The 448,705-nt window shown below is 73.7% G+C and carries 419 protein-coding genes and 4 pseudogenes (2 of these 423 cut by a window edge); 196 read left to right on the forward strand and 227 right to left on the reverse strand.

Annotation, left to right across the window (positions count from 1 at the left end; all coding sequences use genetic code 11):
• Positions 1–55: the end of a VOC family protein gene (locus tag BFV98_RS04365; RefSeq protein WP_013286327.1), read on the forward strand. It extends 317 nt beyond the left edge of the window; the window shows 55 of its 372 coding nt (coding positions 318–372); its start codon lies beyond the left edge, outside the window; it ends in the stop codon at positions 53–55.
• Between the two features lie 55 nt (positions 56–110).
• Here BFV98_RS04365 and BFV98_RS04370 read toward each other — a convergent pair whose 3' ends face one another.
• From BFV98_RS04370 to BFV98_RS04395, 6 genes are all read right to left on the reverse strand, one after another.
• Entirely contained in the window at positions 111–1,100 is a 990-nt protein-coding gene (locus tag BFV98_RS04370; RefSeq protein ID WP_013286326.1) for a tyrosine-type recombinase/integrase, read from the reverse strand.
• 112 nt (positions 1,101–1,212) lie between these two features.
• Entirely contained in the window at positions 1,213–1,647 is a 435-nt protein-coding gene (locus BFV98_RS04375) for an Hsp20/alpha crystallin family protein (protein WP_013286325.1), read from the reverse strand.
• A 74-nt stretch (positions 1,648–1,721) separates the two neighbouring features.
• On the reverse strand, positions 1,722–2,231 hold the full coding sequence (locus BFV98_RS04380) for a GNAT family N-acetyltransferase (RefSeq protein ID WP_255367997.1): 510 nt from the start codon (positions 2,229–2,231) through the stop codon (positions 1,722–1,724).
• The gene (locus BFV98_RS04385; protein ID WP_013286323.1) at positions 2,228–2,755 is read right to left on the reverse strand and encodes a DUF2087 domain-containing protein; all 528 of its coding nucleotides are present in this window, start codon (positions 2,753–2,755) and stop codon (positions 2,228–2,230) included. Before BFV98_RS04385 ends, BFV98_RS04380 begins: the two co-directional genes overlap by 4 nt.
• 132 nt (positions 2,756–2,887) lie before the next feature.
• Positions 2,888–3,442: an isochorismatase family protein gene (locus BFV98_RS04390; protein ID WP_013286322.1), complete on the reverse strand. Its 555-nt coding sequence runs from the start codon at positions 3,440–3,442 to the stop codon at positions 2,888–2,890.
• 67 nt (positions 3,443–3,509) lie between these two features.
• Complete coding sequence (locus tag BFV98_RS04395) at positions 3,510–3,998, reverse strand: GNAT family N-acetyltransferase (protein ID WP_071095016.1); 489 nt, start codon at positions 3,996–3,998, stop codon at positions 3,510–3,512.
• Positions 3,999–4,106: 108 nt separating this feature from the next.
• On the opposite strand from BFV98_RS04395, the gene BFV98_RS04400 reads away from it, so the two are divergent.
• The 3 genes from BFV98_RS04400 (at position 4,107) to BFV98_RS04410 (ending at position 6,932) form a co-directional block, all read left to right on the forward strand.
• Positions 4,107–5,648 (forward strand): glycosyltransferase family 39 protein, encoded by a 1,542-nt coding sequence (locus tag BFV98_RS04400; protein WP_071095018.1) that lies wholly within the window; start codon positions 4,107–4,109, stop codon positions 5,646–5,648.
• A gap of 13 nt (positions 5,649–5,661) precedes the next feature.
• On the forward strand, positions 5,662–6,480 hold the full coding sequence (locus tag BFV98_RS04405; protein WP_071095020.1) for a TIGR04222 domain-containing membrane protein: 819 nt from the start codon (positions 5,662–5,664) through the stop codon (positions 6,478–6,480).
• A gap of 143 nt (positions 6,481–6,623) precedes the next feature.
• The gene (locus BFV98_RS04410; protein ID WP_013286318.1) at positions 6,624–6,932 is read left to right on the forward strand and encodes a hypothetical protein; all 309 of its coding nucleotides are present in this window, start codon (positions 6,624–6,626) and stop codon (positions 6,930–6,932) included.
• A gap of 67 nt (positions 6,933–6,999) precedes the next feature.
• Here the strand turns inward: BFV98_RS04410 and BFV98_RS04415 are convergent, their stop codons facing one another.
• Positions 7,000–8,571 (reverse strand): MDR family MFS transporter, encoded by a 1,572-nt coding sequence (locus BFV98_RS04415; protein WP_047894033.1) that lies wholly within the window; start codon positions 8,569–8,571, stop codon positions 7,000–7,002.
• A 63-nt stretch (positions 8,572–8,634) separates the two neighbouring features.
• Positions 8,635–9,252, reverse strand: a complete 618-nt coding sequence (locus BFV98_RS04420) for a TetR family transcriptional regulator (protein ID WP_071095022.1) — start codon at positions 9,250–9,252, stop codon at positions 8,635–8,637.
• Positions 9,253–9,585: 333 nt separating this feature from the next.
• Here BFV98_RS04420 and BFV98_RS04425 point away from each other — a divergent pair, with 333 nt between their 5' ends.
• Positions 9,586–10,122 carry a DUF1062 domain-containing protein gene (locus BFV98_RS04425; protein ID WP_244879607.1) on the forward strand — a complete coding sequence of 179 codons (537 nt, stop codon included), beginning with the start codon at positions 9,586–9,588 and terminating at the stop codon, positions 10,120–10,122.
• A gap of 43 nt (positions 10,123–10,165) precedes the next feature.
• Here BFV98_RS04425 and BFV98_RS04430 read toward each other — a convergent pair whose 3' ends face one another.
• The gene (locus BFV98_RS04430; protein WP_071098746.1) at positions 10,166–11,338 is read right to left on the reverse strand and encodes a macrolide family glycosyltransferase; all 1,173 of its coding nucleotides are present in this window, start codon (positions 11,336–11,338) and stop codon (positions 10,166–10,168) included.
• Between the two features lie 128 nt (positions 11,339–11,466).
• Here BFV98_RS04430 and BFV98_RS04435 point away from each other — a divergent pair, with 128 nt between their 5' ends.
• The gene (locus BFV98_RS04435; RefSeq protein ID WP_071095024.1) at positions 11,467–12,060 is read left to right on the forward strand and encodes a TetR/AcrR family transcriptional regulator; all 594 of its coding nucleotides are present in this window, start codon (positions 11,467–11,469) and stop codon (positions 12,058–12,060) included.
• Here the strand turns inward: BFV98_RS04435 and BFV98_RS04440 are convergent.
• Positions 12,040–12,786: an SDR family oxidoreductase gene (locus tag BFV98_RS04440; protein WP_071098748.1), complete on the reverse strand. Its 747-nt coding sequence runs from the start codon at positions 12,784–12,786 to the stop codon at positions 12,040–12,042. The genes BFV98_RS04435 and BFV98_RS04440 overlap by 21 nt on opposite strands.
• Before the next feature lie 231 nt (positions 12,787–13,017).
• On the opposite strand from BFV98_RS04440, the gene BFV98_RS04445 reads away from it, so the two are divergent.
• Positions 13,018–13,740, forward strand: coding sequence for a hypothetical protein (locus BFV98_RS04445; protein WP_255367999.1), 723 nt, complete (start codon positions 13,018–13,020; stop codon positions 13,738–13,740).
• 32 nt (positions 13,741–13,772) lie between these two features.
• Here the strand turns inward: BFV98_RS04445 and BFV98_RS04450 are convergent, their stop codons facing one another.
• Positions 13,773–14,630, reverse strand: coding sequence for an MBL fold metallo-hydrolase (locus BFV98_RS04450; RefSeq protein ID WP_013286310.1), 858 nt, complete (start codon positions 14,628–14,630; stop codon positions 13,773–13,775).
• Positions 14,631–14,685: 55 nt separating this feature from the next.
• Positions 14,686–15,645, reverse strand: a complete 960-nt coding sequence (locus BFV98_RS04455; RefSeq protein WP_030272281.1) for a TerC family protein — start codon at positions 15,643–15,645, stop codon at positions 14,686–14,688.
• Between the two features lie 234 nt (positions 15,646–15,879).
• Here BFV98_RS04455 and BFV98_RS04460 point away from each other — a divergent pair, with 234 nt between their 5' ends.
• A complete protein-coding gene (locus BFV98_RS04460) occupies positions 15,880–16,656 on the forward strand; it encodes a class I SAM-dependent methyltransferase (RefSeq protein ID WP_071095028.1) in 777 nt (258 codons plus the stop codon).
• Positions 16,653–17,219 carry a maleylpyruvate isomerase N-terminal domain-containing protein gene (locus BFV98_RS04465; protein WP_071095030.1) on the forward strand — a complete coding sequence of 189 codons (567 nt, stop codon included), beginning with the start codon at positions 16,653–16,655 and terminating at the stop codon, positions 17,217–17,219. The genes BFV98_RS04460 and BFV98_RS04465 overlap by 4 nt, the downstream gene beginning before the upstream one ends.
• A gap of 6 nt (positions 17,220–17,225) precedes the next feature.
• Here the strand turns inward: BFV98_RS04465 and BFV98_RS04470 are convergent, their stop codons facing one another.
• Positions 17,226–17,696 (reverse strand): DUF1992 domain-containing protein, encoded by a 471-nt coding sequence (locus BFV98_RS04470; protein ID WP_013286306.1) that lies wholly within the window; start codon positions 17,694–17,696, stop codon positions 17,226–17,228.
• A 129-nt stretch (positions 17,697–17,825) separates the two neighbouring features.
• Here BFV98_RS04470 and BFV98_RS04475 point away from each other — a divergent pair, with 129 nt between their 5' ends.
• Positions 17,826–18,212, forward strand: coding sequence for a YkvA family protein (locus BFV98_RS04475; RefSeq protein WP_013286305.1), 387 nt, complete (start codon positions 17,826–17,828; stop codon positions 18,210–18,212).
• Positions 18,213–18,231: 19 nt separating this feature from the next.
• Here the strand turns inward: BFV98_RS04475 and BFV98_RS04480 are convergent, their stop codons facing one another.
• Positions 18,232–18,768 (reverse strand): GNAT family N-acetyltransferase, encoded by a 537-nt coding sequence (locus BFV98_RS04480; protein WP_013286304.1) that lies wholly within the window; start codon positions 18,766–18,768, stop codon positions 18,232–18,234.
• Positions 18,769–18,896: 128 nt separating this feature from the next.
• On the opposite strand from BFV98_RS04480, the gene BFV98_RS04485 reads away from it, so the two are divergent.
• Entirely contained in the window at positions 18,897–19,547 is a 651-nt protein-coding gene (locus BFV98_RS04485; RefSeq protein ID WP_071095032.1) for a LysE family translocator, read from the forward strand.
• A 50-nt stretch (positions 19,548–19,597) separates the two neighbouring features.
• On the opposite strand, the gene BFV98_RS04490 is transcribed toward BFV98_RS04485, so the two are convergent.
• Positions 19,598–21,598, reverse strand: coding sequence for a beta-galactosidase (locus BFV98_RS04490; RefSeq protein ID WP_071095033.1), 2,001 nt, complete (start codon positions 21,596–21,598; stop codon positions 19,598–19,600).
• 115 nt (positions 21,599–21,713) lie between these two features.
• Here BFV98_RS04490 and BFV98_RS04495 point away from each other — a divergent pair, with 115 nt between their 5' ends.
• The 5 genes from BFV98_RS04495 to BFV98_RS04515 all read left to right on the forward strand — a co-directional run bounded on the left by BFV98_RS04495 (position 21,714) and on the right by BFV98_RS04515 (position 31,157).
• Positions 21,714–24,077, forward strand: a complete 2,364-nt coding sequence (locus BFV98_RS04495; RefSeq protein WP_071095034.1) for a TIM-barrel domain-containing protein — start codon at positions 21,714–21,716, stop codon at positions 24,075–24,077.
• Between the two features lie 47 nt (positions 24,078–24,124).
• On the forward strand, positions 24,125–25,321 hold the full coding sequence (locus tag BFV98_RS04500) for an ROK family transcriptional regulator (RefSeq protein WP_071095036.1): 1,197 nt from the start codon (positions 24,125–24,127) through the stop codon (positions 25,319–25,321).
• Positions 25,322–25,561: 240 nt separating this feature from the next.
• Positions 25,562–27,967, forward strand: coding sequence for a beta-glucosidase (locus BFV98_RS04505; protein WP_071095038.1), 2,406 nt, complete (start codon positions 25,562–25,564; stop codon positions 27,965–27,967).
• Positions 27,964–28,983 carry a LacI family DNA-binding transcriptional regulator gene (locus BFV98_RS04510; protein WP_013286298.1) on the forward strand — a complete coding sequence of 340 codons (1,020 nt, stop codon included), beginning with the start codon at positions 27,964–27,966 and terminating at the stop codon, positions 28,981–28,983. Before BFV98_RS04505 ends, BFV98_RS04510 begins: the two co-directional genes overlap by 4 nt.
• Positions 28,980–31,157, forward strand: a complete 2,178-nt coding sequence (locus BFV98_RS04515; protein WP_071095040.1) for a glycoside hydrolase N-terminal domain-containing protein — start codon at positions 28,980–28,982, stop codon at positions 31,155–31,157. Before BFV98_RS04510 ends, BFV98_RS04515 begins: the two co-directional genes overlap by 4 nt.
• On the opposite strand, the gene BFV98_RS04520 is transcribed toward BFV98_RS04515, so the two are convergent.
• The 4 genes from BFV98_RS04520 to BFV98_RS04535 are packed head-to-tail and all read right to left on the reverse strand — an operon-like array spanning position 31,154 to position 34,567.
• Positions 31,154–31,663 carry an NUDIX domain-containing protein gene (locus BFV98_RS04520; protein WP_030272300.1) on the reverse strand — a complete coding sequence of 170 codons (510 nt, stop codon included), beginning with the start codon at positions 31,661–31,663 and terminating at the stop codon, positions 31,154–31,156. The genes BFV98_RS04515 and BFV98_RS04520 overlap by 4 nt on opposite strands.
• Positions 31,664–31,673: 10 nt before the next feature.
• Positions 31,674–32,546 (reverse strand): SDR family oxidoreductase, encoded by an 873-nt coding sequence (locus BFV98_RS04525; RefSeq protein WP_013286295.1) that lies wholly within the window; start codon positions 32,544–32,546, stop codon positions 31,674–31,676.
• On the reverse strand, positions 32,543–33,850 hold the full coding sequence (locus tag BFV98_RS04530; protein ID WP_071095042.1) for an NAD(P)/FAD-dependent oxidoreductase: 1,308 nt from the start codon (positions 33,848–33,850) through the stop codon (positions 32,543–32,545). The genes BFV98_RS04525 and BFV98_RS04530 overlap by 4 nt, the downstream gene beginning before the upstream one ends.
• 54 nt (positions 33,851–33,904) lie before the next feature.
• Positions 33,905–34,567 (reverse strand): TetR/AcrR family transcriptional regulator, encoded by a 663-nt coding sequence (locus BFV98_RS04535; RefSeq protein ID WP_236619294.1) that lies wholly within the window; start codon positions 34,565–34,567, stop codon positions 33,905–33,907.
• A 73-nt stretch (positions 34,568–34,640) separates the two neighbouring features.
• Between BFV98_RS04535 and BFV98_RS04540 the strand changes: the two genes are divergently transcribed.
• Genes BFV98_RS04540 through BFV98_RS04550 form a run of 3 tightly spaced genes read left to right on the forward strand, consistent with a single transcriptional unit; the run spans position 34,641 to position 37,883 of the window.
• Positions 34,641–35,993 carry an MFS transporter gene (locus BFV98_RS04540; RefSeq protein WP_071095043.1) on the forward strand — a complete coding sequence of 451 codons (1,353 nt, stop codon included), beginning with the start codon at positions 34,641–34,643 and terminating at the stop codon, positions 35,991–35,993.
• A gap of 12 nt (positions 35,994–36,005) precedes the next feature.
• Positions 36,006–37,232: a hypothetical protein gene (locus tag BFV98_RS04545; RefSeq protein ID WP_071095045.1), complete on the forward strand. Its 1,227-nt coding sequence runs from the start codon at positions 36,006–36,008 to the stop codon at positions 37,230–37,232.
• Between the two features lie 60 nt (positions 37,233–37,292).
• Entirely contained in the window at positions 37,293–37,883 is a 591-nt protein-coding gene (locus BFV98_RS04550; RefSeq protein WP_013476826.1) for a pyridoxamine 5'-phosphate oxidase family protein, read from the forward strand.
• A 6-nt stretch (positions 37,884–37,889) separates the two neighbouring features.
• Here the strand turns inward: BFV98_RS04550 and BFV98_RS04555 are convergent, their stop codons facing one another.
• Complete coding sequence (locus BFV98_RS04555; RefSeq protein WP_013286289.1) at positions 37,890–39,371, reverse strand: peptide MFS transporter; 1,482 nt, start codon at positions 39,369–39,371, stop codon at positions 37,890–37,892.
• A 225-nt stretch (positions 39,372–39,596) separates the two neighbouring features.
• Here BFV98_RS04555 and BFV98_RS04560 point away from each other — a divergent pair, with 225 nt between their 5' ends.
• Positions 39,597–39,938, forward strand: coding sequence for an RNA polymerase-binding protein RbpA (locus BFV98_RS04560; protein WP_007070998.1), 342 nt, complete (start codon positions 39,597–39,599; stop codon positions 39,936–39,938).
• Positions 39,939–40,251: 313 nt separating this feature from the next.
• Here the strand turns inward: BFV98_RS04560 and BFV98_RS04565 are convergent, their stop codons facing one another.
• Genes BFV98_RS04565 through lnt form a run of 3 tightly spaced genes read right to left on the reverse strand, consistent with a single transcriptional unit; the run spans position 40,252 to position 43,254 of the window.
• On the reverse strand, positions 40,252–40,791 hold the full coding sequence (locus BFV98_RS04565) for an FxsA family protein (protein WP_013286288.1): 540 nt from the start codon (positions 40,789–40,791) through the stop codon (positions 40,252–40,254).
• A gap of 53 nt (positions 40,792–40,844) precedes the next feature.
• A complete protein-coding gene (locus tag BFV98_RS04570) occupies positions 40,845–41,636 on the reverse strand; it encodes a polyprenol monophosphomannose synthase (protein ID WP_013476828.1) in 792 nt (263 codons plus the stop codon).
• A 22-nt stretch (positions 41,637–41,658) separates the two neighbouring features.
• The gene (gene lnt, locus BFV98_RS04575; protein WP_369830072.1) at positions 41,659–43,254 is read right to left on the reverse strand and encodes an apolipoprotein N-acyltransferase; all 1,596 of its coding nucleotides are present in this window, start codon (positions 43,252–43,254) and stop codon (positions 41,659–41,661) included.
• A 133-nt stretch (positions 43,255–43,387) separates the two neighbouring features.
• On the opposite strand from lnt, the gene BFV98_RS04580 reads away from it, so the two are divergent.
• The 4 genes from BFV98_RS04580 (at position 43,388) to BFV98_RS04595 (ending at position 49,676) form a co-directional block, all read left to right on the forward strand.
• On the forward strand, positions 43,388–44,692 hold the full coding sequence (locus BFV98_RS04580; protein WP_255368001.1) for a low temperature requirement protein A: 1,305 nt from the start codon (positions 43,388–43,390) through the stop codon (positions 44,690–44,692).
• Positions 44,693–44,743: 51 nt separating this feature from the next.
• Positions 44,744–47,854 carry a BTAD domain-containing putative transcriptional regulator gene (locus tag BFV98_RS04585; RefSeq protein ID WP_071095051.1) on the forward strand — a complete coding sequence of 1,037 codons (3,111 nt, stop codon included), beginning with the start codon at positions 44,744–44,746 and terminating at the stop codon, positions 47,852–47,854.
• Positions 47,855–47,922: 68 nt separating this feature from the next.
• Entirely contained in the window at positions 47,923–48,897 is a 975-nt protein-coding gene (locus tag BFV98_RS04590; protein WP_071095053.1) for an ATP-binding cassette domain-containing protein, read from the forward strand.
• Complete coding sequence (locus BFV98_RS04595; protein WP_013286282.1) at positions 48,894–49,676, forward strand: ABC transporter permease; 783 nt, start codon at positions 48,894–48,896, stop codon at positions 49,674–49,676. The genes BFV98_RS04590 and BFV98_RS04595 overlap by 4 nt, the downstream gene beginning before the upstream one ends.
• Positions 49,677–50,123: 447 nt before the next feature.
• Here BFV98_RS04595 and BFV98_RS04600 read toward each other — a convergent pair whose 3' ends face one another.
• Genes BFV98_RS04600 through BFV98_RS04625 form a run of 6 tightly spaced genes read right to left on the reverse strand, consistent with a single transcriptional unit; the run spans position 50,124 to position 56,860 of the window.
• Complete coding sequence (locus tag BFV98_RS04600; protein ID WP_071095055.1) at positions 50,124–51,467, reverse strand: glutamate mutase L; 1,344 nt, start codon at positions 51,465–51,467, stop codon at positions 50,124–50,126.
• 58 nt (positions 51,468–51,525) lie between these two features.
• The gene (locus BFV98_RS04605) at positions 51,526–51,918 is read right to left on the reverse strand and encodes a hotdog domain-containing protein (protein ID WP_013286280.1); all 393 of its coding nucleotides are present in this window, start codon (positions 51,916–51,918) and stop codon (positions 51,526–51,528) included.
• Positions 51,918–52,670: an OAM dimerization domain-containing protein gene (locus tag BFV98_RS04610; RefSeq protein ID WP_013286279.1), complete on the reverse strand. Its 753-nt coding sequence runs from the start codon at positions 52,668–52,670 to the stop codon at positions 51,918–51,920. Before BFV98_RS04610 ends, BFV98_RS04605 begins: the two co-directional genes overlap by 1 nt.
• Entirely contained in the window at positions 52,667–54,226 is a 1,560-nt protein-coding gene (locus BFV98_RS04615) for a lysine 5,6-aminomutase subunit alpha (RefSeq protein WP_013286278.1), read from the reverse strand. The genes BFV98_RS04610 and BFV98_RS04615 overlap by 4 nt, the downstream gene beginning before the upstream one ends.
• On the reverse strand, positions 54,223–55,794 hold the full coding sequence (locus BFV98_RS04620) for an amidohydrolase (RefSeq protein WP_071095057.1): 1,572 nt from the start codon (positions 55,792–55,794) through the stop codon (positions 54,223–54,225). The genes BFV98_RS04615 and BFV98_RS04620 overlap by 4 nt, the downstream gene beginning before the upstream one ends.
• 4 nt (positions 55,795–55,798) lie before the next feature.
• Positions 55,799–56,860 carry a hypothetical protein gene (locus BFV98_RS04625; RefSeq protein WP_013286276.1) on the reverse strand — a complete coding sequence of 354 codons (1,062 nt, stop codon included), beginning with the start codon at positions 56,858–56,860 and terminating at the stop codon, positions 55,799–55,801.
• 143 nt (positions 56,861–57,003) lie between these two features.
• Here BFV98_RS04625 and BFV98_RS04630 point away from each other — a divergent pair, with 143 nt between their 5' ends.
• The gene (locus BFV98_RS04630) at positions 57,004–58,410 is read left to right on the forward strand and encodes a KamA family radical SAM protein (RefSeq protein ID WP_013286275.1); all 1,407 of its coding nucleotides are present in this window, start codon (positions 57,004–57,006) and stop codon (positions 58,408–58,410) included.
• A gap of 66 nt (positions 58,411–58,476) precedes the next feature.
• Here BFV98_RS04630 and BFV98_RS04635 read toward each other — a convergent pair whose 3' ends face one another.
• Together BFV98_RS04635 and BFV98_RS04640 are read right to left on the reverse strand one after the other, a co-directional pair.
• Positions 58,477–58,671, reverse strand: coding sequence for a CsbD family protein (locus tag BFV98_RS04635; protein WP_013286274.1), 195 nt, complete (start codon positions 58,669–58,671; stop codon positions 58,477–58,479).
• Positions 58,672–58,794: 123 nt separating this feature from the next.
• A complete protein-coding gene (locus BFV98_RS04640; protein WP_013286273.1) occupies positions 58,795–59,712 on the reverse strand; it encodes a LysR substrate-binding domain-containing protein in 918 nt (305 codons plus the stop codon).
• A gap of 73 nt (positions 59,713–59,785) precedes the next feature.
• On the opposite strand from BFV98_RS04640, the gene BFV98_RS04645 reads away from it, so the two are divergent.
• Both BFV98_RS04645 and BFV98_RS04650 read left to right on the forward strand, forming a co-directional pair.
• Positions 59,786–60,754, forward strand: coding sequence for a DMT family transporter (locus BFV98_RS04645; protein WP_083395231.1), 969 nt, complete (start codon positions 59,786–59,788; stop codon positions 60,752–60,754).
• Between the two features lie 55 nt (positions 60,755–60,809).
• Positions 60,810–61,421, forward strand: coding sequence for a histidine phosphatase family protein (locus BFV98_RS04650; RefSeq protein ID WP_013286271.1), 612 nt, complete (start codon positions 60,810–60,812; stop codon positions 61,419–61,421).
• Here the strand turns inward: BFV98_RS04650 and BFV98_RS04655 are convergent.
• From BFV98_RS04655 to BFV98_RS04675, 5 genes are read right to left on the reverse strand one after another with little or no spacing between them, the layout of a single operon-like run.
• Entirely contained in the window at positions 61,354–61,857 is a 504-nt protein-coding gene (locus tag BFV98_RS04655) for an Lrp/AsnC family transcriptional regulator (protein WP_013286270.1), read from the reverse strand. The two genes, BFV98_RS04650 and BFV98_RS04655, sit on opposite strands and share 68 nt — an antisense overlap.
• 59 nt (positions 61,858–61,916) lie before the next feature.
• Entirely contained in the window at positions 61,917–62,132 is a 216-nt protein-coding gene (locus tag BFV98_RS04660; RefSeq protein ID WP_013286269.1) for a DUF433 domain-containing protein, read from the reverse strand.
• A gap of 9 nt (positions 62,133–62,141) precedes the next feature.
• On the reverse strand, positions 62,142–63,284 hold the full coding sequence (locus tag BFV98_RS04665) for an acyl-CoA dehydrogenase family protein (RefSeq protein ID WP_013286268.1): 1,143 nt from the start codon (positions 63,282–63,284) through the stop codon (positions 62,142–62,144).
• Positions 63,281–64,390: a Xaa-Pro peptidase family protein gene (locus BFV98_RS04670; RefSeq protein WP_013286267.1), complete on the reverse strand. Its 1,110-nt coding sequence runs from the start codon at positions 64,388–64,390 to the stop codon at positions 63,281–63,283. Before BFV98_RS04670 ends, BFV98_RS04665 begins: the two co-directional genes overlap by 4 nt.
• Before the next feature lie 9 nt (positions 64,391–64,399).
• A complete protein-coding gene (locus BFV98_RS04675; protein WP_236619295.1) occupies positions 64,400–65,518 on the reverse strand; it encodes an aromatic acid exporter family protein in 1,119 nt (372 codons plus the stop codon).
• 267 nt (positions 65,519–65,785) lie between these two features.
• Between BFV98_RS04675 and BFV98_RS04680 the strand changes: the two genes are divergently transcribed.
• From BFV98_RS04680 to BFV98_RS04745, 14 genes are all read left to right on the forward strand, one after another.
• Positions 65,786–66,256: a hypothetical protein gene (locus BFV98_RS04680; protein WP_218128571.1), complete on the forward strand. Its 471-nt coding sequence runs from the start codon at positions 65,786–65,788 to the stop codon at positions 66,254–66,256.
• Positions 66,256–67,653 carry a hypothetical protein gene (locus BFV98_RS04685; protein ID WP_071095062.1) on the forward strand — a complete coding sequence of 466 codons (1,398 nt, stop codon included), beginning with the start codon at positions 66,256–66,258 and terminating at the stop codon, positions 67,651–67,653. The genes BFV98_RS04680 and BFV98_RS04685 overlap by 1 nt, the downstream gene beginning before the upstream one ends.
• On the forward strand, positions 67,650–68,975 hold the full coding sequence (locus BFV98_RS04690) for a VWA domain-containing protein (RefSeq protein WP_071095064.1): 1,326 nt from the start codon (positions 67,650–67,652) through the stop codon (positions 68,973–68,975). The genes BFV98_RS04685 and BFV98_RS04690 overlap by 4 nt, the downstream gene beginning before the upstream one ends.
• A 13-nt stretch (positions 68,976–68,988) precedes the next feature.
• On the forward strand, positions 68,989–70,101 hold the full coding sequence (locus BFV98_RS04695; RefSeq protein WP_071095066.1) for an AAA family ATPase: 1,113 nt from the start codon (positions 68,989–68,991) through the stop codon (positions 70,099–70,101).
• Positions 70,098–72,905 (forward strand): DUF5682 family protein, encoded by a 2,808-nt coding sequence (locus BFV98_RS04700; RefSeq protein ID WP_071095068.1) that lies wholly within the window; start codon positions 70,098–70,100, stop codon positions 72,903–72,905. The genes BFV98_RS04695 and BFV98_RS04700 overlap by 4 nt, the downstream gene beginning before the upstream one ends.
• Positions 72,906–72,946: 41 nt before the next feature.
• Positions 72,947–73,327: a YccF domain-containing protein gene (locus tag BFV98_RS04705; RefSeq protein WP_030272340.1), complete on the forward strand. Its 381-nt coding sequence runs from the start codon at positions 72,947–72,949 to the stop codon at positions 73,325–73,327.
• A 539-nt stretch (positions 73,328–73,866) separates the two neighbouring features.
• The gene (locus BFV98_RS04710; RefSeq protein ID WP_071098750.1) at positions 73,867–74,589 is read left to right on the forward strand and encodes an FkbM family methyltransferase; all 723 of its coding nucleotides are present in this window, start codon (positions 73,867–73,869) and stop codon (positions 74,587–74,589) included.
• Positions 74,590–74,817: 228 nt separating this feature from the next.
• Positions 74,818–75,876 (forward strand): LacI family DNA-binding transcriptional regulator, encoded by a 1,059-nt coding sequence (locus BFV98_RS04715; protein ID WP_013286258.1) that lies wholly within the window; start codon positions 74,818–74,820, stop codon positions 75,874–75,876.
• A gap of 115 nt (positions 75,877–75,991) precedes the next feature.
• The gene (locus BFV98_RS04720) at positions 75,992–77,668 is read left to right on the forward strand and encodes an ABC transporter substrate-binding protein (protein ID WP_071095070.1); all 1,677 of its coding nucleotides are present in this window, start codon (positions 75,992–75,994) and stop codon (positions 77,666–77,668) included.
• Between the two features lie 87 nt (positions 77,669–77,755).
• Positions 77,756–78,880 (forward strand): ABC transporter ATP-binding protein, encoded by a 1,125-nt coding sequence (locus BFV98_RS04725; RefSeq protein ID WP_071095071.1) that lies wholly within the window; start codon positions 77,756–77,758, stop codon positions 78,878–78,880.
• Complete coding sequence (locus BFV98_RS04730; RefSeq protein ID WP_013286255.1) at positions 78,877–79,854, forward strand: ABC transporter permease; 978 nt, start codon at positions 78,877–78,879, stop codon at positions 79,852–79,854. Before BFV98_RS04725 ends, BFV98_RS04730 begins: the two co-directional genes overlap by 4 nt.
• A 3-nt stretch (positions 79,855–79,857) precedes the next feature.
• On the forward strand, positions 79,858–80,940 hold the full coding sequence (locus BFV98_RS04735) for an ABC transporter permease (protein ID WP_013286254.1): 1,083 nt from the start codon (positions 79,858–79,860) through the stop codon (positions 80,938–80,940).
• Entirely contained in the window at positions 80,937–81,944 is a 1,008-nt protein-coding gene (locus BFV98_RS04740) for an ABC transporter ATP-binding protein (protein WP_047894460.1), read from the forward strand. Before BFV98_RS04735 ends, BFV98_RS04740 begins: the two co-directional genes overlap by 4 nt.
• A 36-nt stretch (positions 81,945–81,980) precedes the next feature.
• Positions 81,981–83,393, forward strand: a complete 1,413-nt coding sequence (locus BFV98_RS04745) for a GH1 family beta-glucosidase (RefSeq protein WP_071095073.1) — start codon at positions 81,981–81,983, stop codon at positions 83,391–83,393.
• A gap of 24 nt (positions 83,394–83,417) precedes the next feature.
• Here BFV98_RS04745 and BFV98_RS04750 read toward each other — a convergent pair whose 3' ends face one another.
• On the reverse strand, positions 83,418–84,662 hold the full coding sequence (locus BFV98_RS04750; protein ID WP_013476852.1) for an ROK family transcriptional regulator: 1,245 nt from the start codon (positions 84,660–84,662) through the stop codon (positions 83,418–83,420).
• Between the two features lie 141 nt (positions 84,663–84,803).
• On the opposite strand from BFV98_RS04750, the gene BFV98_RS04755 reads away from it, so the two are divergent.
• The gene (locus BFV98_RS04755; protein WP_013476853.1) at positions 84,804–86,183 is read left to right on the forward strand and encodes a glycosyl hydrolase family 18 protein; all 1,380 of its coding nucleotides are present in this window, start codon (positions 84,804–84,806) and stop codon (positions 86,181–86,183) included.
• Positions 86,184–86,227: 44 nt separating this feature from the next.
• Here BFV98_RS04755 and BFV98_RS04760 read toward each other — a convergent pair whose 3' ends face one another.
• Positions 86,228–87,706, reverse strand: a complete 1,479-nt coding sequence (locus tag BFV98_RS04760; RefSeq protein WP_071095075.1) for a M1 family metallopeptidase — start codon at positions 87,704–87,706, stop codon at positions 86,228–86,230.
• 82 nt (positions 87,707–87,788) lie between these two features.
• Here BFV98_RS04760 and sthA point away from each other — a divergent pair, with 82 nt between their 5' ends.
• Positions 87,789–89,192 carry a Si-specific NAD(P)(+) transhydrogenase gene (sthA, locus tag BFV98_RS04765; protein WP_071095077.1) on the forward strand — a complete coding sequence of 468 codons (1,404 nt, stop codon included), beginning with the start codon at positions 87,789–87,791 and terminating at the stop codon, positions 89,190–89,192.
• Between the two features lie 46 nt (positions 89,193–89,238).
• Here sthA and BFV98_RS04770 read toward each other — a convergent pair whose 3' ends face one another.
• From BFV98_RS04770 to BFV98_RS04800, 7 genes are read right to left on the reverse strand one after another with little or no spacing between them, the layout of a single operon-like run.
• A complete protein-coding gene (locus BFV98_RS04770; protein ID WP_013286247.1) occupies positions 89,239–89,835 on the reverse strand; it encodes a DUF6368 family protein in 597 nt (198 codons plus the stop codon).
• A gap of 48 nt (positions 89,836–89,883) precedes the next feature.
• Entirely contained in the window at positions 89,884–91,671 is a 1,788-nt protein-coding gene (locus tag BFV98_RS04775; protein WP_071095079.1) for a gamma-glutamyltransferase family protein, read from the reverse strand.
• A gap of 10 nt (positions 91,672–91,681) precedes the next feature.
• Entirely contained in the window at positions 91,682–92,716 is a 1,035-nt protein-coding gene (locus BFV98_RS04780) for an ABC transporter ATP-binding protein (protein ID WP_013286245.1), read from the reverse strand.
• On the reverse strand, positions 92,713–93,735 hold the full coding sequence (locus BFV98_RS04785) for an ABC transporter ATP-binding protein (protein WP_071095081.1): 1,023 nt from the start codon (positions 93,733–93,735) through the stop codon (positions 92,713–92,715). Before BFV98_RS04785 ends, BFV98_RS04780 begins: the two co-directional genes overlap by 4 nt.
• Positions 93,732–94,613 (reverse strand): ABC transporter permease, encoded by an 882-nt coding sequence (locus tag BFV98_RS04790; protein ID WP_071095082.1) that lies wholly within the window; start codon positions 94,611–94,613, stop codon positions 93,732–93,734. Before BFV98_RS04790 ends, BFV98_RS04785 begins: the two co-directional genes overlap by 4 nt.
• Complete coding sequence (locus BFV98_RS04795; RefSeq protein WP_013476859.1) at positions 94,610–95,554, reverse strand: ABC transporter permease; 945 nt, start codon at positions 95,552–95,554, stop codon at positions 94,610–94,612. The genes BFV98_RS04790 and BFV98_RS04795 overlap by 4 nt, the downstream gene beginning before the upstream one ends.
• Positions 95,554–97,092, reverse strand: coding sequence for an ABC transporter substrate-binding protein (locus BFV98_RS04800; protein WP_071095084.1), 1,539 nt, complete (start codon positions 97,090–97,092; stop codon positions 95,554–95,556). Before BFV98_RS04800 ends, BFV98_RS04795 begins: the two co-directional genes overlap by 1 nt.
• 178 nt (positions 97,093–97,270) lie before the next feature.
• Here BFV98_RS04800 and BFV98_RS04805 point away from each other — a divergent pair, with 178 nt between their 5' ends.
• Together BFV98_RS04805 and BFV98_RS04810 are read left to right on the forward strand one after the other, a co-directional pair.
• Complete coding sequence (locus BFV98_RS04805; protein ID WP_071095086.1) at positions 97,271–98,899, forward strand: acyl-CoA dehydrogenase family protein; 1,629 nt, start codon at positions 97,271–97,273, stop codon at positions 98,897–98,899.
• Positions 98,900–98,909: 10 nt separating this feature from the next.
• A complete protein-coding gene (locus BFV98_RS04810) occupies positions 98,910–99,731 on the forward strand; it encodes an MOSC domain-containing protein (RefSeq protein WP_071098752.1) in 822 nt (273 codons plus the stop codon).
• 53 nt (positions 99,732–99,784) lie between these two features.
• Here the strand turns inward: BFV98_RS04810 and BFV98_RS04815 are convergent, their stop codons facing one another.
• Positions 99,785–100,354, reverse strand: coding sequence for a GNAT family N-acetyltransferase (locus BFV98_RS04815; RefSeq protein ID WP_071095088.1), 570 nt, complete (start codon positions 100,352–100,354; stop codon positions 99,785–99,787).
• Between the two features lie 34 nt (positions 100,355–100,388).
• Between BFV98_RS04815 and BFV98_RS04820 the strand changes: the two genes are divergently transcribed.
• Entirely contained in the window at positions 100,389–101,597 is a 1,209-nt protein-coding gene (locus BFV98_RS04820) for a MalY/PatB family protein (RefSeq protein ID WP_071095090.1), read from the forward strand.
• 36 nt (positions 101,598–101,633) lie between these two features.
• On the opposite strand, the gene BFV98_RS04825 is transcribed toward BFV98_RS04820, so the two are convergent.
• Together BFV98_RS04825 and BFV98_RS04830 are read right to left on the reverse strand one after the other, a co-directional pair.
• Positions 101,634–102,725, reverse strand: coding sequence for a winged helix DNA-binding domain-containing protein (locus BFV98_RS04825; RefSeq protein ID WP_071095092.1), 1,092 nt, complete (start codon positions 102,723–102,725; stop codon positions 101,634–101,636).
• 20 nt (positions 102,726–102,745) lie between these two features.
• Positions 102,746–103,324, reverse strand: coding sequence for a DinB family protein (locus BFV98_RS04830; protein WP_036311075.1), 579 nt, complete (start codon positions 103,322–103,324; stop codon positions 102,746–102,748).
• Between the two features lie 85 nt (positions 103,325–103,409).
• Here BFV98_RS04830 and BFV98_RS04835 point away from each other — a divergent pair, with 85 nt between their 5' ends.
• Positions 103,410–104,414 carry a YafY family protein gene (locus BFV98_RS04835; protein WP_071095094.1) on the forward strand — a complete coding sequence of 335 codons (1,005 nt, stop codon included), beginning with the start codon at positions 103,410–103,412 and terminating at the stop codon, positions 104,412–104,414.
• Positions 104,415–104,431: 17 nt separating this feature from the next.
• Here BFV98_RS04835 and BFV98_RS04840 read toward each other — a convergent pair whose 3' ends face one another.
• The 3 genes from BFV98_RS04840 to BFV98_RS04850 form a co-directional block, all read right to left on the reverse strand.
• Positions 104,432–104,605: an NIPSNAP family protein gene (locus BFV98_RS04840; protein ID WP_218917884.1), complete on the reverse strand. Its 174-nt coding sequence runs from the start codon at positions 104,603–104,605 to the stop codon at positions 104,432–104,434.
• Positions 104,606–104,628: 23 nt separating this feature from the next.
• A complete protein-coding gene (locus tag BFV98_RS04845) occupies positions 104,629–105,162 on the reverse strand; it encodes a flavin reductase family protein (protein ID WP_013286233.1) in 534 nt (177 codons plus the stop codon).
• Between the two features lie 69 nt (positions 105,163–105,231).
• Complete coding sequence (locus BFV98_RS04850; protein ID WP_071095096.1) at positions 105,232–106,023, reverse strand: TetR/AcrR family transcriptional regulator; 792 nt, start codon at positions 106,021–106,023, stop codon at positions 105,232–105,234.
• Between the two features lie 224 nt (positions 106,024–106,247).
• Here BFV98_RS04850 and helR point away from each other — a divergent pair, with 224 nt between their 5' ends.
• Positions 106,248–108,419, forward strand: a complete 2,172-nt coding sequence (gene helR / locus BFV98_RS04855) for an RNA polymerase recycling motor ATPase HelR (protein WP_083395232.1) — start codon at positions 106,248–106,250, stop codon at positions 108,417–108,419.
• 41 nt (positions 108,420–108,460) lie between these two features.
• On the opposite strand, the gene BFV98_RS04860 is transcribed toward helR, so the two are convergent.
• The 4 genes from BFV98_RS04860 to BFV98_RS04875 all read right to left on the reverse strand — a co-directional run bounded on the left by BFV98_RS04860 (position 108,461) and on the right by BFV98_RS04875 (position 112,076).
• On the reverse strand, positions 108,461–109,270 hold the full coding sequence (locus BFV98_RS04860) for an ABC transporter permease (RefSeq protein WP_071095098.1): 810 nt from the start codon (positions 109,268–109,270) through the stop codon (positions 108,461–108,463).
• Complete coding sequence (locus BFV98_RS04865) at positions 109,267–110,235, reverse strand: ATP-binding cassette domain-containing protein (RefSeq protein WP_071095100.1); 969 nt, start codon at positions 110,233–110,235, stop codon at positions 109,267–109,269. The genes BFV98_RS04860 and BFV98_RS04865 overlap by 4 nt, the downstream gene beginning before the upstream one ends.
• A 66-nt stretch (positions 110,236–110,301) precedes the next feature.
• The gene (locus BFV98_RS04870) at positions 110,302–110,949 is read right to left on the reverse strand and encodes a response regulator transcription factor (protein ID WP_013286228.1); all 648 of its coding nucleotides are present in this window, start codon (positions 110,947–110,949) and stop codon (positions 110,302–110,304) included.
• Entirely contained in the window at positions 110,949–112,076 is a 1,128-nt protein-coding gene (locus BFV98_RS04875) for a sensor histidine kinase (protein WP_071098755.1), read from the reverse strand. The genes BFV98_RS04870 and BFV98_RS04875 overlap by 1 nt, the downstream gene beginning before the upstream one ends.
• A 118-nt stretch (positions 112,077–112,194) precedes the next feature.
• Here BFV98_RS04875 and BFV98_RS04880 point away from each other — a divergent pair, with 118 nt between their 5' ends.
• Complete coding sequence (locus BFV98_RS04880; RefSeq protein WP_071095102.1) at positions 112,195–113,028, forward strand: ABC transporter ATP-binding protein; 834 nt, start codon at positions 112,195–112,197, stop codon at positions 113,026–113,028.
• On the forward strand, positions 113,025–113,996 hold the full coding sequence (locus BFV98_RS04885) for an ABC transporter permease subunit (RefSeq protein WP_013286225.1): 972 nt from the start codon (positions 113,025–113,027) through the stop codon (positions 113,994–113,996). Before BFV98_RS04880 ends, BFV98_RS04885 begins: the two co-directional genes overlap by 4 nt.
• Positions 113,997–114,046: 50 nt before the next feature.
• On the opposite strand, the gene BFV98_RS04890 is transcribed toward BFV98_RS04885, so the two are convergent.
• Positions 114,047–114,925 carry an alpha/beta fold hydrolase gene (locus BFV98_RS04890; RefSeq protein WP_013286224.1) on the reverse strand — a complete coding sequence of 293 codons (879 nt, stop codon included), beginning with the start codon at positions 114,923–114,925 and terminating at the stop codon, positions 114,047–114,049.
• Positions 114,926–115,023: 98 nt separating this feature from the next.
• Between BFV98_RS04890 and BFV98_RS04895 the strand changes: the two genes are divergently transcribed.
• From BFV98_RS04895 to BFV98_RS04925, 7 genes are all read left to right on the forward strand, one after another.
• Positions 115,024–116,991, forward strand: coding sequence for a BTAD domain-containing putative transcriptional regulator (locus BFV98_RS04895; RefSeq protein ID WP_071098757.1), 1,968 nt, complete (start codon positions 115,024–115,026; stop codon positions 116,989–116,991).
• Positions 116,992–117,032: 41 nt separating this feature from the next.
• Positions 117,033–118,424 carry a pyridoxal-dependent decarboxylase gene (locus tag BFV98_RS04900; RefSeq protein WP_071095103.1) on the forward strand — a complete coding sequence of 464 codons (1,392 nt, stop codon included), beginning with the start codon at positions 117,033–117,035 and terminating at the stop codon, positions 118,422–118,424.
• A gap of 5 nt (positions 118,425–118,429) precedes the next feature.
• Positions 118,430–119,065 carry a hypothetical protein gene (locus BFV98_RS04905; protein WP_255368003.1) on the forward strand — a complete coding sequence of 212 codons (636 nt, stop codon included), beginning with the start codon at positions 118,430–118,432 and terminating at the stop codon, positions 119,063–119,065.
• A gap of 68 nt (positions 119,066–119,133) precedes the next feature.
• Positions 119,134–119,535 carry a YbaB/EbfC family nucleoid-associated protein gene (locus BFV98_RS04910; protein ID WP_030272397.1) on the forward strand — a complete coding sequence of 134 codons (402 nt, stop codon included), beginning with the start codon at positions 119,134–119,136 and terminating at the stop codon, positions 119,533–119,535.
• Positions 119,522–119,842 carry a type VII secretion target gene (locus BFV98_RS04915; protein WP_030272399.1) on the forward strand — a complete coding sequence of 107 codons (321 nt, stop codon included), beginning with the start codon at positions 119,522–119,524 and terminating at the stop codon, positions 119,840–119,842. Before BFV98_RS04910 ends, BFV98_RS04915 begins: the two co-directional genes overlap by 14 nt.
• Positions 119,839–121,113, forward strand: a complete 1,275-nt coding sequence (locus BFV98_RS04920) for a WXG100 family type VII secretion target (protein ID WP_071095107.1) — start codon at positions 119,839–119,841, stop codon at positions 121,111–121,113. The genes BFV98_RS04915 and BFV98_RS04920 overlap by 4 nt, the downstream gene beginning before the upstream one ends.
• Positions 121,110–121,349, forward strand: a complete 240-nt coding sequence (locus BFV98_RS04925; protein ID WP_071095109.1) for a hypothetical protein — start codon at positions 121,110–121,112, stop codon at positions 121,347–121,349. The genes BFV98_RS04920 and BFV98_RS04925 overlap by 4 nt, the downstream gene beginning before the upstream one ends.
• Positions 121,350–121,355: 6 nt before the next feature.
• Here the strand turns inward: BFV98_RS04925 and BFV98_RS04930 are convergent, their stop codons facing one another.
• Complete coding sequence (locus BFV98_RS04930) at positions 121,356–122,144, reverse strand: class I SAM-dependent methyltransferase (protein ID WP_071095111.1); 789 nt, start codon at positions 122,142–122,144, stop codon at positions 121,356–121,358.
• Positions 122,145–122,333: 189 nt separating this feature from the next.
• Here BFV98_RS04930 and BFV98_RS04935 point away from each other — a divergent pair, with 189 nt between their 5' ends.
• The 3 genes from BFV98_RS04935 to BFV98_RS04945 are packed head-to-tail and all read left to right on the forward strand — an operon-like array spanning position 122,334 to position 124,980.
• Positions 122,334–123,170 carry a CPBP family intramembrane glutamic endopeptidase gene (locus BFV98_RS04935; protein ID WP_071095113.1) on the forward strand — a complete coding sequence of 279 codons (837 nt, stop codon included), beginning with the start codon at positions 122,334–122,336 and terminating at the stop codon, positions 123,168–123,170.
• Positions 123,170–124,324: a sensor histidine kinase gene (locus tag BFV98_RS04940; RefSeq protein ID WP_071095114.1), complete on the forward strand. Its 1,155-nt coding sequence runs from the start codon at positions 123,170–123,172 to the stop codon at positions 124,322–124,324. Before BFV98_RS04935 ends, BFV98_RS04940 begins: the two co-directional genes overlap by 1 nt.
• Positions 124,321–124,980 (forward strand): response regulator transcription factor, encoded by a 660-nt coding sequence (locus BFV98_RS04945; protein ID WP_071095116.1) that lies wholly within the window; start codon positions 124,321–124,323, stop codon positions 124,978–124,980. Before BFV98_RS04940 ends, BFV98_RS04945 begins: the two co-directional genes overlap by 4 nt.
• Before the next feature lie 69 nt (positions 124,981–125,049).
• On the opposite strand, the gene BFV98_RS04950 is transcribed toward BFV98_RS04945, so the two are convergent.
• The 4 genes from BFV98_RS04950 to BFV98_RS04965 form a co-directional block, all read right to left on the reverse strand.
• Entirely contained in the window at positions 125,050–125,298 is a 249-nt protein-coding gene (locus tag BFV98_RS04950; RefSeq protein WP_013286211.1) for a hypothetical protein, read from the reverse strand.
• Positions 125,299–126,047: 749 nt separating this feature from the next.
• The gene (locus tag BFV98_RS04955) at positions 126,048–126,314 is read right to left on the reverse strand and encodes a hypothetical protein (RefSeq protein WP_013286210.1); all 267 of its coding nucleotides are present in this window, start codon (positions 126,312–126,314) and stop codon (positions 126,048–126,050) included.
• Position 126,315: 1 nt separating this feature from the next.
• Positions 126,316–127,005, reverse strand: a complete 690-nt coding sequence (locus BFV98_RS04960) for a DUF6308 family protein (RefSeq protein WP_071095118.1) — start codon at positions 127,003–127,005, stop codon at positions 126,316–126,318.
• A 29-nt stretch (positions 127,006–127,034) separates the two neighbouring features.
• On the reverse strand, positions 127,035–129,572 hold the full coding sequence (locus tag BFV98_RS04965; protein ID WP_030272415.1) for a DUF262 domain-containing protein: 2,538 nt from the start codon (positions 129,570–129,572) through the stop codon (positions 127,035–127,037).
• Positions 129,573–130,090: 518 nt separating this feature from the next.
• On the opposite strand from BFV98_RS04965, the gene BFV98_RS04970 reads away from it, so the two are divergent.
• Both BFV98_RS04970 and BFV98_RS04975 read left to right on the forward strand, forming a co-directional pair.
• On the forward strand, positions 130,091–130,426 hold the full coding sequence (locus BFV98_RS04970) for a nucleotide pyrophosphohydrolase (protein ID WP_013286207.1): 336 nt from the start codon (positions 130,091–130,093) through the stop codon (positions 130,424–130,426).
• A gap of 128 nt (positions 130,427–130,554) precedes the next feature.
• Complete coding sequence (locus BFV98_RS04975; protein WP_071095119.1) at positions 130,555–132,453, forward strand: DUF2075 domain-containing protein; 1,899 nt, start codon at positions 130,555–130,557, stop codon at positions 132,451–132,453.
• 35 nt (positions 132,454–132,488) lie between these two features.
• On the opposite strand, the gene BFV98_RS04980 is transcribed toward BFV98_RS04975, so the two are convergent.
• Positions 132,489–132,956 carry a hypothetical protein gene (locus tag BFV98_RS04980; RefSeq protein WP_071095121.1) on the reverse strand — a complete coding sequence of 156 codons (468 nt, stop codon included), beginning with the start codon at positions 132,954–132,956 and terminating at the stop codon, positions 132,489–132,491.
• 80 nt (positions 132,957–133,036) lie between these two features.
• Here BFV98_RS04980 and BFV98_RS04985 point away from each other — a divergent pair, with 80 nt between their 5' ends.
• Both BFV98_RS04985 and BFV98_RS04990 read left to right on the forward strand, forming a co-directional pair.
• The gene (locus tag BFV98_RS04985; protein ID WP_071095126.1) at positions 133,037–133,768 is read left to right on the forward strand and encodes a class I SAM-dependent methyltransferase; all 732 of its coding nucleotides are present in this window, start codon (positions 133,037–133,039) and stop codon (positions 133,766–133,768) included.
• A gap of 37 nt (positions 133,769–133,805) precedes the next feature.
• Complete coding sequence (locus BFV98_RS04990; protein ID WP_071095128.1) at positions 133,806–134,696, forward strand: arginase family protein; 891 nt, start codon at positions 133,806–133,808, stop codon at positions 134,694–134,696.
• Here the strand turns inward: BFV98_RS04990 and BFV98_RS04995 are convergent.
• Positions 134,693–135,106 carry an NUDIX domain-containing protein gene (locus BFV98_RS04995; RefSeq protein ID WP_071095130.1) on the reverse strand — a complete coding sequence of 138 codons (414 nt, stop codon included), beginning with the start codon at positions 135,104–135,106 and terminating at the stop codon, positions 134,693–134,695. The two genes, BFV98_RS04990 and BFV98_RS04995, sit on opposite strands and share 4 nt — an antisense overlap.
• Positions 135,107–135,253: 147 nt before the next feature.
• Between BFV98_RS04995 and BFV98_RS05000 the strand changes: the two genes are divergently transcribed.
• Positions 135,254–136,195, forward strand: a complete 942-nt coding sequence (locus BFV98_RS05000) for a sugar phosphate isomerase/epimerase (protein ID WP_071095132.1) — start codon at positions 135,254–135,256, stop codon at positions 136,193–136,195.
• A 74-nt stretch (positions 136,196–136,269) separates the two neighbouring features.
• Positions 136,270–136,890 carry a bifunctional 2-polyprenyl-6-hydroxyphenol methylase/3-demethylubiquinol 3-O-methyltransferase UbiG gene (locus tag BFV98_RS05005; protein ID WP_071095134.1) on the forward strand — a complete coding sequence of 207 codons (621 nt, stop codon included), beginning with the start codon at positions 136,270–136,272 and terminating at the stop codon, positions 136,888–136,890.
• A 40-nt stretch (positions 136,891–136,930) separates the two neighbouring features.
• On the opposite strand, the gene BFV98_RS05010 is transcribed toward BFV98_RS05005, so the two are convergent.
• Together BFV98_RS05010 and BFV98_RS05015 are read right to left on the reverse strand one after the other, a co-directional pair.
• The gene (locus tag BFV98_RS05010; RefSeq protein ID WP_013476891.1) at positions 136,931–137,440 is read right to left on the reverse strand and encodes a pyridoxamine 5'-phosphate oxidase family protein; all 510 of its coding nucleotides are present in this window, start codon (positions 137,438–137,440) and stop codon (positions 136,931–136,933) included.
• 39 nt (positions 137,441–137,479) lie between these two features.
• Entirely contained in the window at positions 137,480–138,499 is a 1,020-nt protein-coding gene (locus BFV98_RS05015; RefSeq protein ID WP_071095136.1) for a LacI family DNA-binding transcriptional regulator, read from the reverse strand.
• 102 nt (positions 138,500–138,601) lie between these two features.
• On the opposite strand from BFV98_RS05015, the gene BFV98_RS05020 reads away from it, so the two are divergent.
• The 9 genes from BFV98_RS05020 to BFV98_RS05060 all read left to right on the forward strand — a co-directional run bounded on the left by BFV98_RS05020 (position 138,602) and on the right by BFV98_RS05060 (position 147,282).
• Positions 138,602–139,753, forward strand: coding sequence for a Gfo/Idh/MocA family protein (locus BFV98_RS05020; protein ID WP_013286197.1), 1,152 nt, complete (start codon positions 138,602–138,604; stop codon positions 139,751–139,753).
• The gene (locus BFV98_RS05025) at positions 139,750–140,913 is read left to right on the forward strand and encodes a dihydrodipicolinate synthase family protein (RefSeq protein WP_071095138.1); all 1,164 of its coding nucleotides are present in this window, start codon (positions 139,750–139,752) and stop codon (positions 140,911–140,913) included. The genes BFV98_RS05020 and BFV98_RS05025 overlap by 4 nt, the downstream gene beginning before the upstream one ends.
• Positions 140,910–141,749 (forward strand): sugar phosphate isomerase/epimerase, encoded by an 840-nt coding sequence (locus BFV98_RS05030; protein ID WP_071095140.1) that lies wholly within the window; start codon positions 140,910–140,912, stop codon positions 141,747–141,749. Before BFV98_RS05025 ends, BFV98_RS05030 begins: the two co-directional genes overlap by 4 nt.
• A gap of 74 nt (positions 141,750–141,823) precedes the next feature.
• The gene (locus BFV98_RS05035; protein ID WP_071095141.1) at positions 141,824–142,990 is read left to right on the forward strand and encodes an SGNH/GDSL hydrolase family protein; all 1,167 of its coding nucleotides are present in this window, start codon (positions 141,824–141,826) and stop codon (positions 142,988–142,990) included.
• Between the two features lie 64 nt (positions 142,991–143,054).
• A complete protein-coding gene (locus BFV98_RS05040) occupies positions 143,055–143,639 on the forward strand; it encodes an RNA polymerase sigma factor (RefSeq protein ID WP_143025312.1) in 585 nt (194 codons plus the stop codon).
• Positions 143,636–144,454 carry a hypothetical protein gene (locus BFV98_RS05045; protein WP_047891917.1) on the forward strand — a complete coding sequence of 273 codons (819 nt, stop codon included), beginning with the start codon at positions 143,636–143,638 and terminating at the stop codon, positions 144,452–144,454. Before BFV98_RS05040 ends, BFV98_RS05045 begins: the two co-directional genes overlap by 4 nt.
• A gap of 73 nt (positions 144,455–144,527) precedes the next feature.
• Positions 144,528–145,322: an ATP-binding cassette domain-containing protein gene (locus tag BFV98_RS05050; RefSeq protein WP_071095143.1), complete on the forward strand. Its 795-nt coding sequence runs from the start codon at positions 144,528–144,530 to the stop codon at positions 145,320–145,322.
• The gene (locus tag BFV98_RS05055; protein WP_071095145.1) at positions 145,322–146,671 is read left to right on the forward strand and encodes a hypothetical protein; all 1,350 of its coding nucleotides are present in this window, start codon (positions 145,322–145,324) and stop codon (positions 146,669–146,671) included. Before BFV98_RS05050 ends, BFV98_RS05055 begins: the two co-directional genes overlap by 1 nt.
• Entirely contained in the window at positions 146,668–147,282 is a 615-nt protein-coding gene (locus tag BFV98_RS05060) for a hypothetical protein (protein WP_071095147.1), read from the forward strand. The genes BFV98_RS05055 and BFV98_RS05060 overlap by 4 nt, the downstream gene beginning before the upstream one ends.
• 45 nt (positions 147,283–147,327) lie before the next feature.
• On the opposite strand, the gene BFV98_RS05065 is transcribed toward BFV98_RS05060, so the two are convergent.
• From BFV98_RS05065 to BFV98_RS05080, 4 genes are all read right to left on the reverse strand, one after another.
• Positions 147,328–147,753: an integrase gene (locus BFV98_RS05065; protein WP_071095148.1), complete on the reverse strand. Its 426-nt coding sequence runs from the start codon at positions 147,751–147,753 to the stop codon at positions 147,328–147,330.
• Between the two features lie 106 nt (positions 147,754–147,859).
• Positions 147,860–149,773 carry a beta-propeller domain-containing protein gene (locus BFV98_RS05070; protein WP_071095150.1) on the reverse strand — a complete coding sequence of 638 codons (1,914 nt, stop codon included), beginning with the start codon at positions 149,771–149,773 and terminating at the stop codon, positions 147,860–147,862.
• 102 nt (positions 149,774–149,875) lie between these two features.
• Complete coding sequence (locus BFV98_RS05075; RefSeq protein WP_013286186.1) at positions 149,876–150,172, reverse strand: MoaD/ThiS family protein; 297 nt, start codon at positions 150,170–150,172, stop codon at positions 149,876–149,878.
• On the reverse strand, positions 150,169–151,284 hold the full coding sequence (locus tag BFV98_RS05080) for a sialidase family protein (protein WP_071095151.1): 1,116 nt from the start codon (positions 151,282–151,284) through the stop codon (positions 150,169–150,171). Before BFV98_RS05080 ends, BFV98_RS05075 begins: the two co-directional genes overlap by 4 nt.
• 166 nt (positions 151,285–151,450) lie before the next feature.
• Between BFV98_RS05080 and BFV98_RS05085 the strand changes: the two genes are divergently transcribed.
• Positions 151,451–151,861 (forward strand): MmcQ/YjbR family DNA-binding protein, encoded by a 411-nt coding sequence (locus BFV98_RS05085; protein ID WP_030272444.1) that lies wholly within the window; start codon positions 151,451–151,453, stop codon positions 151,859–151,861.
• A gap of 1 nt (position 151,862) precedes the next feature.
• Here BFV98_RS05085 and BFV98_RS05090 read toward each other — a convergent pair whose 3' ends face one another.
• A complete protein-coding gene (locus BFV98_RS05090) occupies positions 151,863–152,399 on the reverse strand; it encodes a GNAT family N-acetyltransferase (protein WP_013286183.1) in 537 nt (178 codons plus the stop codon).
• A 108-nt stretch (positions 152,400–152,507) separates the two neighbouring features.
• Between BFV98_RS05090 and BFV98_RS05095 the strand changes: the two genes are divergently transcribed.
• Positions 152,508–153,386, forward strand: a complete 879-nt coding sequence (locus BFV98_RS05095) for a S9 family peptidase (protein WP_071095153.1) — start codon at positions 152,508–152,510, stop codon at positions 153,384–153,386.
• A gap of 8 nt (positions 153,387–153,394) precedes the next feature.
• Here BFV98_RS05095 and BFV98_RS05100 read toward each other — a convergent pair whose 3' ends face one another.
• The gene (locus tag BFV98_RS05100) at positions 153,395–153,970 is read right to left on the reverse strand and encodes a TetR/AcrR family transcriptional regulator (RefSeq protein ID WP_071095155.1); all 576 of its coding nucleotides are present in this window, start codon (positions 153,968–153,970) and stop codon (positions 153,395–153,397) included.
• 149 nt (positions 153,971–154,119) lie between these two features.
• Here BFV98_RS05100 and BFV98_RS05105 point away from each other — a divergent pair, with 149 nt between their 5' ends.
• Both BFV98_RS05105 and BFV98_RS05110 read left to right on the forward strand, forming a co-directional pair.
• Complete coding sequence (locus BFV98_RS05105) at positions 154,120–155,139, forward strand: aldo/keto reductase (protein ID WP_013476905.1); 1,020 nt, start codon at positions 154,120–154,122, stop codon at positions 155,137–155,139.
• 17 nt (positions 155,140–155,156) lie between these two features.
• On the forward strand, positions 155,157–155,573 hold the full coding sequence (locus tag BFV98_RS05110) for an ASCH domain-containing protein (protein WP_013476906.1): 417 nt from the start codon (positions 155,157–155,159) through the stop codon (positions 155,571–155,573).
• A 15-nt stretch (positions 155,574–155,588) separates the two neighbouring features.
• Here BFV98_RS05110 and BFV98_RS05115 read toward each other — a convergent pair whose 3' ends face one another.
• On the reverse strand, positions 155,589–156,716 hold the full coding sequence (locus BFV98_RS05115; RefSeq protein WP_071095157.1) for a CaiB/BaiF CoA-transferase family protein: 1,128 nt from the start codon (positions 156,714–156,716) through the stop codon (positions 155,589–155,591).
• Between the two features lie 52 nt (positions 156,717–156,768).
• Between BFV98_RS05115 and BFV98_RS31815 the strand changes: the two are divergent.
• Positions 156,769–157,023 (forward strand): annotated as a pseudogene (locus BFV98_RS31815) (acyl-CoA synthetase); the annotation flags it as partial.
• A gap of 9 nt (positions 157,024–157,032) precedes the next feature.
• Here the strand turns inward: BFV98_RS31815 and BFV98_RS05125 are convergent.
• The 3 genes from BFV98_RS05125 to BFV98_RS05135 are packed head-to-tail and all read right to left on the reverse strand — an operon-like array spanning position 157,033 to position 159,743.
• The gene (locus BFV98_RS05125; protein WP_255368005.1) at positions 157,033–158,112 is read right to left on the reverse strand and encodes an aromatic acid exporter family protein; all 1,080 of its coding nucleotides are present in this window, start codon (positions 158,110–158,112) and stop codon (positions 157,033–157,035) included.
• A 54-nt stretch (positions 158,113–158,166) separates the two neighbouring features.
• Complete coding sequence (locus BFV98_RS05130; RefSeq protein WP_013286176.1) at positions 158,167–158,544, reverse strand: sensory rhodopsin transducer; 378 nt, start codon at positions 158,542–158,544, stop codon at positions 158,167–158,169.
• Entirely contained in the window at positions 158,541–159,743 is a 1,203-nt protein-coding gene (locus BFV98_RS05135; RefSeq protein WP_071095162.1) for a D-arabinono-1,4-lactone oxidase, read from the reverse strand. The genes BFV98_RS05130 and BFV98_RS05135 overlap by 4 nt, the downstream gene beginning before the upstream one ends.
• 137 nt (positions 159,744–159,880) lie before the next feature.
• Between BFV98_RS05135 and BFV98_RS05140 the strand changes: the two genes are divergently transcribed.
• The gene (locus BFV98_RS05140; RefSeq protein ID WP_013286174.1) at positions 159,881–160,615 is read left to right on the forward strand and encodes a zf-HC2 domain-containing protein; all 735 of its coding nucleotides are present in this window, start codon (positions 159,881–159,883) and stop codon (positions 160,613–160,615) included.
• A gap of 118 nt (positions 160,616–160,733) precedes the next feature.
• Here the strand turns inward: BFV98_RS05140 and BFV98_RS05145 are convergent, their stop codons facing one another.
• Entirely contained in the window at positions 160,734–161,297 is a 564-nt protein-coding gene (locus BFV98_RS05145) for a sigma-70 family RNA polymerase sigma factor (protein WP_071095164.1), read from the reverse strand.
• A gap of 148 nt (positions 161,298–161,445) precedes the next feature.
• Positions 161,446–161,919: a molybdenum cofactor biosysynthesis protein gene (locus tag BFV98_RS05150; RefSeq protein WP_071095166.1), complete on the reverse strand. Its 474-nt coding sequence runs from the start codon at positions 161,917–161,919 to the stop codon at positions 161,446–161,448.
• Positions 161,920–162,009: 90 nt separating this feature from the next.
• On the opposite strand from BFV98_RS05150, the gene BFV98_RS05155 reads away from it, so the two are divergent.
• A complete protein-coding gene (locus BFV98_RS05155; protein ID WP_255368006.1) occupies positions 162,010–163,266 on the forward strand; it encodes a hypothetical protein in 1,257 nt (418 codons plus the stop codon).
• Between the two features lie 528 nt (positions 163,267–163,794).
• Here BFV98_RS05155 and BFV98_RS05160 read toward each other — a convergent pair.
• The 5 genes from BFV98_RS05160 to BFV98_RS05180 all read right to left on the reverse strand — a co-directional run bounded on the left by BFV98_RS05160 (position 163,795) and on the right by BFV98_RS05180 (position 168,538).
• Entirely contained in the window at positions 163,795–164,865 is a 1,071-nt protein-coding gene (locus tag BFV98_RS05160) for a PIN domain-containing protein (protein WP_071095168.1), read from the reverse strand.
• A 35-nt stretch (positions 164,866–164,900) separates the two neighbouring features.
• Positions 164,901–165,125 carry a hypothetical protein gene (locus BFV98_RS05165; protein WP_013286169.1) on the reverse strand — a complete coding sequence of 75 codons (225 nt, stop codon included), beginning with the start codon at positions 165,123–165,125 and terminating at the stop codon, positions 164,901–164,903.
• A gap of 128 nt (positions 165,126–165,253) precedes the next feature.
• Positions 165,254–166,843 carry a DHA2 family efflux MFS transporter permease subunit gene (locus tag BFV98_RS05170; protein ID WP_071095170.1) on the reverse strand — a complete coding sequence of 530 codons (1,590 nt, stop codon included), beginning with the start codon at positions 166,841–166,843 and terminating at the stop codon, positions 165,254–165,256.
• A 328-nt stretch (positions 166,844–167,171) separates the two neighbouring features.
• Positions 167,172–167,804, reverse strand: a complete 633-nt coding sequence (locus BFV98_RS05175) for a DUF305 domain-containing protein (protein ID WP_030272465.1) — start codon at positions 167,802–167,804, stop codon at positions 167,172–167,174.
• Entirely contained in the window at positions 167,789–168,538 is a 750-nt protein-coding gene (locus tag BFV98_RS05180; RefSeq protein WP_013286166.1) for a lytic polysaccharide monooxygenase, read from the reverse strand. The genes BFV98_RS05175 and BFV98_RS05180 overlap by 16 nt, the downstream gene beginning before the upstream one ends.
• A 241-nt stretch (positions 168,539–168,779) precedes the next feature.
• Between BFV98_RS05180 and BFV98_RS05185 the strand changes: the two genes are divergently transcribed.
• Positions 168,780–170,837, forward strand: coding sequence for a cellulose binding domain-containing protein (locus tag BFV98_RS05185; RefSeq protein WP_071095172.1), 2,058 nt, complete (start codon positions 168,780–168,782; stop codon positions 170,835–170,837).
• Positions 170,838–170,844: 7 nt separating this feature from the next.
• Here the strand turns inward: BFV98_RS05185 and BFV98_RS05190 are convergent, their stop codons facing one another.
• Both BFV98_RS05190 and BFV98_RS05195 read right to left on the reverse strand, forming a co-directional pair.
• Positions 170,845–171,687, reverse strand: coding sequence for a phosphatase PAP2 family protein (locus BFV98_RS05190; RefSeq protein ID WP_071095174.1), 843 nt, complete (start codon positions 171,685–171,687; stop codon positions 170,845–170,847).
• A gap of 74 nt (positions 171,688–171,761) precedes the next feature.
• The gene (locus BFV98_RS05195) at positions 171,762–173,402 is read right to left on the reverse strand and encodes an MDR family MFS transporter (RefSeq protein WP_013286163.1); all 1,641 of its coding nucleotides are present in this window, start codon (positions 173,400–173,402) and stop codon (positions 171,762–171,764) included.
• 121 nt (positions 173,403–173,523) lie between these two features.
• On the opposite strand from BFV98_RS05195, the gene BFV98_RS05200 reads away from it, so the two are divergent.
• The 5 genes from BFV98_RS05200 (at position 173,524) to BFV98_RS05220 (ending at position 180,079) form a co-directional block, all read left to right on the forward strand.
• A complete protein-coding gene (locus BFV98_RS05200; RefSeq protein ID WP_013286162.1) occupies positions 173,524–174,114 on the forward strand; it encodes a TetR/AcrR family transcriptional regulator in 591 nt (196 codons plus the stop codon).
• 80 nt (positions 174,115–174,194) lie between these two features.
• A complete protein-coding gene (locus tag BFV98_RS05205) occupies positions 174,195–175,526 on the forward strand; it encodes a low temperature requirement protein A (protein WP_047894286.1) in 1,332 nt (443 codons plus the stop codon).
• A 21-nt stretch (positions 175,527–175,547) separates the two neighbouring features.
• Positions 175,548–176,612, forward strand: a complete 1,065-nt coding sequence (locus tag BFV98_RS05210) for an SRPBCC domain-containing protein (protein WP_013476919.1) — start codon at positions 175,548–175,550, stop codon at positions 176,610–176,612.
• A 289-nt stretch (positions 176,613–176,901) separates the two neighbouring features.
• On the forward strand, positions 176,902–178,326 hold the full coding sequence (locus tag BFV98_RS05215) for a non-reducing end alpha-L-arabinofuranosidase family hydrolase (RefSeq protein WP_071095176.1): 1,425 nt from the start codon (positions 176,902–176,904) through the stop codon (positions 178,324–178,326).
• Positions 178,327–178,354: 28 nt separating this feature from the next.
• Entirely contained in the window at positions 178,355–180,079 is a 1,725-nt protein-coding gene (locus BFV98_RS05220; RefSeq protein ID WP_071095178.1) for a cellulose binding domain-containing protein, read from the forward strand.
• 59 nt (positions 180,080–180,138) lie between these two features.
• Here BFV98_RS05220 and BFV98_RS05225 read toward each other — a convergent pair whose 3' ends face one another.
• A complete protein-coding gene (locus BFV98_RS05225; protein WP_013286157.1) occupies positions 180,139–181,704 on the reverse strand; it encodes a polysaccharide lyase family 1 protein in 1,566 nt (521 codons plus the stop codon).
• A 333-nt stretch (positions 181,705–182,037) separates the two neighbouring features.
• Here BFV98_RS05225 and BFV98_RS05230 point away from each other — a divergent pair, with 333 nt between their 5' ends.
• Positions 182,038–183,249, forward strand: coding sequence for a hypothetical protein (locus BFV98_RS05230; RefSeq protein WP_013286156.1), 1,212 nt, complete (start codon positions 182,038–182,040; stop codon positions 183,247–183,249).
• Here BFV98_RS05230 and BFV98_RS05235 read toward each other — a convergent pair.
• The gene (locus BFV98_RS05235) at positions 183,187–184,182 is read right to left on the reverse strand and encodes a DMT family transporter (protein WP_013286155.1); all 996 of its coding nucleotides are present in this window, start codon (positions 184,180–184,182) and stop codon (positions 183,187–183,189) included. The genes BFV98_RS05230 and BFV98_RS05235 overlap by 63 nt on opposite strands.
• Before the next feature lie 40 nt (positions 184,183–184,222).
• Between BFV98_RS05235 and BFV98_RS05240 the strand changes: the two genes are divergently transcribed.
• Complete coding sequence (locus BFV98_RS05240) at positions 184,223–185,614, forward strand: PLP-dependent aminotransferase family protein (RefSeq protein WP_013286154.1); 1,392 nt, start codon at positions 184,223–184,225, stop codon at positions 185,612–185,614.
• Between the two features lie 175 nt (positions 185,615–185,789).
• Here the strand turns inward: BFV98_RS05240 and BFV98_RS05245 are convergent, their stop codons facing one another.
• The 7 genes from BFV98_RS05245 to BFV98_RS05275 form a co-directional block, all read right to left on the reverse strand.
• Positions 185,790–190,076, reverse strand: coding sequence for a discoidin domain-containing protein (locus BFV98_RS05245; protein ID WP_071095180.1), 4,287 nt, complete (start codon positions 190,074–190,076; stop codon positions 185,790–185,792).
• A gap of 98 nt (positions 190,077–190,174) precedes the next feature.
• Entirely contained in the window at positions 190,175–193,045 is a 2,871-nt protein-coding gene (locus BFV98_RS05250) for a discoidin domain-containing protein (RefSeq protein WP_071095182.1), read from the reverse strand.
• Positions 193,046–193,196: 151 nt separating this feature from the next.
• On the reverse strand, positions 193,197–194,822 hold the full coding sequence (locus BFV98_RS05255) for a glycoside hydrolase family 13 protein (RefSeq protein WP_071095183.1): 1,626 nt from the start codon (positions 194,820–194,822) through the stop codon (positions 193,197–193,199).
• Positions 194,823–194,899: 77 nt separating this feature from the next.
• Positions 194,900–195,787, reverse strand: coding sequence for a carbohydrate ABC transporter permease (locus BFV98_RS05260; protein WP_071095185.1), 888 nt, complete (start codon positions 195,785–195,787; stop codon positions 194,900–194,902).
• Positions 195,788–195,790: 3 nt separating this feature from the next.
• On the reverse strand, positions 195,791–196,750 hold the full coding sequence (locus BFV98_RS05265) for a carbohydrate ABC transporter permease (RefSeq protein WP_013286149.1): 960 nt from the start codon (positions 196,748–196,750) through the stop codon (positions 195,791–195,793).
• Positions 196,751–196,810: 60 nt separating this feature from the next.
• Positions 196,811–198,187, reverse strand: a complete 1,377-nt coding sequence (locus tag BFV98_RS05270; protein ID WP_013286148.1) for an ABC transporter substrate-binding protein — start codon at positions 198,185–198,187, stop codon at positions 196,811–196,813.
• A 353-nt stretch (positions 198,188–198,540) separates the two neighbouring features.
• Positions 198,541–199,542 carry a LacI family DNA-binding transcriptional regulator gene (locus BFV98_RS05275; protein ID WP_071095187.1) on the reverse strand — a complete coding sequence of 334 codons (1,002 nt, stop codon included), beginning with the start codon at positions 199,540–199,542 and terminating at the stop codon, positions 198,541–198,543.
• 200 nt (positions 199,543–199,742) lie between these two features.
• On the opposite strand from BFV98_RS05275, the gene BFV98_RS05280 reads away from it, so the two are divergent.
• Entirely contained in the window at positions 199,743–201,743 is a 2,001-nt protein-coding gene (locus BFV98_RS05280; protein ID WP_143025313.1) for a glycosyl hydrolase family 28-related protein, read from the forward strand.
• Positions 201,744–201,794: 51 nt separating this feature from the next.
• Here BFV98_RS05280 and BFV98_RS05285 read toward each other — a convergent pair whose 3' ends face one another.
• The 4 genes from BFV98_RS05285 to BFV98_RS05300 all read right to left on the reverse strand — a co-directional run bounded on the left by BFV98_RS05285 (position 201,795) and on the right by BFV98_RS05300 (position 205,326).
• Positions 201,795–202,604 (reverse strand): SigB/SigF/SigG family RNA polymerase sigma factor, encoded by an 810-nt coding sequence (locus BFV98_RS05285; protein ID WP_013286145.1) that lies wholly within the window; start codon positions 202,602–202,604, stop codon positions 201,795–201,797.
• Between the two features lie 141 nt (positions 202,605–202,745).
• Positions 202,746–203,309: a GerMN domain-containing protein gene (locus BFV98_RS05290; protein ID WP_013286144.1), complete on the reverse strand. Its 564-nt coding sequence runs from the start codon at positions 203,307–203,309 to the stop codon at positions 202,746–202,748.
• Positions 203,306–204,655: a cell wall metabolism sensor histidine kinase WalK gene (locus BFV98_RS05295; protein WP_030273968.1), complete on the reverse strand. Its 1,350-nt coding sequence runs from the start codon at positions 204,653–204,655 to the stop codon at positions 203,306–203,308. Before BFV98_RS05295 ends, BFV98_RS05290 begins: the two co-directional genes overlap by 4 nt.
• The gene (locus tag BFV98_RS05300) at positions 204,652–205,326 is read right to left on the reverse strand and encodes a response regulator transcription factor (protein WP_013286142.1); all 675 of its coding nucleotides are present in this window, start codon (positions 205,324–205,326) and stop codon (positions 204,652–204,654) included. Before BFV98_RS05300 ends, BFV98_RS05295 begins: the two co-directional genes overlap by 4 nt.
• 149 nt (positions 205,327–205,475) lie before the next feature.
• Between BFV98_RS05300 and BFV98_RS05305 the strand changes: the two genes are divergently transcribed.
• The 5 genes from BFV98_RS05305 (at position 205,476) to BFV98_RS05325 (ending at position 208,618) form a co-directional block, all read left to right on the forward strand.
• The gene (locus BFV98_RS05305) at positions 205,476–205,841 is read left to right on the forward strand and encodes an STAS domain-containing protein (protein ID WP_013476930.1); all 366 of its coding nucleotides are present in this window, start codon (positions 205,476–205,478) and stop codon (positions 205,839–205,841) included.
• A 9-nt stretch (positions 205,842–205,850) separates the two neighbouring features.
• Complete coding sequence (locus BFV98_RS05310) at positions 205,851–206,165, forward strand: GlsB/YeaQ/YmgE family stress response membrane protein (RefSeq protein WP_013286140.1); 315 nt, start codon at positions 205,851–205,853, stop codon at positions 206,163–206,165.
• Positions 206,162–206,728, forward strand: coding sequence for an STAS domain-containing protein (locus BFV98_RS05315; RefSeq protein ID WP_071095191.1), 567 nt, complete (start codon positions 206,162–206,164; stop codon positions 206,726–206,728). The genes BFV98_RS05310 and BFV98_RS05315 overlap by 4 nt, the downstream gene beginning before the upstream one ends.
• Positions 206,722–207,012 (forward strand): BON domain-containing protein, encoded by a 291-nt coding sequence (locus BFV98_RS05320; protein ID WP_013476931.1) that lies wholly within the window; start codon positions 206,722–206,724, stop codon positions 207,010–207,012. The genes BFV98_RS05315 and BFV98_RS05320 overlap by 7 nt, the downstream gene beginning before the upstream one ends.
• 139 nt (positions 207,013–207,151) lie before the next feature.
• Positions 207,152–208,618, forward strand: coding sequence for a cellulase family glycosylhydrolase (locus tag BFV98_RS05325; RefSeq protein WP_143025387.1), 1,467 nt, complete (start codon positions 207,152–207,154; stop codon positions 208,616–208,618).
• Between the two features lie 44 nt (positions 208,619–208,662).
• On the opposite strand, the gene BFV98_RS05330 is transcribed toward BFV98_RS05325, so the two are convergent.
• Entirely contained in the window at positions 208,663–209,553 is an 891-nt protein-coding gene (locus BFV98_RS05330; protein ID WP_013286136.1) for a diiron oxygenase, read from the reverse strand.
• A 48-nt stretch (positions 209,554–209,601) separates the two neighbouring features.
• Here BFV98_RS05330 and BFV98_RS05335 point away from each other — a divergent pair, with 48 nt between their 5' ends.
• From BFV98_RS05335 to BFV98_RS05350, 4 genes are all read left to right on the forward strand, one after another.
• Positions 209,602–210,318, forward strand: coding sequence for a TetR family transcriptional regulator (locus BFV98_RS05335; RefSeq protein WP_013286135.1), 717 nt, complete (start codon positions 209,602–209,604; stop codon positions 210,316–210,318).
• Complete coding sequence (locus tag BFV98_RS05340; protein ID WP_013286134.1) at positions 210,315–210,584, forward strand: DUF4873 domain-containing protein; 270 nt, start codon at positions 210,315–210,317, stop codon at positions 210,582–210,584. The genes BFV98_RS05335 and BFV98_RS05340 overlap by 4 nt, the downstream gene beginning before the upstream one ends.
• Before the next feature lie 21 nt (positions 210,585–210,605).
• Positions 210,606–211,244, forward strand: a complete 639-nt coding sequence (locus tag BFV98_RS05345) for a YdcF family protein (RefSeq protein WP_013286133.1) — start codon at positions 210,606–210,608, stop codon at positions 211,242–211,244.
• 77 nt (positions 211,245–211,321) lie between these two features.
• On the forward strand, positions 211,322–212,083 hold the full coding sequence (locus BFV98_RS05350) for a glycosyltransferase family 2 protein (RefSeq protein ID WP_071095194.1): 762 nt from the start codon (positions 211,322–211,324) through the stop codon (positions 212,081–212,083).
• Between the two features lie 24 nt (positions 212,084–212,107).
• On the opposite strand, the gene BFV98_RS05355 is transcribed toward BFV98_RS05350, so the two are convergent.
• The 3 genes from BFV98_RS05355 to BFV98_RS05365 all read right to left on the reverse strand — a co-directional run bounded on the left by BFV98_RS05355 (position 212,108) and on the right by BFV98_RS05365 (position 214,940).
• Positions 212,108–212,230: a 50S ribosomal protein L36 gene (locus tag BFV98_RS05355; RefSeq protein WP_013286131.1), complete on the reverse strand. Its 123-nt coding sequence runs from the start codon at positions 212,228–212,230 to the stop codon at positions 212,108–212,110.
• 128 nt (positions 212,231–212,358) lie between these two features.
• Positions 212,359–213,726 carry a PHB depolymerase family esterase gene (locus tag BFV98_RS05360; RefSeq protein ID WP_071095196.1) on the reverse strand — a complete coding sequence of 456 codons (1,368 nt, stop codon included), beginning with the start codon at positions 213,724–213,726 and terminating at the stop codon, positions 212,359–212,361.
• A gap of 128 nt (positions 213,727–213,854) precedes the next feature.
• The gene (locus tag BFV98_RS05365) at positions 213,855–214,940 is read right to left on the reverse strand and encodes a DUF4037 domain-containing protein (RefSeq protein WP_071095198.1); all 1,086 of its coding nucleotides are present in this window, start codon (positions 214,938–214,940) and stop codon (positions 213,855–213,857) included.
• A 99-nt stretch (positions 214,941–215,039) separates the two neighbouring features.
• Here BFV98_RS05365 and BFV98_RS05370 point away from each other — a divergent pair, with 99 nt between their 5' ends.
• Positions 215,040–215,963 (forward strand): 5'-3' exonuclease, encoded by a 924-nt coding sequence (locus tag BFV98_RS05370; RefSeq protein WP_013286128.1) that lies wholly within the window; start codon positions 215,040–215,042, stop codon positions 215,961–215,963.
• Between the two features lie 8 nt (positions 215,964–215,971).
• Here the strand turns inward: BFV98_RS05370 and BFV98_RS05375 are convergent, their stop codons facing one another.
• The gene (locus tag BFV98_RS05375; RefSeq protein WP_013476939.1) at positions 215,972–216,862 is read right to left on the reverse strand and encodes an MHYT domain-containing protein; all 891 of its coding nucleotides are present in this window, start codon (positions 216,860–216,862) and stop codon (positions 215,972–215,974) included.
• A 166-nt stretch (positions 216,863–217,028) separates the two neighbouring features.
• The gene (locus BFV98_RS05380) at positions 217,029–219,809 is read right to left on the reverse strand and encodes an RNA helicase (protein WP_013286126.1); all 2,781 of its coding nucleotides are present in this window, start codon (positions 219,807–219,809) and stop codon (positions 217,029–217,031) included.
• Positions 219,810–219,894: 85 nt separating this feature from the next.
• Between BFV98_RS05380 and BFV98_RS05385 the strand changes: the two genes are divergently transcribed.
• Positions 219,895–220,659 carry an HAD family hydrolase gene (locus BFV98_RS05385; RefSeq protein ID WP_071098764.1) on the forward strand — a complete coding sequence of 255 codons (765 nt, stop codon included), beginning with the start codon at positions 219,895–219,897 and terminating at the stop codon, positions 220,657–220,659.
• A gap of 57 nt (positions 220,660–220,716) precedes the next feature.
• Positions 220,717–221,679, forward strand: a complete 963-nt coding sequence (locus tag BFV98_RS05390; RefSeq protein ID WP_013286124.1) for a DMT family transporter — start codon at positions 220,717–220,719, stop codon at positions 221,677–221,679.
• Here BFV98_RS05390 and BFV98_RS05395 read toward each other — a convergent pair.
• From BFV98_RS05395 to BFV98_RS05405, 3 genes are all read right to left on the reverse strand, one after another.
• Positions 221,642–222,559: a diacylglycerol kinase family protein gene (locus BFV98_RS05395; protein ID WP_369830061.1), complete on the reverse strand. Its 918-nt coding sequence runs from the start codon at positions 222,557–222,559 to the stop codon at positions 221,642–221,644. The two genes, BFV98_RS05390 and BFV98_RS05395, sit on opposite strands and share 38 nt — an antisense overlap.
• 116 nt (positions 222,560–222,675) lie before the next feature.
• The gene (locus BFV98_RS05400) at positions 222,676–223,326 is read right to left on the reverse strand and encodes a fasciclin domain-containing protein (RefSeq protein WP_255368008.1); all 651 of its coding nucleotides are present in this window, start codon (positions 223,324–223,326) and stop codon (positions 222,676–222,678) included.
• 119 nt (positions 223,327–223,445) lie between these two features.
• Positions 223,446–224,144: a hypothetical protein gene (locus BFV98_RS05405; RefSeq protein ID WP_013286121.1), complete on the reverse strand. Its 699-nt coding sequence runs from the start codon at positions 224,142–224,144 to the stop codon at positions 223,446–223,448.
• Between the two features lie 187 nt (positions 224,145–224,331).
• Here BFV98_RS05405 and BFV98_RS05410 point away from each other — a divergent pair, with 187 nt between their 5' ends.
• Positions 224,332–225,216, forward strand: coding sequence for an ABC transporter substrate-binding protein (locus BFV98_RS05410; protein WP_071095203.1), 885 nt, complete (start codon positions 224,332–224,334; stop codon positions 225,214–225,216).
• A 200-nt stretch (positions 225,217–225,416) separates the two neighbouring features.
• Here BFV98_RS05410 and tatC read toward each other — a convergent pair whose 3' ends face one another.
• From tatC to BFV98_RS05435, 5 genes are all read right to left on the reverse strand, one after another.
• Positions 225,417–226,370: a twin-arginine translocase subunit TatC gene (gene tatC, locus BFV98_RS05415; protein WP_013286119.1), complete on the reverse strand. Its 954-nt coding sequence runs from the start codon at positions 226,368–226,370 to the stop codon at positions 225,417–225,419.
• 21 nt (positions 226,371–226,391) lie between these two features.
• The gene (gene tatA / locus BFV98_RS05420; protein ID WP_013286118.1) at positions 226,392–226,730 is read right to left on the reverse strand and encodes a Sec-independent protein translocase subunit TatA; all 339 of its coding nucleotides are present in this window, start codon (positions 226,728–226,730) and stop codon (positions 226,392–226,394) included.
• Positions 226,731–226,946: 216 nt separating this feature from the next.
• On the reverse strand, positions 226,947–227,195 hold the full coding sequence (locus BFV98_RS05425) for a hypothetical protein (protein WP_013286117.1): 249 nt from the start codon (positions 227,193–227,195) through the stop codon (positions 226,947–226,949).
• Positions 227,196–227,205: 10 nt separating this feature from the next.
• Positions 227,206–228,213, reverse strand: coding sequence for a YafY family protein (locus BFV98_RS05430; RefSeq protein WP_013286116.1), 1,008 nt, complete (start codon positions 228,211–228,213; stop codon positions 227,206–227,208).
• Entirely contained in the window at positions 228,210–229,208 is a 999-nt protein-coding gene (locus tag BFV98_RS05435; protein ID WP_013286115.1) for a YafY family protein, read from the reverse strand. The genes BFV98_RS05430 and BFV98_RS05435 overlap by 4 nt, the downstream gene beginning before the upstream one ends.
• 105 nt (positions 229,209–229,313) lie before the next feature.
• On the opposite strand from BFV98_RS05435, the gene BFV98_RS05440 reads away from it, so the two are divergent.
• Positions 229,314–230,306 (forward strand): cation diffusion facilitator family transporter, encoded by a 993-nt coding sequence (locus BFV98_RS05440; RefSeq protein WP_013286114.1) that lies wholly within the window; start codon positions 229,314–229,316, stop codon positions 230,304–230,306.
• 44 nt (positions 230,307–230,350) lie between these two features.
• Positions 230,351–231,436: a DUF3866 family protein gene (locus tag BFV98_RS05445; RefSeq protein ID WP_013286113.1), complete on the forward strand. Its 1,086-nt coding sequence runs from the start codon at positions 230,351–230,353 to the stop codon at positions 231,434–231,436.
• A 12-nt stretch (positions 231,437–231,448) separates the two neighbouring features.
• Here the strand turns inward: BFV98_RS05445 and BFV98_RS05450 are convergent, their stop codons facing one another.
• A complete protein-coding gene (locus tag BFV98_RS05450; RefSeq protein WP_013286112.1) occupies positions 231,449–231,997 on the reverse strand; it encodes a carboxymuconolactone decarboxylase family protein in 549 nt (182 codons plus the stop codon).
• A 235-nt stretch (positions 231,998–232,232) separates the two neighbouring features.
• On the opposite strand from BFV98_RS05450, the gene BFV98_RS05455 reads away from it, so the two are divergent.
• Positions 232,233–233,177 carry a hypothetical protein gene (locus BFV98_RS05455; protein ID WP_071095205.1) on the forward strand — a complete coding sequence of 315 codons (945 nt, stop codon included), beginning with the start codon at positions 232,233–232,235 and terminating at the stop codon, positions 233,175–233,177.
• Positions 233,178–233,189: 12 nt separating this feature from the next.
• Here BFV98_RS05455 and BFV98_RS05460 read toward each other — a convergent pair whose 3' ends face one another.
• The 8 genes from BFV98_RS05460 to arc all read right to left on the reverse strand — a co-directional run bounded on the left by BFV98_RS05460 (position 233,190) and on the right by arc (position 240,658).
• Positions 233,190–233,408, reverse strand: a complete 219-nt coding sequence (locus tag BFV98_RS05460; RefSeq protein ID WP_013286110.1) for a hypothetical protein — start codon at positions 233,406–233,408, stop codon at positions 233,190–233,192.
• A gap of 59 nt (positions 233,409–233,467) precedes the next feature.
• Positions 233,468–234,826, reverse strand: coding sequence for a Pup--protein ligase (pafA, locus tag BFV98_RS05465; RefSeq protein ID WP_013286109.1), 1,359 nt, complete (start codon positions 234,824–234,826; stop codon positions 233,468–233,470).
• 146 nt (positions 234,827–234,972) lie between these two features.
• Positions 234,973–235,806 carry a proteasome subunit alpha gene (gene prcA, locus BFV98_RS05470; RefSeq protein WP_013286108.1) on the reverse strand — a complete coding sequence of 278 codons (834 nt, stop codon included), beginning with the start codon at positions 235,804–235,806 and terminating at the stop codon, positions 234,973–234,975.
• 54 nt (positions 235,807–235,860) lie between these two features.
• A complete protein-coding gene (gene prcB, locus BFV98_RS05475) occupies positions 235,861–236,700 on the reverse strand; it encodes a proteasome subunit beta (RefSeq protein ID WP_176921676.1) in 840 nt (279 codons plus the stop codon).
• Complete coding sequence (locus tag BFV98_RS31355) at positions 236,619–236,900, reverse strand: endonuclease domain-containing protein (protein ID WP_176921677.1); 282 nt, start codon at positions 236,898–236,900, stop codon at positions 236,619–236,621. The genes prcB and BFV98_RS31355 overlap by 82 nt, the downstream gene beginning before the upstream one ends.
• On the reverse strand, positions 236,878–237,084 hold the full coding sequence (locus tag BFV98_RS05480; RefSeq protein WP_013286106.1) for a ubiquitin-like protein Pup: 207 nt from the start codon (positions 237,082–237,084) through the stop codon (positions 236,878–236,880). The genes BFV98_RS31355 and BFV98_RS05480 overlap by 23 nt, the downstream gene beginning before the upstream one ends.
• Before the next feature lie 107 nt (positions 237,085–237,191).
• Entirely contained in the window at positions 237,192–238,709 is a 1,518-nt protein-coding gene (dop, locus tag BFV98_RS05485; RefSeq protein ID WP_071095207.1) for a depupylase/deamidase Dop, read from the reverse strand.
• Positions 238,710–238,876: 167 nt separating this feature from the next.
• Positions 238,877–240,658, reverse strand: a complete 1,782-nt coding sequence (gene arc, locus BFV98_RS05490) for a proteasome ATPase (protein ID WP_013286104.1) — start codon at positions 240,656–240,658, stop codon at positions 238,877–238,879.
• A 177-nt stretch (positions 240,659–240,835) separates the two neighbouring features.
• Between arc and BFV98_RS05495 the strand changes: the two genes are divergently transcribed.
• The gene (locus BFV98_RS05495) at positions 240,836–241,129 is read left to right on the forward strand and encodes a ferredoxin (RefSeq protein ID WP_013286103.1); all 294 of its coding nucleotides are present in this window, start codon (positions 240,836–240,838) and stop codon (positions 241,127–241,129) included.
• Positions 241,130–241,188: 59 nt separating this feature from the next.
• On the opposite strand, the gene BFV98_RS05500 is transcribed toward BFV98_RS05495, so the two are convergent.
• The 3 genes from BFV98_RS05500 to BFV98_RS05510 form a co-directional block, all read right to left on the reverse strand.
• Entirely contained in the window at positions 241,189–241,761 is a 573-nt protein-coding gene (locus tag BFV98_RS05500) for a hypothetical protein (RefSeq protein WP_013476950.1), read from the reverse strand.
• Between the two features lie 175 nt (positions 241,762–241,936).
• Positions 241,937–242,881, reverse strand: a complete 945-nt coding sequence (locus tag BFV98_RS05505) for a tRNA (adenine-N1)-methyltransferase (protein WP_013476951.1) — start codon at positions 242,879–242,881, stop codon at positions 241,937–241,939.
• The gene (locus BFV98_RS05510) at positions 242,878–243,936 is read right to left on the reverse strand and encodes a M50 family metallopeptidase (RefSeq protein WP_151014987.1); all 1,059 of its coding nucleotides are present in this window, start codon (positions 243,934–243,936) and stop codon (positions 242,878–242,880) included. The genes BFV98_RS05505 and BFV98_RS05510 overlap by 4 nt, the downstream gene beginning before the upstream one ends.
• Positions 243,937–244,150: 214 nt before the next feature.
• Between BFV98_RS05510 and BFV98_RS05515 the strand changes: the two genes are divergently transcribed.
• From BFV98_RS05515 to BFV98_RS05535, 5 genes and pseudogenes are all read left to right on the forward strand, one after another.
• Positions 244,151–245,068: a PD-(D/E)XK nuclease family protein gene (locus BFV98_RS05515; protein ID WP_041799026.1), complete on the forward strand. Its 918-nt coding sequence runs from the start codon at positions 244,151–244,153 to the stop codon at positions 245,066–245,068.
• A 153-nt stretch (positions 245,069–245,221) separates the two neighbouring features.
• Positions 245,222–245,696 (forward strand): annotated as a pseudogene (locus BFV98_RS31360) (ADP-ribosylglycohydrolase family protein).
• 849 nt (positions 245,697–246,545) lie between these two features.
• Positions 246,546–247,230: pseudogene (locus BFV98_RS05525) on the forward strand (response regulator).
• A 260-nt stretch (positions 247,231–247,490) separates the two neighbouring features.
• A complete protein-coding gene (locus BFV98_RS05530; RefSeq protein WP_013476954.1) occupies positions 247,491–248,255 on the forward strand; it encodes an ABC transporter ATP-binding protein in 765 nt (254 codons plus the stop codon).
• Complete coding sequence (locus BFV98_RS05535; RefSeq protein ID WP_071095209.1) at positions 248,255–250,804, forward strand: ABC transporter permease; 2,550 nt, start codon at positions 248,255–248,257, stop codon at positions 250,802–250,804. The genes BFV98_RS05530 and BFV98_RS05535 overlap by 1 nt, the downstream gene beginning before the upstream one ends.
• Before the next feature lie 52 nt (positions 250,805–250,856).
• Here the strand turns inward: BFV98_RS05535 and BFV98_RS05540 are convergent, their stop codons facing one another.
• A complete protein-coding gene (locus BFV98_RS05540; protein WP_071095211.1) occupies positions 250,857–251,495 on the reverse strand; it encodes an HAD family phosphatase in 639 nt (212 codons plus the stop codon).
• Between the two features lie 115 nt (positions 251,496–251,610).
• Positions 251,611–252,351 carry a neutral zinc metallopeptidase gene (locus BFV98_RS05545; protein ID WP_030274016.1) on the reverse strand — a complete coding sequence of 247 codons (741 nt, stop codon included), beginning with the start codon at positions 252,349–252,351 and terminating at the stop codon, positions 251,611–251,613.
• Positions 252,352–252,455: 104 nt separating this feature from the next.
• Here BFV98_RS05545 and BFV98_RS05550 point away from each other — a divergent pair, with 104 nt between their 5' ends.
• A complete protein-coding gene (locus BFV98_RS05550) occupies positions 252,456–252,842 on the forward strand; it encodes a hypothetical protein (protein WP_052166216.1) in 387 nt (128 codons plus the stop codon).
• Between the two features lie 9 nt (positions 252,843–252,851).
• On the opposite strand, the gene BFV98_RS05555 is transcribed toward BFV98_RS05550, so the two are convergent.
• The 3 genes from BFV98_RS05555 to BFV98_RS05565 all read right to left on the reverse strand — a co-directional run bounded on the left by BFV98_RS05555 (position 252,852) and on the right by BFV98_RS05565 (position 254,205).
• Complete coding sequence (locus tag BFV98_RS05555) at positions 252,852–253,034, reverse strand: hypothetical protein (RefSeq protein ID WP_013286093.1); 183 nt, start codon at positions 253,032–253,034, stop codon at positions 252,852–252,854.
• Between the two features lie 179 nt (positions 253,035–253,213).
• Positions 253,214–253,879, reverse strand: coding sequence for a cation transporter (locus BFV98_RS05560; RefSeq protein WP_030274019.1), 666 nt, complete (start codon positions 253,877–253,879; stop codon positions 253,214–253,216).
• Positions 253,879–254,205, reverse strand: a complete 327-nt coding sequence (locus BFV98_RS05565) for a helix-turn-helix transcriptional regulator (RefSeq protein ID WP_030274021.1) — start codon at positions 254,203–254,205, stop codon at positions 253,879–253,881. Before BFV98_RS05565 ends, BFV98_RS05560 begins: the two co-directional genes overlap by 1 nt.
• A gap of 87 nt (positions 254,206–254,292) precedes the next feature.
• Here BFV98_RS05565 and BFV98_RS05570 point away from each other — a divergent pair, with 87 nt between their 5' ends.
• The 5 genes from BFV98_RS05570 (at position 254,293) to BFV98_RS05590 (ending at position 257,187) form a co-directional block, all read left to right on the forward strand.
• Entirely contained in the window at positions 254,293–254,622 is a 330-nt protein-coding gene (locus tag BFV98_RS05570) for a hypothetical protein (protein ID WP_030274023.1), read from the forward strand.
• Positions 254,622–255,092, forward strand: a complete 471-nt coding sequence (locus tag BFV98_RS05575; protein ID WP_071095213.1) for a MerR family transcriptional regulator — start codon at positions 254,622–254,624, stop codon at positions 255,090–255,092. Before BFV98_RS05570 ends, BFV98_RS05575 begins: the two co-directional genes overlap by 1 nt.
• Complete coding sequence (locus tag BFV98_RS05580) at positions 255,089–255,424, forward strand: YnfA family protein (protein WP_071095215.1); 336 nt, start codon at positions 255,089–255,091, stop codon at positions 255,422–255,424. The genes BFV98_RS05575 and BFV98_RS05580 overlap by 4 nt, the downstream gene beginning before the upstream one ends.
• Before the next feature lie 75 nt (positions 255,425–255,499).
• The gene (locus BFV98_RS05585; RefSeq protein WP_071095217.1) at positions 255,500–256,498 is read left to right on the forward strand and encodes an RNA polymerase subunit sigma-70; all 999 of its coding nucleotides are present in this window, start codon (positions 255,500–255,502) and stop codon (positions 256,496–256,498) included.
• Positions 256,498–257,187, forward strand: coding sequence for a DUF6069 family protein (locus BFV98_RS05590; protein ID WP_071095219.1), 690 nt, complete (start codon positions 256,498–256,500; stop codon positions 257,185–257,187). The genes BFV98_RS05585 and BFV98_RS05590 overlap by 1 nt, the downstream gene beginning before the upstream one ends.
• A 293-nt stretch (positions 257,188–257,480) precedes the next feature.
• Here BFV98_RS05590 and BFV98_RS05595 read toward each other — a convergent pair whose 3' ends face one another.
• Positions 257,481–257,885 (reverse strand): hypothetical protein, encoded by a 405-nt coding sequence (locus BFV98_RS05595; protein ID WP_071095220.1) that lies wholly within the window; start codon positions 257,883–257,885, stop codon positions 257,481–257,483.
• Between the two features lie 216 nt (positions 257,886–258,101).
• On the opposite strand from BFV98_RS05595, the gene BFV98_RS05600 reads away from it, so the two are divergent.
• Positions 258,102–258,503: a hypothetical protein gene (locus BFV98_RS05600; RefSeq protein WP_013286084.1), complete on the forward strand. Its 402-nt coding sequence runs from the start codon at positions 258,102–258,104 to the stop codon at positions 258,501–258,503.
• A gap of 109 nt (positions 258,504–258,612) precedes the next feature.
• Here the strand turns inward: BFV98_RS05600 and BFV98_RS05605 are convergent, their stop codons facing one another.
• Positions 258,613–258,909 (reverse strand): hypothetical protein, encoded by a 297-nt coding sequence (locus BFV98_RS05605; RefSeq protein WP_071095222.1) that lies wholly within the window; start codon positions 258,907–258,909, stop codon positions 258,613–258,615.
• 170 nt (positions 258,910–259,079) lie between these two features.
• A complete protein-coding gene (locus BFV98_RS05610; RefSeq protein WP_071095225.1) occupies positions 259,080–259,301 on the reverse strand; it encodes a hypothetical protein in 222 nt (73 codons plus the stop codon).
• A gap of 20 nt (positions 259,302–259,321) precedes the next feature.
• Between BFV98_RS05610 and BFV98_RS05615 the strand changes: the two genes are divergently transcribed.
• Positions 259,322–259,582: a hypothetical protein gene (locus BFV98_RS05615; protein ID WP_071095227.1), complete on the forward strand. Its 261-nt coding sequence runs from the start codon at positions 259,322–259,324 to the stop codon at positions 259,580–259,582.
• A gap of 407 nt (positions 259,583–259,989) precedes the next feature.
• On the opposite strand, the gene BFV98_RS31820 is transcribed toward BFV98_RS05615, so the two are convergent.
• Positions 259,990–260,442, reverse strand: coding sequence for a hypothetical protein (locus tag BFV98_RS31820; RefSeq protein ID WP_143025314.1), 453 nt, complete (start codon positions 260,440–260,442; stop codon positions 259,990–259,992).
• 919 nt (positions 260,443–261,361) lie between these two features.
• Here BFV98_RS31820 and BFV98_RS05620 point away from each other — a divergent pair.
• Entirely contained in the window at positions 261,362–261,559 is a 198-nt protein-coding gene (locus BFV98_RS05620) for a hypothetical protein (protein ID WP_071095229.1), read from the forward strand.
• Positions 261,560–261,606: 47 nt separating this feature from the next.
• On the opposite strand, the gene metH is transcribed toward BFV98_RS05620, so the two are convergent.
• Positions 261,607–265,122 carry a methionine synthase gene (gene metH / locus BFV98_RS05625; protein WP_176921678.1) on the reverse strand — a complete coding sequence of 1,172 codons (3,516 nt, stop codon included), beginning with the start codon at positions 265,120–265,122 and terminating at the stop codon, positions 261,607–261,609.
• A 241-nt stretch (positions 265,123–265,363) separates the two neighbouring features.
• On the opposite strand from metH, the gene BFV98_RS05630 reads away from it, so the two are divergent.
• Both BFV98_RS05630 and BFV98_RS05635 read left to right on the forward strand, forming a co-directional pair.
• Complete coding sequence (locus tag BFV98_RS05630; RefSeq protein ID WP_013286081.1) at positions 265,364–266,233, forward strand: PAC2 family protein; 870 nt, start codon at positions 265,364–265,366, stop codon at positions 266,231–266,233.
• Positions 266,234–266,348: 115 nt separating this feature from the next.
• Positions 266,349–267,140, forward strand: a complete 792-nt coding sequence (locus BFV98_RS05635) for a GntR family transcriptional regulator (protein ID WP_013286080.1) — start codon at positions 266,349–266,351, stop codon at positions 267,138–267,140.
• A 402-nt stretch (positions 267,141–267,542) separates the two neighbouring features.
• Here BFV98_RS05635 and mshC read toward each other — a convergent pair whose 3' ends face one another.
• The 4 genes from mshC to BFV98_RS05655 form a co-directional block, all read right to left on the reverse strand.
• Positions 267,543–268,781: a cysteine--1-D-myo-inosityl 2-amino-2-deoxy-alpha-D-glucopyranoside ligase gene (gene mshC, locus BFV98_RS05640; RefSeq protein ID WP_071095233.1), complete on the reverse strand. Its 1,239-nt coding sequence runs from the start codon at positions 268,779–268,781 to the stop codon at positions 267,543–267,545.
• A 67-nt stretch (positions 268,782–268,848) separates the two neighbouring features.
• Positions 268,849–269,667 (reverse strand): SCO1664 family protein, encoded by an 819-nt coding sequence (locus tag BFV98_RS05645; RefSeq protein WP_013286078.1) that lies wholly within the window; start codon positions 269,665–269,667, stop codon positions 268,849–268,851.
• Positions 269,664–270,245, reverse strand: a complete 582-nt coding sequence (locus BFV98_RS05650) for a DUF3090 domain-containing protein (RefSeq protein WP_013286077.1) — start codon at positions 270,243–270,245, stop codon at positions 269,664–269,666. Before BFV98_RS05650 ends, BFV98_RS05645 begins: the two co-directional genes overlap by 4 nt.
• An 87-nt stretch (positions 270,246–270,332) precedes the next feature.
• On the reverse strand, positions 270,333–271,046 hold the full coding sequence (locus BFV98_RS05655) for a histidine phosphatase family protein (RefSeq protein WP_071095235.1): 714 nt from the start codon (positions 271,044–271,046) through the stop codon (positions 270,333–270,335).
• A gap of 897 nt (positions 271,047–271,943) precedes the next feature.
• On the opposite strand from BFV98_RS05655, the gene BFV98_RS05660 reads away from it, so the two are divergent.
• Positions 271,944–272,534, forward strand: a complete 591-nt coding sequence (locus BFV98_RS05660) for a hypothetical protein (protein ID WP_071095237.1) — start codon at positions 271,944–271,946, stop codon at positions 272,532–272,534.
• A gap of 71 nt (positions 272,535–272,605) precedes the next feature.
• On the opposite strand, the gene BFV98_RS05665 is transcribed toward BFV98_RS05660, so the two are convergent.
• Both BFV98_RS05665 and BFV98_RS05670 read right to left on the reverse strand, forming a co-directional pair.
• Positions 272,606–273,442: an undecaprenyl-diphosphate phosphatase gene (locus tag BFV98_RS05665; protein ID WP_013286073.1), complete on the reverse strand. Its 837-nt coding sequence runs from the start codon at positions 273,440–273,442 to the stop codon at positions 272,606–272,608.
• Entirely contained in the window at positions 273,439–274,491 is a 1,053-nt protein-coding gene (locus tag BFV98_RS05670) for an LLM class F420-dependent oxidoreductase (protein ID WP_013286072.1), read from the reverse strand. The genes BFV98_RS05665 and BFV98_RS05670 overlap by 4 nt, the downstream gene beginning before the upstream one ends.
• 164 nt (positions 274,492–274,655) lie before the next feature.
• On the opposite strand from BFV98_RS05670, the gene BFV98_RS05675 reads away from it, so the two are divergent.
• Entirely contained in the window at positions 274,656–275,624 is a 969-nt protein-coding gene (locus tag BFV98_RS05675; RefSeq protein WP_013286071.1) for an aldo/keto reductase, read from the forward strand.
• A 70-nt stretch (positions 275,625–275,694) separates the two neighbouring features.
• The gene (locus BFV98_RS05680) at positions 275,695–275,886 is read left to right on the forward strand and encodes a DUF5703 family protein (protein WP_030274256.1); all 192 of its coding nucleotides are present in this window, start codon (positions 275,695–275,697) and stop codon (positions 275,884–275,886) included.
• A gap of 57 nt (positions 275,887–275,943) precedes the next feature.
• Here BFV98_RS05680 and BFV98_RS05685 read toward each other — a convergent pair whose 3' ends face one another.
• Positions 275,944–276,597, reverse strand: a complete 654-nt coding sequence (locus BFV98_RS05685; protein ID WP_013286069.1) for a hypothetical protein — start codon at positions 276,595–276,597, stop codon at positions 275,944–275,946.
• Between the two features lie 61 nt (positions 276,598–276,658).
• Positions 276,659–277,987, reverse strand: a complete 1,329-nt coding sequence (locus BFV98_RS05690; protein WP_013286068.1) for a M20/M25/M40 family metallo-hydrolase — start codon at positions 277,985–277,987, stop codon at positions 276,659–276,661.
• Between the two features lie 127 nt (positions 277,988–278,114).
• On the opposite strand from BFV98_RS05690, the gene BFV98_RS05695 reads away from it, so the two are divergent.
• From BFV98_RS05695 to BFV98_RS05705, 3 genes are read left to right on the forward strand one after another with little or no spacing between them, the layout of a single operon-like run.
• Positions 278,115–278,732 carry a hemerythrin domain-containing protein gene (locus tag BFV98_RS05695; protein ID WP_013286067.1) on the forward strand — a complete coding sequence of 206 codons (618 nt, stop codon included), beginning with the start codon at positions 278,115–278,117 and terminating at the stop codon, positions 278,730–278,732.
• A gap of 47 nt (positions 278,733–278,779) precedes the next feature.
• Positions 278,780–279,766 carry a LysR family transcriptional regulator gene (locus tag BFV98_RS05700; protein ID WP_013286066.1) on the forward strand — a complete coding sequence of 329 codons (987 nt, stop codon included), beginning with the start codon at positions 278,780–278,782 and terminating at the stop codon, positions 279,764–279,766.
• Between the two features lie 20 nt (positions 279,767–279,786).
• Entirely contained in the window at positions 279,787–280,023 is a 237-nt protein-coding gene (locus BFV98_RS05705) for a hypothetical protein (RefSeq protein ID WP_013476980.1), read from the forward strand.
• Positions 280,024–280,070: 47 nt separating this feature from the next.
• Here BFV98_RS05705 and BFV98_RS05710 read toward each other — a convergent pair whose 3' ends face one another.
• The 3 genes from BFV98_RS05710 to BFV98_RS05715 all read right to left on the reverse strand — a co-directional run bounded on the left by BFV98_RS05710 (position 280,071) and on the right by BFV98_RS05715 (position 283,203).
• On the reverse strand, positions 280,071–280,421 hold the full coding sequence (locus BFV98_RS05710) for a DUF3140 domain-containing protein (protein ID WP_013286064.1): 351 nt from the start codon (positions 280,419–280,421) through the stop codon (positions 280,071–280,073).
• Entirely contained in the window at positions 280,421–280,591 is a 171-nt protein-coding gene (locus tag BFV98_RS32190) for a hypothetical protein (protein WP_176921679.1), read from the reverse strand. The genes BFV98_RS05710 and BFV98_RS32190 overlap by 1 nt, the downstream gene beginning before the upstream one ends.
• 62 nt (positions 280,592–280,653) lie before the next feature.
• Positions 280,654–283,203, reverse strand: coding sequence for an ATP-dependent Clp protease ATP-binding subunit (locus BFV98_RS05715; protein WP_013286062.1), 2,550 nt, complete (start codon positions 283,201–283,203; stop codon positions 280,654–280,656).
• Between the two features lie 112 nt (positions 283,204–283,315).
• Between BFV98_RS05715 and BFV98_RS05720 the strand changes: the two genes are divergently transcribed.
• The 5 genes from BFV98_RS05720 to BFV98_RS05740 all read left to right on the forward strand — a co-directional run bounded on the left by BFV98_RS05720 (position 283,316) and on the right by BFV98_RS05740 (position 288,350).
• Entirely contained in the window at positions 283,316–283,693 is a 378-nt protein-coding gene (locus tag BFV98_RS05720; protein WP_013286061.1) for a hypothetical protein, read from the forward strand.
• 176 nt (positions 283,694–283,869) lie between these two features.
• Positions 283,870–284,130: a hypothetical protein gene (locus BFV98_RS05725; RefSeq protein ID WP_013286060.1), complete on the forward strand. Its 261-nt coding sequence runs from the start codon at positions 283,870–283,872 to the stop codon at positions 284,128–284,130.
• Positions 284,131–284,138: 8 nt separating this feature from the next.
• Positions 284,139–285,017 carry a hypothetical protein gene (locus BFV98_RS05730; RefSeq protein WP_071095239.1) on the forward strand — a complete coding sequence of 293 codons (879 nt, stop codon included), beginning with the start codon at positions 284,139–284,141 and terminating at the stop codon, positions 285,015–285,017.
• Entirely contained in the window at positions 285,010–287,682 is a 2,673-nt protein-coding gene (locus BFV98_RS05735) for an FtsK/SpoIIIE domain-containing protein (protein ID WP_071095241.1), read from the forward strand. Before BFV98_RS05730 ends, BFV98_RS05735 begins: the two co-directional genes overlap by 8 nt.
• On the forward strand, positions 287,679–288,350 hold the full coding sequence (locus BFV98_RS05740) for a hypothetical protein (protein WP_071095243.1): 672 nt from the start codon (positions 287,679–287,681) through the stop codon (positions 288,348–288,350). The genes BFV98_RS05735 and BFV98_RS05740 overlap by 4 nt, the downstream gene beginning before the upstream one ends.
• A gap of 69 nt (positions 288,351–288,419) precedes the next feature.
• Here the strand turns inward: BFV98_RS05740 and BFV98_RS05745 are convergent, their stop codons facing one another.
• The gene (locus tag BFV98_RS05745) at positions 288,420–289,697 is read right to left on the reverse strand and encodes a cupin domain-containing protein (RefSeq protein ID WP_030274262.1); all 1,278 of its coding nucleotides are present in this window, start codon (positions 289,695–289,697) and stop codon (positions 288,420–288,422) included.
• Between the two features lie 3 nt (positions 289,698–289,700).
• Positions 289,701–290,003 (reverse strand): hypothetical protein, encoded by a 303-nt coding sequence (locus BFV98_RS05750; protein WP_013476987.1) that lies wholly within the window; start codon positions 290,001–290,003, stop codon positions 289,701–289,703.
• A gap of 185 nt (positions 290,004–290,188) precedes the next feature.
• On the opposite strand from BFV98_RS05750, the gene BFV98_RS05755 reads away from it, so the two are divergent.
• Entirely contained in the window at positions 290,189–290,932 is a 744-nt protein-coding gene (locus BFV98_RS05755) for a PIG-L deacetylase family protein (protein WP_013286054.1), read from the forward strand.
• A 15-nt stretch (positions 290,933–290,947) separates the two neighbouring features.
• The gene (locus BFV98_RS33035; protein ID WP_369830073.1) at positions 290,948–291,136 is read left to right on the forward strand and encodes a DUF72 domain-containing protein; all 189 of its coding nucleotides are present in this window, start codon (positions 290,948–290,950) and stop codon (positions 291,134–291,136) included.
• Here the strand turns inward: BFV98_RS33035 and BFV98_RS05760 are convergent.
• From BFV98_RS05760 to BFV98_RS05805, 10 genes are all read right to left on the reverse strand, one after another.
• A complete protein-coding gene (locus tag BFV98_RS05760) occupies positions 291,121–291,549 on the reverse strand; it encodes a DUF2267 domain-containing protein (RefSeq protein WP_013286052.1) in 429 nt (142 codons plus the stop codon). The two genes, BFV98_RS33035 and BFV98_RS05760, sit on opposite strands and share 16 nt — an antisense overlap.
• A 5-nt stretch (positions 291,550–291,554) precedes the next feature.
• Positions 291,555–291,737, reverse strand: coding sequence for a hypothetical protein (locus BFV98_RS05765; RefSeq protein ID WP_013476990.1), 183 nt, complete (start codon positions 291,735–291,737; stop codon positions 291,555–291,557).
• Between the two features lie 95 nt (positions 291,738–291,832).
• A complete protein-coding gene (locus BFV98_RS05770) occupies positions 291,833–292,702 on the reverse strand; it encodes a DUF72 domain-containing protein (protein WP_071095245.1) in 870 nt (289 codons plus the stop codon).
• A 48-nt stretch (positions 292,703–292,750) separates the two neighbouring features.
• Entirely contained in the window at positions 292,751–293,149 is a 399-nt protein-coding gene (locus BFV98_RS05775; RefSeq protein ID WP_013286049.1) for a TraR/DksA C4-type zinc finger protein, read from the reverse strand.
• Positions 293,150–293,331: 182 nt separating this feature from the next.
• Positions 293,332–293,961 carry a uridine kinase gene (locus BFV98_RS05780; protein ID WP_013476993.1) on the reverse strand — a complete coding sequence of 210 codons (630 nt, stop codon included), beginning with the start codon at positions 293,959–293,961 and terminating at the stop codon, positions 293,332–293,334.
• 99 nt (positions 293,962–294,060) lie between these two features.
• The gene (locus tag BFV98_RS05785) at positions 294,061–294,672 is read right to left on the reverse strand and encodes a winged helix-turn-helix domain-containing protein (protein ID WP_013286047.1); all 612 of its coding nucleotides are present in this window, start codon (positions 294,670–294,672) and stop codon (positions 294,061–294,063) included.
• A gap of 291 nt (positions 294,673–294,963) precedes the next feature.
• Positions 294,964–295,557 (reverse strand): winged helix-turn-helix domain-containing protein, encoded by a 594-nt coding sequence (locus tag BFV98_RS05790; protein WP_013286046.1) that lies wholly within the window; start codon positions 295,555–295,557, stop codon positions 294,964–294,966.
• Between the two features lie 52 nt (positions 295,558–295,609).
• Positions 295,610–296,101 (reverse strand): rhodanese-like domain-containing protein, encoded by a 492-nt coding sequence (locus BFV98_RS05795; protein ID WP_013476995.1) that lies wholly within the window; start codon positions 296,099–296,101, stop codon positions 295,610–295,612.
• A 38-nt stretch (positions 296,102–296,139) separates the two neighbouring features.
• Positions 296,140–296,592: a cysteine dioxygenase family protein gene (locus BFV98_RS05800; RefSeq protein ID WP_071095247.1), complete on the reverse strand. Its 453-nt coding sequence runs from the start codon at positions 296,590–296,592 to the stop codon at positions 296,140–296,142.
• Between the two features lie 105 nt (positions 296,593–296,697).
• Positions 296,698–297,075, reverse strand: a complete 378-nt coding sequence (locus BFV98_RS05805; RefSeq protein ID WP_071095249.1) for a signal peptidase I — start codon at positions 297,073–297,075, stop codon at positions 296,698–296,700.
• A 70-nt stretch (positions 297,076–297,145) separates the two neighbouring features.
• Here BFV98_RS05805 and BFV98_RS05810 point away from each other — a divergent pair, with 70 nt between their 5' ends.
• Positions 297,146–297,538, forward strand: coding sequence for an ankyrin repeat domain-containing protein (locus BFV98_RS05810; RefSeq protein ID WP_013476997.1), 393 nt, complete (start codon positions 297,146–297,148; stop codon positions 297,536–297,538).
• Between the two features lie 23 nt (positions 297,539–297,561).
• Positions 297,562–298,542 carry a DUF3500 domain-containing protein gene (locus tag BFV98_RS05815; protein ID WP_049800121.1) on the forward strand — a complete coding sequence of 327 codons (981 nt, stop codon included), beginning with the start codon at positions 297,562–297,564 and terminating at the stop codon, positions 298,540–298,542.
• Here BFV98_RS05815 and BFV98_RS05820 read toward each other — a convergent pair.
• From BFV98_RS05820 to BFV98_RS05845, 6 genes are all read right to left on the reverse strand, one after another.
• Positions 298,520–299,272, reverse strand: a complete 753-nt coding sequence (locus BFV98_RS05820) for a class I SAM-dependent methyltransferase (protein ID WP_071095251.1) — start codon at positions 299,270–299,272, stop codon at positions 298,520–298,522. The genes BFV98_RS05815 and BFV98_RS05820 overlap by 23 nt on opposite strands.
• 51 nt (positions 299,273–299,323) lie before the next feature.
• A complete protein-coding gene (locus BFV98_RS05825) occupies positions 299,324–299,827 on the reverse strand; it encodes a DUF2231 domain-containing protein (RefSeq protein WP_013286039.1) in 504 nt (167 codons plus the stop codon).
• A 76-nt stretch (positions 299,828–299,903) separates the two neighbouring features.
• Positions 299,904–300,620 (reverse strand): GAF and ANTAR domain-containing protein, encoded by a 717-nt coding sequence (locus BFV98_RS05830; protein WP_221488905.1) that lies wholly within the window; start codon positions 300,618–300,620, stop codon positions 299,904–299,906.
• A 203-nt stretch (positions 300,621–300,823) separates the two neighbouring features.
• Positions 300,824–303,118 (reverse strand): accessory Sec system translocase SecA2, encoded by a 2,295-nt coding sequence (secA2, locus tag BFV98_RS05835; RefSeq protein ID WP_013286037.1) that lies wholly within the window; start codon positions 303,116–303,118, stop codon positions 300,824–300,826.
• Between the two features lie 180 nt (positions 303,119–303,298).
• The gene (locus BFV98_RS05840; protein WP_071095252.1) at positions 303,299–304,387 is read right to left on the reverse strand and encodes a zinc-binding alcohol dehydrogenase; all 1,089 of its coding nucleotides are present in this window, start codon (positions 304,385–304,387) and stop codon (positions 303,299–303,301) included.
• Complete coding sequence (locus BFV98_RS05845; protein WP_071095254.1) at positions 304,380–305,402, reverse strand: Gfo/Idh/MocA family protein; 1,023 nt, start codon at positions 305,400–305,402, stop codon at positions 304,380–304,382. The genes BFV98_RS05840 and BFV98_RS05845 overlap by 8 nt, the downstream gene beginning before the upstream one ends.
• Before the next feature lie 248 nt (positions 305,403–305,650).
• Between BFV98_RS05845 and BFV98_RS05850 the strand changes: the two genes are divergently transcribed.
• The 5 genes from BFV98_RS05850 (at position 305,651) to ctaD (ending at position 311,333) form a co-directional block, all read left to right on the forward strand.
• Positions 305,651–306,634 carry a glucosyl-3-phosphoglycerate synthase gene (locus tag BFV98_RS05850; RefSeq protein ID WP_255368330.1) on the forward strand — a complete coding sequence of 328 codons (984 nt, stop codon included), beginning with the start codon at positions 305,651–305,653 and terminating at the stop codon, positions 306,632–306,634.
• A gap of 28 nt (positions 306,635–306,662) precedes the next feature.
• The gene (locus BFV98_RS05855) at positions 306,663–307,817 is read left to right on the forward strand and encodes a glycosyltransferase (protein WP_071095258.1); all 1,155 of its coding nucleotides are present in this window, start codon (positions 306,663–306,665) and stop codon (positions 307,815–307,817) included.
• Positions 307,818–307,924: 107 nt separating this feature from the next.
• On the forward strand, positions 307,925–308,377 hold the full coding sequence (locus tag BFV98_RS05860) for a DUF4383 domain-containing protein (protein WP_030274282.1): 453 nt from the start codon (positions 307,925–307,927) through the stop codon (positions 308,375–308,377).
• Between the two features lie 133 nt (positions 308,378–308,510).
• Positions 308,511–309,242 (forward strand): ATP-binding protein, encoded by a 732-nt coding sequence (locus BFV98_RS05865; RefSeq protein WP_013286031.1) that lies wholly within the window; start codon positions 308,511–308,513, stop codon positions 309,240–309,242.
• Between the two features lie 87 nt (positions 309,243–309,329).
• Positions 309,330–311,333: a cytochrome c oxidase subunit I gene (gene ctaD, locus BFV98_RS05870; protein ID WP_013286030.1), complete on the forward strand. Its 2,004-nt coding sequence runs from the start codon at positions 309,330–309,332 to the stop codon at positions 311,331–311,333.
• A gap of 100 nt (positions 311,334–311,433) precedes the next feature.
• Here the strand turns inward: ctaD and BFV98_RS05875 are convergent, their stop codons facing one another.
• Positions 311,434–312,567: a SigB/SigF/SigG family RNA polymerase sigma factor gene (locus tag BFV98_RS05875; protein WP_013286029.1), complete on the reverse strand. Its 1,134-nt coding sequence runs from the start codon at positions 312,565–312,567 to the stop codon at positions 311,434–311,436.
• Positions 312,568–312,811: 244 nt separating this feature from the next.
• Complete coding sequence (locus tag BFV98_RS05880; protein WP_071095262.1) at positions 312,812–314,227, reverse strand: hypothetical protein; 1,416 nt, start codon at positions 314,225–314,227, stop codon at positions 312,812–312,814.
• A 188-nt stretch (positions 314,228–314,415) separates the two neighbouring features.
• Here BFV98_RS05880 and BFV98_RS05885 point away from each other — a divergent pair, with 188 nt between their 5' ends.
• Positions 314,416–314,640, forward strand: coding sequence for a CDGSH iron-sulfur domain-containing protein (locus BFV98_RS05885; protein WP_071095264.1), 225 nt, complete (start codon positions 314,416–314,418; stop codon positions 314,638–314,640).
• Positions 314,641–314,737: 97 nt separating this feature from the next.
• On the opposite strand, the gene BFV98_RS05890 is transcribed toward BFV98_RS05885, so the two are convergent.
• From BFV98_RS05890 to BFV98_RS05900, 3 genes are read right to left on the reverse strand one after another with little or no spacing between them, the layout of a single operon-like run.
• Positions 314,738–315,784, reverse strand: a complete 1,047-nt coding sequence (locus BFV98_RS05890) for an iron-containing redox enzyme family protein (protein ID WP_071095267.1) — start codon at positions 315,782–315,784, stop codon at positions 314,738–314,740.
• Positions 315,785–315,835: 51 nt separating this feature from the next.
• On the reverse strand, positions 315,836–317,584 hold the full coding sequence (locus BFV98_RS05895) for a thiamine pyrophosphate-binding protein (RefSeq protein WP_047892241.1): 1,749 nt from the start codon (positions 317,582–317,584) through the stop codon (positions 315,836–315,838).
• Positions 317,577–318,701 (reverse strand): Vms1/Ankzf1 family peptidyl-tRNA hydrolase, encoded by a 1,125-nt coding sequence (locus tag BFV98_RS05900; protein ID WP_013286024.1) that lies wholly within the window; start codon positions 318,699–318,701, stop codon positions 317,577–317,579. The genes BFV98_RS05895 and BFV98_RS05900 overlap by 8 nt, the downstream gene beginning before the upstream one ends.
• Before the next feature lie 151 nt (positions 318,702–318,852).
• On the opposite strand from BFV98_RS05900, the gene BFV98_RS05905 reads away from it, so the two are divergent.
• Complete coding sequence (locus BFV98_RS05905) at positions 318,853–319,392, forward strand: hypothetical protein (protein WP_071098766.1); 540 nt, start codon at positions 318,853–318,855, stop codon at positions 319,390–319,392.
• Positions 319,393–319,428: 36 nt separating this feature from the next.
• Positions 319,429–320,319, forward strand: coding sequence for an alpha/beta fold hydrolase (locus tag BFV98_RS05910; RefSeq protein WP_013286022.1), 891 nt, complete (start codon positions 319,429–319,431; stop codon positions 320,317–320,319).
• On the opposite strand, the gene BFV98_RS05915 is transcribed toward BFV98_RS05910, so the two are convergent.
• Complete coding sequence (locus BFV98_RS05915; RefSeq protein ID WP_030274298.1) at positions 320,300–320,641, reverse strand: DUF3817 domain-containing protein; 342 nt, start codon at positions 320,639–320,641, stop codon at positions 320,300–320,302. The genes BFV98_RS05910 and BFV98_RS05915 overlap by 20 nt on opposite strands.
• A gap of 187 nt (positions 320,642–320,828) precedes the next feature.
• Between BFV98_RS05915 and BFV98_RS05920 the strand changes: the two genes are divergently transcribed.
• Positions 320,829–322,307 carry a glutamate--cysteine ligase gene (locus BFV98_RS05920; RefSeq protein ID WP_013477011.1) on the forward strand — a complete coding sequence of 493 codons (1,479 nt, stop codon included), beginning with the start codon at positions 320,829–320,831 and terminating at the stop codon, positions 322,305–322,307.
• A gap of 24 nt (positions 322,308–322,331) precedes the next feature.
• On the opposite strand, the gene bla is transcribed toward BFV98_RS05920, so the two are convergent.
• From bla to BFV98_RS05935, 3 genes are all read right to left on the reverse strand, one after another.
• Complete coding sequence (gene bla / locus BFV98_RS05925) at positions 322,332–323,270, reverse strand: class A beta-lactamase (protein ID WP_071095270.1); 939 nt, start codon at positions 323,268–323,270, stop codon at positions 322,332–322,334.
• Between the two features lie 152 nt (positions 323,271–323,422).
• Complete coding sequence (locus BFV98_RS05930; RefSeq protein ID WP_244879762.1) at positions 323,423–324,028, reverse strand: DUF6518 family protein; 606 nt, start codon at positions 324,026–324,028, stop codon at positions 323,423–323,425.
• Between the two features lie 45 nt (positions 324,029–324,073).
• Positions 324,074–324,364: a helix-turn-helix domain-containing protein gene (locus BFV98_RS05935; protein ID WP_013286017.1), complete on the reverse strand. Its 291-nt coding sequence runs from the start codon at positions 324,362–324,364 to the stop codon at positions 324,074–324,076.
• 66 nt (positions 324,365–324,430) lie between these two features.
• On the opposite strand from BFV98_RS05935, the gene map reads away from it, so the two are divergent.
• Positions 324,431–325,204 carry a type I methionyl aminopeptidase gene (gene map, locus BFV98_RS05940; protein ID WP_071095274.1) on the forward strand — a complete coding sequence of 258 codons (774 nt, stop codon included), beginning with the start codon at positions 324,431–324,433 and terminating at the stop codon, positions 325,202–325,204.
• A 53-nt stretch (positions 325,205–325,257) separates the two neighbouring features.
• Here the strand turns inward: map and BFV98_RS05945 are convergent, their stop codons facing one another.
• Complete coding sequence (locus BFV98_RS05945; protein WP_030274305.1) at positions 325,258–325,905, reverse strand: maleylpyruvate isomerase family mycothiol-dependent enzyme; 648 nt, start codon at positions 325,903–325,905, stop codon at positions 325,258–325,260.
• Positions 325,906–326,140: 235 nt separating this feature from the next.
• Here BFV98_RS05945 and BFV98_RS05950 point away from each other — a divergent pair, with 235 nt between their 5' ends.
• Positions 326,141–326,755, forward strand: coding sequence for a calcium-binding protein (locus BFV98_RS05950; RefSeq protein ID WP_013477017.1), 615 nt, complete (start codon positions 326,141–326,143; stop codon positions 326,753–326,755).
• Positions 326,756–326,876: 121 nt separating this feature from the next.
• Entirely contained in the window at positions 326,877–329,693 is a 2,817-nt protein-coding gene (locus tag BFV98_RS05955; protein ID WP_030274307.1) for a BTAD domain-containing putative transcriptional regulator, read from the forward strand.
• Between the two features lie 4 nt (positions 329,694–329,697).
• Here the strand turns inward: BFV98_RS05955 and treZ are convergent, their stop codons facing one another.
• Genes treZ through glgX form a run of 3 tightly spaced genes read right to left on the reverse strand, consistent with a single transcriptional unit; the run spans position 329,698 to position 335,852 of the window.
• Entirely contained in the window at positions 329,698–331,431 is a 1,734-nt protein-coding gene (treZ, locus tag BFV98_RS05960; RefSeq protein ID WP_013477019.1) for a malto-oligosyltrehalose trehalohydrolase, read from the reverse strand.
• Positions 331,428–333,728, reverse strand: a complete 2,301-nt coding sequence (gene treY, locus BFV98_RS05965) for a malto-oligosyltrehalose synthase (protein WP_030274309.1) — start codon at positions 333,726–333,728, stop codon at positions 331,428–331,430. Before treY ends, treZ begins: the two co-directional genes overlap by 4 nt.
• 3 nt (positions 333,729–333,731) lie before the next feature.
• The gene (gene glgX / locus BFV98_RS05970) at positions 333,732–335,852 is read right to left on the reverse strand and encodes a glycogen debranching protein GlgX (protein ID WP_030274311.1); all 2,121 of its coding nucleotides are present in this window, start codon (positions 335,850–335,852) and stop codon (positions 333,732–333,734) included.
• 317 nt (positions 335,853–336,169) lie between these two features.
• Here glgX and BFV98_RS05975 point away from each other — a divergent pair, with 317 nt between their 5' ends.
• A complete protein-coding gene (locus BFV98_RS05975; RefSeq protein WP_071095276.1) occupies positions 336,170–337,567 on the forward strand; it encodes a glycosyltransferase family 4 protein in 1,398 nt (465 codons plus the stop codon).
• Positions 337,568–337,746: 179 nt separating this feature from the next.
• Here the strand turns inward: BFV98_RS05975 and BFV98_RS05980 are convergent, their stop codons facing one another.
• The 4 genes from BFV98_RS05980 to BFV98_RS32195 all read right to left on the reverse strand — a co-directional run bounded on the left by BFV98_RS05980 (position 337,747) and on the right by BFV98_RS32195 (position 342,814).
• Positions 337,747–339,030 (reverse strand): citrate synthase, encoded by a 1,284-nt coding sequence (locus BFV98_RS05980; RefSeq protein WP_013286008.1) that lies wholly within the window; start codon positions 339,028–339,030, stop codon positions 337,747–337,749.
• 175 nt (positions 339,031–339,205) lie between these two features.
• Positions 339,206–341,251, reverse strand: a complete 2,046-nt coding sequence (locus tag BFV98_RS05985; RefSeq protein ID WP_071095277.1) for a sulfatase-like hydrolase/transferase — start codon at positions 341,249–341,251, stop codon at positions 339,206–339,208.
• Positions 341,244–342,659, reverse strand: a complete 1,416-nt coding sequence (locus BFV98_RS05990) for a methyltransferase domain-containing protein (protein ID WP_071095279.1) — start codon at positions 342,657–342,659, stop codon at positions 341,244–341,246. Before BFV98_RS05990 ends, BFV98_RS05985 begins: the two co-directional genes overlap by 8 nt.
• A complete protein-coding gene (locus tag BFV98_RS32195) occupies positions 342,656–342,814 on the reverse strand; it encodes a hypothetical protein (RefSeq protein ID WP_013286005.1) in 159 nt (52 codons plus the stop codon). Before BFV98_RS32195 ends, BFV98_RS05990 begins: the two co-directional genes overlap by 4 nt.
• A gap of 182 nt (positions 342,815–342,996) precedes the next feature.
• Between BFV98_RS32195 and BFV98_RS05995 the strand changes: the two genes are divergently transcribed.
• Entirely contained in the window at positions 342,997–343,398 is a 402-nt protein-coding gene (locus tag BFV98_RS05995; RefSeq protein ID WP_013286004.1) for a VOC family protein, read from the forward strand.
• A 34-nt stretch (positions 343,399–343,432) separates the two neighbouring features.
• On the opposite strand, the gene BFV98_RS06000 is transcribed toward BFV98_RS05995, so the two are convergent.
• The 5 genes from BFV98_RS06000 to BFV98_RS06020 form a co-directional block, all read right to left on the reverse strand.
• Positions 343,433–344,158, reverse strand: a complete 726-nt coding sequence (locus BFV98_RS06000; protein ID WP_013286003.1) for a helix-turn-helix transcriptional regulator — start codon at positions 344,156–344,158, stop codon at positions 343,433–343,435.
• Between the two features lie 142 nt (positions 344,159–344,300).
• Positions 344,301–345,524 carry a dolichyl-phosphate beta-glucosyltransferase gene (locus tag BFV98_RS06005; RefSeq protein WP_071095280.1) on the reverse strand — a complete coding sequence of 408 codons (1,224 nt, stop codon included), beginning with the start codon at positions 345,522–345,524 and terminating at the stop codon, positions 344,301–344,303.
• A 3-nt stretch (positions 345,525–345,527) separates the two neighbouring features.
• Positions 345,528–347,969, reverse strand: coding sequence for a glycosyltransferase family 39 protein (locus BFV98_RS06010; RefSeq protein WP_071095282.1), 2,442 nt, complete (start codon positions 347,967–347,969; stop codon positions 345,528–345,530).
• Positions 347,970–348,014: 45 nt separating this feature from the next.
• Positions 348,015–349,547, reverse strand: coding sequence for a cell wall metabolism sensor histidine kinase WalK (locus BFV98_RS06015; RefSeq protein WP_071095283.1), 1,533 nt, complete (start codon positions 349,545–349,547; stop codon positions 348,015–348,017).
• Positions 349,525–350,271, reverse strand: coding sequence for a response regulator transcription factor (locus BFV98_RS06020; protein WP_030269147.1), 747 nt, complete (start codon positions 350,269–350,271; stop codon positions 349,525–349,527). The genes BFV98_RS06015 and BFV98_RS06020 overlap by 23 nt, the downstream gene beginning before the upstream one ends.
• A gap of 135 nt (positions 350,272–350,406) precedes the next feature.
• On the opposite strand from BFV98_RS06020, the gene BFV98_RS06025 reads away from it, so the two are divergent.
• Both BFV98_RS06025 and BFV98_RS06030 read left to right on the forward strand, forming a co-directional pair.
• The gene (locus tag BFV98_RS06025; protein ID WP_013477029.1) at positions 350,407–351,300 is read left to right on the forward strand and encodes an SDR family oxidoreductase; all 894 of its coding nucleotides are present in this window, start codon (positions 350,407–350,409) and stop codon (positions 351,298–351,300) included.
• Positions 351,297–352,094, forward strand: coding sequence for an alpha/beta fold hydrolase (locus BFV98_RS06030; protein ID WP_071095285.1), 798 nt, complete (start codon positions 351,297–351,299; stop codon positions 352,092–352,094). Before BFV98_RS06025 ends, BFV98_RS06030 begins: the two co-directional genes overlap by 4 nt.
• Positions 352,095–352,124: 30 nt before the next feature.
• On the opposite strand, the gene BFV98_RS06035 is transcribed toward BFV98_RS06030, so the two are convergent.
• The gene (locus BFV98_RS06035; RefSeq protein WP_013285996.1) at positions 352,125–352,349 is read right to left on the reverse strand and encodes a hypothetical protein; all 225 of its coding nucleotides are present in this window, start codon (positions 352,347–352,349) and stop codon (positions 352,125–352,127) included.
• 128 nt (positions 352,350–352,477) lie between these two features.
• On the opposite strand from BFV98_RS06035, the gene BFV98_RS06040 reads away from it, so the two are divergent.
• Both BFV98_RS06040 and BFV98_RS06045 read left to right on the forward strand, forming a co-directional pair.
• Entirely contained in the window at positions 352,478–353,425 is a 948-nt protein-coding gene (locus tag BFV98_RS06040; protein WP_071095287.1) for a serine/threonine-protein kinase, read from the forward strand.
• Positions 353,426–353,505: 80 nt separating this feature from the next.
• Entirely contained in the window at positions 353,506–353,934 is a 429-nt protein-coding gene (locus BFV98_RS06045) for an OsmC family protein (protein WP_013285994.1), read from the forward strand.
• A gap of 4 nt (positions 353,935–353,938) precedes the next feature.
• On the opposite strand, the gene BFV98_RS06050 is transcribed toward BFV98_RS06045, so the two are convergent.
• The gene (locus tag BFV98_RS06050; RefSeq protein ID WP_244879761.1) at positions 353,939–354,877 is read right to left on the reverse strand and encodes an endonuclease/exonuclease/phosphatase family protein; all 939 of its coding nucleotides are present in this window, start codon (positions 354,875–354,877) and stop codon (positions 353,939–353,941) included.
• A 364-nt stretch (positions 354,878–355,241) separates the two neighbouring features.
• Between BFV98_RS06050 and BFV98_RS06055 the strand changes: the two genes are divergently transcribed.
• Entirely contained in the window at positions 355,242–356,072 is an 831-nt protein-coding gene (locus tag BFV98_RS06055; RefSeq protein ID WP_369830062.1) for a hypothetical protein, read from the forward strand.
• Positions 356,073–356,083: 11 nt separating this feature from the next.
• On the opposite strand, the gene BFV98_RS06060 is transcribed toward BFV98_RS06055, so the two are convergent.
• From BFV98_RS06060 to BFV98_RS06080, 5 genes are all read right to left on the reverse strand, one after another.
• Positions 356,084–356,569: a H+transporting two-sector ATPase B/B' subunit gene (locus BFV98_RS06060; protein WP_013285991.1), complete on the reverse strand. Its 486-nt coding sequence runs from the start codon at positions 356,567–356,569 to the stop codon at positions 356,084–356,086.
• Positions 356,570–356,687: 118 nt separating this feature from the next.
• On the reverse strand, positions 356,688–357,134 hold the full coding sequence (locus BFV98_RS06065) for a response regulator (RefSeq protein WP_013285990.1): 447 nt from the start codon (positions 357,132–357,134) through the stop codon (positions 356,688–356,690).
• Between the two features lie 71 nt (positions 357,135–357,205).
• Positions 357,206–357,553: an STAS domain-containing protein gene (locus tag BFV98_RS06070; protein ID WP_013285989.1), complete on the reverse strand. Its 348-nt coding sequence runs from the start codon at positions 357,551–357,553 to the stop codon at positions 357,206–357,208.
• Between the two features lie 76 nt (positions 357,554–357,629).
• Positions 357,630–358,676: a B12-binding domain-containing protein gene (locus tag BFV98_RS06075; protein WP_071095290.1), complete on the reverse strand. Its 1,047-nt coding sequence runs from the start codon at positions 358,674–358,676 to the stop codon at positions 357,630–357,632.
• Positions 358,673–360,433, reverse strand: a complete 1,761-nt coding sequence (locus tag BFV98_RS06080) for a PP2C family protein-serine/threonine phosphatase (RefSeq protein ID WP_053065524.1) — start codon at positions 360,431–360,433, stop codon at positions 358,673–358,675. The genes BFV98_RS06075 and BFV98_RS06080 overlap by 4 nt, the downstream gene beginning before the upstream one ends.
• Positions 360,434–360,686: 253 nt before the next feature.
• On the opposite strand from BFV98_RS06080, the gene BFV98_RS06085 reads away from it, so the two are divergent.
• On the forward strand, positions 360,687–361,031 hold the full coding sequence (locus BFV98_RS06085; protein ID WP_083395235.1) for an STAS domain-containing protein: 345 nt from the start codon (positions 360,687–360,689) through the stop codon (positions 361,029–361,031).
• A 43-nt stretch (positions 361,032–361,074) separates the two neighbouring features.
• The gene (locus tag BFV98_RS06090; protein WP_232236616.1) at positions 361,075–361,422 is read left to right on the forward strand and encodes an STAS domain-containing protein; all 348 of its coding nucleotides are present in this window, start codon (positions 361,075–361,077) and stop codon (positions 361,420–361,422) included.
• Between the two features lie 93 nt (positions 361,423–361,515).
• Here the strand turns inward: BFV98_RS06090 and BFV98_RS06095 are convergent, their stop codons facing one another.
• Entirely contained in the window at positions 361,516–361,830 is a 315-nt protein-coding gene (locus BFV98_RS06095) for a hypothetical protein (RefSeq protein ID WP_013285984.1), read from the reverse strand.
• Between the two features lie 183 nt (positions 361,831–362,013).
• Here BFV98_RS06095 and BFV98_RS06100 point away from each other — a divergent pair, with 183 nt between their 5' ends.
• From BFV98_RS06100 to BFV98_RS06110, 3 genes are read left to right on the forward strand one after another with little or no spacing between them, the layout of a single operon-like run.
• Positions 362,014–362,985, forward strand: coding sequence for a DUF2267 domain-containing protein (locus BFV98_RS06100; protein ID WP_013477038.1), 972 nt, complete (start codon positions 362,014–362,016; stop codon positions 362,983–362,985).
• Between the two features lie 26 nt (positions 362,986–363,011).
• Entirely contained in the window at positions 363,012–363,845 is an 834-nt protein-coding gene (locus BFV98_RS06105; RefSeq protein ID WP_071095294.1) for a spermidine synthase, read from the forward strand.
• A gap of 39 nt (positions 363,846–363,884) precedes the next feature.
• Positions 363,885–364,997, forward strand: coding sequence for an AI-2E family transporter (locus BFV98_RS06110; RefSeq protein ID WP_071095296.1), 1,113 nt, complete (start codon positions 363,885–363,887; stop codon positions 364,995–364,997).
• A 27-nt stretch (positions 364,998–365,024) separates the two neighbouring features.
• Here BFV98_RS06110 and BFV98_RS06115 read toward each other — a convergent pair whose 3' ends face one another.
• Positions 365,025–366,323, reverse strand: coding sequence for an NAD(P)/FAD-dependent oxidoreductase (locus BFV98_RS06115; RefSeq protein WP_013477041.1), 1,299 nt, complete (start codon positions 366,321–366,323; stop codon positions 365,025–365,027).
• A gap of 100 nt (positions 366,324–366,423) precedes the next feature.
• Between BFV98_RS06115 and BFV98_RS06120 the strand changes: the two genes are divergently transcribed.
• Entirely contained in the window at positions 366,424–367,869 is a 1,446-nt protein-coding gene (locus BFV98_RS06120; RefSeq protein WP_071095298.1) for a M20/M25/M40 family metallo-hydrolase, read from the forward strand.
• Between the two features lie 32 nt (positions 367,870–367,901).
• Here the strand turns inward: BFV98_RS06120 and BFV98_RS06125 are convergent, their stop codons facing one another.
• The gene (locus BFV98_RS06125) at positions 367,902–368,429 is read right to left on the reverse strand and encodes a GNAT family N-acetyltransferase (protein WP_255368021.1); all 528 of its coding nucleotides are present in this window, start codon (positions 368,427–368,429) and stop codon (positions 367,902–367,904) included.
• Positions 368,430–369,608: 1,179 nt separating this feature from the next.
• On the opposite strand from BFV98_RS06125, the gene BFV98_RS06130 reads away from it, so the two are divergent.
• Both BFV98_RS06130 and BFV98_RS06135 read left to right on the forward strand, forming a co-directional pair.
• Entirely contained in the window at positions 369,609–370,262 is a 654-nt protein-coding gene (locus BFV98_RS06130; RefSeq protein ID WP_013285977.1) for a C39 family peptidase, read from the forward strand.
• A 172-nt stretch (positions 370,263–370,434) separates the two neighbouring features.
• Positions 370,435–372,207 (forward strand): glycosyltransferase family 2 protein, encoded by a 1,773-nt coding sequence (locus BFV98_RS06135; protein WP_071095300.1) that lies wholly within the window; start codon positions 370,435–370,437, stop codon positions 372,205–372,207.
• On the opposite strand, the pseudogene BFV98_RS32555 reads toward BFV98_RS06135, so the two are convergent.
• The 4 genes and pseudogenes from BFV98_RS32555 to BFV98_RS06150 all read right to left on the reverse strand — a co-directional run.
• Positions 372,133–372,333: pseudogene (locus BFV98_RS32555) on the reverse strand (DUF6510 family protein); the annotation flags it as partial. The gene BFV98_RS06135 and the pseudogene BFV98_RS32555 sit on opposite strands and share 75 nt — an antisense overlap.
• Positions 372,334–372,349: 16 nt before the next feature.
• Positions 372,350–373,069, reverse strand: a complete 720-nt coding sequence (locus BFV98_RS06140; RefSeq protein ID WP_176921748.1) for a ferredoxin reductase — start codon at positions 373,067–373,069, stop codon at positions 372,350–372,352.
• Between the two features lie 40 nt (positions 373,070–373,109).
• Positions 373,110–373,709 carry a sulfite oxidase-like oxidoreductase gene (locus BFV98_RS06145; protein ID WP_071095303.1) on the reverse strand — a complete coding sequence of 200 codons (600 nt, stop codon included), beginning with the start codon at positions 373,707–373,709 and terminating at the stop codon, positions 373,110–373,112.
• A 50-nt stretch (positions 373,710–373,759) separates the two neighbouring features.
• Entirely contained in the window at positions 373,760–374,794 is a 1,035-nt protein-coding gene (locus BFV98_RS06150; protein WP_013285973.1) for a TerC/Alx family metal homeostasis membrane protein, read from the reverse strand.
• A 242-nt stretch (positions 374,795–375,036) separates the two neighbouring features.
• Here BFV98_RS06150 and BFV98_RS06155 point away from each other — a divergent pair, with 242 nt between their 5' ends.
• Positions 375,037–376,233 carry a CaiB/BaiF CoA-transferase family protein gene (locus BFV98_RS06155; protein WP_071095305.1) on the forward strand — a complete coding sequence of 399 codons (1,197 nt, stop codon included), beginning with the start codon at positions 375,037–375,039 and terminating at the stop codon, positions 376,231–376,233.
• Positions 376,234–376,245: 12 nt separating this feature from the next.
• Here BFV98_RS06155 and BFV98_RS06160 read toward each other — a convergent pair whose 3' ends face one another.
• Positions 376,246–376,650, reverse strand: a complete 405-nt coding sequence (locus tag BFV98_RS06160; RefSeq protein WP_013285971.1) for a DUF2267 domain-containing protein — start codon at positions 376,648–376,650, stop codon at positions 376,246–376,248.
• Between the two features lie 177 nt (positions 376,651–376,827).
• Here BFV98_RS06160 and BFV98_RS06165 point away from each other — a divergent pair, with 177 nt between their 5' ends.
• Positions 376,828–377,097, forward strand: coding sequence for a DUF2795 domain-containing protein (locus tag BFV98_RS06165; protein ID WP_013285970.1), 270 nt, complete (start codon positions 376,828–376,830; stop codon positions 377,095–377,097).
• A gap of 321 nt (positions 377,098–377,418) precedes the next feature.
• On the opposite strand, the gene BFV98_RS06170 is transcribed toward BFV98_RS06165, so the two are convergent.
• From BFV98_RS06170 to BFV98_RS06185, 4 genes are read right to left on the reverse strand one after another with little or no spacing between them, the layout of a single operon-like run.
• A complete protein-coding gene (locus tag BFV98_RS06170) occupies positions 377,419–378,087 on the reverse strand; it encodes a hypothetical protein (RefSeq protein WP_071095307.1) in 669 nt (222 codons plus the stop codon).
• A 45-nt stretch (positions 378,088–378,132) separates the two neighbouring features.
• Positions 378,133–379,104, reverse strand: coding sequence for a pirin family protein (locus tag BFV98_RS06175; RefSeq protein ID WP_071095312.1), 972 nt, complete (start codon positions 379,102–379,104; stop codon positions 378,133–378,135).
• Between the two features lie 15 nt (positions 379,105–379,119).
• The gene (locus BFV98_RS06180) at positions 379,120–379,953 is read right to left on the reverse strand and encodes a hypothetical protein (protein ID WP_071095314.1); all 834 of its coding nucleotides are present in this window, start codon (positions 379,951–379,953) and stop codon (positions 379,120–379,122) included.
• A gap of 30 nt (positions 379,954–379,983) precedes the next feature.
• The gene (locus BFV98_RS06185) at positions 379,984–380,325 is read right to left on the reverse strand and encodes a MazG-like family protein (RefSeq protein WP_013285966.1); all 342 of its coding nucleotides are present in this window, start codon (positions 380,323–380,325) and stop codon (positions 379,984–379,986) included.
• 92 nt (positions 380,326–380,417) lie between these two features.
• Here BFV98_RS06185 and gdhA point away from each other — a divergent pair, with 92 nt between their 5' ends.
• Together gdhA and BFV98_RS06195 are read left to right on the forward strand one after the other, a co-directional pair.
• Positions 380,418–381,749 carry an NADP-specific glutamate dehydrogenase gene (gene gdhA, locus BFV98_RS06190; protein ID WP_013477050.1) on the forward strand — a complete coding sequence of 444 codons (1,332 nt, stop codon included), beginning with the start codon at positions 380,418–380,420 and terminating at the stop codon, positions 381,747–381,749.
• A gap of 152 nt (positions 381,750–381,901) precedes the next feature.
• A complete protein-coding gene (locus BFV98_RS06195) occupies positions 381,902–383,260 on the forward strand; it encodes a S9 family peptidase (protein ID WP_071095316.1) in 1,359 nt (452 codons plus the stop codon).
• A gap of 7 nt (positions 383,261–383,267) precedes the next feature.
• On the opposite strand, the gene BFV98_RS06200 is transcribed toward BFV98_RS06195, so the two are convergent.
• Positions 383,268–384,041: a DedA family protein gene (locus BFV98_RS06200; protein ID WP_013285963.1), complete on the reverse strand. Its 774-nt coding sequence runs from the start codon at positions 384,039–384,041 to the stop codon at positions 383,268–383,270.
• A gap of 66 nt (positions 384,042–384,107) precedes the next feature.
• On the opposite strand from BFV98_RS06200, the gene BFV98_RS06205 reads away from it, so the two are divergent.
• Positions 384,108–384,800 (forward strand): carbon-nitrogen hydrolase family protein, encoded by a 693-nt coding sequence (locus BFV98_RS06205; protein WP_071098771.1) that lies wholly within the window; start codon positions 384,108–384,110, stop codon positions 384,798–384,800.
• Between the two features lie 3 nt (positions 384,801–384,803).
• Here the strand turns inward: BFV98_RS06205 and BFV98_RS06210 are convergent, their stop codons facing one another.
• The 4 genes from BFV98_RS06210 to BFV98_RS06225 all read right to left on the reverse strand — a co-directional run bounded on the left by BFV98_RS06210 (position 384,804) and on the right by BFV98_RS06225 (position 388,471).
• A complete protein-coding gene (locus BFV98_RS06210; protein WP_071095318.1) occupies positions 384,804–386,246 on the reverse strand; it encodes a serine/threonine-protein kinase in 1,443 nt (480 codons plus the stop codon).
• A 62-nt stretch (positions 386,247–386,308) separates the two neighbouring features.
• Positions 386,309–387,145, reverse strand: a complete 837-nt coding sequence (locus tag BFV98_RS06215; RefSeq protein ID WP_013285960.1) for an SAM-dependent methyltransferase — start codon at positions 387,143–387,145, stop codon at positions 386,309–386,311.
• A gap of 75 nt (positions 387,146–387,220) precedes the next feature.
• Positions 387,221–388,108, reverse strand: coding sequence for a helix-turn-helix transcriptional regulator (locus BFV98_RS06220; protein ID WP_013285959.1), 888 nt, complete (start codon positions 388,106–388,108; stop codon positions 387,221–387,223).
• 105 nt (positions 388,109–388,213) lie between these two features.
• Positions 388,214–388,471 (reverse strand): DUF397 domain-containing protein, encoded by a 258-nt coding sequence (locus BFV98_RS06225; RefSeq protein WP_013285958.1) that lies wholly within the window; start codon positions 388,469–388,471, stop codon positions 388,214–388,216.
• 223 nt (positions 388,472–388,694) lie between these two features.
• On the opposite strand from BFV98_RS06225, the gene BFV98_RS06230 reads away from it, so the two are divergent.
• Entirely contained in the window at positions 388,695–389,330 is a 636-nt protein-coding gene (locus BFV98_RS06230) for a GGDEF domain-containing protein (protein ID WP_030269102.1), read from the forward strand.
• A 99-nt stretch (positions 389,331–389,429) separates the two neighbouring features.
• Here BFV98_RS06230 and BFV98_RS06235 read toward each other — a convergent pair whose 3' ends face one another.
• A complete protein-coding gene (locus tag BFV98_RS06235; protein ID WP_013477056.1) occupies positions 389,430–389,924 on the reverse strand; it encodes a type II toxin-antitoxin system PemK/MazF family toxin in 495 nt (164 codons plus the stop codon).
• A 219-nt stretch (positions 389,925–390,143) separates the two neighbouring features.
• On the opposite strand from BFV98_RS06235, the gene BFV98_RS06240 reads away from it, so the two are divergent.
• Positions 390,144–390,656 carry an NUDIX hydrolase gene (locus BFV98_RS06240; RefSeq protein WP_071095319.1) on the forward strand — a complete coding sequence of 171 codons (513 nt, stop codon included), beginning with the start codon at positions 390,144–390,146 and terminating at the stop codon, positions 390,654–390,656.
• Positions 390,657–390,698: 42 nt separating this feature from the next.
• Positions 390,699–391,913, forward strand: coding sequence for a hypothetical protein (locus BFV98_RS06245; RefSeq protein ID WP_071095321.1), 1,215 nt, complete (start codon positions 390,699–390,701; stop codon positions 391,911–391,913).
• Here the strand turns inward: BFV98_RS06245 and BFV98_RS06250 are convergent.
• From BFV98_RS06250 to BFV98_RS06300, 11 genes are all read right to left on the reverse strand, one after another.
• On the reverse strand, positions 391,910–393,508 hold the full coding sequence (locus BFV98_RS06250; RefSeq protein ID WP_071095322.1) for a DUF885 domain-containing protein: 1,599 nt from the start codon (positions 393,506–393,508) through the stop codon (positions 391,910–391,912). The two genes, BFV98_RS06245 and BFV98_RS06250, sit on opposite strands and share 4 nt — an antisense overlap.
• Positions 393,509–393,602: 94 nt before the next feature.
• Positions 393,603–399,089 (reverse strand): non-ribosomal peptide synthetase/MFS transporter, encoded by a 5,487-nt coding sequence (locus BFV98_RS06255; protein ID WP_071095324.1) that lies wholly within the window; start codon positions 399,087–399,089, stop codon positions 393,603–393,605.
• Positions 399,089–402,208 carry a non-ribosomal peptide synthetase gene (locus BFV98_RS06260; protein WP_071095325.1) on the reverse strand — a complete coding sequence of 1,040 codons (3,120 nt, stop codon included), beginning with the start codon at positions 402,206–402,208 and terminating at the stop codon, positions 399,089–399,091. The genes BFV98_RS06255 and BFV98_RS06260 overlap by 1 nt, the downstream gene beginning before the upstream one ends.
• Positions 402,205–402,393 (reverse strand): MbtH family NRPS accessory protein, encoded by a 189-nt coding sequence (locus BFV98_RS06265; RefSeq protein ID WP_013285950.1) that lies wholly within the window; start codon positions 402,391–402,393, stop codon positions 402,205–402,207. Before BFV98_RS06265 ends, BFV98_RS06260 begins: the two co-directional genes overlap by 4 nt.
• A gap of 1 nt (position 402,394) precedes the next feature.
• Positions 402,395–403,348, reverse strand: a complete 954-nt coding sequence (locus tag BFV98_RS06270; RefSeq protein ID WP_013285949.1) for a TauD/TfdA family dioxygenase — start codon at positions 403,346–403,348, stop codon at positions 402,395–402,397.
• Between the two features lie 32 nt (positions 403,349–403,380).
• Positions 403,381–408,831, reverse strand: a complete 5,451-nt coding sequence (locus tag BFV98_RS06275; protein WP_071095326.1) for a type I polyketide synthase — start codon at positions 408,829–408,831, stop codon at positions 403,381–403,383.
• Between the two features lie 29 nt (positions 408,832–408,860).
• On the reverse strand, positions 408,861–412,364 hold the full coding sequence (locus BFV98_RS06280) for a non-ribosomal peptide synthetase (protein WP_071095327.1): 3,504 nt from the start codon (positions 412,362–412,364) through the stop codon (positions 408,861–408,863).
• Positions 412,361–414,664 (reverse strand): lantibiotic dehydratase, encoded by a 2,304-nt coding sequence (locus BFV98_RS06285; protein ID WP_071095328.1) that lies wholly within the window; start codon positions 414,662–414,664, stop codon positions 412,361–412,363. Before BFV98_RS06285 ends, BFV98_RS06280 begins: the two co-directional genes overlap by 4 nt.
• A complete protein-coding gene (locus BFV98_RS06290; protein ID WP_071095330.1) occupies positions 414,661–417,771 on the reverse strand; it encodes a thioesterase domain-containing protein in 3,111 nt (1,036 codons plus the stop codon). The genes BFV98_RS06285 and BFV98_RS06290 overlap by 4 nt, the downstream gene beginning before the upstream one ends.
• The gene (locus BFV98_RS06295; RefSeq protein ID WP_071095332.1) at positions 417,768–421,229 is read right to left on the reverse strand and encodes an AMP-binding protein; all 3,462 of its coding nucleotides are present in this window, start codon (positions 421,227–421,229) and stop codon (positions 417,768–417,770) included. The genes BFV98_RS06290 and BFV98_RS06295 overlap by 4 nt, the downstream gene beginning before the upstream one ends.
• Positions 421,230–421,558: 329 nt before the next feature.
• The gene (locus BFV98_RS06300) at positions 421,559–421,951 is read right to left on the reverse strand and encodes a DUF2267 domain-containing protein (RefSeq protein WP_013477067.1); all 393 of its coding nucleotides are present in this window, start codon (positions 421,949–421,951) and stop codon (positions 421,559–421,561) included.
• Between the two features lie 148 nt (positions 421,952–422,099).
• Between BFV98_RS06300 and BFV98_RS06305 the strand changes: the two genes are divergently transcribed.
• On the forward strand, positions 422,100–424,214 hold the full coding sequence (locus BFV98_RS06305) for a molybdopterin-dependent oxidoreductase (RefSeq protein ID WP_071095334.1): 2,115 nt from the start codon (positions 422,100–422,102) through the stop codon (positions 424,212–424,214).
• 94 nt (positions 424,215–424,308) lie between these two features.
• Entirely contained in the window at positions 424,309–425,013 is a 705-nt protein-coding gene (locus tag BFV98_RS06310) for a CBS domain-containing protein (RefSeq protein WP_013477069.1), read from the forward strand.
• 47 nt (positions 425,014–425,060) lie between these two features.
• On the opposite strand, the gene BFV98_RS06315 is transcribed toward BFV98_RS06310, so the two are convergent.
• Genes BFV98_RS06315 through BFV98_RS06325 form a run of 3 tightly spaced genes read right to left on the reverse strand, consistent with a single transcriptional unit; the run spans position 425,061 to position 428,250 of the window.
• On the reverse strand, positions 425,061–426,398 hold the full coding sequence (locus BFV98_RS06315; protein WP_071095336.1) for a hypothetical protein: 1,338 nt from the start codon (positions 426,396–426,398) through the stop codon (positions 425,061–425,063).
• Positions 426,395–427,213 carry a sugar phosphate isomerase/epimerase family protein gene (locus BFV98_RS06320; protein ID WP_071095338.1) on the reverse strand — a complete coding sequence of 273 codons (819 nt, stop codon included), beginning with the start codon at positions 427,211–427,213 and terminating at the stop codon, positions 426,395–426,397. The genes BFV98_RS06315 and BFV98_RS06320 overlap by 4 nt, the downstream gene beginning before the upstream one ends.
• Complete coding sequence (locus BFV98_RS06325) at positions 427,213–428,250, reverse strand: zinc-binding dehydrogenase (RefSeq protein WP_071095340.1); 1,038 nt, start codon at positions 428,248–428,250, stop codon at positions 427,213–427,215. The genes BFV98_RS06320 and BFV98_RS06325 overlap by 1 nt, the downstream gene beginning before the upstream one ends.
• Positions 428,251–428,371: 121 nt before the next feature.
• On the opposite strand from BFV98_RS06325, the gene BFV98_RS06330 reads away from it, so the two are divergent.
• Genes BFV98_RS06330 through BFV98_RS06350 form a run of 5 tightly spaced genes read left to right on the forward strand, consistent with a single transcriptional unit; the run spans position 428,372 to position 432,848 of the window.
• Positions 428,372–429,763, forward strand: a complete 1,392-nt coding sequence (locus BFV98_RS06330; protein WP_071095343.1) for an ABC transporter substrate-binding protein — start codon at positions 428,372–428,374, stop codon at positions 429,761–429,763.
• A complete protein-coding gene (locus BFV98_RS06335) occupies positions 429,760–430,719 on the forward strand; it encodes a carbohydrate ABC transporter permease (protein ID WP_071095345.1) in 960 nt (319 codons plus the stop codon). The genes BFV98_RS06330 and BFV98_RS06335 overlap by 4 nt, the downstream gene beginning before the upstream one ends.
• A complete protein-coding gene (locus BFV98_RS06340) occupies positions 430,719–431,585 on the forward strand; it encodes a carbohydrate ABC transporter permease (protein ID WP_013285935.1) in 867 nt (288 codons plus the stop codon). The genes BFV98_RS06335 and BFV98_RS06340 overlap by 1 nt, the downstream gene beginning before the upstream one ends.
• Positions 431,586–431,607: 22 nt before the next feature.
• Complete coding sequence (locus tag BFV98_RS06345; RefSeq protein WP_013285934.1) at positions 431,608–432,210, forward strand: phosphatase PAP2 family protein; 603 nt, start codon at positions 431,608–431,610, stop codon at positions 432,208–432,210.
• 32 nt (positions 432,211–432,242) lie between these two features.
• Positions 432,243–432,848 (forward strand): bifunctional 2-polyprenyl-6-hydroxyphenol methylase/3-demethylubiquinol 3-O-methyltransferase UbiG, encoded by a 606-nt coding sequence (locus BFV98_RS06350; protein ID WP_013285933.1) that lies wholly within the window; start codon positions 432,243–432,245, stop codon positions 432,846–432,848.
• 39 nt (positions 432,849–432,887) lie between these two features.
• On the opposite strand, the gene eccB is transcribed toward BFV98_RS06350, so the two are convergent.
• Positions 432,888–434,297 (reverse strand): type VII secretion protein EccB, encoded by a 1,410-nt coding sequence (gene eccB / locus BFV98_RS06355; RefSeq protein ID WP_071095346.1) that lies wholly within the window; start codon positions 434,295–434,297, stop codon positions 432,888–432,890.
• Between the two features lie 396 nt (positions 434,298–434,693).
• Between eccB and trxA the strand changes: the two genes are divergently transcribed.
• From trxA to BFV98_RS06420, 13 genes are all read left to right on the forward strand, one after another.
• The gene (gene trxA, locus BFV98_RS06360; RefSeq protein ID WP_013285931.1) at positions 434,694–435,044 is read left to right on the forward strand and encodes a thioredoxin; all 351 of its coding nucleotides are present in this window, start codon (positions 434,694–434,696) and stop codon (positions 435,042–435,044) included.
• A gap of 53 nt (positions 435,045–435,097) precedes the next feature.
• Positions 435,098–435,367 carry a metal-sensitive transcriptional regulator gene (locus BFV98_RS06365; RefSeq protein ID WP_013285930.1) on the forward strand — a complete coding sequence of 90 codons (270 nt, stop codon included), beginning with the start codon at positions 435,098–435,100 and terminating at the stop codon, positions 435,365–435,367.
• Positions 435,368–435,505: 138 nt separating this feature from the next.
• On the forward strand, positions 435,506–436,906 hold the full coding sequence (locus BFV98_RS06370; RefSeq protein WP_071095348.1) for an MBL fold metallo-hydrolase: 1,401 nt from the start codon (positions 435,506–435,508) through the stop codon (positions 436,904–436,906).
• A gap of 85 nt (positions 436,907–436,991) precedes the next feature.
• The gene (locus BFV98_RS06375; protein WP_013285928.1) at positions 436,992–437,576 is read left to right on the forward strand and encodes a rhodanese-like domain-containing protein; all 585 of its coding nucleotides are present in this window, start codon (positions 436,992–436,994) and stop codon (positions 437,574–437,576) included.
• Positions 437,573–438,469, forward strand: a complete 897-nt coding sequence (locus tag BFV98_RS06380; protein ID WP_071095350.1) for a sulfite exporter TauE/SafE family protein — start codon at positions 437,573–437,575, stop codon at positions 438,467–438,469. Before BFV98_RS06375 ends, BFV98_RS06380 begins: the two co-directional genes overlap by 4 nt.
• Entirely contained in the window at positions 438,408–439,016 is a 609-nt protein-coding gene (locus tag BFV98_RS06385; RefSeq protein ID WP_071095352.1) for a bifunctional 2-polyprenyl-6-hydroxyphenol methylase/3-demethylubiquinol 3-O-methyltransferase UbiG, read from the forward strand. The genes BFV98_RS06380 and BFV98_RS06385 overlap by 62 nt, the downstream gene beginning before the upstream one ends.
• Before the next feature lie 82 nt (positions 439,017–439,098).
• Complete coding sequence (locus BFV98_RS06390) at positions 439,099–439,809, forward strand: hypothetical protein (protein ID WP_013285925.1); 711 nt, start codon at positions 439,099–439,101, stop codon at positions 439,807–439,809.
• Between the two features lie 72 nt (positions 439,810–439,881).
• A complete protein-coding gene (locus BFV98_RS06395; protein WP_013285924.1) occupies positions 439,882–440,061 on the forward strand; it encodes a hypothetical protein in 180 nt (59 codons plus the stop codon).
• A 101-nt stretch (positions 440,062–440,162) separates the two neighbouring features.
• Complete coding sequence (locus BFV98_RS06400; protein ID WP_071095354.1) at positions 440,163–441,842, forward strand: long-chain-fatty-acid--CoA ligase; 1,680 nt, start codon at positions 440,163–440,165, stop codon at positions 441,840–441,842.
• Positions 441,843–441,996: 154 nt separating this feature from the next.
• The gene (locus BFV98_RS06405; protein ID WP_071098772.1) at positions 441,997–443,088 is read left to right on the forward strand and encodes a winged helix DNA-binding domain-containing protein; all 1,092 of its coding nucleotides are present in this window, start codon (positions 441,997–441,999) and stop codon (positions 443,086–443,088) included.
• A 34-nt stretch (positions 443,089–443,122) separates the two neighbouring features.
• The gene (locus BFV98_RS06410) at positions 443,123–443,278 is read left to right on the forward strand and encodes a hypothetical protein (RefSeq protein ID WP_255368024.1); all 156 of its coding nucleotides are present in this window, start codon (positions 443,123–443,125) and stop codon (positions 443,276–443,278) included.
• A complete protein-coding gene (locus BFV98_RS06415; RefSeq protein WP_071095358.1) occupies positions 443,275–444,045 on the forward strand; it encodes a maleylpyruvate isomerase N-terminal domain-containing protein in 771 nt (256 codons plus the stop codon). Before BFV98_RS06410 ends, BFV98_RS06415 begins: the two co-directional genes overlap by 4 nt.
• A gap of 32 nt (positions 444,046–444,077) precedes the next feature.
• A complete protein-coding gene (locus BFV98_RS06420; RefSeq protein ID WP_071095360.1) occupies positions 444,078–444,845 on the forward strand; it encodes a trans-aconitate 2-methyltransferase in 768 nt (255 codons plus the stop codon).
• On the opposite strand, the gene BFV98_RS06425 is transcribed toward BFV98_RS06420, so the two are convergent.
• A complete protein-coding gene (locus BFV98_RS06425) occupies positions 444,846–445,772 on the reverse strand; it encodes a LysR family transcriptional regulator (RefSeq protein WP_176921681.1) in 927 nt (308 codons plus the stop codon).
• Between the two features lie 112 nt (positions 445,773–445,884).
• On the opposite strand from BFV98_RS06425, the gene BFV98_RS06430 reads away from it, so the two are divergent.
• Entirely contained in the window at positions 445,885–447,123 is a 1,239-nt protein-coding gene (locus BFV98_RS06430; RefSeq protein WP_071095362.1) for an MFS transporter, read from the forward strand.
• 17 nt (positions 447,124–447,140) lie between these two features.
• Here BFV98_RS06430 and BFV98_RS06435 read toward each other — a convergent pair whose 3' ends face one another.
• Both BFV98_RS06435 and BFV98_RS06440 read right to left on the reverse strand, forming a co-directional pair.
• Positions 447,141–447,785 (reverse strand): alpha/beta fold hydrolase, encoded by a 645-nt coding sequence (locus BFV98_RS06435; protein WP_071095364.1) that lies wholly within the window; start codon positions 447,783–447,785, stop codon positions 447,141–447,143.
• Positions 447,786–448,018: 233 nt separating this feature from the next.
• Positions 448,019–448,600: a carboxymuconolactone decarboxylase family protein gene (locus tag BFV98_RS06440; RefSeq protein ID WP_255368025.1), complete on the reverse strand. Its 582-nt coding sequence runs from the start codon at positions 448,598–448,600 to the stop codon at positions 448,019–448,021.
• Positions 448,601–448,662: 62 nt separating this feature from the next.
• Between BFV98_RS06440 and BFV98_RS06445 the strand changes: the two genes are divergently transcribed.
• Positions 448,663–448,705: the beginning of an HAD family hydrolase gene (locus BFV98_RS06445; RefSeq protein ID WP_030269046.1), read on the forward strand. The gene runs 614 nt beyond the window's last position; only the first 43 of its 657 coding nucleotides appear in the window; it begins with the start codon at positions 448,663–448,665; its stop codon lies beyond the right edge, outside the window.

Below are 448,705 nucleotides of genomic sequence, written 5' to 3' on the forward strand. Positions count from 1 at the left end.
GCTGCTCGACCCGATCGGGCAGCCGTTCTGCCTCTGCCCCCGCCCCCAGGGCTGACCGGTCGGCGCAGCGGGCCGCAGTGCTCCGCGGCCCGCTGCGCGGCTGGTGGCGATCAGCCGCGGCGGCGGGCCCGCGCCGCCCAGATCGCGTACGCCGGATCTCGGTCCAGGTTGTGCCGGTCCCGGTCGTAGCGGCGGGTGGTACGCGGATCGGCGTGCCCCATCGCGTCCTGCACGTCCTCCAGCGGCACCCCCTCGGAGCGGGCCGTGGTGGCGAACGCGTGACGCAGCGAGTGCGGCGACAACTTCGCCCACGCGGCGATCCCGGCCCGCTGCGCGAGGCGGCGCACCAGCCGGAACACGGCGTGCCGGTCCAACCGGCCGCCGGTGGCGGTGACCAGCAGCGGACCGGTCAGCTCCGGCACCGTGACACCCTGCGCGGCGGCCCGTACGGCCAGGTAGGCGTCGACCGCGTACGCGGTGCCCGGGGTGAGCGCGCGCCGGCGTACCTTGCCGCCCTTGCCGACGAAGCGGATGCTGCGGTGACCGCGTTCCGTGCCCAGGTCGGACACGTCCAGCGCGACCAGTTCCCCCACCCGCAGCCCCAGGTCGGCAAGCAGCGCGACGGCGGCCCGGTTGCGGGCGGCGGCCGGGCCGGTGTCGGCCTCGGCGGCGGCGATCAGCGCGTCGACCTCGTCGGGGGTCAGGCCGACGGTGGCGGAGTGGTCCCGGTCGACGCGCGGCCGGTCCGCCGCCGACACCGGGTTGGCGGGCACCGCGCCCAGCTTGACCAGGAAGTCGTACCAGCTCGACAGCGCGGACAGCCGCCGCGCGACGGTGGCCGGGGTGAGCGGACGGCCGGCGCGGCCGCGGGGTGTGGACTCCAGTTCCCGGCCGTAGGTGTTGACGTCGAGGAAGGTGGCCCGCAGCGGGTCGACTGCCTGCTCGGCGCACCAGGTCAGCCAGCCGGTGACGTCGCGGCGGTACGCGTCGCGGGTGTGCTCGGACAGCCGCCGGTTGCGCAGCCACGCCTCGGTGACGTCGGCCGGGCCGGCGGGCAGGGCGGCGGGGCGGGCGCGGGGCAGCACCTCGGGGCGAAGCATGTGAGAAAGGTTCTCAGCCGGCGGGGTGTTTGGCGACGAGGCGCGCTGACCGCCGGTACGCCGAAGGGGGTCGGCCGGCGCTCCGGCCTCCCCCGCTTCGGGCGTGACGTGCTCAGGCGGTGGTGAGCTGACGGTGGCCGTTGCTCTCGGCGGGCGTGCTCACAGTGATCCGGCGCGGCTTGGCGCGCTCGGCGATCGGGATGCGCAGCGTCAGCACGCCGTTGTCGTAGCCGGCCTCCAGCCGGTCGGTGTCGAGCGTGTCGCCCAGGAACAGCTGCCGGGTGAACGTGCCCATCGGACGCTCGGCGGCGACCAGCTCCACGTTCTCGCCGGTGGGACGGCGCCGCTCGGCGCGGACGGTCAGCACGTTGCGCTCGACGGTGCAGTCGATGCTGTCCGGGTCCACGCCGGGCAGGTCGAACGCCGCGTAGAAGTGGTCACCGTCGCGGTACGCGTCGAGGTGCATCACGGCGGGCCGGGCGGTGGTGCCGAAGAACTGCTCGGCGATCCGGTCGATCTCGCGGAACGGGTCGGTACGCATCAACATGACTCTTGCCTCCTCGGTTCTCCTGACCCAAGGTCTCAAGTTGAGTCCGGGTGACTCAAGTTCCTGGTTCTGTTTTAGCGCGCCTGCGCCGCGTCGTCAACTCGTCCCGCGAGCGCCTTCTCGAACCAGTGCTGGGCGTACGGGCCGCTGGTGAACGCGGGGATCTCCCGGTAGCCGTGCCGGGCGTACAGGGCCCGTGCCTCGACCAGGTCCGAGCGGGTGTCCAGCCGGATCCGCGTCGCCCCGCCCCCGGTCGCGTACACCTCGATCGCGGCGATCAGCGCCGCCCCGCCCCCGGCGCCCCGGTGCTCCGGGCGCACGTACACCCGGGTCAGCTCGGCCCATCCCGGCTGCCACCTCAGCCCGGCGCACCCGGCGAGCCGGCCGTCGTGGCGGGCGAGCACCAGCAGCCCGGTGGGAGGGGCCAGGTCGTCGCTCGGGTCCTCGGCCAGCGCGGCGTCCACCTCGCCGGGCCGCTCCGGACGGCCGTACCAGCGGCGCACCATCTCCGCCATGTACTCGCGCAGCATCAGCGCCGCGTCCGGCCCGTCCGGGCGCACGACCTGCGTGCTCCAGCCCGTCACGGGCCGGTCCGCCAGTAGACGCCCTGCTCGCGGGTGAGCAGCATGTCGTCGATCAGGTAGCGGCGCAGCGTCACGTGGTCGGCGTCGCCGCCCTCGCACCAGCGGCGCAGCGCGTCGTCCACCTCCCGTTCCGGGTAGCGCCGCCCGGGTTCGAAGGTGCGTTCGGTGATGTGCTCCAGCAGCACGCGGCGGCGCCCCCGCTGCGCGGGCAGCCGGGTCAGCGCGCCGTCGCGCAGGAACGTGCGCAGGATCGTCTCGCGCGGGTTCGCGGCCGGCGCCGCCGGGGATGCCGCACCGGCCCGCGCGAACTCGCGCAGCCGCCCGGCGTCGACCCGCAGCCCGTCCCCGTCGTCGGTGAGCACCCCGGCGTCGGTGAGACGGCGGACGGCCACTGCGGCGTCGCGGGCGGGCAGGCCGGTACGGGCCACCACGGCCGGCACGTCCCGGGCGCCGAGCACGATCGCGGCGAACACGGTCCGGCGGCGCTCGTCGGCGAGCGCCCCGGCGAGGGCTTGAGCGGTCATGGCGGGCAGCCTGTCAGCAACCCGCCGGATCCGGCGAGGCGTTTTCCGGCCGCCGCTCCCCGGGTCGCCACGGCGGACGGCGGCCCGGCCGGTCCCCGACACCGACCGGCGCGACCGGTGCGTCCCGGCAGGTCAGGCCGCGAAGTCCACCTCGGCGGCCTCGACGGTGCCGGCGGTGCGCCCCGGAGCGGTCTGAAAACTCCAGTAGAGGTTGGTGTGGGCGATCACCTGCGCGGGCGGCGGCGCGCCGTAGGCGGACAGGTCCTCGGTGGTGTGCGCGTCGGCGACGAGCGTGGCGTCGTAGCCGCGGGTGAACGCCCCGTGCAGCGTCGACCTGATGCACGCGTCGGTCTGCGCGCCGGTCACGACCAGCCGGCCCACCCCGGCGGCGGCGAGCACCGGCTCCAGGTCGGTGTCCTCGAAGGAGTCGCCGTACGCCTTGTGCACGAGCGGCTCGTCGTCGCGGCGCGACAGCTCCGGCACGATCCGCCACTGCTCACTGTCGGGCGGCAGGTCGTCGCTGCGGTGCTGCACCCACACCACCGGGACGGCGGCGTCGCGGGCACGGTCGACCAGACCGGCGATGGTGGCGACCACGCGGTCACGGTCGTGGGCGCCGCCCACCACACCGTTCTGCACGTCGACGACGAGCAACGCGGTGTGCGGACGGCCGGTGAGCGTGGTCATGGCGACTCCTCGGGTGGTGACGGTCCCGGTCAACCTAGCCCCGGCCCCCGACACTCCCGGGCCGCGCTCACAGCCGCCGGTGCATCACGTGCAGCCCGACCCGTCCCCGCTCCGGGTGCGCGAACGCCTCCGGCACGGTGCCGATCACCGTGAAGCCGAGCTGACGGTACAGCTCCACCGCCGCCGTGTTGGTCTCCACCACGGCGTTGAACTGCATCGCGGCGAAACCCTGCCGCCGGGCCCAGTCCAGCGCCTCCTCGCACAGCGCCCGGCCCACACCCCGGCCCCGGGCGTCCGCCGCGACCATGAAGCTCGCCGTCGCCACGTGCGACCCCGGCCCGGGCCGGTTCGGGCCCATCTTCGCGGTGCCGCGCACCGCGCCGTCGCGGTCCACCGCGACCGAGTTACGCCCCGGCGGGCGCTCCACCCACACCTCGCGCACTGTCTCCGGCGGCCACCGCGGGTCGTACGGGAACGTGTCGGCGGCGGTGATGACCTCGGCGAGGATCGGCCGGACCTGGGCCCAGTCGGCGTCGGTGTAGTCACGAATCAGCATCGGCGCGCACGCTAGCCGCCGCCCCGGCCGTCCGGCCACCGGTTTCCGTCCACCCGGCCGAGGGCGGCGGGGCATCGGCGGACCACCCGCCGGGGCCATCATGGACGGGTGGCCGAATCAGTCGCCGACATCGATCGGAGCGAGGCCGCCGCATCCGGTGGCCCGCCGCCCGCCGGTCCGCGTACCGCCGCGCCACTGGTGGTGGGCACGGTCCTCACCGTCGTGCTGCTGTCGCTGGCCGGCCGCTACGGCTACCACCGCGACGAGCTGTACTTCCTGCTGTGCGGCCGGCAGCTCGACTGGGGCTACGTCGACCAGGGGCCTCTCGTGCCGGCCCTGGCGCGGCTGGCCGACACGATCGCGCCGGGCAACCTGGTGGTGCTGCGTACCCCGTCGGCGTTCCTCGGCGGCGCGGCGGTGGTCCTGGTCGCCGCGATCGCCCGGCAGTTCGGCGCCGGCCGCGTCGCCCAGACGGCCGCGGCGGTGCTCGCCGCCGCCTCGGGCATCGTGCTGGCCGGCGGTCACCTGCTCAGCACCACGAGCGTCGACCTGCTGGTGTGGCTGGCCGCCGCGCTGTGCGTGGTGCGGATGCTGCGCACCGGCGACACCCGGTGGGCGCTCGGCGCCGGGCTCGCGCTCGGCGTCGGCCTGCTCAACAAGCCGCTGCCCGCGCTGCTCGGCGTGGGCCTGGTCGCGGGTCTGCTGATCGCCGGGCCGCGCCGGCTGCTGCGGGACCGGTGGGTGCTCGCCGGTGCGGGAATCGCCGCGCTGCTCGCCGTGCCGTACGCGGTGTGGCAGGCCGCGCACGGCTTCCCGCAGCTCGACGTCGCCGCGTCGATCGCCGAGGGCGACAGCTCCTACAGCGGCCGGATCGACGCGGTGGTGCTCCAGTTCCTGATCATCAGCCCGTTCGCGGTCCCGGTGTGGGTAGCCGGGCTGGTGGCGCTGCTGCGCCGGCCGTCCTGGGCGGCGTACCGGTCGCTGGCCTGGGCGTGGCTGGTGGTGGTCGCGATCGTGGTGGTGGCCGGTGGCAAGGGCTACTACGACGCGCCGCTGCTGCTGGTGCTCACCGCCGCCGGGGTGGTGCCGGTCGTCGCGTGGGCGCGGCGGGGCGCGGCCCGGGGCCGGCAGGCGCTGCTGGTCACAGCCGCCGTGCTGATGGCGGCGAGCAGCGCGGTGCTGCTGCTGCCCACGCTGCCGGCCGACCGGCTGCCCGGGTTCGTGGTCGCTGTCAACTACGACGCGGGCGAGACCATCGGCTGGCCCGAGTTCGCCGACTCGGTGGCCGCCGTGCACCGCGCGCTGCCGCCGGCCGAGCGCGACCGGGCCGTGGTGCTGACCGGTAACTACGGCGAGGCCGGGGCGCTGGCCCGCTACGGTCCGGCCCGGGGCCTGCCCCGCGCGTACTCCGGGCACAACAGCATGGCCACGTTCGGCCGGCCGCCCGACGACGCCGACGTGGTGATCGTCGTCGGCTGGTCCCGGCCGGAGCCGCTGCGTGCCTGGTTCACCGAGGTCACCGAGGTGGGCCGGGTCGACCAGCGGGCCGACGTCGACAACGACGAGAACGGCGAGCCGATCTTCCTCGCCCGGGGCCTGCGGCGTCCGTGGTCACAGATCTGGGACACCGAGGTACGCCACGGCTCCTGAGATACTTGCCGCCATGCTCTGGGGAGTCAGCGGGCCGATCTTCCTCCTCGACTACCTCGGCGCGGTCGCCGTGGCAGTCGTGATCGCCGTGGCGGTACGCGAACTGACCGGCCGCCGTACCCGCGGTGCGACACCCGACCGGGTCGAGATGGCGTACCTGACCGACCGGGCGCTGCTGGCCTGCCAGGTCGGGGTGGCCGCGCTGCGCCGCGCGGGCGGGGTCGACGTCGGCGAACTCGCCACCCTGCACGCGCAGGGGCCGCCCCCGGCCGGTTCGCCCGCGCTGGTGCGCGCCCTGCACACCGCGCTGCGCCGCCCGCAGACCTGGGCGGCGGTGCTCGCCGATCCCGCAGTGGGCCGGGCGCTGCGCCGTACGGTCGGGCGGCTGGTCCGCGACGGTTGGCTGCTCACCCCCGGGCAGCGGCGGCGGATCGCGCTGGGCACGGTGCCGCTGTTCGCGGTCGCCGCGGTCGGACTGACCCGGCTGGTGGACAGCGCGGTCGAGGGGCGCTCGGCGGGCGGTCCGGCCTCGGTCGCCGGGCTGCTGCTGTGCTGTCTGGCCACCGCGCTGGGTGGCTGGTGGCTGACCGAGGTGCCGGAGACCGGCGCCGCCGCCCGCCGGTTGCTGCGGCGGCTGCGCCGCGAGCACGCCGACCTGGACCCGGAGCGCCGCCCGGTCTGGCAGGGCCGGGACACCGACACGCTGCTGACCGGGATGGCCCTGTTCGGCCCCCGGCCGCTGCTCGCCGTGGACCCGGCGTTCGCCGTGCAGGTGGGCGTCGACCCGGAACGGGACCGCCCGCGCCCCGACCGCAAACCCGCCCGCCGCTGACCAGACCTCTCATTTCGGGTCGATCATGAGGTTGACGGCGTTCCGTGTCCGGTTTGCCCGGCACAACGTCATGATCGACGGAGGGCAGGCAGGCCGGGGCGCAGGCCGGGTTTCCTTGTCTTGAGCGCCGGGAAGGCTCGGGCATGGCCGAGACATTCGTGAGCGAAGACCTGAAGACACTGCAGGCGATTGCGCGCGGGGCCGGGATACAGGAGGTCGACCGCCTGTCGCCGGACCAACTGGTCGAGGCGCTGCGCCGCGCCGGGGTGACCGACGGTACGCAGGACCAGTGGCCGCCCCAGCCGATCGAGGACCCGGCCCACCTCGCGGGGCTGCCCCGCAGCTCGCTGAAGCAGGGCGACGAGAGCACCGGCGGCCGGGCCGCCGAGGAGTCGATCGGCGCCATGCCCGGCGAGTCCGGCACGGAGATCAACGACCGCACCGAACGCTGACCGTACGCGAGGAAAGGGCCGCCCCCGGTGTTCCCGGGGGCGGTCCTCCACGCTCGACCGGACGCGGTCAGTGCATGCCGGCGGCGGCAGCCGCCTCCTCGCGGGCCCGGCGCTCGTCGCCGCTGAGCGTGTTCAGCGGCTTCTCCTTGATGAACAGCACGACGATCAGGGCGAGCAGCGCGAACGGCGCGCCGATGAGGAACATCTCCGACGTGGCGATGCCGTAGACGTCCTGCACGATCCGCAGCACCGGCTCCGGCAGGGCGGACAGGTCCGGCACCTCGGCCGAACCGCCGCCGGCCGCGATCGGCCCCAGCCGCTCCACGGTCAGCGAGGTCACCCGGTTCGCCAGGACCGCGCCGAGCGCGCTCACGCCGACCGCGCCGCCCATGCTGCGGAAGAACGTCAGCACCGAGGTGGCCGCGCCGAGTTCGGCGGCCGGCACGTCGTTCTGCGCGGCCAGCACCAGGTTCTGCAGGAGCATGCCCACGCCGACACCCAGCACCGCCATGTACACCGACAGCACCGGCACGCTCGTCTTCGCGTCGATGGTGCTCAGCAGCAGCATGCCGACCGTCATCACCGCGGCGCCGGCGACCAGGAACATCTTCCAGCGGCCGTACTTGGTGATCAGCTGACCCGCCACCGTCGAGGAGACCAGCAGGCCGAGGACCATCGGCAGGCTCATCAGGCCGGCCGCGGTCGGCGACTTGCCCAGCGAGGTCTGGAAGTACTGCGACAGGAACACGGTGCCGCCGAACATCGCCACGCCCACGAGGATGCTCGCGATCGTGGTGAGACTGACGGTGCGGTTACGGAAGATGCCGAGCGGGATGATCGGCTCCTCGGTGCGGGACTCGACGAACACGGCGAGCGCGAGCAGCGCCAGCCCGCCGCCGACCAGCAGCGCGGTCCAGCCGGACGCCCAGTCGAACTTGTTGCCCGCCAGCGACGACCAGATCAGCAGCGTGGACACGCCCGAGGTGATCAGGAGGGCGCCGAGCCAGTCGATGCGGACCTTGCGGCGCACCACCGGCAGGTGCAGCGTCTTCTGCAGCAGGGCGATGGACAGCAGGCTGAACGGCACACCGATCAGGAAGCACCAGCGCCAGCCGAGCCAGGACGTGTCGACCAGGACGCCGCCGATCAGCGGGCCGGCGATGGTGCCGACACCGAACACGGCGCCGAAGATGCCGGCGTACCGGCCCAGCTCACGCGGCGGGATCATGGCCGCCATGACGATCGTGGCGAGCGCTGTCATGCCGCCCGCGCCGATGCCCTGGATGACCCGGCTGAGCAGCAGCACCTCGACGTTCGGGGTGAACCCGGCGACGAGCGAACCGGCCACGAACAGGCCGAGGGACAGCTGGATGAGCAGCTTCTTGCTGTAGAGGTCGGCCATCTTGCCCCACAGCGGCACCGTCGCGGTCATCGCGAGAAGCTCGCTGGTGACGATCCAGGTGTAGACGGTCTGGCTGCCGTCGAGGTCGGCGATGATCCGGGGCAGCGCGTTCGCCACCACCGTCGAGGCGAGGATCGCCACGAACATGCCGACCATCAGGCCGGACAACGCCTGGAGGACCTCCCGGCGTGACATCCGCGTACCCGTCTCGGCGGGCGGAACAGTGGCGGTGGTCATCGAACTCCTTGTCGTGTGCACGGGCGAGCGGCCGCGCGGACGGCGGCGGCCGGTAGGAACGGCTCAGGCCGAGGCGTACGGATCGGGCAGGCCGGCGGCGACGGCGGCGAACGCCTCGGCGGTCAGTTCGCGCAGCGTCGTCGTGTCGGGTCGCTCAACCCACTGCATGAGGGCCGTGCGGAAGACCGCGCCGGCGACAGTGGTGACGAGCGTCGGGTGCCCGTGGCACGGGTCGACGCCCAGCCGGGCGGCCACCGCCGCGACGATCACCTGCTCGGTCTCGGCGTTGCCGCTGATCAAACGCGGAAGAAGCGACGGGTTCGCCGCGATCACCCGCAGCCGCAGCAGCCACACCTCGCGGTCGGCCTCGACGGCCTCGACCACGTCGTCGAAGGCCAGCCGCAGCGCGTCGAACGCGGACAGCTCCGGCGGGGCGGCGACGATGCGCGCGGCAAGCACCTCGCGGTCGGTCGGCTGGTCGCCGAGCAGCGCCTCGTCCTTGCTGGGGAAGTAGTTGAAGAAGGTGCGGGCCGACACCTCGGCGGCCTCGCTGATCTCCTCCACCGTCACCTGGTCCAGGCCGCGTTCGGCGACCAGGCGCAGCGCGGCGGCGCTGAGGGCGGCGCGGGTCTGGCGCTTCTTGCGGTCACGCAGGCCGGGGCGGCTCTGATCCGGGGTCACGCGACGACACTACGAGCGATCTTGCAGACAGTGCAAACTTTTAGTGAGTGAAGTGACGGGCGCCGCACCGCACCGGCGCCGGAAAACGGGTTGAGAGCGGTTCCGGACGTCCCGTACGTTTCCCGCACTCCTGTCGCAGCGAAGAAGGACGACTCCGCGTGACCCCTCCTGCTCTCTAGAACCTGACACGTTCCCCACGCCTGTAGCCGGCCGTTGCGCGCCGGCTCCCCGGGCTGCCCTCGCGCGCCCGGCCACAGCGTCCGAGGCCGCGCGTGATCGGCCTCGCGTCAGGTCTTCAGAGATCAGGTCTCCATGTCATCCCAACCGCATATCGTGCTGCCCTGGGTCGTACGCCGGACCCGCCTTCCGCTGCTGTCGCTGCGCTGCGCCGTCTGCCGGGCGGAGTCGGCCACCGCCGCCAAGGGCCGGTTCCGCGTCAACGCCAACGGCAAGCTGCTGGACGTGTGGCTGCTCGTCCGGTGCGTGTCCTGCGACCGCACCGTCAAGCTCACCGTCCGCGAGCGGGCGACCGTCAGCTCGTTCGATCCCGCCGAGCTGCACGGCCACCACGTCAACGATCCCGCCCTGGTGGCGGCCACACTGCTGGATCCGGCGTTCGCCCGGCGCTGCCGCTTCACCCTGGACTGGACGGACGCGTGGACGCTGGACGCGCCCACGGTGCCGCTGGACCGGTGGCCGGTCCAGGTGGACGTCACCTTCGATGATCCGGTGCCGGTACGCCCGGACCGGCTCATCGCTCGCCGGTTCGGCCTCACCCGGTCCGAGGTGCTGCGCCGGGTCAAGTGCGACATCCCGCTGAAGCGTCCGACGAGCACCGCCTTCACCTTCACCGTGCTGGCGGAGGACTGACCGGGGCGTGGTCGCGGCGGCACCCGGCCGCCGCGACCACGCATCACCCGCCGCTCGCCGTGGCGAGCTCGGCCTCGATCAGATCGGCGGCCCGGTCGGCGCCGCCGGCGGCGCGGGCCTGCCGCTTCAGCTCGGCACTACGCGCCACCACGGCGGGGTCCGCGGTGAGGGCGAGCAGCGTCTCGCGCAGCTCCGCGGCGGTGACGGTGGCCGAGTCGACGACCCGGGCGACGCCGAGGGATGCCAGCTGCTCGGCGTTCGCGAACTGGTCGGCCGCCTGCGGTACGGCGATCATCGGCGTCCCGCAGTAGAGACCTTCGCTGCTGCCGCCCATGCCGGCATGGGTGACGAAGGCGTCCGCCTGATCCAGTACGGCCAGCTGCGGCACCCACCGGTGCACCTCGACGCTGTCCGGAACGGGGCCGAGCTCGGCGGGATCGACGTGCTTGCCGATCTGGAGAACCGTGTGCCAGCCGGGCAGGTCACCGAACGCGGCGATGCAACGGCGGTAGAACTCGGGCTGCCGGGTGAAGGCGGAGCCGAGCGAGACGAGCAGCACCTTGTCTGCGCGCTCCGGTCGTACCCAGGAGCCCTGGTCGGAGCGGTCGCCCAGGACCGGGCCGACGAAGCTGTAGACCGACCGGTCCACGCGGTCGGCGTTCGGCTGGAGCGCCTCCGGCGGCAGGACGAGGCTGCGCACCGGCCGCCCCTGGAACGCCATGCTGTCGGTGACCGACGAACCCTCAGCGGTCAGCCACGCCGTGAACCGCTGGTAGTAGTCGGCGCCGCGCGGATCTGCCCGCATCGCCTCCACGGCGGGTGCCATCTCCTGCTCGTAGCCGTCCCAGGCGACGAACGTCGAGGACAGCTGGACGGCCGGAATCCCCCACTGCTCGCCGAGCAGCCGCGCCGGCGCGCCGGCGATGTCGTAGAGGAACAGGTCCGGCCGGTCGTCGGCGTAGGCGGTCCGTAGCTGCGGCAGCATGGCGACGGCGTCGTCGAGGAAGAGCGTGAGCTGCGCGATCGGGTCGTCGATGCCGGCGCCGCCGTCGGCGGGCAGCGTCGAGGCGTACGGCTTCAGCTCCGCGCCGGTGGCCCGGACGACCTCGGCGAAGGCGGGATCGTTGGCGTAGGTGACCCGGTGGCCGCGCCGCACGAGGGTACTGATGATCTCCAGGCTCGGGTTGACGTGGCCGTGGAACGGAATGCTGACCATGGCGATGTGCGGCAAGTGATCTCCTGATCTCCACTGAGACGAGACGTCCCGTCTCGTGTGCCAAAGAAAAGCACGAGGCGACCGCACCCGTCAAGACGGTACGTCTCGTCTCGCTGTAGGCTGTCGCTGTGACTCCGCAGCCCACCCGCCGCAACGAGCAGTCCCGCCGCGCGATCCTCGCCGCCGCGCTGGAGCTGCTGGCCGAGACCGGCTATCCGGCCCTGACCGTCGAGGCGATCGCCGCCCGCGCCGGAGTCGGCAAGCAGACCATCTACCGCTGGTGGCGCGGCAAGGGCGCGGTCATCCTGGACGCGCTCGCCGACGACATGCCGGAGGTCATCGCCCTGCCCGACACCGGTGACCTGCGGACCGATCTCCGTGAGGTGCTCCGGGCCACTGTCGCCGAGTTCGCCGATCCGCGGCTGTCCGCGACCACCCGTGCCGTCACCATCGAGACTCTCGCCGACGAGGAGCTGGCCGACCAGGCGCGCGACCGGCTGCTCCGCCCCCAGCTGAACGCCGTCCGCGTACGCCTGGAGGCCGCCCGCGAGGCCGGCCAGGTACGCCCCGACGCTCCCCTGGACCAGGTGGTGGAGTTGCTGTTCGGTCCGCTCTACCACCGCTGGCTGCTGCGCAACGGCCCGCTGACCGACGACTACGCCGACGGCATCGTCGACCTGGTCGTCGCCGCCGTCACCCCGTCAACGAGCGCCCGCGGCTAGCCAGTCGTCGAAGCTGGTCGGCGCGATGCGTGCGCCGTCGCCCGGCAGCAGCACGTTGCCGGACATCGAGGTGCCGAACACGCCCGACCACGTCGGAACAAGCCGGATCCGGCGGCCCCGCGCCTCGTGGGTGCGCCGGGCCATGTCGACGAGATCCTCCGTCGCGGGTCCGGCGATGTCGGCGTGGTGTCCCTGCGGTTCGCCGACGGCGACCTCGGCGAGGATGTCGGCGACGTCCCGGGGTGCGATCGGCTGCACCAGCAGCGGTGCGACGGTGGCGACGCCGTCGCGTTCGGTCCAGCCGGTGACCATGGCGGCGAAGTCGTGGAACTGGGTGGCCGGGACGATCGTCCACGGCACCGGCCCGCCTTCGACCAGTCGCTCCTGTTCCCGCTTGCCCGCGTAGTGGGCGTTGTCGTCGACCCGGTGGATGCCGACGATCGACAGCAGCACGTGGTGCCGTACGCCGGCGCGTCGCTCGGCCGCCAGCAGGTTGCGCGTGAGGCCGCCGAGGTACGCCACCGTCTCGGAACGATCGCCTGCCGCCACGTTCGTCGTGTCGACGACCGCCTCCACGCCGGCGAGCGCCTCGTCCAGCCCGGTGCCCGTCGTCAGATCCACGCCCACCGAGCGGCTGATGCGCACGACGTCGTGGCCCTGCCGCTCCAACACGGCGACGGTCAGTGCCCCGATCCGGCCCGTCGCTCCCGCAACCGCGATCCGCATCGCCATCGGCCTCCTCTCGGATGCGTCCGCCTCACCGTAGTCGGCGAAACGGGCCGAGGCGCTCCCGCATCGCGTGCGCGCACATAACTGTCATTATGGTGCACCACCTATTTGACCCATTTGACCGTTCGTATTAGGCAATTGATGTTACCGGTAATCCGGTAATTAGCGTCGGCGAAGTCCTCGGCGAGCCGGACGGTGGCAGCTCCCGCACTGCTCGACAATCCACGTGTGACGAAGACTTTCCTCGCGCGACAGATGGCCGGCTTGCCTCCCGCGCTGCACTACTACGTGGTGTACGACGGTGTCGGCGCGCCGGAAGGGCTGTTGGTCGAGGAGTTCCTGCTCGCGGCGGACCACTCCTCCGCCGGGCTGGTGAGCGGTGGCTGGACTCGTCCCGAGGGCCGCTGGCACGAGGCGTCGGCCACCAGCCGGTGCCTACGCGTGGACGCCGCGTTGCGCAAGCGGGTGACGCCCGTCGGCCGGTCCGCGGCGGCGGCGCTCTATCGGGACCTCTGCGGTGAGGATCTGCCGGACGAAGGCGCGCTGCGGGAGTGCTTCGGCACCCCTCCGGCTCCGCCGCCGTCCCCCTTGCGGTTGAACGACTCCGGGCCCCGGCCAGGGTTCCGCGAGACGCGCGTCTACCGGATCCTGTTCGCCGGCGAGTTGAGCCCGGACGGTCTCGCGGCACTCAGCGAGGCCTGGCAGATGCCGATCACCGGCGACCCGGCGGATCCCGAGACGCGCATCCTGGGCGCGGTACGCCGTCAGGTCTCCGGCGACGCCTTCCGCTGGGATCTGCGCCGGGTCGCCGCAGGTGCCGCCTGGGCACTGGACGTGACCTGCGACCTTCTCGGGGAACGCGACGAAGCGGCCGGTGTGCTGCTGCACGGTCTGACGACGCAGGTGCGCCGGCAGGGGATGGTTCCCGTCACGGTCGACCGGTTCCGCTGACGCCCCGCCGGTGAGCACAACGGCCGCGCGCCCTACCTCGCGAACGGCCTGATCACCTCGAAGGGCTCGGGGAACCGCACGGGGATCCGGGTCTCCTCACTCTTACGGTCGAGGAACGCCTTCGTCACGGCGAACCTGTCGAAGATTGCCGGCAGCGGGCGCAGCCTGCGGTCCAGCGACACGAAGAAGTTGTCCCAGTGGATCGGCACGATGAGGCCGGGCCGCGTCGCTTCCACCACGTGCCGCCAGTAGTCGCTCTGGAACCGCTGCGGCTGAACCCCCAGGGCGCCGATCGCGAGGTAGAGGACGTCGACGTCGAGTCCGTCGAACTTGCCCGGCACGAAGTTGGCACTCGGATGGATCAGCAGTGAGCCGCCGGGGTGGGTGATGAGGAAGGACAAGCACCCGCCGTCGCGGTAACTGCTCGCCCGTACCGGCGGGACCAGCGGCTCCTCGATCGTGCCCGGAAACCTGTTGTCCGGGCTGTGGACGCCGGCGAGCACGCGCACGGTGAACGCGCCGATCCTGTGCTCGTCGCCGTCCGCGATGCACGTCATCGACTCCTCGGCGAGACCCGCGCCGCGTCCCATGTTGAGAGTCGACGCGGAGCCGAACAGCCGTCCCCCGAGATGCTTGACGACCTCGGGGGCATCCATGGCGTGGTCGTAGTGGGAGTGGGAGACGAAGAGGGCGTCGAGAAGGGTGACGCCGGCTCGGGAGAGAGCGCGGGTGATCCGCCCGAGGTCGGGGGCGACGCGGCCCAGTGCGACGCGGAGCAGTGAGGGCCTGCTCAGGAAGCCGTCGATCAGGATGCCGGACGTCCCGTCGGACAGGTAGACGGTCGTGGTGCCGAAGAAGACGGCTTCGACAGACGCCCCGCTGGAGCCCATGCGCAGATGGTAGTGCGCCCATGGGCTCCAGCGGCGGTACCGCGGAGGCGGAGGATCAGCGCGCCGAACTCGCCGGGGAGTCGGCGCCGTCGAGCGCCCCGGCGCCCCGGGTGCTGCGCAGGCTCCACCCGATCGACACCGCGATCGTCACCACGATCACGCCGAGGGTGACCGGGATGGGCAGCTTGCCGACCGGCGTCTCCGAGAGGATCAACTTGACGCCCGCGAAGGCGAGCAGGACGGCCAGGCCGTAGTGCAGGTGCACGAAGCGGCGCAGCAGCCCCGCGAGGCAGAAGTAGAGGCTGCGCAGGCCGAGGATGGCGAAGGCGTTGGCGGTCCAGACGATGAACGTGCTGGTGGTGATGGCCAGGATCGCGGCGACACTGTCGACGGCGAAGATCAGATCGGTGGCCTCGACCGCGATCAGGACCACGAACAGCAGAGTCGCCACCCGCTTGCCGTCGACCCGGGTGAAGAACCTGTCGCCGTGATAGGCCGGGTCGGTCGGCATGACCTTGCGGACCAGCCGGACGACGGGGTTGCGGTCCGGCGGGGTCTGCTCGTCGTGGCGGAACGCCATCTTGTATCCGGTGTAGACGAGGAACGCGCCGAACACGTACGCGGTCCAGAAGAACGTCTCGAGCAGCTCGGCGCCGACGAAGATGAAGACCAGCCGGAAGACCAGGGCGCCGATGACACCCCAGAACAGCACCTTGTGCTGGAACGCGGCCGGCACGGCGAAGTAGGTGAAGATCAGCGCGAAGACGAAGACGTTGTCGATCGACAGCGCCTTCTCGATCAGGTAGCCGGCGTAGTAGGTGCCGGCCACGTCACCGCCCTGCCAGGCCCAGAGGACGACACCGAAGAGCAGGCCGGCGGCGATCCAGATGCCGGACCAGACCGCTGCCTCACGGAAGCCGATGACGTGGTTGTCGCGGTGCAGGAACAGATCGACGGCGAGCATCGCCGCGATCGCCAGCATCAGTACGGCCCAGATCCACCAGGACACGGACATGACGAAGGGGACCTTTCGCCCGGGGCCGGCACACCCGAGGTGTTCCGGCGCTGCTGGACGAAGGTCTCCCCGGGCCACCCGTAGCGGTGGCTGCACCGCCGGGATCCGGATGGGCCGGGCCCGTACTGACGGCGGTGCGTGGATCGTCGGGTACTCCCCCTCGAACTACGATTGATTATTCACGAAGCACAGTTCGTGCGTCAAGGGGGAGCCGGCCGTCGATAGGGTGACCGGATGGACGAAGACGTACGACGCCGGCACTCGTCGTCGTTCGGCGCGGCGGCCACCGCGTACGCCGAACACCGCCCGGACTATGCGCACGCCGCCCTGCGATGGGCCCTCGAACCCGCGCCCGGCGTGCGGGTGCTCGACCTCGGCGCGGGCACCGGCAAGCTCACCGCCACCCTGGCCGAGGTGAGCGACGACGTCACGGCCGTGGAGCCGGACCCGGCGATGCTCGCCGAACTCCGCCGCACACTGCCGGACGTACGTGCGCTCGCGGGCAGCGCCGAGGCGATCCCCCTGCCGGACTCCTCCGTCGACGCCGTCGTTGCCGGCAATGCCATGCACTGGTTCGACATGGCCGTGGCCGGGCCGGAGATCGCCCGGGTCCTCGCGCCCGGCGGAGTCCTGGCCGGACTGTGGAACGTCGTGGACGACCGGGTCGACTGGGTCGCGGGGCTCGCGGCGGTCAGCGGAAGCGCCGCCATCGGCCCCCGGGACACGCCCGCGAGCTGGCGCGCCGCGACGGCGACCATGCACCTGCCGAAGACGGGCGAGGCCCGGTTCGGCTCGCCCGAGCAGGCGGAGTTCCCGCACGGGCAGCGCCGTACCGCCGACTCGCTCGTGGCGACGCTCGCCACCCGGGCCGGGATGCTGGTCATGCCGGAACGGGAACGCACGGAGGCACTCGACCGCATCCGCGCCTACCTGGCGAGCCGGCCGGAGACGGCCGACGGGGAGTTCACGCTCCCGATGCTCACCTGCGTACTGCGGGTGCGGCGCAGGTGAACGGCGCGGATGTCCGGTCCGCCGCCGCCGCGATGACCGCCGTGCTGCGGCCCGCCGCCGGCCGCGACTGGACGGTACGCGCGGGCGACCTGGACTGGTCCTGCTGGACCACCGCGGCGCACGTCGCGCACGACCTGGTCGCGTACGCCGGTCAGGTGTCCGGCCGGCCCGACGGTGGCTACCTCCCGTTCGACCTGCGGGTACGCGCCGACGCCGCGCCCGCCGAGGTGCTCACTGTCGCGGCGGCCGCGGCCGGGATGCTCGCCGCCACCATCGACGCGGCGAGCCCGGGCGACCGGGCGTGGCACTTCGGCCCCTGCGATCCGGGCGGGTTCGCCGCGATGGGCGTGGCCGAGATCCTGCTGCACACGCACGACCTGACCCGAGGGCTCGGCCTGGACTGGTCGCCACCCGCCGAGTCGTGTGCCCGGGTGGTGCGCCGGTTGTTCCCCGACGCGCCGGGCGGCGACCCGGTGCCGGTGCTGCTGTGGCTGACCGGCCGCGCGCCGCTCGGCGACCGGCCGCGGCGTACCGCGTGGACCTGGCAGGCGGCGCTTCCCTGAGCGCTCTCAGCGACGCCACCAGCGCCAGCGACGGCGCGGGCGGGCCGAGGCGGCACGCTGCGGCTCCGGTGCCGTGACGCCCGGCGCGGCGCGTTCCCGATCGGCGCGCCAGCGGCGCACCGCCTCGTCGACGTTCACCGGGCGGACCACCACGCGTGGCCCGGTCGGGGTACGCAGCCAGGCCACCACCTCGGTGTTGAGCGCCGCCACGTACGACCGGACGGCCTCCTCGGTGGGCAGGTCGCGCAGCTCGGCCGGGAGCTGTTCGATGCGGCGGCGCAACTGGAGCGGGGTGGGCAGCAGCAGGTCGGACGGGATCTGCTCGCGCTCCATGAAGCTGCGGATCCACCAGCCCTCGTCGTAGGGCATGTCACGCCCCGGGATGGGCTTGCCGGCGCCCGGCAGGTTGTCGAACTCGCCGCGCTCCTGGGCCGAGCGGATCTGCGCCTCGACCGCGGCCTCCCAGTCTGTCGTCACCGCCGTCACCTCCCGTACCCACGGTATCCGCCGCCGTCCGACAAGGGTCAGCGTCGCGCGGGGCCGGGCTGTTCCCGGGCGCCGGGCAGGACTGCGGCGTAGCGTGCCCCCGGGGAAAGGGGTGGCGGCGTGCGCGACTGGCTCATCGGACTCGCGGTGGCGGCGGCCTGCCTGATTGTGAGCTGGGCGGTCCTGGTACTGCTGGCCCGGCGCCTGCCGCCGGGGATCCTGCGCGATCTGGCCGCGTTCGTGCCCGACTGCGTGACAGCGGTACGACGGCTTCGCCGCGATCCGCGGGTGCCCCGCCGTGCCCGCGTCGCGATCGTGGTCGCCGGAATCTGGGTGGCCAGCCCGATCGACCTGATCCCGGAGTTCCTGCCGGTGATCGGCCCGCTGGACGACATCGTGGTGGTGGCGCTCGCGTTGCGCTACGCCGCCCGGCAGGTGCCCCGGCAGGTGCTGCTCGACGCGTGGCCGGGCGAGCCGCGGCTGCTGCTGCGCCTGCTCGGCCCGTGAGAGCAGCGGCGGGCCGGTGTCAGGGCAGGTGGCGGACGTGCCGGTGGCCGTCCCGGGGGAACGGCGGGCGGGCCGGCAGCACCTCGGCGAAGACGTACCCGCTCTTCTCCGCCACCCGGCAGGAGGCCGGGTTGTCGACCTGGTGCAGCAGCTCCAGGCGGGTCAGGCCGGTGGCGGCGAACCGGGCGAACGCCCACGCGGTGACCGCCTCCACCGCCCGTGGCGCGACGCCCCGCCCGCGTGCCGGCGCCGCCGTCCAGTAGCCGATCTCGGCGGACGGGCGTCCCGGGCGGACATCCTTGAGCACCACGCAGGCCGCCACCCGGTCCTCCTCCAGCACCGCGAACATGAACCGGTGCCCTGCGGCCCAGCCCTGGTGGCTGCGACGCAGGAACACCTGCGCCTGCGCCGGACCGGTCACCGGATGCCTGGTCCAGGCGCGCAGCACCGGATCCCGGTACGCCTCGATCAGCGCGCCGGCGTCGCCGTCGCGCCACGGGCGCAGCAGCAGGGCGGGTGCGGTCGGGGTGGCCGGCGCGGACAGCACGATCGACATGCGGCAAGTATCACCGCCCTCGACCCGATCACGTGACCCGCGCAACACCCCACCAGCGCCCCACGGGCACCCGCGGACGGCGGCAACCGGCGTAGGGTCCGGTTCACGGTCGGCAACGGGGAGGCGACGTGGTCACTGTCGGCGCGGTCCTGGGAATCGCCCTTGTGGCGCTCGGTCTGGTGCTCACGCCCGGGCCGAACATGGTCTACCTGGTGTCCCGGTCGGTGACGCAGGGGCGGCGGGCCGGGCTGGTGTCGCTGCTCGGCGTGGCCGTCGGCTTCCTGGTCTACCTGGCCGCCGCGGTGGCCGGTATCGCCACCGTGTTCGTGCTGGTCCCGCCGCTGTACACGGCGGTGAAGCTGGCCGGCGCGGCGTACCTGCTGTGGCTGGCCTGGCGGACGCTGCGCCCCGGTGGCACGTCGGCGTTCACCCCGGCGCCGCTGCCGCCGGACCGGCCCCGGCGCCTGTTCACCATGGGCCTGGTCACCAACCTGCTCAACCCGAAGATCGCCATCCTGTACGTGTCGCTGCTGCCGCAGTTCGTCGACCCGGCGCGCGGGCACGTGGCGGTGCAGAGTCTGCTGCTCGGCCTGACCCAGATCGTCGTGGCGCTGACCGTGAACGCGCTCATCGTGCTGAGCGCCGGTTCGGTGTCGGCGTTCCTCACTCGCAGGCCGGGCTGGGCGCGCGTGCAGCGGTGGGTGATGGGCACGGTGCTGGCGGCGCTCGCGGTGCGGATCGCCGCCGACCGCTCCCGCGCCGCCGTCGCCACCCCCTGACCCGGGGTACGCGCCTCAGCGCCCGCCGCCGTCCCACCACCAGAGCCGCGTCACGGGGTCTCCTCGCGTACCACCGCCACGCCGCCCGGTGCCACCGTCAACTCGCCGTCGACAGCCGCGCCGGTGAGCAGTTCGAACCCGGCAGCCGGCACCCGCTGCGGCCGGTCGGTGTGGTTGAGCAGGTAGAGCAGGCCGTCGTGGCGGCGTACCGCCTCCACACCCTCGGGCGCGCCGGGGCAGGCCGGGGCCACACCGGCGAGCCGGGCCGCCTCGGTGAGCAGACCGCGGTACGTGTCGTCGTCGGGGCGGGTGGAGACGTACCAGGCGTACGCGTCGCCGACCCGGTTCCGGGTGATCGCGGGACGGCCCGCCGGCACTCCCCCGGCGTACGCGCTGACCGTTTCCGCGCCGGCCGGGTGCACCGTCTCGGACCAGATCCGGCCGGTCCCGCCGGCGGTCAGCGGCACGTGTTCGTCGTCGGCGAGGGGGTGGAACTCCTCCACCCGCACGCCGAGCAGGTCCCGGTACGCGCCCGGGTAGCCGCCGAGGCGCACCCGGGCGTGCTCGTCTGCGACGCCGCTGAGCCAGGTCACCAGCAGATGCCCGCCGCCGTGGACGTGCCGGCGTACCCAGTCGACTGTGGCGTCGGAGGCGAGGTAGAGGGCGGGGAGCACGAGCAGCCGGCAATCGTCGAGCGGGGCGCCGGGCGGCACCACGTCGGCGGTGACGCCCGCGTGCCACAGGGCCCGGTGCACGGCGGCCGCCTCGCCGGGGTGGTCGAGTCCGTCGCGGGGCATTCCCGGGTGCCGCAGCGCCCAGCCGCTCGCCGCGTCGTACGCGATGGCCACCGCCGCCTGGACGCGGCCCGGCGCGGTCCCGGCGAGCCGGCCCAGCGCGGCGCCCAGGTCGGCGGCCTCGCGGAACACGCGGGTGTCCGGCCCGGCGTGCGAGACGACTGCGGAGTGGAAGCGTTCCGCGCCGCCGGCCGGTGCGCGCCACTGGAAGAACATCACCCCGGCGGAGCCGCGCGCGACGTGGGCGAGGCTGTGCCGGATCATCCGGCCGGGTTCCTTGGTGTGCATGCGCCCGGCGGTGTGGATCTGGTTGGGCGCGCTCTCCATGAGCAGCCACGGCACCGGCCGTCCGGCGCCGTGGCGGGCCCAGCCGCGGGCCAGGTCGGCGGCGAACGCGGTCTGCTCCTCCGCGCCCAGGTCGGTGGCGGACGGGTAGTGGTCGATCGCGACCAGGTCGACCTCGCGCGCCCAGCGGGCGTGGTCGACCGGCACCCAGTCGCCGAGCACGTAGTTGGTGGTGACAGGCACCGCCGGGTTCGCCGCGCGCAGCAGGTCCCGTTGCTCGGTGTACGCGGACAGCAACGTGTCGGACCAGAAGCGGCGGAAGTCGAGCAGCTGGCCGGGGTTGGCGAGGTACTGGGTGGCGCGGGGGGTGCCGACCTGCGCCCAGTCGGAGTAGTGCTGGCTCCAGAAGCTGGTGACCCAGGCGTCGTTCAGCGCGTCGAGGTCGCCGTACCGGGTGGTGAGCCAGTGGCGGAACGCCGTCTCGGCGTGCGGGCAGTGGCAGGTGGTGCCGTACTCGTTGTGCACGTGCCACAGCGCGAGCGCCGGGTGGTGTGCGTAGCGGGCGGCGAGCACCTCGGCGATGCCGCGGGCGGCGTCCCGGTACGCGGGCGCGGCGGCGCAGTAGGTGTCCCGGCTGCCGTGGTGCAGGCGTACGCCGTCGGCGGTGAGCGGCAGGGCGTCCGGGTGGCGCAGCGAGAACCAGGGTGGTGGCGACGCGGTGGGGGTGGCCAGGGCGGCCCGGATGCCGGCCGAGTGCAGCAGGTCCAGCACGTCGTCGAGCCAGTCGAGCGTGTAGCGGCCGGGTTCGGGTTCCAGCCGGGACCAGGCGAACACGCCGACGGTGACGAGGTTGACCCCGGCGGCGCGCATCAGGGCGACGTCCTCGCGCCACACGTCGGGCGGCCACTGCTCCGGGTTCCAGTCGCCGCCGTAGCAGAGCCGGCCGTCGTCCCACAGCGCTTTAGTTGGCATCCCGGCCAAAATAGGAACAGGTGAGACGGAAAGTCAATGCCGTCGATCATTGACAGTTAGTTGGGCTTCCAAAGAAACTGGCGGGACCGCCCGTGGACGCCGCGAGGAGACGCCCATGCCGTACCGCCCGCCGCTGGTCCCGTACGAGACGTTCGTGGCCGACCCGCCCGACCTGCCGGTCCGCGCCCCCGGCGAGGAGGGCGCCGACGACGTGCTGCGGGCCGAGGTCGCCGCGATCGACGCGCACGGGGTCACGCTCACCGCGACCTGCGCGTCCGGCCGCACGCTCGCCGCGCGCGTCGAGGCCGCCGGGGACGGGATCATCCGGGTACGCCTCGCCGACGACCTCTCGGTCCGCAGCCGGTCCGCACGGGCACTGACGCTGGTCCACCCGCAGCCGCACCCGGCCACGGTGACCGTCACCGACGGGCGCGTCCGGGTGGGTGCCGGTGGCGTGGTCGCCGAGGTGCGCCTGGACCCGTGGGGGTTGCGCTTCCTCACCCCCGACGGTCGGCTGCTGCTGGCCGCCGACGGCGGCACCCGGGACATCAGCGGTCGCCGCCGCACGCTGCCGCTCGGCCGCTCCACAGTCGACGGCGAGCCGGTGGCCTGGCACGAGAGCTTCGTCGCACCAGGCGACGAACGGTTCGTCGGCTTCGGCGAGAAGTTCACGCCGCTGGACAAGCGCGGCCAGCGACCGCTGATGTGGAACTTCGACGCGTTCGGCGGCGAGTCCGACCGCTCGCACAAGAACGTGCCGTTCTACCTGTCCGACCGCGGCTACGGCGTCCTCGTCGACAGCGGACTGCCGGTGCAGTTCGACGTGTGCGCGAGCACCCACAGCAGCGTGCAGATCCTCGTCCCGGACGACCTGCTCGACTACTACGTGCTGGCCGGGCCCACCCCGGAGCGGGTGCTCGACCGGCTCGACGCGCTGACCGGGCGGCCGTACCTGCCGCCGAGATGGGCGTTCGGCGCCTGGATCTCGTCGGGCTTCTTCCCGGACAGCCAGCAGCGCGTGCTGGAACGGGCCCGGCGCATCCGCGAGCGGGACATCCCCTGCGACGTGCTGCACCTCGACTGCTACTGGCAGGTCGCCGGGCACTGGTCGGACCTGCGCTGGGACGCCGACGCCTTCCCCGACCCGGACGGCATGCTCAAGGACCTCACCGAGCAGGGCTTCCGGGTGTGCCTGTGGATGAACCCGTACCTGATGACCGGCAGCCCGCTCTACGCCGAGGCCGAGGCCGCCGGGTACTTCCTGCGCCGCCCCGACGGCGGCACGTACGTCGCCGACACCTGGCACGGCAGCTACCCGGAGTGCGCCATCGTGGACCTCACGAACCCCGCGGCGGTGCGCTGGTTCCAGGGCCTGCTGCGGCCGCTGCTGGCGCAGGGCGTCGCGGCGTTCAAGACCGACTTCGCCGAGGGCGTGCCTGCGGACGCGGTCGCGCACAACGGCATGACCGGCGTGGAACTGCACAACGTGTACGCGCTGCTGTTCAACGACGCGGTCGCCGACGTCACCGAGGAGGTCGCAGGGCACCGCACGGTGTGGGCGCGCTCGTCGTACCTGGGCGGGCAGCGGCACAGCGCCCAGTGGAGCGGCGACGTCAACGCCACCTGGCCCGGCATGGCCAGCACGCTGCGCGGCGGCCTGTCCCACGGGCTGTCCGGGGTGCCGTTCTGGAGCCACGACACCGGCGGTTTCCACGGCACTCCCGAGCCGGACCTGTACGTGCGCTGGACCCAGTTCGGCGCGCTCTCCCCGCTGGTACGGCTGCACGGCACCACCAGCCGCCTGCCGTGGGAGTTCCCGCCCGAGGCGGAACGGCACGCGGTGGACGCGCTGCGGCTGCGCTACCGGCTGCTGCCGTACCTCTGGTCGGCGGCGGTGGCGAGCGCCCGCACCGGCGGCCCGATGCTGCGGGCGCTGCTCGTCGACACCCCGGACGACCCGGCGGCCTGGACCGCCGACCTCCAGTACCGCCTCGGCCCCGACCTGCTGGTGGCGCCGGTGCTCGACCCGTCCGGCGAGCGTGCCGTCTACCTGCCGGCGGGCGACGACTGGCTCGACGCGTACACGGGGCAGCGGCACCCCGGCGGCCGGCACCTGCGGGTGAGCGTGCCGCTCGATCGGCTGCCGCTGTACGTGCGGCACGGCGCGCTGATCCCCACGGTGGCGCCCGCGGCGACGGTCGGGACCGGCGCGTTCCGGGACGTCGCGCTGGTGGCCTGGGGCGGCGTGGACGGCGTGAGCGTGGTGCACGACCCCGACGGCGACACCACGATCACCGCCGTGCGCGACGGGGACACGCTGCGTGTACGCGTGGACGGGCCGCTGGACGTGCGGCGGGTCAGCGTGGTCGGGGAGGATCCGCCGCGCCGGGTGGTGCTCGACGGCGAGGCGGTCCCGGTGACGCCGTTCGCGCCGTGGTTCGGCGGCGGAGACCGGCCGGCCGGAATCTCGCCCCTTTAGTTTAAGCTGTAGCCGAACTCGGGCCGGGCGCAGGAGGCGGGCAGTACGTGATCAGCATCGACCGGCCGACGGCCGACCTCGGCGACGTGCGGGTGACCAACCGGGCCGCCGTGCTCCGGCACGTCCGCCGGCATGCCCCCTGCTCCCGGGCCGACGTGGCCGCGCACACCGGGCTGAACAAGGCCACCGTCTCCAGCCTGGTCGCCGAGCTGATCGAGCACGGCCTGCTGCGGGAGACCGGGCTGACCGAGAACCGGGTGGGCCGCCCGGCCACCATGCTCGTGCTCGACGGCTCCCGCTACGTCGGGCTCGGCCTGCGCATCGGCGCGGACGAGCTGGTGGCGGTCGCCGCCGGACCGGGCGGTGACCCGGTGCTCACCTGGCGACGGGCGTTCCCCGCCGCCACCGCCGGTCCCGAGGAGACGGTGAAGGCGCTCGCCACGCTGGTACGGCGCGCCGTCACCCGGATCGGCGCCGACCGCACCGTGCTCGGCCTGACCGTTGCCGTACCAGGGCTGGTGGATCCCGACGGCGACGTGCCGGCCGCCCCGGCGCTGGGCTGGCGCGGCGTGCCGCTTGCGGCGTCGGTGCGCCGCGCGCTGCGCGACCCGGGTTTCCCCGTCGCCGTCGACACCGAGGCCAACCTCGCCGTGCTGGCCGAGCGGCGGCACGGCCCGTACGCCGCCACCACCGATCTGGTGCACCTCACCGGCGGCCCGGCGATCGGCGCGGGCCTGATCAGCGGCGGCCGGCTGCTGCGCGGCGGCCGGGGCTTCGCCGGGGACGTCGGACACCTGCCGCTGGCCGCTGACGGCCCGGCCTGCGACTGCGGGCGGCGCGGCTGCCTCACCGCGCTGCTCGGCGTGGACGCGGTGATCCGCCGGCTGCTACCAGACGCCGGGCCGGTCACCGACCACCTGCCGGAGATCGAACGGATCCAGGCCCTGGCCCGCGCCGGGGACGAGCCGGTACGGACCGGGCTCACCGAGATGGGCCGGCTGCTCGGGCAGGCCGTGTCGGTGCTGTCCGGGCTGCTCGACCCGGAGGTGGTGGTGGTCGGCGGTCACCTGGCGGCGCTCGCGCCGTGGCTGCTGCCGGCCGCCCACGCCGAACTCGCCGCCCGCACACCGGTCCCACCCGGCGTGCGGCTGGAGGCCAGCACGCTCGGGTCCGCGGCCGGCGCGCTGGGCGGGGCCACCGCCGCAATGGCCACAGTGGAGGCGGGACGCCTGCCCGCCGGATGACCCCTTGACCGCACCCGCCGGAAGGTGTCAACCTCGGTAGCGCCGCGTTCCGGGACCGGGCAACCTGCGAAGCGGCGTGTTTTTCGGCGGTTGTCGAAGCGCTTCACCACCGCTCCGGGCCGACACCGCCGACCCCCACCACCACCCCTTTTCGCGTACGCGCCGCCGCATCACCGGCTCGTTAGTCGAAGCGCTTCGACGAACGAGCGGCAGCACGTACGCCGACCGGAGGCGCCCACCATGACCGACCCCGTCCCCCACCGTCTCGACGACCTGCTGGCCCGGCTCACGCTGCCGGAGAAGCTCGGCCTGCTGCACCAGTGGCAGGCGCCGGTGCCCCGGCTCGGCCTGCGCGCGTTCCGCACCGGCACCGAGGCGCTGCACGGCGTCGCGTGGCTCGGCACCGCCACCGTCTTCCCGCAGGCGATCGGCCTGGCCGCGAGCTGGAACCCGGACCTGATCCGGGCGGTCGGGGCCGCCGTCGGCGACGAGGTGCGGGTCAAGCACCGGGCCGACCCGGACCGCGTCGGTCTCAACGTGTGGGCGCCGGTGGTCAACCCGCTGCGCGACCCCCGGTGGGGGCGCAACGAGGAGGGCTGGTCCGAGGACCCGTGGCTGACCGGCCGGCTCGCCACCGCGTACGCGCTGGGGCTGCGCGGCGACCACCCGATCCGGCTGCGGACCGCGCCGACGCTCAAGCACTTCCTCGGCTACAACAACGAGACCGACCGGGCCACCACCTCCAGCGACCTGCCGCCCCGGGTGCTGCACGAGTACGAGCTGCCCGCCTTCCGCGCTCCCCTGGCGGCGGGCGCGGCGGTGGCGGTGATGGCGTCGTACAACCTGGTCGACGGCGTGCCGGCGCACCTGAGCCCGCTCATCGAGGGTGAGCTGCGCGGCTACGCCGACGACGAGATCATGGTGGTCGGTGACGCCGGTGCGGTCGGCAACATCGCCGGCGTGCAGGAGTACCTGCCCGACCACGTGGCAGGCTTCGCCGCCGCGCTGCGTGCCGGCATCGACAGCTTCACCGAGGACGACGAGGACACCGCCCCCACTGCGGAACGTCTCACCGAGGCGCTGGCGCGCGGGCTGATCGAGCCCTCCCACGTGGACCGGGCGGTACGGCGGATCCTGTCCGTGCGGTCGCGGCTGGGCGACCTGGCCCCGGACCCCCACGACGACGTGCCGCCGGACACGCTCGACAGCCTCGCCCACCGGGAACTCGCCCGCGAGGCCGCCCGCCAGTCGGTGGTGCTGCTGCGCAACGACGGCCTGCTGCCGCTGCGCCCCGGCACCCGGGTCGCGGTGCTCGGCCCGCTCGCCGACACCGTGCTCACCGACTGGTACAGCGGCACCCCGCCGTACACCATCAGCCCGTACGCCGGGCTGCTCGGACGGCTGCCCGAGGTGACCACCCACCCCGGCACCGACCGGATCACCCTGCACGTCGGTGACCGGGCGGTACGCCACGGCGACGGCCCGCTGGCGCTCGGCGACACAGCGGCCGAGTTCGACGTGGTCGACTGGGGGCAGGACGTGGTGGCGCTGCGCGCCGTGGACACCGGCCGGTACGTCGGCGCCGACGACACCGGCGCCCTCGTCGCCGACCGCGACGGACCGGGCGGCTGGGTGGTACGCGAGACGTTCCGCCTGCACCACCGGCCCGACGGCACCGCGCTGCTGCACCACCTGGCCACCGGGCGGCACGTCGGCGTGGCACCGGACGGACGGCTGAGCGTCGCCACCGGCGACCCGGCCGTGTTCACCGTGACGCTGCTCGTCGACGGGGCCGCCGCTGCCGCCGCGCTCGCCGCCGAAGCCGACGTGGCGGTGGTGGTGCTCGGCAACCACCCGATGGTCAACGGCCGGGAGACCGAGGACCGGGCCGACCTGGCGCTGCCCACCGGCCAGGCCGAGTTGCTGCGGGCCGTGCACGCCGCGAACCCGCGTACCGTGCTGGCGCTGACGAGCAGCTACCCGTACGCGGTGGGCTGGGCGCAGGAGCACGTGCCGGCGGTGCTGTGGAGCGCCCACGGTGGACAGGAGCACGGCAACGGGCTGGCCGATGTGCTGCTCGGCGCCGCCGACCCGGGCGGGCGGCTCACCCAGACCTGGTACGCCGACGCCGCCGAACTGCCCGACCTGCTCGACTACGACGTCATCGGCGCCGACGCCACGTACCTGTACCACCGGGGTGAGCCGCTGTACCCGTTCGGGCACGGGCTCAGCTACGCCACGTTCGACTACGCTGACCTCCGGTTGAGCACCGCCACGGCGCGCGCCGGCGAGGAGGTGGAGGTGAGCGTCGAGGTCACCAACACGGGCCGCCGCCCGGGCACCGAGGTCGTGCAGCTCTACACCCGGCAGCGGCGCTCCCGGGTCAAGCAGCCGCTGCGGCAGTTGCGCGACTTCGCCCGCGTCACGCTCGACCCGGGCTGCGCCGCCCGGGTGACGCTGCGGCTGCGTACCGCCGACCTGGCCTGGTGGGACGAGACCCGCGCCGCGATGGTGGTGGAGGACGCCGTCCACTCCGTGCTGGTCGGCCGGTCCGCGCGGGACATCCGGCTCGCCGGCGCGCTGACAGTGACCGGCGGCGACGCCACCGCCGAGCCGGCGGGCTCCCGCATCGGGGCGGCCCGGTGAGCGGCCGGACCCCGGGTGAGCAGGTCACCATCGCCGACGTGGCCCGGCACGCCGGAGTGGCCGCCAGCACCGTGTCGTACGTGCTCAGCGGCAAGCGCACCATCTCGGCCACCACCCGGGGACGGGTGCTCGCCAGCGTCCGCGCGCTCGGCTACCACCCGCACGCCGGGGCCCGCGCGCTGGCCAGCCGCAAGGCCAACGTGATCGCGCTGGTGCTGCCGCTGCGTACCGGCATGCAGGTGCCAGTGGTGATGCGGTTCGCCACCGCCGTGGTCACCACCGCCCGGCGCTACGACCACGACGTGCTGCTGGTCACCGCCGACGAGGGACCGGCCGGGCTGCACCGCATCGCCGGCAGCGCGCTCGTCGACGGCGTGCTGCTGATGGACGTGGAGCTGGAGGACTCCCGGGTGCCGCTGCTGCGCGAGCTGGCGCTACCCGGCGTCCTGATCGGGCACCCTGCCGACAGCACCGGGCTGGCCTGCGTGGACCTCGACTTCCGGCGCGCCGGTGAGCTGTGCGTGGAACACCTGGCCGCCGCCGGGCACCGGCGGATCGCGCTGCTCGGCGCCCCCGCCGCGGTCTACGACCGGGGCACCGGGTTCGCCCACCGCACCCGCGCCGGGGTACGCGCCGCGGCCGAGCGGCTCGGCGTCGACGCGGTGACCCGGCCCTGCGAGGAGGGACCGGCCGCGGTACGCCGGGACCTGGAGGCGCTGCTCGCCGACCACCCGGACGTCACCGGGCTGGTCGTGCAGAACGAGTCGGCGGTCGGGCCGGTGCTCGCCACGCTGCCGCTGCTGGGCCGCCGGGTGCCCCGCGACGTGTCGGTGGTCGCGATCTGCCCGGACGAGCTGGCCGAGCAGTCGGGGCTCACCTGCGTACCGGTGCCCGCCGAGGAGGTCGGACGGCAGGCGGTGGCGTTGCTGATGCGGCGCCTGAACGGCGAGCCGGTGCCGGAGGTGACGCTGCTGGAACCGCACCTCACCGTGCGGGACACCAGCGCCGGCCGGTGACGGTCCACCGCATCCACGACACCGTACCGGCCGACGACTGGACGGACGCGTTCCTCACCGGCAACGGCGAGCTGGGACTCATGGTCCACGGGCGGCCACACGCGGAACGGATCGTGGTGAACCACCACCGGCTCGTCCTGCCGAACGGCACCCGGGACGCCCGCGCGCCCGAGCTGGCCGGCCGGATGCCGCACATCCGCGCGCTGGTGCTCGCCGGACGCCGGGCCGAGGCCGCCCGGCTGCTCACCGGCGGCCGGGAACTGGAGTGGACCCAGTCGTTCCACCCCGGGTACGCGCTCACAGTCGACGCCGCGCCCGGACCGGTACGCGACTACCGGCGCGGCACCGACTTCACCACCGGGGAGGTGACTGTCGAGTGGTCGGGCGGGCGGCGGCGCTGCTTCGCCTCCCGCGCCGACGGTGTCGCGGTGCTGCACCTCGACCAGGGCGACTGCGTGGTCGGGGCGACGGGTGAGCTGCCCGGCAAGCCGGCCGACGTGGTCTACGAGCACGCCGCGTACCGCCGCGACGGGCTGGTGTTCCTGCGGGTCCGCGCCCGCTATCCGGACGCCGGCGGCGCGTACGGGTTCGAAGGGCTGACGTTGCTGCGCGGCGACGTGACCGTCGACGGCGACCGGGTGCGGGTACGCGGACCGGCGCTGCTCACCACGCTCGTGGACCGGCCCGGCGCGCCGCCGTGGCGTACCCGGGCCTCGGAGGGGCGGCTCGCCGCGCTGACCGGGGACTACGACACGCTGCTGGCGCGGCACGTGCCGCGCCATCGCGGCCCGTACACCCGGGTCGGCCTGGACCTCGGCGTGCCCGCCGCCGACCGGGCGCTACCAGTCGGTGAGCTGCTGGCCCGGCAGGCCGCCGCACCGGACCGGCTGGACCCGGCGCTGCTGGAACGGCTGTTCCACGCCGGCCGGTACCTGCTGTTCAGCGCCAGCGGGGTGCTGCCGCCCCGGCTGACCGGGCTGTGGCTGGGCTCCTGGGACGCCGCGTGGGCCGGTGACTTCACCACCGACGCGAACCTGAACCTGCAACTGGCGGGCGCGAACGTGGGCGCGCTGCCGGAGGTGACAGCCGCGCACGCCCGGCTGGTCGCCGCGCAGGTGGACCACTGGCGCGCCAACGCCCACGCGGTGTACGGGGCGCGCGGGCTGCTGGCACCCAGCCGCACCGACGGCGAGCACGGGCACCTTTTCCACGTCCACCCCGACTGGCCGTTCACCGCGTGGCTGGCCGGCGCGGACTGGCTGCTGCACCCGCTGCACGAACACCACCTGGTCACCGGTGAGCCGCTGGGCGAGGTGGCCGGCTGGCTGGGCGAGGTGGCGGACTTCTTCGCCGACGTGCTGACCGTCGTGGACGGGCGGCCGGCGCTGGTGCCGTCGTACTCGCCGGAGACCGGCCCGTACGACGACACCGGCCGGACCGCGCCGGTCGCGGTCAACGCCACGATGGACGTCGCCGCCGCCCGGCACGCGTTGCGGCTGGCCGCCGAGGTGACCGGCACGGACCGGTGGGCCGGGGTGCGGCCGCCCGGCTACCTGGTGGACGGGCGCGGCGCGCTGGCCGAGTGGGCGTGGCCGGGCAGCACCGGCGACGAGGACCACAGGCACGTCAGCCACCTGTATCCGGTGTGGCCGCTGCACGAGATCGACCCGGACGACACCCCGGAGCTGGCCGCCGCCGCGCACCGGGCGCTGACGCTGCGCGGCGACGAGAACCGGTCCGCGCACGGCAGCCTGCACCGGGCGCTGGCGGCGGCCCGGCTGCGCGACGGCGAACTGGTCGCGGCGAACCTGCGCAAGATCCTCGGCGCGGACATGTTCTTCCGGTCGCTGATGAGCGCGCACAACCCGGGCCGGACCACGTACAACGCCGACGCCGCGCACGCGCTCCCGGCGGTGCTGATCGAGTCGCTGGTGCAGTCGCGCCCGGGAACGCTGCGGCTACTGCCCGCGCCGCTACCGGGCCTGCGCTCGGGCACGCTGCGCGGCATCACCTGCCGGGGCCGGGTCGTCGTCGAGGAGCTGACCTGGGCACCGGGCCGGGTCCGGGCGCGGCTGGTGTCGCCGGTGGCGCAGCGCGTCGTCGTGCACGCGCCCGGCGGCCACCGTGCGGTGACGCTGGCCCCGGACCGGCCGTACGAGGTGGCGTTCGGCTAGAGATTGTCGGGCTGGTGCAGCGCCGGGTGACTCTCGCCCGGCGCGGCGTACCAGGGCGGGGCGTCGTCGGTGAGCGCGGTGCCGATCCGCAGCCGCGCCCAGTCGTCCAGGTCGGGCAGCGCGTCCGGCGCGAACCAGGCCACCGCCAGCGACTCGTCGCCGTCGGCCGCCGGCGCCCCGCCGACCGCCCGGCAGCGGAACCAGATGTTCAGGTATTCGCAGGCGTCGCCGTTGGGGTAGACCACCGGGTGGGTGGCGACACCGGCGAGCCGGTCGATCGCCACCTTCACGCCCGTCTCCTCGTGGACCTCCCGCACCAGCGCGTCGGCGGGCTGCTCGCCCGGGTCGACGGTGCCCGCCGGGACCGACCAGCGGCCGTTGTCGCCCCGGCGGGCCAGCAGCACCCGTCCTGCGTCGTCGGTGACCACGCCGCTGACGCCGTACAGCATGAGCAGGTCGTGGCCGACGTGGCGGCGCAGCCGGGCGATGTAGGGCGAGACGGCCATGGCGAGCAGGCTACCGGCGGTCCTGCCGGTGCCGCCGGACCATGCCCTCGGCCAGCGCCGCGCCGTCCAGGTCACCGGCGGCCAGCCTTGTGGCGACGGTACGGCGCACCATCCGGTCGGCCAGCGCCGGAGCGTGCCGGGCCAGCGCCAGTTCGATCCGGCCGCGCCGGGTGGTGGCGACGTCCCGTGGCGCGCGCCGGGCGGTCGCGGCGCGCAGGATCGCGGCCACCACCCCCTCGACCGGCTCCGGGCGGGACACCCCGCTCAGCGACAGCCCGGCCGCCACGGTGCTGTCGTGGATCGGGGAGGCGACCATGCTCGGGTAGACGACGCTGACGCCCACGTGGGTGCCGACTTCGTGGCGCAGCGCGTCGGCGTACGCGACGAGCGCCCGCTTGCTGACCCCGTACGCGGCGGCCAGCGGCAGCGGCAGCACCGCCATCCGGCTGGCCACGAAGATCACCCGGCCGCGGGCCGCCTCCAGGGCCGGCATCGCGGCGGCTGTGGTGCGCCAGGCGGCGAGCAGGTTCACCTCGATCTGGCGGCGTACCACCTCGTCGGGCGGCAGCTCGGCGGGCGCGGGTCCGCCGACACCGGCGTTGTTGACGAGCAGGTCCAGCCCGCCGAGCCGGTCGACGGCCGCGGCCACCGCCGGTGGCGTCGCGGCCGGGTCGGTCAGGTCGACGCCGAGCACCGGCGGTGTGACGTCGGGGTCGGCGTGCAGGTCCAGCCCGACCACGTGAGCGCCGGCGGCGGTGAGCGCCGCGCCCAGGTGCTGCCCGAACGTGCCCCGAGCGCCGGTGACGAGCACCCGCCGTCCGGCCAGCCCGCTGCCACGGCCCGGCGCGTTCACTCCGGTCCGCTCACGGCCTGCCGCGCTCATCGGGCCGCTCCGGCGCGGCGCCGGCCGGCGGCCAGTTCGCGGCCCAGTTCGGCCAGGTAGACGTCGAAGTCGACGCGCATGTGCGGGCGGCGCTGCCCCCACCGGGCGGTGGCGGCGCGCAACTCGTCGCGGCAGGCGGCGGCCTGCCGGGCCGGATCCGGTGGCGTCCAGGTGCCGGCCAGGCGCGCGGCCACCAGCCGGGCCTGCGCCTCGACCAGGGGGAACGCCGCGCCGGTGGACTGCATGAGCCCGACGAACGCCAGCCCGGGGGCGTCCAGGTGGAACACGTGCCGGTACAGCGGCAGCCGGTCGGCGCCGTCGCCGAGCAGCGCCGGGTCGAGGAACGGCACCTCCACCCGGTAGCCGGTGCACCAGACGATCAGGTCGATCTCGTCGTGGCGGCCGTCGGTGAACTCGACCCGGTCGCCGTCGAAGCGGGCGATGCCGGGCCGGGCCTGGATGTCGCCGTGGGTGAGCCGGGACAGCAGCGCGTCGGACAGCGTCGGGTGGTCCTGGAGGAAGCCGTGCGCCGGTGCGGGCAGCCCGTACCGGGTGGGCGGGCCGACCGCAGTGGTGATCATGGTCTGGCTGATCCGCTGCCGCAGCCGCCACGGCAGCCGGCGGGCCAGCGCGCCGTTGAGCGTGTCCGACGGGCGGCCGAGCAGGTACTTGGGTACCACCCACACGCCGCGGCGCAGCGACAGCAGCGTGCGTTCGGCGGCGTACGAGGCGTCGACGGCGATGTCCATGGCCGAGTTGCCGCCGCCGACGACGAGGACCCGTCGCCCGGCGAGCTGTTCCGGGCCGCGGTAGTCGTGGCTGTGCATCTGCTCGGCGGTGCACTCGCCCGGGTACGGCTCGGGTCGCTTCGGCACCCGGTTGTGCCCGTTGGCGACCACCACCGCCTCGACGTCGACCTCGACCGGGCCGTCCGGGCCGGTGGCCCGCACCCGCCAGCCGTCGCCGGTGCGGGTGACCTGATCGACGGTGTGCCGCAGCCGCACCGCCTCGCGCAGCCCGAACCGGTCGGCGTAGTCGCCGAGGTAGCCGGCGACGCGGGTGTGGTCGGGGTAGTCCGGCCAGTCGGCGGGCATCGGATGGTCGGCGAACTCGGTGCGCCCCTTGCTGGTGTTCAGGTGCAGCGTCCGGTACGCGGGCGAGCCGGGGGCGCCGTACACCCAGAGGCCGCCGAGCGTGTCCGCCGCCTCGAACGCCACCGCCGGGACACCGGCGTCGGCGAGCGCCTTGAGCGTGGCCAGCCCGGCGGCTCCGGCGCCGACGACAGCGACCCTGGGTGTGGCCATACCCGCCTCCTTAATCCAACGACTGATGGATAATCCCCGGAGCGCGGGCCGGCGTCAAGGGCGGGTGTCTCCCGGGCCGCCGGCGTACAGGGCGTCGAGGAACCGGTGCACGAACGCCCGGAACTCCCGGCGCTCCCGCGCCCCCGAGCCGGTCCCGGCGGCGAGCGCCACCACGTGCCCGTGCACCGCCCAGACCAGGGAACGCACCGTCACGTGCGGGGTCGGCTCGGTCAGCGCGCCGGCCCCGGACGCCGCCACCAGCAGCTCCTCGACCAGCCCGTACAGCGGGGCGGCGTAGCGGCGGTCCAGTTCGCCGTGCCGCTGCGGCTCCAGCCAGCGGCGCAGCCACAGCGCGGTCGTCTCCGGCCGGTCCTCCAGGAAGTCGACGAACACGTCCACCAGGTCGTGCAGCGCCCGCAGCGCGTCCTGCGGGCCCGCTGCCAGGGCTGCCCGGGCGCGTTCCCCTGCTGCCTCGATGACCTCCCGCTCGGCACTGAACACCCGGGCGAAGCAGGCCTCGTAGAGCTGCGCCTTGGTGCCGGTGTGGTGCACGACGGTGGCCGCGTCCACCCCCGCCGCGGCGGCGACGTCGCGGACGCTCACCGCGTCGAAGCCCCGCTCGGCGAACAAGGCGGTGGCGGCGGCGAGCACCAGGTCACGGGTCGGCCGCTGGTCGTCGCGGCGGGGCCGGCCCGGGCGGCGGCGAGGCATGGTCATCCGGCCATTGTTACCCCTACAATCCAGCAACCGTTGGATTGGGGGCGGCGCGCCCCGAGGACAGGAGACCGCCATGACCGGGCTGGATCAGCGCTCCGACGCGGTCACCCTGCCGCGCGGCCCGCTCGTCGGGTTCGCCACCGGCTCACTCGGCATGGGCGTCTGGGTCACCGTGCCCGGGCTGCTGCTTCTCTACTTTTTGACCGACGTGCTGGCGGTCGCGCCGTGGCTCGCCGGGCTCACGCTGCTGCTGCCGAAGATCGCCGACGTGCTGCTGCACCCGTGGATCGGGCACCGCTGCGACGTGGAGCAGGCCCGCCGGGGCCATCGCCGCCGGTTGCTGCTGGCCGGATGCGCGCTGCCGCTGGCGTTCGCCGCCCTGTTCGCGGTGCCCGGCGGCCTCACCGGCGCCGCCGCGGCCGGCTGGGTGGCGGTCTTCTTCGTCGCCGGCAACCTGCTGTTCGCCGCGTACCAGGTGCCCTACCTGGCGACCCCGGCGGACCTGCGGATCGGCTACCACGAGCGGACCCGGCTGATGGCGTTCCGGATGGTGGTGCTGACGCTCGGCATCCTGGTCTCCGGACTGCTCGCGCCGCTGCTGGCCGGCGGCGACGACGCCACACGCGACGGTTACCTGCGGATGGGCGTGGTGCTGGCGGCCGGGATGCTCGCCGCGATGCTGGTCGGCGTCGCCGGGATCGGCCGGCTGCGCCGCACCGCCGCCGACACGGCCCCGCCGCACGGCCCGGGCGGGTGGCGGGCGCTGGCGGCGAGCCTGCGGGACCGGCAGTTCCGCTGGCTGGTCGGCGCGTACCTGGCCATGTCCACCACCACCCACCTGGTGCTCGCCGGGGTGCCCTACTACGCCGAGTACGAACTGGGCCGACCCGGCCTCACCACAGTGCTGGTGGCCGCGTTCGTCGCACCCGCGCTGCTGGTCACCCCGGGCTGGCTGGCGGTGGCGCGGCGGATCGGCAAGCAACGTGCCCTGCTCGCCGGGCAGGCCGCGTTCGCCGCCGGGTCGCTGCTGCTGGCGATCGGCCGCCCCGCCGGACTGCCGGTCCTGGTGGCCGCCGTGGCGGTGCTCGGGGTGGCGTTCGCCGGCATGCAACTGCTGCCGTTCTCGATGCTGCCCGACGTGATCCGCGCGGCAGGCGGCACCGAGCGGGCCGGCACGTACACCGGAGTGTGGACCGCGACCGAGGCCACCGGCGCCGCGCTCGGCCCCTACGCGTACGCGCTGTGCCTGGCCGCCGGCGGGTTCGTGGCCTCGACCGCCGGGCAGACCGTGACCCAGTCCCCGGCCGCGCTGGACGCGCTGCGCTACGGCTTCGGGCTGCTGCCCGCCGCCGTGATGGTGGTCGCCGTGCTGCTGCAACGCCGCTACACCCTCGACGGCGCGGCCCGCGCGGACGCAGCCCACTAGACTTCGCCCCCGATGGACGCCGAGCCCGCCACCGATACCCGACCCTGCGCCCACTGCGGACGCGACGTGCCGCAGCGCGTCGGCGCGGGCCGCCCGTTCCGCTACTGCCGGGACAACGACGGCGCCTGCCAGCGGGCCGCCCGCAACTCGCGGATGCGTCACCGCAACTCCCCCGGCCTGCCCGGGCAGGTGGCGCGCACCTGGGAGGCGGTGGACCGGCTCGACCAGATCGTGGAGACGCTCACCGAGGCGCTGCACGCCGAACTGTCACCGGCCGGTGTGGAGCGGCAGCTCGCCGAGCTGCGCGCGGAGACGTCGGCGCAGGTCGCGGCGGCGCACGCCGAGCGCGACGAGGCCCGCCGTGAGGCCGAGGACGCGACCGCCGCGGCGGCCCGCGACCGGCAGCAGGCCCGCGCCGCGTACGCCGACCGCGACACCGCCGCCGACCGCGCCGAACGGGCGGAGGCCACCGCGTCCGCCGCCGCCGAGCGGGCCGCCGCGGCCGAGGACGCCCGCGACGCCGCGCGTGGCGAGGCGGGTGCCGCGCAGGCGCTGCGGGTGCAGGCCGAACGCGACCGCGACGCGGCCCGGCACGAACTGCGCACGGTACGCACCGAACGTGACGCCGAACGCCACCGCGCGGCCGAGTTGACCGCCGAGCGGGACGCCGCCCGGGCCGACGCCGAGCGGGCCACCCGCTCTGCCACCGAGGCCCTGGACCGGGCCGAACAGTCCCGCGCCGAGGCCGACCGGGCGCGCGCCGACGCGCAGGCCGCCCAGGCCCGGGCCACCGAGGCGGACCGCACGGCCCGGACCGCGGCCGAACGTGCCGACGCCGAGGCCGCCGCCGCGCGGCAGGCCCTCGCCGAGCGGGACCGCGCCGACGCGGCACGCGCCGACGCGGAGGCGGCGCTGGAACGAGCCCGCGCCGAGGCGAGCGCGGCGATCGAGGCCGTCCGTGCCGAGGCTGCCGCTTCCGTCGAGCGCGCCCGTGCCGACATGGCCGCCGCGGTGGAGCAGGCTACGGCCCGTACCGCCGAGCGGGACGCGGCCGCCGCGGAGCTGGCCGACGCGCGGCGGGCCGCGAGCGCCGCCGAGGCCCGGGCGGCCGACCTGGCCGCGCGGACGGCGGTGATCGAGGCCGACCGGGACGCCGCGCAGCGCCGGGCCGGGCAGCTCGCCGACCAGGTGAGCGATCTGGCGACGGCGCTGGCGCGGCTCGGCACGCGTACCGGCTGAGGCGGCCACGGGCTGGGAACGGGGCAGCGCCGCACCCGGTCGGGCGGCGAGGATCGGGGCATGGGAAAGACGTACGAGCGCATCGACGGGCGGCTGCGGGACTTCATCGAGGCGCAGCCGATGTTCTTCGTGGCCACCGCCCCGCTGTCCGGTGACGGCACCGTCAACCTGTCCCCGAAAGGGCTGCGCGGCTGCTTCGCGGTGCTCGACGAGCACACCGTGGCGTACCTGGACTTCGCCGGCAGCAACGCCGAGACCATCGCCCACCTGCGGGAGAACGGCCGGATCACGCTGATGTGGTGCGCGTTCGCCGGCCCGCCGAACATCGTGCGGGTGCACGGCCACGGTGAGCCGGTGTTCCGCGACGACCCGCGCTGGCCCGGCCTGCTGGCCCACTTCCCGGACATCGACCCGGGTCCGCACGGGCTGCGGGCGATCATCGTGGTGCGCGCCGAGCTGGTCCGGGACACCTGCGGCTACGCGGTGCCGTTCATGACCTACGACGCCGACCGTGACCTGCACGAACGGCGGTTCGCCCGGGAGGATGACGCGTCGCTGAGCGCGTACTTCGCCGGCAAGGACCACGTCGCCACCAGCATCGACGGTCTGCCCGGCCTGCCGTTGCCGCTGCCGCCGACCCCGGCGGGGTGAGCGCTGTCAGTGGATGCCGGCCATCAGGTGCCGGATCTGGCGGGTGAACATCACCGCGGCCAGGCCCAGCACCACCGAGGCCAGCCCGAAGGTCAGGAAGTAGACCGGCTGGGACCAGGTGCCGGCCAGCCGGGCCACCTGACCGCCGATGGCGTCGCCGACGGCGGTGGCGAGGAACCACAGGCCCAGCATCTGGCTCGCGTACTTGACCGGGGCGAGTTTCGTGGTGGCGGACAGGCCGACCGGGCTCAGGGACAGCTCACCGGCGACCTGGATCGCGTACACCGCGACGAGCCACAGCGGTGAGACCAGGTCGCCGCCGACGGCGGCCTGCGCGGCGGCGGCCATCAGCACGAACGACAGGCCGTTGAGCACCAGGCCGACGGCGAACTTCGTGGGCGTGGACACCCGGTGGCCGAGTTTGAGCCACAGCGCGGCGGCCAGCGGCGCGCCGATGATGATGAGGATCGGGTTCACCGACTGCAACCAGGACGCCGGGAACGTGAACCCGCCCACCGACCGGTCGGTCTGGTCGGCGGCGAAGATGTTCAGCACCGACCCGGCCTGGTCGTAGATGAGCCAGAACGAGGCGGCGAACAGGAACAGCCACACGTACGCCTTCATCCGGCTGCGTTCGGTGCCGCTGATCTCCCGGTCGGTGAGGATCCGCGCGAAGTAGCCGACTGTCACCAGCACCGTCACCACTGTGAGCAGGTTGACCACCGTGTCGACGGTGAACCAGCCGGCCACCAGCAGCACCAGCAGGACGGCGAGCACCACGACGCTCGCCACGCCGACGCGGGTCAGCGCGCGCCGCCGGTCGGCGCCGAGCAGCGGGTCCGCCGGGCGGGCACCGGCTTCGCCGAGGTTGCGGCGGCCCAGCACGTACTGGAGCACGCCGAAGGTCATGCCGACCGCGGCGGCGCCGAACCCCAGATGCCAGTTGATCTTCTCGCCGAGGAAGCCGGTGATCAGCGGCGCGATGAACGCGCCCAGGTTGATGCCCATGTAGAAGATGGAGAACCCGGCGTCGCGGCGCGGCGAGTCCCGCTCGTACAGGTCACCGACCATGGTGGAGATGTTCGGTTTGAGCAGGCCGGTGCCGAGCACGATCAGCGCCATGCCGGCGAACACGCTCCACCCGGTGGGGATCGCCATCACGTAGTGACCGGCGGCGATCACCACGCCGCCCCACAGCACGCTGCGCCGCGCGCCGATCAGCCGGTCGGCGACCCAGCCGCCGGGCAGCGCCATCAGGTAGACCATGGCGTTGTAGGTGCCGTACACGGCGTTGGCGCTGGACTCGCCGAGGTTCAGTCCGCCGTCGGCGACCGCGGCGGTCAGGTACAGCACGAGGATCGCCCGCATGCCGTAGAAGCTGAACCGCTCCCACATCTCGGTGAGGAAGAGCGTGGACAGCGCGCGGGGGTGACCGAAGAAGGTCTTCCCGGCTGGTGGTCGGGCCCCGACCGGCGCGTCACTGCTCATCGTCACCTCCGGCACGCAAACAGGTGGGTAACATCCCCGTTGACAGGCGAAACACTCCACCGATTCGGCCCGGCCGGGGACGACCCCGCCGGGCAGCTGTCATGGCCGGTTACCCTTGACACTCCCGACCCGCGTACGGCCCTGCCGCCGCGGGCCGGGGAATGGGCGAGCGGTGACCGGTCGTTACACCTGAAGACCAGCACCACGAACGAGGGGAAGTCGATCATGGGCGAGCGCATGCTGCGCGGTAGCCGGCTGGGAGCGGTCAGCTACGAGTCCGACCGCAACACGGAGCTCGCGCCGCGTCAGACCCGCGAGTACCTCTGCGCCAAGGGCCACCAGTTCGAGGTGCCGTTCGCCGTCGACGCCGAGGTCCCGACGACCTGGGAGTGCAAGTTCGACGGCAGCGTGGCCCGTCTGGTCGACGGCACCGAGCCGGAGCAGAAGAAGGCCAAGCCGCCGCGTACCCACTGGGACATGCTGCTGGAGCGGCGCTCGATCGCCGAGCTGGAGGACATCCTCGCCGAGCGGCTCCAGGAGGTCCGCACCCGCCGCGGTCGTGCCTGAGCACCTCCCGCAATGACCGAAAACGCCCCCGGGATCACCCGGGGGCGTTTTTCGGTGCCCGGGCAGGCACGGCCCCGCCACTTCGGGGAGGTGGCGGTATCAAGCGTGTCTTGATGGCGCCACCTCCCCGAACTTGTGCCGATCATGGAAGGGCGGGTTGGTTGTGGGTGGCTGATCCGCCGCGCGTGGGCCGATCCGGGTGCCGGGCCGGTGAACGGGCCGCCAGCTCGGGGAGGTGGCGGGGTCGGGCGCGGTCTGATGGCACCACCTCGGCGAAGTGGAGTTGATCAAACTGACGGCGCAGCGGGGCGCGTCAGCGGTCGACGATCTCGCCCTCGATGGCCTTGCCCGGGTCGGTGACCGGCTGCGGCGACGGCGCGGGGCCAGGCGACGGGGCCGGCGCGGGCTCCGGGGTCGGCTGCGGCGCACCCCGGTACACGCGCACCCGGCGCGGCCCGAACAGGTCACCGGCGACCATCGACGACACCCGGCGCTCGGTGGCCCGGCGCACCCCGCCACCGGCCAGCCGGCGCAGCGGCGGCACCAGCAACAGCAGGCCCACCACGCCACTGACCAGGCCCGGCAGCGCCAGCAGCAGCGCGCCCAGCAGACCGACAAGCCCATCGGTCACCTCCGGGCCCGGCGGCCGGCCGGCCTGCGCCGCCGCGCGGAAGCCGCGCCACGCCCGCATGCCCTCGCGGCGCAGCAGCACCAGACCCAGCAGGGACGCCCCGAACACCAGCAGCACCGCCACGCCGAACCCGACGGCCCGGCCGACCAGCACGAAAACAGTCAGCTCCAGCAGCGCGAGCAGCAGCAGGGCCGGTGGTACGTACTTCAGTCCTCGGCGCATCTCACCTCATCAGCCCGGGGTCATCACGCCCCTCAAGCATGACACGCCCTCGCTCAAGGCCAGCGCGCGAGCGCATCCGGGCGGGCGGACGCGGTCGCCAGGCGGTCCCGCACCCCCCAGCGGGTGACCCGCCACAGCGCCTCCGCCACGATCAGCGGGCTCATCTTGCTGTCGCCGTGTTCCCGCTCGGCGAATGTGATCGGCACCTCCACGATCCGCACCCCGGCGCGGTGCGCCAGCCGCGACAGCTCCACCTGGAACGCGTACCCCTGGGACCGCACCGAACCCAGGTCGATCGCGTCCAGCGCGCTGGCCCGGTACACCCGGTAGCCGCCGGTGGCGTCGCTGACCGGCATGCCCAGCGCCAGCCGCGCGTACAGGTTGCCCACCCGGGACAGCAGCAGCCGCCGCCACGGCCAGTTCAGCACCCGCGCGCCGCGCGTCCACCGGGAACCGATCACCACGTCGGCGTCGCGGGCGGCGTGCAGCAGCGCCGGCAGGTCCTCCGGGGCGTGCGAGCCGTCGGCGTCCATCTCCACCACCGCGTCGTAGCCGCGTGTGCGCGCCCAGGCGAACCCGGCCAGGTAGGCCGCGCCGAGTCCTTCCTTGCCGGCCCGGTGCAGCACGTGCACCCGCGGGTCGCCGTCGGCGATCGTGTCGGCGATCGCGCCGGTGCCGTCGGGGCTGTTGTCGTCGGCGACGAGGACGTCCACCGCCGGCGCCGCCTCGCGTACCCGGGCGACGATGCGCCCGACGTTGTCGGCCTCGTTGTAGGTGGGGATGACCACCAGGACCCGCCCCACCCCGGGATGGCCGACCGTCCGCCTGTCGGCTGCCACGCCCACCGTCGCACCGCCTCTCGTCGGCTCAGCCGGGAGCGACCTCCCGGCGGCGGCGCAGCACGGCCGCACCGGCCAGGGCCGCGACCGCCAGCGCCGTCAGCGCCACCTCCGGCCACACCCCGGCAGTGGTCGCCGGGGTACGCCCGTTACCGAGTTCCATCTGCCGCACCACCACCGCGGCGGTGTTGAACCCGGTCGCACCGTCTACCCGCCCGTCCGGGGAAACGAACCCGGACACACCGACCGTGGAGGCCATCAACGCGGCCCGGCCGTGCTCCACGGCCCGCAGCCGCACCATGGCCAGCTGCTGGCGGGCCTCGGCCACGTCGAACGTGGCGTTGTTCGTCTGCACCACCAGCAGCTGCGCGCCGCCGGTGACGGTGTCCCGGACGATGCCGTCGTAGGCGACCTCGAAGCAGATCACGTCGCCGAGGACCGCCGGGCCGGTGTTCAGCACGCCGGGACGGTCACCGGGTACGAAATCGGACCGGACCCGGTCGACCTGGGAGCTGACCTTGCGGGCGATGGAGCGCAGCGGCACGTACTCGGCGAACGGCACCGGATGCCGCTTCGTGTACACCTGGTCCAGATCCGGGCCGGTGCCCGGCCGCCACAGCAGCCCCGCGTTGCGCACCTCACCCCGGCCGGGCCCGACCAGCACCGCACCGACCAGGATCGGCGCGCCGATCGCGTCGGCCGCCTGGGAGATCCGCTCCCCCGCGCCCGGGTTGCGCAGCGGGTCGATGTCGCTGGAGTTCTCCGGCCACACCACCACGTCCGGACGGTCCTGCCCGCCCTCGGCGACCCGACGCGCCAGCTCCAGCGTCGCGTCGACGTGGTTGTTCAGCACCGCCTGCCGCTGCGCGTTGAAGTCCAGCCCGAGACGCGGCACGTTGCCCTGCACGATCGCGACGGTGACGGTGTCGCCCGCGCCGCGTACCCCGGTCGGCACGGCCGTACCGGCGGCGAGCAGCGCCACCAGCGCGGCGGTGAGCCCGGCGACGGGCCGCCACTGCCCGGGCGCACGCCGCCAGTCCCGCCACGCGGCGGTGACCAGCAGCCCACCGGCGACCGCGACGGCGAACGTGACCAGCGGGGCGCCGCCGAGCGCCGCGAGCTTCAGCAGGGGCGAGGTGTCCTGGCTGAACGCCAGCCGCCCCCACGGGAACCCGCCGAACGGGGTGCGGTCACGCAGCGCCTCCTGCCCCACCCACAGCACACCGGTGAGCAGCGGCCACGCCGCCCGGTGCCGGTCGGCGAGCGGCGACACCCAGGCGGTGGCGGCGCCCAGCAGCGCCAGATAGGCGGCCTGCAGCAGCGACAGCAGCGCCCACGGCAGGTAGCCGGTGTGCAGGTTCGTCCACTCCAGCAGCGGCGCGAACAACGCCACCCCGGTCAGGAAGCCCAGCCCGGCGCCGGCGCGCAGCCGCCGCCGGTGCACCGCGGCGGCCAGCAACGCCACACCGACCGGCGCGAGCGGCCACCACCCGTACGGCGGGAACGCCAGCAGCAGCGCCACCCCGGCCAGCACGGCGGCCGGCACGGCGAACGTCAGCGGCAGGGGACGCGCGCCGCCGTCACCGGGTGCCCCGTCGGTGGCACGCGGCTGTTCCCGGTCCAGCGTCGTCACCGGCTTCTCCCCACGATCACGGGCCGAAGGCTACCCGCCCGTACCGGTCGTCGGCCCGCGCCCCTGCGCCGCCGATCGGACAACAGCGCCCCGGCGGGCGGAGCCCGCTGCCATGCTCGGCAGCATGAGCGCTGAGCGGGGACGGGGTCGCATCCTGCCGACCGCGCCCGGCTTCCGCGTCACCCGGGTCGAGTTGTTCTACGACCTCGTCTTCGTGTTCGCGTTCCTGAACGTCACCAACGTGCTCTCCGAAACCCTGAGCGGCAGGTCGTTGCTGGCCGGGCTGGTGTTGCTGTTGCTGCTGTGGTGGTGCTGGGTGTCCTTCGCCGCCCTGGGCAACGTCGTCCGTACCGACCAGGGGGTGATGCCGCTCGTCGGCGCGGTGACGGTGGCAGCCCTGTTCGTCCTGACCCTGGCCATGCCGGCGGCGTTCGCCGACGGGCCCGCGCAGCGGCAGTCCGGGCCACCCGCCGCGGTCCTGTTCGCCTGCTGCTATCTCGTCATCCGGGCGGCCCAGGTGCTGGTGTTCCTCAGCCGCAGCAGCCACCGCGGACGGACCGCCGTGCGCCTCGGCGTGCCGCCGCTGATCAGCGTGGCGTTGATTCTCGCCACCGCGGCCCTGCCCGAGTCGCCCCGGCAGACCTGGGCGACGTGGCTGCCGCTGGCGCTGTGGCTGGCCGCGCTCTGCATCGAGTACACCTCGGGGGGCCTCGCCCCCAGCGCCGGGCTGACAGTCGTGTCCGCCGCCCACTGGGCGGAGCGGTACGCCCTGATCCTGCTCATCGCGCTCGGCGAGTCGATCATTTCGCTCGGGCTGGGGCCGAAGCTGAGCGCCGGCCTGCCGGCCACGTGGCCGGTGATCGTGGCGTCGGTGCTCGGCGTCACCATCATCGCGGCGCTGTGGTGGCTGTACTTCGACAGCCTGGCGCCCGCGCTGGAGCAGCGGCTGCATCGCACCCGTGACGTCCGCGCACGGGCGGCGCTCGCCCGCGACGCGTACGCCTACCTGCACCTGCCGCTGATCACCGGGATCATCCTGTTCGCCCTCGGCCTCAAGCGTTACCTCGCCGTCATCTCCCACCCGCGCGGTGATCCCTGGCGGGAACACGCCGCCGCTCTGGACAACCGGGTGCTGTTCGCCGGGTTGGTCATCTACGTGTCGGGGCTGCTGGCGCTGGGGGTGCGCGCGACGCACCGGATCTCGGCGGTACCCACCGCCGTGGTGGTCGCGATGGCTGTGGGACTGCCGTGGGCAGGCCGGCTGCCTGCGGTGGCCGCGCTGGCGATCCTGGCGGTGGCCAGCGTCTCGGTGGTCCTGCTGGGCCTGCGGTCGAGTGACCCGTGGCGCAGCCGGGTGCGCCGGACCGCGTTGGACGAGCAGGTCGCCGCCGAGCAGGAGCAGTCCGAATGGCGGCGGCACCACCTGTGACCGGCGGGTGGGGAGTGTGGGCGCCACCGGCGACAGGCGACAATCGGGCGCATGCGGTTCGGTGTGCTGGGCGCGACCCAGGCGTACGCGGCCGACGGCAGCGTGCTGCCCGTCGCCGGCGGGCGGCTGCGCGCGCTGCTGGTGCTGCTTCTCCTCGACGCCGACCGCACCGTTGCGCCGCAGCGCCTCGTCGACGGCGTGTACGGCGACCGGCCGCCCGAGCAGGCCACGAACGCGCTGCAGTCGCAGGTGTCGCGGCTGCGGCGGCTGCTGCCGGGCGCGCACATCGAGTTCGGCCCGGCCGGCTACCGGCTGGCGGTGGATCCGCAGCGGGTGGACGTGCACCGGTTCACCGGGCTGGCCGCGGCCGGGCGGGCCGCGCTCGCCGCCGGTGACCCGGCCGGCGCGGCGGCGCTGCTGCGCGACGCGCTCGGCCTGTGGCGCGGCGAACCCCTCGCGGACGTGACGGACGCGCCGTTCGCCGACGCCGAGGCCGCCCGGTTGCGCCAGGCACGCCTGGCCGCGGTCGAGGACCGCGTCGAGGCGGAGCTGGCGCTGGCGCCGGCCGGCGCGCCGCTGATCGCCGAGCTGCGGGACCTGGTGGCGGCGCATCCGCTGCGGGAACGGCTGCACGGGCAGCTGATGCGGGCCCTGCACGGCGCCGGCCGCCGCGCCGAGGCGCTCGCCGTCTACGCCGACGCCCGCCGGATGCTCGCCGAGGAACTGGGCACCGACCCGTCGGCGGAGCTGGTCGCACTGCACACGGCGCTGCTGCGCGACGACGCCGCACCGCCCGCCCGGCTGCCCAGCCCGCTCACCAGTTTCGTCGGCCGGGAACCGGAACTGCGGCGGGTCCACGAGCTGCTGGGCGCGGCGCGGCTGGTCACCCTGCACGGCCCGGGCGGCGCCGGCAAGACCCGGCTGGCCACCACCGTCGCGTCCGGCCACGACGGGCCGGTGTGCCTGGTGGAGCTGGCCGCTGTGGCACCCGGCGCGCCGGTCGCGCCCGCGGTGCTGGCCGCGCTGGACCTGCGCGACGCCGGCCTGCGCACCCCCGGCGGCCCCGCCGACCTGACCGGACGGCTGGTGGCGGCGCTGGCCGACCGGCGGCTGCTGCTGGTGCTGGACAACTGCGAGCACGTGATCGACGACGCGGCCCGGCTGACCGGCCGGCTGCTCGCCGCCGCGCCCAGGCTGCGGGTGCTCGCCACCAGCCGGGAACCGCTGGGCCTCACCGGCGAGGCGTTGTGCCCGGTCGGCGGGCTGCCCGCCCCGGACGGGCCGGCCGCACCGCCGGCGGCCGCCGCGTACCCGGCGGTGCGGCTGTTCACCGACCGGGCCGCCGACGTGTCGCCCGGGTTCACCCTCGACGACGCCACCACCCCGGCGGTGCTGCGGATCTGCCGTACCCTCGACGGGCTGCCGCTGGCCCTGGAGCTGGCCGCGGCGCGGCTGCGGGCCCTGCCGGTGACGCAGGTCGCGGCCCGGCTGGACGACCGGTTCCGGCTGCTGCGCCGCGGTGACCGCACCGCGGCGCCCCGCCACCGCACGCTGGAGGCGGTCGTCGGGTGGAGCTGGGACCTGCTCGACGAGCCGGAGCGGCGGCTGGCCGCCCGGATGAGCGTGTTCGCCGGCGCCGCCGACCTGGCCGCGGTGCAGGCGGTGTGCGCGCCGGACGCCGGTGACGTCCTCGACGTGCTCACCGGCCTGGTGGACAAGTCGCTGGTGGAGGCCACCGGCGGGCGCTACCGGATGCTGGAGACGATCCGCGAGTTCGCGGCGGCCCGGCTGGCCGAGCACGGCGAGACCGGCCGGGTGCGCGACGCGCACGCCGCGTACTTTCTGGACCTGGCACAGGCCGGCGACGTGGCCCTGCGCGGCGGCGGCCAGGAACGGTGGCTGCGCCGCCTCGACGCCGCACGCGACGACCTGCACGCGGCGCTGCGGCACGCCGAAACCACCACCGGGTTGCGGCTGGTCGCGGCTCTGGCGTTCTACTGGTGGCTGCGGGGCCTGCGCGGGGAGGGCGCCGCGCTGGCCCGGCGGCTGGTCGACCGGCTCGACGGCCCGCCCGACGGCGTGGCCGAGGAGTACGCGCTGGGCCTGCTGATCGCTGCGCTCGCCGGTGGCGGCGAGCGCAGCGAGGTCGACGCCGCGTCGCGGATCCTGTGGACCCTGGCCCGGCCGCCCCGGCATCCGTTCCTGCTGTACCTGTCCGGCATGGCCAGCGGTCCCCCGTCGCCGCAGGACGCGGCGGCGCTGCACGAGCAGGCCGTCCGGGACCGGCTGCTCGGCACCGACCCGTGGAGCCGGGCACTGGGCCTGCTGGGCACCGCCATGGTCAGTCTCCTGCACGGCCGTCACGCCCAGGCCCGCGCCGACCTCGACGGTGCGCTGGCCGGTTTCCGGGCCCTCGACGACCGCTGGGGCATGATCGTGACGCTGTCCACCCACGCCGAGGCGGCCTACCGCACCGGTGACGTCGCGTCGGCGGCCGCGCCGATGGCGGAGGCGCTGGAGCTGGCCGAGCAGCTCGGCTCCACGCTGGACCTGGCGGAACTGCTGCGGACCCGCGCCGACGGGCGGCTGGCAGCCGGTGACCTGACCGGCGCGGCCGAGGACTTCCGGCGGGTGCGGCGCATCGCCGGGCCGGCCGGCGCGCCGGAGCTGGTCGCCGCCGCGTACCTGGGGCTCGGCGAGATCGCCCGCCGCGACGGCGACCCGCAGCGGGCGCGGACGCTGTGCGAACGGGCGGTCGCGGAATGCCCGTCGGGCTGGTTCGGCGCCGATGTGGTGCGGCTCGCGGCGCTGGTGACGCTCGGGCAGCTCGCCGACGCCACCGGCGACCCGGCTGCGGCCCGCGCCCACTACCGGCAGGTCCTCACCGCCGGCGTCGGCGTGTGGGACGTGCCGGTGGTGGCCGCCGCCGCGGACGGGCTGGCCGGGCCGCTGCTGCGCGACGGCGACCCCGAGTCGGCGGCCCGGCTGCTGGGCGCGGCGGCGGCGCTGCTCGCAGGCACCGGCGCGGCAGACGCCCCGGCCGGCACACCCACCGCCGTCACGCTGCGGGAACACCTGGGTGAGGCGGCGTTCGCCACCGCGTACGCCCGGGGCGCGGACCTGCCCCGTCAGCGGGCGCTGGCGCTGGTCGACGGGCGCTGACCGGCGCGGCGCCGCCCGGTGCGCGCGCGGTACGCGCCCGGTCAGCGCCGCCGGTGACGCTGACTCCCATGACCGACGACGCGACGGCCGTGCTGGCCGACGGGATACGAAAATCGTACGGACGCACCACCGCCCTGGACGGCTTCGACCTGGCCGTTCCGGCCGGCACCGTGTACGGGGTGCTCGGCCCGAACGGGGCGGGCAAGACCACAGCGGTGCGGATCCTCACCACGCTGCTGCGTTTCGACGCCGGCCGGGCCAGGGTGGCCGGGTACGACGTCGCCACCGACCCGGACCGGGTGCGTGCCGCGATCAGCCTGACCGGCCAGTACGCGGCCGTCGATGAGGTGCTCAGCGGACGGCAGAACCTGGTGCTGTTCGGGCGGCTGCGGCGGCTGTCCGCGCGCCGGGCCCGCCACCGCGCCGAGGAACTGCTGGACCGGTTCGGGCTGACCGAGGCCGCGGACCGGTCGGCGGGCGGCTACTCCGGTGGGATGCGCCGCCGCCTGGACCTGGCGGCCAGCCTGGTGGTGCCGCCGCGGGTGCTGTTCCTCGACGAGCCGACCACCGGCCTGGACCCGCGCAGCCGCAACGGCCTGTGGACGGCGGTGCGGGAACTGGTCGCCGACGGCACCACTGTGCTGCTCACGACCCAATATCTGCAGGAGGCCGACCACCTCGCCGACCGGGTGTGCGTCATCGACGCCGGCCGGGTCGTGGCCGAGGGCACCCCGGAGCGGCTGAAGGCCCGCATCGGCGCCGACCGGCTGGAACTGGTGGTCCGCGCCGCGGCGGACCTGCCCGCCGCGGCGGCGGTGGTGGAACGCGCCACCGGCGCGACCGCGACTGTGGACGCCGAGCTGCGGCGCGTCGACGCGCCGGTGGCCGACCGGATCGCCGTGCTCACCGCCGTGCTGCGGGCCCTCGACGACACCGGGATCGCGGTGGACGACGTTCTGGTCCGCCGCCCGACGCTGGACGAGGCGTTCCTGCGGCTCACCGGCGGTCACGCCGACGCGCAGCGGGTGGGGGTGGCGTCGTGAGGGCGCTTGCCGACGGGTGGCTGATGGCCGGGCGGAACATGCGGCACGTGGTTCGCGCCCCGGAGGAGATCATCCTCTACTTCAGCCTGCCGATCATGTTCGTGCTGGTGTTCGGCTACGTGTTCGGCAGCGGAATGTCCGTGCCGGGCGACGGCAGCTACCGGGAGTTCCTGCTGCCGGGCGTGTTCGTCATGACGATGCTCTACGGCCTCGGGGCGACCGCGTCGGCCATCGCTGTGGACGCCGGCCGGGGCGTGGTGGACCGGTTCCGGTCGCTGCCGATGGCCCGCTCGGCGCTGCTGTCCGGCCGCGCGAGCGCCGACCTGGTACGCGCGTGCCTGGAGATGACCACGCTGGTGGTGTGCGGGCTGCTGGTGGGCTGGCAGTGGCGCGAGGGCGTCGGCCCGGCGCTGGCGGCGGTGGCGCTGATCCTGCTGCTGCGCGTCGCGATGACCTGGGTGGGCATCCTGTTCGGGCTGCTCGTGCCGAACCCGGACACGGTCGCGGTGGTGGTGTTCCCGCTGGCGTTCCCGCTGACCGCGCTGTCCAACGTGTTCGTGGCGCCGGAGCTGATGCCGGACTGGCTGGGCGCGATCGCCGCCTGGAATCCGCTGTCGGCCACAGTGGCGGCGGCCCGGGACCTGTTCGGCAACCCGGGCCTGGGCGGCGACTCGTGGCCGGCCCGGCACGCGCTGGAACTGGCGGTCGCCTGGCCGCTGGCGCTCATCGCGGTGGCCGCCCCGGCGGCGGTGCGCCGCTACCGGCGGCTGGGCCGCTGACGAGGGCCGGCCGCTGACACGGGGAACATCCGGGGGGATGAAATCGGGGCGCGGCCTAAGCCGCGCCCCGATGCTCCCAGGCCCTTCCCGGCCGGTGGGGCGAAGACGATCGGCGCCGACCTTCGGACCGACCCGACGTGGACTGGCTGCCCCCGCCTGGCCGTTGTCTACTGGCCGTGCCTCTCACCCTGCCCGTACACCGGTAACCGCGGCCGGTTCGCGCCGCCCCGCCGACCCCCGCCCGCTGGACCTGGCCGCCGCAACCTTCCGGTCGCTCGGCCAGCGGACGAAGGGACGAAGCGAACAACAGCCGCTTCCCGTGGTAGGACTCAAAGACGGTACGGCGTAGACCCCCGCCGCTGTCAACCCACCCGGGCCTGTCGTGTGTTGCGACACGGCGTGTCGCGTCGGCGCGTCTCGATTTCCGCGCCCTGTTCGCGGCGTGCGTCAGGCGCCGAGATGGTGCCGCAGCATCGCCGCCGCCGCACCCGGATGCTCCTCGGCGAGCAGCCCGGCGGCGGCCAGCACGTAGTCCACGTCGACGATCGGCCGGGCCGCCCGCGGCAACGCCCACCCCCCGGCGTGGTCGGTCAGCACCGCGTCGAGCACCGCCGCCGCGTCGCCCGGCTCGGCGTGCCGCAGCACCCCACCGGAGCCGACGAGCAGCTTCACCTCCCGCAGGTCCCGCCCGGCCCGCTCCCCCGTCGCCGCACCCCGCGCGTGCCGCCGCAACGCCACAGTCGCCGCCAACGAGGCGATACGGCGGTCCACGGCCCGCTCGCCGTCACCGGCGGGCAGGAACCCCGGGTCGGCGGCCCGTACCGCCGCCGCGACCGTCAGCTCCGCCTCCTCGGCCGCGTCGAGCAGCCGCTCCTCCACCGCGGCGCGCACCACACCCGGCGCGCTCCACCGCATGCCCAGGTCACCCTCGACGGTGCGGGCCCGCCACAGCGTCCCGGCGACCTCCTGACTCGGGCCGCTGTCCCGCTCGTCGGGGGTGAGCACCGAGTACACGTCGGTGGTCGCGCCGCCCACGTCCACCACTGCCAGGTCACCGCCGAGCGTCCCGGCGAGGACCTCCACGCCGGTGAGCACCGCGTCGGGGGTGGCCGCGCGGACCAGCCGCGCGAACCGCGTACCCCGGGACAGCTTCTTGCCGCCGATGACGTGCCGCAGGAACACCTCCCGGATCGCCGCCCGCGCCGACGCCGGCTCCAGCACCCCGATGCGCGGCAGCACGTTGTCGGCCACCGTCACCGGCACACCCGCGCCCGCCAGCAGCGCCTGCAGGTCGGCACGCACGTCGGCGTTGCCCGCGAGGACCACCGGCACCCGGAAGCGGGCCTTCGCCAGCCGCGTCGCGTTGTGCGTGACCGTCTCGGCGTCGCCGCCGTCGGTGCCGCCCACCAGCAGCACCACGTCCGGGCGGGCCGCCCGCAACGCCGCCACGTCCACCCCACCGAGCCGCCCGGCCGCGACGTGCACCACGTTCGCGCCCGCCGACAGACCGACCCGCCGGCCCGCCTGAGCGGTCACCAGCGGCTCGTAACCCACCACCGCCAGGCGCAGCCCACCCCCCGCCGACGAACACACGTACCAGGGCACCTCAGCGACCCCGGCCGACGCGGTGGCGGCACCGACCGCGGCGTCCAGGCCGTGCAGCACATCCGTGCCCACCGTGGTGGGCGCCGACGCCGCCGCGACCAGACGGCCGCCGTCGAGGTCCACCACCGCGGCCTTCGTGTACGTCGACCCGACGTCGGCGCAGACGACGACCGGCCTCGCGCTCACGCCGGGCTGTCCTTCGTTCGCGACTGCGGGGCTCGCAACACCGGCTCGCTCCTCGCGCTCACGGTGCTGGCGGCACGACCACCGTGCCGGTCGCGGTGACCGCCACGATCGGCTCGTCGAGCACCTCGGCGGCCGACTCGCCCTTGTCCGGGCGGCCCCGGCACACCACTGTCGCGGCGAAGTCGACGGTGCGGCTGCGGGTGCCCACCCGGGTCACCGTCGCCGTCACCTCCAGCACGTCACCGGCCTTCATCGGCGCCCGGAACTGCACGTCGGAGTACGAGGCGAACAACCCCTCGTCGCCGTCGGTGCGGATGCACACCTCGGTGGCCACGTCCCCGAACAAGCCCAGCGCGTACGCCCCGTCGACCAGGTTGCCCGCGTAGTGGGCGTGGGAGTACGGCACGTACCGGCGGTGGGTGACTGTCAGACCGACACGGGGATCGCTCATCAGGTGTTCGCCTTCCTGGAGGTGATCAAAGCGTGGACGAGGTAACTGGCGACCTCGCCCGGAGTGGTGCCACGGCCGAAGATCCGGTCCACGCCCAGCTCGCCGGTCATCGTCTCGTCGAACCGCGGCCCACCGACGATCAGCAGCGGCCGCTTCCCGGCCGGCATCGCCTCCCGGAACGCCGCCGACATCTCCCGCGTGTTGTGCAGGTGCGCATCACGCTGCGTCACCACCTGCGACACCAGCACCGCGTCGGCGCGTTCCCGCCGGGCCGCCTCGACCAGCTCCGGCACGCTCACCTGCGCGCCCAGGTTCGTGACCTTCAGCTCGCGGTAGTACTCCAGGCCCTTCTCGCCGGCGATGCCCTTGACGTTGAGGATCGCGTCGATGCCCACGGTGTGCGCGTCCGTGCCGATGCAGGCGCCCACCACCGACAGCTTGCGGCGCAGCCGCCGCTTCACCACCGCGTTGACCTCCTTGGCCGACAGCAGCGGATAGTCACGCTCCACCACCTGCACCTTCGACAGGTCCACCAGGTGGTTCACCCGCCCGTAGACCACGAAGAACGTGAACCCGTCACCGATCGGCTTGGCGTGCACCAGCATCGCCGGGTCCATGCCCATCTTGTTGGCGAGCTGCACCGCCGCGCCCTCGGCCCGCTTGTCGTGCGGCACCGGCAACGTGAACGACACCTGCACCATGCCGTCACCGGTGGTGTCCCCGTACGGCCGCACGACCGTCTTCTCACTCATGAGGGTTGCTCCAGGATCTCCGTGGCCGGGTTGTAGTAGTCCGCCTCGTGCCGCGCTACCCCGTCCAGGCCCTTGCCCCGGTCCGCCGGCCGCTTCATGATCCCGAACGTGCCCTCGGCGATCGCCGTCAGCAACGACTGGTCCCCGATGCGCTCCAGCAGGTCCACCGCCTCACCGAGCACCCGGTGCGCCCGCTCCTGGATGAACCCGCCCGGCGCCGGCACGAAGTCCTCGTGCAACCCGCCCGCCGCGCCCAGCACGTACCGCACGTTCTGCAGAGCGATGTCCCGGTCCGACAGCCACGGCGTCACCACCGCCTCGGTCATCATCCCCACCAGCAGGATCCCCTGCCCGGTCATCGTGCCCACCAGGTTGAAGAACCCGTCCAGCAGGTTGCCCCGGAACACGTCACCGGTCATGTGCTTCGTCGGCGGCATCCACTTCAACGGCGCGTCCGGGAACAACTCCCGCGCCAGCAACGCGTGCGCCAGCTCCAGCCGGAACGACTCCGGCACATCCGGGTTGATCTCGAACGCGTGCCCCAGCCCCAGCTGCCAGTCCGCCAGCCCCGCCTCGTGCGCGAAGAACTCGTTGAGCAGCTGCGACACCGTCACCGTGTGCGCCTCGTCCACCGCGTCCGCGGTGGTCAGGTAGTTGTCCTCACCGGTGTTGATGATGATCCCCGCCCGCGCGTGCACCTGCCGCGAGAACCGCTGGTCCACGAACGTGCGGATCGGGTTGATGTCACGGAACAGGATCCCGTACATCGAATCGTTGAGCATCATGTCCAGACGCTCCAACCCGGCCAGCGTCGCCATCTCCGGCATGCACAGACCCGACGCGTAGTTCGTCAACCGCACGTACCGGCCCAGCTCCCGCGACGACTCGTCCAGCGCCGCCCGCATCAGCCGGAAGTTCTCCTGCGTCGCGTACGTGCCCGCGAACCCCTCCCGGGTCGCCCCCTCCGGCACGTAGTCCAGCAGCGACTGCCCCGTCGACCGGATCACCGCGATCACGTCAGCGCCGGCCCGCGCCGCCGCCTGCGCCTGCGGGATGTCCTCGTAGATGTCACCGGTCGCCACGATCAGGTAGATCCACGGCCGCCGCTCCGGATCCCCGAACCGCTTCACCAGCCGGTCCCGCTCCGCCCGCCGCCGGTCGATGCTGCGGATCCCCGCCGCCACCGCCTTACGCGACGCCCGCCGCGCCGCAGTCGCCGCCTTCCCGGACGGCTGCGCGAACCGCACCGACCCGGCCGCCGCCTTCTGCGCCAGCAACGTCACATCCGCGATGCCCTCACGAGCCAGCGCGTCGAACACCGGCGCCGCCACCCCGTGCCCCAGCCCCACGTCCGCGACCACCGCGTCCACGAGCCGGTTCACCCACGGAATGCCGTCCGGGTCCGCGCCGGTCACCCCGGCCAGCCGCAGCACCGCCCGCTCCACCGACACAGTGGTGTGGCTGCGCGCCAGATCCACCACCGGCTGCCCGGCCCGGCGCGCCAACTCCCGCGCCCGCGCCACCAGCGCCGGATCCAGCCCAAGCTTCCCTGTCACGAAGACCCTTCCTGATAGATCACGTCACCGCGCAACACCGTGGCCCGGCACACCGGCAGCGGCGTCGGATCGTCCGCACCCCGCAACTCCGGATCCTCCGCCAGCACCACAGGCAGCCCCCGCTCCACGCCCGCCGGGGTGTCCCAGACCGCGAACGTCGCCGGCGCCCCCAACGCCAGCACACCCTCGTTGTCCAGGTGCACCGCCCGCCACCCGCCGCGCGTGTGCGCCGCGAACGCCGCCCGCACACTCATCCGCTGCGCCGGGTTGTGATGCGCCGCCGCCGCCCGCACCGACCCCCACGGATCGACCGGCGTCACCGGCGAATCCGACCCGAACGCCAACGCCACACCGACCCCGTGCATCGCACCCATCGGATTCGACTCCAGCGACCGCGCCAACCCCAGCCGCGACTCGTACATCCGGCCCGCGCCGCCCCACAACCTGTCGAACGCCGGCTGCATCGACGCCACGATCCCGTACTCCACGAACCCGGCGATCAACGCCTTGCTCATGATCTCCGCGTGCTCCACCCGGTGCCGGGCCGCCCGCAACCGGTCCACACCCAGCGACCGCGCCGCCAGCCCGAACCCCTCAAGCACCGTCCCGATCGCCGCGTCCCCGATCGCGTGGAACCCGCCCTGCAACCCGTGCGCCGCACAGTCCAGCAGATGATCACGGACCTGCTCCGCCGACACGTACCCGTGCCCGCACGCCCCCGCCTCACCGTCCAGGTACGCCGCCGACACGTGCGCCGTCCGCGACCCAAGAGCCCCGTCGGCGAACAGGTCACCACCCGCGCCCACCGCACCCAACTCCCGGGCCTTCGCCGCACCCAGCAGCTCACCCCAGTACCCGTACACCTCCGGCACCCCGGCCCCCGAGATCGCCAGCAGCCCGGTGAAGTCCTCCTCGTCGGAGATGTCCGGACCACCGCACTCGTGCACCGCCGCCACACCCAGCGACGCCGCGTGTTCCAGCGCCCGCCGCTGCGCCGCCACCCGCTGCGCCCGCGACACCGACGCGAACGCCGCCGCCCGCACCACGTGATGCGCGTCGCGCCGCAGCCACCCCGACGCGTCGTAGCCGGCCGCCGACACCACCTCCGGGCACGCCGCCAGCAACGCCGCCGACACCAGCGCCGAATGGATCGACGCCTGCGACAGATACACCCGCCGCCCACCGGCCGCCCGGCCCAGCGCCGCCGCATCAGGCAACGCCCGATCCGCCCAGGCCGACTCGTCCCAGCCGTGCCCCAGCACCACCGCGTCACCCGGCAGACCCGCCGCGAACGCCGACACCCCGTCCAGCAGCTCACCCGCCGACCGCACCGCCGACAGATCCAGCCCCGACAACGCCAACCCGGTATCGGTCGCGTGCACGTGCGCGTCCACGAACGCCGGCGTCACCAGCGCACCGCCCAGCTCCACCACCCGGTCCGCCCGCGGCGCCTCCGCATCAGTACCCAACCAGGCGATCCGCCCGTCCCGCACCAGCAGCGCCGTCGCGCTCGGGTCCGCCGGACAGTGCAGCACTCCACCGCGATACAGCGTCGAGGGGTTCGTCATGGTCTCAGTCTGCCGCCAGACGAGCCTCGAACAGACCGCGCACCCCCGGCTCGGCACGCAACAGATCCAGCGCCAGCGCCGCGTGCCCGGGCACGTACCCGTTGCCCACCAGCATCGTCACGTCCGCCGCCAGGCCCTCCGCGCCCAGCGCCGCCGCCGCGAAGCTCGTCGCCATCGAGAAGAAGATCACCGTACCGCCGTCCGCCGTGGCCAGCACCGCCCCGTGCTCACACCCCGGCACGTCCACGCACACCACAGTCACGTCCGCCGGCACACCCAGCGCCGTCGTCACCGCCGTCGACAGCCCCACCGGATCCCGCGCGTCGGCCAGCGCCACCACGTCGGCCAGCCCGGCCGCCGTCAGCGCGTCCCGCTCCGACGCCACCGGAACCACCCCGACGGTACGGGCGGCGCCCGCCCGCCGCGCCGCGGCGAGGGACAACGACCCGCTCTTGCCCGCCCCGCCGATCACCGCCACCGACACCGGACGCCGATCACCCTCACGCGAACGGCGCGCCACCTGCTCGGCCACCACCCGCGCCGTCAACGCCGGCGCCCCGCACACGTCCAGCACCGCCAGGGACAACTCGGGGTGCAGGTCCGGCGGCAGCACCGCCGCGATCGACCGGGCGAACAGGATCGCGTACCCGTCGCACGGCACCTGCTCGCTGCGCCCGTCCCAGCGGGCCAGCCCGTCGGTGATCGTCAGCGGCGTCAGCGTCAGCGACACGAGCGTCGCCACCCGGTCACCCGGCTTCAGCCCCAGCGGCGAGCGGCGGCCCGCCTCCTCGACCGTGCCGATCAGCATGCCGCCGGAACCGGTCACCGGGTTCTGCATCTTCCCCCGGGCCGACACGATCTCCAGCACCTCGGCGCGGACCTTCTCCCCGTCGCCGCCGTGCTTCTCCGCCAGCTGCCGGAAACTCGCCGCGTCCAGGTTCAGCCGCTCGACCCGGATCCGCACCTCGTTCGCCGCGATCCGCGGGTCGGGGTCCAGCCGCCAGGCCGCCTGCGGAAGCACCCCCGCCGGTTCCACGACTCGGTGCAGACCCACCGGTGACGTCACGCCGACCCCCTATGTCCAGCCGCCCGAACCCCCGGTCAGGGCTCGCGTCGCGGGAAAACTTCCGGCAGACTAATTTCTTCACCGCAGATTTTCCAGTAGCCTACGCATTCGTTGATCAACCCGCACACTGACGAGGAGGGGCCGTGACCCAGACCCAACCGGTGGAGACCATCCCGACGCCCCGCCCCGCGCCGGTCGCCGTTCCGACCGCCGGACAGCCCTACGAATACCGCCGCGCGCCCCTCGTCGAACCCGACTGGACCCGCTTCCCCGGCTGGCGCCACATCACCCGCGACCAGTGGGAGAGCGCCCAGTGGCAACGGGTCAACTGCGTCAAGAACATCAAGCAGCTGCGCGCCGTCCTCGGCGACACCGTCGACGAGACCTTCTACGCCGACCTGGAGGCCGACCAGAAGGCGCTGGCCACCATGTCCATGCTGGTGCCGCCGCAGATGCTCAACACCATGGTGCCGCATCAACCGATGAGCACGGAGGCGCTGCTCGCCGACCCGATCCGCCGCTACATGATCCCGGTCGCCTCCGACCGGCGCACCGACTGGCCGTCCCACCCGTACGCCAGCCGCGACAGCCTCCACGAACACGACATGTGGGTCGCCGAGGGTCTCACCCACCGCTACCCCACCAAGGTCCTCGCCGAGCTGCTCTCCACCTGCCCGCAGTACTGCGGGCACTGCACCCGCATGGACCTCGTCGGCAACTCCACTCCTGCCGTCGACAAGCTCAAGCTCACCCTCAAGCCGGTCGACCGCTACGACGCCCACATCACCTACCTCAAGGCCCACCCGGGCGTACGCGACGTGGTCGTCTCCGGCGGTGACGTCGCCAACGTGCCGTGGCGCAACCTCGAGTCGTACCTGATGCGCCTGCTGGAGATCGAGACGATCCGCGACATCCGGCTCGCCACCAAGGCGCTCATGGGCCTGCCCCAGCACTGGCTTCAGCCCGACGTGGTCGAGGGCCTCGAACGGGTGGCCCGCACCGCCGCCCGCCGCGGCGTCAACCTGGCCATCCACACCCACGTCAACCACGCCCAGTCGCTGACGCCGCTGGTCGCCAAGGCCGCACAGACCGCGCTCGACGTCGGCGTACGCGACGTGCGCAACCAGGGCGTGCTCATGCGCGGCGTCAACGCCACCAGCGCCGACCTGCTCGACCTCTGCTTCGCGCTCCAGGGCGAGGCGGGCATCCTGCCGTACTACTTCTACATGTGCGACATGATCCCCAACGCCGAGCACTGGCGCGTCCCGGTCTGGCACGCCCAGCAGCTCCAGCACGACATCATGGGCTACCTGCCCGGCTACGCCACCCCGCGGATCGTCTGCGACGTGCCGTTCGTCGGCAAGCGCTGGGTGCACATGCTCACCGACTACGACCGTGAGCGCGGCATCTCGTACTGGACCAAGAACTACCGCACCTCGATCGAGTCGGCCGACCTGGAGGCGCTGAACAAGCGCTACGCCTACTACGACCCGATCGACACGCTGCCCGAGGCCGGCCAGGCCTGGTGGCTCGCGCACCGCGACGACTGACCCCCGGCCCTCAGGGCGTACGACGGCGGGCCACCTCTGCGATGAGGTGGCCCGCCGTTCGCGTACTCACTTGTTGAAGGCGTCCTTGACGTCGCGGCCCGCCTGCTTGGCGTGCTCCCCGGCCTGCTTGGCACGCGCCGTGCTCTGCTCGGAGGCGCCCTCGGCCCGCAACCGCTCGTTGTCGGTCACGTCGCCGATCCGCTCCTTGGCCATGCCGCTCATCTCCTGGGCCTTGTTCTTCGCCTTGTCGGTGAAGCTCATGTCGCCCTCCCTCGTCCGGCTACGCCTTGCCCTTGTCGCGTCCCCGGTGAGTGTCGCTGCAAACGCTGTTGACCGGCGTACATCGCGTAAGGCGTCCTAGGATAATAGGTTGAAGGTGTGCGCCTACCGGCCGAGGTCGCGGACCCGCTCCGTGACGGCGGCCAGGAACGCGGTGAGGGCGGGCCCGGGCGGCGTGTCCCGGGTGACTGCGACCAGGCGGCGCCGGAGGACGGTCTCGGCGATACCCCGGACCGCCAGCGCCGGGTCGGCGTCGGGCAGGGTCAGGGCCGGCATCAGAGCGACCGCCGCCCCGGCCCGGACCAGTTCCAGCTGGACGTCCGCGTCGCTGGAACGGTGCCGCAGGTCCGGTTCGTAGCCGCCGAGACGACGGCACGTCCCCACCACCATGGCGTGGTGCCCGGTGCCCTCGGCGGAGGCGGTCCACACCTCGGACCGCAGGTCGGTGACCGCGACGTGTCCCCCGGGCCCGGCGAGCGGGTGCGCGGCGGGAAGCACGAGACGCAAGGGCTCCTCGAGCAGGAGCGTGAAACGGAGCCCCGCCGGGCGGGGGCGGGGCTGGCTGTCGTACTCGTCGCCGATGACCAGGTCGACGGTGCCCAGGCGCAGGCCCGGCAGGGACTGTTCGAGTTCCAGCTCGAAGATCTCCACCCGGACCCGAGGGTGCTCGGCTCTCATCCGGGCCACGGCCGGCACGAGCAGGCGGCGCGCCGCCGACTGCAGGCCGCCCGCCCGGACGCTCCCCCGGACGTCACAGTCGAGGGCGGCCAGGTCGGCCTCCGCCGCCTCGGCCGCCGACAGCAGCACCCGGGCGTGCCGAGCGAGCACGTGCCCGGCCTCGGTGAGCCGTACGCCGCGGCCGGCCCTGCTTAGCAGCCGGACACCTGCCTCCTTCTCCAGCAGGGCCAGCTGCTGCGAGACAGTCGACGGGCTGTAGCCCAGAGCCGCGGCGACAGCGGCCATCGTGCCGCGTTCCTCGAACTCCCGCAGGAAGCGCAACCGCCGCAGGTCCAGCTCGATCATGCGGAAATCCTAATGATTCACCTGCGGAATTCATCGCTGGACCTGGGCAGTCGGTGCCGGTGATCCTTGGCGCGTGGGTGCCGCACTGTGTCTCCTGTCAGCCGCCTGTTTCGGCGCGATGGCCGTCTTCGGCAAGCTCGCGTACGACGCCGGTGTCCCCCCGACGTCTCTGCTGCTGGTGCGTTTCGGGCTGGCCGCCGCACTGCTCTGGCTCGTCCTGCTCACCCGGCCGGGCCTGCGCCGCGCGGCGCCGGGCGACGCCGGCGGTGGGCGGCCGGCGACGAGGCGTGGGCGGGTGGTGGCCGTCGCCCTGGGGCTGGGCGCGATCGGGTACGCCACGCAGGCGAGCCTGTTCTTCTCCGCGCTGGAGCTGATGGACGCGTCACTGCTGGCGCTGATCCTCTACACGTACCCGGTCATGGTGACAGTGGCCGCGGTCCTGCTCGGCCGGGACCGGCTCACCCCGGGACGCGGCGCGGCCCTGGTGGCCGCCTCGGGCGGAACGCTGCTGGTCCTGCTCGGCGCCGGTGGCGCGGGCTTCCACCCGCTCGGGGCGCTGCTGGCCTTCGCCGCCGCCGTCACCTACACGGTCTACATCCTGGTCTCCGACACCGTCGTGCACCGGCTGGCACCCGTGGCGCTGTCGGCGCTGGTGATGACCGGTGCCGCCGGCACCCTCGGCGCTCGCGCCCTGGTCACCGACGGCGTCGACCTGAGCTTCGGGTGGCGGGGATGGTTCTGGCTGGCCGCCATCGCCGTGGTCTCCACGGTCGTGGCGATGCTGGCCTTCTTCGCCGGCCTGAGGCGGACCGGTCCGTCCACCGCGGCCATCCTGTCCACCTTCGAACCCGTGGTCACCGCCGCGCTGGCCACGCTCGCGCTCGGCGAGGCCCTGACGCTCGCGCAGCTCGCCGGCGGCGCGCTGGTGCTGTCCTCCGTCGCGGTCCTGCAACTGCGCCCCGGCCGCGTACGCCGCCGGGAACAGGCGGCCGGCCGACCGGGACCGGCGCGCGACACCGAACCGGCGCCGGCGGCCCGGTAGCGCCGGCGCAAACCGTCGGCGGGCCCGATCCGCCCCGCCGTGGTTGACTGGGCCGGTGAACGAGATCCTGCTGATCCGGCACGGCGAGACCACCTGGAGCGCCGCCCACCGGCACACCTCGTACACCGACCTGGACCTGACGCCCGACGGCGAGCGGCAGGCACGCGCGCTGGCTCCTTTGCTGGCCGGCCGGCACCTCGCCCGGGTGCTGTCCAGCCCTCGGCAGCGCGCCACCCGCACGGCCGCCCTGGCCGGGCTCACAGTGGACGCGATCGAGCCGGACCTGGCCGAGTGGAACTACGGCGAGTACGAGGGCCGCACCACCGCGGACATCCAGCGGGAACGGCCCGGCTGGTCGATCTGGACCGACGGCGGCCCCGGCGGCGAGTCACCGGAGCAGGTGGGCGCCCGCCTGGACCGCGTGCTGGACCGGGCCGCGCCGCTGCTGGAGGAGGGTGACGTCGCGCTCGTCGGGCACGGGCACAGCCTGCGGGTGCTGGGGGCGCGCTGGATCGGGCTGCCGCCCTCGGCCGGTGCGCTGCTGCGGCTGGACACCGCCACGCTCAGCGTGCTCGGTCACGAGCACGGCCGGCGGGTGATCAGGCGGTGGAACCTGCCGGCTCCGCCGACGGTCGGGGACGTCCCCGACCGGTCAGCTCGCCATTGATCTTCGGCGGCCGGTTCTCGTACGGCGTGGACAGCACCACTGTCGTGCGGGTGGTGACGTTCGCGGCGGTACGGATCTCCTGCAGCACCCGTTCCAGGTCGGCCGGGCCGGCCACCCGCACCAGCAGGAGATAGAAGTCCTCCCCCGCCACCGAGTAACACGAGTCGATCTCGGGCAGGTGCGCCAGCCGCTCCGGCGCGTCGTCCGGCTGCGACGGGTCGAACGGCCGGATCGCCACGAACGCGGTCAGCGGCAGGTCCAGCGCCTCGAACGACACCCGGGCGGCGTACCCCTTGATCACCCCACGCTGCTCCAGCCGGCGGACCCGCTGGTGCACGGCCGACACCGACAGGCCCACCCGCTCGGCCAGATCCGTGTACGACAGCCGACCGTCCCCGGTCAGCGCGGCGACGATGGCACGGTCGATCTCCTCCACGCGCTGCACCCTAGCCGGAAAAGCGCTCCCACGCCGCACCCGGCCCGCCGCGGTGACGCTCAGCGCGCCGTCCGGTCGCGCACCGCGTCCGCCGCGTAGTTCAGCACCTCCGCCATGTCCTCCTCGTCCAGGAACGGCAGGTCGGTGAGGATGTCCGTGACGGACATGCCCTCGGCCATCATGGCCAGCAGGGTGGCCACGGGGATGCGCGACTGCCGTACGCAGGGCGCACCCCCCATGACGTCGGGGTCCACGGTGATCCGGGGGAAGGTCACCGCGACAGGCTAGCCCTTCGCCAGCGCGCGGGAGATGACCAGCCGCTGGATCTGATTGGTGCCCTCGACGATCTGGAGCACCTTGGCCTCCCGCATGTACCGCTCGACCGGGTGGTCGGCGACGTAACCGGCGCCGCCGAGCACCTGGACCGCGTCGGTGGTCACCCGCATCGCCACGTCCGTGGCGAACAGCTTCGCCTTGGCCGCCTCGATCGAGTACGGGCGGCCGGCGTCGCGCAGCCGCGCGGCGGCGAGCGTGAGCGCCCGCGCCGCGGAGATCTGGGTGGCGGCGTCGGCCAGGTTGAACCCGAGCCCCTGGAAGTCGATGATCGCGCGGCCGAACTGGCGGCGTTCCCGGGCGTAGCCGACCGCGTAGTCCAGCGCGCCCTGGGCCAGGCCCACCGCGCACGCGGCGATGCCCAGGCGACCGGAGTCCAGCGCGGACATCGCGATGGTGAACCCGGCGCCCTCGCCGCCGATCAGCCGCTCCGCCGGCACCCGCGCGTCGTCGAAGGCGATCTGCGCGATCGGCGAGGCGTGCAGACCCATCGTGCGCTCGGCGGCCTGCGGGTGGATGCCCGCCGTGGACCGGTCCGCGAGCAGGCAGGAGATGCCCTTCGGGCCCGGACCGCCGGTGCGGCAGAAGATGTTGTAGAAGTCGGCCACCCGGGCGTGCGTGATCCACGCCTTGGTGCCGGTCACCACGTACGCGTCGCCGTCGCGCACCGCCCGCGTGGTCAGCGCCGCCGCGTCCGAACCACCCTGCGGCTCGGAGAGGCAGTACGCGCCGAGCAGCTCCCCGCCGATCATGTCCGGCAGCAGTTTGCGCTGCTCGTCGGTGCCGAACTGGGCCAGCGGGTAGCAGGACAGCGTGTGCACGCTGACCGCCTCGGCCACTGCCAGCCACCTGCTGGCGAGGATCTCCAGCACCTGGAGGTACACCTCGTACGGCTGGGCGGCGCCGCCGTGCTCCTCGGCGTACGGCAGGCCGAGCAGGCCGGCCCGGCCCAGGGTGCGCAGCACCTCCCGGGGGAACTCGGCGCGGGCCTCGAAACCGGCGGCGGCCGGGGCCAGCTCCCGGTCGGCGAGTTCGGTGGCGAGGTCCAGCAGGTCGTGGGCCTCGTCGGTGGGCAGGATCCGGTCGACGTTCATAGCGCGATGAGCTCCGTGGGGGTGGTGTTGAGCCGTTGCCCGCCGTCCGTCGTGCAGACGACGATGTCCTCGATCCGGGCTCCGTGCCGCCCGGCGAGGTAGATCCCGGGTTCGACCGAGAAAGCCATGCCGGCCTGAAGGGGCCGGGGGTTGCCGGTCACCACGTACGGCTCCTCGTGGCCGTCGAGGCCGATGCCGTGACCGGTGCGGTGCAGGAAGGCGCCGCCGAAACCGGCGGCGGTGATGACGTCGCGGGCGACCGCGTCGAGGGCCTCGGCGGTCACGCCCGGCGCGACGGCGGCCACGGCGGCGCGCTGCGCCTCCCGCAGCACCGTGTAGTAGTCCACGAACCCGGCCGGGGCGGGGCCGCCGGCGACGTACGTGCGGGTGCAGTCGGAGCGGTAGCCCGACGGCATGGTGCCGCCGATGTCGACCACGACCGGCTCGCCCACGCCGATCGGGCGGTCCGAGGTGCCGTGGTGCGGGCTCGCGCCGTTCGGGCCGGCGGCCACGATGACGAAGTCGACGGCGGCGTGCCCGGCCGCCCGGATCGCGGCGGCGAGGTCGGCGGCGACCTCCCGCTCGGTGCGGCCGGGGCGCAGCCACTCCCCCATCCGCAGGTGCACCGCGTCGATCGCGGCGCCCGCCTCGGCCAGCGCCGCCACCTCGGCCGGCGACTTGCGGATCCGCATCTCCCGCAGCACGTCGGACGCGAGTCGCTGGGCCGCGCCGGGCAGCGCGTCGCGCAGCGCGAGGACCTGCTGCGCCCACATCCGGTCGGCCAGCCCGACGGCGCGGACCGGGCCGGGCAGCGCCGCGCGAACCAGCGGCCACGGGTCGGTGCCGTCGGCGTGGTCGACGATCCGGTACCCGGTGCCGGGCGCGGCCTCGGCGTCCGGCCGCTCCAGCACCGGCACGATCAACGTCGGCTCACCCTCGGCGGGCAGCACCAGGCAGGTCAGCCGCTCCCCCTCCCGGGCGTCGTAGCCGGTCAGGTAGCGCAGGTCGGAACCCGGGGTGAGCAGCAGCGCGTCCAGGCCCGCAGCGGCGGCGGCGCGCTGGGCCGCGACGAGACGCCCGGCGGGGTACAGTTCCTCGATTCCCACCCCTGAAGCTTAACGGTCGTTTGGGTCCGGGCGGGAGTCCGGGCGATGCTCGCAGACACCGGCCGTCCGGTCCGCCTCGATCTTGGTCATGCCGGACGCCTGGAGCAACTCGCCGACCACGATGAGCAGCTGCGAGGCCACGATCGTGCCGGAGAAGCCCAGCCCCGCCGCCCGCGCCCGGCCGGCATCCTGCGCGGCCTCCCGTGCCCGCGCCCGGGCGATGTCCGGCGGCCGCCCGGCCAGGAAGTCACGGTGCAGCAGCCGCAGCGACTGCCCGAACGCCTCGACCCCGGCCGGCAGGGCCGGGGGAACCGGCTCCCGGGCCTCCAGCAACGCGACCACCCGGCGGACCATGTTGCGGCTGTTCGTGTACGCCAGCTCCAGGTGGACGGCGGCGTTCTCGTAGCGGCGCAACTGGGCCCGGCGCCGCCACCGCCACGGCGACAGCGACGTCACCTCCCGGGCCGCCGCGACGATCTCGGTGGTCTGCTTCCGCTCGACCTCGGCCGCCTCCAGCCGGCCCAGCGACGCCTCCGCCGCCCCGGCGTCCCGGGCGGCGAGCGCCTTCGCCGCCGCCGTCAGCTCGTTGGCGAACAGGTCCAGCGTGGGCCCGGCGGCGCGGTGCACCACCCGGACCGGATTCAGCGGCAACAACAGCAGCGCCACCACCACCGCCACCCCGCCGCCCACCAGCGCGTTCGCCGTACGCGGCACCGCCAGGTCGGGCGCGTTGGGCTCCACGGTGCCCAGCAGGACCGCGGTGCTGCCGGCCTGCACCATCACGGCGCCGCTGCCCCGGATCACCACCGCCAGCGAGATGGCGAGCGCTACCACCAGGCCGGTCTGCACCGGACCGGCCCCGATCAGCTTGATGAGCAGGTCGCCGACCAGCACTCCGAGGATCACGCCGCCGAGCAGTTCGGCCGTCCGCCGGATCCGGTTGCCGATCGCCGCCGCGATGGTGCCCACCGCCGCCGCCGGCGCGAACAGCGGCTGCGGATTCTTGAGCAGCGTGCTGGCCACGTACCAGGCCAGACCGGCGGCCAGACCGGCCTGGAGGGCCACGATGAAGTACCGGCGCAGCCGCTCGTACGCCTCCCGGACCTCCCGGCGCGCCGCCGGAGCCACGGGAGTCACCGCACCGCCCGCCTGCCCGGGCGCCACAGGCACGACGGCTCGGGCTCGATCACGCCCCCCTCTACCCGCCGGGCCGCACGGTATTCCCGGCGCCGCCCGCGACGGCGCTCCTGTCGTACCCGTGGTCCATGATCCTTGTCGTCACAGCGGCACGGATCACGGCCGGCGACGGCGTCCCGGCGTGCCCGGCGGCGGCCGGCCGGCGGGGAGGTCGGGAAGATGACGGAGGCGAACGACGCCTCGTGGCGACGGCGCAGCGTGCTGCGGGTGGCGCCGCCCGCGCGGGCCCGCAAGCTCGCCAAGGTGCCCTTCGTGGAGCTGGCCGACGGGCGGTTGCAGGGGGTGGTGTCCAGCGGCTCCGACGTGGAACGCGTCTACGTCTCCTCGGTGACCGCCGGCACGCACGCGGTCAACTGCAGCACCAACAACAACCGGCCCTGCGGCGGGCTACGCGGCACCATACTCTGCAAGCACCTGCACGCGCTGGCCGACGAGGCGGTGCTGCAGTACGGCGTCACACAGGTCGCCCGCTACCTGCGGGTGGACGTGGGCGACGGCGTCGACAGCGGCACCGCCCTGCTGGCCCGCACCGACGCGCGGCACGAGCCGGGCCCGGCCGCCGTGGTGTTCAGCCGCTTCCTGCGCCACCTGGCCTACCTCGAGGTCCCGGCCGCCACCACGGCGGTGCCGGAGCTGCACTGGTTCCCGGCCACGGCGGGGGTGCGCTGATGCTCGCCGCGCACCTGACCCGGCTCCACGACGGGACGATCCCCGGGCTGGCCGAGACGCTCGCCGTCGTCGACCGCGCCGACGACACGCTCACCGCCGGGCTGGCCCGCGCCGACGAGCCCGGCGCCGCCGCCTGGGCCGCGCTGGCCGCCGCGGTCGGCGGCACGCCGCTGGCCGAACGGGCGGACGCGGCGGCCGGCGCGGTGCGCACCGGCGCGCTCGCCGAGGACCACCTGGCCGCCCTCGCCGGGGCCCGTGCCGCGCTGCTCGGCGCGGCACACGACGCCCTGCTCGACCGCCTCGACACCGCGCTCGGCCGGCCCCGCGCGGCGTGGACCGCCGCACCGGACGGCACCGCCGTCTCCCCGCCCGCCCTGGCCGGCGCGCGGGCCTGGCTGCACGAACTGGCGCTCGCCGGCTGGCGCGGCACCGACCACGAACTGCTCTCCGCCGCCGCCGCGCCGGTCGAGGCCGCACTCGCCGACCCGGCGTCACGCCGCATCGCGGTGCTCCTCGACGGCCTCGCCGCCGAACTGCGCGCCGCCCTGCCGGTGGCGTCGCTGCCACAGGTGCCCGCCCGCCGGTGGGCCGACCTGTGGACCCGCGCCGTCCTGCTCACCCTCGGCGCGCACGGCGAGACCGCGCCCGGCGAGCCGGTGTCCGGCCGGCTGCTGCCCCTCGGCGTCGACCTGCACGAGCACGACACCGCGTTCCAGGCGCAGGTGCACGCACTGCTCGAACCGGCCGGGGGCGGCGCGCCCCGGCTCGTCCGGGTCACAGTGGTCGCGGCGAAGGTCGCCACCATCGTCGGCCCGGCCGGCTGGCGGCTGCTGGAGGCGTACCCGGTCCTGCTCACCGCCCTGGCCCAGCGGCGGGCGATCACCGTCACCGACCTGACCGCCCACGGCGCGGACCTGCGCTGGGCCGAGGAGCGGGCGGCCCTCGGCGAGCCGGCCGACCCGTTCGCCACGGCCCGGGTGCTGCTGGCCGGCGCCACGGCGGCGGCGACCCCACCACTGCTGCGCCACCCCGCCGCGATCGCCGAACCGGTACTGGTCGAGGGCTACACCGTCCGCGACGACGACGGCGTCCCGGCGCTCGACCTCGACGGCCGGTCCCTGCACCTGGCCACCGACCGGCTGCCCGCCGCCGGTCCGCTCACCCCCGCGCTCGTCGCCGCCTCCACCGCCTGCCTCGGCCTGCTCCGCTGGGACGACGACCGCTGGCTGCTGCAACCCCTCGCCGTCCGGGCCACCGTCAAGCGGCAGACGGTCGAGGCGCACAACGGCGACTGGGCCTGCGGCGTCACCGACCCGAAGACGGCCAAGGCCGAGGCCAAGGCGGGTGACGCCGTGGCGGTGCTGCGCGAACGCGCGGGACGGTTGCTGCGCCGATGACCGAGGACCGCACCCACGCCAGCCGCCGCCAGGTGCTCTACTGGCGGCTGCTCGCCCGCCTGTTCCACCCCGACGAGCAGCCCGGCCTGGAGTCGGCGAGCGTCGCCGTCGTCGACGACCTCGGCCTGCCGGCCGCCCTGCTGGACCCGGCCGTCTCCGTCGACACCGTCGTGCAGCGCTTCCCCGCCCTCGCCGGCGAGCTGCGCGGCCTGCTCACCCCCGGCGACGACACCACAGCCGCCGCCGGGCCGTTCCAGCCGGCCGAGACCGAGGTACGCCGCGCCGCGCTGGCGTCCAAGCTGCTGCTCAACGTGTTCGCCACCGGCGGCGGCGAGGTCAGCGCCGGGCAGCTCGCCCGCTGGCAGGCCGACGCAGGCTGGTTCGAGCAGGCGTGCGGCGCGCAGCCCGGTGAGCTGCGCCGCGAGGGCACCGGCCTGGGTGCCACGCTCGCCGGGCTGGAGGGTGACCTGGTGGCCCGGATGCGGCTGCGCGAAGTGCTCGCCGACCCGGCGCTCGCCGCCCGGCTGACCCCGAGCATGTCCCTGATCGAGCAGCTCCTGCGGGACAAGTCCAACCTGTCCGGGGTGGCGCTCGCGAACGCCAAGTCACTGATCCGCCGCTACGTCGACCAGGTCGCCGAGGTGCTGCGTACCCAGGTCGCGCAGGCCACCGTCGGGGCCGTCGACCGGTCCGTGCCGCCCAAGCGGGTCTTCCGCAACCTCGACCTGGACCGCACCATCTGGCAGAACCTGACCAACTGGAGCCCGGACGACGAGCGCCTCTACGTCGACCGGCTCTACTACCGGCAGACCGCCCGGCGGACCACCCCGTCGCGGCTGATCGTGGTGGTCGACCAGTCCGGCTCGATGGTCGACTCGATGGTCAACTGCACCATCCTCGCCTCGATCTTCGCCGGCCTGCCCAAGGTCGACGTGCACCTGATCGCGTACGACACCCGGGCGCTGGACCTCACCCCGTGGGTGCACGACCCGTTCGAGGTGCTGCTGCGCACCAAGCTCGGCGGCGGCAACGACGGCCCGGTCGCCATGGCCCTGGCCCGCCCCAAGATCGTCGAGCCGCGGAACACGGTCATGGTCTGGATCTCCGACTTCTACGAGTTCGACAGGTCCCAGCCGCTGTTCGACGGCATCGAGGCCGTGCACCGCTCCGGCGTGAAGTTCATCCCGGTCGGCTCGGTCAACAGCTCCGGCAACCAGAGCGTCAACCCCTGGTTCCGGCAGCGCCTCAAGGACCTCGGCACCCCCGTCATCTCCGGCCACATCCGCAAGCTCGTCGCCGAGCTGAAGAACTTCCTCACCTAGGAGAGCATCCCTGATGTCCGACATGCTCCGCGCCCCCGCCGAGGTCAAGTACGCCGACGAGCTGGCCTACCTCGAATCCGTCGACACCGGGCCGAAGCCGTTCTCCTGGCGGCTGAGCCCCCGCATGGTCCGACTGTTCGTGCTCGGCTCCGAACGCGCCGACGGCCTCGACCGGGAGATCCCGCAGAAGTGGTTCGGCGACCGCAGCTTCGTCGAACGCAGCATCGTCACGCTCGCCTCCGACCGCGGCCTGCTGCTCATCGGCGACCCGGGCACCGGCAAGAGCTGGCTCGCCGAACTGCTCGCCGCCGCTGTCTGCCGCAACTCCACGCTCGTCGTGCAGGGCACCGCCGGCACCACCGAGGACCACATCAAGTACTCGTGGAACGTCTCCATGGTCATCGCCCGGGGCCAGTCGCGCGAGTCGATGATCCCCTCGCCGATCATGACCGCCATGGAGCAGGGCGTGATCGGCCGGTTCGAGGAGCTGACCCGCTCCACCAGCGACGTCCAGGACGCGCTGATCTCGATCCTGTCCGAGAAGTACGTCTCTCTCCCGGAACTGGACCACGACAACATCGTCTTCGCCAAGCCCGGCTTCTCCGTCATCGCCACCGCCAACAGCCGCGACCGGGGCGTCAACGACCTGTCCTCCGCACTCAAGCGGCGGTTCAACTTCATCCGCATCCCGGTGGTCACCAACAAGCGCAGCGAGGCCGAGATCGTCCGCTTCCGCACCGAGGAGCTGCTGCGCCGGCACCGCATCGAACTGGACGTGCCGCCCACCCTGCTCGACATCCTGCTGCAGAGCTTCGCCGACCTGCGCGCCGCCGCGTCCGCCGCCACCAGCGACGACGAGAAGCTGGAGTCGGCGCTGTCCACCGCCGAGCAGATCGGCGTGCTGGAGGACGCGATCCTGCACAGCCAGTTCTTCGGCGACCGCACCCTGCGCGCGCAGACGCTCGCCGGCTCACTGATGGGCTCGCTGGCCCGCCGCGCCCCGGAGGACCTGGCCATCCTCAACAAGTACCTGCACGGCGTGGTCGAACCCCGCGCCAAGGCCGACGGCGGCGACTGGGAGGGCTTCCTCGACGGCGGCCGCCAGGCGATCGCGTCGCTGTCATGACCGCGCCCGCACCGACCGGCCTGTTCGGTCCGCTGCGCGACCAGCTCACCGACGCCGCCGCCGCGTTCGCCGGCTCCCCGGACGCGCTCGCCGACATCCTCACCGGCATGGTCGACGACGTCGACCGGGCGCTGCGCGAACGGCTGGAGATCTTCCCGGTCTGCCACCACTCCCCCGCCTCGGCGCTGGCCATGGCACGCCGCCTGCGCGCCCGCCCGCCCAAGGTGATCTACCTGGAACTCTGCGAGGACCTGCGCCCCCTGCTCGACGAGCTGCGCAACTGCCGGCTGCCGGTGGCGGTGCAGGCGTTCGCCACCGAACTCGACGGCTTCCCCGCCGAGTGGAGCCCGCTGAGCGTGGTCGCCCCGATCACCGAGGCGTCCGCCGAATACCAGGCCGTCGCGTACGCGCTGGACACCCCCGGCGTGGAGCTGGTGCTCGTGGACCGCTCCACCGACCACGTCTTCCAGTGGACCCCCCGCGACGACACCGGGCCCGCACCGGGGCCGGACTCCGCCCCCGCGTCCGCCGACGACACGGCACTGCACGGCGACGCGGTCGGCGTGGAGATCGGCGACCTGCGCCCCCGGTTCGCCGAACTGGAGGCCCACCTGCTGCACCACGGCAAGGTGCGGCACTGGTCGGAATGGTGGGACCAGTACGTCGAACGGCCGCTCGCCGACGCCGACCACGACACGTACCGCCAGGTCATGGTGCTGATCGGCAGCCTGTTCCGGCGGCTGCGCCCGTCCCGGTCCGCCCGCGACGAACGCGACGAGGACCGCGAACGTCACATGTGGACCCGGATGCGACAGCACCTCGCCGAAAGCGGCGCCGACCCGGCCGACTGCCTCTACGTCTGCGGCGCCTTCCACGCCGCCAGCCAGGTCGAACAGTTCGGCCTCGACTCGACCGCACCGGACTTCCCGATCAGCCCGCGCACCGCCACCCGCTGGCGTTACGGCCTCATCCCGTCCAGCCACTCGGCCATCGAGGCGCAGTTCGGGCTGGCCCCGGGCACCGTGTCCATCGCCGCCGCGAACTGGACGACCGCTGTCGCCCGCACCCGGCTCACGCCGTACCGGCTGGCCGGGCAGCGTACCGGGAAGAAGGGCCGCCGGGCCCGCGCCGCCGCGCCGGCCGCGACCGGCCCGGCCACGGACCGGCTCAGCGGATTCCTCGCCGCCCCGCCCGTCCTCGACGAGCTGGACGAGGCCGAACTGCGCGGCTGGTGCGTCGACATCGTCCGGCTCGCCCGCCGCAACGGCTACCTCGCCAGCACCGCCGACGCGATCGCCGTGTTCGAGACGTCGATCCTGCTCGCCACCATGCGCAACCGCGCGCGGCCCACGCCGTACGACTTCGCCGACGCCGCCGTGACCTGCATCGAGAAGGACGTGGTGCCCGGCCGCCGCGACGTCCGCCGGCTCTGCGAGATCCTCCTCGGCGGCGACCGTGTCGGCCAGGTCGGGTACGACTCCCTGCCGCCGCTGGCCCGCGACGTCCTCGACCGGCTGCGCCCCCTCGGCCTCGACCTGGAACGGCGCACCGTGCAGCGGGCGCTGCTCGACCTGCGCGCCGACCCGGCGCTGGCACCCTGCTCCGACCTGCTGTGGATGCTGCGGCACCTGCTGCCCGCCGACGCGGTCCGCCCGATCATGGGCGAGCGCCGCCTCGGCCACCGCTCCGAACAGGAGAGCTGGGACCTCGCGCTCGGCCGCAACCAGCGCGCCCTGATCGAGCTGGGCTACGAGGGCGTCACCGTCGAACAGGTGCTGGAGCAGCGGCTGCGCCGGGCGGTACGCGGCCCCGACGCGACAGCCGCCCGCGCGCTCGCCGCCGTCGAGGACGCCATCCGGCTGCTGGACAGCCCTCGCCTGGTCGACGAACTCGGCGCGCGGGCGGTGGAGCTGCTCGCCGCCGAACGCACGGTGGACGACGCGCCGGAGGTGCTGCGCCGCATCCGGCGGCTGCTCGCCCACCACCGCACCACCACACCGGCGCTGCCCGCGTGGTGCCGGACGTTCGTCACCACCGGATACGCCCACTACTGCACGCTGCTGCCCACCGCGTTCGTGGACGAGTCCACCGGCGTACGGCAGGTCGGCGCGATGCTCGGCTTCCTGTTCAGCATGGAGAGCCTCGCGTTGTCGCTCGGGTGCGACCGCTCCCAGCTCGAACTGGCCGTCGCGCAGGCCCACCCGGAGGCCCCGGCCAAGCTCGCGCTGCTCTGGGCCGCCCGCCACCAGCTCGGCCTGCTGCCGCTGGCACGACTCCGCGAACAGTGCGCCGAGCTGCTCGCCAATCCGCTCGTGGTGCCCGCGTTCCCGCAGTACCTGTCCGGCTTCGTGCACGCGCTCGAACCGGTGCCGGGGCTCGCGCCGTTCGTGGTGGAGACCATGTCGTCCGCCTTCGCCGGGCTGCCCGACCCGGTGCTGCTGCCCTGGCTGCCGACGCTGATCACCACACTGCGCGAGCACGGCCCGGAGCTGGTGCCGCTGCTGGTCCGCGAGGCGGAACGCACGTTCCCCGCCACGCTGCCCGCGCTGGACGCCTGGACACCGCCGTGGGCGGCCACGCCCACCCCGTCCACCGCGCCCGCGCCGTCACCGGGAACCGGTCCGGTGCACGGTCTGCTGGTCGCCCACCCGGAGGCGGTCGACGCGGTGGCGGCGCTGCTCGGCTGCTCCGGCGGCTGGCAGCCGCTCGCCGAGGGCGGCACGCCGCCGGGTGACGGGGCGTCGGTGCTGCTCGCCGCACATCCGGCGACGGCTCATGCGGTGGCGACGCTGCTGGCGGACTGATCGACGTCGGCGGGTTTGCGAGGGCAGGCGACCATGGAGTGGTGATCCGCTTTCTGCTGAACCTGCTGTGGCTCGTCTTCGGCGGCGGCTTCGTCCTGGCCCTGGGCTACGGCGTGGCCGCCCTGATCTGCTTCGTCCTCGTCGTCACCATCCCGTTCGGTGTCGCCTCGCTGCGGCTGGCGTCGTACTCGCTGTGGCCGTTCGGCCGCACGATCGTGCGCAAGCCGGGTGCTGGTCTGCCCTCCGGCCTGGCGAACGTGCTCTGGGTGGTGCTGGCCGGCTGGTGGCTGGCGCTGTCGCACATCCTCGCCGGCATCGCGCTCTGCGTGACGATCATCGGCATCCCGTTCGGGGTGGCGAACTTCAAGCTGGTCCCGGCGGCGCTGTGGCCGCTCGGCCAGGAGGTCGTCGACAACCCGTAACCACATGCCGGCCCCGACGGCGCGGGCGCCGGGGCCGGGGCCGGGCGAGCCTGGTGGCCGGTAGGAGCTGAGCGAACGCCGGGACAGCTGCTGCCCTATCGACGTCCTGCCTGTCCGCCGGCCCTCGCCGCGCCCAGCCCCTCCCCTAGCGTCCGCTGCGACCCGCGAGCGGGTGGAACGTCATGGGTGTCTCCGCCCTCGTTTGACACCCATGACGTTCCACCCGTGGTTAGCACTCCTCGGGCAACGAGTGCGAGTCCTGATGAGCGGGATCCGCGTTCCGGTCACCGGGGTTGCGGGCGATCTTGGTACGAAACGGCCCTCATGGGGGCCGTTTCGTACCAAGATCTGCTGGGTCGTCGTTGACTGCTCGCGCGGAGATGCGAAGCGGACGCGGGGCAGCGCACCATCTCTACGGCGTCCTAGGAGGATGGGGTGATTGCTCAAGGGACGCGAATGGCGCTCGGGGACGCGCCCGGCTGGCTAGCGTCGGAGGGGTGCGGGACGGGGTGATCGAGACGCTCAAGGCGGACCCGGCGATGTCCGGTCTGCGCCGGTCGCTGGACTTCTACCACGGCGACCCGGCGCGCGACGCCGCCCTGGACGCGTTCTACGCCCCGCTGGTCCGCGCCGGTGACCTGGTCTTCGACGTCGGCGCGCACGTGGGCGACCGGCTCGGCAGCTTCCGCCGTCTCGGTGCGCGCGTGGTGGCGGTCGAGCCGCAGCCGCTGTGCGCCCGGGTGCTGCGCGAGATGTACACGGGCGACGACGGCGTGACGGTGGTGGAGGCGGCGTGCGGGCGTACAGCCGGGCCGGTGCGACTGCACGTGAACTCGGCCAACCCGACCGTCTCCACCGCCTCCCCCGGGTTCGTCCGCGCCGCCGACGGCGCACCCGGCTGGACGGGCGAGATCTGGGACGCCCAGATCGAGGTGCCGGGCACCACGCTGGACGCGCTCGTGGCCGCGCACGGCGTACCGGCGTTCGTGAAGATCGACGTGGAGGGCTTCGAGGACGCCGTGCTGGCCGGGCTGAGCCAGCCGGTCCCCGCGCTGTCGTTCGAGTTCACCACCATCGCCCGGGTGGCGGCGGCGCGCTGCCTGGACCGGCTCGCCGCGCTCGGCTTCACCCGGTTCACCGTGGCGATCGGTGACGAGATGGAGTTCGCGCTGCCCGGCTGGCGTCAGGCCGCCGAGGTGGCCGCGTACCTGCGCACGCTGCCGGACGAGGCCAACTCCGGCGACGTGTACGCCCGCCCCTGAGCGTCCACTTCGGACCGCCCTGCACGAAGGAACGAGGCATCGACCCTGCTCATCGCCGTGATCGGCGGAGCCGCAGCCCGGGCACTTTTTTCAAGCCTCGAACTTAGCAGTGCATCGTTATCCGTCTGTGATTGACGTGACCCGCGCCACTTGGGTTGACTGCCACGGAACCGCTTCCGCAACCGGTTCCGAAACACCCCGCTCATCCCTGCGACCCGGGAGCGTCACGTGCCGATCACCATCGCCGACGTCGCCACCCGCGCCGGGGTGAGCAAGACGACGGTCTCCCGGGTGCTCAACGGCAAGGGCGAGGTGCACGTCCGTACCGCCGACCGGGTCCGTGCCGTGATCAGCGACCTCGGGTACGTGCCGAGCGCCCGCGCGGTCGGCCTCGCCCGGGGGCGTACCCGGGTGGTCGGGATGCTGGTCCCGGCGCTGACCTGGCCCTGGATGGGCGAGGTGCTCCAGGGCGCGGCCGACGTGGTCGAGGCCGCCGGCTACGGCATGCTGCTGTTCACCTGCACCCACGGCGACGAGTCGATGCGCCGGTTCGCCTCCCAGGTCTCGGCCAAGTCGTTCGACGGCCTGCTCGTGGTCGAACCGGAGGGGACGCTCGACTACATCACCGAGCTGCACCGGCGCGGCCTGCCGGTCATCCTCATCGACGACCGGGGCCACCAGCCCGGCTTCCCGTCGGTGCGGACCACGAACGAGGAAGGCGCGCGGGCCGCCGCCACGCACCTGCTGGCGCTCGGCCGGCGGCGGCCGCTCGTCGTCACCGGCCTGCGCCGGTTCGGCTGCACCCGGGAACGGCTCGCCGGGTTCGCCGGCGCCTACGCCGACGCGGGCGTACCGATCGAGCCGGACCGGGTGGTGGAGGGCGACTTCACCTTCGAGTGCGGGCGCGCGGCGGTACGGCGGCTACTCGCCGACGGCGTACCGTTCGACGCCGTCTTCGCCCACAACGACCTGTCGGCCGCCGGGGCGTTGCAGGCGCTGCGCGACGCCGGGCGGCACGTCCCGCAGGACGTGGCGGTGGTCGGCTTCGACGACCTCCCGCTGGCCGGGCACACCCACCCGCCGCTGAGCTCGGTGCGCCAGCCCCTGCGGGAGATGGGTACGGCGGCGGCCCGCCTGCTCATCGGCCACCTCGCCGGCACCCCGCTGCCGGACACACCGACCGTCATCCCGACCGGCTTCACCGCCCGCGACTCGACGACCACGAGCGACCCGACCGCACCGGACTCGACAGGCGCGCGGGAGCCGGCGGGTGCCCGCGTCACCTGACCCACCCCGCCGTACCGGCGACCACGCCGGCGGGCCCGCCCGCCGGTGGCACCACCGCACACCTCCATCCACCACATCCCGCCCGAGGACTGCGGGACCACCGAGGGAGACCTCCATGAGAAGACGGCAACTCCTCGCCCTCGCGCTGGCCGGCGCGATGGTCACCGGCGCCGCCGCCTGCGGCGACAGCCCGAACGCGAACAAGAAGAGCGGCCAGGCCGCGACCGTGTTGAACGTCGGCATGCCCAACGGCCCGCAGGCGGAGAACAACAACCCGTTCCTCACCACCTCGGCCGCCGCGTCGCTCGGCTACCGGTGGCAGATCTACGAGCCGCTGATGATGTGGAACCCGGTCAAGCCGGCCGAGCCGTTCAAGCCGTGGCTCGCCACCAAGGCCGAGTGGTCGTCGGACTACAAGACGGTCAAGGTGACCATCCGGGAGAACGCCACCTGGTCCGACGGGCAGAAGGTCACCGCCGAGGACGTCGCGTTCACCTACAACCTGGTGAAGAAGTTCCCGGCCCTCAACGACCAGGGCGTGCCGTACACGGACGCCGTGGCCAGCGGCAACGAGGTCACCATCTCGATGGCCAGCCCGCAGTTCGTCAACCAGCAGAAGGTGCTGTGGCGGGTGCCGATCGTGCCAAAGCACCTGTGGGAGAAGATCGCCGACCCGGCCACCGACCCGGTGAAGCAGCCGGTCGGCAGCGGCCCGTACACGCTGAAGTCGTTCACCCCGGCGACCACGACGCTCTCCATGCGCGACAGCGGCTACTGGCAGGACCCGCCGAAGGTCAAGGAGCTGCGATACACGTCCTACACGGACAACAGCGCGCAGACCACCGCGCTGGCGAACGGCGAGTCGGAGTGGAGCTTCGTCTTCATCCCGAACTACCAGACCGTGTTCGTGGCGAAGGACCAGAAGAACCACAAGATGTGGGCGCCGCCGGTGCTGGGCATCCACGGCCTCTACGTGAACACCACGAAGAAGCCGTTCGACGACCCGACGCTGCGCAAGGCGATGAACATGGTGATCGACCGGGCGGACATCTTCACCACCGCCGAGGCCGGCTACTTCCACCCGGAGGTCAAGAGCGTGACCGGCCTGCCCAGCCCGGCCGGTGACTCGTTCATCGCGCCCGAGTACAAGGGCCAGGAGCACAAGGTCGACGTCGAGGGCGCCAAGGCGCTGCTCGCCGGCGCGGGTTACAAGCTCGACGGCACCACGCTCAAGGACAAGAGCGGCAAGCCGGTCACGATCCGGCTCACCGACCCGGCCGGCTGGTCCGACTACCAGACCAGCCTGGAGATCGTGAAGGGCAACCTGGCGAAGATCGGCATCGCGGCGACCATCGACAAGGCCAACCAGGACGCCTGGTTCCGCAACGTCGAGCAGGGCAACTTCGAGGCCACGTTCCGGTGGACCGAGTCCGGCGCCACGCCGTACGACATCTACCGGACCATCATGGACGGCCGCGTGCTCAAGCCGATCGGCACCGCCTCCCCGGCGGGCAACTTCGGCCGGTTCCAGAGCAAGGAGGCCACCGACGCGCTGGTGTCGTACGCCAACGCCACCGACGACGCCACCCGCACCACGGCGATGGCCACCCTGCAGAAGATCTTCGTCGAGCAGGTGCCGATGATCCCGGTCGGCGCGGACAACATCGGCGGCGCGTACAGCACGAAGAACTGGACCGGCTGGCCGGACGACTCGAACCCGTACGGCGCGCTCCAGCCCACCCAGCCCAACGCGGTGGACGTGGTGCTGCACCTCAAGCCGGTCGCCGGCTGACCCGGCGCCGCCGGCCCGGCCACGATCGCCCGGCCGGGCCGGCGGCGCCCGCCCCTCTCTTCGGCAACCCTGAGACAGGAATGCGGCATGACGTTGACCGAGAGCGCACCGGCGCCGGCCGACGAGGTGGTGCTGGAGGCCGTCGGCCTGACCAAGCACTTCCCCGTCCGCCGGCGGCTGCGTGACCTCCTCTCCCGCACCCCGGCGGTGGTGCACGCCGTCGACGACGTATCGATCGCGCTGCGCCGTGGCCGGGTGACGGCACTCGTCGGCGAGTCCGGCTCCGGCAAGTCCACAGTCGCCCGGCTGCTGGCCCAGCTCTACCCGCGCACCGCCGGCGACATCCGGCTGCACGGCCGCTCGACCCGGGTACGCGGCGGGCGCCGGTTCCGGGCGTACGTGCGCCGGGTGCAGCTGATCCTCCAGGACCCGTTCGCCTCGCTGAACCCCGTGCACACGGTCCGCTACCACCTGACCCGGTCGCTGCGCATCCACGGCAACGCCGGGACCGGACCGGACGGGCTGGAGAAGGCGCTCGCCGGCCTGCTGACCCGGGTCGCGCTCACCCCGCCGGAGCGCTACCTCGACGCGTTCCCGCACGAGCTGTCCGGCGGGCAGCGCCAGCGGGTGGCGATCGCGCGGGCGCTCGGCGCCGATCCCGAGGTGCTGCTCGCCGACGAGCCGGTGTCCATGCTCGACGTGTCGATCCGCCTCGGCGTGCTCAACCTGCTCCAGGACCTCAAGGACCGGCTCGACCTGGCGATCCTCTACATCACCCACGACATCGCCTCGGCCCGCTACTTCGCCGACGAGACGATCGTCATGTACGCGGGGCGGATGGTCGAGGGCGGTGACAGCGAGACGGTCACCCAGCGCCCGGCCCACCCGTACACCCGGTTGCTCATCGAATCGGCGCCGGACCCGGAGCGGATCACCGGCGCGGGCGGCGACGGCGCGGCGGCGGGCGAGCGGGGTCACGGCGAGCCGCCGAGCCTGATCCGCCCGCCGGCCGGATGCCGGTTCCACCCGCGCTGCCCGGCGGCCATGCCGCGCTGCGCCACCGACCTGCCGCCGCCGATCCCGGTCGACGACGCGCCGGGCCACTGGGCGGCGTGCTGGCTGTACGACGCGGACACCGTCGCCACGGAGAAGCCTGCGAACGCGGAGAAGCCTGCGAACGCGGAGCAGGCCGGAACGGAGGCGGCCCGGTGAGATTCCTGCTGCAACGGGTGGCCTTCTACCTGTTCACCGCCTGGGCGGCAATCACGCTCAACTTCTTCATCCCGCGGATGGTGCCCGGCGACCCCGTACAGTCGCTGATCTCCCGCAACCAGGGCCGGATCAGCGCCGACGCGATCGCGTCGCTGCGGGTGCTGTTCGGGCTGGACTCCGACCGCTCGCTGTGGGAGCAGTACGTCGCCTACTGGGGGCAGCTCCTGCACGGCGACCTGGGGCTGTCGTTCACGTTCTTCCCCGCCCCGGTGTCGCAGGTGATCGGCGACAGCCTGCCGTGGACCGTCGGCCTGGTCGGCGTCACCACGATCGTCAGCTTCCTGCTCGGCACCGCGCTCGGCGTCGGCGCCGGCTGGCGGCGCGGCTCGTGGATCGACGGGCTGCTGCCGGCCACCACGTTCCTGTCCTCGATCCCGTACTTCTGGCTCGGCCTGGTCGCGATCGCGCTGTTCGCCGGGCCGGGCAGCTTCTTCCCCTCCTCCGGCGGCTACGAGCCGGGCCTGGTGCCGGCGTTCGACGCGTACTTCGTGCCGAGCGCGATCCAGCACAGCATCCTGCCCGCGGCGACCATCCTGGTGTCGTCGATGAGCGGCTGGATCCTCAGCATGCGCAACATGATGGTGACTGTCGCCAGCGAGGACTACATCACCGTGGCGCACGCCAAGGGGCTGTCCGAGCGCCGGGTGGCGCTCAGCTACGCCGCCCGCAACGCGCTGCTGCCGAACGTGTCCGGGTTCGCGCTGTCGCTCGGCTTCATCGTCGGCGGCACGCTGCTCGTGGAGATCGTCTTCTCGTACCCGGGTCTGGGGTTCCAGCTCTTCCAGGCCGTCGGCGCGAAGGACTATCCGTTGATGCAGGGCATCTTCCTGATCATCACGATCTCGGTGCTGGTGGCGAACCTGCTCGCCGACGTGGCGTACCTGCTCCTCGACCCGCGGACCCGAAAGAGCTGAGCGATGACACTCTCCCCGTCCAGCATCGAGCAGGTCATCCCCGGCCAGGGGGCGATGGCGCAGCCGTCGGCCCGGGCACGCCGCCGCCGGTTCCGCTTCGTCGCCAACGCCAAGGCCGCGACCGGCCTGGCAGTCCTCGGGGTGTACGTGCTCCTGGCGGTGATCGGGCCGTGGATCGCGCCGTACGACCCGGACGCGCGCAGCGCCGACGTGCTCCAGGCGCCCTCGGCCCGGCACTGGTTCGGCACCACCCACCTCGGGCAGGACATCTTCAGCCAGATCCTGGTCGGCGCGCGCAGCGTCATGGTGGTGGGCCTGATCGCCGGCGTGCTCGCCACGATCCTGTCCATCCTCATCGGCGTGACCTCCGGCTATCTGGGCGGCGCAGCCGACGAGGGCCTGTCGGCGGTGTCGAACGTGTTCCTGGTGATCCCGGCGCTGCCGCTGATCATCATCGTCACGTCCCTGGTCGACCAGGCCGGCGACATGCTCGTGGCGCTCATCATCGGCCTCACCTCGTGGGCGTGGGGCGCCCGGGTGCTGCGCGCGCAGACGCTGTCGTTGCGCCGCCGCGACTACGTCGAGGCCGCCCGCGCCACCGGCGAGCGGACCTGGCGGATCATCGGCTTCGAGATCCTGCCGAACCTGACCGCGATCATCGCCTCCGGCTTCGTCGGCACCGTCATCTTCGCGGTGATGTCGGAGATCACCCTGGCGTTCATCGGCATCTCGTCGATGACGTCGTGGAACTGGGGCACGATCCTGTTCTGGGCGCAGGGACAGCAGGCCCTGGCGCAGGGCGCCTGGTGGTGGTTCGTCCCGGCCGGGCTGGCCATCGCGCTGCTCGGCACCGCGCTGGCGCTGATCAACTTCGGCATCGACGAGTTCGTGAGCCCGCGGCTGCGCACCGGCGGCCGGACCCGGATCCGTACCGCCGACGGTCGCGTCGTCGCGATGCGCGTCGGGTTCACCCCGGTGCTCGCGCCGGTCACCGCGTCGGTGCCGATGCAGCCGCGCGACGCCGACGGCCGGCCGCCCGCCGACGCCGTCAGGCCGCCCGCCGACGAGAGAGGGAAGCGCGCATGAGCGACCAGGTGCTGGAGATCCGCGGGCTGTGCGTCGACTACGGCGTCGGCGCGGAGGCGGTCCGCGCGGTCCGCGACGTCGACCTGACGCTGCACCGCGGCGAGGTGCTCGGCCTGGCCGGGGAGAGCGGCAGCGGCAAGTCCACGCTCGCGTACGGGCTGACCCGGCTGCTGCCCCCGCCCGGCGTGGTCAGCGGCGGCCAGGTCATCTACCACCCGGGCGACGGCCCGCCGGTCGACGTGCTCACGCTCAGCCCGGCGAAGCTGCGCGAGTTCCGCTGGGCGGAGACGTCGATCGTGTTCCAGGGCGCGATGAACTCGCTCAACCCGGTGCACAAGGTCTCCACCCAGCTGCTCGACGTGATCCGGGCACACGAGCGCAGGAGCACGTCGGCGAGCCGGTCGGCCCGGGCCAAGGAGCTGCTGCGCCTGGTCGGCATCTCCGCCGACCGGCTGGACAGCTACCCGCACCAGCTCTCCGGCGGCATGCGGCAACGGGTCATGATCGCGATGGCGCTGGCGCTGGAACCGCAGGTGGTCATCATGGACGAGCCGACCACCGCGCTGGACGTGGTGATGCAGCGGCAGATCCTCGGCCAGCTCGCCGAGCTGCGCGAACGCCTCGGCTTCGCGGTGCTGTTCATCACCCACGACCTGTCGCTGCTGGTCGAGTTCTCCGACCGGATCGCGATCATGTACGGCGGGCGGATCGTCGAGGAGGCGCCCGCCACCCGGCTGTACCGGGAACCGCTGCACCCGTACACCGAGGGGTTGCTGCACTCGTTCCCGGCGCTGCACGGGCCGCGCCGCGAGCTGACCGGCATCCCCGGCTCCCCGCCGGACCTGCGCGCCATGCCCTCCGGCTGCGCGTTCCATCCCCGCTGCCCGAAGGCGTTCGACGGGTGCGACGAGCAGGTGCCGGTGCTCGGCGCCCCGCGCGTCGACGACCCGGCGCGGGCCGTCGCGTGCCGGCTGCACCCGGCCGTCGCGCCCCTGTCCCGCTGACCCGCCCGACACCACCCGCTACCCGCGAGGAGAACCATGGACACCGACCTCACCCGCCCGTCGTCAGTCGCCGGCGCGGACCCGATCGACACGCTGCCGCCGACCTTCCGGTGGGGGGTGGCGACGTCGTCGTACCAGATCGAGGGCGCGGTGGCCGAGGACGGCCGCACCCCGTCCATCTGGGACACGTTCTGCCGGGTGCCGGGCGCTGTGGCGAACGGCGACAACGGCGACGTGGCGTGCGACCACTACCACCGGATGCCGCAGGACGTCGCGCTCATCGCCGACCTGGGACTGGACACGTACCGGTTCTCGGTGGCCTGGCCCCGCGTGCAGCCGGGCGGGCGCGGTCCGGCGAACGTGGCCGGGCTGGCCTTCTACGACCGGCTGGTGGACGAGCTGCTCGGCCGGGGCGTCGAGCCGTGGGTGACGCTGTACCACTGGGACCTGCCGCAGGAGCTGGAGGACGCGGGCGGCTGGCCGAACCGGGACACCGCGTACCGGTTCGCCGACTACGCGGAGCTGGTCTTCGCCGCGCTCGGCGACCGGGTCCGCACCTGGACCACGCTCAACGAGCCGTGGTGCTCGGCGATGCTCGGGTACGCCTACGGCGACCACGCCCCGGGCCGGCGGAACCTGGGCGACGGCATCGCCGCGGCCCACCACCTGCTGCTCGGGCACGGGCTGGCGACGCGGCGGCTGCGCGAGGCGGCCCGCTCCCCGATCGAGCTGGGCCTGACGCTGAACCTGTCCACCGCCGACCCGGCCACCGGCAGCGCGGCGGACCGGGACGCCGCGCGGGCCGCCGACGGGCTGGCCAACCGGCTCTACCTCGACCCGGTGCTGCGCGGGGCGTACCCGCAGGACGTGATCGCGGACCTGGCCGCCGAGGGGGTCCGTATCCCGGTCGAGGACGGCGACCTGGACGTCATCGCCACCCCGATCGACGTGCTCGGGGTCAACTACTACTTCGGGCAGTTGCACTCCGGCGTGGACGAGCAGGGCCGGGACCGCGACGACGACGGCAAGCCGGTACGCCGGGTGGTCCGCCGCGACCTGCCGCGTACCGCGATGGACTGGGAGATCGTGCCGGAGTCCTTCACCGACCTGCTGGTGCGCCTGCACCGCGACTACCCGGGCACGCCCATGGTGATCACCGAGAACGGCGCCGCGTTCGACGACACGCCGGACGCCGACGGGTTCGTCGCCGACGACGACCGGGTCGGCTACCTCACCGAGCACCTGCGGGCGGTGGCCCGGGCGCGGGCGGCCGGCGCCGACGTGCGCGGCTACTTCGCCTGGTCGCTGCTGGACAACTTCGAGTGGGCGTACGGCTACGACAAGCGGTTCGGCATCGTCCGGGTCGACTACGACACGCAGCGCCGCACCCCCAAGCGCAGCGCGCTGTGGTACCGGGACACCGTGCGGCGGGTCCGCGGGCAGCGCTGACGCCGCGGCGTGGGGCCGGGCCGGTCAGTGACGCCGGCCTTGCCCCCACGCCGGAACCGGGCGGGCGGCCGGGTCGCGGGCCACGCCGCCGTCGCGCAGCAGCCGGGTCATCGGCAGGGTGGCCGCGCCCATCGCGACCGCGTCCGGTCCGAGCCGGCACAGCTCGATCGAGGTCTGCGCGTACGGCTGCCGCAGCGCGTGCCGCGCGGTGGCCTCGCGGATCGCGGGCAGGTGCCGTTCGCCCAGGGCCAGCCCGGCCCAGCCGCCGAGCACCACCCGCTCCGGGTTGAACAGGTTGACCAGGTTCGCCACCCCGGCGCCCAGGTAGCCGACCGTCTCGTCGATCACCTTCGCGGCGGTGCTGCCGGTGGAGCGCAGCAGCTCACCGAAGGCGGTCTCCTCGTCCGCGCCGGGCGCCGGGCGGCCCCGGTTGGCCTGGCGGAACCGGTCCAGCACCGCCTCCGCCCCGACGTACGCCTCCAGGCAGCCGAGGTTGCCGCAGCGGCAGCGGCGGCCCCCGTACACGATTGTGGTGTGGCCCCACTCCCCGGCGCTGCTGTGCGCGCCGCGGTAGCCGACGCCGTCGGCGACCACGCTCGCGCCGACGCCGGAGCCGACCAGGGCGACCACCGCGTGCCGGACGCCGCGGCCGGCGCCGAACCACATCTCGGCCTGGCCGAGCGTCTTCGCGCCGTTGTCCACGTGCACCGGTACGTCGGTGCCGGCGCGCAGCATCGCGCCGAGCGGCACGCCGTCCCAGCCGAGCGTCTGGGCGTGCACCACGGCGTCGGCGGTGCGCTCGACGGTGCCGGCGACGGCGACGCCGAAGCCGAGGACCGCGGCCGGGTCGACGCCCGCCTGCTCGGTGACAGCGGCGAGGCCGTGCCGCAGGTGCGCGGCGACCTGCTCGGGGTCGGGGTCGGCCGCGGCGATCGGGTACTCCGCCTTCGCCAGTGCGGTCATGCTCAGGTCGAACAACTCCACCTGGACCCGGGTCTCGCCGACGTCGGCGCCGACCAGGTAGCCGTAGCCGGGCGCGACGCGCAGCAGCACGCGGGGACGGCCGCCGTCGGACTCGACCGAGCCGGCCTCCTCGACCAGGCCCTCGTTGATCATCTCGCCGACCAGGTTGCTGACGCTGGCCAGGCTGAGCGCCGTGGACTGGCCCAGCTCGTGCCGGCTGAGCGGACCGTCCAGCCAGATCCGGGTCAGCAGGACCGACCTGTTGGCCCGGCGCATGTCACGCACCGTGGTGCGTCTGGCGTCCACGTCGCCGCCGTCCTTCCCGGCCGCCCGCGGGCGGCTTTCGTTCCTGCTTCACACCCTGAACGGGGTGGTGACAGGGTACGCCGCATTTACACTTAACAAAGTTAACTGATAACCTCCGGCGCATCGATGAGGAGGTATGTCATGCGACTCGGACGTGGGATGACCGCTCTGCTCGGTGGCGTCGCGCTGCTCGCCGCCACCGCTGCCGCCCTGCCCGCCACCGCCGCCACACCGGCCCGCGCCGTCGGCGCGCTCGTCGCCTGTGACGCGCCGGGCTGGGCCGAGGGCGTCACCTGGACCGCCGGCAGCCGGGTGACCTATAACGGCCGGCTCTACCAGGCGCTCGTCACGCACACCCCGCCCGCCGGCGCGGGCTGGAACCCGGCCGCCGTACCGGCGCTCTGGACCGACCTCGGCGCCTGCACCGGCGGCACGCCGTCGCCGAGCCCCACCACCCGGCCGCCGTCGCCCTCCCCCACCGCCTCCCCTTCCCCGACCGCCTCCCCCACGCGGACGCCGACGCCCACGCCCACTGTGTCGTCCAGCCCGACCACGCCGGGCGGAGACACCTGCGCGCTGCGGTCCCGGCCGTCCGGCAAGGTGCTCCAGGGCTACTGGGAGAACTGGGACGGCGCCGCGAACGGCGTACACCCCGGCCTCGGCTGGATCCCGATCACCGACTCCCGGATCACCGGGCACGGCTACAACGTGGTGACCGCCGCGTTCCCGGTCATCCGCGCCGACGGCACCGTGCTCTGGGAGGACGGCATGGACGCCGGCGTCAAGGTGCCCACCCCGGCGCAGGTGTGCCAGGCCAAAGCCGCCGGGCTCACAGTGCTGCTGTCCATCGGCGGCGCCACCGCCGGGATCGACCTCAGCTCCAGCGCGGTCGCCGACCGGTTCGTCGCCACCGTCGTGCCGATCCTCAAGCGGCACAACTTCGACGGCATCGACATCGACATCGAGACCGGCCTGACCGGCAGCGGGAACATCAACCAGCTCTCCCCCTCGCAGGCCAACCTGATCCGGATCATCGACGGGGTGCTGGCCCAGATGCCGGCCGGCTTCGGGCTCACCATGGCGCCGGAGACCGCGTACGTCACCGGAGGCAGCGTCACCTACGGCTCGATCTGGGGCGCGTACCTGCCGATCGTCAAGAAGTACGCCGACAACGGGCGGCTGTGGTGGCTGAACATGCAGTACTACAACGGCTCGATGTACGGCTGCGCCGGTGACTCGTACCCGGCCGGCACCGTGGCCGGTTTCGTCGCGCAGACCAACTGCCTCGACGCCGGCCTGGTCGTGCAGGGCACCACCATCCGCGTACCGCTCGACCGGCAGGTCCCCGGGCTGCCCGCGCAGGTCGGCGCCGGCGGCGGCTACATGAGCCCGGCGCTGGTGGCCCAGGCGTGGAACACCTACCAGGGCCGGCTCAAGGGCCTGATGACCTGGTCGGTCAACTGGGACGGCTCGAAGGGCTGGACGTTCGCCGACAACGTCCGCTCGCTCCAGGGCCGCTGAGACGCGGCGCGGGGCCCCGCCGGACGGGCGGGGCCCGCGCCGGGTCAGGCGATCTTCTTCGGGGTGATCTTCTTCGGCGTGGTCGGGGAGTCCAGCCAGGCGTTGATCAGCGCGGTGAAGTCGCGGCCCGTCTGCTTGTTGACGAAGGCGATGAACGAGGCCCGGTCCTGCGGCGTGTTGCGCTGCTCCTGGACCCAGGCGCGGGCCAGCGCGAAGAACGCCGCGTCGCCGACCGTCCGGTGGATCTCGCGCAGCATCGCCGCCGGGCACAGATAGACGTTCCCCTCGGCGAACCGCTTCGGGTCGGGCCGGCCGGGCGGACCCAGCTTCTTGCGCAGCACGGCGTCACCCTCGCGCAGGTAACGGTCCAGGCTGGCCTCGCTGAGCTTCAGCGTCTCCTTGGTGTACAGGTCCTGGATGTACTTCGCCCAGCCCTCGTTCAGCCACAGGTCCGTCCAGGTGGTGGGCGTGACCGAGTTGCCGAACCACTGGTGGGCGTACTCGTGCAGCAGATCGCTGCCCCAGCGGTCCCGGCGGGCCGTGGTGTTCTCGATCTTCCGGCCCATCGTGATCATCTGCTGGGTCTCCATGCCCGACGCCGAGTCCACCACCACGACGCCGCCGGAGGGGAACGGGTACGGACCGAACTTCTTCTCCAGCCAGGCCAGGTACTGCGGGGACTTCTTCAGGTACGGCAGCAGCTTGTCGTCCGCGCCCTTGCGGTACCAGTAGGTCAGCGGCACGCCGCGCGGCCCCGCCGCGGTCAGCTTCTGGTACTTCCCCACCGCGAGCGTGGTCAGGTAGGTCGCGACCGGGTCGGTGCTCCGGTAGCTGAACGTGGTGCCGGACTGACCGGCGGGCGTGCCGCCGGCGATCGCGGACCAGCCTGCCGGCACTGTCACCCGGATGTCGTAGAGGGCCTCGTCCGACGGCTGGTCGTTCGCCGGGTACCAGGTGAACGCCCCGAACGGCTCCTGCATGGTCCAGAGGTCGCCCTCCTTGGTGACGGTGAGACCCAGGGCCTCGGTGTCCTTGCGGTGCGACGGCATCGGGGTCGTCTTCGGCCGGCCGTGGTAGGTGACCACCAGGGTCACCGGCTCGTCCGCCACCACCGGGGCGGACACGGTCAGCTTCTCCTTCGCCACCGCGCCGGGAACCGTAGCGCCGTCCAGCGTGACGCTGTCGAGCTGGTAGGGCATGAAGTCGAGAACCAGGCTCGGCGCGTCCTTCACCGGCCGGATCCGCAGCGTGGCGGTGCCGGTGAGGGTGGTGGTCGACGGCGCCCACTCCAGCGCGAGGTCGTAGTGCAGGACGTCCAGCGCGTCGGTGCCCCGGGCCGGATAGACCGGGTCGGCCACCGGCGTCGACCGCCCCGCCTGCCAGGCGGCGTAGTCGACGGCGGGCGCGGTCGGGCTCGGCGAAGTGGAGGCGGAGGGGGTCGCGGCCGGGGTGGCGGGAGCGGTGGTGCACCCGGCGACGAGCAACGGTACGAGGAGCATGATCAGGGTTACGGGGCGGCGCATCAGCGCACCCTACGGCAGTGATCGATCTTCGTGGGGGCGTCTCGGCTGGCGCGGGTTGCGAGACCCTGCGAGGCTGGCGCTCGTGTATGACTACGACCTGCTGGTGCTGGGCTCCGGACCGAGTGGACAGAAGGCGGCGATCGCCGCGGCGAAGCTGGGCCGCCGCGTCGCGATCGTGGACCGCCGCGACATGCTCGGCGGGGTGTGCATCAACACCGGCACCGTGCCGTCCAAGACGCTGCGCGAGGCGGTCCTCTACCTGACCGGGCTGAGTCAGCGCGACCTCTACGGCAGCAGCTACCGGGTCAAGGAGGACATCACCGTCGCCGACCTGGCCGCCCGCACCCAGCACGTGATCACCCGGCAGACCGACGTCATCCGCAACCAGCTGGCCCGCAACAAGGTCTCGCTGATCACCGGCACCGGCCGGTTCGCCGACGCCCACTCCGTCTGGGTCGACGCCGGCTCCGGCCGGGAGACCCGGGTCAGCTTCGACAAGGCGGTCATCGCCGCCGGCACCCGCCCCGCCCGCCCGGACAGCGTCGACTTCGACGACCGGACGATCGTCGACTCCGACGGCGTCATCAACCTTCAGGCCGTCCCGCGCAGCATGGTCGTCGTCGGCGCCGGGGTGATCGGCATGGAGTACGCGTCCCTGTTCGCCGCGCTCGGCACCAAGGTGACAGTGGTCGAGCGCCGCTCGCGGATGCTCGACTTCTGCGACGAGGAGATCGTCGAATCCCTGAAGTACCACCTGCGGGACCTGTCGGTGACCTTCCGCTTCGGCGAGGAGGTGGCCGCCGTGGAGAAGCACCGCAGCGCCGCGCTCTGCGTCCTGCGCAGCGGCAAGAAGATCGCTGCCGACACGGTGATGTACTCGGCCGGGCGGCAGGGGCAGACCGACGACCTCGCGCTGGAGGCGGCCGGGCTCACCGCTGACCACCGGGGCCGGATCACCGTCGACGCCGACTACCGCACCACCGTCGAGAACATCTACGCCGTCGGCGACGTGATCGGCTTCCCCGCGCTGGCGTCCACCTCGATGGAACAGGGCCGGCTGGCCGCCCAGCACGCCTGCGGCGAACCGGCGCGCGGCATGTCGGACCTGCAACCGATCGGCATCTACACCATTCCGGAGATCAGCTTCGTCGGGAAGACCGAGGAGGAGCTGACGGATGCGTCCGTCCCGTTCGAGGTGGGCATCGCCCGCTACCGGGAGCTGGCCCGGGGGCAGATCGTCGGCGACTCGTACGGCATGCTGAAACTGCTGGTCTCACCCGAGGACGGGCGGCTGCTCGGGGTGCACGTGTTCGGCACCGGCGCCACCGAGATCGTCCACATCGGGCAGGCCGTGATGGGCTGCGGCGGCACCGTCGACTACCTGCTGGACGCCGTCTTCAACTACCCGACGCTGGCGGAGGCGTACAAGGTGGCCGCCCTCGACGCCGCCAACAAGATCCGCAACATCACCCGGATCGACACCTGACCCTGCCCTCTCCCTGGGCCGGCTCGACGTCGCCAGACTCGTCGCGCTACTTCACCATGCGAAATTGTGGATGCGTCAACCACACTGTCAGGAGATCGGGCTCGACGACGTGGTAGATGTGCCGGGTGCCACCGGCGGCCACGTAGGGGATCTCGTGCCATGCCCCGCCGAGCATCCTGAGGGTCTCCCGGGATCCGGCCCACCACTCCTCGATCCCGGTACCGGCCTCGACGGCATCGAGGACGCGGACTCTCGCCGGAGGTGGGACCGGTAGTGGACCGGTGAGATCGATCAGGCCGCCGTACCGGTGCGCTATCGCTACCGCGAGATGCGCCAGGAACCGGTGGTCGTCCACGCCGTTCGTCGCCGAGGCCAGAACGACCTCTGTCGCGGGCCGGAACCCGGCGGCGCGCGCCAGAAATGTTGCCTCGTCCGGATCCTCCACGTCCCAGTCATCCGGCTCGACCAGCATCGGCCCGGTAACCGGTGACTCAGCCTGCCAGCCCAAGCGGGACGGCTCTCGGAGCAGCCACCAGTCGCCGGTCTGGTTGGTGAGCGCCTCCGCCAGCCAGACCCGGAACAGTTCGACATGCGAAGCGGTCCACGGATCGGGCAGCAGGACTGCGACACAGGGCCCGGCCACGGCCCCATCATGCCCGTACGCCCACGGCCGCGCTCAGGGGAGGGTGGGTCAGCGGCCTGTGGCGTAGCCCTGGGCGCCTCGGGGGTTCGCCGCGGCGGAGAGGACCCCGGTGCGCCGGTCGCGCGTCACCGCGCACATGCGGCCCAGGCTCCACGGGTCGGACAGGCGGACGGTGTGGCCCCTTGCGCGCAGGCCCGCCAGCACGTCGCCGTCGATCCGGTCCTCCAGCACCAGCACGCCCGGCTCGACCTCGCGTGGATAGAACGACGCGGGGAAGCTCGTCGTGTGCCACGTCGGCGCGTCGATCGCCTCCTGCAACTCCTGCCCGCCGGCCAGGTGCCGCAGCAGGAACAGCAGCTGCCACTGGTCCTGCTGGTCGCCACCGGGCGTCCCGCAGGCCATCACCGGCTCGCCGTCGCGGAGCACGAGCGTCGGGCTGAGCGTGGTACGCGGACGCCGCCCCGGCCGCAGCGTGGAGGCGAGCCCCTCCTCCAGCCAGCACATCTGCAACCGGCTGCCGAGCGGGAAGCCCAGCTCCGGGATGACAGGTGAACTCTGCAGCCAGCCGCCGCTGGGCGTGGCGGAGATGATGTTGCCCCACCGGTCCACCACGTCGACGTGGCAGGTGTCGCCGCGGGTCACGCCGTCCGCCCGTACCGTGGGTTCGCCGGTGCTCGGATCCTGCGGGACGGCCCCGCGACCCACGTCGGTGTGCAGGTGGGACGGGAGCCGGGGCGGCTCGCCCGCCGGGCTGCCGGGACGCAGCGTCGTGTCGGCACGGTCGCCGACCAGCGCGGCCCGCGCACGGGCGTAGCCGGCCGACAGCAGCGCGGAGCCCGGCACGTCGGTGTCGCCGTACCACGCCTCCCGGTCGGCGAACGCGAGCTTCAGCGCCTCGGCCTGCGCGTGGATGCCCTCCAGGCTCGACGGGTCGTGGACACGCGGGTCGTCGAGCGCGTCCAGGATGGAGAGCGTCTGGAGCAGCACCGGGCCCTGGCCCCAGAAGCCGGTCTTGGCGATCGTGTGCCCGTGCCAGTCCAGCGTGACCGGTTCCTCCCAGGTGGCCGACCATCCGGCCAGGTCGTCGCCGGTGACCAGCCCGGCGTGCGCACGCCCGCTGGAGTCGCGGAACGGCAGCCGGCTGAACACGTCGATCGCCTCGGCGACGAAACCCTCCCGCCAGGCGCGCCGGGCCGCCTCGATCTGCGCCTCCCGGTCCGCACCGGCGGCCCGTCCCGCGTCGACGAGGCGGCGCAGCGTGTCCGCGTACGCCGGGTTGGTGACCATCTCCCCCGGCGCGGGCGGGCGGCCGTCGCGGAGCCAGAGGCGCGCGGAGGTCGGCCAGTGGTCGGTGAACAGCGAACGGACCCGCGCGACGGTCTGCCCGGCCGGGCCGACCAGCGGATGGCCTGCGGCGGCGTAGCCGATCGCCGGTTCCAGCACCTCGGCGAGCGTTCGGGTGCCGTGGTCGCGCAGCAGCAACAGCCAGGCGTCGACAGCGCCCGGCACGACGGCGGCGAGCGGACCGGCGCCCGGCACGAGGTCCAGGCCGAGCGACCGGAAGTGCGCGACCGTCGCGGCCGCAGGGGCCGGGCCCTGACCGCACAGCACCCGCGGGGTGGGGTCGGTCGCGGTGGCGAGGACCGCGGGCACCTCGCCGGCCGGGCCGTTGAGGTGCGGCTCCACGACGTGCAGCACGAACCCGGCGGCCACCGCGGCGTCGAAGGCGTTGCCGCCGCGTTCCAGCACGCCCATCGCGGACTGGCTGGCCAGCCAGTGCGTGGAGGAGACCATGCCGAACGTGCCGCGCAACGTCGGCCGGGTGGTGAACGCCATGGGCGCGAGCCTACGGCGTGCCGGCGGCGTCGGCGTGCGTCGTCGCGGCCTCCCCCACGCCGCCGTCCCGGTCGCCGTCGAGCGGGAACAGGCACGCCGCGTGGTGGCCCGTGCCGACCTCGGCGAGCGCCGGATCGGTCTCGGCGCACGCGGGGCGGGCCTGCGGACATCGGGTACGGAAGCGGCAACCGCTCGGCGGGTCCACCGGGCTCGGGATGTCGCCGGTGAGCACGATCCGGCGGCGCTCCCGCTCGACGCGAGGGTCGGCCACCGGCACCGCGGAGAGCAGCGCCGCCGTGTAGGGGTGCGCCGGGTGCCGGTAGATCCGCTCGGGTGGGCCGGTCTCGACGATGCGGCCCAGGTACATCACCGCGATCCGGTCGCTCATGTGCTCGACGGCGGCCAGGTCGTGCGCGATGAACAGGTAGGTCAGCCCCAGGTCGCGTTGCAGGTGCCGGAGCAGGTTCATGATCTGCGCCTGCACGCTCAGGTCCAGCGAGGCGATCGGCTCGTCCAGGACGATCAGGTCCGGCTCGCCGGCCAGCGCCCGGGCCACGCCGACGCGCTGGCGCTGGCCGCCGGACAGCTCGTGCGGATACCGGCCGGCGGTGTCGGCGCGCAGACCGACCAGGTCCAGCAGCTCCGCGACCCGGTCCCGCCGGGCGGCGGCGGACGTGGCGAGCCGGTGCACGATCAGCGGCTCGGCGATGCTGTCGCCGACCGTCCGGCGTGGATCGAGCGACGCCTGCGGATCCTGGAAGACCATCGCGACGTGGCGGCGCGTCGCGCGCAGGCGGCGGCGCGACCAGCGGGTCACGTCCGCGCCGGCCACCCGGACCCGTCCGGCGGTCGGGTCGACCAGCCGCAGCAGCGCCAGGCCGGCCGTGGACTTGCCGCTGCCCGACTCGCCGACCAGCCCGAGCGTCTCGCCCCGGCGTACGGCGAGGCTGACGCCGTCCACGGCGCGGACGGTTCCGGCCGGGGTCGGGAAGTGCACCTTCAGGTCGTCCAGCTCGGCGACCACGTCCGGGGTGTCGGCGCTCATCCGGCCTCTCCACGGTAGAAGGTGCGGACCGTGTGCCCGTCGCCGACCGGCGTCAGCGGGGGCAGCTCGTGCTCGCAGCGGGGATCGGCGCGTACCGGGCAGCGCGGCCAGAACGCGCAGCCGGGCGGCAGGTCCAGCGGACTCGGCGGCGAACCGGGGATGGCGACCAGGTCCTCGCCGCGGCGTGACGGGTCCGGCCGGGCCGCCAGCAGCGCCCGGGTGTACGGATGGGTGGGCGTGTCGAACACCGCGTCGACGGGGCCCTGCTCGACGATCCGCCCGCCGTACATGACCGCCACGGTGTCCGCGATGCCTGCCACCACGCCCAGGTCGTGGGTGACCCAGACGACGGCGGTGCCCAGCCGTGCCTGGAGGTCGGCGACCAGTTCGATGATCTGCGCCTGCGTGGTGACGTCAAGCGCGGTGGTCGGCTCGTCGGCGATCAGCAGGTCCGGCTCGCAGGCGAGCGCCATGGCGATGGCGACGCGCTGGCGCATGCCGCCGGAGAACTGGTGCGGGTACGCGTCGACGCGCCGCGCGGCCGACGGGATGCCCACCAGTTCCAGCAGCTCCACCGCCCGGTCGCGGGCGGCGCGGCGGGTCAGCCCCAGGTGCTCCTCGGCCGCCTCGGTGACCTGCCGGCCCACCGGCAGCACCGGGTTGAGCGAGGTCATCGGGTCCTGGAAGACGAACCCGACGTGCCGGCCGCGTACCTTGCGGCGGCGGTCGTCGGGCAGCGCGGTCAGCTCCGTGTCGAGCAGCCGGACCCGGCCGGTGACTGTGGCGGCGCGCGGGGCGAGGCCGGTGGCGGCGAGCAGGGTCATGCTCTTGCCGCTGCCGGACTCGCCGACCAGCGCGAACGTCTCCCCCTGCCGCACCTGCCAGGACACCCCGGCGACGGCACGGACCGGGCCGCGGCGGGTGCCGACTGTGACGGTGAGGTCGTCCACTGACAGCACCGTCGAGTCGGTCGTGGGGTGCCGGCGCTGGCTCGGCATGGGCTCGGTGCGCTCGCTCATGGGGTGCTCCTGCGGGCCTCGCCCAGGGTGAGCTGGCGCGGGTCGAGCACGTCGCGCAGCGCGTCGCCGACCAGGTTGAACGCCAGTACGGTGAGGAAGATCGCCGCGCCCGGGAACACGCCCAGCCACCACGCGTCGGTGACGAAGCCGCGCCCGTCGAACAGCATCCGGCCCCAGGCCGGCGCGGGCGGCTGGATGCCGAGGCCGAGGAAGGACAGCGCGGCCTCGGAGAGGATCGCGAACGCCAGCGACAGCGACGTCTGCACGATCAGCGGCGCGGCGATGTTCGGCAGCACGTGCCGGCGCATGATGCGCAGGTCGGACGCGCCGATGGAGACGGCGGCCCGGACGAACACCTGCTCGCGTACGGAGAGCACGCCGGCGCGGGTGATCCGGGCGAAGATGGGCGTGTAGACCACGCCGATGGCGACCATGGCGGTGAGCAGGCCGGGGCCGAGCACCGCCACGATGGCGACCGCCAGCAGCAGCACCGGGAACGCGAACAGCACGTCCATGCAGCGCATGAGCACGCTGTCCAGCCAGCCCCGGTAGTAGCCGGCGAACAGTCCGAACGTCACGCCGGCGACCAGCGCGATGCCGACGCTGACGGCGCCGACCTGCAGTGACACGCGGGCGGCGACGAGCACCCGGCTGAGCACGTCACGGCCCAGCTCGTCGGTGCCGAACGGGTGCGCGCCGCTGGGTGGGCGCAGCATCTGGTCCACGTCGACGTCGTTCACGCCGGCCGGCGCCAGCCACGGGCCGGCCACACCGACCACCACCAGCAGTACGAGCACTATGGTGCCGCCGACGGCGAGCGGGTCACGGCGCAGCGCGTCCAGGACGCGGCGTCCGGTGCTCTCGGTCGTGGCGCTCACTTGACCGTGATCCTCGGGTCGAGGCGGGCGTAGAGGATGTCCACCAGCAGGTTGACCAGCAGGAACAACGCCGCCACCAGCAGCACCGCGCCCTGCAGGACGGGATAGTCGCGGGCCTGCACGGCGTCGAAGGTGAGCCGGCCGATGCCGGGCCAGGCGAACAGCACCTCGATCACGATGACGCCGCCGAGCAGGCTGGCGAGCTGCACCGCGACCACAGTGACCACCGGGATGAGCGCGTTGCGCAGCACGTGCCGCACGATCACCACCCGGTTGCGCAGCCCTTTCGCCTCGGCGGTCCGCACGTAGTCGGCGGAAAGCACCTCCAGCACGGAGGAACGGATGAACCGGGTGAGGATCGACGCGGTGACCAGGCCGACGGTGACCGCCGGCAGCGCCACGTGGGTGGCCCACCTGCCGGGGTCGTCGGTCAGCGCCACGTAGCCCGAGGGTGGCAGCCAGCCGAGCACCCCGGCGAACAGCAGGATGCCCATGATGCCCATCCAGAAGTCCGGCACGGAGACGCCGAACTGGCTGAACACGCGCGCGGCGTGGTCGACCGCCGAGCCGCTGCGGACCGCCGCGACGATGCCCAGCGGGAACGCGACGAGCAGCGCGAACACCACGGCGGTGACGGCGAGCGACAGCGTGGCGGGCAGCCGTTCCAGCACGATCTGGCTCACCGGCTGGCCGGTGCGGAAGCTGACCCCCAGGTCGCCGGTGAGCGCGTGCCCCAGGTAGCTGGCGTACTGCACCGGTAGCGGCTGGTCGAGGCCGGCGCGTTCGCGCAGCGCCTCGTACGTCTGCGGGTCGAACCGGGTGCCGAGCGCCACCCGGACCGGGTCGCCCGGCACCAGTTGCAGCAGCAGGAACACCACGAGCGTGACGCCGACCAGCACGACCGCCGACTGGAGGACCCGCCGCAGGACGAAGCGGGCCATCACTTGGCCAGGGCGACCGACCGGAACCGGATCGCCCGGTCGGTGCGCACGTCGTAGCCGGAGACCTTCTTCGACCAGCCCTGCACCACGTCCGGGTTGTAGAGGTAGAGGTAGCTGGCGTCGTCGACGATCTGCTTCGCCGCCTGCTCGTACGCCTGCTTGCGGACGCCCTGGTCGGTCTGGGTACGGGCGTCGTCGAGCAGCTTGTCGACCGCCGGGTTCTTGTACTTGTGGAAGTTGAACGTGCCGCCGCTGTGGTGCTGGGCGTAGTAGAACTCGTCCGGGTCGATGTTGCCGAGCCAGCCGAGCATGAACCCGTCGAAGTTGCCCTTCGCCTGCTCGTCGAGCCACTGGGCGAAGTCCAGCGTACGGATCTTGACGGTGATGCCGACGTCCTTGAGCTGCGCGGCGATGACCTGCGCGGCGGTGACCGTCTCCGGGTACTCGCTGGTGACCATCAGGTCCATGGTCAGGTTGCTCACGCCGGCCTGGCCGAGCATCTGCTTCGCCTTGCCCGGGTCGTGGCTGTAGGGCGCGTAGTCGTAGTAGAACGCGCTGGCCTTCGGGATCGCGGTCTGGTTGACGGTGGCGAGCCCGAACTTGGCCGCCTTGGTGATCGCCTCGCGGTCCAGCGCGTAGCCGATGGCGCGCCGCACCTCGGGGTTGTCGAACGGCTTGCGGGCCTCGTTGAGCGCCACGTACCAGTAGTCGGTGGAGGCCGCCGACTTCACCACCGGGTCGTCGCCGTCCTGCAACGACTTCACCTGCTGGGGCGGCAGGTTGTCGGTCCACTGGACCTGGCCGCTGCGCAGGTTCTGCAACGCCACCGTCGGGTCCTTGACGAAGGTGAACGTGACGCCGTCCAGCTTCGGCTTCTCCCCCCAGTACGAGTCGTTGCGGACCAGCTTGACGCTGTCGCCGGAGGTGTAGCCGGCCACCTTGAACGGGCCGCTGCCGACTGGCGCGGTCTTCACCGCGCCGGACTCGACGTTGGACTTCTCCACGATCGCCACGCCCTTGAAGCCGCCCAGGTTGGCCAGCAGGTTCGGCGTGGGCGCGCTGAGCGTCACCACCACTGTGGCCGGGTCGGGCCCGGTGACCGACTTGACGGTGGCGAACTTGTACGCGTTGTTCAGCTTCTCCTTGATGATCCGCTCGTACGAGTAGACGACGTCCTCGGAGGTCAGCGGCGACCCGTCGGAGAACTTGACGCCCTCGCGCAGCGTGAACGTCCAGGTGAGCTGGTCATTGCTGGTGGTCCACTTCGTCGCCAGCGACGGCACCATCTTGAGGTCGGCGTCCGGCTCGACGAGCGTGTCGTAGACGTTCTCCAGCACCTGGAAGCTGTAATACGCCGAGGTCTTGTGCGGGTCGAGCTGGTCCGGCTCGCCGCCGATCGCGGCGTTGAGGACACCACCGGCGCCGCCGGCGTTCCCCCCGCCGCCGACGTCGACCGCCTCGCCGCCGGTGCATCCGGACAGGACGCCGACGGTCAGTGTGAGTGCGGCACCGAGCACACCGAGCTTTTTCCTGGACACAGGCCCCCCTAGCCACTTCCCGGACAAAAGAAAGTTTCGGCGAGTCTTCTCCCCGAGCGGGATGATGTCAACGAATACCGCCAAAGTGACTGGTCGGCCGCCGCTTGCCGGTGCGGAGTGAACGGTGGTTCAATCCGGGCCCCGACCCGATCCGCCACCAGCGCTGGGAGTTGCCGCCGTGACCACACACGAGGTCGTCAACCAGGTCCCGCCGATGGTCGGCCACGACACCGCCGACGACCCGGCGCTGCGCGACGGGGTGGCCCGCGAGGGCGCCGGCTGGGCGCTGCCCGGGCTGCACGAGCTGGGCCGGCTCGCCGGTGGCGAGGAGGCAGCCGAGCACGGTCGGCTCGCCAACGAGCACCCGCCGGTGCTGCGCACCCACGACCGGTACGGCCACCGCATCGACGAGGTGGAGTTCCACCCGTCCTGGCACGAGCTGATGCGTACCGCAGTCGGTCACGGCCTGCACGCCGCGCCGTGGGCCGACGACCGGCCGGGCGCGCACGTGGCCCGCGCGGCCGGCTTCTACCTGTGGCGGCCCGACGCCGGGCACGGCTGCCCGATCTCGATGACCTACGCGGCGGTGCCCGCGCTGCGGCACAGCCCGGACCTGGCCGCCCGGTACGAGCCGCTGCTCACCACCCGCGAGTACGACTTCGGGCTGCGCCCGCCGCAGACCAAGCGCGGCCTGCTCGCCGGCATGTCGATGACCGAGAAGCAGGGCGGCTCGGACGTCCGTGCCAACACCACCACGGCCCGGCCCGAGCCGGACGGCAGCTACCGGCTCGTCGGGCACAAGTGGTTCACCTCGGCGCCCATGTGCGACCTGTTCCTCACCCTCGCCCAGGCGCCCGGCGGTCTCACCTGCTTCCTGGTCCCCCGGGTGCTGCCCGACGGCACCCGCAACCCGATGCGGCTGATGCGGCTCAAGGACAAGCTCGGCAACCGCTCCAACGCCTCCGCCGAGGTCGAGTACGAGCACGCGGTGGCGTGGCGCGTCGGCGACGAGGGCCGGGGCGTGCGCACCATCATCGACATGGTCAACCTGACCCGGCTCGACTGCGTGATCGGCGCGGCGGCCGGGATGCGCCACGGCGTGACCACAGCCGTGCACCACGCCACCCACCGGCGGGCGTTCGGCGACTACCTGGCCGACCAGCCGCTGATGCGCAACGTGCTGGCCGACCTGGCGGTGGAGTCCGAGGCGGCCACCGTCCTGATGGTCCGGCTGGCCGGCGCGACCGACCGGTCCGCGCGCGGCGACGACGGCGAGACGGCGTTCAAGCGCCTCGCCCTCGCCATCGGCAAGTACTGGGTGTGCAAGCGCTGGCCGGGGCACGCCGCCGAGGCGCTGGAGTGCCTGGGCGGCAACGGCTACGTGGAGGAGTCCGGCATGCCGCGGCTGTTCCGCGAGTCGCCGCTGAACTCGATCTGGGAGGGCTCCGGCAACGTCGCCGCGCTCGACGTGCTGCGCGCGCTCACCCGGGAACCGCAGGTGCTCGCCGCGTACGAGGCGGAGGTGGCCGCCGCGGCCGGCGCGGACGCCCGGCTGGACGCCGCGGTGCGCCGGGTGCGCGACGAACTGGCCGACCACACCGACCTGGAGTTGCGCGCCCGGCGGGTGGTCGAGCGGCTGGCGCTGGTGCTCCAGGGCGCGCTGCTGGTGCGCCACGGCCACCCGGCGGTCGCCGACGCGTTCTGCGCGTCCCGGCTCGACGGCGACCACGGGCAGGCGTACGGGACGCTGCCGGGCGGACTGGACCTCGCCGCGATCATCGACCGCGCCACTCCCAAGATCGGCTGAGGGTGTGGTGATGCGACTCGCCTCGGTACACCTGTATCCGGTCAAGTCCCTCGGCGGCGTCGACGTCGACCGGGCCGATGTCCAGCCGTGGGGATTGCGTCACGACCGCCGCTGGCTGGTGCTGCGCCCGGACGGCCGCAAACTGGGCTCGACCGACCTGCCGGCGCTGCTCGGCCTGACCGCCGCGCCCGGCTCCGGGTCGATCACGCTCACCGCCCGCGACGGGTCGTCGCTGACAGTCGCCGAGCCGGTGGACGGGCCGCCGGTCGCCACGGACGTGTCCCGGCTGGACACGGTCCGGCTCGCCGCCGACGAGGCCCACGACTGGCTCTCCGCGCGGCTGGGCCGGCCCGTACGGCTGGCCTGGCTGGACGATCCGCGCCGCCGGCCGATGTCGGCCGAGCACGGCGGCGGGCCCGGCGATCCGCTGAACCTGTCCGACGCCGGGCCGCTGCTGGTCGCCACGGCGCCGTCGCTGCGGCGGCTGCGGGACTGGATCGTCGAGGGTGCGCTGGAACGCGGCGAGCCCGCGCCGGAGCCGCCGGCGATGGCCCGGTTCCGCCCGACTGTGGTGCTGGACGGGCCGTTCGAACCGTTCGCCGAGGACGGCTGGAGCCGGGTACGCATCGGCGCCGTCGACTTCCGGGTGTCCGAACGCTGCGACCGCTGCTCGGTGACGCTCATCGACCCGGAGACGCTCGCGACCGGGAAGGAGCCGATCCGCACGCTGGCCCGGCACCGGCGCTACGACGGCAAGACGTGGTTCGGCGTCCGCCTGGTCCCGCTGAGCACCGGCGAGATCCGGGCCGGCGACGAGTGCGAGGCGACATGACCGCCCGCCGTTCGACACCGTGCTGCTCGCCGGGGCGGGTGGACTGAGCGCGGTCAGCCCGACCTGACCGGCCGGGACCGCCACTTGTCCGCCAGGATCGCGTAGACGAGTTGGTCGGCCCAGCCGTCCCGGAACCGGTAGCTGCGCCCGTGCCGCGCCTCCCGCCGCATGCCGAGCCGGGCCATCAGGCGGGCCGACGGCTCGTTGTCCGCGTGGCAGCGGGCCACCACCCGGTGCAGACCGAACCCGCCGAAACCCCAGTCCAGCAGCGCGCCGGCCGCCTCCGTGGCCAGCCCCCGGCCGCCGTGGCCGGGGTGGAACACGTACCCCAGCTCGGCGGTGCGGTCCGCGGCGCTGCGCCACACCAGCTCGACCGCGCCGATCACCCGCGCGTCGCGCACCACGGCGAGCGTCAGGCAGTCGCCCTCCGCGCGCAGCGCGTCCTCGCCGGCCATCGCGGTCACCGACGCCAGGGACTCCGCCCGGGTACGCGGCGCGGCGCCGGCCATCCAGCGGACCACGTCCGGGCGGCGCTGCCAGGCGTGCACGTCGTCGAGGTCGCCGAGGGTGACCGGGCGCAGCAGCAGCCGGGGCGTGCGCAGCGGGTACGCCGGGTGGGTCATCGGGCGATGGTAGGAGGAACCTAGTGTGGGCCGCATGGTCGTTTCCGCCGACGAGGGCAATCCGCTCACCCAGCTCACGCTCGACCAGCTCCGGCAGCGCACCAGCGTGAAGTGGCGGCTGTACCCGCCGGACGTGCTGCCGCTGTGGGTGGCCGAGCAGGACGTGCCGCTGGCGCCGCCGGTGGCCGAGGCGCTGCGCCGGGCGGTCGAGCTGGGCGACACCGGCTATGCGTTCGGCACCGGGTACGCCGAGGCGGTCGGCGGGTTCGCCGCGCAGCGGTGGGGCTGGGCCGACTTCCCGGTCGGCCGGACCACGCTGGTGCCGGACGTGATGATGGGTACGGTCGAGGTGCTGCGCCTGGTCACCGGCCCGGGCGACGCGGTGGTGGTCACTCCCCCGGTCTACCCGCCGTTCTACGCGTTCGTCGCCAACGCCGGCCGGCAGGTCCTCGAGGCGCCGCTCGGCGCGGACCTGCGGCTCGACCCGGCCGCGCTGGAGGAGGCGTTCCGCCGGGCCCGCGCGATCGGCGAGCGGCCGGCGTTCCTGCTCTGCAACCCGCACAACCCGACCGGTGTGGTGCACCGGCCCGACGAGCTGGCCACCGTCGCCGAGCTGGCCGCCCGGCACGGCGTACGGGTGGTGGCCGACGAGATCCACGCGCCGTTGGCGCTGCCCGGCGCGCGGTTCACGCCGTACCTGACGGTGCCGGGCGCGGAGAACGCGTTCGCGCTGCTGTCGGCGTCGAAGGCGTGGAACCTGGCCGGGCTCAAGGCGGCGCTGGCGGTCGCCGGGCCGGACGCGGCGGACGACCTGGCGCGGATGCCGGAGGAGGTCAGCCACGGACCCAGCCACCTCGGTGTGCTCGCGCACACCGCCGCGTTCCGCGCCGGCGGGCCGTGGCTGGACCGGCTGCTCGACGGCCTCGACGCGAACCGGGCGCTGCTCGGATCACTGCTGGCCGAGCACCTTCCGACCGTGTCGTGGCAGCCGCCCGAGGGCACGTACCTGGCCTGGCTGGACTGCCGGCGCCTCGGCGTACCCACCGAGGCGGGCGACGGACCGGGCGTGGCGAGCGACCTGGCCGGTCCGGCGCGGATGTTCCTCGACCGGGCCCGGGTGGCGCTCAGCTCCGGGCACGTCTTCGGCTCCGGCGGCACCGGGTTCGTGCGGCTCAACTTCGCCACCTCCCCCGCCGTGCTCACCGAGGCGGTCACCCGGATGGGCCGCGCGGTGGTCGCCTGACCGGCGGCCAGCGCGCTCGCGCGCCTTACCAGCGGCTCAACGGGCGACGACGCGTACCCCCTGGTTGTCGCCCTCGGACAGGAACGACGCCACGGCGCCGCCCTCGGCGGTGACGGCCGTGCGCTCGGCGCGGGTCAACGCGCGCAGCGGCGTGACCACCACGACGCCCGCGTCGACCGTCCAGGTGGCGGCGACCCGGCCGTTGACGAGCACGAACCGGGCACCCGCGACGGAGAGGTTGCGGTGGGCGTCGTCGATGATCCGGCTGCGGTCGTGGTAGCCGAGCACCGCGTTGTCGAAGGCGGGCAGGAACCGTACCGGCGCGGGGGTGTCCGGGTCGGGCCGGGGCGCGCCGGGCAGGTCCAGCAGCGTGCGGCCGCGCGCATCCCGGAAGGCCACCAGCTCGTCGCGGACCGCCGCCACCGCCGCCGGCAGCCCGGCGAGGCCGCACCAGGCGCGCAGGTCCGCCGACGCGGCCGGACCGAACGCGGCCAGGTAGCGCCGCACCAGCGCCCGCCCGGCCAGGTCGTCGCCGTCCAGACCGGGCGGGTCGGCGTCGCGGCCCAGCCACCGGGCCAGAGCGACGGTACGGACGCCGGCGGTGGCCCGCCACAGTCCGCGCGGCGGGGCCTGCACGGCCGGGACCAGCGCGAGCACGATCTCGCCGAGCGCCCGCCGGTCGGTCTCCGGCCAGCGCGCGGCTAGCGCCCCCACGATCTCGGCGGTGGTGCGCGGCTCGCCGTCGGCAAGGACCTCCCGGGCCGCCGCGGCGAGTTCGTCGAGGTCGACCCCGTCGAACTCGCCGCGGTAGACGCCCAGCACCCGCTGCCGCAGCATCGCGTCGTGCCGGGACCGCCAGGTCAGCACGTCGTCCGCGGCGAGGAGGTGCACGGTGCGGCGCATGAGGTGGGTACGCACCAGGCGGCGGCGCACCAGCAGGTCCGACAGGACCGCCGGGTCGAAGGCCCGCAGCCGCGACCAGAGCCCGACATACGGCTCCTGCGGCTCCTGGGCCTGCAACCCGCACAGGTGCGTCACGGCGTCCGCCACCGGCAGGTCGGCGCGCTCCAGCAGCAGTTGCCGGGCGAGCGTGGCCCGGTTGAGCATCAGCTGGTCGAGCACTGTCATCGCTGCGGTCTCCGGCCCGCTCAGGTGGTGGTCTGCCCGTCGATGCTCTCGCGCAGGATGTCGGCGTGCCCGGCGTGCTGGGTGGTCTCGGCGATGACGTGGATCAGCACCCGCCGGATGCTGCGGACCGAACCGGGCTCGTTCCACGGCGCGTCCGGCACCGGCCAGGTCGCCGACAGGTCCTCGACGCCGGCCACGATCTCCTCGGTACGGGCGGCGATGCGGGCGTACCGGTCCAGGATGGCCGGCAGCGTGTCCTCGGGCAGCATCTGGAAGTCCCGTCCCCGCTCGATCGCCCACTGCGGCAGCTCGCGGGCCTGCCCGGACATGAAGTCCTCCCAGGTGACGCCCTCGGGCATGGCGAATGACATCGCCGAAGGGCCCTCGACCACGAACCGCAGCCACGCCTCCTCGGTGGACGCGACGTGCTTGATCAGGCCGCCCAGGCAGAGCGCGCTGACAGTCGGCTTCTGCGCGGCCTGCTCGTCGGTCAGGCCGCGCACCGTGTTGATCAGCATGTTCCGGGCCTCGGCGAGCTCGGCCAGCAGGTCGGTCCGCTCGGCGTCGAGGGTGGTGGGGGTCGTGGTGGTGCCGGTCATCGTCATCGTTCCTTCCGGTCCTGATCGGGTACGGGTCCACCCTCGCAGGCATAGCGGTCAGGAAGTGTCCTCTTCTCGCGGCAGAATGCGTGGCGTGCCGAAGACTTCCGCCCGACTGCTCTCCCTGCTGTCCCTGTTGCAGGCGCGACGCGACTGGCCCGGGTCGCTGCTCGCCGAACGGCTGCGGGTCAGCCCGCGAACCGTGCGCCGCGACGTCGACCGGCTGCGCGAGCTGGGCTATCCGATCGAGAGCGCCAAGGGGCCGGACGGCGGCTACCGGCTGGGCGCCGGCTCGGCGCTCCCGCCGCTGCTCTTCGACGACGAGCAGGCGGTCGCGCTCACAGTGGCGTTGCAGACCGCCGCCGGCGGGGTGACCGGCATCGAGGAGGCGGCGGCGCGGGCGCTGACCACTGTGCGGCAGGTGATGCCGGCGCGGCTGCGGCACCGGGTGGACGCGCTGCGGGTGGTCGACGTGCAACGCGCCGATACGCCCTCCCGGCACCGGGTGGAACCGGCGCTGCTGATGACGTTGAGCGCCGCCGTGCACGCCCGCGAGGAGCTGCGCTTCGACTACGAGTCGGTGTCGACGACGCCGCCGGTCGCGGGCCGGCCGCCGCGCCGGGTGCAGCCGCATCACCTGGTCACCTGGGGTGGGCGCTGGTACCTCGTCGCCTGGGATCTCGACCGCGTCGACTGGCGCACGTTCCGGGTCGACCGGATCAGCCCGCGTACGCCCACCGGCCCCCGGTTCACGCCCCGCGAGCTGCCCGGCGGGGACGTGGCCGCGTACGTCGCCGGCCGGTTCAAGGGCGCCACCGGGCCGGGTGACTGGCCCTGCCGGGGCGAGGTGATCCTCGACCTGCCCGCCCGCGTGGTGTCCGGGTGGACCCGCGACGGGATCGTCGAGGCGCTGGGCCCGGACCGTTGCCGGCTGGTGCTGGGCGCCTGGTCGTGGCCCGGGCTGGCCGCCGTGCTCGGCCGCTACGACGCCGACATCGAGGTGGTCGGGCCGCCGGAGCTGCGCGAGGCGTTCGCCCGTCTGGCCCGCCGCTACGCCGCAGCGGCAGAGGGCCCGCGCCCGCCTCGGTAGCCGGGCCGGCCGGGGCGTCAGTCGGTGGGCAGGAGCGGGCGCATGAACGTGCGCTCGTACCGCAGGACGCAGCCCGACTCCTCGCGGATCCGGTCGGCGGCGACGAACTCGGGGTCCACACCGAACCGGGCCCGGTACTGCTCGTACGCCGCCAGGCTGTCGATCGTGTAGTGCACGACGCAGGTGATCACGCGGCCACGATAGCGGCGGCCGGTCAGGCGGCGGAGCGGCGGCCACCGGGGTCGGTCGTGTCGGCCAGGCCGGCGTACCGCCCCCTGTGGTAGAGCAACGGCGAGCCGACGTCGGCGTGCCGCAGCAGCTCCGGTTCGGCCAGCACGACGGCGTGGTCCCCGACGACAACCCGGTCCACCACCCGGCAGAGCAGCCAGGCCAGCGTGTCGTCGAGGACCGGCACCCCTTCCGGGCCGGGCCGCCAGCGGGTCGGCTCGGCGAACCGGTCGATCCCGCTGGTGGCGAACGTCCGGGCCATCTCGTGCTGGCCGTGCCCGAGCAGGTGCACACCGACGTGCCGGGCCCGGGACACCACCGGCCAGCTCGACGAGCCCCGGTCCAGGCAGAACGAGACGATCGGCGGCCGCAGCGACACCGCGGTGAACGAGGTGGCGGTGAACCCGGCCGCGGGCGGACCGGCGGCGGTGACCACTGTGACGGTGCTGGCCTGGTGCCGCAGCAGCGTCCGCAGCGCGTCGGCGTCGGCGTCGACCGGGGTGTCGGCAGGCTCGGTCACGGTGTTCCTCCAAGGTGTACGACGGGGGATCGTCGACCCCAGGGAGAGTTTCCTATCCAACCAGTAGGATTACAAGGTCTTCCCGGGCTCCGACCCACCAGCGGCACGGTCGGCCACCACCACCGAGATGCCGTCGAGCACACGCTGGAGACCGAACTCGAAGGCGTGGTCCGGCCCGTACGCCGCGCCGTGCGCCATGCCGGCCGCGGTGCCGACTCGCGCGGCGAGCGGGAAGCTGCCGGCGGTCATGAACTTCTCCAGCCAGGGCCCGTGCGTCTGCCACCACTGGTCGTCGGTCATCCCGGTCTCACGTTCCAGCTCGGCCACGTCCAGCGCGACCCGGGCCGCGTTCTTGGCGTGCCCCAGCACGAGCGTGAGCACCGCGTCCATCTCCACGTCGTCCAGCCCGATGTCCGCGACGGCGTGCAGTTCGTAGTCGTACTTGGCGAGCACGTTCGGGCCGAGCACCGGCCGGGTGGTCTCGGCGCGCAGCAGCCACGGGTGGGCCCGGTAGAGGGCGAGGTTGTCCCGCGCGACGCGTTCCAGCCGCCCCCGCCAGCCACCCGGCACGTCGGACGGGCGCGGCAGGTCACCGAGGACGGCGTCCACCATGACGTCGAGCAGTTCCGCCTTACCCGGCACGTACGTGTAGACGGACATGGTGCCCACGCCGAGCGCCTCGCTGACCCGGCGCATGGTGAGCGCGTCGATGCCGTCGGCGTCGGCGATCTCGATCGCGGTGCGCACGATCCGGTCGACGCTCAGGGCGGGACCGGCGCCGCGGCTGGCCGGCTCCTGGGTGCGCCAGAGAAGGGCCAGGCTGCGGGCGGGATCGGCCTTGCGCCGGCGCTCCTTCGACATGGTGCCGTCATCCTACCGGCCATGCCGGTCACCGGCGGTCGGCGGGACGCCGGAAAAGGGGAGCCCGAGAAATGTTCGCGCAAAAAGAATGGCGGGTTCTCCCGCCACTACCAACATATAGCGCACCCCCGGTCTTGCCGCAAGACCGGGGTGAGGGCGCACAATTGCCGGCCGTAACCCATTGCCGAGGCATTCGAAAAGCCGCGAAGAGCGGAGGCTCGGCCGTGCCCGTGATCGGAGACGAGTTGAATCTGCCTGCCACGAGCGTTTTCGATCTTCCCGAGCGTCTGTCGGCGAAGGCCGGCCCGGACCTGATCGCCGCCGACGAGCGGCACTTCGCCGCCATCGCGGACAGCCTGCACCGTTCGATCGCCGAGTTGACCGACCGGCTCGACGCGACGCGCCGGACCGCGGGCGGCCGGGGCCGGCAGGCGGTCGACCGGGACCAGGAGGTCCGGCGGCTGAGCGCGCGCCTGCGTACGCTGCGCCGTTACGGCCTGGACCTGTGCCTGGGCCGGATGGTCGGCGCGGACGGCGGCGAACCGGTGTACGTGGGCCGGCTCGGCCTGACCGACGGCGCGGGCGGCCGGCTGCTGCTGGACTGGCGCTCCCCCGCCGCCGAGCCGTTCTTCGGCGCCACCCACGCCGACCCCATGGGCCTGGTCAGCCGCCGCCGGTACCGGTGGAGCCGAGGGCGGATCACCGACTACTGGGACGAGGTGTTCACCGCCGACGGCCTGGCCGGGCACGCCGCGCTCGACGACCAGTCGGCGTTCATCGCCAGCCTGGGCGCGACCCGGTCGGCGCGGATGCGCGACGTGCTCGGCACCATCCAGGCCGACCAGGACGCGATCATCCGGGCCGGGTCGCGAGGCGCGCTGGTGGTCGACGGCGGCCCCGGCACCGGCAAGACGGTGGTGGCGCTGCACCGGACCGCGTACCTGCTGCACGCCGACCCGCGGCTGGGCGAGCGCCGGGGCGGGGTGCTGGTGGTGGGGCCGCACCAGCCGTACCTGAACTACGTGTCGGACGTGCTGCCCAGCCTGGGTGAGGAGGACGTGCAGATCTGCACGCTCGCCGACCTGGTGCCCGAGGGCGCGGCGGCGGCGCCGGAGACCGACCCGGAGGTGGCCCGGCTGAAGGCGTCCGCGGACCCGGTGCGGGCGGTCGACGCCGCGGTCCGGTTCTACGAGGAGCCGCCCGCGACCGGGATGACAGTCGGCGTCGGGGACGGCGAGCTGCGGCTGACCGCCGACGACTGGACGACGGCGTTCGAGGCGGCCGGACCGGGCGTCCCGCACAACGAGGCCCGCGACGACGTGTGGGAGGAACTGCTCACGATCCTGGTGGAGAAGTACCGCGGCGACGAGCCGGAGGAGGCGGTGCGCCGGGCGCTGGCGCGCGACCGGGAGCTGGTCACCGCGTTCGGCCGGGCGTGGCCGCTGCTGGACCCGCTCGACGTGGTGGCCGACCTGTGGTCGGTGCCGGCCTACCTGCGCCGGTGCGCGCCCTGGCTGAGCGTCGAGGAGATCCGTACGCTGCGGCGGCCCGACCCCCGGGCTTGGACTGTCGCCGACCTGCCGTGGCTGGACGCGGCCCGGCGCCGCGTCGGCGACCCGGAGGCGTCGCTGCGGCGGCGCCGCGACGAGGCGGTGCTGGCCGCGCAGCGCGCCGAGATGGACACGGTGGTCGACGCGCTGATCGCGTCGCACGCCTACGACGACGGCGAGGGTCTGATGACCATGCTGTACGGCGAGGACATGCGGACGAGCCTGGTCGACGAAAGCGCGCTGAGCGTGGCCGATCCGGACCTGCTGGCCGGGCCGTTCGCGCACGTCGTGGTGGACGAGGCGCAGGAGCTGACCGACGCGCAGTGGCAGATGCTGCTGGCGCGCTGCCCGTCGCGCAGCTTCACAGTGGTCGGTGACCGGGCGCAGGCGCGGCACGGGTTCACCGAGTCGTGGCCGCAGCGGCTGACGCGGGCCGGCTTCGACCGGGTCGAGGTGGCCACGCTCACCGTCAACTACCGCACTCCGGCGCAGGTGATGGCGGCGGCCGAACCGGTGATCCGGGCCGTGCTCCCTGATGCCAACGTACCCACGTCCATCCGCGACGGCGCCCCGGTGCGGTACGGCGCCCGCGCGGAGCTGGGCGCGGTGGTGGACGGCTGGCTCGCCGACCATCCCGAGGGCGTCGCGTGCGTCATCGGCGATCCGGCGTTCCCGGCCTCGGAGCGGGTCCGGTCGCTGACCCCGGAGCTGGCCAAGGGACTGGAGTTCGACCTGGTGGTGCTGGTCGACCCGGAGTCGTTCGGCGATGGGATCTCCGGCGCGGTGGACCGGTACGTCGCGATGACCCGCGCGACCGGCGAGCTGGTCGTCCTCACCGGGCCGTGACCGCGTCCCGGGGGCGGCGCACTGCCGCCCCCGGGCCCGGTTCAGCGGCTCAGCGCCCGGTAGCGGCGCAGCGACAGCGGCAGGAACACCGCGACCAGCGCCAGCGGCCAGAGCACCGCCAGCAGCGGGTGGTGCGCTGCCACCCACGAGTCGCCGCCCCAGCCGGGGTTGCCGAACAGCTCCCGGGTGGCCCCGACGGTCGCGGACAGCGGGTTCCACTCGGCGACCGCACCCAGCCACGCGGGCATCGTGGACGGCGCCACGAACGCGCTGGACAGGAAGCCCAGCGGGAACTCCAGCGTCTGCACGGCCGTGACCGCACTCTGCCCCTTCACGGTCAGGCCGAGGAAGACGCCCACCCAGACCAGCGCGAACCGCAGCAGCAGGATCAGCCCGATCGCGGCGAGCGTGTCACCGAGGTCGCCGCGCGCCCGCCACCCGACCGCCAGGCCGACGCCCAGCATGACGGCGAGCGTCACCACCGCGAACATCAGGTCGGCGACCGCGCGGCCGAGCAGCGGGGCCAGCCGGGACACCGGCATGGACCGCAGCCGGTCGGTGACGCCGCGCTCCAGGTCCGCCGAGACCGCCATGGTGGTCATGCTGATGCCGAAGACCATCGTCATGGCGAACATGCCGGGCATCAGGAACTCCCGGTAGCTGCCGTCGCCGGGCACCTGGAGCGCGCCGCCGAACAGGTACGCGAACATCAGCACCATCAGGATGTCGAAGCCCAGCGAGCCGACCAGCGGGCCGGGCTCGCGCCGCCAGTGCGCCAGCGCACGCCCGGTCAGCGTCAGGCCGTCACCGGCCAGCGACGCGCGCCGGGCCGGGGTCACGGTCGCGGTCACGCGGTCACCTCCACACCGGTACGGGCGGCGGACGGCGCGCCGGTGAGCTGGAGGAACACCTCGTCCAGCGTGGGCCGCCGCAACGCCACGTCGGCCACGTCCACGCCGTCGGCGTCCAGCGCGCGCAGCACCTCGGTCAGCGCGCCGGCCCGGTCGCCGACCTGGGCGCTGACCGCCCGGCGGTCCGGATCGGCTGCCGGTTCGGCAAGGGCGACGGCGCGCAACCGCCCGGCGGCTGCAGCCAGGTCGGCGGCGTCGCGGACGACCAGTTCGATCCGGTCGCCGCCGAGGCGGGACTTGAGCGCGTCCGGTGTGCCCTCGGCGATCACCCGGCCGGCGTCGAGCACGCAGACGCGGTCGGCGAGCTGGTCGGCCTCGTCCAGGTACTGCGTGGTCAGCAGCACCGTGGTGCCGCCGCGTACCAGGTCGCGTACCGCCTCCCACACCTCGTTGCGCCCGCGCGGGTCCAGCGCCGTGGTCGGCTCGTCGAGGAACAGCACCGACGGCGCGAGGATCATCCCGGCGGCCAGGTCGAGGCGGCGGCGCATGCCACCGGAGTACGTGCGTACCGGCCGCCCGCCGGCGTCGGCGAGCCCGAACCGGTCGAGCAGTTCGGTGGCGCGCCGCCTCGCCCCGGCCCGGTCCAGGTGGAACAGGCGGCCGAAGATCACCAGGTTCTCCCGCCCGCTCAGTGCCTCGTCCACAGCGGGGTGCTGCCCGACCAGACCGATGCGGTGGCGCACCCGGTCGGCCTGTCCCGCCACGTCGAAGCCGGCGACCTCGGCCCGCCCGGCGTCGAAGCGCAGCAGCGTGGCCAGGATGCGGACGGCTGTGGTCTTGCCCGCCCCGTTCGGGCCGAGCAGCCCGCACACGGTGCCCGGTCGCACCCGCAGGTCGAATCCGTCGAGCGCGGCGGTGTCCCCGTATCGCTTGCGCAGGCCCTCCGCCAGGATCGCATGTTCCACGACTGTGCCCCCTCCGTTGACGACGGCCGCTAACGTACAACGTACGGTAGCGCGTCCGCCAACGTTTCAGTCGACCACGCGGTGCTCCCAGGCCCAGACCGCGATCTCGGTACGGTTCCGCAGGCCGAGCTTCGTCTGCACCGCCGACACGTGGCTCTTCACGGTGCTCAGCGAGATGAACAGCTCCGCGCCGATCTCCAGGTTCGTCCGGCCCCGGGCGATCTCCCGTACCACCTCGATCTCCCGCTCGGACAGCGCCGGGCGGCGCTCGTCACGGGGCGGCGCGGGCGGGGTCAGGTGCCGCAGCAGCCGGACCGTCACCGACGGGGACACGAGCGCGTCACCCTGGTACGCCGCCCGGACCGCCTCCACCAGCAGCGCCGGTCCGGCGTCCTTGAGCAGGAACCCGGCCGCTCCCCCGCGCAGCGCGCCGTAGACGTACTCGTCCAGGTCGAACGTGGTGACCACGACGACCCGCAGCGGGTCGGCCACCTCGGGCCCGGCGAGCGCCCGCGTCACCTGGAGCCCGTCGAGCCGCGGCATCCGGATGTCCACCAGGCAGACGTCCGGGCGCAGCCGGCGGGCCTGGGCTACCGCGTCGACGCCGTCGGCCGCCTCGGCGACCACTGTGATGTCGGGCTGGTCCTCCAGGATCAGCCGCAGCCCGCCGCGGACCATCGCCTGGTCGTCGGCGAGCAGCACCCGGATCGTCATCACGCCCTCCCGTGCGGCACTACCGCCCGCACCGACCACCCGGCGCCGGAGCGGGGACCGGCGCGCAGCGTGCCGCCGAGGGCCTCGACCCGCTCGCGCAGGCCGATCAGGCCGTATCCGCCCCGCTGCTCGGCGGAAACGGCGGAAACGCCGGACGCGTCGTCGGTCACCTCGACCACCACCGCGTCCGGCTCCTGCGACACGTCCACGGTGACCTGGCCGGCGTGCGGGGCGTGGCGGGCCACGTTCGTCAGCGCCTCCCGGACGATCCGGTGCACGGTGCTGGTGACCTCCGGCGGCCAGGCCGTCTCCCCCGGCAGCCGCAGCCGCACCGGCGGGCCCTGCCGGCGGAACCGCTCGACCAGTTCCTCGATCTGCTCGGTACGGGCCGAGGCCGGCGGCCCGTCGGCGGTGTCGCGCAGCACCCCGACCAGGCGGCGCATGGCCCGCAGCGCCTCGCCGCCGGCCGCCTCGATGCCGGCCAGCGACTCGGTGGCGCGCGCCGGATCCCGCCGCCCGACCAGGTGGGCGGCCTGCGCCTGCACCACCATGCCGGTGACGTGGTGCGCCACCACGTCGTGCAGCTCCCGGGCCAGCTCCAGCCGCTCGTCGCGGCGTACCCGCTCGGCGACGGCCCGGGCCCGCTCGTCGAGCAGCCGCAGCGTGAGCCCCGCGACGACCCCGCCGAGCCAGCACAGCCCGTTGAGCGCCACCACCCCGGACCCGCCCGCCCCCGGCCGGGCCGCCGCCCACGCCCCGGCCGCCACCACGAGACCACCTGCGGCGATCAGGCCGGCGGGCAGCGGCGGCAGCGCGCGTACCGCCGATCCGACCAGGACGGCCGACGCCAGCGCCAGCGCCGGCCCCGGCTCGGTGGGCAGGTCGAACAGCCGGGCCGCGGCGACTGCCGACCCGGAGACGGCGAGTCCGGCAGTGGCCGTGACGACGCGCTGCCGATGGCGTACCAGAGCCAGCACGCCGACCACGACGGCGGCCGCGCCGCCGGGGAGCCAGTACCGCAGACCCCAGCTCGCGGCGACCGCCACCGCCTGGACGCCGATCGCGGCGAGCAGCACCACGGCGAGCCCCGCCGTCGCCGCAACCCGGGTGAGCCGTTCGGTAGCCATGCCCAGCACGCTAGGAGATCGCGGGCCGGGCCGAACCGGCCGAAAGTAGGGTCCGCCGCGCGCCGGACCCTGCTCCGGACCGATGCCCGTCGGTCCGGGCATGCCCAGGATGAGCCGCATGCATCCACCACTCGCCCTGCACGCCGAGCGGCTGACCAAACGGTACGGCCGCCGGACCGCGCTTGCCGACTGCGACCTGAGCGTTCCGCGCGGGCACGTGGTCGGCCTGGTCGGCCCCAACGGCGCCGGAAAGTCCACGCTGCTGCAACTGGCCTGCGGGCTGATCGCGCCGACCTCGGGCACGTTGACGGTGCTCGGCTCGCCGCCGGCCGCCGACGCCGCGCACCTGGCCCGGGTCGGTTTCGTCGCCCAGGACACGCCGGTCTACGCCTCCCTCACCGTCGCCGAGCACCTTCGGATGGGCGCCTGGCTGAACCCGTCCTGGGACTCGGCGCTGGCCCGGCGGCGCGTCGACGAGGTCGGCCTGGACCCGGCGCAGAAGGCGGGCCGGCTCTCCGGCGGCCAGCGCGCGCAACTGGCCCTCGCGCTGGCCGCCGCGAAACGTCCCGAGCTGCTGATCCTCGACGAGCCGGCCGCCGCACTGGACCCGCTTGCGCGCCGCGAGTTCATGCACGGGCTGGCCGGTTTCGTGCGGGAACTCGGCGCGGGCGCGGTGCTCTCCTCGCACCTGCTCGGCGATGTGGCGCAGGTCTGCGACCACCTGGTCGTGCTCTGCGCCGCCCGGGTGCAGGTGGCCGGTCCGGTCCCGGACCTGCTCGCCACGCACCACCGGACAGCCGCGGCGCCCGCCGGGGCCGAGGTGATCTGGGCCGAGCCCGGCCGCGTCGTGGTCCGGGGCCCGGCGGTACGCGACGGCGCGCCGGTCACTCTGGAGGAACTGGTCCTGGCGTACCTGTCCCGGGCCGCCACCCGCCCGGCGGTGACCCGATGATCCGGATGACGGTGCGGCAGTTCCGCCTCCCGGCGCTCGTCGGCGCCGCCCTGCTGGTGCTGGCCGGCGCCTACCTGCTGCGCCTCGGCGCGGACATCCGCGCCGTACCGGATCCGGCCCGGCTGCCCGACCGGTACGCGCAGACGATGCTGTTCCTCGCCGGCGGCTTCGCGCTGGTGCCCGCGCTGATCGGGGCCTTCTGGGGCGCGCCGCTCGTCGCCCGGGAACTGGAGCAGGGCACGCACCGGCTGGTGTGGAACCAGAGCGTGCCCCGCCGCCGCTGGCTGGCGGTCAAGCTCGCCGTGCTCTCGGCCGCCGCCGCGCTCGTCGCCGGTGTGCTCGGTGCGCTGCTGACCTGGGCGGCCTCGCCCGTCGACCGGGTCGCCGGCGACCGGTTCAGCACCGTGCTGTTCGGCGCGCGCGGCGTCGCACCGGTCGGGTACGCGGTGTTCGGCCTCGTCCTCGGCGTGGTCGCCGGGCTGCTGCTGCGCCGCACCCTGCCGGCGATGGCAGTGGTGTTCCTGGCCGTGGTCGTGGTGCAGCTCGCGGTGCCGAACCTGCTGCGCCCGCACTACCTGCCGCCGGAGCGCATCACCGTGCCGATGACCGCCGACACCGTCAACCGGGCCCGCAACCTGGGCAGCATCACCGGCTCCCCTGTGGTCGGCGGGCTGGACGTGCCGGGCGCCTGGGTCACCGACATCAGCCCGCTGCGGACCGCCGACGGGCGTCAGCTCTCCGACGAGGCGTTCGGCACCTGTTTCCGCGATCCGCCGCGTACCGGCGCCACCGGCACGTTCGGCGACACGGCGGTCTGTCTCGGCGCGCTCGACCTGCACGTGGACCTGGCCTACCAGCCGAACCGCCGGTTCTGGGCGTTCCAGTGGATCGAGCTGGCGCTCCACCTCGGCGCGGCCGGTCTGCTGGCGGCGCTCGGCCTGTGGCACGTCCGGAGACGGGCCGGCTGAGCGGACGGGGGCGGACGGTCCGGGCGCCGCGCGCGCCCGGACCGCCGTACCTACCGCTTGAGCAGCGCGCGCAGCGCCCCGGCGATCTCGCCGGGTGCCTCCTCGGCCATGAAGTGCCCGGCCGTGGTGGTGCGGTGCTCCAGGTCCGGTGCCCAGGCCCGCCACACCGCCGCCGCGTCGTAGCCCAGCGCGGCGCCCCAGTCCTGCTGGATGACGGTGACCGGCATGGTCAGCTGCCGCCCGGCGTCCCGGTCCGCCCGGTCGTGCGCCACGTCGATCCCGGCCGACGCCCGGTAGTCGGCGACGATCGAGTCGACCGCCTCCCGGGAGGCACGCAGGTACTCGGCGCGCACCTCCGCCGGCATGGCCGCCGGGTCACCGGCCCAGGCGTCCAGGAAGTGCCCGAAGAACGCGTCGGCGCTCGCCGCGATCATCGTCTCGGGCAGGCCGGGCGGCTGGGCCATCAGGTAGAGGTGGAACGCCACCGAGGCGGAGGCGCCGTGCAGCACGTCCCACATGTCGAGGGTGGGCAGCACATCAAGCGACGCCAGGTGGGTGACCGCGTCCGGGTGGTCCAGGCCGGCCCGGACCGCCACCAGGGCGCCCCGGTCGTGCCCGGCGAGCGCGAACCGCTCGTGTCCGAGCGCGCGGGCCAGCGCCACCACGTCGGCGGCCATGGTCCGCTTGGCGTACGTGTCCTCGGTGGCGGCGGCCGGCTTGTCGCTGGCGCCGTAGCCGCGCAGGTCCGGGCAGATCACCGTGTGCTCGGCTGCGAGGTCGGCGGCGACGTGCCGCCACATCAGGTGGGTCTGCGGGAAGCCGTGCAGCAGCACGACCGGGCTGCCGGAGCCCCCCACCGCCACGTTCAGCGCCACGTCCCCGGCGACCGGAACGCGCTGGTAGTCGAATCCCGCGATGGTGGTGCTCATCTCGATCCCTCTTTCGTCTCGTCGTACCGGTCCAGCGTGGCGGCACCGGATGAGCAACCGATGAGCGCGATACGGTGACCCGGGTCGAGGAGGGGTCGGTGCCTGTCGGTTTCGGTGTGCTGGGTCCGGTCACGGCCTGGGACGACGCGGGTGCGCCGGTCGACCTGAAGGGGCCCCGGCACCGGGCCGTGCTGGCGCGGCTGGTCGCCGCCCGGGGCCGGACCGTGCCGGTCGGGCAGATCGTCGACGACCTGTGGGACGACCCGCCGCCCGGCGGGGTGGGCGCGGTCCGCACGTTCGTCGCGGCGCTGCGCCGCCGCCTGGAACCGCACCGTCCGCCACGCGAGCCGGCCCGGCTGCTGGTCACCGACGGACCGGGGTACGCGCTGCGCGCCGACCCGGACACCGTCGACGCCTGGCGGTTCGAGGACACGGTCACCGCAGCGGCCGACGCGCTGCCCCGGGCCGCGCTCGACCGGCTCGACGAGGCGCTGGGCTGGTGGCGCGGACCCGCGTACGCCGACTTCGACCAGCCGTGGGCGCACGCCGAACGGTCCCGGCTGGACCAGATCCGGCTGACAGCCGTGGAGCGGCGGGCCGAGGCGCTGCTGGCGCTGGACCGGGCCGCCGACGCCGTACCCGATCTCGACGCCCACGTCGCCGCGCACCCGTGGCGGGAGGACGGGTGGGCGCTGCTGGCGTCGGCGCTCTACCGGGCCGGGCGGCAGGCCGACGCGCTCGCCGTGCTGCGCCGCGCCCGGGAACTGCTGCGCGACCAACTCGGCCTGGACCCGGGACCGCGGCTGCGGCGGCTGGAGACCGACCTGCTGCGCCAGGCCGAACCCGAACCGACCGGCCCGGCGCGGGTCTGGGCCGAGACCGCGGCGGCGTACGAGCGCAGTGTGGTGCCCGGCGCGCGGGCCCGGCTGGAGTCCACTGTCGGGCTGCTGCGCAGCCTCGCGGTGACCGGGCCGGGCGGACTGGAGGCCGCCCGGGACCAGCGTGAGGCGGCCATCACCGCGGCCGAGCAGCTGGGCGACCCGGAGTTCACCGCGCGGGTCATCGGCGGGTACGACGTACCCGCGATCTGGACCCGCTCGGACGACCCGGCGCAGGCGGCCCGGGTCGTCGCGGCCGCGGAGCGGGCCCTCGCCGGGCTGGGCCCGGACGCGCCGGAGGCGACCCGCGCCCGGCTGCTGGCCACCGTCGCCATCGAGTCCCGCGGTACGGCGTCGCCGCGCCCCGCCGAGGCCGCGCGGGAGGCGGAGGCGATCGCCCGGCGGGTGGCCGACCCGGCGCTGCTGGCCCAGTCCCTCAACGGCGCGTACATGCAGACGTTCCACCGCGCGGGGCTGGCCGCCGAGCGGGACGGGATCGGCGCCGAACTGGTCGCGCTCGCGGCGCGGCACGGCCTGGCCACAGTGGAGATCCTCGGGCACCTGATCCGGGTGCAGGCGCGGAGCGCGCTCGCCGACTTCACCACCGCCGACGCGCACGCCGAGGCGGCGGACCGGCTCGCCGCCCGGCACGAGAGCCCGCTCGTCGGCGTGTTCACCGGCGGCTACCGGGCCATGCGGACAGCCGCCACCGGAGCCGCGTACCCGGACGCGGAGGCGGCGTACCGGTCGTGGGCGACCGGACTGGCCGGCTGCGGCATGCCCGGCGTGGAACGCGGGCTGGCGCCGCTCGCACTGCTCTGCCTGCGGGTGTGGCACGACCTGCCGGCCGTCTTCCCGGCGGACACGGACTGGGGCCCGTACGCGCCCTGGGCCCGCCCGCTGCTCCTGCTCGCCGACGGCCGGCGCGAGGAGGCCGCCAAGGCATTGCGGCGCACCCCGGCGCCACCGCGTGACCTGCTCATGGAGGCACTGTGGTGCCTGACCGCGCGGGCCGCCGTAGCGCTGGGCGACCGGGACGCGATGCTCCGGGCACGGTCCGCGCTCGCCCCGGCGGCAGGCGAGCTGGCAGGGGCAGGCAGTGGTCTGCTCACCGTCGGGCCGGTCGCCGTGCACCTGGACCGGCTCGACGCCGCACTCGGGATGACCGGCGGTCAGGACCGTTCATGACGGCGGCTCGGATGGAACGCGCCCTCGGCTAGGGTGCGGCGATGGACGAGCTGAGGCACCTGTTCCGGCGCGCCGCCGACCACGCGGCCGACTACCGGCTGTCGCTGCCGGAGCGGCCGGTCGGCGTACCCGTGGACCAGGCCGTGCTGAACGAGGCGTTCGCCGGCCCGCTGCCGGACGCGCCCACGCCGCCCGAGCGGGTCCTCGCGGAGCTGGTGGCCGCCGCCGAACCGGGACTCGTGGCCACCGCCGGGCCGCGCTACTTCGGCTTCGTCGTCGGCGGCGCCTCCCCGGCCGCGACCGCCGCCGACATGCTGGCCGCCGGATGGGACCAGATCGCGTTCAACGCGGTCACCTCCCCCGCCGCGGTGGCCGCCGAGACGGCCGCCGGGACCTGGCTCAAGGAGTTGCTCGGCATCCCGGCGACCGCGTCGGCCGGTTTCGTCACCGGCGGCCAGGCCGCCAACACCGCAGGGCTCGCCGCCGCCCGCCACCAGGTGCTCGCCGACGCCGGCTGGGACGTGGAACGACGCGGCCTGCCCGGCGCGCCGACGGTCCGCGTGTTCGCGGGCGCCGAACGGCACGCCACCATCGACAGGTCGCTGCGCCTGCTCGGCCTCGGCACCGACGCGCTGCACCCGGTGTCCACCGGCCCGCAGGGCGCGATCGACCCGGACGCGCTGGCCGCGGCGCTGCGCGACGCCGGTCCCGGACCGACGATCGTCTGCCTTCAGGCTGGCAACGTGAACACCGGTGCGTGCGACGACCTGCGCCGCGCCTGCGACCTCGTCCACCGGCACGGCGGGTGGGCGCACGTGGACGGCGCGTTCGGGCTGTGGGCGGCCGCCAGTCCGGCCACCCGGCACCTGGTGGACGGGCTGGAGACGGCCGACTCGTGGGCCTGCGACGGCCACAAGTGGCTGAACCTGCCGTACGACACGGCGTTCGCGTTCTGCGCCCGGCCCGACGTGCACGCGGCGGCCATGTCGTACGCGGCCGCGTACCTCGTGGGTTCCGGCGGTGCGCCCGCGGGCGCGGACCTGACCGCGGAGTCCTCGCGCCGCGCCCGTGGGTTCGCGGTCTGGGCGGGCCTGCGGGAGCTGGGCCGCGACGGCGTCGCCGCGCTGGTCGAGCGGTGTTGTGCGCTGGCCCGGCGGTTCGCCGACGGCCTGAGCGCGGCCGGGTTCGAGGTGGTGAACGACGTGGTGCTCAACCAGGTGCTGGTCGGGTTCGGCGACGACGCGCGCACCGACCGGGTGGTGGCCGCGGTGCAGACCGACGGGACGTGCTGGGCAGGCGGGACGACGTGGCGGGGACGCCGGCTGATGCGGATCTCGGTGTCGAACGCGACCACCACGGAGGCGGACGTCGACCGGTCGGTGGCGGCGATCGCCCGGCTGGCTCACGGGATCGGCGGCGAGCTGGTTCACTGAGCACCGTGACGTGGCGGCGAGCGGCTTCGATGGTGGCGGTGCTGGTCCTGGCCGTGGCGGCCGTCGGCGGGTGGCGTTGGTGGCACCAGCACCCGCCGTACGGGCCGGAAGCGCTGCACCTCCGCTCGTCCCTGGAGTTCGTCCGCTACGAGGAGGCGCAGGCCGCACTCGGGCCGGCGTACCAGGCGCCGGTGATGTCCGACGGTGACCAGCTGGTGCTGGGCCGCGTGTCGTGGCAGAAGCCGCCGGCACCGCTTGAGGGCGGGTACTTCGCGCTGTTCCTCATCGACAAGCGCACCGACCTCAAGCCGTCGGTGTTCGCGGTGAACGCGCCGCAGGAGAGCGTCGGCATGGGCAGCGCCGGTGTGGAGAACAGAATCCCCGACCGCTACCCGTGGTTGCGCGGTGCGGGCGACATCCGGGTCAGCGAGCACGAGTGGCTCAGCGTCGGCAGCCGCCTGGGAATCGTCGACGCCGCCGCCTCACCCCTGACGTTCGTCGTCCGGTTTCCCCACCTGGAGAGACACGAGCGGGTACACCCGATCGCCACCGCGCCCGTGACGTTGCCGGACCTGCTGCTGGCGCTCGTCTACATGGGACCGGACGGGCAGGTGTACTGGGCGCAGCGGTTGCAGGGCTGAACCGGGCATACACGCAGCGCGATCGGTTGGTAGCGTGACGCTCACCACTGTCCCTGGGGAGGGTCGCTATGTGGGCGGACGAGGCCGCGCTGGACGCGGCGGCACGACGGCTCGACGAGTGGGAGTCGTCGCTGGCCGACCGTGCGACGCGGGCCCGCGACCTGTCCGCCCGCACACAGGCGCTGACCGGCACAGCCCGCAGCGCCGACGGGCTGGTCGAGGTCACCGTCGACGCGTCCGGGCTGCTCACCGGCCTGCGACTCGACGAGCGCGTCCGGCAGCACTCCGCCGCACACACCGCCCGGCAGATTCTCGCCGTCACAGGGGACGCCCGCGCCGACCTGCTGCGACGGCTCACCGAGGCCACCACCGAGACACTCGGCGCGGAGGACCCGGCCGCGCGGGCGATTATCGAGTCCCACCAGCGGCGGCTCGCCCCCGACCCGGGCACGCCGGATGCCGCCCGGTGACGGTCTCCAGGTCGACCCGGACGACCTGACCGCGCACGCCGCCCACCTCGTCCGCTGCGCCGACGGCATCGACACCGCCCGGCAGGCCGGCCAGCACGTCCGGCTGAGCGCCGACGCGTACGGGCAGCTCTGCGCGATCATGCCGGTCCTGCTCGACGGCCTCCAACGGACGCTCACCGACGGCATCGGCACCGCCGCCACCTCCGTCCGTGACACCGCCGAGAAGATGCGCGTCAGTGCCGAGCGCTACCGCGCCTCCGACACGCACGCCGCCGACCTGCTCGACCGGGTACGGCAGCGGCGGTGACCACGAACCCGCTGGTCGCCGCCGCGGCGGACTCCGGACCGAGTCCCTGGGCCGGCGTGTGGATCTGCGAGGACATCGAACTCATCGCCCAGGGCGTCCGCACCGGCAGCTGGATCGACGGCAGCCTCGGCGTCGTCAGCGCCGGCCTCGACGCGCTCGCCCTCGTGTCCGACCCCGCCGGGGTTCTCCTCCAGTACGGCATCGCCTGGCTCATCGAGCACGTCAAGCCGCTCAGCGAGGCCCTCGACTGGCTCGCCGGCGACCCCGCCGAGATCACCGCGCACGCGCAGACCTGGCGCAACGTCGCCGCGTCGCTGCGCGACGACGCCGCCGAGCTGGCCCACGCCGTACGCACCGAGGTCACCGGCTGGACCGGCGCCGCCGCCACCGGCTACCGCCGCTGGGCAGCCGAGCAGCAGCAGGCCGTCACCGGGCTGGCGCAGGGCGCCGAGGTGATGGCAGCGATCACCGAGGGTGCCGCCGGCCTGGTCGCGGCCGTGCGGCTGCTGGTCCGCGACGCCATCGCCGCCTGCGTGTCCCGGCTGATCGTGTACGCGGCCGAACTGGTCGCCACGGCAGGGCTGGCGACGCCGCTGGTGGTCGAGCAGGTGACGACGACAGTGGCGTCGTGGGCGGCGCGGATCGGGCGGTTGCTGCGGGGGTTGCTGGCGAGTCTGCGGCGGCTGATGCCGGAGATGCGCCGACTCGGCGACCTGATCGAGAAGCTGAAGGAGGCGCTGGGCCGGCTCACCCGTTCCGATCCTGGGCGTCCGCACGTCCCGATCGACGGGATCCACGGTGGTCACACCACCCGACCTCGCAATCTGTCCGACTACGATCGCCAGGAGAACTGGGCCAAGGACGCCTATGAGGCGATCCGCCGGTACGACGATGCCGAGGCCGTCGCACGCAATCTCGCTGATGCCCCTCGCCTCGACGGAACCCGGGGCTTCTCACCGGCGGAGGTCGAGCAGATCCGCCGGCACATCTTCTTTGAGGAGCACCCGATGGACGACTACGCCGGCGGGACCATTCGCCAACGGTACGACCCGAGTGCGCCGATGGCTGAGGCGTGGCTACGCCTGCGGCGTGGTGATCCGCTGCCGGAGGATTTGAGGCTCCTGGAACACGAGTTGGCGGAGTCGCGGTACTACCTTGCCAACCCGCGCGCCGACTACCGGGAGGCTCATCTCGCTGCAAACCGGATCGCGAATTGGGAGGACTCGATTCCCGGCCCCACGTACGAGGACTATTCGAGACTTGGAGAATGAGCGACATGGGCATGATGGTCGCCGCCCGTCGGGTCGATGCCCCGGCGGACGAGGTGCGTTACGAGTTCGGGTTCGAGGACAGGTTCGACCGGATTCTCGTCATCGATCCGCAGACCTTGCAGGCGCGAGTTGAGGACGGCGACTTCAACGCCGCCGCCAGCGCGATCACCGCGAAGATCGTCAACGCCTGGCGCGACCGGGGCGACTTTCCGCAACGGATGCTCTTCGCGAGTTAGCGAGCCCTAGTCGAGCACGCCGCACTGCATCCAGACCCGCACGTTCTCGATCACCTCGGTCCTCCCGTCGAGGGCGTCGCGCACGTCGGCGGCGAACGTCGCCCGCTGCCGCGAGGACGGCAACCGTTCGGCCGACATGGCGGAGAAGACGCCGCCGACCATGTCGTCGACGGTGAGCGGCGCGTCGTACCGCACCGATGTCTCCTCGTACCGGTAACCGGCACGCACGAGCGCCTCCCGGTTGCGCCGACGCCCGGCCTCGTCGGTCTGGCATCTTCCGGTCACCGGGTGGCCGAGCATCCGTTCCAGGCAGCCGCGCAGTGCGGCCGACCATTCGGTGTCCTGCATCCACAGCGGTTCGCCGTTGGTGACGACGGCGATGCCACCTCCGGGGCGCAACAACGGCCGGGCCGCCGCGAACAGGGCGTCGCGGTCCACGAAGTGAATGGCGACGGCGACGGTCAGCGCGCCGACCGTTCGCCCGCCCAGAAGCCGGGCCAACGCGGGCACGTCACCATCGCCGCCAAGCAGCCACGTGGCGTTTGCGGTCCCCCGGTCCACTGCGGTACGCCGGGCGATCGCCAGCATGTCCGGTTCCGGATCCACGCCGATGACGGCGGCCACCCGATCGGCGAGCGGGAGGCTCAACTGACCGGTGCCGCAGCCGAGGTCGACCACCGTGTCGTCGGCACCGAGCTGGAAGGCTGCCGCCAGGGCGTCGAGCACCTCGGGCGGATAGCCGCGCCGATGCTGCGCATAGTAGGTCGCCACCTCACCGCCGAAGCCCGTCGCCATGCCGGCAGCCTGCCCGCCGCGGTCGTCTCCGAGCCAGCATTTCTGCTGAGGGCAGGCCCTCGAAGCGCTTGTCCCCCGTGCGAGCTACCCGCAAGTGTCCACCGCACGGTGACGATTCCCGGCCTGCGAATCCATAGCGTTCCAGGTGAACCGCGGCGCTCCGGCCGCGGACCTCTCGAAGGAATCGTCATGCGTTTGGTGAAGCAGTTCCTGGCCGTCGTCGCGGTCAGTCTCGTCGGCAGCCGGGCGGTCGTCGCGGCACAGGACAACGCCTGGCTCAGCCTGATCCTCGGCGTCGCGACCGCCGCGGCCGCGATCATGGTGTACGGGTGGGTGGTGCGCCGCACCGAACGCCGCGAGGTCACCGAGCTGGCCCGGGACGGCGCGGCCGCAAGGCTCAGCCGCGGGGTGCTGATCGGGTTCGCCATGTTCGCGGCGGTCATCGTCAACATCGCCCTCATGGGCGGTTACCACGTACACGGTCTCGGCTCGGTGTCCGGCGCGGTGGGCATCTTCGGGTTCATGGCCGCCGCGGCGGTGACCGAGGAGCTGATGTTCCGCGGTCTGCTGTTCCGCCTGGTCGAGGAGCGGCTCGGTACGTGGCTCTCGCTGCTGCTGACCGGCGTACTGTTCGGCCTGATGCACCTGCTGAACCCGGACGCCAGCCTGTGGGGCGCGACCGCCATCGCGATCGAGGCCGGGTTCATGCTGGCGGCCTGCTACGCCGCAACCCGCAACCTGTGGGTGCCGATCGGGCTGCACTTCGGCTGGAACTTCGCCGCCGGCGGCGTCTTCAGCGTCGCCGTCTCCGGCAACGGCGACTCGGCGGGGCTGCTGGACGCCAGCACGTCGGGTTCGACGCTGCTCAGCGGCGGCGACTTCGGGCCGGAGGGCAGCCTCTACACGGTGGCGGCCGGGGCGGCGCTGACAGTGGTCTTCCTCTGGCTGGCCCACCGCCGCGGCCACATCGTGACGCGGCGCCGCCGCGCGGCCGAGGCCCCGGCGGAGACCGTTACGGTCTCCTGATGATCACCCGACGGATGCTCCCGGACTCGTGGCGGCACTGGCCCGTCGCGGTCCGGGATCTCCCGCTCGCGCTGGTGATCGCACTCGCATCAGTGACCCCACCGCTGCGCGGCATCGGTACGCAGCTCGGCGAGCTGCCCGCCCGGCCGTTCGACGCGCTCACAGTCGTGGTGATCGCCCTGGAGTGCCTTCCGCTGGCGCTGCGCCGCAGCCGTCCGGCGCTGTCCCTCGCCCTGGTGTCGCTCGGCTTCGCGCTCGACCAGGTACGCGCCTACCACACCTTCGCGGGCACCGCGCTCGCCATCGCACTGCTGAGCGCTGGCGCCCACCTGGACCGAGGCCGCCGTACGACTGTGCTCGTGGGCTTCCTCGCGTACGTCGGGCTCGCGGTCGCCCTCGACCGGCAGGGATCGACCGAGGGTGTGGTCGGCTTCACCACGTTCTACCTGCTGCTGGCGCTCGCCTGGGGCACCGGGTCGTGGCTGCGGCAGAACCGCGCCGCCGAGGCCGAACGTCGCCGGCACGTCGCCGAGACCGCCCGCGCCGCCGAACGCTCGCGCATCGCCGGGGAGCTGCACGACGTGGTGACCCACCACGTGACGGCGATGGTGGTGCAGGCCGAGGCGGCCCGCTACCTGACCGCCGCACCCGACCGGCTCGACACCACACTGACCGCCATCACCGACACCGGCCGCCGCGCCATCGGCGACCTGCGGGTGCTGCTCGACGTGCTCAACCCCGACCACGGTACGGAGCCGCGTACACCCTCGGCCGGCGAACTGCAGGCCCTGGTGGAGCAGACCCGGCAGGCCGGGCAGCCGGTGGAGTTCACGCAGGAGGGCAGCCCGGCGGAGGTGACCGGCGGCGCGGAGGTGGCCGCGTACCGGGTGGTGCAGGAGGCGCTGACGAACGCCCTCAAACACGCACACGGCCGCCCCACCGCCGTGCACGTACACCATGGCGACAGGGAGATCACTGTGGAGATCAGCACGGAGGGCCCCGGCACGCGCACCGCGGGTCCGGGCGGAAGCGGACGCGGCCTCGCCGGGCTGCGCGAGCGCGTCACGCTGCTCGGCGGCGAATTCGACGCGGGGCGCCGGGCGGGCGACGGCTTCGTGGTCCGCGCGCGCATCCCCACCGGGAGCGCGTCGTGACCGCCCCGATCCGGGTGCTGGTCTGCGACGACCAGGCGCTGATCCGTACCGGATTCACCACCATCATCGACGCGCAGCCGGACATGGCCGCGGTGGGTGAGTGCGGCGACGGCCGCGCCGCTGTCGACCTCGCCGGCCGCCTGCGGCCCGACGTGGTGGTGATGGACGTACGCATGCCGGTGCTCGACGGCATCGAGGCGACCCGCCTGCTGGCCGGCGCGGGCGTCGCCCACCCGGTCAAGGTGCTGGTGGTGACGACGTTCAACCTCGACGAGTACGTCTACGAGGCGCTGCGCGCCGGCGCGAGCGGGTTCCTGCTCAAGGACGCCCCACCGGCGCAGCTGCTGCACGGCATTCGCACCGTCGCCTCCGGCGCCGCGCTGCTGGCGCCGGAGGTGACGCGGCAGCTCGTCGGCCGGTACGCCGCGCGGATCCGCCCGGCCGAGGGCACGCCTGCGGGCGTGGGGCTGACGCCGCGCGAGCTGGAGGTGCTGCGGCTGATCGCCGACGGGCTCTCGAACAGCGAGATCGCGGCGCGGTTGGTCATCAGCCAGGAGACGGTGAAGACGTACGTGTCGCGGATCCTGACGAAGCTGGACCTGCGGGATCGGGTGCAGGCGGTGGTGTACGCGTACCGCACCGGCCTGGTGACCTGACCGGGGGCGTGAGGACTCGACGCGGATCAGCGTTCCGAAGCAGGTTCCCACTCTCGGAGGACAGCCCGATCACCCGGACTCGGCGTCAGCCCGCCGCTCTCGGGTGGCGAAGCGGACGGTGACGTCACGGCCGTTGGTCATCACGTCGGCCAATTTGATCTCAACGTCGGCCCGTACCACCTCGGTTCCTCGGCCGAACGACGCCGGCATCCGCCAGGTCCGCCACTTTCGCAGGGGCACTGCTGCTTCCTTCTTCTGCCGCTTGAGAGTCGCCTCGGCGGCGATGACGTCGGCGTGCCGCCCCTCAATGACCTCCATCAGTTCCGCACCTGCCGAGAGATGCTGCCGTACCCGGCGCACGCCGCCGACCCCGAACTTCAGCAAGCCTCGATGCCGGACCAGGTAAAGCAGGTATGTGCTGTCCTGCAAGGCGGCGAACGAGCGGTCGCCAGGTTCTGCGGGACACCGCGGACAGGACCGGTCACGGAGCCGCTGCCAGGATCCACATCGGTCGTGAACGCCCCAGGTGCCATGGGACCAGGGACCAGTCCGTCCGCCGCACCACGGCAATCCGTGCACGTCTCCCGTGACGTCGCTCCAGCCATCACGGCGATACCGGTCAAGCTCCATGCCAAGAGCGAACGCGGCTTGGAACTCGGCGGCGGCGCACGCGGGAATGACGTCCATGGACGTGAGACCGGCAAATCGACGAACCTGATCCGCGAGGTCGGGCTCGTGTAGGGGGCGGGCCAATAGGCGCTCACCGGACGCGAGAGCGTGGCCTGCCGACCGCTCGTCCAGACAGATATGGCACCGGGTGCGCCAACTGGTGCGACCGATCCGGTGAGAGCCACAGTTTCGGCAGCGGTAGAGGTCCACCCCGGTGCGCTCCGGCAGTAGATGGAGGCGCTCTGTCCGCTCTATCACCAAGGCAGCACATCGTCCACAGTGGGCATACCACGCGATGTCTGGGCCGCGCCCGCGTGAGCCCGCCCGACCGTGGACTTCGTCGCCGCAGTTGACGCAGACTACGATGGCGGGCAGGCGGGTCTTGGGTTTGCGATCCGTCACTTTTTCGTCCCGGCAGAGCGGCGGCCGACGTTGCGAGCCGCTTGGACGGCGACCGCCTGCGGGGTGCCACGCCGACCGCCAGCCGCCCAGGACACTTCGCTGTATTCGTCCCACCGCCTGTCGACTGCAGCAGCGTCAGCCGTGGAGTCGAGCAAAATACTGAAGTTGTAGCCGGTGGCGTTCATCTGGGCCCAGATGGCATTGGCGATGTCCGCGTACCGCTCATCGTTGTCACAGTCAATGTGAACCGTGACCTTACGCATCTTATCGGGCCCCCGAGTTCGGCACGGTGAGGCCGAGACAGCCATTGGGAAGGTGGTCGTTGCGGTGCCCCATCCAGAACACGACATCAAGCACCCGGAGTCGGCTGACTGAGGGGGGCAGCCCGGCTTCCTTGTGCAATACGTCGAGCCGCTGCATCAATATCCCGCTATCTTCGCGTAGCTTGCAATGCAGCCATCTCCAGAATCCGCTGCGGGTACGGTAGGCGCAGGAGACGACGCGGTCGTAGACCGGAACGAGCCTCGGACGTTTCCGGGCGAGCAGCTTACCCGCGATGACCCAGTCGATGCCGGTCGCAGCACGTAGCAGGCGCCATGCGGCATCTGCGGAACCGCCGCCGACGATGTGCTCAAGCGCGGCGTCCTCGCCCAACTCGACGCGGACCGGGATGCTGGCCAACGCCGCCGACACGTCATGACCAAGTTGGCCCTGAAGGAGGTCCAGCCGCTGCCATGGGCCGATGGTCACACTGAGCAGCTCGACCGCGATGATGTCCTCGGCGGTGATGGTATGCGCTACCTCGGGACGAGATCCGCCGCCACCCAGCACGTCGAATTGCCCTCCGGTGAACGCGGCATCTCCACTCCCGTGGAAGTAGCGGCGGAGGTCCGTGACCGACTCGGGTGCATCCAGCACGGCCAGAATCTCCGCGAGGGTGAGGGGTTGGCGCATGCCTTCCTTCCCGATGGAATTCCTAGCCATCAATGCCGGGATACCCCGGCCTCTTCGTTGGTGATGGCCTGGTCGTAAAACCAACGGAGGTGCCCGATCAACGCCTCCCGAGTCTTCACGTCAGCCAGGACGTCGAGGGGAAAGCCGGGACGCAGTGCGAGCTTGGCGACCGCGATCTTCACGCCGGCCAGTTCGTTCAAGCGCTGGCGAAACTGCTCACGCAGCGTGATGTCATCGAACGGGATCCTTGTGCTGAGATGTTGGAACACGATCTCGAACTTCCCGCTCGGATAGATCGTCGCAGGCCAGATGTTGCCGAGCTGATGGTCCTTACCGCGTGCCATGAGAAAGCACGACGTCTCACCTCCAGATCCGTAGAGGAGGGTGCCGCCCATGCCGGCCCAGGCTTCCAGCACCGCGACCGTGCCAAGCGCGACGTGTGTGTCCTGCAAGTCGCGCAACTGCTCAAGGAAGCGATCGTCCAGGGAGCTATTGTGGCGGGATCGTGGCCGAAGGAGTTGATCCGACCCGTCCTGTTGCGGCATGCCGGCGAGCTGGGCCAGTTCCAGCACACCTATGCGTTGGGCCTGACTGGCCCGACCGTACTTGTCGAACTCGACACCCTCGTCACGGAGTAAGTCGTGTGGATCATCAGTGCGGGACGGGTCGAGCCAGCGGAAGTTCGGTGCCACCACTCCCTCGGCCTGGAGCACACGGTGCGCGTGAGGCGCGGGATGGTTCGCTAGCCGGGCACCGACCGAGACGGGGTGGCTGCCGATCAGCGCGGCGAGATCTCCGTACGAGGTCCAGGAGCCGGCAGGCAACGCGGCGAGCGCGGCGTTCATGACGTCCCAAGGCACCTCGGACTTGTTACCCGCTTCCTCTGTGGGGCCGGGCCAGGTGGCGATGATGCGCTCCGCGAGCGCATCCGCGCGAGCGTGGATCTCGGGCCGCCCCCAGCGCTTCTTCTCGGCGATCTCCCGGTTCAGCGCAATCCCGCTCTTGCCGAGCTGTGCGCGCTTGACGAGAAAGGAACTGTTGCTCAGCTCCGCGTTGTAGCCGGTCAGGGTGAGGTTGCCCAATGTGTGTACCAGAGCGTCATGCACCTCGGCGAAGCTCTCCTCGCCCTGCAGGTCCTCGCCCAGCATCTGCCGCCACTCCGCAGTCGGGCTCTGCGGCATGACATGCTCGATGGTGAGTGACGTCGGGGCCACCGGCTCCTTGCTGCCGAATGACTCCTCCAGCCACTGAAGCACCAGCTTGCGCTGCGTCGCGCGTCCGTTCAGGTAGAACGGGACCGAGCGCACCGACTCCCGCAGGTGGCTATCGGTGGCGTAGTACTTCCGGCCAACCGACAGGTATGCCCGCACTGCCTCGTCGACCGGTAGGTCCTTTCGCATGTCGGTGACGATGCGTAGCAGGACCCGGTTGATGCTCGCGGTAGCGCGGCCGATCAGGAGGCGCCGCACGAAGTAGCTCTCCACATACAACATCGCGGAGGCGATCTGGCCGGAGGTTGCCGTTCCCTCCTTACGGCGGTCCAACAGATGCAGCAGCAACGGCAAGACAGTCGTCGTGTCCCACGCGTTGAGCCGAGCCAGACGCCGTCGTACCTCCGGGTCGCCTTCCTCCTCGGGATGCAGGATGATCCGCAGGAGGGCGCCGAGACGGCAGAATCGACGTACCTCGGCCTCGATCTCGACCTCGGTGTGGAGTCTGTTGAGCCGGCCCTGCTGACCTACGTAGGTGTCGGTCTGCTTCACCTCGGGGTTTTGGTGCACCAGGTCGAGCCAGAACAACTGCTCCAGCTCGCCGGAGTTCAGCTGCTTCTGTAAAGGGAACCACAACGAGTCATAAACCGCTTCGCCCCGTGTCGGCAGCCGCATGAACAGGTAGTTGCGGAGTAGATCGGCCTGGGTGAGCTTCAGGCCGGTGTTGTTCAGCGACTCGAAGATTCGATAGACGTTGTCGCCGGCCTGGGCCACGACCGAGACCAACGCCATCCCCGAGATGACAGCGTCCTCGATGCGCTCGATGTCCAGCGGGTCTTCCGGGTCGTCCACGGCGACCAGTTGCGCCGCGAAGAACCGGTACGCAGCACCCACCCGGTCACTTCCACCAGCCTGCGGTGTTGCTTCCAAGCAAGCCTCGTACGCGGCGCGATCGGCCTGGGTGGGAACGAGTTTCATCCGATGCGCCGGCTTGTACTTGTTGATCAGGTATTCCTGGTCGATCCGGTTTCGATGGTCGGGATCCTCGTGAGCGGCCCGATGGTCGCGGATAGCGCAGAGAAGGATCGAGAGGGTGGTCAGCCGCTGCTGACCGTCGACCACCAGGAACTCGGAGACCGAGGGCCCATGCGTAGGGCTGGGAGCGAGCACGAGCGAGCCGATGAAGTGCGTCAGACTCGGGCTTTCGGCACGATCTTCGGCCAGTTTGATGATGTCCTCCCACAGCCTCCCGAGCTGAGACTCAGACCACGAGTACGTCCGCTGGTAGAGCGGTACTCGATACTGCTTCGCGCCCTCCAGTAGCTCCCGCAGTGTCGTCTCGTGTGCCGCGACCATGCACTGACTCCTTGCCTCGTCGGGAAGTCTCGCGGTAGCAGGACGAACCGTCCCCTACGCGGAGCAGCCCACGATAGGCGCGATTCGACAGAACTCATTCACAAAGGTCTGTCGTTCTTGCGACACGAGCGAATTGACGGAACATCAATGGCGGACGTGCAGGGCCTCCTCCCCCGTACAGCCGGGACGACCCAACGGTCAGCGGCTCCATATGGACATGTGGACTGACGCCAACCGCCAGTCCGCATGTCGCCGGCAAGGCACTCCGCCTGGCCGGCCCCCAGCGACCCTGGAACGCCTGACCCGGCCACCGCTTGAGCCGCTGCAGGTATTCGACACAGCCGGACCGCGACGGCCCATTCGACAGCGACAGATTCATCCGCCGGCAGCTCGCCCTCAAGGTGGATCTGACACCGCACACCCTCCACCCCCGGCTCCTCTCGTGATGAGAGAACATCCCCGATGCCGGCCAGTCAGGACTCACGTGTCGCGCCTGCTCGCGGTGTCAGACTGCGGGTATGGACGAATTGACGGCCCACGTACGGGCGTTCGCGGAGGAACGTGACTGGCAGCAGTTCCACACGCCGAAGAACCTCGCCATGGCACTCGCCGGCGAGGTCGGAGAACTGGTCGCCGAGTTCCAGTGGCTGACCCCGGAGCAGGCCGGTGCGGTGATGTCGGATCCCGAGGCGGGCGCACGTGTGCGGGCGGAAATCGGCGACGTCATGATCTACCTGACGAGACTGGCGGACGTCCTCGGCATCGACCTGACGGAGGCCGCAGTCGCCAAGTTGGCCGAGGTGTCCGTCCGCTATCCGGCTGGAGAAGTCAGAGGTTCTGCGGCCAAGCGATAGCGGGGCGTGCCGGAGAATGATCTCTCCGCTACAGTCCACCCGGTACAAGCGCGTAACGACGGGCTTCCGGTCGTCGCCGGACACGCCCCCCATGCGCACGATCATTTCGTGCTGCCCGGGGGCAAGTCGTGTCAGCCTTTCGCACCTCCGCCGACGGACTGCTGCGCTACGCGGCAGGTGGCGCCCTCGCCGACCGGACCGCGGAGCACATCGGGCACAACGTGAGTGCCTCCGAACGGCGGTCCTGGGAGCGGAGCCTGCCGGTGCTCGCCCAGGATCTCGCCGACGCGGGTCTCGGGCAGGTCGAGATGCTCGTGGAGTACCAGCTCCCGCTGACCAGCAAGCGGATCGACGTCGTCCTCGCCGGAACACATCCGAAGACGGCCGAGGACTCCTACGTCGTGGTGGAGTTGAAGCAGTGGTCCCGGGTCGAGTCGTACGAGGGATCAGAGAGCCTGGTCCTGGTCGAGCACGCCGCCACCCCTCGGCTGCATCCAGGTGTGCAGGTCGAGGACTACTGCGAGTACCTCGCGGACTTCCTCGGGGTGCTCGCCCATTCGCGCAACCCGATCGTCGGGGCCGCCTACCTGCACAACGCCGTCGACCGCGACATCGACGACCTCTTCGCCCGGCCGGCGACGGAGCAGAGCCGGATCTTCACCAAGCAGCGCCGCGGCCGGTTCCTCGACTACCTGCGCAGCCACCTGGCCCCCGGCTCCGGCGCGGCCGCCGCGGACCGCTTCCTCACCAGTTCGGTACGCCCCAGCAAGCACCTGCTGTCCTACGCGGCCGCCGAGCTGAAGGACCGGTCCCACTTCACGCTGCTCGACGAGCAGCGCCTGGCGTACGAGCTGGTGTTGCACGCCGTGGAGCGTGCGCGCAGCGCCGACCGCAAGTCGGTAGTGGTGGTCGCCGGCGGGCCGGGCAGCGGCAAGAGCGTCATCGCGTTGTCGGTGCTCGGTGAACTGGCCCGGCAGCAGCGCTCGGTCATGCACGCGACGGGTTCCCGGTCGTTCACCCAGACGCTGCGGCGTTACGCGGGCAAGGGCTCGACCCGGTTGAAGAACCTGTTCGGTTACTTCAACAGCTTCATGACCGCCGAGCGCAACGGCCTCGACGTGCTGATCTGCGACGAGGCGCACCGGATCAGGGAGACGTCGGTCAACCGGTTCACCCCGAAGGCGAAGCGGGACCGTGCCCGGCCGCAGATCGACGAACTCATCGCCGCGGCCCGGGTACCGGTCTTCCTGCTCGACGAGCACCAGGTGGTCAAGCCGGGCGAGTTGGGGAACGTCGACGTCATCTCCACGTACGCGAAACAGCTCAATCTGGACATCGAGGTCGTGTCTCTGCACGACCAGTTCCGGTGTGGCGGCAGCGAGGCGTACGAGGAGTGGGTCGTCGACCTGCTCGGCCTCGACGGCGGCAAGCCGTCGGTGTGGGCCGGAGACGGACGCTTCGACCTGCGGCTGGCGAGTTCGCCGGAGGAGATGGAGGCGTTCCTGGCCGCGAAGCAGGCGGCCGGGGAGACGGCGCGGATGTCGGCCGGGTACTGCTGGCCGTGGAGCGACCCGCTGCCGGACGAGTCCCTGGTCGCCGACGTACGGATCGGTGGTTGGGCGCGTCCCTGGAACGTGAAGAGCGACCGCAGCGTCGGCGACGCGCCGGGCAGCGCGTTCTGGGCCACCGATCCGCACGGTTTCGGCCAGGTCGGTTGCGTTTACACCGCACAGGGCTTCGAGTATGAGTGGTCCGGTGTCATCCTCGGACCCGACCTGGTCGCCCGCGACGGCCGGCTGGTGACCCAGCGGGCGGAGTCGAAGGACCCCGCATTCCGCAGCCGCAAGTCGCTCAGTGACGCGGAGGCCGACCGCCTGATCCGTAACACCTACAAGGTGCTGATGACGCGAGGCATGCGCGGCACGATCCTGTACTCGACGGACGCCGAGACCCGGGCATGGCTCAACTCGCTGATCCGCGTGGAACGTGGTCTCGAGACGATCTACGAGCCGAGCGGTGGTTCATAGTTCCCAAGGAATTGCCGGTTCGGGGCACGGCCGGGTCACCAGTCGCGGGCCCACTCCGGCGGCGGTACGACGGCGAGCTGCGGCTCCCCGCTGACCGATTCGAGCGCGTGCACGATCCGCAGGTCCCCGTCGGCGGCGGCGTCGGAGTCGGTCAGCACCCGGCCGCTGCTGCCGTCGGCGCTCACCAGCACCCACCGGTCAGGATGGATGCCGCCGTCGTCGACGAGCGCCCGTACGCCGAACGCGCGGGCGATGGTGACCGCGAGGTCATGTTCGCGCAGACCGGTGGCGTCGGCCAGTTCGGTGTCGCCGGTGAGGATCCACCCGAAGCCCTCGTCTTGGTCGGGCGGGTTGAGCATCGCCACCGGCCGCGGGTCGTCGACGGCCCGGTCCTCGATCCGCCCGACATACACTGCCTCCGGCGCGACGCCGTACTCCAACAACAGGAACGCGCGCAGGGCATCCGCCGGCAGCTCGGCGTCGAAGTGGATCCGATACCGCACTCTCTGCCCCTCTCCGAGGTCCGCAGGTAACGCGTCACAGTGCTTGCCCCGGCAGCCCGCCGGAGAGTTGGCTGTCGTGTATGGCCCGCATCGCGTACCACGACGCCGACGCCGAAGCGTTCGCCGCGACCCGGCACCTCACCGACGACGGTCTCATGGCCTGGCGTGCCGCCGTCACCCGGCACCTCGTACCGCGCCCGGGGATGCGACTGCTCGACCTGGGCGCCGGGACCGGCAGCTGGGCACACGCGTTCACCGGCTGGTTCCCCGGCGTCGAGGTGGTCGCCGTCGAACCGTCGGCGGCGATGCGCGCCCGCTGCGCGTTCTCGCCACTCGTAGCAGGCGACGCCGGGCACATCCCGCTGGCCGACGGGAGCGTCGACGCCGCGTGGCTGTCCACGGTCATCCACCACGTGCCCGACCTGGCCGCCGCGGCGCGCGAGCTGCGCCGGGTACTGCGGCCGGGCGCACCGGTGCTGATCCGGTCCGCGTTCGCCGGACGGCACGAGGCGATCACGCTGTTCGACTACTTTCCCGAGGCGATCCGCGTGCTGGGCACGTACCCGGGCATCGCCGACGTCGGGGCCGCCTTCGCCGCCGCCGGGTTCGCCGCCGCGGCGGTCGAGCAGGTCCCGCAGGTCACCGCATCCTCGCTGCGAGAGGCGGCGGCCGGCCTGCGACGGGAGGCGCACACGCCGCTTCAGCTCATCACCGATGCGGAGTACGCCGCAGGCGTCCAGCGGTTGCACGAAGCAGCACAGGCGGACAGCGGCCCGGTGATCGACGCACTGGACCTGCTGGTGCTGCGCTGATCCCGGCGTCAGGCCCAAGCAAGGTTAGGGTGGGGCGATGGACCCTCGTCAGTGGACGGTCGTCGGAGCGCCGTCGAGCGCAGGCGCCCACACCCCGGGTATCGAGCGTGCACCCGCCGCCCTGCGCGCCGCGGGTCTGCTCGACCTGCTGGGCGCCGACGTGGAGGACGCCGGTGACGTGCCGGGCTTCCGGTGGCGGCCGGATCCGGCGTACCCCAGGGGTCAGAACGCGGGCGCGGTGGCCGCCGTCGCCTCGGCGGTGGCCGACCGGGTCGCGGCGGCGCTGGGCCGGGGGCGCGCGCCGCTGGTGCTCGGCGGCGACTGCACGGTGACTGTCGGCCTGGTCGCCGGTTGCGCGCGGGCCGGGCTGTCGCCCGCGCTGGTGTACGTGGACGGCGGGCCGGATCTCTACACGCCGGAGACCCGCGCCAACGGCAACCTGGACGCGATGGGGCTGGCGCACATGCTCGGGTTGCCGGGGACGCTGCCCGAGGTGGCGGGTGTCGGGCCGGCGGTGCCGCTGCTGTCACCGGAGCGGGTGGTGGTGTACGGGGACTCGCTGCCCCGGGGTGACCACGAGCGCGAGCTGGTGGCCGAGCTGGAGCTGGCGTACGTGCCGGCCGACGAGGTGCACGCCGACGCGCGGGCGGCGGCGCGCCGGGCCCGGTCGGTGGCCGAGGGTGCGGCCGAACGGTTCGTGGTCCACTTCGACGTGGACGTGCTGAGTTTCGTGGACGCGCCGCTGGCTGACGTGCCGGAGCCGTTCGGGCTCAGCCTGGACGAGGCGGCGGCGACGCTGACGGAGCTGGTGGCGAGCCCGCGGTTCGCCGGGTTGTCGGTAACCGAGATCAACCCGGACCATCTGCCCGACGACGAGCTGCTCCCCCGGTTCGCCGGCGTGCTGGCCGGGGCGCTGACCGGGCGCTAGGCGGTTTCCGCGAGGTGCAGCGGCAGCACCTTCGCGGCGCTCACCGCCAGCTCGCGGTCGAGCACCTCGTCGCGGGGCACGAAGACCATCGCCTGTCCCTCGCCGAGCACCACGTCCTCCTGGCGCGCGTCGGTGGCGCCGCGGAACACGTACACGTTGACGGTGTGCGGGAAGCCGTCCTCGTGCGGGCGGGGGCCGCTCCACAGCAGGTGCAGCTCACCGGCGGTCAGCCCGGTCTCCTCGCGCAGCTCGCGCCGGGCGGCCTGCTCCGGTGTCTCGCCGGGTTCGATGCTGCCGCCGGGCAGGCTCCACTGGTACGGAGAAACCGGCGCGTTGCCGTCGCGGTGCTGCATGAGGATGGCGCCGGACGGGTCGACGAGCAGGACGAGAGCGACGTCGTATGCGGCCACGCCCCGAGCCTGCCACGCGGCACCGGCGACGCACAGTCCCCGACTTTCCGCCACGCCGATCGAAAGTCAGACTCGAAGCACCGAAAGCCATAGACATATCGACATGGCTTTTGTAGCGTCGGCGCACAGGCGATAAGGAGTACGACCATGTGCTACGGATTCGACGGACAGACGGCGCTACGGCAGTCGCTGGACCGGCGCGACCTGCTGCGCGGCTCCCTGGCGGCGCTCGCCGGGATCGGGCTCGCCACCGGGCTCGGCGCGACCGCGGCCCAGGCCGGCGGGCACCATCACGGCCGGCGCCCGGTGCCGAAGGAACTGATCAGCCTCCAGCTCTGGACGGTCCGCGACGCGCTCAACGGCTCGCCCGGCTACGACGCGACGCTGGCGCACCTGGCCCGCATCGGCTACCCGCGGGTCGAGCTGGCGCTCGGCTACTTCGGCCGTACCGCCCGGGAGCTGCGCCGCTTCCTGGACGGCATCGGCATCAAGGCCAGCTCCAGCCACGACGGCATCGCCGCCGACGCCGCCGCGCTGGAAGAGAAGATCGCGAACGCCCGGACGCTGGGCCAGCGGTTCATGGTGGTGCCGTACCTGAACTCCGACCGCGAGGACGACTGGAAGCGCTGGGCGGAGCAGATGAACGTCGAGGCCGCCGCCGCGCGCAAGGCGGGCCTGCGGTACGGCTACCACAACCACGCGCACGAGTTCACCATCGACTTCGGCAACGGCAGGCGGCCATGGGACGTGCTGACCGAGGAACTCGACCCGCGCCTGGTGCACCTGGAGATCGACATCTACTGGGCGGTCACCGGCGGCATCAACTCCGGCGAGGGCGTCGACGACCCGGAGGGCTTCACGCTCGACGTGATCCGCTCGGCGCCGCAGCGGGTGTTGCAGTACCACGTCAAGGACCGTGACCCGGCCACCGGCGACATGGCCGACCTGGGCACCGGGATGATCGACTTCGCGCGGATCTTCCGGGGGCACCAGGTGATGGAGTACATCGTGGAGAACGACACCCCTGATGTGACGCCGCAGCAGACCGCCGCCGTCGGCTACCGCTACCTGCGCCGGCTGCGGTTCTGACCCGCGGCGGGGGCACTGACCACCGCCGGACGTGACACGCTCGGGGGTGGCCGCGCCGACCGAGGGGGTACGCGATGACCGACGAGCCGGACGACGTCCACTACGACCGCCTCTATCGCGACGCCGAGCGCCCGCCCTGGGAGATCGGCGGCCCGCAGCCGGCGCTCGCCGCGGTCCTCGACACCGGGGTACGCGGCCCGCGCGTGCTCGACGTCGGCTGCGGCACCGGTGAGCTGGCGCTCGCGCTGGCCCGCCGCGGCCACGACGTGACAGGCGTCGACATCTCACCGGTGGCGATCGACCAGGCCCGGGCCAAGGCCGCCGCGGCGGGCCTGCCGGTGCGCTTCGAGGTGTGCGACGCGACGGCGATCCCGGTGCCGCCGGTGCCGTACGACTCGGTGTTCGACTCCGGCCTGCTGCACTCGCTGGACCGGCGGGGCGCCGCCGTACGCGACTACCTGGCGCTGCTGCCGCGCCTGACCGCGCCCGGTGGTGCGGTGTTCGTCCTGGCGGTGTCGCCGGAGGCGGGCGAGGGCTGGGGCCTGGACGCGGACACGCTGCGCGCGGCCTTCCCCGACCCGCTCTGGACGCAGGTGACGGCCGAGCGGATCGACGTGCTCGCGAGGGTCGGCGGCGCGGACCTGCGCCTGGCCGGCAACCTGCTGCGCGCCACCCGCTCCCCCGCCGGCCCGTAGCGCGCCCGCCGCGACACCACCGCAAGGACGGCGAGCGGCGTCAGCGACGCCAGTGCTGGCGTGGGGAGTAGCCCTCGCGGCGCAGCCAGTGTTCGGTGTAGACGATCCGGTCGGCCTCGATCACCACGAGCGGGTCCTCGGGCGGCTCGGACAGCGACCGGCCCCGCTCGGCGTGTTCGTTCTCCCAGCGGAACGCGGCCCAGTGGCGGGCCCGGTCAGGGTGCTCGGGGCCGAGCACCCGGGCGGTGCCGAACACCTGCGCGCCACGGCTGCTGGCCAGGCCGACCAGCGGCGCGAAGACGCCGACCGACACCCGCGGATCGGCGGCGATGTTGCGCATCTTCGGCGAGCGTGGCGCGGCGGTGAACATCAGCGTGAAGTCGAGTGGGTAGTAGCGCACCGGCGTAGCAAGCGGCCCGTCCGGCCCGACGGTGGCGAGCACGCACATGTTCTGCGACGACAGCAGGTTGAGGATCCGTTCCTCCAGGCGGTCCCGGTCCAGCTTCCTCGTCGGCGTCGGACCGGTCAGCCAGGGGTTCGTCAGCGGCACGGTGCGTCCTCGATCATGACGGCACCCTACCGGCCGGGATCAGGCGACCGGCGCGGTGCTGGCCCGCATCACGACCTCGCCGGGCAGGCGCACGATCCGGCGGCGGCGACCGGCGTTCTCGGTCAGGGCCAGCTTCATCGCCTCCTCGCCGAGCCGGTGCAGTGGCAGCGCCACTGTGGTCAGCGGCGGGGTGAGGTCACGCACGACAGGGATGTCGTCGAAACCGGCGACCGAGACGTCGCCGGGCACCGACAGCCCGCGGTCGCGCAACGCCGCGTACGCGCCGACGGCCATCACGTCCGTGCACGCGAACACGCAGGTGGCGTCGAGGCCGCGGTCGAGCAGCTCGGTCATCGCCCGGTAGCCGCCGTCGCGGGTGAACGCCGCCTCGGCCACCGCGCCCGCGTCGAGCGCCACACCGGCGGCGGCCAGCTCGTCGCGGAACCCGCCGAGCCGGTCGGCGACTGTGGTCAGCTCGGGCGGGCCGGAGAGCACCGCGAAGCGGCGGTGCCCCAGGCCGAGCAGCGCGCGGGCCAGCTCGGCGGCGCCGGCCCGGTTCTCCGGCAGGACACTGTCGACCTTCAGGGTGCGGTGCCGGCTGACCACCGCGACCCGGCCACCGCCGTCGAGGTAGGGCGCCAGCTCGGCGGCCATGGCCCGCTCCCAGCGGGGGTCCTCGAAGCCGGAGCCGATGAGCAGGATCGCCGGGGCGCGTTCGGCGCGCAGCATCGACACGTACGCGATCTCGCGTTCCGGGTCGCGGAACGTGCTGGCCAGCATGACCAGCAGGTCGTTGTCGGCGGCGACGCGCATGACGCCGCCGGCGACGGCGGCGAAGTAGGGGTCGGTGACGTCGTGGCAGACCACGCCGACGCTTCGGCGGGACGCGCCGGCGAGCGCGCGGGCGTGGGCGTTCGGGGTGTACGCGAGCCGTGCGGCGGCGGCCAGGACGCGGTCGTGCAGGTGCGGGGTGACGCGCCTGCCGTTGAGGGCCCGGGAGGCGGTGGCCAGTGAGACGTCGGCCGCCCTGGCCACGTCTTCCAGCGTCACGTGCGACATCGATGCGTCTCCCTGCGGAACGTCTTGACCCGGTGTTCCGGCGTGGCTACGGTAGCACCCTGAAAGCGCTTACTGAAAGCGCATTCACCGCCGGGAGGCACAGTGGAACGCACGTCCGTCGGCATCATCCTCAACGGCGTCACCGGCCGGATGGGCTACCGGCAGCACCTCGTCCGGTCCCTGCTCGCCATCCGCGAACAGGGCGGCGTGCCGGCCCGCGACGGCAGCCGGATCTGGCCCGAGCTGACACTCGTGGGCCGCGACGAGAACCGGCTCGCCGAGATCGCCGGGCGGCACGGGCTGTCGGCGTACACGACCGACCTGGACGCGGCCCTCGCCGACGACGCCCACCAGATCTACTTCGACGCGCAGGTGACCACCCAGCGGGAGAAGGCGATCCGGGCGGCGATCGAGGCCGGCAAGCACGTCTACACCGAGAAGCCGCTCGCCGAGGGGTTCCTCGCCTCGCTGGAGCTGGCCCGGCTCGCCGCCGCCAAGGGCGTCCGCAACGGCGTCGTGCAGGACAAGCTGTTCCTGCCCGGCCTGCGCAAACTCAAGCGACTCGTGGACGGTGGCTTCTTCGGCCGGATCCTGTCCGTGCGCGGCGAGTTCGGCTACTGGGTGTTCGAGGGCGACTGGCAGGCCGCGCAGCGCCCGAGCTGGAACTACCGCGCCGAGGACGGCGGCGGCATCACGCTGGACATGTTCCCCCACTGGCACTACGTGCTGGAGCAGATCATCGCCCCGGTCACCGCCGTCACCGCTGTCACCGCCACGCACATCCCCGAGCGCGTCGACGAGACCGGCACCCGCTACCGGGCCACCGCCGACGACGCCGCGTACGGCATCTTCGAGCTGGCCGGTGGCATCGTCGCGCAGGTCAACTCCTCCTGGGCGGTCCGCGTGCACCGGGACGAACTGGTCGAGTTCCAGGTCGACGGCACGCACGGCAGCGCCGTGGCCGGGCTGCGCGACTGCCGTATCCAGCACCGGGGCGCCACCCCGATGCCGGTGTGGAACCCCGACCTGCCGGTCACCGAGGCGTTCCGCGCGCAGTGGCAGACAGTGCCGGACAACGGCGAGCACGACAACGCCTTCAAGGTGCAGTGGGAGGCGTTCCTGCGCCACGTCGTCGACGACGAGCCGTTCCCGTGGGACTTCCTCGCCGGCGCCCGGGGCGTGCAACTGGCCGAGGCCGGGCTGCGCTCGGCCCGCGAGGGGCGGCGGGTGACGATCGAGGAGATCCCCCGGTGAGCACGCACATCACGCTTCCCGCACCGGGCGGCGGCACCGAGCGGCTGACGTTGCGGGAACCCCCCGCGTGGCGACGGCCGTCCGGGCCACCGGCAACCCGGATCGCGTACGCGGCCGCGCACGTCGTCGCCGACCCGTACGCCGACAACTCCCCCGCCCGCCCGGCGGGGCTGGACTGGGACGCGACGCTCGCGGTGCGGCGTGACCTGTGGTCGTGGGGCCTCGGTGTGGCCGAGGCGATGGACACCGCGCAGCGCGGGATGGGGCTGGACTGGTCGGCCACCCGCGAGCTGATCCGGCGCAGCGCCGCCGAGGCCGCCGCGTGCGGCGGGCGGATCGTCGCCGGGGCGGGCACCGACCAGCTCACCGGCGTGCCCGGCACGCTCGACGAGGTGGTCGCCGCGTACGCCGAGCAGGTCGCCGTGGTCCAGGAGTGCGGTGCCACGCCGGTGCTGATGGCCAGCCGGCACCTCGCCGCGCTCGCCACCGGCCCGGAGGACTACCTGCGCGTCTACGAACGGGTGCTGCGGGAGGCCGGCGCGCCGGTGGTGCTGCACTGGCTCGGCGACATGTTCGACCCGGCACTGTCCGGCTACTGGGGCTCGACCGACCTGGACGAGGCCACCGCCACGTTCGCCGCGCTGGTGCACGCCCACGCCGACCTGGTCGACGGGGTGAAGGTGTCGCTGCTGGACGCCGGCCGGGAGGTACGGCTGCGGGAGCTGCTACCGCCCGCGGTGAAGGTCTACACCGGCGACGACTACCACTACCCGGAGCTGATCGAGGGCGACGGGAAGCGGTTCAGCCACGCGCTGCTCGGAGCGTTCGCGGCCATCGCCCCGGCCGCGTCGGCCGCGCTGGGACGGCTCGACGCGGACGATCCGGCCGGGTTCCGGGCGATCCTCGACCCGACGGTGCCGCTGTCCCGGCACCTGTTCGCCCCGCCCACGCCGTACTACAAGACCGGCATCGCGTTCCTGTCCTGGCTGAACGGACGGCAACCGGGCTTCACGATGGTCGGCGGCCTGCACGGCGGGCGCGGCGTCCCGCACCTGGTCGAGGCGTTCCGGCTGGCCGACGCCGCCGGGCTGCTGCACGACCCGGAGCTGGCGGCGCGGCGGATGCGCGCGTACCTGGACGTCGCGGGCGTGCCCGGATGACCGCCGATGCCCGGCTGGCGCGGCTGTCGCTCAACCAGCGCACCACGCAGCGCTGGTCGGTGGCCGAGGCGGTCGACGGCTGCGTACGCGCCGGCATCCCGGCGATCGGGCTGTGGCGCGAGCCGGTGGCCGAGATCGGCGTACCGGCCGCCGCGCGGCTCGTCGCGAATGCCGGGCTCCGGGTGTCGTCGCTGTGCCGGGGCGGGTTCCTCACCGCCGCCGACGACGCCGGCCGGGTCGAGGCGCTCGCCGACAACCGGCGCGCGATCGACGAGGCCGCCGCGCTGGACGCCGCCTGCCTGGTGCTGGTCGTCGGCGGCCTGCCACCCGGCTCCCGCGACCTGGCGGGTGCCCGGCAGCGGGTCGCCGACGCGCTGGCCGAGCTTGCGCCGTACGCCCGCGAGCGGGGGGTACGCCTCGCGCTGGAGCCACTGCACCCGATGTACTGCGCCGACCGGGCGGTGCTGTCCACGCTCGGGCAGGCGCTCGACCTGGCCGAGGCGTTCCCGGCCGAGCAGGTCGGCGTCGTGGTGGACACGTTCCACGTCTGGTGGGATCCGGACGTGTGGCGGCAGATCGCCCGCGCCGGGGCACGGATCGCGAGCTTCCAGGTCTGCGACTTCCTCACCCCGCTGCCGGCCGACGTGCTGCTGGGCCGCAGCATGATGGGCGACGGGCACATCGACTTCCCGCCGCTGCGCCGCGCGGTGGAGGCCGCCGGGTACACCGGTGACGTCGAAGTGGAGATCTTCAACGCCGAGGTGTGGGCCACCGACCCGGACCGTGTCCTCGCCACCATGATCGCCCGCTACGTGGAGCGGGTGCTCACCGACTGACCCAGCGTGACGAGTCCGGTCTGTCGGACTAATCAGGTGGCCACTCCCCGGGATCCGGGGGCAGGATCGGGATCATGCCATCCCCGCACATCACCACCCCGATCACCACCGACCTGCTGCGCGGCGCGCTCGACCTGGAACAGACAGCGGACGGGGTGCTGCCGCACCGGCTGCCCGCGTGGGCCCGGGCACAGAACACCGACCCGCAGCTGACGATGGCCGAAGCGATGCCCTCGGGCGTACGGCTGGTGTTCCGTACCCGCGCCACAGTCGTGGAGCTGGACGTGCTGCCCACGAAGATGGTCTACCGGGGCACCGGCCCGCGTCCCGACGGCCGCTACGACCTGGTCGTCGACGGCCGTCTCGCCGGTCAGGCCACCGCCGACGGCGGCAAGGTGCTCACCATCGACCTGGCCGCCGGCACGTCCGGCGTCGAGCCGGGTCCGGTCGGCACGGTGCGCTTCACCGACCTGCCCGCCGCCGACAAGGAGGTGGTGATCTGGCTGCCGCACCGGGAGATCACCGAGCTGGTGGCGCTGCGCACGGACGCGCCGGTCGAGCCGGCCGACACGGGTGGCCGCCGGGTGTGGCTGCACCACGGCAGCTCGATCAGCCACGGCTCGGACGCGGAGAGCCCCACCGGCACCTGGCCGGCCGTGGCCGCCACGCTCGCCGGCGTGGAGCTGGTCAACCTGGGGTTCAGCGGCAGCGCGCTGCTCGACCCGTTCACCGCCCGCGCGATGCGCGACACCCCGGCCGACGTGATCAGCGTCAAGATCGGCATCAACCTGGTGAACAGCGACCTGATGCGGCTGCGCGCGTTCGGCCCCGCCGTGCACGGCTTCCTGGACACCATCCGGGAGGGGCATCCGCACACGCCGCTGCTGGTCGTGTCGTCGGTCCTGTGCCCGATCCAGGAGGACACGCCCGGCCCGGGCGCGGTCGAGTTCGTCGACGGGAAGGTCCGGTTCCGTGCCACCGGCGACCCGGCCGAGGTGGCGTCCGGCCGGCTCACGCTGCGCGTCATCCGCGCCGAGCTGGCCCGGATCGTGGCGTCCCGGTCCGGCGCGGACCCGAACCTGCACTACCTCGACGGGCTGGAGCTGTACGGCGAGGCCGACTACGCCGAACTGCCGCTGCCCGACGAGCTGCACCCCGACCCGGCCGCCGACCGCCGCATCGGCGAGCGGTTCGCCGCGCTGGCGTTCGGCCCGAAGGGACCGTTCGCCGCAGCGGAATGACTGACGGCCCATCACGGCGCGGTGTGACCCAGGTCACGCCGCGCCGTGATCCGTCGGAGGTGCCGTGAACGACCAACTGAGCGTGGGAGGAAGTCGACAGGACGAGGAGCGGCTGCTGCGGCGGGTCGCACGCGCCGACCTGGACGCGTTCGACGAGCTGTACCGGCGTACGTCGCCGTGGCTCGCGATCCGGCTGCGGCGGCGGTGCGCGGACGACGGCATCGTCGCCGAGGTCCTCCAGGACACGTACCTGACTGTGTGGCGGGCCGCCGGCTCGTTCAGCGGGATCCGGCCCTCCGGCGGCGCGGACGCGCCCGGTGGCTCGGCCGCCGGCTGGATCTGGACCATCGCGGCCCGGCGCCTGGTCGACGCGCTGCGCCGCCGCGCCCGGGTGCAGGAGGTGCCGACCGACGTGCTTCCGGTCCGCAGCGCGCCGGCCGCCGAGGACCAGGCGCTCGCCGGGTCGTTCGGCTCGGAGGTGGGCGCCGCGCTGGACGCCCTCGCACCGGAGCTGCGGGCGGTGCTCGCCGCCATGGTCCTGGACGGGCTGACCGTCCGGGAGACCTCCGTCCTGCTGGGGGTGCCCGAGGGCACCGTGAAGAGCCGGGCGCGGCGTGCCCGCAACGCGCTACGGGAGGCACTGGCATGACCGCTCACGTTCCCCCGCCGGCACTGGCCGCGTACGCGGCGGGCAGCCCCGACGACGCCGCCACCTGGACGATCGAGGTGCACCTGGAGGGTTGCGCCGAGTGCCGCGACCGGCTCGGCGAGCTGGCCGCCCCGCCACTGCGCGCCCTGCTCGGCGACGCCCGGGAGGCGATCCTGGAGCAGGCCCGCACCGGGCCGCAGCCGGTGCGCCGGCGCCCGCTGCGACGGTGGTGGCTGCGCTGGACCGACTGGTCGCTGCTGGCGTGGGCGGCCATGACGTGCACGGCGATCCTCGCCGCGGTGCTGCTGGACCGCAACTACCCGGAGCAGCCCTCGGCGGTGCTGCTGCTGGCACCTGTGGCGCCGCTCGCAGGGCTCGCGGTGGCCTGGTCCCGCCGCGCCAACCCGAACTGGGAGGTGGTCGCCGGCACCGCCCGCGCGGGGCTGGAACTGCTGCTTCGCCGTACCCTCGCGGTTCTGCTCCTGGTCGCGCCGGTGCTCGCGGTGGCCGGGCTGGCGGTCGGCCGCAACCCCGCGCTGTGGCTGCTGCCCTGCCTGACGTTCACCGCCGCGACGTTGCTGCTCGGCAGCCGCGTCGGCGTGCCGCTGGCCGCCGCCGTCCTCGGCGGTGGCTGGCTCACCGTGGTCGCGGCCGTGTCGTTCACCGGCGACGCCGACGCGGCCCGCGCCGCCGCCGCGACCGAGGCCCTGCTCCGGCCCGCCACCATGCCCGCCTGGGCGGCGGCCGCCGCCGTGCTCACCCTCCTGACCACGCTGCGCGCCGAACACCTGCGGCGGCCCGCCGCCTGGCGCTGACCGGAAAACCGCACCACCACGACACGGCGCCCGTCCGGTGCCGCGACCGACCCTGCCCGAGAAGGAGACGACATTGGTACGCGCAGTGAGCGCCGACGAGGTGGCGCCGACCCGGCACGCCTGGCGGATCGAGGCGGTGGGACTGTCGGTGAAGGCCGGGCGGCACCTCGCAGTCGACAACCTGGGCCTGACGCTCGGTGCCGGCGTGCACGGGCTGCTCGGCCCGAACGGCGCCGGCAAGAGCACCCTGATGCGTGCGCTCGCCACAGTGGTCAAGCCGCACGCCGGCGTGCTGCGGCTGCTCGGCGCGGACGCCACCGCGTCCCGTGAGCTGCGGCCGGTGCGCCGCCGGCTCGGCTACCTGCCGCAGCAGTTCGGCTACTACCCCCGGTTCACCGTCCGGGAGTACGTCGAGTACGTGGCCTGGCTGCGGGAGATGCCCGCCTCGGCGGTGCCGGGCGCGGCCCAGCGTGCCATCGACCGGGTACGCCTCACCGACCGGGCCGACGCCAAGCTCAAGTCGCTGTCCGGCGGCATGCTGCGCCGGGCCGGCATCGCCCAGGCCATCGTGAACGAACCGGACCTGCTGCTGCTCGACGAACCGACTGTCGGCCTGGACCCGGAACAGCGGGTCGAGTTCCGCGAGCTGATCCGGGAACTCGGCGCGGACGCCTGCGTTCTGGTCTCCACCCACCTGGTGGAGGACGTGGTGGCGGCCTGCTCCGACGTCATCCTGATGGACCACGGCACCCGCGTGTTCCAGGGCCTGCCCGCCGACCTGATCCGCCACGGCGAGACCGGCGGCGTCGGCGACAGCGCCGCCGAGCGCGGCTACTCGTACCTCCTCAAGCAGCACCGGAGCGCCTGATGATCCGACAGGTACGCATCGAACTGCGCCGCTCCAACGCGCCGGCCGTGGCGGTGCTGCTGCTGGCCGTCGGCGCCCTCGGCACCGCCAGCATGTACAGCTTCTGGCAGGGCCAGTGGCTGCGGCTGGGCTACGTGCACGCCTCCGACGTGTTCTTCCTGATGCCGCTCGCGCTCGCCGGTGGCGCGGTGCTGGGCCGCCGGGACCGGCGTACCCGCGCCGAGGAACTGATGAACAGCACCGGCCGGCCCCGCTGGCAGCGCGCGCTACCAGCGATGGCAGCGCTCGGCGTCGCCGTCGCGGCCGCGCACCTGCTCGTGCTCGCCGCCAGCGCGGCGGTGGTCGCCTCCGGCGGCGCCCACCTCGGCGTACGCGGACTAGCCGGGCCCCTGATCGACGTGCTGGTGCTGGTGGGCGCGGCCTGGGTCGGCGTGGCGGTCGGCCGGCTGTGGTCCTCACCGCTGCTGCCGCCGCTGCTGGCCGCCGCCGGCCTGGTCGCGCAGGAGGGCACCGCCATGCTCGGCGGTACGGGCAGCCGGCTGACGAACGCGTCCCTCATGATCTCCTGGCCGCCGGATACCCCGTGGGAGACGCTGTCCGACCGGCTGCTGCTGAGCCGCCTCGTGCTGGGCGCCGGGCTGGTCCTGGCCGGCCTGCTGCTGGCGGCAGGCAAATCCTGGCTGACCAGGGCCGGCGCGGCGGCGAGCCTCGCCGGTGGTGTGGCGGGTCTCCTGCTGATCGGCGTACCGGGCCCCGCCGGCATCTGGCAGCTCGATGCGGAAGCACGCCGCTACGTCTGCGCCGACGGCACGCCGCAGGTGTGCGTCACCGCCGTCAACGCGCACCTGCTGCCCGAGGTCACCACCGAGGCCCGGCGAGGGCTGCACGCGCTGGCGAAGCTGCCTAACGCGCCGACCCGCGCGGTGGAACTGCGGCTGGACACCATCGGCAGCAACGACAGCGAGCAGTGGCACCGGCCCGAGCCCACACCCGGCACTGTGCAGTTCCACCTGGAGGTCGATCCGGACACCGGCCGGGCCGCGGACGTGGCCGAGCGCATCGCCATGGGCGGCGGCACCCGGTGGTCCGGTTGCGGGCGCAGCGGCGACGACATCGCCCCGGCGATCGTCGCGGCCTGGCTGCTGGACACCGACACCGTGCGGCTGTGGGACTCCTGGACCGGATACCGGTACGCCGACGAGCAGCAGGAGGAGATCCGGGCCGGGGTGCGGCAACTGCGCGCGCTGCCCGAGCCGGAGCAGTTGCGGCGGGTCACCGCGCTGCGGGACGCGGCCACGCGGTGCGAGCCGGACCTGATGCCGGCGCTCACCGGCCGGGCCGCGCCGTGACCCGCTGGCTGCCGCTGTACGTGCGGTCCCGCCGGCTACCCGCCGCCATGGCCGGATCGGCAGTCGCCGTCGCGGTGATGACCGCCTCCTGGTCCGCCTTCAGCGACCGTCCCGAGGTGCCCGCCGGCCTCGCCGTGCTCACCACCGCGATGGCGGTGGCACCGCTCGGGCCGACGCTCGCCGGCACCGACCCGGCGCTGGAGCGGACCGCCGCGTGGCAGTGGGCGCCGCGCCGGGCCGGGCACCTGCTCGCGTACGGCGCGGTGGTGGTCGGGCTGCTGGCCGCCGCCCGCATGCTCGGCGCCGACTTCGGGCCGCTGTCCGTGCTGGCCCGCAACACGGCCGGGCTGACCGGGCTGGTCGGACTCGGGGCCGCGCTCGCCGGCGCGCGGGCCGCCTGGCAGGTGCCGACCGCCTGGGCCGCGCTGGGGGCTTTCCTGGCCGCACCGGGCGGACCGGAGTGGCGGCAGGTCGCGCTGTGGATGGCGCAGGAACCGGGCAACCGGATCGCCGCCGTCACCGCCACGACGTTCCTCCTCGGCGGCGTCGTCGCGTACGCGCTGCGGGTGGGACCGCAGGTCGCGGCCGCCGAGGCGGCGCTGGAACAGTGACGTGCCGGACCTCGTCGCGCGCCCACAGCGCGCGGCGAGGTCCGGTCAGTCGCTGTCCGCGGCGGCCCACGCCGACACGACGCGCCGCGTCGGGTCACCGCCCTCCGGTCCACGCAGCCGGTCGGTGAGCAGGAATCCGGGCAACCGGAACCGGGCCGCGTGCTCCCGCTCGGCGAGCCGGTACGTGCCGCCGCGCCGATCGGGCTGCCATCCGTGCCGCAGGGCGTACTCGATGACGGCGCGTACGTCGGCCGAGGTCGGGTAGGCGTCGTCGACGGCACAGGGCGACCAGCGCGTCCCCCAGGTGGTCGACAGCAGATCTGCCTGGAGCGCCTGGCCCCTCTTCCCGCCGCCCCAGATCCGGAGCCGGATGCAGCGGTGGCAGTCCGTGTCGCCCCGTACCTCGCGGATCTCCGCCCGCCAGGTGAAGGCGCGCCCGTCGATCCACAGTCGCCGCAGCCGGATGCGCACGGCCCGATCATCCGGGACGGCGCCCGCCGTCGCGACGGGTTTTCCCCGGGTCGACGTCAGGCCGGCGGTTCCGTCCGCCGGTGGCGGGTTTCCTCCTCCGTCGTTGTCAGGTCAGCGGCACCCAGCCCAGGGTGGTCATGCCGGACAGGGCGGTCGCCTTGAGACCGGCGTCGGAGACCGTCCAGAGCACACCGTCGATCATCAGCGAACGGCGGATCGGCGCCCACTCGCCGCCGTCGGCCAGGACGCCCGGGTGGTCGACGGCACCGGCCACTGTGAAGCCCTTGTCGCCGATGCGCAGCGCCAGCACACCGCCGGACGGCGGGCGCCTGGTGCCGTCGGCGCGGTCGGTGACCACGCCCGGCTGCCGCACCGGGAGCACCACCAGGCGCTCGGGCTCCCAGTACAGGAACGCGTGCGGGTCGTGCTCCGCTTCGGACCAGCCGCCCGGGACGTGGTGCTGGGCGATGCGCGCCGGACGGGCCGGGTCGGCCACGTCGAACAGCGACACCTGGGTGCCCGTCACCCGTCCCCGGTCCGTCGCGTCCTGCCCGACCCCGATCAGGCGGCCGTCGCCGGCCGGGTGCAGGTACGCGGAATAGCCGTTGATCTTCAGCTCGCCGGTGACCCGGGGCGCGGCCGGATCGCGCAGGTCCACGCCGTACAGCGGGTCGGTCTGCCGGAACGTGACCACGTAGCCGGTGCCGCCGACGAACCGCACCGCGAAGATCCGCTCGCCCTTGCCCAGGCCGGTCACCGCGCCGACCCGCTTCAGCGTGGCACCGTCGGCGCGCAGCACGTAGACGCCGGACTGCGAGGACGTGCCGCGCCCCCAGGTGTCACCCGTCGTGGTCGCCACCCGGAGGTGACCGTCCCACTCGGACAGCGCGTACTGGTTGATCAGCCAGCCGGGCACGGACCCGGCGGCGACGAAGCGTGGCGTGCCCGCCGCGGTGTCGAACTGGTAGATCTCGGTGCTGGTGTCACGTGCCCCGGACGGTCCGCCACGCCACATCCGCCAGCGGTGGTCGTTGGCGACGTAGAGGCGTGCGCCGTTGCTGTAGACGGTGTCGCCGTCGGCGACCACGGTGACCGGGTCACCGGCACCGAGCGCAGCCGCGCCCAGGTCGAAGCTGAGCACCGTCACCATCGACGCGCCGGAGAATCCGGCCGGACGGTTGACCCGGTCGCAGCCGACCCGCCCCGTGCCGACGGTCCGGACGCTGTCGCGGATCTCGTAGCGGGGCAGCCAGTCGTCGAGCGTGGCCTTGTCGATGACCGCCCGGTTGGCGGCGATCCGCTGGGCGTCGGTCCGGCGACCGGACGGGTACGGGAAGTCGAGCCGGGGCGCGGACCGGATCACCACACGGGCGGTCCCGCCGGACTGCCGGGCGTCGACCAGGAGACCGTCCATCCGGTACTCCCCCACCACCCGGGGCGGTCCGGCGAGGTCCACCAGGACGAGCCGGGCCTGCGGGGTCGCGCCCGGGCGCGTCTGCCCGTCCGGTACGGGGCCCTTGACGGTCCGTCCGGCGTGCAGCAGCACGAGCGCCCGGTCACCGTGCAGCAGCAGGCTCCCCTCGTCGCCGGAGAACCGCTCGGCATCGGGGTCGAGCGCCAGCCGGCCGGTCACGCGGCGGCTCGCCGGATCGACCACCGACAGCACGCCCCGGCTGACCGTGACGATCCGCCGCCCGTCGGTCTTGACCAGGTCCGGTTCGTCCACGCCGGCCTCGTGCACGTTGGTGCCGGAGAAGTCGGGCGTGGACGCCGACGCCGCGTCCTTGGCGGCGCCGCCGACCGCCGCCCGTTCCGCGCTGAACTGCATGCGTACGTCCGGGCCGAGACCCCACGGGCCGACCGCCGCCTTTGCGGCCGTGCGGAGCTGCCGCAGCGCCTCGTCGCAGCCGTCGAAAGCCACCAGCCGCAGCCCGCCGGCCGGTACGACCCGCCCGGTGGGCGGCGGGTCGGCGGCCGGCGGTGACGCGGTGCAGCCGGCGAGAGCCAGCGCGGCGGTCATCGTCCATCCAAACGTCCGGGATCCGTGACGGGTCATGCCGGTCAGACGTGGCGGTGACGAGCACGGTTCCCGGCCGTGCCGTTCGACCACCGGCCGTGCCGCTCAACCGCCCGCCATCGCGCCGAGCACGATGAACGGCTCCTTGCCGGCGACCACCTCCTCCGGCAACGGGTCGTCCGGGGACTCGTTGGAGAGGTCCAGCTCGCAGGCGTAGAAGCGGACGAACGGCCGGCGCTTCCCGCTGTGCCGGTCGCGGATCGTGCCGAGCAGCATCGGGTACGCGGTCTCCAGCGCGTCGAGCACCTCCCGCTGGGTGGGCGGCCCGGCCACCTCGACGCGGACCTCGCCGGTGACGTGCGCCAGGTTCTTCAGGTGCGCCGGCAGCACCACCCGGATCACGGCAGCACCTGGACCTCGATCGAGAGCACGCCCGGCAGGTCCCGCACGATCGGCGCCCACGTGTCGCCGCCGTCGGCCGAGTGGTAGACCTGACCGCCCGTGGTGCCGAAGTAGACGCCGCACGGGTCGAGCGTGTCGACGGCCATCGCGTCGCGCAGCACGTTGACGTAGCAGTGCGACTGCGGCAGCCCTTCGGTCAGCGGTTCCCAGTGCTCACCGCCGGTACGGCTGCGGTAGACGCGCAGTTTGCCCTCCGGCGGGTAGTGCAGCGAGTCGCTGGTGATCGGCACCACGTAGACCGTCTCCGGCTCGTGCGCGTGCACCGCGATCGGGAAGCCGAAGTCCGTCGGCAGGTCGCCGCTGACCTCCCGCCAGTTCGCGCCGGCGTCGTCGGTGCGCATGACGTCCCAGTGCTTCTGCATGAACAGCGTGTCCGGCCGGGACGGATGCTGGGCGAGCCGGTGCACGCAGTGCCCCACCTCGGAGTCGGTGTCCGGGATCTCGCCCGAGCGCAACCCCTTGTTGATCGGCAGCCAGCTCGCGCCGGCGTCGTCGCTGCGGAACGCGCCCGCCGCCGAGATCGCGACGTAGATCCGGTCCCGGTCGGCCGGGTCGAGCAGGATCGTGTGCAGGCACATCCCGCCCGCGCCGGGCTGCCAGGACGGGCCGGTCGGGTGCTGTCGCAGGGCGGTCAGCTCGGACCACTTCTGGCCGCCGTCGGTGGACAGGTAGAGGGCGGCGTCCTCGCCGCCCGCGTACACGGTGTCGGGGTCGTGGCGGGAGGGCTCCAGGTGCCAGATCCGCTTGAACTCCCACGGCCGCGGAGTGCCGTCGTACCAGAGGTGCTGCCCCACGTCGCCGCTGTAGGCGAAGTCGTTGCCGACCGTCGTCCAGGTCCGGCCGCCGTCGTCCGAGCGCTGGATCAGCTGCCCGAACCAGCCGCCGGACTGGGACGCGTACAGCCGGTCCGGTTCGACAGGCGAACCTGTCAGGTGGTAGATCTCCCAGCCGCCGAAGTGCGGCCCGTCGACGGTCCAGTCGTCGCGCTTGCCGTCCGAGGTCAGGATGAACGCGCCCTTGCGCGTGCCGACCAGTACTCGTACGCCGCTCATGTCTCGTCCTCTCGTCCGAGGGGTTCTCCCCGCAATGACCGTGCGGCTCACCGAAACTCATCGCTGTCGTACTCCCCGGCTACGACATTTCCCGGTCGGACGGGCGGCGGCGGCGCCGCCACGCCGGTGCGGCCGGAATGTCGGGGGGTGCGGCTAGCCTGCGCGCATGACCGGCCCCGGAGACGTCCCGCCCGAGCACCTCGACCGCCTGCGGCCGGTCTGCCTCGGCCTGCCGGAGACCTACGAGGAGGCGGCCTGGGTGGGCGTCCGGTGGCGCGTCCGCGGCCGCACGTTCGCCCACGTGCTCACCGTCGACCCGGGCCACCAGGCGGCGTACGCACGGGCCGCGGCGACCGACGAGCCGGTCTGCGTGATGACGTTCCGCTCCCCCGGCGACGAGATCGCCGGGCTGCTCGCGGCCGGGCCGCACTTCTTCAAGCCGGACTGGGCCGCCGACGTGGTCGGCCTGCGGCTGGACGCGGACACGGACTGGACCGAGGTCGCCGAACTGCTCACCGAGAGCTACTGCGTGCTGGCCCCGAAGAAACTGGTCGCGCTCGTCGACCGGCCGGGCTGAGTCAGCCGAGCTTCTTGCGCAGCGTCTCGAACGCCAGGTCCGCCCGCAGCGGCACGCCGAACCGCTCGTCGCCGTACGGGAACGGGCTCAGCTCGCCGGTGCGGACGTAACCGCGCCGCTCGTACCAGCCGATCAGGTCGTCGCGCTGGACGATCACGGTCATCCGCATCTCACCGGCGTGCCACTGCTCGGCCGCGTAGCGCTCGGCCTCGGCCAGCAGATCCCGGCCCACGCCGCCGCCCTGCCGGCCGGGCGCGACAGCGAACATCCCGAAGTAGACGTGGTCGTCGCGGCGCTCCAGCTGGCAGCAGGCCACCAGGTCGCCGTCCTGCTCGGCGACCAGCACCACGCCGTCCGGGCCGGTGACCGCGGCGGTCACCATCGCCGGGTCGGTGCGCTGCCCGGCCAGCAGGTCCGCCTCGTGGGTCCAGCCCTGCCGGCTGCGCTCACCCCGGTACGCCGACTCGATCAGGTCGACGAGGGCTGCCACGTCTTCGGGACGGGCGACCCGGACGGTACGGGGTGCGGGGCTGGTCATGGCGGTTCTCCACGGTCGCGGCGGCGTACCTGGTCAGCGTACGCACGCGGGTGTCCCGGACGGCGGCCGGGACCACCGGGCGGGACGGTTCGTGGTTCACTGCCCGGCATGGAGACGACAGTCGGCACGGCGGGCCTGCCAGCGGTCCTCGACCTGCCGGCCGGGCCGGTACGCGGCGGCCTGGTGGTGCTGCACGGCTCGCACGCCGAGCAGCACTCCTACTTCCTCTACGCCCATCTGGCCCGGCTGCTGCCTCCGGCCGGGATCGCGGTGCTGCGCTACGACCGCCGCCCTCGGATCGACGGGCACGACGTGCCGCTTGCCGACCAGGCCGAGGACGCGTCGGCGGCCGTGGCGGAGCTGCGCCGGCACGTCGGGTCGGCGCCGGTCGGGCTGTGGGGTTTCAGCCAGGGCGCGTGGGCGGCGGCCCTGACCGCCGTCCGGCACCCGGTCGACTTCCTGGTGCTGGTCGGGTGCAGCGCGGTGAGCCCCGCGGTCCAGATGCGCCACGGCACCGCCGAGCAGCTCCGCCGCAACGGCTACGGCCCGGCCGACCTCGCCGAGCTGGCCGAGCTGCGCCGCGTCGCCGAGGGATTCCAGCGCGGCGACGTGCCGCGCGCGGAGGCACAGGCGGCGATCGACTCGGCGGCCCGCCGCCGGTGGTTCCCGCTGGCGTTCCTGCCGAACGAACTGCCCGCGACGCCCGGCACCTGGACCGACATGGACTACGACCCGGCGCCGGTGCTGGCGCGGCTGACGTGCCCGGTGCTGCTCTGCTACGGCGAGACCGACGCGTGGATCCCGATCGAGGACAGCCTCGCGGTGTGGCGGCGGGCGGCGCGCGACGCCGAGCTGACGGTGGCCCGGCTGGCCGGCTGCGACCACGCCCCCACGCTCGGCGAGGGCGAGGATCTGGACAGCGTCAGCCCGCAGTACGAGCGGGTGCTGCTGGACTGGCTCGACCGGCGGCTGCCGCCCGCCGGCTGAGCAGGCGGTCAGTCCCGGTACCGCAGGCCGGCGAGCAGCAGGCCGACCAGCCGGCGCGCGTCGTAGCGGGGATCGCTGTCCGCGCCGATGCAGAGGTTCCCGACGCCGCGCAGCAGCTGGTACGCGTCGACGTCCCGGCGGGTCTCGCCGGCCTCGGCCGCGGCGTCCAGCAGAGCGGCGCAGACCGGTACCAGCCGGTCGACGAAGTAGCCGTGCAGCGCGTCGAACTGCCCGCTGTCCGCGCGCAGCGCCGCGGCGAGCCCGTGCTTGGTGACCAGCAGGTCGACGAACTGGTCGATCCACCGGATCAGCGCGGCGTACGGGGTGGGTGCCTGCGCCAGGCAGACCGGGCCGGCTTCGGCGCACGCCTCAACCTGGTGCCGGTACACCGCGACCACGAGGTCGGCGCGGGTCGGGAAGTGCCGGTAGACCGTACCCACGCCGACGCCTGCGGCGGCGGCGATGTCGCGTACCGGGGCCTCGACGCCGGAGGCGACGAACACCGCGGCGGCGGCGTCGAGCAGCGAGCGCTGGTTGCGCCGCGCGTCGGCCCGGCGTCGGCCCGGCCCGGTGGTGTCGGTCACGTTCGGCGTCCTCTCCTGGACTGCGGTTGTCAAACGGAACAGCGTTCCGTATCGTTACCGGAGCAATGTTCCGCATGGCCATCATGCCAGGCGGGACGAGAGATCACCGAGTCAGGCCGCGCCCGTCGCGGCCACCGGAGGGACACCCCATGCAGTACCGCACCCTGGGCCGCACCGGCGTACAGGTCAGCACGCTCGCGCTGGGCGCCATGAACCTCGGCCCGATCGGGCGCACCACCCAGGACGAGGCCACCGCGCTCGTCGGGGCCGCACTCGACGCCGGGATCAACCTGATCGACACCGCCGACGCCTACGGCAACGGGATCTCCGAGGAGATGGTCGGCCGGGCGATCGCCGGCCGCCGCGACGACGTGGTGCTGGCGACGAAGGCCGCCCTGCCCATGGGCGAGGAGCGCAACCGCCGGGGCGGCTCCCGGCGCTGGCTGGTCACCGCCCTGGAGGACAGCCTGCGCCGGCTCGGCGTCGACCACGTGGACCTCTACCAGATCCACCGCTGGGATCCGGCCACCAGCGACGAGGAGACGCTGTCGGCGCTGACCGACCTGCGGCAGGCCGGCAAGATCCGGTACTTCGGCACCTCCACCTACCCGGCCCACCGCCTGGTCGAGGCGCAGTGGGCGGCCCGCGAGCACCACCTCGGCCGGTACGTCACCGAGCAGCCCAGCTACTCGATCCTGCAACGCGGCATCGAGGCACACGTCCTGCCGGTCACACAGCGCTACGGGCTCGGCGTCCTGGTCTGGAGCCCGCTCGCCTCGGGCTGGCTCTCCGGGGCGATCCGGGCCGGCCGCGAGATCACCACCCACCGGTCCACGTTCATGCCGCAGCGCTTCGACCCCACGGTCCCGGCCAACCAGGCCCGGCTCGACGCGGTGGAAAGGCTGGCCGGTGTCGCCGACGAAGCAGGACTCACGCTGATCCAGCTCGCACTCGGCTTCGTCACTGCGCACCCCGCCGTGACCAGCGCGATCATCGGTCCGCGCACGCCGGAACACCTGCACAGCCAGCTCGCCGCCGCGGGCACCGTCCTGGACGCCGACGTCCTCGACGCGATCGACGCGATCGTCGCCCCCGGCGTCGACCTGGCCCCGGAGGAGAAGCACGACACCCCGCCCGCCCTGCTCGACCCGGCGCTGCGCCGCCGCTGACCGCTACGCTGCCGCGCATGGACGCCGAGCTGCCCACCTTCGAGTTCGCCTTCCCCGGCCCGCTGCGCGACCAGCTCGTCGCCGCGGTGCTCGACGGGGGCAAGACCACCACCACCGGCCTGCTCCAGGACTACGAGATCGACGGTGAGCCGCTACCGGCCGTCGGCACCCGCTCGGCGGTGATCGACTCCGACGGCCGGCCGGTGGCGGTGATCGAGCTGGTCGAGGTCCGCGTCGCCCGCCTCGGCGACGTCGACCTCGACCACGCCCGGGACGAGGGCGAGGGGTTCGAGACGGTCGCCGCCTGGCGCGCCGGCCACGAACGGTTCTGGCACGGCGACGACTACCGCGGCTGGCTCGGCGACCCCGCGTTCACAGTGGACGACGACACCCCGGCCGTGCTGGAACGCTTCCGGCTGGTCGAGACGCTCTGACGGCGGCCGGGCTGGTCACTCCGCGGCGAGCCAGGCGCGCAGCTCGACGCCGTGCTCGTCCAGCTCCGGCGGCGGCAGGTCGTAGCGAGGTGGCGCCCCGGACAGGCCGATCGGATTCCGGATCCCCGGTACCCCGCCGGCCGTCACCACCGGCTCCAGGCCGAGCCCTTGAGCCAGCGCCACCCCCTCGGCCACCGAGTTGATCGGGCTGCACGGCACGCCCGCGGCACGCAGCTCGGCGAACCAGTCCGCGCTGCCGCGCCGGGACAGCGCCGCCACCAGCAGCGGCCGCAGCTCGTCGCGGTGCGCGACCCGGTCGGCGTTGCCGCGGAACCGCGCGTCGCCGGCCAGCTCCGGCACGCCGAGCACCCCGCAGAGGGTACGGAACTGGCCGTCGTTCCCGGCGATCACCACCAGCTCGCCGTCGGCGGTGGGCAGCGGCTCGTACGGCACGATGCTCGGGTGCGCGTTGCCCATCCGGTGCGGCGCCGCCGCACCCGCGACGTACGCGCTGGTGTGGTTGACCAGCCCGGACAACGCCGAGGAGAGCAGGTCCACGGTGACGTGCTGCCCGCGCCCGGTCTCCTCCCGGTGCCGCAGCGCGGCCAGGATCCCGACCGCCGCGTGCAGCCCGGCGATCACGTCGAACACCGCCACCCCGGCCTTGTAGGGCGGGCCGTCCGCGTCCCCGGTGAGGCTCATCAGCCCGGCGGCGGCCTGCACCATGAGGTCGTACCCCGGCAGGTCGGCGCCCCCGGCGTCGCCGAAGCCGCTGATCGAGGCGTACACCAGGTGGGCGTTGCGGGCGGTGACCGTGCCGTGGTCGAGGCCGAAGCGGCGCAGCGCGCCCGGGCGGAAGTTCTGGATCAGCACGTCGGCCCGGTCGGCCAACCGGTGGGCCAGCGTCAGGTCGCCGGGATCGGCCAGGTCGAGCACCAGCGAGCGCTTGTTGCGGTTGACCGCCAGGTAGTAGGTGGAGACGTCGTCGCGCACCGGGGGCCGCCAGCCACGGGTGTCGTCACCGCCGGGCGCCTCCACCTTGACCACGTCGGCGCCGAGGTCGGCCAGGAGCATGGTCGCGTACGGCCCGGCGAGGATCCGGGAGAAGTCGGCGACCAGCACCCCGCGCAACGGACCCGACATGCCACCCTCCCTCGCCGCCGACCACGATGACACATACCCGACGGCACGCCCGGCAGGGGTGGCCGAGGACGCGCTGCTGGCCCACCCGGGTGTCCGGGAGGCCGCGGTGGTCGGCACGCCCCACCCCGACCTGGACCAGCAGGTGACCGCGTACGTGGTGGGCGACGGAGTGGCCGAGACGGAGCTGATCGACTTCGTGGCGCGGCACCTGTCCGCGCACAAACGCCCCCGGCAGGTACGGCTGGTCGGCGCGCTGCCCCGCAACGCGATGGGCAAGGTGCAGAAGTCCCGCCTGACCGAGGCGTGACCGGCCGCCTCAGCGGGCCGCGGCCGCCCGGCGGACGAGCCGGCGGGCCTCGTCCGGCGGCACGCCCGTGGCGCGCAGCAGGTCGTTGGCGACGGTCCGCAACTGCGAGACCACGATGGTGCCGGAGAAGCCGATGTCCTGCCGGCACGCCTCGCCCGCGTCGCGCACCGCGCGCAGCACCCGCTCCCGGGCGGCGACCGGCTCCTCGGCGGCCAGGAACTCCCGGTGCAGCAGCCGGATCGCCTCGCTGAAGTGCTCGAGCGCGGCTGGTAGCTGCGGCGGCACCGGCTCCCGGTCCCGCAACGTGGTGCCGATCCGGCGGACCATGCCGCGGCTGTTGCGGAACGCCCGGTCCAGGTGCTCGGCGCCGTGCCGGTACGCGGCCAGGGCCCGCCGTCGCCGCCAGCGCACCGGGGAGAACCGCACCACCTCGTCGGCGGCGGTGACCATCTCGTCGATCTGGTCCAGCTCCGCCTCGGCGGCGCGCATCCGGGCCAGCACCTCGTCGGCCGCGCGCACGTCGGCCCGCGCCAGCGCCTCCGCCGACGCGGTCATCTGGCACGCGAACCTGTCGAGCGCCGGGTCGGCGACGCGGCGGACCGCGCGCAGCGGGTTCAACGGCGCGATCACCAGCACCACGAGCAGGCCGACCACACCGCCGACGAGCGCGTTGACGGTCCGGGGCAGCTCCAGGTCGGGCGACACCGGGGTCAGCGTGGCGACCAGGACCGCCGTACCGCCGGCCTGGGTGACGAGCGCGCCGGTGCCGCGGACGAGCACCGCCGCGGTGACCGCCAGGAACACGATCACGCCGGTCTGCCACGGCCCGGTGCCCAGGAGACTCACCAGCAGGTCACCGACGACGATGCCGAGCACGACACCGGCCACCAGCTCCACGGTCCGCCGGGTGCGGTTGCCGAGCGAGGCGGCGATGACGCTCACCGCCGCGGCCGGCGCGAACGTCGGGTCCGGGTTACCGAGCACCTCCCGGGCGACCGTCCAGGCCAGCGCCGCGGCCAGGCCGGCCTGGACCGCCACGAGGAAGTACGTCCGCAGCCTCCGGTGGCCGGTCAGGCCCGCATCACGCACCCGGTCGACGGCAGCCCGCATATACCGGGGTACCCGCGGCCGACCGCTCGAATCTCATCCGGGGTACGCCATCGTGCCGGTCAGCGCCACCACACCGGGCAGCCGGGTGTCCTGGCGCAGGAACTGCACCACCACCGGCACCGGGGAGCGCAGCACGCAGCCGTACGGGCGGTCCAGCCGCACGGCCTCCGGATCGATCAGGTCGTTGACCCGTACGTGCCGGATGCGGCGGGCGCCGACCAGCAGCCGGTACGGCCCCACCGGCTCGGTGTCCTGGTAGTAGAAGTCCAGTTCCACAGCGGCGTCCCGGTCACCGGCGTTCAGGACGCAGAGCTGGTCGAAGGCGGTGAACGCCGGTTCCGGGCCGTGCGCGGGGAACGGCACGTGCCCGCCGGGCACCACCCAGACCCGGGCGCCGACGGGCGCGCTCACTGCTCCTCCAGCAGCCGGGCCATGTCCGGCGTGAGGAACACCCCGTCCGGGTCGAGCCGGCGGCGCACCGCCTGGAAGTCGTCCCAGTGGGGAAAGAGGGGACGCAGTTCCCGCGCGCCGAGCCAGTGCTTCTTGCCCCAGTGCGGGCGCCCGCCGTAGTGCCGGAACACCGCCTCCACGTCCCGGAAGTACTCCTCGTACGGCAGTGAGGTGTTCTGCAGGCAGGCGATCGTGGTGGTGGGCCGGCCGTAGGCGTTGCTGAGCCAGATGTCGTCCGCGGCGATGGTGCGCACCAGCACCCGCCAGGCGGCCACCCGGCGGTGCCGGTCGCGCACCCGGCGGCGTACCTCGGCGAAGCACGCCGGGAACGCCTCCGACGGCAGCATGTACTCGATCTCCTCGAAGCGCAGCTCCCGGTCCCGGGGAATGGTGCGGTGGGTCGGCCCGACCTGGCTCTGCCGGGGCTCGCCGTCCGGCAACCGGACGTCCGCCCGGTCCGGCGCGGCGTCCGTGTCGGTGCGGTTGATCACCCGGATCTGCGTCCGGTCACTGCGCGGGTACCAGTAGAAGTCCATGTTGCGGTTGGTGTGCTGGAGTTCGGCGAGGTGGTCCAGGGTCCAGTCGAGGTGCGTGCACCAGGAGCGGCGGTGCAGCTGATAGGTCGGCTGCACGTCGAGCGTGATCCGGGTGACCACGCCCAGCACGCCGAGGGAGAGACGGACGGCGGGCAGCAGGTCCGGGTTGCGGCGCGCGTCCACGTCCAGCACGTCGCCGGTGCCGGTGACCAGGCGTACGCCGGTGACCTGGGTGCTCAGGTTCCCGAATCCGATGCCGGTGCCGTGGGTGCCGGTGGCGGTCGCCCCGGCGATCGACTGGTAGTCGACGTCACCCAGGTTGTCCATGGCCAGCCCGGCGTCGTAGAGCCCCTCGCCGAGCGCCCTGAGCTTGGTGCCGGCCCACGCGGTCGCGAGCCGCCCGTCGTCGGAGATCACGCCGGACAGCCGGTCCAGGCCGAGCAGGATCCCGTCGGTACGCACCAGCGGGCTGGACGAGTGCCCCGAACCGACCGGACGGATGGTGGCGCCGGTGGCCCGGGCACGGCGCACCAGGTCGCACACCTCGGCCTCGTCGGCCGGCTCGGCCCGGTCCGCCGGCGTGAAGCGGAGACTGCCGGACCAGTTCACGAACTCGCGTGTCACAGCGGCCCCTCCCCGGCCGGCTTACCCGTGCCCGCCCGGGGTAGTCGCCGCCGCGACATGACCGCCGCCGCCGGGCGGCCCGGCGTGACCCGCACCCCGCCGGGAACCAGCGCGGCGCTCCCGACGACTATCCCTACATGGTGTGTGAGCAGTGGCGGGAGATCCTGTCGGCACAGCTGGACGGTGAGGCGTCCGAGTCGGAGATCGAGGCGGCCGAGGCGCACCTGACCGGCTGCGCCGGCTGCCGCGGCTGGTTCGACTCGGCCGCGTCGGTGACCCGGCGGGCCCGTACGCAGCTCGCCCCACGGGTGCCCGACCTGGTCGACGCGGTCCTGGCCGCCGCTCCCCCGCCCCGGCCCAGCCGCCGCCACCGGATCACGCTCGGGCTGCGCGGGGCGCTCGGGCTGCTCGGCGCGGTGCAGCTCGTACTCGGCCTGGCCCAGATCGGCCGGGAGGCGGTCGTCACCCACGCACACACCTCCGGCCAGCACCTGTGGCACGAGTCTGCGGCGTGGAACGTCGCAGTCGGCGCCGGGTTCCTCTACGTGGCCGCGCGCCGGTCCGCCCCGTCCGGCCTGCTGCCGATGCTCAGCGCGTTCGTCGCCACGCTCGTGCTGCTGTCGGTGAACGACCTGATCACCGGGCAGGTGGCGATGACCCGGCTGGTCAGCCACGGTTTCCTGCTGGTCGGCTGGGCCGTGATGCTGGTGCTGTCCCGCCTCGGCCGGCGCCCCGGCGACACCCCGCCCGGTCAGCGCCGGCCGGACGGATCCCGGTGGGCGCTGCCGACCGAGGAACCGGCCGCGCCGGCGCTGCGGCTGGTGCCGCCCGGCCCGTACCCCGCACAGGCCCGCGACCGGCGCGCCGCCTGACGGCCCGCGGCGCGGGTCTCCGGCTCGCGGCGTCCCTGCGGCCCTCGGTCGCGGTCGGGCCCCGGCCGGTCGCGGTCCCCCGCAGGCCTCGGCGGTCGTGGTCTCGGCGGTCGTGGTGTCAGCGCGCCCGGCGGTCGCGGGCGTCGCCGGACCATGCGGCGACCAGGTCCTCCCGGGCGCGGGCCACGCGGGAGCGGATGGTGCCCACCGGGCATCCGCACACCTCGGCCGCCTCGGCGTAGGACAGGCCGAGCACCTGGGTGGCCACGAACGCCTCCCGCCGGTCCGGCGCCAGCGTGGCGATGAGACCGCGCAGCACCACCCCGTCCTCCCCGCCGCCGGTCACCGCGCCGGCCGCCTCCGCGGCGACCTGCCAGTCCGGCAGCGCCGCGACCCGGGGCCGGGCGGTCGCCGCCCGCACGTGGTCCACCGCGACCCGGCGGGCGATCGTGAGTATCCAGGTACGCGCCGACGACCGGCCCGCGAAGCCGGGCAGGCTGCGCAGCGCGCGCAGGAAGGTCTCCTGGGCCAGGTCGTCGGCCTCGGCGGGCCCGGCCAGGTGGGCGAGGAAACGCCACACCGGCGCCTGGAGGGCCCTGACGAACGCGGCAGCGGCCAGCTGGTCACCCCGGGCGGCGCGTCGTGCCCACCCGGTCACCTGCTCGTCGTCGTCCGGGCTCATCCGCGGCCGGCCCGCCGGTCCGGCATGCTCATGCCGGACGGTACGGATGCGCGCCCCGCTCGGTTCATCAGTGGCGTCCCTCCTGCCGGCGCCGGAGTCCGGTCGCCCCCGGTTGGTCGGCCGGCGGGTCAGGAAAGTTCCCTCGCTGTCAGTCGTCCACGGAGACGGCGACCGGCCCGACCCGCAGGACGCCGTCGGTGAGCGGCGAGCACCGGACGCCGCCGCGGCGGCGCATCGCCTTCCACGTGCCGGGGGCGACCACCACGTCGAGCCAGGCGCAGGGCGGGGCGGCCCGGTGCACCCGCAGCCGGACCGGGCCGTCGCCGGAGTCGAGCGTGAGCACGCGCCCGACCAGATCGTCCACCGGGATGCCCTCGGTGAGCACGTTGCGCCGCAGCTGGGTGAGGTCCGCGCCGGGCGGCAGCGACTCCCGCGCGATCAGCGTGACGCTCGCCTGACGGTGCGCGGGACGGCCGAAGTAGCGGTCACCGACGATGCCGAGCCCGGCGCGTAGCTCCACCCGGTCCACCAGCTCGCCCGGTGGCGCGGGGGCGGGTCCGTCCGCCGGGCGGCCCACGTACCGGTGCACGGGTGAGGCCAGCAACTGGACGATCCGCGGCATGCGCGAAGTCTAATCGGGGGCATACCACCGCCAAATCGGACGATAGCCGCGCTCACGTATCCGCGCCCTCCGCAGGGCGTTGTACCAGGTGTGACGGCGAGGCGACCCGACGCGATCGGGGCTCATCCGCAGCGGCGACTGGCCTGGGCGCGGCGCGAGAACGAGCGCCGGCGCCAGGCGTACGAGACGGCGGCCCGGACCTGGCGCCGCCGCGCCGACCACCTCGACCGGCTGTCGATGGAGGCGGCGGGCTTCCACGGCTGCCCACTGCCCGGCACCGCGCTGCCGGTGCCGCTGGACGACGGCGAGGTCGTCTACCGCATCCTGCCCACAGTCGACCTGGTCGAGGCGACGGCCCGGCACCTGCCCGGGCTGCCGGTGCCGGGCCACACGCTCGCCGGTTGTCTCGACCCGTCCCACGGCCCGCTGCCGGCGGGACTGCGCGTGGTGGACAGCGGCACCGCCGTGGTGACCGACCGGCGGGTGGCCTTCGCCGGGCAGAACGCCCGGCGGGACTGGCCGCTGCGGGACGTGCGCGGCCTCGGGCACCACCCGGACCGTCCGGTCACCCTGCTGCACGACGCCGACGGCGGCGCCCCGGCGGGCCTGCGCGTACCGGCCCCGGGCGCGGCGAACGCCAGGTTCTACCTCACCCTCGCCCACGCCGGTGCCACCGGCACACGGCAGGCGGTCGTCGAGGACGTCGAGGCGCTGCGGTCCGCCCACCGGGCTGCCCGGCCCCGGCCTCCCCGGCCGCTCGGCCCGTGGGACGCCCCGGCCGACCGGGCACTCCCCCAGCGGCTGGCTGCGGCGGGCGTCGCGGCGGCGGCCGTGCTGCTGGGCGTCACCTCCGCCGGCACCTGGACGGCGACAGCCGGGCAGACCGATCCGGCGCACGGACAGGCGACCGCGCCCGCCACCACGGCCGCACCGCCCGCGCCTGGGATGCCGCCCGTGGCGACTCCGGTCGACCCGTCGTCGCCGGTGGTCCGGCCGACCCGGCCCGCGCCGCCACCGAAGCGCCTCCCGAACGCGACCGCAGCGTCCGGGGCGCGGGTCCTCACCACCGCACCGCCCGTCGCCGGGTCGCCGCCGGCACGGGTCGGCGACCGCCCGTCGACTCCCGTCGAGCCGCCCAGCCCTCCCGCCGACCAGGTGACTCCGGCGCCGACCGCGAGCCCGACGAGCGACCCGGATCCGACCGGAGAGCCCGGTCCCACCGGCGACCCGAGCCCGACCGCCTCATCCGAGGCGGCCCTGCTGGACCTGGTGGGCCAGGTGGGCCGGCGGCTCGGCCTGGCCGTAAGGCTCGGCGCGACAGCCCAGGTGGACGCGGCCCTCTCCTGACCCGCGGAGTCGAGTGCCAGCCGGGGATGAAGGTGCCGCCGTCCTCGGCGTACCGGTCGAGGGCGGCGAGCGAGGTGGCCGCGCCCGGGCTGCTGATCGGCGTGCCCGGGCGGTTGCCGCGGCGACTGCTTGATCGACACCCGTGGTGGCCGCTTGATCGACACCCGTGGTGGCCGCTTGATCGACACCATTACGCCGAGGTGGCGGCATCCGGCCGGCTCGGACCCCGCCACCTCGGCGAGCTGGCGTGGATCAAGCTGGGTGTCCCAGGCGGGGAAGATCGGTCAGCGCCGTGGCCCACCGGCGCAGCCCTTCCCGCAGCCACGCCGCATCCCCTCGCCGCCCGATCCCATCCCCTCGAGCCCCGCGCCCCGCGCCCCGCGCCCCGCGCCCCGCGCCCCGCGCCCGTCGATCTTGCACTTAGTGCTCTCGGGATAGGCGATTCATCCCGCTTTCGGAGGTCGGTAAGTGCAAGATCGCGGAGGCGAAGGCGGGGGCGAGGGGCGGGGCGGGGCGGGGCGGAGTGGGTCAGGGGGCCTGGGGAGTGAGGAGGTAGTCGCCATCGTCCGGGCTCCAGCGCAACTCCACCGCGCCGCCCGTCGCGGCGGCCTTGCAGAACTGGAGGAAGCTGCGGTAGCCGAGCTTCTTCTCGCTGAAGTCGGGCCGGGCGCGCCGGAGCTGGTCCTTCAGCCCGGACAGCGCCACCGCTCCGCCGTCCGCGGCGAGGTCCACCACCACGGAGCGGAGCAGCCCGAACGCGACCTCCCGGTCGCCCTGCTCGGGAAGTGACACCTCCGGGTCGCCCTTGGCGGGCCCGGCGGCCAGCTCCACCACGTTGTGCGCCGCGAGGTGGCGCAGCAGTTCCCCGAAGGTACGGAAGCCGTAGTCGGACTCGCTGAACGTGGGATCCTTGCGGAGCAGGGCGCGCTTGAGCGCGGAGGCGGTCACGTCGCCGCTGGAGCTGCCCTGCATGCCGGCCACTGTCTGCACGAGCTGCACGGCGAGCGTGTCGACGTCCCGCGCCGACTCCTCCTCGGCCGCGGTCTCCACCACGGGCTCGGGCGCCGGCTCCGCCGATGAGGGCCGGGCCGGGCGCGAGCGGCGGGCGGCCGGTGGCGGTACGTCCACGCCTTCGAGGCGGTCGTAGTAGAGGAACTCGTCGCAGGCCGGCGGCAGCAGCGCGGAGGTGGACTTCTCCACCCCGACGCCGATCACCCGCTTGTTGAGTTCGCGCAGCTTGTGCACGAGCGGGGTGAAGTCGCTGTCCCCGGTGCAGATGACAAAGGTGGAGATGTAGCCGCGCTCGAACGCCAGCTCGACCGCGTCCACCGCCATCTTGATGTCGGCCGCGTTCTTGCGCGAGGCGCCCATCCGCTGCGGGATCTCGATCAGCTCGACGTGTGAGCGGGTGAGCATGCGCCGGTCCTCGTCGAAGTACGACCAGTCCGCGTACGCGCGGCGTACCACCACGCGTCCCCGCTCGGCGAGCGCGTCGGCGATCGGCCGGAAGTCGAACGGACGGCCGCCGTGATGGTCCCGTACGCCCAGGGCGAGGTTCTCGTAGTCGAGGAACAGCGCGATGCGATCTTCGTGATCCACGGTGGCAGCCTAGCCCGGCCGGAACGCCGGACCGGTCAGCGCCGCTCGTCGCGGTAGACGGTCTCGCGGCGGGCCACCCGCTGGATCGCGTAGCTGGTCACCAGCAGCAACAGCGCGAGTACCACCTCGACGCCCGCGACCGTGCCGGTGGCGACGGTGAGGCCGAGCAGCAGCAGGATCAGCCCGACGACGGCGAGCAGGCCCGCCAGCAGCAGCCGGTTACGCCGTCGCGCCGACCGCTGCGCGTCGTCTGCGCTCACGCTGGCCCGCCTTCCTCCGGTTCCGCCTCCGATCCTAGGCGCCGGCCGTCGCCGGGGTGGCGGATCGCGGCGCCGGAAACGGCCCGGGGCCGGACGCTTCTGCGTCCGGCCCCGGGTCACGGCGGCGGTCAGTGGATCGGGACCGGCACCTGACGCTTGTCCTCGCCCGGGTCGCCGTCGAGCAGGTGCGACGGCTCGCGGCGGCGGGGCAGGAACGCGGCCGGAATGAAGGTCAGCAACACCAGACCGAAGGCGACCCAGAACGTGGTGGAGAAGGAGTTCGCCGCATAGTCGAGCCCACGCTCGATCAGCGACGGCGGCACCGGGAACTGCTGGATCAGCTCGGGCTGCTGCTGGGAGGCGATGGCGAGCTGGGCCTCGGTCAGCGGGGCGCCGGTGGCCGGGTCGGTGACGCCGGGGATCGGCCGGGAGCCGTTCAGCTCGCTGGTGAGGATGACCGACATGACCGCGGCGCCGACCGAGCCGCCGATCTGCTGGAGGATGTTGACGAGCGTGGAGCCGCGCGCCACCTCCGCCGCGCTGAGCGTCTTCAGCGCCGAGGTCATGATCGGCATCATCGTGCCGCCCATGCCGAGGCCCATCACGAACAGCGAGCCGCAGAGCAGCCAGTACGACGTGTCGGTGCCGAGCTGGGTGAAGGTGAAGAACCCGGCGGCGATGAGCACGAGCGCGAACGGCACCGTCCGGCCGACCGGCACGCGGTCGGCGAGCATGCCGGCGATCGGCATGGTCAGCATCGCGCCGATGCCCTGCGGCGCGATCAGCAGGCCCGCGGTCAGCGTCGTCTCGCCGCGCACCTGGAGGAAGTAGCTGGGGAACAGCAGGCCCGCGCCCATGAACGCGATGATGAACACGAACATGGTGACGGTGGCGATGGTCAGGTTGCGGTTGCGGAACAGCCGCAGGTCGAGCAGCGGGTGCCGGGGCCGGAACGAGTACAGCACGAAGGCGACCACGAGCGCGCCGCCGGCGAGCATCGGCAGCCAGACCTTGGTGTCGGCGACGGTGCCGGTCTCGGGCAGCGTGGAGATGCCGTAGAGGAACAGCGCCAGACCCGGCGAGAGCATGAGCATGCCGAGGAAGTCGAACGACTCGGACGGCTCGGCGTTGTCCCTGGGCAGGGCGAGCTGGGCGTAGACCAGGGCGACCACGCCGATCGGCAGGTTGATCAGGAAGATCCAGTGCCAGCTCGCGACGTCGATCAGCCAGCCGCCGAGGATCGGGCCGGTGATCGGGCCGAGCAGCATCGGGATGCCGAGCACGGCCATCAGGCGGCCGATGCGGTGCGGGCCGGCGGCCCGGGTCATGATCGTCATGCCGAGCGGCATGAGCATGCCGCCGCCGAGGCCCTGGATCACCCGCCAGGCGATCAGCTCGCCGATCGAGTCGGCCGTGGCGCACAGCCCCGAGCCGATGGTGAACAACGCCAACGCCACCATGTAGAGGCGTTTCGTGCCGAACCGGTCGGCGGCCCAGCCGCTGAGCGGGATCACCGTGGCGAGCGCGAGCGTGTAGCCGGTCATGGTCCACGCGACGCGGGCGTACGTGGCGTCGAACTCGCTCTGGAACGTCGGCAGCGCCACGCTGACGACTGTCACGTCGAGGATCGACATGATCGCACCGAGCACGACGACGCCGGCCACCTTGAGTACGGCGGCGTCGAGCTTCGTCGACGTCGCGACGGGTTGCTGGGTCACTGACGGTCTCCTGGATCCGGTCCGGCACTGGGGTGTCGGCGGCGGCGCCGCGCGCCGTCTGCGGAGCGCGGGCGGAACGCGCGGCGGGGCGGCGTCCGGGCGACAGCGTAGCCATGACCTGGGACGAGGCGCGGCCGGTTTTGCCGACGGGAGAACCGCGGCGGCACGCGAACCGGCCGCGCCGCCGGCGCCGATCTGCTCCGGCGGCTCGCGGAAAGGGCTGGTGCGCGCCGATTCGCCGCTCTTGTCGAGCCGGTCACCGCCGGCGACGACCGTGACGAAGGTCATGCCCCGTCCGGGCAGCTCCGGCGCTTCGGCACGCCGCCGATCAGCCCAGGCCGGCCATCAGGTCGACCTCGGCCGTACGCGAACGGTCGATGCGGCGGGCGAGGTCGCGTACCCGCTCGCTGGTCCCGGCGGCGACCTGGGCGCGGGCCAGGTCGGCCGCGGTGCGCTGGTGCCGGCTGAGCACGTCGAGCAGCACCCGGTCGGCGTCGGCGGGCGCGGCGGCGCGCAGGCGGGCCAGTCCGGCGGCGGCCTCGCTGTGCCCGGAGTGGTCGTGCCGGGCGGCCGCGGCGGCGGCCGACGGGCCGGCCTCGCGCAGCCAGCCGCGCATGGTGGCCAGTTCGTCGGTCTCGGTGGCCCGGACGGCGGCGATCAGCGTGCGGATCCGCGGGTCGGTGGCCCGGTCGAGGCCGAGCCGGACGATCTCCAGCGTCTGCTCGGTGTGCGCCACCATCATGGCCAGGAACAGCGCGTCGATCCCGCTGACAGTGGCGTCCGCGCCGGCCGGGACCGAGGTCGTGGCGGACGGGACCGGCGGGGACGGATCGGCGGCCGGTGGGCCGCCGCACCCGGGCAGGGCCAGCGCCACGCCGAGCAGGGCCGCGGCGGACGCGCGGCGGAGCCGGGGACCGGCCGGCTCCACCGCGCGGGTACGCGGGCTCAGATCTGCTGCCACAGCGCCGGTACGTTCGGCGGTTCCCAGCCGGCGATGGCGGTGTGCGCCTGGCGGCAGCGGTAGCTACGGCCGTCGTAGGTGACCGTGTCACCGACCTGGTACGCCCGCCCGGCGGTCCACGTGCCGCCCGGTGCCGGGGTGCTGGTCCGGGTGGGCGTGGGCGAGGGCGCGGGCGTGGTGGGCGCCGCGGTCGGGGTGGGCGGCGGGGTCGGGTTGCCGCCTCCGCCGCCGATCTGGAGGTCGACGCAGGAGTAGAACGCGTTGGCGGTGTCGGAGATGTTCCAGATGGCGAGCAGCTTCTGCCGGCCGGAGAAGCCGCCGAGGTTGACGGTGTGCGACACGGTCGCGCCGGGCTGGCGGCCGCCGCCGTCGACCACGGCGACCCGGGTGCCGCCGATCCAGTACTCCCAGTTGGCGGTGGCGTGCCGGGCGGTGTTGACCCAGGTGAACGTGACGGTGCTGCCGACCGATGTGGCCGGCCAGTTGCGGCTGTCGTCGTTGAGCACCGCGAACTGGGCGATGCCGGCGTGGCAGCTGCGCAGGCCCTTGGGGCCCTCGACGCTCTGCGGCTCGTACTTGATCTGACCGCAGTCGGGCACCCGGTTCTGCGCGCAGAGCGCCTGCCGGCTGGGCGGCGAGGAGACGTAGCCGTGGGCCTGCGCGGGCGCGGCGAGCGCCAGCGTCCCGGTGACGGCACCGGCGGTGAGCAGCGGGAGGGTGATTCTTCGGCGCATGGTGGCAACTCCTTCGGGGGGAACGGAAGGTGCCCAGAACATAAATTAAACATTGTTAACAGTAAAGACTCCTGTCTATAAATTAAGCCCTGCACTCCCCCGCGCCGGGCGTATGATCCTCATCGATGGCTCGCCGCGCGGAGCCGATCGTCGTTCGTGGGCACCCGTCGCCGTCACGGCTCCGGGAGGACGACGCAGACCGGGCATCGCCTCGTCGTCCCACTCCGAAGGACACCCCCGCATGAGGAGAACCACCGCGTTCGCGGCCAGCCTGCTGCTGCTCGCCACCGCGCTCAGCACCGTCGGCGGGCCGGTCGCCGCCGCCGACCCCACCGACCCGGTCACCGTCACCGTCAACACCCGCGCCGGGCTGGCCACCGTCCCCGCCACCGCGCTCGGCGTCAACCACGCCATCTGGGACTCGCAGCTCGGCAGCGCCGAGACGTCCGACCTGCTCAAGGCCGCGGGCGTGAAGATGCTGCGCTACCCCGGCGGCTCGTACGCCGACATCTACCACTGGGAGACGCACACCGCGCCCGGCGGCTACGTCGCACCGAACACCGACTTCGACACGTTCATGGCCGGCGCCCGCCGCGTCGGTGCCGAGCCGATGATCATCGCGAACTACGGCACCGGCACGCCCGCCGAGGCGGCGGCGTGGGTCCGCTACGCCAACGTCACCAAGGGCTACGGCGCCAAGTGGTGGACCGTCGGCAACGAGAACTACGGCAACGGCCACTACGGCTCGGCCTGGGAGGCCGACGACCACCCGGACAAGAGCGCCTCCCAGTACGCGCGGCTGGTGGTCGAGTACGCCGACGCGATGAAGGCGGTCGACCCGAGCATCAAGGTCGGCGCGGTGCTCACCATGCCCGGCAACTGGCCGGACGGCATCACCGCCGGATCGGATCCGGGGCCGTGGAACCAGACCGTGCTGTCCATCGCCGGCCCGAAGATCGACTTCGTGGACGTGCACTGGTACCCGGGCGGCAGCGCCGCCGACTCACTGGCCCGCACCAACCACCTGCCCGACGCGGCCTGGCTGCTGCGCCAGCAGATCGCCCGGTACGCCGGCCCCGGCGCGGACCGGATCGGGATCAGCTTCACCGAGCTGAACGTGGACGCCGGCCGCACCACCGCGCCGGGCGCGCTGTTCCTGGCCGACGCCTACAGCGGCCTGCTGGAGCAGGGCGTGTTCACGGTGCAGTGGTGGAACGTGCACAACGGCATCGGCACCGTCTCCGAGGTGGCCGGGCAGACCGACTACGGCGACTTCGGGCTGCTCTCCAGCGGCAACTGCACCAGCGACGGCGAGGCGTGCCAGCCGGCGTTCAACACCCCGTTCGCGCCGTACCACGCGTTGTCCATGATGAACCTGTTCGTCCGGCCCGGTGACCAGCTCGTCCGCGCCGGGACCGACCAGCCGCTGGTCGCCGCGCACGCGGTCCGCCGGCCGGACGGCAGCGTCGCGGTCCTGCTGCTGAACAAGGATCCGGACAACGCGTACCCGGTGGCGCTCGACTACGCCGGGTTCACCCCGGCCGACGAGGCACCGACCGTGCACACGTTCACCAACGGCGCGACCGCGATCAGCACCACCCGCTCCGGCAGCGCGGCCGCGCGCACGCTGCCGCCGTACTCGCTGACCACGCTCGTGCTGCGACCGGCCGGCAGCTCGGCCGGGCGGCCCGGCGCCCCGGGCCGGCCGACGGCGAGCGCGGTGACCGACCGCGCGGCGACCATCTCCTGGCCGACGGCCACGCCCGGCGGATCCCCGATCGCCAAGTACGAGGTGCGCCGCCAGTACGGCGCGGTGAGCGAGCAGCTCGGCGAGACCGCCGGCACGTCGCTCACGGTGGGCAACCTCGAACCGGGCGCCCGCTACACGGTCAACGTGCTGGCCCGGGACACCGCCGGGCGGGTCTCGTGGTCGTCGCCGCCGCTGACGTTCGCCACCGGCAGCCCCGCCGAGAGCTCCTGCGCGGTGCGGTTCGACGACGACAACGACTGGGGCAACGGGTACGTGGCGAACGTCGAGGTCATCAACACGGGTGCGAAGGCCGTCGACGGCTGGACGCTCACCTGGACCTGGCCGACCGCCTGGCAGCAGGTGAGCAGCGGGTGGAGCGCCACCTGGGACCAGCAGGGCCGCAACGTCCGGGTGACGCCCACCGCCGACAACCGGCGGCTCGCCGCCGACGGCGGGAGCACGACTGTGGGCTTCGTCGGCGCGTACAGCGGACCGAACGTGCCGGTGGGTGCGTTCCGCCTCAACGGCACGGTCTGCACGCTGCGCTGAGGGGCGGTCAGCCCCGGCCGGGTGGCCGCAGCCGCACGTCGGCCGCCGCCGGGACCTTCGGGTTCCGGCGGCGGCCGGCCCGGCGCGGCGCCGGCACCACGTGCGGGCGCAGCGGTCCGGGCGGCAGCGTGGGCAGGTCCGGTGCGGGTGTCGGCAGCACGGCCAGGATCACCACGAGAAGCACCACCGCGACGACGCCGTCGAGCCAGTAGTGGTTGCCGGTGACCACCACCACGAGCGCGGTCACCAGCGGATGAAGCAGCCAGAGCCAGCGGCGGCGTCCGGTGGTGACCGCCATCAGCGCCACCGCGATCGCCAGCGCCCAGCCCACGTGCAGCGACGGCATGGCCGCGTACTGGTTGCTCAGCTGGTCGGTGTCGGGAGGTCCGTAGACGCTCGGCCCGAACCGGGTGCCGGTGTCGACCAGCCCGGTGAGCGCGGTCAGCCGTGGCGGCGCGAGCGGGACGCAGACATGCAGCACCAGCGCGACCGCGGTGAGCGCTGCCAGGGCCCGCCGCAGCCGCACGTAGTGGGCCGGGCGGCGCAGCCAGAGCCAGACGAGGCAGAGCACTGTGGCCGGGAAGTGCACGTAGGCGTAGTAGGAGTTCGCCAGCCGCACCAGCAGATCGTGCGCCAGCAGCGGTCCCTGCACGAGCGTCTCGTCGGGCAGGCGCAGCAGCCGCTCCAGCCGCCAGACCCACTCGCCGTTGGCCAGGGCCACCTCGGCGTGCCCGGCCACCACCTGCCGGCCCGCCTTGTAGGCCAGGAAGAGCACGGCGACGAGCGCCAGCTCGCGCGCGGCCCGCTGCCATGCGGCGAGGCGGGCGGGCGCGGTCCGCGTGACGTCCACGGCTCCTCCTTCGGTTCGTCCCCGCATGGACCAGGGCCGCCGCCGGGGTCGGCGACGGCCCTGGGGGTACGGGCTCAGCGGCGGGCGCGTTCCTCCCGGCCGGCCGAGTCCACGCTCACCTCGTCGAAGGCGGGCGCGCCGTCGACGGCGTCCGCTCCCACCGCCACCGAACGGCCGGTGTCCGGCAGGTCGAGGCTGGAACGCAGGGTGACCGGGCGCAGCAGCAGCGCCGCAACGATACCGACCACCGCGATGGCGGCCGAGATCAGGAAGATGTGCCCCGTTGCGTCCCCGTACGCGGCCCGCACGATCTGCCGGACCGGCTCGGGCAGCGCGTCGAGGTTGAGCGTGCTGCCACCGCCCCCGCCGGAGGTGGGGATGCCGGCCGCGGCGAGGTCGTGTGTGATCCGGTCGCTGACCCGGCGGGCGAGCACCGCGCCGAGCACGGACACGCCGATGGTGCCGCCGAGCGAGCGGAAGAACGCGACGCTGGCGCTGGCCGCGCCGATGTCCTTGAGCGCGACGGTGTTCTGCACGGCGAGCACCAGGTTCTGCATGGTCATGCCGACGCCGACGCCGACGATGAACATCGCGAGGCCGACGAAGACCAGCGAGGTCTCGTGGTCGATGGTGCCGAGCATGGCGAACCCGATGACCAGCACGACCGCCCCGAACACGATGTACGGCTTGATCTTCCCGGTGGCGGTGATCATCCGGCCGGCCACGATCGAGGAGATCAGCACACCGGCCATCATCGGGATGGTGAGCAGGCCGGCCTCGGTCGGGCTGTAGCCGCGGCCGATCTGGAAGTACTGGCCGAGGAAGACCGCGCCGCCGAACATGGCCATGCCGACCGCGAGGCTGCCGAGAATCGCCAGGGCGGTGGTGCGCTCGCGGACGATGTGCAGCGGCACCACCGGCTCGGCAGCCCGCGCCTCCACCCAGACGGCGAGCGCGAGCAGCAGCACCGAGCCGCCGACCATGGCGCCGGTCTGCCAGGAGACCCAGGCGAAGGAGTCGTCGACGAACGAGATCCAGATCAGCAGCACGCTGACGCCGGCGGCGATGAGCGTCGCGCCCAGGTAGTCGATCTTGACGTTGTCCCGGCGCACGGTGGGCAGGTTCAGGGTGATCTGCAGCAGGAACAGCGCGGCGGCCGCGACCGGTACGCCGACGAAGAAGCACCAGCGCCAGCCGAGCCAGGAGGTGTCCACGATCAGGCCGCCCAGCAGCGGGCCGCCGACCGTGGCCAGCGCCATGACGCCGCCCAGGTAGCCGTTGTAGCGGCCGCGCTCACGCGGCGGGATCATGGCCGCGATGGCGACCTGCACGAGCGCCTGGAGGCCGCCGACACCGATGCCCTGGAACGCGCGGGCGGCGATGAGCTGCCCGGCGCTCTGCGCGAAGCCGGCCGCGACGGACCCGACCAGGAACACCACGATGGCGATCTGGATCAGCAGCTTCTTGTTGAACAGGTCGGCCAGCTTGCCCCAGATCGGGGTGGTCGCGGTGGCGGTGAGCAGGGTGGCGGTGACCACCCAGGTGTACTGCGTCTGCGAGCCGTTGAGCGCGCCGATGATCTTCGGTAGGGCGGTCGAGACCACGGTGCTGCTCAGCATGGCCACGAAGAGCACCAGCAGCAGACCGCTGAGCGCCTCCAGCGTCTTCCGCTTGCTCATGGGGGCGGCCGCAGCCGTCGTGGTGGGTGCGCTCATGCGCGCGTCCTCCAGGTGTGTCGATACGGGGTGGCCGCTTCGTTGCCTCAAGCAATCAACACTAAACCTTGCCCGATAGGCAAGTTTGCCCATTGAGAAATGGGTCACCTACGCTTGGCCCATGGAGGAGTGCACCGGGCTGCGGGAGCGGAAGAAGGCGGCCACCCGCCTGGCGCTGCACGAGGCGGCGCTGTCCCTCGCCGTCGAGCACGGCCCCGACCGGATCACCGTGGAGGCGATCGCCGACGCCGCGAACGTCTCCCGGCGGACGTTCTCCAACTACTTCGGCGGCAAGGAGGAGGCCCTCTTTCACGGCGACACGCTGCGGTTGCGACGGCTCCTCAGGCTCGTCGCGGACCAACCGGCGGAGCTGTCGCCGTGGGCCGCGCTGACCCGGGCCGCCCTGGTCCAGGCCGAGGACGGCTACGACGATCCGGCCGAGCCCTGGCTCAACCGGCGTCGCCGGCTGCACGGCCACCCCAGCCTGGCCGCCCACCAGGTCGGCGCGTACGCGGCCCTGGAGCGGGAGATGGCCGCGGAGCTGGCCCGCCGGCTGACCGGACCGGACGCGGCGCTGCGGGCCCGGATCGTCGCCGCGACGTTCCTCGCGTCCCTGCGGATCGCCGCCCACGAGTGGCTGGAGCACCCCGGACGGTCGTTGCGCGACGTGCTGCGCGACGTGCTCGCCCTGGCCGCCCCGGCGGCGGGCTGAGCGCACGGCTTCCCCGTCGGACCGGTGGAATGGCCGGCGAAAGCGGCACCCGGCCTGACCTGGGCTGACACACTCGCCCGGTGGGTGGCGACCGGTGGCGCAAAGGGCTCGGGCCCGCGACCGGCGTCGCCCCCGCCACCCGGGTCGACCGGTTCGAGATCTTCTTCGACCTCGTCTTCGTGGTGTCCTTCTTCATCATCACGCGCGCCACCGCCGCGAACGTGACCCCGCGGCAACTGCTGCACGCGCTGCTGGTGCTCGCCGTGCTCTGGTGGTGCTGGGTGGTGCACAGCGCGGTCGCCGCCCGGCTGCGCCTCGGCGAGGGCTTCGTGCCGATCCTCATGGTGGTCGGCATGATCGCGCTGTTCACGTTCGCGCTCGCGCTGCCGCAGACCTTCGGCGACCTGGACAAGGGCAGCGCCGGCCCGATCCTGGTCACGATCAGCTACGTGGTGATCCGGTTCGTGCACACCGCCCTGTACTGGTACGCCACGCGCGACGACCCGCCGGCCCGGCGCAAGCTGCGGCTGTTCCTTCCGGAGGCGGTGATCTCGGCCGGCCTGCTGCTGGTGGCGGCGCTGCTGCCGCCGCGTGTGTCCCCGGAGGTCGGCCCGTGGCTGCGCGACGGGCTGTGGATCGCGGTGGTGGCCATCCAGTACAGCAGTGGCCTGCTGGCCGGCACCGACGGCTGGAAGATCACCTCGGCCGAGCACTGGACCGAGCGGTACGACCTCATCCTGATCATCGCGCTCGGCGAGTCGGTCATCTCGGTCGGCGTCGGCGGCAACCTGCTCGGCCAGCCCGTGACCTGGCCGGCGATCCCGGCGGCGATCTTCGGCATCCTGTTCACCGCGGCGCTCTGGTGGGCGCACTTCGACATGATCGGCCCGGCCGCCCGGATCGCGCTGCACGCCGCCCACGGCCCCGCGCGGGTGGCGCTGGCCCGCGACGCGTACGCCTATCTCTACCTGCCCATGATCGCCGGGGTGATCCTGTTCGCGATCGGCGCCGAGGAACTGGTCCGCATCGTCACCGACCCGGCGGGCGGCCCGATGGAGCGCGGCCACGGGCCGGCCGTGCCGCTGCTCTTCGGTGGCGTGCTCCTCTACCTCGCCGCCAACATGGCGTTCCAGTGGCGCGTGCTGCGGACGCTGTCCTGGTCCCGGGTCGGCACCGTGGTGCTGCTCGCCGTGGCGCTGCCGGTCGGCGGGCACCTGCCGGCGCTCGGGGCGCTGGGTCTGCTCACCGCCATCTGCGTGGCACTGGTGGCGGTCGAGCTGGTGATCTTCGCCGATTCCCGGGTCGCGTTGCGCCGGCTGATACACGAGGAGAAGGCCAGCGCCGAGGAGAGCGAGGCCGCCTGGCGGGCTCGCTGGCGCGACGACGGCGACAGTGCCCCGCACCGACCTTGACACAGGCCCTAGAGTCTCCGCGTGATCGAGATCGTCACCGAGGTCGACCTGTTCCACCCGCCCGCCCGGACCTGGCGGGCGCTCACGGAACGCGCGCTGCTGGCCAAGTGGTTCGCCGACAGCGCGCCCGGGTCCGATCGGTGGATCCTCGCCACCGCCGCGCTGCCCGGCTACGACGGCGACACCGAGGTGGAGACCGTCGAGCTGCGCGCGCCGCACCGGCTGGTGGTCCGCTGCCGGGAGGCCGGGCGGGCCACCCGGCTCGCCTGCGACCTGACCCCCACCGCGCACGGCACCCGGCTGTCCGTGCGGGAGGTGCTCGAAGAGGGCGACTGGGACGCCGACGCCCGCGCCGAGCAGCACGAGCAGGCAGTCACCGGACGGCTGCCCGCGATCCTCGACTGGCTGGCGTTCCAGAACGTCGACCTGCGCCGCGCCGAGGGCGGACTGACCGCCGAACTGCCTGTGGTCCGGCTGCTCGGCGACGACAAGCGCCGTCCCGGGCGGCGCCGGGTGCTGCTGGCAGCCGGCACGGTGACGCTGATCGCCGCCGCGGCCGGGGCCACGGTGTGGGCCACCGCCGACGAGCCGCCCGCGCCGGCCGCGCCGACGCCCACGACCTCGCTGGTGATGCCGTCCAGCGCCACGCCGTCGGCCCGGCCCACGACCGCGCGGCCCACGCCCAGTGCCAGCCGCCGCAGCGCGTCGCCCTCGCCGACGCCGTCACCCACCCCCAGCCGTACGCCGAGCGCGACGCCCTCGACGGTGGCGGCGGCACCGCTGACCGCCACCTACGAGACGGTCACCGACCGGGTCTTCGGCTACCGGGGCGAGGTGGTGCTGCGCAATCCCGGCCCGTCCCCGCGTCCGGGCTGGACGGTCACCGTGACGCTGCACGACGGCGCCACAGTGGGCAGTGTGAGCGGCGCCGAGGCCACCCAGGACGGCACCGTGGTCACGTTCACCGGTGGGGCGTTGCCGGGCGGCGAGTCAGCCACCATCCGGTTCGACGTCCGCGACCCGGACCCCCAGCACGACTCCCCCGCGGCGTGCACCGCCGACAACACCCCCTGCACCCCCGCCTGACCCCCTCCCTCTCCCCCTCCCGCCCGCGCCCTTGAAGCGCGTCGATCATGAGGTTAGACCGCGGGTTTGCCCGCATTGAGGGCGGTCAACTTCATGATCGACCCAGGCCGACCCGGACGGACAGTGCGCAGGCGCGCGTGGATGGGCGCGAGGGCTGATTCGGTGGGTGCGGAAATGAGTTGTTGAGTGCGTGGGAGCGCTCCCGTAACATCCCTGACGCGGCTGTTAACGCTCACAACACAATCGCCACCGCCAATGCCAGAGCCGCTGCCCCGCAGGAGGTCAATTCATGTCCAGATCCAGGTCAGTCAATGCCATATGGGCATCGGCCGGCGCCGCGCTGCTGGCGTCGGCGTCGGTCGCCGTAGCGCTGCCCGCCGGAGCCGCCGCCGCGGGCTGCTCGGTCAACTACGCGATCTCGTCGCAGTGGCAGGGCGGCTTCGGCGCCAACGTCACCATCACGAACCTGGGCGACCCGGTGTCGAGCTGGACGCTGACGTGGTCGTTCGGCGCCGGGCAGACGGTGACCCAGTCGTGGAACACCGAGCTGACCCAGAGCGGAGCCGCTGTGACCGCCCGCAACGTCAGCTACAACGGGTCGATCCCGACCAACGGCAACACGTCGTTCGGCTTCAACGGCTCCTGGGGCAGCAGCAACCCGGTGCCGACCAGCTTCGCGCTCAACGGGGTGACCTGCACCGGCGGCACCACGCCGACGAGCGGCCCGACCGGCTCGCCCACCACGGCCCCACCGACCACGGCACCGCCGACCACTGCACCGCCCACGACCCCGCCGCCGGGCGGGACGTGCAACCTGCCGTCGTCGTACCGGTGGTCCTCGACCGGTGCGTTGGCGCAGCCGCGCTCGGGCTGGGTGTCGCTGAAGGACTTCACGGTGGTGCCCTACAACGGCCGGCACCTGGTCTACGCCACCACCCATGACACCGGAACGCGGTGGGGGTCGATGAACTTCGGCCTGTTCACCAACTGGTCCGAGATGGCCTCCGCGTCGCAGAACGCGATGTCGTCGGGCACTGTGGCACCCACCCTGTTCTACTTCGCGCCGCGCAACATCTGGGTGCTGGCCTACCAATGGGGACCGACCGCGTTCTCCTACCGCACCTCGACCAACCCGACCAACCCGAACGGGTGGTCGTCGGCGCAGCCGCTGTTCACCGGCAGCATCTCCGGCTCCGGCACCGGCCCGATCGACCAGACCCTGATCGCCGACGACCAGAACATGTACCTGTTCTTCGCCGGTGACAACGGCAAGATCTACCGCTCCAGCATGCCCCTGGGCAACTTCCCCGGCAGCTTCGGCTCCACCTACACCACCATCATGTCGGACTCGACGAACAACCTGTTCGAAGCCGTGCAGGTCTACAAGCTGCAAGGCCAGACCCGCTACCTGATGATCGTCGAGGCGATCGGCTCCCAGGGCCGCTACTTCCGCTCCTTCACCGCCACCAGCCTCAACGGATCCTGGACCCCGCAGGCCGCCACCGAGTCCAACCCGTTCGCCGGCAAGGCCAACAGCGGCGCCACCTGGACCAACGACATCAGCCACGGCGAACTCATCCGCACCACCGCCGACCAGACCTTCACCGTCGACCCCTGCAACCTCCAACTGCTCTACCAAGGCCGCTCCCCCAACTCCGGCGGCGACTACGGCCTCCTGCCCTACCGACCCGGACTACTCACCCTCCAGCGCTGAGCTGGCCGATCGAGAAGAGAGAGGTCCGATGAGAAGGCACCAGACGACCCGTACCGCGGTGTTCTCGGCCGGGGCCGTCCTGCTGGCGTCGACAGCGGTGGCCGCGGCGCTGCCGGCCGGGGCGGCAGCCGCCGGCTGCGCGGTCACCTACGCCGTGTCGTCGCAGTGGCAGGGCGGCTTCGGCGCGAACGTCACGGTCACCAACCTCGGTGACCCGGTCAACGGCTGGACGCTCACCTGGTCCTACGCCGCCGGCCAGACAGTCACCCAGGCATGGAACGCCACAGTGACCCAGAGCGGAGCGGCTGTCAGCGCCCGCAACGTCGACTACAACAGGTCCATCCCCACCAACGGCAACACGTCGTTCGGCTTCAACGGGGCCTGGACCAGCAGCAACCCCGCTCCGACCAGCTTCGCGCTCAACGGGGTGACCTGCACCGGTGGCACGACGACACCGACCACGTCGCCGTCCACCTCCCCGACGAGTTCGCCGACCACCTCACCCAGCAGCCCGCCGCCCACCGGGGCTGCGGACATCACCGTCAACACCGCCAGCCGCTACCAGACCATCGACGGGTTCGGCGCCGCGGTGTCGATCTGGGGCGGCGCCTGGTCGACGGCCGAGACGCAGACACTCGTCGGACTCGGCCCCAACCAGCTCGGCCTGTCCATCGTGCGTACCGGCGTCTCGCCGGTGTCCGGCGAGTGGGGAACCCAGGTCAGCGCGCTGCGGACGGCGAAGTCGTACGGGTCGAACGTGAAGATCATGGCGTCGCCGTGGACCGCCCCGGCGGCCTGGAAGACGAACAACAGCCGGATCAACGGCGGCAAGCTGCGCACCGACTACTACGACGACTACGCCAACCACCTCAACAGCTACGTCCAGTACATGCGCAACCAGGGCGTGACGATCGACGTCACGTCCGTGCAGAACGAGCCGGACTGGCACCCGGACTACGACTCGATGGACTGGAGCGGCACCGAGCTCCAGACCTTCGTGCGGGAGCAGGGCGCCAAGGTGCAGAACACCAAGCTGATGGTCGCCGAGGCGGTGAACCTGAACTACGGGTACACCGACCCGACGCTCAACGACGCGGCGGCCCGCAACAACATCGGCTACATCGGCGGGCACCTGTACGGCACGGAGGCGTCCGGCCGGCTGAAGCCGTACACGCTGGCGCAGCAGTACAACAAGCCGGTGTGGATGACCGAGTGGAACCTGCACGAGGCCGACGGCGGCGGCTCCAACATCTGGGGCAACCCGGCCAACGCCGCGGCCTGGAGCGAGACGCTCGACGACATCATGCGCACCGTGCACAAGTCGATGGAGTCGAACTGGAGCGCGTACGTCTGGTGGTACGGCAAGCGCTACTACTCGTTCATCGGTGACGGCGAGTCCGCGTACGGCACCGTGGCGGGCGCGCCGCTCAAGCGCGGGTACGCGTTCTCGCAGTACGCGAAGTACGTGCGGCCCGGCTACCAGCGGGTCGCCCTGACCAAGAGCTCCAAGGCGTCGCCGCTGGAGGTGACCGCCTACTCCGGCGACGGGAAGGTCACGCTGGTCATCCTCAACCGGTCCACGAGCGCGGTGAACAACGCGATCATCCAGGCGCCGCAGAACGTGAGCCGGGCGGAGTACGTGGCCACGTCGCAGAACGCCAGCGCGGCGAGCCAGCCGGTGGGCGTGAACGGCAACCAGGTGACGGTGAACGTCGGCGCGCGGAGCATCTCCACCGTCGTGCTCACCCTCTGACCGGCGACACGCACGAGGGCGGGGGCGGCCGGATCGGCCGCCCCCGCTCGTCGCGCCTGCTAACTGGCGTACGTCTCGAACTCGCCGACTCTCGGCGTACCGCCGGAGCTGTTGATCTTGAAGTTGATCTTCTTCAGCGAGGTCGCGCCGAAGGTGATCTGGCCGGTCCCGCTGCCGGAGGCGAGCACCGCGCCGGTGTCGTTGTTGACGAGCTGCCACGACCCGATCGAACCCGAGGTGCCGGACGGCTCGCGGATGACCACGCGGGACACAGTGGTGGCCGAGCCCCACTTGATCGAGACGGTGCCGGTCGACCCGGACGGCGACCAGTACGTGCTCAGGTTGCCGTCGCGCACGTTGCCGTAGCTGGTGCCGCCGGCCTTGCTGGACCCGTCCGCGCCGGCGCCGGAGACCAGGCTCAGGTTGGTCCCGCCGGACGGCGGCGGGGTGGTCGTCCCGGGCGGCGGCGTGGTGGGGGCGGGCGTGGTCGGCCCCGGCGTGGTGGGGGGCGGGGACTGCGGCGTGCAGTTGCCGTCGGACACGCGCAGGCCGGTGTTCGCGCCCGCCGTCTGCCGCACGATGTCCGGCACGCAGCTCGCCGCGTCGAGCCGGTACGAGTACGGGACGCTCACTGTGGTCGTGGACGTCACGTTCGGACCCGCCGGGTAGTTGTCGCTCCCGGGCGAGGACCAGGTCACGTTGTCGAAGATGTTGCCGCTGACCTGCCAGGTGCCGCGCTCGCTGGTGTAGAACGTGCCGAGCACGTCCTTGGAGTTGCGGAAGTAGTTGTTGTCCACCTTGGCCCGCGCCCCGGCCCGGGAGTTGATGCCCGACTCGTGCAGCCCGGTGTAGTGGTTGTTGAACATGTGGGCGATGCCGCCGCGCAGCAGCGGCGTACGGGAGTCGATGTTCTCGTACAGGTTGTGCTCGAACGTGATGTAGCCGTTGCCGCGGTCGCTCTCGCTGGAGCCGATGAGGCCGCCGCGGCCGGAGTTGCGCAGGATGCTGTACGACAGCGTCACGTACTGGGTGTCGTCCTTCATGTCGAACAGGCCGTCGTAGCCCTCCGACTCCCCGCCGGACGCCTCCAGCGTCACGTGGTCGACCCACACGTTGCGGACGCTGCTCTCCATGCCGATCGCGTCGCCGCCGTTGGAGGTGGGCGAGCCCGACTTCTTGACGTTTCGCACCGTCACGTTCCGGATGATGATGTTGCGGGAGTCACGGATGTGGATGCCGAGCTGGTCGAAGACGGCGCCGCTGCCCACGCCGATGATGGTGACGTTGCTGATCTGCTTCAGCTCGATCACGCCGTCGGCGGTGTTGCAGCTCGATCCGGAGACCTTGCTGGTGTTGCCGTGGTTGATGGTCCCGGTCACCTCGATGATGATCGGGGTGCTGCTGCTGGCCCGGCCGCAGAGCGCGGCGTGGATGGCGGTGCCGGTGGTGGCGCGTACGGTCTGCCCGCCCGCGCCGCCGGTGGTGCCGCCGTTCTGGGTGGCGTAGCCGGTGGCGCTGCCGGCCGCCGCCGACGCCTGCGGGGACGGCAGCACCACGGCGACGGCGATACCCACGACCGCCGTGGCCAGTGCCGCGTGGAGTCGCAGCGCGACTGGTCTTCTCATGTCGCCTCATTCCTTTTTCGAGCATGCGGGAATTGCCGCCGAGCGAACGGCAGTCACCGAATGGGAATAATGAGGAGCCGCGACGCGATCAGGCGCGCCGCCAGCGAATGTCGTTCATCTGCGATGCCCGGCCCGCAAATGAAACATCGATGCAACGCAATCGTATGAAAGCGCTTTCCAGGAAGGCAAGGCCTGGCGTTTGCAGGTTTTTTGCACTACTCCGGGCGGCCGGAGGCCGCGGACGCCTTCTTGACGGGACGCGCGATCGATGGTTGCCTGCACCTCACCCTGGAGATCGACGCTCGTCTACTTCCCGCCCCCACGAGGAGCGCCATGCCCCATCCCCGCAGGACCTCGCCGGCCGCTGTCGCCGGCGCGCTCGCCGCCGTCCTGGCCGTCTCCCCGGCGCCCGCCGCACCCCCGGCTGAACCGACGGCCACCGGCAACACGTGGAGCGCCGACATCACAGTCGTCGACGCCGACGACGTCGGCGTCCGCTGGACCGGCGCCGGACTGCGCCTCGCCGACACGGCGGGCCGCCCGGCCGCCCAGCGCCGGCAGACGGCCGGGGGCATGCTCGTCACCGCGCCCCACCCGCTCGCCGCGCCGGCCAACCGGGTCCGGGCCGACATCGACGCGACCCCCGGCACCGGCGGCGCCGTCGAGGTGGCGGCCCGCGGCTGGCGATCGGGCGCGTGGACCGAGTGGCGGTCCGTCTCCGGCGAGGCCGTCTTCGACCAGCCGGTCACGCGGGTGCAGATCCGGGTGGCCCTCACCGCCGGGCGGCCGTCCGCCGCGCCCACAGTGCGCGCGGTCCGGCTCGTCGCCGACTCGGTCGTCGCCGTCACGGCCGCGACCCCGGGCCTCACCTACCGGGTGTACGCCACGCGGGAGGGACTGGTCGGCGGCACCACCGCCAACGGGCACGTGATCGTCTCGCGGGACCACTTCGTCGCGCTGCCGTCGGCCCGCGGCCTCGCGCCGAAGAACACCGGCGACTACACCGTGCGGGTCTGCACCACCACCCGCAGCCGCTGCGAGTACGCGCCGGTCTGGGACATCGGACCGTGGAACACCAAGGACGACTACTGGAACCCGGGCGGTGTCCGGGAGATGTGGAAGGACCTGCCGCAGGGCCGGCCCGAGGCGCAGGCCGCGTACCAGAGCGGCTACAACGGCGGCCGGGACCAGTTCGGGCGCGTGGTGGGCAGCCCGGCCGGCATCGACCTCGCCGACGGCACGTTCTGGGACGGTCTGCTGCTCACCGACAACGCCTGGGTCGACGTCGCCTACCTCTGGACCGGCACCGGTACCCGGGGCCGGATCGGCAGCGGCCCGCTCAACATCCGGTCCGGCCCCGGCACGAGCAATCCCGTCGTCGGCCTGGCCGCCACCTACGCCAACGTGCCGATCGAGTGCTCGGTCACCGGCCAGTCGGTGAGCGGCCCGTACCGGACCACCAGCCAGTGGAACCGCCTCGCGTCAGGACACTTCGTCAGCCACGCGTACGTCTCCGGCGTGACCGGCACGATCGCGGCCTGCTGAGGCCGGCTCGCCCGGGGTGGGCCGGCCCGCTGAGGCCGGCTCGCCCGGGGTGGGCGCCGGTGTCGCGCCGCCCCGGGTGCGCTGGATGAGCACGACGCAGGCGAGCACCGCGCCCGCCACCACCAGCGCGCCGGGCGTGACCGCCTCACCGAGCAGCACCGCGGACCAGATCAGCGTGAGCACCGGCTGGACGAGCTGGATCTGGCCCACCTTGGCGATGCCGCCCCGGGCCAGCCCGGCGTACCAGGCGAAGAAGCCGAGGAACATCGACACCGCCGTGAGATAGCCGAACCCGGTCCAGGCGGCGACGCCGCCCTGCGGGCGATGGAGAAGCGCGGCCACCACCGTGACCGGCACCGTGACCGGGAGCGACAGCAGCAACGCCCAGCAGATCGTCCGGGCGCCGCCGAGGTCGCGGGCCAGCCGGCCGCCCTCGGCGTACCCGAGTCCGCAGAGCACCACGGCGGCGAGCAGGAACAGGTCGGCGAGCGACAGCGTCCCCCGCATCGAGCCGCTCGCGGCCAGGAAGGCGAGCACCAGCGCCAGGCCCGCGGCACCGGCGATCCAGAACAGCGGCGGCGGCCGTTCACCGGCGCGCAGCACCGCGAACACCGCGGTCATGGCGGGCAGCACCGTGACGACCACGGCACCGTGCGCTGACGTCTGCGTGGTGAGCGCCAGCGAGGTGAACAGCGGGAAGCCGACCACGACGCCGAGCGCGACGATCGACAGCCGTCGCCACTGGTCCCGGGTGGGGCGCGGCGCGCCGGTCAGCCGCAGGTAGGCCCACGCGAGCAGCGCCGCGCCCACGGCCCGTCCGAACGCGACGAACCAGGGGTCCAGTGTGTGCACCGCGACGCGGGTGGCCGGCAGCGACATGCTGAAGGCCAGTACGCCCAGCGCGCCGAGGGCGATCCCGGAGCCCGGTCTCACCGTTACCGTCGCCGGAGCAGTAGCGCTACTCTGTGCCGTCATGAACGATGGTAGCGCTATCGACCGTGTGGTCCGGCATCTGGGTGCGCTGGCGGCGGACGCCGCGCCCGGCACGCGGCTGCCGTCGGTGCGGGAGCTGACCGCGCACCATCACGTCTCCCCCGTGACGGTCGCCGAGGCGACCCGGCGGCTCGTCGCGGACGGGCTGGTGGAGACCCGGCCGGGCCGTGGCGCGTACGTGGCGACCCGGCGCGCCGGCCCGCCGCGGGCGGACCTGTCGTGGCAGACAGTCGCGCTCGGCTCACGGCGGGGCGGCGAGGAGGAGATGCAGGCGCTGCTGGCGTTACCGCCCTCGGGCGCGATCCCGCTGACCGGCGGCTATCTGGACCCTGATCTCCAGCCGGCCGCCGCGCTCGGTGCGGCGCTCGCCCGCGCGGCCCGGCAGCCGGCCGCGTGGCAGCGTGGTCCGGTCGAGGGACGCGCCGACCTGCGCGCCTGGTTCGCCCGCGAGGCGGGTGGCGGCCTGCGCGCCGAGGACATGGTGATCTGCCCGGGCGGGCAGGCAGCGCTCTCCTCCACGCTGCGGGCGCTCGCCATCCCCGGCGACACGATCCTGGTCGAGTCCCCCACCTACCTGGGCGCGCTCGCCGCCGCGCGCGCCGCCGGGCTGCGGGTGGTGCCCGTGCCCGCCGACGCCGACGGGGTACGCCCGGACCAGCTCGCCGCCGCGTTCGCCCGTACCGGCGCCCGCGTGTTCTACTGCCAGCCCTTGTACGCCAACCCGCACGGCGCGACACTGGCCGCCGCCAGGCGCGGCGAGGTGGCCGAGGCGGTGCGCGAGGCCGGGGCGTTCCTGGTCGAGGACGACTACGCCCGCGACCTCACCGTCGACGGCGACGCCCCGCCTCCGCTGGCCGCGGACGACCCGGACGGGCACGTCGTCTACCTGCGCTCGCTGACCAAGTCCACAGCGCCCGGCCTGCGGATCGCCGCGATCGGCGCGCGCGGGCCGGCCGGGGCACGGCTGCGCGCCGCCCGCCTGCTCGACGACCTCTTCGTGGCCGGGCCGCTGCAACAGGCCGCGCTGGAGTTCCTCGCCGCGCCGGCCTGGGACCGGCACCGCCGCAGCCTGCGCGTCCAGCTGCGGGCCCGCCGGGAGGCTCTGCTCGCCGCGCTGGACCGGCACCTGCCGTCGCTGACACCGCGCGACGTCCCGCGCGGTGGCCTGCACCTCTGGGTACGGCTGCCCGACAACACCGACGACGTAGCGGTGACCACTGCGGCCGCGGCAGCGGGGGTGACCGTCTTCCCCGGCCGCCCCTGGTACGCGGCAGAACCCCCCGCCCCGCACCTGCGCCTGACGTACGCCGCCGCCCCGCCCGAGCAGATGGACGAGGCCATCCGCCGCCTCTCCACAGCCCTCCCTCACTGACCGCGGCAGCTGACGCCGCCGCTCGACCCCGCCCCCGCGCGCCCCGCCCCGCCCCACGCCCGCGATCTTGCAGTTTGGTGCCCCTCATAGCAGGAGTAATCCGGCATCACGGGGGCCGAAAGTGCAAGATCGCGGGGCGGAAGGGGCGGGGCGAGGGGCGAGGGCGGGGCGGGGGTCAGTTGCGGGTGATGGTGAAGGTTGTTGTGGTGTTCTTGATGTCCTGGGCGTTGTCGGTCAGGCGGAGGTTGGTGAAGGTCGCCGCGCCGACCGCGGGGCCCTGACCCGCCTCGGGCATCTCGTTGACCCAGATGCCGAAGCCGGACTTCGCGTCGAACGCGTCACCGCTGCGCCGCGCCCCCGAGATCGACACGTTCGTCAGCACCGTGTCGGTGATCGGGTTCTCCGGCTGACTGCCGTTGTACTTGGTCTGGAACATGATCCCCGAGTACGTCGGATCGACGATGTCCACGTCGGTCACCCGGATGCCGCGGAACTCCTTCGACGCGGAGAACAACCACATCGCCGGGAACGTCTGCGCGCCCCAGAAGTGCCCGCCGGACCGGATCAGCGAGATGTTCTCGAACCGGGTGGGCGGGCTGGCGCCGAACCCGACGAACGGATAGCCGAAGTCCAGCGAGCTGATCGTGATGCCCGAGTACGTGAGCTGGTCGGCGATGTACAGGTTGCGGAACACGTTGTCGTAGCCGCCGTACACGGCCAGCCCCGCCGCCCGCCAGGTGAGCGTGGCGGTCAGGTTCTCGAACACGTTGCCGTGGTTGCCGCCTGACGCGCCCTGGTCGGTGGCGGAGAACAGGGCGAACGCGTCGTCGCCGTTGGAGCGGCCCTCCGAGTTGGTGACCAGGTTGTTGGTGCTGCCGTTCGTCATGTTCACCGCGTCGGCGAAGGTGTTGCGGAACCGGCTGTCCCTGATGGTCAGCCCGTCCACGCTCACCCCCCAGTACGCGCAGACGGTGTGCTCGACCCAGACGCTGTCGAGCGTCAGGTCGTCCACGTCCTTCAGCTCGCCCCACACCTTGCCGGGCCCGTCGATCCGGTTGGTGTAGTTGCCGAAGAACGCCAGGTGGGCGAAGGTCGACCCGCTCGCCGAGGACTCGACCCGGAAACCGGCGTCGGTGTTCTGCTGGTTGCGCGGCGTCTGGAACCGGGTGAACCACATGCCGGCGCCGACGACCTTCACCGCCTTGCCGTACACCTGGAACTTCTGCGCCGTCTCGTACGTGCCGGCGGGCAGGTAGACGCCGACCAGGGTGCCGGTGGTGTCCATCCGTACCGCGTCGAGCGCGTTCTGCACGTCGGCGTGGCTGAACCCGGTCGGCACCTTGTAGCGGGCCGGGTCGGGGTTCGCGCGCGGCGACACCAGTTCGGTGTCGACGAAGTCGATCGCGTACGTGGTGGTGTTCGCCGGGTCCTTCTGGAGCCGGATCCGGCTGCCGGCCGGGACCGTGGTGTCGAGCAGCACGTTCGCCTCGTCGTACAGGTGCCGGGGCGCGCCGGCGCTCGGCGAGTCGCTCGGCCCGGCCTCGGCGCCGTAGAGCCAGATGTGCTTGGAGGTGAGGCTCATCGGCTTGTGCAGTACGCCGTTGACGTACACGTTGATGGTCGAGTCGATCCCGCCGCCGCCCGGTGCGTCCGGGATGGAAAAGCGGGCGACCAGGGCGTTGGCCGCCGAGCGGGTGGTCCACTCGACGTACGCGCCGGTGGTGTTCAGTGTGACCGCGCGGCGGCCGGACGCCTCCCCGGCGAGGTCGCCGATGGTGCGGTTCGGCCCGATCACCTGCGCGCCGCCGCCGGTCGTGCCGTCCTCGGCCTCGTACGCGTCGTACGGCAGGTTGGCCCCGCGGCCGACGAACAGCGACCGGTCGCTCGTGTTGTTCTGCCGCTTGACAGGCAGCTCGTTGGCGTCGTCGGCGAGCACCACCCGCACCGTGTACCGGCCGTTGGCGGCGGTCCAGGTGCCGAGCGACACCGGTCCGGCGGTGGCACCGGCGGCGATCGTGCCGCTGTACGAGCCGGTGAGCGTACGGACCACGGCGCCGGACTGGTCGCGCACCGTCAGCGTGATGCCGTGCGCACCGCTTGCCGACGCGATCGTGCCCTGGTTGCGCAGCGTCACCGCGAAGGAGACGCTCGCGCCGGCGCTCGGCGTACCGGGTGACCAGGTGACGGCGGAGGCGACCAGGTCGGAGCTGGCGACCGGGCTCACCGTCAGCGGGGTCGGGCTGGTGTAGGAGTTGTTCGCCTCGTTCTGCTCGATCACCGCGTTCGACTCGTCGACTTTCGCGGTGAGCGGGTAGCTGCCGGCGTCGCGTACGCCGATGGCCGCCGAGACGGTGCTCGACGCGCCCGCGGCGAGCGCGCCGACGGCGGCGGTGCCGACCTTCGTCGTACCCAGGTAGAGGGTGACGGTGGTGGCGGCGGAGGCCGCGGTGCCGGCGTTGCGCACGGTGGCGGACAGCGTGATCGTGTCGGTCTCCACCGGCGCGGACGGCGACGCGGTGACGGCCGTGACGGTGAGGTCCGGGTTGGGCGCCGGAACGCCGATGACCTGGAGTTCGGCGACCTGCCCGTTGGAGGAGCCGGAGTTCGCGGTGAACTGGAGCCGGACGTCGGCGGCGGTCGCGGAGACCGGGACGGTCACCGTGTTGGCGCTGTTCGGGTTGAAGGAGTACGTCGCGGAGCCGGCCAGGCTGGTGAACCCGGACGCGGACTGTTCCCGGCCGAGCACCTGGAACGTCTGGGTGCGCGCGCCCCACGCCGGGTCCGGGTTCAGCTTCACGACGACCGCGCTGATGCTCGCGTTGGCACCGAGCGCGACGGTGAGCGTGCTCGGGTACGCGCCGGGCGCGCCCTCCCAGTACGTGGAGACGTCGTTGTCGACGGCGTTCGCGGCGGCGAACACGTGCACCATCGACGACGCGGTGGCGGGCTTGCCGACCGCCAGGTTGGTGCCGCCGGTGCCGCTGCCGGTGCGGGTGACGGTGTTGCTGTTCGCCGACACGTTCCCGGCGGCGTCGCGGGCCCGCACGTGGTACGAGACGGTGGCGCTGTCCGGCTGGCTGTCGGTGTACGTGAGCGTGGAGCCGCTCACCGTGGTGCGCAGCGTGCCGTTGGCGTACACCTCGTAGCCGGTGACGCCCACGTTGTCCGTGGACGCGGTCCAGGTCAGCCGGATCTGCCCGCTCGCCGGCTGGGTGTAGGCCAGGTTGCCGGGCGCTGTGGGCGCGACCGTGTCCCCGGTGTTGCCGGTACGGGTCACCGTGTTGCTGTTCGCCGACACGTTCCCGGCCGCGTCGCGCGCCCGCACGTAGTAGGAGACTGTGGTTCCGGCCGGCTGGGTGTCGGTGTACGTCAGCGTGGACCCGCCGACGCTCGTGCGCAGCACACCGTTGGCGTACACGTCGTAGCCGGTGACGCCGACGTTGTCGGTGGACGCGGTCCAGGTCAGCCGCACCTGGTCGGTCGCGGGCTCGGTGAACGCGAGATTGCCCGGCGCGCTCGGCGCCTGGGTGTCGCCGCTGGCCGGGCCGTAGATCTCCAGCTCGGCGAGCTGCCCGGCGGGCCAGGCGCTGTTGGCGGTGAACAGCAGCCGCACGTACCGGGTGGACGCGGTGGGCACTGTCACAGTCACCGTGTTGCCGCCGCCCGGGTCGAACGCGTACGAGGCGGACCCGACGAGCGTGCCGAACGTGGAGCCGTTCGTGCTGCCCTGCACGGTTATCGTCTGGGTGCGCGCGCCCCAGCCGGACGGCAGCCGCAGCACCAGCCGGTTCACGCTGGTGGCGGCGCCAAGGTCGGCCTGGATCCACTGCGGGAACGCGTTGTTCGGGCTCTCCCAGTAGGTGGCCGCGTTGCCGTCGTTGGCGTTGCCCGCGCCGTACACGTCGGCGTGGCCGCTCTCGGTCATGGTCCGGCCGAGCGCCAGATTGGTCGAGGAGGTGGCCGTGCCGTACACCTCCAGCTCGGCGAGCTGCGCGGCGGCCCAGCCGGTGTTCGCGGTGATCACCACCCGCAGGTAGCGGGCGTTCGTGGCGGTGAAGCCGAGCGTCACGGTGTTGCCGGCGGCCGGGCTGAACGGGCGGCCCGCCGCGGCGACGACTGTGGTGAAGCCGCTGCCGTCGGCGCTTGCCTGCACGGACAGTGTCTGGTTGCGCGCCTCCCAGGCGGCCGGGAGCTTCAGCACGACCTGGTCGACGGCGCGGCTGGTGCCGAGGTCGACCTGCGCCCACTGGGGCAGCGCGCCGCTGCTCTCCCAGTAGCTGCCCTGGTTGCCGTCGGTCAGGTTGGCCGCGACGTAGGGGCCGTTGACGCTGCTGGCGGTGGCGGTGCGCCCGGCGGCGAGGTTCGGGCCGCCGGCGGCGAGTGCCGGTGGGGCGGGGGCCGCGGTGACGACCAGGCCGACCGCGGCGAGCACCGCGACGATTCCGGTACGGAGTCTGGACATGGTGGACGGACACCTTCTTCCCGGGGGAGGTGGAGAGGCGTTCGGGGGTGGGGGTGCGGTGGCGCGGCGGGGACCGGGCCGGTCCCCGCCGCGCCGGGTCAGGAGGCGTACACCTCGAACTCGGACAGCTGGCCGGCCGGCCAGCCGGTGTTGCCGGTGAAGGTCAGCCGCACGAAGCGGCGGTCACCGGCGGGCAGCGCGATCGACACGCTGTTGCCGCCCGCCGGGTCGAACGTGTAGCCGGCCGCCGCCTTGAGGGCCGAGAACGACGAGCCGTCGGTGGAGCCGAGCACGGAGACGGTCTGGGTACGGGTCTGCCAGGCCGCCGACGGGGGCAGCTTCAGCACCACCCGGGCGACCGGCCGGGCGCTGCCCAGGTCGACTGTCACCGACTGAGGGAAGGCGTTGTTGGCGCTCTCCCAGTAGGTGTTCGCGTTGCCGTCGACGATGTTGGCGGCGCCGTACACGTCGGCGTGGCTGGTCTCCGCCACCGGCCGGCCCGCCGCCAGGTTCCCGGCCGGCGGCGCGGTGGTGGGCGGCGGCGTCGTGGCAGGCGGCGGTGTGGTGGTGCCGCCGCCGTACACCTCCAGTTCGGCGAGCTGACCCGCCGGCCAGCCGGTGTTGCCGGTGACTGTGACCCGGACGAACCGGCGGTCGCCGGACGGCAGCGCGATCGGCACGCTGTTGGCGGCGGCCGGGTCGAACACGCGGCCCGCCGACGCGGCGAGCGTGGTGTACGAGGAGCCGTCGGTGGAGCCCAGCACCGACAGCGTCTGGGTACGCCGTTCCCAGCCGGGCGGGAGCTTCAGCACCACCCGGTCGACGGTGCGGGACGCGCCGAGGTCGACGGTGAGCGACTGCGGGAACGCGTTGTTGGCGCTCTCCCAGTAGCTGGCCGGGTTGCCGTCGACGGCGTTGCCGGCGGCGTACGTCTGGGTGGTGCTGGTGGCGGTCGTCGGCCGGCCCAGCGCCAGGTTCCCGCCGGCCGGCGGCGGCGTTGTCGGCGGCGCGGTGGTCGGCGCTGCTGTCGTCGGCGCTGCCGTGGTCGGCGCCGGGCTGGTGGGCGGCGGGCTGGACGGGCCGTTGCCCCACTGCGGCTGCGGCCACGGCCCGCAGTACGGGGTGGGCGTGTACCAGCCGGAGTTGCCGGTGCCCTGGGTGATCTGGAAGCCGCTGCCGACGCAGTTGTGGATCGGGTTGGACTGGGCGATGCCGGTGGCCCGCACGTTGGTGAACCGGACCTGGCTGGGCGCCTGCACCTGGAGCGCGTACGTGCCCGCGCCGTCGATGCGCACGTTGTCGAACGAGATGCCGCTGGTCTGCCCCTCGATCCAGTGCAGCGCCGCGTACGAGCTGTCCAGGATGTCGGTGTCGGTGACGTTGATCGTGGCGCCCTGGATCGGCTCGTTGAGCGCCGAGAACCAGATCGCGCCCACGCCGAACTGCCAGTTGTAGTCGGAGTTGCCGTTGCGGATCAGCGTGTTGCGGGCCACCGTGATGGTGCCGGACACGGCGGTCGGCCCGGTGACGCCCGGATAGCGGTTCGCCACGTGGATGCCGCCGCCGTTGGTGACCGAGTCGGCTGTGACGTTGTCGGCGATCGTGATGTCCCGCCCGCCGTACGTGACCAGGTGGTTGGCCAGGATCGTCACGCCGATGGTGTTGCGGGTGAAGGAGTTCCCGACGTTCGGCACGCTCTGCGCCCACATGGCCAGCGCGTCGTCACCGGTGTTGCGGACGAACGTGTTGGTGACTGTGGAGTTGGTGACGCCCCAGTGGAAGTTCACCCCGTCGGCGGTCTGGTCGAGGATCCGGCTGTTGCGGATGGTGAAGTTGTCCATCGGCCCGTCCATCCAGGCGCCGACCTTGGTGTGCTGCAACCACAGGTTGTCCACCACGGAGTTCGTCATCGCGCCGCCGATGGCGTTGACCTGGTCCTCGTCGACCCGTTCCCGGATGTCGCCGATGATGGCGAAGTCCCGCAGCGTGACGTTGCGGCTGGGCCCGCCGGCCTCGTGCGGGCGGATCTCGCCGGAGTAGCCGCCGCCCGGCACGTACTTGCCGTAGATGCCGGCGGCGCGTTTGCGGTCGGTGGGGTGCCGGCCGCCGAGCACCGAGTACCAGGGGCCGGCACCACGCAGCGTCACGCCGTCGACCACCACGTGGTCCCAGAGCGTGAACGTGCCGGCCGGGATCCACACCGCCCGGCCCTGTGCCTTGCCGGCGTCCACCGCGGCCTGGAACTTCGCCGTCGAGTCGGTGGCGCCGGTCGGGTCGGCGCCGAAGTCGGTCACCACGTCCAGCACGCCGGACGGCTTGGTGATCTGCGCCCCGACCAGCTCGAAGTCGGCCAGGTCGATGGTGAACGTGGGCGACTGGGCGGTCGAGGAGACCTGGAGGCGGATCTTCGTGCCGGCCGGGTACGTGGTGCCGAACATGGTCCGGGTCTCGTCGTAGAAGTGGTGCGGGTTGGTGTCGCCCGGGTTGTTGTTGAACGGGTAGCCGCCGTAGTACCAGCCGTACCGGGAGGTGACCGGCACCGACTTGACCAGCGTGCCGTTGGCGCGCAGGTCGATGGTGGCGTCGCGGCCGGTGCCGGCGGCGTTGTCCGGCAGGCTGTACCGGAACGTGACCGCGTTGGCCGGGGCGGTGAGCGTGAACTCGACGTACTCGCCGACGGCGTCGAGCGTGACCGCCTCCCGGCCGGACGCCTCGGACGGCAGCGTGCCGTAGCGCCGGTCGGGGCCGATCTTCGTGCCGGTGTGTGCGGCCTGCTCGGCCTCCTGCTCCCGGAACGGCACGGTGGCGCCGCGTCCGGTGATGTCGAACGGGGACAGTCCGGCGGCGGACGCCGGGGTGGCGGTCGTGGTGAGCGCCACGACGACGAGTGTCGAGGCGGCGAGCGCGGCGGCGGCCAGGGCGGCCACGCCCGTGGTGCGGTGGCGGTGCGCGGTGCGGTGCTCGGCCATGCGGGGTGTACTCCCTTTCGTCGGTGCCGATCCCCCGTGCGGCGTTGCCTCTCCTTCCTCCTCCCCAGGTGCGCGGCGTGGTGGCGGCCGGGACGGGCCGCCGGGTGTCGCGGGCGGCGCCGGCGGCGGGACGGGGCCGCCGGCGCAGCGGTCAGGCCGATCGGGTACGCAGCCAGACCGCGGTGTCCGGTGGCAGCCGGTCGTCGTCGAGTGGGCCGCTGGCGAGCAGCAGCCGGTCGTGCGCGGGCAGCGGCACCGCTGCGTCGCCGAGGTTGACCAGGCAGGTGAAGCCGGGTTCGCGGGCGAACGCGAGCACGCCGTCCGGTGCGGGCAGCCAGGTGAGCGTGCCGTCGCCGAGCGCGGGTTCGGCGCGGCGCAGCGTCAGCGCGGCCCGGTACAGCTCCAGCATCGAGTGCGGATCGCCGGTCTGGGCGCGGACCGTGCGGTCCTTCCAGTCCGCCGGTTGCGGCAGCCACGGCGCGGCTGCGGCGCCGTCGGGGCTGAACCCGAACGGCGGGGTGTCGCCCTGCCAGGGCAGCGGCACCCGGCAGCCGTCGCGGCCGGGGTCGACCCGTCCGGACCGCTCCCACATCGGGTCCTGCCGCAACTCGTACGGGATGTCCTCGACCTCCCAGAGCCCCAGCTCCTCGCCCTGGTAGACGTAGGCGGCGCCGGGTAGTGCGAGCGACAGCAGCGCGGCGGCACGGGCCCGGCGGGTGCCCAGTTCCAGGTCGGTGGGGATGCCCTCGCGCTTGGCGGCGAAGCTGAACCGGGTGTCGGCGCGGCCGTACCGGGTGACGTGACGGGTGACGTCGTGGTTGGACAGCACCCAGGTGGCCGGCGCGCCGACCGGGGCGTGCGCGGCGAGCGTGCCGTCGATGCTCTCCCGCAGTGACGTGGCGTCCCAGGCGCAGCCGAGGAAGTCGAAGTTGAACGCGGTGTGCAGCTCGTCCGGGCGCAGGTAGTTCGCGAACCGCTGCCGGTCGGGCAACCACACCTCGCCGACCAGGGCCCGCCCGCCCGGGTACGAGTCGGCGATGCGCCGCCAGGCGCGGTACACGTCGTGCACGCCGTCCTGGTCGCGGAACGGGTGCGGTCGGTCCGGGTGTACCTCGGGCAGCGTGCCGTCCTTGACCAGCAGCCCGGCCGAGTCGATGCGGATGCCGTCCACGCCCCTGTCGAACCAGAAGCGCAGGATGTCCTCGAACTCGGCGCGGACCCGGGGGTGGTCCCAGTTGAGGTCGGGTTGCTGCGGGGCGAACAGGTGCAGGTACCAGTCGCCGGGGGTGCCGTCCGGGTCGGTGGTGCGGGTCCAGGTGGGGCCGCCGAACTCGCCGGTCCAGTCGGTGGGCGGCAGGTCGCCACCCGGTCCCCGGCCGGCGCGGAACCAGAACAGGTCCCGCTCGGGCGCGCCCGGCCCGCCGGCGAGCGCGGCCCGGAACCAGGGGTGCGCGTCGGAGCAGTGGTTGGGCACCACGTCGACGATGCTGCGGATGCCGAGCGCGTGCGCCTCCGCGATCAGCGCCTCCACCTCGGCGAGGGTGCCGAAGACCGGGTCGATGTCGCGGTAGTCGGACACGTCGTAGCCGGCGTCGGCCATCGGCGACGGGTACCAGGGGCTGAACCAGATGGCGTCGACGCCGAGCGCGGCGAGGTGATCCAGGCGGGACCGGATGCCGGCGACGTCGCCGATCCCGTCGCCGTCGCCGTCGGCGAAGCTGCGCGGATAGACCTGGTAGATCACCGCGGAGCGCCACCACGGGCTGTTGTCGGCCATGGACACGGGCACCTGCTTTCTGCGGGTCGGTTCTGCTGCGGCGGGCTCGCGGCCCGGGTGCGGGCGGTGGCGCGGGGTCAGCCCTTGAGGCCGCCGGTGGTCAGGCCGGACATGATGTTGCGCTGGAAGATCAGGAACAGCACGACTGTGGGGATCGCGGCGATCACCGACGCGGCGATGACCACGTTCATCGGGGTGCCGCCGGCGAAGGCGTAGATGCCGACGCTGACGGTCCGCGTCTCCGGCGACGGCATGACCAGCTTCGGCCAGAGGAAGTCCTTCCAGACCGCCGTCACCGCGAAGATCGCCACGACGCCGAGGATCGGGCGGGACATCGGCAGGACGATCGACCAGAGCGTGCGCAGCGGGGTGGCGCCGTCCATCACGGCGGCTGCCATCAGGTCCTCCGGGATCGAGTCGAAGAACCGTTTCAGCAGGAAGATGTTGAACGCGTTCGCCACCAGCGGCAGCCAGATCGCGAACGGCGAGTCGAGCAGGTTGACGTGCACGATCGGCAGGTCGATCACCGTGACGTACTGCGGGACGATCAGCACCATCGCCGGGATCATCAGCGTCGCCAGCATCATGCCGAGGATCAGCTTGCCCAGCACCGGGCGCAGCTTCGACAACGCGTACGCCGCGGCGGTGTCGAGGACGAGCTGGAACACCACCGCGCCGGTGGCGTAGTAGAACGTGTTGAACAGCAGCTTCGCCAGGTCCAGGTTGTTCCAGGCGTCGACGTAGTTGCCCGGCTGCGGGTCGCGCGGGAACAGCGACGGCGGCGTCTGGGCGATCTCCTGGCCGGACTTCAGCGCGCCGGTGACCATCCAGTACAGCGGGCCGAGGAACACCAGCGTGAACCCGGCCACGACCACGGAGAGCACGACCCAGTAGAGGACGCGGCCGCGACCGCGCCGCAGCTGGGCGTGGGAGATGAGGGTACGGGTGGTGAGGTCGGCGGCCATGTCCTAGTCCTGTCTCGCGGTCAGTCGCAGGTAGACGGCGGAGAACCCGGCCAGCACCACCAGCATGATCACGCCGAGCGCGGCGGCGCCGTTGAGGTCGTTCTGGAAGAACCCGTGCTGGTAGATCAGGTACGCCACGGAGGTCGCCGAGTCCTGCGTACCGGCGCCGTTGGCGAGGATCAGCGGCTCGATGAACAGCTGCATGGTGGCGACGATCTGGAGCATCGCCAGCAGCGCGAGGATCAGCCGGGTCTGCGGGACCGTCACGTGCAGGATGCGCCGCCACACCCCGGCGCCGTCGATCTCGGCGGCCTCGTACAGCTCGCCGGGGATGTTCTGCAGCGCGGCCAGGTAGATCAGCACGGCGCCGCCCATGTTCATCCAGGTCGACGCGATCACCATGGCCGGCATCGTCATCGTGGGCGACTGCATCCACTCCGACGTGGGCAGTCCCAGCGCGGTGAGGATCGCGTTGAACAGCCCCGCCTCGCTCGGGTCGTACGCGTAGAACTTGAACAGGAACAGCGCGGACGCCGGCGGCAGCATCACCGGCAGGTAGACGAGCACCCGCAGGTAGCCCTTGGCGTGGCGCAGCTCGTTGAGCAGGATCGCCACGAAGAACGGCACCAGGTAGCCGAGGACGAGCGCCAGGCCGGTGAAGACGAACGTGTTCTTCCAGGCGGTCCAGAAGCTCGGATCGGCGATGATCCGGCTGTAGTTGTCCCAGCCCACCCAGGTGGTCTCGCCCCGGCGGGTGCGCTGGAAGCTCATCACGACGCCGCGGACCATCGGGTACCAGGAGAAGACGGCGAAGCAGACGACAGCGCCGATGAGGAACGCGTGCCCGGTGAGGTTGTCCCGGACCTTGCGGCCGAGTCCGGCGCGGCGTCCGGCGGTACGCGACGGCGTCGGCGCGGCGGGGCCGGGACGGCGGGTGGCGCCGGGGGCGGTGGTGAGCGCCAAGGCGACTCCTGCGGTGCTCGGGGAGGTGGGGCCGGTGCGCCGGCCCCACCTCCGGTCGGGTCAGCTCTGCGCGGCCAGCAGCTGGTTGACCTTGTCCTCGGCGGTCTTGAGCAGCGCGTCGATGTTCGCGTTCGGGTTCGTCAGCACCCCGGACATCGCCGCGTCGAGCACCGCGTAGACGGCCTGGGCGTTGCGCGGCTCCCCCTTGATCGGCACCGGGTTGGCCTCGAAGACCGCGAAGTTGGTGGTGTCCACGTTCGCGTTGGCCTTGCGCAGCTCCAGTTCCTGCTTCTGCGCGTCGCTGCCGTTCGTGAACAGCAGCGGCTGGGGCAGGCCGACCGGGTAGTTCTGCGGCTTGGCGCGCACGTAGTCGAACTGGCCCTTGCCAGGGGTCAGCTTCTGGTAGGCGAGCCACTTCAGACCGGCCTTGACCTGCTCCGGGCTCAGGCCCTTCTTGAAGAAGTAGCCCTCGCCGCCGCCGAGCGTGGCCTTGGCCGGGCCGTCCTGGCCGGGCAGCGGACCCATCGCCCAGTCCTGGTACTTGCCCTGGAACTGGCTGACGATCGCCTGGGTCGCGTCCGGCGCGCCGATGAACATGCCGACCTTGCCGGCGCCGGCGTTGGTGAGCAGGTCACCCCACTGGAGCAGCTGCCGGCTGCCCATGCTGTTGTCGCCGTACCGCATGTCCTTGAGGTTCTGCAGGACCTGCTTGCCCATCGCGTTGTTGAAGTCGGCCTTCTTGCCGTCGGCGCTGAGCACCTGGCCGCCCTGGGAGTAGAGCAGCGAGGTGAAGTGCCAGCCGCCGGTGTTGCCGGCGCTGTACTCGGCGTACCCGGCGATGCCGTCGCCGAGCGCGGAGATCTTCTTGGCCGCGGCCCGCACCTCGGGCCAGGTCTTCGGCGGGTTGTTCACGTCGAGCCCGGCCCGCTGGAACAGCGCCTTGTTGTAGATCAGGCCCATCGAGTAGTTCTTCACCGGTACGGCGTAGAGCTTGCCGCCGTCGGTGAAGACCTCCTTCAGCGCCGGGTCGACGCTGTCCCAGGTGGGGATGGTGTCCTTGGTGGCGTACTGGCCGATGTCCATCGCCTGACCGGAGTCCAGCACCTGCTGGAGGTCGGTCATGTAGCCGTAGAACACGTCGGTGACGGTGCCGCCGGCGAGGCGGGCGGTGAAGTCCGGCGGGTTGTTGCACTGCTCGCCGACGCTGACGCTCTTGACGACGATGTCCGGGTTCTGCCGCTGGAACTCGGCGACGTCGTCGTTCCAGTTCTTCAGCAGTTCCTTCTGCGCGCCGACCGGCTGGCAGTCGACGGTGATGGTGACCTTGCCGCCGGCGTCGCTGCTGTCGTCGCTCTTGGTGGAGCACGCCGCAAGGCTGAGCCCGAGGCCGGCCGCGAGCGCCACGGCCGCGACCTTCCGATACTGCGGTACGGACATCTGTCCATCCCTTCGGGAACGGGTGTATCCATGGCCTTCACTGATGTGCGGTGACCGCGCGGCTGCCCTCAGGTGGTCGAACGGCAACCGCGCGCGCCCTGCCTCCGGAAACCGCGCCCCGGGTCAGGTGTGAGTGGAGTCACTGTAGCGACGCGAACCGAACCCAGCAAGATGCGGACGCAAGAATGCAAGAACTCGACTGCGGCGCGGGCCGTCCGTCGATCTTGGAGTTGTGGCACCTCAGATAACGGAAGTAGGCCGCATTCCGGGCGCCATTACTCCAAGATCGACGGACGTGGCGAGGCGGGGCGCGGCGAGGCGGGGCAGGGCGAGGCGGCGGAAGCCGCCGGGGGTCAGCGGCGAGGGGCGGGGGCGGTGGAGCCGCGTACCACCAGCTCGGGCTCGAACATCAGCTCGTCGTGCAGCACGCCGGCGCCCTCGATCTGGGTCACCAGCAGGTCCACAGCCGCCTGGCCCATCGTCTCGATCGGCTGCCGCACAGTGGTCAGCGGCGGATCGGTGCAGGTCATGAACGCCGAGTCGTCGAAGCCGACCACCGAGACGTCGGCCGGTACCGCGCAGCCCAGGCGGCGGGCGGCCCGGATGGTGCCCAGCGCCAGCACGTCGCTGGCGCAGACGATCCCGGTGGCGCCGCGCTCGATCAGCTTCGTGGCCGCGACCCGCGCCCCCTCCATGGAGAAGCTGGACCGCTCCACCAGGGACCGGTCCTCGCCCCAGCCGGCCGCCCGGACCATGGCGTCGAGCTTGCGGCGCGAGGGCACGTGGTCGGCCGGGCCGAGCACCATGCCGATCCGCTCGTGGCCGAGGGAGCGCAGGTGCCCGTACGCCTGCTCGACGGCGACCGCGTCGTCCGTGGACACCCGCGGGAAGCCCAGCTCCTCGACGCCGGCGTTGACGAGCACCACGGGCAGGCCGCGGTCGGTCAGGCGCCGGTAGTGCTCGTGCGAGGCGTCGGCGAGGGCGTACGAGCCACCGGCGAAGATGACGCCGCTGACCTGGTGGTCGAGCAGCATCTCCACGTATCCGGACTCCGGCACGCCGCCGATGGTGCGGGCGCAGAGCGCCGGGGTGAACCCGCGCTGGGCGAGGGAGCCGGTGACCACCTCGGCCAGGGCCGGGAAGATCGGGTTCTGCAACTCCGGCAGGACCAGGCCGACCAGGCGGGCACGCTCGCCGCGCAGTTTCGTCGGGCGCTCGTATCCGAGCACGTCGAGGGCGGTCAGCACGGCGGTCCGGGTCGCCTCGGACACGCCGCCGCGGCCGTTGAGCACCCGGCTCACGGTCGCCTCGCTGACGCCCGCCTTGCGGGCCACCTCGGTCAGGCGCTTCGTCACGGCGGCAATCGTACGTCGGATTCTTGCAAGAAATGAACAGCCGAAGTGGTCGGTTCTTGCCGTGTGCGGAGGCAAGCGGTCCGAAAGATGCGAGCAGATTGATGCTTGAAAGGCAACAGAGCACCGGAATAACATGAGGAACCTTGTCGATGGCCTGCGCCGCCGAGGCCACCCGTCCCCCCGAGAAAGTGGGTGCTCCGATGTCGCGGAGCGTGCCGAGGATCCTCGCGGCGGCGCTCGTCGCCGCCGCCCTGCTCGTACCGCCCGGTGCCGCCACTGCGGGCCCGCCGCGCGGACCGGCTCCCGTGGTGACCCGCGCCGGGCTGGACCCCGCGCTCGTCGCCGGTCGCGGTGCGACTGTGGACTACGTCGAACAGGAGGCGGAACACGGCCGGACCACCGGCGCCGTGATCGGGCCGGACCGGTCGGCGTACACACTCGCCGGTGAGGCGTCCGGCCGCCGGGCCGTACGCCTGCTGCCCGGCCAGTACGTCGAACTCGCACTCCCCCGGGCCACGAACGCGCTGACCGTGCGCTACAGCATCCCGGACGCGCCCGGTGGCGGCGGGATCACCGCGCCGCTGCGGGTGGCGGTCGGGCACGCGCCCGCCCGCACCATGACGCTGACCTCGCAGTACGCCTGGCTCTACAACCAGTACCCGTTCACAAACGATCCCGGCGCCGACCTGCTGCACCCGGACTGGTGGATCACCGAGTGCTCCTGCGTCCCGGCGGCCACCACGCCCGCGCCGGTGATCAGCAAGCCGTTCCGGCCGCACCACTTCTACGACGAGCAGCGCCTGCTGCTCGGCCGTACCCATCGGGCCGGCGAGGTGGTCCGGCTGACCGCGCCGCGCGGCACGGCCGCCGCGTGGACGGTGATCGACCTGGTGGACGCGCACCTGGTCGCGCCGCCCCGCGTGGTCCCCCGCGCGGTGAACGCGCTGTCCTTCGGCGCCGACCCGACCGGCCGCCGGGAGTCAGCCGACGCGTTCGACCGCGCGATCGCGTACGCCCGCCGGGTGGACCGCCCGCTCTACCTGCCGCCGGGCACCTACCAGGTCAACCGGCACATAATCGTCGACGACGTGACGATCGCCGGGGCCGGGAGCTGGTACACGATCGTGCGTGGGCGCGAGGTCGCCCTGGACACCCCGGCGCCCGACGGCTCCCGCCACACGGGCGTCGGCTTCTACGGCCGCGACGCCGCCGACGGCGGCAGCAGCGACGTGCACCTGTCCGGTTTCGCGATCGAGGGCGACGTGCGGGAGCGGATCGACACCGACCAGGTGAACGCCGTCGGCGGGGCGCTGAACCACAGCACCATCGACGGCCTCTACCTGCACCACACGAAGGTCGGCATGTGGTTCGACGGGCCGATGACCGGCCTGCGGGTCACGAACACGGTGATCGCCGACCAGATCGCCGACGGGCTGAACTTCCACACCGGCGTCACGCACTCGTCGGTGACGAACTCGGTGGTCCGCAACAGCGGCGACGACGCGCTGGCGATGTGGTCGGAGGGTACGGCGAACGCGTCGAACACGTTCGCCTACAACACGGTGCAGTCGCCGGTGCTCGCTAACGGCATCGCGCTGTACGGCGGCACCGACCTGACCGTCGCGCACAACCTGATCGCCGACCCGGTACGCGAGGGCAGCGCGATCCAGGTGGGCTCCCGGTTCGGGGCCGAGCCGTTCACCGGCCGGCTGCGGATCACCGGCAACACCACTGTGCGGGCCGGCACGTACGACCTGAACTGGAACATCGGCCTCGGCGCGATCTGGTTCTACGCGCTGGACCGCAGCATCGACGCCGCGGACATCCAGGTGAGCGGCGACGCGTACCTGGACAGCACCTACAACGCGATCATGCTGGTCAGCGACTGGCCGGTGAAGGACAGCGTCCGCATCGACAACGTCCGCTTCCGCGACATCCGGGTCGACGGCACCGGCACGTCGGTGGTCAGCGCGCGTACGGCGGGCGGGGCGAGCTTCGCGAACGTCGACGCCCGCAACGTGGGCGCGGTCGGCGTGAACAACTGCGGGTCGTTCCACTTCACACCCGCCGGGTCGGAGTTCGCCCTGACCGATCTGGGTGGCAACGACGGCGGGTGGCTGGCCCCGTGGCTGCTGCCGAACACCATCACCTGCGACGACCGGCCGCCGGTGGTGCCGCCGCCCCCGCCCTCGCGCTGGTGACACGACGCGACCCCCGCCGGGCGGGCCGGCGGGGGTCGCGTCAAGGGTCGATCAGGCCTCGGTGAGCTGGCCGCGCAGCTTGGTCAGGGCGCGGGCGAGCAGCCGGGACACGTGCATCTGGGAGACGCCGACCCGAGCGGCGATCTCGCTCTGGGTCAGGTTGCCGTAGAAGCGCAGCGTGAGGATCTTCTGCTCCCGCTCGTCGAGCGTGGCGAGCGCCGGGCCGAGCGAGGCGCGCAGGTCGGCCAGCTCGTACTCGTTGTCCTCGGTGCCGAGCGTGTCGCCCAGCTCGGTGGCGCTGTCGCCGTCGCCGATCGGGGTGGACAGCGAGACCGCGTTGTACGCGCGGGCGCCCTCCAGTCCCTCCAGCACCTCTTCCTCGGTGACGTCGAGGTGGGCGGCGATGTCGGCGACGGTCGGGGCCCGGTTGAGCGTCTGGGTCAGCGTGCTGTTGGCCTCGGAGATGCGCAGCCGCAGCTCCTGGAGGCGCCGGGGAACCCGGATGTTCCAGGTGCGGTCGCGGAAGTGCCGCTTGATCTCGCCGAGGATGGTCGGGATGGCGAAGCCGGCGAAGTCGACACCGCGCGAGGCGTCGAACCGGTCGACTGCCTTGATCAGGCCGAGCGCCGCGGTCTGGGCCAGGTCACCGGCCGGCTCGCCGCGACCGCTGTAGCGGGCGGCCAGGTGGTTCGCCAGCGGCAGCCACGCCTCGATGACCTGGTTGCGCAGGGCGGCCCGCTGCGGGTGGTCGGCCGGCAGTGCGGCGAGCGCCGCGATCAGCTCGCTGGCGCGGGTCTCCTCGCCCGTCTGCGGCGCGCGGTGCACCTCGGTGGCGGTCGATCCCATGGTCATCGTGGTCATGCTGCCCTTCCTGTCCTCGGAGAACGGGTGGCCTCCCACACCGGTCGTGCCAGCCACACTAGACCAAAGGCCACCATCAAATCAACCGAACGGACGATGGAGATTTCGTTTCATATACGGACACAGCGGCGAGGAAGGGTGTCAGCGAGGTAGCAACGGCCGGTAGTCGGCGGCGGTGAGCGGCAGCGCGGAGAGGCTCCCGTCCGCGCGTGGCACCTCCAGCGGCTGACCGTCCCGGCGGAAGGCCACGCTGAACACGTCGGGCCGCTGAGTGAGGCTGCACACGATCTGCCCGAAGGCCAGCACCTCGTCGTTGCGGCCGGTCTCCTCCCCGGCCTGGCGTACGTCGACCGTGGCGAGCGTGCCGGCCAGCGTCGCCCCGGCCACCGCGACCGTGCCGGGCAGCGCCGTGGCCAGTCCCTGACGGCGCTCGCCGCCGTCCGGACCGGCCAGCAGGTGCTGGAGGTGCGCATCCACCTCCGGCAGCCCGTCCACCCGGCGCTTGACCACGACCAGCCCGTCGTCCCGGACGAAGCAGAACGGCTCGTCCACCCGCCCGTCGCCGTCGGCGGTCGAGGACACCGTGGGGGTGGGGAACGCGCCCGGTGGCGTCTGCACCAGGCGGGGCTCGTCGTCCACCGGCACCCCGCAGCCGGCCAGCAGCACGGCCGCGAGCAGGGCGGGCAGGAGCCGCCGGCGGCTCATCGCAGCGCTCCGGGCAGCTCGACCCGGAACCGGGCGCCGGGCTCGCGGTCCAGCACCGCGGCCGTACCGCCGTGCGCGGCGGCGTGCTGCGCCACCAGCGCGAGCCCGAGACCGGTGCCGTCGGTGCCGGCCCGGTCGTGCGCCGCCCGCCCCCGCACGAACCGGTCGAAGATGATCTCGCGGTCACCGGGCGGTACACCCGGACCGTCGTCGTCGACCTCCAGCACGCCCACGCCGTCGCTCCCGCCGAGGCGTACGGCGACCGGCCCGCCGCCGTACCGCTCGGCGTTCTCCACCAGGTTCAGCAGCGTCTGGGCGAACCGGCGCCGGTCGACCCACCACAGGCGCGGGGCGTCACCCTCGACCGTCACCAGGCTCTCCGGCAGCGACCGCTCCCGGCAGACGGTCCGGGCCAGCTCCAGCACGTCGACCGTCTCGCGGTGCGCCGGCTGCTCGGTGCGGGCAAGCTGGATGAGATCGTCGACCAGGCGCTGGAACCGGGTCACCTCGTCGGCGACCAGGCCCGCCGCGGTCGCGGTGCGTTCGTCCTGGTGCTCCCGGCGGCGGTGGAGCACGCTCGCGGCGGCGGCCAGGGTCTGCAACGGCGAGCGCAGCTCGTGGCTCACGTCGGCGGCGAAGCGCCGGTCCCGCTCGATGCGGTGCACCAGCTTGTCGACCATCTCGTTGAACGAGCTGGACAGGCGGGTGAGGTCGGGATCGGTGGTCGGGTCGAGCCGGGTGGCGAAGTCGCCGGCCGCGATCCGTTCCGCCGCGTCGGCGACCGCGGTGAGCGGCCGCAGGCTGTGCCGGGTGGCGTACCAGCCGAGCGCCGCGCCCGCCCCGGCGACCATGATCGCCACGGCGATCAGTGCCAGGCCCACCACCTGGAACGTCTCCTCGACCTCCCGCAGCGAGGTCAGCTCGTAGTAGCCGAGCGCGCCGGGCAACGGCACGCCGACAAGCAGCACGGGCTGCCCGTCGAGCCGGATCCGCTGCACGGCGGGCTTGCCGTCGGCCACCACGCGCTGCAACTCCACCGGCACCGAGCTGGCGCCCACGTCCGCGGTACGGGCGTACCAGCCGTCGGGCAGGTGCAGCAGCGGGCGACGCGCGCTGCCGGTGTCGAGCGAGCGCAGCACGGCCACCACGTCCGGGGTGCCGGTGTCCAGGCCGGAGCGGACCACGGCGGCGTCGTAGTAGGCGGCCCGTACCGCGGTGCGCTCCCGCTCGTCGAGCAGCGAGCGCCGGGTCAGGTCGTACGAGAAGAGGGCCATCAGCGCGGAGAGCAGCAACGCCCCGACGGCGAACGCCGCGGTGACCCGGGCGCGCAGGCCGGGCCGGGTCATCGCTGGAGCTTGTAGCCGAGGCCGCGCAGCGTGACCAGGTGGCGCGGGTTGGCCGGGTCGGATTCGATCTTCTGCCGCAGCCGGCCCACGTGCACGTCGACGAGCCGCTCGTCGCCGGTCTCGTAGCCCCAGACCCGGCTGAGCAGCTGCTGGCGCGACAGCACCCGCCCGGCGTGCTCGGCCAGCTCGCAGAGCAGCCGGAACTCGGTGCGGGTGACAGGCACCGGCTGTCCCGAGCGCCGCACCTCGCCGGCCTCCGCGCTGATCTCCAGGTCGCCGAAGAACTGGGCGGGCACCGGCCCGGCCACCGTGCGTACGCGCCGGCGCAGCGCCCGCAGCCGGGCGGACAGCTCCTTGATCGCGACCGGCTTCACCACGTAGTCGTCGGCGCCGGCCTCCAGCGCGGCGACGATGTCGTGGGTGTCGTCGCGGGCGCTGATCACCACGACCGGCACGTCGTCGTCGCGGCGCAGCTGACGGATGCAGTCGAATCCGTTCATGCCGGGCAGCATCAGGTCGACGAGCACGTAGTCCGCCGGCTTCTCCCGCTGCCGGCGCAGGCCGTCCTCGGCGGTCGGCGCGCCGTACGCCTCGTAGCCCTCCTCCTCCAGGGCGAGCTGCAGCGCGAGCCGGATGCGGTCGTCGTCCTCGATCACCAGTACGGCCGTCATATGGGCATCATGACCGGCCCGGCACGGGTCGCCCAATCGCGTGGGCCGTTCGTGGTTTTTGTCATCGAACCGTCATACAACCGTCCGGTGACCTCCAAGATCCCTGCGCAGAGTGGGGTCTGACCCGATCCCACCACGGAAGCGACCAGATGCCTGCCAGCCTGCCGTCCCCGCCGGAGTCCGCCGTGCCGCACGTGCGCGTGGACATCACCGACGAGCTGGACCTCGCCGGGCTGCCCGAGGTCGCCCACGTGCTGGACCGCATCCTCGCGCTACGGCCCCGCGAGCTGACGATCGACCTCGCCGGGTGCCGGCATGTGGACGCCGCCGCCGTCGCGCTGCTGCTGGACGTGCACCGCCGGCTGGCGCGGCAGGGCGGCCTGCTCACGCTGAGCAATCCACATCCGCGGATCCGGCGCATCCTGGAGAACTCCGGGCTCGGCGCCGTACCCGTCGTCGACACGCCCCGTCCGGCCGCGCGCGGCCGGGCCCGGGTCGCGTCCGCATCACGCTGAGGAGGAGTGGTGACCGGCAGCACGCTCGTCGGAGCGCTCGTGGTGGGTCTGGCCGTCGGCGGGCTGGGACGCCTCGTCCTGCCGGGGCGCAAGGCCGTCCCGGTGTGGCTGACACTCGCGCTCGGCGTGGCGTCCGCGCTGCTCGGCGCGATCGTGGTCGGGCTGGTGGACCACCGCACCGACGGATCGCCCGTGCTGCCGCTGATGGTGCAGACCGGCTTCGCCGCCGTGGCGGTCGTGCTGGCGGTGGTCGCCGCGGGCCGGCCGGAGGCGGAGGGGCAGACGCCGCCCGGTACGGGCGGCCGGCGGAAGGAGGAGGTGTGACCGTCGTTCCCGCGGACCACCTCATGATGCTCATCTGCGACGCCTGCGGCGACAGCGTCACCGGCACCGGAGCCACGCTGCCCGACGCCGAGGTGGTGTGGACGCTCGTGTTCGAGCACGACTGGGTCGGCTCGCCGTTCGCGTCCGGACCGCATCACTGCCCCCGGTGCAGCGCCCGGGCGGCCATCGCCGACGACGGTCTGGGCCTGGACGAGCTGGAACAGGTCGCCGGCACCCCGGCCGCCCACGAACTCGACCCGGCCACGGCGGTCCGCCGCGCTCTCGACGAGCGTTCCCTCCGCGACGACATGGAGCTGGTCGACCTGTCCGGCCTGGAGGTGATCGACTCCGCCGGGCTCAGCCTGCTGGTGCGCGCGCACCAGGACGCCCGGCGCGACGGCCGCCGGCTGTGCCTGCTGTCCCCGTCGCGGTTCGTGCTCACCGTGCTGCACACCATGCGGCTCGACGGCGTCTTCACAGTCGTCGACGGCCGCGTCCCGGCGCCGGGCCCCGCAACCCGGCAACCGGTCCTGACCGAACAGAAGGAGCCCTCCCCGTGGTGATGCCCTGGCCGTACCCCGAGTTCCCGTACACCGGCGGCGGACCGGAGCCCGACGACGCGGACACCCGGCTCGCGTCGCTCGTCGCGCAGCGGCTCAGCGCCGACTGGACCACCCGCCGGCAGCAGATCACAGTGACCGTGCAGAACCGCGTGGTCATCCTCGCCGGCCTGGTGGCCGACCCGGAGACGCGCCTGGTCGCCGCCGAGCTGGCCTGGGACGTGCCGGGTGTGTTCGACGTCTGCAACGCGCTGCGGCTCTACGGCGGGCGGCGCGGCGGCCGCTGAGCGGCGACTGTTGCACGCATCGGCATCCACCTCTACGCTCGGCCGTGGGAGCGCTCCCCCAGGCCGCCGCGTCGGGCTTTCCGGGCAGGTTCACGACGGGCACCGTCCGTTCACCATCCAGACGATGGGACCTTCCCGCATGTTCTCGATTCCCCGCCCGTCCCGGCGGCACCTGCTCGTCGGCGGCGCGGTCGGCGCGCTCGCCCTGGCGACGACGGCCGTCCTGCCCTCGCCGGACGCGATGGCGGCGACCGGCTGCGCCGTCACCTACACCACCAACTCCTGGCAAGGCGGCTTCACCGCGACAGTGGCGGTACGCAACCTCGGCGACCCGGTGAGCAACTGGACGCTGGGCTTCACCTTCCCCGACGGCGGCCAGCGCGTGGTCCAGGGCTGGTCGGCCACCTGGCAGCAGAGCGGCTCGGCGGTCACCGCGCGCAGCCTGGACTACAACGGCGCGCTCGGCACCGGCGCGAGCACCACGATCGGCTTCAACGGCTCGTGGACCGGGTCGAACCCGAGCCCCACGTCGTTCACGCTCAACGGCACGGTCTGCACCGGCGGCACGAGCACCCCGCCGCCCAGCACGCCCCCGCCGAGCACCCCGCCGCCGCCGACCACTCCCCCGCCCACCACCCCGCCACCCACCACCCCGCCGCCGACCGGCACCACGCCGGTGGCGATCAACGGCCAGCTCCAGGTGTGCGGCGTCAACCTCTGCAACCAGTACGGGCGGCCGATCCAGCTGCGCGGCATGAGCACGCACGGGTTGCAGTGGTTCGCCAACTGCTACACCGACGCCTCGCTCGACGTGCTCGCGAACGAGTGGCGGTCCGACCTGCTGCGCATCTCCATGTACGTGCAGGAGCAGGGCTACGAGACCAACCCGGCCGGCTTCACCAACCAGGTGAACACGCTCGTGGACAAGGCCGAGGCCCGGGGCATGTACGCGCTCATCGACTTCCACACGCTGACGCCCGGTGACCCGATGTACAACCTGGACCGGGCCAAGACGTTCTTCGCCAACGTGTCCGCGCGCAACGCCGCGAAGAAGAACGTGATCTACGAGATCACCAACGAGCCCAACGGGGTGAGCTGGTCGACCATCCGCAACTACGCCGAGCAGGTCATCCCGGTGATCCGGGCCAACGACCCGGACGCGGTGGTCATCGTCGGCACCCGGGGCTGGTCCTCGCTGGGTGTCTCCGAGGGCGGCAACTCCGACGAGATCGTGAACAACCCGGTGCGGGCGCAGAACATCATGTACACGTTCCACTTCTACGCCGCGTCGCACAAGGACAACTACCGCAACGAGGTGCAGCGGGCGGCGAGCCGGCTCCCGCTGTTCGTCACCGAGTTCGGCACTGTCACCTACACCGGTGACGGCGCTGTCGACACCGCCAGCAGCAACGCCTGGCTCGACCTGCTCGACCGGTTGAAGATCAGCTACGCGAACTGGACGCTCTCCGACGCGCCCGAGGGCTCGGCGGCGCTCCGGCCGGGCACCTGCGCGTCCGGCTCGTTCGGCGGGACGTCGGTGCTCACCGAGTCCGGCGCGTTCATGCGCGAGCGCATCCGTACCGCCGACAACTTCCCCACCTTGTGACCGGGCGGCCGGCGGCGATCCTTTCCCCTTCGGGTCGCCGCCGGTCAGCCCTCCACCAGCCCGGCCCGGCGCCACAGCACCAGGCCCGGCCCGGCGACCAGGCCCAGTTCGGTCAGGTGGTCGGCGATCCGCTGCGCGGACCAGCGCAGCGTGGCCCGCCAGTGCGGGTTGGCCCGCGCCGCGGCCCGGCCGGCCGCCGGGTCGATCCCGACCGCCGCGTACGCCCGCGGGTGCACCAGGCGCCGCGTGATCGAGTACGCGGCCCGGCCGATCACCAGCCGCGCGTACGCGAGCGCGACCGGCCCGGCGGCCTCGACCTGCCGGGTCAGCTCGTCGCGGGCGAAGCGCACGTGCCGGGCCTCCTCCACCACGTGGATGCGCGACACCATCCGGATCAGCGGCTGCAACGACTCGTCGGCCATGATCTCGCGCTGGAACGAGTCGAGGATCTCCTCGGCGATCAGGATGGCCGCGTACATCTGCGGGCCGGTCGCCGTGGACTTGAGCCAGCGCCCGAGCAGGTGGTCGAACGGCTCGGCCCGGTAGACCGGCGCGCCGGCGGCCTCGATGAGCCGGCCGAACATGATGGAGTGCCGGCACTCGTCGGCGACCTCGGTGAGCGCGTACTGGGCGTGCCGGCTGGTCGGGTCGGCGTCGTAGTAGTGCCGGATCAGCATCTGCATGAGGATCGTCTCGAACCAGATCCCGGCGCTGGCCGCGCTGGCGACCTCGTGCTTGGTCAGCTCGACCCGCTGGTCCTCGGTCATGGCGTCCCACAGTGGAGTGCCGTAGAGGCTGCTGCGCGTGGGCGGCAGCCAGTACGCGCCGGGCACCGGTGGCGCCGACCAGTCGATGTCGACCACCGGGTCGTAGCTGGTGCGTACCGAGGCGGAGAGCAGGCGGTCGGCGACCGCCTCGCGCGGGAACCCGGCCATGACCCCTCCATATTGACGTAACTTCGAGTAACTGTTACGAGTGGTAGCATGCGACGGACCACCACCGATGTCAATGGCCCCGACGCTCCTCCGGAGCCGGCCGCACCCCGTTCCGGCGGGCGGCGCGACCGCTGGGCCGACCACCGCGAACAGCGGCGGCAGGAACTGATCGCCGCCGCCGTGCAGGCACTGCTGCAGCACGGCCCGAGCGTCGACATGGACCAGGTCGCCGCCACCGCCGGGGTCAGCAAGCCGGTGCTCTACCGCTACTTCGCCGACAAGGCGCAACTCTGGCTGGCGGTCAGCGAGGTGGTCGCGGAGCGCGTGGTCGCCGCGATCGCCCCAGCCGTGGAGCAGGTACGCGAGGAACGCGCGCTGGTCGAGGCGACCATCGACGCGTACCTGAGCGTGGTGGAGTACGAGCCGTCGCTGTACCGGTTCCTCGTGCACGAGTCCGGGCATCCCGGCATCCAGCAGGTGGTGACAGGCACCAGCCGCCAGGTCGCGACCGGGCTGGCCCGGGTCATCGGCGACCGGCTGCGCGCGCTCGGCCTCGACGCCGGCCCGGCCGAGCCGTGGGCGTACGGGCTGGTCGGGTTCGTGCAGGCGGTCGGCGACTGGTGGACCACGCACGGGCAGCCGATCCACCGGGCCGCGCTCACCGAATACCTGACCACGCTGCTGTGGAGCGGCATCGAGGGGGTCCGCCGGGGCGCGGACCTGCCACCGGAGCTGACCCGCGCGCACGAACGGATCGACAGGTGACCTGGGAGGGCACGGCCCAGATCGCCGGCACCACGGTCCGGTTGCACGGCGGCGGGCGGTTCGAGCCGGTCGACGGCCGCTACCACTGGGCCGGACGGGTCGAGCCGGAACCGCGCCTGGTCCGGCTGCTGCGCTCCGGCCGCCGCGACGTGGAGGTCCGGATCGGCGAACGGGTCGCCCGGGCCCGGCTGGCCGAGGTGGACCCGTGGGGCGGCGTCCGCATCACCGGTGTCGGCACGCCACCCTGGCCGCCGGACGACGAGTGATCCGCGCCGTACCGTGAAGGGATGACGTCTCCCGCCACCGTGCTGCTGGTCTTCGGCCGTGGGGTGGTGGCCGGGGACGACGGCTACCGGCTCACCGCGGAGAGCGTGGCGCGCACCGAGGCTGCGGTGGCCTACGTCCGCGCGCACGCCGAGGCGTTCCGCCGCGCGCCGGACGCCCGGGTGGTGTTCACCGGCGGCTGGCCGCACGGCCCGGCCGGCGCGCCCGGCCCGCCCGCCGGATACCGGGAGGCGGAGCTGATGCGGGCGCTGGCGCGCGAGGCGGGACTCGACGCGTACGCCTCGTCGGCGGCCGAGACCCGCTCCCGCACCACAGTGCAGAACCTGGCGCACACCGTCCAGGACGGGCTGCTCGACGCGGCGGAGTTCACCGCGCAGCGCCCGCTCGGGCTGGTCTCCCACCCGTGGCACCTGCCCCGCGTCCGGCTGCTCGCCGCGCGCGTGCTCGGCCTGTCCGGCCCGGCGCTGGCCGACGTGCCGGTGACCGCGCCCGACCCGGTGCCCGTCCGGCGGGAGCGGGCCGCCCGGGCGTTCAGCCGGATCGGCTTCCTCGGTGTGCGTACCCCGGAGGCGTCGCTGCGCCGCGAGCGCGCGCTGGCCCGCGCCGCCGACCGGATCGGACGCCTCACGCCCCGGCGGTGATTCACCGGGGCGGGCCCTGGGTACGAGCGTCCTCGATCGACCCGCGTGCCGGCGGGCGAGTCCACCCGGGAGGTTCCGTGATCGTGCTCGTGCCGGTGTACCGACCGGGTGACCGTCTGCCGCCGCTGGTCGGCGACCTGCGGGACGCCCTGCCCGGGGCGGACGTGCTCGTCGTCGACGACGGCAGCGGCCCGGCCGCCGCCGGGGTGCTGGACGCGGCCCGCGCCCGGGGCGCGACCGTGCTGCGCCGCCGGGTCAACCGGGGCAAGGGCGTGGTGCTGCGCACCGGCTTCCGGTACGCCTCGACGCACCACCCGGGCCGCGACGTGATCTGTGTGGACGCCGACGGCCAGCACTGTGTGCCCGACGTGTGCGCCGTGACGGACCGGATGCGCGCCACCGGAGCGCCGACGCTCGGCGTACGCGGGTTCGACGGCGAGGTCCCGGCGCGCAGCCGGTTCGGCAACGCGGCGACCCGGGTGGCGTTCCGCCTGGCGACCGGCCGGGACGTGCGCGACACCCAGACCGGGCTGCGCGCCTACCCGTCCGCGCTGCTCGGCTGGCTCACCACGATCCCCGGTGACCGCTTCGAGTACGAGATGACGGTGCTGCTGCGGCTGGTCCGCGCCGGGCTGCCGGTCGAGCAGGTGGAGATCGCCACCCGCTACCACGGCGACAACTCGGGCTCGCACTTCTCCGCGCTCGCCGACTCGGTACGGATCTACCGGCCGCTGGCCGCCTCCGCGCTCGCCCGCCTGACCGGGCGCGCCGAGGTGGGCGACGTGCCGGCCGCCGCCGTCACGACGTCGCGTCCCACACCTGCGTCTCGAACTCCCTGAGCGGGTCGCGCGGCGACGACGGGCTCAGCCCTGCCGGGCCTTCTGCCGCCGGTCGGCCTTGTTGAGGACGAACAGCCTGCCCCGGCGCCGGACCACTATCGAGTCGGCCTTGCGCTTGAGCCCGCGCAGGGAGCTTCGGACCTTCATATCCGCTCCTTCGGTTCCCGCCGGTGTCCGTCCGGCACGGGTACCCGCCGGGGCGGCGCCCATGCCCGGCGGGGTGGCGGCGTCACCGTGCCCGGGACGCCGCCACCCGCCGTGCGAGCGGGGACGGATCAGGCGGTCGTGCAGGTGCTCCCGTTGAGCGCGAACGAGGCGGGCCTACCGGTGTTGCCGGTGTGGGTGGCCTGGAAGCCGATGTCCACCGAACCGCCCGGTGGGATCGACGCGTTGTAGGACACGTTGCGGGCCGTCACCGCTCCGCTGGACGGGCTGTACGTGGCGTTCCAGCCTCCGGTGATCGTCTGACCGCCCGGCAGCGTGAACGCGAGGTTCCAGCCGTTGATCGCCGTGGTGGACGTGTTGGTGATGGTCACCGCGGCGGTCAGGCCGTTGTTCCAGGCGTTCACCACGTACCCGACCCGGCAGGCCCCCGACGGCGGCGGCGTGGTCGGCGGCGCCGTGGTCGGCGGAGGCGTCGTGGGCGGGGGCGTGGTGGGCGGGGGCGTGGTGGGCGGGGGCGTGGTCGGCGGCGCGGTGGTCGGCGGCGGCGTGGTGGAGTCCAGGCCGAAGAAGCGGATCGCCTGCGCCGCGTCCACCGGCAGGTTGTGCGAGACGCCCTGCATGCTGATCGCCTCGACGGTCGCGGTGCCGCCGGTGCCGCCGTAGCGGGTACGGGTGTAGCCGGCCTGCGGACTGTCCGTGTACGCGGGCGTCTGGCCCAGCCCGTTCACGTTCGTCCACTGGTCGATCTGCTCGCCGAAGTTCGGGTAGCGCAGCGTCTCGTCGTTGGTGCCGTGCCAGATCTGCATCCGCGGACGCGGGCCGGTGTAACCCGGGTACGCGTTGCGCACCAGGTCACCCCACTGCTGCGGGGTCTTCAGCACCTGGCCGTTGGCGCACTCGCTGTTCCACTCCGAGCCGTTGGTGGTGGCGAAGCAGCCGAACGGCACACCGGCGAACGCGGCGCCGGCCCGGAACACGTCCGGGTAGTCGCCGAGCAGCACGTTCGTCATCATCGCGCCGGACGAGGTGCCGGTGGTGAAGATCCGCTGCGAGTCGACCGGGTAGCGCTGCCGCACGTGGTCCACCATCGACTTGATGCCCACCGGGTCGCTGCCGCCGTCGCGGCGCAGCGCCTGCGGCGAGGAGACGTCGAAGCACTTGCTGCTGCGGGTCACCGACGGGTAGACCACGATGTAGCCGTACCGGTCGGCGAGCGACGCGAACTGGGTGCCGGAGTACATGGCCGGGCCGCTGCCGGTGCAGTAGTGGTTCACCACGAGCAGCCCGGGACGGGCCGCGACGGTGTCCGGGACGTACAGGTACATGCGCAGGTTGCTCGGGTTGGCGCCGAAGTTCGTCACCTCGGTCAGCGCGGCGGCCGAGGCCGGCCCCGGGACGGCGAGCGCCGCCCCGACGGCGAGCCCGGCGGCGGCCAGCGCCGCGCCGAGCAGCCGGAGTCCGCTCCTTTTGGACAGCATGCTGTTCTCCTCGGTGGTGGGAACGCCGCGTGTCGCGGCGTTCTCGCCGGCGAGGCGCCTGCGACGGGCGGCCCGGACCCTCGGAGACGAGATAGACAGTCGCGGATCGATGCGACTCGAATCGGAGTCTAGGCCCCCGCCGGCGGGCCGACAACCGCGGCGGCCACCCGGCGGGCGCGGTCGGCGTGGGTGAGCACGTCCACGCTGTCCACGTACTGGTCCACAGCGCCCACCGGCGGGCGGTCGCGCAGCTCCGGGTCGGTGATGGCGGCACGCAGCGTCTCGACGAACCGGCAGGCGTGCAGCACCAGGAACGGCCGATCGTGGAACGGCCGGGCGGCCGGGTCCACCGGCGGCGCCGGCGCGGCGTCGTTGGTCCAGCCGGCCACCGTCTCCAGCGCCCGGACCAGGCCGGGCTCGCGGGCCGCCCAGTCACCCGGGCCGAGCGCGGCGGCGAGCCCGTCCACCACCGGCGCCGCGTCCGGCAGCGTCGCGAAGACCGTGCCGAGCCATTTCGCGTACGGGGGCCAGCGGCGGTGCAGCAGCAGGCCGAGGCGCATCAGATCCCGGGCCAGACCGGCGACCACGACCCGGCTGCCCAGGTCGTCGCCGACCTCGGCGCACCGGCCGGCCAGGTGCTCGGCCTGCGCGACCCGCTGCCACCCGGAGGCGAGCACGTACCGCCACACGTCGTCCGGATACCAGGTGAGCCGGGCCCGGACGCCGGTGAGCGCGCCGTCGAGCCCGTCGTGGAACACCGCTCCCCCGGTCAGCTCGGCCAGCCGCTGCGTCGGCGTCGCCAGCCAGTCCGCCGCCGTCAGCCCGGCGCGCGGGTCGGCGCCGAGCCGCTCCCGCAGCCATCCGCCGAGTTCGTCCACCGTCACGCCGTGCCGGTCGCCGTCGGCGCGGACCGTGCCGAGGCGCGCCGCCGGGCCGCCCGCGTACCGGGTCGGCCAGCCGAGGAACCGCGCCGGCAACTCCGCGTCCAGCACCGCCCGTACCGGCGCGACGTCGTGCGCCTTCCCCACGAAGACCTGGGTACGCGGACCCCAGTCGTGGTCGGTGGAACGGGGCGTGTCGAGGCCGAGCAGCTCGGAGCCGCCGTCGAGCAGCCCGGCGGAGTACGGCAGGCCGGGCAGCCGCCGCGCCAGCAGCGGACCCACCACCTCGTCGTGGAACCGGCGGGCCAGGATCAGGCCGGGTACGAAGCTCACCCCGCCAGTCTGCGCATCGGACGCCCGTCGCGCGCCCCGGTTTCCGGTCCGGCGGTCGCCTCCCCCATCCCGTCACAGGGCTGTGGAAGGCTTGTCGCCGTGGCACACCGACAGCCGATCCTCCTGATCGACTCCCCCAGCCTCTACTTCCGCGCCTACTTCGGCATCCCCGAGTCCGCCGCGAAGACCGGCGACGGCCAGCCGGTGAACGCCGTGCGCGGCTTCCTCGACATGCTCGCCCAGCTCGTGCGCACCCGCCGGCCCGACCGGATGATCTGCGCGTTCGACCACGACTGGCGGCCGGCGTGGCGGGTGGAGCTGCTGCCGTCGTACAAGGCGCACCGGGTCGCGCCCGAGGGCGGCGAGGTCGTGCCGGACACGCTGTCCCCGCAGGTGCCGATGATCCTGGAGGTGCTGGACGCGCTCGGCATCCCGGCCGTGGGGGCCACCGGCTACGAGGCCGACGACGTGCTCGGCACGCTCGCGGTGACCCAGCCGGGCCCGGTCGAGGTGGTCTCCGGAGACCGCGATCTGTTCCAGCTCGTCGACGACGCGCACCCGGTGCGCCTGCTCTACGTCGGCCGGGGCGTGGCCAAGCTGGACGACTGCGACGACGCGGCGGTCCGCACCCGCTACGGCGTGCCGGCCGACCGGTACGCCGACTTCGCGGCGCTGCGCGGCGACCCCAGCGACGGGCTGCCCGGCGTCGCCGGCGTCGGCGAGAAGACCGCCGCCCGGCTGATCGACCGCTACGGCGGGCTGGACGGCATCCTGGCCGCGCTGGACGACCCCCGTTCCGGTTTCGCGCCGGGGCTGCGGGCCAAGCTCGACGCCGCCCGCGACTACCTGGCCGTGGCGCCGAAGGTGGTCCGGGTCGCCACCGACGTGCCGCTGCCCGAGCTGGACCCGGCACTGCCGACGTCTCCCGCCGACCCGGACCGGCTGCTGGAGCTGGCGCAGCGCTGGAACCTGGCCGGCTCGTGCCGCCGCCTGGTCGACGCGCTGGCGGGCGACCGATCGTGATCAGTTGATCACGAGGGGCGGTCGGTGCTCCGGCGGGTCGGGAACTGGGCGCCGGGCTGCGCCAGCGTCGAGCGGGCGCGCAGGCCGACCGGGTCCGGCGCGGGCTCGGCGGCGGCGGCCGCGTACGGCGCCTCGTCGAGCCGCGAGCTGACGTACGCGGCCCCGGCCCGGTCGTCGTCCGACGGCGCGGCGAGCAGCGCGTAGACGAGCCCGACCACGCCGAAGACCACTGCCAGCACGATCGGCACGAGCAGACCGCTCACCTCGGTGCCGGATGCCGGGCCGCGGCTCTCGTGCAGGTGCACCGACAGCGCGCTCATGCCGGTGAAGTGCATTCCGTTGACCGCGATGCCCATGACCAGCGCCGAGGCGGCGATGGCGAGCGCGCGCCGGACGGTCATCGCCAGCCAGAGCGCCACGGTGGCGGCCACGATCGCGATGACCACCGACAGCGTCACCCGCAGCGGGTCGTAGCCGAGTGAGCCGTCCAGGCGCATGGCGGCCATGCCGGTGTAGTGCATGGCGGCCACCCCGGCGCCGGTGAAGAACCCGCCGGCGAGCAGCCGGGGCGCGGCGAGCCGGCCGGTGCCCACGATCGCCAGCCCGATGCCGACCGAGGCCACCGCGATCGCCGTGCTGGCGGCCGTCAGCGGCACGTCGTAGCGGATCCGGGTGCCGCCGACGGCGAAGCCGAGCATCGCCATGAAGTGCATGGCCCAGATGGCCGTGCCGCCCAGCGCCCACGCGGCGAGCAGGCCCCACCAGGCGCGCTGACCGGCACTGGTGGCGGTCCGGATCCGTCCGGCGCAGACCAGCCCGAGCGCCGAGCCGAGCACGGACAACGCGTAGCTGAGCGCGGGTGTGATCCACCCGTACTCAAAGTGATTGATCTCGCCCACGACGCCCTTCCCTCACCATCGGCCGAGCGCGACCCACGGCGCCCCGGGGCAATGATGGGATAGGCCCTGACCAGGGCGCACATCGGCCCCCCGACAATTCGTGGGGTGGCAGCGCCGTGACGCAGCGGTGCGTCGGTCTCCGGCAACCGATGACCGAAAGTGACCGTTAGGCGGAGGCGTGGTAGGCCAGCACGCCCCGGTTGACCGCCGCGATGGCCTGCCGGGCGGTGCCGCGCAGCTCGGCCGAGGCGCCACCCGAGTCGGCGACCTGCCCGAGCAGGTCGACCACCTGGCGCGCCCAGCGGACGAAGTCGCCCGCCGGCATCTCCCCGTCGATCTGGTGGCCGCTGGCCAGCACCTTCGCCAGCGCCTCGCCGCGCGCCCACCGGTAGATCGGCCAGGCGAAGCCGAGATCCGGCTCCCGGGTCACGGCCAGGCCGCGCGCCGCCTCGTCCGCCTCGATGTCGCCCCACAGCTTGAGCGTCTCGTCGACCGCGTCGGCCACCGCGCCGCGCGGCAGCGACGCCCGCTCGTCGACGTCCCGCCGGGCCTCGAAGACCACCACCGACACGGCGGCGGCCAGCTCGGCCGGGGACAGGCCGTCCCACACCCGGCGGCGCAGGCACTCGGCCACCAGCAGGTCCGCCTCGGTCCAGATCCGGGCCAGCATCCGCCCGGCGTCGGTGACCTCGCCGTCGGCGGCCAGGTAGCCGCGTGCCGTCAGCAACGCGACGATCCGGTCGAAGGTACGGGCCAGCGAGCCGGTCCGCCCGGACACCCGCTGACGCAGCTCCTCGGTGTCGCGTTCCAGCCGGCGCCGCCGCTCCGCCCAGCGGGCGTGCTCCTCCCGGTCCGGGCAGGCGTGACACGGGTGCGCGCGCAGCTCGACGCGGAGCTGGCTGAGCCGGTGGTCCTCGCCCACCGCCTGACGGGACCGGCCGCCCCGGCGGCCGCCGTGCCGGTCCAGGCCGGTGCCGCTGACCGCGGCGGCCAGATCCCGCCGGGCCGCGGGCGAGCGGTGGTTGAAGTGCTTCGGCACCCGGATGCGGGTGAGCACCTCGGCCGGGGTGGTGAAGTCACCGGGGGTGACCCGCCCGGCCCAGCGGTCCTGGGTGAGGACCAGCGGCCGGGGCTCGCCGAACCCGCCGGTGGCCGGGTCCAGCACCACCGCCAGGCCGGCCCGCCGCCCGGACGGCACCCGGATCACGTCACCGACCCGCAGCCGCTCCAGCGAGGCGACGGCCGCCGCCTTGCGCTGGGTCTGCCCCTGCCGGGCGATGGCCCGTTCCCGGTCGGCGATGGCCACCCGCAGCGCGAAGTACTCGTCGAAGTCGCCGTGGTGGCACGCCGCCTCCACGCCGTACGCGTCGATGGTCTCGGTGTTGCGCTGCACCTGCCGGGCCAGGCCGACCACCGACCGGTCGGCCTGGAACTGCGCGAACGAGGACTCCAGGAGTTCCCGGGCCGGCGCCGCGCCGACGCTGCCGACCAGGTTGACGGCCATGTTGTACGACGGCCGGAAGCTGGAACGCAGCGGGTAGGTGCGGGTGGAGGCGAGCCCGGCGACGTGCCGGGGGTCGGTCTCCGGCGACCAGACGACCACCGCGTGGCCCTCCACGTCGATGCCCCGGCGGCCGGCCCGGCCGGTGAGCTGGGTGTACTCGCCGGGGGTGAGGTCGACGTGGGCCTCTCCGTTGAACTTCACCAGACGCTCCAGCACCACGCAGCGGGCCGGCATGTTGATGCCCAGCGCGAGCGTCTCGGTGGCGAAGACGGCCTTGACCAGCCCGCGGACGAACAGCTCCTCGACGACCTCCTTGAACGCCGGGAGCATGCCGGCGTGGTGCGCGGCCAGGCCGCGCTCCAGGCCGTCGAGCCACTCCCAGTAGCCGAGCACCGACAGGTCCTCGCCGGGGATGGCGGTGACCCGCGACTCGACCACCCGGCGGATCTCGGCGCGTTCGTCAGGGGAGGTCAGGCGCAGCCCGGCGGCGAGGCACTGCTGCACGGCGGCGTCGCAGCCGGCCCGGCTGAAGATGAACAGGATGGCCGGGAGCAGCCCCTCCCGGTCGAGCCGGTCGACGATGTCCGGGCGCATCGGGCCCCGCCAGCGAGGGCCGCGCCGCCCGCCCCCAGGGCCGGCGCTGCGGCCCTCGCCCAGCTCCAGGCGGCGCATCGTGTCGCGGGTGTAGCGCAGCAGCTCGGGGTGCACGTCGTGCTTGCGGGCCGCGTCGGCGTCGTGGAACAGGTCGAACATCCGCTTGCCGACGAGCATGTGCTGCCACAGCGGCACCGGCCGGTGCTCGGAGACCACCACGGCGGTCTCTCCGCGTACGGTGACCAGCCAGTCGGCGAACTCCTCGGCGTTGGAGACGGTGGCCGACAGCGACACGAGCGTGACCGACTCGGGCAGGTGGATGATCACCTCTTCCCAGACCCCGCCGCGGAACCGGTCGGCCAGGTAGTGGACCTCGTCCATCACCACGTACGCCAGGCCTTCGAGGGTGGCCGAGCCGGCGTAGAGCATGTTGCGCAGCACCTCGGTGGTCATCACCACCACCGGCGCGTCGCCGTTGATCGCGTTGTCGCCGGTGAGCAGGCCGACCTGCTCGGCGCCGTAGCGGTCCACCAGGTCGTGGTACTTCTGGTTGGACAGCGCCTTGATCGGCGTGGTGTAGAAGCACTTGCGCCGGGTCGCGGGGGCGTCGCCGCCGGGCCGGCCCCGCAGCGCCAGGTGCACCGCGAACTCACCCACCACGGTCTTGCCGGCGCCGGTGGGCGCGCAGACGAGCACGCCGCTGCCCCGCTCCAGCGCCTCGCACGCCTCGCGCTGGAAGTCGTCGAGATCGAACCCGAGATCCAGGGAGAATTCGTCCAGGGCCGGGAAGGCGGAGGCCTGCGCGGCCCGGCGGCGCGCCGCGGCGTACCGCTCGGCGGGGCTCGACATGGATCCAAGATTAATCGGTGCCGCCGAGGAGCACCGGTCAAGGCCATCCGGCAGGACGGTCGGAGCGGTCGGTAGGGTGCACGACGTGCCGGACCGTACCGAACTGCCCCACGTCTCGAGCGGCGCCGACGACGCCGTCCGCCCGGGCCCGTCCCGCCGGCCCGTGGAGGCGGTGCTCTTCGACTTCCACGGCACCCTCGCCCAGGTGGAGGAGCCGCTGGCCTGGGTGCTCGCCGCCGCGGCCGCCTGCGGCGCCGAGCTGGACCGCATCCGGGCCACGTCGCTGGCCGACCGGCTGCTCACCGCCGGGCGTGCCGGTGGCCCGCTGCCGGCACGGGTGCCGCCCCGGCTGGCCGAGCTGTGGGCCGACCGGGATCTCTACCCGCACGCGCACCGGGGCGCGTACACCGGGCTGGCCGAGACCGTGGACACCGGCATCGACGGGTTCGCCGACGCGCTCTACGAGCGGGTGCTGGTGCCCGAGGGCTGGGTGCCGTACCCGGACACCGCTCCGGTGCTGGGTGCCCTGCGCTCCGCCGGGGTGAAGGTGGCGGTGGTCAGCAACATCGGTTTCGACCTGCGGCCGCTGTTCGCCGCCTGGGACCTCGACGCGCTCGTCGACGCGTACGCGCTGTCGTACGAGGTGGGGCGCTGCAAGCCGGACCCGGGCATCTTCCTGCGGGCCTGCGGGATGCTCGGCGTGGACCCGGAGCACACGCTCATGGTGGGCGACACGCCGGCCGACGCGGGCGCGGTGGCGGCCGGGTGCGGGGTGCTGGTGCTGCCCTGCGCCGACGCGGGCCGCCCGAACGGGCTCGGCGCGGTGCTGGACCTGGCCGGGGCCGGCTGAGCGTTCACCTGCCCAGCGGCGCGAACCCGCCGCGGCGCACCGGATACCGTCAGGGGCATGACCGGTGCCCACCCCTTGCCGCCGCGTGCGCCGGGACGGCTCGGCGGGGTCGCGCTGGTACTCGGCGGGGCGCTGTCGGTGCAGTTCGGCTCCGCGCTCGCCGCGCTGCTGTTCCCGCGTACCGGGGTGGCCGGGGCGGTGACGTTGCGGCTGACCATCGGCGCGCTGCTGATGCTCGTGGTCTGCCGCCCCCGGGTACGCGGGTACGGGCGACGCGACTGGGCGGCGGTGCTGGCGTTCGGGCTGGCCCTGGCCGGCATGAACTCGATCTTCTACCAGGCGATCGAGCGGATCCCGCTCGGTCCGGCCGTCACGCTTGAGGTGCTCGGCCCGCTGGCGCTGTCCGTGATCGCCGCGCGCCGGATGGCCGCCTGGTGCTGGGCCGCGCTGGCGCTGGCCGGGGTGGTCCTGCTCGGGCAGGGCGGGTTCGACCGGCTCGACCCGGCCGGCGCCGCGCTGGCGCTGACGGCGGGCGCCATGTGGGCGGCGTACATCGTCTGCTCGGCGCGGATCGGCGCGCGGTTCCCCGGAGCCGACGGGCTGGCCCTCGCTCTGACCGTCGCGGCGCTGCTCACGCTGCCGTTCGGGCTGGCCGACGGCGGCGGTCGCCTCGCCGACCCGGTGGTGCTGGGGCTCGGTACCGGGCTGGCGCTGCTCGCCTCGGTGCTGCCGTACAGCCTGGAGCTGGCCGCGCTGCGGCGGCTGCCGACCGCGACGTTCGCGGTGATGATGAGTCTCGGTCCGGCGATCGCCGCCGTGGCTGGCTGGCTGGTCCTCGGCCAGGCGCTGCGCCCGGTCGAGGTGCTCGCCATCGCGCTCGTGGTCGCCGCGAGCGCCGGCGCGGTCCGCGCCGCCGCGCCGCCGCCTTCTCCCGCGCCGCCGGCCGTTCCCGGCCCGCCGTCCGAGGCGGACCCGGCGGGGGTCAGCGCAGCAGCCGCAGCGCCGCCGGCACCGCGGTGACGGTCACCGGCAGGTCGAGGGAGCGTTCCCCGTCGGCGTACGTGGTGATGCCGTCGGCGGACAGCTCCACCGTCCGCGCCCGGTAGACGCGCGCCAGCGGGTGCGTGACGTGGGTGCCCTGGTAGATCTGCGGCTTGACCCGCATCAGCGTGCGCCTGTCGAACCGGCCGCCGACCACCACGTCCAGCAGGCCGTCGTGCGGGTCGGCGTCCGGGCAGATCCGCATGCCACCGCCGTAGCTGGCCGTGTTCCCCACCGCGACGAGCACCGCGTCGACCTCCTGCGCCACCCCGTCGAGGACCAGCCGGTAGCGGCGCGGCCGCAGCCGGGCCAGTTCCACCACGATCGCCAGGTCGTACCGGCGCGGGCCGCGCGGCCAGCGCATCCGGTTGGCGCGTTCGTTGACGATCGCGTCGAAGCCGGCAGCGAGCACCGCGCCGAACCAGCGGTCCGCCTCGCCGGGCCGGGACAGCCGCGCCAGGTCGACCGGGCGGGTGTGGCCGGCGGCGAGCGCCGCAGTGATCACCTCGACGGCGGCCGTCGGGTCGGCCGGGAAGCCGGTCTCCATCGCGAAGTCGTTGCCGGTGCCCGCCGGGACCGGCCCGAACGCCACGGCCGTGCCGGCGACCGCCTGCATCGCCCGGTGCACGGTGCCGTCGCCGCCCACCGCGACGAGCGCCCCGGCGCCGCCGGCGACCGCGGCGTGGCACGCCGCCTCCGCCTCCTCGGGGGTACGCGCGCGCAGCAGCTCGACCGGGCGGCCGGCTCCGGCGAGGCGCTCCAGGATCCCGGGCAGCAGACCGCGGTGCCGCCCCCGGCCCGCGGTCGGGTTGGCGAGCACGGCAACGGGGCCGGACGGGACATGATCGTGCGCGGTCACGGCGAGCACCGTACGGCACGCCTCGCGCCGCCCACCAGAGCCAGGTCGCACGGCGGGTGGGCGGCACACGCCGACGGCGCCCGGCAGGGGGTGCCGGGCACCGTGGCGGGGGTGGTTCAGGGGAGGTCGATCGGGCGCAGCACCCGGTCCACCGCGTGCGCGATCTGCTTGTTGCCCTTGTTGATGTCGTACCGCACCACCTTGGCGTTGCGGTCGCTGGTGTCGGCGTCGACCAGGCGCACCTCGCGGCCGTACCAGCAGCGCTTCACGTCCACCTCGACGGTGGCGCCGAGCGCGGTGGTCAGGTCCGCGCCGTCGGCCTTCAGCGCCGCCTTCCGGTCGATCGTCGCGCCGGGCACGACGTGGTAGAGCAGGACGTCCTCCACGGTGTCCACGCCCAGGCCGGCGACCGCGTCGAACGCGGCCTTCTCAGCGGGCAGCTTCTTCGCGGCGGTGATGTCCCGCACCAGCTCGCGGAACGCGTAGTCGTTCGGCACGAACGCGGTCAGCGCGACGGTGCCGTCGGTGAGCACCTTCACCGGCGAGTCCGGCTTGGCCTGCAGCACCGTCAGGACCGCCTTCGTGAGGACGTCGAAGTCCCGCGAGTTGCGGTCGAAGCCGCTCTTGTCGGCGGTGAGCACGGCGGCCAGCGACCGCGTACCCGGCTGCTTGGCACCGGCCTGGGCGGGCACGGCGACGGCGGTGGTGGCCACCGCCGCCGCGGTGGCGCCCACGGCCAGCCGGGCGGCGAGACGAGCGATGTTCATCGGGGAGCCTTTCGTCGAAGCGACCAGGTCCGTGACTGTCGTCACGACCATTGCTTCGCCCGGACCGTCCCCGGTGGATGCACCCGGATCGACCGACTTCGGATCGACGTCCCCGTGCCTCAGCGGACCACCAACGGCTTGCTCACCGACGGCACGCCGTCGCCCTTGACCTTCAGCGACCAGTCCCCCGCCGCGCCCAGCGTCACCACCGTCTCGGCGGTGCCGTTGGCCCCGGCCTTCATCTCGGCGACCCGCTTGCCCTCGGGGTTGAGCACGTACAGCGTCCGGGCCCCGGCGGTCTTGTTCGTCACCTTGAACGCGATCTTCTCGCCGGGCTCGGCGATCAGGGCGTCCACGCCGGTCATCGCGTCGTCGGTCAGCTCGATCGTCACCGAGCGGTCGTAGGCCACCTCGGCGGCGGCGCTGGCGAGGTTGCCGTCGTCGGAGACGGTGATCTTGGTCCGGACGCCGTCGCCCTGCCGGCCCGGCTTGCAGGCCACCTCGTACGTGCCGGTCTGCAGCGAGGCGCGCAGGTCACCGGTACGGCCCGCCGGCACGTCCGCGACCTCGGCGATCACCTTGGTGAAGGCGTCGCCCTCCCGGCCGTAGACGTAGACCCCGGTGGCCTGCCGGCCCCGGTTGGTGACGGTGAAGGTGACGGTGCCCGGGGTGAACAGCGTGGTGGTGACCTCGCAGCTGGTGTCGGTGGCTGTCACCGGCACCTGCTGGCCTTTCGGCGCGGGCTCGTCGTCACCGCAGGCGGTGAGCGCGGTGGCCGCGCAGAGGACGGTCAGGACGGCGGCGGTACGGCTCTTCATCGGGCTCTCCGGTGCGCAGGTCAGACGGGCTGACCGGAACGGGGGCGCCGACGCACCCCGGCACACCGCCCGGGGGGCTCGGCGGAGTCAGCAGAGTCTAAGCGGGTACGGCGTCCCGGCAAGGCCCGAGGGCGACCCGATCTGCCCGCGCACCGGGGCCGTCCGCGCGACCGGCATGATGGCGGGCATGCGGCTGGTCTCCCTGCTCCCCTCCGCCACCGAGATCGCGTACGCGCTCGGCCTCGGCGACGACCTGGTCGGCGTCACCTTCGAGTGCGAGGTGCCCGCCCGCCACCGGTCGGGCACCACAGTGGTCGTCGGCGGCCGGGACACCCGGGGTATGAGTCCCGGCGACATCGACGCGTATGTCCGGGCGCAGGTCGCGGCCGGTGCAGACCTCTACACGCTGCACGCCGGCGCGCTGGCCGGGCTGGACCCGGACCTGATCCTCACCCAGGACCTGTGCCGCGTCTGCGCGCTGCCGTCCGGCCGGGTCGCCGACGCCGTGGAGCACCTGGGATGCCGGGCCGACGTGCTGTCGCTCGACCCGTACACCCTGGACGACGTGCTGGAGTCGATCCGCGCGGTGGGCGCGGCGGCCCGGGTGCCGGACCGCGCGGAGGCGCTGGTCGACGGCCTGCGCGCCCGGCTCGCGGCGGTCGGCGCGGCGGTGGCGGGCCGGCCCCGGCCACGGGTCGCGGTTGTCGAATGGGTGGACCCGCCGTTCGGCGCCGGGCACTGGATCCCGGACCTCGTCGACGTCGCGGGTGGCGAACCGGTGGCCACCCATCGCGGCGCCCGGTCCACGCCTACCACCTGGGAGGCCCTGCGGGCCGCCCGCCCCGAGGTGGTGCTGGTGGCGCTGTGCGGGTTCCGTCTCGACGGCGCGGCCGAGCAGGCCGCCGCGGTGGCCGGGCATTTCCCGGACGCGCAGGTGTGGGCGCTGGACGCGGACGGGCTGATCGTGCGCGCCGGCCCGCGCCTGGTCGACGGCGCCGAGACGATAGCCGCGATCCTGCACCCCGACGCGGTCCCCCCACCCCACCCCGAAGCAGCCCGCCACATCCCCTGACCACCCACCGCCCCCAGCCTCGTTGATCTTGCAGCTGCGGCCCGGTCAAGCCGCTCATATCGGGCATTCGAGGGGCACCAAGTCCATGATCGACGCGGGACAGGGCGTCAGCGTCCTCGGCGAACGGCGGTGGGCGGCTGGGAAGACGCGGACGCCGTCCCCGTGAGGCGGGGACGGCGTCCGGCGGTGAGCGGGGTCGGTCAGGTCATGTCGTCGTACCGGCGCTCGATCGGCTTCGGGGCGACGATCGGCTCGGGTGCGCCGATGGGCTCGGACGCCTCGATCCGGCCGCCGGCGGGCACCGGCTCGTCCGACAGGTCAAGCGGTGACACCTCGTCGTCGGCGATGCCGGCGTAGACCTCACGCCCGCGACCGCGCCGCTTGTCGTTGATGAACGCCACCCCCACCGCGGCGAAGTAGAGCGCGCAGAGGCAGATCGCCAGCGCGGTCATGCCGAACGGGTCGGGTGTCGGCGTGACCACGGCGGAGAACGCGAAGAACACGAACACCGCCACCCGCCACCAGCTCAGCAGTCGCTTGGCGCTGGCCAGGCCGACGAAGTTGAGCATCAGCACGATCAGCGGGAACTCGAACGCCACACCGAACAGCAGGATCAGGTTCGTGACGAACGATATGTAGCGGGTCACCTCGAGGTTGGTCGCGATGTCGTCGCCGGAGATGTCGAGCAGGAACTCGAGCCCCTTGGTGGTGACGAAGAACGCCAGCACCGCGCCGGCCGCGAACAGCGGGGCCGCCAGGGCGGTGAAGACGTACGCGTACCGCCGCTCGTGGCGGTGCAGGCCAGGCGCGATGAACGCCCAGAGCTGGTAGAGCCAGATCGGCGCGGCGATGATCAGGCCCACCCAGAGGCCGATCTTGAGGTTCAGCAGGAAGACGTCGGCGACGCCGAGCTGCACGAACTTGCACTTGCCCGTCGCCGCGTCGAACGACTGCGGCAGGTCGCAGTAGGGCTTGGACAGCAGCACCCGGACCGGCTCGGCCAGCCAGATGCCGAAGCCGAAGCCGACCAGGATCGCCAGCGACGCCCGGAACAGCCGGTTGCGCAGCTCACGGATGTGCTCGATGAGCGTCATCGAGCCGTCGGCCGCGCGCGCGAAGCTGCTCGGGCCGCGCTTCTTCAACCCGAAGGCCACGGTGGTTGAGGCCCTCTCGGATCAGTTCTCGCGGACGCGCTGCACCGGGTCGGCCGGCGGGGCCACGGGCTGCTGCGGCTGCGGCGCGTACGGCTGCTGCTGGGCGTACTGCTGCTGGCCCTGGGCGTACGGCTGCTGCTGCACGTGCCCCTGCTGCGGCGGGAGCGGCTGGTAGCCGGACTGCGCGTCGGCCTTCTCGGCGAGATCGCGGTCGTCGTCGTGCAGGCTCTTGGTCTCGGCCTTGATGATCCGCAGCGAGCGGCCCAGCGAGCGGGCCGCGTCGGGGAGCCGCTTCGCGCCGAACAGCAGGATCAGCACGACCACGAGTACGGCGATGTGCCACGGCTTGAGGGCACCCATGGGAAGCTCCAGTCGCTCTGTGTCGGTGAGGGTGGGTCGTCGCCCATCGTACGTGTGTCGCAGCGGCTTGCCACCCCCGCGGGCCTGCTCGTGCGGGCCCGATCGGTGAAGTTTCGACCAACCCGAAGTGTCCCGTCAACCGTCCAGGTCCGCGCATTTCTGCGCGCAACCGCCCGGGAACGCGCAGCCGACGCTCACCGGGCCGATCGGCGTCGATCAGTCGCCGCGCTTGGCCTTGATCAACATGATCCGCTCCTGCGCGACCGCCGCCCGCTCCTGGAGCGACTCGGCCCGCGCCTGCAACTGCTCGGCGGCCGACCGCAGCGACTCGGCCTCGACCGCCCGGCGCTGCAACGCCAGCGCGGAACGGCGCAGCCCCGGCAGGCGGCTCACCACCGGACGGATCGCCAGGGCCAGTACGACCAGCGCGAACACCACGACCCCGAGCACGATCCACGTCACCACGGCGGTCAGCCTATCGGGTGCCGCCGACGGCTGCCGGGTCGGCGCTGCCGGCCGGGGTGGCGTACGCGTCGAGCGCGGCCACGGCCTGGGCGCGTACCTGCTCGGCCAGCTCGGCCGGGGCCACGACTGTGACCTCCGGGCCGAGCCCGAGCACGAACCGCCGGGCCCACCCGAGGTCGGTGACGCGCAGCGACACCAGCCACTGCTCGCCGTCGGCCTCGACCCGCTCGCACGGATAATATTCGGTGATCCACCGCTCGCCCCGGCCGATCCGCAGCGTGATCAGCGGCAGGTCCGCCGACGGGCGGAACACGCCGTCGCTGAGATCGTGCGGGCGGGCCTGCGGCGGCACCACCGCCTGCTCCGGCAGCTCGGTCACCGCGTCGATCCGGTCGGCCCGGAACAGGCGTACCCCCTCGGCGCGGCGGCACCACGCCTCCACGTACGCCCGGCCGCCGACCATCAGCATCCGCAGCGGGTCGATGGTGCGTTCGGTGGTCTCGTCCCGCGCCGGGGTGTAGTAGGTGATCCGCAGCGCCCGGCCGCGCTCGACGGCGGCGCGCAGCTCGCGTACCCGGGCGCTGTCGCCGGGCAGGCGGACCTCGACCGGCGCGCCGGCCAGGTCACCGGCGGCATTCTCGATCTTGGCGAGCGCCCGTTCGACCGCCTCCCGGTTGGCCACGCCGGGCGTCTCGGCGATCATCCGCAGCGCCACCACCAGGGCCAGGGCCTCGTCCGGGGTCAGCCGCAGCGGGCGGTCGATCCCGGCGTCGTAGGTGATGGTGACCCGGTCGCCGTCGAACGCCATGTCGATCAGGTCGCCGGGGCCGTAGCCGGGCAGCCCGCACACCCAGAGCAGTTCCAGGTCCTCCCGGAGCTGCTTCTCGGTCACTCCGAGGTCGTGCGCCGCCTCGGCGATCTCGATGCCGGGGCGGGCCAGCAGGTAGGGCACCAGGTTGAGCAGCCGGGCCAGCCGGTCGGCGGAGGCACGGCCCGCGCGGGACGCCGGGCGGGTCACCGGGCACCTCCGGTCACTGCCAGCTCGTCGTGCCGGGCGGCGACCTCCTTGAGCCGCTGGATGACCGCCTCCCGCACCTCCGGTGGCTCCAGGACCCGGACGTCCGGGCCGTACCCGACGATCTGGCCGGCCAGGTAGTCGGCGTCGGCGTACGGCAGCACCAGCCGGTCGCCGTCGGGGCCGGCCTGGCACTCGACGGCCCAGCGGCGCAGCCCGGCGGCACGGCCCGGCGTGGCCAGCACCGTGGCCCGGCCGGTGCGTTCCACCGGCCCGGACCAGCGGGCCACGTGGCTGATCAGGTCGACCCCGGCGGGCGGCTCGTAGGCGCCCGGCTCGCCGGTCGCCCGGACCGTGCCGACCACCCGCGACAGCCGGAAACAGCGGGTCGCCGCCCGGTCCAGGTCGTGGCCGACGACATACCACCGGCCGCGCCAGCAGACCACGCCCCACGGTTGCACCCGGCGGCGGGTGGGCGCGTCCCGGTCCGGCACGCGGTAGTCGAAGCTGACCTCGCGCCGGTCCCGCGCGGCGGCGGTGAGCGGCGCGAACGCCGGGTCGACGGTGACCATCGGCTCCAGGCCCAGCGTCGCCTGCGGGTCGACGTCGATGCCGGCGGCGCGCAGCTTCGCCAGCCCCGACGACGCGGCGGCGGCCAGCCCGGCGTGCTGCCACAGCCGGGCGGCGATGCCCACGGCCGCGGCCTCGTCCGGTTCGAGCGGGATGTCGGGCAGCGCGTACGCGCGCGGCGCGATCCGGTAGCCCGGCTCGGCGTCGAAGACGCTCGCCGTGCCCGTCTCCAGCGGCACGCCCAGCTCACGCAGCTCGGCCTTGTCGCGCTCGAACTTGCGCTGGAACGCCTCGTGGTCCTTGGCGTCGTCCGGGTCGTGCTCGTAGCCGGGCACGGTCGCGGCGATCTGCGCGGCGGTCAGGAAGCGTCGCGTCGACAGCAGGCAGATCACCAGGTTGACCAGGCGTTCGGTACGGGTCCGGGACACGCCCAAACGCTAGCAGCCCGCGCGTCGGGCGCGGGCACCCGCGCGGCGCGGCGCGGGGGTCTTCCCACCCGGCGGCGGGCATCGACCGGTCATAGGGTGGATCGCATGGCGGAACCGGAGGTCAAGACCGAGAGCGTCGGCACTGTCGTGGTGGCCGGCGCGGCGAACCTCGCCATCGCGGTCGCCAAGCTGGTAGCGGGCCTGATCTCGGGCTCCGCGGCGATGCTCTCCGAGGCCGCCCACTCGCTCGCCGACACCACCACCGAGGTGCTGCTCTACCTGGCGCTGCGCCGCGGCGCGCGGCCCGCCGACACCCGGCACCCCTTCGGGTACGGCAAGGAGAGCTACGTCTGGGCGTTCCTCGCCGCGCTGTTCACCTTCGTCGCCGGTGCGGGCTTCGCCGTCACGCACGGCGTCACCACCATCCTGGTGCACGAGCACAGCGGCGAATACCTCGTCGCGTACGTGGTGCTGGCGGTCTCCTTCGCGATCGAGTCGGTGTCGCTGGCCCGGGCGGTCCGGCAGGTGCGCGGCGAGTCACGCCGCTGGGGCACCACCCCGCGCCGCTACCTGCGCCTGACCGCCGACACCACCGTCAAGGCCGTCTTCCTGGAGGACAGCGCCGCGCTGATCGGCCTGCTGATCGCCGCCGGCGGGCTCACCCTGTCGCACCTGACCGGCGACGAACTGTACGACGGCGTCGCCTCGATCCTCATCGGCGTACTGCTGCTGGTGGTCGCCGTCGTGCTGGCCCGCAGCAACATCTCGCTGCTGGTCGGCCGCTCCGTCTCCGACCGGCTGCACCGGCGCATCGAGCGGGAGCTGACGGACGTGCCGACGGTGGACCACGTCGACACCCTGATGACCATGTTCCTCGGCCCCGACGACATCCTCGTCGCCGCCAAGGTCGACTTCCGTGACGACGCCACCGGCGCCGACATCGAGGCCGCCGCCGACGAGGCCGAACGCCGGCTCACCGGGCACTTCCCGGAGATCGCGTACGTCTTCCTCGACCCCACCCGGTCCGGTTCGGCCGGCCGGACCGCCCGCACCACCCAGGACGAGGCGGGCCGCCCGGTCGACGACCGGAACCCCTGACCCGCCCGGGGGCCGTCCCGGCGGCGGCCGATACGGTGCACCGCATGGTGCGATGGCGGTCCGGCACGGTCACGGCGGTACGGCGACGGTGGGCCGGCGCTGTCGAACTCGACGTCGACCTGCCCGACGGCGCCCGGATGCGCGCCCTGGCCTACCCGGCCCTGGTCGGCGAGCCCGAACCCGGCGACCGGGTGCTGCTCAACGCCGGCGCGCTGCTGATGGGCCTCGGCACCGGCGGCTACGCGCTGGTCGTGGCGCTGCCCGACCGGCTGCCGCCGGACCCGCCGCAGGCCGGTGACAGCCGCGACGCCGGGCACCTGGTCAAGGCCCGCTACACGCCGCTGCAACCGATCCTCCTCGGCGTGGACGAGGAGGCGTCGCCGCACCACGACCGGCTGGCCGCCGCGGACTCGGTCGACGGCATGCCGGTGGTCACCGCCGATCTGCACTCCGCGCTGCCGGCGATCCTGGCCGGTGTACGCGCCGACGCGCCCGACGCCCGGGTGGCGTACGTGCTGACCGACGGTGGCGCGCTGCCGGCGTGGTTCTCCCGCACCCTGGCCGGGCTGTCCGGGCACCTCGCCGGCACGGTCAGCGTGGGCCAGGCGTTCGGCGGTGACCTGGAGGCGAGCACACTGCACAGCGGCCTGCTCGCCGCCCGGCACGTGCTCGACGCCGACCTGACGATCGTCGCCCAGGGGCCGGGCAACCTCGGCACCGGCACCCGCTGGGGCTTCTCCGGCGTCGCGGTCGGCGAAGCCGTGAACGCGGTCGCCACGCTGGGCGGGCGCCCGGTCGGCTCGCTGCGCATCTCCGACGCCGACGCCCGCCCCCGGCACCGTGGCGTCTCCCACCACAGCCTGACCGCGTACGGCCGGGTCGCGCTGGCCCCCGCGGAGCTGGTCGTGCCGGACGGCCTCGCCCCCGGCCTGGCCGCGGAGGTCGCCGCGGCGCTGACGCCGCTGGCCGACCGGCACCGCATCGTCACGGTGCCTGCCGACGGCCTCGACGCGGCGCTGCGGGCCACCCCGGTCGGCCTGTCCACGATGGGCCGGGGCCTGGACGCCGACCACGCCTACTTCCTGGCCGCCGCCGCCGCCGGCCGGTACGCGGCCCGCCTGCTCGGCTGAGCCGCGCCGCCGTCAGATCGCCAGGTAACCGTTCGCGACGAGGTGGTCGGCGGCTCGCGCGTACGCCTCGGGATCCCGCGGCGTCCAGGTGCCCAGACCGTCGACGTAGCGGTTGAACATGCAGAACGCGGCGGCGATCAGCACCGTGTCGTGGATCTCCAGGTCGGTGGCGCCCTCCGCGCGGGCCGCCTCGACCAGTTCGGTGGTGACCTCCCGGCCGCTGCGGCGCACCGCGGCGGCGATGTGCAGCAGTGCCCGCAGCCTGGCGTCGACCGGGGCCGTGCCGACGTCCGCGCGCACCTGATCGACCAACGGCATCCCGGCGGGCAGCTGCGCGGCGGCGAACGCCGCGTGCGACGAGCAGCAGAAGTCGCAGTCGTTGAGGCCGGAGACGTACGCCGCGATCAGCTCCCGCTCGCCCGGCGTCAGCGTGGGATGCGGCGCGCGCAGCAGCACCTCCGCCAGCTCGCCCAGCGGCTTCGCCGTCTCCGGCCGGAACCGCAGCGGCCCTCGGATGCCCGGATGTGCCTTCTCGTCCAGCCCGAGATCGATGTGTGCGATGACGTCACGCTCCCTGTCCGTGCCGGCGGTGCCGGCGGCCTCGCCGTCCAGAGTGCCGTCACCGCCGGCGCCGGAGAAGACGCCGGAGACAGGTCAGCATGATGGAAGAACCAGGGCCCTGCCCGGCCTCCCCATACTTGCCGGGTACTCGACTCCGGCCCCACCACTCCCCACTGACAGGCGTCGTTCCCGGCTGCCCGGGGAACGCGTGCGGCCGCCGTTTAGGAGGCCCCTCATGGCACTGCGACAGTTCCCGGACGCGACCCCCGACGCCGGGATCTCCCCCCATCGCCCCCGGCACCGGCTCCGACTCGCCCTGGTCAGCGCGGCAGCCGGCGTGCTGCTGGCCGTCCTGTGGTCGTTCGAGCTGGTCGACAAGGTCATCGGCGACAACGTCGCGAACACCGTGCTGGGCCACGACGCCAAGGAGACCGCCATCACCGGCACCGTCGCCGGATTGCTCTTCGCCTTCGTCTCCGGCTTCGCCGGCACCTTCACCGCCTGCAACATCGCCGTCGCGGCCTCCGTCGGGCCGATGAGCCAGGTCTCCGGCGCCGACCCGGCCGGTGGCACCCGGCCGGCGCTGCGTGCCCTGCTGCGCCCGGTCGGCTGGCTGACCCTCGGCATGGTCGCCGTCTCGGCGAGCTACGGCGTCGTCGGCGTGCTGGCCGGCGACCGGCTGCCCCAGCTTTCCACCGACGTGGTCGGCGGTGTCCCGGTACGCCTCATCCAGTCGTCGGTCGTCTTCGGCGTCATCGGACTCGCCCTGATCTACCTCGGACTCGCCGCGCTCAAGCTGGTGCCGGACGTCTTCGCGCACCGGCCCGTCGCCCGGGTGGTGACGATCGGCGCGCTCGTCGGCGGTTTCCTCGTCGGCCGGCCCTACCCGATGTTCAACAAGCTGTTCCACTGGGCCGTCGACACCGGCAACCCGCTCTACGGAGCGCTGGCGTTCACGCTCCAGTCGCTGGGCAACATCGTGCTCGTCACAGTCGTCTTCGCGGTCGCCGTGGCGATCAGCCGGGGACGCTTCCTCGCGTGGATGGCCGACCCCCGCCGCGCCGCCGTGGTCACCGGAGCGCTGCTCGTCGCGCTCGGCGTCTTCACAGTCGTCTACTGGGACGTGCGGGTGCCTGCGCTGTTCGGCTTCGGCTGGTTCCCCCGGATGCCGTACAACTGACCGGCCCGGAACTCAGCCGAGGAACAGGATCAGCCCGAGCCAGGCGCCCACGATCAGCACCAGCGCCGCCGCCAGCACCCAGGTCGGCACCGTGTAGTCGCCGCGCCTGTTGCGCTCGATCTCGGCGCGGATCTTCTCCCGCCGACGGTCGATCCAGTTGAGCTTCTCGGTGCCGTCACGGTCCGAGGACGTCTCGCGGCCGGACCCACCGGCGGATTCGGAAGTGTTCATCGCGACGCCAGCGTACCTGTGGACGGGCGGCCGGTGCCGGGCACCGGCCGCCCGCACGATCACATGCTGGCGATCAGCCGCTCCACCCGCTCGTCGTAGGCCCGGAACGGGTCCTTGCACAGCACCGTGCGCTGCGCCTGGTCGTTCAGCTTCAGGTGCACCCAGTCCACGGTGAAGTCGCGCCGCTTCTCCTGGGCGTGGCGGATGAACTCGCCGCGCAGCCGCGCCCGGGTCGTCTGCGGCGGCGTCTCCTTCGCCTCGAAGATCTCCGGGTCGGTGGCCACCCGGTCCACCTCACGACGGCGCTCCAGCAGCCCGTACAGGCCGCGCCCGCGCCGCAGGTCGTGGTAGGCCAGGTCCATCTGCGCCACCCGCGGGTGCGACAGCGGCAGGTCGTGCTTGCGCTGGTAACGCTCGATCAGCTTCAGCTTGGTGACCCAGTCGATCTCGCGGGCCACCGGGTCCAGGTCGCCGGTCTCGACCGCGCGCAGCACCCGGCCCCACAGGTCGACCACCCGCTTCGCGGTCTGGTCGCCGCCCCGGCGCTCCACGAACTCCGTCGCCTTGGCCAGGTATTCCTGCTGGATCTCCAGCGCCGAGACCTCCTTGCCGGAGGCCAGCCGCACCTTGCGCCGGCCGGTGATGTCGTGCGACACCTCGCGGATGGCCCGGATCGGGTTCTCCAGCGTCAGGTCCCGCATCACCACGCCGGCCTCGATCATCCGCAGCACGATGTCGGCGGTGCCGACCTTCAGCAGCGTGGTGACCTCGTTCATGTTCGAGTCACCGACGATCACGTGCAGCCGGCGGTAGCGCTCGGCGTCCGCGTGCGGCTCGTCGCGGGTGTTGATGATCGGCCGGCTGCGGGTGGTCGCCGACGAGACACCCTCCCAGATGTGCTCGGCCCGCTGGGACAGGCAGTAGACAGCGCCGCGCGGCGTCTGCAGCACCTTGCCCGCGCCGCAGATCAACTGCCGGGTGACCAGGAACGGGATGAGCACGTCGGCGAGCCGGCCGAACTCGCCGTGCCGGGACACCAGATAGTTCTCGTGGCAGCCGTACGAGTTGCCGGCCGAGTCGGTGTTGTTCTTGAACAGGTAGATCTCGCCCGCGATGCCCTCGTCGTGCAGCCGCTTCTCCGCGTCGACGAGCAGGCCCTCCAGGATCCGCTCACCGGCCCGGTCGTGTGCCACCAGGTCGGTCACCGAGTCGCACTCCGGAGTCGCGTACTCCGGGTGCGAACCGACGTCGAGATAGAGGCGGGCGCCGTTGCGCAGGAACACGTTGCTCGACCGGCCCCACGACACCACCCGCCGGAACAGGTACCGCGCGACCTCGTCGGGGGACAGTCGGCGTTGCCCGCGATAGGTGCAGGTGACGCCGTACTCGGTTTCGAGGCCGAAGATTCGCCGCTCCATGATGAGACATTAGCCGCCCGGAGCCTCCGATGGGCAGCGCCGACGCTCGCCGCTTGCGATCTCCCCCGCGCAGATCGGCGAGGTGGCGGCATCCGTACGCGAAAAACCCCGCCACCTCGGCGAGGTGGCGGGGTCCGCGACGGTCGTCACTCGGCGGGCTTGTCCTCCGCGTTGCCCTCCAGATCGGCCGAACCCGCCGACGTGGTCGGCTTCTTCGCCTCCTCCGTCGGCACGGTCGGCGTCTTCGCCCGGCCCGGCGCGGGCGCGGTGTCGGCCTCGGCGTCGCCCTCCAGCAGCGCGGTGAGCGCCGCGCCGGTCACCCGCCGGAACGTACGCCCCACCCGGCGCCGGTCCAGGACCGCCACCTCCAGCTGGTTCGCGGCGATCGTGCGGGACGCCCCGCCCTCGCCGCCGACGCTGCTCAGCGCCTTCATGGCGGCGCGGACCGCCTCCGACAGCGACATCTCCGGCCGGTGCTCGTTCTTCAGCACCCCGCTGATCGCCTCGGCCTGTCCGCCCATCGCCATCCGGCCCGGCTCGTCGTTCACCGAGCCGTCGTAGGTCACCCGGTAGAGGGAGTCGTCCTCGGCGGTGGCGCCCACCTCGGCCACACAGATCTCCACCTCGAACGGCTTCGACTGCTCGGTGAAGATCGCGCCCAGCGTCTGCGCGTACGCGTTGGCGAGCGCCAGGCCGGTCACGTCCCGGCGGTCGTAGCTGAGCCCGTTGAGGTCGGCCATCCGCACGCCCGCGCGGCGCAGGTTCTCGAACTCGTTGTACCGGCCGACAGCGGCGAAGCCGATCCGGTCGTAGATCTCGCTGACCTTGTGCAGCGTGCTGGACAGGTTCTCGGCGACGAAGAGCACCCCGCCCTCGTAGCTCAGGACCACCGCGCTGCGGCCCCGGGCGATGCCCTTGCGGGCCAGCTCGGAGCGGTCGCGCATGATCTGCTCGGGCGAGGCGTAGAACTGCATGGCCACGGCGGCGGTTCTCCTTCTGCGGGACTGCTGACTCGGTGGACGGTGGGAGCGGCCTCAGCCGCCGGGGTTCTCCATCCGGCCGGACACCACGCTCTCCGCGATCGCCGCCGTCTCGGCGTCGGTGAGCCGGTGGGTGCCCTCGGCGGTCGCGGTCATCACGACCGGGTAGATCCGCCGGGTCAGGTCGGGGCCGCCGGTGGCGGTGTCGTCGTCCGCCGCGTCGTAGAGCGCCTCGACCGCCAGCCGCGTCGCGTCCTGGACCGACAGGCCGGCCCGGAACCGCTTCTTCAGCGCGGACTTGGCGAACAGCGAACCGGAGCCGATGGCGTCGTAACCGGTCTCCTCGTACGGGCCGCCGGTCACGTCGAAGCTGAAGATCCGCCCGGCCCGCGCCGGGTCGCTCGCGGCCAGGTCGAAGCCGGCGAACAGCGGGATCACGGCGAGGCCCTGCATGGCCGCGCCCAGGTTGCCGCGGATCATCGACGCCAGCCGGTTGGCCTTGCCGTCGAGCGAGAGCATCGCGCCCTCGATCTTCTCGTAGTGCTCCAGCTCCACCTGGAACAGTCGCATCAGCTCGATGCCGATGCCGGCCGTGCCCGCGATGCCGACGAGCGAGTACGCGTCGGCCGGGTGCACCTTCTCGATGTCGCGCTGGGCGATCAGGTTGCCCATCGTGGCGCGCCGGTCGCCGGCCATGACCACACCGCCGGCGGCCGAGATGGCCACGATGGTGGTCGCGTGCGGCGCCATGTCGGCGGCCATGCCGGGCGGCAGCGGCCGACGGCCGGGCAGCATCTCGGGGGCCACCTTGCTCAGGAACGCTGTGAAGGAGGACGTCCCCGCGTTGGTGAACACATCTGGAAGACGCCCGGATGGATCAAAACCCGCTGCCACGTGGTTCCTCTCAGGTACGTGATCGCCCCGGCCGGCCCCACGGGAGCGTCCCGGGACCGGCCAAGACCACCGTTGCAGTTGAAGCAGATTATCCCGCGCACCCGTCCGGTGCGATCATCGTGGTGCCGGCGGTCGACGGCCTGCCCTTCGCCCTGACGGGCGAAACGGACATATGCCTCACTGGCCGCCCTTTTGTACATATCCTCGGACGAACTCCTCGGCGTTCTCCTCCAGGACGGAGTCGATCTCGTCGAGCAGGTCGTCCACGTCCTCGGTGATCTCGGCGTGCCGCTCGGCCACCTCGGGGTTGGCCTCCGCGGTGACCTCCTCGACCTCCTCGCGGGACTTGCCGGACTGGGTCTGCCCACCCTCTTGCGTCGCCATGGTGGTGCCTCCTCCACGATCGCCTGCGATCAACTTACCTCGCGGGAGCGACGAAAGGCCCGTCGCGTGCCCGTTTCCGGCACCCGGCGGGCCTTCCGGCATCGGGGTCACCCGCCGGTGAGCGTCTCCAGCAGATCCTTCGCGCTCTCGCACCGGTCGAACAGCTCGCCGACGTGCGCGCGGGTGCCCCGCTCGGGCTCCATCATCGGCACCCGGACCAGCGACTCCCGGCCCACGTCGAAGATGACCGAGTCCCAGCTCGCGGCGACCACCTCGGAGGCGTACCGGTCCAGGCAGCGGCCCCGGAAGTAGGCCCGCGTGTCCTCCGGCGGCTCGGTCATCGCGGTGCGCGTCTGCTCGTCGGTGAGCAGCGTCTTCATCGAGCCGCGCTGCACCAGCCGGTGGTAGAGGCCCTTCTCCGGCCGCACGTCGGAGTACTGGAGGTCGACCAGTTGCAGCTTGTGCGAGCCCCAGGCGAGCTTCTCCCGCTCCCGGTAGCCCTCCAGCAACCGCAGCTTGGCCACCCAGTCCAGCTCGTCGGCGCACTCGAACGCGTCCCGGCCGAGCCGGTCCAGCACGCTCTCCCAGCGGCGCAGCACGTCGGCCGTCTGCGCGTCCACGTCCTTGCCGTAGCGGTCGTCCACGAAGGAGCTCACCCGCTCCAGGTACGCCCACTGCACGTCCAACGCGGTGAGCCTGCGGCCGTCGCGCATCCGCATCAGGTGCTTGAGCGACGGATCGTGGCTGACCGCGCGCAGCTCGGCCACCGGGTCGGCGATGCCCAGGTCCGCGCCGAGCGCCTTCTCCTCGATCATGGCGAGGATCAGCGAGGTGGTGCCGACCTTGAGGAACGTGGAGATCTCGGAGAGGTTGGCGTCGCCGATGATGACGTGCAGCCGGCGGTACTTGTCGGCGTCGGCGTGCGGCTCGTCCCGCGTGTTGATGATGGGCCGCTTGAGCGTCGTCTCCAGTCCCACCTCGACCTCGAAGAAGTCGGCCCGCTGGGAGATCTGGAAACCGCTCTGGCCGCCGTCCTGGCCGATGCCGACCCGCCCGGCGCCGCAGACGATCTGCCGGGTGACGAAGAACGGCGTCAGGTACGCCACGATGTCGGCGAAGGGCGTCTGCCGGCGCATCAGGTAGTTCTCGTGCGCGCCGTAGCTCGCGCCCTTGTTGTCGGTGTTGTTCTTGTACAGGTGGATCGGGTGGGTGCCCGGGATGGTCGCGGCGCGGCGGGACGCCTCGGCCATCACCCGCTCCCCCGCCTTGTCCCACCGCACCACGTCGAGGGGGTTTGTGACCTCGGGTGTGGAGTACTCCGGGTGCGCGTGGTCGACGTAGAGGCGGGCGCCGTTGGTGAGTATGACGTTGGCGAGCCCGAGATCCTCGTCGGCGAGCGCCTCGGCCGGGTCGTACGCGGCACCGGAGTAGGTGAACCCCCGGGCGTCGCGCAGTGGCGACTCCTCCTCGTAGTCCCAGCGGGCCCGGCCGCCCCGGTTGAGTTCCGGCCGCGCCCCGTAGGCGTTGACCACCTGGGAGGAGGTGACCATCGGGTTGGCTCCGGCCTGACCGGGCACGGAGATGCCGTACTCGACCTCGGTGCCCATGATCCGTCTAACGCTCATCGACCTGCCCGCTCCGCTCGCCGTCCCGGTCCCCGTCACGTCGAGCGTAGTCGGCGTGACGCGCCGAGGGGGCGTGGCGGCAGCGCCGGGTCCGGTGTGGCGGCTTCCCCGGGTACGCGCGAAGGCCCGTGGCGCGTACGCCACGGGCCTTCGTCGAGGGGGTCGGACTACAGGTACTGGCCGGTGTTGCTGGCGGTCTCGATGGACCGTCCGGCCTCGGCGCCCTTGCCGCCGGAGACGAGCGTGCGGATGTAGACGATCCGCTCGCCCTTCTTGCCGGAGATGCGGGCCCAGTCGTCGGGGTTGGTGGTGTTGGGCAGGTCCTCGTTCTCGCGGAACTCGTCGACGCAGGCGTCGAGCAGGTGCTGCAGGCGCAGACCCTTGCGGCCGGAGGTGAGGAACTCCTTGATGGCCATCTTCTTGCCCCGGTCGACGATGTTCTGGATCATCGCGCCGGAGTTGAAGTCCTTGAAGTAGAGGACTTCCTTGTCACCGTTGGCGTAAGTGACCTCGAGGAACCGGTTCTCCTCGGTCTCGGAGTACATCCGCAGGACCACCGCGTCGATCATCGCCGCGACCGTGGCCTGGGCGTCGCCGCCGTGTTCGGCCAGGTCGTCGGCGTGCAGCGGCAGGCCGGCGAGGATGTACTTGGAGAAGATGTCCTTCGCCGCCTCGGCGTCCGGCCGCTCGATCTTGATCTTCACGTCGAGCCGGCCGGGCCGCAGGATCGCCGGGTCGATCATGTCTTCCCGGTTGGAGGCGCCGATGACGATGACGTTCTCCAGGCCCTCGACGCCGTCGATCTCGCTGAGCAGCTGCGGGACGATGGTGTTCTCCACGTCGGAGGAGACGCCGGAGCCGCGGGTGCGGAACACCGAGTCCATCTCGTCGAAGAACACGATCACCGGAGTGCCCTCACCGGCCTTCTCCCGTGCCCGCTGGAAGATCAGCCGGATGTGCCGCTCGGTCTCGCCGACGTACTTGTTGAGCAGCTCGGGGCCCTTGATGTTGAGGAAGAAGCTGGTGTGCCGATCCTTGCCCTCCCGCTCGGCGATCTTCTTGGCCAGCGAGTTCGCCACCGCCTTGGCGATGAGCGTCTTGCCGCAGCCGGGCGGGCCGTAGAGCAGGATGCCCTTCGGCGGCCGGAGCTGATGCTCGCGGAACAGGTCGGAGTGCAGGAAGGGCAGTTCCACCGCGTCGCGGATCTGCTCGATCTGCGCCTGGAGGCCACCGATGTCCTCGTAGTCGACGTCGGGCACCTCCTCCAGGACCAGCTCCTCGACCTCGCTCTTCGGGATCCGCTCGTACGCGTACGCCGAGCGGGGCTCGATCATGAGCGAGTCGCCGGCCCGGATCGCGCTGCCGATCAGGGTCTCGGCGAGGTGCACGATGCGCTCCTCGTCGGAGTGCGAGACCACGAGTGCCCGGTCACCCGGAGCGCCCTCGGGGCCCGCCAGGATCTCCTTGAGCATCACCACCTCGCCGACCCGCTCGTAGCCGAACGCGTCGACGATGTTGAGCGCGTCGTTGAGCAGGACCTCCTGGCCCCGGCGCAGCTCGTCGACCTCCAGCGAGGGCGAGACGGCCACCCGGAGCTTGCGCCCGCCGGTGAACACGTCCACCGTGCCGTCGTCGTGCTTGGCCAGGAAGACGCCGTAGCCACTCGGCGGCTGGGCGAGCCGGTCGATCTCCTCCTTGAGCGTCACGATCTGCGCGCGAGCCTCCTTGAGGGTGCTCACGAGCCGCTCGTTGTTCTCGGTCAGCCGCGCCAACTGTGCCTGGGTGGCCGCCAGCCGCTCTTCGAGCTGCCGGACGTGTCGAGGGCTTTCGGTCAACTTGCGCCGCACCAGAGCGAGTTCCTCTTGCAGGAACGCGACCTGCGTGGAGAGATCGTGGGCTTCCTTTTCCCACCGTGCGGCGCGCGAGTCCGCGTCGTCGCTGCGTGCCACGTCCCACCTCCCCGGGGGGCTTGAACGTTCTGACCTAACACTAGCCGCTATGAGCCCGATTCGGTCCACAGCAACGCGCTCGTCACCGAAGCTTGATCGCGAAGGGCTGGTCGCGGGGCGGGTACGGGCGTTCGGGTACCGTCGGAGCGTGGGACGGGAGAACATGGGGGGTGCTTCGTGACCGACGTCGCGACCGACCAGTTGCAGGTCTGGGTGGATCAGGATCTCTGCACCGGTGACGGGCTCTGCGTGCAGTACGCGCCGGAGGTCTTCGAGTTCGACGTCGACGGCCTGGCGTACGTCAAGGGCCCCGACGGCGAGCTGCGGCAGGCCCCCGGCGCCCGGGTGGACGTGCCGGAGCACCTGCGCCTCGAGGTGATCGACTCCGCGAAGGAGTGCCCGGGCGAGTGCATCCACGTGGTGCGCGGCAGCGACGGCGTCGAGGTGGCCGGCCCGGAGGCCGAGGACTGAGGCGGAGACGGACACGACGGGCCGGGGACGTGTGGTCCCCGGCCCGTCGTGCGTCCGCCTCAGAGCAGGGGCCGGCCGACGACCGAGGCGACCAGCCGGGCGAACTCCTCCAGCCGGGCGATCTGCCCGGCCCCGCCGTCGTCGAGGGTCTTGCCGAATCGCAGCGCGTCGTGCCGGGGCGCGCCGATCGCCTCGTCGCTGGGCGGCGCCTCGTCCAGCGAGCTGAGCAGCAGGTACACGTCGATGCTGTCGACCCGTACGGTGCCGTTGTCGGCGCGCATGAGCCGCCGCCGGCAGCCGACCTCGGTGACGGTGGACAGCGGCACCACCCGCAGCGACGAGGTCATCGCGCCGGGCGGCCCCTCCCCCGGCGGCACGTCCTCGCCGTGCCAGAGCACCAGCCGGCTGCCGTCGCAGACGACGACCTCCTGCCACACGCCGTTCACCTCGTTGACGAAGCGCTCCAGCGTGAAACCGAGCACTGAGGCGCCGCGCAGCACGCCGTCGAGCGCCTCCAGCGCGATGTCCGGGTCGCGCAGGTACGCCCGCGCGGCCGACTCCAGGTCGGTGTAGGGCGACCAGTCCGGGAAGACGGCGGGCAGATCGCCGTTGCCGTAGCCGGGGTTGCTCACGCCGCCTCCCGCCGACCCGCGCCGCGGCGCCGCCGTCGGTTCCGGTCACCGGCACGGGCGCGCCGCCCGACGCGCGCCCCGATCCGCTCGCTCATGCCACCGTCTCCACCCGCTCAGGTGTCGTCCCCACCGGCACACATGATCCGCCCGTGCGCGCGCGGGCGCGCGGCGGGGGTCAGGACTGCTCCGGCTCCTCCGCCGCGCGGGCCGCGGCGGCGGCGCGCAGGGCGTCGCGGCGCTGCGCGTACGCCTCGGCGCCCTTGCTGGGCTTGCGCCGCCGCGGCGGCGCGGTGACCCCGGGGGCGAGCTTGCGCGCGGAGACCAGGAACGCGGTGTGGGCGATCATCCGGTGGTCCGGTCGGACGGCGAGCCCCTCGGCGTGCCAGTCGCGCACGAGCGACTCCCAGGCGCGCGGCTCGGTCCAGCCGCCGCGCTCGCGCAGCGCCTCGACCAGCTCGGAGAGCTGCGGGGTGGTGGCCACATAGCCGATCAGCACGCCGCCGGGCACAAGTGCCCGCTCGACCATGTCGAGCATCTCCCACGGGGTGAGCATGTCGAGGATGATCCGGTCGAATCCGGTCTCGGCGCAGTCGGCGACGTCGCCGACGTGCAGGTTCCAGGCCGGGTGCGGGCCGTTGAAGAACGCCTCGACGTTGCGGCGGGCGATCTGGGCGAAGTCGTCGCGCAGCTCGAACGAGTGCAGCTCACCCTCGGTGCCGACGGCCCGCAGCAGGGAGCAGGACAGCGCGCCGGATCCGGCGCCGGCCTCCAGCACCTTGGCGCCGGGGAAGACGTCGCCCATGGCGACGATCTGCGCCGAGTCCTTCGGGTAGATCACCTGGGCGCCGCGCGGCATGGACAGCACGTAGTCCGACAGCAGCGGCCGCAGCGCCAGGAACGCGGTGCCGCCGCCGGCGGTGGTGACCACGCTGCCGTCGGGCAGGCCGATCAGGGTGTCGTGCTTGAGGATCCCGCGATGGGTGTGGAACTCCTTGCCCGGCTCCAGCGTCACGGTGTGCATCCGGCCCTTCGGGTCGGTCAGCTGGACCCGGTCGCCCGGCCGGAACGGCCCGCGGTGGACCGGGGGCAACGCCGGGACGGTGGAGATCTCTGCGGTCACGTGTTCGTCTTCCGTTCGGGTTCCAGGAGCTGGGCGAGATCCGCGATGTGCAGCACGCCGACCACATCTTCGCCTGCCGTCACGACGTACTGCGCGCCCGGGTGGGTGCGCACGGTCTCCAGCACCCGCTCGCCGTCCGCCCCGAGCGGCAGGGCCGGCACGGCGGACAGGTCGCGGGCCACCTCGTCCACCGCGACCCACGGCCTCCGTTCCGGGGGTACGGCGGCGACGCGGGCCGGGTCGACCAGGGCGACCGTACGGCCGGCCGAGTCGACCACGCCGAGCGCCGCCTCGGGGGTGCCCGCCTCGTCGCGGCGGCGCTGGGCCTCGGCCAGCGGCGTGCCGGCGGGCACCGGCAGCACCGCGCGGGCCAGCCGGGCCAGGTCGACCAGGTGCAGCCGGCGGCCGATGCGCGCCATCCGGATCGACTGGCCGGCGCCGCGCCACAGCGTCAGCGCGACGAGCAGCAGCAGCGGCAGGGCCAGCGGGGCCAGCGCCCGGCGCATGGTGAGCACCACGACCAGCGCCAGCGTGCCCAGCGCGACGGCCCGGCCCACCCAGCCGGCCACCTCGGTGCCGCGGTGCCGGTCGCGGGTGAGCGCCCACACGGCGGCGCGCAGCGCCCGGCCGCCGTCCAGCGGCAGGCCGGGCAGGCTGTTGAAGATCGCCACCACCACGTTGCTGACCGCGAGCTGGAAGGCGAGCTGGTGGCCGAGCGTGCCGGCGGGCAGGGCGAGGGTGGCGGCGACCGCGCCGGCGCCGAGCACTGCGGAGACGGCCGGACCGGCCAGGGAGATCAGCAGCTCGACCCGAGGGCTGGGGGCGTCGCGGTCCATCTCGGTGTAGCCGCCGAGCAGTTCCAGCGTGATCCCCCGCACACCGATGCCGTACCGGCGGGCGGTCAGCGCGTGGCCCAGCTCGTGCAGCAGCACGGAGCCGAGCAGGGAGATCACGAAGCCGAGGCCGACCAGGTAGCCGCCGAGCGGGCCGAGGTCGAGCTGACGGCGGGCCAGCGCCGCGTACAGCACCGTGACCACGACGGTGAGCAGCAGCATCGAGGCGTCGACGCGCAGCGGCACCCCGAGGACCCGGCCGAGGCTGAGCCCCGGCCGGCGGGGTCCTCGGCTCCGCTGCTGCACCGGCCCGATGCTACGTGAGCTGAGCTTCGGCGAGCCCCGCAGCCGGGGACGACCCAGGGTGCCGCGATCCCGATCATGCTTCGGTGCGGCGACGCCGGCCCTGTCACACGCGTGCCCTAACCTTCCGGTCATGACGGCGGAACCGATGATCGACAGTCACGGCGACCAGACGGCGGCACCGGCGCCGGTCACCGTGCGGGCCTCGTTGTCGCCGTCGCGGGCGGCAGATTTCAAGACCTGCCCGTTGCTCTACCGGTTCCGCAGTATCGACCGGCTGCCCGAGCGGCCGACCGTCGAGCAGGCCCGGGGCACGCTCGTGCACGCCGTGCTGGAGCGGCTGTTCGACCTGCCGGCCGCGGCGCGCACCCCGGAGTCGGCGGGTGACCTGGTCGTCCCGCAGTGGGACCGTCTGGTCACCGAGGAGCCGGAGCTGGCGACGCTGTTCGCCGACGGCGACGCCGTCGGGCCGCAGGAGTTCCTCCGGTCGGCGACGGCGCTGCTGGACGGCTACTTCGCGGTGGAGGACCCGCGCCGGCTGGAGCCGGCCGAGCGCGAGGCGCTGATCTCCGCGGTGGTGGACGACGAGCTGCTCATCCGCGGTTACCTCGACCGGCTCGACGTCGCGCCGGACGGCGCGCTACGGGTGGTCGACTACAAGACCGGCGGGGCGCCGCGCGAGGCGTTCGAGGCGCGCGCGCTGTTCCAGCTCAAGTTCTACGCCCTGGTGCTGTGGCGCACCCGGGGCGTGGTGCCGCGCGTGCTGCGCCTGCTCTACCTCAAGGACGCCGAGGTCTGCGACTACGCGCCGGACGCCGACGAGCTGGTGCGTTTCGAGCGCACCGTGGTGGCGCTGTGGCGGGCGATCGAGCAGGCCACCGCCCGGCAGGACTTCCGTCCCCGGCCGAGCCGCCTGTGCGACTGGTGCAACCACCAGGCGCTGTGCCCGAGCTACGGCGGGACGCCGCCGCCGTTCCCGGTGGCCGCCGCCGCGCCCGACCCGCTCGTGGACGCCCGCTCCCGCCCGGTGGCGCCCGGCGCCGACGAGTGACCTCCGCTCCCGCCGGAGGGTGCCCGGGTTGACGCCTGGCCGCAGGGTCCCCGGATCGACGGGCGATCCCGCGCACGCCGGCGATGCCCAGTCGTACCCGCCGTCAATCCACCCGTTCGGACCGTAACCGCACACAAGAGCGCCCGCGATCCCGTGCGGACCGGCGCGCGGAGCGCCCGCGATCCCGCGCGCGGCTCGGGCGCGGGGAGCGCGTCCGAGCCCGATGCGGACCCGGCGCGCAGAGCGCCGTGGGAGTGGACCGACGACACCGAGATGGCCTGTTCGGTGGTGGCCGGACTGGCCGGCGGGGGACGGATCGACCGGGACCGGCTGGCGTTGGCGTTCGCGCAGCGCTGCGGCCCACACCCGGGGGTACGGGCCGGGCGCGGTGACGGTGCTGCGGCTGATCCGTACCGGCACGCCGTGGCCGGTGGCTGCCGCGTCCGCCTTCGACGGGCAGGGCTCCTGCGGCTGGGTCGCCGCCACGCTGCCGCACGACTGTCCGGCCGCGATCCGTGTCTGCGTGGAGGCGGGCGGCCACGTGGACACCACAGCCGCCATCGCGGGCAGGACCGTTGCCGCGTACACCGGTTTGAGCGGGCGCGACCGCCCACTTCCCGCCGCCTGAAGGCGTGCGCGCCACCTCGGGGAGGTGGCGCGATCGAGCGGTGCGTGATGCCGCAACCTCCCCGACCAGGTGTGGATCACCACCGGTGGCGACCGGGCACCCGGACCACTTCACCGAAATGGCGAGGTTGACGGGCGGGATGCACCCAGGTCAGGAAGGTGGCGGGTCGACGGGGTGGGGCACAGCCACATCGGGGAGGTGGCGGGGTCAACGGGGATGGGACGCAGCCACATCGGGGAGGTGGCGGGGTCGACGGGTGCATGATGCCGCAACCTCCCCGAGCAGGTGTGGATCACCATCGGTGGTGACCGGGCACGCAGCACCTCGCCGAGGTGGCGGGGTCGACGGGGGCGTGACGCCACCTCGGGGAGGTGGCGGGGTCGATAGGGGTGGGATGCAGCCACCTCGGCGAAGTGGGGTCGATCATGCGGGGCGTGCACCACCGGCCGGGACGGGCTCGCCGAGCCGCCGCGCGGCGCTCCCCGATCTGGGCGATTCCGGTGTCAGGTCACCGCGGGGCGGAATCGGGTGCCGGGCCACTCTGGGACGAATGCGGCGCCGGGTCACCGTGGGCCCCGCGATCCCGCGCGGGCCGTGCGCGCAGACCGCCCACGATCCCGCGCGGGCCGTGCGCGATCCCGAGAGGGCCGTGCGCGCAGGGCGCCCCGGGATCCCGCGCGGGCCGGCGCGCAGAGCCCGGCCAACCCGCGGGATCGGGGCGGCCTGATCGGCGACCGGGCGGCCGGCGCCCTCTACGGTGGTTACCGCGGCCCGGTTCGCGCTGGATGGATCGCGGGCGCGTGCCGGCGGGCTCCGGCCGGACCGCCGACCGGACGACGAGGGGGATGCATGACCGAGGGCGCCGTCTCCCGGCCGGTGCGGATTCTGCTCGCCGACGACCAGCCGCTGCTGCGTACCGGATTCCGGATGGTGCTCGGCGCGGAGGACGACCTCGACGTGGTGGGTGAGGCCGGCGACGGCGTGGAGGCGGTGGAGCTGTCCCGGCGGCTGCTGCCCGATGTGGTGCTGATGGACATCCGGATGCCGCGCCTGGACGGAGTGGCCGCCACCCGGGCGATCGTGTCGGCCCGGCTGCCGGTCCGCGTGCTCGTGCTCACCACGTTCGAGCAGGACGAACACGTCGTCGGGTCGCTGCGGGCCGGGGCGGGCGGCTTCCTCACCAAGGACGTGCCGGCCGAGGACCTCGTCGCCGCGATCCGCACTGTGGCCGCCGGGGGCGCGGTGATGTCCCCACGCATCCTGCGCCGGCTGCTCGACCGCTTCGCCCAGGTGCTGCCGGACCCGGCCGCCGCGCCGGCGCGGGCGCTGGAGCCGCTGACCGACCGGGAGCGCGAGGTGCTCACCCACATGGCGCGTGGACTGTCCAACGCGGAGATCGCCCGGTTGCTGTCGGTCAGCGAGACCACTGTGAAAACCCATGTCGGTCATGTGCTGACGAAGCTACGGTTGCGCGACCGGGTCCAGGCGGGTCGTGCTCGCGTACGAGACGGGCCTGGTCCGTCCCGGCGGCTGAGGTGGCGCGGGTCGCCTACCGTGACCAGCGGCGGGGCTGATGTGTTGACCATCACGCGGGGTCAGGCCCTAACGTCGGCGTCGCCTGCCGGTCAGGGGTCACCCTGAGCCCGGATGGGGGTCGACCCTCACCGGAAGATCGGCGCGGATTCCACCCCAGGTCGGAGGGCTTTCGGGCTCGCGACCCCGAGGATGGATTCCGCCGCACCGGCCAGCGGGGGCGGTGCGGCATGAGAACGACATACGGAAGAGGTAGATGACGTGACCGCGACGGTAGGCCGAGAGCAGGCCGCGGCCCGGGCGAACGACGTGTGGAAGGTGTACGGCAGCGGTGAGGCGCAGGTCGTCGCGCTGCGGGGGGTGACCGCCGAGTTCGAACGCGGCCGGTTCACCGCGATCATGGGGCCGTCCGGCTCCGGCAAGTCCACACTCATGCACTGCCTCGCCGGTCTGGACACGGTGACCAAGGGCACCGTGATGATCGGCGACACGACGGTGACCGGTCTCAACGACGCGGGTCTGACGAAGCTGCGCCGGGACAAGGTGGGCTTCATCTTCCAGCAGTTCAACCTGCTGCCCACGCTCACCGCGCAGGAGAACATCCTGCTGCCGCTGTCGATCGCCGGGCGCAAGCCCGACCCGGCCTGGTACGACACGGTGATCGACACGGTCGGGCTGCGGGAGCGGCTCGGGCACCGCCCGGCTCAGCTCTCCGGCGGCCAGCAGCAGCGCGTGGCGTGCGCCCGGGCGCTCGTCGCCCGCCCCGAGGTGATCTTCGCGGACGAGCCGACCGGCAACCTGGACTCCCGCTCCGGCGCCGAGGTGCTCAAGTTCCTGCGCAACTCGGTCCGCGAGCACGGTCAGACCATCGTCATGGTCACGCACGACCCGACCGCCGCCGCGTACGCCGACCGGGTGGTCTTCCTCGCCGACGGGCAGATCGTCTCGGAGCTGATCGAGCCGACCGCCGAGACGGTGCTGGACACGATGAAGAAGCTGGACGCCCCGGTCGAGGTGGGCAACTGATGCTGCGGGCAACGCTCAAGAGCCTGCTGGCGCGCAAGCTGCGCCTGCTGCTGTCCGGCCTGGCGGTGGTGCTCGGCGTCATGTTCGTCTCCGGCGCGTTCGTGCTCACCGACACGCTCGGGCGGTCCTTCGACGCGGTCTTCGCCGACGCGTACGCCGAGGTCGACGTCAGCGTCGAGGCGAAGCCGAAGATCGACGTCTCCACTACGGAGGGCATGCCGCTGAGCACCCCGATGCCGGCGTCGGTGCTCGACCGGATCAAGGCGGTGCCCGGCGTCGCCGACGCCGAGGGCGTGGTCGCCGCCGACGGCGCCCGCATGATCGGCAGCAACGGCAAGGTGGTCACCTCGTTCGGTCCGCCGCAGCTGGGCCAGAACTGGCTCGGTGAGAGCGACCTGGTGGAGATCCGCGAGGGCCGCGCGCCGCAGGCCGACGACGAGATCGTGATCAACACCGCGCTGGCCGAGGCGGGCAAGGTCAAGGTCGGCGACCGGGTCGGCGTGCTGACGCTCGCCCCGAAGAAGGAGTTCACGCTCGTCGGCGTGTTCGGCTACAGCGGCGGCCGGGACTCGATCGGTGGCGCCAACGAGGTCTACTTCACCACCCCGGTGGCGCAGCAGCTGATGCTGGGCAAGCCGGACGTGTTCAGCAACGTCAGCGTCCAGGCCGCCGACGGCACCACGCCGGCCGCGCTGCGCGACGAGCTGGCCCGCACGCTGGGCGCCGACTACCAGGTCAAGACCGGCGAGCAGCTCGCCGCCGACGCCTCGGCCGGCCTCAAGGAGGGGCTGTCGTTCTTCAACAAGATCCTCCTCGGGTTCGCCGCGGTGGCGCTGCTGGTCGGCACGTTCCTGATCCTCAACACGTTCTCGATCATCGTGGCCCAGCGCACCCGTGAGCTGGCCCTGATGCGCGCGATCGGGGCCAGCGGCAAGCAGGTCATCGGCTCGGTGGTGCTGGAGGCGCTCGCGGTCGGCCTGATCGCCTCGGTGCTGGGGCTCGCCGCCGGTATCGGCGTGGGCGCGCTGCTGGCGTACCTGTTCGGTCAGCTCGCCGGGGGTCTCACCCTGGCCGGGCTGGGTGTGCCGGCCTCGGCGGTGATCGGCGCGTTCGCGGTCGGCATGCTGATCACGGTGATCGCCGCGCTGCTGCCGGCGGTGCGCGCCTCGCGCATCCCGCCGATCGCCGCGATGCAGGACGTCGCCACGCCGGACCGGCCGCTCACCAAGGTCACCATCGGTGGCGCGGTGGTCACCGGCATCGGCGCGGTACTGCTGTTCATCGGTCTCGGCGGGCACGCCGGCGACAGCACCCTGGCGACCATCCTCGGCGGCGTGCTGTTCGCGTTCATCGGCGTGGCGCTGCTGACGCCGATCATCAGCCGGCCGGTGGTCTCGCTGCTCGGCGCGATCTTCTCCTGGTCGGTGCCGGGCAAGCTGGGCCGGCTCAACTCGGGCCGCAACCCGCGCCGCACCGCGATCACCGCCGCCGCGCTGATGGTGGGCATCGCCCTGGTCACCGGCGTGACGGTGATCCTGGACTCGGCAAAGGGCAGCATCGGCGCGCTGGCCGAGGACACCATCAAGGCGGAACTGGTGATCTCCGGGGCGTCGTCCGGGCCGCGCCCGGCGAGCTTCGACCCGGCGGTCCTGGAGAAGGCCGCCGCGATCCCGGGCGTCCAGATGGTCGACGGCGAGTACGGCGACATGGCAGTGGTCGGCGGCGAGCGGACCTGGGTGGCCGTGTCGAGCAACGTGGCCGCGCTCCAGCAGATCTTCGGGGCGAAGGCCACCGCCGGTGACATCAGCAAGCTGGCGCCGGACCAGATGCTGGTCAGCTCGGACACCGCGAAGGCACGCAACCTCAGCGTCGGTTCGACGGTGCCGGTGCAGCTGTCCCGCGGCGAGGCCCGCACCTACACGGTCAGCGGCATCTACGAGAGCTCGCAGCTGACCAACCCGGTGACGCTGCCGCCGCAGGCCGCTGCGGACTTCGCCATCCCGCAGCCGATCCAGGGTTTCCTGCAGCTCGCCCCCGGCACGTCGGTGGACGCGGTGCAGCCGCAGGTCGAGCGGTTGCTGGCGGACAGCCCCGAGGTGTCGGTGGCCGACCGGGCCGCGTTCATCGAGCAGCAGACCGGCCAGCTGGACTCCCTGCTCCAGATGATCCAGATCCTGCTGGCGCTGGCCATCGTGATCGCCGTGCTGGGCATCATCAACACGCTGGCGCTGTCGGTGCTGGAACGGACCCGCGAGCTGGGCCTGCTGCGGGCGATCGGCCTGCGCCGCGCCCAGACCATGCGCATGATCACGGTCGAGGCGGTGGTGATCTCCATCTTCGGCGCACTGCTCGGCGTGGTGGTCGGCACGGGTCTCGGCGCGGCGGTGGTCGAGGCGCTCAAGGACGAGGGCATCACCGACCTGGTCCTGCCGTGGGGTCAGATGGTGACGTTCCTGATCCTGGCCGCGATCATCGGCGTGGTCGCCGCCGTGCTGCCGGCGATCCGGGCCGCGCGGATCAACGTCCTGGGCGCCATCGCCCACGACTGACGTGAAAGGAAGGGCCCCTTCTTAACGCCTCGCGCATAAGAAGGGGCCCTTCTTAACGATTGAGCAGGGCCGCGAGCAGCTCCAGGTCCGCCGCAAGCAGGCTCTCCACCTGGTGTACGCCGTCGGCGGGCGCCAGCGGCACCTCGGCCGGTACGGCCAGCACCGCCGCCCCGGCGGCGAGCGCGCTGGCCACCCCGGTCGGTGAGTCCTCGATCGCCACGCACCGCTCGACCGGCACGCCCAGCAGACGCGCGGCGGTCAGGTACGGCTCCGGGTGCGGCTTCGCCGAGTCCACCTCGTCGCCGCACACCACCGCGTCGAAGCTGTCCCGCCCCAGCGTGTCCAGGGCCACCTCGACCAGGGACCGGCCGCTGGAGGTGACCAGCGCGGTGGGGATGCCGGCGTCCCGTACCGCCCGCAGCAGCGCCAGCGCGCCCGGACGCCACCGCAGCCCGGTACGGAACAGGTCCAGGATCCGGGCGCTGATCCAGTCGGCGCTTTCCTGCACGTCCCGCTCCGGCTGGCCCAGGTCGTCGTGCACGATCCGCATCGCGTCGGCCATCCCGGTGCCGACAATCGCGCGGCGGGCGTCCTCGGACAGGACACCGCCGTACACGGCGGCCAGTTCCTGCAACGCGACGTCCCACAGTTTCTCGCTGTCGACCAGGGTGCCGTCCATGTCGAAGAGCACGGCGGCGGGGTGCTTGCTGCTCAGCGGGGGCCTCCTTCGATACGCGTACCCCGCCGATCCTGCCAGCCGCGTCCGGTGCGCCCGTCACCGTCCCCGATCGGGGTGACCCGCGGCATCACCCGAGGCCGCAGGCGCCGAGCGACTTCTCGTACCCCCGGAAGAACGACTCGCTGCGCTGCTCGGCGGTGCCGTGCGAGCCCTCGGCGAACCACGGCTGGTCCGGGTCGTCGCCGACCGCCAGCAGCCCTTCCCGGAACTCCTCCAGGTCGCCGTCCTCCAGCTCCAGCGCCCCGGACCGCACGCTGTCACCGAGGTACGCCCCGGCCATGCAGTCGGCCTGCAACTCCTGCTGGATGGTGAAGTTGTAGCGGATGCCCAGCCGCACCTGCATGCCGTGGGCGTACTCGTGGCCGAGCAGGTAGAACAGGAACGCGTCGCCGATCTGCCGGAACGCCGCCACCGACCAGTTCACGTCGTAGGCGATGAAGTCGCCGGCCGAGCAGTAGACCGCGTTGTTGCGCGGCAGCCCCTGCCCGGCGCAGGCCACCTCGCCCTCGCGGCTGTAGGCCACCACCCGCCGGATCGGGGTGAACCGCTCACCGGAGGCGCGGAACCGCTCCGCCCAGTAGCGTTCGGCCAGCCGTACCGCGTCCTGGATGTCCTGCTTGAACTCGGCCACGCTCGTCGTGCCGTCCGCGCGGGTGGTCTGCGACTCGGGCTGCGCGCTGCGCGGGGGTGCCGGCTGCTGCGGCTCGCCCTGGTCGTAGCCGCCGGCCATGCAGCCGGCCGCCACCAGCGCGGCCACCACCAGTCCGGCGATCGGCCCGCGCCCCTGACGTCCCGCCCTGTCCCCCACCGTGACCTCCCGGCTGTTCGTTCCCGTGTCCCGCAGCAGTACCCCCGGCGGCCGCCGGTGATGCTCACCGGCTCTCACGCACCGCCGCCGGGAATCGTTCACCGGTGCGCGGGAACGGTACGGTCGGCGTCGTGGGCCGGTCGTACGCGGGAATCGTCTACTGGCGACGCAGCCTCTGGAACGGCATGCGGTGCGTACCGGTGCTGCTGACGCTCGACGAGGGCCGGCTGCGCGCCCGCGACCGGCGCGGCGCGGAGGTGTTCGCCGCGCCCGCCGGGCAGGTCGAGGCCCGGGGGACGATCGTCGGCACGATGCTGCTCACCGTCGGCGGCCACCGGTACGCCCTGGTCGGCGTGGGCGCCACCGTCTCACCGGCGCCGAGCGCGGAGCAGCGGCGGCGGTTGGATGAGTACACGGCCCGCGCCGAGCCTGTTCCCGACCTCGCGTCGTGGTGGGAGGTGCTGGCGGGGGCCGGCGTGACGGTGCGCTGACCGGCGCGGTCAGTCCAGGCCGCGCATGATGTGCGGCTCGCCGTCGTCGTCGCCGAAGCAGCGGTGCAGCACCTGGGCGCGCGCCCACAGGTCCAGGCTGCTCGGCGGTCCGACCGGCCCGGTTCCGGCGGGCGTGGTGGTCAGCACGGGAGCCGGTTCCGGCGGGACCTGCGACGTCACCTCGTCGGTCATGTCCGCCCCTTTCGTCGTACCCATGCTCGTCTGCGGGCGTTTCCGCCACGTCAACTCCGACGGCGCGGGCGTGGACGCGGCGCGCCTGACCCACGCCGGCCCGTACTCCGGTGACGGTAGCCCGCCGGGCCGTCGAGCACAGCCGTATTCCCGACGTCGCCGCAGGTCGCGGCCGGTGATCAGGCCCGCCCGCCGCCCGGTCCGCAGGTGGCGCAGCAGGTGTCGCCGCGCCAGGCGTCGCGGCCCTCGCGGACCGCGACCACGGCGATCACCAGGGCGGCGACCGGGTCGGCCCAGGACCATCCGAACAGGCCGTTGAGGGCCAGCCCGACGAGCAGGACCACCGAGAGGTACGTGCACAGCAACGTCTGCTTCGAGTCGGCCACCGCCGACCGGGAGCCCAGTTCACGCCCGGCGCGCCGCTGCGCTGCCGACAGCACCGGCATCACGATCACCGAGAGCCCGGCGAGCACCAGCCCGACCGGTGAGTGCGCGGCCTCGGCGCCGCCGAGTAGCGCCCGTACCGCCTCGACTGAGACGTACGCGGCGAGCGCGAAGAACGACACCGCGATGACGCGCAGCGTGACCCGCTCCCGGGCCTGCGGATCCGGACCGACGAACTGCCACGCCACCGCCGCCGCGGAGGCCACCTCGATGACCGAATCCAGACCGAAACCGATCAGGGCGGTCGAGGACGCGACGGTGCCGGCGCCGATCGCCACCACCGCCTCGATCACGTTGTAGGTGATCGTCGCGGCGACCAGCAGGCGTACCCGGCGGGTGAGCAGCGCACGGCGGTCCGGCCCCGGGCCTGCGGGCGTGACGGGGATCAGCGGCAGGCTCATCAGCAGCATCCGTCCGCGGCGTCCGGGCAGGCGGCCGGGTCGACCGCGAGCACGACGCCGACCAGGTCGCCGAGCGCGTGGGCGAGGCGGGCGTCGGCCAGCTCGTACCGGGTGCGGCGACCCTCCGGCACGGCCACGACCAGGCCGCAGCCGCGCAGGCAGGCCAGGTGGTTGGACAGGTTCTGCCGGCTGGTGCCGAGCGCCTCGGCCAGCTCGGCCGGGTAGCCGGGCCCCTCGCGCAGGGCCAGCAGCAGCCGGGCGCGCAGTGGGTCGGACAGCGCGTGACCGAAACGGGACAGCGCCTGGGAGTGGTGCAGCGTCCGCATGCTGTGACTGTACAGCGTCTGCTGTATTCAGGAAAGAATGAACCGGCGGTTGCATCCGGTACCCCGGTACGGGCTTACCGTCGAGAGGTGACCGACGAATCCTGGGTGCCCGACACCTGCACGCTGCCGACCACCGAGCGGCCGCTGCGGCTGGCCGAGTTCGACGGGCTGTTCCACGACGCGCTGCGCGGCGCCGACCGGCCGGCCGCCGGGCATCTGCGGCTGCACCTCGACGGCCGCGCCGAAGCGCTCGCCCGGGACCTGATCGCCCGCGAGTCCGCCTGCTGCTCCTTCTTCACCTTCGATCTCGCCGGCCCGGACGGCGACACGCTGACGCTCGACATCCGCGTTCCGGCGACCCGTGTCGCCGTACTCGATGCCCTGGCCCTGCGGGCCACGACCGCGCGGGGCCGGTGATGGGCGAGCCGGAACTGCGCAGCGGCCGGCTCGCCGACGCGGCCGGGGTCAACGTGCAGACGCTGCGCTACTACGAACGGCGCGGGCTGCTGCCCGCGCCCCGGCGGTCGCCGGGCGGGCATCGCCTCTACCCGGCCGAGACGGTCACCCTGCTGCGGGTGGTGAAGGCCGCGCAACGTCTCGGCTTCACCCTCGACGAGGTCGCCGGCCTGCTGGGCGCCGGCCGACGCGGCCGGGGCGCCGGCCTGCAGGGGCACGCGCGGCGGAAGCTCGCCGAGGTGGAACGGCGCCTGGCGGACCTCACCGTCGTCCGCGACACGCTCCGGGCCGCCGTCGCAGCCGGCTGCGACGACCCGGTCGAGTGCGCCGGCAGCGCCTGCTGCCCCCTGCCGTTCGCCGACCGCGCCGGGCCCGCCGACCGGGCCGCCCGGCCGGTCCCCGGCCCGGCATCGCTACGGTCTGACGCATGACGGTCGTGCGTTCCATCCTGCTGTTCCTGCTCGCCGCCCTCGCCGAGATCGGCGGCGCCTGGCTGGTGTGGCAGGGCTGGCGGGAGAACCGCGGGCTGCTCTGGATCGCCGCCGGGGTGATCGCGCTCGGCGCCTACGGGTTCGTGGCCACGTTCCAGCCGGACGCGAACTTCGGCCGCATCCTCGCCGCCTACGGCGGCGTCTTCGTCGCCGGGTCGCTCGCCTGGGGCATGGTGGTCGACAAGTTCCGGCCCGACCGCTACGACCTCGTCGGAGCGGCCATCTGCCTGGTCGGCGTCGCCGTCATCATGTACGCCCCGCGCACGAGCTGACGTCGCGGTGATGAGTTTCCGCGCCCGTGCCCGTCACACCTGCGAAGGGACACGACGACGCGGAGGGATGACGTCATGGGTAGGGACACGCAGCTGCAGGAGCTGGGCGTGAGCGATCTGGCTGAGGTCGACGAACCGGCGTTCACCGGGCTGGCGCAGCGGCACCGGCGGGAGCTGCACGTGCACTGCTACCGGATGCTCGGGTCGTTCGAGGACGCCGAGGACACCGTCCAGGAGACGTTCCTGCGGGCGTGGCGGCGGCGGGACACGTTCGCGGGACGGTCGACGTTCCGGGCCTGGCTGTACCGGATCGCCACCAACGCCTGCCTGGACCTGCTCGCCAAGTGCCGGCCCGAGCCCGCGACCGGCGGCGAGGTGCGGTGGCTCCAGCCGTACCCGGACCGGCTGCTCGACGAGCTGCCCGCCGCCGACGCGGACGAGCCGGAAGCCGTAGCGGTGGCGCGAGAGACGATCGAGCTGGCGTACCTGGTCGCGGTGCAGCACCTGGCGCCGCGCCCACGCGCAGTGCTGATCCTGCGGGACGTGCTCGGCTGGCCCGCGAAGGACGTCGCGGAACTCCTTGGGGACTCGGTCAACTCGGTGAACAGCGCCTTGCAGCGCGCCCGCGCGGGCATGCGGGAACACCTGCCCGCGCAACGGCAGGACTGGACCGGCGACGAGACGGACACGCGGACCCGCGAGCTGGTACGCCGCTTCACCGACGCCAGCATCGCCAAGGACGTCGACGGTCTCGCCGCCATGCTGCGCGACGACGTGCGCTGCTCGATGCCGCCCACCCCGGGCCTCCAGATCGGCCGCGACGCCGTGGTGAACGACTGGATCGCAGACGGTTTCGAGAGCCTGGGCAGCCTGCGAGCAGTGCCCACCGCCGTGAACCGGCAGCCCGCCGTCGCGTTCTACCTCTGGCAGGACAGCGACGGCGCGTACCTGCCGCTCACAGTCGACGCCCTGCGCATCACCGGCGGGGCCATCACCGAGATCGTCACGTTCCACGCCGACCAGTTCCCGCGGCTCGGGCTGCCGGAGCGCCTGCCGGCCGACCGTACGCCGTAGTGCCCGCGCGGACGCTCGCGCTGCCCGGCGGCGCGCGAGTTCCGGTGGTCGCGGCCCAGTGGCGTCACGCGTACGGCGTGGTCACGCGCGGCCGGGTGCAGCTGGAGCTGCGCGACGGCACCCCCGGGCCGGTCCTCGGCCGTGACGCCGGCTTCTGGCTGCGCGGCACCGGCGTACGCGCGTTGCGCAACCCCGGCCGTCGCACCGCGACCGTGCGGATCCTCACCCCTCACCTCGAAGCTCGGAGGAACGACATGATCAGCAGCACCGACACCGGCACCGTCTCGGGCCGTCCGCACGGCTTCCGGCGGCTCGCCGTCACCGGCCTGGTCGCCACGATCGCCGCGATGGCGGTCACCACGCTCGCGGCGGCGCTCGCCCGGGCCGCCGGTGTGGACTTCGAGATCCCTGACGGCGGCGAGACGATCCCGTTGGGCGGGTTCGCCGTGGTGACCGGGTTCTTCTCGCTCGTGGGCGTCGTCATCGCCGCCGTCCTGTTGCGGTTCAGCGCCTACCCCGCGCGGCGGTTCGTGTGGACGGCGGTGTCCCTGACCGCGCTGTCGATGGTGCCGCCGTTGATCGCCGGGGGCGACGCAGCCACCACTGTCGCGCTGGTCGGGCTGCACCTGGTCGCGGCGGCGGTGATGATCCCCGCCCTGACGCGGAGCCTGCGCGCGAGGACCGGCTGACGCCCCGCCTCCGGCGGCAAATCGCGGCTACGGGACACCTGCTGTCTCCGGCCGGAGGTGCGGCTGTCCCTGCGCTCCCCGCCACGAGACGGCTTCAATCGAGCGCCTACCATCCCACCGTGGAGGGCTTGTTCTGGATTGCCGTCGTGCCGCTGTGCGGCCTGTTCGGCTGTCTGGTCCCGTGCGCCGTCCTGGCAGCGCTGGCCACGTGGCCCAGGAAGGGCGACCGCGGGTAGCTCCACCCTCGACGTGTATCCGGGCGGACCATCCCTGCGGCGTGTGCGCCTGGCGGTTTACTCGGCCGTGGCTCCGCGACGTCGGAGGGCCACCTTGGTGCCGCCGAACGCGACGAGCCAGGGCAACACCAGGAAGCCGCCGCAACCGATCACGATCAGCCACAGCGTCTCACCCGGTCTTCCCTGATGCTCCAGGCCGGGCCAGGTGAAGGCGCTGCCGAGCAGCGACAACGCGTAGAACAGGACGATCACGATCGCGGCGGCCGTACCGATCCGGCGGCTGAGCCCGATGCCCGCGGCGCAGAGAAACCCGAGCCCGGACATGACAAGGGGGGCGAGGTACATACCGGACAGGACGACGAAGGTGTAGTACGTCGCACCGGGGTCGAGAGCCGGGTCCGCCAGCGGTGGCGGGCCGGCTCCGACCGCGTGGACGACAGCGGAGAGGGCGGAGTTCACCACTTCGGACTCCTCGCACCGGGACGCTCGCACGCCATCGAAATCGATCCCTCAGTCTGGCACCGGTCGAGCCGCCAGATCGACCGGGAGCCGCAGGCCCGACACAGAATGATGCGATCCACAGGATTCGATCGAGATCACTCGGGCACTTCGATACGGACCATACGCCGGGCGCCGCCAGTCGGCGCCCGGCGCCACGTACGACCGAGAGGTGACACCATGACCTTCCGCGCCAGGCTCGTCGGAGCCGCACTCGCCGGGACGCTCGCCGCCGGTGCATCGGCACTGGCCACGGCCTCCACGGCCAGCGCGCAGGCCGAACCCTGCGTTCAGCGCATCGCCGTGGTGAACAACGCCGCCTTCGTGATGTCCTTCAGTGTCGCGGCGAGCAACGGCTTGGAGACGGCGAACACCGACACCTACCCGATCAACCAGTCGCGGACGATCGATCTCACCACCACCGCGCTGCCGGTCGGGTCCGATGTGCGGCCGGTGGTGGACGCGGTGGCCGGAGCGCAACGGACCCCGAGCAGCTTCGTGTCGTACTGCGAGAACGGGCAGACCGCGACGTACTCGGTGACCGGGACGACGTACGACTACTCGGTCACGCTGATCGGCTGACCGACGCGTCGACCCTTCGGGGCGTCCGCCATCCCGGCGGGCGCCCCGCGCTCGTCCGCGCCGAGACGGGTAACCGGCGGCGAGGGCCGCCGGTAGACAGGTCGTCCGCTCAAGCGTCAACCGATCGAGTCACCGAACGCCAGGCGTCGAAGGCCCATTCGAGGTCGGCCGTGTTCGCACCGGTGAGGACCGTTTCCAGGTACGCGCCGTCGACGAATGTGAAGCCGTAGAGGGTGAATTCGATGCCGTCGTCACGGCGGTAGAGCCAGGCGGCACGATGGCCCACCCCGTCGCGGCCGCCCTCCCCCACCTTGGCTGTCGGGTTCGGTGGCAGCCCGGCATCGAGCGAGACGATGACGCCGGCTCCGTCGGCACACCGCCACGACGATCCTGGACCGGCCCGCATCGCCCGGCCGGACGCGTGCCACCTGGTGACACCGTCGTCGGTGGTCTCCCGCGTCCAGGAGCCGGAAGCTCGACCGACCAACCGTCGCCCAGAGACCGCCGCGCGCCCCAAGTGTCACCTACGGCCGGCGTTGCGTGTGGTGGTGACCTCATCGGTGTGGACGCCGCCGATCAGCCGTTGCTGGGGCTGGTGATCCCGCGTTCTGCAAAGGACTCCGCGACCTCATCGAAGACGCCGCCGGCAAGCTCGGGCTGCGCGAGAGCATCGGACAACGGTAGCTCCAGTTGAGGGTCGTACCCGGGGAGGCCCGTGACCGCCTGGACCGCTTCGCCGAGTTGGTACATCGCCGCGACGACTGCCCAGGCATCGTCGCCCCGGCACCAGAAGGGCACCGTGATCCCGGCTCACTGTCGTGGCCGAGGCAATCGAGCGTCGCAACCGCCTCGTTCACTCCACGGCCGAGATCGGAGAAGTCTGGCGCGAGTACGCGGACGGGTCTGGCGGCGAGTGGGTGCATGTCATTACAGCGATGGGCGAGGATGACTGCGATGAGCACGACCTGCGCAGCGACCTCGCGTTACAGCAGCAAGCAACCTGCGAAGCGGTGCGACTGCTCTACTTCCTTACGTTCGGACAGCGTCTGGATCCTGTCCCCGACCAGCGACGGGAGTAACCTCAACTCGTCTCGAATTGCGCCACCATCCTCGCCATGCAGCTCGCCAACCGCACGGAACCGAGCCCGCTTCGACATGTGCTGATGTTGAAGCGGAACTTTGGTCGGCTCGCACGTGACCTGCGGCAATTTGGTAGGCACCCTGGTCGTGACCAATCTAGGGTCGCCGCCGCTGCTGGCTGGTTGCCGACGTTTGACGGCGTCTTGTGCCCCCCCCGGGGGGGCCCCGAGCAGGTCCGCCACAGCCCGCCGTTCGCGGCGGCACCCACGCTTTAGGAACGGTGTAGCGCTGGCGCGAGCGCCATGAGTCCTGCTAGGACGTTGGCCTTCCGACTCCCTAGCGGGACGCTTCATCATTCCGCACACGTTCCGGATTTTGCGACCCGACTGATTGCTGGTTACGGGGGCTAACCATCATCCGACTCAGCGACGATTGCTTCTACTAGGTCATTCAGCGACTTCCTCTTCAGAAACTTCCACCCCTGACGTAGTGTCCAGATTGCGGAAGCGCCAGACGCGAGGATGAAAATCGCCTCCCAGACGTCCTTATCAATTCCGAAAAAGGTCCTAAAATCGGCGGTAGCCAGACCGACAAATAGCGCAAGGAAAACACCTAGAGGCGCCAGAACGGAACTGACATCTACATGCAACGGGAGGCTTTTGCGCAGGGCCAACTCAATCTTGTCCCGAGTTGTGACGTGAACCTGTTGCGCAACGTTTACTGTCACTTTAGTTGTATTACTAATGGATCGCCCAAGGTCCACCTTCAAGGCGGGAGGCTTCCCACTTCGAGCCTCCGGCAGCGAGGCTCCTCGCTGCAATATTTCGCCTTCCGCAGACTGCCCACCCTGTTCGGTCACTCTGCATCCCCCTCAGCCGTCTCAAAGGCGGGGTCATTGAGGAGTCCCAACGCTCCGAGCGCATGCTCCGAAAGAAACCCACATCTCACACATGATGTAATCGCTACAGGTATCGCCAAGCCGCCTAGAGTGGTTTCTGACGATGACTTTTGCAGACTATGTGTTCCTAACCCTTGCTCCAGAAGGAACACTTCATGCCCGCAACGAGGGCAGGGCCTATCGGCACCACGCTTACTAAGCGCGTCAACAATCATGGCAAGCTGCCGCTTACCCAATAGGCGTTCTGGAATTTTTGGCTCAGGGTCTACGAGGATCACGCCCTAGATTATCCACTCCTTGGCTGACTCGCTACAGGCGCACGACCAGCCCCAGACTGATTGCCATCCCATATGTCATCGCCCCCCCTGGGGAGCGGGCCACTGCCCGGCCCGCCTCGGTCAAGGCAGCCTTGACGTACGGACGGCCCCTGCCGGGACGGCTGAGTTGGCTTTCGTGTCACGGACCGTGCCCCCGGCGGACACCGTCACAGTGGCGCAGTTGACCTGACCTCGACCGGTACGGACCCGGCTCCTGAGGTCGGATCTGACCATCGGCGGCCACCCCTACCCCCGCCCAGGTGAGCAGTTGACGTGACGGTGAACCGCTGCGGAGCGGGCTCCTGGACGACCGGCCTGCTCTCGGCCGGACACCGCCCCCCTGCTTGGTTCTTGCCGCGCGCGGACCCGGTGGCGCGTTACCTGCGCCGCACGGGCATGGCCGCGCGGCCCGGTCGGCTGTCGGCCCACCCCCCACCCTCAACGGCCTGTCGTTCTGCGGCGGCCCCTTGGGCTCCCCGCTTCCGCGCCAGCCGCCGGGCGTGTTGTGTGGCCGGAGTCGGAGCGCCAGCGGAGCGACGGACACGCGCCCCGGGCGGCGGCGCGTGCGGCCCGTTGCGGGCCGCCTTGACGCGGGCGAGAACATCAAGGCGCTATCGCTGTACCTCGGTCACGCCGACCCGGGCTTCACGCTGCGGGTCTACACCCACCTGCTGCCGACCAGCGAGGACCGCACTCGCCGGGCGATCGACACTGCGTTCGGGCACGGCCCGACTGACCCTGACGGCCTGGCGACGGCCTAGCCTGGTGCCGGAAGAGTGTTTGGGCAGCTCAGGAAGGGTGACCGGCGTCACTTGGCGTTGAAGTAGTTCGCCTCCGGGTGGTGCACCACGATCGCGTCGGTGGCCTGCTCCGGCACCAACTGGAACTCCTCGGACAACTGCACCCCGATCCGCTCGGCGCCCAGCAACTCCACGATCTTCGCCCGGTCCTCCAGGTCCGGGCAGGCCGGGTAGCCGAACGCGTACCGGCAGCCCCGGTAGTCGGTGCGCAGCAGGCCGGCCAGATCGGCCGGGTCCTCGTCGGCCACAGTGCCGCCGCCGGGCAGCACCAGCTCGGCCCGGATCCGCCGGTGCCAGTACTCGGCCAGGGCCTCGGTGAGCTGCACGGACAGGCCGTGCACCTCCAGGTAGTCGCGGTACTCGTTGCCGGCGAACATCTTCGCCGTGTACTCGCTGATCGGCTGCCCCACGGTGACCAGCTGCAACGCCACCACGTCGAGCTGGTCGCCCTTGGGCCGGAAGAAGTCGGCCAGGCACAGGCGCCGCTCCTGCCGCTGCCGGGGGAAGGAGAACCGGGCCCGCTCGCTGTGCCCGTTCTCGTCCAGCACCACCAGGTCGTTGCCCTCGGAGTACGCGGGGAAGTAGCCGTACACGACGGCCGCCTCCAGCACCTGGTCGGAGATCAGGCGGTCCAGCCAGTACCGCAGCCGGGGCCGGCCCTCGGTCTCCACCAGTTCCTCGTACGACGGTCCCTTCCCGCCACGGGCGCCGCGCAGGCCCCACTGGCCCAGGAACGTGGCCCGCTCGTCGAGCAGTGCCGCGTAGTCGGCCAGCGGCACACCCTTGACGACGCGGGTGCCGAAGAACGGCGGCTTCGGCACCGTCACGTCCACCGCCACGTCGGAGCGGACCGACGCGTCGTCCAGTTCGGGCAGCGCCTCGCGCACCTGCGCCCGCTGCCGCTCGCGGCGCTCCCGGCGGGCCGCCAGTGCCGCCTCGCGCTCCGGGTCGACCATCGGCGCGCCGCCGCGCTTGGCCGCCATCACGCGGTCCATCAGGGACAGCCCTTCGAACGCGTCGCGGGCGTAGTGCACCTGGCCCGGGTAGATCGACCGCAGGTCGTCCTCCACGTACGCGCGGGTCAGCGCCGCGCCGCCGAGCAGCACCGGCCAGCGCTCGGCCACGCCGCGGGAGGCCATCTCGGCCAGGTTCTCCTTCATGATGACTGTGCTCTTGACCAGCAGGCCGGACATGCCGATCGCGTCGGCCCGGTGTTCCTCGGCGGCGTCGAGGATCGCGTTGATCGGCTGCTTGATGCCGATGTTGACCACGTCGTAGCCGTTGTTGGACAGGATGATGTCGACCAGGTTCTTGCCGATGTCGTGCACATCGCCCTTCACCGTGGCGAGCACGATCCGGCCCTTGCCGTCGTCGTCGGTCTTCTCCATGTGCGGCTCCAGGTAGGCCACCGCGGTCTTCATCACCTCGGCGGACTGGAGCACGAACGGCAACTGCATCTGGCCGGAGCCGAACAGCTCGCCGACCACCTTCATGCCGTCCAGCAGCAGGTCGTTGATGATGGACAGCGGCGTACGCCCCTGCGCCATCGCGGTGTCCAGGTCGGCCTCCAGGCCGTTGCGCTCGCCGTCAATGATCCGCCGCTTGAGCCGCTCGTCCAGCGGCAGCGCGGCCAGTTCCTCGGCCCGGGTGGCGCGCGCCGAGGCCGCGTCCACGCCCTCGAACGCCTCGATGAACCGCTGCACCGGGTCGTAACCCTCGCGGCGGCGGTCGTACACCAGGTCGAGCGCCACCTCACGCTGCTCGTCCGGGATCCGTGCCATCGGCAGGATCTTGCTGGCGTGCACGATCGCCGAGGTCAGCCCGGCCTGGGCGCACTCGTGCAGGAACACCGAGTTGAGCACCTGCCGGGCCGCCGGGTTGAGGCCGAACGAGACGTTCGAGATCCCGGCGGTGAAGTTGACCCCCGGGTAGCGCGCGGCGATCTCCCGGATCGCCTCGATCGTCTCGATGCCGTCGCGGCGGGTCTCCTCCTGCCCGGTGGCGATCGGGAACGTCAGCGCGTCGATGAGGATGTCCTCCCGGCGCATCCCCCACCGGCCGGTCAGGTCGTCGATCAGCCGGCAGGCCACCCGGACCTTCCACTCGCGGGTGCGGGCCTGGCCCTCCTCGTCGATGAGCAGCGCCACGACGGCGGCGCCGTGCTCCCTGACCACCGGCATGATCCGCGCGTAGCGGGACTCGGGACCGTCGCCGTCCTCGAAGTTGACCGAGTTGACCACGCACCGGCCGCCCAGCATCTCCAGCCCGGCCTCGATCACCGCCGGTTCGGTGGAGTCCAGCACGATCGGCAGCGTCGAGGCGGTGGCGAACCGGCCGGCCAGCTCCCGCATGTCCTGCGTGCCGTCACGGCCCACGTAGTCGACGCAGAGGTCCAGCAGGTGCGAGCCGTCCCGGGCCTGGCTGCGCGCGACCTCCACACAGGCCTGCCAGTCCCCGGCGAGCATGGACTCGCGGAACGCCTTCGAGCCGTTGGCGTTGGTCCGCTCCCCCACCATCAGGATGCTGGCGTCCTGGGCGAACGGCACGTGGTGGTAGATCGAGGAGACCCCGGCCTCCGGCTTCGGCTCTCGCGCCACCGGCGCCCGCCCGCCGAGTCGCTCCACCAGCACCCGGATGTGCTCCGGGGTGGTGCCGCAGCAGCCGCCGATCAGGGCAACGCCGTAGTCGGTGACGAACTGCTCCAGCGCGTCGGCCAGCTCGTCCGGGCTGAGCGGGAAGTACGCCCCGTCGGCGGTCAGCACCGGCAGGCCCGCGTTCGGCATCACCGAGATCGGGATACGGGAGTGCTGCGCCAGGTAGCGCAGGTGCTCGCCCATCTCGGCCGGGCCGGTGGAGCAGTTCAGCCCGATCAGGTCGACGCCCAGCGGCTCGATCGCTGTCAGCGCGGCGCCGATCTCGCTGCCGAGCAGCATGGTGCCTGTCGTCTCCACCGCGACCTGGCAGATGATCGGGACGTCCCGGCCGGCCTCGGCGCGGGCCCGCTTCGACCCGACCACCGCCGCCTTGACCTGGAGCAGGTCCTGGCAGGTCTCGATGATCAGCGCGTCCGCTCCGCCGGCGATCAGGCCGGCGGCGTTCTCCTGGTACGCGTCGCGCAGCGAGGCGTAGCTCGCGTGCCCGAGGGTGGGCAGCTTGGTGCCCGGACCCATCGAGCCGAGCACGAACCGGGGATGCTCCTCCGTCGCGTACGCGTCGGCCGCCTCCCGCGCGATCCGCGCGCCCGCCTCGGACAGCTCCCGGATGCGGCCGGGGATGCCGTACTCGGCGAGGTTGGGCAGGTTCGCGCCGAACGTGTTGGTCTCCACGCAGTCGGCGCCCGCGGCCAGGTAGGCGTCGTGCACGCCGCGGACCACGTCCGGGCGGGTCACGTTGAGGATCTCGTTGCAGCCTTCCAGGCCGTCGAAGTCGTCGAGGGTGAGGTCGGCGGCCTGGAGCATCGTCCCCATCGCGCCGTCCGCGATCAGGATCCGATCGGCCAGCAGGTCACGCAACGAAATAGGCACATGCCCCAGGTTAGTGCGCCCGAGTGCGGCAGAGTCACCCGAACCGGGCCTTCCCACATTCTGCCCACCGGGCCGGCGTACACCTTTCCGCCGGTTCGCCCGAGTGGTCCGGCCCGGCGACCGGCGCGGCCGACGGGCCGGGCCCGGCGGCGGCACGTAGGCTGACGGACGTGAAGGACAACTGGGGTGCGACCGTGCGACGGGGCGGCGCCGCGCCCGACGAGCAGGGTGAGGTGACGGCGTGACCGAGTTCGACGGGCTGCCGGTACTGCGCTCGCCGGTCGCCATCGCGGCCTTCGAGGGCTGGAACGACGCCGCCGACGCCTCCACCGCCGCCGTGGAACACCTGGAACAGGTCTGGCAGGCCCGGGAGGTGACCGAGCTGGACCCGGAGGACTTCTACGACTTCCAGGTGAGCCGCCCGACGATCACCATGGCCGACGGGGAGACCCGGCGCGTCGAGTGGCCCACCACGCGCTTCATGGTGGCCAGCCCGGAGGGCACCGAGCGCGACGTGGTGCTGATCCGCGGCATCGAGCCGAGCATGCGCTGGCGGACGTTCTGCGAGCAGGTGCTGGAGATCTGCCACAGCCTGGAGGTCGAGCGGGTGGTGCTGCTCGGCGCGTTGCTGGCCGACGTGCCGTACACCCGGCCGCTGCCGATCAGCGGCAGCGCGTCGGACGCCGACGCGGCCAAGCGCTACCAGCTCACCCCCACCCGGTACGACGGGCCGACGGGCATCGTCGGCGTGCTGCACGACGCCTGCACCCGGGCCGAGGTCGACGCGGTGTCGTTCTGGGTGCACGTGCCGCACTACGCCAACAACCCGCCCTGCCCGAAGGCCACCCTCGCCCTGCTGCACCGGGTCGAGGAGGTGCTCGACCTGCCGGTGCCGATGGCCGACCTGGCCGAGGAGGCAGCCGAGTGGGAGCAGCGGGTGCGCAGCGCCGCCGAGCAGGACGCCGAACTCGGCGAGTACGTCCGTGAGCTGGAGGAACGGGTCGGCGACGCCGGCATCACCCCGTTGACCGGGGACGAGATCGCCCAGGAATTCGAGAAGTACCTGCGCCGCCGCGGCGGTTCCGCCGGGCCGACAGCGGGTTCCTGGTAGCACCCTTCCGTCGAAGCCGGGCTCCCCTGCCGGGGCCCGGCTTCTTCGTGTCCGGGGTGGCGCCGTCACACCCGCTAGGGCATCCTAGGAACCTAGCTGTTGTGAGGAGGCGGGCATGCAGATCAACCCCGGCGCGGCCGAGTTCCCGCACCGGCAGATCGCCGCGCAGCTCAAGGCCCAGGTGCGCCGCGGCGACTGGGGTCCGGGCGAGCGGCTGCCGTCCATCCCGGCCATCGCCGAGATGTTCGGCGTCGCGAAGCAGACCGTGCAGCGCGCCGTCGACCAGCTGCGGGTCGAGGGCATCCTGATCACCAAACCCGGCTCCGGTACGTACGTCCGGGGCACCCGGCGCCGCCTCAACCGCCTGTCCCGGGGCCGGTACGGCGGCTTCCGCGGCTACCACACCGACCTGGCCGCCCGGTACCGCCAGCAGCTCGTCTCCGTCGGCCGCTCCCCCGCCCCGTCCGAGGTGGCCGACGCGTTCGGCGTCGCCGACGGCACCGAGCTGCTCTGCCGGCGGCACCTGGTACGCACCGACGACTCCCCGGTCGAGGTCGGCGCGTCCTGGTTCCTGCCCGCCGACACCGCCGGCACGTCACTGGAGCGGGCCGAGGCATTCGGCCGGCCGCTGTACCAGGAGGCGGAGGAGGTCACCGGCCGGCGGTACGTCACCGCCACCGACACGATCAGCGCCCGCCAGCCCAGCCGGGAGGAGGCGGAGATCCTCCAGATCCGCCCGGACACGCCGGTGCTGCACCTGCTGCACGTCGCCTACGACGAGCGGCACAAGCCGATCGAGGTCGCCCAGGCCACCTGGCCCGGCCCGATGACCACGCTGACCGAGGAGTACAAGATCCCCGCCCCCGCACCCGACCAGGACCCCGACCCCGGCCTGGTCCTGGGCTGACCCGCCCTCGTCGCCCGGCCCCGGCACCCCGGCACCCCGGCACCCCGGCACCCCGGCACCCCGGCGATCTTGCACTTCCCGCCCCGGCGAACGGGACATTCACGACACCCACGGGGCCACAACTGCAAGACCGCCGAGTCAGCGGTCGGGTCGCCAGCGCACGGAGCAGCCGGGGCCGGCCACGCCCGAGTGGAATATCACGTGTGTCAAACCGTCCTCGACGCACCCACCACGTTCCACCCCACGCCACACCCGCCCCCGGACGGCGCGATCTTGCGGTTGCGGCCCCCGCGAACCGGGCAAAAGCGCCGGAACGTGGGCCGCAAGTGCAAGATCGACGCGCGAGCAGGCGAGAAGGCGCGGCGCGAGGGCGATGAGACGCGGCGGAAGGGCGGGGCGGGGCTAGAGGGCGATGCCGAGGAGGGCGTCGACCGTGTCTCGGAAGAGGGCCGGAGCGGTCTCGTCGTCCGTGACGCCGTTCAGGGTTTCTTCGGCCCAACGGTCGGCCGCCGCCAGGGCACCCGGCGTGTCCAGGTCGTCGGCCAGGCGCTCGCGTACCGCGGCCAGCAACGCCGCCCCCGACGGCCCGGCCGGCGCGGCGGCGGCCCGCCGCCAGCGGCCCAGCCGCTCCTGCGCCTCGGTGAGCAGGTCGTCGGTCCAGGAGCGGTCGCTGCGGTAGTGCCCGCTCATCAGCGCCAGCCGGACCGCCATCGGGTCGACCTTGTCGGCCCGCAGCCGGGACACGAAGACCAGGTTGCCCTGGGACTTCGACATCTTCTCGCCGTCCAGGCCGATCATGCCGGCGTGCACGTAGTGGTCGGCGAACGGTGCCTCGCCGGTCAGCCGCTCGGCGTGCGCGGCGGAGCACTCGTGGTGCGGGAAGATCAGGTCGTTGCCGCCGCCCTGCACGTCGATCCGGTCGCCGAGCAGGTTCAACGCGATGACTGTGCACTCGATGTGCCAGCCGGGACGGCCCGGGCCCAGGTCGCCGCCGGGCCAGGACGGCTCGCCCTCGCGGGCGCCGCGCCACAGCAGCGGGTCGAGCGGGTCGCGCTTGCCGGCGCGTTCCGGGTCGCCGCCGCGCTCGGCGAACAGCTCGATCATCTGCTCGCGGGTCAGGTTGGACTCGTAGCCAAAGCGGGGCGCGGCGGAGATGTCGAAGTAGACGTCGCCGGTGCCGTCGTCGAGCCGGTATGCCGCACCGTCCTTGAGCAGCATCAGCACCTTCTCGGCGATGTCCGGGATCGACTCGACCGCGCCGACGTAGTGCGCCGGCGGGATCATCCGCAGCGCCTCCATGTCCTCGCGGAACAGCGCGGTCTCCCGCATGGCCAGGACCTTCCAGTCCTCGCCGTCGCGCTCGGCGCGCTCCAGCAGCGGGTCGTCGATGTCGGTGACGTTCTGCACGTACCGCACGTCGAGGCCGGCGTCGCGCCACATCCGCTGCACCAGGTCGAACGTGATCATGGTGGCGGCGTGCCCGAGGTGCGTCGCGTCGTACGGGGTGATGCCGCAGACGTACATCGAGGCCGCGCCCTCGGGCCGGCTGGGATGGGCGCCCTGCCGCGCCGAGTCGTACAACCTCAGCGACACGCCCTCGCCGGGCAGCCGTGGCACGTCATGTCCCGCCCAAGACTCCATGACCGCCAGCCTAACGATCCGTCAGGCGCTCGGGTGCCGCCCTACGGGTGATCAACGCGACAGCAGCTCACATGGGTGGCCAGGGCATCGCCGGCCACTCCTGCGGCGGCAGGGGGAACCGGCCGCTCTCGCGCAGCCGCTCGACCCGTTCCGCCAGCGCGGCCAGCTCACCGATGGTCAGGTGCTCGGCCAGTTCCTCACCGAGCGGCCCGCGGAGCTGCCCGGCCAGGCCGTCGAGCATCTCCACCGCGTCCGGCGGCAGTTCGCGGCCGGCCCAGCCCCACAGGACCGTACGCAGCTTCTCCTCGACGTGGAAGCTCACGCCGTGGTCGACGCCGTAGATCCGGTCGTCCGGGCCGACGAGCACGTGCCCTCCCTTGCGGTCGGCGTTGTTGATGATCGCGTCGAGCACGACGAGCCGGGCCAGGCGGGGGTCGTCGGCGTGCGCCAGCGCGTACGCCGCCCCGTCGTCGTCGCGCGCCGCGGCGACAGGGAACCAGCGCGGCGGGATCTCCCGCGCCGGCACGAACCCGACCAGCGGCTCGGCGTCGTCCGGCTCGTCGATCCAGAGCTGGCACGAGCCGGGGCCGAACGGGCCGTCGCGCAGCACCGTGGGCGGAACCAGGTCCCAGCCGGTGGCCCGGGACACCAGGTAGGCGGACACCTCCCGGCCGGCGAGCGTGCCGTCCGGGAAGTCCCAGAGCGGGCGCTCGCCGCGTACCGGCTTGTAGACACAGTGCGCTGTCACGTCGCCGAGCGCGATGACGCCGCGCAGCGTCGCGTTGGAGGCGTCGACGAGCCGCCCCTCCAGGGTCAGCTCACCGTCGGCGAGCAGCCGCAGCGCCTCGGCGCCGTCCTGTCGGGGCTGCAGTTCCGACGAGGTCACCGGTGATAGCCGTTGTGCCGGGGGCAGAGGTGACCGGCCGGGTCGAGCGGCTGGCCGCACAGCGGGCAGGGGGGCCGGCCGGCGTTCACGACGCGCTTGGCCCGTTCGATGAACTCGCGGGTCGCCTCCGGGGTCAGCCGCACCCGCAGGCGGTCGAGGTCGTCGTCCGGCTCGTCCGGGTCCTCGTCGGCGTCGTCGTCCGCGTCGCCCAGCTCGACCTCGACCTCGGCCTCACCGACGGCGATCGCCTCGATCACCACGGTGGCGGTGTCCACGTCGAAGGCCAGGCCCAGCGTGCCGACCCGGAACTCCTCGTCCACAGGCGTGTCGAGCGGCTCGTTGTCGCCGGTCACGGTGGTGACCGGCTCCGGAAGCTTCACGCCGAAGCGGCGCTGCGCCTCGGCGAGCAGCTCCTCCAGCTTCTCGGCGAGCAACGACACCTGGACCTTCTCCAGCGACACGCTGACCAGCCGGCCGCCGCCGCGCGCCTGGAGGAAGAACGTGCGCTCCCCCGGCGGGCCGACCGTACCGGCGACGAACCGCTCCGGCGGCTCGAAGGCGTGCACCTGGTGCGTCATACCCACGACCCTATCCGGCGTGTGGAAGCACCGCGCAGCCCACCGACGCCGAATCCGCCCAGAGCGAACGCGCCGCGTACGCCCGCTTCACCCGGCCGCGCCCGCGCCTCCACCGACCGCCGCGTCGGACTCGGCCGCCGGCGCCGGTCGCCGGCGCCGCTTGCGCGGCGGCGGGACCAGCGCCGACAGGTCACCGCCGGTGTCGTTGAGCCGGACCAGGAACGGTCGCAACGGGGTGTAGCGGATCGCCGTCACCGACGCCGGGTCGGCCACGATCCGCTGAAAAAGATCAAGGTGTACGCCGAGCGCGTCCGCCACGATCGCCTTGATCACGTCACCGTGGCTGCACGCCAGCCAGATGGCCTCCGGCCCGTGCTCGGCGGTGACCCGCGCGTCCCACGCCCGTACCGCGGCGACCGCGCGCGCGGACATGGCCGCCATCGACTCGCCCTGCGGGAACGCGGCGGCGCTCGGGTGCTGCTGGACCACCGGCCAGAGCGGCTCCTTCGCCAGCTTCTTCAGCGACTGCCCCTCCCAGTCGCCGTACCCGCACTCGATCAGCCCTTCGTCGACGACCGGCTCGGCGCCGGGAAGCGCCAGCTCGAGGGTCTGCCGGCAGCGGATGAGCGGGCTGGTCACCACCGCCGCCAGCGGCAGCCCGGCGAGGCGCCCGCCGACCGCCGTGGCCTGCGCCCGGCCGGTGTCGTCCAGCTCGACCGGTTGCCGCCCGGCCAGGCCGCCGTCGGCGTTCGCGGTGGTCCGGCCGTGTCGCAGAAGCAGAAGGGTCGCCACGCTGACCACCCTAGGCGGTACGTCCCCCCGATGATCGTCCCGCCACGACAGCTCGTTCCCCGGCCGCTCCCGGCTCCCGGCCCGCCTCCGCCCCCTCCGCCCCCCTTTCGGCGTCGATCATGAGGTTGGCCCGGACAAATCGGACGGCAATCCCGGCCAACTTCATGATCGACCGACGGAAGGCGTCCCGTGGGCGACGCCCGGGCCTCGCCGGGATCAGGTGCGTGGCGGCGGAGAACTTGGAAGGTTTGCGCCCCTCTGGGGGCCTTCTCGTACCAAGATCTCCCGTCGAGCGTGGGCGGATGCCGGGTGCCCCGCTCCAGCCGGGCTCGCGCCACTAGCTCCACCCTCGCGGACCCACCCACAGGGCCGATCATGAGGTTGGCGGAGACAAACCGGACAGACGATGCCGCTAAGTTCATGATCGACGCGGCGGGACGCGGGCGGGCGCGACATGGGCGGGCGACGCGGGCGGGCGACATGGGCGGGCGCGACGCGGGCGGGCGGGACGCGGGCGGGCGCGACGTCGGTGGCGGGGGGACATGGCGGGCCCGGGTGGATGGGGGCGGTGTCCGGGCTGCGTCGGGTGTCCGGTTTCGGGGTGGTCGGGGACACTCGGCTGGCGGAATCGTGGGCGGGGCCGGGGCGTTATACCTGGTGAACGACCGCAGCAGCACTCCCGCAGCACGCGAGCGCGGGTGGCAGGGCCCGGGAATGATCCCGGGCCGGCGGTCGTTGTGGATGTCTCCGGCGCCACCCAGCCGAACCCCGCACGCCACCCCCGGGCGTGCTGCGGGCCGCGGGTGAGCAGGACGCCGGATCCCCCCGAGAACCTTTCTTGAGCGCCTGACGGTGCCCACGCACCCCACCCCCGGGTGTGCGTCGACCCCCGAATGGAGCCCCCTCATGAACACGATCCTGCGTAAGAGCATCCTCGGTATCGCCGGTCTGACCGTCGCCGGTGGCCTCGCCGCCGGCCCCCTCAACCACGACACCAGCACCCCCACCGCCCGGGACGCCGCGGTCACCACCACTCAGGCCGCCGCGAAGCTCGACACCGCCACACTCATCCCGCACGGCGTGCAGGGCAACCAGTCCCACATCGACCTGAACGACGAGCAGACCGCCAACGTCAAGGCCATCATCGCCGCCACCAAGAAGGCCGGCATGGACGAGCGCGCCGCGGTCGTGTCGATCGCCACGGCGTTGCAGGAGTCGAAGCTGGAGAACCTCGGCCACCTCGGTGACCGTAACGACCACGACTCGCAGGGCCTGTTCCAGCAGCGCCCCTCCTCCGGCTGGGGCACGGTCGAGCAGATCACCGACCCCGAATACTCCACCACCGCGTTCCTCAAGGGCCTCAAGCAGGTCGACGGCTGGCGCGACATGCCCCTGACCAAGGCCGCCCAGACCGTCCAGGTCTCCGCCTACCCCGACCACTACGCCCAGTGGGAGCAGCAGGCCGCCGACCTCGTCGCCCAGCACTGGAACAGCTGAGTAAGAGCAGCGAAAAGGCCGGCACCCCGAACCAACGGGGTGCCGGCCTTCTCGCGTACCAGGAGACAGCGTCAGGTCGCGCTGATCGTGCCGGTCGCCAGCAGGCAGATCACCAGGCTGCCCAGCGCCACCCGGTACAGCACGAAGACGTACAGCGTGTGGTGTGCGACGTAGCGCAGCAGCCACGCGATGGCCGCGTAGCCGACGGCGAACGCGATGAGCGTCGCAATCACCATCTGCGCCACGCTCGGCGCGGCGGTGCCCGGCGCGGACGGCTCGAAGACGTCCGGGAGGCTGAACACGCCGGAGATCACCACGGCCGGGATCGCCAGCAGGAACGAGTAGCGGGCCGCGGTCTCCCGGGTGAGGTTGAGCAGCAGGCCCGCGGTCAGGGTGCCGCCCGAGCGGGAGACGCCGGGGACCAGCGCCGCGGCCTGGGCGAAGCCCATGATGACGCCGTCGCGCATCCGGAAGTTCTCCAGCGTGCGGGTCTGCCGGCCCCAGTACTCGGCGAAGGCCAGCAGCATCGCACCGATGATCAGCGTGCAGGAGATCAGCCAGAGGTTCCGGCCGGCGGTGCGGATCTGGTCCTTGAAGATCAGCCCGAAGATGCCGATCGGGATGGTGCCGACGATGACGTACCAGCCCATCCGGTAGTCGAGGCTCGACCGCACCGAACGGTCGACCAGGCCGACGAACCAGGTCCGGACGATCCGCCAGATGTCCTTGGCGAAGTAGATCAGGACGGCGGCCTCGGTGCCGAGCTGGGTCACCGCGGTGAACGACGCGCCCGCGTCCCGGCCGAAGAACAGGGCCGAGGTGATCCGCAGGTGCCCCGACGAGGACACCGGAAGGAACTCGGTCAGTCCCTGGACCAGGCCCAGGACGATGGCCTCGATCCAGGTCACTCGCCGACTCCGGACAGCTCCAGCGCCTCGGCGACGGTACGCAGGGTCTGCACCCCGCTGTCCCGGTCGGCCACGAACAGCGACACCGACAGCGTGGTCACGCCGGCGGCGGCGTACTCCCGCATCCGCTCGGCGATGCGCTCCTTCGGGCCGAGCAGCGAGGTGCGGTCGATGAACTCCATCGGTACGGCGGCGGCCGCGTCGCGCTGCCGCTTGGCCAGGTAGAGGTCCTGGACCTCGCGGGCGGCGTCGCCGTAGCCCATCCGGGTGGCGAGCTGGTTGTAGAAGTTCTGCTTGCGGCTGCCCATGCCGCCCACGTACAGCGCGGCGTACCAGCGCACCAGCTCGGCGCAGGTGGCGATGTCGTCGCCGACCACGACCGGCACGGACGGCACCACGTCGAAGCCGGCCAGTTCCTTGCCCGCCGCCGCGCGCCCGGCGCGCACCGAGGCGAGGTGCTCCTCGGCGAACTCCGGTGAGTAGAAGACGGCCAGCCAGCCGTCGGCGATCTCGCCGGCCAGTTCCAGGTTCTTCGGGCCGACTGCGGCCAGGTAGATCGGGATGTGGTCGCGCGGCGGGTGGAAGCCCAGCCGCAGCGCCTTGCCGGGGCCGTCGGGCAGCGGCAGCGTGTAGTGCTCGCCGTCGTACGCGACCTCCTTGCGGGCCACCGCCAGCTTGACGATGTCGACGTACTCCCGGGTGCGGGCCAGCGGCTTGGCGAACCGCACGCCGTGCCAGCCCTCGGAGACCTGCGGGCCGGACACGCCCAGGCCGAGCCGGAACCGGCCGCCGGAGAGCGTGTCGATGGTCGCGGCGGTCATCGCGGTCATGGCGGGGGTACGGGCCGGGATCTGCATGACCGCGGAGCCCACGTCGATGCGCTCCGTCTGACCGGCGATCCAGGCCAGCATGCTCGGCGAGTCCGAGCCGTACGCCTCCGCGGCCCAGACCACCGAGTAGCCGAGCCGGTCCGCCTCCTGGGCCAGCGCCAGGTGGTCGAAGGGCGTGCTCCACGCCGTCTGGTATCCGAGGTTGAGCCCGAGTCGCACTGATCCTCCCACCGTCCGCACCACAGGTCGCATCAGGTTACGCAATGAGCGTGGCGCCCTCGACGTCCGGCTCGCCCCGAACATGTCACACCGGGTGGAGCTCGCGCGGGAAGTTGACTGCGGCGAGGATATCCGTGACGCCGGGTTCGAAATAAGGTTCACGCATGCAACAGCGACCGCTCGGCCGAAGCGGGCTGGCGGTATCGCGGCTCGCGCTCGGCACCATGACCTGGGGACGGGACACCGACGCCGACGACGCGGCCGCCCAGCTGAAGAGCTACCTCGACGCGGGCGGCAACCTCGTCGACACCGCCGACGTGTACGCCGACGGCGACGCCGAGTCGGTGATCGGCTCGCTGCTGGGCAGCCTGGTGGACCGCGACGAGCTGCTGATCGCCACCAAGGCGGGCCTGCGGCCGGGCAGCCGCCGCCGGGACGGATCGCGCGGTCACCTGCTGCGTACGCTGGACGCCTCGCTGCGCCGGCTGGGCACCGATCACGTCGACCTGTGGCAGGTGCACGGGTACGACCCGGACACCCCGCTGGAGGAGACGCTCTCGGCGCTGGACCACGCGGTGTCCAGCGGGAAGGCCCGCTACGTGGGTGTGTCGAACTTCTCCGGCTGGCAGACCGCCCGGGCCGCCGCCTGGCAGGCCGCCTGGCCGGGGCGCGCCCCGGTGGTCGCCGCGCAGGTGGAGTACTCGCTGCTGGAGCGCGGCGTGGAGCGGGAGGTGCTGCCCGCCTGCGCCGGGATGGGGCTGGGCGTGCTGCCCTGGTCGCCGCTGGGCCGGGGCGTGCTCACCGGCAAGTACCGCAACGGCCGCCCGGCCGACTCGCGGGCGGTGTCGCCGCATTTCGAGCGGTTCGTCGCGACGTACCTGGAGCCGCGCTGCTCCAGCATCGTGGAGGCGGTGGCGATCGCGGCCGGTGGGCTCGGCGTGTCGCCGCTGGAGGTGGCGCTGGCCTGGGTGCGGGACCGGCCGGGCGTGACCGCGCCGATCCTGGGCGCCCGCACCGTCGGGCAGCTGCTCGGCGCGTTGCAGGTGGAGCGGATGACGCTGCCGGAGGAGATCGTCACGGCGCTGGACGACGTGTCGGCGGTGCCGGTGGGCTATCCGGAGCGCGACGGCTGAGCCGTACGAGGGCGATCCGGGTCACCCGCAGGGGGTGGCGGAGGGCCCACGACCTGGGCAGCATAGGGGCATGGACTACGAATACGCGCCGCTGCGGTTGCCCTCGAACGTCGATCGGCTGACCGCCGCGGCGCAGCTGGCGATCCAGGCCGAGTTCTCCGGCTGGGAGCTGGCCCGGGTGCGGCTCTACCGGGACGGCACGCGGCAGGTGGTGCTGCGGCGCCGCCTGGTCAACCAGTCGCAGCCGGGTCTGTCGTACTGACGAGGGGCCCGTCCCCGGGGCCGCGCGACGCGGCGCCGCCCCGGGGACGCGCACGGCCTAGTGCGCGTGGTCGTGCTCCTCGTCCAGCTCCATGAACGGGTGCTCGTCGAGCCGGCCGACCAGCCGGTCGTCGGCGGCCGGCTGGAACGGGCCGACCGGGTCGTCGTCGTCGAACGACTCCAGGTCGACGGGGGTGCCGACCTCGCTGACCATCACCACACCGTCCAGCGGCTCCAGCTCCGGCACGTCGAGCGCGGACAGCGAACCGTCGCCGCTCTGCAGCAGCTCCAGCACCGCCTCGCCGACGCCCTCCACCGGCGCCGGCTCGTCCTCCTCCGGGGTGCCCTCCCGGCGGGCCGCCTCGGCCGCGCGCAGCAGCGCGGCGACGCTGGGCACCCGGTAGTCGCGCCGCTGCCGCACCGAGATGACCCGCGGGTGCGGGTCGGTGGGCTCGCCGCCCTCGACGGCGCCGAAGCGCTCGTCGGCCTCGTCCGGGTCGATCGACTCCACGTCCCAGGGCGTCACCTCGCCGAACGCGTCGAGCAGCTGCTCGTCGTAGGCGAACGAGGCGTTGTTCAACGCGACGTACGCCTGCCAGACGGCGTCGTCGTCGATCCGGCCCTGGGCGGCCCGGACGGCGGCCAGGTGGGCGCGGGCCGCGTCGATCACCCGCTCGAGGGCGGCGTCCAGCTCACCGTGCTGGTCGGTCATGTGTGGCAGTCCCTTCGCGATGGGGGGAGGTTCCGCGCCGGCGGCGCCGCGGCGGGCGCGGTCAGCAGGTACGGAGGAAGCGGTCCAGAACCCGCACGCCGAACTGTAGTCCGTCCAGCGGAACCCGCTCGTCGATGCCGTGGAACAGGCCGGAGAAATTGAGGTCGGCGGGCAGCCGCAGCGGCGCGAACCCGAAGCAGCGGATGCCGAGCTGGGAGAACGCCTTGGCGTCGGTGCCGCCGGAGAGCATGTACGGCACGGGGTGCGCGCCCGGGTCCTCGGCGCGCAGCGCCTCCGACATGTGCGCCACCAGGTCACCGTCGAACGTGGTCTCCAGGGCCGGCTGGCGCTGGACGTACTCGATGGCGATGTCCGGCCCGACCAGCTCGCGCAGCTGCCGCTCCAGTTCCTCGCTCTGGCCGGGCAGGCTGCGGCAGTCGATGGTGGCGGTGGCCCGGCCGGGGATGACGTTGTCCTTGTAGCCGGCGGCCAGGCGGGTCGGGTTGGCGGTGTTGCGGACGGTCGCGCCGATGATGTTGGCGATCGGGCCGAGCTTGGCGATCGCGGTCTCCGGGTCGTCCGGGTCGATCTCGATGCCGAGCACGTCGGAGACCTCGGCGAGGAACGCTCGTACGGTGTCGGTCATCACGACCGGGAAGCGGTGCCGGCCGATCCGGGCGACCGCCTCGGCGAGCGCGGTGACGGCGTTGTCGTCGTGCACCATCGAGCCGTGGCCGGGCCGGCCCTTGGCGTGCAGGCGCAGCCAGTCGATGCCCTTCTCGGCGGTCTCGATCAGGTAGAGGCGGCGCTGCTCGTCGACGGAGTAGGAGAAGCCGCCGACCTCGCCGATCGCCTCGGTGCAGCCGTCGAACAGGTCCCGGTGGCGCCGGGTGAGGAAGTGCGCGCCGTAGTCGCTGCCGGCTTCCTCGTCGGCGGTGAACGCGAGCACGACGTCGCGCCGGGGGCGGACGCCGGTGCGCTGCCAGTCGCGGACCACGGCGAGCACCATCGCGTCGAAGTCCTTCATGTCGATCGCGCCGCGGCCCCACAGGTAGCCGTCGCGGATCTCGCCGGAGAACGGGTGCACCGACCACTCGTCCGGGTCGGCGGGCACCACGTCGAGGTGGCCGTGCACCAGCAGCGCGTCGCGGCCGGGCTCGGTGCCGGGGATCCGGGCGACCAGGTTGGCCCGGCCGGGCGCGGATTCGTGGATCTCGGCGTCGACGCCGACCTCGGCGAGCTTCTCCGCCACGTACTCGGCGGCGCGCCGCTCCCCCGCGCTGGTGTCGTTGTCGCCGGTGTTGGTGGTGTCGATGCGCAGCAGGTCGCGGCAGAGGTCCACGACCTCGTCGGTGGCGTCGGGTCGGGCGGGGGCGGCGTCGCTCGTCATCGCTTCCTTATACCAGCAGGTGAGGTGGTCGCGGGCCGCCGGTGTCGGGCGGCGGTTTCGCGGATCGTCCGGCCGGGTACCGCCGGACCGCCCGGACATCGACTCCGGCCGTCACGAGGAGGGCACCATGACCGTCCCCCTGCCGCCGCTGCCGCCCGCCGCCGACGACGCGTACCGGCCGGGTGGGCGGAGCGTCGCCGAACTCGTGGACACCGAGCACCGGGTGCTGCTGGGGCTGGCCGACCGGGTCACCGACCCGGCGCTGGACGCCGCCGGCCGGCGCGAGGTGCTCGACGTCCTGACCGCTGCGGTGTCCCGGCACCTGTCCGCCGAGGAGCAGTACCTGTTCCCGGCGGCCCGCGCCGCCGTGCCGGACGCCGCGGAGCTGGTCGAGCGGGAGATCGAGGCGGACGCCGGGCTGCTGACCGCGCTCAAGGAGCTGTCCGGCGCGGACGACCCGGCGGTCGCCGACGTGGCCGAGCGGGTACGCCGGCACGTCAGCCGCGTCGCGGCGCTGGTCACGCCACTGCGGGAGGTGGCCAGCGACGCCGAGCTGATCCGGCTGGGCAACCGGTGGGAGATCGCGGAGGAGGCGGCGCCGACCCGTCCGCACCCCGGCACGCCCGCCACGCCGCCCTGGAACAAGATCGTCGAACCGGCGGTCGGAGTGCTGGACAAGGTGCGCGACGCGGTCACCGGACGGCGTACGCGGCTGAGCGACCTGGAACATCGCCGCGAGGGGTGAGCCGATCGCCCCTTCCGTGTATCGGTTCGTGGTCCTACCGTCACGGTATGGATCTGGAGCTGCGACACCTGCGTGTGGTCTGCGCGATCGCGGAGACGGGGAGCGTCACCAAGGCCGCTTCGGCGCTCGGCCTGGCCCAGCCGGCGCTGACCGCCCAGCTTCAGCGGATCGAACGGGCGCTGGGCGGGCCGTTGTTCGAACGGGACCGCCGCGGCGCCCGCCCGACCGCGCTGGGTGAGCTGGTGCTGGACCGGGCGCGGGTGCTGCTGCCGGCGATGAAGGGCCTGCGGGACGAGGCGGCCCGGATGGCCGGTGCGGGCGATCCGCTGCGCCGGTACCGCTTCGGCGGCGTGAACAGCCCGATCCTGGGCCGGCTGGTGCACCGGCTGGCCGCCGAGCGTCCGGACGCGCAGATCACCACGTACGGCTCGTGGTCGGTGGACGAGCTCGCGCAGATGGTGGCCGGTGGCCGGCTCGACTTCGCGCTGACCGGGGTGTGCGGCGACTCGACGCCGTCGGCCGGGTTCGGGCTGAGCTGGCGGGAGGTGGCGGTCGAGCCGATCTGCGTGCTGCTGCCGCAGACCCACCCGCTGGCCGGCCGCGCCGACGTCGACCTGGTCGATCTGCGGCGCGAGCGGTGGGTGGCCGCGCCGGGCGACGGCTGCTTCGGCGACTGCTTCGCCGCCGCCTGCGCCCGCTCCGGCTTCACCCCGAAGAAGGTGTACGAGGCGGACGTGCGGGCCGCGCTGGACCTGGTGGACGCGGGCGAGGCGGTGGCGTTGTGCCAGGCCACGTTCCGTCCGGTGGCCGGGCTGGTCACCCGCAGGCTCGCCGGCACGCCGCTGCGCTGGCGGCTGCTGCTGGGCTGGCATCCGGACGTGCCGGCCGCGGCGGTGGCCGAGCCGGTGCTGGCGGCGGCCGTCGCCGCGTACACGGACGCGCTGGCGAACCATCCGGAATACCTGGGCTGGCTGCTGGCGCACCCGGAGTTCGGCGTGCAGCCCAACGGCTCGGGCGGGGTGCGAATCGCCTGAACCCGGGTATCACCGGCGACATGACTGATCTGTATCCGGCCGCCGACCAGCGGGAGCTGCTGCGCCAGGCGGCCACCGCGCACACCACCGCCTCCGCCGAGGTGGAGGCGTTCCTGCGCCGGTTGCCGGAGGTGCCGGGGCCGGCCGACGTGACCGAGTACGCCAACCTGCTCAGCCGCGAGGAACGCGCCCGGGCCGACCGGCAGGCCGCGGCGGACGCGGCCGGGCTGCGGCTGCCCAGCCTGGAGTCGGAGTAGCGCGCGGCGCCCGGGCGGGTGGTCCGCCCGGGCGCCGCCGCACCGGCTCAGCGTTCGACGAGTACGTCGTGACCGAGGTCGAGCAGGGCGTGGCGCCACTCGTCGTCGGCGTTGCCCCGGCGTGGCCGCTGCGCGGTCAGCTCCCGGATCCGGCTGATCGCCTCCCGCATCACCTCGATGTCCTCCGGCGTGAGGTCCACCTTGCGCTTGCGCAGCACGGCGAGGATCTGCCGGCCCGGCTCGGGCAGGTCCAGGTCCGGGCCCGGACCGAACGCCTCCTCTCCCGAGCCGCGGGTCAGCAGCCACTGCCGCAGCGTCTCGGAGGACACGTTCACCTCGGCGTGGAAGTCGTCCCAGATCACCTCGACCTCGGGGTCGAGTCGCGCCTCGCGTACCATCACGCCTCCTCTCCCGGCGGCGGCCCGGGTGCCGGCTCGCCCTCGTTCGGTGTGTGCTGCTTCAGACCCTCCGGCGGCACCCGGACCCGGGACGGGTTCGCCGTCGGGGCCGCCTCGATCGCTTCACCGGCTCCGGTGTCGTCGTCGGGGACTTCCTCCGGTTCGGTCATGTCCGCCCTCCGGTCCTTCGGTGACGGCCCGTCCCGGCCCGGCCGGGACGGGCCCCGGCCGGTCATCGGGGATGGGACGTGGTGGCCGGCGTGTAGCCCCGCTCACCGGCGGCGACGTCGAAGACGAGCTGGTCGTCGCGGGTGTCGACGGTGACCTTCTGCCCCGGTGAGACCTCGTTCTCCAGCAGCATCCGGGACAGCCGGTTGTCGACCTCGCGCTGGATCACCCGGCGCAGCGGGCGGGCGCCGAACTCCGGCTGGTAGCCGTGCTCGGCGAGCCAGTCGACGCCCGCCGTACTGAAGTCGACCTGGATGTCCTGGGCGTGCATGCGGCGGCGGGTCTCCTCCAGCAGCAGCCCGGTGATCTGGCGGAGCTGCTCGGCCTCCAGCCGCTGGAAGATGATCACCTCGTCGATGCGGTTGAGGAACTCCGGGCGGAAGTTCTCCTGGAGCCGGCGCATCAGCCGCTCCCGCAGCTCGTCGCTCTCCTGCTCGCCGGGCCCGCCGGTGGCGAAGCCGACGGTGCGCTGGGTGCCGGTGATCAGCTCCGAGCCGAGGTTGCTGGTCATGATCAGGACGGTGTTCTTGAAGTTCACGGTGCGGCCCTGGCTGTCGGTGAGCCGGCCGTCGTCGAGCACCTGGAGCAGGATGTTGAACACGTCCGGGTGCGCCTTCTCGATCTCGTCGAGCAGCACCACCGCGTACGGGCGGCGGCGGACCGCCTCGGTGAGCTGACCGGCCTCCTCGTAGCCGACGTACCCGGGCGGGGCGCCGACCAGCCGGCTGACCGTGTGCCGTTCCTGGAACTCGCTCATGTCCACCCGGACCATCCGGTCCGCCTCGCCGAACAGCGCCTCGGCGAGCGCGCGGGCCAGCTCGGTCTTGCCGACGCCGGTCGGGCCGAGGAACAGGAAGCTGCCCATCGGCCGGTCCGGGTCGGCCAGCCCGGTGCGGGAGCGGCGTACCGCCTCGGCGACGGCGCTGACCGCGTCGTCCTGGCCGATGATCTTCTCGTGCAGGTGCCCCTCCAGGCGCAGCAGCCGGTCGCGTTCCTCCTCGGTGAGCTGGGTGACCGGGATGCCGGTGGCCCGGGAGACCACCTCGGCGATCTCCGTCGGCCCCACCTCGGGCACGTGGCTGGGGCCCTCGTCGCCGCGGGCGCGGCGGACCTGGTCCTCCAGTTCGGCGAGCCGGTCGCGCAGCGCGGAGGCCCGCTCGTACTGCTCGTCGGAGACCGCCTGCTCCTTGTCCCGGCGCGTCTCGTCGAGCTGCTGCTCCAGCTCGCGCACGTCCTCGGCGGGGGTACGGGTGCGCAGCCGCACCCGCGCGCCGGCCTGGTCGATCAGGTCGATCGCCTTGTCCGGCAGGAACCGGTCGGTGACGTACCGGTCGGACAGCTCACCGGCGGCGATCAGCGCCTCGTCGGTGAACCGGACCTGGTGGTGCGCCTCGTACCGGTCGCGCAGGCCGCGCAGGATCGCGATGGTGTCGTCGACCGTCGGCTCGGGCACCAGCACCGGCTGGAACCGGCGGGCCAGTGCGGCGTCCTTCTCGATGCTGCGCCGGTACTCGTCGAGCGTGGTCGCGCCGATCACCCGCAGCTCGCCGCGCGCCAGGGCGGGCTTGAGCATGTTCGACGCGTCCATTCCGCCCTCGCTGCCGGCGCCGCCCGCGCCGACCAGCGTGTGGATCTCGTCCAGGAAGATGATCAGCTCCTCGCGGTGGGCGCGGATCTCGTCGATCACCTTCTTCAGGCGCTCCTCGAAGTCGCCCCGGTAGCGGGTGCCGGCGACCAGGCCGGACAGGTCGAGCTGGATCACCCGTTTGCCGATCAGCGTCTGCGGCACGTCCCCGTCGCAGATCCGCTCGGCCAGGCCCTCCACGATCGCGGTCTTGCCGACACCGGCCTCACCGATCAGCACCGGGTTGTTCTTGGTCCGCCGGGACAGGATCTCCACCGCCTGCTCGATCTCGTCGGCCCGGCCGATCACCGGGTCGATCTGGTCCATCCGGGCCAGTTCGGTGAGGTCCTGGCCGTACTGGTCGAGCGTCGGGGTGCCCCGGTCCGGGCGCGGGGCGTTCGCCGCGCCGCGCTCGGCGCTGGCCGCCTGCAACGACTCGGGCTGGATCCGGCCGGCGGCGAGCATCCGGCCGGCCGGCGACTCGGGGTTCAGCGGCAACGCCATCAGGATGTGCTCGGGACCGATGTAGTTGGCGCCCATGGCGCGGGACAGCTGGTGCGCGTCCAGCAGCGCCCGCTTCGCGGCCGGGGTCAGCGACAGGTTCGGCGGCACCTCGCCGCGCGGTGCGCCCTCACCGCGCCCGCCCAGCGCGCCCAGCAGCGCGTCCGGGTCGGCGCCGGCCCGACGGACCAGGTCACGCAACGGCTCGCGCTGCAACGCCGCCCAGAGCAGGTGGTCGGTGTCCAGGTCGTTGCTGTGCTTCTGGGCGGCGCGGCGGGCCGCGTCGGCGAGCATCTCCCGGGCGTCGGCGGTCATCAGGCGCGTGATGTCGACCCGGTGCGCCGGCCGGCGTCCCCCCTCGCCCCGGCCGAAGTATCGGGCCAGGAACTCGTCCCAGGGGTCGTTGCCGAAGTCACCCGGTCCCATCATCTCGTCCTCCGCAGTCAGTCGGCACGACCGGCACCCGGCACGCGCGGCACGGTCGGCGGTGGCTACCCGGCGGTCGGCGCGACAAACGCGACCGGATGGCAGGCTGGGGGGCATGGAGAGCAGACCGCTGCTGATCGTGGACGGCGCGAACGTGGTGGGCTCGCGCCCGGACGGCTGGTGGCGCGACCGGGCCGGCGCGGCGGTCCGGCTGCGCGACGCGCTGGCGCCCGTCGGCGAGGCGGGCGTGCCGCCGGAGCTGCCGCCACCGGTGCAGGTGGTGCTGGTGGTGGAGGGCGCGGCCCGGCACGTGGCACCCGCGCCCGGCGTGGAGGTGGTCTCCGCGCCCGGCTCCGGCGACGACACGATGGTCGAGCTGGTCGCCGCGGCACCGGATCGGCGGCGGGTGGTGGTCACCGCCGACCGGGAGCTGCGCGAGCGGGTGACCGCGCTGGGCGCGGAGGTACGCGGCCCGCGCTGGCTGCGCCCTTAGCCCGGCCGGTCCCGCGAGCGGGACCACGGCGTCCGCCGGCGGGACCGCCGGCCGGGGTCTTCGCGCACGTCAACGCGGGAACCGGACACGAGGGCCGCAACCACGCGAGGGTGGATGTTCGTCCACCCGTTCCGATGGGTTGTAATGGAGATCTCTTCCGCCCCCAGGAGGTCCCCGTGGCGAGCGTCGCCGAGCTGAAGGCCGCCATCGATGTCGCTCTCCAGCAGATCGGTGACGGCCAGACAGCGGTGCAGGCAGCCGGCGAGAAGCTGGCCGAGGCGCAGCAGACGCTGGCCGGCGCGCTGGAGGGCAGCGGTCACGAGACGGTCGAGGCGGCCCAGGCCTCGCTGACACAGGCGGGCCAGGAACTGGAGGAGTGTCTGGCCGCGACACTGGTCGCGGTGGAACAGGCACAGCTCTACGTCGCGACGCTCTGAGGCCGGCCGTGTCCATAGTCGAGGACATCGGCGCGCAGGTGCGCGCCGCCGCCGAGGAACTGCCGCTGGCGCAGCTCGCCGCCGCGCTGGAGAAGCTCGGCCAGGCGCAGGAGCGGCTGCGCTGGGTGCGCCAGGAGTCGTCCGACCCGATGGGGGTACCGGAGCTGTCCTCGGCCACCGAGCACGCCGAGACCGCCGGCTACGCGCTGCGCGTGGCGCAGGAGCAGCTCACCGCGTACCTGGCCGCGATCGGGCTGGCGCCGGACGGGGCGCGGCCGGCGCCGCCGGGCGAGCGGCCGCCGAAGCACGACACGCCGCGCGGCGAGGAGCCGCCCGCGGCCGGCCCGGCCGCCGAGCCGGGTGAGCAGCCGGCGGTACGGCGCTGGTGGGCGGTGCGGGTGGCGGAGCTGACCGGCGGCCGGGAGGGCGCGCCGGACGAGCCGGACGAACGCGTCGAGGACTCCCACGAGCTGCTGCACCGGGTGGTCGCCGGGATCCGCTCCGGTGACCGGGACCGGCTGCACCGCGAGCTGCGCCGGGCGCACGCCGACGTGGGGCTGGGGCTGGCCGCGATCACCCCGCCGCTGCTGCGCGAGCTGGCCGGTGAGCTGCTCGGCCATCCGCCCCGCGCGGACGACCTGCCCCGGCTGCGCGGCGCGCTGGACTCCCGGGTCCGCGACCTGCTGCCCGGGCTGCCGCGGCCGGTGCTGGACACGCTGCTGACCCGGGTGTGCCGGATGCCCCCGCCGCGCCGCGACGACGACGCGGAGCAGCCGCACGCGGCCGACCCGGCGGTCACCGCGGGTGTGCTCACCGGGGTGCTGCTCGACCGGCTCGGCCGGGACCTGCCCAAGGACACCGACGATCGGGAGCCGTCCCGTGGCTGACGTCCGCGCTCAACTGGTGACGCGGGTCCGGGGGATGCTCTCCGAGGCCCTGGGCGCCACCCGTACCCGGCTCACCGCCGCCGAGGCCGAGCTGGCCGCGAGCCGGGAGCGGCTGGCGCGTACCCGCCGGGCCGCCGCGGCCGTGCCCGCCCGGGTGGGCGCCGCCCGCGACCGGCGCCTGGCCGAGATCGACGCCCGGCACACGGCCCGCCTCGCCGAGCTGGCCCGGCGGGCCGCCGCCGCGGCACAGCGGGAGGCACCGGGCGCGGCGTCCGCGCCCTGGGACCGCTGGCAGGCCACCCCCGCCGGCCGGTCCGAGCCGCCCGGCGCGTTGCGGGTCGGCACGGTACGCCTCGACGGCGCCGAACCGGTGCCGGCGCTGGTCCCGCTCCTGGACGCCGGGCACGCGCACCTGGCCGGCGGCGACCGGGACGGGCTCGCCGCCGTGGTCCCCGCGCTGCTGCTGCGCTCGGTCGGGCGGGCCGACCCGGGCGCGGTGCGGCTGTACGGATACGACCCGGAGCACCTGGGCGGCGGTCTGGCCGGATTCGCGCCGCTGGGCACGGCCGGGCTGCTCACGTTCGTCGGGCCGGGCGGGCTGGGCCGCCTGCTGGACGACCTGGTGGAGCAGATCCGCCGGATCAACGCCACGGTGCTCGCCGGTGAGTACGGCTCGCTGCGCGAACTGGCCGCCGCCACCGGACGCCGGCCGGAGCCGTGGCGGGTGGCGGTGCTGCTCGGCGGCGACGAGCTGTCCCGGCACGAGCGCGGCCAGCTCGACCGGGTGGTGCGTACCGGTGCGGCCTGCGGCGTGCACCTGGTGGTCCGCGGCATCGAGCTGCCCGACGACCCGACCGTCACCCGGATCACCGTGGAGCCGGACGACGCCCGGGTGGCCGGACTGCCGGTGGTGCTCGACGCGCCGCCGCCGCCCGCCCTGGTCACCGAGACCTGCCGCACCGTCGCCTCCCGGGTGGCCGCCGGCCCGCCGCCGACGCCGTTCACCGACCTGCTCCCGCCGCCGGACGAGTACTGGCGGGAGGACTCGGCGCACGGGCTCAGCGCCCCGATCGGCGAGGGCCCGCACGGGCGGCAGGTGCTGCTCACGCTCGGCGACTACCCGCCGCACGCGTTGATCGGCGGCCCGTCGGGCACCGGCAAGACGAACCTGATCTTCGCCTGGATCGGCGCGCTCGCCGCCCGCTACTCCCCCGCCGAGCTGGAGTTCTATCTGCTCGACTTCAAGGAGGGCGTGTCCTTCGCCCGGTTCGCGCAGGGCCGGCGCGACCCGAGCTGGCTGCCGCACATGCGGCTGGTCGGCATCAACGTCAACACCGACCGGGAGTTCGGCCTGGCGCTGCTGCGCTTCCTCGCCGAGGAGCTGCGCCGGCGCGCCGACGCCGCGAAGAAGCACGAGGTCACCAAGCTGGCCGAGCTGCGCGCGGTGGACCCGGACGGGCACTGGCCGCGCATCGTCGCGGTGGTCGACGAGTTCCAGGCGCTGCTCGCCGGCCGGGACGTGGTCGCCCGGGAGGCCGCCGACCTGCTGGAGGACCTGGCCCGGCGGGGCCGGTCGCAGGGCATCCACCTGGTGCTGGCCTCGCAGGACGTGCGCGGCATCGAGGCGCTGTGGGGGCGGCCCGCGCTGGTCGCCCAGTTCACGCTGCGGATCGCGCTGCCGAAGGCGCTGCGCATCCTGGCCGAGCGCAACGACGCGGCGCAGTCGCTGCCCCGCCACCACGCGGTGATCAACGCCGAGTCGGGCCTGGCCGAGGGGAACGAGGTGGCCCGGATCCCGTCGGCGAGCGACTGGGAGACGTGGAGCGAGCTTCAGCACCGGCTGTGGCGGATGCGCCCGCAGGACGCCGCGCCGGCCCGGCTGTTCGACGGCGACGCGATCCCGAAGCTGGCCGACGCGCCGGACTTCCGCGCGCTGACCGCGCCGGAGCAGGGCGTGCCCCGCAGCCCGGTGGCGCTGCTCGGCGAGATCATCGACGTGCAGTCCCGCTCGGCGGCGCTGCGGCTGCCCCGCGCTCCCGGCCGCAACCTGGCGGTGCTCGGCACCCGGGTGGACGAGGCGTGCGCGGTGCTCGACGCCGCCGCCCGGTCGCTGGCCCGGCAGTACCGGCCCGGCACCGCCCGGTTCTCCATCGCCTGCCTGGACCCGGACGCCGACCCGGCCGCCCGCGCCCTGTACGAGGATCTGGAAGGCGACGCTTCCTGGTACGACGAGGAGACGGTGCCGGAGCTGATGGCCGAGGTGGGCGACGGACTCGGCGCGCCGGGTGCGGCGCGTACCCCGCACTTCCTGCTGCTGTACGCGGTGGACGCGGCAGCAGCGGCGCTCGCCGGCAAGGCCGGGACGCGCACCGGGCTGGAGCAGTTGCGCCGGATCCTGCACGACGGGCCGGAGCGGCGTACGCACGTGCTGGCGTGGTGGCGCGGCGTGGCCCGGATGCGCGTCGACCTGGGCGGCGCGGGCGCGCGCACCGACCAGATCGGCGCCTGGGTGGCGCTGGACGTGCAGGGCGGTGAGCTGGGCTCCTCGCTCTATCCGGGCAGCGGCGGGCCGGACTGGTATCCCCGGCCGTGGCGCGGTCTCTACTTCGACCGCGCGGTGCACCGCACCGGACAGGTGATCATCCCTTATGGTCCGTCCCGATGAACGAACCGGTTGCCAGTGAGACGTACAACGCGCAGATCCGCCGGCTCGCCGAGCTGACCTCCCGGGTGTCCGCCCAGCGGGCCGAGGCGCACACCTGGTACGCCCAGCAGGTGGCCGCCGCGGACCGGGCGGTCGCCGAGGCCGCCGAGCAGGTGCGGCAGGCCGAGGCGGAGGTGGCCGAGGCGTCCCGGATGGTGGAGCGCGTCGACGGCGAGGTCACTCACCTGTGGACGCAGTTGCGGGCCCGGCTCGGTGTGGGCGCCCGGCGGCTCGGTGACCCGCCCGGCCCGGTACGCGGCGCCGCCGGTGACCCGGTGCCGCTGCTGCGGGCGGTCCGGGAGCTGCTGGACCGCACCGGGGCGCCGGGCGAGCTGCCCGGCTCGGTGAACCCGCTGCTGGTCGCGTGCGGGATCGGCGGGGCGCTGGTGGCGTACGCCCTGGGGGTGGCTGCGCGGGCGCTGGCCGCCGGTTCCAGCGGCGACCTGGCGGTGGGTCTTCCGGTGCTGGCGCTGGTGGTGACGCTACTCGGCCCGGTGATCGGGCTGGCGCCCGCCCGGCTGCTGGCCGACCGCCGCCACGCGGTGCTGACCCCTCGCCCGATGATCCTGGTGGCCGTATCCGGCCTGGTGACGACGCTGCTCCTGCTCACTGTGACATACACCCGCTGACCGCCGGCGATCATGGGTCGGCGGCGCGACACGCCGTCGCGCCGCCGGTCGACCTCATGATCGCGCCCGTCAGGCGGGGGTCAGGACGGCCTCCTTGAGCAGGCGGCGGGTCAGTGTCAGGCGGTCGGCGTCGTCGTCGAGGCCGGGGAGGTCGCCGACCCTTGTGACCTCGCCGGTGAGCAGCGCGCGCAGCGCCGCCTCGCAGGTGCCGGGGAGCGTGAGCGTCCGGTCCGGCACGCGCAGCGTGACCCGTCCGTCGGCGGCCGGGGTGAGCTGCCAGCGCAGCCCGCCACGCACCGCGACCTCGCTGTCCGCTGTCAGCCGGGCCAGCGCCTGCGCCTGGGCCAGCGGCCGGATCGGCGCCGGGCGGGCGGCCGGCCAGACCCGGGCACGCAGCCGGCCGGCCACCGCCGCCGGGTCGGCCCGCAGCAGCCAGTCGCGCAGCGCCTCGACGGTCTCGGTCAGCTCCGGCTCGATCGCGTCCGGGTCGGCCAGGTCGAGACCGAACGGCAGGCTCGCGCGCAGCCGCGCGTCCTCGGCGGCGAGGGCGAGCAGCTCCTCGACCACCGCGTACCGGGTCAGCGCCCGGATGCCCACTGTCAGGTGCAGCGAGCTGGACTCCTGCGCCTGGGCGCTGTGCAGCCAGCCGCGCGGCAGGTAGAGCGCGTCGCCCGGTTCGAGCACCACGTCCAGTTCGGGGCGGCCCTCGGCGGTCGCGGACACCTCGTCGGCCCGGCCGCCCCAGGGCTGGCGCTCCAGCGGGTCGGCCAGCACCGGCGGGTGGATCCGCCAGTGCTTGCGCCCGTCCACCTGGAGCACGAACACGTCGTGGGTGTCGTAGTGGGTGGCGAAGCCCTGACTGCCGGCCGGCGTCAGGTAGGCGTTCACCTGCAACGGCTGGGCCAGCGCGGTGCCCAGGTCGCGGGCGAAGTCGACGATCGCCGGCCAGGTGCGGTGCAGGCCCTGCAGCACCAGCGTCGCGCCGTCGGCGTACAGCGCCAGCACCTTCTCGTCGAGGACCTGGTCGCCGATCTCGGCGCCCGCGCCGCCGCCGCCGGTGAACCGCGCCGCCGGCACGAGCTGGCCGTCCTTGGCCACCCGCAGGAACGGGGTACGCAGACCGCGGCGGCTGAGCAGCTCGTCGGCGTCGGCGGGGCTGAGCAGGTCGGTGAAGCCGTCGGGGTTGGGCAGTTCGGCGGCGCGGGACAGCAGCGGGCTGCGCCCCCAGTGGTCGGCGGCGAACTTGGCCGGCTCCACCGCCACGCACCGGGCCAGCGCCTCGGTCGCGGAGAACGGAACCGCCGGGCGGCCGTGGCCACCCGGCGGGTCGACGTGCGTGGTGCTCATGTGTCAGGCGCTGCCGTCGGCGCCGCCGTCGCGCTGGCCGGGGGTCGCGCCGCCGTCGGCCGGACCCTCGGCGCTGCCGTCCGCGCCACCGTCGTGCTGACCCGGAGTCGCGCCGCCGTCAGCAGGGCCCTCCGCGCCGCCGTCCGCGCCACCGTCGTGCTGACCCGGAGTCGCGCCGCCGTCAGCAGGGCCCTCCGCGCCGCCGTCCGCGCCACCGTCGTGCTGACCCGGGGTGGCACCGCCGTCGGCCGGGCCCTCCAGGCCGCTGCCGCCGCTGCTCTGGATGTCGTCGTCGTTCAATGCCATGGGTGCTCCCTCGGTGTGCCGCCCCGCGTGGTGCCGGGGTCCGTGTGCAGCGGGTGGTACCCCACGCCCGATCTTCTCTAACCACACCGTAGACGCCCTTACGCCGCCGTACGGACGGTTCGCGGGGCAAGCGGCCGGGACGGGTGGATGCCAGGATGGCTGGAGGACGACGCGAGGAGACGCACGTGACGCAGCCGGAGCCGCTCACCCCGCTGACCGAGGACTGGCAGCGGGCGCTCGCAGTGGTGGCCCACCCCGACGACCTGGAGTTCGGCGCCGCCGCCGCGGTGGCGCGCTGGACCGGGCAGGGCAAGGAGGTCGTGTACTGCCTGCTCACCAGCGGCGAGGCGGGCATCGACGGGATGACGCCGGAACGCGCCCGGGTGGTGCGCGAGGAGGAGCAGCGGGCCTCCGCCGCCGTGGTCGGGGTGTCGGAGGTCGAGTTCCTCGGCCTGCCCGACGGGCTGCTGGAGTACGGCGTGCCGCTGCGCCGGGCCATCGCCGCCGTGGTGCGCCGGCACCGGCCGGACGTGGTGCTGACCAACAACTTCCGGGAGACGTGGGACGGTGCGTACGCGCTGAACCAGGCCGACCACATCGCCTGCGGCCGGGCCACGCTGGACGCGGTCCGCGACGCCGGCAACCGGTGGATCTTCCCGGAGCAGCTCACCGACGGCACGCAGCCGTGGTCGCGGGTGCGTGAGGTGTGGGCGGCCGGGTCGCCGGCGGCACGGCACGGGGTGGACGTGACCGGCACGTTCGACCGAGGCGTGGCGTCGCTGCGGGCGCACGGGGCGTACCTGAGCGGGCTCGGCGACGGCGGCTTCGACGCCGAGGAGTTCCTGGAGGGCATGGCCCGGCCGGCCGGCAGCCGGCTCGGCACGCGGTTCGGCGCCACGTTCGAGGTCTTCCAGATCAACCTTCACTAGGGCGCGGCGACGTTCCTGGTCGGCACGTCGGGCTGGCACTACCGGGACTGGCGGGAGCGTACGCCCGGCGACTTCTGCGTGGCGGTGAAGATGAGCCGCCACCTCACGCACGTCAAGCGGCTGCGCGACCCGGCCGAGCCGGTGGCCCGCCCCGCCGAGGGGGCGGGACGGGCCGGTCCGGTGCCGGATCAGGGAATCATCTGACGCAGGTCACCCGGCATGGTGGCCTTCACGTCCTCCCACTCGCCCTGGGTGACGTGCCGCCGCAGCGTGTCCAGCACGACCTGCACCACCCGCTGCGCGCCGCCCTCGGCGTCGTACGGGAAGCCCTGGCGCACCTCGTACAGGAAGTCGTCGCGGTTCAGCTTGATCGGCACGTTCTCCGGCTGCCAGCCGTCGAAGTAGATCCCGCGCACCAGCACCGGCAACTGCTGGGCGAACTCGGTGCTCTCCTGCACCGGCAGCCGGTCCCGCAGCAGGTGCAGGACGGTACGCAGCGCGGCATAGGACTGGTTGCGCTGTTCCTTCGGCCAGCCGTACGCGGACTCGATCTCCTTGAGGATCACGTTCGTCTTGTCTAGCGAGGACTCGAACGCGGACAACAGCTGTTCGGCCATCGGGCTCACCCCCGTGCTTCGGTCTCCCAGCGTCGGTCGTCGGCGCGGCGCGGCGGGCCGCTGGGGCCCCGCCACAGCCGGGTCGGGCTGAACCGGCCGGGCCGTTCGCCCCGCCGTGCCGCCTCGGAGCTGCCGACCACGTGCAGTACGCCACCGCGGCGTCGGTCCGCCACCACCCGTACCGTCATGACCCACCTCCTCGTCGCGGCGCCCGAGCCGGCGCCCACAATCCATGCTGCGGCGGAGGCGGGTGAGCGGGCCTCACCCGTACCGGGTGAGCTGCTCAGGAATCCAGCAGGCCGGCGAGCGTGGTGGCGTTGCGCTGCGCGTAGTCCTGGTAGCAGTTGTTCATCAGCACGTGCGTCTGCTCGGCCTGGCCGGCCAGCTCGCGCAGCTTCGGCGCCCAGTCGCGCAGTTCCCGCTTGGAGTAGTCGTAGCCGAACTTCTCGTGGATGTCCTTGCTCGTCCACTTGTCGCTGTGCCCGTGGAACCGGACCACAGCGAGGTCCGCGGTGGCCGCCAGCACCGGGGGGATGGACGACTTGTGTCCCTGCGGCATGTCCACGCAGACGAACGGCAGCTCGTGCTCGCGCAGGAAACCGAGCGTCTCCTCGGCGTTGTCGCCGTCGAACCAGGAGGCGTGCCGGAACTCGAAGACCGGGCGCAGCGGCGCGCACCGCCGCGCCACCTCCAGCAGGTATTCCTTGTTGGCCCGCTTGATGGTGAACCAGGGCGGGAACTGGAACAGCAGCGCGCCCAGCTTGCCGGCCTCGACGAGCGGGTCGAGGGCGGACAGGAACCGGGTCCACACCTCCTCGTACGCCTGCGCGGGCAGGTCGTCCGGGTAGACGTTGCGCTTGTCCGTCTCCGGGCGCAGGTCCTTGTAGAGCGCGGAGACGCGGGTGGGGTGGCCGGTCAGCAGGCTGAACGCCTTGACGTTGAACGTGAACCCGGCCGGGGTGCGTTCGGCCCACAGCCGGGCGGTGCGCTCGGCCGGTGGGGAGTAGTAGGTGGCGTCCACCTCGACCAGCGGGAACTGCCGGGCGTAGTAGGACAGCCGCTTCTCCGGTGTGTCGGCGCTCGCCGGGTACCAGCCGGAGTCGAGCAGGGTCCGGTCGGTCCACGAGGCGGTGCCCACCTTGATCTCACCCATGGGGACAGTCCACCGCGTCGGAGGACCGACCGGCAACCGGAACGGCGTTCAGGCCGCCCGCCGCTCCCGGGTCTGCTTGCAGGCCACGCAGGAGGTGGCGGACGGGAAGATCTCCAGCCGTTCCACCGGGATGGGCGCGGTGCAGCCCTCGCAGAAGCCGTAGGTGCCCTCGTCCAGGCGGGTCAGCGCGTGCTCGAACTGGGCCCGCCGGTCCAGGATGGTGCGCAGCAGCGACTGCGCGGTGTCCCGCTCGGCGGTCTTGGTGCCGCTGTCGGCCTGGTCGTCGCCGGCGGTGTCGCCGACCTCCACCAGCCGGAGCACCTGGCTCTGCGCCACGGTCTGCTCGTACTCGGCGGTCAGCTCGTCGTACCGCGACCGCAGGGACTGCCGGATCTGGTCGACCTCCGCCTGGGAGCGGCCCGTGGCTGTCGTGTCGTGGACGAGCATCGCTGCCTGCCTTTCCTGCGCCCTCATACCGGACCGGGGCGGCCGGCGCCCCGGATCCGGTCCGACTGTGGATGCGCGGGCGACGAGATCACCCGTGCTCTGTGAACCGGGCGATTACCCCCGCCCTCGGCGGGTCAAACCGGCTGTTTCCTGAGTGTTTCCGGTGAGTCCGCAGCCGCTGGTCAGGCGGCCTCGACGAGCGCCGGACGGCGCGGGTCGTCGGCCCGGACCACCACGTCGGCGAAGGACGCCGGGTCGACCTCGCCGGCGTAGCGGGCGAACGCGGGCAGGGTCCACCGCAGCGCCGGGTCGGTGCGCCGCGCAAGCGCCGCCGGGGAGAGCACGAGGTGGACGGTGACGTCGAACGGCAGCGCGCCGCCGAGCAGCAGCGCGCCGCTGACCAGGACCACCCCGCCGGGCGGCAGATCCACGTACGCGGCGCGGCTGGCCCGGTCGGCGTCGGCGTCCCACAGCGACGGCAGCAGCCGGCCGGAGCCGTCCGGGCCGGCCGGGTCGAGCACCTCGCGGCGCAGTCCCGGTTCGTCGAGCCAGCCCTCGTAGTACGCGTCGGGGTTGGTGCGGCCGTGCTCCAGGCGCACCGAGGCGGGCCGGAGGAAGTCGTCGGCGCGGACGTGCAGCACCGGACGGCCGGCGGCGCGCAGCGGTTCGACCAGCGCTTCGGCGAGCGTGTCCGGCCCGGCGGCGGGCGGGCCGTCCACGGCGACCCGCAGCCGGCCGGGCGTCCCGGTGCGGGCGAGACGCTCGGCCAGTTCGGTGACGAGCCGGTCGGGGCTGATCGGGCGCACGCGCATCGGACCATCGTGCCGCGCGGCCGGGCGGGTCACCACATGATCGGTTCGGGCGGTCGGGGCTCCGTCCGGCGGCGATCGTCGGGTGGTGGTCCCGGGTGGTCAGCCGGTGCGGTCGATGGTGACGCGGGCGTCGTCGGCGAGCCGGTAGCCGACGCCGTAGACGGTGGTGACGAGCGGGACGTCCACACCGACCTTGCCGCGCAGCCGGCGTACGTGCACGTCGACGGTGCGGACGCCGGCGTGCTCGTACCCCCAGACCGCGTTGAGCAGTTGCAGCCGGGTGAACACCCGGCGCGGGTGGGCGACCAGGTGCAGCAGCAGGTCGAACTCCAGGCGGGTCAGCGGCAGCGGCTCGCCGTCGCGCAGCACGGACCGGGACGACGCGAGGATGTGCAGGGTCGGGATGGTCGGGGCGAGCGGGCGGGCCGGAGCGCGGCCGCCCGGGACGGTGTCGGGACGGCGCTCGGCCGGGACGGTGCCCGCGCTGACCACCGCGTCGCCGCGTTCGAGCATCTCGCGGGCGGCGTCGAGCAGCCGGCGGGCGGCCGGGGTGAGCGACTCCTCGCAGGCCAGGGGGATGTTGAGGGTGACGGTGAGCATGGGCGCGGCAGCGGTGTTGGCGGGACGACGCTGGCCGCCGGGGGGACGACCGGGGACCGCGGGTTGGGACGTATGCCATCCGGCGCGCGACGAGGCGGGGCTGACCGACATGGTCCTCCTTGGGCTGGTCCGGGTATCTCCCCACGGCCCGGGACGCCGCTTCATCGATGCTTCCCGGCGTCTCTGCGAGGGTCAAGGGGCGGCTGCGTTGCATGAATGTGACATTTGACGAACACATCGCAGCCGTGCGCTCGCTCTGCGTGCGAGGCCCGTTGATTACAGCAGAGCACCGATTCGAGATGGTACGGGGGGTCTCCCCAGGGGTTCACAGTGGCGGATCAGCCGCAGACGTGAACGCGGCGCACCCCGGGACCGGGTGCGCCGCGTGCCGGTCGGCCGAGGTCAGGCGTCGCGGTCCACGACGATCGCGGCGTCGTCGGCGAGGCGGTAGCCCACGCCGTACACGGTGGTCACCAGCGGCGTCTCCGGCCCGAACTTGGCCCGCAGCCGGCGCACGTGCACGTCGACGGTGCGCGCCACCGCGTGCTCGTAGCCCCAGACGTTCGCGAGAAGTTGCAGGCGGGTGAACACGCGGCGGGGATGTTCGGCGAGGAACAGCAGCAGGTCGTACTCGATGCGGGTCAGCGGGATCTCGGCGCCGCCGCGGCGGACGCGCCGGGTGCCGGTGAGGATGCGCACGCCGCCGGGGGCGGGCGAGGCGGGGGCGGGCGCGTCGCCGCGGCGCAGGTCGAGCACGGTACGGGCGACCGGGCGGCCGTCCGGTCCGGCCGGTCCTTCGCCGAAGGCGGCATGCCCTTCGCCGGTGGCGGCGAGTTCGTCGAGCAGGTCGACCAGGCGCGCGAGGCCCGGCGTCAGCGGCCCGGTACCCAGGTCGAGCGTGATGGTGAGCGTCGGTGCGGTACGCGGCCGGGGCGGCACGGCCCGGTCGGGGCGGCCCGATCGGGCCGGACGGGTGGTGAGGGCGACGACGGACATGGGAGCCTCCTGTGCGGGCGGTCGCCCCGCCCCGCCGGATGCGGCGGGACGGTCAGCGGAGCGCCCCGCCGGCGGTGACCGGGGGCGCGGCGGACGAGGGTCGGGTCGGCGGGGTGGGACCGAGGGTGGGCAGGCCGGCGATCTGCCAGGCGGCGAAGCCGCCGACGACGTCGGTGGCCCGGTGCAGGCCGATGTCCTGGAGCGCGGCGGCGGCCAGCGACGAGGTGTAGCCCTCCTGGCAGAGCACGATCACCGGGACGTCGTATCCGGACGCCTGCGGCAGCCGTGCCGCGCAGCGTGGGTCGAAGCGCCACTCCAGCACGTTGCGCTCGACCACGAGAGAGCCGGGTACGGTGCCCTGCGCGGCGCGCTGGGCGGCCGGGCGGATGTCCACCAGCAGCGCGCCGCCCCGGCATGCCAGGTGGGCCTGCTCCGGGTCGAGGCGGCGAAGGCGGGTCCGGGCGGCGGCGAGGATCTCGTCGATGCCCCGCGAGCCGGGCGGCGGGACCGGACAGCGCTCGGTGCGGGTGGGGGTCTGCGCCATCGTGGCGTCCTTCCGTTCGTCGGGGTTGCGGGTGCGGCTCACCAGGCCACGCCGGCTCGGGCCACCTCGGCGACCCGGAGCCGGCCGGCGACGAGGTGGTAGCGGGTCATCCGGGTCAGCGCCGGCCGGTACACGTGCACGCTGACGGCGGGCTCGTCGCCGCGGTTGGTGACCTGGTGCACGTGCCGGACGCCGAAGTGCCGGCCGGCTCCGGCGGCGAGCCGGTGCGGGCGCAGCCGTCCGCCGCTCACCGTCTCCTCGGTGAGCACGCCGGCCACGACCAGGAAGGCGCCTGCGGAGCCGCCGTGGTCGTGCAGGTCGGTGGCCTGTCCGGGCAGCCAGCTCAGCGCCCACACCTCGTGCGCGTCGTCGGCGTCCAGCCGGGCGTACCAGCGTTGCGGCGCATCGAACCGCAACGGCACCGGCCAGCCGTCCGGGTTCGCCCAGCGGGCGGCGACGGCGAGCAGGTCGGGCGGTGCGGTGCTGGTCATCGGCGGTGCGTCCTCACGGTGCGGAGCGGATGTACCCGCACAGCTTAGACGGTAAAGCCTATCGGTTTAGTAGGTAATACCGAATGCTGGGACGCCGGGCGCGGCTCAGCGGAGGACCGGCGGATCCACCTTGTAACCCGGCACGGACGGCCAGCGGACGGTGAGCACCGTGGACTCCCGCTCGGCGTACCAGGAGTGGTCCACGCCCCGGCCCCACACCACGTAGTCACCGGGCGCGCGCAGCACCACCGTGCGGTCCGGCAGCTCGATCCGGAACGCGCCGCTGATCAGCACCAGCAGGGCGGTACGCCGCTCACCGGTGGCCCATTGGGACCGGGTCTCCCCCGCCGGGTGCACGCCCCACTTCACCTCGACGTCGGTGCTGTGCCGCACGTCCCCGGCCGGCTTGAAGTGGCCCAGCAGCCAGCCCGCGTCGGTCGCGCCGTCCACCGCCGCGTTGCCCACGTACACCCGATCGTCCATGCGCGCGCCTCCCGTGCCCGGCTGCGCAAGCTACCAGGCGCGCCCGGCCGCGACGCCATAGCCTGGGCGGATGCCCGACGAACTCGACGACGAGACCATCGCCTTCGCCCACCGGATGTTCGACCTGGCCCGGGCCGGCGCCACCGAGGAGCTGGCGGCCAACGTGGACGCCGGGCTGCCGGTCAACCTCACCAACGCCAAGGGCGACACGCTGCTGATCCTCGCCGCGTATCACGCCCACCCGGACACGGTGGCCGCGCTGCTGGCCCGGGGCGCCGATCCGGCCCGGGTCAACGACAGGGGGCAGACCGCGCTCGCCGCGGCCGTGTTCCGGCGTCAGGAGGCGGCGGTCCGCGCGCTGCTCGACGCCGGCGCCGACCCGGACCACGGCGGCCCGTCGGCGGTCGAGACCGCGCGGTTCTTCGAGCTGCCCGACATGCTGGCGCTGCTCGGCCGCGCGTGAGCGGCGGACGGTATACAGGGACGGTGGAGGATCCCGTACCCGAGCAGATGCGCACGGCGGCCGCGGCGTTCCTGGCGGCACTGGACGAGCCGGCCCGCGACGCCGCCCGGCACGCCTTCGACGACGAGCCGGCCCGCCGGTGGCTGGAGTACCGGCCGCGGCCCCGGCCCGGCGTCACGCTCGCCGGCCTGGACGTCACCGCCCGCAAGGCCGCGCACCGGCTGCTCGCCACCGCGCTCAGCCCGGCGGCGTACGCGCAGGCCATGGCCGTGATGGCCCTGGAAGAGGTGCTGGACCGGGCCGAGGACTGGCGGCGCGGCCGGCACAGCGGTGACTACTGGGTGGCCGTCTTCGGCGACCCGGCCCGCGACGACGACTGGGCCTGGCGGTTCGAGGGACACCACCTGTCGGTGAGCATGACAGTCGCCGACGACCGGGTCTCCCCCGCGCCGGTGTTCCTCGGCGCCAACCCGGCCACCGTCCGGCATTCCGGGCGCCCGGTCTCCCGGCCCCTGGGCCCCGAGGAGGACCTGGCCCGCGAGCTGCTCGACGTGCTCGGCCCGGCCGGCCGGTCCGCCGCGATCATCGCCGAGGAGGCGCCGGCCGACATCATCAGCGCCACCCGCGCCACCGCACCGGGCCGGCTCGACCCGCCCGGCGTACCCCGAGGGCGGCTGCGGCCCACCGGCCGGGCGCTGCTCGACCGGCTGGTCGCGCTCTACCTGGACCGGCTGCCGCCGGAGCTGGCGGCCCGGGAGGCCGACCGGCTCGACGGCGGCGAGCTGCACTTCGCCTGGGCCGGCCCGGTCGAGCCGGGCCGGCGGCACTACTACCGGGTGCAGGGCGACGACCTGCTGATCGAGTACGACAACACCACCGACGACGGCAACCACGCGCACACCGTGCTGCGCCGCCCCGCCGGTGACTTCGGCGCCGACGTGCTGGCCGCGCACCACGCCGAGGCGCACCGGCCCGGTCCGCTCAGCCCCGGTGCGCCTCGATGAGGAAACGGCGGGCGTACGCGACGAACGGTCCCTCGGCGCGGATCCGCTCGTCCAGGCGGCGCAGCTCGTCGGTGTAACGGCCGGCTGTGAAGCCGGGCACCGTCCAGACCACCTTGCGCAGGAACCAGACCACCGCGCCGACGTCGTGGAAGACGGTACGCAGCGTCGCCTCGCGCAGGTCGACGACTGTGAGCCCGGCGGCCCGCGCGTCGGCGACCGCCACCTCCGGGTGCCGGTGCTCCGGTGGCGGCAGCGGCCCGAGGATCGCCTCGCTCAGCTCCCGCACCGTGCCGGGGCCGATCTGCTGGGACAGGTAGGTGCCGCCGGGGCGCAGCACCCGGGCCACCTCGTCCCACCAGGTGTGCACCGGATGACGGCTCACGACCAGGTCGAAGGCGGCATCCCGGAACGGCAGCGGCGGCCGGTCGGCCACCCGTACCACTGTCGCGCCGAGCGGACGCAGGTTGCGCCGGGCCACCGGCACGTTCGGCGGCCACGCCTCGGTGGCGACCAGCAGCGGCGGCGGCGCGGGCACCTCGGCCAGCACCTCTCCCCCGCCGGTGTCGACGTCCAGCGCCGCCCTCACGGCGGCCATCCGGTCGCCCACCAGGCGTGCGTACCCCCAGGGCGGGCGCTCCTCGGTGGCGCGGCCGCGCAGCCAGTCGAAGCCCCAGCCCTCCACCGGCGCGGCCTCGGCCTCGGCTACGAGTTCGGAGAACGTGCGGACCATGCCCGCGAGCCTGCCGCCCGGCGACGGCCGCGGCAACGGATTTCGGCCGGGTCAGAACGGGCGCGGGCGGGCGATCTCGACTGTGGACCCGGGGGGCACGTCGCCGAACGTCTCGAAGCCGGTCGGCTCGGTGGCCCGGTCGAACTGCTGCATCAGCCGCGCGCCCAGGGCCACGCCGACCGCGCCGACGGCGAGCGCGACGAGTTCGGCGGCGAGCAGGGCGCCGTTCGCGCCGCGCTGCGGGGCGTTCGCCCGGATCAGGCAGGACAGCAGGAACAGCCCCGCCATCACGGCGTTCACGAGATTGAACGTCAGGACGGTCCGGCTGGTGCGCCCGGCGCGGACGTCCCACAGGTCGACCAGGCCGGCGACGGTGGTGAGCCCGGCGGCGACGAGCGCGGCGACCGCGGTCCAGTAGCCCACCTCACCGAGGAACGCCGGACCGCCCGCCACGTCGGCCAGGTCGAAGACCGCGGCGCAGACGAACAGGCCGAACGGGAACGTGACAAGCATCGGTTGGATGGGATGCCCCTGCACCCGCAGTCGGCTCTGCATCGCTTCCTCCCCAGGTCGGCGCAGCTCACCAGTCCAGAGTGCTACCCGAGGCGCCGCGGGGTGAAACGACTGTCGCTCAGTTGTCCCGGGGCCGGGAGACGGTCAGCACGAGCCGCTCGGCCACCTCGCGCAGCGGGATGTCCAGCGAGGACGCGGCGCTGCGCAGCACCCGCAGCGCCTCCGGGGCGGGACAGCCGCGCTGCGTCATGATCACGCCGACGGCCTGCCCGACCACTCCCTCGGCCAGCAGCGAGTCGTCGATCTCACCGGCCCGGCTGGCGGCCCGCTCACGGTCGCGCGCGGCGGCCAGCAGCAGCCCGGCGTGCTCGGCGAGCAGCATCGCGGTGAGCTGGTGCCGGGGGGTGAGCGCGTCGGGCGACTCGGCGTACAGGTTGATCGCGCCGATGACCTGCTCGTCCACGTCGACCGGCGCGGAGATCACCCCGTGGACGCCGAGCACGCGGGCCCGCTCGCTCCAGGCCGGCCAGCGCGTCTCGTCGGACAGCCCACCCGCGATGATCATCTCCCGTCGGCGGATCGCCGTCAGGGCCGGTGTGTCCGGGCCGTGCCGCAGGTCGTCCAGCTCGGCCCGGTCCGGGTCGGAGGCGGCCACCCCGGCGGGCTCGCCGGCGCGCAGCGCGGTGAAGCCGCAGCAGTCCACGCCCGGCACGGCGTCGCGGGCGATCCGGACCAGGCGGTCGAGCGCCTCGTCGAACCCGGCCACGCCGATCAGACCGGCGGTCAGCTCGCGCAGCAGCGCGGCCGTCTCCAGCACACCGAGGTTGTCGATCATGGGTTGGCGCGTGTCGAGGTTCACCGGGCCGGGGCCTCCACCGTCCCCGCGTACGTCCACGCGGTCTCCCCGTCCGGCACCGTTGCCTGTCCCATGTCCGTCCCTCCTGTGGCCGGGCCCCGGCCTACTACCCTCGCAGACCGCGGGCGAAACCGCGCAAAAAGGCCCCTCCCGGTTACACCGGAAGGGGCCTTCGGCGCGGGTCAGCGCGACCCGGAGATGAGCCGCCGGCCCACCGAGGCGATCAGCCGGTCCAGCTCCGAGCCGAACGGGTTGTCGTGCACCAGGTACGTCCAGGTGGCGCTCGGGCGCACCAGCTTCGACGAGTCCGGCTCCCAGCCCTCGTCGAACTCGGTCTCCTCGAACGTGGCCACGGTCCGCGTCTCGATCTCGGGCACCAGCGCGTTGAACGCCGGCACCGCGCTGCGGTGGAACTCGTCGAGCGGGTCGAGCCGGCCCAGCGCCCGCAGGTGCACGCCCTCGCGTACCTCGGACAGCTCGGCCAGGTGGTCGGCCCAGAGCCGGTCCAGGTGATAGAGGGCGATCTTGCGGGCCACGTCGGCGAGCAGGTCCTCGTCCATCTCGCCGGCCTTCTCCGGCACCCGCTCCAGCAGCATCAGCGCGGCGATGTCGCTGGTCAGCAGCCGCTCCCGGCGCTCGGCGAGCGCCTTGCGCTGCTGCTCGATCACCTGGCTGTAGCGCCACGTGTTGCGGTGGATCTCGTGGTTGACGCCCTCGGCGACGCGCTGGGCGTGCTCGACCGCGTAGTCGACCTGCGGGTCGGTGACCAGGCCGTCGGCGTTCATCCGGGGCGAGGCCGGCACGGTGTCGCCGGCGTGCCGGACCACCAGGTCGTCCTCCAGGCTGACGAAGAACACCGACCCGCCCGGGTCGCCCTGCCGGCCGGCCCGGCCGCGGAGCTGGTCGTCGACCCGGCGGCTGTCGTGCCGGCCGCTGCCGATCACGTACAGGCCGCCCAGTTCCGCCACCCGGTCCCGGTCGGCCTGGTCGCTGCCGCCCAGCCGGATGTCCACGCCCCGGCCGGCCATCTGGGTGGAGACCGTCACCGCGCCGTACGCGCCGGCCTCCGCGATGATGCCGGCCTCCTCGTCGTCGTTCTTGGCGTTGAGGACCACGCAGGAGACGCCGGCGGCGTTGAGCGCGGCGGCCAGCCCTTCGGACTCCTTGACGTCGAGCGTGCCGACCAGCACCGGCCGCCCCGCCTGGTGGCAGCGCGTGATCTCGTCGACCAGCGCCTCCTCCTTCTCGGCGCGGGTGGCGTAGATCCGGTCCGGCTCGTCCTCGCGAACGCAGGGGGTGTTCGGCGGGATCACCGCGACCTCGAGGCCGAAGAACTCGCGGAGCTGGTCGCCGACGAGCACCGCGGTCGCGGTCATGCCGCAGACAGTCGGGTAGAGCGCGATGTACGCCTGCACGGTGATCGTGCCCAGCACCTCGCCCTCGGCGGTGGCGTCCAGGCCCTCCTTCGCCTCGACCGCGGCCTGGAGCCCGTCCGGCCAGCGGCGGCGCTGGGCGACCCGGCCGCGCATCTCGTCGATCAGCTCGACCGAGTCGTCCCGGACGATGTAGTCCACGTCGCGGTGCAACAGGGCGTGCGCGTGCAGCGCCACGTTCACCGCGGAGAGCTGCCCGACGTGCTCCTCGTCGTACAGGTCGATGCCGCCGAGCTTGGCCTCGACGGTGGCCAGGCCGACCGAGGTGAAGGCGACGCTGCGGCCGTCCTCGGCGACCGTGTAGTGCTTGCCCTTGCGCAGCCCGCGCACGAGCGCGGCCGCGGCGTGCACCGGGTCCTGCTCGCCGCCGACCGCGCCGGCCAGCACCATCGGCACCCGGGCCTCGTCGATCAGGATCGAGTCGGCCTCGTCCACGATCGCGGTCTTCAGCGGCGGCTGCACCCGGTCGGCCAGGTCGGTGACGAGCTGGTCACGCAGGAAGTCGAAGCCGGCCTCGCTGACCGACACGTAGGTGACGTCGCAGCCGTACGCGGCGCGCCGCTCCTCGGGCGTGGACGCCTCGTTGACCCAGCCGACGGTCAGCCCGAGCAGGTCGTAGACGGGCGTCATCCACTCGGCGTCGCGGCGGGCCAGGTAGTCGTTGACGGTGAGCACGTGCACCGGGCCGTTGCCCAGCCGCACGTGCCCGTACGCGGCGACAGTCGCGGTGAGCGTCTTGCCCTCACCGGTGGCCATCTCGGCGACCTTGCCGGACAGCAGCGCCATCGCGCCGAGCAGCTGCACGTCGTAGGGGCGCTGGTCGAGCCCGCGCCGGGCCGCCTCGCGGCCGATCGCGCAGATCTCCTCGTACCCTGTGGCCCGGCCGGCGGCCTCGGTCAGCTCGGCGTCGGAGAGCTGCTCCAGGTCCGCCTCGCGCGCCTCGATCGCCGGCAGCAGCTTCTCCAGCGGCGCCAGGTCGACAGTCGTCCCCGGGCGCTGGAGGAACCGGCGGAACCTGGTCTTCAACCGTTGCGACACACCCATGAGCGGCAACGGTACGCGAACCGGAGCCGATTGTGACCCCCGCCCGCCGCGCGCCGGGTTCCGCCCTTCGCGTCCGCTTCGGTCGATCATGAGGTTGGCGGCGTCCGGCGCCCGTTTTGTCGCCGCCAACCTCATGATCGACGCCCTGGAAAAGGGGGGCGGGTGGGGGTGGGGGTGGGGTCAGGGGGTGAGGACCACCTGGAGCTCGGTGCGGCGGCGGTCGGCCAGGTCGGTCAGCAGGGCGGGAGCCTCGTCCAGGGGGACCACTGCGGAGATCAGGTGCTTACGGATCACGTCCCCGTACTGGCGCAGCAGCTCCACCGTCTCCGCCGACAGCCGCTCCCGGTCCCAGGTGGGGGCCAGCCCGCGCGGCACCCGGCCGATCTGCGCGCAGCGCAGCGACAGCCCGTTGTGGTGGAACTCCTCACCGAGCCGGACCGCGTCCGCGCCGCCCTGGTAGAACGCCAGGTCGACCACGGTGCCCTGCGGGCGCAGCAGGCGCAGCGCGAGCTGCAACGCCCAGTCCTGGCCCCGGCACTGGAAGACCACGTCGGCGCCCCGGTCCCCGGCGGCGTGGTTCCACCGCGTCTTGAGCACCACCGCCGGGTCGTCCGCGTCCGGGTCGAGCGTGTCCAGGCCGAGCGCCTCGGCGACCTGCCGCCGGGCCGGCGTCGGGTCGACCACGACCACCGAGGCGGCGCCGTGCCTGCGGGCGAACAGGGCGGTCAGCAGCGCCACCACGCCGCCACCCACCACGGCCACCCGACGGCCGCGTACGCCGTCGCCCAGCGAGCGCACGTCGGCGCCGCACAGGTCGGCCGCGGCGTGCAGCAGCCCGTTGGCGCAGATCGGGCCCATGTGCGCGACGTACACGCCGAGCAGCGGATCAAGGTCGTCGGGCAGCGGCACGAACCGCTCGGCGAGCGGGTCGGCGACCCAGCCGCTGCGGTGGCCGTACGTCATGGCGCCGACCTCGCCCACCGCGACGGCCGGGGTCCGGCTCTCCACCACGCGCCCGACCTGCATGTAGCCGAGCCGGGTGACCGGGTACGGCGTGCTCGCCCCGCCGGGCCGGAACAGCCCGAGCGCGGCGTCCCAGGTGACGTGCAGGTAGGGGTTGGTGCCCTTGACGAAGCTCAGTTCGGTGCCGGCGGACACGCCGCTGTAGAGCGTCTCCACCCGGAACGTGCCCTCGCGCAGCTCCGGCGCGTCCAGTTCGGCCAGCTCGACCCGGCCGGGACCGCCGACCACCACCACCCGGTCACGCATCGACGCTCACCCCCGCGTCCGCGACCGGCGCGGACAGTCGGGACGCCGGCCCGGTCGGCAACGCCACCGGCCGTCCGGTACGCGCCGACTCGGCCACCGCCAGCGCGAGCCGGTGGGTGCGCAGCGCCTCCGCGTACGGCACCCGGACGTCGTCGCCGAGGCCGCAGACGGCGTCGACGAAGGCCCGGTCGACTGCTACCCGCGCGCCGTCCGGGTCGGCGGGAACGTGCCGCTCGCCGTCGGCGTCACGCACGGTCAGGCCGTCCTCGGCCAGCCACAGCGCCAGCCCGTCGGCGAGGATCTCCACGCCGGCCCGGTGCTTCCAGCCGAGCACGCAGGACGCGGCGAGCGTGCCGACCGCACCGGAGCCGAAGCGCAGCGTGGCGGCGGTCACCGAGTCGATGTCGGCGCCGTCGACCGGCGGCGGGCTGCCGTCGCCGTACGCGGTCACCTCGACCGCCTCGCCGGCCAGCAGCCGGACCAGGTCCAGCACGTGCGCGGCCTGCTCGACCACCGGGCCGCCGGAGCGGTCCCGCCGCGCCCACCACGCCACCGGCGGCACCTTGTCCAGCCAGGCGCCGTTGACCATCCGCACCGGACGGCCGGCGAGCAGCCGCCGCGCCTCCTCCACCACGTGCAGGTAACGCCAGTGGTGCCCGACGCCGGTGAGCAGGCCGCGCTGCTGCACCAGCGCCGCGATCCGCTCGGCGGTCTCCAGGTCCAGCGCCACCGGCTTCTCCACGAACATCGGCACCCCGGCGGCGACCACCGCCTCCTCGACCGGGCCGTGCGCGAACGGCGGCACGCAGACGTACACCGCGTCCGGCCCGGCCGCGAGCAGCTCGTCCACGTCGCGGAACACCCGGCCGCCGTACGTGCCGGCGAGCGCCCCCGCCGCGTCCGGCGCGACGTCCGTCACACCGAGCAGCTCCACGTCCTCGAAGCCCGTGAGCACCCGGGCGTGGCGTTGTGCCACCCCACCGGCTCCGACTAGTCCCACCCGGCAGGTACGCATCCGACCAACCCTCTCGCCACGACTGGAAGACTGCGGTCACCACTCCCCCCGGCGGCCGCGCGCGAAACGCCGCCGGGGGGCGCAACGCAACGTTCATCCGCCCGGAACCGCCCGGTACGCACCTGGTGATCAGGTTGTTAGGCAAGATCCGGTTAGCGCGGATGCGGGATTGGGAAAACCATGATTCGCGATTCCACCACTAATGGGGGGTGCCCGTGCGGGAATCAGATTCGACCGTCTCACCTGTGGTGGAGGCGTGGGCCACGTACCGCACCAGCACCGCCGACGACTGGCCGGCGCGGCAACTGGTACGCGCCAAGGGCGCGAGCCGGGTCAGCGTGGTGCTGCCGGCCCGCAACGAGGAGGCGACGGTCGGCGCGATCGTGTCGACCGTCCGGGAACACCTGATGGACCGTGTGCCGCTCGTCGACGAGCTGATCGTGGTGGACTCCCGGTCCACCGACCGGACCGCGCAGGTGGCGCGCGCCGCCGGCGCCGAGGTGGTCAGCCAGGACGCGATGACGCGCGGGCTGCCCCGCCTGACCGGCAAGGGCGACGCGCTCTGGGCCGGGCTGGCCGCAGCCGAGGGGGACGTGGTCGCGTTCGTCGACGCCGACCTGCGCGAGTTCCGGCCGCACTTCGTGACCGGGCTGCTCGGGCCGCTGCTGACGGATCCGGGCGTGGAGTTCGTGAAGGGCTTCTACCACCGGCCGCTGGTCGGTGCGACGAGTGTGGAGCCCGACGGCGGCGGGCGGGTGACGGAGCTGATGGCCCGGCCGCTGCTGAACCTGTTCTGGCCGGAGCTGGCCGGTTTCGTGCAACCGCTCGCGGGCGAGTACGCCGGCCGCCGCGAGGTGCTGGAGCGGGTGCCGTTCGTCACCGGGTACGGCGTCGAGACGGCCATGCTGATCGACCTGCTGGAGATGGTCGGGCTGGACGCGCTGGCCCAGGTCGACCTGGGTGAGCGCAAGCACCGGCACCAGGACACCGCCGCGCTGGGCCGGATGTCCGCGCAGATCATGCTGACCGCCTGGTCGCGGCTGCAACGACGCGGGTGGGCGGCGCCGGGGGTGGCGCCGACCGCCCTGCTGACCCAGTTCCGCCGGGGCGGCTCGGAGACGCTGCCCAACCTGGACCGCGAGATCGTGGTCAACGACGTGTCGGTGCAGGAACGCCCGCCGCTGGCGCAGATGCGGCACCGCCTTCCCCGCCGCCGGGTGGCGGCCGCGTGAGCGGGGAAACCCTGAGAGAGGACAGCGCATGACGCTCACCGTGCTGATGAACGCCGGGCCGTGGCTGTCCGTGCCTCCGCCGGGCTACGGCGGCATCGAGAACGTGATCGCCACGCTGGTGCCGGAGCTGCGCCGCCTGGGCGTACGGGTGGTGCTCGCCTCGGTGGAGAGCAGCACGCTGCCGGTCGACGAGCGGATCGCGGTCTTCCCGGACGGCCAGTTCCACGCGTTGCAGCGGCCGTACAACCAGGTCTGCGGCGTCTCCCAGGCGCACCTGTCCGAGGTGGTGCGGGCGCTGCACGCCCGCGACGACATCGACCTGGTGCACGACCACGTGGAGGCGGTCGGGCTGGCCACGCTCGCCGCGATGGGCCCGGACGCCCCGCCGGTGCTGCACACGCTGCACTGGGACCTGGCCAAGCATCCGGAGCTGTACGGCAACCTCGACGGCGGCGACCGGGTACGGGTCAACGGCGTTTCCGCGTCGCAGCTGGCGCGCGCTCCGGAGGCGCTGCGCGCGCACTCGGTGGGGCACGTGCACCTGTCCACCCCGCTCGCGGTCGACGCGGACCGGCACGCGCCGGTGGCCAAGGGCGACCACGTGGTGATCCTCGGCCGGATCAACCCGGGCAAGGGGCAGGACCTGGGCGCCCGGCTGGCGCAGGAGACCGGCTTCCGGCTGGTTCTGGCCGGGCCGGTCGGCCCGTACCACCGGCCGGAGGATCTGGCCGCGGCCGGCGACGAGGCCCGGCAGAACCCGGACGTGCGTTTCTTCTACGACCAGGTGGCGCCGAACGTCGACGGCGACCGGGTGCGCTGGGTCGGCACTGTCGCCGGGCGGGAACGCGACGACCTGGTCGCCTCGGCGCGGGCGTCGCTGTTCCCGCTGCGTTGGGAGGAGCCGGGCGGTACGGCTGTGGTCGAGTCGCTGTCGCTCGGCACGCCGGTGGTGACCACCGCGCGGGGCTGCCTGCCGGAGCTGATCGAGCACGGCCGCACCGGCCTGCTCACCGACGACGAGCGTGAGCTGGGTGACCTGGTGCTCGCCGCCGCCGGGCTGGAGCCGGCCGAGTGCCGGCGGGAGGCGGCCCGGCGGTTCACCCCGGCCCGGATGGCACAGCAGTACGTCGAGCTGTACGACCGGGTCCGGGCGGGCGTGACGAAGCCGCTGCAGCCGGCCTGAGCCGCACCGGCCCGGCTGCCCCGCGCGGCCGGGCCGGCGTTTGCCCCCGCCGGGCGCGGGAAACCGGCGCTTCCCGCGGTGGCGAGGAGGCCGGCGTGACGAACTCGATGGCGCACTCCCGGGCACGGCGCAACCCGGCCGACGGGCGGGCGCCGGTACGCCGGATCGCCTCGGGGTTCGCCGTGCTCCTGCTGCTGCTCGGCGCGCTGGGCTTCGTGCCGGGCATCACCAGCGACTACGCGGATCTGCGCTTCGCCGGGCCGGGCTCCGGCGCCCGGCTGTTCGGTGTGTTCCAGGTCTCGGCGGTGCACAACCTGGTGCACCTGGTACTCGGCCTGGCCGGGCTGGCGCTGGCCCGTACCGTCGCCGGCGCCCGCGCGTTCCTCGTCGGCGCCGGTGCGGTCTACCTGGCGTTGTGGCTCTTCGGTCTGGCGGTCGACAGACGCGACGCGGCGAACGCGCTCGCGGTCAACCGCGCCGACTCGTGGCTGCACCTGCTGCTGGGCGCCGCCATGCTGGCGCTGGGGCTGGTCGCGGCGCGGCGCGGGGACCGCCGCTGACCTGCGCCCCGGCGGCCCCGATGCCCGGTTTCACCGGTCCGGGGCCCGGGTACGTCCGTAGTCCTCCGGCTGCGGGAGGCGGCGATCGCCCCGGCCGGGCGGCCCTCCCCGACGAGAAGGAAACGAGGCGGCGATGGTGACCCGGATCAGGTGCGAGGTCCGCGACGAGTCGCCGGTCACTGTCGTACGGCTGGCCGGAGCGCTCGACCTGGGCACGATGCGCGCGGTGCACGAGGTGCTCGACAACTGCCTCGCCGCGCAGCCGGACGCCCTGGTGGTCGACCTGGAGGAGATCGAGGTCGGCGAGCCGCTGGCCCTGTCCGTCTTCGCCGCCGCCGCGCGGCGCGCCGCCGACTGGCCGGCGGTGCCGATGGTGCTCGCCGCTCCCTGCGCCGAGACGGCGGCCTGGCTGAACGAGACCACCGCCTGCCGGGTGGTGCCGGTGCGCCGGGACTGCGCCGAGGCGACGGCGCTGGCCGGCGCGGAGGCGGCGCCCCGGCTGCGGGCCCGGCTGGAGCCGGTCGCCGGCGCCTGCCGGCGGGCCCGGGAGCTGGTCACGGAGGCGTGCGGCAGGTGGAACGTGCCGGAGCTGGCCGGCCCGGCGTCGCTGGTGCTCACCGAGCTGGTCGGCAACGTGGTGCGGCACGCCGGCACCCCGATGCACGTGACGCTGACGCTGCGCCGGCCGTACCTGCGGGTCGCGGTGATGGACGGCAGCCCGGCCGACGCCCGCGCCGCGAGCAGCCGCGATCCGCGTGCCGAGGGCGGCCGCGGGCTGATGCTGGTCCGCGAGCTGACCCAGCGCTGGGGCAGCACTCCGGTCGGCGCCGGCAAGGTCGTCTGGGCCATGCTCCCGGCTAATTGACCGAATTCTCCGCTCTCGCCTGGTTACATGGGCAGAGGGCCGGGTACGCCCGCCCGTCCTGTCTGTCGTCACACGGGGTGAGATGCCATGCCCAAGCGGGTAGTCACGGAACCGGCACGAGACCGAGGGCCCGCGATCCTCGCGCCGGCCCGGTTCGGGGGCTACCCCGGGCCCGTACGGGAGGCGGTGAAGGGCAACGCGCTGTGGCGGTTGCTGCGGACCACCGACGCCAAGCAGATCGGCCTGCTCTACCTGATCACGTCGTTCGGGTACTTCATCGTCGGCGGGATCCTGGCGTTGATCATCCGGGTGGAGCTGGCCCGGCCGGGGATGCAGGTCGTCTCCCCCGAGCAGTACAACCAGATGTTCACCATGCACGGCACGGTGATGCTGCTGCTGTTCGCCACCCCGCTGTTCTTCGGGTTCGCCAACTACCTGGTGCCGCTGCAGATCGGCGCCGCCGACGTGGCGTTCCCCCGGCTGAACGCGTTCGCGTACTGGCTCTACTTCCTGGGCGCGCTCATGGTCGTGGGCGGGTTCGCCACCCCGGCCGGCGCGGCGGACTTCGGCTGGACCGCGTACACACCGCTGAGCACCGCGCAGCACTCCCCCGGCGTCGGGGCGAACATGTGGGTGGTCGGCCTGGCCGTGTCCGGTCTGGGCACGATCCTCGGCGCGGTCAACCTGATCACCACGATCGTGACGCTGCGCGCGCCGGGCATGACCATGTTCCGGATGCCGATCTTCACCTGGAACGCGCTGCTCACCAGCGTCCTGGTGATCTTCGTGTTCCCGCTGCTGGCCGCCGCGCTGCTGGCGCTGGCCTCGGACCGGCTGCTGCACTCGCACGTGTACGACTCGACGACCGGCGGGCCGATGCTCTGGCAGCACCTGTTCTGGTTCTTCGGCCATCCCGAGGTCTACATCATCGCGCTGCCGTTCTTCGGCATCATCACCGAGATCATCCCGGTGTTCTCCCGCAAGCCGATCTTCGGCTACACCGGCCTGGTGCTGGCCACCATCGCCATCACGGTGCTGTCGATGACCGTCTGGGCGCACCACATGTTCGCCACCGGGCAGGTGCTGCTGCCGTTCTTCAGCATCCTGAGCTTCCTGATCGCGGTGCCGACCGGAGTGAAGTTCTTCAACTGGATCGGCACCATGTGGAAGGGGCAGATCACGTTCGAGACGCCGATGCTGTTCGCCGTCGGCTTCCTGGTGACGTTCCTGCTGGGCGGCCTGACCGGGGTGCTGCTGGCCAGCCCGCCGGTGGACTGGCACGTCACCGACAGCTACTTCGTGGTGGCGCACTTCCACTACGTGATGTTCGGGACCATCGTGTTCGCCGCGTTCGGCGGGCTCTACTTCTGGTTCCCGAAGATGACCGGGCGGCTGCTCGACGAGCGGCTGGGCAAGATGCACTTCTGGACCATGTTCATCGGCTTCCACGCCACGTTCCTGGTGCAGCACTGGCTCGGCAACGAGGGCATGCCCCGCCGGTACGCCGACTACCTGCCCGGCGACGGCTTCACCACGCTGAACACGATCTCCAGCATCGGCTCGTTCATCCTCGGCGCGTCCACCCTGTTCGTGATCTGGAACATCTGGAAGTCGTGGCGGTACGGCGCGATGGTCACAGTGGACGACCCGTGGGGTTTCGGCAACTCGCTGGAGTGGGCCACCACCTGCCCGCCGCCGCTGCGCAACTTCGACCGGATGCCGCGCATCCGCTCCGAGCGGCCGGCGTTCGACCTCAAGTACGGCCCGCTCGTCTCCGACCTGGGCCGCGATCTGCCGCAGCGCACCACCAAGCCGCCGCAGTCGTTCCGCGAGGAGATGCACCACGAGCGGCACGTGCCGGAGTCGCCGTCGGCCGGCGGCGCGTACGGCGCGCCCGAGGCGGTGGACTACCAGCCCGCTCCGCAGTCCGGGGCGCGCCCGGTGGAGGTGCCGGAGCCGGAGGAGGTGCGCCGGCCCAGCTTCGAGGAGACCGACGAGCCGGAGGGCAGCGCGCTCAACGCCGAGCGCGACGACCAGCGCAACGACAGGTGGCGGCACCCGCGCGGGCACGGGGACACCCCGGAGAACTGAGACACCGGACGAGGGCCGGCGCCGTCGGGCGCCGGCCCTCTCGTCGTACGCCTCGCGCCGGCTCCCGTGGTGGGAAGCCGGCGCGGCACGTGCTGGTCGGTCAGTCGGCGGCCGGCAGTCCGGCCGCGGTCAGCGAGCGGCGCACCGCCGGCTGCACCCGGGTCAGCCGCAGCGGCACCCCGGTACGCGCGGCGGCCTCCCGGCCGGCCATCAGCGCGGCGATCCCGCCGGCGTCGAAACCACCGGCGCCGACCAGGTCGACCACCACCTCGCGGGGCTGGCCGGTGACCGCCTGGAGCACCGCCCGCCGCAACTGGTCCGCGCCGGCCCGGTCCACCTCGCCGCCGACCTCGACGACGACCCGGTCGCCGTTCTGCCTCACCGAGATCCGCGCCTTCGCCGGTTCGGCCTCGGCCGCGCCGTTCTGCCAGGGCGGCGGGGCGTCGGCGAGCATCGCCTGACGCAGCCAGGTCAGCGCTCGCGACAGCAGCCGGGACACGTGCATCTGGGAGATGCCGAACCGGGCGGCGATCTCCGCCTGGGTCTGGTTGCCGTAGAAGCGCATCGCCAGGATGCGGCGCTCCCGCCAGGGCAGCCGGTGCAGCAGGCCGCTGACAGTGACCCGGTCGTCCACCGACTCCAGCGCGTGGTCGGACTCGCCGACCAGGTCGCCGAACTCGGCCGAGCTCTCGCCGCCCACCGGCGCGTTGAGCGAGGCCGGGCTGTAGCCGGCAGCCGACTCCAGCGCGGCGAGGATCTCCTCCTCCGGCGTCTCCAGCCGGGCGGACAACTCGGCCACTGTGGGCGCGCGGGACAGCTCGCTGGTCAGCGTCGCCGTCGCCTGTCCCACCTCGAGGATCAGGTCCCGCAGCCGGCGCGGCACGTGCACGCCCCAGGTGCGGTCGCGGAAGTGCCGTTTGATCTCGCCGACGATGGTGATCGCCGCGTACGCGGTGAACGAACCGCGTTCCGGGTCGTACCTGTCGACGGCGTTGACCAGGCCGAGACGGGCCACCTGCTCCAGGTCCTCCAGCGGCTCACCGCGCCCGCGGTAGCGGCGGGCGAGCCGGCCGGCGAACGGCAGCGCGAACCGGACCAGGTCGTCCCGCGCCTCCTGCCGCCGCTCCGGTGGCAGGCCCTCGATCCGGGCCGCGTACGCGAGCGCCGCCGCGTCCAGGTCCTCCAGACCCCGGTCGGTGGTCGGTGGTGTGGGTGTGGTGGTCTGTCCGAACATCCGCGCCCCCTCGCCGAAGAGCCCCCGCCCGGTCGGAACCGGTCGTGCGCGTGGTCGGACCACGCACCGGGTGAGGAAGTTGGGTTACGTGACGGATACGTCGAAAGCGGTGGCTGCCCGCCGCACGGCGTCGTGGGCCGTTTCGCGGCGAGCGGTCTTCCCGCTCCGTAGGTACTCAATCACGGACCGCAGGATCGCGAGGAAGTTTCGCCAGGTTGGCCGGCAGCCCGGTCCCGGCGGCGGTTCAGCGGACCAGCAGGCCCTGGTGTGCGCCCGCGTCACGCAGGACGGCGAGGGCCTCGGCCATCCGCAGCGGCGGCGGCGCGGGCAGGTCGCAGGGCTGGTTGCGCAACACCTCCGTGGCACGTCGGGTGGGTACCGAGGCGACCGGGTAGCCGCGGGCGGCACCTCGGTCCAGGGCCCGCCGGCGGCGCCCGAAGCCGGCCACCGCCAGCCACTGGGGCAGTCCCGCGTACGCGGGCGAGCGCAGGCCGGGTGGCTCGGGCAGCACGTCCACCGAGCTGAACGGCTCGCTGCCGGCCAGCCACCACTCGACGCCCGCGACCCGGCGCGCGGCGGCGTTCTCGCACCAGTAGGGCACCAGGCCGGCCCGCAGCACCTGCGCCGGGTCGAGCAGCCGGCCGCACTCCACCACCAGCCGGTTGCCGGTCTTGCCGGCCCGCCGCAGCCAGCGCCGGTACAGGTCGGCGGTCACCGCGCTCAGCGCGTCCGGCTGCGGCACGACCACCAGGTGCAGCGGATGCCCGTGCCGGTCGCCGAAGGAGCGGGCGTCGTGCTCGAAACCGGACTCCACGCCGTGTTCGGCGAACGCGCCCGCCACCGTGACCTCCGGCGCGGTCCAGCGCGTCTCGTCACCGCCGGCCGCGCGCAGCACCTGGCCCAGCGCCCGGGCGTCCGGGTGGAAGTCGACCGGGTCCAGGCCGCCGCCCGGGCAGCCGGCCTGGAAGCTGTGCCCGTCGCCGCAGTCGCGTACCGGCCAGGTGCGGGCGTCGTGCAGCAGCAGCACCGGCGCGGCCGGTTCCAGCCGGTCGGCCAGGAAGCGCGCGTACGCCTTCGGCAGCGTGCGCCAGCGCACCGCGAACGTCACCGCCGCGCCGGCTGCCGCGCCCCGGCTGGCCGGGCAGTGCACCTGGCGTACGTGCACGCGCGGGTTGGCGTCGAGCAGCCGGGCGGCCAGCGTGGCTCCGTGCGCGTACGCGGCGTCCGGGCGGTCCACCGCCCCCCGGGTCCACTGCCCGGCCAGTTCGAACCCGGCAGGGAGCCAGGGCACGCCCAGGGCCACCGCGAGGTGGGCGGCGGCGCCGTGCGGCGAGCCGAGCACCACGCCGGGCCAGCGCCGGTCCGGGTACTGCCCGGCGAACCACCCGGCCACCCGCTCGGCGTCCACGGCGGCGATCTGGCCGGCGGTGAGCGCCGCCCGCCCGGCGGCCCGGACGGCGGCGGCGCGGCGTACCGGCTCGGGCGCGCCGGTGAGGCGGGACAGCGCGCCCGGGTGGCCGAGGTCGCCGCAGTCGTCGCCGCGCAGCGCCCGGGCGGTCACGGCGACCAGGACCCGGGCGGCGCTGCCGGCCGCCACCACCCGCTCCGCGGGCAGCCCTGCGCCGCTGACCGGCGTCCGTTCGACTCGTTCGCTCACCACGCGGCCCGGCTTCCCGTCCCTCTGGGGTCTAAACGGGGCATCTCCCCACGGGTGAGGACCAAGGCCCGCCCGGTAACCGCACCGCCCGCGACACCCAGGTACGCCGTCGCGCCGCGTGCCCGCCGTCGTGGGCGCAACAGCGCTCGGGTGCGGGTTTGGGCCGGACCGGGACGGGCACTGCACCGCGCATGCCCGACGACGAGAGCACCCCGGCGGCGACCATCACCCCGTACCGGGACGGACCACTGCTGGTACGCGGCGACTTCGCGCTGGTCACGCCCGACGGCACGCCGATCGAGACACGCCGGGGCACGGTGGCGCTGTGCCGGTGCGGAAAGAGCGCGATCAAGCCGTTCTGCGACGGCACGCACAAGGTGGCCGGTTTCCGGGCCGGCAGCGACCGCGAGTCCTGACCCCCACCTCGTCGATCTTGCACTTCGGTGCCCGGCAAACCTCCCGAACCGGACACTCAAGGGGCCCGAACTGCAAGATCGCGCGGGAAAGTGGGGGTCAGGCTGCGGCGAGGGCGTGCTGGGGTGGGCGCAGGGACGACTCGCCCGTCGACCAGGCGGTGAGCAGGTGTGCGGCGAAGAGGGCGTCCAGTCCCAGCGCGGCGGCGGCCCCGAACAGCACGTCGGACGCGAGCGCCGGCTCGGCCCGGACCAGCCCGCCGCACATGTCGTACGCGGCGATCTGCTCGTGTACGGCGTCGGCCTCGACGTGCTCGTCGTAGAAGCGCGTGGCGACCTCGTCGAAGCCGAGCCGGCGCAGTCCGTTGCCGTAGCGGCGATTCGGCAGCGACGAGGTCATCTCGTACGCGGCCAGGTGCCCGAGCAGCGCCCCGCGCAGCCGCCGGTGCAGGCCGAACAGCGACATCAGGTTGTTCGTCGCCAGTGTCACAGCCGGCACCCGGTCCAGATGGGCGGCGTAGCCGGTGTCCAGGCCGAGCCGGTCCATCGTGGTGCGGAACAGCTCGGCGTGCATCCGGTCCAGCCGGCCGTTGCCGTACTCGTCGGTCTGGATCTCCACGAGCGCGGCCTTCGCCGGCCCACCGAGCCGGGGCAGCGCCCAGCTGTGCGGGTCGGCCTCGCGCAGGTGGTAGATCGAGCGGTGGACGACGAACTCGCGGAACCGGTCGAGGTCGGCGCGGCGTTGCAGCGTGGCGGCCAGCGGCGGGCCGTCGTCGGCGGCCACCAGGTCGGCCAGCGCACCCGGCACGCCGGCCGGCAGCACCGCCGGCTGCGGACCGGCCAGCTCGCGCAGCGCCGCCTCGAACGGCCGCTCGGCGCGGGCGCGCAGCGCCAGCAGCGACGGCTCCCACTCCCACGCCTCGTCGACGCCCGACCAGCCCCGGTAGTGCAGCTCGTAGCAGAGGAACAGGGTGAGCTGGAGATCCTCGTCGGTCAGCGGCGCGGCGGCCGCGTCCAGGTGCGTGCCCAGCCCGGCCGGCAGCTCGCCCGGCGCCGCGCGCAGCGCGGTCAGCAGCGCGGCGGAGACGGGCCCGCGCGCCGCGGGCAGCGGAGCCGGGCCGTAACGACTGTCGGCGGCGACGGACATGTGACCTCCCGGGACGGTTGCGCCCGGTCGCAGTGCCCCGCCCGGATGCCGCTAAACGACTTCGTCCGCCGCGATGGCCTCGGTCTGGATCACCCGCTCCCGCACCCGGCGGGCGGCGTCCCCGTCGGCCACCAGGCCGCGCAGGTCGGCCAGCGCCGGTTCGGGCGCGTCCAGCGGCACGGCCGGGTCCACCACCGCCTCCAGGACGGCGGGCCGGTCGGCCGCCAGCACCTCGTCCCAGGCGGGTCCGACCAGGTCCGGCCGGTCCACCCGGACGCCGTGCAGCCCGAGCAGGCGGGCCCACCCGGCGTACGGCACCTCGGGCCCCCGCTCCCCGGGTGACCGGCCGCCGCCGACGCCGGACCGGTCCCTGTTGTTCAGCACCAGCACGATCAGCCGGGGATCGCGCCAGGCCGTCCAGTGGTGCGCCACAGTGATCAGCTCGGCCAGGCCGTTGAGCTGCATCGCGCCGTCGCCGAGCAGCGCGAACACCGGCTCGTCCGGGCGGGCCAGCTTGGCGGCGACCGCGTACGGCAGGGCGCAGCCCATCGAGCCGAGCGTGCCGCACAGCCGCGCCTGCACACCCGGCGGCAGCTCCAGGTGCCGGGCGTACCAGTAGACGACCGAGCCGACGTCGACGGCGACGCCGGCGTGCCGGGGCAGCCGGGTGGACAGCTCACGCAGCACGAGTCGCGGGTCGACCGGATCGGCGGGCGTGGCGGCGCGCTCGGCGGCGGCCACGCGCCACCGGTCCACCATCTTCTCCACCATGCCGCGCCACTCGCGGTGGGGATTCTCCGGCACCCGGGTCAGCAGCGCCCGCAGCGTCTCGGCGGCGTCGCCGACCAGCGGCACGTCCACCGGGTAGCGGGTGCCGATGCGCCGGCCGTCGATGTCGATCTGGATGGTGCGTACCTGGCCCGGCATCGGGAACCAGTCGGTCCACGGATCGTTGGTGCCGATCATCAACAGCGTGTCGCAGGAGCCCATGAGCTGCGCGGCGGCGGTGGTGCCGACCTCGCCGAGCACGCCGGTGTGGAACGGCAGCCGTTCGTCGAGCACCGGCTTGCCCAGCAGCGACGTGGCCACGCCCGCGCCGAGCCGGTCGGCGAGCGCGACGATCTCCTCGGCCGCGCCGTGCGCGCCCTGGCCGACGAGCACCGCCACCCGCCGCCCGTTGCCGAGCAGCGAGGCGGCGGCGTCCAGGTCGGCGTCGTGCGGCAGCACCCGGGCCAGCGGCTCGCCGGGCGTCGCGGTGACCACCCCGGCGGTCTGCGGCAGCAGGTCCGGTACGGCGGTGACCTGCAACGCGCGCGGCAGCACCACGCAGGTCGGGCTGCGGGTCGCCGCGGCGGTACGGAACGCCTGGTCCAGCAGTGCCGGCACCTGCTCGGGCCGGCGGCCGTAGCGGACGAACTGGTTGCACACGTCGCCGAACAGCCGGCTCAGCCCGATCTCCTCGTGCGCGCCGCCGAGCGGGCCGGTGACGTCCTCGCCGATGATCGCGACCACCGGCTTGCTGTCGAGCTTGGCGTCGTAGAGCCCGTTGAGCAGGTGCACGGCGCTCGGGCCCTGGGTCGCCAGGCACACCCCGACGCCGCCGGTGAACTTCGCGTGCCCGGTGGCCATGTACGAGGCGGTCTCCTCGTGCCGGGCGGGGACGAACGCCGGATCCCCGCCCGCGTCGTCGAGCGCGCCCACGAGCGGGGCGATCGCCGCGCCCGGACAGCCGAACACCCGCGGCACCCGCCAGGCCCGCAGGCGTTCGACCACCAGGTCGGCGACGATGCGCTCAGCCATTACCCCGCCCCGGCGTGCTCGCGTCGACGTAGCGCAGCACCGCGCCGACCCCGTCGGTCAGCTCCGGCGCCTCCTCGGGCGCGAGCACCGTCAGGTCCGCGTCGGTGCCGATCAGCGCGCGCAGCAGCGCCGCGTCGGCGCGTACCCGCTGGGGGTCGGCCACCGACATGCCGGCCAGCTGCCCCGGGTCGGTGGCGATCTCGGTCGGCTCGGGGCCCACCCACAGCTCGCCGTCGGCCGACGGGTCGTCCACGATGAGCATCGTGTCGACCTGGTTGCGTTGCAGCGCGGAGACCACAGCGTCGAGTCCGGCGCCGACGTCCTCCTGGACGCCGAAGCGGTCCAGCGCGGCGGCGATCCGCCGGTCGGCGACCTCGGCGACGGTCTGCACCATGATGTCGTCCATCAGCGTGTCGTCGGCGCCCACGTCGCGGGCGCCCGCGTCGGTGCGGACCAGCACGTCCTGCCAGCGCTCGGGGAGCTGGGCGGCGATCATGCCGGTGGCCCGGACGTCCCCGGCCACCAGAACGACGTCCGCGCCGACGCGCTCGGCCAGGTCGGCGGTGGCCGCGGCGGCGTCACCGGCGTTCTGGTGCCACGCCTCCATGGCGGCGCGCTGGTAGCGGGACTGCGACCAGCCGCCCGGCTGCACCCGGCGCAGCTGGCGGCTCTGCCCGCCCTTCACCTGGGCGCGCCGGGGCACGCCACCGGCGCTGACCGCCATCGCGTCCGCGCCGGTACGGTCGGCCAGCACCCGTACCCAGGCCACCTGCTCGCCGCGCTGGGCGACCAGCGGCATGGTGTGCGGCAGCGCCGACCAGCTCGCCAGGTCACGCAGCGGCGGCGCGGACAGGTACTCGGTGAGCACCACGCGGCCCCGGGTGGCGAACACGGCGATGCCGTAGTCGCCGGGCATCGGCTGGTGCCGGCGGACGACCTCCTCCACCGCCTCGACGGTGACCGGGTCGGCGCCCTGCCCCAGCAGGTCGCCCTTGAGGGCCCGCCAGCGCAGGTCGACCTGCGGTCGCGCGTCCTGGGTGTCGCGGGAGGCGTCCATGTACACCGAGCACCAGGGCCCGGGACGGTTGTAGAGCGGGCGCAGGAAGGACAGCTGCATGCTCGACCCCTTTCCGGCTCGGCCGCACGCATACCCGCACCCCGGCGGATGTCACCTGCCGGCGGCCGGGGCGTGACCACCGTTCATTCACGTCGTTCAACCCGAAGGGCCGATACCATCTGTGCACGGAACGGGACTCTCGGTGGTGAACATGGACACGGAGCTGTACAGCCGACGCGTCGTCCACCCGACGGAACGCGTCGTCACCGGGCGTCTCGTCCGGTTGATGGAGGGCTACGCCCGGGAGGTCCGGGTCGGGCAGCCCGCGCTGGTCGCGGTGCTGACCGCCGCGGGCGTGGTGGGGCTGCTGCTGAAGGTGATGCGCGCGTTGCTCAGCAGCGGCGGCGGCGGGGCCCGGCGCAGCTTCAAGGAGCTGAAGAAGGGGCCGGAGTTCCTGGTCACCCCGGTCCGGGTACGCGACGCCGCCGGCCGGCTGGTGGAGGTCGAGCTGCACGGCCACCTGCCGCAGAGCGCGCTGCACCCCGGCGACCACGTCCAGCTCACGCTGCGGGCGCAACGTGACGAGGACCTGCCGCCACGGATCGAGCGGATCGTCAACCTGACCACCGGGCAACTGCTGACCCCGCGTACCGCGACGCTCTGGTCCCATCTGGGTCCGGCGCTGCTGCTCCAGGCCATGCTGGGCGCCGTGCTGCTGTTCGGCGTGGCCGCCTGCTCGGCCCTGACCTAGGTTTCCCCGTCACCGGAGGCGGGCACCGCTGCGGCCATGTTCGCCGGATTCACGCTCACCGAGATCGACGTCGGCGAGGTCCGCCTGCGGGTACGCCACGGCGGCTCCGGGCCACCCGTGGTGCTGCTGCACGGGCACCCGCGTACCCATGCGACCTGGCACCGGGTGGCGCCGCGGCTGGCCGCGCGGCACACGGTGATCTGCCCGGACCTGCGCGGCTACGGCGGCTCGTCGAAGCCGCCGAGCGACCCGGAGCACACCGTCTACTCGAAGCGGGCGATGGCAGCCGACGTGGTCGGGCTGCTCGACGCGCTCGGCCACCGCCGGGCCGCAGTGATCGGTCACGACCGCGGCGCGTACGTGGCCATGCGGACCGCCCTGGATCATCCGGACCGGGTGAGCCGCCTCGGCGTGCTGGACGGGGTGCCGATCGGTGAGGCGCTGGCCCGCTGCGACGCCCGGTTCGCCGCCCGCTGGTGGCACTGGTTCTTCCTCGGTCAGCTCGCCAAGCCGGCCGAGCGGGTGATCAACGCCGATCCGGACGCCTGGTACGGCGGATCACCGGAGGAGATGGGCGAGCAGGCGTACGCCGACTACCGGCGCGCCATCCACGACCCGGCGACGGTGCACGCCATGTGCGAGGACTACCGGGCCGGGCTCGGGCCGGACCGGGCGGCTGACGACGCCGACCGGGCCGCCGGGCGGCGGATCGGCTGCCCGGTGCTGTTCGCCTGGTCCGAGCGCGACGACATGGTCGACCTCTACGGCGACCCGGCCGCGATCTGGCGGGACTGGGCCGACGACGTGCGGACCGCGTCGATCCCGTCCGGGCACCACATGGCCGAGGAGGCCCCGCGGGAGCTGACCGACGTGCTGGCCGGGTTCCTCGCCGAGGACGTCGCCGCGGTCAGCGACCCGCGGGGGTGAGCGGCCGCTGCGCCGCAGCCGGCGCGTCGAGCAGGCCCCGGCGGTTCGCCCAGCGCTCGAACAGCACGGTGGCGAACGGGGGCACCGCGCTGGCCAGGGCCAGCCCGGTCTGCACGAGCGTCCAGCGGCGCCGCCGGGCCACCACGAGCGCCAGCAGGCCGTAGACCACGAACAGCGCGCCGTGGATCGGGCCGAAGATCTTCACGCCGATCTCGTCGCCGGGCGGGCCGTACTTGACCGCCATGCCGGCCAGCAGCGCCGCCCACGAGCAGGCCTCGGCGAACGCCGCCACCACGAACGCCCGGATCCACCCGTCGCGCATTCCGCCACTCCCCTTCGCCGTCGGCGGCCATGCTAGCCGCCCGGGCCGGGCCGCCCGGACGGAACCCGCTGCCCCGCGACGGGGATCACCGGGGCCGCCACGGGGTACAGAAAAGGGCCTCCGGGCCTTTCCTGACCCGCCACTCCGTGCGAGGTTGGGGAGAACCAACGGTGACAGGGTGGTGACCATGGGCGAGGACGTCGGCGTGCGTACCTTCAGCCGGGAGGACCGGGCCCGCTATCGCGAGAAGGTCCGGCGGTGCCTGGACGTGTTCGCCGAGATGCTGCGCGAGTCCCGGTTCGACGTGGAGCGGCCGATGACCGGCCTGGAGATCGAGCTGAACCTGGTCGACGACGGCTTCGACCCGGCCATGCGCAACGCCGACGTGCTGGAGGCGATCGCCGACCCGGCGTTCCAGACCGAACTGGGCCAGTTCAACGTGGAGATCAACGTCGAGCCGCGGCGGCTCGCCGGCACCGGCACCGCGGCGTTCGAGGAGCACGTCCGTGCCAGCCTGAACGCCGCCGAGTCCAAGGCCCGCACCGTCGGCGCGCACATGGTGATGATCGGGATCCTGCCGACGCTGCGCCCGGAGCACCTGACCGCCGAGACGCTGTCGGCCAATCCCCGGTACGCGCTGCTCAACGAGCAGATCTTCGCCGCCCGGGGCGAGGACCTGCCGATCGCGATCAGCGGGGTGGAGCGGCTGGCCACCACCGCCGACACCATCACGCCGGAGGCGGCGTGCACCAGCACCCAGTTCCACCTCCAGGTCAGCCCGGCGCAGTTCGCCGACTACTGGAACGCGGCCCAGGCGGTCGCCGGCATCCAGGTGGCGCTCGGCGCGAACTCCCCGCTGTTCTTCGGCCGGGAACTGTGGCGCGAGACCCGGGTGCCGCTGTTCCAGCAGGCCACCGACACCCGGGCGGAGGAGATCAAGGCCCAGGGCGTACGCCCGCGGGTGTGGTTCGGCGAACGCTGGATCACGTCGGTGTTCGACCTGTTCGAGGAGAACGTCCGCTACTTCCCGGCGCTGCTGCCGGTCTGCGACCCGGAGGACCCGGCGGCCACGCTGCACAGCGGCGGCGTGCCGAAGCTGGCCGAGCTGCGGTTGCACAACGGCACCATCTACCGGTGGAACCGGCCGGTCTACGACGTGCTCAAGGGCCGGCCGCACCTGCGGGTGGAGAACCGGGTGCTGCCGGCCGGGCCGACGGTGGTGGACACCGTCGCCAACGGCGCGTTCTACTTCGGCCTGGTACGGGCGCTCGCCGAGTCCGACCGCCCGTTGTGGTCGCAGATGTCGTTCAGCGCGGCCGAGGAGAACTTCAACGCCTGCGCCCGGCACGGCATCGACGCCCAGGTGTACTGGCCCGGGCTGGGCTACCTGCCGGTGACCGAGCTGGTGCTGCGCCGGTTGCTGCCGATGGCCCACCACGGGCTGGACCGGTGGGGCCTGGACCCGGCGGAGCGGGACCGGCTGCTCGGCATCGTCGAGCAGCGCTGCCTGACCGGCCGCAACGGCGCGACGTGGCAGGTGGAGACGCTGCACCGGCTGGAGTCGGCCGACCACATGGACCGGCCGGCGGCGCTGCGCGAGGTGGTCCGCCACTACGTCGACCTGATGCACAGCAACCGGCCCGTGCACGAGTGGCCGATCCCCTGAGCCGGGCCGGCGCGGTGCCCCGCGTCAGCGCAGCGCCGTCACGGCCGCCCGCGCGGCCTGGGCCACCAGCGCGTCGTCGGGCTCCGCGTCGCGGCTGTCCCGGCTGGACATGACTGCGAGCACGATCGGCGCCCGGTCCGGCGGCCACACCACGGCGATGTCGTTGCGGGTGCCGTACCCGCCGGTGCCGGACTTGTCCGCCACCTGCCAGCCGGCCGGCACGCCGGCCCGGACCAGCCCGCTCCCGGTGGTGCTGGCCCGCATCCAGCCCAGCAGCAGGTCGCGGTCCGCGGGCGGCAGGGTCTCACCCAGCGTGTACGCCCGCAGCGAGCCGGCCAGCGCGCGCGGCGTGCTGGTGTCGCGCTCGTCGCCGGGCGTGGCCGCGTTGAGTTCCGGCTCGGTACGGGCGGGCCGGGTCACCTGGTCGCCGACGTCTCGCAGCGCCCGCGCGAAACCGGCCGGGCCGCCGAGCGCGTCGAACAGCAGGTTGCCCGCGGTGTTGTCGCTGTACCGCACCGCCGCCTCGGCGGCGTCCCGCAGCGTCATCCCGGTCTCCACGTGCCGTTCGGTCACCGGGGAGTGCGCCACCAGGTCCGCGCGCCGGTAGCGGACCACCCGGTCCCGGTCGGCGTCCGACGTGGCGGCCAGCATCGCGCCCGCCGCGAGTGCCTTGCACGTGGAGGCGTACGCGAACCGCTCGTCGGCCCGGTGCGCGAGGGTGCGGCCGGTGCCGGTGTCGAGGGCGAAGACGCCGATCCGGGCGCCGGAGCGCCGCTCCAGGGCCGCCAGTTCCGGCGGCGCGGGCACCGGCGAGGCGTTCGGTGTGGCGCTCGGCGTGGCCGGTGCGGTGGATGCGGCCGGGGCGCTGGTCGGCGGTGCGGCTCCGGGCCGGTCCGTGGTGCAGCCGGCCACCAGAGCCGTCGCCGTGAGCATCGCCGCCGCGAGCACCTGCCGTCGGATCATCCGTTTCCTCCCCCGTCGTCCGGACCACGCCGTTCTCGGGCCATTGTCGCCGATCCCGGTCGTCGGCGGTCCGCAGCCTCTCGGCCGGCGCGGTGGTCCGGCCGTCCGCCCGCGCCGGCCAGGACCGGTGGTTCGCCGGCCGACGCGGCGGGTCAGCCCGCGACGGCGGCGAACGTGACAGCGCCGAGCGCGGCCACCGGCAGCGCCACCGCGGCGGCCAGCAGCCGCACCCGGGCGGACCGGCCGATCAGCACCACGAGCAGCGCGGCGAGCCCGAGGTCGATCGCCACGTTCCACCACGCTCCGGGGTACGACCCGGACTTCAGCGCGAACCGCAGCGCCTCCTCGACGAACACGGCCACCGGCAGGGCGGTCCCCACGATTCGCCGCCATCCGTCGGTCCGCGCCCAGATGCCGCCGACGCCGAACACCACGCCCGCCACCACGCCGAACGCCATCCAGACGATCGAGGTGGGCGACCAGATCACGGCGAGGTCGTCGCCCTGGAGCAGCGTCGCCGCCAGGTAGTAGCTGGGCACCGCGACGATCAGCAGGACGCTGGCCGCCACGGCGGCGCGCACCGCGCCCGACCGGATCCACCAGCCCAGCGCGAACGCGGCGACCGCCCAGGTGGCTGTGGAGTTGCCGAGTTCGGCGAACGGGAACGGCACCCACTTGATCCAGACGAAGTCCAGGAAGCCGAGCAGGAAACCGGCGACGGGGACGACAAGCGCGACGGCGCGACGCGAGGGTGGCATGCCGGGGAGCATACTCAGTATGCTCCCCGGGTCGGCAGGGTGGCCCTACGAAGCCAGGCGCCGCTCGGACGGCGCGAGACGCACCGCGGCGTCGGAGCGGCTGATCTCGGCCCACACCTCGTCGAGGGAGAGGCCGAGGACGTCGGCGATGGCGGCGATGGTGGGGAACGCCGGCGTGGCGACCCGGCCGGACTCGATCTTCCGGAGCGTCTCCGGGGAGACACCGGCGTCGAGCGCGGTGAGCAGCATCGAACGCTCGCCCCGGGCGCGGCGCAGAAGCGCACCGAGGCGCTGCCCGCGCTCGACCTCGGCGGGGGTGAGGGGCAACCTGACCATGCCAGGATTCTAATACCGGGATAACATGACCGGGATACTTATTGGTCGCGTGAGGAAGGCGCCTGCATGATCGAGATCCTGAGCCCCACCGACGTACGGCGGGCGCGGGACACCGGCGCCCTGGTCGCCCACATCCTGCGGACGCTGCGCAGCCGCACCACCGTCGGCACGAACCTGCTCGACATCGACAGGCAGGCGCAGCGCATGATCACCGAGGCCGGGGCGCAGTCCTGCTATGTCGACTACGAGCCGTCGTTCGGGCGCGGGCCGTTCGGCCACTACATCTGCACCTCGGTCAACGACGCGGTGCTGCACGGGCTGCCGCACGACTACACGCTGGCCGACGGCGACCTGCTGAGCCTCGACCTGGCCGTCTCGCTGGGCGGGGTGGTGGCCGACTCCGCGATCAGCTTCGTCGTCGGTGACGCCCGGCCCGCGGAGAGCGTCGCGCTCATCGACGCCACCGAACGGGCGCTGCAGGCCGGGATCGCCGCGGCCCGCCCCGGCGCCCGCGTCGGCGACCTCTCGTACGCCATCGGCTCGGTCCTCACCGAAGCCGGATACACGGTCAACACCGAGTTCGGCGGCCACGGCGTCGGGTCGACGATGCACCAGGACCCGCACGTGTCGAACACCGGGCGCCCCGGTCGCGGCTACACGCTGCGTCCCGGACTGCTGCTGGCGCTGGAGCCGTGGGTGATGGCGGACACCGCCACGCTGGTCACCGACGCCGACGGGTGGACGCTGCGCAGCGCGACCGGCTGCCGCACCGCGCACAGCGAGCACACCATCGCCATCACCGACGACGGCGCGGAGATCCTGACGCTGCCGAAGCAGTGACCTTCGCTGCGGCAGGCGTCGCCGTTCTCCCGCGTTCCCGCCGCCGGGCGTCGTCAGGCGGGTGCGCAGCGCTCCCGCAGCTCCGGCACGCCGGGGCCGGTGAGGTCGTCGCAGTAGGCGGCCCGCCCGGCCATCGCCATCATCAGCGCGAGCGTGGTGCCGCTGACCAGCGGGCCGGTGCCGGCGGTGAACGGTCCGTCGGTCGCCTCCACCCGCAGGCCGTCGATCGCGCTGCGCCCGGCCACCGTGAAGTCCCGCCCGGCGTAGAACCGGGCGACCGGCGTGACGGCCTCGACCGACGGCGTCCGTGTCAGGCCGAGCGGACGCCGGATGTCCTGGGCGTGCACGACCACCTCACCGAGCCACGCCTCGGTCGGCCCGAACGTCGAGGTGGTGCTGCCGATGATCCGGCGGAACCGGTCCAGCGTCTCCCCCGGGTCGGCGCCCCGGTGCCCGGCCAGCCGGCGGTCGTTGTGCAGATCGAAGTCGAACCGGGCGCCGAGCACGCTCGCGAGCCAGCGGACGCGGCCGATGCTCGCCGCCGCGGTCATGTGCGCCAGCGTCTCCTCCACCGTCCACCGGCTGCACAGCGAGGGCCGCGCCCACTGCGCCGCGTCGAGCCCGGCGAGATCGTCGGCCAGGGCGGCGCGCTCGGCGTGCGCGAGCGCCCACAGCTCGCTGCGGGTCAGCGTGTCGGACATGGAACCTCCAGAGTCGGGCCGTCGGAGGTTGGACCGCGCCGCCGCGGCGAACTCACCGCTCCCCTCTTCGCCGATCTTGGAGTTGTGGTGGTTCACCAACCCGGCATCGGCGACATTCGAGGCGCCACAACTCCAAGATCGACGGGGGCGAGTCGGGTTCAACGTTTGCTGCACGTCCGCTGAACGCTCGCCGGTGACGCTTCTCGCATCCATCAAACCGCAAGGGAGAAGCGTCATGTCACACCGTTTCCTCTCCACCTCGCGTGCCGCCGCCTCGGTGGTCGGTGCGCTCGTCCTGGCCGCCGCGGGCCTTGCCGGTGGCGCCGCCCCGGCGTCCGCGGCCTACATCGTCCCCGCCGACTGCGGCCCCTACTCCGGGGCGCCGGTGCCGGCCGGATACACCCTGAGATTCGCCGGCGCGCTCTACGTCAGCAACAACGCCAACGGCCCGGAGTTCATCATCGGCACGACAACTCGCAACGTCATCGTCGGAAGCGTCTACGACGACATCATCTGCGGGCTCGACGGCAACGACGACATCCAGGCCAACAGCGGCGACGACATCGTCTACGGCGGGCTGACCGGCGACGACATCTGGGGCGACCTGGGCAACGACAACCTCCACGGCGACGGCGGCGCCGACACCATCCACGGTGACCGCTTCATCGGGCCCAGCGCCCTGGACGGCAACGACCGCGTGGACGGCGGCAGCAACGACGACCACCTCTACGGCGACCAGGGCGTGGACACCCTGGTCGGCGGCCCCGGCTGGGACGACGGTGACTGCGGACCGGACGCGGTGATCGACGATCCCCGGCCCACCCTGGATCTCCCGATCAACTGCCCGTGATCCCGCCGGCACGGCGGTCCGCGCACCGGGAGACCGGGAACGCGGACCGTCGCGCTGCCGCCTGTCGGATCGTCGTCAGGCCCGGTCCGACCATCGCCGTCCGCGGCTACCGTGACAGTCCGTGGCGGTGGAGTTCCGGGTACTCGGCGACCTGGACGTCCGGGTCGACGGCCGGACGGTCCGGATCGGTCACGCCCGTCAACAGTGCGTCCTCGCCGCCCTGCTGGTCGAGCCCAACCGTGTCGTCGCGACCGAACAGCTCATCAGCCGGGTCTGGGGCGACGAGGCGCCGGACGGGGCCACCGCCACCCTGCGTGGCTACCTGTCCCGGCTCCGCCGGGCCCTGGCCGGCACGGACGAGGTCCGCATCGTCCGGCGCCATCCCGGCTATCTGCTCGCCGTCGACCCGGACCGCGTCGACCTGCACCGCTTCCGCGAGCTGACCGAGCAGGCTCGGCGCGCCGGGGACGACGCGACAGCGATCAGCTGCCTGGAACGGGCGCTGGGTCTCTGGCGCGGCGAGGCGTTCGACGGGTTGACCACACAGTGGCTGGTGGCCTACCGGCAGACCCTCGACCGGCAGCGGCTCGCCGCCGCGCTGGACCGCAACGACATCGCCCTGCGCCGGGGCCGGCACGTCCGCCTTCTCCCCGACGTCCTGGCGCTGAGCGGCCGGTACCCGTGGGACGAGCGCCTGGCGGCGCAGGCGATGCTCGCGTTGTACCGGTGCGGGCGGCAGGCCGACGCCCTCGAGCACTTCCACCGGATGCGCCGCCGGCTGGCCGCCGAGGTCGGTACGGACCCCAGCCCGCCGCTGGCACAGCTCTACCAGCAGATCCTCACCGCCGACGCGGCGATCGCGCCGCCGGACCTGCCGGGCGGCGGCGAATCAAGCGCGACGGCCACCGGCCCGGCACGGGATGCGGGTGCCGTGCCCCGGCAGCTACCAGCGTCGCCAGGGGTCTTCGCCGGCCGGACCGCCCAGCTCGCGCGCCTCGACGAACAACTCGGCGACGCGGGACGCCCGGACGGCGGCGGGTCGCCGGTGGTGATCTCGTCCATCGGTGGTGGCGGTGGCGTCGGAAAGACCTGGCTGGCCCTGCGCTGGGCGCACGCCAACGCCGGCCGCTTCCCCGACGGGCAGCTCTACGTCAACCTGCGCGGCTTCGATCCGACCGCGGACCCGGTGGCGTGGCCCGCGGCGGTGCGCGGATTCCTCGAAGCACTCGGCGTCGAACCGGCACGCGTCCCGGCCGACCCGGACGCCCGGGCGTCGCTGTACCGCACGCTCGTCGCCGGCCGCCGGCTGCTGGTGGTTCTCGACGACGCCCGCGACACCGCCACGGTGATCCCGCTGCTGCCCGGCACGCCCACGAGTGCGGTCCTGGTGACCAGCCGCCGGCAGCTGGCCGGCCTCGTCACCACCCACGGCGCGCGTCCGCTGCCACTGGACGTGCTGCCCGACGACGAGGCCCACGAGCTGATCGTCCGGCAGGTGGGTGCCGCACGGGTGGCGGGACACCCGGACGCCGTCGCGGACATCCTGCGCTTCTGCGGAGGTCTGCCGCTGGCGCTCGGGATCGTGGCGGCCCGTGCCGCGCTTCACCCCGAACTCCCCCTGTCGTCGGTCGCGGCGGAGCTGACCACGGCTGTCCACCCGCTGGACGCGCTGGCCGGCGACGAGGCGACGACGAACCTGCGCGTGGTGCTGTCCCGCTCGCTCGCGGCGCTCACACCGGCCTCGGCGGAGGTGTTCACGCTGCTCGGACTCGCCCCGGGCCCGGACATCAGCCGGGCCGCGGCGGCCGGCCTGACCGCCCGTACGCCGGACGAGCTGCGCCCGCTGCTGCGCGAGCTGGTCGACGCGCATCTCGTGCAGGAGCACGTCGCGGGCCGGTACCGCATGCACGACCTGGTCCGCAGTTTCGCGGTCGAGCGGGCGACCGGCGACCCGGCCGGTACCCGGCCCGCGCTGTGCCGGCTGGTCGACCACCACCTGCACACGGCGCACGCGGCCGCACTGCTGCTGTCCCCGCAGCGCGACCCGCTGACCCTGGCCCCCGCCGCGCCGGGGGTGACCGCCGAACGGCTCGACGACCTGGCGGCCGCGCTGGCCTGGTTCACCAGCGAACACCAGGTGCTCCTCGCGATGATCGACTACGCCGCCGGCAACGGCCTCGACACCGCTGCCGGGCAGCTGTCGTGGACCCTGGCCACCTACTTCGACAGGCAGGGCCACTGGCACGACTGGGCCACAGTGGCCCGCCGGGCGGTCGAGGCGACCCGGCGGTCGGGTGACCGTCCCGCGCAGGCCCAGGCGCACCGGCTCCTGGCCGGGGCCTGCTCCAACCTCGGCCGGTACGACGAGGCGCAGCGCAACCTGCTCGCCGCGCTCGACCTGTTCGCCGCCCTGGGCGACGACGAGGGGCGGGCGCACACCCACTTCGACCTCAGCATGCTGCACGACCGGCAGCGGCAGCCCCGGGAGGCCCTGCCGCACGCGCGGCGGAGCCTCGCCCTCTACGAACGGGTCGGCGGCCCGCTCAAGCAGGCGGTCGCGCTCAACGCGATCGGCTGGTACCACTCACAGCTCGGCGAGCACCACGACGCGATCACCTTCTGCCGCCGGGCGCTCGCCCTGTCCGAGCAGGCCGGGAGCGCGTACGGGCAGGCGAACACGTGGGACAGCATCGGCTTCGCCCACCACCACCTCGGCGAGTACGAGCACGCAGTCGACTGCTTCCGGCAGGCCCTCGCCCTGTTCACCGACATCGGTGACCGGCATGCCGAGGGCATCGTGCTGGACCACCTCGGCGACACGTGGGCCGCGGCCGGGCGAGCGGACGCGGCCCGGGACGCCTGGCGGCGGTCACTCGCGCTGCTCGACGAACTCGGTCACGCCGACGCCGAGGCGGTACGGCGGAAACTTCACCAGTGAGCGCTCAGAGCGCCACGATCGCCGCGCTCTCCGGCGGCAACTCGATGCCGTCGCGCATCACAGTGACGCCCTCCGAGGTGGCGAGCAGCACCCGGCGTACCACCCCGGGCAGGTTGATCCGCTGCGCCCGGCCGGCCAGGTTCGCCACCACGAGCGTCTCGCCGCGCCGCATCACCAGGAACCGGTCGCCGTGGCGTACGTCGACCCGGTCCAGCCGGGGGTCGGACAGGTCGGCCCGGGATCGGCGCAGCGCGATCAGCCGCCGGTAGAGGTCGTACGTCTCACGGTGCTCCGGCTTGTCCAGCTCGGCCCAGTCCAGCCGGGACCGCAGGAACGTCTGCGGGTCCTGCGGGTCGGGTACGTCGTCGGTGGCCCAGCCGTGGTCGGCGAACTCGCGTCGGCGGCCGGTCGCGACCGCCGCCGCGAGTTCCGGCTCGGGGTGGCTGGTGAAGAACTGCCACGGCGTGGAGGCCGCCCACTCCTCCCCCATGAACAGCATCGGCGTGAACGGCGCCGTCATCAGCAGCGTCGCGCCGACGCGCAGCAGGCCGGGCGACAGCGTGGCGGAGATCCGGTCGCCGGTGGCCCGGTTGCCGATCTGGTCGTGGTTCTGCAGGTACGCCACGAAGCGGTGGCCGGGCGTGCGCTGCCTGTCGACCGGGCGGCCGTGACTGCGGCCGCGGAAGCTGGACCAGGTGCCGGCGTGGAAGAAGCCGCCGGTCAGCACGTCGGTGAGGCACTCCAGGGAGCCGAAGTCGCCGTAGTAGCCCTGCCGCTCGCCGGTGAGCAGCGTGTGCAGCGCGTGGTGGGCGTCGTCGTTCCACTGGGCGTGCAGGCCGTACCCGCCCGCCTCGCGGGGCGTGATCAGGCGCGGGTCGTTGAGGTCGCTCTCGGCGATCAGCGACAGCGGCCGTCCGAGGTGCGTCGACAGCGCCTCGACCTCGGCGGCGACCTCCTCCAGCCAGTGCACGGCCCGGCCGTCCGGCATGGCGTGCACGGCGTCCAGCCGCAGCCCGTCGACGTGGTAGTCGCGCAGCCAGGTCAGCACGCTGTCGGCGATGTAGCGGCGCACCCCGTCGGAGTGCGGGCCGTCCAGGTTCACGGTGCGGCCCCAGGTGTTGCTCTGCTCGGTGAGGTACGGCGCGAACCGCGGCGCGTAGGCCCCGGAGGGCCCGAAATGGTTGTAGACGACGTCGAGGATCACCCCCAGGCCCTTGGCGTGGGCGGCGTCGACGAACCGTTTCAGGCCGTCCGGGCCGCCGTACGGCTCGTGCGGGGCATACCAGCAGACGCCGTCGTAGCCCCAGTTGTACTCGCCGTTGAACGCGTTGACGGGCAGCAGTTCGACCATGTCGACGCCGAGGTCGACCAGGTGGTCGAGCTTCGCGATCGCAGCGTCGAACGTGCCCTCCGGGGTGAACGTGCCGATGTGCAGCTCGTACAGCACGCTGCCGGGTAGTTGCCGGCCGGTCCAGGCGGCGTCGGTCCAGCCGAACGCGGCGTGGTCGTAGAGCCGGCTGGGCCCGTGCACCCCGGCCGGCTGCCAGGCCGAGCGCGGGTCCGGCAGGGCCTGCTCGTCGTCGTCGAGCAGGAACGCGTAGTCGGTGCCCGGCCCGGCGTCGGGCACCTCGACCCGCCACCAGCCGTCCGGCCCCTGACGCATCGCGTGGTCGGCGGCGCCGGGCAGGCGCAGCCGCACCCGGGCGGCCTCGGGCGCCCACACCGTGAACTCGGTCATGCGGCGGCCTCCACAGAGTCGGTGGGTGCGAGGAGGGCGACGGGATAGGTGCTCAGCAGATCATCCAGGAGCAGCTCAGAACCACTGTAGACCCGCCCGGTGAACAAGTCGGTGCACTGATGAACGGGAAGTGACACTGTCGTGTCCCGCCAGCCGCCGGAGCGGGCCAGCCGCAGCGGCAGCCGGGTCGCCACCGCCACCGCGCCGCCCCGGTCGAAGACCACCGCGTGCGCGGCGGCCGGGCCGCGCGCCGGCACCGGCCGGTAGCCGCCGAACAGGTCCGGGCGGTCGCGGCGCAACCGCAGCGTCCGGGACACCACGAGCAGCTTGGCCGCGCCGTCGTCGGCCACCGCGGGCCGCCATCCGGCGTCGAGCCGGGCCAGCATGTCCCGGCGTACGGCGAAGTCGACGGGCCGCCTGTTGTCCGGGTCGACGAGCGAGTTCTCCCACAGCTCGGTGCCCTGGTAGACGTCGGGCACACCGGGCATGGCGAGCTGCACCAGCTTCTGCCCGAGCGCGTTGGACCAGCCGGGCGGGGTGATCTCGGCGGCGAACGCGGTGATCTGGGCGTGCAGTTCCGGGTCGTCGTACATCCGGTCGACCAGGGCGTGCATCTCGTGCTCGAAGGACGGGTCCGGGTCGGCCCAGCTGGTGGTGACCGACGCCTCCCGGGCGGCCTTCTCGGCGTACCCGTGCAGTCGCTCCCGCTCGATCGGCCACGCCCCGACGGCGGTCTGCCAGAGCAGGTGGGCCAGCGCGGGGTCGGCCAGCGGCGCGCGGGACATCCAGTCGGCGACCCGCTCGGCCCAGCGGCCGGGCATCTCGGACAGCACCGCGAGCCGGGCGCGGACGTCCTCGCCGCGCTTGGTGTCGTGGGTGGAGAGCGCGGTCATGCTCGCCGGCCAGCGGACCTGCCGGGTGGCGGCGAACCGGTGCAGCTCGGCCGCTGGTACGCCGAAGTGGGCCGGGCTGCCGCCGACCTCGTTGAGGGCGACGAACCGGCTCCACCTGTAGTACGCGGTGTCCTCCACGCCCTTGGCCATGACTGCGCCGGTGAACTGCGGGAACCGGGCGGCCAGCTCGTGGCCGGGGTCGCGCAGCCGGGCGGTGACCGCGTCCAACACGCCGATCAGGTCGGGACGGCGGCGGCCTGCTTCGCTGCGGGCGGCGGCCAGGTGCCGGGCGCCCTCGGGCGGGTAGCCGCGGTAGACCGGGAAGCAGGCCGCCAGCTCGGCCAGGGCGGCGCGGACCTGCTCGCCGGGCAGCTCCGGCACGAGCGCGGCCAGCCGGGTCAGCTCGGCGGCGAGCAGCCGGGTGGCGGCCTCCAGCTTGGTGGCGTGCGTCAGGTCGGCCCAGGACGTGTGCCGCCCGGTCAGCCGGCCGTCCAGAGTGGTGAACTCCGGTTCGGCGTCCGGGTCGACGAACAGCCCGGACACGGCGGCCAGCGCGTCGTAGCCGGTGGTGCCGTCGACCGGCCAGTCCGGCAGGTCCTCGCCGTACTCCAGGATCTTCTCCACCACCAGCCAGCTCTCCGGCGCGGCGGCGCGCAACCGGGCCAGGTAGCCGGCCGGGTCGCGCAGCCCGTCCGGGTGGTCGACCCGGATGCCGTCGACGTCCCCGGCGGCGACCCAGCGCAGGATCTCCGCGTGGGTGGCGTCGAAGACCTCCGGGTCCTCCACCCGCAGGCCGGCCAGGTCGGACACGGCGAAGAACCGGCGGTACGTCAGCTCGGCGTCGCCGCGCCGCCAGTTCACCAGCTCGTAGTGCTGCCGGTCGTGCACCTGCCGGGGCGTGCCGTCGCCCGTGCCGTCGGCGACCGGGAAGCGGTGCTCGTGGTAGCGCAGCTCTCCGTCGACGAGCTTCAGGTCGTCGAGCGCGTCGGCGGTGTCGGCGAGCACCGGCAGCAACAGCCGTCCGCGGTCCCAGTCGATGTCGAACCAGCGCGCGTACACCGATTCGCGTCCCCGCCGCAGCACGTCCCACCAGGCCGGGTTGGCCTCGGGCCGGGCCACCCCGGCGTGGTTGGGCACGATGTCCACGACCAGGCCCAGCCCGGCCGCGCGCAGCGCCCGGACCAGCCGCGCCCGGGCGGCCTCGCCGCCGAGCTGCGGGTTGACCGCGCGGTGGTCCACCACGTCGTAGCCGTGCGTGGAGCCGGGGGTGGCGGTGAGCAGGGGCGCGGTGTAGAGGTGGGTGACGCCGAGCGCGGCGAGGTAGCCCGCCAGCTCGGCCGTGGCGTCCAGGTCGAAGCCGGGACGCACCTGGACCCGGTACGTCGAGCGGGGGGTGTCGGGCATCGGTCAGGCCGTCCTCTCCAGGACCAGCAGCGAACGGTCCGGCACGCAGACCGTGCCGCCCGCCTCGACGAGCGTCGTCTTCTCCGGATCGGGTTCCGCGGTGCTGATCACCAGCTCCCACCGGGTGCCGAACTCCTCGCCGGGCAGCGTGAAGTCCAGCGGCGCGTCGTGCGCGTTGAACAGCAGCAGGAACGAGTCGTCCCGGTGGCGCTGGCCGTACTGGCCGCGCTCGCCGATGCCGTCGCCGTTGACGAACAGGGCCACCGAGCGGCCGAAGTCGTTGCCCCAGTCCTCGCCGGTCATCTCCCGGCCGTCCGGGGTGTACCAGGCCAGGTCCGGCAGTCCGGACCCGGCGGCCCGGCCGCCCACCGGCAGGCCGGTGAAGAACCGGCGGCGGCGGAACACCTGGTGCCGGTTGCGGAACTCGGTGAGCCGGCGGACGAAGTCCAGCAGCTCGTCGTCGGCCCGGTCCCAGTCGACCCAGGCGATCTCGCTGTCCTGGCAGTAGGCGTTGTTGTTGCCGCGCTGGGTGCGGCCCAGCTCGTCGCCGTGGCCGAGCATCGGCACGCCCTGGGACAGGATCAGCGTGGCCAGGAAGTTGCGCCGCTGCCGGGCACGCAGCGCGCGTACGCCCGGGTCGTCGGTCTCGCCTTCGACGCCGCAGTTCCAGGACCGGTTGTGGCTCTCCCCGTCCCGGTTGTCCTCGCCGTTCGCCTCGTTGTGCTTGTCGTTGTAGGAGACCAGGTCGGTGAGCGTGAACCCGTCGTGGCAGGTGACGAAGTTGATGCTGTGGAACGGGCGGCGGCCGTCGTCCTGGTAGAGGTCGGCCGAGCCGGAGATGCGGGAGGCGAACTCGGCGAGCGTGGCCGGCTCGCCGCGCCAGAAGTCGCGGACGGTGTCGCGGTACTTGCCGTTCCACTCGGTCCACTGCGGCGGGAAGTTGCCGACCTGGTAGCCGCCGGGGCCCACGTCCCACGGCTCGGCGATGAGCTTCACCCGGCCGACCACCGGGTCCTGCTGCACCACCTCGAAGAACGTGGACAGGCGGTCCACCTCGTAGAACTCGCGGGCGAGCGTGGCCGCCAGGTCGAACCGGAAGCCGTCGACGTGCATCTCGGTGACCCAGTAGCGCAGCGAATCCATGATCAGTTGCAGCGAGTGCGGGCTGCGGACGTTGAGGCTGTTGCCGGTGCCGGTGTAGTCGACGAAGTAGCGCCGGTCGTCCTCCGAGAGCCGGTAGTAGCTCGGGGTGTCGATGCCCTTGAAGCTCAGCGACGGCCCGAGGTGGTTGCCCTCGGCGGTGTGGTTGTAGACCACGTCGAGGATGACCTCGATGCCGGCGGCGTGCAGCGCCTTGACCATGCCCCGGAACTCCTGCACCTGCTGGCCGAGGCGGCCCAGCGCGGAGTAGCCGTGGTGCGGGGCGAAGAAGCCGATGGTGTTGTAGCCCCAGTAGTTGCGCAGCCCCAGGTCGGCCAGGCGGTGGTCGTGCACGAACTCGTGCACCGGCATCAGCTCCACCGCCGTCACGCCGAGCCGCTTGAAGTGCTCGATCATCACCGGTGAGGCGATCGCCGCGTACGTGCCGCGCAGTTCCTCCGGGATGCCCGGGTGGCGCATGGTCAGGCCGCGCACGTGCGCCTCGTAGATCACCGAGTGGTGGTACGGGGTGCGCGGCGGCCGGTCGTTGCCCCAGTCGAAGTACGGGTTCACCACCACCGACTTCGGCATGTACGGCGCCGAGTCGGCGGTGTTCATCCGGTCCGGGTCGCCGCCGACCTCGTAGTCGTAGACCGACGGATCCCAGGTGATCTCCCCGTCGACCGCCTTCGCGTACGGGTCGAGCAGCAGCTTGTGCGGATTGCAGCGCAGCCCTTCGGCCGGGTTCCACGGCCCGTGCACCCGGTAGCCGTAGCGCTGGCCGGGCTCGACACCGGGGATGTAGGCGTGCCAGACGTACGCGTCGACCTCGCGCAGCTCCACCCGCCGCTCGGTGCCGATGTCCCACTCGTCGAACAGGCACAGCTCGATCTTCTCCGCCACCTCGGAGAAGATCGCGAAGTTGGTGCCCATCCCGTCGTACGTGGCGCCGAGGGGGTAGCTCTCGCCCGGCCAGACCTGCATGTCGCTCCTTCGGCCCATGATCGTGAGCGCACCGGACAGGGGGAACCGCCGATGCGCACGCCGGTGATGCCCAGTCGTACCCGCCGTCAATCCACCCGTTCGGACCGTAACCGAATCCGCCCTCGTGCGAACGGATAGACGTTCGGGTGTCATCCGTCACGATCGCCCTTTTCGAGATGCGGACCGGCGGCGGATGGACTTTCCTGGATCCGGGCCCACGCGCGCGCGGGCCCGCCCGGCCGTTCGGCCACACCTCACCACCGCTCGACGCCGCCACCGAAGCCGGCGTGCCTCACCATGCATGGACGGAGATCCACGTGACCACTCTGCGGGTCGGCGCTCAGCCCGCCACCGCGACGGACCGGCTCCACCGGCCCACCCTCACCTCCCGCCCGGCGCCCCCGTCGCCGGCCGGGTCCGCGCCCCGGACCCGGCGCATCCTGATGCTGTCGTGGGAGTACCCGCCGGTGCTCGTCGGCGGGCTCGGCCGCCACGTCCACGCGCTGTCAGTCGCCCTGGCCGCCGCCGGGCACGAGGTCACGGTCGTCACCCGCCACGCCGAGGGCGCTCCCCTGGAGGAGTACGCCGACGGCGTCCGCATCGTCCGCGCCGCCGAGGACCCGGTCACCTTCCCCCTCGCCACCGGCTCGCTGCTGGCCTGGACGATGGCGTTCAACCACACCCTCACCCGGGCCGCGCTGCGCGCCGCCTCCTCCGGCACCTACGACGTCATCCACGCCCACGACTGGCTCGTCGCGCACACCGCGATGACGCTGCGCGAGCACCTGGACGTGCCGCTGGTCAGCACCATCCACGCCACCGAGGCGGGCCGGCACCAGGGCTGGCTGCCCGAGGAGATGAACCGCACCATCCACGGCGTCGAGCACTGGCTCGCCGGCGAGTCCGGGCGCGTGATCGTCTGCTCCGGTTACATGCGCGACGAGGTGGGCGCGCTGTTCGGCGTGGACGCCACCCGCGTCGACGTGGTCCCCAACGGCGTCGAGCCGCACCGCTGGCGGGTGCCCGCGTCGGCGGTCGCCGCCGCCCGGGCCCGGTTCGCCGCCGACGGCCCGCTGGTCACGTTCGCCGGGCGCCTCGTGTACGAGAAGGGCGTGCAGCACCTGCTGGCCGGGCTGCCCCGGCTGCGCGACCGGCACCCGGGCCTGCGCGCGGTGATCGTCGGCGACGGGCCGTACAAGGCGGAACTGGAGGCCGAGGTGCACCGCCTCGGGCTGGGCGCCACTGTGAGCATGCCCGGGTTCCTCGGCGGCACCGACCTGCCCGCCGTCATGGCCGCCTCGGACTGCTTCGCGGTGCCGAGCATCTACGAGCCGTTCGGCATGGTGGCGCTGGAGGGGGCCGCCGCGGGCGCGCCGCTGGCCGTCGCCCGTACCGGTGGGCTGGCCGAGATCGTGGAGCCGGGCGTCACCGGGATGACGTTCGCCCCGCACGACCCGGACGGCCTCGCCGAGGCGGTGCACGCGCTGCTGTCGGACCGGGACCGGGCGCGTGCGCTCGCCCGGCGGGCCCGCACGATGGTGCACGAGCAGTACGGCTGGGCGGCCATCGCGTCCCGCACGGCCGCCGCGTACGCCGCAGCCATCGCCGGCGACCCGGCGTTCACCGCGGCCCGCGCCCAGCACCGCATGGCACACGGCCACACGAGCCCGCGAGTCCCCGAGGGCAACCTCCTCACCGCCGCCGGCTTGAGGTAAGGAAGGGCCCCCTATTAACGCCTCAGGTAGAGGAAGGGCCCCTTATTAACGCCCCCGCACCCCGGTGCGGACGACGAAGGCCGCCGACCCGAGCAGGGTCGGCGGCCTTCGTCGTCCGCGTGTTAAAAGGGGGCCCCTCCTCTACCTGAGGCGTTAAGAAGGGGCCCTTCCTTGCACGCTCAGCGCTGGGCGGCGGGGACGTAGTCCCGCTCGGTGGCGCCGGTGTAGATCTGCCGCGGGCGACCGATCTTGGTCTCCGGGTCGTTGATCATCTCGCGCCACTGCGCGATCCAGCCGGGCAGCCGGCCGAGCGCGAACAGCACCGTGAACATCTTCGTCGGGAAGCCCATGGCCTTGTAGATGAGGCCGGTGTAGAAGTCCACGTTCGGGTAGAGCCGCCGGGACACGAAGAAGTCGTCGGCGAGCGCGATCTCCTCGAGCTGCACGGCGAGGTCCAGCAGCGGGTCCGGCTTGGCCATCCGGCCGAGCACGTCCTGGGCGGCCTTCTTGACGATGGCGGCGCGCGGGTCGTAGTTCTTGTAGACCCGGTGCCCGAAGCCCATCAGCTTCACGCCGTCCTGCTTGTCCTTCACCTTCTGCACGAAGGAGCGGACGTCGCCGCCGTCGGCCTGGATCTTCTGGAGCATCTCCAGGACCGCCTGGTTGGCGCCGCCGTGCAGCGGGCCGAACAGCGCGTTCACGCCGGCCGAGACCGAGGCGAACAGGTTGGCGTTGCTGGAGCCGACCAGCCGCACGGTCGAGGTGGAGCAGTTCTGCTCGTGGTCGGCGTGCAGGATGAACAGCATGTCCAGCACCCGGGCGACGACCGGGTCGACCTCGTACGGCTCGGCCGGTACGCCGAACGTCATCCGCAGGAAGTTCTCGACGTAGCCCAGCGAGTTGTCCGGGTACAGCAGCGGCTGCCCGATCGACTTCTTGTACGCGTACGACGCGATGGTGGGGACCTTCGCCATCAGCCGCACCGTGGACATCTCCACGTGCTCGGAGTCGAACGGGTCCAGGCTGTCCTGGTAGAAGGTCGAGATGGCGCTGACGGCCGAGGAGAGCACGGCCATCGGGTGCGCGTCGCGGGGGAAGCCGTCGAAGAAGCGGCGCATCTCCTCGTGCAGCAGCGAGTGCCGCCGGATCCGCTCGCTGAACTCGGTGAGCTGCGTCTGGGACGGCAGCTCGCCGTAGATCAGCAGGTAGGAGACCTCCAGGAAAGAGGACTTCTCGGCCAGCTGGTCGATCGGGTAACCCCGGTACCGCAGGATGCCGGCATCACCGTCGATGTAGGTGATGGCGGACGAGCAGGACGCGGTGTTCACGAAACCGGGGTCGTACGTGGTCATCCCGGTTTCCTTGAGCAGCTTGCTCACCCCGATCCCGGCGGGGCCCTCAACCGCGGACTGCACCGGCATCGACAGCTGCCCACCGGGGTGGTCGAGCTTGACTTCCGTCATCTGTTCCTCGCTTCGCCGGCAAGATCTTCGTTGAATTGCCTTCGCTTCTACCGTAATCACGGCGCGGAGAACACCGCTCGTCATGGTTTGAGGGTGAGGTGTGCGTCACCTGTTTCCCGGCCAGCCGGTCCGGAAACCGGATGGGAGCGCGGCCATGGGACGCTCGGGAGGTCCGTCACGACAGCGTGAGCCGCCGCAGCGTCCCGTCGTCGCCGACCCGGTAGAGGTCGAGCCGGTTGGCTCCGGCGGCGAACAGACGGTCGTCGGCGAGCAGCGCGGCGAACCGCCGCCCGGCGGCGTCCGGGGGCACCACGGGCACCACCGCGCCGACGGTGCCGTTGACCGCCACGGCGAGCCGGGTGCCGTCGGGTACGCCGTCCGGCACGGTGCCCCAGACCATCGCGGGCAGCCCGCCGCCGGCCGGGTCGACCGCGTCGAACGCGTCCCGGTTGGCCACCGTGGCGGTCCCGGCGACCGGCACGTCACCGACCCGGGTGCCGACGAGCGGGTCGACGGGAGGCGGCGGGAGCGGGGCGGGCACGCCGCCGGTGACGGTGACCGGCTGGCCGGGGCGGTCGTAGAAGCGTTTGTCGGCCCGTTCGCGCGGGGCCGCCTTCGCCGACCGGCCGTCCATCCGCCAGGGCACCCGCATGTGCGTCTCGTCGGCGATCGTGGGCAGCAGGTCGACGTGTTCCCAGTTGCGGTCGTCCACCCGTCCGGCGCGCTGGCCGGGTTCCTTGACGAACATCGGCACCCAGGCCACCTCGTTCGCGGCGTGGTCGATGGCGTCCATCCCCCGGCCCTGCCAGTCCCGGCGGAAGCTGACGCCGTGGTCGGCGGTGACCACGACCAGCGCCTGGTCGTAGAGGCCGGTGGCGCGCAGCGTCCGCAGCGTCTCGCCGATCAGCCGGTCGGTGTAGCCGAGCTGGGCGAGGTGCCGGGCGCGGGCCAGGTCGACCCAGCCGGCGCCGTCGTTGGGCAGGTCGTCCGGCGCCGCGTAGTGCGCCCCGGACGGCAGGTACGCCCACGGCGAGTGCGGCATCAGCAGGTGCAGGAAGTGCAGCGTGGGCCGGGTGTCGGGGCGCAGCCCGGCCAGGAACGAGGTGAACCGGGCCGGCTGGTTGTCATCCAGGGTGTCCCAGCGGAACTTCGGGTCGTCAGGCACCGGCTCGGCGGCGTCCAGCCCGGCCTCGGCGGCGGTCCGCTCGCGGTAGGAGTCCTCCGGGTCGATCCGGCTGTCCACCGGCGCGGCGATCCGCCCGAGCAGCCGGCCGCTCTCCCGGACCAGCACGCCGAGCCCTTGTTCCGGGGTGGTGGCCTGCTCGCAGCGGCTCGGCGGGCAGAGCCGGGTGATGCTCTCCTCGGCCTTGATCCGGTAGAGGCCGCCGAGCGCGGTGAACAGGTTGTCCGGGTACTGCGAGTAGTGCGGCGCCGCCTCCCGCTCCGGGTAGCGCCCGGTGAGCATCGCGGGCAGCGCGTAGGGCGTCCAGCCGCTGACGCCGGTGGCGTTGCGGTACCACGTCGACCCGCCGGCCAGTGCCGCGAAGTTCGGGTAGCGCTCAGCGTCGATCCGGCCGTCCGGGCCGAGTAGGGAGACGAGCGGCAGCTCGTCCAGCACGATCATGACCACCGGCGGGTGCGCGCCCGCGCCGGCCACACCGGCCGCGCCGCCCTCGCCGCGCGGCAGCACCACCGCCGAGGCGGGCGAGGCGAACAGGAACAGCCCGACGAACACCAGCGGCCCGGCGGCGGCGACCCGCAGTACCCGCCGGGGCGCCCGCCACCGCCGGTGCGCGGCCGCGCCGGCGGCTCCGGCCACACCGGCGGCAACGAGCAGGGGTACGCCCCGAAGCGGCGTGACGTGCCGGCCGACCTGGACCGCCAGCGCGGCGAGCAGCAGGCCCACGAACACGGTGTGCACGGCGGCCCGGGTGAGGCGTCCGGCGGGCAGCGCAAACGCGCCCAGCAGCGCGAACAGCGCTGTCGGCGCGAGCGCGATCAGGGCGACCAGCAGCAGCACGTCGGCCCGGGAGGCGCGGTGGAACAGGAAGAAGTCGGGGCTGCGGCCGAGCACGTCGAGCAAGGGCTGGGTGACCACCAGCCCGACCAGCGCCACCACCTCGGCCAGCCGGGCCGCCTCGGCCCGCCACCACTGCCGGCGTTCCCGCCGGACCGGGACGGCCGTGTGGTCGCGGGGTGGTGCGAGGGTGTCCTCAGCCACCCACCACCACCTGGTAGAGCGTGCGGGTGCCGGACGGCAGCTCGGTCCGGGCGACCACCCGGCCCCGGCGCGCGAGCAGCGCCTCGAAGACGTCGCGCCGGTAGTCCGGGAACAGGCCGTCGGGCTTGTTCGCCAGCAGGCGGCGGGCCATCGGGTCGTCCGGGTGGACGAACTCCACCACCAGGCTGCCGCCGGTGACGGTGAGCGCGGTGAGCTGGTCGAGCACCTCGGGCAGCGGCACGTTGCGCCCGATCGCGAGGTGGTGCACCACGGCCAGGGCCAGGACGGTGTCCGCGCGGGCCCGGTCGGCGAACGCGGCCCGCTCGACGCCGCGCCAGCCGCCGCCCGGGGACGGGTCGGCCAGGTCCATCACCAGCGGCAGGATCCGTGTCTCGCCCTCGTCGCGCAGCGCGCGGTAGAGCGTGTCGACGACCGCCGGGTCCTGCTCGACGGCGACGACGTGCGCGGCGTGCCGGGCGGCGATGCGGGCGTACCGGCCGTCGTTGGCACCCAGGTCCAGCGCCGAGCCGCCACCGACGGCGGCCACCGCCCGGTCGACGAACTCCTCCTTGGCCTGCCGGTCCGGCACCGAGTACGCGCAGGTGCGCTGGTAGTCCGACCAGTGGCTGTCGCCGGGCCGGTGGTCGAGGCGGCGGACCAGCTTCGTCAGCCCGCGTACCGTGGCCAGCGCCAGCTCGCGGGAGAACCCGGCGGCGCGCAACTGGGCGCGGACGTCTGTGGTGCTCGCGGCGGAGTTGCGGGCCTGCATGGCGCCGTGCAGGTGCACGTGGGTGGGCACACCGGCCCGCCAGCGCCGGGTGCCGCCGAACAGCCGGCGCATCTGGTCCGGTTCGACGCCGTCGACGCGGGCGCGCAGGAACGGCTGGAAGTCCAGCCCGAGGTGGGCCTGGATCAGCAGCGGGTAGAGCAGCGTCTGGCAGAACTGCCGGTAGCCGGCCCAGGGTTCACCGTCGCGCAGCGCCTCGAACGAGCCGACGTCGATGAAGACCGGCCGGGCGCCGCGCCACTGCACGTTGTACGCCGAGCCGTCCTTCGTGGTGAAGCCTGCTTCCAGGGCGGCGCGCAGCACGTCCAGGTGCAGCAGCGCCGCGTCGCGCAGCATCGCGGACGACCACTCGTAGGGGTGCGAGACGAACGGGATCCGCTCGTGCCGCAGCACCGTGGTCCAGGGCGCGTCGACAGGGGTCGGGGTCAGTTCCTCGGTGCCGACGATCTGCCCGGTGCTGGTGGCCTGCCGGAAGAAGTCGGTGACCGACAGCGCCCGCCAGTCCCGGGCGGAGCGCTCGTCGAGCCCGCGCAGCACCTCCTCGCCCCGGTGGAACACCCGGTTGCCGGGGTCGCGGAAGGAGCCGGGCTCGACGCGGACGCCGGTGTCGGGGATCGTCACGCCGCCGGACCCTGGTCGGAGGGCTGACGCCGGAACCGGGACACCAGGCGGCGCCAGTAGAGCTTGGCGGCCACCGCCACCCCGGCCACCCCGCCGACCACCGCCTGCACGATGAGACTGCCGGATCCCGCGTCCAGGTAGGCCAGATGCGTCACGGCTGCTTTTCCTTCCCTCGCCGGTCATCGGAGCATGCCCGGAATGCGAGCTTTGTTGCTCGGAGCCGGACTTGTCCCTCACCGTAACGTCTCGGCGTCCGGGTGCGCGGCCACACCGGCCACTCGTCCCCCGTCCGATCCGTTCAAGACGGGCCGGGCCGGTCGCGCCTACCGTGGCCGGCATGACACCGCAGTTCGATCTGGTCGGGACCGTGGTCACCGACATGGCCCGCACGCTCGACTTCTACCGGCGGCTGGGGCTGCCGATCCCGGCCGGCGCCGAGACGGAAGGGCACGTCGAGGTCACCCTGCCGAACGGCGTACGGCTGGCCTGGGACACGGTCGAGGTGATCCGCAGCTTCCACCCCGAGTTCGACCCGTCCGGCGGCAACAACCGGATGAGCCTGGCCTTCCGGTGCGCCGACCCGTCGGAGGTGGACCGCTGGTACGCCGAGCTGACCGGTGCCGGGCACCACGGCGAGATGCCGCCGTGGGACGCGTTCTGGGGCCAGCGGTACGCGGTCCTGCACGACCCGGACGGCAACGGCGTGGACCTGTTCGCCCCGCTGCCTGCGGCCGAGTAGACGGGAGCCGGCTCGCGGGCCGCTTCCGGGCCGGTCAGGTCACCTGCGGGCGGCTCCGGGCCGGGGCGAGCAGCCGGGTCGGCGGCACCCCGGCCAGTTCCCGCACCTCGCGGGTCAGGTGGGCCTGGTCGGCGTACCCGCTGCGCACCGCCACCTCGGCGAGCGGCGCACCGGCGCGGGCCAGGTCCAGCGCGCGGCGCATCCGCAGGATGCGGGCCAGCGTCTTCGGGCCGTACCCGAAGAGGGCCCGGCTGCGCCGGTGCAGGGCGCGCGGGCCGAGGCCGACCTCGGCGGCGGTCGCGGCGACGGTGGCCCCGGCGGCCAGGCGGGCGGCGACATGCGCGCCGATCGGGTCGGGGCCGCCGGCCGCGCGCAGCCGGTCGCGGGCGACCCGGGTGAGCACCCCGGCGGCCTCGTCGCCCGGCGCGGCCAGCGCCGTCTCGACCCGCTCGGTCACCTCGGCGGCGGCGCGGCCCCACAGGTCGGCGAGCGATACGCGGCGGTCCCGCAACTCCTCGGCCGGCACCCCGAACACGGCCGGGCCGGTCCCCGGCGGCAGGCGCAGCCCGATCCACCGATCCCCCGGCGCCGACCGCGACAGGTGCGCGGTGCGGTCCGGACCCGCGACCAGCAGCCCGGACCGGCTGGACCAGAGCAGATCCAGGCACCCGTCCGGCAGCACCCGCGTCTCACTCCCGCCCGAGACGCTGCTCCACAGCACCCCGCCCGGAACCCCCGCCACCTTCCACTCCCGGTACACGCCTCCCACCCTCCCACCCTCCCGCCTCCCACCCTCCCCGTCGATCATGAAGTTGACGGTGTCGGGGCCCGGCGTGTCGCACCGCCAACCTCATGATCGACGGGGTGGGGTCAGGGGTGGTGAGGGTCAGGGGCGGTGGGGGTCAGGGGCGGTGGTGCATGGCCAGGCGGAGCAGGAGGAAGCGCAGGGCCGTCGCGGCCAGGTTGGCCGTTACCAGGACGGTCAGCTCCAACGCGCGGTTCGGGGTTGTGGTGGCGTGCAGCACGGCCAGGGAACCGCTGGTCAGGGCCAGGCCGAGGGCGAACGCGAGCAGGCCCTGGACGTGGTGCCGGCCGGCGTGGCGGCGCCCGGTGACCCCGAACGTGAGCCGCCGGTTGGCGGCCGTGTTGGCCACCGCCGTGAGCAGCAGCGCCAGCAGGTTCGCCGGCTGCGCCCCGAGCGGGCCGCGGGCCAGCAGGAACAACAGCAGGTACGCGAGCGTGCTCGCCACGCCCACAGCGGCGAACCGGGCGAGCTGGCGCGGCAACCCGATCGGCACCTGCGCCGGCAGGGCCGGCAACGGCCCTCGGCCGAGCTGGGCGCGTAACTGCGCCAGCGGCAGCGCCCCGGTCACCAGCGCCCGGCCCAGCCGCCCGATGCCGCGCAGGTCGGCCAGCGCGGTGGCGACGATGTCGACCCGGCTGTCCGGGTCGTCCACCCAGTCCACAGGCACCTCGTGGATGCGCAGCCCGGCCCGCTGCGCCAGGACCAGCAGCTCGGTGTCGAAGAACCAGCCGGTGTCACGCACCAGCGGCAGCAGCTCGGCGGCCACGTCGGCGCGGATCGCCTTGAACCCGCACTGGGCGTCGGAGAAACGCGCCGCGAGCGCCCCACGCAGCAGCAGGTTGTAGCCGCGCGAGATGACCTCCCGCTTGGCGCCCCGGACCACCCGGCTGGTCCGCGCCAGCCGGGTGCCGATGGCCAGGTCCGAGTGCCCGGAGATGAGCGGGGCCACCAGCGGCAGCAGCGCGGCCAGGTCGGTGGACAGGTCCACGTCCATGTACGCGAGCACCGGCGCCGGCGAGGCCGACCAGGCGGCCCGCAGTGCCCGCCCGCGGCCCTTCTCGTCCAGGCGCAGCACCCCCACCCCGGGCAGCTCGTCGGCGAGCGCCCGCGCCACCGCCGGGGTGCCGTCCACGCTGGCGTTGTCGGCCACAGTGATCCGGAACGGGTACGGGAAGTGCGCGGTCAGGTGCGCGTGCAGCCGCCGGACGCAGGGCCCCAGATCGGTCTCCTCGTTGTAGACCGGGACCACCACGTCGAGCACCGCGCTGCCGGCGGCGGGCCGGGCCTGCACGGCGGCCCGGGGCGCGTACGTGCCAGTCATCGCTCAGCCCTGCTTTCCGCTGCTCAGGTCGTACACGGTCACGCCGTCGACGGTGGTGGCGGTGAAGGTCTCGGTGACCCACGCGGCGATCTCGGCCGAGGCGTTGCTGCCGCCGTCGGCCCGGAACCCGCCGCCGCCGAGGAAGTAGTGGATCCGCCCGTCGGCGACGTACCGCTGGAACTGGGCGAGCGTCGGCGACGGGTCGCTGCCGTTGAAGCCGCCGATCGGCATGACCGGCCGGCCGGTCGCCAGCTGGTAGCCGGAGGCGTTGTTCGAGCCGATTGTCGCGGCGACCCAGGTGTAGTCGTCGGCGTCGGCGGTGAGCAGCGCGGTCATCTCGGCGCTCGGCTCACGGGCGTCGAGCAGCCCGCCCATGCCGCCACCGCGCTGCCCCCGCCCCTCCTGCCCGGTCCCGCCGTCCTGCCCGGGGAAGCCGCCCTGCCCCGGGGTGCCGCCCGGCGCGGTGCCGCCGTCCTGACCTGTGCCGCCGTCCTGACCTGTGCCGCCGGACGCGCCCGGGGCCGAACCACCACCAGGGAATCCGGGGAACCCACCGGCGTTCGCCCCGCCGTCCTGGCCGGTACCGCCCGGGCCGGAGCCGTCGGAACCCGTGCCGTCCGAGCCGGTGCCGTTCGGGCCACCTGGGAAGCCCGGGAACTGCCCGTTCCCGCCGCCCGGCATCCGCCCGCCCGGTCCGCCCGGTCCGCCGAAGCCACCAGCTCCGGCCGGCCCGGCACTCGGGATCGAGCCGCTGTGGGGGGTGGCAGCGGTCTGCATCGCGTACGCGGCAGGCCCGGCCAGCGCCACCGCGATCCCGGCGACGGACACCACCGGCACCACCCACCGCACAACCCGCCCGGCAAACCCAGCCCCGGGCCCCGCCGCCACCCCCGTCTCCGAGTTGACCAAGGAGTTCGCGTCACTTTGAACGCCGTTCCCGGACGCGAACTCCTTGATCAGCGCCGAGGTGGCCAGGAGGGCTGCGGTGGTCAGGCCCACGGCCAGGATTGTGGAGCGCAGCCATGGGTGCCAGTCGGCGGTGCGGCCGAGCAGGTGCCAGGACCACCAGGCGGTGACCGCCAGCGTGCCGGCCAGGACCAGCGTGGCGACGAGCGCCCGCCGCCGGCCCGGAGCCGCGACGACCGAGGCACCCGCGACGACCGGCGCATCCGCCACAGCGGGAACCGGAGCCGCCGCGACTGCCTCGACCGGCGCCGAGCGGGCGCGCCGCAGCAGCGTGACGCCGATGCCGGCCAGCGCGCCGACCGCCGGGGCCAGGGCGACCGTGTAGTACGCGTGGAAGATCCCGGACATGAAGCTGAAGATCAGTCCGGTGACCAGCAGCCAGCCGCCCCAGAGCAGCAGACCGGCCCGGGTGCGGTCGGTACGCGGTGCCCGCCCGGCCAGCCACAGCCCCGCGACCAGCAGGATCAGCGCGGCCGGCAGCAGCCAGGAGATCTGCCCGCCGACCTCGGTGTCGAACATCCGCAGGAGACCGGTCTGACCGGAGAACGGCCCGCCGCCTCCCCCGCCGGGCCGGCCGCCACCGCCGCCCACGCTGCCGACCTCGTCGCCGGTGATGCGGCCCAGCCCGTTGTAGCCGAGCGTCAGCTCCAGGATGCTGTTGTTCTGCGAGCCGCCGATGTACGGGCGGGCGCTCGCCGGCGCCAGCTCGACGATCGCCACCCACCAGCCGGCGGAGACGACCACTGCGAGCCCGGCCAGCAGGAGCTGCCGGATCCGCCGTCCGAGTCCGGTCGGCGCGGCCAGCAGGTAGACCCCGGCGAAGACCGGGATCACCAGGAACGCCTGGAGCATCTTGGTGAGGAAGCCGAAGCCGACGAGCACGCCGGTCAGCACGATCCACCGCGTGCTCGCCGTCTCGACCGCGCGCACCGTGGCGTACGCGGCGGCGACGAGCAGGAACACCAGCAGCGCGTCCGGGTTGTTGAACCGGAACATCAGCGTCGCCACCGGGGTGAGCGCGAGCACCGCGCCGGCGAGCAGGCCGGCGGCCGGGCCGTACCAGCGGCGGACGGTCGCGTACAGCACGCCGACGGAGGCGACGCCGAGCAGTGCCTGCGGCACCAGGATCGACCAGCCGCTCAGGCCGAAGATGCGCACCGAGAGCGCCATCAGCCACAGCGAGGCGGGGGTCTTGTCCACTGTGATCGAGTTGGCCGCGTCGGACGAGCCGTAGAAGAACGCCGTCCAGCTCTGCGACCCGGCCTGCACGGCGGCGGAGTAGAACGCGTTGGCCCAGCCGGAGGCGCCCAGGCCCCACAGGTAGAGCAGCGCGGTCGCGACCAGCAGGCCGGCCAGGGCCGGCCGGGCCCAGCGCGGATCGCGGCCGGTGCGGGTCTCCTCAGGTACGGGCGCGGGGGCCGGCTCGGTGCCGGGTGGACCGGCCGTGGGCGCGGTCGGCAGGCTCTCGGTTCGGTTCATGCCGGCAAGCCTCGGCGGGCCCGCTGGCCCGCTCCCGTGAGCGGCCTATGCGTCGGCTGTGGATCCCGGCAGCCAGACCGTGAACGCGGTGTGGCCGGGCCGGCTGACCACGTCGACCCGCCCGTGGTGCGCCTCGACCACGGCGGCGACGATGGCCAAGCCCAGGCCGGTGCTGCCCTGCGCGCGGGAGCGGGAGGTGTCGCCGCGCGCGAACCGCTCGAAGACCTCCGGCTGCAACTGCTCCGGAATGCCCGGCCCGTCGTCGGTGACGCGTAGTTCGACGCCGCCGGGCGCGGGCGCGAGCCGGACCGTGACTGTGGTGCCGGCCGGGGTGTGCACCCGCGCGTTCGCCAGCAGGTTCGCCAGCACCTGGTGCAGCCGGTGGGCGTCGCCGGTGACGGTGAGCGGCTCGTCGGGCAGGTCGAGTTGCCAGCGGTGGTCGGGCCCGGCGACGTGCGCGTCACTGACCGCGTTCACGGCCATGGCGGTCAGGTCGACCGGCTCGGCGGCGAGCGGGCGGCCGGAGTCCAGCCGGGCCAGCAGCAGCAGGTCGTCGACGAGGCTCGTCATCCGGGTGCTCTCCGACTCGACGCGGCGCAGCGCGTGCGCCACGTCGGGCGGCACCTCCTGGCGGCCCCGGCGGGCCACCTCGGCGTACCCGCGGATGGCAGCGAGGGGGGTGCGCAGCTCGTGGCTGGCGTCGGCGACGAACTGGCGTACCCGGGTCTCGCTGGCCTGCCGGGCGGCGAGCGCGGCGGCGACGTGGCCGAGCATCCGGTTGAGCGCGCCGCCGACCTGCCCGACCTCGGTGCGGGGGTCGGTGTCGGCGGCCGGCACCCGCACGGACAGGGCGACCTCGCCGCGGTCGAGCGGCAGTTCGGTGACCCGGGCGGCGGTGGCGGCGACGCGGTTGAGCGGCCGCAGCGTCACCCGGACGATGAGCAGACCGAGGGCGCCGGCGATGACCAGGCCGGCGCCGATCACCCCGGCCTGCGCGACGAGCATCCACATGACGGTGTCGTCGACCTGGGCCAGCGGGATCGCGAGGACCAGCACGTCGCCGTCGCCGCGCGGCGACGGGAGCGCGATCGCGCGGTAGTCGCCCCGGTCGCCGACGACGACTGTGTGCGGGCGGTCGCCGACGGGTACGCGGGCCAGCGCGGTCAGGTCGGCGGCGGGCACCTCCTCGCTGTCGCCGTTTCCGGACCGGACCCGGCCGACGGGTTCGGCGGCGGCGGGCACCCGGACGGCGATCGAGCCCGGCGGGAAGCCGCCAGGGGGGTCCGGCGCCACCTCGTCGGAGTCCGGCGGGGTGGGCCGCTGGTCCGGTCGCGGCGGGTCGACGCCGCGGCGGGCCCAGCGTTCGAAGTCGGCGGGCCGCCGGTCGCCGAAGGTGAGCTGGTTGTCGATCTGGTCGATCAGGAAGTGTCGCAGCGCGACTGTGGTCAGGCCGCCGATGCCGATGCTCACCAGCGCGAGCAGCGCCACCACGGAGAGCACCAGGCGGCGGCGCAGCGACCAGCCGGCCAGGCGGCGGCGCAGCCGGCCGCCCCTGTCACTCGGCGGGTTTGAGGACATAGCCCGCCCCGCGCAGCGTATGGATCATGGGCGCGCGGCCCGCGTCGATCTTCTTGCGCAGGTACGAGATGTACAGCTCGACCACGTTGGCCTGGCCGCCGAAGTCGTAGTTCCACACCCGGTCGAGGATCTGCGCCTTGCTGAGCACCCGGCGCGGGTTGCGCATGAGGTAGCGCAGCAGCTCGAACTCGGTGGCGGTGAGCGTGATCAGGTCGTCGCCGCGGCGTACCTCGTGGCTGTCCTCGTCGAGGGTGAGGTCGCCGACGGTGAGCACCGCCTCCTGGCGGGCGGCGACCGCGAAGCCGGAACGGCGCAGCAGCGCGCGCAGCCGGGCGATCACCTCCTCCAGGCTGAAGGGCTTGGTGACGTAGTCGTCGCCGCCGACCGTGAGCCCGGCGACGCGTTCCTCCACCGCGTCGCGGGCGGTCAGGAACAGCACCGGCACGCTCGGGAACTGCTCGCGCAGGCGGCGCAGCACCTGGAAGCCGTCCAGGTCGGGCAGCATCACGTCGAGCACCACGGCGTCCGGGCGGAACTGGCGGGCGGTGGTGACAGCCGCCATGCCGCTGCCGGCGGTGGCGACCTGCCAGCCCTCGTACCGCAGCGCCATCGAGAGCAGGTCGGTGAGTGTCGGCTCGTCGTCGACGACGAGCACCCGCACCGGTTCGCCGTCCGGTCGGCGCAGCTCGATGCGACCCTGCGCGGACTGCGCGTTCATGACCATGCCCCCATCGTGGGCGGACCCGCTGTCGGCGGGCTGTCCCGATCCTGTGTACCAGCTGTGCGCGCCGCGCGGCGGCGATCCGGGCAGGTCGACGGGGTCTTCCGCACCGGGGCTACCCGGTGGTAACTTCCCGGCATGTCCATCGATGGTCGTTTTTCCGGCCGGTTGGCCGGCAAGGTGGTGCTGGTGACCGGCGCGGCCCGGGGCATCGGCGAGCACACCGCCCGCCTCGCCGCGGCGCGCGGCGCGCGGTTGTCCCTCGTCGGGCTGGAACCCGACCGGCTCGCCGCGCTCGCCGCCGAGCTGGGCCCGGGGCACGCCTGGTTCGCCGCCGACGTCACCGACCAGGACGCCCTCGCCGCGGCGGTGGATGGGACACTCGCGACGCTGGGCGGGATCGACGCGGTGGTGGCGAACGCCGGGGTGGCCAACCGCGGCACGATCGCCGTCGGCGACGTCGAGGCGCTGGTGCGTACCGTCGAGGTCAACCTGATCGGGGTGATGCGCACCGCGGCGGCGACCGTGCCCGCGCTCGTCGACCGGGGTGGCTATCTGCTGATCGTCTCCTCGGCCGCGGCGTTCGCCGCGCTGCCCGGCATGGCGGCCTACTGCGCCTCCAAGGCCGGCGTCGAGCAGTTCGGCAACGCGGTCCGGCTGGAGCTGGCACACCGGGGCGTGGCGGTCGGCACCGCCCATCCGTCGTGGGTGGACACCGACCTGGTCCGCGAGGCGCGCGCCGACCTGCCGGCCTTCTCCACGGCGCTGGCGAAGCTGCCCTGGCCGCTGCGGCGTACCACAACGGTGACCGAGTGCGCCGAGGCGTTCGTCCGGGCGATCGAGCGCCGCAGCCGCCGGGTGTACGTGCCGCGCGCCGTGGCCGGCGTGCAGGCGATGCGATCGGTGCTGGTCAGCCCGCTGGCCGACCGGTTGGTGGGCCGCACCGCCCGGGCCACCGTGCCGCTGATCGAGGAGCAGTCCCGGGCGCTGGGCCGGGGCTTCGGCGCCAGCACGCCGCAGGGGCGGCCGTGACCGCGCCGGTGGACGTCGTCTACGAGCGGCGGGGCACCGGGCCGACGCTGGTGCTGCTGCACGGCATCGGTCACCACTGGGCCGCCTGGCGTCCGGTGCTGGATCGCCTCGCCGAGGCGCACGACGTGATCGCCGTCGACCTGCCGGGCTTCGGCCGCTCCCCGGTGCCCGCCGCCGGGCTGCCCGCCGACATGCCCGGGCTGGCCGTGGCCATGGTCGAGCTGTTCGCCGCGTTCGGGCTGGAACGCCCGCACGTCGCGGGCAACAGCCTCGGCGGCGCGATCGCCCTCGAACTGGCCGCGATCGGCGCGGTCTCCTCGGCCACCGCGCTGTCGCCGGCCGGGTTCTGCACCGCGCGCGAGCTGCGCTGGGCGCTGACGGTGCTCGCGCTGCACCGCAACGCGGCCCGGCTGCCCGAACCGGTGCTGCGCCGCCTGTTCGCCGCGCCCGCGCTGCGGATGCTGGCGATGGGCATGATCCTGGCCCGGCCCAACCGGATGGCCCTCGACGACGCGCTCGCCGACGCCCGCGCGCTGCGCCAGGCACGGGCGTTCCGCGCCGTCGCCCGCGCCGGCCGGGGGTACGCCTACGCGGGCGCGCCGACCGTGCCGGTCACAGTCGCGTGGGGTACTCGGGACCGGATCCTGCCGTACCGGCAGGCGGCGCTGGCGCGTACCCGGCTGCCCGCCGCGCGGCACCTGGACCTGCCCGGCTGCGGGCACGTGCCCATGCACGACGACCCGGAGCTGGTCGCCTCGGTCATCCTCGGCACCACCGGCGTCCGGCCGGCCTGACGCGCCGCGTCCGGCCGCTGCGAGACGACCTCACTCGGTCGCGCCGAACGGGAACGTGTGCACGTACCGCATCGTCCAGCCGCCGGGCGACGCGTGGTCGTCGCGCTCGTAGAGGTGGTCGGCCACCCCCTCGGCCGGTTCCTCCGGATGACGCAGCACCCACCGGGGCGGCGGCGCGCCGTCCGGCCCGGCGGGCAGGTCCCGGGTCAGTTCGTCGGCCGGTCCGCCGACGAACCGTACGCGCACCACGGCCACCGCTGCCCTCCGTCCGTCGACGCCCTCGCCGCGAAGCTACCCCGCCGCGGCGCCGCCCCTCGGCGGTTTGCACAGCTCCGGGGCCGGGTAGCGGGACCGGAGGGCACCGGACGAGGCGAGGAGTGGCGATGAGGACGCTGGGCGGGCGGTACGAGCTCGAACAGCGAGCCGGCCTGGGTGGCATGTCGGAGGTGTGGCGCGCGCACGACCGCGTGCTGGACCGGACCGTCGCGGTGAAGCTCATCTCCCCCGCACTGGACGGCGACGCCGGCTCGGTGGAACGGATCCGGGCCGAAGCGCGTTCGGCGGCGCGGCTGGTGCACCCGAACGTCGCCAGCGTGCACGACTTCGGCACCGCGACGCTGCCGGACGGACGCCCGGTGCCGTACATCGTGATGGAGCTGGCCGAGGGCGAGACGCTCGCCGCGCACCTGCGCACCGGGCCGCTGGACTGGCGGATCGCGGTACGGGTCTGCGCCGAGGTGTGCGCCGCGCTCGCCGCCGCGCACGCGCACGACATCGTGCACCGGGACGTCAAGCCCGCGAACGTGATCCTCACCCCGTGCGGGGTGAAGGTGCTCGACTTCGGCATCGCCACTCCGGCCGGCGCACCGGACCACACTCCGGACGGCGTCGTCGTGGGCACTCCGGCGTACCTGGCGCCGGAGCAGCTCGACCGCCGGCCGGCCACCCCGGCCGCCGACATGTACGCGCTGGGCGTGCTGCTGTACTACTGCCTCACCGGTGAACTGCCGTACGAGGCCGGCACCACCACCCAGCTGCTCGGGTCGCGCCGCCGCCGGCCGCCCCGCCCGCTGCCCGAGGTTCCCGGCCTGCCGGGCGAGGTGGCCGAGCTCGTCCGCCGCTGCCTCGACGCCGACCCGTGCGCCCGGCCGACCAGCCCGATGGCCGCGCTGCTGCTGGCCGAGGCCGTGGACGCCCGGGTCTACGTGCCGATGACCGCGATGCTGCCCCGGCAGCGCGCGCCGCAGGTGTCGCCGTGGACCAGCCGGGCCGCCGCCGAGGCCACCGAGGCGATGGCCGTCGACGCCGCGCCCGGCGGCCGGATCGGCTGAGCACTCCTACTGCCTGCTCGGGCGCGGTTTCGCCGGTCGGGGTCCGGGAACGCGGTCCGGTGAGTGACGGGAGGAACGCGATGCCGGATCCGAGTTCCTGGCTGGCCGAGACGGCCACGGCGACCGCGGCGGGCGGTCACGTACGCACCGACGACGGCGGGCTCTCCTCCGCCCTGGCGTCCCCGCTGGCGCCGCACTGCACCGGCCTGACGCCGGAACAGCTCCTGGCCGCGGCGTTCGCCTCCTGCCTGCACCACGCGGCGGTGGAGGCGGCCGGGGAGATCACCGACGAGGCGCACACCGTGCAGGTGACCGCCGAGGCGAAGCTGGGCCGCGACGACGACGGCCGCTACCGGGCCGACGTGCACGCCGAGATCTCCTCGGCGGGACTGACCCGGGACCAGCTGGCCGACCTGGTCGCGTACGCCGACCGGCTCTGGCCGTTCTCCAGCGGAGATCCGAGCCGGCACCGGCTCACCGTGACCCCGGCGGAGAACGGCCGGCACTGAGAGGTCACCAGCGGAAGCCGGCGGTGACCGCGCGGTGGTCGCTGTCCGGGGTGTGCAGCACCCCGGCGGCGGTCGGCGTCAGTCCCCGGTAGAGGACGTGGTCCGGGCGGGTGACCGGCAGCCCGGCCGGCCAGGTGAACCCGAATCCCTGCCCGGCCTCGGCCTGCGCGTCGCCGAGCAGCCGGGTCAGCGGGTCGAAGACCCGGTCGGTGGTGGCGGTGTTCAGGTCGCCGAGCACCACCAGCCGGTCGGCCGGGTCGGCACGCACGGCGTCGGCGAGCGCGGCGACGGTCTGGTCCCGGGTGGCGGTGTGCCCGGCCCGCGCGGAGCCGAGGTGGACCACGTACACGGCCAGGTCGCCCTGAGGCGCGGCGACCACAGCCCGCAGCGCGCGGTCCCAGCCCAGCCCGGTGTCGACGCCGTGCGCCTCGCGGATCGGCCACCGGCTCCACAGCGCGACAGTCGACACCACCGCCCGGTGCGGGTAGCGCTCGGCCAGCACGGACGCCACCCGGTCGCCGTCGGCGACCTCCTGGAGCCCGATCAGGTCCGGGGCGTCGTCGGTGAGCGCGCCGACGGTGGCGGCCGGGTCGGGGTTGCCCACGCGCAGGTTCTGGCTGACCACGCGGACCGCGGCGCCGTCCGCGCCGGCGGCCGGGGGCAGCCACGCGCGGCCGTAGAGCCCGGCCCAGACCAGGGCCGGCAGCAGCACCGCCAGCAGCGCCGGCCGGGAGCGGCGCAGCAGCGCCGCGAGCGCGAGCAGCGGCACGGCGATTCCGAGCAGCGGGGTGACGCTGTCCACCAGGCTGCCCAGGCCGTGCACGTTCGGCACCAGCCGGTGCCCGGCCAGCAGCAGCGTGAGCAGCACGGCGCAGAGGATGACGACGGCGCCGCGCCGGCTGCGGGGGCCGGGCGGGCGCTCATCGACCATCCGCTGCGTCACCGTCGGAATCGTATCGAGCGCCCGGGTCGCCGCGCGGCGGCGTCGCCATGATCCACGGTCTCCGCACCGTGAGCCGCCGGATCGCGAGGAGTCGATCCCGGCGGGTCGGCGGACCGCCGCCGGGCGAGAGACGGCCGACCAGGGCACCCTCGGCCGAACGGTGGAGCCGGGCGTCGGCCGCCGCCGGGTCGACTCGGCGTCCGTTTCGCACCACCGAAACCGACATAGGCATTCTTCCGGGTACGCGCGGTTAGCGGTTTTCATGATCCGCCACCCCTGATGTCGCCCGCGAATCCGGCAGATTGTGGCGCATGCCACCAATCACCCCGATGGCAAAGGGCCGGAAGCTTTCTAGCCTCGGCGGGTGCACCCCGACGACCCCGATCATCAGCCGTTGCCCGCCAACCGCCCGGTTCGCCGAACGATTGACCCGGCATCAGCCGAACGGAGGGTGGGGCGTCACCGCGCCCCGGAACCGCCACGACGCGGCCCGGCCCGGTCCGTGCCCGGCCGGATCGCGGTGGCCACCGGCGTCACCTGCTGCCTCGGCCTGATCGGCGTGGCGGGCGTCGGCGAGACCGGCCCGGCGCACCTGGAGGTACGCGAGGCGGTCGCCGACCGGGCCGCCGCCGACCAGCGCGCCTCCCGCGACTTCACCCGGGTCGCGCCGCCGGCCGTCGCGGCCCTGCCGCCGCCGGCTCCCACGCCCGGCACCACGGCGACGAAGAAGCCGCCGCGCAAGCCCGTGCTGCCCGCGCGCCCCCGGCCGGTCGCCGGCCTGGACCAACGGCAGATGGACAACGCCAAGGCCATCGTCGACGTGGGGCGGGAGATGAAGATGCCCCGCCGGGGCCTGGTCGTCGCAGTCGCCACCGCCATGCAGGAGAGCAACCTCTACAACCTGGCCAGCGACGTGCTGCCGCAGTCCTTCGACCACCCGCACCAGGGCAGCGGCTCCGACCACGACTCGGTCGGGCTGTTCCAGCAGCGGCCCAGCAGCGGCTGGGGCACCGTCGCCCAGCTCATGCGGCCGGCGTACGCGGCCCGGGCCTTCTACGCCGCGCTGCGCGAGGTGCCGGGCTGGGAGGACATGAGCGTCACCGCCGCCGCCCAGGCGGTGCAGGTGTCCGCCTACCCCGACGCGTACGCCCGGCACGAGAAGCGCGCCACGACCGTGGTGTCGGCGCTGGTCTGACCCGGCGCCGGTCAGGCGGAGCTGCGCCCGGCGCCACCGGGCCGTACGCTCGCCGCGGCGGTGGGGGTGTCCACCGCCACCCGCTCGCCCCGCGCCCCGGCCAGGATCTCGTCGACCCGGGACTCCCGGCGGCGGCGCGCCAGCAGGGCCGCCTCGAACTCGCGGCGCGCCCGCACGGCCTCGGCGTACGCCTCCTCCCGCAACCGGCGGGCCTCCTCACGTGCGGCCTCCAGCTCGGCGCGAGCCTGCGCCAGCAGCTCGGCGGCCTCCCGTTCGGCGACGGACGGGTGGGACGCGGCCGGCTCGACCGGCGCGGTACGGCGATGCAGGAAGTCGCACAGGTGCACGGCGTCCGACCGGATCTGGTCCCACTCCCGGCCGGCCCCGGCGGCGCCCTCCGCTCGCGCCGCCAGCCGACCCAGCCGCAGGCTCAGCTCGTCCAGACAGGCGTCGACCTGCCGCCTGTCGTAGCCGGTCTCCACCACCGAGAACCTCATGCGTCGCCCCCCAGGCAGCCGGTGCGCGTCCCCACCTGCCGATCCTGCGGTCCCCGCGCTCCCGGGCGCGGCCGTTCCCACAAAATGTTCAGGATGCGGAGGCCCGGACTTCCCGCCCCTACGGGTGCTTCGGGAGCACGACCACCCGTCCGAAGAACTCGTCGATCCGGCGTACCACGTCGTTGAAGTCGTCCAGGTCGATCGGCTTCGTCACATACGCGTTGGCCTGGAGGGTGTAGCTGCTGACCACGTCGGTGTCGGCGTTGGAGGTGGTGAGCACGACGATCGGGATGGTCCGCAGGCTCTCGTCACCCTTGACCTCGCCGAGCACCTGTCGCCCGTCCATCCGGGGCATGTTCAGGTCGAGCAGGATCACGTCGGGGCGCTGCGCCTCGGTGTGCCGGCCCTCGCGGCGGAGGAACTCCATCGCCTCCTGGCCGTCGGCGACCACGTCGATGACCTTGTCGACGTCGGAGTCGGCCAGCGCCTCCTCGATCATCAGGACGTCACCCGGGTCGTCGTCCACCACCAGGATGCGAACGGGGCTGGGGCTGGTCTGACCCATCGGTTTACCTGCTTCGTGGTGAGGAGGGCGTCCGGCCGCACGGCCGGCTGCTGGCGGGGAAATGTACCGGATCAGGAGGCGGCCGGCGCGGTCGGGTCGGCGGTGTCGAGGCCGCGGTGGAGCACCTCGGCCAGCCCGGTCACCTGGAGCACCCGGGCCACCCGGCCGGTCGCCCCGGTGAGCCGCAGCCAGCCGCCGTCGGCGGCGACGATGTTGTCCCCCCGGACGAAGGCCGCGATGCCGGTGGAGTCGCAGAACGTCAGTTCGGTGAGGTCGAGCAGCAACTCGCGGTGCCCCTCCGCCACCACCCGGTCGATCGCCGAGCTCAGCTCTCCGGCCGTGCCGAGGTCGAGCTCGCCGGCCAGCCGGAGGCAGACGCCGCCCCCGTCCCGCTGGGCGTACGTGACGGTGAACGTCACAGTGGCCCCTCTCGCTCCCACCGCAGGCGAACCCTTGCAGTGGTGCAAGTATATGCGACGGCCGGCCCGGCGCCCGTCAGCGGCCCGCCGCCGACAGCCCGCCCACCAGGGCCCTCCCCCGGTCGAGGAAGGCGGCCGCGCGTGGGAAGTCGCGCAACTGCTGTCCATAGTGCTCCAGCGTCAGCCCGACCGCGCCCGCCGGCACCCCGCGGCTGACCAGGATCTCCACCAGCCACTCGACGAACCCGGTGAACAGCGTCGCGTCGTCCACGTAGAGCGCGGCGGCCAGGAAGTCCACGATGTAGCCGAGGTCGCTGATCGTGGAGTCGAGCTGCGCCGGGGTGTAGCCGGCTGTCGACGGCACCCGCTCGCGCAGGTCGGCCAGGGCGCTGTCGATCAGCTCGCCGCGCCGTTTGACCAGGCTGACGTACTCGTCGTCGGCCAGGTGATCCAGCCGCGCGGGCGGCGTCTCGCGCAGCGCCCGCTCGTCGGCCACCAGGTCCGCCGCGGCCGGCGCGTCGGGCGCCCACGGCACACCGAGCACGCGGGCCCAGCGGCCGTCGTCGCCGAAGCCCCGGCCACCGACCACCACCGGCACGTCGGAGCGGCGGCACGCCTCCACCATCCGGTGGGCGTGCGGTAGCCGCATCGGCAGCGCGCAGGCCAGCGCCACCGCCTCGGCGTCGTAGCGATGCAGGTAGGACACCAGGTGCGCGGCCGGGACGCTGGCGCCGAGGAAGACGACCTGCCAGCCGCGCAGCCGCAGCACCTCGGCCACCAGCCGGGCCGGCAGCGCGTGCCACTCACCGTCCATGCAGGCCATCACGATCCGCCCGCGGGTCGGGCGGGGATCGGCGTACGCGGCCACAGCGGCCACCACCCGCTCGCTGATGTGGGTGGCGGCGTGCTCCTGGGCGACGCTCCACTCGTTGCGGGCCCAGCGTTCGCCCACCTCGGCCTGGGCCGGGGCGACCAGATCCAGCAGCACCCGCTCGGCCGGCACGCCCGCCTCCAGCAGCCCGCGGGCCACCGACACGGCGGCGGACTCGTCGGCGTCGGCCAGGCACTCCAGATAGCGGGGGAAGGCGTGGCCCAGGTCGGCCTCGACGGTCGGCACGGTCACGCGAACAGCTCCCTCGTTCGTTCGGTCACGGCCGGATCCGGCACCGCGTGCAGGTGCCGCGGCGCCCGCCCGGCCGGGCCGGTGGCCCGCAGCGCCAGCACGGCGATGTCGTCGTGGTCGCCGTGCGCGAGCCAGTCGCAGGTCACCTGCTCGACCCGCTCGGCGAGCGCCGGCGCGGGCATCCGGTGGCAGCCGGTCACCGCGTTGAGCAGCCGCTCGGCGCCGAACTGCTCGTCACCGCGCCGGCCGCCGCGCGCCTCGGTCACTCCGTCGCTGTAGAACAGGCAGGTCTCCCCCGGCGCCAGGTGCACCGTCACCTCGCCGATGCGGGGATCGGGCACCACACCGATCAGCATGCCGCGCAACGGCACCACCTCGACCTCGCCGGACTCCCGCAGCACCAGCGGCGGCAGGTGCCCGCCGCCGGCCAGGGTCAGCGTCAGGCCGCCGTCGCGGTGCGGCCGGGCCACGCCGAGCACCATGGTGGCGAACCGGCCCTGCCCGTGCGCCTGCGTGGTCTCCAGCAGCGCGTCGTTCAGCAGCTTCAGCAGCCGTCCCGGCTGGGTCTCGACCCGGTGCAACGCCTGGAGGCACTGGCGCAGCTGACCGGTGAACACGGCCGCCTCCACGCCCTTGCCCGACACGTCGCCGAGGAAGAAGACCGAGCCGCCGTCGGCGAGCCGGTGCGAGCCGTAGAAGTCACCGCCGATGCGCAGACCGGCCTGCGCCGGCCGGTACGCGGTGCCCCACTGCACCCCCGTCGCCGAGGCCGGCTCGACCGGCAGCAGGCTGGCCTGCAACGTGTCGGCGACCTCGGCCTGGTCGCGGTAGAGCATGGCGGTGGTCAGCGCCGCGCCGGCGCGGGCCGCGAACGCGCGGACCAGGTCCACGTCGGCCTCGTCGTACCAGCGGTCGGCGCGCCGGGCCACCAGCAGGGCCCCGGCCGGCGCCTCCCGGCCGGGCAGCGGCACCACCCGGGCGGTGGCGCCGGAGGTGTCCAGGCCGGGCAGCCAGCCCGCCTCGGCGGCCTGCTCGACCAGCCAGTCCAGCTCGTGCGGCTCAGCGCCGGCCAGGCCGGCCTCGATGGCCACGGGGAGCGCCGTGGCGGGCAGCACCCCGCTGTCCACCACCGGCGGCCGGTCGTCCGCGCGTACCGCCCGCCACCAGCGGGCGCGGCCGGAGCGGGGGGCGAGGACGAGGACCGCCACGTCGGCCGCCGTGGGTACGGCCAGGCGCACCACGGCGGCGGCGGCCCGGTCCGGGTGCAGCGGGTTGCCGAGCTTCTCGCCGACCACGGCGAGGAACGCCGAGCGGGCCCGCTCGGCGAGCAGCGCGTCGGCCCGGCTGACGCTCTCGGTGACGTCGTCGACGTACCAGCAGCGCCGTCGGTGGGACAACGCGACCGGGCGTACGCGCAGCCGCCGCCCGTGGTGGGTGAACTCGGCCGGGCCGTCGCCGCGCAGCGGGACCGGGCCGGCCGCGGCCAGCAGCTCGCCGGGCGTCACCTCGGGGATCAGCCGCTCCGCGACCGGGCTCACGTGCTGGACGACACCGTCGGCGTCGCAGACGACCAGGCCCTCACGGAAGTGCTCGACCACCTCGGACCAGTTGGGAACGGTAAGGTCGTGGTCGGCTGCCAGCGGCGGCAGGGCGGACGGCACCGGCGCGGCGGCGGACCACGCCGGAGCCCGTGCGGCGCTCGGCGTGGAGATCCGTCCGTCGCCCGGGTCGGCACCCCTGACGTCGGCAGCAGTCACCAGCTGAGCCCCACTCTCCTCGTCGACACCCGGGGGCGCCGGACCCGGCGCCTGTGGTCACGTATCACCGCCCACCCTACGCCGGTATGCCGGGACCGCCACCCCACGGCGCTGCGGCCCGCTCGCGCATCCAGCGAGGTGATGGCGCTGTTGTTACGATCCTGTCAATACCGGCCCGACCGGCAACCCCGCGGAAAGGCGTGACGTGGTTCCTCAACGGAGAAGGCCCGAGGCGAGCCCGCTGAGCATCTCCGTGGATCGATCGAACCCGGCCGTCCCGGTGGTCGTCGTCGGCGGCGACCTGGCGTACGCCACGGCGGGCCCGCTGCGCGCCGAGATCGACCGGCTGCTCACCGCGCGTCCGACGACGCTGGTGTTCGACTTCGGCGGCCTTCAGTTCATGGACAGCACCGGCCTGTCCGTGATCGTGCACGCCTGGCGGGAGGGCCAGCACGCAGGCACCGCCATCGAGCTGCGCGCGGTCCCGCGCTTCCTGGAGACCATCCTCGACCTGACCGGCGTCACCGGTCTGCTCGACCGCTCGCCGGTCGACGACGCCGCCGGCCGCCCCGTGCCGGGTTCGACAGCGTCCGCGTGACCCCGGGGGTTTCCCGGCCGTGCCCGGCTGGGAACATGGGTACGTGCCCTCCCAGATGTTGACCATCGAGGTGGACCGGCTCGACGCCGGTTCCGCCCGGGTGCGGCTGGCCGGGGAACTGGACTTCGACACCGCGCCGGAACTCGTCGACGCCGTGGCCGACCTGCGCCGCGACGGTCACCAGGAGCTGGAACTCGACTTCGCCGGGGTGGACCTCTGCGACTCCTCGGGCCTGAGCGCGCTCGTGGTGATCCACCGGGCCGGCACCGGGGCGATCCGCCTGCTGAACCTGAACCCGCAGATCAGGCACCTGCTGGACCGCACCGGCCTGGCCGAGTTGCTGGCCGCCCCGCCGCAGGAGCTGACCGGCGGCGCCCGCGAGGCGGGCTGACCCGGCCGGCGCCGCCCGCGAGACGGGCGGACGCCCCGCGGACAGGGGTGGCCCCCGACCCTGGGACCAGGGGCCGGGGGCCGGGAGGATGGCTCAGACGGCGGGCGCGGCCTGCCGGTGCGGTGCTTCGTCGCGCGACTGGCCCGCGACTGGAGGCTCGACGTCCTCCGGCGCGCCGGAATCGGGCGTCTGGAACAGATAACGGACGAAGTCCCCGCTCATGTCGTCGTCGTCCGCTCCGGGCCACTGCCCGACGCAGTCGACGCCGACCACCTCGCGTCCACTGCCGTCGTGGTGCTCCAGCAGCGCCCAGAGGGTCACCGGGTAGGAACGGGTGTCGTCCGGGCCGATCCGCCAACGGGCGTACCAGCCGGGACGGGCGGGGACGATCTCCACGATCCGTTTCATGTCGACCTGCCCTTCCGCGTGCGTCGGAAGTTGTCCGGTCCGTCCGAGCCTGCCGCCCGCCGGGGTGAGCGCTCCTCACCCGCAGCGAATGAAGCGTCCGCCGGACGGTCCGCCGTTACCTTCCCGGCAGCGCCGGGAACGCGGTCGGCGCAAGCGCAACCGACCCAGGAACGAGGTGCGACGATGCGCAAGCAGATGGAGGGCGACAACCAGCGCCGCCGGGCCCTGGCCCGCGAGGCCCGCGAGCGAGGGCTGCGGCCGAGCCAGACCGGCGCCAGCCTCAGCGCGTCCAAGCAGGTCACCTCGCTGGACCAGCACGACCGGTCCGGCCCGCCGCCGGCCGGACGGCACAAGCCGGACACGACCCGGGGTGGCCCCGCGCCGCCGCCGGCCGCGGTCGCGGAGCGGCCGCGGCCGCTGCCGGACCCGACACCGTCACCCGGGGTCTCGATGGGCTACCGGGATCTCGTCGACGACGTGAGCCGGCGTGCGGGGGTGGACTTCTCCGCGGCCAGGGTCGCGGCGGAGGCCACCGTGCTGGCCCTGGCCCGGGCGCTGGACGAGACGGAACGGGAGCGGCTGCTGGAGGCGGTGCCGCTGACCCTGCATGACGTGGTGCCGGTGCACGGCATGGAACGCCGCCGCGACCTGCCCGGCTTCCTGGCCGAGGTCGGCCGGTACAGCCGCCTCACCCCGGAGCAGGCGCGGTACCAGGCAGAGGCGACGCTCGCCGCGCTCGCCGAGGCCGACGCGGATCTGGTCGAGTCGCTGCGCGTACCCGACGAGTTGCGTGACCTGCTCGGGCCGGCCGACTTCGGCGGCGGCCTGGTGGGCGCGTCCTCGGCCACCGCGCCGCTGACCGAGGCGGAGCTGCGCGACGCGCTCGCGACGCTGCCCTACTGGTCCAGTGACAGGCGCTCGCTCGTGCGCACGATCGAGCTCCCCGGCGGCAACCTGGACCGGGTGCTCGACCGGCTGGACCGGCTCAAGTCCGACGTCGGACGCTCGCCGCAGATCGGGCGTCCCGACCCGGACAACGCCGTGCTGACGGTCCGGACCCAGCAGGTCGACGGTGTGACGGCGGCGGACGTGGACCTCGCGCACCGGGTGGACGCGGCAGTCGACGAGGCCGGCGCCGGGATGGCGGCCGGCTGACCCGGCGGCGGAACGGCCCCGGTCCCATGCGGGCCGGGGCCGCCCGTGGCCGCGCGGTACCGTGTCCCGCCGTGGATCACGACGACACCGAGACCCTGGAGATCGTGGTGGACCCGGCCCGCCCGTCCGGGCGCACGCTGCTGGCCGACGGGGTCGAGCAGTCGTACGTGGACGTGGCCGACGCCCGGTACCTGCACTTCGAGTACGTGCGGCGGATCACCGCCGCGATCGACCTGGCCGCCCCGCGCGGCGCGGCGCTGACCGCGCTGCACCTCGGCGGCGGCGCGCTCACGCTGCCGCGCTGGCTCGCGAGCACCCGGCCCGGTTCGGCGCAGCGGGTGATCGAGCGCGATCCGGGCGTGGTCGAGCTGGTCCGACGGAAGCTGCCACGGCTGCCGCCGGAGGTGGTGGTGGCGCTCGGCGACGCCCGGGAGGCGGTCGCCGAGGAGCCGTCCGGGACGTACGACGTGGTGGTGGCCGACGTGTACCGGGCGGCCCGGATGCCGCCACAGGTGGCGGCGGTCGAGTTCGCGGCGCAGGTGGCCCGGGTGCTGCGCCCGGACGGCCTCTACCTGATCAACCTCACCGACCTGCCGCCACTGGCGCACACCCGGTCACAGGTGGCGACGCTGCGGGCGGTGTTCGCCGACGTCTGCCTGGTCGCCGACCGGCGGATGCTGCGCGGACGCCGCTACGGCAACGTGGTGCTCGCCGCCACGCCCACGGCGGGCCGGATCCCGGTGATCCGGCTCGCCACCCGCGTCGCCGCCGACCCGGTGCCCGGAACGGTGCTGCACGGCGCGACGCTCGACGCGTTCGCCGCGGGTGCCCACCCGGTCACCGACGCCGACCTGGGCTGAGCCGGGTTTCCGTACCCCCAGCGCGGGTAGCCGCGCCGGATGAGCGCCGCCGACGATCGGTCCATCGCGCGCCGGACGCTGATCGTGATCGGTCTGGTCCTCGCCACCGGGGTCGGGCTGGCGCTGGTCTGGGCCACCCGGCGGGTGCTGGTGTGGGGACTGGTGGCGGTGTTCTTCGCGGTCGCCCTCAAACCGCTCGTGGACCGTCTCGAACGTCGGGTACGCCGCCGCGCGCTCGCCACGTTGCTGGTGTTCCTGGCCGCGTTCGCGCTGTTCGCCGCCGTCGGCGCGCTGATCGTGGTGCCGCTGGTGGACGAGGTGGGCCGCTTCGCCGACCGGGCGCCGGACATCGTGCGCGAGGCGCAGGCCGGGCAGGGGCCGCTCGGGCGGCTGCTGGACCGCTTCCACCTGCTCCGCTACGCCGAACCCGGCCAGCTGCGCCGGTACGGCGCCCGGCTCGGCGACCCGACGGTAGGGGTGGTCCGCAGCGTGGCCCAGGCGGTCGCCGCGCTGGTCACCGTGGTGGTGCTGGCGTACCTGATGGTCCTGGAGGCGCCGAAGATCGTGGCCGCCACGCTGCGGCTCACCGGCGACGGCGCGGCGGCGCGGCTGCGGCGCATCGGGCGTGATTCGTCCCGGATCGTCACCGGCTACCTGAGCGGCAACCTGCTGATCAGCGTGATCTGCGGCGGTCTGACGTTCGTCGTACTGTTCCTGCTCGGTGTGCCGTTCGCCGCGGTGATCGCGCTGACGGTCGCCGTGTTCGACCTGATCCCGCTCGTCGGCGCCACGCTCGGCGCGCTCGCCGCGGCCGGCGCGGCGTTCCTGCACTCCCCCACCGCCGGCCTCGTCGTGCTGGTCTTCTTCGTGGTCTACCAGCAGGTGGAGAACCATCTGCTGCAACCGGTCATCATGGGCCGCGCGGTCCGGTTGAACCCGTTGACGGTGCTGGTCAGCGTGCTGCTGTCGGTCGAGCTGGCCGGGCTGGTGGGGGCGCTGCTGGCGATCCCGGCCGCCGGCATCGTGCAGGTGCTGCTGCGCGAGTTCGCGCCCGCCGGGCGGCAGGCGCTGCCGCAGCCCGCCGACGGCGAACCGGCCGACCCGGGTGCGGCCGGTACCGGAGCACCGGAACGGCCGCCGGCCGGCGGGTGAGAGCCGGCCGGCGGGTGTGTGCGGCGATCAGTGGCGGCGGGCCAGCTCCGGTGACTCGCTCTCCAGCGGCACCGCGTTCGCGGGGACCAGCCCGAGCTGCACGGCGGGCCGGGGCAGCGTCGCGTCCAGCGCCCAGTCCGCCGCGACCCGGGGGCGGTTACCGGGCATGGCCAGCAGGTGGTAGCCGCGGGTGACGGCCTTGGCCGGCAGCCCTGCGAGCGGCACCTTCAGCGGGTTCGCCGCCGCGTCCTTGCCGCCCAGGTCCACCACCCAGCCCAGGTCGTGGTGCTTGTACGACTTGCGCACGCCCTGACCGTACGAGGCGGCGATGTTGTGCGCGGCCAGCTTGCCCTGCCGCTGGGCGTGCTGCGCGGTCATCGCACACACCTGCCCGGGGCGGGTCGGGTCGGGCACGGCGGCGGCGTCGCCGCAGGCGAACACCTCGGGGTAGCCGGGGACGTTGAGGAACTCGTCGACCACCAGCCGGCCCTTCTCGGTGCGCAGGCCCAGTTCGGCCACGAACGGGTCGGGGCGTACGCCCACGCACCAGACGAGGCTGCACGTCGGGACGTACTCGCCGTCGGTGAGCATCACCCCGTCCGGGGTGGCCTCGGCGACCGAGGTGCCCATCCGCACGTCCACGCCGCGTTTGCGCAGCACCCGGTCGGCGGTGACCGACATCCGCCGGTCCAGTTCGGGCAGCACCCGGGGCGCCACGTCCAGCAGCATCCAGCGCGGCCGGACCTTCAGGTGCGGACGCTGGGCCATCAGCCGGTCGGTGAACAGCTGCCCGTGCGCGGCCACCTCGGTGCCGGTGTAGCCGGCGCCGACCACCACGAACGTGGTGCGGGCCCGCTGCTCGGCCGGGTCCTGGGTCAGCTCGGCCAGCTCGACCTGCCGGACCACGTGGTCGTGCAGGAACAGCGCCTCGGGCAGGCCGCGGAAGCCGTGGGCGTACTCGGTCACGCCGGGGATCGGCAGCAGCTTGTTGACGCTGCCCACGCTGAGCACGAGCCGGTCGTACGCGAGCTGCCCGTGGTCGCCCTCGACGGAGCGGTAGCCGACCCACCGGTTCTGCAGGTCGACACGGTCGGCCTCGCCGATCACCACGCGGACGCCGTCGAGCGTGCCGGCGAGCGGCACCGCGATCCGGGTCGGCTCCACCACACCTGCCGCCACCTCGGGCAGCAGCGGCAGGTAGAGGAAGTAGTCGGTCGTGTTCAGCAGGACGATCTCGGCCCGGTCGCGGGCCAGTCGGCGCAACGTCTTGGCCGCGTGGTACCCGGCGAACCCGGCCCCCACGATCACCACCCGTGGTTTCGTCATGCCTGCTGCCGTTCCCGGGCAGACCTGCGACAAACGTGCCCGTGATCCATCCATCAGCGGCTATATGGACATTCCTCGTGATCGGCGCGAGGATGCCGGGATGGGAAACCACGAGACCGCCGAGGGTCGGCCCACGAGGTCCAGCCGGCGTACCTTCCTCACCGCCTCCGCCGCGGCCACCGCCGCCGCCGTCGCCACCCCGCTCACCGCCGCCCCGGCCGACGCCGCGACCGGCGCTCCCCCGGGCCCGGGCCGTCCGGCCCGGCCGCAGCGGCCCGGCCGCGAGCTGACCGCGCTGCTGCGCGAGATCGACAGCCGCCGGATCGAGGCCGTCGTGCGCCGGCTCGCCGCGTTCGGCACCCGCCACACCCTGTCCAGCCAGACCGATCCGGTACGCGGCATCGGCGCCGCCCGCGACTGGATCCACGCCCAGCTCTCCGGGTACGCGGCCGCGTCCGGCGGCCGGATGACTGTCGAACTCCAGTCGTACGTCCAGCAGCCCGCCTCCCGCATCCCCGTCCCCACCACCATCACCAACGTGGTGGCGACCCTGCGCGGCGACGTCACGCCCGAGCGGGTGTACGTCATCACCGGCCACTACGACTCCCGGGCGACCGACGTGATGGACGCGGTCAGCGACGCGCCGGGCGCAGACGACGACGCCTCCGGCGTGGCGGTGGTGATGGAGCTGGCCCGGGTGCTGTCCACCCGCCGCACCGAGGCCACCATCGTGCTCGCCGCCGTCGCAGCCGAGGAGCAGGGACTGTACGGCTCGGCGTACCTCGCCTCGCAGTTGAAGGCGGCCGGCGCCGATGTCCAGGCCATGTTCAGCAACGACATCGTCGGGTCCAGCACCGCCGACGACGGCACGCGCGACCCGCGTACCGTGCGGTTGTTCGCCGAGGGCGTGCCGACCGCCGAGACCCCGGCCGAGGCGAGCGTGCGGCAGTCCGTCGGCGGCGAGAACGACTCGCCGTCGCGGCAGCTCGCCCGGTTCGTCACCGACGTGGCCGGGAACTCCGCCACCGGCATGGACGTGCGCGTCATCTACCGGCGGGACCGCTACCTGCGCGGCAGCGACCACATCTCGTTCCTGCGCGAGGGCTGGCCGGCCGGCCGGTTCACCGAGCCGAACGAGGACTTCGCCCACCAGCACCAGGACGTGCGGGTCGTCGACGGGGTGCAGTACGGCGACCTGCCGGAGTTCTGCGACTTCGGCTACATCACCCGGGTGGCCCGGGTGAACGCCGCGACGCTGTGGTCACTGGCCCAGGCGCCCGGCACACCCAAGGGCGTCACCGTGGTGACCACGAACCTGACCAACGACACCACGTTGCGGTGGCAGCGCGGGCCCGAGCCGGACCTGGCCGGGTACGAGGTGGTGTGGCGGGAGACCACCGCCGACCAGTGGCAGAAGGTGCTGCCGGTCGGCGACGTCACCGAGGTGACCATCGACCTGTCCAAGGACAACGTGTTCTTCGGCGTACGGGCGGTCGACCGGGACGGGCACCGCAGCCCGGTCGCCTTCCCGAAGCCCGGCAGCTGAGGCCGGCCGGTCACCGTCCTCCGGCGCCGCACTCAGTCCGGCGCCGGGGCGGTGATCGCCCAGCGTTCGTGGTCGCGCCACGCGCCGTCGATGAACAGGTAGTCCGGGGAGAACCCCTCCAGCCGGAAACCGAGCCGCCGCGCCAGCCGCTTCGACGGCTCGTTGCCGGGCTGGATGTTCGCCTCCAGCCGGTGCAGACCGAGCGGCCCGAACGCGTACTCGATCACCAGCCGCACCCCGGCCGAGGCGTGCCCGCTGCCCGCGTACGGGCGGAACGCCGCGTATCCGAGGTAGCCGCCGCGCAGCGCGCCCAGCACGATGCCGCTGATGTTCGCGTATCCGGCGATCTGCCCGGTGGCCCGGTCGCAGAACAGGAACCCGGCGCTGTCCCGCCCCCGGATCTTGCGCAGGTACGCCGCGTAGCGCTGCGCGTCATCGGGCGCGGAGAGCCACGGATGGTGCAGGTCGCGGCTGCGCCGGACGGCGGCGACGAACTCCGCCTCGTCAGCCGGACGGGGACGGCGGATGGCGACGCGTCCGTCACTACGCAGGTATCGCACAGCGCCACTCTGCGCCACCGCGTCCACCCCACCCCACCCGGGGGTGCACTCCCCCTCCGCCACACGGCCCGCCGCGTCCGGAGTGCGCGTTTCCGCGCCGGCGCCCACTTCCGGCACGACCTCCCCGCCCCCTGTCCCGCCCCGACGTGAGGCGACCCGTCCCAGCCCGGACGTGAGGCCGCCCGCCCCGGCCCCGACGTGCCGCCCGTCCCGGCCGGTCCACCGCCCCGGGAAGGCGGGCCGCGACGCCGCTTCCGCCTCGCCCCAGGCGGGGCCCGTAGATCTTGGTAGGAAACGGCCCTCATGGGGGCCCTTTCGTACCAAGATCTCCCCGGCTCCCACGATGTGGCCTGCCGATCTCATTGTGCGGGGAACGACGCCTTGTAGCCCCGCACGGCACCTTTTGGCTCCTGTGCGGCACAGGTGACGGACCGAAATGCCCACGCGATCTTGCACTTGGCGCCCCAGGGATGCCCGCTTTGCGAGGTTCGCCGGGCACCAAACTGCAAGATCGCGTGGGCGGGCGGGGTGGAGCTGTGAGGACCGGCGTCGAGGCTGACCTCGGACGGATCCGTCCGCGCCTCGGACGGGACCATCGGCACCCGGTCGGGTGGTTCGGTCCGCGGTGTCCGGTTCGCTGCGCTGAGCCTGGCGGGGCTGTGGTCGGTGCCACCGTGGGGGTGGAATCGGTGGCGGGCGCGAGGCGTTGTACATGGCTGACGGCCCAGGCACCAGGTCGAGCGCCGGGCACCGGCCCGCCAGGGGCGCCCGGATAGGTCAGGGAATCGGCCCGGCCCGGTCGTCGTTACATCCCCGGACGACGGGCACCCCGCCGTCCCCCGGAATGGCCGCCGGCCGGACGCCGTTACCTCCCCCAGGTCGTCGCCCCGGCCGAGAGCCACGGAATGACCCCGGCCCGCCGGTCGTTACATCCACCGGGCCGAACCGCGAGGCCACGCCGCCGGACAGGCCCTCTCGGGCCGTACCGCCCCGACCGGGTGAGCCACGGTCGGCGGGAATGACCCCGGTCCGCAGGTCGTTACATCCCCGAGCCGCGTAGAGCAGGCCCTCCGAGCCGCCCGCGTGCCAGCCCTCTCTCCACGGGCACCCCCAAGACTTTTCCCCCTCGCGGCATCCCCCCTTTGCCGCGTCATCCCCCACTTCAGGGAGGCAACCATCATGGCTACCACTCTGCTGCGCAAGACCGTTCTGACCGCTGCTGGTGTCGTCGCCACCGCTGGTGGCATCGCCGGCCCCGCCATCGCCGCCCATGCCGCCCCCACCACCGGCACCACGAGCGTGGTGGCCGACCGCAAGGGCCACGGCGAGCGGGAACTCGACGTGCGCTACGAGGCGCAGCCCAACTTCTACTTCTGCGGCCCCGCCGCCGCCCGTAACGCGCTGAGCGTGCAGGGCAAGAACATCGACGTGCACGCCATGGCCGAGGAGATGGGCACCACCGAGGCCGGCACCAACTCCATCAACGACATCACCCCGGTGCTGAACAAGGAGACCGGTAAGGACGTCTACAAGTCCACCGAGATCCCCGTGGACAAGGCCCGCGACCGCGACAAGGTCGACAAGCTGCGCGCCGACGTGGTCAAGACCGTCGACGACGGCCGTGCCGTGGTGGCCAACATCGCCGGCACCGCCACCGACACCGACGGCAACGCCCACTCCTTCGAGGGTGGCCACTACATCAGCGTGGTCGGCTACCGCGACGGCGGCAAGGTCGTGACGATCGCCGACTCGGCCAACCCGAACCAGGCCTCCTACCGGATGGACGTCGACGAGCTCGCCCGCTGGATCGCCAGCCGCGGCTACAGCTCCTGACCGAACGACCATGACGAAGGGCCCGACCCCCGCCAAGGGGTCGGGCCCTTTCGCGCGTATCCAACGGCTGCCTTCCGGTCACCTCGCCGTCACGCCGGTGTCGTCACCCGGACGGCTCGCTCCACCACGCTGGGTCGCGCCGGATCGTCCGGGCGACCGTGAAGGAGCAGCTGTGGCAGCCGAGGAGGCGACGCACCGCCCACCGACCACGCCCCGCCCAGCCGCGCCGAGCCGCCCCGACGTGAGCGTGGTCGTGCCTGTCTACAACACGCTGCGCTACCTGCGGTCCTGCCTCGACTCGGTGCTGCGGCAGACGATCGGGCCGGGCCGGATGGAGATCGTGGCGGTGGACGACGGGTCCACCGACGGCAGCGGCCGCCTGCTGGACCGGTACGCCGCGAGGCACCCCGGCACGGTGCGGGTGGTCCACCAGCCCAACTCCGGTGGCCCGGCGTCGCCCTGCAACCGGGGACTGGACCTGGCCACCGGCCGGTACGTCTTCTTCCTCGGCTCGGACGACCGGCTCGGTCCGGAGGCCCTTGAGCGTCTGATCGCCGCCGCCGACCGGTACGGCTCGGACGTGGTGCTCGGCAAGGTGGTCGGGGTCAACGGCCGGCACGTGTTCTCCGACGTGTTCGCCGACGGCAACGCGGTCGACGTGAGCCTGTTCGACTCGGCGCTGCCCTGGTCGCTGGCGAACACGAAGCTGTTCCGGCGCGACCTCGTGGACCGGCTCGGGCTGCGGTTCCCGGAGGACATGCCGGTGCTCAGCGACCAGCCGTTCACGCTCGCCGCCTGCTACCACGCCCGCCGGATCTCGGTGCTCGCCGACTACGACTACTACCACGCGGTGCGCCGGCTGGACGCCCGCAACATCACCTACCACAGCCGGGTCGAGCAGCGCCTGGTCAGCGTGGAGCGGCTGTTCGCGTACGTGGCCGACCTGATCCCCGCCGGGGAGCGCCGGGACGCGGTGCTGCGCCGTCACGCCGGGCTGGAACTGGCGAACCTCGTCGGCGACGACTTCCGGCACCTGGACCGGGCCGCGCAGGAGCGGGTGCACGCGACGGTCGCGCGGCTGGTGCGGCGGCACGTCACCGACGGTCTGCGGGACCGGCTCGACATCGAGGCCCGGCTGCGCCTGGGCGCGGTGACCGTGGGCGGAGTCGACGACCTGCTGGCGGTGATCGAGCAGGACAGCGGCCGGGGCGTGCCGGCGACGGTGTTCGCCGGTGACCGCTGGCACGCGGGCTATCCGGGCGCCCCGGCGCGGTGGACCGACGTCACCGACGTGCGCGCCGACTGGCTGGCGCGGCTGGACACCGTCGACGTGAACTGGGTCGACGGGCACACGTTGACGGTGACGACGCGCAGCCCGTACCCCCGGTTCGCCACGGAGGCCGGGCCGGTGCGGATGCTGGCCGGTCCGGTCGTGGGCGCCACCCGGATGGACGCCGGCGATCCGACCGGGCGCACGCTCCGCACGGACTTCGCACTCGACCGGCTCCTGGCGGCAAGCTCCGCCAGCGGGCAGCGCCATCCGGTCCGCGCCGAGGTGGACGGCGGTCACGGGCGCGGCGGGGCCGCGGTGCGCGCGCCCCGGCTCGCCGCCGGGCGGCCCCGGCTGCTGCGGCACGGCGCCCGGCTGTACGGGGTGGCGGCGACAGTCGACCCGCGCAACGGTCAGCTCGTGCTCTCCGTGGTGCCGGTGACGGTGGGTCAGCTCGTCGGGCGGCTGCGCCGACGCGGCGGGCGCGGTCCAGCCACGGCGCAGACGTCAGGGCACGGCGCGGAAACCCTGCTCGGCCGGCATGGGCACCTGGAGGTACGTGGTCCCGCGCAGGTCCAGCCAGGCCCGCTGCGGCGCGCGGACCAGCCGCACCATCACCCCGGTGCAGGCGGGGCAGCGCCCGACCAGGCCCGGGGCGTGCGAGTAGACGTGTAGCCCGGCCATCGGGCCGGTCGTCCCGCAGGTGTCGCAGCGGCCGGTGGTGGCGCTCAGGTCGACGGCGAACAACTCACGCAACGGCCCGTCGAGCATGTTGCCGTCCACGTAGGACAGGTCGGTCATACGCCCTCCTCGGGTCTCAGCCGGTCGGGCCGAACCGTTCGGTCCGCACGCGCCGGGTCGGGTGACCCAGCCCCACCAGCAGGTCGGCCACGGTCTCCACGAATCCGGTGGGGCCGCACACGTAGCACAGCGGCTCCAGGTCGGGCGGCCAGCCGTGGCTGTTCACGTCGGCCAGGCCGATCCGGTGCGGCTCGCCGCGCCAGCCCTCGGGCGCGGACCTGGTGTAGACGTACGCGACGTCGAGGCCCTGGTCGTCGCGCGCGCGGCGGCGCAGCTCGTCGGCGTAGATGACGTCGTCGGGGGTGCGCACCGAGTAGACGAGCCGGAACGGCGTGCGGCTGCCCGCGGCGCGGCGCGCGCGGATCATCGCCGTCAGCGGCACCACGCCGGATCCGCCGCCCACGAGCAGCACCGGCGCGGTGTCGTCGGTACGCCAGACGAACCAGCCGCCGACCGGGCCGCGTACCTCCAGCGGGTCGCCCTCGGCGTAGGTGTCGGTCAGGTACGGCGACACCTCGCCGTCGGGTACCCGCTGCACCGTCACCTCGATCCGCTCGCCGTCGGCGGGGCCGGCCAGCGAGTACGACCGGGCGGCCTGGTAGCCGTCCTCGGCGGTGAGGCGCAGGTCGACGTGCTGCCCGGGCAGGTGCCCGGGCCAGCCGGGCACGTCCAGCACCAGCGTCTGCGCGGTGGGCGTCTCGATCCGCCGCTCGACCAGCCGGGCGACCCGCCACATCAGCGGCGCGACGCGGCGGCCCTCGGCCTGGGCCGTCACCTCAGTCGCCCTGGTAGCGCTGCTCGCGCCACGGGTCGCCGTAGTCGTGGTAGCCGGCGGTCTCCCAGAAGCCGGGCCGGTCGTCGGGGAGCAGCCGGATGCCGTGCACCCACTTGGCCGACTTCCACAGGTACAGGTGCGGCACGAGCAGCCGCGCCGGTCCGCCGTGCTCGGCCGGCAGCGGCCCCCCGTCGTACGTGTGCACCACCCAGGCCCGCCCGCCGCGCAGGTCGTCCAGCGGCAGGTTGGTGGTGTAGCCGCCGTAGGAGTGCGCCAGCGCGTACCGGGCCTCGGTGTCGACGCCGTCGAGCAGCGTGTCCAGGGAGACGCCCTGCCAGGTGGTGCCGAGCTTGGACCAGCGGGTGACGCAGTGCAGGTCCACAGTCGGGGTGTCCTGCGGCAGGCCCATCATCTCGTCCCAGGACCAGCGGTACTCCGCGCCGGTCTCGCTGGTCAGCACGAACTCCCAGGTGTCCAGCGGCACGCGCGGCGTCGGGCCCGCGGAGAGCACCGGGAAGTCCTCGGTGAGGTACTGCCCCGGCGGCAGGTCGGGCGCGGACGTACGGGGCCGGCCCTGGAAGCCGGGCGAGACGATTCCCACTCGTCAGTCGTACCACCGCCGGTCCCGCCGGGGCAGGGGTTCCCACCGAGTCAGGCGGAACCTCCACCCTGCACCTCGTGCACGACGGTGCGCTTGCCGTCGCCGCTGTTGCGGGTGGCCCGCAGGCTGGTGATGGTCACGATCACCAGGACACCGATGATCACGCCGAGCGAGGCGAGCGTCGGGATCTCCGGCACGCCCTCCCAGATGCCGTGCGCCCAGTGCAGGCCGAGCTTGACGCCGATGAACGCCAGGATGGCGGCCAGGCCGTAGCTGAGGTGCACGAGGCGGCTCAGCGCGGCGTGCAGCACGAAGTAGAGCGCCCGCAGGCCCAGTAGCGCGAAGGCGTTGGTGGCGAAGACCAGGTACGGGTCCTCGGTGATGCCGTAGACGGCCGGCACCGAGTCGACGGCGAACACGATGTCCGTGGCCAGCACGGCGACCACGACGAGCGCGAACGGGGTGAGCGCCCGCCGGCCGCCCTGCCGGATCGTCATCCGGGTGCCGTGGTAGTCGTCGACCACCGGCATGATCTTGCGGAGCAGGCGTACCGACCGCATCTTGTTGATGTCGACCTCCTGCTCGTGCCCGGAGAGGGCGTCGCGCAGCAGCTTGACCGCGGTGGCGATCAGGATGAGCGCGAACAGCAGGAAGGCGAAGTCGAGCGTCTGAAGCGCGGCGGCGCCGAGCGCGATGAACACACCGCGCAGCACCAGGGCGCCCGCGATGCCGTAGAGCAGCACCCGCTGGGCGAGCACGGCGGGCACCGCGAACGCGGCCAGCAGCAGCATGAAGACGAACAGGTTGTCGACCGAGAGGGACTTCTCGACCAGGTAACCGGTGAGGTACTCGATGCCCTGCTGGCTGCCGTAGCGGGACCAGATCCAGGCGCCGAAGGCCAGCGGCAGGGCGATGTAGAAGGCCGACCAGCCCAGGGCCTCACGGATCGAGACCTCGTGCGGCTTTCTGGTGACCAGGAAGTCGAGCACCAGCAGGACGAGCACGCCGACGATCGTCACGACCCACAGCGTGGGCGTGCCTACAGACGACAACCCGGCCGCGGCCAGGGGCGACAATTCGGGCATGGAGCCTCCTCGAACACCGTGTCATGTTCGAGGTCTCCTTCACCCACGTTTTCGTGGGCAACCACCCGGGGCTCGCCTCGGCGGCTTGCCGTACTGACCGGAATGATTCGTGGGAAGTACTCCCCTCGCCTGCACAAGGCTAGGTCACCGCCGGACCGGACGCCAAGTCGGGACACGGTTGATTGCCCTGGTCAACCGCTGTGCGGTGGTGGAGGGCATGGCGCCAGGTCACCGGGCACCCTATGGTGACGCGGGTGACCAACCAGGGACCACTGACCGGCGTACGGGTGATCGAGCTGGCCGGGATCGGCCCCGGTCCGTTCGCGTCGATGATGCTGGCCGACCTCGGCGCCGACGTGGTGCGCGTCGACCGGCCCGGCGGCGGTGGGTTCGGCGCCTTCCCCGGCGACCTGCTGAACCGCAACCGCCGCTCGATCGCCGTCGACCTCAAGCAGCCCGAAGGGCGTGACCTGGTGCTCGACCTGGTCGCCGGCGCGGACGCGCTGGTGGAGGGCTTCCGGCCGGGGGTGACCGAACGACTCGGCCTCGGCCCGGACGACTGCCTCGCCGCCAACCCCAAGCTGGTGTACGGGCGGATGACCGGCTGGGGGCAGGACGGGCCGCTGGCGCAGCGCGCCGGGCACGACATCGACTACCTGGCCCTGACCGGTGCGCTGCACGGCGTGGGCCGGGCCGGGGAACGCCCGGTGCCGCCGATGAACCTGCTCGGCGACTACGGCGGCGGGGGCATGATGCTGGCGCTCGGCGTGGTCGCCGCGCTGTACGCGGTACGCGGCGGCGCACCCGGCCAGGTGGTCGACGCGGCCATCGTGGACGGCGTGTCGGTGCTGGCCACCCAGATCCACGCGCTGCGCGGCATCGGCCTGTGGCAGGACCCGCGCGGGGTGAACCTCCTCGACGGCGGCGCGCCCTTCTACGACACGTACGAGTGCGCCGACGGGCGGTACGTGGCGGTGGGCGCGCTGGAGCCGCAGTTCTACGCCGAACTGGTCCGGCTCACCGGCTTCCCGCCCGACGGCGGCGACGGCCCGCAGGACGCCGGCGCGGCGGCCGGCGGTGAGGCGTTGGACCGGGACGATCCGGCGAACTGGCCGGCGCTGCGGGCGGCCTGGGCGCGGCTGTTCCGCACCCGTACCCGGGACGAGTGGACGGAACTGCTGGCCGGCACGGACGCCTGCGTGGCGCCGGTGCTCGACTGGGCCGAGGCGCCGGAGCATCCGCACCTGCGGGCACGGGAGGTCTTCGTGGCGCCGGACGGCGTCACCCAGCCCGCTCCCGCACCGCGCTTCTCGGCCACCCCGACCTCTGTCCGGCGCCCGCCACCGTCGCCGGGCGAGCACACCGACGAGGTGCTCGCCGGTGCCGGGATCGACGCCGGCCGGATCGCCGCTCTGCGCACCGCAGGTGTGATCGGCTGACCGGCCGCCGGTTCAGCGGCGCGCGGCGGCCGGGGCGAGGGCCGGTTCCACCATGTCCCGGTAGTCGCGCGGAAACTGGACCACGACCTCCTGGAACTCCCCGCCGCGGATCGCCTCGCGCATCGTGACGAACACCGCGCGTACCGCGTCCCGGGCGGTGTTCTCGTCGCAGTCGGCCCGGCGGGCGACCCGGGCGACGAACTCCGCCGCGCCGAACCGTTCCGCGGCCTCGTCGCGCGGATACGGGCTGAGCAGCCCCTGGAGTGGCTTCGGCAGCTGCGCGGCCAGGTCCAGCACCTCGCCGCCGGTCAGCCGCTCGGCGAACGTCTCCAGTGTGGCCCCGGTGAGCGTGGCGGCCCGGTCCTCGCTGGTGCCGGTGAGCCGGGCGACCCGGCTCACGAAGGTCAGGTAGTGCATGCGTGGTACCCCCTTCGGTGCGCCCACCGCGGCTACCCGCGACGGCGCGCCGGAAACGGCGCCGGTCACCGGCGCGAGACGGGGGCGGGATTTCCGCGCTCGCGGGCTTGAGCGGCGGCGCGACGGGTAACCGCCGCCCGGTCATGACCCCGACTACTGCCACGAGGAGCCCGACCCATGGCGAGTTACACGGATGTCCTTGATTACCTGTCCGCGCTGGACTACCCGGCCGGCAAGGACGACGTCATCCGCGAGGCGGAACGGGAGGGCGCGCCGCCGGACGTGTTGCGGGCGCTGCGCGCTCTGCCCCCGGTGGACTACGCCAACGGCACCGAGGTGGCCCGGTCGGCCGGCATCGACGCGGCTCCCGAGGTGAGCCGGTCGCAGCGCGCGGCGCAGGCCCGGGACAACCACCCGCGCGTCTCGCAACACCTGCGCGGCATCTGAGTACGGCGTCGGGCCGGCGGGCGACACGGCCGCCGGCCTCTGCGCGTGCGGAAACAGGCCCGGCGTACGACTGTCGCGCGTGGGCGCTGCCCTGTGGCGGGTCGGCGTGCCCGGACAGGCGAGCGCCCCGGGTCACGAACCGCGACCTGGGGCGCCACGCAGCACCTGTCCTCCGCGGTTCACGCCCGAACCGGGTCGCGACCGCGCAGCGGTGAGATGTTCGCCCGAACCGGGCGGGCATCGCTGCCACGATCATCATACGACGCAACATCAGCCGAACGGGTGAGAATCGCGGAAGTGTGTCCGGGCGCACGTGTGCGCTCAGGCGGTCACCTCGGCGTACCGCCGCTCCAGGTCCACTCGCGCCAGCGCTCCGACCAGCCACGACAGTTGCTCCGACTCGCCGCTGCCGGTCAGTCCGGCGAGGTCGCGCGCGGTACGGCCCAGCCCGAGCCGGCGGGCCGCCGCGAGCGCACGCCGGTCGGCCACCGGCGCCGCCTCACGCCACAGCGCCTGCGCCTCGCGCAGGAACAGGTCGCACACCTCGTCGTCCACTCCGGGCAGCGCGGTCAGCAGCCGCCGTTCCTCGCCCGCATCCTGGTGCGCGGCGGTCCGCAGCCGGCGCAGGTCACCCCGGTACGCCTCGACGATCGTGCGGGCCAGGTCGCCGAGGGTGTCGGCGATCGCGGGCAGGTCACCGCGCAGCCCGGCGGCGCGCAGCACGCGTACCCGGTCCTCGTGGCGGGAGCGGGCCATCCGGGCCGCGGTGTCCCAGCCGGCGTCGCGCAGCGCGGTGGCCGCGTCGACGGACCGGTGGAAGTCGCCCCGGCGGGCCAGCAGAACGGCCAGGTACAGCACCTGGAACAACTGGGCCGGGTTGTTGGTGACCCGGAACCCGAAGCACTCGGCGAACCCGCGGCCGTCTCCGGCGAGCCGGCGGGCGAGCCGCTTCTTGTCCGCGACGTCGCGCGGGGCGGTGGTTGTCGGCATGCCGCCGACTACCCCGGCGACGGCGCGGCATTCGGGGTACGACGGTCAGCCGCGGACGTCACCGCCGCGATCACGGGCCTTGAGCCGGGTGGTGGGCAGCGCGGGCGCGGGCAGCGGCGGCGCCGCGTCGTCGGCGACCACGCCGAAGCGGCGGCCGGCCATCCAGTCCTCCCGGGCGGCCACCACCTCCTCGTGCGAGCGGCCGACGAAGTTCCACCACATCACCAGCGGCTCCTCGAACGGGGTGCCGCCGAGCAGCAGCAGCCGGGTGCCCGGCTCGGCGCGCAGCGTCAGCGCGTTCCGGCCGAGGCCCAGGTAGAGCAGCGCGCCGGGGGCCAGCGCCGTGCCGTCACACTCGGCGGCGCCGGACATGGCCAGCAGCCCGTACTCGAAGTCCGGGCGCAGCGGCAGCGTGGCCGGCGCCGGCCCGCGGACCTCGATCTGCGCGCCGACCAGCGGGGTGTGCACGACGGCGGGCGAGCGCTTCCCGCCGAGGTCGCCGACGAGCAGCGTGACGTCCAGGTCGCCGTCGCGGAAGCGGGGCAGGTCGGCGTGGTGGGCGAAGTCCGGGTCACCGGCGCGGGCCGGGTCGGGCAGCGCCACCCACAGCTGCACGCCGTGCATCAGCGGCGGGTGGACCAGCGGGGAACGCTCGGAGTGGGCGATGCCGCGCCCGGAGGTCATCACGTTGAGCTGGCCCGGTCGGATGGGCTGCACGTTGCCGAGGCTGTCGCGGTGCAGGATCTCCCCGTCGAGCAGCCAGGTGACGGTCTGCAGCCCGGTGTGCGGGTGCGGCGGCACCTCCATGCCGGGCCGGTCGGCCACGTCGTCGGGCCCGAAGTGGTCGACGAAGCACCAGGCGCCGACCATCCGGCGCTGCCGCTGCGGCAGCAGCCGGCGCACAGTGGTGTAGCGGCCGAGCGGGACGTCGTGGCCGGGCAGCAGCACGCTGCCCGGGTCGGTCGGGCCGACGCCCGGCGGGAGCGTCTGCGCGGGCAGGGATTCGGTGCGGTCCACCGCCCGACTGTACGCTCACTCCGCGGTGACGCTCACCGCGTTCGCACCCCCGACCAGGTCGAGGTAGAGCCGGTCGGCAGCCCGGTCCCAGCCCGGTGAGCTGACCAGGTCACCGGCGGCGATCCCGCCGCGACGCTGGTCGTACAGGGTCAGGGAGCCGGCGCCGGAGGCCACCCGCACCCGGGCCGGCGGCCCGCCGGGCACGGTGACCGTGAGTTCGCTGACCCCGCCGGTCATCCGGACGGTGAGCGAGCCGTCGAGCCGGGGCAGCAGCAGCCGGGTACGCGACGCGCCGCCGACCAGGTCGATCCCGGCGAGCCGGGCCTCGCCCAGGTCGAGCCGCTGCTCGCTAACGCCGCCGAGCAGCCGCAGCCGCCAGGCGACCCGGGAGTTGAGCACCACCTCGACGGCGGCCGGGCCGGGGCGGCCGTTCTCCTCGATCCGCAGCCGGACCCGGTCGCCCACGAGCTGCGGGCGGGGCGTCACACCCGAGCCGTCCGGCGCGCCGATCCGGTAGAGGTCGTCGCCGAGGTCGGCGGCCCGCAGCGTGAACCGGGTCAGCCCGTCGACCAGCTCGAACTGGGCGCGCTGCCGGTTGCCGCGGGGCGCGGCGAGCGTCTCGGCGCCGGCCACCTCGGCGGCGCCCGCCCCGCCGGAGCCGCCGCCGGGAGCGGGCGACGGCGGGGCGCCGCCGGAGAAGACCACGCCGAGACGGGCCGGGTTGGACAGCGTCACCGCCACGGCCACCGCGCCGAGTACCACCACCAGCACCGCCGCCGCCGCGAGCAGCCGGGCTCCGCCGGACCAGCGGGGCCTGGCCAGGCCGGGGTCGTCCTCGGATGCGGTCATGGTCGTCCCCTCTCGCCGGTCCCCATCGGGTCATACGTCTGCGTCGGCGTCTCGGTTCATTCCCACTCCGGTACGCGAGCGCACCTTGCCGGCGCACGCGGCCAGCACGGCGTGCGCGTCCAGACCGAGACTCTCGATCGCGACCAGCGCGGTGAACGCCACGTCGGCCAGCTCGGCGGCGACCTCCTCGCGGGTGTGCGTCACCCCCTTGCGCGGGTTCTGCCCGAGCAGGCCGATCCACGCCGCGGCGACCTCACCGGCCTCCTCGCCGATCTTGAGGATGCGACAGGTCAGTTCGGTGTCGCCGCGGCCGTTCGCGGCGTCGAGCCAGGCGCGCGCGTCCCGCGCCGTCGTCCAGATGGTGGCGTCCACGCGGACCAGTGAACCGCACCCCGCACACCGTTCGTATCCTGGGGCGACGCAGGCCGGAGGGCCTGCGTCCCAGGCGAGAGGAGGTGCCCGTGATGCCGGAGATCGTCGAGTCGGTGTTCGCCGGCGTGGTCGCCCGGAACCCGGGAGAGCCCGAGTTCCACCAGGCGGTCCGCGAGGTGCTGGAGAGCATCGGTCCGGCCCTGGCCCGGCATCCGGAGTACGCCGAGGTGGTCGAGCGCGTCTGCGAACCGGAGCGGCAGGTCATCTTCCGCGTGCCGTGGGAGGACGACCGGGGCCGGGTGCGGGTCAACCGCGGGTTCCGGGTGGAGTTCAACAGCGCGCTCGGCCCGTTCAAGGGCGGCCTGCGCTTCCACCCGTCGGTCTACCTGGGCATCGTGAAGTTCCTCGGGTTCGAGCAGATCTTCAAGAACGCGCTGACCGGGCTGTCCATCGGCGGCGGCAAGGGCGGCGCGGACTTCGACCCGAAGGGCCGCTCCGACCGCGAGGTGATGCGGTTCTGCCAGAGCTTCATGACCGAGCTGTACCGGCACATCGGCCCGCAGACCGACGTGCCCGCAGGTGACATCGGGGTGGGCGGCCGGGAGATCGGCTATCTGTTCGGGCAGTACAAGCGCATCACCAACCGGTACGACGCGGGCGTGCTCACCGGCAAGGGCCTGGCGTACGGGGGCGCGCAGGTGCGCCGGGAGGCGACCGGGTACGGGGCGGTGTTCTTCGCCGACGAGATGCTCCGCCAGGCCGGGGACAGCCTGGAGGGCAAGCGGGTGGTGGTGTCCGGTTCCGGCAACGTGGCCATCTACGCGATCGAGAAGGTGCACCAGCTCGGCGGCACTGTGGTGGCGTGCTCGGACTCCGGCGGCTACGTGGTCGACGAGAAGGGCATCGACCTGGCGTTGCTGCGCGAGTTGAAGGAGCAGCGCCGGGGACGGCTGGCCGAGTACGCGGAGCACGCGCGCAACGCGGTGGCGGTCGCGGACCGCAACGTGTGGGAGGTGCCCTGCGACCTGGCGCTGCCCTGCGCCACGCAGAACGAGATCGGCGGCGCGGAGGCGGCCGCGCTGGTAGCGGGCGGCTGCGTCGCGGTGGTGGAGGGGGCGAACATGCCCACCACGCCGGAGGCGGTGCGGATCCTCGGCCGGGCCGGGGTGCGGTTCGCCCCGGGTAAGGCCGCCAACGCCGGCGGGGTGGCGGTGAGCGGGCTGGAGATGCAGCAGAACGCCAGCCGCGACACGTGGACGTTCGGCGAGTCGGAGCAGCGGTTGCGCGAGATCATGCGGGACGTGCACGACAGGTGCTGGGCGACCGCTGAGGAGTTCGGCCTGCCCGGCGACTACGTGGCCGGGGCGAACATCCAGGGGTTCCGGCGGGTGGCCGAGGCGATGCTGGCGCACGGCCTGGTCTGAGCGGTCCGCGGGACGGACGCCGGCGGAGCGGTCGGTCAGCGATTGACAGCTCTCGACGCCCGGCCTAGGTTCAGGGCGCTACCGGCCGGTAGGCATCCGTCCCGCGTCGTCACCCCCGTCCCGGGGTGGCACCCGTCCCCCGGGGAGCAGCGATGCAGCCCTCACCCGTCCGTCGCCGGCTGCTCGCCGTCGGCGCGGCCCTCGCGCTGACGCTCGGCCTCACCGGCGCGGCCCCCGCCGCCGCCACCGGCCGCGACGACGGCAGCGGCCCGCTGCCCGGCTACACCATCGTCAACCCGCCGCTGCCGCCGCTCGTGGTCGGCGGGGCCGCCACCACCGTGCGGCAGGGCGTGCACGCCAACGCCGGGTACGTCATCGAGATCCCGGCGCGCTGGAACGGCGAGCTGGTGATGTGGGCGCACGGCTACCGCGGCCAGGGCACCGAGCTGTCGCCGGAGCCGCCCGGCTTCGACCTGCGGCAGCGCCTGGTGGCGCAGGGGTACGCGTGGGCGTCGTCGTCGTACGACCGCAACGGCTACGACGTGCGCTCCGGCGTTCGCGGCACCCGCGCCCTGGCCGACCTGTTCAGCCGTACCGTCCGGCGCCCGCACCGGGTACTGATCGCCGGCGTGTCGATGGGCGGTCACGTCATCGGCCGGTCGCTGGAGCAGTACCCGGGCTACTACGCCGGGGCGCTGCCGATGTGCGGGGTGCTCGGCGACCAGGAGCTGTTCGACTTCTTCCTGGACTACAACCTGGTCGCGCAGGCGCTGGCCGGGGTGCGCGCGTACCCGACGCCGCCCGACTACCTGACCTCGGCGGTGCCCAGGATCCAGGTCACGCTCGGCCTCGCCGGGCTGACCCCGGGCGGCGCGGACACCACCAATGCGCTGGGCAAGCAGCTACGCGCGGTCACCGTGGACCGTTCCGGCGGGCCGCGGCCGGGCGCCGACGCCGCGTTCGCGGTGTGGAAGGACTTCCTGTTCGGCATCGCCGTCGGCGAGGCGGACGGCTCCCCCGCCCGGCGGCCCGGCCAGCTCGCCACGAACCTGTTCACCAGGTACACGCCGAACCAGCCGGTGAACCTCAACGCCACGGTGCAGCGGGTCGCGCCGGAGAACCTGCGCCAGCGGCTCGCGCCCGGCCTGACCGAGGTGCCCCGGATCGCCGGGCGTCCCACCGTGCCGGTGCTGAGCCTGCACGGGCTCGGCGACCTGTTCGTGCCGTTGCGCATGGAGCAGGCGTACGCCCGGGACGTGGCCCGGCACGGCCGGTCCCGGCTGCTCGTGCAGCGGGCGGTGCGCACCGCGCAGCACTGCGAGTTCAGCCCGGCCGAGGCCGGCGCCGCCTGGGACGACCTGGTCCGCTGGGTCCGCACCGGCAAGCGGCCGGCCGGTGACGCGGTCACCGACCGGCGTGCGGTGGCGGCACCGGAATTCGGCTGCCGGTTCAGCGACCACGCCGCCCGGGCCGCCGGCGCCGGCACCCGCCCGCTCTACCCGCCGTGCTGACCCTGCCTCAGTCCTCCGCCCGGGAGTACCAGCCGCCCCGGTAGACGGTGCCCTGCGGGGTCGGCTGCGGCTCCGGCGGCGCCTCCGCCTCCTGCGGCACGTCCCCGGCGGTGCGGCGGGAGCGGCGGACCCGGCTGACCACGAACCAGCAGACACCGGCCACCACGGCCACGATGACGACCTTCTGGAACGTGCCCGCGTACGCCTCGACCACGTGCCACTGCTCGCCGAGCAGGTAACCGGCGAGCACGAACGTGGTGTTCCAGATCAGGCTGCCCAGCGCGGTGTAGAGCAGGAATACCGGAACCGGCATCCGTTCCACTCCGGCCGGGATGGAGATGAGACTGCGGAAGATCGGAATCATCCGGCCGAAGAACACCGCCTTGACGCCGTGGCGCAGGAACCACGCCTCGGTGCGGTCCACGTCCTCCAGCTTGATCAGCGGCAGCCGCGCGGCCAGGGCGCGCATCCGGTCCCGCCCGAGGGCCGCGCCGATGTAGTACAGCGCCAGCGCGCCCACGATCGACCCGAGCGTGGTCCAGAAGATGGCGCCGGCCAGGCTCATCCGGCCCTGGCTCGCGGTGAAGCCGGCCAGCGGAAGGATCACCTCGCTGGGGATGGGCGGGAACAGGTTCTCCAGGGCCACCGCGAGGCCGGCGCCCGGCCCACCGAGCCGTTCCATCAGGCCGGTGACCCAGCCGGCTACTCCGTCGCCGGACGGTTCCGCGGCCCGCGCGGTGCTCGCCCGGGGGACGGCGAGCAGCTGTGCGTTTCCGATCATCGGACCAACGTTACGGGGCGAAGCCGCGGACGACCACGCGTCATGGAAACCATTATCGTGTACGTCATGCGTACGCCGTTGCGGATCGCCGTCGCCCAGCCGCTGACCCGCTCCCACGACGTCGAGGGCAACGCCGCCCGGCACGCCGACGCGGTACGCGCCGCCGGGGCGCGCGTGGTGGTCTTCCCGGAGATGTCGCTGACCGGGTACGAGCTGACCGCCGCGCCGCTGGACCCGGCCGACCCGAGGCTCGCGCCTCTGCGGGCGGCCTGCGCCGAGACCGGCACGCTGGCGCTGGCCGGGGCGGCGGTGCCCGGCCCGCACATCGGGGTGCTCGTGATCGACGCGGAGGGCGTGCGGGTCGCGTACCGGAAGATGTTCCTGGGTGGCGCGGAGCCGCGGCACATGCGACCGGGCCGGGAGCCGGCGGTGCTCGATGTGGACGGCTGGCGGCTGGGGCTGGCGGTGTGCAAGGACACCGGCACGCCGGAGCACGCGGCGGCCACTGTGGCGCTCGGCGCGGACGCCTACCTGGCCGGGGTGCTCGAGTCGGCCGACGACGCGGCCGTGCCGGACGAACGCGCCCGCCGCGTCGCCGCCGAGCACGGCGTGTGGGTGGCGACGGCCAGTTTCGCCGGCTCGACCGGAGGCGGGTACGCGCGGGCCGCGGGTGGTTCCGGGATCTGGTCACCGGCGGGTGAGCCGGTGGTCCGCGCCGGCACCGGCGTCGGCGAGGTGGTGGCCGCCGATCTGCGGTGACCGTCAGCCCTCGTCGGCGCCGCCGCGCAGCCGTTCGTAGCCGTCGATCAGCTTGCGCAGCGCGGCGGCGGTGACCGGATCGATCTTGTCGTCCTCGGCCGCGTCCTCGATCTTCTCCCGCAGGTCCTCGACCCGCTTGTCGCGGTCCTTCGGCTTGCCCCGGTCCAGCTCGGCGGCCTTCTTCCGCAGGTCGTCGGCCGTCTTGCGGTCGATCAGCCCGATCGCCTCGGCCCGGTCGAGCAGCTCACCGAACCGGTCGCCGAGCTGACGCAGCGTCACCGGTTCGGCGGCCGCCGACGTCGGCGCGGCACTGCTGGGCTCCGGGGCGGGCGGTTCGGCGGCACGCGTCGACGGGCCGGCGGTGGGCGCGGCGGCCGGCGGCGTGCCGGAGCCGTCGCCCCACACCAGCGAGCCGACCACCGCGAGCAGCAGCACCACGGCACCGGCGACGAGCAGCCCGAGCAGCCGGTTCGACGAGACCGCCGGGCGCGGCGGCGCGACGGGACGTGCCGGCGGGACCGGGCGAGACGCGGCGGCCGGGGACCGCTCGACGAGGGTGGGCGGGTGCGCCACCGGCGCCACTGTGGGCAGGATCGCGGTCGGCGGGTCCACCGGGCGGCCCGCGCCGAGCCGGTCGGCGAGCCGGGCCGCGGTGGGCCGCCGCTCCGGGTCCGCCGCCAGGCAGGCCAGGACCAGGTCGGCGATCTCCGGCGGCAGGCCGGGCACCCGCAGCGGCGGGACCGGCGGCCGGTTGCGCCGCACGTCCAGCACGTCGTCCCAGCTGCGCACCGGCAGCGGCGCCTGACCGGTGAGGCTGCGGTACAGCAGCACGCCGAGCGCGTACACGTCGCCGGCCGGGTTCGCCGGGCCGGGGTCGAGCCGTTCCGGGGCGAAGTAGGCGGGAGTGCCCATCAGCAGCGCGCCGGTCTGCCCGGTGACCGGGTGCGGGCCGGCGGGCGCGGCGATGCCGAAGTCGAGCACCTTCGCGCCGGTCTCGGTGAGCATCACGTTGGCCGGCTTGATGTCGCGGTGCACCACGCCGATCCGGTGCGCCGCGGCCAGCGCCCCGGCGACCTGCCCGGCCGTACGGACCGCGTCCGGCCAGGCCAGCGGCCCACCGGCCAGCCGGTCGGCGAGCGTCTGGCCCTCCACCAGCTCCATCACCAGGTACGGGACCACGACGCCGCCGTCCAGCGTCGCCTCGCCGTAGTCGTACACCTGGGTCACGTGCGGGTGGGTGAGCCGCGCCGCCGCGCGGGCCTCGCGCTGGATGACCGCCCGCAGTTGCGGATCGGCGGCGAGCTGCCCGGCGAGGGCCTTGACCGCGACGGGCCGGTGCAGCACCTCGTCGTCGGCGCGCCACACCTCGGACATCCCGCCGAGGCCGATGCGTTCGCGCAGGACATATCGGTCGTGCAGGCGCAGGGCGGGCGTGAAAGGCGACATGATGCCTCCAGTCTGCCCGTCCGGTCCCCGTGCCCGTCAACCGCCCGGCGCGAGGGCCCGGGTCAGGGCTTGCGGGCGACCCCGCCGTACATGCTGACGTCGACCACCGACGGGCGCGGCTCGGGCTCGCCGTCGGCGCGCCACTCGGCGACCGAGCAGACGCCCGGCTCGACCAGCTCCAGGCCGTCGAAGAAGCGCACGACCTCCTCCCGGCTGCGCAGGTTGATCACGCCGTGCGGACCGCCGCCGCGGGCTGCCGCCTTCGCCTCGGCGGCCAGCTCCTCCGGCAGGTAGTCGTGGGTGGCGTGCGAGGCGGCCAGGTAACTGCCGGCGGGCAACGCGTCCAGCAGGCGGCCGACGATCGCGTACGGATCTTCACCGTCGGGCACGAAGTGCAGCACCGCCAGCAGCATCAACGCCACCGGCTGGGAGAGATCCAGCGTGCGGCGCAGGTCGGGGTGGGCGAGGATGCGCTCCGGGTCACGCAGGTCCGCGTCGAGGTAGGCGGTGGCGCCCTCGGGCGAGCTGGTGAGCAGCGCGCGGGCGTGGGCCAGCACGATCGGGTCGTTGTCGACGTAGACCACCCGGGCGCGCGGGTCGGTCGACTGCGCCACCTCGTGCGTGTTGTCGGCGGTGGGGATGCCGGTGCCGATGTCCAGGAACTGCCGGATGCCCGCCTCGCCGGCCAGGTGCCGCACCGCACGACGCAGGAACCGCCGGTTCTCCAGCGCGCTGATCCGGATGGTCGGGAACCGGGCGGCCATCGCGTCGCCGGAGTCGCGGTCGGCCTGGAAGTTGTCCTTGCCGCCGAGCCAGTAGTTGTACCGGCGGGCGGGATGCGCCACCGTGGTGTCGATCCGGCCCGACTCGGGTGCCGTACCTGGTGCGTCGCTGGTCAAGGCCGCCTCCACGACTCGCGTGCCACCGTCCACTGTCTCCGGTCGCCGTCATGCTACTGCCCGGCGCCGCGCCGCTCAGGCCGGGTACAGCTCGTCGCGCATGCGGGCCAGCAACTCGGGGGTCCGCTCCGGCGGCGCGGCCTCCACGCACAACCTCTCCATCGCCTCGGCGTAGAAGTCGAGGTCGTCGCGCTTGTCCAGGTAGATCGCGCTGGTGAGCTGCTCGATGTAGACGATGTCGGGCAGGTCGGCGTCACCGAAGCGCAGGATGCTGAACGCGCCGCTGGCCGCGGCGTGCCCGCCGGCGGCGAACGGGACGATCTGCAACCGCACGTGCGGGCCCGAGGTCGCCTCGATCAGCGCGTCCATCTGCTCGCGCATCACCGCGGCACCGCCGATCGGGCGGCGCAGCACCGCCTCGTCGAGCACCGCCCACAACTGCGGCGGATTGGGGCGCCGCAGCAGTTCCTTGCGCTGCATCCGCAGCTCCACCCGCCGGTCCAGCTCCGCCGCCGACGCGCTGCGGTGGCCGAGCAGGATCACCTCCCGGGCGTACGCGGCGGTCTGCAACAGGCCGGGCACGAACTGCACCTCGTACGTGCGGATCAGCGCGGCGGCCGCCTCCAGGCCCAGGTACGACTGGAACCAGGCGGGGAGCACATCGCCGTAGCGGTGCCACCAGCCCGGGCTGTTCGCGTCCCGGGCCAGCTTGAGCAGCGCGTCACGGTCCTCCGGAGCGGTGACGCCGTAGAGCGTGAGCAGGTCGGCCACGTCGCGCTCCTTGAAGCCGACCCGGCCCAGCTCCATCCGGCTGATCTTCGACTCCGACGAGCGGATCTCCCAGCCGGCCGTCTCGCGGCTGACCCCGGCGCTCTCCCGCAGCCGGCGCAGCTGCCCGCCGAGCAGCATGCGCAGCACTGTCGGACCGCTTGTCGGACCACCCTCGACGGGCACCGTCGCCACCTGACCGCCCTCGCATCCCGACCGCCCCGGCCGGGCACCCTCCCGGACCGACGAGTAAGCATGCCATGAACCGACAGTGAGGTGAACTCCTCCGGACGGACGGAGTCAGTCCCGTGTACGGGACGGCGGGATCAGGTGGTCGAAGTCGCCGTCCCGGGCGCCGAGCACGAACGCGGCGATCTCGTCCACTGTGTAGATCAGTGCCGGACCCTCGGGGTGCCGGGAGTTGCGGACCGCGATGCCGCCACCGCCGGGCAACTCGGCCAGTTCGACGCAGTTGCCGCTGGGGTTGCTGCGGCGGCTCTTCAACCAGCGCATCGGTGGCAACTCGGTCACGGGCACGCCGTTCGGGGGTTGCTGCATGGGCGTCCTTCGGGATGAGCCAGCCGAGGCCGCGGGAGGAGCGGTGGGTGGCGACGTCTGTCGACTGAGGAGTGAGATGCACGTGCATCTGCTATTGCATCTGCAATGGACAGAGAGCATGATAACCGAAATACGGTGTGCCGGTTCGTTCACGCACGGTGACCCGAGCCCGGCCCCGGGACGCCGCTCCGCGCGGCTTCGGGACTGCGGTGAGGAGGACGCGTTGGCGGATCCGATGACCATCGCCTCCGGCATCTCCGCGGCGGGCGCGCTCGTCTCCGCCTGGCAGTTACGCCGCCGCGCGCTGCGCGCCGAAGCCGAGATCGAGCTGCTCCAGGCTGAGCTGGCCGCCGAGCGGCACGCCGCCAGCCACGATCCGCTCACCGGGCTGCCGAACCGCCGCGCGTTCTTCCGGCTGGCCGCCGCCCTGCTCACCGACCCTGCCGGGCAGCCACTCGTCGCGGTGGTGCTCGACCTGGACAACTTCAAGCAGGTCAACGACCGCTACGGGCACGCCGCCGGAGACCAGGTGCTGGTCAGCGTGGCGCAGCGGCTCGCCGCGTTCGCCGGCCCCAACCTGGTGGCCCGGCTGGGCGGCGACGAGTTCGCCGGTCTGCTGGCCAGCCCGACGGCGGACCGCCGGTGGATCGAGCACGCCACCCGGCGGCTCTGCGAGGCGCTCGCCGCGCCGATCCCGCTGGGCGCGCGCAGCATCCAGGTCACCGCCTCGGTCGGGCTCGCGCCGGTGCACTGCCCCACCCAGCTCACCGACGCGCTCTGCCGCGCCGACGCGGCCATGTACGAGGCGAAGACGCTCGGCGCCGCCCGTCCGGCCCGCCAGCTCGTCGCGGAGTGCTGAGTCCGGCTCGTCCGTTAGCTCGTCGCGGGGTGCCGGGCACGGTCCGCCTTGCCTGCCCCAGCTCGTCGCGGGGTGCCGGGGCGGGCTCCGTCCGGTGGGTCAGCGCCAGCCGTAGCCGGCGCGCAACGCCTGCCCGACCCGGTCGAACCGCGGCCGGTCCAGCACCGCACCCTCGCGGCGGATGCTGTCCTCGCGCATGGTGAGCACCCGGTCCAGGCGTACCCAGCTCGGCCGACTGTCCCGGTCCCACTCCCCCGGGCCGAGCGCCAGCCAGTGCCGCTGGCCGTCCCGGTCGCTCTGGCTGGACAGCATCAGCCCGAACAGCGTGCGGCTGTGCCGGCCCACCACCAGCACCGGGCGGTCCTTGCCCTGGCGGGGGTCGTCCTCGTAGGGCACCCAGGTCCACACGATCTCGCCCGGGTCGGCCTGCCCGTCCGGCTCCGGGGCGTACGACAACTCGCGGCGCTGCAACGCGCTGACCTGGCGGCGGCGCGCGACCTGCGCCGGGATCGGCCCGCCGGTGCGGGTGGGGGCGGGTACGCCCCGGGTGATCCGGCCGAGCTTCGACGCCACGTTCCTCAACAGACCTGCCACGGCGGGCAGCCTAGCGGCCGGGGTGCGACCGCCCGGGAATCGGGTCGCCGGGCCGGGTACGCGATGCCATCATGCGCCGGTGACGGTGCCCCGCCACCAGATCCGCGCCGCGTTCACCGCCGGCGCCGCCGGGCGGGGAGCCTCGCGAGGCGCGCTGTTAATAAGGGGCCCTTCTACTACCGGAGGCGTTAAGAAGGGGCCCTTCCTTACGCTGGGGGCGTGGAGTTACCCGACGATCTGCCGCTGTTCGAGCGCAGCGCGGTGCGGCTGGTGGTGCTCGACGCCGCCGACCGCCTGCTGCTGTTCCACACCCGCGACCCGGACCACCCGGACCTCGGCGTGTGGTGGGAGCTACCCGGCGGCGGGCTGGACCCGGGCGAGACGTACCGGGAGGCGGCGGTACGCGAGCTGCATGAGGAGACAGGTATCGCGATCGGCCCGGACGAGGTGGGCGCGCCGACGTGGCGGCGGCGGGCCAGCTTCCGGCACCGGCAGCGCCGCCACCTCCAGGACGAGGTGGTGGTGACGGTACGGCTGCCCGGCCCCGGGCCGGACGTGGACGAGGCGCTGCGGCTGGACTACGAGGTGGAGGACTACTTCGGGTTCCGCTGGTGGCCGCTGGCCGAGGTGCTCGCCGAGCGGCCGCGCTGCTATCCCGGGCGGCTGCCCGAGCTGCTGCCGGCGTTCCTGGCCGGGAAGGAGATCGACGAGCCGTTCGAACTGTGGTCGTGACCGGGGCGTGCCACCGGACGCGGCGGCGGGCAGAGTGGAGCCGTGACTCCTCTGCGCGCACCCCTGGCCCGTTACGCCGAGCGGCTGCACCGCGCCGCCGGTGACACCCACCACGTCGCCTCCCCGCTGGGCGCCTGGCTGCTGCTGGCGCTGGCCGGCCCGGCCGCCACCGGCGACGCCCGCGCGGCGCTGACCGAGGCGCTCGACGCCGACCCGGACGACGCCGCCGCCGAGGCCCGGGCGCTGCTCGCCGCGCCGCACCCGATGGTCGCCGCCGCCACCGCGCTGTGGGAGCGCACCCCGGCCGCCGAGCTGGCCGCCTGGCGGGCCACTCTCCCGGAGGCCACCGAGCGCGGTCCGCTGCCGGACCAGGCGGCGCTGGACGCCTGGGCCCGGGAGCGTACCGGCGGACTGATCGACCGCTTCCCGGTCGACGTCGCCCCGGACACCCTGCTGGTCCTGGCCAGCGCGCTCGCGACCCGGGTGTCGTGGGCCGACCCGTTCGACACGGCCCCGGGCACGGATCTGGGCGCGGGCAGCGCCTGGGCCGGGCGGCTGAGCCGGGTGCTGCGGACACCGCCGTTCGGGCACCGCTGCTGGGTGGCGGCCACCGACCGGGCCGGTGACGTGGCGGTGCACGCGGTGCCGGCCCGCACCGGCGACGACGGCGCGGGGATGCTCGTGGTGTCGGTGGCCGCCGCGCCCGAGGTGCCCGCGGCCGACGTGCTGGCCGCCGCGCAGGAGCTGGCGAGCGCCGCCGCGCTCATCCCGGACTCCGTGCCGGGCCGCCTGTCACTGTTCGACCTGCCGCTGGGCGAGACGCCGCTGTGGACGCTGCGGGAGAAGCCGGTCAACACGTTCGCCCCGGACGGCCGGGAGGAACGCGCCACGGCGGTGCTGCCCTGCTGGTCGGCGCGCAGCCGGCACGACCTGACCGCACCCGGGTTCGGCTTCGACGCGGCGGCCCGGGCGCTCGGCGAACTGCTGGGCCTGGCCGGGCCGGGGTTCGACGCCGCGCAGTCCGCGGTGGCCCGGTTCGGGCGCTACGGTTTCGAGGCCGCCGCGGTGACGGCGTTCGGCATGGTGGCCGGCCTGCCGCCGGAGGGTGTCGCCCGCGTCGCCGAGCTGCGGTTCGGTCACCCGTACGCGGTCGTCGCGGTGACCACCGACCCGGCCGGTGGGCCGTGGCACGCGCTGCCTGTCTACTCCGCCTGGGTGGCCGACCCGGAGGAGCTGCCCGCCGACGAGGCCGGCTAGGCGGCGAGCGCGCTCGTGAGCTGGTCCAGTCCCAGCGAGCCGAGTTCCAGCGCCCGGTTGTGGAACGCGCGCCGGTCGCCGGGGAACGCCGCGCGGCCGTCCCGCCACACCCGCTCCCCCACCTTGTAGGTCAGCGCCTGCCCGGGCCGGCCCAGGTAGCGGGCCAGTTCCAGTGGCGCGTACGGGCCCTGGTGGCAGCGCTCGCGCAGCAGGTCCAGCGCGGCGTCCGGCGTCCACCGCGCGCCGCCGCCGGAGGGCATCGGCAGCTTCAGGTGCAGGCCGATGTCGAGCACCACCCGGGCCGCCCGCAGCAACTGCATGAACAGGTGTCCCAGCCGGGCGCCCGGCTGCTCGTAGAGTCCCAGCTCGTCCATGAACCGCTCGGCGTACAGGGCCCAGCCCTCCTGGGCGCCGGAGAGCCCGCCGAGCAGGTTCAGCCGCTGACCGGGGCCGCCCCGGCACGCCTCCGAGCCGAGGTGCAGGTGGTGGCCGGGGACGCCCTCGTGGTACACGGTGCTGTACGCCCACCAGGTGGAGAAGTGCTCCCGGCCCTCGGGCAGCAGCCACGAGACCCGGCCCGGCCGGGTCAGGTCCCGCGACGGCCCGATGTAGGCGGTGCCGCCCGACGTGGTGACCCGTGACTCGATGCGCCGCAGCGGCGCCGGGATGTCGAAGTGCGTGCCGTGCATCCGCTCGGTGGTGGCCTCCAGCAGCTCCTGGAGCCAGGCGGCGAACGCGTCCCGGCCGCGCAGGACGCCCGGCGCGTCGGGACGGTCGAGCCGGTCCCGCACCTCGGGCACGGTGCCGCCCAGGGTTCTCGCCTCGGCGACCAGTTCCGCCTCGATCGCGGTGAACTCGTCCCAGCCCCACGCGTACAGCTCGCGCAGGTCCGGTTCCGCGCCGAGGAAGGCCCGCACCCAGAGGGCGTACCGCGCCGGGCCGAAGGCCTCGTCGTCGTGCGCCCGGGGCGCGAGGTCCGCGGTGAGCGTCGCGGCGAATCTCCGGTACGCCTCCCGCGAGCCCTCGACCGCCGCCTGCAACGAGGCGCGCTGCGGGCCGTCGCCGTACCGCTGCACCAGGGCGATGTCGTCGTCGATCCAGGCGCGGCAGCGCTGCGTCACCAGCTCCACCTGACGCCGGGCCGGCAGGTGACCGCGCGCTGCGGCGAGCACGAGGCTCCGGGCGTACCCGTCGAGTGCGGCCGGGATCGCGGCCTGGCGCGCGCCGACGCGGGCCCAGCCGTCCTCGGCGGCCGCGTGCCCGGCGTCGCGGCCCGGTACGGCGGACTCGACGCACTGCCGGATGAGCTGGAGCGGGCCGGTGGCCGCGGCGTGCAGTTCCCGCAGGTCCTCCCCGGCGTCGTGGAAGGCGATCCGGGCGCGCAGCCGTTCGGCGAGGTGGGCGTGCAGCGGGGTCGCGGGCAGCGCCTCGATCCGGCGCAGGGCGCGGGCGGCGAGGTCGGCGCGGGCCTGGTGACCGTCCGGGCTGTAGTCGGTGAGGCCGTCGGCGTCCTGCTCACCGGCCTCGACCACTGCGGCGCACGGATCGAGGCGCCCCATCTCCCGCAACAGCGCGTCGGTGACGTCCTCGCTCATCGCACCGATGCTAGCCCCGGTGATCAAGGAGTTCGCGCCGGCCGGAAGCCCGGAACCGACGCGAATTCCTTGATCAACCTGATGGGAGGCGGGGTCAGACCGAGACGAGTTCCTTCTTCTCGGCCTTGGCGGCCAGGCGCTTCTCACGCTCCTGGGCGCCGATCAGGTCGTCCGGCAGGGAGTCCTCCACCTCCAGGTCGAACCGGCGCAGCAGCCGGATCGCGAACCCGCCCAGCGTGATGAGGATCAGCGCCGCGCCGAAGCAGATGTACGCGAAACCGATGCCCCGGCCCGGTCCGGTGCCGATCACCGCGCCCACCGAACCGGCCAGCGCCCCACCGGGTGCGAGCATCGGCTCGAACAGCGCGGTGGCGCCGGGCGCGAGCAGCGCGAACCCGATCGGCAGCGTCGACCAGGAGATGGTCTGGTTGAGGCTGAACACCCGGCCGTGGAAGCGCTGCGGCACCTTCACCTGGACGATCGTCGCGTAGATCGACTGCGCGGTGGTCATCGACATGGCCAGCCAGCAGAAGCCGACGCAGATCATCGCCACCGACGCGTCCAGGCCGATCAGCACGCAGCCGATCGCGGTGCCCAGGTTGCCGATCAGCACGCCGATCATCCGGCGCTTGCGCGGACCGCCCCACAGCGACATCAGCACGCCGCCGAGCACCGCGCCGACCGCCTCGGCCAGCGCCACCTGCGCCACCTGGGTCGGGCTGCCGAACGACAGCACCAGCGGCGTGATGAGCACCAGCGCGGGCGCCAGGAAGATGTTGCCCAGCGCGAAGTAGCCGAGCATCAGCCGGAACCCGCGGTGCCGCCACGAGTAGCGCATGCCGTTGGCGATGGCCACCAGCAGCCGTTCCCGGGGCCGCCAGCCCAGCGCGTCCGGGAAGCGGACCACGGCGAGGGTGAGCACCGCGAACACGTAGCTGGCCACGTCGACCAGCAGGATGCCCTTCAGCTCGATGGTGGCGAGCAGGCCGGCCGCGAACGCCGGCATGAGCAGCGTGGCCACACCGGTGGACAGCTGGGTGATGCCCATGGCGTGCCCGAGGTAGCGCTTGGGCACCAGCTGCGGCACCGCCGACTGGAACGCGATCCGCTGGAACGAACCGGCCACCGAACTGAGCGCCACCAGCATGTAGATGTGCCAGAGCACCAGGTTGTCGGTCCACAACAGGGCCGCCAGCACGAGCTGGACGGACCCGGCGAAGCAGCTCGCCGTCATCATGATCCGGCGCCGGCTGACCCGGTCGACCAGCGCGCCGGCCACCGGCAGCATGAGCACGCCGCAGATCAGCGCGAGCGCCCACAGCAGGCCGAGGTTCGCCACCGAGCCGGTGCGGTTGAACAGCCAGATCGGCAGCGCGAACGCGGTCAGCGCGGAACCGGTGCTGGAGATGAGCTGACCGGTCGTGATGGCCATGAACCGGCCCATGCTCGGCTTGACCGTCTTGGTGGGCTTGCGGTCCTCGCCCACCCGCAGCGTGTCGGCCACCACCCAGCCGGCGTCCTCACCCCGGGCCTCCGGCGTCAGCGCGCTGACGTCACCGGCGACCACCGCCGGGTGCACCTGCGTGACGATCTCGGCCAGTTCCTCGGCGCGGTACTTGAGGAAGAAGTGCCCGGCCTGGTCGAGAACGACGAGGCCGAGCGTGTCGCTGAGGAACTGCCACTCGGCGTACCGCTCGCGGTAGTAGTCGGTCACCGGGTCCTCGGAGCCGACCACCGAGATGATCGGCGTCCGGAGCTTCGTCGCCTGCTGGTCCAGCAGCCGGGTGAAGTACTCCTCCGAGGCGCGGGAGTCGGCCCGCATGTTGCTGATGATCCGGTCGGCCTGCTCCGGGTCCAGCTCGTCGGTGTCCACACCCATCGACTTGAGCCAGCTCGCGGAGTGCCTGTTGCTGCTGAGCCGCTCGAGGCGGTCGCGGAGCGCCGCGATCACGCCCTTCGGGCGGGCGAACGGGAACATGGCGCCGATGTAGACGGCCTCCAGCTCCCGGCCGGCCGCCTCGACCTTGCGGGCCACGTCGGCGAGGATGGCGCTGCCCACGCCGCAGTGGCCGTACAGGGCGATCGGCCCCTCGACCCGCTCCAGGATCTCGTCGGCCACCCGGCTGGTCAGCTCGTCGAACGGCAGCGCGTCCTCGCTCAGACCCACGTCGTGGCCGGGGATCGCCAGCGACCACAGCCCGTACCCGGCCGGCAGCGCGTCGGCCAGCGGCTGGTAGACGATGGCGCTGCCGCCGCCGTACGGGACGCAGACGTACGTCAGCACCCGCCTGCCCGCCGGGATCGGCTTGGTCAGCTCGTAGAGCAGCCGGCGTGGCCCTTCCTGCGCGGCGTCGCCGGAGATGAACGCGGCGAGGTCGCGGATGGTGCGCTGCTGGAACAGGTCCATCACGCCGACCGCCCGGCCGCCCAGCTCCGCCTTACGGATCTTGGCGACGACCTGGGTGGCGAGCATCGAGTGCCCGCCCAGGTCGAAGAAGTCGTCGTCGATGCCGAGCGTGTCCACGCCCAGCACCTCGGACCAGATCGCGGCGAGCGCCCGCTCGGTGTCGTCGCGCGGCTCCACAAGCGCCACCGACGCCTCGCGGGTGACCACCGGCGCGGGCAGCGCCTTGCGGTCCAGCTTGCCGTTGGGGGTCAGCGGCAGCGCGTCGAGCGTGACGAACGCGGCCGGCACCATGTACTCGGGCAGCGTGTCCTTCAGCGCCGCCTTCAGCGCGGCGTGCTCGGCCTCCCCCACCAGGTACGCGGTGAGCCGCTTGTCGCCCGGGCTGTCCTCGCGGACGATCACCGTCGCCTCGGTGACGCCCGGCTGATCGCGCAGCGCGCTCTCGATCTCGCCCAGCTCGATGCGCAGACCGCGCAGCTTGACCTGGTGGTCGATGCGGCCCAGGAACTCGATCACCCCGGCGCCGTCCGGGCCGACGACCCAGCGGGCCAGGTCGCCGGTGCGGTAGAGGCGAGCGCCCGGCTCGGCGGAGAACGGGTCGGGGACGAACTTCTCCGCGGTCAGCGCGGGTCGGCGGTGGTAGCCGCGGGCCAGCCCGGCACCGCCGATGTGCAGCTCACCGGCCACGCCGACCGGGCACTGCGCGCCGGACGGGTCGAGCACGTGCAGCCGCAGGTTGGCGATCGGCGCGCCGATCGGCACGCTCGTCACCTGCGCGAGCCGGTCCGGCTCGCACGCCCAGGCGGTCACGTCGATGGCCGCCTCGGTCGGGCCGTACAGGTTGTGCAGGCCGCACCAGGGCAGCCGGGCGGTGAAGTCGGTGGCCGAGGCCAGCGGCAGCTCCTCGCCGGAGCAGATCACCCGCCGCAGCGCGGTGGCCGCCTCCACGCCGTCCTCGGCGAGGAAGACGGTCAGCATCGAGGGGACGAAGTGGGCGGTGGTGATCCGCTCGGACACCAGCAGGTCACGCAGGTAGCCGGCGTCCTTGTGGCCGCCGGGCTTGGCCAGCACCAGGCGGGCGCCGGTGCGCAGCGGCCAGAAGAACTCCCACACCGACACGTCGAAGCTGGCCGGGGTCTTCTGGAGCACCGCGTCGTCGGCGCCGAGGCCGTACGTCTTCTGCATCCAGTCGAGCCGGTTGACGATGCCCCGGTGTGTGTTCGGCACGCCCTTCGGGCGGCCGGTGGACCCGGAGGTGTAGATGACGTACGCCAGGTTCTCCGGCCCGGCGGCCGGTGCCGGGTCGGTGTCGGGCCGGTCGGCCCAGACCGAGGCGTCGTCGAGTTCGAGCACGGTGGCGCCGGTGTCGGGCAGCACGTCGCGCAGGTGCGACTGGATCAGCACCACAGGCGCGTCCGCGTCGCCGACCATGAACGCGAGCCGGTCGGCCGGGTACTCCGGGTCCAGCGGCAGGTACGCGCCGCCGGCCTTGAGCACGCCGAGCAGGCCGGCGACCAGTTCCACCGACCGTTCCGCGCAGACCCCGACCAGGGTCTCCGGGCCGACACCCGCCGCGCGCAGCCGGTGCGCGACGCGGTTGGCCTGCGCGTTCAGCTCGGCGTACGTGCGGCTGTGCCCGTCGATGGTGACCGCGACCGCGTCCGGGGTGGCCGCGGCGCACTCCTCGATCGGGCCGTGCAGCGTCTCGGTGCGCGGGAAGTCGGCTGTGGTGTCGTTCCAGGCGGCCAGCAGGTCCCGCTCGGCGGCGGGCAGCAGCGGCAGCCGGGACACCGGGGTGTCCGGCGCGGCGACGACCGCGTCCAGCAGCGCGGTCCACCGCTGCGCCATCCGCTCCACCGTGGCCCGGTCGAACAGGTCGGTGTTGAAGACCAGCTTGCCCCAGAGCCCGTCGACGGTCTCCACCGCGTGCAGCTCGAAGTCGAACCGGGTGGCCTGCAACTCCATCGGGGTCCAGGAGAACGTGACCTCGTCGGTGCGGGACACGCCGCGGAAGCGGCCCATCTCGTAGTTCTGGAGCACGAACATGGTCTGGAACACCGGGGAGCGGCTGACGTCGCGCGGCAGGCCCAGCTCGTGGACCACCTTGGCGAACGGCACCTCGGCGTGCTCGAACCCGTCGAGCACGGTACGGCGGGTGCGCTCCAGCAGCTCGGCGAACGTCGGATCGTCGGCCAGGTCGGCGCGCAGCGGCAGCATGTTGATGAACATGCCGACGACGTTCTCCAGCTCCGGCGCGGACCGGCCGGCCACCGACGCGCCGATGGCGAAGTCGTCCTGGCCGGCGTGCCGGGCCAGCAGCACCTGGTACGCGGCGAGCAGCGTCATGAACAGGGTGCCGCCGCTGTCCCGGGTGAGCGCGTTGAGCGTCTCGGTGGCGGACGGGTCGAGCTGGAACTCGACGAAGTCACCCCGGTAGGTCTGGGTGGCCGGGCGGGGCCGGTCCAGCGGCAGTTCCAGCGGGGTGATGCCGGCCAGCTGCTGCTTCCAGTAGTCGACGTGCGCCCGGGCCTGCGGGCCGTCCAGCTCCTGGGCCTCCCAGACGGCGAAGTCGCCGTACTGGATCGGCAGGGCGGGCGGCTCGCCGCCCCGGTAGAGCGTGATCAGGTCGCGCAGCAGCACGTCCACCGACCAGCCGTCGCCGACGATGTGGTGCTGGGCGAGGAACAGCACGTGGTCGTCGGCGGTCAGCCGGATCAGCAGGGCCCGCAGCAGCGGCCCGTTGGCCAGATCGAACGGCTCGGCCGCCGCCGCGTCGACGAGCGCCTGCGCGGCGGCCTCGTCGGGCGCCTCCACCACTGTGAGCGGCACGTCGGCGGTGTCCGCGACGACCACTGTGGGACGGCCGTCGGCGTCGGCCGGGAAGCGGGTGCGCTGCGACTCGTGCCGGTCGGCGAGCGCGGTCAGGGCGGCGCGCAGCGCGTCCACGTCGAGTGGTCCGCGTACCCGCAGCGGCACCGCGATGTGGTACGCCGCCTCGCCCGGGGCGAGCTGGTCCATGAACCAGACCCGCTCCTGGGCGTAGGACAGCGGCACCTCCGCGCCGGACGGGCGGGGGGTGATCCGGGCCGCGGGGGCGGTCTGGCGGGCGCGTAGCCGTCGGGCGATCAGCGCCTGCCGGGCCGCCTCGCGGGCCGGATCCTTCAGGTCGGTCATCAGTTGGTTCCCTCTTCCGCCGCGAGCAGCGCGGCGACCTCGGTGTCGGAGAGCCCGTCGATTTCGGCGGCGATCCGCTGTTCGATCTGGGCGGCCAGTTCCGCCACCACGGGGCTGCTGAACAGCGCCCGCATGGGCAGGTCGACGTCCACCTCGGCGCGGATCCGGGCCATCGCCCGCATGCCGCGCAGCGAGTTGCCACCGAGGGCGAAGAAGTCGTCCAGGGCACCGACCTTCTCCACCTGGAGGATCTCGGCGTACACCTCGGCGACCAGACCCTCGGCCTCGGTGCGGGGCGCGACGTAGCTGTCCTGGGCCTGCTCGGCCGCCGCCGGGGCGGGCAGCGCGGCGCGGTCCAGCTTGCCGTTGGGCGTGAGCGGCAGCGCGTCCAGCCGGACCAGAGCGGCCGGCACCAGGTGCGCGGGCAGTTCGCGGGCCAGTTCGGCACGGACCGAGTCCTCGTGGGCCGGGCCCACCAGGTAGCCGACGAGCGTCGGCTCACCGCCGTCGGTGCGGACCGCAGCGGCGGCGGCGCGCACGTCCGGGTGGGCCAGCAGCGCCGCCTCGACCTCGCCCAGCTCGATCCGCATGCCGCGCACCTTGACCTGGTCGTCGCGGCGGCCCAGGTAGTCCAGCGTGCCGTCGGCACGCCAGCGGGCCAGGTCGCCGGTGGCGTACATCCGGGCGCCGGGCGGGCCGTACGGGCAGGGCAGGAACCGCTCGGCGGTCAGGGCGGGCCGGTCGTGGTAGCCGCGGGCGAGCTGGGTGCCGGTGACGTACAGCTCCCCCACCACGCCCGGCGGCACCGGCCGCAGCGCGGCGTCGAGCAGCAGCGCCCGGGTGTTCCAGGTGGGCATGCCGATCGGCACCGGACCGGCCGGGACCGGCTCGCCCGGGGCGATGCGGGCCGCGACGCAGCCCACTGTGGCCTCCGTCGGGCCGTACTCGTTGATCACCGCCACGTCGGGGTGCGCGGCCCGCCAGGCGGCGAGCTGCTCCCCGGTCAGCGCCTCGCCGCCGATCACCAGGTCGGCCGTCGGCGACAGCTCGCCGTCGAGCAGCGGCAGGTGGCTCGGCGTGACCTTGAGGAACGCGGGCCGGCCACCGGCGCGGGCGGCGGGCTCGTCGATCGCGGCGAGCCGTACCGTGCCGCCGGCGGTGAGCGTGCCGAGCAGACCGGTGACGGTCAGGTCGAACGACACCGGCGAGTGCAGCAGCGCCACCCCGGCCAGCCCCGGGTAGGTGGCGCGGGCCCAGGCCAGGTACGCGGTGACCGCCCGGTGCTCGACCACCACGCCCTTCGGGCGGCCGGTGGAGCCGGAGGTGTGGAGCACGTACGCCGGGTGCTCCGGGCGCAGCGGCGCGACCCGGTCGGCGTCGGTGAGGTCGTCGCCGGACTGGTCCGAGCCGACCTCGCCGTCGAGCACCAGCGCGTCGCCGGGCACCAGGCCGGCCGTGTCCGGCGCGGTCACCACCAGCGCGGGCGCGGCGTCCTCCACGAGGTACGCGATCCGGCCGGCCGGATACGCGGTGTCCACCGGCACGTACGCGGCACCGGCCTTGAGCACCGCCAGCATCGCCACGACCAGATCGCAGGAGCGGGGCAGCGCCAGCGCGACCCGGGTCTCCGGGCCGGCGCCGCGCGCCACCAGCAGCCGGGCCAGCCGGTTCGCGGCGGTGTTCAGCTCGCCGTAGCCGAGCGTCACGCCGTCGCAGACCAGCGCCGCCGCGTCCGGGGTGGCGGCGGCCTGCCGCTGCACCTCGTCGACCACAGTGGTCACCGGCACGTCGTGGGCGGTGTCGTTCCAGGCGCCGAGCACCCGTTCCCGCTCGGTGTCGGTGAGCAGCGGCAGCGCGCCGACCGTACGCTCCGGCTCGGCGACGGCGGCGGCGAGCAGCCGTACGTAGCGGCGGACCACGGTCTCGGCGGTGGACCGGTCGAACAGCTCGGTGCGGTACACCAGGCGGCAGTCGCCGGTGGTGATGTCGAAGGCCAGGTCGTCCTTCGTCGTGCCCAGCTCGACCGGGTCGAGGCCGGAGTCCGGGATCCAGTTCAGCGCGGTCTGGAAGATCGGCTGCACCGACGGGTCACGCTGTGGATCGACCGCCTCGACGATCTTCTGGAACGGCGTCTGCCCGTGCTCCATGGCGTCGATCAGGCCGTTGCGGACGCGGCCCAGCAGCGCAGCGAACGCCGGGTCGCCGGAGACGTCGCAGCGCAGCGCCACCGGGTTGACGAACATGCCGATCAGCGGCGTCAGCTCCGGGTTGTCCCGGCCCGCGGTGGAGACGCCGACCACCACGTCGGCGTCGCCGGAGATCCGCGACAGCAGCGCCGCGAAACCCGCCAGCAGCACCATGTACGGGGTGGCCTGCGCGCCGGTGGCCAGCGCGCCGATGCGGTCCAGCAGCCCGTCGGGCAGCGTGAAGCGCACCTCGTCACCGGCGAAGCCGAGCTGGGCCGGGCGGGGCCGGTCCAGCGGCAGGCCGGTGACCGCCGGAGCGCCGGCCAGGTGACCGGTCCAGAACGCGAGCTGCCGGTCCAGCTCCTCGCCGGTGAGCTGCTGGCGCTGCCAGACCGCGAAGTCCGCGTACTGGATGGGCAGCTCGGGCACGGCGGGCTCGGCGCCGGTGCGCGCGGCCTCGCAGAACGCGACCAGCTCGGCGTGGAGCAGCACCGCCGAGTGGCTGTCGAAGACGGCGTGGTGCACCACGAACGCCAGCGCCAGCCCCTCCTCCATCCGGATCAGCCGGGCCCGCCACAGCGGCGCCGCGTCCAGCGGGATCGGCGTGCGGGCCATCTCGCCGCGGATGCGCTCGAACTCGGCCCGCTGCTCACCGGCCGGCAGGTGGGTGATGTCGGTGACGGGCAGCGGCGCCGGCTCGTGGGCGCGCACGACCTGCACCAGCGCGCCGTCGTCGGTCCGCAGGTGGGTACGCAGCGCCTCGTGCCGGGCGATGACCCGGTTGACCACGTCGCCGGCCGTGTCCGCGTCCACGTCGGCCGGGAACAGCCACGGGAAGGACACGTTGAACACCGGTGACCCGGCGTCGAGCTGGTTGGCCATCCACACCCGCTCCTGGGCGTAGGAGGCCGGGAAGGTCCACTCCTGCGTCATGAGAGGGCCTCGCGCACCGAGCGGGGACGCATGTCGGTCCAGACCTCGTCGACGTGGGCCAGGCACTCCTCACGGCTGCCGGCGAAGCCGGTGTCGTGCCAGCCGGCGGGCAGGTCCCGGTCGGCCGACCAGATCGAGTACTGCTCCTCGTCGTTGCGGACGACCAGGAATCGGGGTTCGGCCATGTCAGTTCGCTCCTGCGTTCTCGGGGGTGTACGGCTCGGCCATCGCCACGGCGATCTTGCGGGGACCGGTGAACGGTTCCCGGCCGTGCGCGGCGGTCATGTTGTCCACCACCAGCACGTCGTCGCGCTGGTAGTCGAAGCGGACCGTCGCGGCCCGGTAGGCGGCGCGCAGGTGGTCCATGACGTCGGCGGGGATCTCGCCGCCGTCGCCGTAGTAGGTGTTCGACGGCAGCCCGTCGGCGCCGAACATGGCCAGCAGCCCTTCCTGGTAGTCGGCAGGCAGGGTGCTGAGGTGGAAGAAGGTGGCGTGGTTGAACCAGCGCGGGGTGTCCGAGCCGGGCCGGTGGTGCACCGCGTCGCGGACCGCGCGGGTACGCAGGCCGTCCTTGCCGACCCACTCCACTGTGATCCCGTTGTCAGCCGCGTACGCCTCGACCTCGGCGCGGCTCTCGGTGTTGAACACCTCCTGCCAGCGGGTGCCGAAGTCGCCGTGGAAGTTGCGCACCAGCATCCACCGGCGGCGGACGAACTCCTCGCGGACCGCCGGGTCGATCAGCTCGTACACCCGGCGCACGTCGGCCAGCGGCGTGGCGCCCTGGGTCTGCGGCGGCGTGACGCAGTAGAAGAACAGCGTCAGCGGCCAGCGCGCCTGGTACGAGTTCTCGTTGTGCAGGAAGATCTCCTCGTCCGGCGGGTAGTCGGTCGAGGTGTAGACCCGGCCCTTGATGGAGTGCCGGGGCGAGGAGCGCTCGGTGTAGGTCAGCGGCTCGCCGGCCAGTGCGCGGACGGCCTGGTCGAAGCCGTCCACGCCGCCCACGTCGAAGCCGCGGAACAGCAGCCCTCCGCTCGCGACGAGGGTGTCCCGCAGCTCGGCACGCCGGGCCGTGATCAGGTCGGTCAGCGCCCGGCCGTCGCTCTCGACGACCACCGGCAGCGTCGTGGTTGTCTCGCTCATGGTGCGGTGTCTCCTGGTTCTGGTCGGGGGTGTCAGCCGCGGGGCAGCCGCGGGATGGCCGGGATCGCCGCCGGGGCGGCCGGTGCGTCGGCGGGCGCCTCGGCGCGCAGCTCCTCGATCCGGGCGGCCAGGCCGGCCACCGTGGGGGTCTCGAAGAGGCTGCGCATCGGCAGCCGTACGCCTGTCGCCTTGCGCATGGCGGCGATGAGCTGCACGGCCACCAGCGAGTTGCCGCCGAGGGCGAAGAAGTCGTCGTCCACGCCGACGTCGGTGACGCCGAGGCCGTCGCGCCACACCTGGGCGATCGTCTTCTCCAGCTCGGTGCCGGGCGCCGCCGAGCCGCCGCCGGTGACCCCGGCCGGGCCGGCCGGCGCGTCGGTCTCCTCGGCGAGGCTGTCGGTGGTGACCCGGGCCGCGCGGCGCCGGATGTCGGCGACGGTGCGGGTGGTGATCACCACCTGGGCGCCGAGGCCGGCGGCGAGGCTGCGGCGGAACGCCTCCGCGCCGTCGACCGGGCGGATGTCCTCGGTGACCGGTGCCGCGGCGTCCGCGTCCGCCGCCGGGGCCTCGGCCAGGTTGCCGGTGACCGCCTCCTGGTCGACCCGGCGCAGCACGAAGTCGCTGATCGCGACCAGCTCCCGCCCGTCCGGGTCGCGCAGCGACAGGTCGGCGGCGACCACCTCGTCGGTGGCGGCGGGCCGGTGCCGCAGGTGACTGTGGAACGTCGCCGGCAGCGCGCCGCGCACCACGATCCGGCCGTACGACAGCGGCAGGTAGGTGCCGGAGCCCTGCCCGCGGCCGAACGCGGTGGCCACGTCCAGCAGCGCCGGGTGCATGCCCCAGGAGGGCAGGTCGCCGACCGCGGCGGCGGGTGCCTGCACCCGGGCCAGCTCCTCGCCGTCGGCGAGGTGGTGCTCGGCCAGCGCCGCCCAGCGCGGCCCGAACGTGAGCATGCTGGTGCGTCCCCGGCCGAACGAGGCGTCGTCGTCGACCCGCCGCCCGGCCACCGCGGGCACGGCGGCCGGCGGCGCCGCGTCGGTGGTCCACCCGGCGGTGCCGCGGACGTGGGTGCGCGCCTGGCCGGCGGCAAGGCTGGCGACGGCGAAGTCGGTGCCGTCCTCGGCCGGGGTCAGCTCGACCCGGTACTGGGCCACGGTGCCGTCCGGCACCGAGAACGGCTCCAGGAACACCACGTCCCGCAGCTCCACCGCGGCGTCCGGTCCCGGCGCGGGCAGCGCGGCGACCACCGCGGCGCGCACCGACTCCAGGTGGGCGGTGCCCGGCACCACCGGCACCCCGCCGATCCGGTGCTCGTCGAGCAGCCAGTGGGTGTCGGCCGAGACCAGGCCGTGCAGCACCGTCCCGTCCGGGCCGGCCACCATCGTGGTGAGCACCGGGTGGGTGACCGCCGTGGTGACGGTGTCCCGCCCGGCGGCCCGGAACGCGGCAGGCGCGGCGGTCTCCACCGCCATGCCGACCTCGGCCCAGCCGCCCCAGTTCTGCGACACCACCGGCGCGCGGAACCCGGTGCCGGAGCGCGCGAACGCGTCCAGGAAGTTGTTCGCGGCGCAGTAGTCGACCTGGCCGAACCCACCGATCACCGCGGTGATCGAGGAGCAGAGCACGACGAAGTCCAGCGGCAGGTCGCCGAAGACCCGGGCCAGCGCCAGGGTGCCGGCCAGCTTCGGGGCCAGCACGCGCCGCGCCTCGTCGCGGTCCTTCACCTCGGCCATGCCGCCGCCGGGCAGACCGGCGGCGTGCACGATGCCGTCCAGCCCGCCGAACCGGCGCTCCGCCTCGTCGCGGACCCGGCGCAGGTCGTCGGCGTCGGTGACGTCGGCGGCGAGCACCAGCACCTCGGCGCCCGCGGCCTCCATCCGGCGGATCGCCGCGATGGCCCGCCCGGCCCGGTCGGCGCCGCCGTGCACCGCGAGGTGCGCGTCCCACTCGTCCCGCTCGGGCAGCCCGGAACGGGCCAGCAGGACCAGCTTGGCGCGGACCCGGCGGGCGAAGTCCTCGGCGAGGGTGACGCCGATGCCGCCGAGACCGCCGGTGATCAGGTACCGGCCCTCCTCGCGCAGCACGCCCGGCTCGTCCTCGGCGGCAACTGTGACCTGCTCGTAGCCGGCCAGCCAGCGCCGGTCGCCGCGCAGCGCCACCTCCGGGTGCTCGGCGTCGACCGGGCTGCGCAGCTCGGCCACCAGGGCGGCCACGCCGCGCGCGGCCGGGTCGGTGTCGAGCAGCCGCACGGTCAGGCCGGGCAGCTCGGCCGGGAGCACCCGGGCCAGGCCGGCCAGCGTGGCGTGCTCCGGGCGGGTCAGGTCGTCGCCGCGTACGTCGCCGATGCCGGCGGTGACCAGGTCCAGGCGGACGCCCGCCTCGTCGGCCGTCACACCGGCGCCGGCCAGGGCCTGCACCAGGTGCAGCGCGCCGAAGAAGCCGCGCTCCTGCGCCGCCCAGGCGGCCGCCGCGTCGGTGCCGGCCGGGTCGCCGTCGAGCGCGAACGCGTGCACGATCCGCCGGGGCAGGTCGGCGCCGAGCGCGGCGACCAGTTCCTCGGCGTCGGCGCGTACGCCGGGGCGCAGCCGGAAGCCGTTCGCGGTGGCGGTGAACGCCTCGCCGGCGCGTACCTCGACCGGGTCGTCGCCGGCGGCGCGCAACGCGGCCACGAGCGCCTCGCCGCGCGGGCCGTCGGCCAGCACCAGGCAGCGGCCCAGCGGCTCGGCCGTGCGGACCGGCGGGGCCTGCCGCCACGCCGGCACCGCGAACCACTCCGGCAGCGGGCGGGGGCCGGTCTCGACGGGCGCCGCGGCCAGCTCCTGCTCCGGGTCCGGGTCGATCCAGTAGCGGCGCCGCTCGAACGGGTACGTGGGCAGCGGCACCCGCCGCGCGTGCGGGTCGGCCGGGACGCTCACCGGCACCCCGGCGCACCACAGCGCGCCGGCCGTGCCGAGCAGCGCGGCCACGTCACCGGTCTGCTCGCCGGGGCCGGGCAGGCTGCCCAGCGGGGTCAGCGCGCGCTGTGCCTCGCCGGCCTTGGCGATCTGCATCCGGGCCAGGTTGGCCAGCTGCCGGCCGGGGCCGCACTCGACGAGCGCCCAGGTGCCCTCGGCGAGCAGCGTCGCCACGCACGCGCCGAAGCGGACCGGGCGGCGCAGGTGCGCGGCCCAGTACGCCGGGTCGGTGGCCTGCGCCTCGGTGATCCAGGTGCCTGTCACGTTCGAGACGAACGGCACCGCCGGGGCGCGCAGCGGCACTGTGGCCATCAGCGCGGTGAACTCGTCCAGGATCGGGTCCGTCATCGGCGAGTGGAACGCGTGCGAGGTGCGCAGCAGCTTCGACTTGTTCTTGCCGCCGAGGCTCGCCGCGAACTCCTCCACGAGCGCCGTCTCACCGGCGACCACACAGGTGCCGGGGCCGTTGACCGTGGCCACCGACAGGCCCTCGGGCAGCTTGCCGGTCACCTCCGACTCGTCGAGCGTGACCGCCAGCATCGAGCCGGCGGGCAGGGAGTGCATGAGGCGGCCCCGGGCGGCCACCACGCGCAGCGCGTCGGCGAGGTCGAGCACCCCGGCGACCGTCGCGGCGACGTACTCGCCGATGGAGTGGCCGATCATCGCGGCCGGGGTGACACCGGCGGCCCGCCAGGCGGCGGCGAGGGCGTACTCGACTGTGAACAGGGCGGGCTGGGTGTAGCGGGTCTCGGTGAGCTTGTCCGCCGCCTCCGGGTCGCGGCCGAGGATCAGGTCGCGGATGTCCAGCCCCAGCTCGGGGCGGAGCAGTTCGGCGCACTCGTCGACGGCGGCGGCGTACGCGCTGTCCTGCGCGTACAGTTCGGCGCCCATCCCGGCGTACTGCGAGCCCTGGCCGCTGAACAGGAACGCCACCCGGGGCGCGGGGCCGTCGGCGACGCCCCGGTGGCCCTTGCGCCGCTCGCGCAGCGCGGCGGCGGCGGACGCCGGGTCACCGGCGACCACAGCGGCGCGGTGGGCGTACACCTGGCGGCCGACGCGCAGCGTGTGCGCCACGTCGGCGAGCGCCACGTCGCTGCCGCTCTCCAGGTGGTCGGCGAGCCGCCGCACGGCGGTGTCCAACGCGGTCGGCGTCTTCGCCGACACCTGGAGCAGGTGCGCCGGGCGGGCGGACGGCTCGTGCCGCCCCGCGGCCGGGGCCTCCTCCAGCACCACGTGGGCGTTGGTGCCGCCGATGCCGAAGGAGCTGACGCCGGCCCGGCGCGGTCCGCCGTCGGTGTCCCACTTGGTCAGCGTGTTCGCCACGTAGAACGGGGTGTCGGCGAAGTCGATGGCCGGGTTCGGCGTCTCGTAGTTGATGGTCGGCGGGATCAGCCCGTGCTCCATCGCCAGCACCGTCTTGATCACGCTGACGATGCCGGAGGGCTGGCTGAGGTGGCCGATGTTCGACTTCACCGAGCCGATGCCGCACCAGCCGCGCTCGTCGGTGTCCTTGGTGTAGACGGCGGACAGCGCGGCGACCTCGATCGGGTCGCCGAGCGCGGTGCCGGTGCCGTGCGCCTCCACATAGCTGATGCTGCGCGGGTCGACGCCGGCCAGCTCGACGGCCTGGGCGACGGCCTCCATCTGCCCGTCGATGCTGGGGGCGGTGAAGCCGACCTTCGCGGCGCCGTCGTTGTTGATCGCGTTGCCGAGCACGACCGCGCGGATGGTGTCGCCGTCGGCGATCGCGTCGGAGAGCCGCTTGAGCAGCGTCACGCCGACGCCGCTGCCCCACACCGTGCCGTTCGCTCCGGCGTCGAACGGCCGGCACCGCCCGTCCGGCGAGGTGAAGCCGTCCATGCCGAGGTAGCCGACGTGCGGCAGCTCGATGTTGACGCCGCCGGCCAGGGCCATGTCGCACTCGCCGTTGCGCAGCGCCTCGCAGGCCAGGTGGAACGCCACCAGCGAGGTGGAGCAGGCGGTGTGCACGGTCATGCTGGGGCCGCGCAGGTCCAGCCGGTACGACACGTTCGTGGCCACGTAGTTCGGCGAGTTGCCGGTGGCGAGCGAGACGGCGCCGTGCGGGTTCCCCCCGACCCGCTTGTTGCGGAACACGTTGCGGTGCAGGTACGTGTTGCCGCCGGTGCCGGCGTACACGCCCACCGCGCCGTCGTAGCGGCCCGGGTCGTAGCCGGCGTTCTGCAACGCGGTGTAGCAGGTCTCCAGGAACAGCCGGTGCTGCGGGTCGGTGATCTCGGCCTCGCGGGCGGTCATCCCGAACAGGCCGGCGTCGAACTGGTCGTAGCCGTCCACCAGCGGGGCGCGGTTGACCCAGCCCGGGTCGTCGACCTCCTGCGGCTGGGCGCCGCGGGCGAGCTGCTCCTCGCGGGTCAGCTCGGTCGTCGACTCCACGCCGTCGACCAGGTTGCGCCAGAACTCGTCGACGTCGGCCGCGCCGGGGAGGCGGGCGGCGAGCCCGACGATGGCGATGGGCTCGACGCCGTCGTCGGCGGGAATGTCGTTCTGCATGGGAGTTCCTTCATTCACAAGGGATCGCGTCACGGGTGAGGTCGGCGTGGTGGCGGGGTACGGCGGGCGCGGCCCCGCCGGGCGGCGGCGCGCATGGCGGCGCGGGCCAGTTCCGGCCGGTCGGCGGTCCCGTCGAGGCTGGCGGCGAGCGCCCGTACGGTCGGGTGGCGGAACAGGTCGAGCATGGTGATCGAGCGGCCGGTGGCCTCGGTGAGGCGGGCGTGCACGGCGGCCAGGGCCATCGAGTGGCCACCGATGTCGAAGAAGTTGTCGCTCACGCCGACCGCGTCGCGGCCGAGCACGTCGCGCCAGATCCCGGCGATCAGCTCCTCGGTCGCGGTGAGCGCGTCCGACCCGGCGGGCAGCGGCGCGCGGGCCGGTTCGGCGGTGGCGACGCTCATCGCGCCGAGCGCCGCGACCCGTACCGCCGGGCGGGGCAGCTCGGGCGCGACCTCGGCGGCCGGGGCGTCCGGGTCGGCGGCGAGCGCGCCGACCAGGGCGGCCAGGTCGGCCAGCAGCGCTTCGATCCGCTCGCCCTCGAACAGGTCCGGGTTGTGCACCACCTCGACGCCGGCCCGCCCGTCGCGCTCCACCACGTAGACGGTCAGGTCGAACGGCGACCCGGGCTTCGGTACCGGCACCGGCTCGACGGCCAGGCCGGTCAGCGTCAGCCGGGGCGCGACGAAGTTGAGCACGTTGAACAGCACCTGCACCAGCGGGGCGCGGGAGGTGTCCCGGCCCACGCCGAGCGCCTCGACGATGCGTTCCAGTGGCGCGCCCGGGTGGGCGGTGACCTCGTGCAGTTCGGCGGCGGCCCGGTCGACCTGCTCGGCGAAGCTCGCGCCGCCGGAGCGGACCCGCACCGGCACGGTGTCGATGAAGAACCCGATCACCTCGTCGAACGCGGCCAGCCGCCGGTCGGCGACGATCGCGCCGAGCACGTGCTCGTCGCCGCCGGTGACGCGCCGCAGCAGTTCGCCGAACGCGGCCAGCAGCACCGCCGCGACAGTGCTGCCGCGCGTCGCGGCCAGGTCGCGCACGGCCCGGTCGGCGGTCTCGTCCAGCCGTACCGCGGCCTCCGCGCCGGCGTACGTCTGCACGGCCGGGCGGGGACGGTCGCGGGGCAGGTCCAGCACCGTCGGCGCGCCGGCCAGGTGCGCGGTCCACCAGGCCAGGTCCGTCTCGCCCCGGCGCCGGTCCCGGTCGGCGCGCCACACCGCGTAGTCGGCGTACGTGGCGGGCAGCGGCGGGCGGCCCGGCACCGACCGGCCGAGCGCGCGGGCGTACGCGAGCGCCAGCTCGTCGTAGAGCAGCGCCTCGGACCAGCCGTCGAAGACCGCGTGGTGCACGGTCACCGCGAGCACGTGCTCCTCGGCGGCGAGCCGGAACACGGTCACCTGCCAGGGCGGGCCGGTGGCCAGGTCGAACGCGTGCCCGGCACCGGCCGCGAGCATGCCGGCCAGTTCGGCGTCCGGGTCGGCGGCGCCGGTCAGGTCGACCACCGGCACCGCCACGTCGGTGGGTTCCTCGCGGACCGCGTACGGCACCCCGCCGTTCTGCGGGATGCGCCAGCGCAGCACGTCGTGCCGTTCCGCCACGGCCCGCAGCGCGGCGCCGAGCGCGGTGACGTCCAGCGGCCCGCGCAGCCGGTGCGCGACGGCGATGTTGTACGGCGCGCTGGACGGGGCGAGCTGGTCCATGAACCACAGCCGCCGCTGCGGCGGGGACAGCGTCGGCGGATTGCCTGTGGTGAGCCCGTCGGCGTCGGCGGGGTCGGCGGCGCGGACCCGGTCCACGAGCGCGGCGAACGTGCGGTCGGCGAACAGCACCCGCGTGTCCACCTGCCGGCCCAGCTCCGCGCGCAGCGCGGCGACCAGCCGCATCGCGGCGACGGAGTTGCCGCCGGCGGCGAGGAAGTCGCTGTCCGGGGCGGGCGTGGCGCCGAGCAGCCGGGTCCAGACGCGCCGGACCCCCGCCGTCACCGGGTCGTCGTCGGCGGACGCGTCGGCCACGGCGGCCGGGGTGGCCGCGGCCAGCTCGCGCAGCGCCGGCCGGTCCAGCTTGCCGGTGGTCGCGCTGACCGGCAGCGCGTCCAGCCGCACCGTCCGGGCCGGCAGCATCGCGGTGGTCAGCCGCGGCGCGGCGTACGCCCGCAGCTCGTCGTCGTCGGGCGCGCCGGCCGGGGTGAGGAACGCCACCAGCTCGGCGCCGGCCGGGCCGGGTACCGCCTCCACCGCGACGCGCTCGACGCCCGGGTGGGCGGCGAGCACCGCCTCGATCTCGCCCAGCTCGATGCGCTGGCCGCGGACCTTCACCTGGCGGTCGGCGCGGCCGAGGTAGACGATCCGGCCGTCCGGGCCCTGCCGGACCAGGTCACCGGTGCGGTAGAGCCGCTCGCCGGGGACGTCGCCGAACGGGTCGGGCACGAACCGCTCGGCGGTCAGGCCGGGCCGGTTGAGGTAGCCGTCGGCCAGGCCGGGCCCGCCGATCAGCAGTTCGCCGGTCTCCCCCGCCGGCACCGGACGCAGGTCGGCGTCGACCACGTACGCCCGGTGGTTGGGCAGCGGCCGGCCGATCGGCATCGGGTCGGTGTCGGCCGGGGTGAGGTCGCAGGTGACAGCCAGCACGGTGGTCTCGGTCGGGCCGTAGCCGTTGAGGAACCGGCGGCCGGGCGCCCAGCGGGCGGCCAGCTCGGCCGGGACCGCCTCGCCGCCGCAGAGCAGCACCCGCCACGACGGGAACCCGGCCGGGTCCAGCAGCGACAGCACGGTCGGGGTGATGAAGCCCCAGGTGACCTCGTGCTCGGCGACGAACCGGGCCAGCCGTACCGGGTCGGCCCGGTCGTCGGCGCCGAGCAGCTGCACCGCGCCGCCGAGCGTGAGCGGCACGAACAGGTCCATGGTGGCCGCGTCGAAGCCGAGCGAGGCGATGCCGAGGCTGCGGACCGACGCGTCGGCGCCGGTCAGCGCGCTCACGCCGGTGACGAACTCGACGGCGTTGCGGTGGGTGGTCAGCACGCCCTTCGGGCGGCCGGTGGAACCGGAGGTGAACAGCACGTACGCCGGGTCGCCGGGGCGGGCCGGGCAGGGCGCGAGCGGGGCCGGGCCGGGCAGGCCGAGCGCCGTCACGCCGGGCTCGTCGCCGAACTCGGCCGCCGCCGCGTCACCGACCACCACGCGTACGCCCGCGTCGCGGGCGATCCCGCGCAGCCGGGCCCGGGGGCCGCCCGGCTCCAGCGGCACGTACGCGGCGCCGGCGAGCAGCACGCCCACCACGGTGACCACCAGGTCGGGGGTACGCGCGCCGCACACGCCGACCCGGTCGCCCCGGCCGACGCCGTGCTCGCGCAGCGCGGCGGCCACCCCGGCGGCCCGGTCGACGAGCTGCCGGTAGGTGAGCCGGGTGTCCCACTGGCGCACCGCCACCGCGTCCGGGGTACGGGCCGCCTGCGCGGTGACCAGGTCGGCCAGGGTGGCGTCCGGCCACGGCAGGTCCGGGCCGTGGACGGCGCTGACGGTCAGGGTGTCGGTCACCGGAGTGCTCCAAGCTGCTCGGCCGGGTCGGTGATCTGGAGGCGCAGTTCGCTGACGTAACCGCGCCCCCGGGCGTCGGGCACCCACGCCTCGGTGGGTGCGGGCAGCAGTTCGGAGACCACCACCGGCACGTCCGGGCCGGTCCGCAGCGCGGCGTCGACCATCGCGCACAGCGACTGCGCGTACAGCGGGCCGGTCAGGTCCACGTAGCAGGGCTTGATCTCGGTGCCGACCTTGACGAACACCCGCTCGGGCAGGCCGGTCTCGGCGCGCCAGCGGCGTACCGCCAGGTAGCGGGCGGTCTCGTCGGCGTGGCCGCCCAGCCCGCACGCCCCGGCCGTGGTGCGCCAGGTACGCCGGGCCACGACCAGCCGGTCGATGGTGATGCGGGGCGTGTACGCGGCGGCGCCGAGCAGCTTGAACGCGTCCAGCAGCAGCGAGCCGAGCAGCGTGGCGAACACCTCCATCAGCGGCCAGCGGGCGCCGTCGGGGAAGACCGCGGTGAGCTGGTCCCCGGTGCGTTCGACCACCACGGCGGTGGCCGGAACCAGGCGGTCCACGTCGGCGCCGTGCGCGGTGTCGATGCCGAGCTGGCGGTCCGCCGGGCCGGTCAGCGCGTACGTGGTGCGGGTGGTGCGGCGGGGGAAGCTGTCCGGCCAGAGCACCCGCAGCCGGACCGGACCCAGGTCGGCGTCGAGGTCGGCGCGCAGCGCGGCCGGGTCCGGGTGGAACGGGCTGAGCACCGCGCTGTCGAACGCGACCGAGGCCGGGTGCAGCTCGCCGAGCACCAGCAGGAAGTCGCCGCGCTCGACGGCCTCCGGCGAGGCCGCACTGAGCTGCACGTCCGGGTTGTGCAGCCGGGCCGACGGCCAGCCGGGCCGCTCGGCCGGGAAGAGTTCCCGGGCCCGTTCGGTCAGGTCCGCGGCGCGCAGCCGCAGCTCCGCCTGCCCCTCGGGCAGGTCGGCCAGGCCGAACAGCTCGGCCCAGCGCGCGGTGAGGGTGGCGCCGGCCCGGCCGATCGGGCCGTCCGGGGCCACGAGCGTGCCCTGGGCCAGCAGCCACAGGTCGGCCAGCCGCACCGGGCCGTCGGCGGCCAGTTCCTCGTGCAGCTCGGTGAAGAGCTCGCCGCAGCGGGCGGCGACCTCGGTGGTGAACCAGCGGGCGGTACGCAGCACCACCGCCATCGGCTCGGCCAGCGCGTCGATCACCGCCGACCCGATCCGGAACTCCAGGTCGCGGGCGGTCTCCTCGTAGCAGACCGTGCGGGCGGCGTACATCTGACCGCTGTGCCGGGTGGCCGGGCGGCCGGTGACGGCGGTGAACTCGGCGTTGAGCGCGGCGAGCGCGGCACCGAGCCGGTCCGGGTCGCCGGCCGCGGCGGTCACCTCGTCACGGGCGGCGCGGAGCCGGCCGAACTCGGCCGCCGTCGCGGCACGGACCGGCTCGTCGCCGATCGCGGCGATCCGCGCGGCGAGCACCTGCTCGGCGTCGGGCGCGATCGGCAGGTTGGCGCCCCAGTTGAGCCGCCCGCGCTCCACCCACCGGTCCAGCAGCAGGTAGACGTCGTCGGGACTGTGCACCTCACCGGCGTCGCAGAGCCGGTGCGCCAGCTCCAGCGCCGGGGTCCGCCCGTCGCAGGCGCCGAGCAGCAGCGCCTCGACCGGGGTCAACACGATCGGCGGGTGCAGCGGCGCCCGCAGTTCCCGTCCGGCGACGGTCAGGTGCGGTTGCAGGGCGGGTGCCCACCAGCGGCGGACCGCGAGGTCGTCGGCGAGCCGGTCGGCGTACGCGATGAGCGCCCACGCCTCGAAGTACACCCGCCGCCGGTGCACCAGCGCGGCGCCGGGCGCGGTGTGCACGCCGGGCCGGGTGGCGTCGAACGTGCCCCAGCAGACCGGGCCGAAGAAGCCGATCGTCTCGGCCTTGCCGCAGTAGCGCTGCCAGTAGCGCAGCAGGCTCAGCTCGCGCTTGCGGCGGCGGACGTTGCGGACCTGCGGGTCGGTGCGCAGCAGCCCGTCCAGCGCGATGAGCATGTCCGGGTTCTGCCAGGTCACCGCCTCGCGCAGCAGCGGGTCGGCGGCCAGCTCGCCGGCCACCGCGGAGGACTCGGCGAACGCGTCGCCCAGCGCCTTGCCGAACACCTCGGGGCCGGTGTCGCCGGCGAGCAGCGCGTCCGCGGCGGCGGCGCAGTCCGGCGCGGCGAACCGGTCCAGCCCGGCGGCCGGGAAACCGGCGGTACGCAGGACCACGTCCCGCCACACCGACCAGCCGGTGTCGCCCAGGGGCAGCAGATGGCTCACCGGTGGTCCTCCCGCCGGGCGTCGGTGATGTGCAGGCGCAGCTCGCTGAAGTAGCGGCGGCCCTGCCCGTCGGGCACCCACGCCTGCTCCGGTGCGGGCAGCATCTCGCTCACAGTGAACGACACGTCGTCGCCGCCGTCGACCCGGGCGGCGCGCACCATCGCGCACAGCGTGGTGGCGAACGCCGGCGCGGACAGGTCCACGAAGCACGGCTTGGTCTCGGTGCCGAGCTTGACGTACACCTGCTCGGGCAGGCCGAGGCGGCGCCGCCAGTCCCGGACGGCGAGGAAGCGGGCCCGCTCGCCGTCGGGCACGGCGAGGCCGCTCTCGCCCACCGTGGTCCGCCACGTCTGCCGGGCCAGCACCAGCCGGTCCACGGTGATCCGGGGCGTGTACGGCGCGGCGGCGACCAGCTTGAACCCGTCCACGGCGTGCGCGCTGAGCGGCTCGGCGAAGACCTCGACGAGCGGCCAGTGCTGCCCGTCCGAGGCGGTGGCGACCAGCTCGCCGTCCACCTCCTCGACGACCAGGTCGACTGTGGGCAGCACGCGGGCCGGGTCGGCGCCCGGGGCGTCGAGGAACGCCAGGTGCCGGTCGGTCGGGCCGGTCAGCGACTCGGCGGTACGGCTGGTGCGCCGCGGCCAGTCGGCCGGGAACAGCAGCCGCACCCGCCGCTGCCCCATGTCCACCGCGAGCGCGTCGCGTAGCCGCTCCACGTCCGGGTGCGACGGGGTGAACACCGCGCAGTCGAACGACGACCAGGCGGCGTGCAGCTCACCGAGCACCACCGTGTAGTCGCCGCGCCGCAGCGCGTCCGCGTCGGTGGCACAGATCTGCAGGTCGGGGCTGTGCATGGCGGCGTTGGACCACCCCGGACCGTCGCCGGGGAACACGGCGTCGATCCGGCCGGCGAGGTCGGCCGCGCGCAGCCGTACGTCGGTGGTGCCGGCGGGCAGCGTGTCCAGGCCGAACAGTCCGGCCCACCGGGCCGCGAAGTCCGCCGCCACCGCGTCGACCGGCCGGTCCCCGTCGCCCCAGAACATCCCCTGGGCCAGAAACCACAGGTCGGCCAGCGGCACCGGGCCGCGGGACTCGGCGCGCAGCTCCTCGTACAGGCCGCGCAGCACGTCCAGGTAGGCGCGGGCGAGCGCGTTGGCCAGCCAGCGGGCGGCGCGCAGCAGCACGTCCAGCGGGGCGGCCAGCTCGGCCAGCAGCGGCGCGCCGAACACCACGTCCAGGTCCCGGGCGCTGTCCTCGTAGCAGACCGTGCGGCCGGCGTACATCTGTCCGGCCCGGCGCACCGCGGGCACGCCGGTCAGCTCGGTGAACGTGGCGTCCAGGGCGTCCAGGGCGGTCCGCAGCCGGTCCGCGTCGCCTGCCGCGGCGGCGACGTCGTCGCGGGCGGCGCGCAGCCGGTCGAACCCGGCGCGGGCGGCGGCGCGGGCCGGGTCGTCGCCGATCGCGTCGATGCGGTCGGCCAGCACCCGCTCGGCGTCCGGGCTCACCGGCAGGGCCGCGCCCCAGGTGATCAGTTCCCGCTCGACCAGCCGGTCGAGCAGCGCGTAGCCGTCCTCCGGGCGGCGCAGCCCGATCGCCGGGTCGGCGACCAGGTCGGCGGCGGAGCGCCGGCCGTCGGCCGCGCGAAGCAGCGCGGCCTCGACCGGGGTCAGTGTCAGCGGCGGGCGGCCGGGCCGCAGCACGTCGCGGTCCCGGACGGCCAGGTGGGCCCGCAGCATCGGCGGCCACCACCGCCGCACCGCCAGGTCCGCGCCGATCCGTTCGGCGTACGCGGACAGCGCCCACGACTCGAACCACACCCAGCGCCGCCGGGTCAGGCTGTCGCCGGGGTTGACTCGGGCAACTTCCGGCTGCGCGGGATCGACAGTGACCCAGCAGCTGGGGCCGAAGAAGCCCACAGTCTCGTTCTTGCCGCAGTAGCGCTGCCAGTACTTCAGCAGCGCCCGTTCCCGGTCGCGGCGGCGCACGTTGCGGGCCGCGTCGGCGCCGCCGCGCACCAGCCCGTCGAACGCCACCAGCGCGCCCCGGTTCTGCCAGGTGACCGCCTCGCGCAGCAGCGGGTCGGCGGCCAGCTCGCTGAACCGCTGCGCGCCGGCGCGCAGCGCCTCCTCGAACTCCTTGGTGAACCGGTCCTCACCGGCGCCGGTGGCCAGCAGCTCGTCGGCCGCCGCGGCGGCCCGGGGCGCGGTGAACAGCTCCAGCCCGTCGGCCGGGAAACCGGTGGTCCGCAGCATCGCGTCGCGCCACACCGACCAGCCGGTGCCGCCGAGCGGAACCCGGTGCGCGGCGCCGGCGGTCCCGCGACCGGCGGCGCGCACCGGGTCCGGACCCGCGTCCGGTGTGCCGGGGCGGGTGTCGGTGGGCGCGGCGGTCAGGTCGGCCCGGATCAGCGCGGCCAGCTCGGTCAGCCGGTCGTGCAGGAAGAAGTGCCCGCCGTCCAGCTCGTGCAGGGTGAACCCGGCCGCGGTGTGCTCGGCCCAGGCGGCGCTCTGCTCCCGGCTGACCGCCCGGTCGGTGCGACCGGCGAACACGACGATCGGCACCGGCAGCGGCTCGCCCGGCACGTGGCGGTAGTCGTCGACCCGGCCGAAGTCGGCGCGCAGCAGCGGCAGCAGCAGTTCCACCAGCTCGGGGTGGTCGAGCAGTTCGGCGGGCAGGCCGCCGCCCTCGCCGAGGCGGCGCAGCAGCTCGTCGTCGCCGGCCCGGGACAGCCCGTCGAACGGGCCGGGCGTGGCGACGTGCGGGGCGCGCGCGCCGCCGACGTAGAGCCGCAGCGGCAGCGGGCGGCCGGTGCGGCGCAGCTCACGGACCACGTCGAAGCCGAGCCGTCCGCCCATCGAGTGGCCGTAGATCGCGTACGGGCGGTCGGCACGGGAGGCGATGGCGTCGGCCACCTCGGCGACGCTGAAGCGCGGGTCCTCGGTGATCCGGTTCTCCCGGCCGGGCAGTTGCACCGGCACCACGTCGACGCTCGGACCGAACTCGGCCGCCCAGCGCCGGAACGCGCTGGCGCCCGCTCCGGCGTAGGGCAGGCAGAACAACCGCACCGGCGCCTCGGGTCGGCTTCCGGCGGAGACGAACCAGTTCACCGCGGACCTTTCTGCACGGGGTCGATCCAGTGCCGGCGGCGCTGGAACGGGTAGGTGGGCAGTCCGGTGCGCCGGACCGTGCCCTCGGGGTGCAGCGCGTGCCAGTCGACGTCGCGCCCGGCGACCCACTCGGCGGCCGTCTCGCGCAGCGGGCCGCCGTCACCGGCGATGCGGGCGCCGGTGTCCAGCAGCACGTCCAGCGCGGAGAGCGCGGCCGGCAGGTCGGCGGCGACCACCGCCGCCCGGTGGGCGAACGCCCGCCGGCCCAGCGCCAGCGTGGCGGCCACGTCGGACAGTGCCGGGGCGGCCCCGGCGAGGTGGCTGCGCAGGCGGGCCAGCGCGGCCCGCAGCGCCGCCGGGGTACGCGCGGAGACCGGCAGCAGCCACGGTCGCCCGCCGGGCGGGTCGGCCGGCTCGGCGGGCGGCGGCTGTTCCACCACGACGTGCGCGTTGGTGCCGCCCAGGCCGAACGCGCTCACTCCGGCGACCCGGCGCGCGTCGTCCGGCCAGTCCCGCGCCTTGGTGGGCACGTAGAAGGGTCCGGCGGCCAGGTCGATCTCCGGGTGCGGGCGGGTGAAGTGCAGGTTCGGCGGGATCACCCCGTGCCGGACGGCCAGCACCGTCTTGATCAGCCCGGCGATGCCGGCCGCGGCGTCGAGGTGACCGATGTTGGTCTTCACCGAGCCGAGCGCTGTGGACTCGGCGGGCGCGGCGCCCGCGTACACCTCGTGCAGCGCGGCGACCTCGATGGCGTCGCCGAGGGGCGTACCGCTGCCGTGGCCCTCGACGAAGCGGACCTCGCCGGGTGCGACCTCGGCGGTGGCGAGCGCGTTCGCGACGGCGGCGGCCTGGCCGGCCGGGCCGGGTACGGCGAAGCCGGCCCGGTCCGGGCCGTCGTTGGTGACCGCCCAGCCCGGCAGGATCGCGTAGATGCGGTCGCCGTCGGCCTGCGCGTCGGAGAGCCGGCGCAACGCGACCACGCCCGCGCCGGAGCCGAAGCCGGAGCCGGCGGCGGCCTCGTCGAAGGCGCGGCACCGGCCGTCGGGCGAGGCGAGCCCGCCCGCCCGGTGCCGCGGCCACATCACCGTCGACCCGCCGGCCAGCGCCAGGTCGCACTGGTAGTCGGCGAGGCTCTGCGCGGCGACGCACACCGCGACGAGCGAGCTGGAGCAGGCGCTCTGCACGGCCATCGCCGGGCCGGTCAGGCCGAGCCGGTAGGCCACCTGCCCGGGCAGGTGGTCGGTGAACTGGCGGCCGACGAGCCGGGCCTCCCAGTCGTCCGGGTCGACGTCGCCGACCACCGCCGGGTTGTCCATGAGGTGGAACAGGAAGTAGCGGTTGGCCGAGGTGGCGGCGTAGACGCCGACCAGCCCGGGGAAGCGCGCCGGGTCGTGCCCGGCGTCCTCCAGGGCCTCCCAGGCGGTCTCCAGGAACAGCCGGTGCTGCGGGTCGGTACGGGCGGCCTCGTCGGCGCCGAAGCCGAAGAAGTCGGCGTCGAAGTCGGCCACCCCGTCGAGTCGGCCGGTGGCGCGGACGTGCCGGGGGTCCGCGCGCAGAGCGGGGCCGACACCGAGCGCGGCCAGCTCCTCGTCGGTGTGGTCGTGCACCGAGTCGACGCCGGTGCACAGGTTCCACCAGAACGTGGCCACGTCGGGCGCGCCGGGGAACCGCCCGGCGACGCCGACCACGGCGATCTCGTCGCCGGTGTACTCGCGTGCGGCGCGCACCGGCGCGGCGGGCGCGGGCAGCACCGGGGCGCGGACGGCCTCGGGCGGGGCGTCGAGCAGCGCCGCCTGGGTGGCGACGGTCGGATGGTCGAACAGGCGCAGCATCGGCAGGCGTACGCCGAACCGCTCGGCGAGGCGCTGCTGCACCTGGCCCAGCAGCAGCGACTGCCCGCCCACGTCGAAGAAGCTGGCGGTGCGGGCGACCGCGTCGCGGCCCAGCACCGCGCACCAGATGTCGTGCACGGCGCGTTCGGTGTCGGTGGCCGGGGCCTCCTCGGCGGGCACCTCGGTGACCGGGTCGGGCAGCGCCCGCTCGTCGACCTTGCCGGTGACGGTGAGCGGGAACTCGTCGACCACCACCACCGCGCGGGGCACGGCGTAGTCGGGCAGCGCGGCGGTCAGCGCCGCGCGCAGCGCCGCCGGTTCCGGGCGGGCGCCGGCCGGGCGGGCGTACGCGAGCAGCTCGCCGTCGCGCACGATCGCGCGCACGCCCGCCACGCCGGGCTGGGCGGACAGCACCGCTTCGATCTCGGTCAGCTCGACCCGGTGCCCGCGCACCTTGACCTGCCGGTCGAGCCGACCGAGGCAGACCAGTTCCCCGCCGGGCAGCAGCCGGCCCAGGTCACCGGTGCGGTACGACAGCAGCCCGTCGGCGTCGACGCCGAACCGGTCGCTGTCCTGGTTGAGGTAGCCGGGGGCGAGGTGGCGGCTGCGGACCACGATCTCGCCGGTGTCCGGGGCGAGGTCCAGCCGGTAGCCGGGGAACGCGACGCCCACCGGCAGCGGCCCGCGGGCATCAGGGTCCACCTCGGACAGCTGCTGCACGTGCCGGGCGGCGAACGTCATCTCGGTGGCGCCGTAGCCGTTGACGAGCACGCAGCCGGGGGCGAAGCGGTCCCGGCCGCGGGCCGCGTCGGCCCAGGTGGCCTGCTCGCCGCCGAGCAGCACCGCCCGCACCGTGGGCAGCCGGCGCGCGCCGAGCGTGTCGAGCAGGAAGCGGTAGACGGTGGGCGTGCAGTGCAGCACCGTGGCGCGGTGCCGGTCGAGCTGGTCGACGGCGTGCGCCAGCCCTTGGCGGCGCAGGTCGACCGGTACGACTGCGGCGCCGGTGAGCAGCGCCGGGTAGAGGTCGGGGATGGCGGCGTCGAAGCTGAACGACGCGAGCAGGCTGAGCCGGTCGTCCGGGCCGACGCCGAGCGCGGCGATCTGGTTGTCGACGACGTGGGCCAGGTTGCGGTGGGTCTGTCCGACCGCCTTGGGTACTCCTGTCGAGCCGGAGGTGAACAGCACGTACGCCAGCGCGTCCGGGTCGGCCGCGACCGGGCGCAGCGGGGCCGGCGGCGCCTCGTCCAGCGCTACGACCGGGCGCCCGGCGGCCAGTGTGGAGGCGAGGTCGCGGTGCTCGGCGGCGCAGGCCACCGCGGTGACCCCGGCGGCGTCGACCATGTGGCGCAGCCGCGCGACCGGGAAGCCCGGGTCCAGCGGAACGTACGCGCATCCGGTCGCGAGGGCGCCGAGCATCGCCGCCACGGTGGGCGCACCGTGTGCGGTGAGCAGCGCGATCCGGTCTCCGGCGCGCAGGCCCGCGGCGGCGAACACGGCAGCGTGCCCGCCGGCCGCTCCGGCCAGCTCGGTGTAGGTGACCTCGTGGGTCTCACCGAGAAGTGCCGGACGTCCGCCGTGTACCGCCGAGATCGCGCCGAAACGATTGATGATCATCGTCTCTGCCATGTCAGGAAGCGGGTTGCGCTCCACAGAGGGCAGGCAGGCAGCAATCGACGAATGTGATCATTGATCCCCCCCAGGACTTCACATTGGAAGCAGAATATGGCTCGATCCGTGCGCCGGAAGAGCGGCGATGAGGCTTGAGCCGAAGAGGGGACGGCACCTTGGAACCTCGGACGGAGGAATTCGTCCGATCATCCCTCTAGCGCGTAGACGTTTTTCAGCGTACGTGACAAGCGACAAGTTATTTTACGGTGAAAATACTTCCAGGCCGTGGAATCTTTCGCCGCGACGGCCTCGGTGCCGCAGCTCGACCCGGATCGCGGGGAGCCTGCTCAGACATCGTACGGCGGTCGTGGGATGGGGTCCACCATGGCGTCGAAGCCCTTCGGGAGCTGCGCGACGAGGTCGTGGAACTCCCCCACCGTCACCGTGTCGCGCAGCGTCGCGAGCACCGCGACGGCACCCACCTCGGCGACCGCCGGGTCCACCGCCGCGCGTTCGGCCACGCGGTACAGGAAGTCGACAGCGCCACCGGTGGTGGCGGTGCCGGCGGGCTCCAGATAGCCGCCCACGTCGTCCGGCAGCTGCGCGGCCAGGTCCGTCGTCTCGTCCGCGGTGATCCGGTCGGCGAGGGTCTGCAACACGGCACGGGAGACGGTCGCGGCCTCGTCAGTGGGCAACTCGGCCCGCCGCGCCACCGCCTCGACGAACAGGGGGAACCGCATCCCACCCCTCCCCTCGCCGCCGGCGGGCACCACGCCCACAGCGGTCGGCCCCGGCGGGTACCCGCCCCCACCCCGGCCAAACGCCCCACCCAGCGGGAGGCGGAAAAGCCGGAGGGCAGGTGGCCGGTCGCGTCGGTAGCATCCGCCCATGGCCCCCGTCACAACCCACCCCGGCGCCTGCCCGCTGGACTGCCCGGACACCTGCGTCTGGCAGCTCACAGTCGACGACGGCCGGGCGGTCGCGCTGCGCGGCGACCGCGACCACCCGTTCACCAGGGGCGCGCTCTGCGGCAAGGTGAACCGCTACCTGGACGCGGTGAACGGGCCGGACCGGCTCACCACGCCCTGGGTCCGCACCGGCCCGAAGGGCACCGGCCGGGTCGCGTACCGGCCGGCGAGCTGGGACGAGGCCCTCGACCGGGTGGCCGCCGGACTGCGCGCGAGCATCGAGCGGGACGGCTCGGAGTCGGTGCTGCCCTACTACTTCGCCGGCACCATGGGCCTGGTTCAGGGCTGGACCATGGGGCCCCGGCTCTTCGCCCACCTGGGCGCGTCCCGGCTGGACACCACCATCTGCACGGCGGCCGCGCGGGCGGCGCTGCGCTCGCTCTACGGCGCCTCGGTCGGCTTCGAACCGGAGTCGATCGTCGAGGCGAACCTGATCGTGCTCTGGGGCGCCAACCCGCTCGTCACCAACCTGCACCTGTGGCCGTTCGTGCAGCAGGCCCGCGAGCGCGGCGCGTACGTGGTGACGATCGACCCGCTGCGCACCGACACGGCGGCCCGCAGCGACGAGCACGTCGCGCCGCTACCAGGCACCGACGCGGCGCTCGCTCTCGGGCTGATGCGGCACGTCCGCGACGCCGGGGCGGCCGACGAGGCGTGGCTGGCCGCGCACACCACCGGCTGGCCGGAACTGCGCGCCCGGCTCGACGACTGGCCGGTGGAGCGGGCCGCCGCCGAGTGCGGCCTGCCGGCCGGGACGATCCGCCGTCTCGGTGAGCGGATCGCCACCACCCGGCCCACAGCGGTACGGGTCGGGCTGGGCCTGCAACGGCACCACGGCGCCGGGCAGGCGATCCGGGCGATCTGCGCGTTGCCGCTGGTCACCGGCGACTTCCGGTACCCCGGCGGCGGGGCGCTGGTGACCACCAGCGGCCACCACCGGGTCGACAACGGCCCGGTGATCCGGCCGGCCGGCATGCCCGCCCCGCCGGCCCGGTCGCTGAACATGAGCCGGCTGGCCGCCGTGCTCACCGGGGAGGCCGACCCGCCTGTCACCTCGCTGGTGGTGTTCAACGCCAACCCGGCGGCGACCGCCCCGGACCAGGCCCGGCTGCTGACCGGGCTCGGCCGCGCCGACCTGTTCACAGTGGTGCTGGAGCAGCGCTGGACCGACACCTGCGACTACGCCGACGTGGTGCTCCCGGCCACCATGCAGCCCGAGCACCTGGACCTCCAGACGTCCTACGGGCACCACTACACGACGCTGAACCTGCCGGTCACCCGCGCGCCGGGCGAGGCGCTGCCGAACACCGAGATCTTCCGGCGGATCGCCGCCGCGCTCGGGATCGACCACCCGGCGTTCCGGGACAGCGACGAGGACCTGGCCCGGCAGTTGCTGGCCGACGCCCCGATCACGTACGAGGAGCTGCGCGAGCGCACGTACGCCCGGCTCACCGGTGTGCCGGTGGGTTCCGCGCCGTACGCCGAGGGCGGTTTCCCCACCCCGGACGGGCGGGCCCGGCTGCACGACCCGGCGCTGGCCACGCTCGGGGTGGACCCGCTGCCCGGGTACACGCCACCGGCCGAGGCGGCCGACCCGGAGCTGGCCCGCCGGTTCCCGCTGACGCTGCTCACCCCGGCCAACCGTTACCTGATGAACTCCACGTTCGCGTCGCTGCCGTGGCACACCCGCCGCGCCGGGCCGCCCCTGGTGCACCTGCACCCGGACGACGCGGCGGCGCGCGGGCTCGCCGACGGCGACGCGGTACGGGTGCACAACGACAGGGGCGCGTTCCTCGCCGCGGTGGCGGTGGACGAGGCGACCCGGCCGGGGTGCGCGTTCACGTACAAGGCGTACTGGGCGCGACGCAGCCCGGGGCGGTCCACCGTCAACGCGGTCACCGGCGTCCGGGACACCGACCTGGGCGAGGCGCCCACGTTCCACGACTGCCGGGTGGAGGTCGAGCCGGTGCCGGCCGAGTTGCTGACCGCCGAGCCGCCCCTCGACGAGGTCGCGGAGCCCGTCGCGGCTGGGTGATTCGGGACCTCCGGCCCCCTGACCTGGTCTTTGCGCCCCTGCTCCGGCCCGTCGCCGCCGCCTAGCGTCGGAGGCGGACACAGGGAGGTTCGCCATGCGTACGTGGCAGGTGCAGGACGTGATGACCAGGGACGTGGCGTCGGTACGGGAGGGCACGGACTACCGGGAGATCGTCGACGTGCTGACCGAGCGGCACGTCACGGCGGCGCCGGTGGTGGACGAGACCCGCCGGGTGCTGGGCGTGGTGTCCGAGGCGGACCTGATGTACAAGGTGGAGTTCCTGGGCCAGCCCCGGGAGCGGCGGATCCTGCCGGACCGGCACCGCCGCGAGGCGCGGGCGAAGGCCGGCGCGACGCTCGCCGCCGACCTGATGACCGCTCCCCCGGTCACCATCACGCCGGACGCGACGATCGTGGAGGCGGCCCGGCTGATGGACGCGCGCGGCGTGAAGCGGCTGCCGGTGGTGAACGACCTCGGCCGGCTGGTCGGCATCGTCACCCGCGGCGACCTGCTCAAGGTGCACCTGCGCCCGGACGCCGGCATCCGGCGGGACGTGGTCGAGGAGGTGCTGTGGCGCAGCCTCGGCGTCCGCGACGGCGTGGTGGACGTGACAGTCGACAGGGGCGTGGTGACGCTCACCGGCCAGGTGGAGTGCCGGTCCACCGCGCAGCTCGCGGTCCGGCTGACCCGGCAGGTCAGCGGCGTGGTCGAGGTGGTCGACGCGCTCGGCTACGCGATCGACGACGCGCCGATGTCAGCGCTGCGCATCGGCGGCGCCACCCCGGCCGGCATCGCCTGAGCCCTGGACGGCCCGGTGGGCACCGCCGTGCCCGGCGCCCGCCGCTGTCACTCCTGGGCGAGCGCGTCCAGCACCAGCGCGGCGGTCCAGCTGAACGCCGGTGAGCCGAGACCGGCGCCGGTGTCCGGGTGGAAGTACTCGTGGCAGCCGGCCCGGTCGACCAGGTCGAGCAGCGACTCGCGCAGCCCGGCGGCCAGGTCGACGCGGCGGTGGGTGCGCAGTCCCTGCCAGAGCAGCCAGCCGGTGTTGATCCAGCTCGGGCCGCGCCAGTAGCGCAGCGGCTCGAAGTCCGGCGCGGTGCGGTCGTACGTGGGCAGCGGCCGGTCCATCCGGGCGGCCAGCCCGAAGCGCGGCGAGCACGCCTCGGCCAGCAGCGCCGACACCTGCGCGGCGGGCAGTTCGGGCAGCGCCAGCGGCATCAGCCCGAGCACGGTCCGGGCCGGCACGAGCCGGTCGGCGCGCACGTCGCGGGGACGGAACGTGCCGGCGACCGGATCCCAGAGGCGGGTGACGAGCGCCTCGGTGATCCGGGCGCCCCGGTCGCGGTGCGGCCCCGGGTCGGCGCCGATCACAGCGGCGATGCGCGCGAGGGCGTATTCGGAGACGCCGAGCGCGGCGTTCACCAGTGGGCACTCCACCAGGAACGGATGCCGTCCGAGCAGGCCCTCGTCCCGGTAGCGGCCGGCCCGGTAGCTCTCCACGAGCGCGACGTACCGCGCGTAGTCCAGGTCGGTGGGGCGCTGCGCCGCGTCGGCGTGCGCGGTGTCGTGCCGGCGGTACGCGCGCATCACCGCCTCGTCGGCGGGCACCCCTGCGAGCGGCGCGTCCCAGGCGGGGCTGTTGTCCAGTCCGGACTCCCACGGGTGCACGATCGACGCCAGCCCGCCGCCGCCGGCGTCGCGCCGGCCGGTCAGGTAGCGCTGCTGCGCGACCAGCCTCGGGTAGAGCCGCCGCAGCGCGGCCACCGACGCCTCGCCGGGCGCGCGGCGGTGCACCAGCCAGGCGGCCGGGGCGTGCACCGGCGGCTGGACGATCCCGGAGGTGGCCCGGGCCGGTGAGCCGTCGGCGCGGGCCGAGTCCCAGAACTGCGGCCCGGGGAAGTACGGCCCGGCGCGCGAGGCCGGGTTGAACACGATGTGCGGCACCCGCCCGTCGACCCACTGCGCGGCGAACAACGTGCGCAGCTCCCGCCAGGCCCGGTCGGGGCGGACGTGGGCCAGGCCGATCGCGATGAACGCCGAGTCCCAGCTCCACTGGTGCGGGTAGAGCGTGCGCGAGGGGACCGTGTGGTCGTGTTCCCAGTTGGCGTCCAGGGTGGCCAGCGCGAGGCGGCGCAGCCGGGCGTGGCGGTCGGCGTCGGCGCGTACCCCGGTGGTCAGCGTCATGCGGCGGCCCGCCGGGGACGGGCCTGGGCCAGCGCGGTGGCGGCCTGGCGCAGCGCGGCGACCGGCTCGCCGCGCAGCCGGCACTCCAGCGCCAGCCAGCCGGTGTAGCCGATCGCGTCGAGCGTGGCCAGCAGCACGCCCCAGTCCAGGTGTCCGGCGCCGGGCTGGTGCCGGTTGGAGTCGCTGACCTGGACGTGCCCGAGGTACGGCGCGGCGGCGCGCAGCGCGGCGTGCGGATCGTCCTCCTCGATGTTCATGTGGTACGTGTCGGCGGCCACCCGCAGCGCCGGTGAACCGACCGCGCGGCACAGCTCGACGGCCTGGTCGAGCCGGTTGACCATGTGGTCCTCGTACCGGTTGAGCGGTTCCAGGAACACTGTGACCCCCTCGGCGCGGGCGTGCCCGGCCAGCTCGCCCAGGGCGTCGACGAGCACCCGCCGGTCGCCGTCAGCCGAGCGTGGTGGTTCGAACGGCGGCAGCCGGTAGGAGAACATGCCCCACGCGGCGGGGGTCATCGCACCGACGCCGCCCAGCTCGGCGATCACCGACAGCTGGGAGCGCAGGTTGTCCACCGCGTCGCGGGAACGGGCCGGGTCGAAGTCGCCGATGAAGTGGTCCATCTCGACGCAGACGGTCGGCATGACCACGCCGGCGGCGCGGGCACGGCGCAGCTCCGGCAGCCGCCGGGCCAGGGCCAGGTCGCCCCGCCCGCGCAGCTCGATGCCCTGGTAGCCGAGGGAGACGGCGAGGGCGTACTTCTGGATCAGGTCGGCGCCGGGAAGCAACTGCTCCTGGCACGAGAGTGGAATGTCCATCAGAACCTCAGCACCACTTGGAGGACGTCACCGTCACCGCGGTCGAGCAACGCCAGGGCGTCGGCCACCGCGCCCGCGTCGACGACGTGGCTCACCAGCGGCAGCGGGTCGACGCTGCCCTCGGCCACCAGGTCCATGAAGGTGTGTGCGATCCGCGTCCCGGACCACCGGCCGGCCGTGCCGGGTGCCGGGTCCGGCCCGGAGACCTGGGCGGCCACGAGCTGGATCCGGTTGTGGTGGAACTCCTCGCCGAGTTCCAGCCCGTGGGCGTACCCCTGGTAGAAGCCGGCCGCGACGACGCGCCCGGCGTGCGCGGTGGCGCGGATCGCCTCGTGCAGCGCCGGGTACGACCCGGACAGCTCCAGGCACACGTCGGCGCCCCGGCCGTCGGTGGCGGCCCGCAGCGCGGCGGCGGGCGAGTCGGCGGCAGCGTCGACCACCCGGCGCGCGCCGAACCGGGTGGCGTGCGCGAGCCGGCCCGGCATCCGGTCGACGGCGACGACGCGGGCGCCGGAGAGTGCGGCCAGGCGCGTGCCGAGCAGCCCGATCACGCCCTGCCCGAACACGCCCACCCAGTCGCCCAGGTGCAGGTCACCGGCGAGCACCGCGGTCAGCGCGATGGCACCGGGCCGGGCGAACACGGCGGCGAGCGGGTCGAGGCCCGGTGGCAGCGGATGCGCGGCCGTCGCGGGGAGCACGGCTTCGGCGCGGTGCCCCCAGATCCCCCAGACGAGCTGGCCGGGCCGTCGCCCGGCCACGTCGGGGGCGACCTCGACGATCTCGCCGACCTCCTCGTAACCGAAACCCACCACCGGGTACGCGGGCGCGGCCTGGCGGGGCACGAACATGCGGGAGCCGGCGTCCCAGTCCTTGCGCAGTCGCGGGTTGCTGCCCCGGTAGAGCGTCAGTTCGGTGCCGGCGGAGATGCCCGAGAAGCGGGTGCGGACGCGGACCTGGCCCGGACCGAGCCGGTCGGTGGGGCAGGGCTCCAGGCGTACGTGCCGGGGCCCGGCCAGAGAGACAACCCAGTTGCTCATGGCGTCGCTCCGAGTGAAGTGCCGACCCCGATTCTAACCCAAAAAATGGGCATATGTGATTCGATTGATGAATCGATGGGTATTAGCGGCAGGCCGTGCTCTTTCGAGAGGAGTGCCACCGATGTCATCACCCTCCACGCGGCGGCTCGCAATCAGCCTGATCCTGGCACTGGCCGGGACCGGCGTGGCCGCATGCAGCGACGACGGGCAGAAATCCGACAGTTCGCAGATCACCGTCTGGAGCCTGGAAGACGTGGCGGACCGCGTCGCCGCCACCAAGGCGATCATCGCCGACTACACCGCCAAGACCGGCGTCAAGGTCAACCTGGTCACCGTCAACGAGGACCAGTTCCCGTCCCTGATCGCCTCCAGCGCCGCCGCCGGCGACCTGCCCGACGTGGTCGGCTCGGTCTCACTGGCCGGGGTGCGCACGCTGTCCGCCAACGAACTCCTCGACGCCGACGCCAACGCCGCCGTCGTCGACCGGCTCGGCCGGGACACGTTCACGCCCCGCGCGCTGGAACTCACCAGCGACGGCGGCACGCAGCTCGCCGTACCGAGCGACGGGTGGGGCCAGCTGCTCGTCTACCGCAAGGACCTGTTCGCCGCCGCCGGCCTGCCGGCGCCCGACACGTACGAGAAGATCGCCACCGCGGCGGCGAAGCTGAACACCGGCGGCGTCGCCGGCATCACCGCGGCCACCTCCCCCGGTGACGTGTTCACCCAGCAGACGTTCGAGCATCTGGCGCTGGCGAACAACTGCCGGCTCACCGACGACTCCGGCACTGTCACTCTGGACTCCCCCGAGTGCGTCGAGGCGTTCCGCTTCTACGGCGACCTGATGCGGAACAACTCCGTCAAGGGCGCCCAGGACGTCGACACCACCCGGGCCACCTACTTCGCCGGCAAGGCGGCCATGCTGATCTGGTCGCCGTTCATCCTCGACGAGCTGGCCGGGCTGCGCGCCGACGCCCGGCCGACCTGCCCGCAGTGCCAGTCCGACCCGGCCTGGCTCGCGAAGAACAGCGGGTTCGTCACCGCGATCAAGGGCCCCAACGGCACCGAACCCGCCCAGTACGGCGAGGTCAGCTCCTGGGCGGTGCTCGACGGCGCCGCCGACCCGGCGAAGTCGTTCGTGGAGTACATGCTCTCCGACGGCTACCCGCGCTGGTTCGGCATGTCCCCCGAGGGGCGTTTCCCGGTGCGCACCGGCACCCCGGAGGACAAGCAGAAGTTCCGGACCGCCTGGAACACCAGCCCGGCCGGGGTGGACACCAAGAAGCCGCTGTCGGAGGTCTACGGCGAGGACGTGCTCGCCACGCTGCGGCGCAGCCCCGACACGTTCCAGCGCTGGGGCCTGACCGAGAACCAGGGCAAGCTCGTCGGCGCCATCCTCGGTGAGCTGCCCGTACCCAAGGCGCTGGCCGACGTCGTCGGCGGCAGGTCCGACGCCCGCGCCGCCGCCGAACGCGCCCGCAAGGACGTCGAAGCGATAGCCAAGGGCGTCAATTGACCACCACCGCGCCGGAGGCCGGCCGCTCCCCCGCGCCGGAGCGACCCCGCCGACCCGGCCGACGCCCGCTGACGCTGCTCCGCCGCGAGTCCCGCGCCGGGCTCGCGCTGGTCACCCCGACCCTGCTCGTCGTGGTCGCGGTGATCGGCATACCCATCGTCTGGACGGTGGTGCTGGCCTTCCAGCGGGTACGCCTGGCGACGCTGCGCAAGACCGGCCTGTTCGGCGAGCTGACCCTGGACAACATCGACCGGGTGCTGCACACGCCCGGGTTCGCCGACACGCTCGGGACCACTGTGCTCTACAGCGTCGGCGGCACCGCCGGCTCGATCGTGGTCGGCCTCGCGGCGGCGCTGGCCGTACGCGGGCCGTTCCGGGGCCGCACGCTGGTGCGCGCGTCGATGCTGCTGCCGTACGTGGCGCCGGTGGTCGCCATGACGTTCGTCTGGCAGGTGATGCTCGACCCGCAGCTCGGCATCGTCAACGACTGGGGGCGGCGCTTCCTCGGCTGGGACTCCCCGGTGCCGTTCCTGTCCCAGGAGTCCACCGCGCTCTGGACGGTGATCGCGTTCGAGGCGTGGCGCTACTTCCCGTTCGCGTTCCTGTTCCTGCTGGCCCGGCTCCAGGCGGTGCCCGGCGAGCTGGAGGAGGCCGCCCGGGTCGACGGTGCCACACCCACGCAGCGGTTCCGGCACATCCTGCTGCCGCAGCTCATGCCGGTGATCGCGCTGATCGGGGTGCTGCGGTTCATCATGACGTTCAACAAGTTCGACGACGTCTACCTGCTCACCGGCGGCGCGGCCGGCACCGAGGTGGTGAGCGTCCGGGTCTACCAGTTCCTCACCGCCCGCACCGACATCGGCGCGGCCGCCGCCCAGGCGGTCGTGCTCGCCGTGGTGCTGCTCGTGTTCGTGGCGATCTACCTGCGCTTCTTCGGCGCGCGACGGGAGGCGTGATGGACCGGGACCGGATCGAGACGGTGAGCCTGCGCTGGCTGCGCCGGCTGGTGATCGCCGGGTTCCTGGTGGTCACGCTGCTGCCGTTCTGGTACATGCTGGTGCTGTCGGTACGCCCGATCGAACGCCTGCTGCTCGAACCCGGCTCGCTCTGGGTGCCGTTCGGCGAGCTGACCGTCGCCACGTACGCCGAGGTGCTGAAGTCCGTCTCCGACGGCGGCCAGGGCTTCCTCACGTTCATCCGTAACAGCGGCCTGGTGGCGCTCGCCGCCACCGCGCTCACCCTGGTGATCGCCATCCCCGGCGCGTACGCGGTGTCCCGTCTGCGGTTCTTCGGCCGCCGGCAGGTCAGCGCGCTGTTCCTGGCGGTCTACCTGTTCCCGTCCATAGTCATCGCGATCCCGCTGTTCGTGGTCTTCACCCGGGCCGGGCTGCGCGGGTCGCTGACCGGGCTGGTGCTGGTCTACATCTCGCAGACGCTGCCGGTGTCGGTCTACATGCTGAAGAACTACTTCGAGACCATCCCGGTCAGCCTGGAGGAGTCCGCGGCGATCGACGGCGCCGGCCGGCTCGGGATCATCCGCCGGGTCAGCCTGCCCCTCGCGGCCCCGTCGGTGATGGCGGTCGCGCTGTACGACTTCATGATCGCCTGGAACGAGTACCTGTTCGCGCTGCTGTTCCTGGTCGACCGGCCGGACCGGTGGACCGTGTCGCTGGGGCTGTCCCTGCTCGCCGACGGCGTGGAGGTGCCCAAGACCGTGCTGATGGCCGGCTCGGTCATCCTCACGCTGCCGATCGTGGTGCTGTTCTTCGCCGGGGAACGCCTGCTCACCGAGGGACTCACCAGCGGAGCCGAGAAGGGCTGAGCATCCGTGCCAGGATGATCGGGTGCGAGCATCACGGGAGCGCCGGGCCGGCGCGCGGGCGGCCCGGCTGCTCACCGAGGCGCTCGCCCCGACCGTCCTGGTCACCGCGCTGCCGCTGATCGCCGCCGCCCGGGTCAGCCGCTCGGCGGGCCAGTTCCTGCTCTGGGGCGGCATCGCGCTCACGTTCTGCGCCGTCATCCCGATCGGTGTGCTCGTGCACGGCGTACGTCGGGGACGCCTCACCGACCGGCACGTCGGCGACCGCACGCAACGGGCCCGGCCGCTGTCGATCGGGCTGGCCTCGGTCGCGGCCGGGTTGCTGCTGCTGGCGGCGGTCCGCGCGCCGGCCGAACTGTTCGCCGTGATCGTCGTGGTCTTCGTGGTCGGCGCGGCCTGCGCGCTGGTGAACCACTGGTGGAAGCTGAGCATCCACGCTGCGGTGGCCGCCGCCACCGTCGCCGTGCTGGTGCCGCTGGCCGGCCCGGCCGCGAGCCTCGGCTGGGTGCTCGTCGCGGCCGTCGGCTGGTCCCGGGTACGGCTGGGCGACCACACCTGGCCGCAGGTGCTGGCCGGCGTCGCGCTGGGCGGGCCGCTCGCCGCCGGCACGTTCCTGGCGCTCGCCTGACCCGTTGCCACAAGATCAGCTACGGTGGCCCCATGGCCAAGCCGACCCGCTGGGTGACCGACACGAAGCCCGGCCACTCGCAGTGGTACGTGGACCGGTTCCGTCAGCTCGCCGCCGAGGGCGCCGACCTGTCCGGTGAGGCGCGGCTGCTCGACGCGCTCGTACCGCCGGGCGCGCGTGTCCTGGACGCCGGCTGCGGCACCGGCCGGGTCGCCGCCGCGCTCGCCGCGCGCGGGCACGACGTCGTGGGCGTGGACGCCGACCCGACGCTGGTCGAGGCGGCCCGCGCCGACCATCCCGGCCCCCGTTTCCTGGTCGCCGACCTGGCCGAGCTGGACCTGGCCGCCCAGGGCGAGGCCGAGCCGTTCGACGCCGCGGTGCTGGCCGGCAACGTGATGGTCTTCGTCGCCCCCGGCACCGAGCGCGACGTGCTGGCCCGCGTCGCCGCGCACGTGCGCCCGGACGGCCTGGTCGTGGTCGGCTTCGGCACCGACCGCGGCTACCCGGTGGCCGACCTGGACGCCGACGCGGTCGCCGCCGGGTTGCGCCCCGAGCACCGCTTCGCCACCTGGGACCTGCGGCCGTGGCGGGACGACGCCGACTTCGCGGTGAGCGTGCTGCGCCGCCCCGCCGGCTGACCGCTGCTCTTTCTCCCCAGCGGATCGCGCGCTCGGCGCTCAGGCGGGCGCGGCGACCGTGCGGGCGGCCTCCGGGTCGAGCGGGCTACCGGCCGGCAGCAGGTCCACCAGGCCCGCCGGCAGCCGCGCCGGGCGCACGCCCGCGTACCCGAGCATGCCCGGCACGTCCGCGCCGGTCAGCGCGTACCGCCGGCCCAGGTCGGTGACCACGCAGATCGCGCCGCCGGTCGCGCCCGGCGCGGGCACCGCCTCCACGAGCGCGCCGCGTCCCGGCTCGACCACCACCGCGTCGGCGAGCCCGGCCCGGCCGCCGGCTGTCCGCGCGGCGGCGTTCGGGTCCGGCGCGGTGACGCCCAGGCGCAGCTCGCGGACGCCTGTGTCGTCGCCGGCCCGCGCGCAGAGCGCGCCCTCGTCGGTGGCCAGCCGGGGCGGCACGGCGGGCGGCGCGCTCGCCCCACCGGGCACCAGACCGGGGAGCTTCGGCAACGCGGCGAACCGGCCGAGCGTGATCGGTTCCGGCTCGCCCTGGCCGGTGCGGGCCAGCAGCAGCGCCGCCTGCAACTCGGTGATGCCGGCCAGCCCACCGCGCTTGGCGACCGCGTACTGCCGTCCGCCGCCGGAGTTGCGCACCAGGTAGACGTCGCCCACCGTCGCACCGGTGACCCGCTCGGACGGCTCGCCGAGGTCGTCCACCGGCGGCGGGGCCAGGTCGGCGCCGGCCGGTAGCGTGTTCAGCAGCGCCGCCGCCACCGGCACCGCCCGTTCCCGGGTGGCGGCGAGCGCGGCGAGCACCCGGTCCGTGTCGCGCAGCAGGTAGCGCCGGTCGTGCCAGAGCAGGTGCAGGCCGCCGTCCGGGTGCCGGGCGAGCAGGCCCTGGTCGCCGAGCGCCCGGCCGCCGGCGGCCTCCCGCCCGATCAGCAGCACCGAGCGTGCCTCGCCGCGCCCCGCCGCCGGACGCCCGGTCTCCCCGCGCCCGGCCTCGTCGCCCGCCACCGAGCAGAGCGTCCACGCGTCGCGGACGAGCCGGTTCGGCGCGGGCAGCGAGTCCGGCGCGTCGGCGATGCCGAGCGGCAGACCACGCGGCACCCCTTCGATGGCGCGGCGGCCGACCAGCACCGTCTTCGGCCGCTCCGTTCCGATGATCAGCAGCGCGGAGGCGTAGTTCGACACCGGGTGCAGCTTCTCGTCGCGGTAGACGAATCGCGCGCCCGACTCCTTCTCCACGATCACCGCGCCGGTCTCGCGCCACGAGTCACCGCCGCCTGTGAACAGGCCGTAGAGGGCGACGCCGCCGAGCGCGATCGCCGCGACCAGGACGCTGGCCAGACCGGCGCCGGCCAGCCGGCGGAACGGGGACTGCGGCGGGTCCGTCTCCCGCATGACGAGCGCGGCGACCGCCCGCTGGACGGTGAACTGGTACGAGTGCAGTTGGTCCTGCCGCGACGCCATCGTGTCCCTTCCGCCGGGATCGCCGGCGCACAGGATAAGCGCTCCGTCGATGTTCCGGCGACCCTGCGTGTCCCTCACTGACCCTTGGTTGTCGGCCCGCTCCGCCAGTACGCCGAGGTGGCCGGATCCCGCCCACCCGGACCACACCACCTCCCCGACCTGGAGTCGATCAAGCCACAGGGTGAGCGCCCGCCCACTTCACACGAACACCGACGCAGGCCCGCCCACGCCGCACCCCGGCGCAATTACGCCGAGGTGGCTGCATCACACCCATCCGAACCACACCACCTCCCCGACCTGGAGTCGATCAAGGCAGCGGCCCGGCACCACCCCCCGGAATGGATACCCCCCGGGGTGTGTTACACATGCCGGAACCTGAAACCGACGGAGGTACTGATGGCGAGCGTGGCGTTGACCACCACCGACTTCGCGGAGACCGTGAACCGGGACGGCATCGTCCTGGTCGACTTCTGGGCCGGCTGGTGCGGCCCCTGCCGCGCGTTCGCGCCGGTCTACGAGAAGGCCAGCGAGCAGCACCCGGACATCGTCTTCGGCAAGGTCGACACCGAGGCCGAGCAGGCCCTGGCGGCCGCCGCCCAGATCCGGTCGATCCCGACACTGATGGCGTTCCGGGACGGCGTGCTGGTGTTCGCCCAGCCGGGCGCCCTGCCGACGGCCGGGCTGGAGGAGCTGATCCGGGCCGTGCGCGACCTCGACATGGACGAGGTCCGGGCCAAGACCGCCTGACGGGTGGCGGCACTGGTACCCCCTGGGGTATCTTCGAGCGCAGGAGGTACGACGTGAATCTTCGACCGGAGATGACAGGCGAGGCGCTGACCCGGCTCAAGCGGGCCCGGGGGCAGCTCAACGCCGTCATCGAGATGATGGAGAACGGCGAGGACTGCCGCGCCGCGCTGACCCAGCTCGCCGCGGTCTCCAAGGCCATCGACCGGGCCGGTTTCAAGATCATCGCCTCCGGCATGCGCTACTGCGACGCCGCCCGCCAGGCGGGCGAGGAGCCGGAGATGACCGAGGAGGAGCTGGAGAAGCTCTTCCTGTCCCTGGCCTGACGGCGCCCGCCTGACCGGCTGAGTCCCGCCCGCGCCGTGTGACAGCGACGCGGGCGGGTAAACACCTGCCTGGAGACCCAGGCCGCAGACTGTCCCACGCATACCCCCCGGGGTATATAGGCAATGAGAGGAAACGGCATGACTCTCGACGTGTCCGTCATCACGACCTCCTCGCTCGGCGACCGCAGCTACCTCGCCTCCGACGGCCGGGTGGCGATCGTGGTCGACCCGCAGCGCGACATCGACCGCGTCCTGTACCTGGCCGGCGCCAAGGGCGTACGGATCACCCACGTGGTCGAGACGCACATCCACAACGACTACGTCTCCGGCGGCCTGGAACTGGCCCGGATCACCGGCGCGCAGTACCTCGTGGCCGCCGCCGACACGGTCGAGTTCGACCGGACCCCGGCCACCGACGGCGACACCGTGCCGGTGTCCGACACGATGCGGCTGCGGGTGATCGGCACCCCTGGTCACACGTTCCACCACCTGTCGTACGCGCTCGACGAGGCCACCGACGGCGGCTGGACGGCGGCCGGCGTGTTCACCGGCGGCTCGCTGCTGTTCGGCACCACCGGCCGCACCGACCTGCTCGGCCAGCAGTACGCGCACGAACTGGCGCACCACCAGTACGCCTCGGCGCGCAAGCTGGCCGACCTGCTGCCCGACGGCGCGCAGGTCTGGCCCACGCACGGCTTCGGCAGCTTCTGCTCGGCCAGCCAGGCCGACGCCCCCGAGTCGACGATCGGCCGGGAGAAGGAGGCCAACCCGGTGCTGCGGCTGGCCGCCGACCAGTTCGTCACCGAGACGCTGGCCGGGCTGGACGCCTACCCGGCGTACTACGCCCACATGGGCGTCGCCAACGCCGCCGGTCCCGCCCCGGTCGACCTCACGCCGGTGGCCCGCGCCGACGCCGACGAGCTGCGCCGTCGTATCGCCGCCGGCGAGTGGGTGGTCGACCTGCGCCACCGCAAGGCGTACGCGGCCTCACACCTGGCCGGCACCGTCAGCCTCGGCCTCGACGGGCCGATGTCGACGTGGCTCGGCTGGCTGATCGAGTGGGGTGTGCCGATCACGTTCCTGGCGCAGACCCCGGAGCAGGTCGCCGACGCCCAGCGGGAACTGGTCCGCATCGGCATCGACCGTCCGGCCGCCCAGGCCACCGGCGAGCCCGAGCAGTGGACCGGCGACCCGTCGCAGCTGCGGGAGCTGGCGGTGGCCGACTTCGGCGCGCTCGCCGCCGCGCAGGCCGGGAAGACCCCGGCCGGGCTGCCCGAGCCGCAGGTCGTCCTCGACGTGCGGATGACGAACGAGTGGAAGGCCGGGCACGTCGACGGCGCGGTGCACGTGCCGCTGCCGGACGTGCCGAAGCGGCTCGCCGACATCCCCGCCGGGACCGTCTGGGTGCACTGCGGCTCCGGCTACCGGGCCACCGCCGCCGCGTCCCTGCTCGCCAACGCCGGCCGTGACGTGGTGCTGATCGACGACTCGTACGGCCGGGCCGAGGAGGCCGGCGTACGCATGGCGCCCACCGCCTGACCTCTCCCCGAGCGCCCGGCCGGCGTGTCCCTACGCCGGCCGGCGCCCGAGCCTGCCCGAAAACACCCCGTGAAGGAGACAGAGCATGACCACGACCACCCCCACCACCATCGACGCGGCGACCCTGCGCGAGCTGATCGCCGCCGGCCGTACGCCCCGGATGCTCGACGTGCGCACGCCCGGTGAGTTCGAGGCGGCGCACATCCCCGGCGCGTACAACGTGCCGCTGGACCTGCTCCGGGAGCACCGCGCGGAGCTGCGCAGCCACCTGGACGAGGACGTGGTGCTGATCTGCCGCTCCGGCGTCCGGGCCGGCCAGGCCGGTCAGGCGCTCGGCACCGTCGGCCTGCCCAACGTGAAGGTGCTCGACGGCGGCATGCTGGCCTGGCAGGCCACCAACGCCCCGGTCAACCAGGGCCGCCCGCGCTGGGACCTGGAGCGCCAGGTACGCCTCGTCGCCGGCTCGATCGTGCTCGCCGCGATCGTCGCGTCGGTGTTCGTGCCCGGCCTGAAGTGGGTCGCCGCGTTCATCGGCGCGGGCCTCACGTTCGCCGCGCTCACCAACACCTGCGCCATGGGCATGCTGCTGAGCAAGCTGCCGTACAACCGCGGCGCGAGCTGCGACCTGGACACGATCGTCGGGCAGTTGCGTGACGGGAGCCGCAAGTGACGACTCTCGTCCTGACGCTGGCCGGCGCGGTGCTGATCGGCGTGACGCTGGGCCTGCTCGGCGGCGGCGGGTCGATCCTCGCCGTGCCGCTGCTGGTCTACGTCGCCGACCTGCCCGCCAAGGAGGCGATCGCCACCTCGCTGCTGGTCGTCGGCGTGACCAGCGCCGTCGGCGTACTGCCGCACGCCTGGGCGAACCGGGTCCGCTGGCGCACCGGGCTCATCTTCGGCGTGGCCGGCATGACCGGCGCGTACGCAGGCGGCCGGCTGGCCGAGTTCGTCCCGGCCGGCGTCCTGCTCACCGGGTTCGCTCTGATGATGCTCGCCACCGCGGTCGCGATGCTGCGCGGCCGCCGGTCCGCCGAGGGCCGCCCGGTGCCGCACGAGCTGCCGATGCTGCGGGTGGTCGGGGACGGCGTGGTCGTCGGCCTGGTCACCGGCCTGGTCGGCGCGGGCGGCGGCTTCCTGGTCGTGCCGGCCCTGGCCCTGCTGGGCGGGCTGCCGATGCCGATCGCGGTCGGCACCTCGCTGGTCGTCATCGCGATGAAGTCGTTCGCCGGCCTGGCCGGCTACCTGTCCAGCGTGCAGATCCACTGGGGTCTGGCCGCCGGGGTCACCGCCGCCGCCGTCGTCGGCAGCCTGCTCGGTGGCCGGCTCGCCGGCCGGATCCCGGCCGACCTGCTGCGCCGGGGGTTCGGCTGGTTCGTCGTGGTGATGGGCGTGTTCGTGCTCGCGCAGCAGTTGCCGCCGCTGTGGGGACTCGCCGTGGGAGCGCTTGCCGTGGCCGGTACGGTCACCATGGCGGTGTGGGGCCGCCGGAGGAGGGAACACAGTGGACAGCAGCGCCTGGGACAGCCGGTACGCCGACACGCCCGGACTGGTGTGGAGCGCTGAGCCCAACCGTTTCGTGGTCGAGTCGGTCACCGGGCTGACCCCCGGGTCAGCGCTGGACGTCGCCGCCGGCGAGGGCCGCAACGCGGTCTGGCTGGCCGGTCAGGGCTGGCGGGTCAACGCGGTGGACTTCTCCGCGGTGGCCGTCGACCGGGGGCGGGAACTGGCCGCCGCGCGGGGCGTGACTGTCGACTGGCGGGTCGCGGACGTGACCGCGTACCGGCCGGTGCCGAACAGCTACGACCTGGTGCTGATCAGCTACCTGCACCTGCCCGCGCCGGAGTTCGCCGGGGTGCTGGCCGCGGCGAAGTCCGCGCTGCGCCCCGGCGGCACGCTCGTCGTGGTGGGCCACGACCTGGCCAACCTCTCCGGCGGCATCGGCGGCCCGCAGGATCCGGACGTGCTGATCACGCCGGAGTCGGTGGTCGACGGGCTGGCCGGGCTGCGTGTGCAGCGGGCCGAGACGACCCGCCGGCCGGTCCCGGCCACCGACGGCGGCACAGTCGACGCGCTGGACACCGTCGTGGTGGCCACCCGCCCCGCCGACTGACCGCCGTCCGCCCCCGTTTCGCCGGGCCGGGCCGGGCCCCGGCCGGTAGCATCCGGGGACGGATCGGCGGAGAGGACACCGGGTGGGCGCGCGTTTCGAGGAACTGGCCTGGCGGGAGACGCCGATCGGCGAGATCAGCCTGCGGCGGCGCCGTGACCCGGCACTGGACTCCGACGTGTACGAGGTGAAGCTCGACGACGAGTACCTCATGTCCAGCGCCTTCCCGGTCGCGGAGATCGAACTGGCCCGGCTCGGGCTGGCTCCGCTGACCGGTGACGCGCTGGACGTGGTGGTCGGCGGGCTCGGGCTCGGCTACACAGCGCGTACCGCGCTGGAGGATCCCCGGGTGCGCTCGCTGCTGGTGGTGGAGGCGATCGAGGACGTGATCGACTGGCACCGGCGGGATCTGCTGCCGTTCGCCGCCGGGCTGGCCACCGATCCGCGTACCCGGTTCGTGCGGGCGGACTTCTTCGCCGCGGTCGCCGGCGACGGTTTCGACAGCGACGAGCCCGGGCGCCGCTTCCACGCGGTCCTGCTGGACGTGGACCACTCCCCCCGCCAGGTGCTGCACCCCAGCCACGCCGCGTTCTACACGGTCGACGGGCTGCGGCGGCTGGCCGCGCTGCTGCATCCGGAGGGCGTCTTCGCGCTGTGGTCGAACGACCCGCCGGATCCGGCGTTCCAGCGCACGCTGACCGAGGTGTTCCCGACCTCGGTGGCGCACGTCGTCCGGTTCCCGAACCCGTTGCAGGGCCGGGAGGCGGCGAACACCGTGTACGTGGCCCGGCACTGATCCACCCGGCGGCGCATGGCCGCACGAGCAGCGGGAAAGCGCACGGCCCACCGTACGACGGGAGGCTGGGACATGCGCGCGTTGCTCTGGGTGGTCGGCGTGGTCGCCGGTGTGCTCATCCTGCTCGGGCTGCTGCTGGAGGCGGTCCGCTGGCTCGTCATCATCGGCGTGATCGCGCTCGCCGCGGTGATCATCTTCGGGATCGTGAAGGGCCGGCAGGTGGTGCACCAGCATTCGACCCGCCGACGCTGACCTGCGGAGAGTGTGACCGACCCGGCAACCTACGTAAGCGTAGGTTACCGGGCGGTTAAGTTAGGCTGGGGGCGTCATCCGCGCGACGAGGAGTAACGGCGATGGACGCGACAGCCCAGCGACCCTGGACCCGTAGCTACGCACCCGGGGTGCCGGCTGACATCGCCGAGCCGGACGGCTCGCTCGTCGACCTGCTCACCGAGGCGGCCGGACGGTTCGGCCCCCGGGTCGCGCTCGACTTCTACGGCGCCACCACCACGTTCACCGAGCTGGCCGACCAGGTCGCCCGCGCCGCCGAGGCGCTGCGCCGGCTCGGCGTCGGCCCGGGCGACCGGGTGGCCCTGGTGCTGCCGAACTGCCCCCAGCACGTGGTCGCGTTCTACGCCGTGCTGCGCCTCGGCGCGGTGGTCGTCGAGCACAACCCGCTCTACACCGCCGACGAGCTGGACCGGCAGCTCACCGACCACGGCGCAGGCGTCGCGATCGTGTGGGACAAGGTCGCGCCGCTGGTGGCGGGACGCGGCGCCGTGCGTACCGTGGTGTCGGTCGACCTGACCGCGGCGCTGCCGCGGCTCAAGCGGTGGGCGCTGCGGGTGCCGCTGCCGAAGGTCCGCGCCGCCCGGGCCGCGATGACCGCCCCCGCGCCCGGCGCGCTGCCCTGGTCGGAGCTGGTCGCCGCCGCCGGGCCGCTGCCCGCCGGGCATCCCGCGCCGGAGGCCGGGGACGTGGCGCTGCTCCAGTACACCGGCGGCACCACCGGCGAGCCCAAGGGCGCGGTGCTGACCCACCGCAACCTGCGCGCCAACGCCGCGCAGGGCCGGGCCTGGGTGCCGGGCCTGCGCGACGGCGCGGAGACGGTGTACGCGGTGCTGCCGCTGTTCCACGCCTACGGGCTGACGCTCTGCCTCACCTTCGCCGTCAGCATCGGGGCGACGCTGGTGCTGTTCCCCCGCTTCGACGCCGACCAGGTGCTCGACGCGGTCCGCCGCCGCCCGCCGACGTTCCTGCCCGCGGTGCCGCCGGTCTACGCGAAGCTGGCCAGCGTCGCCCGCGAGCGCGGCGTCGACCTCACCTCCATCCGGTACGCGCTGTCCGGCGCGATGTCGCTGCCACCGGCCACCGTGGAGCTGTGGGAGCAGGTGACCGGCGGCCTGCTGGTCGAGGGGTACGGGATGACCGAGACGTCCCCGATCACAGTGGGCAACCCGGTCGCGCCGACCCGAAGGCCCGGCACCGTGGGCGTGCCGTTCCCCTCCACCGACGTGCGCATCGTCGACCCGGAGGACCCGAGCCGCGACCGTGCGCCGGGCGAGGCCGGCGAGCTGCTGGTCCGCGGCCCGCAGGTGTTCACCGGCTATTGGCACCGGCCCGAGGAGACCGCCAAGGTGCTGCTGCCTGGTGGCTGGATGCGGACCGGCGACATCGTCACCATGGACGCCGACGGCTTCGTGACGGTGGTGGACCGGATCAAGGAGCTGATCATCACGGGCGGCTTCAACGTCTACCCGTCCGAGGTGGAGGAGGCGCTGCGCCGCGTCCCCGGCGTACGGGAGGCCGCCGCCGTGGGAATGCCCACCGACGACGGCGAGGAGGTCGTCGCTGCGGTGGTGGTCGACCCGGCGGTGGCCGGCAGCCCGGAGGCGATCCGGACCTCGTGCCGCACCCACCTGGCCGGGTACAAGGTGCCGCGCCGGGTCGTGATCGTCGACGAGCTGCCCTACTCCCAGATCGGCAAGATCCTGCGTCGCGAGGTCCGCGAACGTCTGCTCGCCCGCCGCTGACCCGCAGGCCCCTCGCCGGCCGGCGACGAGTGGAACGCCATGGGTGTCATACGCGGCCCCAGACACCCACGGCGTTCCACCGGCGAGTGGTCTCACCGCGGTTGACGCGCCGCTCTGCGCCGGCCGTGTCGGTGCCGCCGCCTACGCTGTGTCGATGGTCGACAGGCGTCAGGTGCTGAACTTCCGCGTCCGGGCTCAACAACTCGACCGAGTGCAGGGCTCGCTCGCCGACACCGCCGTGCTCGACATCGGCGTGCAGGACACCGGTCCCGACGGCGGCCGGTGGGCACTCGCCACGCGCGGCGTCGACGTGGCCCCGCTGACCGGCGACGACCTGGTCCTGCTCTGGACCGTACGCGGCGCCCCGCACCTCTACCGCCGTACCGACGTGGGCGCGGTGGCCGCCGCAGTCGAGCCGTTCTCCGACGCCGACGCGGGCAAGCGCATCTACGACGCGGCGAAGCCGTTGAGGGCGGCCGGCGTCGGCATCGTCGCCGCGCTCGACGAGGTGGCCGCGCGGATGCGGAAGATCGTCCGTGAGCCGACGGTCAAGGGCGAGGTCTCCGGGCGGCTCGCCGACGTGATGCCCGAGCCCTACCTGCGGTTCTGCCGGCCGTGCGACGCGACCCACCTCTACGAGATGCCGTTCCGGCTGGCCGCCGTGCGGGCCGGGTTGGAGCTGCGGCTCGACACGTCACCGCCGATCCTGGAACGCATCCCCGGGTTCCGTCCCGCCGCCGCGCCCGGCGACCGGTTCGAGCTCATCCGCGCCTACCTGCGGCTGCTCGGCCCGGCCACCCCGAAGCACGTGGCCGACTACCTCGACGCCCCGGTCAAGGAGGTCAAGGCCCGCTGGCCGCACGACGCGGTCGAGGTGAGCGTCGACGGCGAGACGCGCTGGCTGCTCGCGGCCGACGAGGCGGCGCTGGCGTCGGCGGACGCCACGACGACCCGCCTGCTCGGCCCGTTCGACCTGTTCCTCCAGGCGAAGGACCGGGCGACGCTGGTGCCGGACGCGGCCCGCGCCAAGGAACTGTGGCCGGTGCTGGGCCGCCCCGGCGCCGTCCTCGTCGACGGTGAGCTGGCTGGCACCTGGCGCCCGCGAAAGTCCGGCCGCTCCTTCACGGTAGCGGTTCAGCCGTGGCGCAAGCTCCCGGGCAGCGCACGCGACGCGGTCGTCGTGGAGGCCGAGCGGCTCGCCGCGTACCGGGATGTGCCGCTGGCCGGCGTCGACTTCGCCGGCTGACCACGCCGCCCGGGCGCTCGTCACGTTCGCGTCGGTGACCGACGCCCGCCTGATCGACGCCTCCGCCCCGCCCGAGCAGGTGGCCGACGCCTCCGCCCCGCCCGCGCAGGTGGCCGACGCCGCCGCCGCGCATGTGCTCGCCGAAACTCGCTGTCGGGCCGCCGCGCGCACTGGTAGACAGCCTGAGTGACCGAGCCCCTGACGCTTACCGATCGGCTGCGGCTGATCGACGACCGGTCGGCCGCGTTCCGGGATGCGGTCGCCGCCGCGCCGGACCTCGACGCACCGGTGCCGACCTGTCCCGAGTGGACGCTGTTCGACCTGGCCCGGCACATCGGCGAGGGACGCCGCTCGTGGGCGGCCACGGTCGCCGCCGGTCCCGGGGCGTCCGGGCGGGCCGCGCCCGGCGGTCCGGGCGCGCCCCGGGAGCGTACGGTGCTGCGGGACTGGCTGGCCGAGTCGACCGAGCAGTTGCTGGTCGCGCTGCGCGACGCCGGACCCGATCGTGGCTGCTGGACGTGGTGGGACACGTCGCAGTCGCCGCAGACCTGCGGCGCCGTCGCCCGGCACCAGCTCCAGGAGATCGCTGTGCACACCTACGACGCCCAACTCACGGTGGGCGCGCCGCAGCCGTTGCCGGTCGAGGTGGCCCTCGACGGCGTGGAGGACTTCCTGTTCACCTGCTGCGCGACCACTGTGCCGTGGCCGTACGAGCCAGCCGTCCTCGACTACCACGTCACCGAGGGCGGATCGTGGCGCACGCGGCTCTCTCCCGAGGGCGCACGGGTCACCCGTCTGCCCGCCGGAGCCGGGGCGGAGCCGGCCGACACCGCCGCCCGTTCCACCGCCGGTGACCTGGTCCTGGCCTTCTACGGCCGGATACCGCTGGACGCGCTCGCCGTCGAGGGCGACCGGCGCGTACTCGACCGGATCGCGGCGTGGGATCCGGACGCGTAGGACGGCGGCCTGATCGTGGGAGGATGCCCGGTATGCCGGATCGTGCGTTGAGCTTCGGAGCGGCAGCGCAGGCATACGAGCGGTTCCGGCCCGGCTATCCGGAGGAACTGGCCGACCTGGTGCTGGCGTACGCGGGCCGGCCCGTCCGGACCGCTCTGGAGATCGGCGCCGGCACCGGCAAGGCGACCCGGCTGTTCGCCCGGCGCGGCGTCGCGGTCACCGCCACCGACCCGGACGCCGCGATGCTCGCCGAACTGCGGCGACACGTCCCGGCCGAGGTGCGGGTCCGGCAGGCCGCGTTCGAGCAGTTGCGCGCCGGCGAGCGCCACGACCTGGTGTACGCGGCGGCGGCGCTGCACTGGACCGACCCGGACCGGCGGTGGGAGCGGATCGCCGGGCTGCTCGCGTCCGGTGGGGTGTTCGCGTCGTTCGGCGGGCCGTTGCGGCTGGCCGACCCGGCGCTGCGCGACGCGGTGGCCGCGGCCCGGTCCGAGTTCCTCGCCGACGACGAGATCCCGTCGCCGGACGGGACGCCACCGGAGGCCGGCATGCAGTGGCCCGGCACCGAGCTGCGCGCGTCCGAGTGGTTCACCGACGTGCGCCAGTCGGAGATCGCGCGGCGGATCACGATGAGCGCCGACGACTACGTCGGTCTCCTGTCGACCGTCTCGGCCTATCTCGAACTGCCGCCGCCGGTACGTGATCAGGTGTTCCGCCGCGTCCGGGATGTGCTGCCCGGCACGGTCGAGGTCACCTCGGATGTCACGGTCCACCTGGCGCGGCGGACGTCGCAGCCCTGATCACCCGGGCCAGGCGGGCCGCCAGACCGGTCCGGGTAGCGGCGGCAGGCCCGCGAAGTGACGGATCACCGGCCGCAGCCCCGGATGCGGGCCGGTCCGGGGCAGCATGAGGTTGATCGGGTACGCGAGCACCGGACCCGTGATCGGGATGCGGCGCAGGTCGTGGCCGGCGGGCCAGAGGTAGCGGTCCCGGGCGCCGACGAGCGTCGCCACGTCCGCGGATTCCGCGAGCTCGTCGAGGAGCACCTCGGTGCCGAAGTTCGGCCCGGTCGCGTCCACCCACAGGTCGAAGGCGTCGGCGAGCTGTTCGTAGAACTCGCCCCACTCGCTGCCGGGCACGATGCCCGGCACCCGCAGCCGGTGTCCGCGCAGCTCGGACGGTGCGAGCGTGGGCGCGGACGCGAGCGGGTGCCGGGGTCCGGCGAGCAGTTGCAGCGGCGAGTCGAAGGCGCGGACCATCCGTACCTCGGGCGGCAGCGCGGCCGGGTCGGTGACGGTGCGGAACGCGGCGTCGATCTCGCCAGCCCGGACCGCGGCGGCGACCTGCCGGGGGTCGTCGACCCGCAGCGTCACCACGTCGAGGTCGACGCCCGGGTGGGCGCGCCAGTAGTCGTGCAGCAGGACGGCTTGCGCGCTGCGCAGGCCGAGCACGTCGATGCGCGGCGCCCGCGCGCCGGGCCGGACCGCGGCGACCGCGCGGTCCGCGCCCGCGACGACGCCCCGGGCGTGCGGGAGGAACGCCCGGCCGTCGTGTGTCAGCTCGACCCCCCGGGGTGTACGGGTGAACAGGCGCACCCCCAGCTCCCGCTCCAGCGCGGCGATCCGCTTCGACACGGCCTGCTGGGTGACGCCCAGCTCGTCGGCGGCGTGCCGGAACTGGCCGAGTTCGGCCGCCCGCACGAACGACCGCACCGCCTCGCTGTCCACCGGCCCACAGTAGGCGGGCCCAGCCGATGGTTGTGGCGCGCCGGGCGGCGGTTGTTTGCTCCGGCGTCCGCGCGGCCGGTCTGATGCGCGGGGCATCGGTGACGGGGGCGGCGTGCGGAAGCTGGGTTCGGATTTCGGGTGGCTGTGGTCGGCGTACGCGGTGAGCACGTACGGCACATGGCTGGCGTTCGGCGCCTTCCCGCTGATCGCGGTGCGGGTGCTGGACTCGTCGGCGTTCGCGGTGTCGCTCCTGGAGGCGGCCGGGCTGGCAGTGGCGGCGATGCTGGCGGTCCCGCTCGGGCCGTGGGTGGCCTACCGGCGGAAACTGCCGGTGATGATCGCGACGGATCTGGTCCGGTTCGCGGCGCTGGCGAGCGTGCCGGCCGCGTACGCGCTCGGGGTGCTGTCGTACGGCCAGTTGCTCGTCGTCGCGGTGGTCTGCGGGACGGCCGGCATCACGTTCACCGCCGCGTCCGGGGCGTACCTGAAGAGCCTGGTCCGGGGCGATCGGCTGCTGGCGGCGAACGGACGGTTCGAGGCGGCGAGCTGGGCCGCGACGGCGGCCGGGCCGCCGCTCGGGGGCGCGCTCGTCGGGCTGCTCGGCCCGGTCGTCACCATCACCGCCGACGCCGTGAGCCACCTGCTGTCGGCGCTGGCGGTACGGCGGATCCGCAGCGGCGACACGGTGGCGCCCCGTGACCCGGCGGGCGCCTCCCGCGTCGCCGACCTGGGCGCAGGCTGGCGGTTCGTGCGCCGCGACCCGGTGCTGTGGCGGTTGTTCCTGAACTCGGTGCTGGTCGGCGGCCTGATCATGGCGACCGCGCCGCTGCTCGCCGTGCTCCTGCTGGGTGGGTACCGGGTGGCGGCGTGGCAGTACGGGCTGGTCTTCGGCGTGTCCGCGCTCGGCGGCGTGCTCGGCGCACGGCTGAGCCCGCGCCTGGTGCGGCGGTACGGGCGGCACCGGGTGATGACGGTGTCCGGCTGGCTGCGGTCGACCGTCCCGCTCGGTCTCGCGTTCACCCATCCGGGGACCAGCGGACTGCTGACGGTGATCGCCGTCGAGTGGGTGCTCATCACGTGCATGGGCGTGTTCAACCCGATCTACGCGACCGAGCGCCTGCGCCGGACCCCGCAGGCGCACACCGCGCAGGTTCTGACCGCGTGGAGCGTCACCGGCCGGCTCACCCAGGCCGCGCTGATGACCGTGTGGGGCGTCCTCGCCACGGTCGTCGGCCCGCTCGCCGCGATCACCGTGTCCGGGGTGCTGCTGCTCGGCACGCCGCTGCTGCTGCCGACGCGCCGGCACACGCGCGACCCGGAGCCCGCACGCCCGGCCGTTGCGGTCTCGTAGGACCGGCGGCCGGACGGTCAGGACGCCAGGTAGGCGGTCAGCCGGTCGGCGAGCAGACCCGGGTGACTGAGCGCCACCGCATGGCCGCCGTCGATCTCGTCCGGAACCACGCCGAGCCGGTCGGCGGCCACCCGGCGTTGAAAGTCGGCGGGGAAGAACTGGTCGTCGCGGCCGATGAGCACCGTCGTCGGCACGGCCGGCCAGGTGGCCAGCGGCCACGGCTCGTCCCACTCCGCGCTGACCTGCTCCCGGCCGTGCGCCGGCGCCCGGGCGACGATCTCGGCCGGCACGCCGTTGTAGAACTGCTGCTCCTCGCTGAGCCCTTCCGGCTCGCGGTAGCCGGTGTTGCCCCACCACTCCCCCGGCCTCTCACCGGGCCGCGGGATCATCGGGGTGAGCAGGACCAGCAGCCGCACCGGCAACCGGTCGGCGACAAGCGGTGCGGTGAACGCGCCGTACGAGTGCCCGACCACCACGAGGTCGTCGCGGCCGCCGACGGCGTCGACCACCGTCCGGCGGAAGTCGGCGAACCGCGCCGACCGGTCCCCGATCGGCAGCTCCGGCACCACCGCGCCGTGGCCCCGGGCGGCCAGCTCGGGAACCAGCAGATGCCAGTCCCACGCGCTGCCCCCGCCACCGTGGATGAGCACGAACGTCGTCATGCCCGGACCCTCCCACACCGGTACGACATGCAGTGGCCGTCAGTGCGGACACGCCCGGGGCACCCGGGCGGCGGGCAGCTCGTCGCGGAACGCCTCGATGCGGGTGACGACCTGACGCCGCCCGATCGTGTTCTCGATCCGGTCGAGGTAGAGGCAGCGGGCGGCGAGCCGGGGCGGGCCGGTGCCCCGAGACCGCCCGGTCGAGGCGCGGCCCGGGGCCGAGGGCCGCTCGCTCAGACCGGGCGGCCGAAGGTGACCGTCTCCCGGACGAGCCGTGGCGCCTTCTCCGCCAGTTGCGCGTCCGGCCGCGCGCCGAGCGCGTCGTTCACTGTGGAGAAGGCCAGCCGGAACGCGATCAGCGTGGTCGCCTCGAAGATCTCCCGGTCGCTCAGGCCGGCCTCGCACAGGCGTCGCGTGTCAGTCTCGGTGGTGGCGTTCGGGTCCGTCACGACCCGGCGGGACCAGTCCGCGAGTGCCGTCTCCCGCTCCGACAGGTCCGCCTCGTCGCCGCGCAGCACCGCGGCGGCTGTCTCCTCGTCGCTCATCCCGGCCAGCCGCGCGCCCCAGGCCAGCGAGCAGTACGAGTCGCCCCGCGCGGCGGCCGTGGCGGCGACCAGCACCGCCACCTCACGCGAGGACAGCGTGGACTCGGACAGCAGCTCGGTGCGGGTGTTCTGGAACGACATCAGCACGTCGGGTCGCCAGCACCAGACGCGGGTGAGGTTGTTGACGTAGCCGTCGGAGGCGAGGTCGTCCTCGTAGGCGGCTTTCGCCGCCGGGCTCTGCGGCGGTTCGGGAAGGAAGGCGGCATTCATGCGGGCAGTCTGCGCCACCCGGGCGCCCCCCACAGGCTGATCAACGACAGTACGATCCGCGAATGATCCGGGCGGTCTTCTTCGACGTGGGCGGGACGATCCTCG

The sequence above is a fragment of the Micromonospora sp. WMMB235 genome, assembly GCF_001855515.1.
GTDB classification, from domain to species: domain Bacteria; phylum Actinomycetota; class Actinomycetes; order Mycobacteriales; family Micromonosporaceae; genus Micromonospora; species Micromonospora aurantiaca.

What these genes read in the sequence shown, in the direction of transcription:
- BFV98_RS05345 (WP_013286133.1), top strand. Translation starts at nt 210,606, where the DNA reads ATGACGTCTCCCGCCACCGTGCTGCTGGTCTTCGGCCGTGGGGTGGTG.
- BFV98_RS04690 (WP_071095064.1), top strand. Translation starts at nt 67,650, where the DNA reads ATGACCGAGGACCGCACCCACGCCAGCCGCCGCCAGGTGCTCTACTGG.
- BFV98_RS04880 (WP_071095102.1), top strand. Translation starts at nt 112,195, where the DNA reads ATGCATCCACCACTCGCCCTGCACGCCGAGCGGCTGACCAAACGGTAC.
- BFV98_RS05860 (WP_030274282.1), top strand. Translation starts at nt 307,925, where the DNA reads ATGGCGCACTCCCGGGCACGGCGCAACCCGGCCGACGGGCGGGCGCCG.
- BFV98_RS06315 (WP_071095336.1), bottom strand. Translation starts at nt 426,398, where the DNA reads ATGACGCTGACCACCGGGGTACGCGCCGACGCCGACCGCCACGCCCGG.
- BFV98_RS05555 (WP_013286093.1), bottom strand. Translation starts at nt 253,034, where the DNA reads ATGACCGACGAGGTGACGTCGCAGGTCCCGCCGGAACCGGCTCCCGTG.
- BFV98_RS06330 (WP_071095343.1), top strand. Translation starts at nt 428,372, where the DNA reads ATGTCATCACCCTCCACGCGGCGGCTCGCAATCAGCCTGATCCTGGCA.
- BFV98_RS04375 (WP_013286325.1), bottom strand. Translation starts at nt 1,647, where the DNA reads ATGTTGATGCGTACCGACCCGTTCCGCGAGATCGACCGGATCGCCGAG.
- BFV98_RS05600 (WP_013286084.1), top strand. Translation starts at nt 258,102, where the DNA reads ATGACCTTCCGCGCCAGGCTCGTCGGAGCCGCACTCGCCGGGACGCTC.
- BFV98_RS06400 (WP_071095354.1), top strand. Translation starts at nt 440,163, where the DNA reads ATGGACGCGACAGCCCAGCGACCCTGGACCCGTAGCTACGCACCCGGG.
- BFV98_RS04915 (WP_030272399.1), top strand. Translation starts at nt 119,522, where the DNA reads ATGCCGCCCGGTGACGGTCTCCAGGTCGACCCGGACGACCTGACCGCG.
- BFV98_RS06110 (WP_071095296.1), top strand. Translation starts at nt 363,885, where the DNA reads ATGAGCGCCGCCGACGATCGGTCCATCGCGCGCCGGACGCTGATCGTG.
- BFV98_RS04970 (WP_013286207.1), top strand. Translation starts at nt 130,091, where the DNA reads ATGGACGAATTGACGGCCCACGTACGGGCGTTCGCGGAGGAACGTGAC.
- BFV98_RS06210 (WP_071095318.1), bottom strand. Translation starts at nt 386,246, where the DNA reads ATGTCGCCTTTCACGCCCGCCCTGCGCCTGCACGACCGATATGTCCTG.
- BFV98_RS04685 (WP_071095062.1), top strand. Translation starts at nt 66,256, where the DNA reads ATGCTCGCCGCGCACCTGACCCGGCTCCACGACGGGACGATCCCCGGG.
- BFV98_RS06265 (WP_013285950.1), bottom strand. Translation starts at nt 402,393, where the DNA reads ATGGCCGAACCCCGATTCCTGGTCGTCCGCAACGACGAGGAGCAGTAC.
- BFV98_RS04710 (WP_071098750.1), top strand. Translation starts at nt 73,867, where the DNA reads ATGTCCGGTCTGCGCCGGTCGCTGGACTTCTACCACGGCGACCCGGCG.
- BFV98_RS06250 (WP_071095322.1), bottom strand. Translation starts at nt 393,508, where the DNA reads ATGAGCGAGGACGTCACCGACGCGCTGTTGCGGGAGATGGGGCGCCTC.
- BFV98_RS04835 (WP_071095094.1), top strand. Translation starts at nt 103,410, where the DNA reads ATGCGTGGCGTGCCGAAGACTTCCGCCCGACTGCTCTCCCTGCTGTCC.
- BFV98_RS04990 (WP_071095128.1), top strand. Translation starts at nt 133,806, where the DNA reads ATGGACCCTCGTCAGTGGACGGTCGTCGGAGCGCCGTCGAGCGCAGGC.
- BFV98_RS05445 (WP_013286113.1), top strand. Translation starts at nt 230,351, where the DNA reads ATGGTGCGATGGCGGTCCGGCACGGTCACGGCGGTACGGCGACGGTGG.
- BFV98_RS06165 (WP_013285970.1), top strand. Translation starts at nt 376,828, where the DNA reads ATGGCGAGTTACACGGATGTCCTTGATTACCTGTCCGCGCTGGACTAC.
- BFV98_RS04560 (WP_007070998.1), top strand. Translation starts at nt 39,597, where the DNA reads ATGGGCGAGCGCATGCTGCGCGGTAGCCGGCTGGGAGCGGTCAGCTAC.
- BFV98_RS05055 (WP_071095145.1), top strand. Translation starts at nt 145,322, where the DNA reads ATGATCCGACAGGTACGCATCGAACTGCGCCGCTCCAACGCGCCGGCC.
- BFV98_RS06395 (WP_013285924.1), top strand. Translation starts at nt 439,882, where the DNA reads ATGCGCGCGTTGCTCTGGGTGGTCGGCGTGGTCGCCGGTGTGCTCATC.
- BFV98_RS05095 (WP_071095153.1), top strand. Translation starts at nt 152,508, where the DNA reads ATGGAGACGACAGTCGGCACGGCGGGCCTGCCAGCGGTCCTCGACCTG.
- BFV98_RS05800 (WP_071095247.1), bottom strand. Translation starts at nt 296,592, where the DNA reads ATGACCAGCACCGCACCGCCCGACCTGCTCGCCGTCGCCGCCCGCTGG.
- BFV98_RS04910 (WP_030272397.1), top strand. Translation starts at nt 119,134, where the DNA reads ATGTGGGCGGACGAGGCCGCGCTGGACGCGGCGGCACGACGGCTCGAC.
- BFV98_RS05300 (WP_013286142.1), bottom strand. Translation starts at nt 205,326, where the DNA reads ATGACGGCCGTACTGGTGATCGAGGACGACGACCGCATCCGGCTCGCG.
- BFV98_RS05150 (WP_071095166.1), bottom strand. Translation starts at nt 161,919, where the DNA reads ATGCCGCGGATCGTCCAGTTGCTGGCCTCACCCGTGCACCGGTACGTG.
- BFV98_RS05215 (WP_071095176.1), top strand. Translation starts at nt 176,902, where the DNA reads ATGTCCAGATCCAGGTCAGTCAATGCCATATGGGCATCGGCCGGCGCC.
- BFV98_RS04505 (WP_071095038.1), top strand. Translation starts at nt 25,562, where the DNA reads ATGACCGACCCCGTCCCCCACCGTCTCGACGACCTGCTGGCCCGGCTC.
- BFV98_RS05115 (WP_071095157.1), bottom strand. Translation starts at nt 156,716, where the DNA reads ATGTCGGGTCCGTTGCGCGGGGTGCTGGTCGCCGACTTCTCCCGGATC.
- BFV98_RS06270 (WP_013285949.1), bottom strand. Translation starts at nt 403,348, where the DNA reads ATGAGCGAGACAACCACGACGCTGCCGGTGGTCGTCGAGAGCGACGGC.
- BFV98_RS04585 (WP_071095051.1), top strand. Translation starts at nt 44,744, where the DNA reads ATGCGGTTCGGTGTGCTGGGCGCGACCCAGGCGTACGCGGCCGACGGC.
- BFV98_RS05915 (WP_030274298.1), bottom strand. Translation starts at nt 320,641, where the DNA reads ATGCGCGACGGGTGGATCCGGGCGTTCGTGGTGGCGGCGTTCGCCGAG.
- BFV98_RS05910 (WP_013286022.1), top strand. Translation starts at nt 319,429, where the DNA reads ATGTTCGCCGGATTCACGCTCACCGAGATCGACGTCGGCGAGGTCCGC.
- BFV98_RS06180 (WP_071095314.1), bottom strand. Translation starts at nt 379,953, where the DNA reads ATGACCGCATCCGAGGACGACCCCGGCCTGGCCAGGCCCCGCTGGTCC.
- BFV98_RS05650 (WP_013286077.1), bottom strand. Translation starts at nt 270,245, where the DNA reads ATGACGCACCAGGTGCACGCCTTCGAGCCGCCGGAGCGGTTCGTCGCC.
- BFV98_RS05605 (WP_071095222.1), bottom strand. Translation starts at nt 258,909, where the DNA reads ATGCGGGCCGGTCCAGGATCGTCGTGGCGGTGTGCCGACGGAGCCGGC.
- BFV98_RS05330 (WP_013286136.1), bottom strand. Translation starts at nt 209,553, where the DNA reads ATGGCCGGGTTCCCGCGCGAGGCGGTCGCCGACCGCCTGCTCTCCGCC.
- BFV98_RS05685 (WP_013286069.1), bottom strand. Translation starts at nt 276,597, where the DNA reads ATGACCGACCAGCACGGTGAGCTGGACGCCGCCCTCGAGCGGGTGATC.
- BFV98_RS04495 (WP_071095034.1), top strand. Translation starts at nt 21,714, where the DNA reads ATGCCGTACCGCCCGCCGCTGGTCCCGTACGAGACGTTCGTGGCCGAC.
- BFV98_RS06020 (WP_030269147.1), bottom strand. Translation starts at nt 350,271, where the DNA reads ATGGTCATGAACGCGCAGTCCGCGCAGGGTCGCATCGAGCTGCGCCGA.
- BFV98_RS05840 (WP_071095252.1), bottom strand. Translation starts at nt 304,387, where the DNA reads ATGCGTGACCGGGTGGTGGTGGTCGGCGGTCCCGGCCGGGTCGAGCTG.
- BFV98_RS04825 (WP_071095092.1), bottom strand. Translation starts at nt 102,725, where the DNA reads ATGACAGTGCTCGACCAGCTGATGCTCAACCGGGCCACGCTCGCCCGG.
- BFV98_RS04815 (WP_071095088.1), bottom strand. Translation starts at nt 100,354, where the DNA reads ATGACCCACCCGGCGTACCCGCTGCGCACGCCCCGGCTGCTGCTGCGC.
- eccB (WP_071095346.1), bottom strand. Translation starts at nt 434,297, where the DNA reads ATGGCGTCGCGGCAGGACCAACTGCACTCGTACCAGTTCACCGTCCAG.
- BFV98_RS05225 (WP_013286157.1), bottom strand. Translation starts at nt 181,704, where the DNA reads ATGAGAAGACCAGTCGCGCTGCGACTCCACGCGGCACTGGCCACGGCG.
- BFV98_RS05270 (WP_013286148.1), bottom strand. Translation starts at nt 198,187, where the DNA reads ATGTCCGTACCGCAGTATCGGAAGGTCGCGGCCGTGGCGCTCGCGGCC.
- BFV98_RS32190 (WP_176921679.1), bottom strand. Translation starts at nt 280,591, where the DNA reads ATGACCGAACCGGAGGAAGTCCCCGACGACGACACCGGAGCCGGTGAA.
- BFV98_RS04900 (WP_071095103.1), top strand. Translation starts at nt 117,033, where the DNA reads ATGGACGAGCTGAGGCACCTGTTCCGGCGCGCCGCCGACCACGCGGCC.
- BFV98_RS06305 (WP_071095334.1), top strand. Translation starts at nt 422,100, where the DNA reads ATGGCCCCCGTCACAACCCACCCCGGCGCCTGCCCGCTGGACTGCCCG.
- BFV98_RS05355 (WP_013286131.1), bottom strand. Translation starts at nt 212,230, where the DNA reads ATGAAGGTCCGAAGCTCCCTGCGCGGGCTCAAGCGCAAGGCCGACTCG.
- BFV98_RS06130 (WP_013285977.1), top strand. Translation starts at nt 369,609, where the DNA reads ATGGCTACCACTCTGCTGCGCAAGACCGTTCTGACCGCTGCTGGTGTC.
- BFV98_RS04530 (WP_071095042.1), bottom strand. Translation starts at nt 33,850, where the DNA reads ATGGCCACACCCAGGGTCGCTGTCGTCGGCGCCGGAGCCGCCGGGCTG.
- BFV98_RS05825 (WP_013286039.1), bottom strand. Translation starts at nt 299,827, where the DNA reads ATGCAGAGCCGACTGCGGGTGCAGGGGCATCCCATCCAACCGATGCTT.
- BFV98_RS05775 (WP_013286049.1), bottom strand. Translation starts at nt 293,149, where the DNA reads ATGCTCGTCCACGACACGACAGCCACGGGCCGCTCCCAGGCGGAGGTC.
- BFV98_RS05715 (WP_013286062.1), bottom strand. Translation starts at nt 283,203, where the DNA reads ATGATGGGACCGGGTGACTTCGGCAACGACCCCTGGGACGAGTTCCTG.
- BFV98_RS04875 (WP_071098755.1), bottom strand. Translation starts at nt 112,076, where the DNA reads ATGGCTACCGAACGGCTCACCCGGGTTGCGGCGACGGCGGGGCTCGCC.
- BFV98_RS05045 (WP_047891917.1), top strand. Translation starts at nt 143,636, where the DNA reads ATGACCGCTCACGTTCCCCCGCCGGCACTGGCCGCGTACGCGGCGGGC.
- BFV98_RS05290 (WP_013286144.1), bottom strand. Translation starts at nt 203,309, where the DNA reads ATGAGCCGCCGGCGGCTCCTGCCCGCCCTGCTCGCGGCCGTGCTGCTG.
- BFV98_RS06405 (WP_071098772.1), top strand. Translation starts at nt 441,997, where the DNA reads ATGGTCGACAGGCGTCAGGTGCTGAACTTCCGCGTCCGGGCTCAACAA.
- BFV98_RS05090 (WP_013286183.1), bottom strand. Translation starts at nt 152,399, where the DNA reads ATGACCAGCCCCGCACCCCGTACCGTCCGGGTCGCCCGTCCCGAAGAC.
- BFV98_RS06170 (WP_071095307.1), bottom strand. Translation starts at nt 378,087, where the DNA reads ATGCCGACAACCACCGCCCCGCGCGACGTCGCGGACAAGAAGCGGCTC.
- BFV98_RS05480 (WP_013286106.1), bottom strand. Translation starts at nt 237,084, where the DNA reads ATGGCGACGCAAGAGGGTGGGCAGACCCAGTCCGGCAAGTCCCGCGAG.
- BFV98_RS05285 (WP_013286145.1), bottom strand. Translation starts at nt 202,604, where the DNA reads ATGACCACGATGACCATGGGATCGACCGCCACCGAGGTGCACCGCGCG.
- BFV98_RS04590 (WP_071095053.1), top strand. Translation starts at nt 47,923, where the DNA reads ATGACCGACGACGCGACGGCCGTGCTGGCCGACGGGATACGAAAATCG.
- bla (WP_071095270.1), bottom strand. Translation starts at nt 323,270, where the DNA reads ATGATCCGACGGCAGGTGCTCGCGGCGGCGATGCTCACGGCGACGGCT.
- BFV98_RS04520 (WP_030272300.1), bottom strand. Translation starts at nt 31,663, where the DNA reads ATGGCCGTCTCGCCCTACATCGCCCGGCTGCGCCGCCACGTCGGCCAC.
- BFV98_RS06120 (WP_071095298.1), top strand. Translation starts at nt 366,424, where the DNA reads ATGGGAAACCACGAGACCGCCGAGGGTCGGCCCACGAGGTCCAGCCGG.
- BFV98_RS05660 (WP_071095237.1), top strand. Translation starts at nt 271,944, where the DNA reads ATGAACACGATCCTGCGTAAGAGCATCCTCGGTATCGCCGGTCTGACC.
- BFV98_RS04795 (WP_013476859.1), bottom strand. Translation starts at nt 95,554, where the DNA reads ATGGCCCGCTTCGTCCTGCGGCGGGTCCTCCAGTCGGCGGTCGTGCTG.
- BFV98_RS05695 (WP_013286067.1), top strand. Translation starts at nt 278,115, where the DNA reads ATGACCGTCCCCCTGCCGCCGCTGCCGCCCGCCGCCGACGACGCGTAC.
- BFV98_RS06160 (WP_013285971.1), bottom strand. Translation starts at nt 376,650, where the DNA reads ATGCACTACCTGACCTTCGTGAGCCGGGTCGCCCGGCTCACCGGCACC.
- BFV98_RS04370 (WP_013286326.1), bottom strand. Translation starts at nt 1,100, where the DNA reads ATGCTTCGCCCCGAGGTGCTGCCCCGCGCCCGCCCCGCCGCCCTGCCC.
- BFV98_RS06340 (WP_013285935.1), top strand. Translation starts at nt 430,719, where the DNA reads ATGGACCGGGACCGGATCGAGACGGTGAGCCTGCGCTGGCTGCGCCGG.
- BFV98_RS04605 (WP_013286280.1), bottom strand. Translation starts at nt 51,918, where the DNA reads ATGAGCGATCCCCGTGTCGGTCTGACAGTCACCCACCGCCGGTACGTG.
- BFV98_RS05565 (WP_030274021.1), bottom strand. Translation starts at nt 254,205, where the DNA reads ATGCGGACGCTGCACCACTCCCAGGCGCTGTCCCGTTTCGGTCACGCG.
- treZ (WP_013477019.1), bottom strand. Translation starts at nt 331,431, where the DNA reads ATGACCGAGTTCACGGTGTGGGCGCCCGAGGCCGCCCGGGTGCGGCTG.
- BFV98_RS05720 (WP_013286061.1), top strand. Translation starts at nt 283,316, where the DNA reads ATGGAGAGCAGACCGCTGCTGATCGTGGACGGCGCGAACGTGGTGGGC.
- BFV98_RS04440 (WP_071098748.1), bottom strand. Translation starts at nt 12,786, where the DNA reads ATGCGGATCGCGGTTGCGGGAGCGACGGGCCGGATCGGGGCACTGACC.
- BFV98_RS05400 (WP_255368008.1), bottom strand. Translation starts at nt 223,326, where the DNA reads ATGAACATCGCTCGTCTCGCCGCCCGGCTGGCCGTGGGCGCCACCGCG.
- BFV98_RS05900 (WP_013286024.1), bottom strand. Translation starts at nt 318,701, where the DNA reads ATGCAGCTGTCCTTCCTGCGCCCGCTCTACAACCGTCCCGGGCCCTGG.
- BFV98_RS04780 (WP_013286245.1), bottom strand. Translation starts at nt 92,716, where the DNA reads ATGAGCGCCGACACCCCGGACGTGGTCGCCGAGCTGGACGACCTGAAG.
- BFV98_RS05240 (WP_013286154.1), top strand. Translation starts at nt 184,223, where the DNA reads ATGAACGATGGTAGCGCTATCGACCGTGTGGTCCGGCATCTGGGTGCG.
- BFV98_RS06320 (WP_071095338.1), bottom strand. Translation starts at nt 427,213, where the DNA reads ATGGACATTCCACTCTCGTGCCAGGAGCAGTTGCTTCCCGGCGCCGAC.
- BFV98_RS05200 (WP_013286162.1), top strand. Translation starts at nt 173,524, where the DNA reads ATGGAGGAGTGCACCGGGCTGCGGGAGCGGAAGAAGGCGGCCACCCGC.
- BFV98_RS05760 (WP_013286052.1), bottom strand. Translation starts at nt 291,549, where the DNA reads ATGGCCGAACAGCTGTTGTCCGCGTTCGAGTCCTCGCTAGACAAGACG.
- BFV98_RS04745 (WP_071095073.1), top strand. Translation starts at nt 81,981, where the DNA reads ATGGACACCGACCTCACCCGCCCGTCGTCAGTCGCCGGCGCGGACCCG.
- BFV98_RS06065 (WP_013285990.1), bottom strand. Translation starts at nt 357,134, where the DNA reads ATGGGTCAGACCAGCCCCAGCCCCGTTCGCATCCTGGTGGTGGACGAC.
- BFV98_RS04415 (WP_047894033.1), bottom strand. Translation starts at nt 8,571, where the DNA reads ATGACCACCGCCACTGTTCCGCCCGCCGAGACGGGTACGCGGATGTCA.
- BFV98_RS05185 (WP_071095172.1), top strand. Translation starts at nt 168,780, where the DNA reads ATGAGGAGAACCACCGCGTTCGCGGCCAGCCTGCTGCTGCTCGCCACC.
- BFV98_RS04490 (WP_071095033.1), bottom strand. Translation starts at nt 21,598, where the DNA reads ATGCCAACTAAAGCGCTGTGGGACGACGGCCGGCTCTGCTACGGCGGC.
- BFV98_RS05360 (WP_071095196.1), bottom strand. Translation starts at nt 213,726, where the DNA reads ATGCTGTCCAAAAGGAGCGGACTCCGGCTGCTCGGCGCGGCGCTGGCC.
- BFV98_RS04610 (WP_013286279.1), bottom strand. Translation starts at nt 52,670, where the DNA reads ATGAGTGAGAAGACGGTCGTGCGGCCGTACGGGGACACCACCGGTGAC.
- BFV98_RS04830 (WP_036311075.1), bottom strand. Translation starts at nt 103,324, where the DNA reads ATGACCGGCACCACCACGACCCCCACCACCCTCGACGCCGAGCGGACC.
- BFV98_RS04665 (WP_013286268.1), bottom strand. Translation starts at nt 63,284, where the DNA reads ATGAACGTCGACCGGATCCTGCCCACCGACGAGGCCCACGACCTGCTG.
- BFV98_RS06005 (WP_071095280.1), bottom strand. Translation starts at nt 345,524, where the DNA reads ATGACTGGCACGTACGCGCCCCGGGCCGCCGTGCAGGCCCGGCCCGCC.
- BFV98_RS06015 (WP_071095283.1), bottom strand. Translation starts at nt 349,547, where the DNA reads ATGTCCTCAAACCCGCCGAGTGACAGGGGCGGCCGGCTGCGCCGCCGC.
- BFV98_RS05710 (WP_013286064.1), bottom strand. Translation starts at nt 280,421, where the DNA reads ATGGTACGCGAGGCGCGACTCGACCCCGAGGTCGAGGTGATCTGGGAC.
- BFV98_RS05995 (WP_013286004.1), top strand. Translation starts at nt 342,997, where the DNA reads ATGACACCGCAGTTCGATCTGGTCGGGACCGTGGTCACCGACATGGCC.
- BFV98_RS04390 (WP_013286322.1), bottom strand. Translation starts at nt 3,442, where the DNA reads ATGACCACGCTCACCGGCCGTCCGCACACCGCGTTGCTCGTCGTCGAC.
- trxA (WP_013285931.1), top strand. Translation starts at nt 434,694, where the DNA reads ATGGCGAGCGTGGCGTTGACCACCACCGACTTCGCGGAGACCGTGAAC.
- mshC (WP_071095233.1), bottom strand. Translation starts at nt 268,781, where the DNA reads ATGGAGTCTTGGGCGGGACATGACGTGCCACGGCTGCCCGGCGAGGGC.
- gdhA (WP_013477050.1), top strand. Translation starts at nt 380,418, where the DNA reads ATGCCGGAGATCGTCGAGTCGGTGTTCGCCGGCGTGGTCGCCCGGAAC.
- map (WP_071095274.1), top strand. Translation starts at nt 324,431, where the DNA reads ATGATCGAGATCCTGAGCCCCACCGACGTACGGCGGGCGCGGGACACC.
- tatA (WP_013286118.1), bottom strand. Translation starts at nt 226,730, where the DNA reads ATGGGTGCCCTCAAGCCGTGGCACATCGCCGTACTCGTGGTCGTGCTG.
- BFV98_RS04985 (WP_071095126.1), top strand. Translation starts at nt 133,037, where the DNA reads ATGGCCCGCATCGCGTACCACGACGCCGACGCCGAAGCGTTCGCCGCG.
- BFV98_RS04925 (WP_071095109.1), top strand. Translation starts at nt 121,110, where the DNA reads ATGAGCGACATGGGCATGATGGTCGCCGCCCGTCGGGTCGATGCCCCG.
- BFV98_RS06060 (WP_013285991.1), bottom strand. Translation starts at nt 356,569, where the DNA reads ATGAGGTTCTCGGTGGTGGAGACCGGCTACGACAGGCGGCAGGTCGAC.
- BFV98_RS05750 (WP_013476987.1), bottom strand. Translation starts at nt 290,003, where the DNA reads ATGGCATTGAACGACGACGACATCCAGAGCAGCGGCGGCAGCGGCCTG.
- BFV98_RS05905 (WP_071098766.1), top strand. Translation starts at nt 318,853, where the DNA reads ATGGACACGGAGCTGTACAGCCGACGCGTCGTCCACCCGACGGAACGC.
- BFV98_RS05810 (WP_013476997.1), top strand. Translation starts at nt 297,146, where the DNA reads ATGCCCGACGAACTCGACGACGAGACCATCGCCTTCGCCCACCGGATG.
- BFV98_RS06310 (WP_013477069.1), top strand. Translation starts at nt 424,309, where the DNA reads ATGCGTACGTGGCAGGTGCAGGACGTGATGACCAGGGACGTGGCGTCG.
- BFV98_RS05250 (WP_071095182.1), bottom strand. Translation starts at nt 193,045, where the DNA reads ATGGCCGAGCACCGCACCGCGCACCGCCACCGCACCACGGGCGTGGCC.
- BFV98_RS04935 (WP_071095113.1), top strand. Translation starts at nt 122,334, where the DNA reads ATGCGTTTGGTGAAGCAGTTCCTGGCCGTCGTCGCGGTCAGTCTCGTC.
- BFV98_RS04525 (WP_013286295.1), bottom strand. Translation starts at nt 32,546, where the DNA reads ATGAGCGCGGCAGGCCGTGAGCGGACCGGAGTGAACGCGCCGGGCCGT.
- BFV98_RS05920 (WP_013477011.1), top strand. Translation starts at nt 320,829, where the DNA reads ATGGGCGAGGACGTCGGCGTGCGTACCTTCAGCCGGGAGGACCGGGCC.
- BFV98_RS04580 (WP_255368001.1), top strand. Translation starts at nt 43,388, where the DNA reads ATGAGCGCTGAGCGGGGACGGGGTCGCATCCTGCCGACCGCGCCCGGC.
- BFV98_RS05005 (WP_071095134.1), top strand. Translation starts at nt 136,270, where the DNA reads ATGACCGACGAGCCGGACGACGTCCACTACGACCGCCTCTATCGCGAC.
- BFV98_RS05830 (WP_221488905.1), bottom strand. Translation starts at nt 300,620, where the DNA reads ATGATCGACAACCTCGGTGTGCTGGAGACGGCCGCGCTGCTGCGCGAG.
- BFV98_RS05705 (WP_013476980.1), top strand. Translation starts at nt 279,787, where the DNA reads ATGACTGATCTGTATCCGGCCGCCGACCAGCGGGAGCTGCTGCGCCAG.
- BFV98_RS04480 (WP_013286304.1), bottom strand. Translation starts at nt 18,768, where the DNA reads ATGTCGATCGTGCTGTCCGCGCCGGCCACCCCGACCGCACCCGCCCTG.
- BFV98_RS05295 (WP_030273968.1), bottom strand. Translation starts at nt 204,655, where the DNA reads ATGACCCGGCCCGGCCTGCGCGCCCGGGTCACCGCGGCGTTCGCCGTC.
- BFV98_RS04720 (WP_071095070.1), top strand. Translation starts at nt 75,992, where the DNA reads ATGAGAAGACGGCAACTCCTCGCCCTCGCGCTGGCCGGCGCGATGGTC.
- BFV98_RS04870 (WP_013286228.1), bottom strand. Translation starts at nt 110,949, where the DNA reads ATGACGATCCGGGTGCTGCTCGCCGACGACCAGGCGATGGTCCGCGGC.
- BFV98_RS04455 (WP_030272281.1), bottom strand. Translation starts at nt 15,645, where the DNA reads ATGTCCGTGTCCTGGTGGATCTGGGCCGTACTGATGCTGGCGATCGCG.
- BFV98_RS05805 (WP_071095249.1), bottom strand. Translation starts at nt 297,075, where the DNA reads ATGGACGATCGGGTGTACGTGGGCAACGCGGCGGTGGACGGCGCGACC.
- BFV98_RS04410 (WP_013286318.1), top strand. Translation starts at nt 6,624, where the DNA reads ATGGCCGAGACATTCGTGAGCGAAGACCTGAAGACACTGCAGGCGATT.
- BFV98_RS04960 (WP_071095118.1), bottom strand. Translation starts at nt 127,005, where the DNA reads ATGCGCCAACCCCTCACCCTCGCGGAGATTCTGGCCGTGCTGGATGCA.
- BFV98_RS05935 (WP_013286017.1), bottom strand. Translation starts at nt 324,364, where the DNA reads ATGGTCAGGTTGCCCCTCACCCCCGCCGAGGTCGAGCGCGGGCAGCGC.
- treY (WP_030274309.1), bottom strand. Translation starts at nt 333,728, where the DNA reads ATGCCCGACACCCCCCGCTCGACGTACCGGGTCCAGGTGCGTCCCGGC.
- BFV98_RS05785 (WP_013286047.1), bottom strand. Translation starts at nt 294,672, where the DNA reads ATGTCGGTCAGCCCCGCCTCGTCGCGCGCCGGATGGCATACGTCCCAA.
- BFV98_RS05820 (WP_071095251.1), bottom strand. Translation starts at nt 299,272, where the DNA reads ATGGTCCGCACGTTCTCCGAACTCGTAGCCGAGGCCGAGGCCGCGCCG.
- BFV98_RS04535 (WP_236619294.1), bottom strand. Translation starts at nt 34,567, where the DNA reads ATGACCATGCCTCGCCGCCGCCCGGGCCGGCCCCGCCGCGACGACCAG.
- BFV98_RS04755 (WP_013476853.1), top strand. Translation starts at nt 84,804, where the DNA reads ATGCGACTCGGACGTGGGATGACCGCTCTGCTCGGTGGCGTCGCGCTG.
- BFV98_RS04740 (WP_047894460.1), top strand. Translation starts at nt 80,937, where the DNA reads ATGAGCGACCAGGTGCTGGAGATCCGCGGGCTGTGCGTCGACTACGGC.
- BFV98_RS06350 (WP_013285933.1), top strand. Translation starts at nt 432,243, where the DNA reads ATGGCCAAGCCGACCCGCTGGGTGACCGACACGAAGCCCGGCCACTCG.
- BFV98_RS06375 (WP_013285928.1), top strand. Translation starts at nt 436,992, where the DNA reads ATGACCACGACCACCCCCACCACCATCGACGCGGCGACCCTGCGCGAG.
- BFV98_RS05855 (WP_071095258.1), top strand. Translation starts at nt 306,663, where the DNA reads ATGACGCTCACCGTGCTGATGAACGCCGGGCCGTGGCTGTCCGTGCCT.
- BFV98_RS06275 (WP_071095326.1), bottom strand. Translation starts at nt 408,831, where the DNA reads ATGCAGAACGACATTCCCGCCGACGACGGCGTCGAGCCCATCGCCATC.
- BFV98_RS05885 (WP_071095264.1), top strand. Translation starts at nt 314,416, where the DNA reads ATGCCCGACGACGAGAGCACCCCGGCGGCGACCATCACCCCGTACCGG.
- BFV98_RS05245 (WP_071095180.1), bottom strand. Translation starts at nt 190,076, where the DNA reads ATGTCCAGACTCCGTACCGGAATCGTCGCGGTGCTCGCCGCGGTCGGC.
- BFV98_RS05675 (WP_013286071.1), top strand. Translation starts at nt 274,656, where the DNA reads ATGCAACAGCGACCGCTCGGCCGAAGCGGGCTGGCGGTATCGCGGCTC.
- BFV98_RS06195 (WP_071095316.1), top strand. Translation starts at nt 381,902, where the DNA reads ATGCAGCCCTCACCCGTCCGTCGCCGGCTGCTCGCCGTCGGCGCGGCC.
- BFV98_RS06040 (WP_071095287.1), top strand. Translation starts at nt 352,478, where the DNA reads ATGAGGACGCTGGGCGGGCGGTACGAGCTCGAACAGCGAGCCGGCCTG.
- BFV98_RS05945 (WP_030274305.1), bottom strand. Translation starts at nt 325,905, where the DNA reads ATGTCCGACACGCTGACCCGCAGCGAGCTGTGGGCGCTCGCGCACGCC.
- BFV98_RS05335 (WP_013286135.1), top strand. Translation starts at nt 209,602, where the DNA reads ATGCGACGGACCACCACCGATGTCAATGGCCCCGACGCTCCTCCGGAG.
- BFV98_RS05405 (WP_013286121.1), bottom strand. Translation starts at nt 224,144, where the DNA reads ATGAAGAGCCGTACCGCCGCCGTCCTGACCGTCCTCTGCGCGGCCACC.
- BFV98_RS04725 (WP_071095071.1), top strand. Translation starts at nt 77,756, where the DNA reads ATGACGTTGACCGAGAGCGCACCGGCGCCGGCCGACGAGGTGGTGCTG.
- BFV98_RS06045 (WP_013285994.1), top strand. Translation starts at nt 353,506, where the DNA reads ATGCCGGATCCGAGTTCCTGGCTGGCCGAGACGGCCACGGCGACCGCG.
- BFV98_RS04955 (WP_013286210.1), bottom strand. Translation starts at nt 126,314, where the DNA reads ATGCGTAAGGTCACGGTTCACATTGACTGTGACAACGATGAGCGGTAC.
- BFV98_RS06010 (WP_071095282.1), bottom strand. Translation starts at nt 347,969, where the DNA reads ATGAACCGAACCGAGAGCCTGCCGACCGCGCCCACGGCCGGTCCACCC.
- BFV98_RS05280 (WP_143025313.1), top strand. Translation starts at nt 199,743, where the DNA reads ATGTCGCGGAGCGTGCCGAGGATCCTCGCGGCGGCGCTCGTCGCCGCC.
- BFV98_RS05535 (WP_071095209.1), top strand. Translation starts at nt 248,255, where the DNA reads ATGCTGCGGGCAACGCTCAAGAGCCTGCTGGCGCGCAAGCTGCGCCTG.
- BFV98_RS04405 (WP_071095020.1), top strand. Translation starts at nt 5,662, where the DNA reads ATGCTCTGGGGAGTCAGCGGGCCGATCTTCCTCCTCGACTACCTCGGC.
- BFV98_RS05230 (WP_013286156.1), top strand. Translation starts at nt 182,038, where the DNA reads ATGCCCCATCCCCGCAGGACCTCGCCGGCCGCTGTCGCCGGCGCGCTC.
- dop (WP_071095207.1), bottom strand. Translation starts at nt 238,709, where the DNA reads ATGAGCGTTAGACGGATCATGGGCACCGAGGTCGAGTACGGCATCTCC.
- BFV98_RS05105 (WP_013476905.1), top strand. Translation starts at nt 154,120, where the DNA reads ATGCAGTACCGCACCCTGGGCCGCACCGGCGTACAGGTCAGCACGCTC.
- BFV98_RS05790 (WP_013286046.1), bottom strand. Translation starts at nt 295,557, where the DNA reads ATGTCCGTCGTCGCCCTCACCACCCGTCCGGCCCGATCGGGCCGCCCC.
- BFV98_RS05260 (WP_071095185.1), bottom strand. Translation starts at nt 195,787, where the DNA reads ATGGCCGCCGACCTCACCACCCGTACCCTCATCTCCCACGCCCAGCTG.
- BFV98_RS04545 (WP_071095045.1), top strand. Translation starts at nt 36,006, where the DNA reads ATGGACGCCGAGCCCGCCACCGATACCCGACCCTGCGCCCACTGCGGA.
- BFV98_RS05460 (WP_013286110.1), bottom strand. Translation starts at nt 233,408, where the DNA reads ATGAACACTTCCGAATCCGCCGGTGGGTCCGGCCGCGAGACGTCCTCG.
- BFV98_RS06300 (WP_013477067.1), bottom strand. Translation starts at nt 421,951, where the DNA reads ATGCGGTTCCCCCTGTTCGTCGAGGCGGTGGCGCGGCGGGCCGAGTTG.
- BFV98_RS05070 (WP_071095150.1), bottom strand. Translation starts at nt 149,773, where the DNA reads ATGACCGCCGCGCTGGCTCTCGCCGGCTGCACCGCGTCACCGCCGGCC.
- BFV98_RS04940 (WP_071095114.1), top strand. Translation starts at nt 123,170, where the DNA reads ATGATCACCCGACGGATGCTCCCGGACTCGTGGCGGCACTGGCCCGTC.
- BFV98_RS05140 (WP_013286174.1), top strand. Translation starts at nt 159,881, where the DNA reads ATGGTGTGTGAGCAGTGGCGGGAGATCCTGTCGGCACAGCTGGACGGT.
- BFV98_RS06025 (WP_013477029.1), top strand. Translation starts at nt 350,407, where the DNA reads ATGTCCATCGATGGTCGTTTTTCCGGCCGGTTGGCCGGCAAGGTGGTG.
- BFV98_RS06260 (WP_071095325.1), bottom strand. Translation starts at nt 402,208, where the DNA reads ATGACGCAGGAGTGGACCTTCCCGGCCTCCTACGCCCAGGAGCGGGTG.
- BFV98_RS06225 (WP_013285958.1), bottom strand. Translation starts at nt 388,471, where the DNA reads ATGCAGCAACCCCCGAACGGCGTGCCCGTGACCGAGTTGCCACCGATG.
- pafA (WP_013286109.1), bottom strand. Translation starts at nt 234,826, where the DNA reads ATGGAGCGGCGAATCTTCGGCCTCGAAACCGAGTACGGCGTCACCTGC.
- BFV98_RS06370 (WP_071095348.1), top strand. Translation starts at nt 435,506, where the DNA reads ATGACTCTCGACGTGTCCGTCATCACGACCTCCTCGCTCGGCGACCGC.
- BFV98_RS04950 (WP_013286211.1), bottom strand. Translation starts at nt 125,298, where the DNA reads ATGGAGGTCATTGAGGGGCGGCACGCCGACGTCATCGCCGCCGAGGCG.
- BFV98_RS05035 (WP_071095141.1), top strand. Translation starts at nt 141,824, where the DNA reads ATGCCATCCCCGCACATCACCACCCCGATCACCACCGACCTGCTGCGC.
- BFV98_RS04810 (WP_071098752.1), top strand. Translation starts at nt 98,910, where the DNA reads ATGCGACTCGCCTCGGTACACCTGTATCCGGTCAAGTCCCTCGGCGGC.
- BFV98_RS05255 (WP_071095183.1), bottom strand. Translation starts at nt 194,822, where the DNA reads ATGGCCGACAACAGCCCGTGGTGGCGCTCCGCGGTGATCTACCAGGTC.
- BFV98_RS05030 (WP_071095140.1), top strand. Translation starts at nt 140,910, where the DNA reads ATGACCGCCGATGCCCGGCTGGCGCGGCTGTCGCTCAACCAGCGCACC.
- BFV98_RS05015 (WP_071095136.1), bottom strand. Translation starts at nt 138,499, where the DNA reads ATGTCGCACGTGACGCTGGAAGACGTGGCCAGGGCGGCCGACGTCTCA.
- BFV98_RS06105 (WP_071095294.1), top strand. Translation starts at nt 363,012, where the DNA reads ATGCGGGCCGGGGCCGCCCGTGGCCGCGCGGTACCGTGTCCCGCCGTG.
- BFV98_RS05325 (WP_143025387.1), top strand. Translation starts at nt 207,152, where the DNA reads ATGTTCTCGATTCCCCGCCCGTCCCGGCGGCACCTGCTCGTCGGCGGC.
- BFV98_RS06095 (WP_013285984.1), bottom strand. Translation starts at nt 361,830, where the DNA reads ATGAAACGGATCGTGGAGATCGTCCCCGCCCGTCCCGGCTGGTACGCC.
- BFV98_RS06325 (WP_071095340.1), bottom strand. Translation starts at nt 428,250, where the DNA reads ATGAGCAACTGGGTTGTCTCTCTGGCCGGGCCCCGGCACGTACGCCTG.
- BFV98_RS04695 (WP_071095066.1), top strand. Translation starts at nt 68,989, where the DNA reads ATGTCCGACATGCTCCGCGCCCCCGCCGAGGTCAAGTACGCCGACGAG.
- glgX (WP_030274311.1), bottom strand. Translation starts at nt 335,852, where the DNA reads ATGCAGGTCTGGCCGGGCGAGAGCTACCCCCTCGGCGCCACGTACGAC.
- BFV98_RS04700 (WP_071095068.1), top strand. Translation starts at nt 70,098, where the DNA reads ATGACCGCGCCCGCACCGACCGGCCTGTTCGGTCCGCTGCGCGACCAG.
- BFV98_RS04760 (WP_071095075.1), bottom strand. Translation starts at nt 87,706, where the DNA reads ATGCGCCGCCCCGTAACCCTGATCATGCTCCTCGTACCGTTGCTCGTC.
- BFV98_RS05950 (WP_013477017.1), top strand. Translation starts at nt 326,141, where the DNA reads ATGTCACACCGTTTCCTCTCCACCTCGCGTGCCGCCGCCTCGGTGGTC.
- BFV98_RS05000 (WP_071095132.1), top strand. Translation starts at nt 135,254, where the DNA reads ATGTGCTACGGATTCGACGGACAGACGGCGCTACGGCAGTCGCTGGAC.
- BFV98_RS04930 (WP_071095111.1), bottom strand. Translation starts at nt 122,144, where the DNA reads ATGGCGACGGGCTTCGGCGGTGAGGTGGCGACCTACTATGCGCAGCAT.
- BFV98_RS05845 (WP_071095254.1), bottom strand. Translation starts at nt 305,402, where the DNA reads ATGCGTACCTGCCGGGTGGGACTAGTCGGAGCCGGTGGGGTGGCACAA.
- BFV98_RS06150 (WP_013285973.1), bottom strand. Translation starts at nt 374,794, where the DNA reads ATGCCCGAATTGTCGCCCCTGGCCGCGGCCGGGTTGTCGTCTGTAGGC.
- BFV98_RS04430 (WP_071098746.1), bottom strand. Translation starts at nt 11,338, where the DNA reads ATGGTCAGCATTCCGTTCCACGGCCACGTCAACCCGAGCCTGGAGATC.
- BFV98_RS04395 (WP_071095016.1), bottom strand. Translation starts at nt 3,998, where the DNA reads ATGCTGATTCGTGACTACACCGACGCCGACTGGGCCCAGGTCCGGCCG.
- BFV98_RS05560 (WP_030274019.1), bottom strand. Translation starts at nt 253,879, where the DNA reads ATGAGCCTGCCGCTGATCCCCGTCACGCCCGCAGGCCCGGGGCCGGAC.
- BFV98_RS04550 (WP_013476826.1), top strand. Translation starts at nt 37,293, where the DNA reads ATGGGAAAGACGTACGAGCGCATCGACGGGCGGCTGCGGGACTTCATC.
- BFV98_RS05890 (WP_071095267.1), bottom strand. Translation starts at nt 315,784, where the DNA reads ATGTCCGTCGCCGCCGACAGTCGTTACGGCCCGGCTCCGCTGCCCGCG.
- BFV98_RS06155 (WP_071095305.1), top strand. Translation starts at nt 375,037, where the DNA reads ATGGTGACGCGGGTGACCAACCAGGGACCACTGACCGGCGTACGGGTG.
- BFV98_RS04450 (WP_013286310.1), bottom strand. Translation starts at nt 14,630, where the DNA reads ATGGGCTCCAGCGGGGCGTCTGTCGAAGCCGTCTTCTTCGGCACCACG.
- BFV98_RS05575 (WP_071095213.1), top strand. Translation starts at nt 254,622, where the DNA reads ATGGGCGAGCCGGAACTGCGCAGCGGCCGGCTCGCCGACGCGGCCGGG.
- ctaD (WP_013286030.1), top strand. Translation starts at nt 309,330, where the DNA reads ATGCCCAAGCGGGTAGTCACGGAACCGGCACGAGACCGAGGGCCCGCG.
- BFV98_RS06200 (WP_013285963.1), bottom strand. Translation starts at nt 384,041, where the DNA reads ATGATCGGAAACGCACAGCTGCTCGCCGTCCCCCGGGCGAGCACCGCG.
- BFV98_RS05180 (WP_013286166.1), bottom strand. Translation starts at nt 168,538, where the DNA reads ATGCGCCGAAGAATCACCCTCCCGCTGCTCACCGCCGGTGCCGTCACC.
- BFV98_RS04890 (WP_013286224.1), bottom strand. Translation starts at nt 114,925, where the DNA reads ATGAGCACCACCATCGCGGGATTCGACTACCAGCGCGTTCCGGTCGCC.
- BFV98_RS06435 (WP_071095364.1), bottom strand. Translation starts at nt 447,785, where the DNA reads ATGACGACGTTCGTGCTCATCCACGGTGGCGGGGGCAGCGCGTGGGAC.
- BFV98_RS06140 (WP_176921748.1), bottom strand. Translation starts at nt 373,069, where the DNA reads ATGTGGCGGGTCGCCCGGCTGGTCGAGCGGCGGATCGAGACGCCCACC.
- BFV98_RS04785 (WP_071095081.1), bottom strand. Translation starts at nt 93,735, where the DNA reads ATGAGCGAGCGCACCGAGCCCATGCCGAGCCAGCGCCGGCACCCCACG.
- BFV98_RS05680 (WP_030274256.1), top strand. Translation starts at nt 275,695, where the DNA reads ATGGACTACGAATACGCGCCGCTGCGGTTGCCCTCGAACGTCGATCGG.
- secA2 (WP_013286037.1), bottom strand. Translation starts at nt 303,118, where the DNA reads ATGGGTGTGTCGCAACGGTTGAAGACCAGGTTCCGCCGGTTCCTCCAG.
- BFV98_RS06205 (WP_071098771.1), top strand. Translation starts at nt 384,108, where the DNA reads ATGCGTACGCCGTTGCGGATCGCCGTCGCCCAGCCGCTGACCCGCTCC.
- BFV98_RS05770 (WP_071095245.1), bottom strand. Translation starts at nt 292,702, where the DNA reads ATGGGTGAGATCAAGGTGGGCACCGCCTCGTGGACCGACCGGACCCTG.
- BFV98_RS05585 (WP_071095217.1), top strand. Translation starts at nt 255,500, where the DNA reads ATGGGTAGGGACACGCAGCTGCAGGAGCTGGGCGTGAGCGATCTGGCT.
- BFV98_RS04540 (WP_071095043.1), top strand. Translation starts at nt 34,641, where the DNA reads ATGACCGGGCTGGATCAGCGCTCCGACGCGGTCACCCTGCCGCGCGGC.
- BFV98_RS06115 (WP_013477041.1), bottom strand. Translation starts at nt 366,323, where the DNA reads ATGACGAAACCACGGGTGGTGATCGTGGGGGCCGGGTTCGCCGGGTAC.
- BFV98_RS05305 (WP_013476930.1), top strand. Translation starts at nt 205,476, where the DNA reads ATGCCTGCCAGCCTGCCGTCCCCGCCGGAGTCCGCCGTGCCGCACGTG.
- BFV98_RS04820 (WP_071095090.1), top strand. Translation starts at nt 100,389, where the DNA reads ATGGTCGTTTCCGCCGACGAGGGCAATCCGCTCACCCAGCTCACGCTC.
- BFV98_RS04635 (WP_013286274.1), bottom strand. Translation starts at nt 58,671, where the DNA reads ATGAGCTTCACCGACAAGGCGAAGAACAAGGCCCAGGAGATGAGCGGC.
- BFV98_RS05635 (WP_013286080.1), top strand. Translation starts at nt 266,349, where the DNA reads ATGCAGATCAACCCCGGCGCGGCCGAGTTCCCGCACCGGCAGATCGCC.
- BFV98_RS05380 (WP_013286126.1), bottom strand. Translation starts at nt 219,809, where the DNA reads ATGTCGAGCCCCGCCGAGCGGTACGCCGCGGCGCGCCGCCGGGCCGCG.
- BFV98_RS31355 (WP_176921677.1), bottom strand. Translation starts at nt 236,900, where the DNA reads ATGTACAAAAGGGCGGCCAGTGAGGCATATGTCCGTTTCGCCCGTCAG.
- BFV98_RS05195 (WP_013286163.1), bottom strand. Translation starts at nt 173,402, where the DNA reads ATGAGCGCACCCACCACGACGGCTGCGGCCGCCCCCATGAGCAAGCGG.
- BFV98_RS05795 (WP_013476995.1), bottom strand. Translation starts at nt 296,101, where the DNA reads ATGGCGCAGACCCCCACCCGCACCGAGCGCTGTCCGGTCCCGCCGCCC.
- BFV98_RS04965 (WP_030272415.1), bottom strand. Translation starts at nt 129,572, where the DNA reads ATGGTCGCGGCACACGAGACGACACTGCGGGAGCTACTGGAGGGCGCG.
- BFV98_RS05110 (WP_013476906.1), top strand. Translation starts at nt 155,157, where the DNA reads ATGGACGCCGAGCTGCCCACCTTCGAGTTCGCCTTCCCCGGCCCGCTG.
- BFV98_RS04735 (WP_013286254.1), top strand. Translation starts at nt 79,858, where the DNA reads ATGACACTCTCCCCGTCCAGCATCGAGCAGGTCATCCCCGGCCAGGGG.
- BFV98_RS05455 (WP_071095205.1), top strand. Translation starts at nt 232,233, where the DNA reads ATGGCACTGCGACAGTTCCCGGACGCGACCCCCGACGCCGGGATCTCC.
- BFV98_RS06420 (WP_071095360.1), top strand. Translation starts at nt 444,078, where the DNA reads ATGCCGGATCGTGCGTTGAGCTTCGGAGCGGCAGCGCAGGCATACGAG.
- BFV98_RS05080 (WP_071095151.1), bottom strand. Translation starts at nt 151,284, where the DNA reads ATGAGCGGCGTACGAGTACTGGTCGGCACGCGCAAGGGCGCGTTCATC.
- BFV98_RS05440 (WP_013286114.1), top strand. Translation starts at nt 229,314, where the DNA reads ATGGCGGAACCGGAGGTCAAGACCGAGAGCGTCGGCACTGTCGTGGTG.
- BFV98_RS06295 (WP_071095332.1), bottom strand. Translation starts at nt 421,229, where the DNA reads ATGGCAGAGACGATGATCATCAATCGTTTCGGCGCGATCTCGGCGGTA.
- BFV98_RS04775 (WP_071095079.1), bottom strand. Translation starts at nt 91,671, where the DNA reads ATGGCGTTCACCACCCGGCCGACGTTGCGCGGCACGTTCGGCATGGTC.
- BFV98_RS06440 (WP_255368025.1), bottom strand. Translation starts at nt 448,600, where the DNA reads ATGAATGCCGCCTTCCTTCCCGAACCGCCGCAGAGCCCGGCGGCGAAA.
- BFV98_RS04385 (WP_013286323.1), bottom strand. Translation starts at nt 2,755, where the DNA reads ATGACCGCTCAAGCCCTCGCCGGGGCGCTCGCCGACGAGCGCCGCCGG.
- BFV98_RS05740 (WP_071095243.1), top strand. Translation starts at nt 287,679, where the DNA reads ATGAACGAACCGGTTGCCAGTGAGACGTACAACGCGCAGATCCGCCGG.
- BFV98_RS05745 (WP_030274262.1), bottom strand. Translation starts at nt 289,697, where the DNA reads ATGAGCACCACGCACGTCGACCCGCCGGGTGGCCACGGCCGCCCGGCG.
- BFV98_RS04565 (WP_013286288.1), bottom strand. Translation starts at nt 40,791, where the DNA reads ATGCGCCGAGGACTGAAGTACGTACCACCGGCCCTGCTGCTGCTCGCG.
- BFV98_RS05690 (WP_013286068.1), bottom strand. Translation starts at nt 277,987, where the DNA reads ATGACGAGCGACGCCGCCCCCGCCCGACCCGACGCCACCGACGAGGTC.
- BFV98_RS05410 (WP_071095203.1), top strand. Translation starts at nt 224,332, where the DNA reads ATGCGGCTGGTCTCCCTGCTCCCCTCCGCCACCGAGATCGCGTACGCG.
- BFV98_RS04885 (WP_013286225.1), top strand. Translation starts at nt 113,025, where the DNA reads ATGATCCGGATGACGGTGCGGCAGTTCCGCCTCCCGGCGCTCGTCGGC.
- BFV98_RS05980 (WP_013286008.1), bottom strand. Translation starts at nt 339,030, where the DNA reads ATGACGGAAGTCAAGCTCGACCACCCCGGTGGGCAGCTGTCGATGCCG.
- BFV98_RS05145 (WP_071095164.1), bottom strand. Translation starts at nt 161,297, where the DNA reads ATGAGCCCGGACGACGACGAGCAGGTGACCGGGTGGGCACGACGCGCC.
- BFV98_RS05580 (WP_071095215.1), top strand. Translation starts at nt 255,089, where the DNA reads ATGACGGTCGTGCGTTCCATCCTGCTGTTCCTGCTCGCCGCCCTCGCC.
- BFV98_RS05390 (WP_013286124.1), top strand. Translation starts at nt 220,717, where the DNA reads ATGACCGGTGCCCACCCCTTGCCGCCGCGTGCGCCGGGACGGCTCGGC.
- BFV98_RS05875 (WP_013286029.1), bottom strand. Translation starts at nt 312,567, where the DNA reads ATGTTCGGACAGACCACCACACCCACACCACCGACCACCGACCGGGGT.
- BFV98_RS05515 (WP_041799026.1), top strand. Translation starts at nt 244,151, where the DNA reads ATGACGGCGGAACCGATGATCGACAGTCACGGCGACCAGACGGCGGCA.
- BFV98_RS05510 (WP_151014987.1), bottom strand. Translation starts at nt 243,936, where the DNA reads ATGCTGCTGCTCACCGTCGTGGTCACGGTGCTGTACGCGGCGCTGGCC.
- BFV98_RS05085 (WP_030272444.1), top strand. Translation starts at nt 151,451, where the DNA reads ATGACCGGCCCCGGAGACGTCCCGCCCGAGCACCTCGACCGCCTGCGG.
- BFV98_RS04850 (WP_071095096.1), bottom strand. Translation starts at nt 106,023, where the DNA reads ATGTCGAAGGAGCGCCGGCGCAAGGCCGATCCCGCCCGCAGCCTGGCC.
- BFV98_RS04555 (WP_013286289.1), bottom strand. Translation starts at nt 39,371, where the DNA reads ATGAGCAGTGACGCGCCGGTCGGGGCCCGACCACCAGCCGGGAAGACC.
- BFV98_RS06255 (WP_071095324.1), bottom strand. Translation starts at nt 399,089, where the DNA reads ATGACCGACCTGAAGGATCCGGCCCGCGAGGCGGCCCGGCAGGCGCTG.
- BFV98_RS05780 (WP_013476993.1), bottom strand. Translation starts at nt 293,961, where the DNA reads ATGCGCGTGCGCCCGATCAGCCCCGACCGGCTCGTCACCGAACTGGCC.
- BFV98_RS05865 (WP_013286031.1), top strand. Translation starts at nt 308,511, where the DNA reads ATGGTGACCCGGATCAGGTGCGAGGTCCGCGACGAGTCGCCGGTCACT.
- BFV98_RS04640 (WP_013286273.1), bottom strand. Translation starts at nt 59,712, where the DNA reads ATGATCGAGCTGGACCTGCGGCGGTTGCGCTTCCTGCGGGAGTTCGAG.
- BFV98_RS05895 (WP_047892241.1), bottom strand. Translation starts at nt 317,584, where the DNA reads ATGGCTGAGCGCATCGTCGCCGACCTGGTGGTCGAACGCCTGCGGGCC.
- BFV98_RS06100 (WP_013477038.1), top strand. Translation starts at nt 362,014, where the DNA reads ATGCGCAAGCAGATGGAGGGCGACAACCAGCGCCGCCGGGCCCTGGCC.
- BFV98_RS05930 (WP_244879762.1), bottom strand. Translation starts at nt 324,028, where the DNA reads ATGCCACCCTCGCGTCGCGCCGTCGCGCTTGTCGTCCCCGTCGCCGGT.
- BFV98_RS04460 (WP_071095028.1), top strand. Translation starts at nt 15,880, where the DNA reads ATGGACGAAGACGTACGACGCCGGCACTCGTCGTCGTTCGGCGCGGCG.
- BFV98_RS04620 (WP_071095057.1), bottom strand. Translation starts at nt 55,794, where the DNA reads ATGACGAACCCCTCGACGCTGTATCGCGGTGGAGTGCTGCACTGTCCG.
- BFV98_RS05220 (WP_071095178.1), top strand. Translation starts at nt 178,355, where the DNA reads ATGAGAAGGCACCAGACGACCCGTACCGCGGTGTTCTCGGCCGGGGCC.
- BFV98_RS05765 (WP_013476990.1), bottom strand. Translation starts at nt 291,737, where the DNA reads ATGACGGTACGGGTGGTGGCGGACCGACGCCGCGGTGGCGTACTGCAC.
- BFV98_RS05700 (WP_013286066.1), top strand. Translation starts at nt 278,780, where the DNA reads ATGGATCTGGAGCTGCGACACCTGCGTGTGGTCTGCGCGATCGCGGAG.